293 protein-coding genes and 1 pseudogene (1 of these 294 running past the window's edge) are annotated in these 374,791 nt (G+C 33.0%); 161 read left to right on the forward strand and 133 right to left on the reverse strand.

Annotated elements, in window-relative coordinates; genetic code table 11:
• Both BLW23_RS18425 and BLW23_RS18430 read right to left on the reverse strand, forming a co-directional pair.
• Positions 1–1,414, reverse strand: the 5' portion of a protein-coding gene (locus BLW23_RS18425) for a hypothetical protein (protein WP_093672625.1). The gene continues 83 nt to the left of window position 1, outside the view; the window shows 1,414 of its 1,497 coding nt (coding positions 1–1,414); it begins with the start codon at positions 1,412–1,414; the stop codon falls past the left edge of the window.
• Between the two features lie 56 nt (positions 1,415–1,470).
• Positions 1,471–2,514 carry a glutaminyl-peptide cyclotransferase gene (locus tag BLW23_RS18430; protein WP_093672627.1) on the reverse strand — a complete coding sequence of 348 codons (1,044 nt, stop codon included), beginning with the start codon at positions 2,512–2,514 and terminating at the stop codon, positions 1,471–1,473.
• A 190-nt stretch (positions 2,515–2,704) separates the two neighbouring features.
• Between BLW23_RS18430 and BLW23_RS18435 the strand changes: the two genes are divergently transcribed.
• The 3 genes from BLW23_RS18435 to BLW23_RS18445 all read left to right on the forward strand — a co-directional run bounded on the left by BLW23_RS18435 (position 2,705) and on the right by BLW23_RS18445 (position 5,658).
• The gene (locus BLW23_RS18435) at positions 2,705–2,956 is read left to right on the forward strand and encodes a type B 50S ribosomal protein L31 (RefSeq protein WP_093672629.1); all 252 of its coding nucleotides are present in this window, start codon (positions 2,705–2,707) and stop codon (positions 2,954–2,956) included.
• 91 nt (positions 2,957–3,047) lie between these two features.
• Positions 3,048–4,559 (forward strand): FMN-binding glutamate synthase family protein, encoded by a 1,512-nt coding sequence (locus tag BLW23_RS18440; RefSeq protein WP_093672631.1) that lies wholly within the window; start codon positions 3,048–3,050, stop codon positions 4,557–4,559.
• A 13-nt stretch (positions 4,560–4,572) separates the two neighbouring features.
• Positions 4,573–5,658, forward strand: coding sequence for a methyltransferase (locus tag BLW23_RS18445; RefSeq protein WP_093672633.1), 1,086 nt, complete (start codon positions 4,573–4,575; stop codon positions 5,656–5,658).
• Positions 5,659–5,678: 20 nt separating this feature from the next.
• Here BLW23_RS18445 and BLW23_RS18450 read toward each other — a convergent pair whose 3' ends face one another.
• From BLW23_RS18450 to gcvP, 3 genes are all read right to left on the reverse strand, one after another.
• On the reverse strand, positions 5,679–6,347 hold the full coding sequence (locus BLW23_RS18450) for a TonB-dependent receptor (protein ID WP_093672635.1): 669 nt from the start codon (positions 6,345–6,347) through the stop codon (positions 5,679–5,681).
• Positions 6,348–6,521: 174 nt separating this feature from the next.
• A complete protein-coding gene (locus tag BLW23_RS18455) occupies positions 6,522–8,186 on the reverse strand; it encodes a hypothetical protein (RefSeq protein ID WP_093672637.1) in 1,665 nt (554 codons plus the stop codon).
• Positions 8,187–8,526: 340 nt separating this feature from the next.
• Positions 8,527–11,376, reverse strand: coding sequence for an aminomethyl-transferring glycine dehydrogenase (gene gcvP / locus BLW23_RS18460; protein WP_093672639.1), 2,850 nt, complete (start codon positions 11,374–11,376; stop codon positions 8,527–8,529).
• Between the two features lie 407 nt (positions 11,377–11,783).
• Here gcvP and BLW23_RS18465 point away from each other — a divergent pair, with 407 nt between their 5' ends.
• The 3 genes from BLW23_RS18465 to BLW23_RS18475 all read left to right on the forward strand — a co-directional run bounded on the left by BLW23_RS18465 (position 11,784) and on the right by BLW23_RS18475 (position 16,889).
• Complete coding sequence (locus BLW23_RS18465) at positions 11,784–12,323, forward strand: UbiA prenyltransferase family protein (RefSeq protein WP_255362829.1); 540 nt, start codon at positions 11,784–11,786, stop codon at positions 12,321–12,323.
• 124 nt (positions 12,324–12,447) lie between these two features.
• A complete protein-coding gene (gene serA / locus BLW23_RS18470) occupies positions 12,448–14,349 on the forward strand; it encodes a phosphoglycerate dehydrogenase (protein WP_410529758.1) in 1,902 nt (633 codons plus the stop codon).
• 17 nt (positions 14,350–14,366) lie between these two features.
• Complete coding sequence (locus BLW23_RS18475; RefSeq protein WP_093672643.1) at positions 14,367–16,889, forward strand: T9SS type B sorting domain-containing protein; 2,523 nt, start codon at positions 14,367–14,369, stop codon at positions 16,887–16,889.
• Positions 16,890–16,895: 6 nt separating this feature from the next.
• Here the strand turns inward: BLW23_RS18475 and BLW23_RS18480 are convergent, their stop codons facing one another.
• Genes BLW23_RS18480 through BLW23_RS18490 form a run of 3 tightly spaced genes read right to left on the reverse strand, consistent with a single transcriptional unit; the run spans position 16,896 to position 18,774 of the window.
• On the reverse strand, positions 16,896–17,351 hold the full coding sequence (locus BLW23_RS18480; RefSeq protein ID WP_093672645.1) for a DoxX family protein: 456 nt from the start codon (positions 17,349–17,351) through the stop codon (positions 16,896–16,898).
• Positions 17,352–17,407: 56 nt separating this feature from the next.
• Positions 17,408–17,974, reverse strand: coding sequence for a Crp/Fnr family transcriptional regulator (locus BLW23_RS18485; protein WP_093672647.1), 567 nt, complete (start codon positions 17,972–17,974; stop codon positions 17,408–17,410).
• 5 nt (positions 17,975–17,979) lie between these two features.
• Positions 17,980–18,774 carry an IclR family transcriptional regulator gene (locus BLW23_RS18490; RefSeq protein WP_255362830.1) on the reverse strand — a complete coding sequence of 265 codons (795 nt, stop codon included), beginning with the start codon at positions 18,772–18,774 and terminating at the stop codon, positions 17,980–17,982.
• A gap of 128 nt (positions 18,775–18,902) precedes the next feature.
• Here BLW23_RS18490 and kynU point away from each other — a divergent pair, with 128 nt between their 5' ends.
• The 19 genes from kynU (at position 18,903) to BLW23_RS18580 (ending at position 32,375) form a co-directional block, all read left to right on the forward strand.
• Positions 18,903–20,162, forward strand: a complete 1,260-nt coding sequence (kynU, locus tag BLW23_RS18495) for a kynureninase (RefSeq protein WP_093672651.1) — start codon at positions 18,903–18,905, stop codon at positions 20,160–20,162.
• A complete protein-coding gene (locus tag BLW23_RS18500; protein ID WP_093672653.1) occupies positions 20,162–20,557 on the forward strand; it encodes a DUF4345 domain-containing protein in 396 nt (131 codons plus the stop codon). Before kynU ends, BLW23_RS18500 begins: the two co-directional genes overlap by 1 nt.
• Positions 20,548–20,994 (forward strand): SRPBCC domain-containing protein, encoded by a 447-nt coding sequence (locus tag BLW23_RS18505; protein WP_093672655.1) that lies wholly within the window; start codon positions 20,548–20,550, stop codon positions 20,992–20,994. The genes BLW23_RS18500 and BLW23_RS18505 overlap by 10 nt, the downstream gene beginning before the upstream one ends.
• Positions 20,995–21,012: 18 nt before the next feature.
• Positions 21,013–22,422, forward strand: coding sequence for an FAD-dependent oxidoreductase (locus BLW23_RS18510; RefSeq protein WP_093672657.1), 1,410 nt, complete (start codon positions 21,013–21,015; stop codon positions 22,420–22,422).
• Between the two features lie 64 nt (positions 22,423–22,486).
• On the forward strand, positions 22,487–23,005 hold the full coding sequence (locus BLW23_RS18515) for a DUF1697 domain-containing protein (protein WP_093672659.1): 519 nt from the start codon (positions 22,487–22,489) through the stop codon (positions 23,003–23,005).
• A 67-nt stretch (positions 23,006–23,072) separates the two neighbouring features.
• Positions 23,073–23,642: a transposase gene (locus BLW23_RS18520; protein WP_255362831.1), complete on the forward strand. Its 570-nt coding sequence runs from the start codon at positions 23,073–23,075 to the stop codon at positions 23,640–23,642.
• A gap of 29 nt (positions 23,643–23,671) precedes the next feature.
• On the forward strand, positions 23,672–24,082 hold the full coding sequence (locus BLW23_RS18525) for a RidA family protein (protein WP_093672661.1): 411 nt from the start codon (positions 23,672–23,674) through the stop codon (positions 24,080–24,082).
• Position 24,083: 1 nt separating this feature from the next.
• Positions 24,084–24,776 (forward strand): phytanoyl-CoA dioxygenase family protein, encoded by a 693-nt coding sequence (locus BLW23_RS18530; RefSeq protein ID WP_093672663.1) that lies wholly within the window; start codon positions 24,084–24,086, stop codon positions 24,774–24,776.
• Positions 24,749–25,447 (forward strand): hypothetical protein, encoded by a 699-nt coding sequence (locus tag BLW23_RS18535; RefSeq protein ID WP_093672665.1) that lies wholly within the window; start codon positions 24,749–24,751, stop codon positions 25,445–25,447. Before BLW23_RS18530 ends, BLW23_RS18535 begins: the two co-directional genes overlap by 28 nt.
• Before the next feature lie 2 nt (positions 25,448–25,449).
• The gene (locus tag BLW23_RS18540; RefSeq protein WP_093672667.1) at positions 25,450–26,892 is read left to right on the forward strand and encodes an aldehyde dehydrogenase; all 1,443 of its coding nucleotides are present in this window, start codon (positions 25,450–25,452) and stop codon (positions 26,890–26,892) included.
• Positions 26,885–27,325 (forward strand): GNAT family N-acetyltransferase, encoded by a 441-nt coding sequence (locus BLW23_RS18545; protein WP_093672669.1) that lies wholly within the window; start codon positions 26,885–26,887, stop codon positions 27,323–27,325. The genes BLW23_RS18540 and BLW23_RS18545 overlap by 8 nt, the downstream gene beginning before the upstream one ends.
• A 23-nt stretch (positions 27,326–27,348) precedes the next feature.
• Positions 27,349–27,858, forward strand: coding sequence for a hypothetical protein (locus BLW23_RS18550; RefSeq protein WP_143032226.1), 510 nt, complete (start codon positions 27,349–27,351; stop codon positions 27,856–27,858).
• Positions 27,858–28,634 (forward strand): SDR family oxidoreductase, encoded by a 777-nt coding sequence (locus BLW23_RS18555; protein ID WP_093672673.1) that lies wholly within the window; start codon positions 27,858–27,860, stop codon positions 28,632–28,634. The genes BLW23_RS18550 and BLW23_RS18555 overlap by 1 nt, the downstream gene beginning before the upstream one ends.
• Positions 28,635–28,713: 79 nt before the next feature.
• Positions 28,714–28,869, forward strand: a complete 156-nt coding sequence (locus tag BLW23_RS23345; protein ID WP_176829881.1) for a hypothetical protein — start codon at positions 28,714–28,716, stop codon at positions 28,867–28,869.
• Positions 28,870–28,875: 6 nt separating this feature from the next.
• Entirely contained in the window at positions 28,876–29,286 is a 411-nt protein-coding gene (locus BLW23_RS18560; RefSeq protein ID WP_093672675.1) for a hypothetical protein, read from the forward strand.
• Positions 29,287–29,341: 55 nt separating this feature from the next.
• The gene (locus BLW23_RS18565) at positions 29,342–29,869 is read left to right on the forward strand and encodes a 3-hydroxyanthranilate 3,4-dioxygenase (RefSeq protein ID WP_093672677.1); all 528 of its coding nucleotides are present in this window, start codon (positions 29,342–29,344) and stop codon (positions 29,867–29,869) included.
• A 33-nt stretch (positions 29,870–29,902) separates the two neighbouring features.
• Positions 29,903–30,985 (forward strand): amidohydrolase family protein, encoded by a 1,083-nt coding sequence (locus tag BLW23_RS18570; protein ID WP_093672679.1) that lies wholly within the window; start codon positions 29,903–29,905, stop codon positions 30,983–30,985.
• Between the two features lie 5 nt (positions 30,986–30,990).
• Positions 30,991–31,230 (forward strand): hypothetical protein, encoded by a 240-nt coding sequence (locus BLW23_RS18575; protein ID WP_093672681.1) that lies wholly within the window; start codon positions 30,991–30,993, stop codon positions 31,228–31,230.
• A gap of 38 nt (positions 31,231–31,268) precedes the next feature.
• A complete protein-coding gene (locus BLW23_RS18580) occupies positions 31,269–32,375 on the forward strand; it encodes a hypothetical protein (protein ID WP_093672683.1) in 1,107 nt (368 codons plus the stop codon).
• Between the two features lie 105 nt (positions 32,376–32,480).
• On the opposite strand, the gene BLW23_RS18585 is transcribed toward BLW23_RS18580, so the two are convergent.
• The 3 genes from BLW23_RS18585 to BLW23_RS18595 all read right to left on the reverse strand — a co-directional run bounded on the left by BLW23_RS18585 (position 32,481) and on the right by BLW23_RS18595 (position 43,086).
• Positions 32,481–34,790, reverse strand: coding sequence for a basic secretory protein-like protein (locus tag BLW23_RS18585; RefSeq protein ID WP_093672685.1), 2,310 nt, complete (start codon positions 34,788–34,790; stop codon positions 32,481–32,483).
• Between the two features lie 173 nt (positions 34,791–34,963).
• A complete protein-coding gene (locus tag BLW23_RS23535; RefSeq protein ID WP_093672687.1) occupies positions 34,964–38,689 on the reverse strand; it encodes a fibronectin type III domain-containing protein in 3,726 nt (1,241 codons plus the stop codon).
• A gap of 725 nt (positions 38,690–39,414) precedes the next feature.
• Positions 39,415–43,086, reverse strand: a complete 3,672-nt coding sequence (locus BLW23_RS18595; RefSeq protein ID WP_093672689.1) for a fibronectin type III domain-containing protein — start codon at positions 43,084–43,086, stop codon at positions 39,415–39,417.
• Between the two features lie 528 nt (positions 43,087–43,614).
• On the opposite strand from BLW23_RS18595, the gene BLW23_RS18600 reads away from it, so the two are divergent.
• From BLW23_RS18600 to BLW23_RS18610, 3 genes are all read left to right on the forward strand, one after another.
• Positions 43,615–44,544, forward strand: coding sequence for an NAD(P)/FAD-dependent oxidoreductase (locus BLW23_RS18600; protein ID WP_093672691.1), 930 nt, complete (start codon positions 43,615–43,617; stop codon positions 44,542–44,544).
• Between the two features lie 582 nt (positions 44,545–45,126).
• The gene (locus tag BLW23_RS18605; protein WP_093672693.1) at positions 45,127–46,677 is read left to right on the forward strand and encodes a peptide MFS transporter; all 1,551 of its coding nucleotides are present in this window, start codon (positions 45,127–45,129) and stop codon (positions 46,675–46,677) included.
• A gap of 52 nt (positions 46,678–46,729) precedes the next feature.
• On the forward strand, positions 46,730–47,530 hold the full coding sequence (locus BLW23_RS18610) for a class I SAM-dependent methyltransferase (RefSeq protein ID WP_093673193.1): 801 nt from the start codon (positions 46,730–46,732) through the stop codon (positions 47,528–47,530).
• 40 nt (positions 47,531–47,570) lie between these two features.
• Here BLW23_RS18610 and BLW23_RS18615 read toward each other — a convergent pair whose 3' ends face one another.
• From BLW23_RS18615 to rsfS, 6 genes are all read right to left on the reverse strand, one after another.
• A complete protein-coding gene (locus BLW23_RS18615) occupies positions 47,571–48,203 on the reverse strand; it encodes a YceI family protein (protein WP_093672695.1) in 633 nt (210 codons plus the stop codon).
• A gap of 83 nt (positions 48,204–48,286) precedes the next feature.
• On the reverse strand, positions 48,287–48,559 hold the full coding sequence (locus BLW23_RS18620; protein ID WP_093672697.1) for an acyl-CoA-binding protein: 273 nt from the start codon (positions 48,557–48,559) through the stop codon (positions 48,287–48,289).
• 20 nt (positions 48,560–48,579) lie between these two features.
• Positions 48,580–49,374: a phosphatidate cytidylyltransferase gene (locus BLW23_RS18625; RefSeq protein ID WP_093672699.1), complete on the reverse strand. Its 795-nt coding sequence runs from the start codon at positions 49,372–49,374 to the stop codon at positions 48,580–48,582.
• A 3-nt stretch (positions 49,375–49,377) separates the two neighbouring features.
• The gene (locus BLW23_RS18630; protein ID WP_093672701.1) at positions 49,378–49,965 is read right to left on the reverse strand and encodes an LUD domain-containing protein; all 588 of its coding nucleotides are present in this window, start codon (positions 49,963–49,965) and stop codon (positions 49,378–49,380) included.
• Between the two features lie 13 nt (positions 49,966–49,978).
• Positions 49,979–51,913: an ATP-dependent zinc metalloprotease FtsH gene (gene ftsH, locus BLW23_RS18635; RefSeq protein ID WP_093672703.1), complete on the reverse strand. Its 1,935-nt coding sequence runs from the start codon at positions 51,911–51,913 to the stop codon at positions 49,979–49,981.
• 25 nt (positions 51,914–51,938) lie between these two features.
• Entirely contained in the window at positions 51,939–52,307 is a 369-nt protein-coding gene (gene rsfS / locus BLW23_RS18640; RefSeq protein ID WP_093672705.1) for a ribosome silencing factor, read from the reverse strand.
• An 85-nt stretch (positions 52,308–52,392) separates the two neighbouring features.
• Between rsfS and BLW23_RS18645 the strand changes: the two genes are divergently transcribed.
• Positions 52,393–53,124, forward strand: a complete 732-nt coding sequence (locus tag BLW23_RS18645; protein ID WP_093672707.1) for a biotin--[acetyl-CoA-carboxylase] ligase — start codon at positions 52,393–52,395, stop codon at positions 53,122–53,124.
• A 2-nt stretch (positions 53,125–53,126) separates the two neighbouring features.
• On the opposite strand, the gene BLW23_RS18650 is transcribed toward BLW23_RS18645, so the two are convergent.
• Both BLW23_RS18650 and pyrE read right to left on the reverse strand, forming a co-directional pair.
• Complete coding sequence (locus BLW23_RS18650; RefSeq protein ID WP_093672709.1) at positions 53,127–53,516, reverse strand: orotate phosphoribosyltransferase; 390 nt, start codon at positions 53,514–53,516, stop codon at positions 53,127–53,129.
• Positions 53,517–53,528: 12 nt separating this feature from the next.
• Complete coding sequence (pyrE, locus tag BLW23_RS18655; RefSeq protein WP_093672711.1) at positions 53,529–54,188, reverse strand: orotate phosphoribosyltransferase; 660 nt, start codon at positions 54,186–54,188, stop codon at positions 53,529–53,531.
• Between the two features lie 7 nt (positions 54,189–54,195).
• Here pyrE and BLW23_RS18660 point away from each other — a divergent pair, with 7 nt between their 5' ends.
• The 5 genes from BLW23_RS18660 (at position 54,196) to BLW23_RS18680 (ending at position 59,147) form a co-directional block, all read left to right on the forward strand.
• Positions 54,196–54,804: an NUDIX domain-containing protein gene (locus BLW23_RS18660; RefSeq protein WP_255362832.1), complete on the forward strand. Its 609-nt coding sequence runs from the start codon at positions 54,196–54,198 to the stop codon at positions 54,802–54,804.
• Between the two features lie 129 nt (positions 54,805–54,933).
• Positions 54,934–56,841 carry a molecular chaperone DnaK gene (dnaK, locus tag BLW23_RS18665; protein ID WP_093672715.1) on the forward strand — a complete coding sequence of 636 codons (1,908 nt, stop codon included), beginning with the start codon at positions 54,934–54,936 and terminating at the stop codon, positions 56,839–56,841.
• Between the two features lie 261 nt (positions 56,842–57,102).
• A complete protein-coding gene (locus BLW23_RS18670; protein WP_255362833.1) occupies positions 57,103–57,918 on the forward strand; it encodes a YHYH protein in 816 nt (271 codons plus the stop codon).
• Between the two features lie 16 nt (positions 57,919–57,934).
• Positions 57,935–58,510 (forward strand): toxin-antitoxin system YwqK family antitoxin, encoded by a 576-nt coding sequence (locus BLW23_RS18675; RefSeq protein ID WP_255362834.1) that lies wholly within the window; start codon positions 57,935–57,937, stop codon positions 58,508–58,510.
• Entirely contained in the window at positions 58,491–59,147 is a 657-nt protein-coding gene (locus BLW23_RS18680; protein ID WP_317039336.1) for an SCO family protein, read from the forward strand. Before BLW23_RS18675 ends, BLW23_RS18680 begins: the two co-directional genes overlap by 20 nt.
• Positions 59,148–59,244: 97 nt before the next feature.
• Here BLW23_RS18680 and BLW23_RS18685 read toward each other — a convergent pair whose 3' ends face one another.
• The 4 genes from BLW23_RS18685 to BLW23_RS23775 form a co-directional block, all read right to left on the reverse strand.
• Entirely contained in the window at positions 59,245–60,540 is a 1,296-nt protein-coding gene (locus BLW23_RS18685) for an amidohydrolase family protein (protein WP_093672721.1), read from the reverse strand.
• Positions 60,541–60,559: 19 nt separating this feature from the next.
• Complete coding sequence (locus tag BLW23_RS18690) at positions 60,560–63,511, reverse strand: amidohydrolase family protein (protein WP_093672723.1); 2,952 nt, start codon at positions 63,509–63,511, stop codon at positions 60,560–60,562.
• A 76-nt stretch (positions 63,512–63,587) separates the two neighbouring features.
• Positions 63,588–64,112, reverse strand: a complete 525-nt coding sequence (locus BLW23_RS23770) for a WD40/YVTN/BNR-like repeat-containing protein (protein WP_255362835.1) — start codon at positions 64,110–64,112, stop codon at positions 63,588–63,590.
• Positions 64,081–64,632 (reverse strand): WD40/YVTN/BNR-like repeat-containing protein, encoded by a 552-nt coding sequence (locus BLW23_RS23775; RefSeq protein ID WP_255362836.1) that lies wholly within the window; start codon positions 64,630–64,632, stop codon positions 64,081–64,083. Before BLW23_RS23775 ends, BLW23_RS23770 begins: the two co-directional genes overlap by 32 nt.
• A gap of 133 nt (positions 64,633–64,765) precedes the next feature.
• On the opposite strand from BLW23_RS23775, the gene BLW23_RS18700 reads away from it, so the two are divergent.
• Complete coding sequence (locus tag BLW23_RS18700) at positions 64,766–65,689, forward strand: patatin-like phospholipase family protein (protein WP_093672725.1); 924 nt, start codon at positions 64,766–64,768, stop codon at positions 65,687–65,689.
• Positions 65,690–65,728: 39 nt separating this feature from the next.
• Positions 65,729–66,622 (forward strand): DUF72 domain-containing protein, encoded by an 894-nt coding sequence (locus BLW23_RS18705; protein WP_093672727.1) that lies wholly within the window; start codon positions 65,729–65,731, stop codon positions 66,620–66,622.
• A gap of 163 nt (positions 66,623–66,785) precedes the next feature.
• On the opposite strand, the gene BLW23_RS18710 is transcribed toward BLW23_RS18705, so the two are convergent.
• Complete coding sequence (locus tag BLW23_RS18710; protein WP_093672729.1) at positions 66,786–68,207, reverse strand: S41 family peptidase; 1,422 nt, start codon at positions 68,205–68,207, stop codon at positions 66,786–66,788.
• A 146-nt stretch (positions 68,208–68,353) separates the two neighbouring features.
• Between BLW23_RS18710 and BLW23_RS18715 the strand changes: the two genes are divergently transcribed.
• The 10 genes from BLW23_RS18715 (at position 68,354) to BLW23_RS18760 (ending at position 83,227) form a co-directional block, all read left to right on the forward strand.
• A complete protein-coding gene (locus BLW23_RS18715; protein WP_093672731.1) occupies positions 68,354–68,863 on the forward strand; it encodes an RNA polymerase sigma factor in 510 nt (169 codons plus the stop codon).
• Positions 68,850–69,323, forward strand: coding sequence for a hypothetical protein (locus BLW23_RS18720; RefSeq protein WP_093672733.1), 474 nt, complete (start codon positions 68,850–68,852; stop codon positions 69,321–69,323). Before BLW23_RS18715 ends, BLW23_RS18720 begins: the two co-directional genes overlap by 14 nt.
• A gap of 48 nt (positions 69,324–69,371) precedes the next feature.
• Positions 69,372–69,872 carry a DUF4252 domain-containing protein gene (locus BLW23_RS18725; protein ID WP_093672735.1) on the forward strand — a complete coding sequence of 167 codons (501 nt, stop codon included), beginning with the start codon at positions 69,372–69,374 and terminating at the stop codon, positions 69,870–69,872.
• Positions 69,873–69,935: 63 nt separating this feature from the next.
• Positions 69,936–70,484 carry a DUF4252 domain-containing protein gene (locus BLW23_RS18730; RefSeq protein WP_093672737.1) on the forward strand — a complete coding sequence of 183 codons (549 nt, stop codon included), beginning with the start codon at positions 69,936–69,938 and terminating at the stop codon, positions 70,482–70,484.
• 185 nt (positions 70,485–70,669) lie between these two features.
• Positions 70,670–71,890: an IS4 family transposase gene (locus BLW23_RS18735; protein WP_093667314.1), complete on the forward strand. Its 1,221-nt coding sequence runs from the start codon at positions 70,670–70,672 to the stop codon at positions 71,888–71,890.
• 112 nt (positions 71,891–72,002) lie between these two features.
• Positions 72,003–74,804, forward strand: a complete 2,802-nt coding sequence (locus BLW23_RS18740; protein ID WP_255362837.1) for a helix-turn-helix and ligand-binding sensor domain-containing protein — start codon at positions 72,003–72,005, stop codon at positions 74,802–74,804.
• A gap of 1,128 nt (positions 74,805–75,932) precedes the next feature.
• Complete coding sequence (locus tag BLW23_RS18745) at positions 75,933–76,892, forward strand: glycoside hydrolase family 17 protein (RefSeq protein ID WP_093672741.1); 960 nt, start codon at positions 75,933–75,935, stop codon at positions 76,890–76,892.
• A 57-nt stretch (positions 76,893–76,949) separates the two neighbouring features.
• Positions 76,950–78,722: a T9SS type A sorting domain-containing protein gene (locus BLW23_RS18750; protein WP_093672743.1), complete on the forward strand. Its 1,773-nt coding sequence runs from the start codon at positions 76,950–76,952 to the stop codon at positions 78,720–78,722.
• A 102-nt stretch (positions 78,723–78,824) separates the two neighbouring features.
• Positions 78,825–79,253: a secondary thiamine-phosphate synthase enzyme YjbQ gene (locus tag BLW23_RS18755; RefSeq protein ID WP_093672745.1), complete on the forward strand. Its 429-nt coding sequence runs from the start codon at positions 78,825–78,827 to the stop codon at positions 79,251–79,253.
• A 182-nt stretch (positions 79,254–79,435) separates the two neighbouring features.
• Positions 79,436–83,227: a M36 family metallopeptidase gene (locus tag BLW23_RS18760; RefSeq protein WP_093672747.1), complete on the forward strand. Its 3,792-nt coding sequence runs from the start codon at positions 79,436–79,438 to the stop codon at positions 83,225–83,227.
• A gap of 73 nt (positions 83,228–83,300) precedes the next feature.
• Here BLW23_RS18760 and BLW23_RS18765 read toward each other — a convergent pair whose 3' ends face one another.
• The 21 genes from BLW23_RS18765 to BLW23_RS18865 form a co-directional block, all read right to left on the reverse strand.
• A complete protein-coding gene (locus BLW23_RS18765; protein ID WP_093672749.1) occupies positions 83,301–84,245 on the reverse strand; it encodes an MBL fold metallo-hydrolase in 945 nt (314 codons plus the stop codon).
• A gap of 71 nt (positions 84,246–84,316) precedes the next feature.
• The gene (locus BLW23_RS18770; protein WP_093672751.1) at positions 84,317–85,423 is read right to left on the reverse strand and encodes an acyltransferase family protein; all 1,107 of its coding nucleotides are present in this window, start codon (positions 85,421–85,423) and stop codon (positions 84,317–84,319) included.
• A gap of 190 nt (positions 85,424–85,613) precedes the next feature.
• Positions 85,614–86,123 (reverse strand): endonuclease V, encoded by a 510-nt coding sequence (locus tag BLW23_RS18775; RefSeq protein ID WP_093672753.1) that lies wholly within the window; start codon positions 86,121–86,123, stop codon positions 85,614–85,616.
• A 13-nt stretch (positions 86,124–86,136) separates the two neighbouring features.
• Positions 86,137–86,904 (reverse strand): hypothetical protein, encoded by a 768-nt coding sequence (locus BLW23_RS18780; RefSeq protein ID WP_093672755.1) that lies wholly within the window; start codon positions 86,902–86,904, stop codon positions 86,137–86,139.
• 10 nt (positions 86,905–86,914) lie between these two features.
• Positions 86,915–87,367 carry a hypothetical protein gene (locus BLW23_RS18785; RefSeq protein ID WP_093672757.1) on the reverse strand — a complete coding sequence of 151 codons (453 nt, stop codon included), beginning with the start codon at positions 87,365–87,367 and terminating at the stop codon, positions 86,915–86,917.
• A 12-nt stretch (positions 87,368–87,379) separates the two neighbouring features.
• The gene (locus tag BLW23_RS23375; protein ID WP_093672759.1) at positions 87,380–88,441 is read right to left on the reverse strand and encodes a hypothetical protein; all 1,062 of its coding nucleotides are present in this window, start codon (positions 88,439–88,441) and stop codon (positions 87,380–87,382) included.
• An 8-nt stretch (positions 88,442–88,449) separates the two neighbouring features.
• Positions 88,450–88,851, reverse strand: a complete 402-nt coding sequence (locus BLW23_RS18795; protein WP_093672761.1) for a glycine-rich domain-containing protein — start codon at positions 88,849–88,851, stop codon at positions 88,450–88,452.
• 3 nt (positions 88,852–88,854) lie between these two features.
• Positions 88,855–89,862, reverse strand: a complete 1,008-nt coding sequence (locus BLW23_RS18800) for a potassium channel family protein (protein ID WP_093672763.1) — start codon at positions 89,860–89,862, stop codon at positions 88,855–88,857.
• Positions 89,852–90,154, reverse strand: coding sequence for an S-adenosylmethionine decarboxylase family protein (locus tag BLW23_RS18805; RefSeq protein WP_093672764.1), 303 nt, complete (start codon positions 90,152–90,154; stop codon positions 89,852–89,854). The genes BLW23_RS18800 and BLW23_RS18805 overlap by 11 nt, the downstream gene beginning before the upstream one ends.
• A 9-nt stretch (positions 90,155–90,163) precedes the next feature.
• Positions 90,164–91,726 carry a polyamine aminopropyltransferase gene (locus tag BLW23_RS18810; RefSeq protein WP_093672766.1) on the reverse strand — a complete coding sequence of 521 codons (1,563 nt, stop codon included), beginning with the start codon at positions 91,724–91,726 and terminating at the stop codon, positions 90,164–90,166.
• The gene (locus tag BLW23_RS18815) at positions 91,714–92,592 is read right to left on the reverse strand and encodes a DUF350 domain-containing protein (protein ID WP_093672768.1); all 879 of its coding nucleotides are present in this window, start codon (positions 92,590–92,592) and stop codon (positions 91,714–91,716) included. Before BLW23_RS18815 ends, BLW23_RS18810 begins: the two co-directional genes overlap by 13 nt.
• 26 nt (positions 92,593–92,618) lie before the next feature.
• Complete coding sequence (locus BLW23_RS18820; RefSeq protein WP_093672770.1) at positions 92,619–93,449, reverse strand: hypothetical protein; 831 nt, start codon at positions 93,447–93,449, stop codon at positions 92,619–92,621.
• A 9-nt stretch (positions 93,450–93,458) separates the two neighbouring features.
• On the reverse strand, positions 93,459–94,013 hold the full coding sequence (locus BLW23_RS18825; protein ID WP_093672772.1) for a DUF4178 domain-containing protein: 555 nt from the start codon (positions 94,011–94,013) through the stop codon (positions 93,459–93,461).
• A 58-nt stretch (positions 94,014–94,071) separates the two neighbouring features.
• Positions 94,072–98,928 (reverse strand): DNA repair ATPase, encoded by a 4,857-nt coding sequence (locus BLW23_RS18830; protein WP_093672774.1) that lies wholly within the window; start codon positions 98,926–98,928, stop codon positions 94,072–94,074.
• A gap of 140 nt (positions 98,929–99,068) precedes the next feature.
• Positions 99,069–99,587, reverse strand: a complete 519-nt coding sequence (locus BLW23_RS18835) for a hypothetical protein (protein WP_143032228.1) — start codon at positions 99,585–99,587, stop codon at positions 99,069–99,071.
• A 5-nt stretch (positions 99,588–99,592) separates the two neighbouring features.
• Positions 99,593–100,417, reverse strand: coding sequence for a GNAT family N-acetyltransferase (locus tag BLW23_RS18840; RefSeq protein ID WP_093672778.1), 825 nt, complete (start codon positions 100,415–100,417; stop codon positions 99,593–99,595).
• A 99-nt stretch (positions 100,418–100,516) separates the two neighbouring features.
• Entirely contained in the window at positions 100,517–102,589 is a 2,073-nt protein-coding gene (locus BLW23_RS18845) for an SPFH domain-containing protein (RefSeq protein ID WP_176829891.1), read from the reverse strand.
• Positions 102,590–102,652: 63 nt separating this feature from the next.
• A complete protein-coding gene (locus BLW23_RS18850; protein ID WP_093672782.1) occupies positions 102,653–103,261 on the reverse strand; it encodes an SPFH domain-containing protein in 609 nt (202 codons plus the stop codon).
• 27 nt (positions 103,262–103,288) lie between these two features.
• Positions 103,289–103,996 carry an OB-fold-containig protein gene (locus BLW23_RS18855; protein ID WP_093672784.1) on the reverse strand — a complete coding sequence of 236 codons (708 nt, stop codon included), beginning with the start codon at positions 103,994–103,996 and terminating at the stop codon, positions 103,289–103,291.
• Between the two features lie 2 nt (positions 103,997–103,998).
• A complete protein-coding gene (locus BLW23_RS18860) occupies positions 103,999–104,715 on the reverse strand; it encodes a PspA/IM30 family protein (protein ID WP_093672786.1) in 717 nt (238 codons plus the stop codon).
• Between the two features lie 11 nt (positions 104,716–104,726).
• Complete coding sequence (locus BLW23_RS18865) at positions 104,727–105,122, reverse strand: type III secretion system chaperone family protein (protein ID WP_093672788.1); 396 nt, start codon at positions 105,120–105,122, stop codon at positions 104,727–104,729.
• A 240-nt stretch (positions 105,123–105,362) separates the two neighbouring features.
• Here BLW23_RS18865 and BLW23_RS18870 point away from each other — a divergent pair, with 240 nt between their 5' ends.
• A complete protein-coding gene (locus BLW23_RS18870) occupies positions 105,363–106,115 on the forward strand; it encodes a helix-turn-helix domain-containing protein (protein WP_093672790.1) in 753 nt (250 codons plus the stop codon).
• A 114-nt stretch (positions 106,116–106,229) separates the two neighbouring features.
• Here the strand turns inward: BLW23_RS18870 and BLW23_RS18875 are convergent, their stop codons facing one another.
• Entirely contained in the window at positions 106,230–107,507 is a 1,278-nt protein-coding gene (locus tag BLW23_RS18875; protein ID WP_093672792.1) for a phosphatidylserine decarboxylase, read from the reverse strand.
• A gap of 346 nt (positions 107,508–107,853) precedes the next feature.
• Between BLW23_RS18875 and BLW23_RS18880 the strand changes: the two genes are divergently transcribed.
• The 4 genes from BLW23_RS18880 (at position 107,854) to BLW23_RS18900 (ending at position 110,946) form a co-directional block, all read left to right on the forward strand.
• The gene (locus tag BLW23_RS18880) at positions 107,854–108,039 is read left to right on the forward strand and encodes a hypothetical protein (protein WP_093672794.1); all 186 of its coding nucleotides are present in this window, start codon (positions 107,854–107,856) and stop codon (positions 108,037–108,039) included.
• A gap of 11 nt (positions 108,040–108,050) precedes the next feature.
• Entirely contained in the window at positions 108,051–109,355 is a 1,305-nt protein-coding gene (locus BLW23_RS18885) for an NAD(P)/FAD-dependent oxidoreductase (protein WP_093672796.1), read from the forward strand.
• Positions 109,356–109,365: 10 nt separating this feature from the next.
• The gene (locus BLW23_RS18890; protein ID WP_093673197.1) at positions 109,366–109,659 is read left to right on the forward strand and encodes a hypothetical protein; all 294 of its coding nucleotides are present in this window, start codon (positions 109,366–109,368) and stop codon (positions 109,657–109,659) included.
• 381 nt (positions 109,660–110,040) lie between these two features.
• Positions 110,041–110,946, forward strand: coding sequence for an AraC family transcriptional regulator (locus BLW23_RS18900; RefSeq protein WP_093672800.1), 906 nt, complete (start codon positions 110,041–110,043; stop codon positions 110,944–110,946).
• Between the two features lie 72 nt (positions 110,947–111,018).
• Here BLW23_RS18900 and BLW23_RS18905 read toward each other — a convergent pair whose 3' ends face one another.
• The 4 genes from BLW23_RS18905 to BLW23_RS18920 form a co-directional block, all read right to left on the reverse strand.
• A complete protein-coding gene (locus BLW23_RS18905; protein WP_093672802.1) occupies positions 111,019–111,492 on the reverse strand; it encodes a DUF6428 family protein in 474 nt (157 codons plus the stop codon).
• A gap of 6 nt (positions 111,493–111,498) precedes the next feature.
• Complete coding sequence (locus BLW23_RS18910; protein ID WP_093672804.1) at positions 111,499–112,107, reverse strand: arsenate-mycothiol transferase ArsC; 609 nt, start codon at positions 112,105–112,107, stop codon at positions 111,499–111,501.
• A gap of 39 nt (positions 112,108–112,146) precedes the next feature.
• Positions 112,147–112,479 (reverse strand): ArsR/SmtB family transcription factor, encoded by a 333-nt coding sequence (locus BLW23_RS18915; RefSeq protein ID WP_093672806.1) that lies wholly within the window; start codon positions 112,477–112,479, stop codon positions 112,147–112,149.
• Positions 112,480–112,570: 91 nt separating this feature from the next.
• Entirely contained in the window at positions 112,571–113,083 is a 513-nt protein-coding gene (locus BLW23_RS18920) for a flavodoxin family protein (protein WP_093672808.1), read from the reverse strand.
• Positions 113,084–113,229: 146 nt separating this feature from the next.
• On the opposite strand from BLW23_RS18920, the gene BLW23_RS18925 reads away from it, so the two are divergent.
• Genes BLW23_RS18925 through BLW23_RS18940 form a run of 4 tightly spaced genes read left to right on the forward strand, consistent with a single transcriptional unit; the run spans position 113,230 to position 118,465 of the window.
• On the forward strand, positions 113,230–114,084 hold the full coding sequence (locus BLW23_RS18925; protein ID WP_093672810.1) for a PPK2 family polyphosphate kinase: 855 nt from the start codon (positions 113,230–113,232) through the stop codon (positions 114,082–114,084).
• 43 nt (positions 114,085–114,127) lie between these two features.
• Positions 114,128–114,955, forward strand: coding sequence for a 3'-5' exonuclease (locus BLW23_RS18930; protein ID WP_093672812.1), 828 nt, complete (start codon positions 114,128–114,130; stop codon positions 114,953–114,955).
• A gap of 32 nt (positions 114,956–114,987) precedes the next feature.
• Positions 114,988–115,473: an ABC transporter ATPase gene (locus tag BLW23_RS18935; protein ID WP_093672814.1), complete on the forward strand. Its 486-nt coding sequence runs from the start codon at positions 114,988–114,990 to the stop codon at positions 115,471–115,473.
• 37 nt (positions 115,474–115,510) lie between these two features.
• Positions 115,511–118,465: a glycoside hydrolase family 3 N-terminal domain-containing protein gene (locus BLW23_RS18940; RefSeq protein ID WP_093672816.1), complete on the forward strand. Its 2,955-nt coding sequence runs from the start codon at positions 115,511–115,513 to the stop codon at positions 118,463–118,465.
• Here the strand turns inward: BLW23_RS18940 and BLW23_RS18945 are convergent.
• The 7 genes from BLW23_RS18945 to BLW23_RS18980 all read right to left on the reverse strand — a co-directional run bounded on the left by BLW23_RS18945 (position 118,410) and on the right by BLW23_RS18980 (position 125,954).
• Entirely contained in the window at positions 118,410–119,456 is a 1,047-nt protein-coding gene (locus BLW23_RS18945) for a lysophospholipid acyltransferase family protein (RefSeq protein WP_093672818.1), read from the reverse strand. The genes BLW23_RS18940 and BLW23_RS18945 overlap by 56 nt on opposite strands.
• 38 nt (positions 119,457–119,494) lie before the next feature.
• Positions 119,495–120,406, reverse strand: coding sequence for a bile acid:sodium symporter family protein (locus BLW23_RS18950; protein WP_093672820.1), 912 nt, complete (start codon positions 120,404–120,406; stop codon positions 119,495–119,497).
• Positions 120,390–121,031 (reverse strand): DUF4159 domain-containing protein, encoded by a 642-nt coding sequence (locus BLW23_RS18955; protein WP_093673199.1) that lies wholly within the window; start codon positions 121,029–121,031, stop codon positions 120,390–120,392. The genes BLW23_RS18950 and BLW23_RS18955 overlap by 17 nt, the downstream gene beginning before the upstream one ends.
• A 465-nt stretch (positions 121,032–121,496) precedes the next feature.
• Positions 121,497–122,582 (reverse strand): helix-turn-helix domain-containing protein, encoded by a 1,086-nt coding sequence (locus tag BLW23_RS18960; RefSeq protein WP_093672822.1) that lies wholly within the window; start codon positions 122,580–122,582, stop codon positions 121,497–121,499.
• A gap of 146 nt (positions 122,583–122,728) precedes the next feature.
• The gene (locus tag BLW23_RS18965; protein WP_093672824.1) at positions 122,729–123,439 is read right to left on the reverse strand and encodes a 16S rRNA (uracil(1498)-N(3))-methyltransferase; all 711 of its coding nucleotides are present in this window, start codon (positions 123,437–123,439) and stop codon (positions 122,729–122,731) included.
• On the reverse strand, positions 123,439–124,557 hold the full coding sequence (locus BLW23_RS18970) for a GTP cyclohydrolase (RefSeq protein ID WP_093672826.1): 1,119 nt from the start codon (positions 124,555–124,557) through the stop codon (positions 123,439–123,441). Before BLW23_RS18970 ends, BLW23_RS18965 begins: the two co-directional genes overlap by 1 nt.
• 23 nt (positions 124,558–124,580) lie before the next feature.
• On the reverse strand, positions 124,581–125,954 hold the full coding sequence (locus BLW23_RS18980) for a transporter (RefSeq protein ID WP_218134065.1): 1,374 nt from the start codon (positions 125,952–125,954) through the stop codon (positions 124,581–124,583).
• Between the two features lie 139 nt (positions 125,955–126,093).
• Here BLW23_RS18980 and BLW23_RS18985 point away from each other — a divergent pair, with 139 nt between their 5' ends.
• From BLW23_RS18985 to BLW23_RS19010, 6 genes are read left to right on the forward strand one after another with little or no spacing between them, the layout of a single operon-like run.
• Positions 126,094–126,369, forward strand: a complete 276-nt coding sequence (locus BLW23_RS18985) for a DUF4834 family protein (RefSeq protein WP_255362838.1) — start codon at positions 126,094–126,096, stop codon at positions 126,367–126,369.
• Between the two features lie 2 nt (positions 126,370–126,371).
• Positions 126,372–128,792 (forward strand): YfhO family protein, encoded by a 2,421-nt coding sequence (locus BLW23_RS18990; RefSeq protein WP_093672828.1) that lies wholly within the window; start codon positions 126,372–126,374, stop codon positions 128,790–128,792.
• Positions 128,793–128,839: 47 nt separating this feature from the next.
• Positions 128,840–129,355 carry a methyltransferase domain-containing protein gene (locus tag BLW23_RS18995; RefSeq protein WP_093672830.1) on the forward strand — a complete coding sequence of 172 codons (516 nt, stop codon included), beginning with the start codon at positions 128,840–128,842 and terminating at the stop codon, positions 129,353–129,355.
• Positions 129,356–129,361: 6 nt separating this feature from the next.
• Entirely contained in the window at positions 129,362–130,540 is a 1,179-nt protein-coding gene (locus BLW23_RS19000; RefSeq protein WP_093672832.1) for a glycosyltransferase family 4 protein, read from the forward strand.
• Positions 130,537–131,823 carry a glycosyltransferase family protein gene (locus BLW23_RS19005; protein WP_093672834.1) on the forward strand — a complete coding sequence of 429 codons (1,287 nt, stop codon included), beginning with the start codon at positions 130,537–130,539 and terminating at the stop codon, positions 131,821–131,823. Before BLW23_RS19000 ends, BLW23_RS19005 begins: the two co-directional genes overlap by 4 nt.
• A 14-nt stretch (positions 131,824–131,837) precedes the next feature.
• Positions 131,838–133,325 carry a lipopolysaccharide biosynthesis protein gene (locus BLW23_RS19010; RefSeq protein ID WP_093672836.1) on the forward strand — a complete coding sequence of 496 codons (1,488 nt, stop codon included), beginning with the start codon at positions 131,838–131,840 and terminating at the stop codon, positions 133,323–133,325.
• 134 nt (positions 133,326–133,459) lie between these two features.
• Here the strand turns inward: BLW23_RS19010 and BLW23_RS19015 are convergent, their stop codons facing one another.
• The 7 genes and pseudogenes from BLW23_RS19015 to BLW23_RS19045 form a co-directional block, all read right to left on the reverse strand.
• Entirely contained in the window at positions 133,460–134,041 is a 582-nt protein-coding gene (locus BLW23_RS19015; RefSeq protein WP_093672838.1) for a Crp/Fnr family transcriptional regulator, read from the reverse strand.
• Between the two features lie 77 nt (positions 134,042–134,118).
• Positions 134,119–134,736, reverse strand: a complete 618-nt coding sequence (locus BLW23_RS19020) for a WbqC family protein (protein WP_093672840.1) — start codon at positions 134,734–134,736, stop codon at positions 134,119–134,121.
• Positions 134,736–136,307, reverse strand: coding sequence for a signal peptidase I (gene lepB / locus BLW23_RS19025; protein WP_093672842.1), 1,572 nt, complete (start codon positions 136,305–136,307; stop codon positions 134,736–134,738). Before lepB ends, BLW23_RS19020 begins: the two co-directional genes overlap by 1 nt.
• 75 nt (positions 136,308–136,382) lie before the next feature.
• Positions 136,383–137,084: a 4-hydroxy-tetrahydrodipicolinate reductase gene (gene dapB, locus BLW23_RS19030; protein ID WP_093672844.1), complete on the reverse strand. Its 702-nt coding sequence runs from the start codon at positions 137,082–137,084 to the stop codon at positions 136,383–136,385.
• 4 nt (positions 137,085–137,088) lie between these two features.
• Positions 137,089–137,667 (reverse strand): DUF5683 domain-containing protein, encoded by a 579-nt coding sequence (locus BLW23_RS19035; RefSeq protein WP_093672847.1) that lies wholly within the window; start codon positions 137,665–137,667, stop codon positions 137,089–137,091.
• Positions 137,668–138,555: a ParB/RepB/Spo0J family partition protein gene (locus BLW23_RS19040; protein WP_093672849.1), complete on the reverse strand. Its 888-nt coding sequence runs from the start codon at positions 138,553–138,555 to the stop codon at positions 137,668–137,670. It abuts the gene before it with no gap.
• 8 nt (positions 138,556–138,563) lie between these two features.
• A pseudogene (locus tag BLW23_RS19045) lies at positions 138,564–139,329 on the reverse strand (ParA family protein).
• A 363-nt stretch (positions 139,330–139,692) separates the two neighbouring features.
• Between BLW23_RS19045 and BLW23_RS19050 the strand changes: the two are divergent.
• Complete coding sequence (locus BLW23_RS19050; RefSeq protein ID WP_143032229.1) at positions 139,693–140,664, forward strand: hypothetical protein; 972 nt, start codon at positions 139,693–139,695, stop codon at positions 140,662–140,664.
• 73 nt (positions 140,665–140,737) lie between these two features.
• Here BLW23_RS19050 and dnaN read toward each other — a convergent pair whose 3' ends face one another.
• Both dnaN and BLW23_RS19060 read right to left on the reverse strand, forming a co-directional pair.
• Positions 140,738–141,856, reverse strand: a complete 1,119-nt coding sequence (dnaN, locus tag BLW23_RS19055) for a DNA polymerase III subunit beta (protein ID WP_093672853.1) — start codon at positions 141,854–141,856, stop codon at positions 140,738–140,740.
• A gap of 72 nt (positions 141,857–141,928) precedes the next feature.
• Positions 141,929–142,879 (reverse strand): lipid A deacylase LpxR family protein, encoded by a 951-nt coding sequence (locus tag BLW23_RS19060; protein WP_093672855.1) that lies wholly within the window; start codon positions 142,877–142,879, stop codon positions 141,929–141,931.
• A 65-nt stretch (positions 142,880–142,944) separates the two neighbouring features.
• Here BLW23_RS19060 and ppk2 (BLW23_RS19065) point away from each other — a divergent pair, with 65 nt between their 5' ends.
• Positions 142,945–143,802, forward strand: a complete 858-nt coding sequence (ppk2, locus tag BLW23_RS19065; RefSeq protein WP_093672857.1) for a polyphosphate kinase 2 — start codon at positions 142,945–142,947, stop codon at positions 143,800–143,802.
• Positions 143,803–143,805: 3 nt separating this feature from the next.
• Positions 143,806–144,588, forward strand: coding sequence for a polyphosphate kinase 2 (ppk2, locus tag BLW23_RS19070; protein ID WP_093672859.1), 783 nt, complete (start codon positions 143,806–143,808; stop codon positions 144,586–144,588).
• A gap of 149 nt (positions 144,589–144,737) precedes the next feature.
• On the opposite strand, the gene BLW23_RS19075 is transcribed toward ppk2 (BLW23_RS19070), so the two are convergent.
• Positions 144,738–145,379 carry a low molecular weight phosphatase family protein gene (locus BLW23_RS19075; protein ID WP_093672861.1) on the reverse strand — a complete coding sequence of 214 codons (642 nt, stop codon included), beginning with the start codon at positions 145,377–145,379 and terminating at the stop codon, positions 144,738–144,740.
• A gap of 81 nt (positions 145,380–145,460) precedes the next feature.
• On the opposite strand from BLW23_RS19075, the gene BLW23_RS19080 reads away from it, so the two are divergent.
• From BLW23_RS19080 to BLW23_RS19090, 3 genes are all read left to right on the forward strand, one after another.
• The gene (locus BLW23_RS19080) at positions 145,461–146,006 is read left to right on the forward strand and encodes a Smr/MutS family protein (RefSeq protein ID WP_093672863.1); all 546 of its coding nucleotides are present in this window, start codon (positions 145,461–145,463) and stop codon (positions 146,004–146,006) included.
• A gap of 12 nt (positions 146,007–146,018) precedes the next feature.
• The gene (locus BLW23_RS19085; protein WP_093672865.1) at positions 146,019–147,155 is read left to right on the forward strand and encodes a cysteine desulfurase family protein; all 1,137 of its coding nucleotides are present in this window, start codon (positions 146,019–146,021) and stop codon (positions 147,153–147,155) included.
• A gap of 442 nt (positions 147,156–147,597) precedes the next feature.
• Positions 147,598–156,318 carry a hypothetical protein gene (locus BLW23_RS19090; protein WP_093672867.1) on the forward strand — a complete coding sequence of 2,907 codons (8,721 nt, stop codon included), beginning with the start codon at positions 147,598–147,600 and terminating at the stop codon, positions 156,316–156,318.
• Positions 156,319–156,370: 52 nt separating this feature from the next.
• Here the strand turns inward: BLW23_RS19090 and BLW23_RS19095 are convergent, their stop codons facing one another.
• Complete coding sequence (locus tag BLW23_RS19095; RefSeq protein WP_143032230.1) at positions 156,371–156,604, reverse strand: hypothetical protein; 234 nt, start codon at positions 156,602–156,604, stop codon at positions 156,371–156,373.
• Between BLW23_RS19095 and BLW23_RS19100 the strand changes: the two genes are divergently transcribed.
• The 3 genes from BLW23_RS19100 to BLW23_RS19110 are packed head-to-tail and all read left to right on the forward strand — an operon-like array spanning position 156,594 to position 165,037.
• Positions 156,594–161,936, forward strand: coding sequence for a T9SS type B sorting domain-containing protein (locus BLW23_RS19100; RefSeq protein ID WP_093672871.1), 5,343 nt, complete (start codon positions 156,594–156,596; stop codon positions 161,934–161,936). The two genes, BLW23_RS19095 and BLW23_RS19100, sit on opposite strands and share 11 nt — an antisense overlap.
• A 30-nt stretch (positions 161,937–161,966) precedes the next feature.
• The gene (locus BLW23_RS19105) at positions 161,967–162,890 is read left to right on the forward strand and encodes a PorP/SprF family type IX secretion system membrane protein (protein ID WP_093672873.1); all 924 of its coding nucleotides are present in this window, start codon (positions 161,967–161,969) and stop codon (positions 162,888–162,890) included.
• 11 nt (positions 162,891–162,901) lie between these two features.
• The gene (locus tag BLW23_RS19110; protein WP_093672875.1) at positions 162,902–165,037 is read left to right on the forward strand and encodes an OmpA family protein; all 2,136 of its coding nucleotides are present in this window, start codon (positions 162,902–162,904) and stop codon (positions 165,035–165,037) included.
• Positions 165,038–165,210: 173 nt separating this feature from the next.
• On the opposite strand, the gene BLW23_RS19115 is transcribed toward BLW23_RS19110, so the two are convergent.
• From BLW23_RS19115 to BLW23_RS19160, 10 genes are all read right to left on the reverse strand, one after another.
• Positions 165,211–166,407, reverse strand: coding sequence for an IS256 family transposase (locus tag BLW23_RS19115; protein ID WP_093667472.1), 1,197 nt, complete (start codon positions 166,405–166,407; stop codon positions 165,211–165,213).
• Between the two features lie 178 nt (positions 166,408–166,585).
• Positions 166,586–166,783: a hypothetical protein gene (locus tag BLW23_RS23780; protein WP_093672877.1), complete on the reverse strand. Its 198-nt coding sequence runs from the start codon at positions 166,781–166,783 to the stop codon at positions 166,586–166,588.
• A gap of 110 nt (positions 166,784–166,893) precedes the next feature.
• Positions 166,894–167,160 carry a hypothetical protein gene (locus tag BLW23_RS19125; RefSeq protein WP_093672879.1) on the reverse strand — a complete coding sequence of 89 codons (267 nt, stop codon included), beginning with the start codon at positions 167,158–167,160 and terminating at the stop codon, positions 166,894–166,896.
• Between the two features lie 91 nt (positions 167,161–167,251).
• The gene (locus BLW23_RS19130; protein WP_093672881.1) at positions 167,252–167,944 is read right to left on the reverse strand and encodes an HAD family hydrolase; all 693 of its coding nucleotides are present in this window, start codon (positions 167,942–167,944) and stop codon (positions 167,252–167,254) included.
• A complete protein-coding gene (gene kdsB / locus BLW23_RS19135) occupies positions 167,941–168,678 on the reverse strand; it encodes a 3-deoxy-manno-octulosonate cytidylyltransferase (RefSeq protein ID WP_093672883.1) in 738 nt (245 codons plus the stop codon). Before kdsB ends, BLW23_RS19130 begins: the two co-directional genes overlap by 4 nt.
• A gap of 113 nt (positions 168,679–168,791) precedes the next feature.
• Positions 168,792–169,913: an energy transducer TonB gene (locus BLW23_RS19140; protein ID WP_093672885.1), complete on the reverse strand. Its 1,122-nt coding sequence runs from the start codon at positions 169,911–169,913 to the stop codon at positions 168,792–168,794.
• Between the two features lie 365 nt (positions 169,914–170,278).
• On the reverse strand, positions 170,279–170,947 hold the full coding sequence (locus BLW23_RS19145) for an energy transducer TonB (RefSeq protein WP_093672888.1): 669 nt from the start codon (positions 170,945–170,947) through the stop codon (positions 170,279–170,281).
• Positions 170,948–171,127: 180 nt separating this feature from the next.
• Positions 171,128–172,057: a peptidylprolyl isomerase gene (locus BLW23_RS19150; RefSeq protein ID WP_093672890.1), complete on the reverse strand. Its 930-nt coding sequence runs from the start codon at positions 172,055–172,057 to the stop codon at positions 171,128–171,130.
• Positions 172,058–172,081: 24 nt separating this feature from the next.
• Complete coding sequence (locus BLW23_RS19155) at positions 172,082–173,647, reverse strand: hypothetical protein (RefSeq protein WP_255362839.1); 1,566 nt, start codon at positions 173,645–173,647, stop codon at positions 172,082–172,084.
• A 39-nt stretch (positions 173,648–173,686) separates the two neighbouring features.
• Positions 173,687–175,276: a peptide chain release factor 3 gene (locus BLW23_RS19160; RefSeq protein WP_093672892.1), complete on the reverse strand. Its 1,590-nt coding sequence runs from the start codon at positions 175,274–175,276 to the stop codon at positions 173,687–173,689.
• 174 nt (positions 175,277–175,450) lie between these two features.
• Between BLW23_RS19160 and idi the strand changes: the two genes are divergently transcribed.
• From idi to BLW23_RS19175, 3 genes are read left to right on the forward strand one after another with little or no spacing between them, the layout of a single operon-like run.
• On the forward strand, positions 175,451–175,972 hold the full coding sequence (idi, locus tag BLW23_RS19165; protein WP_093672894.1) for an isopentenyl-diphosphate Delta-isomerase: 522 nt from the start codon (positions 175,451–175,453) through the stop codon (positions 175,970–175,972).
• Between the two features lie 4 nt (positions 175,973–175,976).
• Complete coding sequence (locus BLW23_RS19170) at positions 175,977–176,393, forward strand: 6-pyruvoyl trahydropterin synthase family protein (protein WP_093672896.1); 417 nt, start codon at positions 175,977–175,979, stop codon at positions 176,391–176,393.
• 15 nt (positions 176,394–176,408) lie between these two features.
• Positions 176,409–177,386 (forward strand): type I phosphomannose isomerase catalytic subunit, encoded by a 978-nt coding sequence (locus BLW23_RS19175; RefSeq protein WP_093672898.1) that lies wholly within the window; start codon positions 176,409–176,411, stop codon positions 177,384–177,386.
• Between the two features lie 23 nt (positions 177,387–177,409).
• On the opposite strand, the gene BLW23_RS19180 is transcribed toward BLW23_RS19175, so the two are convergent.
• From BLW23_RS19180 to BLW23_RS19195, 4 genes are all read right to left on the reverse strand, one after another.
• A complete protein-coding gene (locus tag BLW23_RS19180) occupies positions 177,410–177,874 on the reverse strand; it encodes a hypothetical protein (RefSeq protein WP_143032231.1) in 465 nt (154 codons plus the stop codon).
• A gap of 1 nt (position 177,875) precedes the next feature.
• Positions 177,876–178,421: a hypothetical protein gene (locus tag BLW23_RS19185; RefSeq protein WP_093672902.1), complete on the reverse strand. Its 546-nt coding sequence runs from the start codon at positions 178,419–178,421 to the stop codon at positions 177,876–177,878.
• 30 nt (positions 178,422–178,451) lie between these two features.
• Positions 178,452–178,997 carry an RNA polymerase sigma factor gene (locus BLW23_RS19190; RefSeq protein WP_093672904.1) on the reverse strand — a complete coding sequence of 182 codons (546 nt, stop codon included), beginning with the start codon at positions 178,995–178,997 and terminating at the stop codon, positions 178,452–178,454.
• 62 nt (positions 178,998–179,059) lie between these two features.
• On the reverse strand, positions 179,060–180,505 hold the full coding sequence (locus tag BLW23_RS19195) for a nicotinate-nucleotide adenylyltransferase (protein WP_093672906.1): 1,446 nt from the start codon (positions 180,503–180,505) through the stop codon (positions 179,060–179,062).
• An 82-nt stretch (positions 180,506–180,587) separates the two neighbouring features.
• On the opposite strand from BLW23_RS19195, the gene BLW23_RS19200 reads away from it, so the two are divergent.
• From BLW23_RS19200 to BLW23_RS19210, 3 genes are all read left to right on the forward strand, one after another.
• A complete protein-coding gene (locus BLW23_RS19200; protein WP_093672908.1) occupies positions 180,588–181,373 on the forward strand; it encodes an MBL fold metallo-hydrolase in 786 nt (261 codons plus the stop codon).
• Between the two features lie 265 nt (positions 181,374–181,638).
• Positions 181,639–182,397 (forward strand): peroxide stress protein YaaA, encoded by a 759-nt coding sequence (gene yaaA, locus BLW23_RS19205; RefSeq protein WP_093672910.1) that lies wholly within the window; start codon positions 181,639–181,641, stop codon positions 182,395–182,397.
• A 98-nt stretch (positions 182,398–182,495) separates the two neighbouring features.
• Complete coding sequence (locus BLW23_RS19210) at positions 182,496–183,140, forward strand: SanA/YdcF family protein (RefSeq protein WP_093672912.1); 645 nt, start codon at positions 182,496–182,498, stop codon at positions 183,138–183,140.
• A 31-nt stretch (positions 183,141–183,171) separates the two neighbouring features.
• Here BLW23_RS19210 and BLW23_RS19215 read toward each other — a convergent pair whose 3' ends face one another.
• The 6 genes from BLW23_RS19215 to BLW23_RS19240 form a co-directional block, all read right to left on the reverse strand.
• Complete coding sequence (locus BLW23_RS19215; protein WP_093672914.1) at positions 183,172–184,599, reverse strand: L-serine ammonia-lyase; 1,428 nt, start codon at positions 184,597–184,599, stop codon at positions 183,172–183,174.
• 85 nt (positions 184,600–184,684) lie between these two features.
• Complete coding sequence (locus BLW23_RS19220; protein WP_093672916.1) at positions 184,685–185,026, reverse strand: DUF2853 family protein; 342 nt, start codon at positions 185,024–185,026, stop codon at positions 184,685–184,687.
• Between the two features lie 124 nt (positions 185,027–185,150).
• Positions 185,151–186,158: a hypothetical protein gene (locus BLW23_RS19225; protein WP_093672918.1), complete on the reverse strand. Its 1,008-nt coding sequence runs from the start codon at positions 186,156–186,158 to the stop codon at positions 185,151–185,153.
• A complete protein-coding gene (locus BLW23_RS19230) occupies positions 186,155–186,337 on the reverse strand; it encodes a hypothetical protein (protein WP_093672920.1) in 183 nt (60 codons plus the stop codon). Before BLW23_RS19230 ends, BLW23_RS19225 begins: the two co-directional genes overlap by 4 nt.
• On the reverse strand, positions 186,334–187,311 hold the full coding sequence (gene gwsG / locus BLW23_RS19235) for a grasp-with-spasm system ATP-grasp peptide maturase (RefSeq protein WP_093672922.1): 978 nt from the start codon (positions 187,309–187,311) through the stop codon (positions 186,334–186,336). Before gwsG ends, BLW23_RS19230 begins: the two co-directional genes overlap by 4 nt.
• A 47-nt stretch (positions 187,312–187,358) precedes the next feature.
• The gene (locus BLW23_RS19240) at positions 187,359–187,565 is read right to left on the reverse strand and encodes a hypothetical protein (RefSeq protein WP_093672924.1); all 207 of its coding nucleotides are present in this window, start codon (positions 187,563–187,565) and stop codon (positions 187,359–187,361) included.
• Between the two features lie 706 nt (positions 187,566–188,271).
• Between BLW23_RS19240 and BLW23_RS19245 the strand changes: the two genes are divergently transcribed.
• The 4 genes from BLW23_RS19245 (at position 188,272) to gap (BLW23_RS19260) (ending at position 193,484) form a co-directional block, all read left to right on the forward strand.
• Positions 188,272–189,642: a tetratricopeptide repeat protein gene (locus tag BLW23_RS19245; RefSeq protein WP_093672926.1), complete on the forward strand. Its 1,371-nt coding sequence runs from the start codon at positions 188,272–188,274 to the stop codon at positions 189,640–189,642.
• A gap of 488 nt (positions 189,643–190,130) precedes the next feature.
• Positions 190,131–191,117 (forward strand): 6-phosphofructokinase, encoded by a 987-nt coding sequence (gene pfkA / locus BLW23_RS19250; protein ID WP_093672928.1) that lies wholly within the window; start codon positions 190,131–190,133, stop codon positions 191,115–191,117.
• Between the two features lie 14 nt (positions 191,118–191,131).
• Positions 191,132–192,166: a type I glyceraldehyde-3-phosphate dehydrogenase gene (gap, locus tag BLW23_RS19255; RefSeq protein ID WP_093672930.1), complete on the forward strand. Its 1,035-nt coding sequence runs from the start codon at positions 191,132–191,134 to the stop codon at positions 192,164–192,166.
• Positions 192,167–192,491: 325 nt separating this feature from the next.
• A complete protein-coding gene (gene gap, locus BLW23_RS19260; protein ID WP_093672932.1) occupies positions 192,492–193,484 on the forward strand; it encodes a type I glyceraldehyde-3-phosphate dehydrogenase in 993 nt (330 codons plus the stop codon).
• A 149-nt stretch (positions 193,485–193,633) separates the two neighbouring features.
• Here gap (BLW23_RS19260) and BLW23_RS19265 read toward each other — a convergent pair whose 3' ends face one another.
• Together BLW23_RS19265 and BLW23_RS19270 are read right to left on the reverse strand one after the other, a co-directional pair.
• Positions 193,634–194,014 carry a Rid family detoxifying hydrolase gene (locus BLW23_RS19265; RefSeq protein ID WP_093672934.1) on the reverse strand — a complete coding sequence of 127 codons (381 nt, stop codon included), beginning with the start codon at positions 194,012–194,014 and terminating at the stop codon, positions 193,634–193,636.
• Positions 194,015–194,118: 104 nt separating this feature from the next.
• The gene (locus tag BLW23_RS19270) at positions 194,119–196,749 is read right to left on the reverse strand and encodes a putative LPS assembly protein LptD (protein ID WP_255362840.1); all 2,631 of its coding nucleotides are present in this window, start codon (positions 196,747–196,749) and stop codon (positions 194,119–194,121) included.
• Positions 196,750–196,913: 164 nt separating this feature from the next.
• Between BLW23_RS19270 and BLW23_RS19275 the strand changes: the two genes are divergently transcribed.
• The 13 genes from BLW23_RS19275 (at position 196,914) to BLW23_RS19335 (ending at position 209,390) form a co-directional block, all read left to right on the forward strand.
• Positions 196,914–198,140 carry an N-acetylmuramoyl-L-alanine amidase family protein gene (locus BLW23_RS19275; RefSeq protein WP_093672938.1) on the forward strand — a complete coding sequence of 409 codons (1,227 nt, stop codon included), beginning with the start codon at positions 196,914–196,916 and terminating at the stop codon, positions 198,138–198,140.
• A 67-nt stretch (positions 198,141–198,207) separates the two neighbouring features.
• Entirely contained in the window at positions 198,208–199,164 is a 957-nt protein-coding gene (locus BLW23_RS19280; protein ID WP_093672940.1) for an MlaD family protein, read from the forward strand.
• Positions 199,165–199,167: 3 nt separating this feature from the next.
• Positions 199,168–199,770 (forward strand): carboxymuconolactone decarboxylase family protein, encoded by a 603-nt coding sequence (locus tag BLW23_RS19285; protein WP_093672942.1) that lies wholly within the window; start codon positions 199,168–199,170, stop codon positions 199,768–199,770.
• Positions 199,771–199,784: 14 nt separating this feature from the next.
• Complete coding sequence (locus BLW23_RS19290) at positions 199,785–201,101, forward strand: 4Fe-4S dicluster domain-containing protein (RefSeq protein ID WP_093672944.1); 1,317 nt, start codon at positions 199,785–199,787, stop codon at positions 201,099–201,101.
• Between the two features lie 65 nt (positions 201,102–201,166).
• Positions 201,167–201,946 carry a (Fe-S)-binding protein gene (locus BLW23_RS19295; RefSeq protein ID WP_093672946.1) on the forward strand — a complete coding sequence of 260 codons (780 nt, stop codon included), beginning with the start codon at positions 201,167–201,169 and terminating at the stop codon, positions 201,944–201,946.
• Positions 201,947–202,051: 105 nt separating this feature from the next.
• Entirely contained in the window at positions 202,052–202,459 is a 408-nt protein-coding gene (locus BLW23_RS19300; RefSeq protein WP_093672948.1) for a hypothetical protein, read from the forward strand.
• A 70-nt stretch (positions 202,460–202,529) separates the two neighbouring features.
• Positions 202,530–203,594: a carbohydrate-binding family 9-like protein gene (locus BLW23_RS19305; protein ID WP_093672950.1), complete on the forward strand. Its 1,065-nt coding sequence runs from the start codon at positions 202,530–202,532 to the stop codon at positions 203,592–203,594.
• A 244-nt stretch (positions 203,595–203,838) separates the two neighbouring features.
• Positions 203,839–204,780: a 1,4-dihydroxy-2-naphthoate octaprenyltransferase gene (gene menA / locus BLW23_RS19310; RefSeq protein WP_093672952.1), complete on the forward strand. Its 942-nt coding sequence runs from the start codon at positions 203,839–203,841 to the stop codon at positions 204,778–204,780.
• 103 nt (positions 204,781–204,883) lie between these two features.
• Complete coding sequence (locus BLW23_RS19315) at positions 204,884–205,561, forward strand: metal-dependent hydrolase (protein WP_093672954.1); 678 nt, start codon at positions 204,884–204,886, stop codon at positions 205,559–205,561.
• Positions 205,562–205,575: 14 nt separating this feature from the next.
• Positions 205,576–206,133, forward strand: coding sequence for an SRPBCC family protein (locus tag BLW23_RS19320; RefSeq protein ID WP_093672956.1), 558 nt, complete (start codon positions 205,576–205,578; stop codon positions 206,131–206,133).
• Positions 206,126–207,163, forward strand: coding sequence for an o-succinylbenzoate synthase (locus BLW23_RS19325; protein WP_093672958.1), 1,038 nt, complete (start codon positions 206,126–206,128; stop codon positions 207,161–207,163). Before BLW23_RS19320 ends, BLW23_RS19325 begins: the two co-directional genes overlap by 8 nt.
• A gap of 3 nt (positions 207,164–207,166) precedes the next feature.
• Positions 207,167–208,336, forward strand: coding sequence for a CPBP family glutamic-type intramembrane protease (locus BLW23_RS19330; protein WP_093672960.1), 1,170 nt, complete (start codon positions 207,167–207,169; stop codon positions 208,334–208,336).
• Positions 208,337–208,340: 4 nt separating this feature from the next.
• Positions 208,341–209,390, forward strand: a complete 1,050-nt coding sequence (locus tag BLW23_RS19335) for an AMP-binding protein (RefSeq protein WP_093672962.1) — start codon at positions 208,341–208,343, stop codon at positions 209,388–209,390.
• Between the two features lie 22 nt (positions 209,391–209,412).
• On the opposite strand, the gene BLW23_RS19340 is transcribed toward BLW23_RS19335, so the two are convergent.
• Positions 209,413–210,285: an aldose 1-epimerase family protein gene (locus tag BLW23_RS19340; RefSeq protein ID WP_093672964.1), complete on the reverse strand. Its 873-nt coding sequence runs from the start codon at positions 210,283–210,285 to the stop codon at positions 209,413–209,415.
• A gap of 275 nt (positions 210,286–210,560) precedes the next feature.
• Between BLW23_RS19340 and BLW23_RS19345 the strand changes: the two genes are divergently transcribed.
• Complete coding sequence (locus BLW23_RS19345; protein ID WP_093672966.1) at positions 210,561–212,015, forward strand: hypothetical protein; 1,455 nt, start codon at positions 210,561–210,563, stop codon at positions 212,013–212,015.
• A gap of 74 nt (positions 212,016–212,089) precedes the next feature.
• Here BLW23_RS19345 and BLW23_RS19350 read toward each other — a convergent pair whose 3' ends face one another.
• Complete coding sequence (locus BLW23_RS19350; protein WP_093672968.1) at positions 212,090–212,563, reverse strand: nucleoside deaminase; 474 nt, start codon at positions 212,561–212,563, stop codon at positions 212,090–212,092.
• A gap of 306 nt (positions 212,564–212,869) precedes the next feature.
• Here BLW23_RS19350 and BLW23_RS19355 point away from each other — a divergent pair, with 306 nt between their 5' ends.
• Together BLW23_RS19355 and BLW23_RS19360 are read left to right on the forward strand one after the other, a co-directional pair.
• Positions 212,870–214,333 (forward strand): hypothetical protein, encoded by a 1,464-nt coding sequence (locus BLW23_RS19355; protein ID WP_093672970.1) that lies wholly within the window; start codon positions 212,870–212,872, stop codon positions 214,331–214,333.
• 151 nt (positions 214,334–214,484) lie between these two features.
• Positions 214,485–215,135 (forward strand): DUF4386 family protein, encoded by a 651-nt coding sequence (locus tag BLW23_RS19360; RefSeq protein ID WP_093672972.1) that lies wholly within the window; start codon positions 214,485–214,487, stop codon positions 215,133–215,135.
• Between the two features lie 94 nt (positions 215,136–215,229).
• Here the strand turns inward: BLW23_RS19360 and ggt are convergent, their stop codons facing one another.
• The 7 genes from ggt to BLW23_RS19395 all read right to left on the reverse strand — a co-directional run bounded on the left by ggt (position 215,230) and on the right by BLW23_RS19395 (position 225,778).
• The gene (gene ggt / locus BLW23_RS19365) at positions 215,230–216,927 is read right to left on the reverse strand and encodes a gamma-glutamyltransferase (RefSeq protein WP_093672974.1); all 1,698 of its coding nucleotides are present in this window, start codon (positions 216,925–216,927) and stop codon (positions 215,230–215,232) included.
• Positions 216,928–216,941: 14 nt separating this feature from the next.
• On the reverse strand, positions 216,942–217,535 hold the full coding sequence (locus tag BLW23_RS19370) for an acyl carrier protein phosphodiesterase (protein ID WP_093672976.1): 594 nt from the start codon (positions 217,533–217,535) through the stop codon (positions 216,942–216,944).
• Positions 217,536–217,581: 46 nt separating this feature from the next.
• On the reverse strand, positions 217,582–219,249 hold the full coding sequence (locus tag BLW23_RS19375; protein WP_143032232.1) for a hypothetical protein: 1,668 nt from the start codon (positions 219,247–219,249) through the stop codon (positions 217,582–217,584).
• 10 nt (positions 219,250–219,259) lie between these two features.
• Positions 219,260–220,486 carry a DUF4249 domain-containing protein gene (locus BLW23_RS19380; RefSeq protein ID WP_093672980.1) on the reverse strand — a complete coding sequence of 409 codons (1,227 nt, stop codon included), beginning with the start codon at positions 220,484–220,486 and terminating at the stop codon, positions 219,260–219,262.
• Between the two features lie 132 nt (positions 220,487–220,618).
• On the reverse strand, positions 220,619–223,369 hold the full coding sequence (locus tag BLW23_RS19385; protein WP_093672982.1) for a TonB-dependent receptor: 2,751 nt from the start codon (positions 223,367–223,369) through the stop codon (positions 220,619–220,621).
• Between the two features lie 6 nt (positions 223,370–223,375).
• On the reverse strand, positions 223,376–224,071 hold the full coding sequence (locus BLW23_RS19390; RefSeq protein ID WP_093672984.1) for a hypothetical protein: 696 nt from the start codon (positions 224,069–224,071) through the stop codon (positions 223,376–223,378).
• A gap of 243 nt (positions 224,072–224,314) precedes the next feature.
• A complete protein-coding gene (locus BLW23_RS19395; protein WP_093672986.1) occupies positions 224,315–225,778 on the reverse strand; it encodes an aminoacyl-histidine dipeptidase in 1,464 nt (487 codons plus the stop codon).
• Between the two features lie 127 nt (positions 225,779–225,905).
• On the opposite strand from BLW23_RS19395, the gene recR reads away from it, so the two are divergent.
• Positions 225,906–226,523 carry a recombination mediator RecR gene (gene recR / locus BLW23_RS19400; protein ID WP_093672988.1) on the forward strand — a complete coding sequence of 206 codons (618 nt, stop codon included), beginning with the start codon at positions 225,906–225,908 and terminating at the stop codon, positions 226,521–226,523.
• A 2-nt stretch (positions 226,524–226,525) separates the two neighbouring features.
• Here recR and BLW23_RS19405 read toward each other — a convergent pair whose 3' ends face one another.
• The 3 genes from BLW23_RS19405 to BLW23_RS19415 all read right to left on the reverse strand — a co-directional run bounded on the left by BLW23_RS19405 (position 226,526) and on the right by BLW23_RS19415 (position 231,067).
• A complete protein-coding gene (locus BLW23_RS19405) occupies positions 226,526–227,791 on the reverse strand; it encodes a hypothetical protein (protein ID WP_093672990.1) in 1,266 nt (421 codons plus the stop codon).
• 326 nt (positions 227,792–228,117) lie between these two features.
• The gene (locus tag BLW23_RS23940; protein WP_093672992.1) at positions 228,118–228,972 is read right to left on the reverse strand and encodes a LytR/AlgR family response regulator transcription factor; all 855 of its coding nucleotides are present in this window, start codon (positions 228,970–228,972) and stop codon (positions 228,118–228,120) included.
• Between the two features lie 1,213 nt (positions 228,973–230,185).
• Positions 230,186–231,067 (reverse strand): LytTR family DNA-binding domain-containing protein, encoded by an 882-nt coding sequence (locus tag BLW23_RS19415; protein ID WP_093672994.1) that lies wholly within the window; start codon positions 231,065–231,067, stop codon positions 230,186–230,188.
• A gap of 1,105 nt (positions 231,068–232,172) precedes the next feature.
• On the opposite strand from BLW23_RS19415, the gene BLW23_RS19425 reads away from it, so the two are divergent.
• On the forward strand, positions 232,173–234,131 hold the full coding sequence (locus BLW23_RS19425; protein WP_093672998.1) for a phosphatidylinositol-specific phospholipase C domain-containing protein: 1,959 nt from the start codon (positions 232,173–232,175) through the stop codon (positions 234,129–234,131).
• Between the two features lie 35 nt (positions 234,132–234,166).
• On the opposite strand, the gene BLW23_RS19430 is transcribed toward BLW23_RS19425, so the two are convergent.
• From BLW23_RS19430 to BLW23_RS19445, 4 genes are read right to left on the reverse strand one after another with little or no spacing between them, the layout of a single operon-like run.
• Positions 234,167–234,793, reverse strand: coding sequence for a CopD family protein (locus tag BLW23_RS19430; protein WP_093673000.1), 627 nt, complete (start codon positions 234,791–234,793; stop codon positions 234,167–234,169).
• 19 nt (positions 234,794–234,812) lie between these two features.
• Positions 234,813–235,835 carry a ferrochelatase gene (hemH, locus tag BLW23_RS19435; RefSeq protein ID WP_093673002.1) on the reverse strand — a complete coding sequence of 341 codons (1,023 nt, stop codon included), beginning with the start codon at positions 235,833–235,835 and terminating at the stop codon, positions 234,813–234,815.
• A 13-nt stretch (positions 235,836–235,848) separates the two neighbouring features.
• Positions 235,849–236,358: a TrmH family RNA methyltransferase gene (locus tag BLW23_RS19440; RefSeq protein ID WP_093673004.1), complete on the reverse strand. Its 510-nt coding sequence runs from the start codon at positions 236,356–236,358 to the stop codon at positions 235,849–235,851.
• A gap of 38 nt (positions 236,359–236,396) precedes the next feature.
• A complete protein-coding gene (locus BLW23_RS19445) occupies positions 236,397–237,281 on the reverse strand; it encodes a helix-turn-helix transcriptional regulator (protein ID WP_093673006.1) in 885 nt (294 codons plus the stop codon).
• A gap of 212 nt (positions 237,282–237,493) precedes the next feature.
• Between BLW23_RS19445 and hemA the strand changes: the two genes are divergently transcribed.
• From hemA to BLW23_RS19500, 11 genes are all read left to right on the forward strand, one after another.
• The gene (hemA, locus tag BLW23_RS19450) at positions 237,494–238,765 is read left to right on the forward strand and encodes a glutamyl-tRNA reductase (protein ID WP_093673008.1); all 1,272 of its coding nucleotides are present in this window, start codon (positions 237,494–237,496) and stop codon (positions 238,763–238,765) included.
• On the forward strand, positions 238,746–240,338 hold the full coding sequence (hemC, locus tag BLW23_RS19455) for a hydroxymethylbilane synthase (protein WP_093673010.1): 1,593 nt from the start codon (positions 238,746–238,748) through the stop codon (positions 240,336–240,338). Before hemA ends, hemC begins: the two co-directional genes overlap by 20 nt.
• 99 nt (positions 240,339–240,437) lie before the next feature.
• Entirely contained in the window at positions 240,438–241,415 is a 978-nt protein-coding gene (hemB, locus tag BLW23_RS19460) for a porphobilinogen synthase (RefSeq protein ID WP_093673012.1), read from the forward strand.
• 106 nt (positions 241,416–241,521) lie between these two features.
• On the forward strand, positions 241,522–241,932 hold the full coding sequence (locus tag BLW23_RS19465) for a hypothetical protein (protein WP_143032233.1): 411 nt from the start codon (positions 241,522–241,524) through the stop codon (positions 241,930–241,932).
• Between the two features lie 35 nt (positions 241,933–241,967).
• Positions 241,968–243,257 carry a glutamate-1-semialdehyde 2,1-aminomutase gene (hemL, locus tag BLW23_RS19470; protein ID WP_093673016.1) on the forward strand — a complete coding sequence of 430 codons (1,290 nt, stop codon included), beginning with the start codon at positions 241,968–241,970 and terminating at the stop codon, positions 243,255–243,257.
• A gap of 91 nt (positions 243,258–243,348) precedes the next feature.
• The gene (hemE, locus tag BLW23_RS19475; RefSeq protein ID WP_093673018.1) at positions 243,349–244,374 is read left to right on the forward strand and encodes a uroporphyrinogen decarboxylase; all 1,026 of its coding nucleotides are present in this window, start codon (positions 243,349–243,351) and stop codon (positions 244,372–244,374) included.
• Between the two features lie 31 nt (positions 244,375–244,405).
• Positions 244,406–245,002, forward strand: a complete 597-nt coding sequence (locus BLW23_RS19480) for a TlpA family protein disulfide reductase (protein WP_093673020.1) — start codon at positions 244,406–244,408, stop codon at positions 245,000–245,002.
• Positions 245,003–245,085: 83 nt separating this feature from the next.
• Positions 245,086–245,832 (forward strand): EI24 domain-containing protein, encoded by a 747-nt coding sequence (locus BLW23_RS19485; RefSeq protein ID WP_093673022.1) that lies wholly within the window; start codon positions 245,086–245,088, stop codon positions 245,830–245,832.
• 29 nt (positions 245,833–245,861) lie between these two features.
• Entirely contained in the window at positions 245,862–246,764 is a 903-nt protein-coding gene (gene hemF / locus BLW23_RS19490) for an oxygen-dependent coproporphyrinogen oxidase (RefSeq protein WP_093673024.1), read from the forward strand.
• Between the two features lie 309 nt (positions 246,765–247,073).
• Complete coding sequence (locus tag BLW23_RS19495) at positions 247,074–248,390, forward strand: dihydrolipoamide acetyltransferase family protein (protein WP_093673026.1); 1,317 nt, start codon at positions 247,074–247,076, stop codon at positions 248,388–248,390.
• Positions 248,391–248,488: 98 nt separating this feature from the next.
• A protein-coding gene (locus BLW23_RS19500) for an IS3 family transposase (protein ID WP_410529759.1) occupies positions 248,489–249,717 on the forward strand; the annotation gives its coding sequence in 2 pieces (ribosomal slippage) (positions 248,489–248,849 and positions 248,849–249,717; 1,230 coding nt in all).
• 55 nt (positions 249,718–249,772) lie between these two features.
• Here the strand turns inward: BLW23_RS19500 and BLW23_RS19505 are convergent.
• Positions 249,773–250,402 carry a 7-carboxy-7-deazaguanine synthase QueE gene (locus tag BLW23_RS19505; protein WP_093673030.1) on the reverse strand — a complete coding sequence of 210 codons (630 nt, stop codon included), beginning with the start codon at positions 250,400–250,402 and terminating at the stop codon, positions 249,773–249,775.
• Positions 250,371–250,850: a RidA family protein gene (locus BLW23_RS19510; RefSeq protein WP_093673032.1), complete on the reverse strand. Its 480-nt coding sequence runs from the start codon at positions 250,848–250,850 to the stop codon at positions 250,371–250,373. The genes BLW23_RS19505 and BLW23_RS19510 overlap by 32 nt, the downstream gene beginning before the upstream one ends.
• 105 nt (positions 250,851–250,955) lie before the next feature.
• Here BLW23_RS19510 and BLW23_RS19515 point away from each other — a divergent pair, with 105 nt between their 5' ends.
• Positions 250,956–252,467 (forward strand): helicase HerA-like domain-containing protein, encoded by a 1,512-nt coding sequence (locus tag BLW23_RS19515; protein ID WP_093673034.1) that lies wholly within the window; start codon positions 250,956–250,958, stop codon positions 252,465–252,467.
• Positions 252,468–252,513: 46 nt separating this feature from the next.
• Positions 252,514–253,074, forward strand: a complete 561-nt coding sequence (locus BLW23_RS19520; protein ID WP_093673036.1) for a hypothetical protein — start codon at positions 252,514–252,516, stop codon at positions 253,072–253,074.
• 81 nt (positions 253,075–253,155) lie between these two features.
• Here BLW23_RS19520 and BLW23_RS19525 read toward each other — a convergent pair whose 3' ends face one another.
• The 7 genes from BLW23_RS19525 to BLW23_RS19555 all read right to left on the reverse strand — a co-directional run bounded on the left by BLW23_RS19525 (position 253,156) and on the right by BLW23_RS19555 (position 259,769).
• Positions 253,156–254,013: a hypothetical protein gene (locus BLW23_RS19525; protein ID WP_093673038.1), complete on the reverse strand. Its 858-nt coding sequence runs from the start codon at positions 254,011–254,013 to the stop codon at positions 253,156–253,158.
• 11 nt (positions 254,014–254,024) lie between these two features.
• Complete coding sequence (locus BLW23_RS19530; RefSeq protein WP_093673040.1) at positions 254,025–254,435, reverse strand: hypothetical protein; 411 nt, start codon at positions 254,433–254,435, stop codon at positions 254,025–254,027.
• Positions 254,436–254,516: 81 nt separating this feature from the next.
• Positions 254,517–255,158, reverse strand: a complete 642-nt coding sequence (locus BLW23_RS19535; RefSeq protein WP_176829883.1) for a response regulator — start codon at positions 255,156–255,158, stop codon at positions 254,517–254,519.
• Positions 255,159–255,273: 115 nt separating this feature from the next.
• On the reverse strand, positions 255,274–257,157 hold the full coding sequence (locus tag BLW23_RS19540) for a sensor histidine kinase (protein WP_176829884.1): 1,884 nt from the start codon (positions 257,155–257,157) through the stop codon (positions 255,274–255,276).
• A gap of 41 nt (positions 257,158–257,198) precedes the next feature.
• Positions 257,199–258,254: a hypothetical protein gene (locus BLW23_RS19545; protein WP_093673046.1), complete on the reverse strand. Its 1,056-nt coding sequence runs from the start codon at positions 258,252–258,254 to the stop codon at positions 257,199–257,201.
• A 103-nt stretch (positions 258,255–258,357) separates the two neighbouring features.
• Positions 258,358–259,044: a ZIP family metal transporter gene (locus BLW23_RS19550; protein WP_093673048.1), complete on the reverse strand. Its 687-nt coding sequence runs from the start codon at positions 259,042–259,044 to the stop codon at positions 258,358–258,360.
• Positions 259,041–259,769, reverse strand: coding sequence for an SAM-dependent methyltransferase (locus BLW23_RS19555; RefSeq protein WP_093673050.1), 729 nt, complete (start codon positions 259,767–259,769; stop codon positions 259,041–259,043). The genes BLW23_RS19550 and BLW23_RS19555 overlap by 4 nt, the downstream gene beginning before the upstream one ends.
• A 213-nt stretch (positions 259,770–259,982) precedes the next feature.
• Between BLW23_RS19555 and BLW23_RS19560 the strand changes: the two genes are divergently transcribed.
• Positions 259,983–261,152, forward strand: a complete 1,170-nt coding sequence (locus BLW23_RS19560; RefSeq protein ID WP_093673052.1) for a THUMP domain-containing class I SAM-dependent RNA methyltransferase — start codon at positions 259,983–259,985, stop codon at positions 261,150–261,152.
• A gap of 53 nt (positions 261,153–261,205) precedes the next feature.
• Here the strand turns inward: BLW23_RS19560 and BLW23_RS19565 are convergent, their stop codons facing one another.
• The 3 genes from BLW23_RS19565 to BLW23_RS19575 all read right to left on the reverse strand — a co-directional run bounded on the left by BLW23_RS19565 (position 261,206) and on the right by BLW23_RS19575 (position 263,686).
• Entirely contained in the window at positions 261,206–262,297 is a 1,092-nt protein-coding gene (locus BLW23_RS19565) for a serine hydrolase domain-containing protein (protein ID WP_093673054.1), read from the reverse strand.
• A 30-nt stretch (positions 262,298–262,327) separates the two neighbouring features.
• The gene (locus BLW23_RS19570) at positions 262,328–263,101 is read right to left on the reverse strand and encodes a pentapeptide repeat-containing protein (RefSeq protein ID WP_093673056.1); all 774 of its coding nucleotides are present in this window, start codon (positions 263,099–263,101) and stop codon (positions 262,328–262,330) included.
• A 99-nt stretch (positions 263,102–263,200) separates the two neighbouring features.
• On the reverse strand, positions 263,201–263,686 hold the full coding sequence (locus BLW23_RS19575) for an Lrp/AsnC family transcriptional regulator (RefSeq protein WP_093673058.1): 486 nt from the start codon (positions 263,684–263,686) through the stop codon (positions 263,201–263,203).
• A gap of 183 nt (positions 263,687–263,869) precedes the next feature.
• On the opposite strand from BLW23_RS19575, the gene BLW23_RS19580 reads away from it, so the two are divergent.
• The 16 genes from BLW23_RS19580 (at position 263,870) to bioA (ending at position 280,745) form a co-directional block, all read left to right on the forward strand.
• Positions 263,870–265,156 (forward strand): porin family protein, encoded by a 1,287-nt coding sequence (locus BLW23_RS19580; RefSeq protein ID WP_093673060.1) that lies wholly within the window; start codon positions 263,870–263,872, stop codon positions 265,154–265,156.
• A gap of 85 nt (positions 265,157–265,241) precedes the next feature.
• A complete protein-coding gene (locus BLW23_RS19585; protein WP_093673062.1) occupies positions 265,242–265,493 on the forward strand; it encodes an acetyl-CoA carboxylase in 252 nt (83 codons plus the stop codon).
• On the forward strand, positions 265,490–266,830 hold the full coding sequence (locus BLW23_RS19590) for an acetyl-CoA carboxylase biotin carboxylase subunit (RefSeq protein WP_218134066.1): 1,341 nt from the start codon (positions 265,490–265,492) through the stop codon (positions 266,828–266,830). The genes BLW23_RS19585 and BLW23_RS19590 overlap by 4 nt, the downstream gene beginning before the upstream one ends.
• A gap of 101 nt (positions 266,831–266,931) precedes the next feature.
• The gene (gene torT / locus BLW23_RS19595) at positions 266,932–268,044 is read left to right on the forward strand and encodes a TMAO reductase system periplasmic protein TorT (RefSeq protein WP_093673066.1); all 1,113 of its coding nucleotides are present in this window, start codon (positions 266,932–266,934) and stop codon (positions 268,042–268,044) included.
• Positions 268,045–268,228: 184 nt separating this feature from the next.
• Positions 268,229–269,734 carry a sugar ABC transporter ATP-binding protein gene (locus BLW23_RS19600; RefSeq protein ID WP_176829885.1) on the forward strand — a complete coding sequence of 502 codons (1,506 nt, stop codon included), beginning with the start codon at positions 268,229–268,231 and terminating at the stop codon, positions 269,732–269,734.
• Positions 269,734–270,780, forward strand: coding sequence for an ABC transporter permease (locus BLW23_RS19605; protein WP_218134067.1), 1,047 nt, complete (start codon positions 269,734–269,736; stop codon positions 270,778–270,780). Before BLW23_RS19600 ends, BLW23_RS19605 begins: the two co-directional genes overlap by 1 nt.
• A 13-nt stretch (positions 270,781–270,793) precedes the next feature.
• Positions 270,794–272,071 (forward strand): 4-aminobutyrate--2-oxoglutarate transaminase, encoded by a 1,278-nt coding sequence (gene gabT, locus BLW23_RS19610; RefSeq protein WP_093673070.1) that lies wholly within the window; start codon positions 270,794–270,796, stop codon positions 272,069–272,071.
• A gap of 6 nt (positions 272,072–272,077) precedes the next feature.
• Positions 272,078–272,842, forward strand: a complete 765-nt coding sequence (locus tag BLW23_RS19615; RefSeq protein ID WP_093673072.1) for a 5-oxoprolinase subunit PxpA — start codon at positions 272,078–272,080, stop codon at positions 272,840–272,842.
• 89 nt (positions 272,843–272,931) lie between these two features.
• Positions 272,932–273,807, forward strand: coding sequence for a 5-oxoprolinase subunit B family protein (locus BLW23_RS19620; RefSeq protein ID WP_093673074.1), 876 nt, complete (start codon positions 272,932–272,934; stop codon positions 273,805–273,807).
• Positions 273,807–274,784: a 5-oxoprolinase subunit C family protein gene (locus BLW23_RS19625; RefSeq protein ID WP_218134068.1), complete on the forward strand. Its 978-nt coding sequence runs from the start codon at positions 273,807–273,809 to the stop codon at positions 274,782–274,784. Before BLW23_RS19620 ends, BLW23_RS19625 begins: the two co-directional genes overlap by 1 nt.
• 169 nt (positions 274,785–274,953) lie before the next feature.
• Positions 274,954–276,405 (forward strand): NAD-dependent succinate-semialdehyde dehydrogenase, encoded by a 1,452-nt coding sequence (locus BLW23_RS19630; protein WP_093673078.1) that lies wholly within the window; start codon positions 274,954–274,956, stop codon positions 276,403–276,405.
• Between the two features lie 11 nt (positions 276,406–276,416).
• Entirely contained in the window at positions 276,417–277,589 is a 1,173-nt protein-coding gene (locus BLW23_RS19635) for a beta-ketoacyl synthase N-terminal-like domain-containing protein (RefSeq protein WP_093673080.1), read from the forward strand.
• Complete coding sequence (gene bioB / locus BLW23_RS19640; RefSeq protein ID WP_093673207.1) at positions 277,576–278,664, forward strand: biotin synthase BioB; 1,089 nt, start codon at positions 277,576–277,578, stop codon at positions 278,662–278,664. The genes BLW23_RS19635 and bioB overlap by 14 nt, the downstream gene beginning before the upstream one ends.
• A complete protein-coding gene (locus BLW23_RS19645; protein WP_093673083.1) occupies positions 278,633–278,941 on the forward strand; it encodes a cupin domain-containing protein in 309 nt (102 codons plus the stop codon). The genes bioB and BLW23_RS19645 overlap by 32 nt, the downstream gene beginning before the upstream one ends.
• Before the next feature lie 13 nt (positions 278,942–278,954).
• Positions 278,955–279,440, forward strand: a complete 486-nt coding sequence (locus BLW23_RS19650) for a hypothetical protein (RefSeq protein WP_093673085.1) — start codon at positions 278,955–278,957, stop codon at positions 279,438–279,440.
• Positions 279,441–279,464: 24 nt separating this feature from the next.
• The gene (bioA, locus tag BLW23_RS19655; RefSeq protein WP_093673087.1) at positions 279,465–280,745 is read left to right on the forward strand and encodes an adenosylmethionine--8-amino-7-oxononanoate transaminase; all 1,281 of its coding nucleotides are present in this window, start codon (positions 279,465–279,467) and stop codon (positions 280,743–280,745) included.
• Between the two features lie 65 nt (positions 280,746–280,810).
• Here the strand turns inward: bioA and BLW23_RS19660 are convergent, their stop codons facing one another.
• The 4 genes from BLW23_RS19660 to BLW23_RS19675 all read right to left on the reverse strand — a co-directional run bounded on the left by BLW23_RS19660 (position 280,811) and on the right by BLW23_RS19675 (position 284,712).
• A complete protein-coding gene (locus tag BLW23_RS19660) occupies positions 280,811–281,083 on the reverse strand; it encodes an HU family DNA-binding protein (protein ID WP_093673089.1) in 273 nt (90 codons plus the stop codon).
• Between the two features lie 183 nt (positions 281,084–281,266).
• The gene (fmt, locus tag BLW23_RS19665) at positions 281,267–282,211 is read right to left on the reverse strand and encodes a methionyl-tRNA formyltransferase (protein ID WP_176829886.1); all 945 of its coding nucleotides are present in this window, start codon (positions 282,209–282,211) and stop codon (positions 281,267–281,269) included.
• A gap of 72 nt (positions 282,212–282,283) precedes the next feature.
• Positions 282,284–284,173 carry a RecQ family ATP-dependent DNA helicase gene (locus tag BLW23_RS19670; protein ID WP_093673209.1) on the reverse strand — a complete coding sequence of 630 codons (1,890 nt, stop codon included), beginning with the start codon at positions 284,171–284,173 and terminating at the stop codon, positions 282,284–282,286.
• Positions 284,174–284,178: 5 nt separating this feature from the next.
• Complete coding sequence (locus BLW23_RS19675) at positions 284,179–284,712, reverse strand: AAA family ATPase (RefSeq protein WP_176829887.1); 534 nt, start codon at positions 284,710–284,712, stop codon at positions 284,179–284,181.
• Positions 284,713–284,801: 89 nt separating this feature from the next.
• Between BLW23_RS19675 and BLW23_RS19680 the strand changes: the two genes are divergently transcribed.
• From BLW23_RS19680 to BLW23_RS19760, 17 genes are all read left to right on the forward strand, one after another.
• Positions 284,802–285,083 (forward strand): DUF493 family protein, encoded by a 282-nt coding sequence (locus BLW23_RS19680; protein WP_093673095.1) that lies wholly within the window; start codon positions 284,802–284,804, stop codon positions 285,081–285,083.
• Between the two features lie 134 nt (positions 285,084–285,217).
• Entirely contained in the window at positions 285,218–286,834 is a 1,617-nt protein-coding gene (locus BLW23_RS19685) for a peptidylprolyl isomerase (protein WP_176829888.1), read from the forward strand.
• A 5-nt stretch (positions 286,835–286,839) separates the two neighbouring features.
• Positions 286,840–287,697, forward strand: coding sequence for a hypothetical protein (locus BLW23_RS19690; protein ID WP_093673098.1), 858 nt, complete (start codon positions 286,840–286,842; stop codon positions 287,695–287,697).
• Complete coding sequence (locus BLW23_RS19695) at positions 287,660–289,033, forward strand: peptidylprolyl isomerase (protein ID WP_255362842.1); 1,374 nt, start codon at positions 287,660–287,662, stop codon at positions 289,031–289,033. The genes BLW23_RS19690 and BLW23_RS19695 overlap by 38 nt, the downstream gene beginning before the upstream one ends.
• A 78-nt stretch (positions 289,034–289,111) precedes the next feature.
• Positions 289,112–290,065, forward strand: a complete 954-nt coding sequence (locus BLW23_RS19700; RefSeq protein WP_093673102.1) for an AAA family ATPase — start codon at positions 289,112–289,114, stop codon at positions 290,063–290,065.
• Between the two features lie 122 nt (positions 290,066–290,187).
• A complete protein-coding gene (locus BLW23_RS19705) occupies positions 290,188–293,205 on the forward strand; it encodes an aminotransferase class III-fold pyridoxal phosphate-dependent enzyme (RefSeq protein WP_093673104.1) in 3,018 nt (1,005 codons plus the stop codon).
• 226 nt (positions 293,206–293,431) lie between these two features.
• The gene (msrA, locus tag BLW23_RS19710; protein ID WP_093673106.1) at positions 293,432–293,974 is read left to right on the forward strand and encodes a peptide-methionine (S)-S-oxide reductase MsrA; all 543 of its coding nucleotides are present in this window, start codon (positions 293,432–293,434) and stop codon (positions 293,972–293,974) included.
• 366 nt (positions 293,975–294,340) lie between these two features.
• Positions 294,341–294,892, forward strand: coding sequence for a transglutaminase-like domain-containing protein (locus BLW23_RS19715; protein ID WP_317039337.1), 552 nt, complete (start codon positions 294,341–294,343; stop codon positions 294,890–294,892).
• A 23-nt stretch (positions 294,893–294,915) separates the two neighbouring features.
• Complete coding sequence (locus tag BLW23_RS19720) at positions 294,916–295,821, forward strand: VPGUxxT family thioredoxin-like (seleno)protein, type 2 (protein ID WP_093673110.1); 906 nt, start codon at positions 294,916–294,918, stop codon at positions 295,819–295,821.
• A 175-nt stretch (positions 295,822–295,996) separates the two neighbouring features.
• The gene (locus BLW23_RS19725; protein WP_093673113.1) at positions 295,997–297,394 is read left to right on the forward strand and encodes an FG-GAP repeat domain-containing protein; all 1,398 of its coding nucleotides are present in this window, start codon (positions 295,997–295,999) and stop codon (positions 297,392–297,394) included.
• 8 nt (positions 297,395–297,402) lie between these two features.
• Positions 297,403–297,813, forward strand: coding sequence for a DM13 domain-containing protein (locus BLW23_RS19730; protein WP_093673115.1), 411 nt, complete (start codon positions 297,403–297,405; stop codon positions 297,811–297,813).
• 82 nt (positions 297,814–297,895) lie between these two features.
• Entirely contained in the window at positions 297,896–298,348 is a 453-nt protein-coding gene (locus tag BLW23_RS19735) for a YybH family protein (RefSeq protein WP_143032234.1), read from the forward strand.
• A 31-nt stretch (positions 298,349–298,379) separates the two neighbouring features.
• Positions 298,380–298,946: a Crp/Fnr family transcriptional regulator gene (locus tag BLW23_RS19740; RefSeq protein ID WP_093673117.1), complete on the forward strand. Its 567-nt coding sequence runs from the start codon at positions 298,380–298,382 to the stop codon at positions 298,944–298,946.
• Between the two features lie 64 nt (positions 298,947–299,010).
• Entirely contained in the window at positions 299,011–299,757 is a 747-nt protein-coding gene (locus BLW23_RS19745) for an SDR family oxidoreductase (protein ID WP_093673119.1), read from the forward strand.
• Between the two features lie 93 nt (positions 299,758–299,850).
• Entirely contained in the window at positions 299,851–301,251 is a 1,401-nt protein-coding gene (locus BLW23_RS19750) for a TlpA family protein disulfide reductase (protein ID WP_093673121.1), read from the forward strand.
• 152 nt (positions 301,252–301,403) lie between these two features.
• Complete coding sequence (locus BLW23_RS19755) at positions 301,404–302,264, forward strand: helix-turn-helix transcriptional regulator (RefSeq protein WP_093673123.1); 861 nt, start codon at positions 301,404–301,406, stop codon at positions 302,262–302,264.
• Between the two features lie 134 nt (positions 302,265–302,398).
• The gene (locus BLW23_RS19760) at positions 302,399–303,694 is read left to right on the forward strand and encodes a hypothetical protein (protein ID WP_093673125.1); all 1,296 of its coding nucleotides are present in this window, start codon (positions 302,399–302,401) and stop codon (positions 303,692–303,694) included.
• A 146-nt stretch (positions 303,695–303,840) separates the two neighbouring features.
• Here BLW23_RS19760 and BLW23_RS19765 read toward each other — a convergent pair whose 3' ends face one another.
• From BLW23_RS19765 to fumC, 4 genes are all read right to left on the reverse strand, one after another.
• A complete protein-coding gene (locus BLW23_RS19765) occupies positions 303,841–304,386 on the reverse strand; it encodes a GNAT family N-acetyltransferase (RefSeq protein ID WP_093673213.1) in 546 nt (181 codons plus the stop codon).
• Positions 304,387–304,498: 112 nt separating this feature from the next.
• Positions 304,499–304,960: an SRPBCC family protein gene (locus BLW23_RS19770; RefSeq protein ID WP_093673127.1), complete on the reverse strand. Its 462-nt coding sequence runs from the start codon at positions 304,958–304,960 to the stop codon at positions 304,499–304,501.
• A gap of 74 nt (positions 304,961–305,034) precedes the next feature.
• Positions 305,035–305,601 (reverse strand): Crp/Fnr family transcriptional regulator, encoded by a 567-nt coding sequence (locus BLW23_RS19775; RefSeq protein ID WP_093673129.1) that lies wholly within the window; start codon positions 305,599–305,601, stop codon positions 305,035–305,037.
• A gap of 274 nt (positions 305,602–305,875) precedes the next feature.
• Complete coding sequence (fumC, locus tag BLW23_RS19780) at positions 305,876–307,273, reverse strand: class II fumarate hydratase (protein WP_093673131.1); 1,398 nt, start codon at positions 307,271–307,273, stop codon at positions 305,876–305,878.
• A gap of 298 nt (positions 307,274–307,571) precedes the next feature.
• Between fumC and BLW23_RS23385 the strand changes: the two genes are divergently transcribed.
• Positions 307,572–307,745 carry a hypothetical protein gene (locus BLW23_RS23385; protein ID WP_176829889.1) on the forward strand — a complete coding sequence of 58 codons (174 nt, stop codon included), beginning with the start codon at positions 307,572–307,574 and terminating at the stop codon, positions 307,743–307,745.
• 76 nt (positions 307,746–307,821) lie between these two features.
• Here BLW23_RS23385 and BLW23_RS19785 read toward each other — a convergent pair whose 3' ends face one another.
• From BLW23_RS19785 to BLW23_RS19795, 3 genes are read right to left on the reverse strand one after another with little or no spacing between them, the layout of a single operon-like run.
• Positions 307,822–309,570, reverse strand: a complete 1,749-nt coding sequence (locus BLW23_RS19785; RefSeq protein ID WP_093673133.1) for a M14 family metallopeptidase — start codon at positions 309,568–309,570, stop codon at positions 307,822–307,824.
• A 58-nt stretch (positions 309,571–309,628) separates the two neighbouring features.
• Complete coding sequence (gene coaD, locus BLW23_RS19790) at positions 309,629–310,081, reverse strand: pantetheine-phosphate adenylyltransferase (protein WP_093673135.1); 453 nt, start codon at positions 310,079–310,081, stop codon at positions 309,629–309,631.
• Positions 310,082–310,105: 24 nt separating this feature from the next.
• The gene (locus BLW23_RS19795) at positions 310,106–311,080 is read right to left on the reverse strand and encodes a D-alanine--D-alanine ligase (protein WP_093673137.1); all 975 of its coding nucleotides are present in this window, start codon (positions 311,078–311,080) and stop codon (positions 310,106–310,108) included.
• 235 nt (positions 311,081–311,315) lie between these two features.
• Between BLW23_RS19795 and BLW23_RS19800 the strand changes: the two genes are divergently transcribed.
• Together BLW23_RS19800 and BLW23_RS19805 are read left to right on the forward strand one after the other, a co-directional pair.
• The gene (locus BLW23_RS19800) at positions 311,316–311,888 is read left to right on the forward strand and encodes a PASTA domain-containing protein (protein ID WP_093673215.1); all 573 of its coding nucleotides are present in this window, start codon (positions 311,316–311,318) and stop codon (positions 311,886–311,888) included.
• 10 nt (positions 311,889–311,898) lie between these two features.
• On the forward strand, positions 311,899–312,933 hold the full coding sequence (locus tag BLW23_RS19805; RefSeq protein WP_093673139.1) for an RluA family pseudouridine synthase: 1,035 nt from the start codon (positions 311,899–311,901) through the stop codon (positions 312,931–312,933).
• A 44-nt stretch (positions 312,934–312,977) separates the two neighbouring features.
• On the opposite strand, the gene BLW23_RS19810 is transcribed toward BLW23_RS19805, so the two are convergent.
• The 3 genes from BLW23_RS19810 to porQ form a co-directional block, all read right to left on the reverse strand.
• Complete coding sequence (locus BLW23_RS19810) at positions 312,978–313,856, reverse strand: alpha/beta hydrolase (protein ID WP_093673141.1); 879 nt, start codon at positions 313,854–313,856, stop codon at positions 312,978–312,980.
• Positions 313,857–314,191: 335 nt separating this feature from the next.
• Positions 314,192–314,881, reverse strand: coding sequence for a (d)CMP kinase (gene cmk / locus BLW23_RS19815; protein WP_093673143.1), 690 nt, complete (start codon positions 314,879–314,881; stop codon positions 314,192–314,194).
• Positions 314,882–314,920: 39 nt separating this feature from the next.
• Positions 314,921–315,973, reverse strand: a complete 1,053-nt coding sequence (porQ, locus tag BLW23_RS19820) for a type IX secretion system protein PorQ (protein WP_143032235.1) — start codon at positions 315,971–315,973, stop codon at positions 314,921–314,923.
• Between the two features lie 172 nt (positions 315,974–316,145).
• On the opposite strand from porQ, the gene BLW23_RS19825 reads away from it, so the two are divergent.
• The 10 genes from BLW23_RS19825 to BLW23_RS19870 all read left to right on the forward strand — a co-directional run bounded on the left by BLW23_RS19825 (position 316,146) and on the right by BLW23_RS19870 (position 354,466).
• Positions 316,146–318,368 carry an Ig-like domain-containing protein gene (locus BLW23_RS19825; protein ID WP_093673145.1) on the forward strand — a complete coding sequence of 741 codons (2,223 nt, stop codon included), beginning with the start codon at positions 316,146–316,148 and terminating at the stop codon, positions 318,366–318,368.
• A gap of 6 nt (positions 318,369–318,374) precedes the next feature.
• Complete coding sequence (locus BLW23_RS19830; RefSeq protein ID WP_093673147.1) at positions 318,375–320,228, forward strand: PorP/SprF family type IX secretion system membrane protein; 1,854 nt, start codon at positions 318,375–318,377, stop codon at positions 320,226–320,228.
• Positions 320,229–320,272: 44 nt separating this feature from the next.
• Entirely contained in the window at positions 320,273–342,196 is a 21,924-nt protein-coding gene (locus tag BLW23_RS19835; RefSeq protein WP_143032236.1) for a galactose-binding domain-containing protein, read from the forward strand.
• Positions 342,172–348,126 carry a T9SS type B sorting domain-containing protein gene (locus BLW23_RS19840; protein WP_093673151.1) on the forward strand — a complete coding sequence of 1,985 codons (5,955 nt, stop codon included), beginning with the start codon at positions 342,172–342,174 and terminating at the stop codon, positions 348,124–348,126. Before BLW23_RS19835 ends, BLW23_RS19840 begins: the two co-directional genes overlap by 25 nt.
• Before the next feature lie 2 nt (positions 348,127–348,128).
• On the forward strand, positions 348,129–349,076 hold the full coding sequence (locus tag BLW23_RS19845) for a PorP/SprF family type IX secretion system membrane protein (protein ID WP_093673153.1): 948 nt from the start codon (positions 348,129–348,131) through the stop codon (positions 349,074–349,076).
• Positions 349,077–349,151: 75 nt separating this feature from the next.
• Positions 349,152–349,967, forward strand: a complete 816-nt coding sequence (rluF, locus tag BLW23_RS19850) for a 23S rRNA pseudouridine(2604) synthase RluF (protein ID WP_093673155.1) — start codon at positions 349,152–349,154, stop codon at positions 349,965–349,967.
• Positions 349,968–350,306: 339 nt separating this feature from the next.
• The gene (tgt, locus tag BLW23_RS19855; RefSeq protein WP_093673157.1) at positions 350,307–351,437 is read left to right on the forward strand and encodes a tRNA guanosine(34) transglycosylase Tgt; all 1,131 of its coding nucleotides are present in this window, start codon (positions 350,307–350,309) and stop codon (positions 351,435–351,437) included.
• A gap of 1 nt (position 351,438) precedes the next feature.
• Positions 351,439–352,524 (forward strand): LptF/LptG family permease, encoded by a 1,086-nt coding sequence (locus BLW23_RS19860; protein ID WP_093673159.1) that lies wholly within the window; start codon positions 351,439–351,441, stop codon positions 352,522–352,524.
• Positions 352,511–353,416 carry a DMT family transporter gene (locus BLW23_RS19865; protein WP_093673219.1) on the forward strand — a complete coding sequence of 302 codons (906 nt, stop codon included), beginning with the start codon at positions 352,511–352,513 and terminating at the stop codon, positions 353,414–353,416. Before BLW23_RS19860 ends, BLW23_RS19865 begins: the two co-directional genes overlap by 14 nt.
• Before the next feature lie 96 nt (positions 353,417–353,512).
• Positions 353,513–354,466 (forward strand): acetyl-CoA carboxylase carboxyltransferase subunit alpha, encoded by a 954-nt coding sequence (locus BLW23_RS19870; RefSeq protein WP_093673161.1) that lies wholly within the window; start codon positions 353,513–353,515, stop codon positions 354,464–354,466.
• Between the two features lie 305 nt (positions 354,467–354,771).
• Here BLW23_RS19870 and BLW23_RS19875 read toward each other — a convergent pair whose 3' ends face one another.
• A complete protein-coding gene (locus tag BLW23_RS19875) occupies positions 354,772–355,437 on the reverse strand; it encodes an IS30 family transposase (protein WP_143032237.1) in 666 nt (221 codons plus the stop codon).
• A gap of 585 nt (positions 355,438–356,022) precedes the next feature.
• Here BLW23_RS19875 and BLW23_RS19880 point away from each other — a divergent pair.
• Genes BLW23_RS19880 through BLW23_RS23790 form a run of 3 tightly spaced genes read left to right on the forward strand, consistent with a single transcriptional unit; the run spans position 356,023 to position 374,365 of the window.
• Complete coding sequence (locus BLW23_RS19880) at positions 356,023–374,130, forward strand: Calx-beta domain-containing protein (protein WP_093673163.1); 18,108 nt, start codon at positions 356,023–356,025, stop codon at positions 374,128–374,130.
• Positions 374,131–374,187: 57 nt separating this feature from the next.
• Positions 374,188–374,316 (forward strand): hypothetical protein, encoded by a 129-nt coding sequence (locus BLW23_RS23785; protein WP_255362843.1) that lies wholly within the window; start codon positions 374,188–374,190, stop codon positions 374,314–374,316.
• Complete coding sequence (locus BLW23_RS23790; RefSeq protein ID WP_255362849.1) at positions 374,300–374,365, forward strand: hypothetical protein; 66 nt, start codon at positions 374,300–374,302, stop codon at positions 374,363–374,365. The genes BLW23_RS23785 and BLW23_RS23790 overlap by 17 nt, the downstream gene beginning before the upstream one ends.
• Positions 374,366–374,791: the final 426 nt, after the last annotated feature.

The raw sequence follows: 374,791 nt of genomic DNA on the forward strand, positions 1-374,791 counted from the left end.
AGTTACCACTACCGATAGCATCACTATTAAATAGTATTGAAAACATGTTTTCGAATGGATTTTCAAAATCGGGAAGTCCGTTAATAATGTTATTTTGATAGTGAGATGTATCGCTAAGGTTTAGTTCTTCCACATTTGAATAAACGTTGTTTAAATCATTAAATTGAATTAAACAATGGTTAAGGTTGTAATTAAAAATAGTAGTCCCTATTTTATCAAATATTAACTCAATATTGTTGTTTCCTTCAATAATGGTGTTAGAGAAGTTAGCTTCTATTAAATCTTTTACGTCAGTTACTTCTTCGTTACTATTATTTTTAAAAGTATAATGGTTGTTGATAATAACAGAAGGAAGTTGTCGGAGACTGTTGTTCCAATAATTGGCAAAAGTGGCATGATTAAAATTGTACTTACCGCCATGAGTGCAAGCTAAAGAAGATTGTCCAGCACTTCCGATAACCAAATTATTACCTATAATGTTAGTGTTTCTTGCAAACAGCCCATAAGCGGCGCAATCGTATATCTCTGTATTAAGTAGGGTAATTGAAGGAGTATCTGACAACCCTTCCACTAATGTTCCGACTACAGCATTTTTTATCACAACATTAGAAAATATATTATTTATACTACCATTTCTAATCCAAATAGTTCCCCATTGACCAGGAACTCTGTCAAATTGATGTTCCAATCGATCTCCTTGAAAAGTAATCTTTTGTTCTAAAGTACCATTGGCAGTTAAAGTAGCATTGTTATCAACTATAAGTCCAGAATTATTATGAAAGTGAATATTAGTACCTTTTTCAATAGTTAATGTTTTGCCTGAAGGCACTGCAGCATAACCATAAATTACGTAGGGCTTATCTGCTGAGAAGTTCAATTCCTCATCAGTTAAGTATCGCCCTTGTATATTAGTTTCTTCACCGTTAATAGTTAGGGTTTCTATTTCTAAACCAGTTCTATTCGGGAAGATAAAATTGGCATCTTGAACAAGAGTTACTAAATCTACACTTTGTTGGTTATTACCATTATCAAAGAGAATTTTATCTGTATACAAAGGATCAGTAATTGAGCTGAAATCAACAGTAGTTTCTACAAAAATGAATATACTGTCTCTGGCTAAAATATCAATTTGCTCGAATTCTTTTCCTGGAATTCCATCAACGTTTAATCTATAGCTTGATGTAGTTCCGTTTTCAAGTTTTATAGAAGGAATAGTAATAGCATTATTACTTCTATTATATATTTTTAAATTATAAGTTGAAGATCCTATATTACTAAAAATCGTATCCAAAAAGATAGTATCTTTTGAAAATTCTAGACTCCCAAAATTAGGTATAGTCTCAAAATCTTTTCTGCAAGAGCCAGCAGAAAAAATGAATATAACAGCAACGACAATTAATAAAGTAGATCTCATCAAAATATTTTAGAAGAAAGGTTTAATGGTTCTAAAATAACAATTTAAAACAGAAATTATTGTTTAATTATTTCTATTTCAAATAATTTATTCCAGTTTTTTCCAGTAACGAACATCCTATTATTCTCTTTGTCGAAAGCAATTCCGTTTAAAACTTCGTCTTCATCGACTAAACTTTGAGTTTTTTTCATTTCCTCAACCAAACCAGTTAAGTTAATTATTCCTTCAACAATACCGTTTTCAGGATTTATAATAGCGATTAAAGGTTTTTTCCAATAATTTGCATAGATTTTGCCGTTAATAAGTTCTAGTTCGTTTAATTCTTTTATCGTGAGTTTGTTGGTGTATACTTGAATATTTCTCTTTTCTTTTTGATCACTTGGATTTAAGAACCAGATTTTATTAGTTCCGTCAGATTTGATTAACTCGTTATCGTTATGAGTTAACCCCCAACCTTCATTACTTTTGTTGTAATTAAAGCTGCCAATTTTCTCGAAAGTATCTAGTGAATAGATAAAACCTTTACGTGCTTGCCAAGTAAGCCAGTAAATTTTATTATCAAAAATAGTCATACCTTCTCCGAAGTACTTTTTATCTAAATTGATTTGTTGAAGAACTTTTCCAGTTTTTAATTCAACTTTTCTTAAACTCGATTTACCTCTTCTACCAGTGGTTTCATATAAGAATCCATTGTGATATTCTAGCCCTTGGGTATATGCTTTGTTATCATGTGGGTACGTGTTTACTATTTTGAACTTGTATGAAGTGTAACGTTTATCCGCAAAAACCTCAATAGAATTATTTAATTTTTTCGACTTATTTGGATAAAAAGCGATGGCGGTAATCAAATGCTTTCCAACACCAAAATCGGAAGTGTTAAAAGAAACTTTTGTTTCATTTTTATTGACTCTTTTCTTATTAACATAAATGTGAACTGAATCAATTTTATTTCCTTTTAATTGTTCAAATTCAATATTTGCTTTTGCTCCTAGGTTAGCTTTTTTAGTGGTGTTAAGCTTAAATTTATAATTATTTTCACTGCAAGAAGTTAATAGTATACCAGCTAAACAGGTAAAAGCAAGATATTTATAAATGTTCATAATGAAATGATATTTGTTTTCAAGTTTATTTTTGACCCTACAAATTAAAACAATTTATTGTTTGGAAATTAAAAAAAAGGGTTAAATTTGCACCTTCAAATAGCCATTGCAGGTTTTTGATTTTTGTGAAGGCGTTTAAAGCTTTACCAACTTTAAACAATTTGATTATAAAATTTAAAGTAATATTAAGATGAAAAAAGGTATACACCCAGAAAATTATAGATTGGTTGCATTCAAAGATATGTCAAACGGAGATGTATTTATTACTCGATCTACTGCAAATACAAAAGAAACATTAGAATTTGAAGGAGAAGAGTATCCATTAATTAAATTGGAAATTTCTAGAACATCTCACCCTTTCTATACTGGTAAGTCTAAGTTAGTTGATACTGCTGGACGTATTGATAAATTCAAAAACAAATACGCAAAATTCAAGAAATAATTTGAATTTTTTACAATATATAAGCTCTGATTATTTCAGAGCTTTTTTTATGCAATAAAACTTGTATTTTTAGCTTCTAAAACTTGATTATATGAGAGATACAATACTAGCTGTGGTTATTGGACTTAACATTTTATGTGGAGTGTTAACTTTTTTTATACCTGAGATGGGGAACTTTATTTTGTTAACTATTTCTACTATTTTTACCTTACTAGCATTGTTTGATGCCTTTGTTCAGAAAAAACATTCATTGATGCGCGCTTTTCCTATTGTGGCAAGATTGAGATGGGTTTTTGAAGAAGAACGTGAAAAAATTCAACAATACTTTATTGAAGATGATTTAAATGGAACTCCCATTAACCGCGAAAAAAGAAGTATTGTCTATCAGAGATCTAAAAAAGAAATTGAAACGATACCATTTGGTACTCAGCATGATGTTTATGCAAAAGGGTATGAGTTTGTGAAGCATTCATTGTTTCCAACTGATCATCATCATATTGAAGGTGAGAGAATTCTAATAGGTTCGGATAAATGTTCTCAAAAATATAATGCATCTATAATAAATATTTCAGCCATGTCATTTGGTTCATTAAGTAAAAATGCAATCATGGCTTTAAATCAAGGAGCAAAACTTGGAGATTTTGCTCATAATACTGGCGAGGGTGGAATTTCACCTTATCATTTACAAGGCGGAGATTTGATATTTCAAGTAGGAACTGGATATTTTGGAGCTGGAGAAACGAAAAATGGAAAGAGAGTTTTTAATGATGAGATTTTTAGAAATAATGCAATAAGGCCTGAAGTGAAAATGATAGAAATTAAATTTTCACAGGGTGCAAAGCCTGGGCATGGAGGGATCTTACCAGCAAAAAAAAATACTGAGGAAATTGCTAAAATACGAGCGGTTAAACCATATACAAGAGTTGATTCTCCTCCTAGCCATTCATCCTTTTCAAATTTTACTGAGATGATTGAGTTTATTCAAAAGGTAAGGGAGTTGAGTAATGGAAAACCTGTAGGTGTTAAATTGTGTGTTGGGAATACTGATGAAATAGAAGCTATGATTAAGGAGTTTTCGGATTCAAATAATTACCCTGATTTTATTGCTGTGGATGGAGGTGAAGGAGGTACAGGGTCGGCTCCTTTAGAGTTTACAAACTATATTGGAACTCCATTGATTGAAGGACTTGTTTTTATCAATAAAACATTGAAAAAATATGGATTAAAAGATCAGATCAAAATTATGGCCAGTGGAAAAGCTGTTGATGCATTCGATGTTGTGAAGTACTTGGCGCTTGGAGCTGATGTAATAGGTATGGCACGAAGTTTTATGCTTAGTCTGGGATGTATTCAAGCACGTGAGTGCAATTTAGATACATGTCCTGTTGGTGTGGCTACTCAAGATGATGATTTAGTTGAAGCGCTAGTAGTGAAGTATAAAAATGAAAGAGTACAAAATTACCATCAAAAAACAGTTTCTGCGGTAAAGGAAATGGTTGCAGCTATGGGGAAAGACTCTATATCTAAATTAGAAGCTCAAAATGTATTTAGAAGAGATAAGAGTGATAAAATTTCTCCGTTGGATGAGATATATTATAATTAAAAATTAAGGTTAATTGGTTTTAGATATACATAAAGAAAGTTTTTTATTAGAAAGATATCCTCAAACTAAGGACAATAATTTACGGGCTTGGAGTAATGCCGAATTAATGGCTTTGGATTATGTCAAAGACTATGATAGTAAAACAATTCATACGTTTAACGATCGATTTGGGGTTTGGAGTTGTGTTTTGAATAAATTGGATGTCCGTGTAATAATAACTCATGCTAGTCAGCAAAAAGCAATAGTTCAAAATTTAGAAAGGAATTCACTTGATTCGAAAGTTTCGTTCTTGGATCCATTGGAGGATTACAAGCGGGTTGATTTAGCTTTGATAAAAACCCCTAAGTCTTTAGAGCTTTTTGAGTTGTTTCTGTATAATATTCATAGAAGCGCACATGAAAATACTGAAGTAATATGTTGTTTTATGACCAAGCATTTTTCAAAAAGTATGTTGGAAATAGCAGAGTTGTATTTCGAAACTACTGAGCAAACAAAAGCTTGGAAGAAAGCAAGGTTATTAATTTTAAAGAAGCCTAAAAAAGATATACTGGCTAAAGAATTAGTAAATCGCATTGAATTTGATGGAAATCTATTTTTGCAATACTATGGTGTGTTTTCTTCAAGTAGAATTGATATTGGTACGAAATTCTTTCTTGAGAATATCAACATAAAAAATACCGAAACCAGAGTGCTTGATTTGGCTTGTGGTAATGGTGTGATAGGTTATGTAGTAACAGAGCAAAATCCAGAAGCGGAAGTTACTTTTATTGACGATTTTAGCTTAGCTATAGAGTCTGCTAAAATTAATTTAAACAATAAGAAGGCTGTATTTATATGTAGTGATACCATTATTGATCTTAAAGGAAAAGAGTTTGATGTTGTTCTTTCTAACCCACCATTTCACTTCGAATTTGAAAATAATATAGAGGTAAGTTTATCTCTATTTGAAATGGTTTGTGATTGTTTAAAAAAAGAAGGTCGCTTTGTTTTGGTAGCCAATAAACATTTGAATTATAAAACTCATCTGAGTAAAATATTCAACTCAGTTGAAGTGATAAAAGAGAATAAGAAATTTATGATTTATGAATGTTTAAAATAGTATTTCAAAGCATAAAAGCCTTATAGAAAAATTGCTAATCCAAAAACTAAGTTTTCTGAATTGAAGTCTAAATCGAAATTGTTAGACGTGACTTGTTGATAAGGGTTATCTGATATTGTGGTAGCGATGTTGTATGTTAAAAAACCAAAACTAGCCTCAAAGGCTATTTTTTTTGTTAGAAAAAAAGTTATTCCTGGTCGCACTCCTAATTCGTAAATATCCGAGATGTTGTTGGTTATAAGATATTCATTTGGAAATGTTTGAATACTTTCTATATTCTTTTTGATATGAGAGTACCTTAGCTCTCCTTGCAAGGAAAATAATAGTTTTTTGTCAATATTGAAGAATTTTTTTAAGAAGGCAAAAACGCTATAAGAGTTGTATTGTTTGTTATATGTGAAGTTACTGCCATTAAAATTTTCATTATCATTATGAGTTATACTTCCACCTGCACCAATGGCTAAATTATCATTAAAAAAATAACCGAATTTAGGAGAGATGCTATATCCGAAGGTTTTACTTTCTGGAGATCTGTCAACATTATTTATATTTCTATTTTCAGAGGTAAGAGCTAATCCTCCTGATATATAAAAGTCACCACGGTAAATTGTTGTGACCTGTCGTCCAATTTGGCAATAGGAGTTTGTAGATAAAAATAATGGTATAGCAATTAATAATAGTCTTTTCATAAGACCGATTTTAAATTTATTGCAAAAATATTTTATTGTTTAGTATGAACCTAATTTTTAAAGGAAAACATAATGGTGTCTAATAAAAAAAACAAGCTTCTTGTCAGGAAGCTTGTTTCACGGTTAAAAAAATAGGTGAAAATCAAAAGATAGTAATAATGATTCCCTATATTGTTAATAAACGTCGGATTTGCCTATTTTAAAGTTAAATATTTGTGTATTGGCTGGATAATATTCTTCTCCGTTGTTTATTACGTTCGATTGACTAGCTCTGCAGTACACAATGTTTGATTCATTGGGAAAAACTAAAGAACTGGTAACATTAGAGTTTGTTTCAGGAAAGTTAGGGAATTCGAAAATAGTGAATGCACCATGGTAGTCAAAAACTCTATTAAGATCTGCCAGAAATGTGTTTGCTGGACTGCAAGCTTTTACGGGAGCATCAAATGTTCTTGTAATGTTTAAGTTAAGATCAAGTTGATGATTTTCCCAAAATATGTGTTGTGTGTCTTGTGTAAGGAATAGTTCGTGAGTTTGATTGGTAACTAGTGATGTGCTAATAGGAGTAGTGTTTAAAGTCAATAAGTTGTTACTAATTGAATATTTATAGAGCTGACCACTATTAGAACCACTTTTACCACCATAGATTGCGTTATTTAGAAAGCTAAATTTTATACCATTGAAGGTTATAGGGTTTACAATTGGTCCAATTAGTTTGGTACCAGAATTACCATCATAAATTGTAAATTTAGAACCGTTCATTGCGGGTGAATTGCTGTAACATAGCAAGGTGTTATTCATTGCGATTTCTATTTTTTCAATTCCCCATCCGTCTGTATGCGTTGTAAATGTTGTGTTTTCTAAATTACTAAGATCGAGCTTTGTAATTTTATCACTTCCAATTTGAGATAAGAAAAGATGAGAAGCATTTTGAGAGATTACGAAATCTGTAAAAAAATCTTCTTTTAGTATATGAGAGGAAATTTCAAATGTTTCATCTGTTTTGTCGATAACAACAAGTCCATAGTCACTAGCAGAGTAGTTTCTATGACCAACAAGTGCATATAATCTTGGTCTGATTGGGTCTTTTATGATTTTTCTTAAGTAATAAGGGAACTCAATGAATTCACCTGGGTGCATACTTTCGATATTGCTTCCGATAATATGATCTTTTGGTACTTCCGTTTTTACAACGATTTGATAATTTTTATCTTCAGTAAGAGAAGCGAAGTCTTTATAGTCATATTCTAAGGTGTTAATATCATGTATTTCAGAAATGGGGGTAAAGTCTTCACTAAATATTTGATAAGAAACAAAATCGTCTCCATTATACTTCGTCCAATTTAACTTTACTGCCTTACTCGTATTGTTTGCTGTTAATTTAATATTATTAGAAAGCATAATGGAGTCTTTCGAAATAATATCTTTTCCGTTAATAGACGCCTCAAAATATATGGTATGTAAACCTGTACTAAGGTTTTCGTGAAGATCGCTCTCAAAGTAATTATTAGGAGTACCTTTAAAAAGGATACCGTCAATATTACTTCTCCACACAATTTCAATATCGGTATTGCTAAGATCTGATGAATTGTTGGAATAATTTACATGGATACTTCCTTGAAATAGTTTTTTAACTTCAGGATCCTCAAATATTCCATTTACTCCTTGATTAGAAAAAGAGTAGTCTCTTGTTTGAATAGGAGAGTTAATTTTTGCAGAAATATCTATAATATCTACAGTTTGATCTGGTTCTGTGGGTTCAATAGGGGCCAATTCTTCTTCATGGGCACAACTTCCGAATATTGTTATAAATAACAATAATAATGCATGATTTTTCATTTAAGATTAAGGTTAAGGTTGAACTTTTAGGGGGGTAGTAGCCTTAAACTTTTGATTTGCTAAATTTTAGATAAGAAATTTATTCTATTTCTAATATTTACTAGATTTTAGATTGGGTGGATCTAATTTCTTTCCTAAAGATATGAAGTCTTTAAAGTTAACTTGCTCAGTTTTCTTTGAGTGATAGTAGTTTTTCGGTTAAGAGTGAGTAAGTTAAGGTGAATGGTTTTTGTTCTAGTTGGGCTTTGTGAATTGTTTGATTTATAAGCGATTAGAAGCAATGGTGGGAGTGGGGTAGAAAAAGAAAAGGAGTAACTTTCAAGTTACTCCTTATGTATTATTAAGCGTCTATATAGTCTTCAATTGGATTACAAGAGCATATTAAGTTACGATCACCGTAAGCATCATCTACACGACGTACGGTTGGCCAAAACTTGTTTTCAGCGATATAATCTAAAGGAAAAGCGGCTTCCTTACGAGAATAAGGTAAAGTCCACTGATCTGAAGTAAGCATTTCTTGCGTATGTGGTGCATTTTTCAATACATTATTGGTGTTGTCAGCAGAAATAGTATCAATTTCTTTACGAATAGATATTAAAGCATCGCAAAATCGATCTAATTCTTCTAAGCTTTCACTTTCAGTAGGTTCAACCATAATAGTTCCTGCTACAGGGAATGAAACTGTAGGAGCATGGAAGCCATAATCCATTAAGCGTTTTGCAATGTCAACAACTTCAATACCATCTTTTTTGAAAGATCTACAATCAAGAATCATTTCATGAGCAGCTCTTCCCATTTCTCCAGTGTAAAGAGTGTCGAAATGTCCTTGCAAACGCTCTTTCATATAATTAGCGTTTAAGATAGCATATTTTGTAGAGTTTGTTAATCCATCCGCACCCAACATAGTAATGTATCCATAAGATATTAAGCAAGCTAAAGATGAGCCCCAAGGTGCTGCTGAAATTGCTGTAATAGCTTTTTCTCCACCAGTAGCGATAACTGGATTGGTAGGCAAGAAAGGTACTAATTGAGGAGCCACGCAAATTGGTCCAACTCCTGGTCCTCCTCCTCCGTGAGGTATGGCAAAAGTTTTATGTAAATTTAGGTGACAAACATCGGCTCCAATAGTTGCTGGATTTGTAAGTCCAACTTGAGCATTCATGTTGGCACCGTCCATGTATACTTGACCTCCATTGTCATGTATGATTTGCGTAATTTCTTTAATGGCTTTTTCATATACTCCATGTGTTGATGGGTATGTCACCATTAATGCCGCTAAGTTGTCCTTGTGTAATTCAGCTTTAGCACGTAAATCTTCTACATTAATATTACCTTTTTCATCAGTTTTGGTAACAACAACTTTCATACCAGCCATTACAGCCGAAGCAGGGTTCGTTCCATGTGCCGAAGCGGGAATAAGGCAAATATTTCTATTGTGATTACCATTTGCTTGGTGGTAAGCTCTAATAACCATTAAACCAGCAAACTCTCCCTGAGCTCCTGAGTTAGGTTGTAATGAAGTTCCAGCGAAACCTGTAATTACATTAAGTTGACTTTCTAAGTTTTTTAATACTTCTTGGTAACCTTCTGCTTGGTCAATAGGAACAAACGGATGAATATTACCCCATTGAGGATTGCTTAAAGGTATCATTTCAGAAGCAGCATTTAACTTCATAGTACATGATCCTAATGAGATCATAGAATGATTTAAAGCTAAATCTTTACGTTCCAATTTCTTTATGTAACGCATCATCTCTGTTTCAGAGTGATAGGTGTTAAATACTTCGTTCGTTAAAAAGTCAGTATTTCTTAATAATTCTTCAGGAATGGCATCAGTTGAGCTGAACTCATTTATAGTAATGTCTTGAATATTGAAAGCTTGTTCGAAGCAATCTACTATCGCATTAATTTCTTTTAAACCAACCGTTTCGTTTAATGAAATCGATACATGATTATCATCAATATAATTAAAGTTGATACCATTAGATTCAGCTGTTTCTTTCAATTTATGAGTTTCAACTTCAACTAAAATAGTATCAAAATAAGAAGAGTTCTTTTGTTTAAACCCTAGTCTACCTAAAGCAGCAGTAAGTGTTGTCGCCGCGCTATGAGCTCTGTTAGAAATGTACTGTAAACCTTCTTTACCATGGTATACGGCATACATTCCCGCCATAACAGCTAATAAAACTTGAGCGGTACAAATATTGGATGTAGCTCTTTCACGTTTAATATGCTGCTCACGAGTTTGTAAGGCCATTCTTAAAGCACGTCCACCATCTCTATCTTTGGTTACTCCAATAATCCTTCCTGGAATACTTCTTTTATAAGCTTCTTTGGTTGCGAAATAACCTGCATGAGGTCCTCCGTAACCTAAAGGAATACCGAAACGTTGAGTTGTACCAACAACGACATCAGCGCCAAATTCTCCAGGAGCCTTTAGTTTTACTAAAGATAAAATATCAGCAGCAACAGCAACTTTAATGTTGTTTGCATTTGCAGAAGATACGAACTCAGTATAATCGAATATTTGTCCATGTTTTCCTGGATACTGAACAATTGCACCAAAAAAATCATCTGAAAAATCAAAATTTTCATGGTTTCCAATAATTAACTCAATACCGATTGGAATGGCTCTTGTTTCAAGAACAGATAAAGTTTGAGGTAAAATTTCACTAGAAACAAAGAATTTATTCGCTCCAGCCTTTTTCTTACTCCTTTCTCTTACATCAAAAAGAAGTGCCATTGCCTCTGCAGCAGCTGTACTTTCATCTAATAGAGAAGCATTTGCCAACTCCATTCCAGTAAGATCACAAATTAATGTTTGGTAATTTAATAAAGCCTCTAATCTTCCTTGGGCAATTTCTGCTTGATAAGGAGTGTAGGCAGTATACCAACCTGGATTTTCTAATATGTTTCGTTGTATAACACTAGGTAAAATGGCTTCATGGTATCCTAACCCAATGTAACTTTTATAAACTTTATTTTTCTTTGCCAGCTCGTTAATATGATTTAAGTATTCATATTCACTTAAAGCAGGTTCCAAATTTAGTTCACCATGTAAACGAATGTCATCAGGAATTGTCTCATAAATCAATGTGTCTAAAGAGTCAACACCAATCGTTTTTAACATTTTTTCTTGATCCGCAAAGCGAGGACCTATATGTCTTAATTGAAATGAATTTGTGTTCATTTGTGCTGTTTGTTTTAGGTGGTTCAAAAATAAAGAAAATTGCTGATTTGTAACCTATCTTTTTTTGAGCAAATTGATTATTTATTGTGAGAATATTAATTTCTGGGGAGATATGTTATTTTTGTTTAATGAATTACTTAAAAAAGGGCATAAAATTTTATATAAATTCAAGTATTCATGTAGCGCTGTCCGTGTGTTGTTTTTTGAGAATCACTGAGTTATATTTGGGAGTGCCGTATAATACATCGCTCAGTTATTTTGTTTTCTTCGGAACTATTACTGGGTATAATTTTGTTAAATATGCTGGAGTTGCCAAATTGCACCATAGAAGTTTGACAAAAAATTTAAAGTTGATTCAAATATTTTCCTTCTTCTGTTTTCTTTTTTTTTGTTATTATTTTTTTCATTTGAAGCGAGAAACGAAAATATTAATCATTCCATTTGGAGTTATAACCGTGCTATATGCAATCCCTTTTTTTGGTGGTTTTAGAAAGAATCTTCGTAGTATTAGTTATTTGAAAATACTAATTGTTTCGTTAGTTTGGAGTGCCGTTACCGTTATTCTTCCAGCGTATGATTTTGGAGTAAATAAACTGGATATAATGAATATATTGTTGATGGTTGTACAAAGGTTTTTATTTGTTTTTGTATTAATCCTTCCTTTTGATATTCGAGATATGAAGTTTGATGCTATTTCTTTGCAAACAATTCCAAAAAAAATAGGACTTAAACAGACTAAAAAAATGGGGTTTGTTATTCTATCAATTTGTCTGATTTTAGAATTTTTGATTGATGGGAATACCAGCTTTTCGAACGTGTTTGTGGTTGTGTTTTTTATAGTTTTGGTATTCTTAATGAGGGCTTCAGAGGATCAGCCTTTTTTTTATAGCTCTTTGGGAGTGGAAGCTATTCCTATTATATGGTGGTTTTTACTTATACTTTTGTAGGTTATACATGGAAAAAATGATTTTCTTTAAGTAAAACTTAGTCAAACCAAAAATGTTGTGGTTTTGTGATACTTTTTTAACAGAACCTTTGTAATTTGCACATCACAACACAATACACTAAACCATGAATACAGTGAGTACTATAAAACGAAATTTTATATTTGATTTTGACAGTACGTTAACTAAAGTTGAGGCACTTGATGTTTTAGCTGAAATTACTTTGACCAATAATCCAAAAAAAGATGAAATTATTCAGGGAATAGTTAATTTAACAAACCTTGGAATTGATGGGGAGATTTCATTTACGGAATCTTTGGAGCGAAGAATTCAATTGTTAAATGCTAAAAAGTCTGATTTAACCCTTTTAATTGATGAATTGAAAAAGAAAGTTTCAAAATCGATAGAAAGGAATAAAGAGTTTTTTGAAAACTACTCAGACGATATTTATGTAATATCTGCTGGTTTTAAAGAGTTTATTGTTCCAATTGTTGAAGAATATAATATTCCTGCTAATAGAGTGCATGCGAATACATTTGAGTTCGATAAAAATGGAACCATCGTTGGTTTTGATAGAGATAATGTTTTATCGAAACACAACGGTAAAATAAAGTGTTTGAAAGATTTAGAGCTTGAAGGAGAAATTCAGGTTATTGGAGATGGTTACAGTGATTATGTAACGAAAGAAGCAGGAGTTGCGGATAAATTTTTCGCATATACCGAAAATGTGCTAAGAGATAAAACAGTTGCAAATGCCGATCATATTGCACCAAATTTAGATGAATTTTTATTTATAAACGATTTGCCAAGAAATATATCATACCCAAAAAATAGAATTAAAATGCTTTTGCTTGAAAATGTTCATGCAGATGCTAAAATGAGATTAGCCGAAGATGGGTTTTCGGTTGAAACTGTGTCAAGAAGCTTGTCTGAAGATGAGTTAGTAGAAAAGATAAAAGATGTTCATGTTTTAGGGATTCGCTCTAAAACTCAAGTTACTAAAAGAGTAGTTGAGGCAGCTGAGAAATTAATGGTAGTTTCTGCGTTTTGTATTGGAACGAAACAAATAGACCTAGAAGCATGTAAAGAGAGAGGAATAGCAGTTTTCAATGCACCATATAGTAATACACGTTCAGTAGTTGAATTGGCAATTGGAGAAATTATCATGTTAATGAGAAGCGTTTTCCAAAGAAGTACGGAAATTCATAACGAACAATGGAACAAAACAGCACAAGGATCAAGAGAGGTTAGAGGTAAAAAACTTGGAATTGTTGGGTATGGTAATATAGGAAAGCAATTGTCTGTACTTGCAGAAGCTTTAGGAATGGATGTTTATTACTATGATGTTGAGGATAAATTGGCTTTAGGGAATGCGACTAAGATTAATTCACTTAATGAGTTATTAAATATTTCAGATGTAATTACGTTACATATTGATGATAATGCAGCCAATAAAAACTTTATAGGTAAAGAGGAAATAGCTCAAATGAAAGATGGAGCTCATTTAGTGAATCTTTCAAGAGGTTTCGTTGTTGATATTGATGCCTTAGTGGATGCCCTTAAATCTGGGAAAATAGCTGGAGCAGCTATAGATGTATATCCTGAAGAGCCAAGGAAAAATGGAGGGTTTTATACAAAGCTAAAAGGGTTAGATAATGTTATTTTAACGCCTCATGTTGGAGGGAGTACAGAAGAGGCTCAAAGAGATATAGCCGATTTTGTGCCAAGTAAAATTATGGCTTATATTAACTCTGGGAACACTGTAGATGCTGTAAACTTTCCTAATATTAGATTGCCAAAACATAAAAACGCACATAGGTTTTTACATATACATAAAAATGTACCAGGTATTATGGCTAAGATTAATGAGGTTTTAGCTAAATTTGAATTGAATATTTCGGGACAATATTTATCTACTGATGAGAAAGTAGGTTATGTAATTACTGATGTAGATAAAAAATATAATCAAGAAGTTATAAGTGATCTTAAGAAAGTTGAAGGAACAATTAGGTTTAGAGTTTTGTACTAGTTGTTTGAAGTAAAAATATGAAAAACATTATTGGATTTCTCGTATTGTTATTTACGAGTCATGTTTTGTTGGGGCAAAACGATTGTGCAACGCCTTTAGTTGTTTGTGGGAATGAAGGTTTTAATAATATAGAAGTTTCTGGACCAGGAACACAGGAGTTAATAGGTACCAATTCATGTGCTAGCCAAGAACATAATAGTTTATGGTTTGATGTAACTATAAAAACCGATGGAACCCTGGCTTTTACACTTAAACCAGAGTCTAATGATATAAATGAGGATTTCGATTTCTTCGTTTTTGGTCCTAATGCAAGTTGTACTAACCTTGGGCAAGCAATTCGGTGTTCAACAACCAACCCAGCAGCTGCGAGCTTATCATCTAATCATACAGGAATGTCTGTTTCTGCAAATGATACTACCGAAGGACCAGGACCAGATGGAAACAGTTTTGTGTCGGCAATCGATGCTATTGCAGGAGAACGATATTTTATAGTTATAGATAGACCTATAGGTAGTAGTAATTTTACGATAGATTGGACAGGAACAGCGGAGTTTAATGATGCTCCAGAAGCAGAAATTCCAGTTGGAACAACTATTGATTTAGAAGAATGCGATAGTACATCTCCACACGATGATCAGTTAACAGAGTTTGATTTGACTCAGAACGATTTTATCATAGGAAGTCAAACGGGTGTTACTATTAGTTATTACGTCAATAATACTTTTGCAAATACAGGTGAAAACCCAATTGCGAATCCTAGTTCATTTATAAATACTTCAAATAACCAAACAGTATACGCTCGTTTAGAAAATACAATTACTGGTTGTTATAATGTTTCTGCTTTTAATCTAACTGTTGTTAATGGAGCTTCGGTTCAGGAGGCTAACATTGAAGAGTGTGATGAAAATAATGATGGTTTTACGAGTTTTAATTTAGCAAGTTTAAATGCTTTAGTTTTAGTTTCGGGAGATCCAAATGATTACAGTTTTTCATATCATTTGTCAGCGAATGATGCTCAGAATAATACAAGTAACTTATCTAATGTTTATACAAATGTTGTTCAAGATCAGCAAGAAATTTATGTTAGAGTTGTGAATTTGTCGAATAACTTTTGTGTTAGCACTATAAAAGCTAACTTAATTGTTTTATCCTCTCCGGAAGTAGTAACCCCGGTTGAATTAAAACAGTGTGATGACGATACGGATGCTGTGACGTTTTTTAATCTTGAAGAAGTGAAGAGTAAGATTTCTGTTAATCATACATCTGAAACTATTACATTTTACGAAAGTTTGAGTAATGCCCAAAATGAAGTAAATGAAATATCTGATATTACAACTTATGAAAATAATACGCCCTCAAGTTCGGTAATATGGAGTCGTATTGAGAGTTCCAATGGCTGTTATAAAACAGCAGAAATTAATCTAGTGGTATCAACAACTAATATTCCTGATAATTTTATGAGGGAATTTGAAGCTTGTGATTATGTTCAAAGTTCTAATGATTCGCCTCAAGATGGTATCGCAACTTTTGATTTTAGCTCCGTAGATGTGGAAATAAAAAACATGTTTACAGCATTGGGGCAACAAATATCTGTGAGTTATTATGAGAGTCAATTGGATGCTTTAGCAGAGAATAACGCTATTCCGAATATTTCTAGTTATAGGAATGAAAATTCTCCATTTCAACAAAATATTTATGTAAGAGTGGATAGTGATTTGGATAACGATTGTTTGGGGTTAGGACATCATGTAACATTAACAGTCAATTCCTTGCCTGAATTCTCTATAGATGCTCCTGAATATATATGTCGAAATTCAACAGCAACTTTAGAAGCAAGTTTAACAAGTATTCAAAATGTTCAATATCGATGGAACTATAAAAATGAATCTTCAGTTTTGGGAGTAAACGAGCAATTAGTTATTTCGAATGAAGGTGAGTATGAGTTGACAGTAACTAATATCGATACAGGATGTATGGATGTAAGAGAGGTGGAGGTTAAATTGTCAAGTAGTCCAGTGATTGATAGAGAGGATATTGTAATTTTTGATGATTTAAATGGAGCTTCAGATGAGTATAAGATTCAAATTTTAAAAGAAAATCTTGGTGTTGGGGATTATGAGTTTAGTTTAGAAAATGAGAATGGAGTACAAACATCTTTTCAAGTATTAGCTGAATTCAAAAACTTAAATGCAGGGAAATACACGTTGATTGTTCGCGATGCAAATGGCTGTCAACCAAATGCGGAACTTGATTTCAGTATTTTAAGATTTCCTCGATTTTTCACTCCAAATAGTGATGGAGAGAATGATACTTGGGTAATTAAAGGGTTAGATCAAAATTTATTTAAACAAGGAGATATTATTGTTTTTGATAGGTTCGGAAAAATAATTTTTAAAGATTCTGTTTTTGGATTAGGTTGGGATGGGAGTTTTCAGGGAGTTGAGTTGCCTAGTAATGATTATTGGTTTTCTCTTAATTTAACCGATGTAAGTGAGAATTCTTATAATTTCGAAGGACATTTTTCTTTGCTTCGAAAGTAGGTTTAGTTATTGCTTTATAATTGTAAAAAAATACGACCATCCAATAAATAATAATTGTAGTGGAATACGAAACCATAAATAGGAAAGTCCGTTTCTATTATAAGAGCCAGTTTGATAATTTAAATTTTCCATACTAGCCTTTATATTTGTCGGTAGTATAACTATAAGAAAAACAATCAATATCCATCCAAATATGGGTCGGAGATTCGTTGAAAATAAACTAATTGAAATTACTATTTCTAGAATACCTGTTAAAATAACCAAGTGGTTTTTGTGCGGTAAGAAATCAGGAATCATTTTAATCATTCCTTCTGTGAAGATGAAGTGTCCGAGCGCTGTAAAAATAAGCATAATTGACATAGCTATTCTGCCAGCGAAAATATAGTTAATGCTCTTTCTGGTTAGCTTTTGAACCAACAATGTGATGATAAATGTAGACAATAGAATGATTAATGGTTTCATGATAAAAAGTTTCGTCAAAATTGAGAAAGATTGTATCATTAAACAATGAACTTGGGTTAAGAAATCCGCCTTCGAATTCTACTTAATGCCTGAGGGGTTACACCAATGTACGATGCAATGTATTTAAGAGGGATTTCTTTGAATAATTCAGGTTTCTCTCTAAACAAACTTAAGTAGCGTTCCTCAGCTGAATAATTCAATAAGGATAACTCTCTTTTCGATTTTATAAGAAATAGTTCTTCAGCACATTTTCTCCCAATTTCGTTACCAATCTGAGTATTTTTGTAAATGTCTTCTAAATCATTAAAATTTAGTCTGTGCAATGTTGTTGTAGTCAATGCTTGAATACTATATTGACTAGGACTTTTTGTTAGAAAAGAATCGTAAGCACTTACAAAGTTGTTTTCAAAGACAAAACCGAAAGTAAGGTCATTTTCAATCTTTGGAATATAGAGTCTAACTGCTCCCTTTTTAATAAAGGATAAGTGATTTTCTGTTTCACCTTTTGATAAAATCAGTTCTTTTTTCTTAAGAGTGACTTGTTTTAATTTAGAAGAAAAATAAAACCAGTCGTCATCTGAAATATTTGCAATCGATTGCAATAGTATATGTAACTCTTTCATAGAAATTATGGAAGCTTGTCAAAATCATAAAAAGCACTTTCAATATCTTTCATACCTTTGTTTAAAATAGTAATATAGTTCGTAATATTTTCCATTTTAAATCTACTCAAAGGCCCAGAGGCACTAAGTGATGCAATAACGTGACCTTTTTTGTTTCTAACAGGAATAGCAATACATACGAGCCCTGTTTCTAGTTCTTCAATGTCTAAAGCGTATTCTTGATGTTTAATTTTTGTGAGCTCCGCTAATAACTTACTTTTTGAGGTGATAGTACTTTTTGTATAGGGTTCAAATTTAGTATGGTCGATAATGTCTTCTTTTTCGGGAATATTTAAAAAAGAAAGTAGTAATTTGCCTGAAGCTGTTGCGTGCACTGGTTGATAGGAGCCAATAGATGTGTTAATTTTTAAACCATGAAGGCTATCGGCTTTGTCAATATGAAATACTTGTCGTTCTTTTAATATACTAAGTAATACAGTTTCTTGTATGTCTAAAGCTATATGTTTTAGAGGTGTTCTGGTCATATTGGTAATGGCTTTATAAATCGAAACTCGATTCCCAAGCTCAAAGAGTTTACTGCCAAGGCTGTATTTGTCGTTGCTGTTTTGATGAAGAATGTTTAAGGAGCTTAAAGTGAATAACAAACGATAAACCGTACTCTTGTTATATCCTGTTTTTTGAGCGAGTTCTCTAACTCCCCAAGTTTTTTTTTCTTCGGTAAAAACATCTAGAAGCTTAAAAGCTTTTATAATAGATTGGTTGATTTTTTTATCGTCACTATCGGTCATAAAGCAAATCATTATTATCTGATTATTTGCTAAAGTATAAAAAATATGCTAGATTTATAAAACACCGTTTTAAATAGTGAAACGATTTAAGATTGAAAACAAACTTCACTATTTAGTAATTTTGTAATAAATCAATACTAATGTTTAAGAATACTTTAGATTACGCTATTCAATTAGATAAAGAGGATAAACTCGCTCATCTTAGAGAAGAGTTCCATATACCAAAAGATAAAGACGGAAATGATTGGTTATATTTTACAGGAAATTCTTTGGGATTACAACCGAAAAAAACACGAGGGTATATCCAGCAGGAGCTAGATGATTGGGCTAATTATGGAGTTGAGGGACATTTTGAAGGAGAAACACCATGGTTACCTTATCATGAGTTTTTAACAGATAAAATGGCTAAGGTTGTTGGAGCAAAGCCATTAGAGGTTGTTGTAATGAATACGCTTACGACGAATCTCCATTTATTAATGGTTTCATTTTACAGGCCTACAAAAAAGAAGTATAAAATTGTTATTGAGTCGGATGCTTTTCCATCTGACAGATATGCAGTAGGATCACAATTAAAATTTCATGGTTTTGATACAGAAGAGGGTCTAATTGAATGGAAACCAAGAGAAGGTGAAGAATTATTGAGAATTGAAGACTTAGAAAATATTGTTGAAGAGGAAGGAGATGAAATTGCTTTATTACTTATTGGAGGGGTTAACTATTATACTGGGCAATATTTAGACTTGAAAAAAATTGCAGATATAGGGCATGCCAAAGATTGTGTGGTAGGAATTGATCTTGCACATGGAGCAGGGAATATTTCTCCGAAACTTCACAAGTCTGGAGTTGATTTTGCCGCTTGGTGTACCTATAAATATCTTAATTCTGGACCTGGAAGTTTAGGAGGGTTGTTTGTTCATGAGAAGCATGCTGATAATAAAGAATTGCCACGTTTTGCGGGATGGTGGAATCATAATAAAGAAACTCGATTTAATATGCGTCAACCTTTTGATGTTATGGATGGTGCCGAAGGCTGGCAATTGAGTAACCCGCCTATCTTATCAATGGCTGCAATTAGAGCTTCATTAGATATGTTTGAAGAAGTAGGAATGAAAGACTTGAGAGAAAAATCAGAAAAACTCACAGGGTATTTTGAATATTTAATCGGTCAAATTGAAACGGATAGAATTCGAATCATTACACCATCAAATCCGAAAGAAAGAGGCTGTCAATTATCTATTCAAGTGAAAAATGCTGATAAAAATTTACATAAGAAATTAACGGAAAACAATATCATAACGGACTGGAGAGAGCCAGATGTTATTCGTTGTGCTCCTGTACCAATGTATAACAGTTTTCAAGATGTATTTAAAATGGTTGAAATTTTAAAAGATTTATTATAATGTCTCACCTCCATAAAAATGCTCATTTAATTGTGTCTGCCATAATTGTTATAGCAGCAGCATTTATGTATGGACTAAATCCAGAAACAATATTGCCAATGGTTTTCGAATTTAAAGTCGAGGTATTGGAACTTAAAAATATTTTCAGGGCGGTTATGGGATTGTACCTAGCTTTTGCCAGTTATTGGTTTTTTGGAGTTTTCAATTTAACTCACTGGAAATATGCTACAATAACGAATGTTTTATTCATGGGGGGCTTAGTGTTTGGAAGAGTTGTAAGTACGCTATTTGATGGAGTGTCTTTACAATATAGTATTGGATTATTGGGAGAGCTGATTTTATTATTCTGGGGGATTTATAACATAAGAACTAAAACGGATATAATATGGGATTAGTCGTTGAGGTGGAATCAAGCATTGAAAGAAGTACCCAAGAAGTTTTTAAGGCGATAATAGACAAAAATAAGATTACGAAATATTTCGTGACTTCTTCAAGTGCGAGTTTAGAAGAAGGCAGTAAAGTTACTTGGAGTTGGGATGATGTTTGCGCTGAACATGTTGTTGATGTTAAAACGATTGAAGAAAACAAAAGTATATTATTTTATTGGTCGGCAAATCAAGTCAAAACTAAAGTAGAAATTCTTTTAGAAAAAATATCACAAAATCGAACTGCTATAAAAATTAAAGAAAGTAAGTACGAAAAAACAGATGAGGGCATTACAAAAGTAATGCAGCAAACGCAAGGATGGACAGACTTTATATGTTCATTAAAAGCATATGTATATACAGGAGTAAATTTAAGAACTGGAGTAACCAATAATAAAGGGCATTAGATGATGTTCATATAACCTATGAAGAAACAAGACAATGTATTAATAATCGGAGCAGGACTTTGTGGAAGCTTACTAGCTCTTCGATTAGCACAAAGAGGATATAAAGTAACTGTTTATGAAAGCAGACCTGATTTAAGAAAAGTTGATATCTCTGCAGGTCGTTCTATAAATTTAGCATTATCAGATCGAGGTTTTAAAGCTTTAAAAATGGCTGGCGTTGGGGAAAAGGCAAAGGAAATTTGTATTCCAATGTATGGAAGATTAATTCACGATATTGAAGGGAATACCTTTGCATCTAATTATTCAGGTAGGGAAGGAGAGTTTATCAACTCCATTTCTAGAGGAGACTTAAATGGTATTTTATTAACTGAAGCAGAGTCTCACGATAATGTTACTATTCATTTTAATGCTAAATGTTTATCCGTAGATATTGAAAACACCAAAGCATATTTTAAAAATTACAAAACAAAAGAAGAGTTTACGGTTGATGCCGATGTTATTTTTGGAGCAGATGGAGCTGGTTCTGTACTGCGTAAAAATTATTATTTAGAAAAAAAGTTTTTATTTAGTTATAGTCAAGAGTATTTAACGCACGGATACAAAGAATTAGAAATTCCAGGAGATAAAAACGGGAATCATCAAATAAGTAAAGATCATTTGCATATATGGCCAAGAGGTGAATATATGTTGATAGCCTTGCCAAATTTAGATGGTAGCTTCACAGTAACACTGTTTTTAGGATATGAAGGAGGGAAGTATAATTTTAAAGACCTAACATCGGAAGAAAAAATTAAAGATTTTTTTCAGGAGCAATTTCCTGATGCTTTAGCGTTAATACCAAATATATCAGAAGAATTTGCCAATAATCCAACAGGAGCTTTAGGTACGGTGAAATGTTCTCCTTGGTATTATAAAGGGAATACTTTGTTGATAGGGGATGCAGCTCATGCAATTGTACCTTTTTACGGGCAAGGGATGAATGCATCATTTGAAGATGTTTATGTCTTTGATAAGATTTTAGATGAATGCGAGGGAGATTGGGATCAAGTTTTTAAAGTTTATCAAGAAAGAAGAAAACAAGATACGGATGCGATAGGAGATCTGGCAGTAGAGAATTATTATGAAATGAGAGATCATGTAGCAAATCCTTTGTTTAAAGAAAAAAGAAAAATAGAAATGGAACTGGAGAGTAATTTTCCAGAAGAGTATTTTTCAAAATATTCGATGGTAACTTTTAACGAAGATATTGGATATAATGAAGCAATGATAAAGGGGAATGCTCAAGATAAAGCCTTATTAAATATGATTGCCGATAATGAAGTTTCTGTTGCGGAAATGGTTTCAAAAGTAAATTTAGCCGGAATTTTGAAAAAGGTTCAAGATGAAACCAATGAGGTTTTGGAAGAAGATAAAATAGCAGGTCTATAAATTTAAAAAACCACAAAGATCTCATAGCTTTTTAAAACTTGTGAGGTTTATAAAAAAGTAGACAATGTACAAATATATCGTCATATTAAGAGGAATTAATGTTTCAGGGAAAAATAAACTTCCAATGAAGGATTTAAAGCAGTTGTTAGAAAAACTAAATTACAAAGATGTAATAACGTATATTCAAAGTGGTAATGTTTTATTGAAAACGGAAGAAACAAGAGACAAAGTAGCGATAAACATTAATAATGCTATAAAGAAAGAGTTCGATTATGAAGTTCCAATCTTGGTAAGAACCATTGAAGAATGGAAAGAAGCTATAGAGAAAAACCCTTATAGAAAAGCAGCAGAAAAACAACAGTATTTTACGTTTTTAGCAGCAACTCCAAAGGAGAATTTGATAGAAGTAAATGCTAAAGATGATGAGTTTGAAATTATAAAAGATGTGGTATATGTGAATGCAGTAGGAGGTTATGGAAAAACGAAGCTGTCAAATGGTTTTTTTGAAAAGAAGCTAGGGGTAACTGCAACAACAAGAAATTTAAAAACAACATTGAAGTTACTTGAATTAGCAAATTGTTAAAAAGAAAACAGACCTCACAGGTTTTTAAAACCTGTGAGGTCTGTTTGAAAGTGTAATTTGAAAAGTTATGAAATATGAAAAATTAGAGTGTGGTAAATTTTATCATGTATTCAACCAAGGGAATAATAAAGAGAATATTTTTATAGAAGAAATGAACTATAGTTATTTTTTTAAGCTAATGAAAAAACACATTGTTCCCGTAGCGGATATTTTTTCATATTGCCTGTTGAAAAATCATTTTCATTGGTTGATTCAAGTGAAGGAAGAGGTCGAGCAGGAAAAAGTTTCTTCAGCATTTTCTAATTTCTTTAATTCATATTCGAAATCGATAAACAAAAAATATAATAGAACCGGAAGTTTATTCAGAGACAGATTTAAAAGAGTACAAGTTAAAAATGAAAAATATTTAAAAGCTTTAATTGTATATATTAATTTAAATCCTGTTTACCATAATTTTGTTAATAAGAGCGAAGAGTATAAATATTCGTCTTATTTAAGTTTGCTTTCAGATAAGAAAACCTTATTAAAAAGAAATGTGATTATTTCTATGTTTGAAGGAAAGGAAAACTTGAAATATTATTTGTTTAAGAAGAAATGGGATTTTGACAATAAATTCTCTGAATTAACATTTGAATAGATGGGGTCTATAAAAAAAATAAAGAATAAATGGATAGTAAAGTAATTAAAGGTAAAGCGATACCTAGAGGTAAATTTCCACATGTAAAACAGGTCGGAGATTTTATTTATATCTCGGGAACAAGTTCGAGAAGACCAGATAATTCATTTGAAGGAGTTGAGGTAGACGAGTTTGGAACAACCAACTTGGATATACGTAAACAAACCAAAGCTGTTATTGAAAATATTAGAGATATTTTGAAAGAAGTAGGTGCAGATTTGGAAGATGTTGTTGATATCACTTCATTTTTGGTAAATATGAATGATTTTGGTGGTTATAATCAAGTATATGCTGAATATTTCGATTACAATGGCCCAACAAGAACAACCGTTGCGGTTCATCAATTGCCGCATCCTCATTTATTAATTGAAATAAAAGCGGTAGCATATAAGAAACAATAGAATGTTTGAAATAGAAACGCATAAAGAGTTTAAAGATAAAGGGTATTTCATTTTTGATACTGTTTTTAGTAAAACAGAATTGAATGAACTTAGAAATCTTCTAAAAGTAACGGATGGCACTTATGCTATTCGACAGCTTTTAGAAAAATATCCTAAGGTTAACACTTTTTTGTTTCGAAATGATACATTTAAAAAGATGTATGATAGTTTTTGCGGAAGTGATTATTTCATTTCTAAAGCTATTTACTTTAATAAACCGGCTAAATCTAATTGGTTTGTTTCGTATCATCAAGATGTAAGTATTAGTGCGAAAAAAAGAATTGTTTCAAAAGATTATACTCAATGGACAAATAAACAAGGTCAATTAGGAGTAATACCTCCGATTGATGTATTGGAAAGTACAATCACTTTCAGAATTCATTTAGATGATACAAATCATGAGAATGGAGCGCTTAAAGTTCTTCCAAAATCGCATACCGAGGGATTGGTAAGAATTGATGAAAATTTTGATGAGAATAATTACGAAAACGAATTTGTTTGTAAAGTAAAAGAAGGAGGAGTAATGCTAATGAAACCTTTATTACTTCATGCATCGGACAAATCAATATCGGAGAAGGATAGAGCTGTAATTCATATTGAATTTTGTAATAAAGAAATTCCAACTCAATGGCTAGAGAAAAAGGAAGTAGTATGAAGAATGTAATGAGAATTTTAATTTTTTTACTTGTTTTATCTATAACAGATAAAGGTTTTGCTGATGCAGGTTTTGCCTATAGATTTTTCTTGAAAATAACCAATGATGATGGTGAAACAAGTAAAGGGTCTTTCTATTTTGGGAGTTGGGAAGAATATGGGTCAGAAAAGTCTTTGCTCGATTTTGTAAAGGAGAATTCAAATATTAAAGAGTTAGAAATATTTCCAGAGATATTGACCTTAAAAATTAGTCAATCCGATTTAGATTTTACAGATAAAAACTCTAGTGTAAAAATAAAGATAAGTAACGTAGTAAATATTCAAGTTATCGAGTTTCTTTCATATGTACCTAATCAAAGGCTGGTATTACTGAATGAAGACGAGTTGAATATTCTTTTTAGAAAAGGTTTAAATTTTAGTTCTCTATATTTTAAAGACTATGAAATAATAGTAGCCGAGAATTGCATTGACATATTATTGTCAGATAAAACAAAAGAAGAACTTGATTATGAGGCTGAAATATTTTCTAAAAAACTCAGAGATAAGGTTGAAGAATTGAATTATTCACTTGAGATGGAAAATGGAGATGTATATTTCAATTTTTTTCGACAAGAAAAAAAGAAACTGTTAAAAAAAGGAATAGTGGTATTTACTATTTGGTATGCATTATAAGTATGAAAATTCAAAACTACATAGACGGGGAATTTTTGAATCCAATTGCGGATCAGTGGATTGATAATTATAATCCATCAAAAGGAGAGGTGTATGGTCAGATTCCTGATTCAACAAAAGAAGATATTGAATTAGCAGTAACTGCTGCTAAAAAAGCATTCCCAGCTTGGTCAAATACTACGTTAAACGAAAGAAGTACTATTTTGTCAAATATTGCTCAAGGTATTCATGATAAGTTACCAGAGTTGGCAATAGCTGAATCTAAGGATAACGGGAAACCTTTGAGTTTAGCGTCTGCAATAGATATTCCGAGAGCCTCGTCGAATTTTCAGTTTTTTGCTGATGCTATTACTCAATTTTCATCAGAAGCCCATGAGAGTGTTGGGTTAAATGCGATAAATTTTACGTTAAGACAATCTATTGGCGTGGTTGGTTGTATTTCACCTTGGAATTTGCCATTATATTTATTTACATGGAAAATTGCTCCAGCACTGGCCGCAGGAAACTGCGTTATAGCCAAACCAAGCGAGGTTACTCCGATGACAGCTTATTTACTTGCAGATATTTGTAATGATGCTGGATTACCAAATGGTGTATTAAATATCGTACATGGATTGGGACAAAGTGCGGGACAGGCGATTATTGAGCACCCTGACATTAAAGCTATTTCTTTCACAGGAGGAACATCTACTGGTGCACATATAGCAAGAACAGCCGCTCCAATGTTTAAAAAATTATCTTTAGAGCTTGGAGGGAAAAATCCTAATATGATATTCTCGGATTGTGATTATGAGAAGATGTTAAACACGACGGTTCGATCTTCTTTTGCTAATCAAGGTCAAATTTGTTTATGTGGAAGCCGAATTTTTATAGAAGAGAACATTTATGAAAAGTTCAAAGAAGATTTTATTCATAAAGTATCACAACTTAAAATAGGAAATCCTTTTGATAAAGATTCTGATGTTGGAGCATTGGTTTCTAAAGGTCATTTAGAAAAAGTAAAGTCGTATATAGATATTGCAGAACAAGAAGGAGGTGAAATTCTTTATGGAGGAAATATAGTTACGGTAGAAGGAAGCGAAAATGGTTATTATTTGCAGCCAACAATTATAGAAGTTAGCAGTAATGATTGTAAATTAAATCAAGAAGAAATATTTGGACCAGTTGTAACTATCATGTCTTTTAAAAATGAGGATGAGGTTTTAAAAATGGCTAATGGTATACAATATGGATTATCGGCTACGTTATGGACAAATAATTTAAATCGGACTATGAGAATGAGTAAACAATTGGAAACAGGAATCGTATGGGTAAATACATGGTTAATGCGCGATTTAAGAACACCGTTTGGTGGAGTAAAGGCTAGTGGAGTAGGAAGAGAAGGTGGATTTGAAGCATTACGCTTTTTTACTGAACCTAAAAACGTATGCATTAGTTATGATTAAAATCAAGGATGGTATTTATTTTTCTAGTTCTTATGATGATATGGACATACATATGATTTATAAATTTATTAAGGAATCATATTGGGGAAAGAGAAGAACTTTTGAAGAACAGAAAACTGCCCTTGAAAATACTATGAATTTCGGGTTGTTTTATAAGGAAAAGCAAATAGCATTCGCGCGAGTAATGACAGATAAAGTGTTTTTTGCATATTTATTGGATGTTTTTGTAATTGACAAAGAACGAGGAAAGGGATACTCAAAAGTTTTATTGAATCAAATATTAAATTTTTCAGAATTAAAAGGAATCCATAAATGGATGCTAGCAACAAAAGATGCACATAATTTGTATGAGAAATTCGGTTTTGAACTTATAAAAAGCCCTAAGATGCTAATGGAAAAAATGAATGACACAGCAAATGAAATATATACTTAACCAAAAATTATATAAATAAACTGATGAAGAATATTTCGACTTTATTAATACTGTTTTTAACGATGTCTATTTATGCACAAAAGGATTGGAAACAGCATAGCAGAGATAATTATGAAATAAGTTATCCGAAAGAATGGAAGTTAGATACTTCAGGACAAATGAACTCTAGCTTTATTCTGTTTTCAGAGGGAAAAGCAGCCGATTCTTTCAATGAGAATATCAATATGGTTATTCAAGATCTTTCGCTTCAAGGAATTGATTTGGATGCGTTTTTCGATATTTCTAAAAAACAAATAAATAATGATGTTCAAGATGGTCGTATGATTTATAGTAGAAAAGAAAAACGAAATAATCTGGAATACTATACAACAGTTTGGGAAGCCAAGATGGGAAAAGCATTCTTGAAATTTAAACAACATTATTATATGAAGAATGATATGGTTTACATTTTAACGTTAACCACCTTGCCTGATACTTTTATAGACTATGAGGCGATTGCTGATGAAATATTAAAAAGCTTTAAATTAAAATAATGGATTTAGGATTAAAAGGGAAAAACGCACTTGTGTGTGGTAGTACGCAAGGAATTGGAAAGGCAACAGCGATATTGTTGGCGAATGAAGGTGTAAATGTAACATTAGTTGCAAGGAATGAAGAGAAGTTGAGAAAGGTAAAAAGCGAGTTGTCAAATGAAGGGCAGGAGCATAATTATATAGTGGCAGATTTTTCAAACCCAGAGGAACTTTCCATTAGATTGAAACAATCAAATTTGGATTTCCATATTTTGGTAAATAATACTGGAGGACCGGCAGGTGGGCCTGTTTTTAATGCAACGCTAAGTGAGTTTGAAAATGCTTTTACGCAGCACTTAAAGTGCAATCACGTATTAGTTCAAGCACTAGTTCCTTTCATGAAAAAGGCGGATTATGGTAGAATTATTAACATAATTTCTACTTCAGTAAAACAGCCTTTAGATGGATTGGGAGTTTCTAACACAATAAGAGGAGCCGTAGCTAATTGGTCGAAAACATTGGCTAATGAATTAGGTCAGTTTAAAATTACAGTGAATAATGTACTCCCAGGAGCTACTAGTACTGAACGTTTAAATGAAATAATAAATAATAAGGCATCAAAAACTGGAAAATCAAAAGAAGAAGTTGCCCAGTTAATGAAAAATGCCTCTCCGGCTAAGCGATTTGCGGAACCGTCAGAAGTGGCAAACGCAGTTGTGTTTTTAGCTAGTGAAAGAGCAAGTTTTATTAATGGAATAAATGTTCCAGTAGACGGAGGAAGAACCAAGAGTTTATAATTGATTAATTTCATTATAAAATATGCGTAACAAAAAATAGTATTTTTACTGCCTAATAACCAAAATAAAACAACTTAGTATGAATCGTAGAAAATTTATTGCATCCTCAACGATGGGAGCAGGAGCATTGTCAATGTTTCCAATGTCTGCTTTTGCAAATTCAACCGAAAGTATCTTCCAAACAAAGTTAGGAACTAGTTTCGGGATTTCAAATATCTCAGTAAATAGTTTATAAAACGAAGTGGCCGAAACTTTTGAGAATATAAAAGGTTTTTTAAATAAATCTAATTATTCCTATAACCCTAATCAATTAATGAAATTGAATGATGTTTGTTATGCAGTGCCTCTTGAAAAAAAATCATTATTAGGTTTTAAATCAACTGAATTAGGACTTATTGTCAACCAAAATGGAACAAGTAATTTTTATATTCTAAATGAGAAAATTACGGAAGAGTTTGGTGAGTTAAGTAAAAATTTTAGTTTAGGAATTAAAGAGAATGGAGGAAATATAGATGTTAAAAAGTTCGTTTTTCCATCGGAGGTAATTGAAGAAAAAAAGGGACGTGAAAGTGTATTTGCTTATAAAAATGCATTTAACAATACAATTACTTTTAAAAGCTCAAGAAAAAGTACTCGAGCAATCATTAGCTAAAAATCATTAGAGCCTTCTTTTCTTAAGGAGAGGGCTCCTTTTAAAACAAAATCATATGAGTAAACTAGTGCAACCATTAAACTTTAAGAAGTGGATTGATGACAACCGTCACTTATTAAAACCACCAGTTGGAAATAAACAAGTTTGGCAAAATGGAGAATATATTGTAATGGTTGTCGGTGGTCCTAATAATAGAAAAGATTACCATTATAACGAAACTCCAGAGTTTTTTTATCAGGTGGAAGGTGATATGATTTTGAAAATTATAGATGATAATGGAAAGATGATTGATGTTGAAATAAATGAGGGAGATATATATTTATTACCAGGTAAGGTACCTCATTCTCCTCAAAGAGAGGCTAATACAGTGGGGTTAGTTATTGAGTATCCGAGAGCTGAAGGTATGATGGATGCGCTTGAGTGGTATTGTGAAAATTGTGGAAATCCTTTATATAGAGAAGAGTTTGCATTGGATAATATTGAAACCGATATGCCGATTATTTTTGATAGATATTATTCTGATAAAGAAAAATGTACGTGTTCTAATTGTGGAACAATCATGGAAGCGCCAAATAAGGCCTAAAAGAAAAATAAAGATTAACTTTAAACTAGAAATTTGACCAGAAAACTTCGCATTAACGGACACTCTCATCTATTACCATATCCAGAGCAAATTCCTCAATTTATGAAAGATAAAGGAATCTTTTGGGTGGATAAGGACAAAAAATTCATGTTGCAGAAAAACTGGAAGCGACCAGTTACGGACTCCAGCTTCTTTTTAAATGAAAAGTTAGCATGGATGGAGCATTTTAAGATAGATCACGCGGTGGTCTTGAATCTTTCTCAACTTTATGGGAATGGTTTACGTTTGGAAGAAATGAAGCAAGCCTTGCGTTTTCAGAATGATTTTAATGCGAAAGTTCAGGAGGATCATCCTTCAAAATTTACGTGTGGTTTTGTAGTTCACCCCGGATTTGTTAGAGGTGCATGTTGGGAAATAGAACGATGTGTTGAAGAACTAGGCATGCGTTTATTATGTCTACCAACGCATTATATGGACACCATAGGTACTTGGCGTTGTATTTTTGATGAAGAAAACGAACCTATTTTTGAATTAGCAAATAAGTACAATTTAGCCGTTGAAATCCATCCTTATGATGGTGAGAAATTCATCAAATTAGAAAATACTTCTTGGAGATTTCATTTAATTTGGATGTTGGCACAATGTGCTGATGCTTACCATTTTCTTAGTTTAAATGGTTATTACGATAAATATCCAAATATGAGAATTTGCTTTGCTCATGGAGGGCAGTTGGCGCAAATGAACTTGGGGCGCAGAGTTCAGGGATTCGATGGTAGGCCAGATTTGTTTGAAGGAAAGGAGCATCCAAGAAAAGCAGTTGGTCATAAAAATATTTTCTTTGATACTTTAGTTCACGATACTGGATCGCTCGATCTATTAATTAAAAATCAGGGTTCGGGACAAGTGTTAATTGGTTTAGATGATCCTTATCCATTAGGAGAAATGGAAAGTGATAAACAATCATCATATCCAGGTAAAATACTTGATTTGGCTATAGATAGAGAAATTATTACCGAAAATGAAAGAGATGCTATGTGGGAAAACAATGTATTGCAATGGCTCTTTGGAAATGATGATAAACGTAAAAAAGACTTAATAGATAAAATTATAACTTAAAATTGATGAAAAAAGAAAAAGAAAACGAAAATGAAAAAGAAGAACATGTACATATGAGTAATGAATTGGCTACCTCAGAATGGTTTGGGGCTATTGTAAGATATTTATTGGGGTTTTGTAGAGAAGAATTTTCTTATTACTATAATAAAAGAAATATCAAGAGAAATGTGGTAGTAGGATACATTGTGAAATTGGTTTTGTTGGTGATTTTGATTGGAGTTTTCGTCTATTTCCTAAAAGAATAGTATTTTCATACTATGTTTTCCATAGAAATTAATTTAAGATGTCCCAAGTAACACAGTTTCATAATTTATCCCATATTTTCATCTCATTGATTGGAGCGGTATTATTGCTTGCGATATACTATAATATTCGAAAGAGGTTTCGATCTGTTTTAGAAGAAGGGAACTCTATCAAAAGAGTTGATAGAGGGCTTTTGTTTTTTAGTTGTGGAATGCTGGTTTGGGTTTTTTCAGGAACTTGGGCGTTGTTAGGAAATTACTTTTCTTTTGAAAATACATTAATATATCAAGTAGGAGTGAATATATTTTCAACCATTAACAACTTGTTTTGGTTGTTGGCTTTGTACTATATGTATTATTCTCCTCAGTTTATTTACCGTAACGAAAAAAATGTGAAAATTATTTCAGTTATCATAGCGGTAGTTTTTGCATTAACGTTGTTATTGTCAATAAGTTTAAGAAATGAAGTTTATGTAGGAATAAAACTAATGGGAGTCCCTGATTTTCTTTTAACAACATTTCTTTGTTATTTGATGGCTATATCTTTTTACAGAACCTTTATGTTTAGAGGGCTTAAACTCGTAGCTTTAATTTCTATTGTCATTGTATTTTTATTATTTGCCTCTCAATTATCTGACGTTTTCGTAGAATGGGGTAATGAGTTTTTAAATCAATTAATTAGGATAATCACTAAAACATCATTGGTATGCTTATTTTTGGTATTGGCTACAAGTTGGGTAATTCAGCTAGCGAATACACCAAGGCCAAATGAAATGAAAATAAAATTTTTAGATTGGTCGTTAATTGAACTTACCATTCCTTCAAAAGGAATTATTACAGAAAAAATCGATTTTGGTGCAAAAACGACTCAGTATAAAAATTTGCTTGATTTCGGAATTCGTAGAAAGTTTAATCATGCTACTGAACAGTGTATTGAAGTTCGATATGGAGGTGAAATAAAAAGTCAAACATACATAACTCGTATTATTGATAATATCAATACAATTTTGCAGTTGAACGAGGAAAATAGATTAGAACGAAAGGATTTGATTACATTCGTAGGTGACAGTAAATATAGATTAAGAATTTTACCCGAAAATATATCCATAGACGAGGCGTTGGTAATAGAATTTGACGAGTCTATATAAATGTTTTTTCAGATGAATAACAGTCTTTAAAATTATCAGTATTATAAAAAAACCTATGCACGGTTTTATAATGCACAGGTTTAAACTTTTACTAAGGTCTTTCTTCTATTTTTTTACGAATTTCTTTTCAAAAACTTTGTGATCAGTGTAAATTTTAAGGTAATAAGTAGCCCCAGAAGTTAGATTTAATTCTTTAATGCCTATTTTAAAATGGTATAATCCGGACTTGAGTTTTCGTCCGTTTGTATCAAAAATGGAGTAGGTTGCACCACTTAAAGGTTTATAGTAAGCTATATTAAAACTTGAATCAACCAGATTTGGATAGATTGTTATTTCAGAAGGCAGTTCATCTTTGGATGCAGTTGTTTCAGTACTTGCGTATATTGAAGTACAATTGAATAAATAAATCCATTGCCCATTATGTAGTTCAAATGCTTTGTTGTTGTAAATAACACGATCTCCATGAACATAACGAACACCATTCCTAAAATATGAAATTGAGCGACAATCATTTTGATTTACCGCAGTATTTAGTGTTGTAATAGAAATAGTATTACTTGCATTAGAAACATTATTGGCTTCATCCTTAGCGTAAACAGTAAAACTATATGCGGTATTTTCAGATAAGTTAGTTACGTTAAAATTTGAGCTTGTTCCAGGTGAAGTTCTTCCGATTAAGGAACTTCCTTGATAAATATCGTATGCCGTAACTTTTACATTATCCGTTGAAATATTCCAAGACAAAGCTACACTTGTTTCGGTGATATTAGATGCTGATAAATTTTCCGGAGCAGATGGAGCGGAAGTATCAATGGTCGTCTTACAGTCGAATAGATATACCCATTTAGTATTGCGGAGTTCGTATACTTTGTTATGGTGTTGTATTCGATTTCCATTTTTGTAAATTACCCCGTTTTCATACTTAGGAATTGTAGTACAATCATTCGAAATAATATTATCACCACCAAATATTTTTAACTCATTTATCGAATATCCAAAACTTGATATAGCTCTTTTAATACCTTTAACTTTTACAAAACGAGTTACTGTATCAATGGAGATATAGTTATAGTTGTTAAAATTATTTTTCAGCATTCTTTCTGAAGACCAATTAATACCATCGTTAGAAACTAGTACTTCAAATTCTTTAGCTCCAATCATAATACCACAACAAGAAAACCAAGAAATGGCTATTCCACAAATTTTCGTTTGGTTTTGTAAATCGATATATATCCATTCATCATCATTAAAATTGCTAGACCATCTTGTGTCTTCATCTCCATCAGAAATTTTATAAGCGCTGAATTCATCTTTTTCTATAGATGAAAAATAAACAGGTTTACCCAATGCTAAATTACCTTTGTTACCACAACCTCTTACAGTTATAGATACTTCTTTAGTTTGATGACCTTTAAAGTTTGTTACTTCTAACTTAACTTTATATGTACCAGTTACATCAAAACTTATTTTTAAATCTTTTGCATTTGTAAATTCAGTGCAACTTTTTCCTTTATAGATCCATCGAGACTTCAGGTAATTTAAAGATTCATTTTTAAACACGATTTCTTCTCCAACATTTATCTCTGTTTTGTTTACAGTAAAGTTTACTACAGGCAAGTATAGGTTTTCTCTTTTAATAGCTACATTTGAGATGTATTGATTCCATAGTTGTTCAATAGTTTTGCCTGGTATTATATGTTCAACAGCGTTTTTAAATGACCAAGGATTTGTGGTTTTACATGATTTGTTAAGACGATAAGCAAAATTAGGATGCGTATTGTTTAAATAATTAATAAAAAAAGCAGAACAATTGTATCCTTTTAACCACTTGTGTTCTTCATCAATGCTTATGTCGGCTTGTGTTGAATAACCTTGCTTTAATCTCACATAGTCAGCAATTCCTTCAATAAAACCATAAAAATCTGTACCTTCTTGATAATCTCCTGAATTCTTTGGAATATGACTATAAGCATGTGTTATTTCATGAGTTAGAGTACCACTTATTTCATACAATAATGCAGAAACACTTTGTTTTAGAGTCATCATTAAATAAGGAGTACTGTTTTCTATGGTAATACTTGGAGGAACACCACTTTTTGACGCGATACCGTTACAATAACTTGGATTAAATATAATTTTGAGGTTATTGAAATTAGGAACTTCTTCGGGGGTTTTATACAATTCTTTTACAACTGATAGAATTATCTTTTTGTAAAACAAATCTCTTTTCTCTGCTGTAGAACCAATGGCATTTATAATAGCATTGGCGTTATTTTGAGTTCCTTCACCTTGATCTATAACGGTTATTTTCGGATATTTAAAATTGGACCAAATGGATTGGGCTTTAATGGTTGTTAGGGTTAAAAATATAAGTAAACAAAAAGTAAATTGAATTTTTGTGGTGATAACTTTCATTTTTTTCTTCAAAATTTTTATAGGTTGCTTTTAATTTTTAATCGGTTAGTAAGAAGGGAGTTATGTGCGGAAGATGTAAGCACATTAAATAAAAAGATCTCTATATAGCAGAAAGAAACCTATGTTTGACAGCAGTGCCAAACATAGGTAATTGAGATTATTGAAGTTTTATGTTATTTTTTGATAAGTTTCTTTTCAACTACTTGGTTATTAGTGTAAAATTTCACATAATAAGTAGTGCCTGAGATTAAGTTTAACTCTTGAATATCAATATAAGATTGATATTTACCAGACTTAAGCATTTTTCCATTTGTATCGAAAATAGCATAGGTGGTACCTTCAATTGGTTTGTCAGAAGCAATAGAGAAATATGACTCTGCTGGATTAGGGTAAATTGTAACCTTAGATGTTGTTTCAAATGCTGCAGTTCCTCTTGAAGAAGCGGTACAGTCAAACAAATAAACCCATTGTCCGTAAGACATTTCATATACTTGATTCTGATATACAATTCTATCTCCATGTGAATAGGTAGCTCCTTCTTGGTAAGCAGGAATATTAGAACAATCATTAGGATCTGTAGCTGCGGCTGCTGTTGTTATATTTACAACATTACTTGCGCTTGAAATATTTCCGGCTTCGTCTTTAGCATAAACTACAAATGAATAAGATGAACTCTCAATTAAATTGGCAACATGAAAGTTTCTAATACCAGCAGGAGTTCGTCCGACGATTGAATTTCCTTGGTAAATATCATATTCTGTTACCGCTATATTATCTGTTGAAGCATCCCATGACAATTCTAAAGTAGTTTCAGTTACATCATAAGCATTCAAGTTATTTGGAGCTGTTGGAGCTTGAGTATCGGCTGGAGTAGAGCCACAATCAAATTGATACGTAAAATTACCATTAATAACTTTATATACTTTATTGTTGTAAACTACTTGATCTCCTTCAAAATATGCTTGACCACTTTGATATGCGGCAATATTACTACAATCATTTGGAGCTGTAATAACTGCTTGAGTTTTCACTGTAATGGTATTACTAGCACCTGATATATTTCCAGCTTCATCTTTAGCATATACAGTAAAAGTATAAGATGTGTTTTCTGTTAAGTTCGAAACATGGAAAGTAGTGATACCTTCTGGTGTTCTCCCTACAGTAAGATCATCTTGATAAATATCATACTCCAAGACAGCAATATTATCAGTCGAAGCATTCCAAGATAATTCTAAAGTGGTTTCAGTAATATCATAGGCATTCAAATTGCTTGGAGCCGTTGGTACTTCAGTGTCTAAAGGAGTGGAATCACAATCAAATTGATGCGTAAAATTACCATTAATAACTTTATATACTTTATTGTTGTAAACTACTTGGTCTCCTTCAAAATATGTTTGACCACTTTGGTATGCAGGAATATTACTACAATCATTAGGAGTTGTAATAACGGCTTGAGTTTTTATGGTGACTGTATTACTTGCGCTTGAAATATTTCCAGCTTCGTCTTTAGCATATACCGTAAAGCTATAAGTAGTATTTTCTATTAAATTATTGACACTAAAACTTGTTATTGAAGAGGTACTTCCAATAAAAGTATTTCCTTGATAAACCTCGTATCCAGTTACAGCAACATTATCAGTCGAAGCATTCCATGTTAGGTCTGCACTTGTTTGAGTGACATTTGAAGCGGTTAAATTACTCGGTACACTAGGTGCTTGAGTGTCGGAAGGAGCTACGTCACAATCAAACTGATGAACCCATTGATTATTTATACGTTCGTACACTTTATTTTCATAAACAACTCTATCTCCATTAGAATAAGTAGCGCCTTCTTGATAGTCAGGTATATTAGAACAGTCGTTAGGGTTTGTGTTGTCGGTAAGTGTTGTTACATTTATCTCATTACTCGAAACAGATATATTACCAGCAGCGTCTTTGGCCTTTACATAAAAAGTATAAGATGTATTTGCTGTTAAATTACTAACGGGAAAAGATGTTATAGAAGCAGTAGTTCCTAATAAAGTACTACCTTGATATATTTCATATCCAGTTACTTCAATATTATCTGTTGAAGATGTCCAAGATAAGTCTACTGTTGTTTGAGTTATATTTGAAGCAGTTAGGTTTGTTGGAGCGGTTGGAGCTTCTGTATCTGTTTGTGAAGTACACCAAAAGGTGAACGCACCTCCTTGAGCTCCTGTCATTGGATAAGTCATAGTTTTGTTATTATTCGAAGTAGCCGAAATATAATATTCTGTAACTTGACTATTACCTGATGTTAATGTAATATTTGCCGACCAGTGGTTGTTTTCACTTTTAGTCATACTTGTTTGATTCCAAGAAGAACTTCCTTTGGCTCTTGAAAACAAAGTAGCATTATTAATACCGCTTTTATTGGTAATGACAACGTCAACAGGGTAGCTCGACTCACAATTGTCAATTTCTCCTGTGTATGAGTAATGTTTGAAACGTACTGGGTTTTCTGCGTGAAACTCTTTTGTAACACAGTGGACAGAACCACCACTACCTTCTAGTATACGGCCATCTATTTGAATAATACGATATCCAGGGTATTCTTGACGAATTTTTTCCAAATTGGCATTATCTCCTGCTATATTACCAGTTTGTCCATTATTAAATACAGGTTGAATAATTGTTTTGTTTACAATTAAGTGGTTACTATAGGTTCTGTTAGTGCTATTAATTTCATAACGATCATCATAAACGCTGCCATCATCTCTAGTAGGAAAAGGAACGGTACCGAAGGTATAAGGCTTATTAGCTCCTCCAGGACTCGGTTGTGTCGATAAATAATCAATGTTATCTAAAACTGCTTGGTAATCTGGATAGTCAGGAATATTAGCCATTTCGGTTGGTTGTTTTGTATATACAAAACGATTTTCATTCAACATGTCAATGTACAAATCCACATGTCCTGTTCCACCATCGTAAATAAGAGACTTTAATACATGGAGATGGTCAAGGTTAAACGAGTTTTTTAACATTTGATCTATTTGACTTTTCGTATATGTTGAATTTGCGTCATATACCCTATCACTTGTTGTTAAGGTTTGTTGTCCGTTCATTAACATATTTCCTCCTTCGTATTCAATAGGCATATAGCTATATGGAAGATTAAACCTCTGAGCCCAAAGAGGAGTTAAGTTGTCGTCGTCGTCTCTACCGTCATAGTAGTTTAGATCGACCCATCCTATTTTATCATCTGTACCATAATAGAAATTAATTGGACCAGAGTCTCTTGTCCAAAACGAATCTGTAGGGTTAATTAAGAATTCATAGTTCGTTAATGGAGTGCCTTTTTCACGAAAATGACGGGTTAATATTTCTATATCAGTTTGTGAACGAATACTTATATAAGCTTTTACTCCGGCTTGTTGTATGCCATCAATAAGTTCTCTAAAAAACTTGGCATAGGAAGGAGATCCGTCCGAGTATTCAGATATATCCAAAATTTCGACGTATGAATTTGAAACCAAAGTAAATGAATATGGATAACTAACAAAGACTCCTTGTATTTCTTCAAATTCACCTGGAAACCTAGCATCAGAGGGTAAATTTATGGGAGTTGTGTTTATAACTGAATTACGTTGTGAAGAACTCTTTTCTTTTTTCTTCTTTTTTTTTCTTCTGATTTCTTCTTTAGTTGGAACGCGTTTATTGAACTTTGAACAGGCTTCATCGATTTTTTTAGTATCCTGATTTTTTAGATAGTTGTATATGACATCAAGTTCTAATTTTGTGAATTGATGGTTGTTACTGTTTTTGTTGTACTTCTCAATAATTAGTTTTTTCTCCCGTGGAGTCATCCCCTCTTGAGCATACATAAAATTAGTAAAGATAATGGCCAATAAGACCAATCTTAATTTAACTTTTCCCATGATTGTTTTTTAAAATGTTTAAATTGATTTTTTACATTAATTGTTTAGCACATGATTTAATACTTGTTTTTTCTAATAAAGAAGCGATAAAAGCTACCAAAACGAATGTATGGGGGGAGTGTAAAAGGGTTGTTTTAGTTTGCTAGCTTATGTGAAAAAATAAATAAACTACGTAATTATAACCGATTGTAATTTGTTCGAAACAAAACAATTAAGGCGGCAAACATACCTCTGTATAATTTTCCGAAAATTCTTTGACGTAGGATTGAAGTGTTAGAAGGGCTGAAAAAAAAAGAAAATGTCGAATTTGTAATAACAAATTGGAGAATAGAATGAAGTGTAAAAAATAAAGACTTCTCTTAAAAAATAAATTTAAAGTTGAAATTCATAAAAAACAGGGTTAAGAATTGTATTAGATTGTAATATGATGAATTTCTAGATAAGATAAATCTCAATAACTAAATAATATATTTTTAAGTATTGAAATGATGAGCTGATTGTAAAATGAAATACTTGGTATATATGTGTTAGTCAGATTTTATTTGTTAGTTGTTTAATAGATTGAAGATGTTATATCTGTGGTATGATATAGGGTAGCGCGTTTTTATTAAGTAGTCCGTTGTTTTTGGTTAGATACTGCTTAAAATAAAAGTGTATATAGGATATAAAAAAGATGCCTGGCGGTAATACCAGGCATCGGAATTTAAGATTATTGAAGTTTTATATTATTTTTTGATGAATTTCTTTTCAATGACTCCATCATTCAGGTAAAATTTGATATAATAGGTTGTTCCTGATATTAAATTTAATTCTTGAACATTAATATTTGATTCATATTGCCCTGTTTTAAGTTTCCTGCCATTTCCGTCGAAAATAACATATGTAGCACCTTTTATAGATATATCTGATGTTATTGAAAAGTTAGATTCAACAGGATTAGGATATACAATAGTTTTGGAGGTTGTTTCAGCCGCTGAAATTCGATAAGAAGAAGAGCAGTCGAACAAATAAGTCCATTGTCCATTTATCATTTCATAAGCTTGACTGTAATAGACAATTCTATCTCCGTTGGAATAGGCAACATTATTCTGGTAATTTGGAATGTTACTACAGTCATTCGGATCTGCAGCACTTATTGTTGTAACCGTAATAGTGTTACTTGCAGAAGAAACATTACCCGCTTCATCTTTGGCATAAACAGTGTAACTATATGATGTGTTTTCAGTTAAATTAGTAACGTTAAAAACTGTACTTGTTCCTAGAGAGGTTCTGCCAATTAATGTATTTCCTTGGTATATATCATAAGCTGTAACAAGAACGTTATCATTTGAAACATTCCAAGATAGTTCAAGAGTAGTTTCAGTAATATTATAAGCGCTTAAGTTACTCGGTGCTGTTGGTGCTTGGGTATCCGCTGTAGTGTTACAATCAAATAAAAATGACCATTGACCATTTGCCATTTCGTAAACCTTATTGTTATATACTATGCGATCACCGTTGTTGTATGCAACGCCATTCTGATAGTTAGGGATTAAACTACAATCATTAGGGTTGGTTACAGTGGTTAAAGTTTCTACAGAAATAACATTGCTTGAGGAAGATGTATTTCCTTCTTCATCTCTCGCTTGGACAAAAAAACTATAGGTTGTGTTTTCAGTTAAATCAGAAACATTAAATGTTGTAGTTGGAGATGTACTACCTATTAAACTGCTACCTTGGTAAATATCATAAGCAACAACAGCAATATTATCTGTAGATTCTGTCCAATTTAGATCAACACTGGTTTCAGTTACATTTTCATAAGTTAAATTACTTGGAGTTGATGGTGCTTCTGTGTCAGCAGGAATCGAATTACAATCAAATTGATGTGCCCATTGGCCGTTTATCATTTCATATACTTTATTATTGTATACTATTCGATCTCCGTTATTATAAGCTACACCATCTTGATAACTAGGGATGTTCGCACAATCATTCGGGTTGGTTGTATTGGCTAAAGTTTTTACAGTAACTATATTACTTACAATTGAGGTGTTGCCAGCTGCATCTTTTGCATATACAGAAAAACTATAAGTAGTGTTTTCCGTTAAATTACTTACGCTAAAACTTGTTAGCGAAGAAGTACTTCCAATAAGAGTATTCTCTTGATAGACTTCATATTCAGTTACAGCAACATTATCAGTGGAAGGATTCCATGTTAGGTCTGCACTTGTTTGCGTGATATTTAAAGCTGTTAAATCACTTGGTGCAGTCGGTGCTTGCGTGTCGGCGGGAGTAGCATCACAATCAAACTGATACACCCATTGATTATTAATACGCTCGTAGACTTGATTTTGGTATACAATTCTATCTCCATTTGAATAGTTTGCACTGCCTTGATAGTTAGGTATATTCGAACAATCGTTAGGGTTTGTGGTATCTGCGAGTGTCGTTACATTTATCTCATTACTCGAAACAGATATATTCCCAGCAGCGTCTTTAGCCTTTACATAAAAAATATAGGATGTGTTTGCTGTTAAACCTGTTACTAAGTGAGTAGTTCCAGAAGACGTACTTGCAATTAAAGTGCTCCCTTGGTATATTTCATATCCAGTTACTTCAATATTATCTGTAGAAGAAGTCCAAGATAAGTCTACAGTTGTTTGAGTTATATTTGAGGCAGTTAGGTTTGTTGGAGCGGTTGGTGCTTCTGTATCTGTTTGTGAAGTACACCAAAAAGTAAAGGCACCACCTTGATCACCAGTCATGGGATGGATCATTGTTTTATTGTTATTAGAAGTAGCTGAAATGTAATACTCCATAACTTGGTTACTTCCGCTTGAAGTTGTAATATCGGCAGTCCAATGATTGTTCTCACCTTTGATCATATTGGTAAGATTCCAAGATGAACTTCCTTTAATTCTCGAAAATAAGGAGGCCTTATTAATTCCACTTTTATTAGTTACGACTACATCAACAGTGTAGTTAGATTGGCAGTTGTCAATCTTTCCATAGTATGGATAATGCTTAAATCTGACAGGGTTTTCTGCGTGAAATTCTTTTGTAACACAGTGAATAGAACCTCCAGTTCCTATTAAAGCTCTACTGTCTATAGGTATAATTTTATATCCTGGATATGATTTACGAATAATCTCTAAAGCCGCTTGATCTCCTGCAATATCACCAGTTTGCCCATTATTAAACACTGGCTGAATTATTGTTTTATTAATAATTAAGTGATTGCTAAAAGTTCTACTTGACCAATGAATGTCCCAAGGGTCGTCATATTGAGATCCATCGTCTTTTGTTGGAAAAGGAACAGTATCAAATAAATATGGCTTATTTACTCCTCCAGGACTTTCTTGCGTTGATAAATAGGCTACATTATCTAAAATCGTTTGATAATCAGTATAGTCGGGTATGTTCCCCATTTCTGCGGGTTGTTTTGTATAAACATAACGATTTTCGTTAATCATATCAATATACAAATCAACATGCCCTGTCCATCCATCATATTTTAGTGCTTCAAGAACATGTAAATCATTTAAATTGAATGCTGATTTAAAGGTCTCATCTATATAAGCTTTAGAATGTTCACTATTATTAGTATAAATCTTATCACTAGTTGTTAATGATTGGTAACCATTCATGATGGTGTTTCCTCCTTCGAATAGAAGAGGCATATAGGTATGAGATATATCAAAATGTTCAGCCCATATTGGAGTTAAGGCATCATCTTTACGTCTACCTCCATAATTTAAATCTACCCATCCGATTTCATCATTCGCTCCATAATAGAAATTAATCGGTCCAAAATCTCTTGTCCAAAAGGAATCTGTTGGATTTATTAAAAAATCATAGTTGTAAAGAGGAGTACCTTTATCTTGGAAATGTCTAATTAAAAGTGTCGTATCGGCTTGACTTCTAACATTAATATACACCTTAACTCCTGCTTCTTGAATCCCATCTATCAGTTCTCTGAAAAACTTAGAATATGAAGGGTCTCCATTAGAAAATTCAGATAACATAAGTGCATTGTCTTCGTATGGATAGCAAACAAAAACGCCTTGTATTTCTTCGAACTCTCCTGGGAATTTGGCATTGGTAGGTAAGCTAATGGGGGAAGCATTCAATGTGTTATTTTGCGCTGAATTTCTTTTCTTTTCTTGTTTGCTTTCTTTTTTAAATGCTCGTTTATTGTTTTCGGTACAAGCTTCGTCAATTGTTTTTGTATCTTGATTTTTTAGATAGTTATATATTACATCAAGTTCTGATTTCTTGAATTGATGATTTTTATTGTTCTTTTTGTATTTCTCAATAATCAGTTTTTTCTCCCGTGGAGTCATCCCCTCTTGAGCATACATTAAATTAGTGAAGATAATGGTCAATAAGACCAAAGTTAATTTAACTTTTCTCATGTTGTTTTTTAAAATGTTTAAATTGATTTTAACATTAATTGTTTACCACATTATTTAATAATTTGTTTTTTCAATAAAGAAGCGAAAAAGCTACCAAAACGAATGTAGGGGGAAGTGTAAAAGGGTTGTTTTAGTTTGCTAGCTTATGTAAAAAAATAAATTAAACTACGTAATTATAACCGGTTGTAATTTGCTTGTAACAAAACAATTAAGGCTGGCAAACATACCTCTGGATAATTTTTTAAAAATTCTTTGACGTAAGATTGAAGTATACCTTTATATAAAATAGCAATAAAATGTCCAAAAAGAGAAAGTCATTTACGCCTTACAAAACGCAAATAATAATGTGTGTACTTATTCAAGAGGTTTTGTTTCAGTAGTTTAATTTGATTTCTACTCAATGTATTAAGTAAGACGATATGATTATTATAATTTAAGCCTATATAAATATTTGAAAAGTAAATTGAAAACGGTTATAATAAAACTCTTTTTAAGGTATACTTGCGAGAAAACTGATATACATTAATCATGGAAAATAATAAATTCGAAGTAATAGTAATTGGAGGTGGACCAGCTGGTATGAGTGCCGCTCTAGTTTTGGGTAGGAGTAGAATAAGAACTCTAGTGTTAAATACCGAAAACCCAAGGAATAATGTAACAAAGCATTCTCATGGGTTTTTGACTCAAGATGGAAAACATCCAACGGACATTTTTAAAGAAGCGAAAAAACAATTGAATAAATATAGTAGTGTTGAGTACAGAAATGAAAAGGCAATTGATCTGATAAAAATAGAAGATGGATTTCAAGTTAAAACTGAATTCAATGCGTATAAGACTAAACGGGTGGTAGTTGCAACTGGTCATAGAGATAATATTGAGTCGATAGGTATTGATGGTTTAGTTGAGGTATATGGAAAGTCCGTATACCCTTGTCCTTTTTGTGATGGTTTTGAAATGGCAGATAAAAAATTAGCCGTAATAGGAGATGCGGTAAAAGCGCCAATGTTTTCCAAAGTAATTTCGCATTGGTCAAATGATGTGATCGTGTTTACAAATGGAGATAAAGTGGTTGATATAGAGTTGATAAAGAGTTTGAAATCAAAAAATATTGAAATTATTGAGGATAAAATTATTAAACTTCATTCGTTAAAAGGTAAGTTAATAAGTATCGAATTGGATGGAGGGGAGTCTGTTGAAAGGGAAGGAGGTTTCTTACCAGATACCAAATCACAAGAAAGTACAAATTTTGCTCATAAAATGAGAATACCGAGCGAAGAAGGTAGGTTTGGAATGTCGTTTTATGTAATTGACGAAAATAAAGAAACTGAGGTACCAGGTTTTTACATTGTGGGTGATGCGCAAACAGGTTGGAGCGGAGTTGCTGTATCGGTTGCTGAAGGAAGTAAAGTTGGTTCGGCAATAACACACCAAATAATTATGGAAAAGTGGAAAAATTAAAATAAAGATATGAAAAAAAGCTATCAAAACTTAAGGGGAATATCAAGAATGATATTTTAGTTTTGATAGCTTATCATGAAAAAAAACTATTAATACTATTGCAATTGATATTTGGGGAATCTATTGCATTAAAACAATTACACGACAAAAGTATATCAGTTATTTCGATTTAATGGATATGTAGTATGGTTGACGATCATCTATCCTTAAAAGAGGTAATAAAATGTCTAAAAAGAGAATAGTTTAAGTATTGATGTAGTGTGTTTTAAGATGGGAGAGTTGTTTGTCTTTCTTATTGAAATCATATTTTTTGTTGTGTTCATGATACTATTTTTGATAAATGGAAAAATGTATCTAACAAATCAAGTAGTAAAGTTAGTTTATATGATCTGAAAATTAATTTTCGAGCCGTAGTTTATCAGTCAATATTGCAACTTTTTATATAATTATAAGAGTTCGTTTTTTCGCAAGCAGCTGTATTTCAATGTTACAAATACTCACAATTGTTATTTTTTATCACAATTTAAAACAATAATATTTCTTAATGCCCCACGTCTGTATATTGCTTGAAAACAATATTGAATGGAACAAAATATTACTTATAAAGAGGATGTGTTCGGGCATCCCAAAGGACTCTTGTATTTATTTTTTGCAGAACTATGGGAACGTTTTTCATTTTACGGAATGCGAGCTTTGCTGGTTTTGTATATGACGAAACATTTATTGTATTCTGATGAAATGGCCTTTGGGATCTATGCGGCCTATATGTCATTGGTTTATGTAACGCCTATGATAGGTGGAATGATAGCGGATAAAATTCTTGGATTTAGAAAAGCTATTATGTTGGGAGGGGTTTTAATGGCATTAGGGCATTTCTTTTTGACCTTCGAGCATCCAATATTCTTTTATGGTTCATTGTCTTTAATAATAATTGGTAATGGCTTTTTTAAACCTAATATCTCTTCTTTTGTAGGAAAATTATATAAAGATGGAGATTCTCGTAGAGATTCGGGGTTTACAATATTCTACATGGGTATTAATATTGGAGGGGCCATAGCACCTTTATTATGCGCATGGTTAGCGGAATTATATGGTTGGCATTTTGGTTTTGTTATAGCAGGAATAGGAATGCTTCTTGGTTTAGTTGTTTTCAAGGGGGGATTAAATAAAAACGTTTTTAATAATCATGGATTAGTTCCTGATGACAAAGAGTATAACAAAAAGATTATGGGAATTACTCAAGGAAATCTGATAGTACTCGGAACTATAGTTTTTGTGCCTGTTTTTGCATGTATTGTATATCTTCATGAGCTCGAACATTATATTGTTTGGATAGTGACAATGTTTTTAATAACCTACATAGTGCGTATTCTTAAAAATGTGAGTTCTTTAGAAAGGAAAAAGTTATTGGTTGCTGTATACTTTACGGTGCTTTATACGTTATTTTCGGCGATTTTTGAACAGGCTGGAAGTTCTTTAACATTATTTGCTGATAGAAATGTAAACCTTATAGGAATGAATGCTGCACAAACAAATAGTATAAATTCTGGATTTATTATTTTGTTAGCAATCCCTTTTTCAATGTTATGGACAAGTTTAAATAGAATTAAAAAGAGCCCTAACTCGGTAATTAAATTTGGACTAGGTTTAATTTTTTTGGGCGGAGGATTTGCGGTTTTTGCAATGTCAGGGCATTATGCTGATGAATTAGGAAAAACACCTATGTTCTTTTTAATAGCTGGTTACCTTATTTTAACGATAGGAGAATTGTTTTTGTCACCTATTGGATTGTCCAAAATAACGGAATTATCTCCAGTTAAATTTTTGGCATTTATTATGGGCGTATGGTTCTCAGCCAATTTTTATGGTCATTATTTTGCAGGTAAAATAGCTAAACTGACCTCTGGTTCCGAAGGAGATTTGGGGATGTTTTCAAAAGGTTTTCTAGGAGATGTTACCGAAGTGGTAACAGGACTATCAGTCAATAGTATTCTCGCTAAGGAAACCATATTCCATCAACTTTATACATATGTTTCAGTATATTCAGGTTTTGGTGTTTTAACAATAACTATAGGTGTATTAGTTATAGTTTTTTCAAGGCTAATAAAAAAAATGATGGGAAATGTAAATTAGAAGTTGGTAATTTACGATTAACGTATATATATTGCATAAAAATTATTGAATGATGAAAGATAATCAATATTATTTTGATGTAAATAGAAAAACTTGGAACAAAAGAGTGGCACTTCATGCCAAGAGTGATATGTACAAAATGGACTCTTTTAAAAAAGGAGCGACATCACTTATGCACTACGAAATTGAAGCACTTGGAGATGTTCAAGGTAAAAGTTTATTGCACTTACAATGTCACTTTGGACAAGATACTTTAAGCTGGAGTAGAAGAGGTGCAAAATGTACTGGAATAGATATTTCAGAAGAAGGCATACAGCTAGCAATTCAATTGAATAGTGAGTTGAATCTTGATGCGGAGTTTATATGTTGTAATGTTTATGATGTAAATAATTTTATAGATAAAAAATTCGATATTGTTTTTACAAGTTATGGAACAATTGGCTGGTTACCCAACCTAAAGCCATGGGCTAAAGTGATTGCATCGAGGTTGAACAGCGGAGGTGTATTTTTTATGGCTGAATTTCATCCTATTGTTTGGATGTTTGATTATCTGGAAAAACCACCCAAACTGAGATATGGCTATAATCAAGAAGAGGTTATTTATGAAGAGTATTCTGGTACTTATGCTGATTCAGAAAATGAGATAATAAGTAAAGAGTATGGATGGAACCACGGTTTAGGAGAAGTTATTTCTGCTTTAACAAAAGAAGGATTAGTTATTGAATATTTGAAAGAACATGATGAAAGCCCGTATCAGGTGTTACCGGATTTAACGAAGGTGGAAGCGAATAAGTATGTTACAAAGGATAAGTTATATCCATTAATTTTTACTTTAAAAGTAACAAAGCCTTAGATTTTGTAATCTAAGGCTTTGTTTTATGATGTAAGAGTTGTTATTTAAAAACTGTTGTTATTTCAATGGCAACATCATCCCAAGTTTTTGAAACACCATCGGCACCTTTATGTAAATCTTTACATACAGTATTTAATGAGTCAAGAGCTTTCTCTGCTTTCCAATCACTAATTTTCATGGCAGCTTTTAAACTAAATGTTTTATCTTTTAAGGTATAGTGGAAAGGTAATTTTTTAGTAACACCGTTCATGGTAATGTCCGTATAACCTATCGAGTCATTTTCTAAAACCAATTTACCTGACAATAATTCAGTTTTATCCATTACTCCAAAGAAGAATTTTCTAATTTTAAAATCTCTACTAGAATCATTCGTAAAAATGCTACTTACAGGGACTGAAAACTCAGCGTTATTAATGGCTTCTTTTGCGTTGTCACCTTCACCTCCAGAAGTAATAGATATTTTTTTAAATTGACCTTTGACAGGTACTTTATCAGTCGTTTTGTAGGCAGTCCAGCTAATTGTATTTTCTGCATTTGTTAACGAGAAGGCCGCTTGTTTAGTTTCAACAGCAGGTGTTTCTTTTTGTTCTGTAGTTTTATTTGCTTCTTTCTTACAAGAGGTAAGTTGAGCTACTGCGAAACAAACTAATAAAGACAAAGCTAGTTTTTTCATGATAATTAATTTATAATCGTATTTAGTTTACAATAGTATCGAAAGGTAAAGGTACGCAGGGTAAATTAAAAAACAAATAATAGTTAATCGTTTTGTTCTATAATAGAATTAACTAGTTTTATGTATTCTTCCTTCGCTTCAGTGGGATTCATTCCTTTTAATTGAATCCAAGCATTGAATTTAAAAGCATTCCTTAATCCTTTGGTGTCAGTATGAATAGAAAACTGATCTCCTTTTAGTGCCTGTTTATAGTAAGCATATAAGCGCAACATTACATCAGGAGGTAGTTTGCCTTCCATATTTGAAGCTTTTTCGAAGGCTTCCTTAAACCTAGCATCGATGTCGTCATTTACCATAAAAGGGAAAAAGTTGTTGATTACATTATATAATGAATGTACAAATATACGAAAGGACTCAGGAAAAATAAACTATCAAGTCTATCGAGTAAACCACCATGACCAGGCATAATAGTACCACTATCTTTTACTTTAGCTTGCCTTTTAAATTTTGATTCAACGAGGTCACCAAAGGTTCCAAAAACTGAAACAATGATTGCTATTAATATCCAATCAATCAAAGAAAATAATGATGAGTAATTACTAATTACACAAGCTACGATGATAGCAAAAGCAAAACCACCAATAAATCCTTCAATTGTTTTTTTGGGTGATACACTTTCAAATAATTTTGTTTTACCGAAATTTTTTCCAATTAAATAGGCAAAGCTATCATTAGTCCAAATGAGTAAAATAATGTAAATAACTAAATATGGATTATAAGTCCCATTAATAATAGGGAGTTGCATCAGGAAAATAAAAGGAAATATTATATACCTTAATGACGAATCAAATTTGTCAAAATTGTTTTGAGGATACTTTACGTCTTTAGAGTATAGATTAATAATTAACCGAATGGAACATAACAGAGTAACGGCTAATAAAAAAATAATGATTTTATCGGATATAAATGATTTCTGATAAAATATTACCAAAGGCAAAATAATAAAAGGAACAAAGCTTTTATTATTAACTATTTTGTTGAATTCCCATAGACATACAGCCGAAAATAAAGCAATTAAAACCGTATAGGATTCTAAAGAATAAACGGTAGCTGAAATAAACAAAGCTGCATATACAAGTGCAGAGATACTTCTAGTTACTAAGTTTTGCATAGTTTATAAATCTTCAAAAAGAAGTAGGTAAAGATTTTTTGAGTTACTATTACCATAGTTTAAAAAATCGTCACTATTCTTTTGTATTGTATAATTGGTTACCGAACTAATATTGGTAGGAATATTACCACTGAAATGTGTTTTTATTCCCGTTAATCCTTCACTAGTATTTTTGACTAATTGACTTGTAGTGGCATAAACAATAAAGCATTCAGGTAGTTCAGCTATTTTATGACTTCCTAATTGATTAGAGGAAAATAAAATATCACCTTTATTAGCTATTAAGTGCTCGCACGATGTAAAAAAAGGAATCGTTTGTTTGGGAGAACTTTCGATATTAATAGCAATTTGTTGAACTAATTTTACTAAATCAAAGTCAGAACAAGTAATGTGTTTCCAGTTATTCTCCTTAAGTATACTTTTAAGATTAATAATAACTTCTTCAATTGATGTAGAATACAAAAACTTACCTCCCTTATTTATAAAATTGTGTACAAACAAATCATCTAAGGAAAGGTTAACCTGTTGATGGTTGATTCCTTCCTTAGATGATTCTGTATATGATTTAAATAATTTTTTAAAAAAATTCATTAAAACAAAAAACTTATTCTTCCGTTACTTGATTTTGAGTTTTAGATGTATCGTCTTTTTCAAATGGTCTTTTACCAAATATTTTTACTAGATCATCCTTAAAAATAACTTCTTTTTCCAGTAATCTATCGGCAAGCAAAGTTAATTTATCTTTATGCTCTTCTAAAATGTTAATAGCTCTTTTATATTGCCCTTCAATAATTTCCGAAATCTCTTCATCAATTACTTTAGCAGTAGAGTCACTATAAGGTTTTACAAAACCATCGTTTCCTGAAGAATCATAATAGGTTACGTTTCCGACTTTATCGTTAAGACCATATACCGTAACCATGGCTCTGGCTTGTCGTGTAACTTTTTCTAAATCACTTAAAGCTCCTGTTGAAATTTTATTGAAGACTAATTTTTCTGCGGCTCTACCTCCCATGGTAGCACACATTTCGTCTAACATTTGTTCAGTTTGAACAATTTTTCTTTCTTCAGGAAGATACCAAGCTGCTCCTAAAGATTGACCTCTTGGAACAATAGTAACCTTTACAAGTGGAGCGGCATGTTCTAACATCCAACTAACCGTAGCATGACCTGCTTCGTGAAATGCAATTACTTCTTTTTCTTTAGGAGTAATTACTTTATTTTTCTTTTCAAGTCCACCAACAATCCTATCAACAGCATCTAAAAAATCTTGATGATCGATAGCATTTTTGTTATTTCTTGCTGCAATTAAAGCCGCTTCATTACATAAGTTGGCAATATCGGCACCAGAAAAACCAGGTGTTTGCTGAGCAAGAAATTCTACATTTACACTATCAGATAATTTCAATGGTTTCACGTGAACCTCAAAAATTTCTTGACGCTCATTCAAGTCTGGTAGATCAACATAAATTTGTCTGTCAAAACGACCTGCACGCATTAAAGCTTTATCTAATATATCAGCACGGTTGGTAGCCGCTAAAACAATTACGTTCGTATCAGTGCCAAAACCGTCCATTTCAGTTAATAATTGGTTCAGGGTGTTTTCGCGTTCATCATTTCCACCAGTCATACTATTTTTACCTCTGGCTCTACCAATAGCATCTATTTCATCAATAAAAATTATTGAAGGTGATTTCTGTTGAGCTTGCTTGAATAGGTCTCTAACACGAGATGCTCCAACTCCAACAAACATTTCAACAAAATCAGAACCAGATAAAGAAAAGAAAGGCACACCAGCTTCACCTGCAACAGCTTTTGCAAGTAATGTTTTTCCAGTTCCCGGAGGGCCTACTAATAGCGCTCCTTTAGGAATTTTTCCTCCCAATTTGGTGTATTTTTCAGGGCTTTTTAAGAAATCAACAATTTCTTGTACTTCTTCTTTAGCACCTTCTAAACCTGCTACATTTTTAAAAGTTGTTTTTACTTTAGTATCTTTATCGAACAACGTAGCACGTGATTTTCCTATATTAAATATTTGACCACCCCCACCAGCGCCACCGCCAGCTCCGGACATTCTTCGCATAAAGAAAAGCCAAATAACAATAAGTAAAATAAAGGGTAAAAAGCTTATAATGCTATCTAAGAAACTAGTTCTTTCCCTATTTTTTAAGTCAAAGTTTAAATCATTTTTAACTTTAGATTCTTCCAAATCTTTTTCAAAATTCTGAAGATCTCCGAAGTTATAAGTGTAAAGAGGAGCTCCTTTTCTATGGAAAGGGTTGTTAACAACCTTCTTGTGTTGCTCTTTTTGAGAAGCCTCATCTTTGATATATATTTCAGCAAATGACTTATTAACGACTAATATTCGTTCAATGTCATTTTTATTTAAAATTTTAATAAATTCATTTTTTGAAATATCACTAGATCCCATACTTCCTGAATTAAAGAAGGTAAGACCAATGAATAGTAAAGCTATTGGAATGTAAATCCAAAAGGAGTTAAAGCCAAACTTAGGTGTGTTTTTTTTCTTATCACTCATAAAATTTGTTTCAATCAGTTTTTAATTAAGCGGGGTTAATTTGAGTTATTTGAGCATCTCCCCACAGACTTTCAATGTCGTAAAATTCACGAACATGCTTTTGAAAAACATGAACAACAACGTTAACGTAATCCATTAATATCCATTCTGAATTTCCTTGACCTTCAATATGCCAAGGCTTATCTCTTAGTTCTTTACTTACGACCTTTTGTATTGAGCCTGAAATAGCATCTACTTGAGTATTTGAATTACCTGAGCAAATTACAAAATAATCACATACAGTGTTGTCAATTTCTCTTAAATCTAGAAGTTGGATGTCTTCTCCTTTTACATCATCAATTCCTTTTATAATCACAGCTAATAAATCGTCTGTACTGGCTTGTTTTTTTGTCATTAAAAAAATTAAGTTTTAGCAAAGTTATTATTTTTTTGCGAGTAAATTGTGTAATATTGACACTAGTTTTACTTGTAAAATTTTTATGAAAATAATCAAACTTGATGCCATTGATTCAACGAACTCTTTTTTGAAGAATATGGCAGAAGATTCATCTGTTGAAAACTTTACGGTTGTTTGGGCAAAGAATCAAACTGCAGGTAGAGGTCAAATGAAAACACAATGGATTGTTAAAGAAGGTGCAAACCTTACGTTTAGTGTGTTTGTTCGTCCAAAAGACCTAAATGTTACGAATCAAAAATTTCTAAACTTTAGTATTGCTTTGAGTGTTTATGAAACTCTTTTAGAGTTTGAAATACCGAAAACATCCATTAAATGGCCAAACGACATTATGTCAGGATCACGAAAAATATGTGGTGTACTTGTTGAAAATACTTTGAAAGGGACGCAAATTTTTTCGTCAGTAATAGGTATCGGTTTAAATGTAAATCAAAATTTTCTTTCAGAGAAGTCCTTTAAGGCAACATCTATGAAGGATAATTTGAACAGAGAATTAGAATTAAAAGAGGTTTTAGATGTTTTGTTAAATAAACTCGTACATAATTTTAACGAGTTGGAAAAACATGAATACCTAAGGCTTGAAGAACGTTATTTAGATGTTTTGTATAAAAAAAACGTTCCAAGCATGTTTAAAACAGATAAGAACGTTTTATTTATGGGTAAAATTATTGGAGTGTCATCAAGTGGAAAACTCCAAATAGAACTAAGCAACGAAACTATTCAAGAATTTGGCATTAAAGAAGTTTCATTTGCTTAATGCTATAATTTTGAAATATTTTCAGTTAAGGTTTCAATAAATTTGGTTAAAGGTTTTTTCACCATCATAGCCATCATAGGATTAAAATCTCCATTAAACTTTAATGTAACATTACTCTGGTTTTCTGCTGTCTCTTCAATGTCAGAAGTTAACGTAAATGGTAACTTACTGCTTGCAGCGCCTAAAGTTACGTTAGAAAATTCGGTTTTTTCTTTCATAACTAATCGTATTTCTGGCATTCCTTTTAAGCCGAAAACAAAACTGTCTCCTTCAACTTCAAATTTTTCAGTACTTTCAGGCATTAACTGCTCGTAGTTTTCTAGTTTGGTGAAAAAGGCGAATAACTCTTTTGATGATTTATTTACAGATACCGTATTTCCGTTTATATCCATTTGTTTAAGTGTTTAAGGCGTTTGTTCTTCGTTTTGTTTCCATTCACTTGGAGCCATTCTCCAGTCTTCAAGAGTTCTCATTTCTTCTCTTGAGATATATTGACTGTCTAAAGCTTGTTCTAATAAAAAGTCATAATTACTTAGAGTGGTTAGTTCAACATTATGCTCAGTGAAATTCTTTGTAGCGATATTAAAACCATATGAAAATATAGCAACCATACCTTTTACAGTAGCCTTTGCTTCTTTTAGAGCTTTAACAGCTTCTAAACTACTTTTACCAGTACTGATTAAATCTTCAATAACAACAACGTTTTGACCACTCTCAAGGTACCCTTCAATTTGATTTTTTCGTCCATGTTTTTTTGGTTCTGGACGAACATATACAAAAGGTACTCCTAATTCTTGAGCGACTAAAACACCAATAGCAATGGCTCCCGTTGCTACCCCCGCAATGGCATCTGGTTTGCCATGTTTTTCTTCAACTAATTTAGCTATCTTTTCTTTTAGAAAATTTCTAACAGAAGGATAAGACAATGTAATTCTATTGTCGCAGTAAATAGGTGATTTCCATCCCGAAGCCCACGTGAAAGGATCTTGTGGACTCAATTTAATAGCTTTGACCTGTAAAAGGAGTTCAGCTGTTTTTTTTGCCGTATCTTTGTTAAAATCCATGCCGCAAATGTATAAAGTTTTTGTTAATGATAAGCCAATAATCTTAACAACTTCATTAAATAACGATGAAGATTATCCCTTATATCTCTTTAAAAACATTGCTTTTGAAGAGGTTATTCATAAGTTAAAAACAGATGTCTTAGTGGGAGTTTATTTGTATTGTACGAACATAGAAGAAAGTTGGAAGGAAATAAGAGAAATTTATGAGCCTATAGTGGCTGGAGGCGGTTTGGTTTTAAATGAAAGTAAAGAGGTGCTTTTTATTTTTAGAGGCGAAAAATGGGATCTGCCAAAAGGTAGAATAGAAGAAGGAGAAGAAATTGAGGAAGCTGCGATTCGTGAAGTAGAAGAGGAGTGCGGTATTGAAGATGTTGTTTTAAAGAAATTCTTAATTAATACCTATCATTTATTCATTCAAGGAGGAAAAAAAAGACTAAAAGAAACGTATTGGTTTTTAATGCACTCAGGATATAAAGGAGAACTAAAGCCACAAACGGAAGAAGGGATAACCGATGTTTGTTTTAAAAATGAAAAAGAAATAGAAAAGGCGTTGCTAAACACCTATGCAAATATTAAATTGGTATATAATAATTACTTGAAAAACCAATTACAATGACATTGTGTCATCGAATTTGACATTGATTTTGTTAATTTCTGCCAAAAGAGAGTGTAAAAGCTAATGGCATACAGTTTGACTAATTCATATCGTAAAATTGAATTAAAAATTTAAACTGTAAATAAAATTATGAGTAAAATTATAGGTATAGATTTAGGTACTACTAATTCATGTGTGTCTGTAATGGAAGGAAATGAGCCAGTAGTAATTCCTAATTCAGAAGGAAAAAGAACTACCCCATCTGTTGTTGCTTTTGTTGAAGGAGGAGAGCGTAAAGTAGGTGATCCTGCAAAACGTCAAGCAGTAACAAACCCAACTAAAACAGTTTACTCTATTAAGCGTTTTATGGGGAATAAATATTCTGAATCTCAAAGAGAAGCAGGTAGAGTTCCTTATGAGGTGGTGAAAGGAGATAATGATACTCCACGTGTAAAAATAGACGATCGTTTATATACTCCGCAAGAAATATCTGCAATGATATTGCAAAAAATGAAAAAAACGGCTGAAGATTATTTAGGTCAGGATGTTACTGAAGCGGTTGTTACCGTTCCTGCTTATTTTAATGATGCTCAGCGACAAGCAACTAAAGAAGCTGGAGAGATTGCAGGATTAAAAGTTCGTCGTATCATTAACGAACCAACAGCAGCTGCTTTAGCTTATGGTTTAGATAAATCAAATGATGATAAGAAAATTGTAGTTTTCGATTTTGGAGGTGGTACACATGATGTTTCTATCTTGGAATTAGGAGATGGAGTTTTTGAGGTATTAGCTACCGATGGAGATACTCACTTAGGAGGAGATGATGTTGATGAGAAAATCATTAACTGGTTAGCTGAAGAGTTTAACTCGGAAGAAAACATGGATTTACGTAAAGATCCAATGGCTTTACAACGTTTAAAAGAAGCAGCAGAGAAGGCTAAGATTGAATTATCTAGTACTACATCTACTGAAATTAACTTACCATATATTACTGCTACTGCTTCAGGACCTAAGCACTTAGTTCGAACTTTAAGTAGAGCAAAGTTTGAGCAGTTAATCGATGATTTAGTAAAAAGAACAATTGAACCATGTAGAACAGCTTTAAAAAATGCAGATTTATCAACTTCTGAGATTGACGAAATTATTTTAGTTGGAGGTTCTACTCGTATTCCTGCAATTCAAGAGGCTGTTGAGAAATTCTTCGGTAAGTCTCCAAGTAAAGGAGTAAACCCAGATGAAGTAGTGTCATTAGGAGCTGCAATTCAAGGAGGAGTTTTAACAGGAGATGTTAAAGATGTATTGTTATTAGATGTTACACCTTTATCATTAGGTATTGAAACAATGGGGAATGTGTTTACAAAGTTAATCGATGCAAATACTACAATTCCTACTAAGAAATCTCAGGTATTCTCTACAGCAGTAGATAACCAACCATCTGTTGATATCCATGTATTACAAGGAGAAAGAGCAATGGCAGCTGATAACAAAACGATTGGACGTTTTCAATTAACTGATATTCCACCAGCACAAAGAGGGGTTCCTCAAATTGAAGTAACTTTTGATATTGATGCAAATGGAATTATAAATGTTTCTGCAGCCGATAAAGCAACTGGAAAGTCTCAAGATATTCGAATTGAAGCTTCTTCAGGATTAACAGAAGAAGAAATTCAAAAAATGAAAGCTGATGCTGAAGCAAATGCAGAAGCCGATGCTAAAGCCAAAGAAACTATTGATAAAGTGAATGGCGCGGATTCAATGATTTTTCAAACTGAAAAGCAATTAAAAGAATTTGGTGAAAAGTTGTCAGACGATAAAAAACAGCCAATTGAAACTGCTTTAGAAGAGTTAAAGAAAGCTCATGAGTCTAAAGACATAGCTCAAATTGATGCCGCAATGGAAAAAATCAATGAGGCTTGGAAAGTTGCTTCAGAAGAAATGTATGCTGGTCAGCAACAGGCTGGTGGAGCTGATGCAGGAGCACAACAAGCTCAAGGAGATCCTAACGCGCAATCTCAAGGAGATAACGTAGAAGATGTAGACTTCGAAGAAGTTAAGTAATAAATACTATGCTATGTCGTCACGTAATACGTTGACGATATTTGAATAATTTTGAAAATCCTGTGAAGCTTGCTTCACAGGATTTTTGTTATATCTAAAATAAGGAACCATAAAATTAAAGCTTAAACTAAGGTCTTTCATTATTACATGTATTTAAGAAATCATTTATTTAAATCATTAAGAAATTGAAATAATAGTAGTTAAATTAAACTTTTTCAGTTTTTTAAGGTCTAACTAATGTTAATTAGTAAAACAAAAAAAATGACAAAACAAGTAGTAAATGGATTGATGGTTTTTACGTTTTTAGTAGGAATTTGTTATGCATGTAGTTCCGATAATAACGATGTGGATGGAAATGACGGAAATGATGTAACTGGAATTTTACATGTTGCATACGAAGAATTCGGCGATAATGTTAGTGTTACATTAACTGGTAATACAGTGATTATTGAAACAAATGGTATGCCAAATCATACTTCACCTTATTGGTCTAACACAACTTCGCGAGAAATTGATGGAATCACTACACCGGCATCTGCGGTGAATCATCCGTTGTTTGTAGAGCCAACAGCTACTAGTTATACAAGAATGTCTCCAGGTAATATTGATGATTTTAATGGGTCTTATACTCTATCTGTTTCCTCGGAACCAGGTAAGGCGAATTCAACAACTTCAACAGGACTAGGTGCTATTGGAATAGCCGTTTCGGGCGCAGTCATTTATAATGATGAAGAAGGCCCAAATGTTCCTTTAGATAACGCCGTTTCATCTTTAGATTACTCGGGAGCACATACTGGACCACAAAGCTTTCACTATCATTTAGAGCCTAAGGCATGGAGTAATGATGATCATAAATTAATAGGCGTTATGGCTGATGGGTTTTTCTTGTATGGAAGAAGAGATAGTGAAAATGGAGAATATCCATCGGATTTAGATAGTTCTGGAGGTCATTTTGGACCAACGATTCATAATCCAGATGGTGAATATCATTATCACATTCAGAATGATTTATATTTAAATGAATATTATATTCTATTCCCTGGTGATTTTCAAGGTACGCCAAGTAGTATTCAATAATATGGTATAGAGGAATATGAGGAAAATAGAAATTTTTGCAGTATTTATATTCTTTTTGTCTTGCGATCAATCTGTGAAGGTTCAATTTAAAAATCGAGTTGTTTTAAATGATAAAATTGAATTGCGCAAAAATATTGGGCTCGTCTTTTACAATGATACTTTATTTACTGGTACAGCAATGAAGTATTATCCTAATGGAAATAAATCAGAAACAATAGATTATGTTAATGGGAAAAGAGAGGGCGATTATAAAAAATGGTTTTCTATGGGATTGTTAAGTTATCATTCAGTTTATAAAGATGGAAAACAGCATGGAACTACAAAATCATGGTGGGTAAATGGCAATATTCGTTCAATGTCTGAGCATACAAATGGGGTAGTAAATGGAGTTCAAAAACAATGGTATAAATCAGGTGAGAAGTTTAAAAGCCTTAATATAGTAAATGGAAAAGAACACGGACTTCAAAGATCTTGGAGAAAGAATGGAAAATTATATAATAATTATGAGGCTAAGAATGGACGTATTTTCGGATTGAAACGTGCCAATTTATGCTATCAACTAAAAGATGAGTATGTACAGTACAAAAATTAAAATAGTTGTTTTAATCTTTTCTCTATTTGTTTGTTGCAAGAAGAGTAATGAAAAATCGAGTAGAGTAGCCACCTTACCTTATTATAAAGAAGCAACATTTAGACCACATTGGTTGACTCCAGGTAGCGATGAGGAAAAGAGTTTTCATAAAATCCCTTCATTCTCTATGACAAATCAGGAAGGAGAATTCATTACGAATGAATCATTGTCGAGCAAAATTTATATAGTAGATTTTTTCTTTACATCTTGTCCTGGTATTTGCCCGAAAATGACTGATAACATGTCTTTAGTGCAGGGTTATTTTAAAGAAGATGAGGAAGTTATGATAGTGTCTTTTTCTGTTACTCCCGAAAAAGATAGTGTTCAGGTATTAAGAGATTATGCAAACAATAAGAATATAGATTCAAAAAAATGGTACTTACTTACTGGAATACGTAAAGAAATATATGATTTGGGGCGTAAGGCTTATTTTGTTGAAGAAGATTTAGGGAAAACGAAATCTGAAGAGGACTTTTTACATACTGAAAATTTTGTTTTAATAGACTCTAATAGACATATTCGAGGTATTTACAATGGGCTTAATCGAAACTCAGTAATGCAATTAATTGCGGATATTAAAACTCTGAAGGAAGAATGAAATGGGTGTAATTATATGTATATGATATATTAATTGTTAAAGAGTCGTTCATAAAATAATGAACGACTCTTCGTAATAAAGGGGGGGGACCAACAAATTAGTTGTTATATTTTTTTGAATATCGTTTCCAGAGTTTTGTTTGATGTGTCTCTAAACTCAATTTTCTTCCTTGAATAAAAGCAGAGATTAAAACATTCCCTCTCATATCTAAAGCATCACCGTTTGAAATAAACAGTGTGGCATCTTTTCCTACCTCTAATGTACCAGTGAAATTATCAATACCTAAAATTTTGGCATTATTCAAAGTAATTAACTGTACAGCTTTTTCAGTTCCTAAACCATGAGCGGCATATGTTCCTGCGTAAAAAGGAAGGTTTCTCGTATTCATTCTTTCCATCTCTCCATTCATTCCTAATCCAACTAAAATTCCAGCATCTGAAAGAATTTTGGCTGAACGATAAGGGCGATCATAATCTTCATCTTCGCTAGAAGGTAAGCGATGAGCTCTTTCTAACACTACAGGAATATTATGTAATTTTAATAAATTAGCTACGTTTTCAGCTTCGTGACCACCAACAATTACTACTTTTTTTATACCTAAGCTTTCAAATAGATTTATAGCATCTGTAATTCTATTTTGACCATTAACATGAATAAAAACCTTCTTTGTTCCATTAAACACATCTTTAAGAGCTTCATAAGGTAAATTGATGTTTTTAGTTGATTCTGTTAAGTAGTTTTTTCCATTGGTAAAGAATTCGCTTATTTTTTTACAGTTTTTTGCGTATTCTTTATTTGGTTTTAATCCAGGATCTTCTCCTCGCCACCATCTACCTCTGCTAAAATTATTTGGCCAATTAACATGAATGGCGTCATCTACTTTTACGATAGCATCTTCCCAATTCCAAGCGTCTAGCCGTACTACAGATGAAGTCCCCGAAATAGTTCCTCCTCTAGGTGTAACTTGGGCTATTAAAACCCCATTGGGTCTCATTGATTCTACAATTCTACTTTCCGTATTGTACGCAATAATACTTCGAATGTGAGGAAGCATACTACCAACTTCATCATAATCTCTTGTAGCTCTTACTGCATCAATTTCTGCCAATCCTAGTGTAGTATTTGCAGCTATAAAACCTGGATAAATATGTTTTCCGTTCGCATTAATTACGGTTCCAATTCTTGCAATTCTTGAATTAGCACTTCCTACGAACGAAATTTTTCCATTTGAAAACATTATCAATGAGTTTTCAATGATGGTTCCGTTTCCAATGTGCGCGGTTGCTCCCTCAATTGAATAATCAATAGTTTGCTTTGGAGCGGGTGTTTGTTGCCCTACTATATTTCCAATGAATAAGAAGTATAGTAGACTATATAAAATTATATTTTTCATTTGCTTTGTCAATAAATTCTTATTCTGTATCACAATGAAACAGTTTTTTTACTTTCTTAACAGGGCTTTGGGTTGGAGCACCTTTTATTTTCTCTTTTAACATCATGTTAATTAACTTAGCTCGTTCTTGTTGAATAGACTTACGTTTTTCAATGTCCTTTTCAAGATCAAAATAAATAGTTCCATCAATAATTGTTTTTTCTGCTTTGGAATATACCGATAAAGGGTTATTACTCCATAAAACAACATCGGCATCTTTCCCAACTTTAATACTTCCTGTTCTATCATCTAAGTGAAGCAGTTTTGCTGGATTTATCGTAACCATGCTCCAAGCTTCTTGTTCAGTTAAACCACCGTATTTCATGGTTTTTGCAGCTTCTTGATTTAATCTTCTTGACATTTCAGCGTCATCTGAGTTGATAGCAACAATAATTCCTTGACGATGCATCATTGCGGCGTTGTAAGGAATGGCATCATTAACTTCGTATTTGTAGGCCCACCAATCAGAAAAAGTTGAACCACCAACACCGTGTTCTTTCATTTTATCAGCAACTTTATATCCTTCTAAAATATGAGTAAATGTATTGATGTTAAAGTCGAATTGCTCGGCTACCTTCATTAACATATTGATTTCAGATTGTACATAAGAATGGCAAGATATAAAGCGTTCTTTGTTTAATATCTCAGCTAGTGTTTCTAGTTCAATATCTTTTCTATACGGTTTTCCGCTTTTTTTAAGAGCGTCATATTCTTTAGCTCTTTGGAAGTAATCAATGTAAACTTGCTCAACACCCATTCTTGTTTGAGGGAAACGAATTGTATTGTTATCTCCCCAGTTCGATTGTTTTACATTTTCACCCAGAGCAAACTTGATAAACTTTGGAGTATTGTTATAAATTAAATTATCGGCATTTTCTCCCCATTTTAATTTAATAATGGCAGAACGTCCTCCGATTGGATTTGCAGATCCATGTAATATTTGAATAGAGGTAACACCACCTGCAATATTTCTATAAATATTGATATCATCAGGAGCAACAACATCTTCTATGGTTACTTCCGCAGACGAGTTATGCCCAGCTTCATTAATTGCTGAAGCAGCAATATGAGAATGCTCATCAATAATTCCAGCTGTTAAATACTTGCCAGTTCCATCAATAACTTTCGCTTTTCTTGAAGAAAGCTTTTTTCCAATTTTTGAAATTTTTCCTTCAGAAATTAATAGATCAGTATTTTTTAAAACTTTACTATTTTCAGAGGTCCATATCGTTGTATTTTTAATCAGAATAGTTTCTTGGTTCGGAATACTATAATTTCCAAAACCAACATTAGGGTAACTTATAGAAACTACTTCAGGAATTTTGGCTTCCTCTGATGATTTATCTTTCTTATCTTTTTTCTTGCTTTCTTTCTTAATGGCAGACCAAGTAAGAGAATTCCCAATGTTATCTATACCAGTTCCATTTAAATTGTTGGATGTTGGTAAAGTTTTACCTGAAATTCTTGAAAAGTTATTCTTATCGTTGACGGTTAGTTGAATCCAACCATTTTTAAAAGAAAACTTACTACTAACTTTGTTCTTTCCTTTTTTTAAGGAAGCAGTTTGCTTTTCTCCTTTACCAGTAATAGACATCAGATATTCATTTCCAGAAATTTTTAAGGTGTAATCACCTGTAATATCTTTAACATCAATTGGATTTACAATATGTTTTGCTCCTTGTACCCAGTTCTCATATAGTGTTGTACTTTTATCGAAAATATCACCAGAAGAAATTATAAAGTTGGCATAACTTCCTTTATTCAAGTTTCCAATAAAAGTGTTATTCAATATTTTTGCAGGTATCGTTGTCAAAGCTTCTAATGCCGTCGTTTTATCTAAACCATGATCAATAGTCTTTCTTAGATTAGAACTAAAATCTTTTAATGATTTTAATTTATGAGTTGTTAAGGCAAAAGGTATTCCTCTTTTTTGAAAAGCACTAGGGTTAGAAGGTTCTTGGTTCCATTTACGCATATCACTTAGTGCGATCTTTTTAGCAAGTTCAATATTACTAACATCATAGGCTTTCCTAAAGTTTATAGGAAGAATGAAAGTGGCATTGGTATTCTTAATATCCTGAATTCTTTCGTATTCATTACCTCCACCAAGAATGGTGTATTGAATTCCAAATTCATCTCCAATTTTATCTGCTCTAAGATTATTTAAATAATCACCAGCTTTAAAAATTTGAGGCAGCCCTTTATTATTATTTAAGGCTTCGAGAGCTAGATCTGTATTTTTCGATGTTCCTTTTTCATACCATTCAGCATCTAAATAAGCTTGCCTCAATAATGCCATGGCACCCATTCTTGAGGTAGGATATGCTTGCTTAGATTTATTGCTTTTTGAAAAAGATAAATAGTTTCCTGATTTCTTGTTAAGTATTCGGTACGCATTATTACTCTTTGTATTTAAAGTAACTAGAATGCCATTACCTTGCATTATGCCGTCGTCAACGTGAGTGTTTACCGTTCCGAATCCTAATTTAACGAGTTCTTGAGCTTTTTTATTGTCAAAAGAAAATTGTTCGAAAGCGTCTATATCGGGACGAATATGATCGTTCCAGTAATACCCTTTTCTACCAGCATCATATTGTGGTCTTTCTCTAAAGTTAAAAGAGCTTTTTATTTTTTTAATACCAAAATCAGAATAAACATCGATAAATGAAGGATAAATTGATTTACCGTTTAAATCAATTATATGTGCCTCTTTTGGAATGGAAATAGATTTACCAACATTTACAACTTTTCCATCTTTTATAAGTAAAGTTCCTTTTTTTAGAACTTTTTGAGCGGTGATGAAAATTTTTGCGTTTTTAAAGGCAATTAGCTTGTTTTGCGATGTTTTTACTCCTGTATTAATTGGGAAATACTCTTGCGCCCTAACTTGAATTAAGCTAGAGAAGAGTAGCAGGATAAAAAGTTTTTTCATTATGTTTGAGTTGAATTTAGATACTAAAATTAGGATATCTTAATTTTATTAAACTATTTTTAACAAAACCTTAAGATTAATTTAAGATTAGCTTCCCAAGTTTTTCTGGTCCACCCAACCACGCAGAAGACTCGTTGATGAATTGTATTGTATAGAATGAATCGGAGCTAATTGTAGTCCAATTTTTACCGCTATTTTTTGAATAGGATATACCTGTTTTACCCACAGCTACTATTTCTTTCCCGCTAGAATTAGGAATATATTTTACACAACTCTTATATCCTGGTTCTTCATTATCAGCAATCAAAGTCCATGTTTTTCCTCCATCGTTAGTAATTGCCTTATTAGCGCAATTGTCATTTGGATTAGAATAGTCTCCACCGAAAATTATGCCATTATTTTCGTCATAAAAATCAACAGAGTAGATACCTTGAGGGCCATTTCCTTGAATAATAGGGGTGTTATGGATCTTCCAAGTTTTCCCCATATCAAGAGATTTTAAAACACGGGCTTTTTTACCTCCGGAAACAATCCAAATAGTTTTTCCTAAAGTTTTAATATTGGTGTTACTAGCGGCAAAAAAAAGCTTCTCCTTCCTCAAAGTCTGGAAGTTGAGTGCATGATAATTTACACCAGGTGTTTCCATAGTCGGAAGAAATAATGATGGAAGGACAGTTATCGGTTGGATCTCCAATAGCGATGGCACGTTTTCCGTCTTCAAGGAAATACATAGAATCGTAAAACACTTTGCTATGTTCTTCTTTATATACTAATTGAGTAGACCCATTGAAAGTTTTATACAATAAGGCCGGATTGGCTACTGATAAGGTAAAAATGGTGTCATTATTCACAGCAATACTTCTAAAATTAGGAGTAAGGCTGTCTTTATATTTTATTGAAGTTTTCGACCATGATTTTCCATTATTAAAAGTATGACCGATGTTTCCTTGAGAGTCTGCATAATACAATGTATCACTACTAACACTATGGATAGCTCTTATACTACAGTTGTCCATTTTAAATTGGGTAATGCTTATAGATTCAAAACTTTTTGAAGATTTATCTCTTTTACAAGAAACTATAGAGAATACAATTAAAAAAAGAGTTAGTATGCGTGTCATTTTTTGATATTTTTACACGACTAAAATAGATAAAAATCATTCAAATTGTTTTATCCAGAAGTTTAGGAGTAACTTTAAAAACAATTTTTCGATGATTTGATTTTATTACAAAGCCCCTTAAATCAAAAATTAAATGAAAAAAGCATTGGTTATTTCTGGAGGAGGCAGCAAAGGTGCATTTGCCGGAGGCGTTGCTGAATTCCTGATAAAAGAAAAGAAAAAGGAGTATGATTTACTTTTAGGAACATCGACAGGAAGTTTAATGGTTTCACATTTAGCTCTTAAAAAAGTTGATGAATTAAAAGAACTATATACTAACGTTAATCAAAATGCCATTTTTAGTAATAGCCCTTTCAAAGTAAAAACAGTTCATGGCGCAAAAGTAGTTTCTATAAGACACAGAAATACTTTATGGAATTTTGTAAATGGAAGAAAGACTTTTGGAGAAAGTAAAAATCTAAGGAGGTTAATAAAGAAAAATGTTACCAAAGAAATGTTCGAAGAGATTCGAGCAAAAAACAAAGAGGTAGTAGTAACAATTTCGAATTTAACAGCGAATAAAATTGAGTATAAATCTATTTCAGATTGTACTTATGAAGATTATTGCGATTGGATTTGGGGATCTTGTAATTATGTTCCTTTCATGAGTTTACTAGAAAAAAACAGTTGCCAGTATGCCGATGGAGGCTTTGGATGCTTAGTGCCTATACGGGAAGCGATTTTAAGAGGAGCCAAAGAAATTGATGCGATTATATTGGAAACTGAAGTTACACAAATAAATAGATTACCTGCCAAAAACCCTTTTTCGTTGATGCTTGATGTGTTCGGTTTTATGCTAGAACATGTTGAAAAGCACAATGTGACAATTGGTAAATTATCAGCAAAACATAACGATGTTAAGTTAAATTTGTATTACACTCCGACAGTATTGACAACGAATTCATTGATTTTTGAGAAGAAATTAATGTCGAAATGGTGGGTGCAAGGTTTTAATCATGCGAAACAAAAGAATGAGGAAACCATGAACGATTTTAGAACCGAATTAATAGATGATTAATCATTAGTGATTTTATAACCTATAATAGCTGCATAAAAGATGAAATTTGGAAAAGTAGAACAACCAGAGTTAGTTGATTTTTCATTACCTAAAACTCGTGATAATACGGTTAAGGTGTTGAAAGAATCTGGAGGCAACAAAACAAATGTTTATGTAGGGTGCGCAAAGTGGAATAAAGCGGATTTAAAAGGTTTTTATCCGAGAGGTACCAAAGATGAACTTGAGTATTATTCGAAGCAATTCAATTCTATTGAGTTGAATGCTACTTTTTATAGACAGTTTCCGGGAGAACAATTTGCTAAATGGAAGAATAAAACTCCAAAAGAGTTTAAGTTTTTTCCAAAGTTGACACAAGAAATTAGTCATTGGAAACGATTAGAAGGAGTTCAGGAAGTTGTTAACTATTATTTAGATTGTGCATTACAATTAGAGGAAAAGTTAGGAACTATTTTTTTGCAACTACATTCTAATTTTGGACCTAAAAATTTTGATCGAATTGAAAACTTTGTAAAAAGTTGGCCAAGTGAAATTCCTTTGGCAATAGAAGTCAGGCATCCTGATTGGTTTTCTGACGAAGTAATTTTTAATGATTATGTAAGTCTTTTAACTGAAAACAAAGTAACGAATGTAATTGTAGATACTGCAGGTAGAAGAGATATGGTTCATATGAGTTTAACATCGAATGAAGCTTTTGTTCGATATGTTGGTGCAAATCATCCATCTGATTATTCAAGGTTAGATGACTGGGTGAATCGTCTTGCAGAGTGGAAAGAGCTTGGATTAGAAAATATCCACTTTTTTATTCATCAAAACTTAGAAGTTGAATCGCCATTACTAGCGAGTCATTTTATAAAAGGTTTAAACGGGGAACTGAATACTTCTTTAAAAATACCTAATGAAAGTCTAGAAAACAATCAAATGACGTTGTTATAGTTATTAGATGGTTTGATTTGAGTTAATTTTCCTCGAATAGTGTGTTAATTCGTATGGTCGATTTCTATAAGTTTTAAAGAGAAAAATTTAATCAGGTTTATTCTTAGTTTTAAAGTTAATAAGAATAAACCTGATCATTAATGAATTAATGTTTTACTAAACATTAATTTCTATGCAGTCTTACATACATATTATTGTATGTAGGCGAGTTCGATTTTGAATTATCAATTGCCTCAAGTTTATAGGGTAAATCTGAATTTCTTGAACTTCCTCTACTTCCTGTAGTAATTAATTGAATTGTTCTTTCAAGAAGAGGTTCATCTACCTCTCCTAAAATACCTAGATTTCCATAGTCTTCTTCTAATTCAACAAAAGGAGCAATACCATCTTTTTGATTTTGATTGTTTTTGTTTACAATTTCCAAAACAATGGGTTGCATTGCCCAATTGTGGTTTGGGTTAATGTTGTTTTTAGAATAAAACGTTGGTGAATCATATAAAGTTATAGAGCCTACATATTTTCCATGAGTTGTAGTTCCTACAGTTTTAACATCAATATATGGAATTAAACTATTAATAATAAGTTCAGAAGCAGAAGCTGAACTTTTTGTGGTGATAAAGTAAACTTTAGTTAAGTTAAGACTATTAATAGTTTCGTTATTTTCAATTACACTTGGAAACCTATCAATTAAAGACTCAGGATTTGCAATACTCATGTATTTCTCATTCCATAGCTGCTTAGCAAAAACTTCATTTGTAAATTGTCCCGTAATCATACTACCTAACCTCGTTGACGTTCTCACTGATCCACCACCATTATAGCGAAGGTCGATAATTAGTTCAGTGGCTCCTTCTGACTTAAATTGAGCAAACGCTTGATTTAATTGAGCATCAAAATTAGAAGTAAATCCGTTGTACATTAAATATCCAATTTTTTGACCATCAATATCTAATGTTTTTGAGATATGCACTGGGTTTTCAGTATAACTGTTTTTTGTAAGGGTAATTGTTGTTGCCGTTGGAGTAGGATTACCCGTACTATAATCGGCTATGGTAATAGTGAAAGACGAATTGTCTGAAAACAAAAGACTCCTATAATTACTTTCAGTTAATTGAGTACCGTTAACTTCATTAAATATCATTCCACGAGTAACGCCTTTATCAGCGGCATCTGTTCCAGGAACAATATATCGAACATACCCAAAAATATTATCCGCTTGACTTCTGTATCTTATAAGTCCGAATTCCATTCCGGTTGTTTGAGTAGTACCTTGAAAAGATTGCTCTAAAGCTACATAATCATCAACAATCCAAGACCATTTGTCTATGGTACCTTTTTGATATAAAAGACTCTCAAATAAAGTATTTGGATCACTAAATCCAGATAAATAACTGTATAATTGTTGCTCAGAGGTAAAACGCCTATCTGACAAATCAGAATTGTTTCCTTGCCATAAATAATATGCATTTAATCCTTTCCAAACAAAATCATTAATTTCAATTTCGGCTGGAGCTTCATCCTTGCTGCTGCAGGACAGTAAACTAGAGAAAACAATAAAAAATAAAAGTAATTTATAAAATTTCATTCTGCTAAATATTAGTACTAATACAACGCAATTTAATGAATAATATTATTTTTTTTTGAAATCGTGTAACAAAGTTTATACAGTGTCGTCGTAATTATGTAAACGCACAAAAAAAACAGTGATGTTTACCAAATAATCAACCAACAATGAAACAATCAGACTTTTTAAAAGCTGTTTTACCCTTTAAAGATAAGGTCTTTCGTTTAGCAAAAAGACTTTTAGTTTCTACAGAAGAAGCTGAAGATGCTACCCAAGAACTTTATTTGAAATTGTGGAGAAACAAGGAGAAGTTATCCGATTATAAAAATGTGGAAGCTTTTGCGATGACGATGACAAAAAATTATTGTTTCGATAGATTAAAGTCTAAGCAAGCAAGTAACCTAACGCTAGTTCATAGTAACTATAAAGAAAAAGGAACGGCGTTGGAGAAAAAAGTAGAGAATAATGATTCAGTAAACCAAGTGCATAGGCTAATTGAAAAATTACCTGAGCAACAGAAAATAATTATTCAACTTAGAGATATTGAACAATACGAATTTGATGAAATATGCAAAATGGTGGATATGAAGCCAACTGCAGTAAGAGTGGCACTTTCTAGAGCCAGAAAAACAATAAGACAAGAACTAATAAAAAAACACAACTATGGAGTTAGCTAACATAGAAAAATTATTAGAAAAATATTTAAACGCAGAAACTACTTTAAGTGAGGAGAAAATATTAGAAGCATATTTTATTTCAGGAGAAGTGGCTCCTCATCTAGAGGAATATAGTTTTATGTTTAATTACTTTAAACAAAGCAAAAATGAAAAGTTTACTAAAACCATTCAGTTAAAACCTGAGAAAACAAGTAGAATGAACTGGAAATGGTTGTCAGTAGCTGCATCAGTAGTTTTGTTATTTAGCACCTACATTGGGTATGGCAAGTATCAAGAGCAAGAGCAAAGAAGGCAATTTGAGCAAATTAAAGAAGCACTTCATATGGTTTCTACCAATTTAAACAAAGGAAACGAAGCATTATATGCTGTTTCAAATAACATTAACAAAGGTAAAGAAGCAATTGGGCACTTGAATACTTATGAAAAGGCTGTTAACAAAGTAATTGAAACTGTAAACTAAAAATAAATAAAGTAAAATAAAACCAAGTAGATTAAAATTAAGAAAGTCATGAAAAAAATATTATTTATACTAGCATTCATTTTTACAACTAACGTTGTTTTTGGACAATCAACTTTTGATAAGTTAGAAGATTTAGATGAAGTGTCATCTGTAGTAGTAACAAAGGATATGTTTGTTCTTTTGGAAAAATTTCCAGATGCTAAATCTGAAGATATGGAGGTTTTTAATATCATTAAAGGATTAAATGAACTTAAGATCTTTTCTTCTGAAAACTCAGCTGTAGTTTCTAAAATGGAAGCTATGGTTAATGGTAGCATTAAAAGTTCAAATTTAACGCAATTAATGAGGGTTAAAGACAAAGATTCTCGTGTTAAAATTTATGTGAAGGCTACGAAGAATAAGGATTTAGTTAGTGAAGTATTAATGTATGTTAAGAAAAAAGAAAATAAAGGTAAATATGAGTCCGTGATCATTTCTTTAACAGGCGATATTGATGTGAATAAACTGGCTAAAATTGCAAATAAATTTTCTGATAAAAATAAAAAGTAATAGAAAATAATAACGGAGTTGAGTAAATCTCAACTCCATATTTTAAAAACAAAAAATAAAAGAATGAAAAAACTATATATACTATCATTAATATGTTTAACCGCTTTTATAGTCTCTTGTAGTAAAAAAGAGTCTTTACAAAATTACCTTGTAGAAAGTCAAGATAAAAGTAGTTTCGTAACACTTGATGTACCTGCAAGCGTTGTTGAATTGGCAGAAGATAATTTAAGTGAAGAAGACAAAGTAATTTACAAAAGTGTAAAGAAGGTTAATATTACGGCTCTTCCAGCTAAGAATGCTGATGAAGGAACCTATGAAGAAGAAAAGGCCAAACTAAAGAAAATATTAAGTGATCCTTCTTACAAGAAGTTAATGAGTTTTAAGAAAGACGGAAATAATATAAGAATTTATTATACTGGAGAATCGGATGCGATTAATGAAATTATAGCATTTGGATATGGTAAAGAACTAGGTGTAGGAGTAGCAAGAATTTTAGGAGAAAAAATGAATCCTTCAAAAATAATTTCGGTTTTGAAAAACGCTGATTTAAATTTAGATAGCAATGGGATGAATTTAAATAAGATTAAAACAATTCTTAACGAGAAAAAATAAATTATTTGAAATTTAGTATTTATAAAAAGGGGCGTCGATATATCAGTCATGGTCGGAAGATTTTTCTTCCGACTTTTTTTGTTTCTAAGAAATAAAAAAAAAATATTTAACCTGCTGTTTTTCAGTTGTTTAACTTGTTTTTGAGTATTGTTTTTTGTATCTTATATACTGATAATTAAGCTATTATGTCAGTATTTAAAGATCATAAAATATCCGTAAAAGAATTATTAGGTATTATTCCAGAAGCTCTTTTATCTAAATTATCATCCACAACTAATGTGGATTATTACACCAAAGTGCTTCATGGTAAAAAAATGTTTTATTTGTTGCTTTATGGTATTGTAGAAAACGAAAAATTAAGTCAACGTACCTTAGAAGATACTTTTAATGATTCTCTGTTTAAAACTCTTTTCAATTTAGATAAATCAGAATCCATCAGAAGAAGTTCTATCTCAGAAAGGTTATCTAAAATTGATTCCGATTATTTCGCTCAAATATATCAATGCATTTATAGCCAGTTTCACGATGCTTATCCAATGACTTCTAATAACGAAAAACATCAATTAGTTCATGTGGATAGCTCGATGGTTAGTGAAGCTGCTAGTAAATTATTAGAAGGAATTGATCATAAAAATGGTAAGAAATCTGTTAAATATACTATTACCTTTGATGGTTTATTGCCTTGTGAGTTTAAAGTGTTTACAGAACCTAAGTATTCCAGTGAAGATATGGCTTTGCCTGAAGTTATAATGGATCATGTAAAACAACACAAAAATCATAAAAATATTTACGTCATTGATAGAGGTCTTCAATCTACCAGAACCATGAAAGATTTTAGTGGTAATGATATTTATTTTATTGCTAGAGCAAAAGAAAATAGAAAATATGTAGAATTGGAATCTTTACTCGATAAAAATCAAAACTCTGACCTAGGAGAGTTAAGCCTTATAAAAGATAGTAAAGTATATCTGTATACTGGTAAAGCTATAAATAATAAGAGAGGAAATATTCACTATAAACAAGAGTTAGTAAAGACTCCTTTACGTTTGATTGTTGCAAAAACAAAAACTGAAGATCACAAAGAATTTTGTTTTATTTCTAATCAATTTGATCTCTCTGCTAAGGAAATTACGCAAGCCTATAGAAAGAGATGGGATATTGAGGTCTTTTTTCGCTTTATAAAGCAAGAACTAAATGTAAGTCACTTAGTATCTTTGAATAAAAACGGAATCAAAGTAGTTCTATATATGACTTTAATTGTAGCAATGTTAATAGCAATCTATAAAAAAGCTAACAATATTGGGTATAAAACGGCTAAAAGAAGGTTTAAAATGGAACTCAGAAATTTAGCCATTGCTATGATTGTGGTAATTTGTGATGGAAATTTAGATCATTTTGAAACTTAAAAATAAATGGTCGGAATTTCTTCCGACCATGACTGATCGATAGATGCCCCTTTTTACGTTTACAATTAAAAAAAAATATTTGTATTATTGTATTAGAGAAATTCTAAACAACTTGAAATTAATTAAATATCTATCTTTTTTTCTTTTATTTTTTTTCTGTAACAGTAAAATCTATGGACAAGAGTTTCCTCTTATCAATATTTATTACCCAGAAGATTATAAAGCCGAATCGCAGAATTGGGCCATTAGTCAGTCAAAAAATGGAACCATTTATGTAGCAAATAACTTGGGGCTACTCGAATATAATGGGGCTAGTTGGCAATTATATTATACTCCTAACGGAACTATTATGAGGTCTGTTAAGGTTGTTAATGATAAAATTTTTACTGGATTTTATATGGATTTTGGTTATTGGCTACGAGATGATTTTGGGGAGCTGAAATATACTTCTATTGTAAAGAAAAGTAAAATTTCGATTTTAGAAGATGAGCAGTTTTGGAATATTTTAGAGTTCGAAGAATGGATCTTGTTTCAATCATTGGAGAGAATATATCTGTATAATACAAAAAATAAAACCTGTAAAACAATTTCTTCTGATGTTAAGATAACAAAACTGATAGAAGTAAATGGTGAAATATATTTCCAGAAGTTCGGAAATGGCTTATATAAGCTTGAAAAAGGAAAGGCTATGCTTGTTTCTAATCATCAAATTTTCAAAAATCAGGTAATCGTAGATATGTACTTCGATAGAGGTGAAATTTTGGTTTTGACCGATAAAAAAGGTTTCGTAACGTTTAAAAATGGCGAGATTAATGAATGGAACAGTACTTATGAAATTTTAAAAGATAAATCGATCTACAGCAGTACGAAACTAGCAAACGGAAATTATGCTTTGGGAAGTATCTCTGATGGTATCTTGTTTTTTAACGAAAGAGGAGAGTTTATGTATAATATTTCTCAGAAAAATGGTTTGAGTAACAATACTGTACTTTCCGTGTTTGAGGATATAAATAATAATGTTTGGCTGGGATTAGATAATGGTGTTAATAGTATTAATACAGAAGTTCCAATTAAGAAGTTTACCGAAAAAGAAGGTAAAATAGGTACGGTATATACTTCAATTGTTTATGAAGGTAATTTATATCTTGGAACAAATCAAGGACTATTTTCTAAGAGATACCCATCGAATGATGAGTTTAAGTTGGTGTCGGGTACTCAAGGTCAAGTATGGAGTTTATTGGAAGTAGATAGTGAGTTGTTCTGTGGTCATGACATGGGAACTTTCATTATTGAAAACGGAAAAATTAAAAAGCAATTAAATATACTTGGGGCTTGGTCTTTTAAAAGATTAAATGATACGACCATTTTACAAGGAAACTATACAGGCTTGTATGTTTTGAAAAAACAAAACCAAGGTTGGCAGGTTAAAAATAAAATAGAAGGATTCGATAATTCGAGTAGATCTTTTGAAGTTTTTGGAAGAAATCAAATATTCGTTAACCATGAATACAAAGGAGTTTTTAAGTTATTGGTTGACGATAATTTTGAAAAAGTACTTAAAATAGAAAAAGATACCTTAATAAGTAAAGGAGTACACTCAAATCTTGTAAAGTACAATGGAAGAATTTTGTATTCTTTTAAAAAAGGGATATATGAATATACAGGAAACAGTACTTTTATTAAAGACAGTACTTTGAGTAAATTATTTAATGATAAAAATTATACTTCTGGAAAATTAGTTTTCGATGAAAAGAATAATTTACTATGGAGCTTTTCTAAGAATTATATCTCTTATGTAAAACCAAACGATTTAAATGATATAAGTAAGATCAAAAGAATTCCAGTAGCAGAATCTTTGAGGAAAGGAGCTATAGGTTACGAAAATATATTGTCTCTTAATAAAAATCAATTTTTAACAGGTGTTAATAATGGGTATTTGATGCTGGATTTGGAAAACGATAAAGAAAAAGAAAGATCTTATGAAATATCTATTGATTTTGCAAAAAAATATAAACAGGACTTACCTAAAGATATGTTGTTACTGAATGTTGAAGGCGAGTTTTCGAGTTCTGAGAATAACCTAGATTTTTATTATAGCATACCTTGTTTCATAAAAAATATTCAGCCTCAGTATCAATATAAACTAGAAGGATATTCAAAATCATGGAGTAGTTGGGAGCATCAAAGTAAAATACTGTTTGAAAATCTTCCTTTTGGAGAATATGTATTCAGAGTTAGGGGAAGAGTAGGGAATAAACAAACTACAAATGAAGCTACATATTCATTCACTATAAATAAGCCTTGGTATGCTACTAATTTGATGTTAGTGGTTTACTTTTTATTGATTTTAGCATTTTCTTATTTCATGGATAGAATGTATCGAGGTTATTATAGGAGACAGCGAAAAAGACTTTTAGAGAAGAAGGAAAGAGAGTTCGAATTAAAATCATTGGAAAATGAAAAAATGCTAATGAAAGTTAAAAATGAGCAGTTAAGAATTGATGTGGAAAGTAAAAGTAGAGAATTAGCTACCTCTACGATGAGTATTATTAAAAAGAATGAACTACTTGGTTTAATTAAGAATGAATTGGTGTCTGGAAACGATAAAAGTATAAAAGATGTTATCAAAATTATTGATAAAAACTTGAATAATACCGATGATTGGCAAATGTTTAAAGAGGCATTTAATAATGCTGACAAAGATTTTATTAAAAAAATAAAAGGACTTCATCCTACATTAACACCAAACGATTTAAGACTTTGCGCGTACTTACGACTTAATTTATCCTCAAAGGAAATAGCTCCGTTACTAAATATTTCACCACGAAGTGTTGAAGTTAAACGATATAGACTTCGTAAAAAGATGAATTTAGATCATGATATGAATTTAACGGATTATATATTGAGTGTTTAAAATACAACATCCCTTCAATACACCTATACATTACTACAACATTTGACATGAAGATTAACTTTTGTTTAGTTTTCTACCCCTTTGACCCGTTGTTTCTAATACAGATTCGTTTTTTCTTAAAATGTATGAGTTTTGTAGGGGAGTGTTTTGATGAATAAAAAAGAAACAGTTCTTACATTTATCAATCTTAAATAGAACGTTTTGTGCAGGCAAAAACTTGAAAATTTATCAGCACGATTTTTATTTAGTTAATTGTTAATGGAGTTTTCATTTTAGGGAACTGTATTAATAATAGTTTTAAGATAGAATGTAACTGTGGGGGATACATTTTAAAAGTCTATTAAAGTAAAACATTAAGGCAATTATTTTTTACAATATTTAATAGATTAACAACAAAGAGGTGGTTTAGCGTATTTGTTTGAATTATTAAGAAAACCGCTTCTTTGTTTTTTAATTAGTCAGAGACATCTGGATTAACTTAGTCCAGTTTAAATAAACTAACGATATATTCCTTTTTAACAGGAATAAAAATAGAAGGGGAGATAATAGGAAACAAAGCGTATTAAAGCATTATTTAATTTAAGTAAAGCGGTTTCCTTATTTTGAAAGTAATTAAGAAATGAGGGGTTAATATAGCTTTGTTTCCCTATTACGTTAGAGGTTAAATTCACTAGTTAACCTATTCACTGAATACAGAATACAAATCAACAATATAACGGTAAAACTACAAGAGATTATAAAGATATTGATAATCTTGAGGAGGAAGAAAATAATTTTGGATTGTTCAAATTATATGAATGTCTTGATTATGTTTTATAGTACAAAGACATTTTAATTGGGAGCTAGGGAATAAGTTCAAACAACACTCCAAGTGATTTTAGATAAACAATATTTTGGGGTAAAGTGCTTTCAATTAATTTATAAAAGAAATCCTTTATATAGATAAAGAATCATAAAGCTTCAGCGCTACATCGTGATTTTAATTTTCATTATTTGTAAATATAGTGAACCCCATTAAAAATAAGTTTAAAACTTAAAATTAAAGTTTTGGATAGAGTGTTTTCAAATAAAACAAAAACTGTCACAACAATTTTACAGTAGAAAAACGAATAAGTAGGCCAAAAAAGAATGTCATACAATAAAAACAAGCAACTATCATTAACCGATTCTAATTTAGATGCTTTATCCGTAAAAGAATTAAGAGAAACTGCCAGAAAGGTTTTAGAAAGGGGAATATATGGATTGTGTTTTAGTGCGTATGAGAAAGGGCAGAAGCCAGGTGATGTTTTGTCTGAGGAACAAATTCGAAGAAGAATGAAACTCATAGCTCCGTATACTAAATGGATTCGATCTTTTTCGTGTTTAGAAGGCAATGAAATCATTCCAAAAATAGCCAAAGAATATGGAATCGATACTATGGTAGGTATTTGGATAGGGAGTGATAAAACTAAAAATGAAAAAGAAATAAAAGCTATGGTAAAATTGGCTTCCCAGGGGTATGTGAATATTGCTGCGGTTGGAAATGAAGTAATGTATCGAGGAGATTTGAGTGAACTGTCTCTTATAGACTATATAATAGAGGTTAAAGGACAAATAGAGAATATTCCAGTTGGATATGTTGATGCCTATTATGAATTTTCGGATAGGCCAGCCATTACTGAGGTTTGTGATGTTATTCTTTCTAATTGTTATCCATTTTGGGAGGGATGTCATCAAAGTTATTCCCTGTTATACATGAAAGATATGTATCGAAAGGCTCAAGAAGCTGGGGAAGGCAAAAAAGTGATTATTTCTGAAACTGGATGGCCTGTTCAGGGTAGTGATTTAAACGGAGCAGAACCTTCTTATGAAAATGCCTTAAAATATTTCATTAATACTCAAAACTGGGCATATGAAGAGAATGTTGAACTGTTCTATTTTTCTTCATTTGATGAAGCTTGGAAAGAGAGTACTGAAGGAGATGTTGGAGGTTTTTGGGGGCTTTGGGACGAACAAGAAAACTTAAAATTTGAAAGTAAGAATATAAATATAATTAAGAAAAGAATTAACCATCAAACTAACTGTAAAAAAACTATAAGTGAAAATTAAATAAAGAATGTATGTCAAAGAGAATATAAACATTTTATAAACTTTAAAACGTAAGAGATGAAAAAAATTACTCTTGTAACTATGCTTTTAGCTAGTTTTTTTACTTACTCACAGTCACTTCCAATTGACTTCGAAACAGCTACTTCTTGGGTAGATTTTGATGGAGGAGCTGTAACAATCATTACAAATCCATACAATAATGGAGATAACAATTCTGCAAATGTAGGGAAAATGGTAAAAAGTGCGGGACAAGTATGGGGAGGTAGCTCACTGGTATTAAGTTTAGCAATAGATTTCGAGAATAACAATACTTTTAAAATGAAAGTGTATTCACCAAGAGTAGGTGCCAAGGTATTATTAAAAGTAGAGAACTCAGCTACTACTTCAATTAACTTTGAAAAAGAAGTTTCAACGACGGTAGCAGATGCTTGGGAAACTCTAACCTTTAATTATTCTGCTATTAATACCAGTAATAGTTATGATAAAATAGTACTAATTTTTGATAATGGTACTCAGGGAGATGGGTCGGCAAACTTTACATTTTATATCGATGATATTGCTCTGTCAAACGAAGTAGAGGAAGCAGAAATCGCTTTGCCAATTGATTTTGAAACTGAGACAGCGTGGGGAGATTTTGATGGGGGAGCCGTTACAACCATTGCAAATCCATACAATAATGGAGATAACAATTCTGCAAATGTTGGAAAAATGGTAAAAAGTGCTGGACAAGTATGGGGAGGTAGCTCACTTGTATTAAGTTCAGCAATAGATTTCGAGAATAATAATACTTTTAAAATGAAAGTGTATTCGCCAAGAGTAGGTGCTAAGGTATTATTAAAAGTAGAGAATTCAGGTACTCCTTCAATTAATTTTGAAAAAGAAGTTTCAACAACAGTAGCAGACGCTTGGGAAACACTAACCTTTGATTATTCAGCTATTAATGCCAGTAATAGTTATGATAAAATAGCATTGATTTTTGATAATGGGACTCAGGGAGATGGGTCGGCGAATTATACTTTTTATATTGACGATATTAAATTAATTGATGAAGATTCAGGAGGTGAACCTACAGAACCTATGGCAGCAGCGCCAACTCCTACTCATGATGCTGAAGATGTTATTTCCTTGTTTAGTGATGCATATACAGATATAACGGTAGATACTTTCCGTACAGATTGGTCGTCGGGAACTTTAGACGATGTTGAAATAGCCGGCAATGCTACTAAAAAGTATTCTAGTTTAAATTTTGTAGGAATTGAAACTGTAAATAACCAGGTCGATGCTTCTTCAATGACTCATATTCATATCGATGTTTGGTCTCCAGATTTTACGTCGTTTGGTATAAAATTGGTCGATTTTGGACCAAATGCTGCTTATCAAGGTGGTGATGATGTGGAGCATCAGTTAAATTTTGATGAACCTAATAAAGGAGAGTGGGTAAGCTATAATATTGCGCTATCGGAATTTACAGGTTTAACTAACAGAGCTAATTTAGCTCAATATGTTTTAGTGGGACAGCCTACAGGAAGCGCAACGGTATATGTTGATAACATATATTTTTATAATGACGGTTCTTTAAGTACACAGAGAGAGAATTTATCTGATGTAAGCGCATTCCCAAATCCAGTGAGTTCAGGTTTAAATTTGAGCTCAAAAGATATAGTTCAAAACATAACAATTTACAATCTTCTTGGAAAGTCTATTGACTATAGAGTTGTAAATGACAAGAACGTAAATATTGATGTTTCCTTTCTTTCTCCTGGGGTTTATATAATTAAATACAAAACCGAACAAGGGGTTGGTTCACTAAAATTTATAAGAGAAAAATAGTACCTTTATTTAATTAACATATTAAAATTAGCAGCCGCATTGAGTAAATTAATGCGGCTGTTTTTATTGAGTTAATAGTAGGAAATACTATATTTTTGTTAAATGAAATTTTATCAAAAAGAAATTACTTTACCAGAATTTAATCGAGGTTATCATTTAATAACTAAAATATTAGTAGAACATGTTTTTCATGAGTTACGAACAATTAAGGTAGGTCAATTTCAAGTATTTTTAAAGCATACTTCTGCAAGTTTAACAATTAATGAAAATGCTGATCCGACCGTTCGGATAGATTTCGAAACTCATATAAATAAGATGATTCCTGAAAACATGCCTTATTATAAGCATGATTATGAAGGTGCGGATGATATGCCGGCTCATATTAAATCATCCATGCTAGGTTGCCATGTTTCTATTCCAATTAGTAATGGGAAGTTAAATTTAGGTATTTGGCAAGGAGTATATTTAGGTGAGCATAGAAATTATGGAGGAAAAAGAAAAATAGTACTTACAATAATCGGAGAACAGTAATTGTTAGAATAATCTCTTATATCAGTATATTTAAATTCTTTTAAAGGTATTCTGTATTAGTTGAAAATAGCTGTTTTTATTGAATATTTGTTAAATTTTTAACTTTTTTTCATGTAAATTTATTTTTTTGAAGGTTTTTTTTATAACTTTATATCACTTATAAACCCTTCAAAACCAATATTATGAGAAAATATTGTCTGTTTGTTATATGCATTATTATGTGGCAAGCAAATTTTTCACAATCAAAAAATCCTAAAGATTTAGGTATAATACAACAACATTTTAATACTTTAAAAACAAAAAGTAAAACAGCTAGTCAAGATTTTTCTGAATGGAAAATATCGAGTTCGGCTTCCTCCTTGAAAAAAGGATTGACTCACTATTATTTAACGCAATATTATAATGGAATTCCAATTGTTAATGGAACTTATAATATGTCAGTATTAGGAAGTAAGATTAATTTTACTCACGATCAGTTTGTATCAAATATTTCAGCAAAATTGATTGGCGCTAAATCGACTGCTATTTCGGAAGTTCAAGCAATCAATGAAGTTATAAAGGCCCATCAATTAAGGTCAGCGAATAGATTGGTAAAGACAATGAAGAGAAGTGAGGCAGGGGAAGATGTATCCGAATATAAGAACTCTGGAATTACAGAAGATAATGAACCAATTTTAGTTAAGAAAGTGTACATTCTTCATAATGATAAATTGCATTTATGTTGGAATGTAAACCTTTATGAAAAGGGAGGTAAGAATTGGTGGAACTCCTATGTTGATGCCTCTTCAAGTAGAATTTTGTCGGAAGATAATTGGGTAATCTCATGTAGCTTTGGAGTTGATGAAGATCATAGCGGGCATACACACACAAAGATAGACTCTGAGGAGTTTTTTCATGCGGATGATGTTCCTTATTTGAAAGAGAAAAGTATGTTAGCGCCTGATTCGTATAATGTTTATGCAATGCCTTTAATGAATCCAGATGATGGAGGAAGGTCAATTGTAACGAATCCAGCAAGTGCAAACGCTTCTCCATATGGTTGGCACGATACGAATGGTGCTTCGGGTGCCGAATATAATATTACAAGAGGTAATAATGTATGGGCTCAGGAAGACAATAATGGAAACAATGGGACAGGAGCATCTCCAAGTGGTGGAAATGGACTGGATTTTAATTTCCCAGTGAATTTAAATCAGGCCCCGAGTAATTATCGCGATGCTTCTACTACAAATTTATTTTATTGGAATAATATTATGCATGATGTATGGTATCAATATGGTTTCGATGAGGCTTCTGGTAATTTCCAAGAAAATAATTATGGAAACGGAGGAACGGGAGGAGATTCTGTGAATGCTGACTCTCAAGATGGCAGTGGAACGAATAACGCAAATTTCGCAACTCCGGGTGATGGATCAAACCCTCGTATGCAAATGTTTTTATGGAATAGAACGAGTCCAGGTAGAGATGGTTCTTTTGATAATTTAATTATAGCTCATGAATATGGTCATGGAATTTCAACTCGATTAGTTGGTGGACGATTTTCAAATGTTTTGGGTGGCTCTGAACAAATGGGTGAAGGATGGTCTGACTGGTTTGGTCTTATGTTAACTATGAAACCGGGTGATACGGGGGCTGATAAAAGAGGTGTTGGTACTTATGTACTTGGTGAACCTCTTGATGGTTTAGGAATTAGACCGACGGTATATTCTACAGATAGATCCTTAAATAATACAGACTATGCGGATATTGGTGGACTAAGAGTACCTCATGGAGTAGGATATGCTTTTGCAACTATTTTATGGGATATGACTTGGGCATTAATTAATCAAGAAGGATTTGATCCTGATTTTTATAACGGAACCGGAGGTAATAATATTGCTATGGCTTTAGTTATAGAAGGATTAAAAAACACAGCTAATAACCCTGGTTTTGTGGCTGGTCGTGATGGAATATTACAGGCGGATCAGGATCTTTATGGTGGTAGATACAATTGTTTAATTTGGAAAGCTTTTGCCGAAAGAGGAGTTGGACGTGATGCCAATGAAAATAACAATGGAGGTTCAAACTCCAATACTGATCAAACAGTTTCTTTTGTAAACCCATGTGATGGAGGTAATCCAGATCCAGGGAACTGTGAAGGAGACGTAAGTTCTTTTCCATTTAATGAAAGCTTCGAAGCTAGTTTAGGTTTGTGGAAAGATGCAACCACTGGAGATGATTTAAATTTCACTAGAAATACTGCTGGAACACCTTCCAATGAAACAGGACCGACTGCTGCTGCCGATGGATCAACATATATTTATGTAGAGGCTTCAGGCGATGGTACTGGTTTCCCAAACAAACGAGCAATACTAAATTCTCCTTGTTTAAATTTAAGTACCCTAACTTCACCAAAGCTTAGTTTTCAGTATCATATGTACGGAACTGCTATAAATAGTTTAACAGTTGAAGCACGAACTGATAATACAGGAACTTGGACTTCCGTATTTAGTAAATCTGGAAATCAAGGGAATGCATGGTTAACTGCAGGTATTGATTTAACTGCTTATGCGGGGCAAGCTAGTGTACAATTACGTTTTAATGTAGTTACAGGTTCAGGAACTAGTGGATGGCAAAGTGATATTGCTATTGATGCAGTGAATATTAGCAATGATGACGGTGGATCAGGTAGTGGTTGCCAAGGCGGAGGAATAGCTTCTTACCCGTTTAACGAAAGTTTTGAGGCTAGTTTGGGACAATGGAGTGATGCAACTTCTGGTGATGACTTGAATTTTACAAGAAATTCTGGAGGAACTCCTTCAAATAGTACAGGACCAAGCGCTGCAGCTGATGGTACAACTTATGTTTATGTTGAGGCTTCTGGTAATGGTACTGGTTTTCCTAACAAGAGAGCGATATTAAATTCGCCTTGTTTAAATTTTACAGACTTAACAACACCAACGCTGGCTTTCCAATATCATATGTTTGGAAGTGCAATTAATAGTTTAACAGTTGAGGCGAGAACCGATAATACAGGAACTTGGACTTCAGTATTCAGTAGATCTGGAAACCAAGGGAATTCGTGGTTATCAGCTAATGTCGATTTAGGAGCATATGCTGGACAAGGAAGCGTGCAATTACGTTTTAATGTAGTTACAGGTTCGGGAACTAGTGGATGGCAAAGTGATATAGCTATTGATGCCGTTTCTATCGGAAGCGATGGAGGTGGATCAGGAGGCGATTGCGCTACCTTAAATTTCAACGATTTTACAATTAACGCATTCTCGAATCAAGATAATAGCGGTAATTATTCTGTGTCAACTGCTGGAGAATCTTTAACGTTGAGTAATAATACTTGGAAGTATATTTCGATGAATTATACGGTTACAGCAAACACGGTTATAGAGTTTGAATTTAGCAGTACTTCACAAGGAGAGATACACGGAGTTGGTTTTGAAAATGATAATACATTAACGTCTTCTAGGTACTTTAAAGTTCATGGTACTCAAAATTATGGTATCACAAACTATGATAATTACGCAGGGGGAACAAAAAAATATATCATTCCCGTTGGAAGCTCTTATACAGGAGCAATGGACAGACTTGTATTTATAAATGATAATGATGCTGGTTCTGGAAACAATTCTACTTTTAGTAATGTTAAGATTTATGAGGGATCATGTGGAGGTTCTGCCTTTGATACTAATAGTTTTGCGACTCGAATTGATATTTTAGGAAATCAAGATGAAGAAGTATTTGGTTCATTGCAAATTGCTCCAAACCCTATATCGAAAGGATACCAATTAAATCTTGTAGGCCCTAATAAAGGATTTGATAATGCTACTTATGAGGTAATTAATTTATTAGGACAAGTACTTGAAACAGGTAAGTTAACTAGTAGAACCATTAATGTAGATAAATTAAAGGCGGGAGTTTATATCCTAAGTCTCGAAAATGAGTTTACTAAATCGAATAAACGATTTATTATAAAATAGTTTTTAGTAGTCAGAATAATTTCTGAGAATAGTTTAGGTCTCTTAAAGTTTACATACTTTAGGAGACCTTTTTTTATCTATTGTATGCTTGGAAGAATTCAGCGACTAAGTCTTCTATTTCATCTTCATTGTACTTTCTTGAAAAATGAACAGGAATAGGATCTTTAACATTCGCCTTCTTCATTATACTGCCAGATTCTTTTGCAAAGCTGTGGTAATTTAATTTTGCAAACTCTGCATCCTTGTTCTTATAAAAGCATTCAATAAATACCTTATTAGCGGAATTAAAGTGGTTTTTTATTTTATCATGATTCTCTGTAAAAGCTCCATGATCCATTATAATACCTAGAGAATCTCCTTCTTGAATATGAAGAAGGTGAAATAGATCCGTTGCTTTAAAAATATTAGAGTCCACTTGTATTTCTTTATTGTGGTTATTTAAGGCGAAGGCTTCTTTTAATTCTTTTACCCAAATTCCTCCTTTTAATTCTTTATTCAGCAGTATTTTTGTTTGAGGGTATTCTTTGAATAGATAAGATAGAGTTGGGATTTTATGATCTAGCAAAATACCTGTTACTTGAAATTTATCTTCATGAAAAAGAACGTTAGAATTTTCTTTAGAAATGGTTTGTAAATCCCATAAAGGAGGTTTTAATTGATAGGTTACAATTTCGTTGTCAGAAATCATTTCTTTTATCACATAACAAATTGAATTTTCTTCAATTAAATTCCAAGAATAACTCAATAATCTATTTTGTACCTGTTTAGCTATATGAATGGGACCACAAATTGTAATGGGTCGTTCCATTCCTATTTGATGTCTGACGATAGCATCGAAATTAACGAAATGATCAATATGGGTATGACTTATAAATATAGCGTTACAATTTTGAATTTCTTTTACAGTTAAATCGCTAGCCTCACCGCATTCGCAAAGATAATTCCAGGAATGATTATTGGGTTTTACTAGAATAGAGATATCTTCATTTGGTCTACTTTTAATGTAGGTCTTAAACATAACTTATTTTTATTTCGTTTTTAAGAGTAAAAATAAGAGATATTCTAATATATTATCTATATAAAAAATGTTTAAATAGGTCTTGAGGCAATAACTTCAAAATTCTTCTTTAATTTTAAAAACGGCGTTTCAATAAATCGATAAGAAAGAACCGAAATAGCAATTGTTACGACGAAAGAACAAGTAAAAGAAATGATTAAAGCACTTGTATCTTCTATTTTTAAATAGCTTACCAACTGCCATCCAATCCAGTTCCCGATATAGTGATAGAGATACAAACCATAAGAACGTTTACCAAGAAATACCAATGTTTTCATTGAAAAAAAAACTCTGAACAGCTTGCTGTCAAGAACGGAAAATAAAATAAAAGTGGTAGAAAGCCCAACCAAAGGATAAGTAATATTTAGCCAGTAAGAAGTTTCTGTAATATTTGGAATACAACAAATAACACAAAAAAAGAGAACTCCAATAGCACCTAAAATTTCTGGTTTACACAATTTCTTTAAATAGTTGAATCCTCCAAAGCCGAGTACAATTCCAAATATAATAGATTCGAAATGTGTTATTGGAAGTACCCAAATTGCTGGGTGTGAAATTTCATCAAGAATAAAATAAGTTCTTATTAGGTTTAGTAGAATCATAGATAAAAAAAAACAGATAAATCTCATTTTAGGAGAAACTCTAACCAATAGTAAAATTAAAAAGGGAATGAGTAAGTAAAATTGTTCTTCATATGAAATTGTCCATAAGTGAGGTACAAAAGGTATTGGGTTGTAGTTATAAATAGCGGTAAAAATATTGTCAGTAAAAGTAAACAATCCAAGAATTCTTAAACTTAAATTCGACGTAATATCTGTAGAGCTAATAAATATTGAAACTGCTACTGTTGTAAACAAAAAATAAATAGGCCATATCCTAAAAAAACGCCTGATATAAAATCTTTTTAAATTAATAGTATGTGTTTTTTTATGCTCAGCGATTAAAAGTTTAGCGAATAAAAATGCCGATAGGCAGAAGAATAAGTCTACACCAATCCATCCATAGGTATGAAGATTAGATAAGACAGGAACTTTTGAAACTAAGGGATGATGATGGATGAAAACAAGCAAAAATGCGAAAAAGCGTAGACCATCGAGTTCAGGAAGGTAAAACCTCCTATTTAACTGTGGGGGAGTCATAGGTTGAGGGATTTGATTATTAAATTTCTATGTTTTTTATTAAAAAAAGGGTGAGCAATTCTATAGAAAGTGTGAAACCAAAAACCTAAAGAGTATTAACTTTATGAACAACGTTTAATATCCATTGCATAGTACTTCTTACGAAGGACAAATATGTAATGGATTTTGGTTAATTCTTAAATGAGAACTTTTAGTGTTGATTGTCTCTTCCTAAGGAATCTACCTTTTTCAACAAAGTAGGAATTCGATATTCACCATGCATATTTTTTATCTTATCAGCAGCAATATCCAGATCAATACCTTTGGAAGTAACATATAAGGGTTTTTGACTATCGCCTCTTAAAATCGCTTTTTTATGAAGTTTTAGATTATGAAAGTTATTTTTCGCAACACCAATAATGGGGATTTTCTTCTGTAATTTGTCATACAAATATCCACCCAAACCAAGTTTTTCTTGATCATCTAATACAACAAAACCATCAACAATAATGGCCTCACATTTTGTGAGGTCTATTTTGTTAAGTAAACTTAAAATACATGGTAATTCTCTCTTGTAAAATTCTCCAGGAACATAATCATCTATGCCGTTAAGTATTTCATAATAAGAATTAACTTCTTCGCTAGCTGTCCAAGTATTAAACTCTAAGCAAACAGTATTGGCTTTGTTTTTAAAGTAATAGGTGTCAAAAACAAGAATCATTGATTTATTGGTATTAGTGTATTAGATAAATAAAAAACATTAAAAACGTGGTTATTATAAAAAGTATAATTTTAACTGGAAATTGAGCTATTTTACTAACTATATTTAATACGTTTTCTAGACTGTTAGAGGTTGTAGTTAACGAATTTATATAAGCATTTAAAATTTTTGATTCATCGTTTTCTTTGTCTAATTGGTCGCTCAACTGAATTTCTTCAATGTTTAATTTATTAGAGAAAAGGGTTAATGTTTTTCTGATGAAGAAACTAATAGCATTCCCTATAATCGGAATTTTATCAGAAATAACATTGCTCAAAGTAGGGATTGTAATAATATGGGTAATTCCTTTAAAGAGGAGCAATAGAACATCCTTTCTGTTTTCTTTAGTAATATGGTCTCCAGTTAAATTAATATCCGAAACAACTGATTTGAGAATGTCAATAGAATAGGTTAGAGCGTTGAGTATATCAGTTTTGATTTTCCAAGTCAGAAAAATTACACCAGAAAGGAATCCTATGAGTAGAAATAAGATGAAACCAATAATGGTATAAAGGACATACTGTATATGCACTAAATCAATGAGGAAGTAACTTAGTATAAAAGCGATTAAGGCGATAAATATCGGACGAATAGCCCAGTTAAGAATATATCTAGGAAAGATTAAAAGTTCTAAAAAATTTGAAATAACCTCTTCGTTGTGATATTTAGAAATATCTATTCCTAATTCTGTTTTTATTTTTTCATCTAATTTTTCAACATCTCTTTTATTCCTGATTTTCATAGCTGATATTTTACTTAAGGAGTTTAAATTTTACATATAAAAGTAAAGATTTACCAGATTCACTCTGTTTTAAAAGATTAATTATATTACAAGAGTTACTTTGAATAGGACATTGGTAAGTTGAAGAAATGATACCTTTACGAATACTATTTTCAGCGGTACTTAAATGATGACAAACAGTTCCAAAGTAGGGTTTTGTTCCATCGATAATCATTTCATGATTGACTAAATATTCATAGAAATGATTAATCCAAAAAGCATCGTATGATTTAATTGGTTCTTGTTCTACAAATTTGCCGCATAGTTGAATTGATACTAATTTCTCATCTATCTCAACTTCATTTTGATTATAAATGCTGCTAAGTTCTTTTTTATTTTCATCACTTAACTCATTCCACCAATTTTCTACTTTTAAGATATCTTTAATGGAAACATGAGATGTTAGTTTATCTGGAATATTCATAGCTCTAATTTTTTAATCACCCCCACATGAAGAACAGCTCGAGCAAGAAGAGCAGCTAGAACAAGAACTGCAGCTTGAAGCAAATGAGTCGGAATCACTACCCCATGAATCAAGATCGAACCAATTACCCGAGTTATCATTTTCCGGTTCGTTAATTGTTATAGGATCGTTCTCAAAAGTTGAAGAAACTGTTTCTAAATCAGAGTCGGTATCAAAAACGTCATCTTGAGCATTCAATTCATTAGCGTAGCCTAAGTCTTCTCCATTTTCGTTTTCATAATGAGATTCTTTGATAAGAATAGGTGAGCTATCATGCATAATATCGGACCAAATAAAACTGTAAAATAAGTAGTCGTCAAAGCCGTGATAACCACCATATACTCCACCTCTTTGCGTATTGTGAGGAATCTCGTTTTTATCTTGAATTTTGCGCTTCGGTAAAATGAATTTATTTTTTACAAACGATTTGATGTCGTCTGTTTCAATTTCTTTTTTTAGCGTTAGTTTAATTTTATTCAAGAAATAATCAAACGCTTTTACTTTACTTTCTCTAAGTTCGTCAAATGAGTTTTGACTGCTTACTGCATTGTTTATTTTATTTTTCACATTTCCAAGTGAAAATTCTTTAAATAACCCAGATACTTTAATGATAATTGGATAAACACCAACTTCATGATCTCTATTTATTTCCACTTCGATGAGGTATTTAAAATCATTGTCTTCATGTTCTAAAACTAATTTTAGTTGTTGAAAATGAATAGACATTGCTTCATTTACTTCAATTTCATAAGTGTCTAAAGCTTCTTTTAAATCATCTTTCTTTCCGTCTCTATCATGATAAAAATCAATATCATCATGAGCAATTTTAATAATGTTTGTAATATTCAACCCTCGGAAAGTCGCATTCAATTGTTGAAGTATCGCTACTGCGGTAAAGGTTTCACGCTCTTGCTTATCTGAAATACTGCCAAGAGTTAAATGGTGGAAAAACTTTTTAAATGCTTTTGTGGGTTTAACTTTTTTTATCTCGGTTAACTGAGCTGGGTCAATGGTAAGAATTCCTTCTAAATACATAGTAATAATTAATTATGACAGGAACCACAATTACTTGCGGCCCAAATGTTAATAGCATGCACTCCCCAAATTAACTCAGAAGGTTTGCCATACTGTTGAATATAAAGTTCTATTGTTTTTTCATAAATAGCATGATCACTCGATTCACTTGGTGTATGGTGAATAAATCTATTAAAATATTTTAAACAAAAGACATTGTAATATTTTGTAAATAAAATGAATTCATGCCAAGCTAAATCTACGATTAATGATGGTGATAGTTTTTTATTTGTAAGATGAATTAGGTTAAGGAATCGAAGCATTTCGATAATTAAATCTTCTTCATCAAAATCGTGATTATCGGTGATTTCTTTAATTTTTTTCTTGAATAAAGGAATTTGGGTTACAATATCGTCCAATTGGATTTTCATAGACTAATTTAAATATTGTTTGTTTTCTCCATTGGCGATATACACTAAAGTATCTTTTTCAAGTAGTTTTAAATCATTTTCAGGGTTTTTAATAAGTTCACCATTTCTACTTATAGCAACTAAAGTAATTCCTAAATCTTTTTTGAGTTTAAAAAAGACCTCAATGAAAGAAGCATTTATAAACTCATTGTTTATAGATAGTTCAGTTTCACAGATATCGAGGTTACTTTTCTCCGTTGATGTAGAAATAAGGTCTTCTGTTAATAATGCTACATTAGGTTCAAAAATATAGCTCGCGATAAACTTAGAAACAATTTCTTTTTTAGGAATTATAAACTGAACTCCGAGATAATTGAATGAAGATTTAAGTTCTACATTCTCAATAGCAACAACACAGTTAATTTTTTCGAAGCGCTTTTTTAAACTGATGGTATAAACTAATGTGTCCGTATCGTTTTCAAAACTAATATAAACTCTTCTTGAATCTAAAATATTGACTTTCTCAATAGATTCATAGTCTTTTAGATTGGTTTGTAAAACGAAGCATTGGTCGTCGGAATAAATTTGGCGAATATCTTTTAAATCCGATTCCTTATTTACAACAATGGCTAAAGGTTCGTCAGCTTTTACGATTTGTTCGGCTACGCTTTTAGAAAAAGAATTCCAACCGATAATTATGCAGTGATTTTTCATTTTTGTCCCAAAAAATCCCATTTCTCTCTTTTTTAAATATTCTGATATTTTTACACTTAATTCAGTAATAAGGTACCCTAAGAATCCTAAACTACCTAACACAAATAAAATTCCTATAAGCCTTCCCCAAAATGTTATCGGATAAAAATCTCCATATCCAACAGTGGTAAGAGTTACCAATGAGTACCAGTAGGCGTCAGCAAGATTTCGAATATTTGTATTTTCGAAGTTAGATTCAAAATAAAATAAACCGTATACTAGTATATTATAAACACCTACAATTATGATAAATAATATGAGTTTATGCTTACTCTTCATTTGCCATTAACTTTTGGAATTGATTTAATTTGTCTTCATTACAGCTACTTAATTCTACATAGGTTTTATTCCCTTCGGGAAAGGTATGAATAGCAAGATGACTTTCTCCTAATAACCAAAAACATGTATAACCTTGTACGTTGAAATAATGTTCACTGAAATTTAGCAATGTGAAATTACATTGTAATAACAATGATTCAAATTTTTCTTTCAAATATTTTGGTTCTGTTTCCGAAATCCATTCTTGAAGATTAAATATTTTCGCTTCTATTTTTTTATATTCTGTATTCATTCGCATTTTTTAGTATAAATCCCAATTCCCATCAAGGTAATATTGATACAACACAGGATTTTGAATTTTATTAATCTCTATTTCATTTATATTGGTGTTGAAAAAATCTTTCTTACCAAATGATGTCAAAAGAAGCATTGCTTCTTTATGTATCCATTTTGTTTCTACAGAAGAAAAATCAATGTTTCGTAGTCGATCTTTAAATCTTTCTTTAGACAAAGTTTTGTCTTTCGTTCCAATAATCCATCCCCATTCTCCCATAGATAAAACTTGATTATGCATTGGTACTGTGGTAAAACCTGCCGATTGCAATGTCAAGTTAATACATTGAAAGGCTTTGGTAGCATAATAAGGACTGCCAGATTGTGTTATGATAAGCCCGTTAGATCTTAATTTACGGTAACATAATGAGTAAAACTCATGAGAATACAATCTTCCTAACTCTACACTTCTTGGGTCGGGTAAATCAATAATAATGATATCATAAAACGATTCATTGTCTTGTTCTAAATGAATATAAGCGTCTTTATTATAAATAGTCAGCTTATCACTGCTCATTGAACCTTCGTTAATGTTAATCAAAACAGCGTGTTCTTTGCCAAGACTGGTCATATTTGGATCCAAGTCTACCATATCAATTTTATCAACTGAAGGATATTTTAAAAGTTCTCTTACAGCGCATCCATCGCCGCCACCTAATATAAGTACTTTTTGAGGATGTGGATGAACTTGCATAATTGGATGCACTAAGGGTTCATGATACATCTTTTCATCAATAGAGCAGAATTGGAGATTTCCATTAAGATACAACCAATGCTCATTTTTCCATTCGGTTAATACAATTTTTTGATATTTACTTTGTGCAGCATAAATAACCTTGTCTTTGTATTTTTTTTGTTCACCCCAAGTGATAATTGAATCCGTAAAACTTATCCCCGCAGTTAATGTTATCAATACTACAGTAATCATAGCAAGCATGCTGTTTAACTGCTTTTTGAACATTTTACCTCTAAATCGATAAAACACCATGCAGGCAACAAAAAAGTTAATAAGCCCAAGGATAAAAGGTGTGTAGGTAAGTCCTAATATTGGAAGACCAATAAAGGCGAAAAATACACCACCAAGTAAACTACCATAGTAATCTTTTTCAAGAATTGAAGAAATATTGGTTTGTAAATCTTCATATTCTTCGTTAATCCTAACAACAAGAGGAATTTCTAACCCAATAAGTAAACCAACCAACATACTTAAAAAGTAGATGACAATATCATAATTGGATGAAATAGCGGCTAGAGTATATACTAAAACTGAAGAAAATGCTACAATTAGAGATAAGGAGAGTTCTAATAGCAGAAAGTTTCTGATTAAATTTGTTTTAAAAAGCTTGCTTAGTCGACTTCCAAGCCCCATACAAAACAACATTAAAGAAACAATCATTGTCCATTGAAAAACTGAGTTTCCTATGAAATAAGTTGCTAACGTGGATAAAACATATTCGGCTACGATTCCAGCGAAACCAGTAGCAAATATCGCTAGTTTTAGAATGAATGAATTGTTTTTTAAATGCTCCATGTAATCAAAATAGCAGAACCAACATAGGCAAAAGCCTCAATTAAACCAGCTCCAATATTTGGTTTTTCTTGATTGATAATTTCATCAGTTAAATTACGTTCAGGTATTAATACTTTATCCGTTATAAATCGCATGATAGGAAGTAAGATGATTCCTAAAATAGTTTGTATACAAACATCTATTATAGTGGTTGTCCAATCAACAAACGGATCTATTAATGCATTCATAATAACAATTCCAATGGCAAGAATAGCTCCACTGAAACTAACACCTACAGCAACATTATCTGCTTCAATTTCTTTATGAACATCAAAGCGAATCCAAAGGGTGTAAATTTTAGAAGCTACGATTAGCATGATATTACCGATAAACCAATAGGTTATAAATGTGATAAGGCCTTCTTGTAAACTTGTAGATTCTCCTATAAGTGCGCCATGCAGTAATAATGCATTAGAAATATATATACTGGCTTCAATAACTCCCGTTCCGTTGTTCTTATCAACTAAAATTTCTTTTTTGAGATCAAAGTTCGGTAGGATAAGTTTGTTACTTAGGCGAATTGAAATTTGTAATAATAAAATGCCAAGTACTCCGTATAATGCAATATGGCTGAGATCTGTATAAAAGCCTAAACTTTCTCCTAAAGTGGCTCCACCTACAATAATAACAAGAGCTATAAAATACCCTACATATGATAGTATAAAAGCAAAGTTATCTTTATGAACGAGTTCGGAGGTAATATCAATTTTGGGGTTTAATAGTTTAAAAACTATCTTACCAATATAAAATATGATTAACGCGATTAGTATATATCCTAATGAGTGTCCAAAGCTTGTGATATCTATATATTCATTTAGATTTCCCATTTATTTATTCTTTATTTTGTTAGTTGTTATTTACCAAATCCACCACTTCGTGAGCGAAATGAAGAGCTTTTGTATCTCGATTGACTTCTGCTCGTTTTGCTATAGCTTTTTCTTGAAGTGTAGCCTCGAGATTTTAATTCAGAAGAGCTTTTGGAAACTTTTGATTGTACATTATTTTTAAAGGATTGTGGTTTGCTAGACCAAGAAGTGTTTTTGTTACTTTTAGATTTAGTACCATATTCATTAGAGCCTCCATAGTATGATTTTTTACTACGATAATTACGATTATAGTCATTCCAATCACGTCTAGGATAACCATATCCGTAGCCATATCCATAGGAAGGGCGAAAGAATAGATCCGAAAATAGGCGATAACGTCCGTAAAAAGCCCAAAATGAACTTCCACTACTATTGGTTCTCCATTCTCCATACCTTGGGTTTCCAACATAATTGTTAACGCCAGCCGGTGATGAATTTTTATCTAGTTTTCCATTCTTTTTACTAAGAACAGTCATCCCTAAATCATTTTGATATTCTTCAAAAATAATTGGAGATACTTCCTTCCAATCGGTATTTATTATTTTTACATCCGTCGGACTCGAAATGGTATCTTTTAATTGCTCTTTCGTTAGCCTAGGTGGAGTTTCTTCTATCAAAACACGGTATTTATGAAAGTACTTATCTGTAGCTTCTTTGTAGTCCATGTCAGATAAAATTACACTGTAATTATCTTTGTCAATATATTTGGTAATAATATTGTCTAGTGGCGATTTTACAAATTTAGGTTTTGGTTTTGAGCTGCATGAACTTACAATAACAATTGTAAAGAGTAGCAATATATATTTTAAAAAGCGCATAGTTGTTTTTTATTGATTGTATGATGGTAGAATATTACTGATTTCGAAAGCTTTAATTGTTTTACCAACACTTACTTCAAAATCATTATCATCCCATTGTTCTATTGTTAAACATTTTTCCTCATCTTCATCTAAATAATCAAAAGAAATAAGTTCTTCCCATTCAGAAGTATCAACATCTCTATAATAACCAGGAGATTCTTCATCTAAATAATAGGTTATATTATCATGAGTGAGTTGCTTCGGAGGTTTTCCTTTGCTTTCAATATGATCAATTATTTCCGGAGCTAGTTTACGATATTTTAACTTTTTTGATATTGTAATGATTAGCTCGTCGTCATCTTCAATATGCAAAAATAGTTTTTCTCCTTGTGATTCGAGAACGAATTCTCTGGAAAAGTAATTATCACCCCAATCGTATTCACACATTTTTTTTACGGTCCAGGTTCTTAAATCGTAATCTAGCAAATATCCTTTTTCTAGATCTGTTACTTTTATGTTAGTTGGATCGTAATGTGTTTCTTCTTTATCCTTGTTACTTTTGAATAAGTCAAAAAATCCCATTGCTTTATGTGTTAGTTGTTATATGTTTTTTTATTGAACTCGTTTACAATAAAAGAAGTTATTTTTCCAATCCTTTTTTTAGAACTGATTTAATTCCTTCCAAATTTTCAGTAAAAGCCATCATTTGACTTAATATTTGTGCCATTTCATTATTTTTACCGATACCTTTAAGTTTGTTATTTTTGGTAAATATTTCCTTAATATTTGTCCAACGTTCAACTTCTTCGTCAGACAAACGATCAATTAATTCTTTATATTTTAAAAGATTTGCTTCTGCGGATGAGGTTAAGGTTTGCGATTCACTTTCATAATGAGATAATAATAACCTTTGCAATTCTTCTTGATTCATAATGGGAACAATTTTAGCTACTAGCTTGTTCATATCACGATAAGAACCTTGTAGTTTAAAAGATGGTTCAACTCTGTAATCATCTTCCATTGCTGCAGATTGTATGTAGGCTTGATTTACCTTTAAAATCGTATCACGAATGGTAATTACTTTTTTAAGAACGGAAATATAATCCTGCACCTCTTGTTTTGTATGATTCCCTTTTAAATTAACCTCTTTTGAATTGTTTTCTACTTTATCTATTAAAGTGTATACGTCTTCAAAGTATTTGCTACTTAATTGATGTAGCACAGGGTTTGAAGTCATAGAGTTTTCAATTAAACTTAATTTAAATAAATGAGCTGTGTCTCCGATAATATCACCAAGGTTATAAATATCGGCCCTGTTGGCCAACATATCAGGAATTTGGAATTTATCACCACTTTCGGTGTATGGATTTCCTGCCATAATCACACAGAACTTCTTACCTCTTAAATCATAAGTCTTAGGTTTTCCATTGTATACACCTTCAATTTTTCTGGTTCCATCGGAAAGCGAAATAAATTTTTGTAAAAACTCAGGATTACAATGTTGAATATCATCTAAATATAACATTACATTGTCACCCATTTCAAAAGCCAAATTCAATTTCTTAAGCTCTTCTCTCGAGGCTGAGTTGTTTGCAGCCATAGGGTCAACAGAGGTAACTTCGTGTCCAATGGCAGGGCCGTTAATTTTCATAAATACTAAGCCCAATCGATTAGAAATATATTCCATTAAGGTCGTTTTACCATAACCTGGAGGTGAAATAAGTAAAAGCATTCCCATCCTGTCGGTACGTTTGTTGTCTCCAACAGTACCTAACTGTTTGGCTAAATTGTCTCCAATTAAAGGGAAATAAACTTGGTCTATTAATTTATTTCTAACGAATGAAGAAAGAACTCTAGGTTTAAATTCTTCAAGTTTTAACGCATCTTTTAAGTCTTCTGTAACCTGATGTTTGGCTTCTTTATATTTTATGAAATTAGGAACTTCTACAGTGTTAAAGTATTCAAGGTCGTTAATAAACGTATGGTAGTTAAATTTCCATTTACTTTCATTAATGTTGGTATGGTTCCCCTTTAAATCTTCAATAACGGTTACTGGGTTAACATTAATGGTGTCGGCGGCTGATAGATCTTCAAACAATAATAAAGCTACAGTTTCATGTATATAATCAGAAGCTTCTAATTCTTTTTCAGAAATAAAAGAACTTACCCATTGAATAGTAAGTTGAATACGTTCAATATAACTTTCTTGCTTCTGAATTCCTGTTTTAAATTTGTGCAAGGCATTTTGCTTATCCAGTTTTTTTAGGAAGCTTTCCTTAAGGTTTAGAGCCGTATTACTGGTGTGAAAGACATTATCACTTTGCAATTCTTTAAATAAATACAGAGCAATGTTTTTAGTGTCTTCTTTTGATAACAATTGAAATTTCTCAGAAAATGTATCTAAAGAATTGGTTAAGTCATCAATAATGTAATTATGAGTGGCACTATTTGGGAATACTTTGAGTACTTCTCCAGATGCTTTTATATTAGTGTTATATGAGTTTTGATCGGCTTCTGAAAGATGATTCCAAAAGTAGCGAGCAAAAGCTCTTATTTTTGGTGTAAAAGTTAGAAGTCCGAGTTCGTGATGTTTGTGCACCAGTGTATGCAGAATTTTAGAAGAATCCACATCATGCACACCTTTTACGTATCCCTCTGCATATAAATTACGACTTTCTTTTTGAACTAATTTTAATAACTCTTCTTCAGTTAAATTAATAAGTTCGTCGTTGTTAAAGTTTTTAAAGAGTTTATAAGCTAAGTAAGACGCTCTGTAAATGGTTTCATTTTCCGAAATCAATTCCTGATTCCAATATTTTTTTGAAGCCAGTAAAATATCATTGGTAATTTCTTCATAAAAATCTGTTCCAGTTAAGTGATAGCATAATTGTTCGTTTTTATAAACGATTGTTAAATCTAAAACTTGTCTGTTTACTCCAAATTTATGACTACCAAGTTTGATGATGTTTTCACCGTCTTCATATAGTTCTTGTTTGTCTTTAAGTTTTCGTAACGTATCTTCTTTTGCAACTTTTAATTTGGTTTCAACAGTTTCTGCTTTACCAATATCATCTAGTTCTTTTAATTGTTTTACAATATCACGAACCTTATTAATCATTAAATCGGCAGCGAAATATCCATTGATATCTTCAATAGAATCAAAAGTAGCAGCTTTTTTGGTAATTCCTTTTAAGATACGTTCGGCAGCAGTTTGTAAAGCGATTGTTTTTTTGTTCCTTTTTTCAATGAGGCTGTTTTTACGATTGTCAAAAGCCGTATGAACCTCCTCTCGTTTTTCAATGATTTGAGTAATGAACTCGTCATAATCGGCAAACTTACCTTCTAGCTCTTCTAATTGAATAGTGGTTTTGGTCAAAAATTCATCACACTTTTCAGGAGTGTTTGCAATATCAATATAATTGATAATACTTTGATCAATCAATTTAAGCTGGGCATTAAAGTCGGCTTTGGCTTCTTTGCTACCTAAATTTTTAATGGCGTTTTTAATTCCTGATTTAAGCTGATTTAAAGTTGCAAAAATCAACGAAATATTATCTATTATTTTGGTAGATTGTGAAGTGTCTTCTATTTCTAGGTTAGAAACAATATCGATTAACATTTCTAAATCAACAGTGATTTGATTTACTTCTTTTTCTAAGGTCTTTGCCTCAATAACCTTTTTAATATTGGGCAAGGTTTGCTGTTTTTCTTTTACTCTAGTATGATAGGGTAGGAGTGCTTTATCATTTAAAAGAAACTGAACACATCGTTTTGAAATTAGGCTGTTTTGTTCAGCAACTTGCTCTTCTAATTTCTTTAATAAATTTATATTGATATAACGAATATCGTGAAGGCTAATAACTTCACCACGTAAGGAACGTAATTTACTTAAAAGAACAACAAAATCATCAATAGATTTAAAAGAAGTACTTCTTATCTTACTAAAAAGCTCATCAGATTTTATATTTATTTCATTGGTTTCTTTTTCTGCTTGCTTTTTTAATTGAACAACTTTTTCAAATTCTTCAATCGCGGCATTCGCTGCTTCATTAATTTCAGCAACCGGTTGATTTAATTCGAAAGTTTCCTTTTCGTGTAACCAATAGTAGGTATCGTTAATATCCTTAGAAGTTTTCGCTATATCCGAATAGAGTCCTGTATAATTATCTTCTTTACTTAATAAGGTAATTAATTCATGACACTCGGCCATGGCTCTAACAATGTCTTTGTTACCTATTTTATAAAGTAAACTGTCTTCATGTTGCGAAGGCATATAATCGCCCTTTAAATATGGTGTTTGCCATATTTGAACTACGTGATGTTTTGTTTGCTCGTTTTCAGTTTTAAAATAACAAAGTTCTCCATTTTCTAAAATGGTAAATCCGTTACAAATGATGGGCGTTTTAACACTTTGTTCAATAATATTATAGGACATTAAAACGTATAAGCCTCTAATGGTTGCATAAAAAACATATAAAAAGTCTTCACCATTTGGAGAAATAACTTTTTCCTGAAATTTAACTTCCTTAACATCAATATCGAATATTTTATGCTCACCTGTTTGGAGATAGTACCCATTGGGAAAAATAATACCATGGTCGTCAGGAAGTTTAACAGCAGTATCTTTAATACTATCTATTTTTTGAACTTCTTGAAGTTTATGATTGTATACAAAATATCTCGACTCTTCTTGAAAAGGTTTAATTTCGAGAGTGATTAAATTCCCTAGATCTCCAAATCGAAACTGACCATCATCTAGGGTTTGATCGATTTGTTCTACTGGTTCTGAAAGTACTCCTTTTCCATCATCTGTATTATCCTCAACTTTAATAGTTAAATCACCACCAATAGTTTCTACAAATATTTTATCTAGAATAGAAATGTGAGAATGTGTTCCATATCGATGCATGTCACGAGTTACTTCTTGCCATTTAAACTCATGCTGTATTGGAAAAGTATATTCGTGCTCACTTCGGTTATCAACATAATGCAATTTAGTATCATTGATTAACCATTTAAAGGCTTTAATATCGCTTTTGTTATCACTTAGTTGGAAAATCATGTACAAGTAATTTCCGATAACAGCAAACTTCGAAAATATTGTATTTCGATAGTATTTATATAAATTGGTGAAGTCGTCAATAAAAATAGGATCGTTAAACAAGTCTAACGATTGAATATGAAATTGTTGGTCTTTGAATTCATAAACACTGAATACATCAGATAGTTTGATGTCGGTTCTTAAGCCAAAATGAACATTATAACCAAAAATTGATACGTTACCGAGAGAAATAATATCTTGGGCAATACAGTTGTTTTCTGTATTAATTCTGTTATTGGCAATTAGTTTGGTTTCTATGGTGCCAAATACATGTTTTCTGGCATCGTTTAAGTTATGGAGTCGTTCTTGTAGATGTTGCTTTTGTTTTTGCAATCTACTTTGAATGATTTCATATGTTCCACCATCTAGTTGTTGTTCAGTATGTTGGTTTTCCATAGGTGATTATAGGTGTTAAAACTTCGTTTTCTCGAAGTCTTTTATCTTGTTCTTAAATTGTTTCTTTTCTGTTTCATTTGTTTTAAACCTCAAAGGCTCTTAAATCCGTGAAGTTTTTAATCGAAACTACTTTTTATTTTTTATTCTGGAATTCCAATTTGATTTCTAGTTCTTCCCGTTTTTTCTTCAAGCTTAGATATTAAACTATCAATACCTACTAGATGAATGTGGGCTTTTATTGTTTTATTAGAACTTGATATTTTTATTTCTTGACTAGTCTTTCCAAAAGTAATATCGCTAATTTTATTATACCGAATTTTTTTAGTCTTACCAAAAATGGTTGTTTCTGTAATTTCAGAATCTGTGATTCTTATATTGGAAATGTATCCCTTTGTAAATAGCAATAATCCAACAATTAAAGCAATCGAACTACTTATGATAGCTAAGATTTGGTCATTTTTATTAGCGAAAAAGAATCCAAAAATTAATAGAGCTATTCCGCCAAGTATTACAAGTATACCTAACATGTAATAGAACTTTGGTAGTTGTAAAAGAAGATTTCCTAAATCATCTTGTTTTGGTTTCTTTTTTGAAGCAGCTAAAAGCAATCCCATTACAACTGTAATTATAAGTGCTGGCAAAATATTTTTTAATATCATATAATTCATATTTCTAATTCCATCTCAAATTGATCAACGGTATTAATTAATTTTACTTTGTTGAGAATGGTAATTTTTTCATTTAATGTTTTATCAATATTATTTATTTTTATTTTTTCTGAAACTTGTTTAATTCCCGAAAAAAGTCTTTTCCAGTTGTTTTTTTGATCCAATAATACATCAAATTGTGCGATGTAATTGAGCTCTTTATTGATGATAAAATAAGACTCAACTTCTGCGTTTACTATAATTTCAAAATAGTTATAGGTCCCGTTTTTTATAGATTCTTTCTGGTTGTCCCATGAATAAACATCCTGATTTGGCAAGGTGCTCCATTCAATTTTATTTAAGGAAACTTCCTTTAAAAGAATGTCATGCTCCAATATGTTGTTTTGAATTTCTCCCTGACAGCAATGGTATTCTTTACAAATGTTAAATCCAATGTTTTTATAAAGTTGAATAGCAATTTTATTTTCTGTGATAACCTCTAGTGTTGTTTTTTTTACACCATGTTTTCTTAAATTAGAAAGGGCATAAGCGTATATGGTTTGGATGATTCTTTTTCCTCTATGTTCCGGTATTACTCCTGTACCAGTATTAAATGCGGTTAAGAGACCATTTCTAGTATCGACTGCATGAATAATAAAGCCTATGAGTCTATTATTATCGAACATACCGTACGATAAATTGAAATCTACTTTTGAGGCTTTCCATCGTTTGATATAATAGTCTTTATCCGTAGGCATTTTAACAAAGTAGTTGTCAAACGCCAGTAGAAATGATTCTATAATTTCATCGATAGCTGTATTTCCTAAGTTTCTTACATCCATTTTCAAATCGAACACGATTATTTGTAGAAAATTAAAGTAGGGGAGTACGAAAAAGAAAACAAAAGAAGTCGTTACAACTTCTTTTGTTACTCTATACTATTAAGATAATTTCTTATCAGATAAACCTAGACCTTTAGCCAAGTTAAAGAGGTTGCTAAATAAATTCTCTTCATCTGCACTAGAAGCTTTTGATTTTAAGTCTACCAATAAATTGGCAATACTTAAGTTCTTGATATCTTCAGATGAAATGCCATATTTAGTAGCGAAGTCTTTTACTTTTTCAAGTAAATTACCTTTTACATCGTCACTACCTAAAATAGCATCTTTTACATCTTGGATGTTTGAGCTATGCTGAACCAACCTGTCAACACCTTTAGCTTTGGTAATTTGCCCAATGATTTGGTCGAAGAACATAGTTTCACCACCAACAATATCAATATTGGCTGCCTTTAAAGCGTCACCAATAACTTGGGCTTGTGCATCGGCAATATCTTTTTGAACATTGATATGTGCTAGATCTACTTGCAATTCTTTTTCTAAACGTAGTTTAAATTCTTCATGCTCTTTACCTACACCATCAAGTTTTTTCATAGCTTCTGCTTTTTCTTCGATACCAGCAGCTTCAGCTAAAGCGATTTCTTTATCTCCTGTAGCTTTCGCAAGTGCCTTTTCTTTGATAACTTCAGCTTCTGCAATACCTTCTTCCTTATTAGCGGCAGCTTTTGCTAAAATTCCTGCTGCTTCTGCTTTTGCTTTTTTCTCGATAATTGTGGCCTCTACTAATCCTTCACGTTCATTAGCATCAGCTTTGGCATGCATAACTTGAGCTTCAGATAAACCTGCAGTTGCTTCTTCTTTAGCTTTAGCCTCCGCTAATGTTTTTCTCGCTTCGGCTTCTTTCTCGCTAGCCTCTTTTTGAGCTTGCGCTTCAATATTTATCTCTTCTGCTTTTTGCTTGGCTGCCTCTTTTTGCGCTTCTGCTTCTTTGATCGTTTTTATTAAAGACTCTTCAGCTTCAGCCTCAGCAACAGTAATTTTTACTTGTTTGTCACGATCGGCTGTTTTGAAAGCTTCAATATCTTTCATGTTTTCCTTCTCTTCTACAACACCTTTTTCTAGCATTACTCTATCACGAATAACGTCTTGAATATTTTTCTTTTCAACTTCAACAACCTTTTCTTTTTCAATTTCTGCTAAAGTTACGATACGTTCACGCTCCGTAGCTTCCAAAGCCCTGTCTTTTTCAACACGCTCAGCTTCAACGGCCTCTGTACGTTGTTTGTTTTTCTCAGCAACAATAATTTGGCGTTGCATGTTTTCTTCAGCAACTTGAACTTTCTCTTCAGTCGCAATTCTTGCTGTTTCAGACTTTAAACGCTCTTCTTCAGCGACTTTTAAGATCTCAGCTTCTTCGCGTGCTTTTATGTTCGCAATTTCTCTCCTTTGTTGTTCTTCCTTTTCTGCTAATTGCTTGTCTAATTCTAAAATCGCTTCTCGAGCCTCAACATCTTGTTTACGAATAACTTTTTCTTCGTCTCGTTTAATTAAATTAGATTTAACATTTTGGGCAGCTGTTAATTCTGTAATTTTTTTAATTCCTTCAGAATCTAAAATGTTATCTGGTTTTAAGAAAGAAACAGGAGTTTGCTCTAAATAATCAATAGCGCAATCCTCTAAAGTGTATCCGTTTAGATCTTTACCGATTTCATTTATAATTTGGTTTCTAAATTCGCTTCTCGACTCGTATAATTGAACAAAGTCAAATTGTTTTCCTACTGTTTTTAATGCTTCCGAGAACTTTGCTTCAAATAATTCTTCAAGAGTTTCTATATGCGAGGCACGTTCACAACCAATAGTTTGTGCTACTTCAATAATATCTTGTTTCGATTTGTTTACTTTAACAAAAAAGGCAACTTTAATATCTGCTCTCATATTGTCTTTACAGATAAGTCCATCTGTTTCTAAACGATCGATCTCTATTTTTTTTACAGAAATGTCCATGATTTCCAATTTATGTAAAACAGGAATTACGTACATACCTTTGTCAAAGGCAACAGCGGTTCCTCCGAAACCAGTTTTTACTAAAGCCTGACCTTGTGGTATTTTTCTGTAGAAAAGAGCAATAATTATTACAAATAGAAGGACGAGTGAGGCCAATCCGCCAACCACCATCCAAACGATATCTAGAATATCAATTTGTGCGAAAATTAATAGTGTATTAGTCATAGTTTATTTTTAGTTATATGATTGAGTATGTTTTTGCATTTCTTGAGTTAAATTAATTTTTTCCATGTAGTTGATGGAACATTGTTCTAAAGAAAATCCATAAAGATCTCTACCGATGTGTTGTACGATTTCATTTTTAAATTCTGATATAGAATCTCTTAATGTTTCAAAGTTAAATTTTTTAGCGATATTATGTATCGATTCTAAAAATATCGGTGAAAATATTTCTTGAACATTTTCAATATTGGATGCTTTTTCACTTCCGATAGAATGAAGGGTATGTTCAATACTTTCTTTAGAGCAATTAACTTTCAATAAAAAGGTAGCGACTATATCAATACGTTTGCCATCTTTACATAAAAGATTGCTTTTGTCAATTAATTTTAGCTCTATTCTTTTTATAGTCGTGTCCAATACGTCAAGTTTATGTAAAAAGGGAATTACATATATTCCTTTGTCAAAAACAATTACTGTATTTCCAAGGCCTGTTCTAATTAACGCTTGACCTTGTGTTGGTTTTTTGTAAAAAAGAACAGTTATTAAAGTAAAAAGAAAGATCATAGAGGTCAGTCCTCCCACTATTAACCAAACAATATTTATAATATTAATTTGTTCCATAGGCAATTTTGTGAATAGCAATTATAATTATTCATACGATTGTATAAAATAAAACTTCTTATCTGGCGATTCTTTTATGATCAGAATTTCTTCGCCTGATTTGATTTCTTCTCCATTTAAAGATTTTCCGTAAACATTAATTGGGTCATCGTTAACATATAACTTCACGCTCCCCATTCTGTTTTTTGAAATATTAGAACGTAAAATGCCTTTTCTACCAATAAGGTCAAGATTTTCAACACCTTTTCTGTCTAGATTTTTAAAAAAAGATTTAAATGGTGTGGTGAAAATTTTATTTAAAATTAATGCAGGAAGCATTGCTGACAGAAAAATAACAACACCAAAAGAATTGTCATAACTGTTGGTTAGATACGTGCCAATTACAGTAATAGCCCACCAAAAGAAAATCCAAGATGTAAAGGTGAAAAGGAAAGGTAATTCCACAAAGTTAAAGTATAGTAGAATTACCTGCCACCATTTTAGTGGTTTTCGTTTTTTACCCGTAACCGTTTCTTTCTTTAATTCAATATTAGTAACGTCTTCAAGATCAATGCCCGTAGAGTCAATGTCTAAATCGGTATCAATATCGGCATCAATGTCAATATCAACATCTAAGTCGAAATCTAAATCGAGCCCCAGTATCATTGTAAAAACTCTATAAGCCGCTAAAGCTATAAGTAATATAGTTAGTGGAGCATTGATTGTAGAAAAAACTAAATCGGTTAGTGAGTTCAAATTTATCCTTCTTTATTATCGTTAAGTCCTAATTGTTGTTTAAGTTTGGCTAAATCATCTTCGGCATTATTCTGTTTATCATCAATAGCATCATTCAACTCATCGTCAATGGTTTTTGTTGAATTGGCCAAATCACCGTATGCTTCAGCTAAAGCTTCCTCTTGAGTTACTTTATCTTTCATACGTTCTAACATCGTTACGGTACTGTTACTATCTAACTCTGCCATTTGTTTGTTCAGGTTTTTAGTAGCTTTTGATACTTTTACACGAGCCTTAAGTGTTTTCAGTTCATTTTCCCATTTTTGGATGTTATGTTTTATTTCCTGTACACTTTTTTCAAGTTGAGTAACTGAAGAATCTAGTTTTTCAGACTCTAATTTAGTTCTACTTATTTCTTGAACATTTTCCTCTTTTTTAATAAGTGCTTGTTTGGCTAATCTATCAGCTTCATTTGCATCCATTTCTCCTTTTTGTGCTTTTTGAAGAACTAACATTGCTTTTTGTTGATAATCTTCAGCTTTTAAGGTAAAGGTTTCAAGGTCGTTTTTTGAACGAATAGCTAGTGCTTTTATTTGTGCTAATGACTCTAGGCTCTTTTCCAAATCACTTTTTAAATCTCTAATTCCTTGTTCTGTCATTTTAATAGGATCCTCCATTTTATCAATAGCAGAGTTTGCTTCTGCTTCTCCTATTCTAAATAATCTTCTAAATATATTCATGGTCTATTTTTTTAATACTTTGAAAATGCAATAATTTGCTCTGAAAACTCACTTAATAATAAACTCAATGAGTTCAAGCTTGCTTCTAGTTCATTCAGATCTAAATTTTCTAACTGTAGGGTGTCTCTGAATATAACACGTTCACCACAGTCGTCTAATACAAAGGCACCATGAACGATGTCTCTGTTTTTAATAAGAAGACTTTTAAAAATGTCTTCATTAGGTTCATTTACCTTGAAAATAAATTGTTCAATAATAATAATTGGGTAGGCTACTCCAATTATGAGGTTTTTTATCCCAAAGTTTTCTTTTTCAATAACAAAAAGGCCGTTTTCAATATCCTCTTTAATGATATTGAAGTTTAGTTCTTGTAAAAAGTTTTTTGTTTTTATATAGTGATTGTCCATCTAGCAATTGAATTAGTTAATTAATGGTTTCTCTTAGCGGTGTAATATTACAAAAAAGATTTGAATAGCGCACTGGTAATGTATAGTGTTATTGTTATCATAATTGTGTTTTTGTTTTAGTTGATATTATTTTTTTACGAGCTAGAACTAACGATTTTAGCAAAAACTATGTATATTAGCTAATATTATTAGTGTAAAGATAGTGATTATTTTAATAATTGCAAATAAAATTAGCAAAATATGTCGTTTTTTGGTAAAAATATTAAAAAGATAAGAGGTGTTAAAGGATTGAGTCAACAAGCATTTGCGGAGTTGTTTGGCCTGAAAAGAGCGACTTTAGGGGCTTATGAAGAAGGGAGGAGTGAACCGAAAATTGAAACAATAATTAAAATTGCTAATTATTTTAGCATAATTATAGATGACTTGCTAACGGCTGAGTTAACAGTAAATCAGTTGTTGCAATTTAAAGGGAGTTTAACATTGGAGGTTGAGAAGTTCGAAAAAGAGAAAATGACAGACATACCTATAATAACGAATAAAAACCAAAATGACTATATAAAGTATTTTGATAAACCGAAATTTATAAAAGATTTACCAGTAGTTTCTCTTCCAATTACTACTGAATTGGAGCTTAGGGCTTTTACCGTGAATAATTTAGAAATGACTTCTAATGAAAATGGAGTTTATCCTAATGATTTTGTTGTTGGAGAAAAATACCCTGTGAAGAAACTAAACTCTTTGAAGGCAGAAAACTTGATGCTTGTTTTAGTGGAGGAAGAGTTGGTGCTAAGGCATGCGACTATTGAAGGAAAGGAGTTAGTGTTAAAGGCAGCTCATAAAAATATAGAAGATAAGAAGTTTTTGCTCTCTGAAGTGAAGGAGTTGTGGTTGGTAAAGAGTACTTTTTTAAGAAGAGTTCCTGAGTTTAGAAATCCGTTTGAAGATAAATTGTATTTTTTAGAGAGGGAATTTTCGAAACTAAAAAACAAGTAATTCCAATGTGTAAGTGGTATAATTCTAGTTTTTCAACTAATAATAAGATATTATAATAGGTGAGTTTGGTGTAAGAGTCTATACCAAACTCACCTTTTTTATTATTTGTATAATTTATTTATTCCAATAAACAGCAGTCTGTCCATATTGAAAATGTATTGGTTCATGCCCTGGGTCATTTTTAAACATGTATAATTCACTAGGTGGTTTTTGAAATAACATGATAATGTCAGATCCTCCAAATCTAAATTTCCCAAATTCTTGTCCTTTTACAACTTCTTTTCCTTGTAATTCAGTGTACATATCAACTCCAGAAACTTGACACATTCCAATAGGTAAAATAGCTACTTTACCAACTACTGGTCCAGCATCCATAACTACTAAACCTCTAGCTTGAGTAAACTCATAGCCATCTTCTGCACCATCTGGAGCATCCCATTGTCCGTTTTCTTGTAGTTCAACGTTTAAATATACTTTTCCTTCTACAGGGATTATTTCTAATACTTCTCCACTAACTGGAGTGTGGAATCTATGGTAGTCAAATGGACTTAAAAAGTAATGAATGAATGTTCCTCCGTAAAAATCAGAAGCGTACTCACTTTCTTGTAAAAGCTCGTCAATAGTTCCAATACTGTGAGTGCCCTTTAAAGAAACGCGTGTGTGTTTACCATTTGATTCCAATACATTTCCCTGGTCATCTATTGGGTAGTATTGTTTATAAGTACAATCAGCTGGTGAAACAATGTTTTCATTGTTTTCAGGATCTGAAATTGGACGCAAAGGACTTAGTCCAGTTTCTGGGTCGGCATGATTGAATTCTCTGTAGAAAAATTCATTAAAAGTGTTCCAGCTTCTTTCGTTATCCGCATATAAATGAAAATTATACATCGAGTCATGTTTGAATGAAAGTAAGCTTTCTTTTGTTAAAGATTCTTCAGTATCTAAAAATGTTCCCCAAGCATTTGCGAAATCGACTAACCAATTGGCAAATTTCTCAAAACTTTGCATGGTTAGATTGGTTCCAGGTATTTTTTGGTCAATTAGCCAGTATGATTGACATAATAAATCATATACTTTTTGGTTGTAACCGTTTTGTTGTCCATTGCTTTTCCATGCATTAGGATATTCAGGGTCATTACTTTCGTTTGGAATTAAACGTACATATAAGTCTAGGTAATCCAGATAATGGTTTGTTGTTGTTGGCCAACCATTTCCTTGAAAAACATTATCAATGGCTTTGTATAAATCTGCATTTAATTTCTTTTTAGCGGATTCTACTGCAATGTTTAATGAAGCAATTAACGCTGCTTCCATTTTTGGGTCTTCTGAAAGAATTTCCTGCAAAGAGGCTACTACAGGTTCGTGAGTAGACTGTGAAATAAGTGTTTCCATATTGATTGGTTTTTAATGTTTTAAGGTCGTTACTCAAAGGTGAGAAAAACAAAAACATCTTTAGGATAAAATGTCACAAAGGAGAGGTTTTCATGTATAGTAGCTTTAAAATGAGGTACAAATGTTTTAATTGAAGTGAGATGGTTAAAGATGAGCTTCATAATTTACACCAGCTATGATTTGAAATTACAGTAAAACAAAATGATGATTTTTTCGTTATTCGAGTTTTAAAAATAGAGCATAGCTTTAGTTAATTTTTTTTCAAAAGAAGAAGAAGAAAGGAAAAAGGGTGTTTTATTATGGTGATTTCAACTGGTAAATGGTATTAATATAGAATGCTTTGAAAATGATTTCAGCTAGGTGTTCTGAAAGCTTTTATCAGGATGGTTTGTTAGTTGACGAATTGTTGACTTCAAATCGAGGTGTTGTTTATTGTTTTTTAGGAAAATTAAAAAGTTTAAAAGAGTTCTATATCAATAAAGAAGATAATGTTGAAGAAGAAATTATCTTTTTCTTAAATTTGTTTTACTAAAATTTAATTGTATGAATATACCTCAAACCAGTGCTCCAAGAGTTGTAATTGTTGGAGGAGGATTTGCAGGATTGGCGGCTGCTCGGGGATTAGAAGAGCAAGAACTTCAAGTAGTTTTAATCGATAAACATAATTATCATACGTTTCAACCTTTATTATATCAAGTAGCAACAGGTGGGTTAGAGCCAGATAGTATTGCTTTTCCATTAAGAAAGAGATTTAACGATGTAGAAAATTTTTATTTTAGGTTAGCTGAAGTAGTCAAAGTAGATTCGGAAAGCAATAAATTAGAGACAACTATTGGGTGTATTGAGTATGATATTTTGATTTTAGCAACGGGTTCAACAACGAATTTTTTTGATAATACTAATGTTCAGAAATATTCAATGGAAATGAAATCTGTCCCTCAAGCACTGAATATAAGAAGTCTGGTATTAGAAAATTTTGAAGAAGCTTTACTCGAATCAAATTTAGAAAAGAGATTGGCTTTAATGAATTTCGTTATTGTTGGAGGAGGTCCTACTGGGGTTGAGTTGGCAGGTGCGTTAGCAGAAATGAAAAAAGGAATTTTGCCGAAAGATTATCCCGATTTGGATATTAGGCAAATGAAAATAAACCTGATTCAGAGTAGTGGAGAGTTGTTGAAAGGAATGAGCAGTAAAGCTTCAAAAAAAGCTGAGGACTTTTTAAGAAAATTGGGGGTGGATGTATGGAAAAATTTGAGAGTACTTGATTATGATGGAGAGACAGTAATGACGAACGGAGAAGATCATTTTAAAACACAAACCGTTATTTGGGCTGCGGGTGTTAAAGGAGCTTTGATTGATGGTATGCATGTGGATTGTATTCTGGAAAGGCCTTGTCGAGTTAAGGTTGATAAATATAGTAGAGTAGATGGGTATGATAATATTTATGCGGTTGGAGATGTTGCTTGTATGAAAACGGAGTCTTATGAGTATGGTCACCCAATGATGGCACAGCCGGCTATTCAACAGGGTAGATTAGTAGCAAAGAATGTAATTGCCGAATTAAAAGGAAACGCTCAGAAAGAATTTATTTATAAAGATAGAGGTTCAATGGCAACCATTGGAAGGAATAAGGCTGTGGTGGATTTACCAAAATGGAAGTTTCAAGGTGTTTTTGCTTGGTTTGTTTGGATGTTTGTTCACCTGTTTTCTCTAATAGGTTTTAGAAATAAAGTGATCGTGTTTATGAATTGGGTATATAATTATATTCGTTTTGATCGCGAAACTAGATTAATTATTAGGCCTTACAAAAGGAAGAATAAATATTCATTTAATAAAGAACATGTCTAAAACAAACTCAATGGTAAAATGTAAGCACTGTGGTGTGTTTACAGAAAATTCGGACTATTGTAAAAATTGTGGTGCTCTTATATCCTTTAAAAAGGAAAGAGAGTTGAGGGTAGAATCGTTTAAACAACAGCAAATCGATGAAGCCAAATTAGAGCTTGAAAACCCGAGTTTTGCGATTAGGTTAATGCAACATCCTAATTTTTTGTGTAAAATAGGAGGTTGGATTTTGCATTCTGTATTTTTAGTTATTAGTGCAATAGGAGCTTTTCTTGCTTGGTTTATCGCTATGGTTGCCGCTGGTTAATTTGGGGTTTTTGAAAAAAACTGACTACATATTTAAATACTTTTGGTTTTCCTGTGTTCTTGGAGTATTGGTATATTGTTTACAAAAGTTAAATATAGAACTTTCCTCATTTATTCAGTTTTATCTTAATGATTTTTTAATTATTCCTATCGTATTAACAATCTGTCTTTATGTTGTTAGAAGGTTGTTGGGGTATAATAACTATAAAATACCTGTTCTTTATATTTTGTATATCTGTTGTGGCTATGCTATATTTTTTGAGTATTATTTGCCAGGGCTTTTAGACAGGTATACTTCGGATATTATGGATGTTATTTTATATTTTTTTGGAGGAGGAGTATTTTATTTTCTTCAAAGAAACACTAAAACTATAGTATAATAATGGAGCCAAGTAATAGTATTGTTGGAAGGATATATAAGGCACTTTTGTATATCGATAAGAATTTAAATAAAAAGCTTTCTTTGGAGTTAGTAGCGAAAGAAGCGTACTTTTCACCATATCATTTTCATAGATTGTTTTCAGCGGTAGTTGGAGAAAAATTAAATGCATATATACTACGAAAAAGGATTGAAAGAGCTATGGTTTTGTTACTTCGGAATGATGATATGTTAATTGTTGAAATTGCTGAAAAAGTTGGGTTTGATAGTGGTTCTTCTTTTTCAAGGAGCTTTAAAAAGTTTTACGGTATGAGTCCTTCAAAGCTTAAAAAGAAGGATATTGATCGATTTAGCAAGATTTGTATAGACGAAAGCAAGGATGGTCAAGATAGGATAAAGTTTAAAAAATATATTAGCAATATAAATAATCATTTAAATTTTATTCAGATGAAAGCTACTATTGAAATTAAAACACTATCAACTGTTAAAACTGCTTATATTGGTCATATAGGAAATCCTGAAAAGATAGCAAATGCTTTTAATAAATTAATTCAGTGGGCATTTCCTAAGGGGTTAATGTCGGAGAATACTCGAATGGGGACGGTATATCATGATAGTCCGAAAGTTACTGAGGCCGAAAAGTTAAGAATGAGTGCTTGTGTTTTCTTGGAAAAGGAAGTGGAGGTAAATGGAGAAGTAGGCTTGAGAGTTATTCCTGGAGGTAAGCATGTTGTTGCTCGATATGAAATAGGAGGGAGTGAGTTTCAAAAAGCTTGGGAGTCTGTTTTCGTATGGTTGTCGGAAAAAGGTTTTAAACCTCATGGTGAGCCTTTTGAAATCTATTACAACGATTATAATACACACCCTGAGAAAAAGTTTATTGTGGATATTTGTGTTCCTGTCGAATAAATTATAAGAATAATTATCAGTTATCTGGACATTGCAAAGCGTAAGTATTGATAACTGATAATTTTATTTTGATTAACAGCACCCAGATCCTGGGGCACATGAAGTTTCGGTGTTATTAAGGCTTGATAATTTAACTTTAGGTTTTTCTTGCGGTGTTATACCGCATTGGTCTTCAGCTAAGCAAGCCGTAGCTTTATTTGTGAGAAGAAAATTGGTTCCATTAAAATCTAAATTATATTTACCAATTGTATCATTTTGATACTCAACTTCAATTTCAAGATCTTCTAACTGTAGTGTTTTTTCAGATAATTCAATAATGTGGATTAGTTTTTCTGGGTGTAATCGATGGTCGTAGTCATCTTTATTCCATAGCTGAAAATTAATAACTTCTTCATTTCTAAGCGTTCCTCCGCAATCAATAAAGTGTTTGGATACTTTGCCGACTTCGGTAACATGAAAATGTGAAGGAACTAAGTTTCCATTGGGTAATTCAAAGGCGATTGTCTCTAAATTTTGAAGGTAATTTTTTATTTCTGAAAGTTTCATAAAGTGTTATTTTATTTGAGATAATACGTAATATAGCTCCGTTGCTATTTGAGTGCTTCTTTCTAAATACTTTTCATCCTGGAGTGGTGTGTTGTCAAAAGCTTTAGGGTCCTCAAATGTTAATGGAATTTTGTTGTCGGTACCTAAAACTAGCGGGCATCCTTCATCTGCTTGGGAGCAGGTCATAATAGCGATGAAATTTGATTTTGGATTGAAATCGCTAAAATATTCTTTCGAAAAACCAATAATTGGTGCTGTGTTTGAATCGTATTTTATTGCATGTATAGGGTTTTTTCCTTGTGAAATAGTTTGAATATTAAACCCTTGGTCTTTTAGCGTTTTAATGATAGGGGAAGCAATAGCTGTTGATTCAGTACCACCGCTATAGCAAAATACTTTGTCTAAATTGAAAAAGTTAGCCAAAGTTTGCATCCATATTTGTGATAAATGACTTCTTCTGGAGTTGTGGGTACATATAAAGTTTAAGTTTATATTTTTTTGCTCATCTTTTTTAGATTGCAAAAGTTGAGCAAAAGAATTTAATAGTACTGTTCTTTCTTTTGGTATAGACGATACTTTTAAGTTTTGAATAGTCTTAGTTAAATTAGTATTCATTTTTTATTGTAATATTGCGATTAATGATTTAAAATTTTTTTAGCTGCAGCAATTTGTATCGTTATTTGATTCGGAAAATAAAGTTAATAAAGTAGTTTGAATATTTTTCCAGTTATCAGTATCAATACAATAGCAAACACTTGTGCCTTCAATATTTCCTTTAATGATTCCTGTATTCTTTAATTCTTTTAGATGCTGAGAAATGGTCGGTTGGGCAAGACCAATTTCATTTACTAAATCACCACAAATACATGATTCAATTTTAAGTAAGTGTTGAATTATAGCTATTCGTGCCGGGTGCCCAAGAACTTTTGCTATTTTGGCAATGGTGTTTTGCTCATCAGTAAATATTTCAGATTTGGTTACTCCCATAATTATTAATTGTATTATTGCAATATTACGATTAAATATCAAAACAAAAAAGGAAAAGCCTGTTGAAAATTAACAGAAGCTCTTCCATGTATTAGTTTATCAGTGTTTTAAATGTTTCTAATTGTTGTTTCGCTTCTTCATTAATCTCACTACCATCTTCCGTAAACCAACCATGAACATTACCAAGGTAATTCATTCCTAAATAGTTCGCACTTTCTTTAAAAGGCATGTAAAACCCTTTTTTTAAGTCATTTGCGCCAGAATTACTTATTACTGCCATATTCTTTCCTCGTAAAAGCCTTCCTAATTCTTTTTCTTGATATAATAAATCAGAACATCTGTCAAAAAAAACTTTTAAAATACCACTCATTGAATACCAGTAAACTGGTGTGGCAAAAATAATGGTGTCGTAGTTTGGAATTACATTTTTTACTAATGGAATAAAATCGTCGTTTGTATTTTTAAATTCGTAATCGAAATGCCCAATATTCTTAGTTTTTAAATCAACAATGTCAAAATTGTTTTCAGGATTTAAGTAGTCAATTATTTTTCTTGTATTTCCGTAACTTTTTGAGCTACCTTGAATTACAATAGTGTTTTTCATGATTGTTAAATTTAGTTACGACAAAATTCATAATAAATAACCTTAAAGATTACAAAAGAATATTGAATTAATTGATAAATACCAAGATAAAATCAATTAGAAAACACTTTAATTTTATTACTTTTATAGTATAATTTATAATTTTTATGAATGTAAATGATTATAAAGCTTCTGAAGAAATACATTTGAATAATATTCCTACCAAAGAATTGATATTTGATGCTAAGAAAGAGCTTAAGAAATTGAGAAAGGAAATTAGTAAACTTCAAGATACAATGTATGCCGAAGGTAAGCATAGTATGTTGATTTGTTTACAAGGAATGGATACAGCAGGGAAAGATAGTTTGATTCGTGAAGTATTCAAAGATGTAAATGCACGAGGTGTTGTTGTTCATAGTTTTAAAGTGCCTACGGAACTAGAGTTAAAGCATGATTTTTTATGGAGACACTATATAGCACTTCCAGCCAAAGGAAAAATAGGTGTGTTTAATAGAACACACTATGAAAATGTATTGGTAACAAGAGTTCATCCAGAGTATATATTATCTGAAAATATACCTTCAGTTTCGTCTATAGAAGATATTGATGATTGTTTTTATCACAATAGAATGGACAGGATTAATCAGTTTGAAAAACATTTGGAAGAGAGTGGTACTATAGTCTTGAAATTCTTTCTGCATTTGTCAAAAGAAGAGCAAAAAAATCGATTGTTAAGACGTTTGAATATTCCTGAAAAAAACTGGAAATTTTCAGCAGGAGATTTGAAAGAAAGAAAACTTTGGGATAAATATCAAGAGAGCTATGAGGATGTTTTGAATAGAACATCAACAGATTACGCGCCTTGGTTTATTATTCCAGCTGATGATAAGCCTTCTGCAAGATATTTGATGGCGAAAGTTTTACTGGAAGAATTAAAGAAGTATAATTTTAAAGAACCTAGGTTGCCTCAGAAAGTACTGGGTCAAATAAACGACTTTAAAAAACAATTAAATAACGAATAAAAGAAAAGGGATTAGTAAATAAAGATCTCAAGAGATTTTAAAAATGGAATTAAACTTAAAAAAACCAATCGTATTCTTCGATTTAGAAACAACAGGAATTAATATAGCAAATGATAGAATCGTTGAGATTTCTATACTTAAAGTTTTTCCTAATGGAAATAAAGAAAGTAAAACATGGTTGGTAAATCCAGAAATGGAAATACCTGAAGAGTCAACAGCTGTTCACGGAATAACGAATGAAAAGGTAGTAGCAGAGCCAACTTTTAAAGAATTGGCAGAGACAGTAAACGAAATGATTGCAGATGCTGATTTAGCTGGTTTCAATTCAAACAGATTCGATATCCCTTTGTTAGCGGAAGAGCTGTTAAGAGCGGGAATTGATTTTGACATGGTAAACAGAAAAGCCGTTGATGTTCAAGTAATATTTCATAAAAAAGAACAAAGAACATTAAGTGCTGGGTATAAATTTTATTGTGGTAAAGATCTGGATGATGCGCATTCAGCAGAGGCAGATACGTTAGCAACTTATGAAATATTAAAAGCTCAGTTAGATAAATATGAGGATATTGAAAATTCAGTAGAAATGTTGAGCGAATTTTCTTCTCATAGAGAGAGAGCCGATTTTGCTGGATTTATTCTTTTTGATGATGAAGGGCATGAGATTTTTTCATTTGGAAAATATAAAGGAAGAATAGTTGAAGAGGTTTTGAAAGAAAATCCAGGGTATAATTCATGGATTCAAAATGCAGAATTCCCTCTGTATACTAAGAAAGTTTTAAGACAAATAAAAGAAAGAATGACTAGGCCGAGAAAAGTATTGTCGGAAGAGGAGAAATTAAAGGCATTACAGGCAAAATTTAATGCTAGGTAATTTTTAAGGAAGTTAATTAATTTAAAGAAAAAATGTTTGTAGAATATAAAGATTTACCTGAAAATTCAAGAGTTTGGGTGTATCAGTCAGATCGAGAGTTTACGGAAGAAGAAATACTATATATTAATAATAAAGCAAAAGTATTTATTGAAAACTGGACACGTCATGGTGATGATCTAAAAGGATCGTTTACGATAAAATATAATCACTTTATCGTATTGTCCGTAGATGAAAGTTTTAACAATGTTTCAGGGTGTTCAATTGATGCTTCGGTGCGTTTTGTTAAAGAATTGCAAGCCGAGTTAAAACTGGATTTAATGAATAAAATGAATGTTTCATTTAAAGATGGTGATCACATAAATATTGTTAAGCTACCTGATTTTCAAAAATACATTAAAGAAAAAAAGATAACAGGAAGTACTACTGTGTTTAATAATATGGTTAATACAAAAAATGATTTTGAAACCCAATGGGAGGTTAATGCTGAAGAAAGTTGGCATAAAAGATTTTTGGTATAACTATTGAATACATTCAAGTGATATTATAATTAACAATATGAGGAAAAAGATACTTTTTTTATTTGCATTAACATTATTTAATTTCTTACAAGCACAGCAGTTAGATCCTTTGCAAGCTAAAGATACTGAAGCCCAAAATGTTTGGGTAGATAGTATAATGAAATCTATGACTATCGATGAAAAACTTGGTCAATTATTTATGATTCAAGCGTATTCAAATAGAGATCAAAAGCATAAGGCTTATATCAATGATATGATCACGAGATACCATATCGGAAACTTGATATTTATGCAAGGAACCCCTGAAAAGCACGTTGTTTTGAATAATTCTTATCAAGAAAAGGCTAAAATCCCTTTATTGATCGGTTTTGATGGAGAATGGGGATTAGATATGCGTTTGAAAAACTCTTTTCGTTTTCCTTGGAATATGACACTTGGTGCGGTACCTGATAATACTTTAATTAAAGAAACGGGACAAAGAATTGGAGAGCATTGTAAAAGAGTAGGAATACACATGAACTTTGCTCCTGTAGTGGATATTAATACAAATCCTGATAATCCAATAATTGGGAATAGATCTTTCGGAGAAAATAAGGAAAATGTAACAGAAAAGGCAGTTGCATTTACTGAAGGTATGCAAGGAGCTGGAGTTCTTGCCAGTGCTAAACACTTTCCAGGGCATGGTGACACTGCAACGGATTCTCATGCTGTACTACCTACCGTTAATTTTTCTGAAGAAAGACTTGACTCCATTGAGTTGTATCCCTACAAAAAGGCCATTGATAAAGGAGTAGCTAGTATCATGGTCGCACATCTTAGCTTACCTCAATTAGAGAAGAATGCAGACTTACCTTCATCTCTTTCAAAAACAATAGTTACTGACTTGTTAAAGGAAAAGCTGGGGTATAAAGGTTTAGTGCTGACTGATGGATTAAATATGAAGGGAGCTGCTAATTATAACACTTCTGCTGCGATTAATTTAGCTGCTATTGAAGCAGGGAATGATATCTTATTAATTCCTTCTGATGTCCCTGGAACGCTAAAGCTTTTTAAAGCATCGTTGTTAAATGGTAAATTAACTGAAGACAGAATTAATGAATCTGTAAGAAAAATATTAAAAGCTAAATATTTAGTTGGGTTACATAATTATACAGCAATAAGTACAGATAGTCTTCAAAAAGATTTGCACAGAGTTGAAGATAAACTGTTGCATAGGAAATTAGTAAGAAATTCAATTACTGTTGTAAAAGATAGTGTTAAGAATATTCCAATTACTCATTTAGAAGATAAAAAAATTGCTTACGTTGGGTTGGGTGATGCTAAAGGAAACGATTTTCTTGCAATGTTGAGGAATTATGCTAAAGTTGATAAAGTTTCTAGCAAGTACTTGAAAACTCTGGTTCAAAAATTAAAAAAATACAATAGAGTAATTGTAGGTTTCCATAAGTCTAATAAGCACCCATGGAAAAGTTATAAGTTTTCTAAAAAAGACTTGACTTGGTTACATGAAATAGCAAAAGAGTCGAACGTTATATTGTGTGATTTTGCAAGCCCATATAGCCTACTTAAAGTTGATGAAGCAAATATAGAAACGATCGTTGTTGGTTATCAAAATAGTAAGATAGCTCAAGAATTAACAGCGCAAGCTTTATTTGGGGCTTTTAAAGTAAAAGGAAAGCTTCCAGTTAGTATCAATAACTTTAAGGAGGGAACTGGTATTGAAACGTCTAAATTAAATGTTTTACAATATACAATACCTGAAGAAGCTGGTGTTTCTTCTGATAAGCTAGAGGTAATAGATAAAAGAATAGATACGATATTAAAAAAAAGAATGGCTCCAGGAGGTCAAATTTTAGCGGCTAGGAACGGAAAAGTATTTTATTACAAAACGTTTGGTTATCATACCTTGGCGAAAAAACGAAAAGTAAAGAAATCTGATATTTATGATTTGGCGTCTCTGACGAAAATTTTGGCGTCTTTACCCATGGTAATGAAAGCTGAAGAAGAAAGAAAATTAAGCCTTTTTTCAAGTGTAGGAGATTTGCTACCTAGGTATAGTAAATCTAATAAAGATACCTTGTTATTAAAAGAAATTCTATCTCATTATGGACGTTTAAGGGCATGGATTCCATTTTATTTACATACCCAAGATGAAGAAACTGGAGAGAATTCTTTGGAGCTTTATAAAAAAAAATGGTCTAAAGACTTTAGTATAAAAGTAGCTAATAATTTATACTTGGCAAGAAGTTATAAAGATTCAATTTTTAAAGAGATTGTAGATTCTGAACAAAGGAGTAGACCAGGGTATAAGTATAGTGATTTGGGGTATTATATGATCAAAGAAATAATTGAAAGAAAATATAAAAAACCTTTAAATATACTAACCGATCAGCTTTTTTATAGCTCATTAGGAGCGAATAGAACTACTTATTTACCGTTAAAGAAGTTTAGAAAATCAGAAATTGTACCTACCGAAAAAGATAGTTATTATAGAAAGCAATTAGTTCATGGTTTTGTTCATGATATGGGAGCAGCGATGATTGGTGGTGTAGGAGGTCATGCAGGTTTGTTCTCGAATGCAAATGATGTAGCTAAGATTATGCAAATGTATTTGCAAAAAGGAGAATATGGAGGGGTGAGGTATCTCCAGCCAGAAACTCTGGCAAAGTTCAATAAAAGGTATTATGCTGATAGAAAAGTGCGTCGTGGTTTGGGTTTTGATAAACCTCAAATTAGACCAGAAGTAAAAGCTACGTGTGGATGTGTTTCTGAAGAAAGTTTTGGACATAGTGGTTTTACAGGAACGTATACTTGGGCGGATCCTGAAAGTGGAATTGTTTATGTTTTCTTATCTAACCGTGTATATCCTACAATGAGAAACCGTGGTCTGGTGAGGAGTAATATGAGAACAAAAATTCAAGAAGATCTTCAGAATGCTATCCTGATGGAGTCGGCGCCAATTTCGTATACAGAAGAATCAATAGAAGACTAGAGAAAAAGTAAATAACACCGATATAGGTGTCAAATTGTATTGAAACTATATAGGCTTGAAAAAAGTAAAATATAGGAATGAGTACTAAATTTGTTCCGAACCTAAAGGTGTCTACAAATTCTTTCTCATCAATGTTTTTTGATATAATCTTCCATAATGTATAAGGAAATATACTATTAAGAATGATCAAATATAAAATAGGTTTCATAATGTTTATGGGGCCTTTTTTTCGGTCTAAACGTGTTTGATTATTCCTAATTATAGTATTGGTTTTTTTTACATCCGTGAAATCTAGCTTGCAGGAATTGAATCGATTGAATTTATCTTCGTAATTGTCGTCGTTAGGAATATGAACCGTTAATTCTTTTAAGTTTTTACGTAGTCTATTTTTTAAATCTTTTATTGTTTCGAATTTGTTGTCGTTTCTCAAATATTCATTGCAATTAATTGGCTTACCAAAATTTAGAGTTACATATGATGGGTATGACGAGGGGTTTTGATAAGTAATTCCGATAGGAACCATAAAAAGTTTGATGTCAGGATTGTTTTTCAATACTTGAAAAATAATTCTGGTAAATCCTTTACTTAAAGGTCTAATGGTACGCTTTCTATTATGGCTTCCTTCAGGAAAAATCAGCAATGATCCTTCTGATGACAGGATCTGTTCCGATTTATCAAATACATCATTATTCTTTGAAAGTTGATTAAAACCATCTCTAATACGGTAAATAGGCATCATGCCTAAAGCTTTGAAAAACTTGGCTATAGCAGGGTTTTGAAAAACGGAAGCTCGAACGAGAAAATGAGTTTTTCTTTTGATATGTGTAGCAATTAGAATAGGGTCTATCAGCCCATTCGGATGATTGGCTGTAAATAGAATAGATCCATTTTTAGGAATGTTATCTAAACCATAAGTTTTTACTTTTTTTGAATAAAAAAACAATCCAAGTCGAACATAAACTTTAAAGAAAAAATAGAGAAAGTTATTCATGTTTCTTTTTTGACAGAGATTAAACTAATGAAAAGATACTATTTTTTTCGTCCCCAATACGTTGCTAGCATCATTCCAGAAAAAATATCCCAAACTCCCCAAAAAGCGGCTAATAGTGCCATACCACCTAAACCATTAAAAAAGCTGAATATAAGAAGAAGCCCAAGACCACCGTTCTGAATTCCTGTTTCTATGGAAATGGTTTTCGTATCCTTTTTTGATAGTTTAAATAACTTGCTAACAGAATATCCTAGGAAATACGCGAATAGATTATGGAAAATTACAAGAAATAGTACCAAATGAATATAGTTTTTGAAAATATGAGCATTTTCATAGAGAGCAATAACTATTAAAACTAAAAAGAAGATAACTGAAAAAGGTTTGATAAACGTATTGATTTTATCTGCCATTTCTTTATGATGGTATCTTACGAACATTCCTATTATTAGTGGAATACCCAAAATAAGTACGACTAACTTTGTTAAATCAAAAGGGTTTAAGGACACCTCCTTTAATATGTGTTCCGTTGGTTCATATAAACGTCCCCATATTTGAAGATTTAGCGGAGTTAGAAAAATACAGATCAATGTTGCAAAAGCGGTTAAACTTACTGAGAGAGCAGCATTACCATTAGCCATTTTACTGAAAAAATTAGAAACATTACCTCCAGGACAAGCGGCTATTAGCATCATTCCAAGGGCAAAACTGGGATGAGGCTTTAATACAATTACCAGTACATAGGTAAATAGAGGTAGTATTATGAATTGTGATAAGATACCTACAAACACAATTTTTGGAGAACTTAGAAGACGTTTGAAATCATTTAGAGTAATATCTAATGAAACTCCAAACATAATTATAGCTAATGCAATATTAAGCATCCATAAGGCATCGGTATCAAAATTGATTCGAATAGAATCTATATCTGAGTAACTAGTTTGTGAAAGCATATTCAATGATATTCGAACCCATTTTTAGTGCCTTTTCTCTTATTTCTTTTGGGTCGTTATGAATTGATTGATCCTCCCATCCATCACTCAGGTCACTTTCATGGTCATAAAAAACTACAAGTCTGCTCTTATAAAAAATTCCTAATCCTTTAGGTTCTTTTTTGTCGTGTTCGTGAATTTTTGGAAGACCATTAGGGAAATCGTAGGTTTGGTGATAAATAGGGTGGTTAATTGGAATTTCTGTTAATTCTTCTTTAGGGAAAACTTTGCTTAGTTCTTTGCGTATGTATTTGTCTAAACCATAGTTATCTGAGATATGCAAAAATCCACCAGAAATTAAATAGTTTTTTAGTTTTCGAACATCTTCATCATCGAAATATACATTTCCATGGCCAGTCATAAAAACAATAGGATAATTGAAAATGGCATTATCATTTAATGATACGGTTTGAGGTTCTTTATTGATACCACATTTGGTAGATGAGTTCACAAAATTGATCAGATTTGGCAACGCAGTCGGATTGGAATACCAATCACCTCCACCTTTATATTTTAAAGTCGCAATTTGTTGAGATTGAGTTTTGTAAACAAAAAATAGAAATAAAAGAATTATAAGTTTTCTCACTGAAATTAATTTAACAAGCAATATAGTGAACTTAAAATAAAAAACACCAACCTTAAATGTTGGTGTTTTCTTTTTTCCCCTTAAGAAATTAATATCATTAGTGATAAATTTCAATGCAATATTAAATGATCTATATGAAATAAGAGTCCGAAATCGTCCAGAATAGATGTTTTCGGACTTTTTTACTTTTTTGATAGTATAGTCTAATTGTTAATAAGGTAGTTTAAATAAAAAAAACATCAACGTTAGGTTAGTTGATGTTTCAGGCTGAGACCCTTTCTTTTTCATCATCAAGCGCGTACACTTAATAATATTTTATAGAACAAATATTTTAAAATAATATACTTTTAAAATATTTACGTTTTCAAGTAGTATCTGTCAGCAAATTTATACTATATAGGTAATATATAGGTACGGAATCATCTATTCTGGACGATTTCGAACTAATTTGTTAGATATTTTTAATTATAAGGATTGTTTTCTATAAGAGAAGGGTGTTAACCCTGTGTGTTTTTTAAAAACAGTAAAGAAAGTAGACTTAGAATTGAACCCAGATTCTAATCCAATTGAGGCAATGGTATAGTTTTCATAGCTAATATTTGTTAATAACTCTTTAGCTTGTTGTACTCTCATTTCGTTTAAATAATCAACAAAAGTTTTTCCAGCAATATTATTTATAATAAATGAAAGAGTACTCGGGCTGAAATCTATTTCGGACGCCAGGTGCTGTAGTGTATATCTTGGAAGTAAAAACTTTTTCTCAGTCCTAATTAAAAAATCTATTTCTGAGAAAGAATCTTGGTACTTTTTATATTGCTCTTCAGTTACCGATAAGGCGTTAGAAGCCGTTAGGGTTAATTTTTCTTTTGAATTAGTAGCCAAGCCATTCAAAGACGAAGAAGGTGTTTCTAAGGCAATTCCTTTTCGAATATGTTGACGTTCTTTTAGTATACGAACCTGTCTTAATCCTTGGTAGCCCAACCAGTATATCAATATGGTTGTGTAAATTCGCAAAGGATAATAGGAGAACATAAACCCTTTAAAATTTAAACTAATCTTGATGATTAGTGCTGTGATCCATAATAGATAACCAATTGATGATAACTTAAAAAAGGTATTAATCCACTTTAAATTGTCATAAGAGAGTATTTTTTCAAACAAGTTTTCTTTTCTATATAGTAAATAATAAGAGTATACAAATAGACCTATTGAAATAATGAAACTAACTATTTCCTCAATTGAGGTATACTTTTCGTAAACAAAGTCTTGATAATTATTGTTTTCTATGTTACTGTAATAAAGTACAAACGATATTTGTGCGGCAATAGCCAAAAGAAATATAGGAAATACAATTTTAAGTAGATTATATGTTTTTGAAGCAATATTCAAATAATTAATTAGAAACATATACAAAAACGGCATGGCTAAAAAATGCCAAGGAATTTGAATATAATCGAGAGCAAATTTATGCTGAAAGAGTTGATTCTCGAGTACCCATGATTGAATGTTATTTAAAGATATTGAAAGTATTAATAAGTTTAAATAAAGCATGCTCTTATCTTTTCCATTTTTGGAAGAGAAAAGTATAAGGCTAAACGCAAAGCCGTGTAGCGCGCTAACCAGTAGAAATATGTTAAAAAAATCTGCTGTACTCAATAAAATAGGGTAAACTTTAGCCTTAAATATACAAAAAAGAATTATTGATGTAAGAAACTAATGTTTTGAGTACTAGTTACTCCGGCTGTTTCGGTTCGTAATCGCGTATTCCCTAAGCTAATTGGGCAAAATCCTATAGCTTTTGATTTTTCTATTTCTTCAAATGTAAAGTCCCCTTCAGGACCAATGAGTATTGTGTATTTAGATCTTGGTTCCACCAATTGTTTTAACCCATTTTTTTGGTTATCATCTTCACAGTGAGCAATAAACAATTGACCTTCTAAATTACTGTTTATAAAATCGTTAAAACTAGTTAGGTTATTGAGTTTAGTAAGCCGATATTGAAGTGATTGTTTCATAGCAGATTGTACAATCTTATTCAATCTTTCATATTTAATAACTTTCCTTTCTGAGTTTTTGCAAAGCAAAGGAGTTATCTCATCAATTCCTATTTCCGTAGCTTTTTCAAGAAACCATTCAAAGCGATCAATATTTTTAGTAGGAGCGATGGCTACATGTAAATAATAATCTCTATTGTTTCCAATCTCTTTAAAGCTTGTTCTTTTAACAACGCACCTTTTATCATTAGCAAATATTATCTCCACGTAAAAAAGAAAGCCTCTACCATTTGTAATATGTAAAACATCTCCTTCTTTTTTTCTTAGAACTCGCACAATGTGCCTACTTTCCTCTTTATTAAAAGTTAATTCTTTAACTTCTTCAGATATTTCTGGATTATAAAATAACTGCATTATAAATCAATTCTATACGTTCTTCTTCTTTTGTGGACGGTTGGGCTAAAGTCTTTCCATATTTTATGGATTGCTTCATTATCTTCAAGTTCAGGAGTTCGTATACAGTCTTGAATCCCTTTAGTACCAAATGTTTTAATATACTCCCTGAAAATAATAGCTGTAACCCCTTTATTTTGATATTCAGGGTGTACGCCGATAAGGTAAAAAATAACATCTTTAGAATTCTTTCTTGCACTTAACAAATGAAATAACCCGAAAGGGAATAGCTTACCTTTTGCTTTCTGAAGGGCTTTTGAAAAAGATGGCATTACAATTGCAAAAGCTACCATTTTATTTTCGTTATCTACTACAAATTTAATATACTCAGGGTTAATGAAGGAAATATACTTTTTCTTGAAATATTCAATTTGTTTATCAGAAATAGGAACGTAGGTAGAAAGCTTAGAATAGGTTTTACTGAAAAGATCAAACATTTCATCAACGTAAGGCATAATTTCTTTTGTAGAAGAAAAGGCTAATTCTTTTAAATTATATCTTCTCTGAATGAGATTCGCAGCTTTTGTATATTTCTTAGCGTCAACATTTTTAAACGGAAACTTACTTTCTAAATATTCTTTTTCTTTTTTGAAACCTAATTGTTCAAGATGGTTTTTATAGTAGGGATGATTGTACCATGTGATCATTGTGCCGATATGATCAAATCCATCAATAAGAACTCCTGTTTTATCAAGATTATTAAAACCAACAGGACCTTCAACATATTCTAAATTATTTTCTTTCCCAATCTCTTTAATTCTGTCTAATAAAGCCTTGCTTACTTCAATATCATCGATAACATCAAACCAACCAAAACGCATTTTTTTGATGTTCTGTGTTTCCACTTCATAAGTGTTTATAATAGCAATAACACGTCCAACAATTTGACCATTTTTAAAAGCTAATAAAAATTTGGCTTTAGCATCTTCAAAAACAGGATTTTTGCTTGAGTCGAAACTAGCTAATTCGTCATTAATAATTGGTGGTACCCAATAAGGGGTGTTTTTATAAAGGGAAAAAGGAAATTTAACAAATTGTTTCATTTCCTTTTTACTGGTTATTTCTTTAACTGAAATCATATATTCAATATGTACGTTCTCTTTTAATTATCTCCGTCTTTCTTTTTCTTTTCTTCTTCCTTCTTTTTTTTCTCTTCTTCTTCTTTTTTAATTTCTTCTTCCAACTCTTTTATTTCTTTTTCAAGCTCTAGTCGCTCTTTTTCTTTTCTTTTTGCTTCTTTTTCCTCTTCTTTTTTCTTTCGTTTGGCCTCTTTTTCTATTTCTTTTTGGGCTTTCTTGGCATCTTTTTCTGTCTGTTTTTGTGCTTTTTTCGCAGCTTTCTTTTCTTCTTTTGTTGTTTTTTTCTTTTGTTTTTCGTCTTCTTTAGAAATTACTTCTATTAAAGATTCTTGTCTACGTCTCCTTGGCTTTTCCGTTCTAACTTCTTTTTCATCCTTGTCAGGAGAAATATCCAGATCAACTTTTTGTTCTCGTTTTCCTGGTTTCTTTTTAAATAACTTTTTGGCTTTACTGAATAAACGACCAAAAAATCCTTTATTTTCGTCGTACTTAATAGGCTTGTCTTCTTCAATTTTGTTCCCAAACTCATCTAATTCAACAAATTTATCCTCATGCCTATCCATTCTATAAGAAACTCCTATAGCCGATGTAACACCGAATTCATTTCCTTCAAAATTACCTCTTAGTGAAGCATTAAATTGAAGGTTTTCATTAAATAAATAAGCTGCTCCACCACCAATACTGCTCTTATTTTGATGTTTTTCAAAAACACCTTGGAGTTCGGCGAAACCTGACCAATAATCATTGAAATTATAGGTTCCAGTAATAACGTATGAGTATTCAGGAAAATCACTTCCTATATTATCATAATATAGATTGGAAATAACGTTTAGTTTGTCAGAAAATTCATTTTGAAGTAATACCCCTACTTTCGGACTAATTCCTCCTCCTTTAGCATGGTAGTCTGATAAAATGCTACCAAAGTTAACACCAGCATAAACTCCCACATGAGGAATCCACCTTTTCCAATCAAAAGAGTGTCTTGCTTTCCAACTTCTTATTTCTTTCGATTTGTCTTCGTATTTGGGAGCATATACCAAATATTTCGCTCCTAAAGTAAATCTACTAAAACCAGTAGTATTAAAAGAAGATTCAAAAACGTTTTTAAATCCTATTTTATCACTTGACAATGTAGTATTTAAATTAAATTCTAATTTTTCAAATAAAAAACTTGTTCTAAAGAGTAAATTAGCACCGAAAGATTCTGGATTGCTAAAAGTTTCGATAAAAGGTACTTTTCTATAAAAGAAAGTAGATTCGAGCTGATAGACTCCAGATCCAACACTATAAGGACTTTCCGAAAGTCCTGGTCTATTTGAATTTATAACAGATGTATACTGAGCTTGAACCAATATTGATGAACAAAAAGTAAAAAGAAAGAGGAGTCTTTTAATCATGTTATAAAATCAATTTAATAGTAGTACAAACATACCATAAAAATATGAAATACTACAGAGTTATAAGTTTTGTAAAGTCTTAACGCTACCTTTTGCGTCAAATTGTTATTTTTGAGTAATTTTTTGAACATTTTTTTAGATGATAATACATCAAGCAGGACCTATGAATTTTTTAAGAACACTTTTAATAATCCTTTTAGTATACTATGCAGTAAAATTTGTTGTCAAATTATTTGGTCCATATTTGCTGAAAAAAGCAGTAGATAAGGTACAAAAAAAAGCACAAAGAGAGTTTGGTAATAAACAGGATACTACTGTAGAAGAAGGAAAAACAGTTATTGATAAAAAGCCTGGCAATGCCAAGAATAGTAATAAAGATGTAGGAGAGTACGTTGATTTCGAAGAGATAGATTAGTCATGAAATACAAAAAGTTTTTACCATACATCATTACTGGTGTTGTTTTTACAATTGCATCGTTGCTTTATTTTAATCCTGTTTTAAGTGGAAAAAAAATAAAACAAGGCGATATAACACAATATATTGGTATGGCTCGTGAGTCATCTCAATATAGAATGGACAAAGGAAAGGAGTCATTTTGGTTAAATAACGCTTTTAGTGGTATGCCTACTTATCAAGTGGGAGCTTATTACCCTAACGATTTTATAAGATATGTTGATAAAGTTATTCGATTTTTACCAAGACCAGCTGATTATTTATTCTTGTATTTTCTGAGCTTTTTTATCTTATTGACGGCATTGAAGGTCGATTGGAAGCTTGCCGTTTTAGGAAGCCTCTCCTTTGGTTTTTCAACGTATCTCATAATTATATTTGGAGCGGGACATAATGCTAAAGCGCATGCAATAGGGTACATGCCTATGGTTATTGCTGGTATTATGTATGTTTATCAAAAACGATATTTACTCGGTTTTGTATTAACCTCATTTGCAATGGCATTGGAAATAGCTGCAAACCACCCACAAATGACTTATTATTTGGGGTTCAGTTTGTTGATTTTTGGTATTGTTGAATTGATCGAATCTTATAAGAACAAGGAATTACCTTTATTCGTGAAAAAGACAGTACTAGTTTTGGCCGCCTGCTTTTTAGGTATAAGTGTTAATTCAACACGTTTGCTAGCAACAAAAGAGTACGCAGCCGAAAGTACACGTGGAAAGTCAGAATTAACAATTCATCCAGATGGAAGTCCTAAAGAAAAATCAAATGGTTTAGATAAGGCATATATTACTGAATATAGTTATGGAATTACTGAAACATTCAATTTACTTATACCTAGATTTATGGGAGGAGGTACTGTTGAGAAATTGGATGAGAATTCTACCTTTTATGAAACTGTAAAATTAAAAGCAGGTGATAGTGTTGCTAGAGATTTTTCAAGTCAAGTACTAACTTATTGGGGAAAACAACCAATAGTAGAAGCTCCTGCATATATTGGTGCAGTAGTTTTCTTTTTGTTTTTCCTTGGTATCTTTTTAGTTAGAGGAAAACTTAAATACTGGTTAGTGAGTGCCACTGTATTTTCAATTATTATGAGTTGGGGGAAGAATTTTCCATTACCAACGAATTTATTTATAGATTATTTTCCATTATATGACAAGTTTAGAGCTGTATCGTCTATTCAGGTAATAGCTGAGTTGTGTGTACCTTTACTGGGGGTTTTAGCTTTAAAACAGTTCTTTTCAAAGGAGGTGTCAAAAGAAGAAAAGCTAGAAGGTTTAAAAAAGGCTCTTTATATTATAGGAGGAGTTACTTTGTTGTTTGCGTTAATGGGATCAAGTCTGTTTGATTTCGAAGGATTAAGAGATTCTCAGTACCAACAGCAGCTTCCAGAATTGGTGGATGCATTAATTGCCGATAGAAAATCTATGCTAACTAGTGATAGTTTTAGATCATTAATACTCGTTTTAATTGCAGGAGGTGTTCTTTGGGCAACATTAAATGAAAAATTAAAGAGTCATTTTGCCATTATGGCACTTGCAGGTGTAATTATTTTCGATTTGGTTTCTGTCAATTTGAATTATGTTAACAAGGAAGATTTTACTACGGCAAGAAATGTAGATAAACCTTTTGTGGCAAATAATGCTGATAAAGAAATTTTGAAAGATAAAGGATACTATCGTGTTGCCAATTTTTCAGGGAATATTCTGAATGAAGCAAGAACATCCTATTTTCATAATTCAATAGGAGGTTATCATGCAGCAAAAATGAAGCGTTATCAGGAATTGTTTGAATACCAAATAGCGAAGAATAATTTTGAAGTGTTAAATATGCTAAATACCAAGTATTTTATTGTTGGTGAGGGCAAGGTTCAAGAAAATCCAGAGGCTAACGGTAGTTCATGGTTTGTGAATACTTTAAAAATTGTTGATTCTGCGAATGGTGAAATACAAGGTTTAGATAGTTTAAAGACTAAAAAAGAAGCTATTATAAGAAGTGAAAGCTTGAAAAATATTGGCTTAACGAAGAAGACGAAATTTAAGAATGATTCTACGGCAATCATAAATATGATTGAAAGAGATGCAGCATATTTAAAATATAAAAGTTCTTCAAAGGTTGAACAATTTGCTGTTTTTTCTGAAATATACTATAAACATGGTTGGAATGCTTATTTAGATGGTGATCAAGTGCCATACGAAAGAGTAAATTATGTGTTACGAGGAATGACTGTTCCTTCGGGCGATCATGTAATTGAGTTTAAGTTTGAGCCAACTATTATAAGTACAGGAAATACCATTAGCTTGATATCATATGCGTTTATGATAATTATACCTTTTGGCTTTATCGTTTTTAATAAAAGAAAACAAAAAGAAAAAGTATAGTGCTTATATCCCTAAGCATTTAATGTTTGATAAATGAATTAAGATAGATGTATAGTAAACTTCCAAAGAAAAGATATAATCATACATTAGAATTTTTAAAAAAACATATTCCAGCTCCAGCGAAGATTTTAGATTTAGGAGTAAGAAACCCGTTTAGTGAAATAATGGAGCAAAATGGGTATACCGTTTTTAATACAGAAGGTGAGGATTTAGACTTGTTACCTGAATTAGTTAAGAAGTTTGATGTTGATGCCGTAACTGCATTTGAAATATTTGAACACCTTTTGGCTCCCTTTAATGTTTTAAGAGAAATAGAAGCGACTAAAGTGGTAGCTACAGTTCCTTTAAAATTGTGGTTTGCGAATGCTTACAGAAGTAAAACTGACATGCGTGACAGACATTATCATGAATTTGAAGATTGGCAATTTGACTGGCTAATGGAAAAATCGGGATGGAAGGTAAAGAATACTGAAAAATGGACAAATCCAATTAATAAATTAGGAATTAGACCCGTTTTAAGAAGTTTTACACCTAGGTATTATGCAGTATATGCTGAAAAATAAAGAAAAATGAGAGTAGGAATGATCTTGGATAATGTGTATCCACCTGATCCAAGAGTTGAAAACGAGGCTTTGGAGCTCATAAAAGACGGACATGAGGTTTTTCTTTTTTGTTTAACCTATGGACAAGAGGTAAATGAAGAACTTGTGAAAGGAATTCACGTTCGAAGATATAAAACGAATATGTTCGAATATAAGATGTCTGCCTTAGTGTATACAATTCCTATCTATACATTTTTGATGAAAAAGAAAATAAAAGACTTTATTGTTAAAAATAAGGTTGATATAGTTCATATTCATGATATGAAAATTGCACAGGCAGCGTTTGAAGCAAATTATAATGATTTACCGACTATTTTAGATTTACATGAAAATAGGCCAGAAATTATGCGATTTTACCCGCATATGAAAAAACTGCGTGGTAAGTTGTTAATATCTATTGAGAAATGGATAAAAAAGGAAGAAGAGTTTGTAAGGAAAGCAACAAACGTGGTAGTGGTAACGGAAGAAGCAAAAAAAGAATTGGCGAGCAGAGCGAAAATTTCATTGGAAAAATTGGTAGTTGTTCCCAATACGGTTAGAACCGCTTTTTTTGAGGATACAAAACATCCAAGTATTCCATTTAAGAAATCGGAAGATGAGTTTGTGTTGTTGTATTTAGGAGATACAGGAGAAAGAAGAGGATTGGATACTGTATTCGAAAGTATGGTAAAACTGAAAAATGAAATCCAAAATCTAATTTTTGTGGTGGTAGGGAAAAGCTCTCAACGTCTTGAAAACAAGGTGTCGGAATTAGGGTTGGAGAATCAAGTAAAAATAATGGGATGGCAAAATGATGCTACATTTCCTGAATGGATAAAAAATTCAGATGTGTGTCTTTCTCCATTACATAGAAATATTCATCACGATACCACTTATGCAAATAAGATATTTCAATATATGAGTTTAGGGAAACCTTTGCTAGTTAGTGATGCTACCGCACAGGAAGAAGTTGTTATGCGAGTGAACTCAGGATTAGCACATCAAGCAAAAAATATTGATGATTTTACCGAAAAACTTCTTCGTCTATACAAAAATGAAGGACTTAGAACTGAATTAGGTAAGAATGGAAGTGAGTTTGTAAGGAATACATTTACTTGGGATAAAACTTCAAAAGATTTAAAAGAACTATATAAGAAATTAGCTTGAAAGTATTAATTGTTACTTACTATTGGCCACCAGCAGGAGGACCCGGTGTGCAACGATGGTTAAAGTTTGTGAAATACCTTAGGGATTATGGGGTAGAACCTGTAGTTTTTACGGCAGATAATCCATCGTACCCAATAATTGATGAATCTTTAAAGAAAGATATACCAGAAGGGATTGAGGTTATTAAATACCCTATTCTTGAACCAAATGGTATTATATCAAAATTTAAAAAAGGAAATACTCAAAAAAGTATGGGGTTTTTAAATCCTAATCCTAGTTTTATTGAGAAACTGATGCTTTACATTCGAGCCAATTATTTTATACCTGATGCAAGAATGTTTTGGATAAAACCTTCGGTAAAAAAGTTAAAGAAGTACTTAGAGGATAATAAAATTGATGCTCTTATAACAACAGGACCGCCTTATAGTGTTCATTTAATTGGTTTGCACTTAAAAAAAGCAATGGGCGTAAAGTGGATCGCAGATTTTCGTGATCCTTGGACAAGTGTCGATTATTTTCATTTGTTACCACTAAAGAAGAAATCTATAAAGAAACACTATGAACTTGAAGAAAAGGTATTGAAGACAGCCGATAGTGTTTTAATGGTGAGTAATCATGCCATGAAGAAGTATAAGGATACCGCAAGATCTATAGATGTAATAACGAACGGTTTTGATGAGGATGGGGATTTTGCTACCCAAAGCATAGTTTTGGACTCAAAATTTACATTGACACATATTGGTATGATGAACTCTGAGAGAAATCCCAAGAAATTATGGGAGGTACTTTCGGAAATTTCGGAAGAGAATGTGGATTTTAGAAAAGATTTTGTACTAAGATTCATTGGTAAAATAGATAAAACAGTTGCTGAAGATCTTGATCGGAGTTCTATTAAAAATATTGAAAAAGTAAGTTATGTACCACATCCTAGAGCGAAGCAATACCAACGTGAATCGCAGCTGTTGTTAATTGTTGTGAATGATTATCCTAGTTCGAAAGAAATGATTCCAGGTAAAACTTTTGAATACCTGCAAGCAAGGAGGCCAATATTAGGAATAGCACCTACCGATGGAGATTTGGCTGGAATTATAGCGGAAACCAATTCAGGGAAGGTTTTCGATTATGATTTAGAAAAAGCTAAACTTAAAGAGCATATTTTAAATCTTTATAAAATTTATAAAACATCAGGTATCAATAATTTAACAGATGACGTGTCAAGATTCCATAGAAAGGAATTAACTAAAAAATTAGTAACTTTCATCAATCAAACTTCTAAAAATTAACAAAACAATTTACTTTGGGAATTATTTTTAAACAATCACTGAGAAATACCTTAATTATATATTTAGGATTTTTAATTGGTGGTATTAATACCGTGGTTTTATATGCTCGGTTTTTAAAAGAAGAGTACTATGGACTCGTAACGTTAGTCTTATCTACCTCCAACTTGGTGATGCCCTTAATGGCTTTAGGTATTCATTTTACAATCGTAAAGTTTTTTTCGAGCTATGATAAAAAAGAACAAAAAGATAGATTTTTAAGTTCAATCATCTTCTTTCCTTTAATTATTGCAATTATAATTGGTTATTTCTGGAATTACTTCCATATACTTATTATGAAGTTTTTATCGGAAGATAATGTAGTCGTCGAAAATTATACCTTATATATTTATATCGTAGCGATCAGTTGTGCGTACTTTGAGGTATTTTATTCTTGGGCTAAAGTTCAAATGCAATCAGTATTCGGTAATTTTTTAAAGGAATTATACAATAGAATTGCTGTGATGATTTTACTTTGTGCGGTTTATTTTGAGATTATAACCAAACAGGAATTTGTAATTTATCTTTCATATGCATATGTTATAAGAACGATTATAATGTCTACTTATGCATTAAAATTATATGCTCCTAAATTTTACTTTGGTGTTCCAGATAATTTTAAAGAAGTAATTCGATATTCTTTATATATTATTTTGGCAGGAAGTGCAAGTGCTATTATACTTGATATAGACAAATTAATGATAGGAGGAAAAGACACATTAAGTGTTGCAGCTTACTATGCTGTGGCAGTGTTTATAGGTTCCTTTATTGAGGCGCCAAGCAGGGCGATGACACAAATATTGGATCCGTTAACTTCAAAATCTATAAATGAGGATAATAATGAAGAGGTTGTAAGCTTGTATAAAAAGAGTTCTATTAATTTGATGTTGGTAGGTGGATTGTTTTTTGTGCTCGTGAACACGAATGTTACTGAATTATTTAAAATAATGCCAGAAGGTTATGCTGGGGGTGAGCTTGTGGTTTTTTTTATTTCATGTGCTAAACTATTCAATATGTCGTTGGGAAATAATAGAGCAATCATAAATAATTCTAAATATTATAGAATTACGTTGTTTAATGGATTAGGAATGGCCTTAATGCTCGTTTATTTAAATAAGTATTTTTATTATGATTTAAATTATGGAACAGAAGGCTTGGCTTTTGCGACTTTTTTATCAATAATATTTTTCGGGCTCTTTAAAACATGGTTTGTTCATCACAAGTTAAAAATGTTCCCATTTACCTTAAAAACAATTTTACAACTAACTATAATTGTGGGTTTTTATTTTGTGTTTAATTATTGGAACTTTAATGTTCCGGAATTGAATGTTTATAGGTTTAATATTAGCCCAATAATAAATATCATATTAAAGAGTGTTATTATCATAATATTATATATGACAGTGGTAATAAAGTTGAAGGTATCGGATCAAATTAATGATGTGATAAAAAGATTTATAAAATAAAGAAAAGGTTTGTTAAAAACAAACCTTTCTTTCTGTAAGGGGAAACTAAATAATTTGGGGAATCCCAATTATTAATATTTTAAGTGTCAAATATATGTTTAATATCAAACAGAAAGATTAACATATGTTTATAATTAAACAGAGTATAGTTTTTTTCGTATCCTACTGAGTTGCACTGGAGTAACGTTCAAAAATGAGGCAATATGGTACTGGGGAATAAGATTATCAATCTCTGGAATATCTTTTTTTAGTTTTAAATAGCGTTCAGTAGCGTTTAATAAAGCTAACTCATCGACTCGCTCTTCGGTTCTAATAAATATTTTTTCCATTACTTTAGAATAGAGTAAGGACATTTCGTGATTGGACTTTGTTATTTTAACAAGTTTTTTAAAGTTTACCATAAGGCAATCACAGTCTGTTAAACACTCATAAGTTGCGTTAGATTTGGATTCTGAAATTAATGATGAAAGGGCGCCACATGTACTCATAGCCGTATATATAGTGCGGGTATGCTCTCTATTATTATTGTTTTTTATGAAACTTCTGGCAACTCCATTCGTAAGTATATAAAAGTTAGTTGGAACCTGACCTTGCTTAATAATTACTTTACCTTTTGAAAAATGTTTATGTATGGTTATAGAACTAAAAAGATTCAGAGAATAGTCTGAAATATTAGGCATAAAGTATCGAACAAAGTGTTCTAAATTGTGTTGCATGTCTTATTTGTATAAGATGAGCAATTAAACGAAGGGCTTCTTAAAGTGCTTATAGTAAATAGGTTGGGGGTAAGTGTCTACTTCAAATTTACTGAAATTTTTTCTAAAAAACTAATCGTATTACGCCCTTCCATAAACAGAAGATCTAGTATCGATAGATTTGGAAGAAAACCGTGCTTGTCATCAAACATTTGGATATAAGAATCCATTTCTATTGAAATACCTTTTTTGGCAAGAGCTAATTGACGAAAATCGTTGTCTACTTCAATAACATAATCCTCTGTTTTGATATAATCATGATCCAATTCAAGAGCTTCTGAAACAAAGCTATATGTATCGAGATTTACATCATGCAAATACTTGTATTTCTTAGAGAATATCGTAGTTAATTCGTCTTCGAAAAATTCGAAAAAAGGAGAGGATCTGTAGGCTGTTTGTAGCGATTTCAAATGCTGCTGTTGCCATGGGAAGTCATTTTCTACAAGAGTATCCCTAGTTTTCTTTCTGCCTTCGTTTGTTTTATGTTTTACTGGTATACTTAATGAAAGTTTTCCATTAGCTCCGTATATGCAGAAACGATTGCGATAGGTTTGTTTTTGAAAGTTATCATGAACTTCAAAAACAACACGATCTGATTGATAAATTGCTGCATATTGAGAAATAGGAGCAAAGTAGGTGGGGATGAATAATGCCATTATACTTTTTTCTTCTTACTCTTTTTGATACTGTAAAAAATGTATCCAGCAATAAGTATTACTACAACCCATAAATAAGAAACGGGCTTACCACTACCCCCAACGGTAGTAAACATTCTATCCCAGCGAATTTTATTGGTGTCTTTATCAATACTGAACCAAATCATAACAGGTTTCCCCACTACATGATCAAAAGGTACGTAACCCCAGTTTCTTGCATCTAAAGAACGTTGACGGTTATCACCCATCATCCAATAGTAATCTTGCTTAAAAGTATATTCAGAAACCTTTTTTCCGTTAATATAAATATCATCACCAAAAATAGTTAAGTCATTATTCTCATATCTACGAATAATTTGTTCATAGAACGGAATAGTGGCATCATTAAGTTTTACAGTAACACCTTCTTTAGGAATATATATAGGTCCAAAATTATCAGATGATGAAGGATATCTAGCATCATGAGGGAATACTGATTTATCAAAATTACCTCTAGGTTTTAATAATTTTTCAATACTTTTTACAATTGAATTCTTTTCTAAAGAAGCGGCCTCCTCGTCGGTCAAATTTAGGTAGTAGATACCATCATCTCCCACTTTACCTTCTTTAGCCATTTTATATCTCTCAATATCACCACGACTGAATTTATTTCCGCCAACATCTACTTTAAAATACCATTGCGGTTTAGCTCTATCTGGTAAAATAGTTTTTTCACCATTAATATACACGTAACCGTCTCTAACTTCTAAACTATCGCCAGGTATTCCAACACATCTTTTAACATAGTTAGTTCTTTTATCAATAGGTTTATAAGTTTGTTTTCCTGAAACATCTCCCCACATAGTCTTTGTAGTATCAGCAGGCCAGCTAAATACAACAATTTCATTTCTTTTTATCTTTTGAACCCCTGGAAGCCTCATATATGGTAAAGAGAGCTTATTCTTCCAATTGTTCTTGTTTTCAGCTTTATCTTCAGACAAAAAAGATTTAACACCCAAGCCAGGAACTGTATCATGCACCATAGGTACAGAAACTGTTGTCATCGGAACGCGCGCACCATAATGAAATTTACTAACGAATAAATAATCTCCTACTAGTAATGTTTTTTCTAATGATGAAGTTGGTATGGTATAAGGTTGCATAAAGTAGGTATGCACCAAAGTGGCTGCAATAATAGCGAACGCAATTGAACTTAACCATTCATCAACCGCCGTAGGAGGTTTTAAACTTCTATTTTCCTTATATACAGCATCCGTTGCATAATTTATATAGAAAAGATAAAAGCCAAAAGTAACAATGGCAAGGATCGTATCTTTTCCTTTATTAAAACCAAAGCTTCTACATGTTTCTACCCAAACAATAGGGAACATTAAAAGATTTACGATAGGAATGAATAAAAGAATTACCCACCATTTTGAACGATTAATAATTCCCATTAAAACAACAGCGTTGTATATCGGAACAGCTGCTTCCCAAGCCTGTCTTCCAGCCTTAACGTACAACTTCCATGTTCCAAGGAAATGAATTACTTGGATTATCAAAAAGAAAATAAACCATTCAGTAAATGTCATAATTTTAATATTTTATCCTCAACGTTTGAGTGAGATTCAGTTTATAAGTTTACTTTTAGTAAAAAAGTTACGTATTTAACCTAAGTTTAACACATCTTTCATGCTAAAAACTCCCGTTTTATCAACTAACCATTCGGCAGCAATTACTGCACCTAAAGCAAAACCTTGTCGGTTATGAGCGGTATGTTTTATATCAATAGAATCAACAATTGATTGGTATGAAGTTGTGTGAGTTCCAGGAACATCAGGAGTTCTTATAGCGGTAATAGGAATGTTATTATTATCAGTATCACCATCCAAAGTCCAAGTGTTTTTTAGTGAGTTATTAATAATATCTTCAGCTAAAGTTATTGCGGTACCACTAGGAGCATCTAATTTTTTGGTATGATGAATTTCTTCAATACTCGTAGTATATTGCTCCAAATTTTTCATCATTTTAGCCAATTGCTTATTCAATTCAAAAAAGATATTGACTCCCAGGCTAAAGTTAGAGGCGTAAATAAAACCGCCCTTGTTATCATTGCAAAGCTTTACTACGTCGTCATAGTTATCCAACCAACCAGTGGTTCCTGAAACAACAGGAATATTGTTTGTTAAGCAGTTTGTGATATTATCATAAGCAATAGTTGGAATGCTAAAATCTATGGCAACATCGGCGTCTTTTATATTATAGTTTTCTTTTCCAGAGTATTTTATTACGATTTCATGCCCACGTTGTAAAGCTATTTTCTCAATTTCTTTACCCATTCTACCGTATCCTAGTAAGGCTATTTTCATTATTTTAGAAAGAATATTTAAAAGTTAAACCAACTCGCGGAGCCTCCTGAAACATGGGGTCCGTTGTGAGAGATGGGTTTATTGTTAAATTGTCGTTTGTTTCGAACTGAAGTAAATGCGCGTTTACACTAGCTTCAACGATTTGAAGAACGTATAAAAGAACCCCTGTAAGTAATGATAAATCACGGTTTTTTCTTAATACTTTTTGGGCATTTTCTAAACCTGAAGTTGAAATTATTTGGTTACCATTATCATCCGTGAATTCATCTTTCAATCCTTGGGATCTTAATCTGAATGCAGTTCTAAATCTGTCGTAGTCGTTACTATTTGTTATATAGTAGTAAGCACTTGCTCCAATCGCACCCCAAACAATTGGGGCTTTCCAGTATTTTTTATTATATATCTGCCCTCCACCAGGAAATATAGCTGAATAAAAAGCAGCTTTAGATGGTGATAAAGGATTGTATAAATCTGTAGTTATTTGTGTTTTTTTGACCTTAATGTTTAATGAATCTTTTTGAGCATAGGTACTAAAAGATAACAAGAAGACTAAAAAAACAAATATGATTCTTTTTACTAACAATTATTGTAATAATTTTTTTATTCGATTAAAATCTTCTTCTGAATTAAAGTTAATCGATATTTTTCCTTTACCTCTATTGTTTACCGTTACATCAACTTTGTTGCCAAAGTAATCCGTCATCTCTTTCGCTCCATCAACTATATGTTTTGGTAAAGCTTTTTTCTTAGCAGCTTTAGTAATTGTTCCTGCTTTTAAGTTTTTAACCAAATCTTCAGTCTGTCTAACTGAAAGTTTATCACGAACAATTTTTTCGTAAATGTTTAATTGATCAGTATTGCTATCTACGTTAATTAAAGCTCTTCCATGTCCCATTGAAATAAAACCATCTCTCATTCCCGTTTGAATGATTGGGTCTAATTTTAAAAGACGTAGATAATTTGTAACAGTAGAACGCTTTTTTCCCACACGAGTACTTAATTCTTCTTGAGTAAGCTGAATTTCATCTATTAAACGTTGATATGAAAGAGCTACCTCGATTGGATCCAGATTTTTACGTTGAATATTTTCAACTAATGCCATTTCCAGCATTTCCTGATCATTCGCCAATCTGATATAAGCAGGAATCTTTGTGTTGCCAATAAGTTTTGAAGCTCTAAAACGACGTTCTCCTGAAACTAACTGAAACTTATCACTATCAAGTTTACGAACGGTAATTGGCTGAATTACACCTAATTCTTTTATTGAACTGGCTAATTCTCTTAAAGCTTCTTCATCAAAATAAGTTCTGGGTTGGAAAGGGTTAACTTCTATCGACTTAACATCAATTTCTATAATGTTTCCTACCAGTTTGTCCGCATTCTTATCAGATGCTGAGCTAACTTCAGCTGTTTCTTTTAATAATGCCGATAAACCTCTACCTAGAGCTTGTTTTTTTGTTGCTTTTGCCATTATTGTTTTTACGCTTTTTTGTTTAAAATTTCATTCGCCAAACTTAAGTAATTTACCGCACCTTTACTGGTTGCATCATAAGAAATAATGCTTTCACCATAACTTGGGGCTTCACTTAAACGAATATTTCTATGAACCACAGTTTCAAAAACCATTGAACTAAAATGTTTACGAACTTCTTCAACCACCTGATTCGATAAACGTAAACGTGGATCATACATGGTCAATAGTAAACCTTCAATAGCTAGACTTTGATTATGGATTTTTTGAACACTTTTAATAGTATTCAATAGTTTTCCAAGACCTTCAAGAGCAAAATATTCACATTGGATAGGAATAATTACAGAATGAGCCGCAACTAATGAGTTTAGAGTAATTAAACCGAGAGAAGGGGCACAATCAATTAAGATATAATCATAAGAGTCTATAACACTTTCTAAAGCTTTTTTCAACATGAACTCTCTTTGCTGTTTGTCAACTAGTTCAATTTCAATAGCTACTAAATCAATATGCGCCGGTATTAAGTCTACATTTGGAGATTCCGTAGTAACGATAGTTTCTTTAGGATCAATTGTATGTTCTAAAACTTGATATGTTCCAGCTTCAATACTTTCAACATCTATACCAAGTCCAGAAGTTGCATTTGCTTGAGGGTCAGCGTCTATCAATAGTACTTTTTTTTTCTAAAACACCTAAAGCTGCCGCTAAATTAACAGTTGTTGTTGTTTTACCAACACCACCTTTTTGATTTGCTATTGCAATAATTTTACCCATCGTAATTTGTCTAGTTTGAAAGACGTAAATTTACAATTATTTATGGTTTTTAAAAGGGAAATGTATTAACAATAATTAAAGCTTTGTTAATTATTTCTTTTAGGTCTTGTCTTTTAATGAAAACCAAGGGGAATTAAATGAAAAAAAAAACCTGTTTTTTTATGTTTTTTCCCCCTTCTAATTATAGTTTTTAACATTACTTTAATGAATATGAGGTGTTTTAGTTTTGCATAGTCACTAACTAATACTAGTTCAAGTTTCGTGACGATGTTTGGTGTATTGTAACACACTAACTAATCAAATTTGTAATTTATCGCGGTAACCGAAAAGCGCAAGAGTAGGTAAAACTAAAACCATAACCTTATGAAAAAAATGATTGCATTAATCATGTTAAGTATCATGATTATTTCGTGTAAAGAAGAAGAAATGTCTAATCCAGAAAATCAAAATGATTTATCTGTATTCAAGAGTAATGAAAATAATATGCTGCGTTTTGGAAGCATAGATGAATTAAAGGAGTTTATATCTATAAGGCAAGAAGGTGAAGTAGATTTGCTTGATGAGGCAAGAAAAATGTCTGAAGAAGGAAAATACAACCCTTTGTTGTTAGTTTACAATCTTGAGGGAAAAGAGGCGGAACAACTAGGAATAAAAGAAAGAGATACCCCTATAGTATCATCAAATGATGACATGTTATTATTGTTATTGAATGAAGACGGGGAGATTGGTATTGAAGACAACACTTATAGAATTGATGGAGATTTTGTTTACAGTTATTCAGTAGGAGGAGCATCGAGTATTCCGAAGTTTCTGTCTGCCTACAATGCAGGCGAAGTTAGAATAGGGAATGGAGATACCTACAAGTTTAGTAAGGAGTTAACTATATATAAACATAATAACCAGCCAGAAAGAGAGGTAGAAGGAAAAGGGCTTCGTGGGGCAACTTCGTATAAGTATTTTAGTAATAACTATCGTATGAAGGCGAGGCAATACAATGGATATTGGTTGTTTTATAGTTCAATTGGCGCAAAAACTAAAGTAGAAGAGCGTAAAAAGTTTTTATGGTGGTCTTGGTGGAAAACAGTAAAAACAGATAACAGATTGGAGTATCAGATAACGTACGAAATTACTTCTACATTCGGATTTCCTCCAGTAACTTTAAGTGCATCTAGTCATAAATACTGTTATTGTAATTCGGCGAATAAAGTATATGATTGGTCAGTAGGTTTTCCTGCAGCTCCAAACATTTATAAACCTTTGGAAGGATATACAAAACACTGGGCACATTGGTACAGCACAAATCCAAACACAGTTTCCGCAACAATATATTATTAATATATGATTGCAATGAAATAAAAAAGGTAGCCGTTTAGGCTACCTTTTGTTTTATATATCTTAAATGATAATCTTATCCATTTAACATAACTGGCATTACAAGCATTGTAATTAACTCTCCGTCTTCGGTTCCGTCAATTGGAGTTAAAATTCCAGCTCTGTTAGGTAAACTCATCTCAATTAAAACATCATTAGAGCTTAAATTGTTCAACATTTCACTTAAAAAGCGAGAGTTAAATCCAATTTGCATATCATCACCTTGGTAGTCACACATTAAACGTTCATCAGCTTTGTTCGCGTAATCTAAATCTTCAGCAGAAATATTTAACTCTGTACCCGCCATTTTCAAGCGAATTTGATGAGTAGTTTTACTAGAGAAAATTGAAACACGACGAACAGAGTTTAAGAAAGTAGCTCTGTCAACGGTTAACTTGTTTGGGTTTTCCTTTGGAATTACGGCTTCGTAATTAGGGTATTTTCCATCGATTAAACGACAGATTAAAACAACATTGTCAAATGTAAACTTGGCATTGGTGTCATTATATTCAATAATTACATTTTCTTCAGAACCTCCTAAAATTCCTTTCAATAAATTTAAAGGTTTTTTTGGCATGATGAATTCTGCTGATTTATCGGCAGTAACATCTGTTCTTGTATATTTTACAAGTTTGTGAGCATCGGTGGCAACAAAGGTCAATTCTTTCGAGTTAAATTGAAAAAATACACCACTCATAACTGGTCTTAAGTCATCGTTCCCTGTAGCAAAAATTGTTTTATTAATTGCTGTAGCTAGAATATGAGAAGGTATTTCAGTATTGCTTGGAGAAGGAAGTTCAACAGCTTTGGGGAATTCATCTCCGTTAAAGTAAGCCATATCATATTTTCCTTGCTCGGAAATAATCTCAATCGTACTCTCTCCTTCAGTTTTGAAGGTTAAAGGTTGATCAGGAAATGTTTTTAAAGTATCTAATAGAAGCTTTGCGTTGATAGCAATGGCACCAGTATCTGTACTTTCAACTTCTACCAATGAACTCATAGTGGTTTCAAGGTCCGAAGATGATATTTTAAGTTTGTTTTCAGATAACTCAAACAAGAAGTTGTCTAAAATAGGTAATGTATTGTTGCTATTTATAACCCCTCCTAAAACCTGTAGTTGTTTTAATAATTGAGAGCTAGATACGATAAATTTCATTGATTGTGTTTCTAATGATTCGAACTACAAATATATTTTAATTTGATGATTTTTAAAATTTATTTTTTTTATCTATTCAAATTGATAGTTAATCTGGATAGTTCCGAAGAAATTTCCCCTTGGAACTTGAATGCTTTTGAGTTTTTTGGAGTGGTAATTTACGGCGTATCCAAAGTTAAAATTGCCCGCTGTAAATCGAATGCCAAACTCTGTTGTAAATACAAAAGGCATAGCTGAATAGGTGATTGGACTACTTGTGTTAAGGAAACTTCCTTGTATGGTAGCATCGTACAAAACATATTCAATTTGCGGTTTTATATAAAAAAAAGCCTCCTTTTCATTATACAAATCAGAACCTTTTTTGTTTAGGCTACTATTAAATGCTATCGAATTGATGATTCGTTGCAAAGGTTTAAGCCCAATTCTTGAATGAAAACCAGTAGAGATGCTGGTTAAAACTGTACCGAAATTGGCTGTATTAATCCAGGTTACATCAAAATGGTTTAATGTGTTTTTAGTAATTGTTTTCCCAAAAGATGATTTAAAATTAAGAGCAAAGGCATTCCTAATTTGATACTTCCATCCGATAGCTCTTCTAAAACCGTAAATATCATGTATGAAATTTTGAAGCTCTTCTGCCATAGAGCCTGGACCAATAATACCTATTTCAATTGAGTTTTTTAAAAAAGAGTTGTTCTCGAAGAAGTGATGTATACCTAAAGCTCCATATAAATACCCTGCAAAAGGACGATCATGTTGTTCAGGAGATTGAACAACAGCTTTGAAAGGAGTAAAGATTTTATGCCCTACCTCAATGTTGAATATTTTTTTTGCAATTTGAAGGGTAGAATCCTTGCTTATAAAGCGGTAATTGAAAAACATTCCATTGGTATAGTACCTGTCTTGCTGAAAAGAAATGTAAAGATCATTGTCGTTTATAAAGCTAAATTCTGTGCTAAACTGCTTTTGAGAATAAGACAAAAAGGGAAACATTAGAAATAAAAATGCTTTAAAATTTTTCATAGTACAAATATCATTTTATTTTAGCGTACCATGTGTTAAATTTATAAAATAATTATTATCTCCATATGAAGGAAGGACCAAAGTTGACTATTAGTGATTTTCAAAGTATTAAATCGAATGAAGAATTGATTGAAGTGGTCAAGAAGAAAGGGATTTCTATAGAAAAAGTTGAATCTAAGATTAAGTATGAAAATGAGCTAAAATTGCTTCAGGTTGAATTAGTAAAGTTGCAGCAATGGATAGCGAAAAATAATAAGAGAGTAGCGGTAATTTTTGAAGGAAGAGATGCGGCAGGAAAAGGTGGTAGTATAAGAAGGTTTACTGAACATTTAAATCCGAGAACTATGCGATTGGTTGCCCTTAACAAACCTACTGAGGTTGAAAAAGGACAATGGTATTTTCAAAGGTATATAAAGGAATTACCAAATCCAGGTGAAATTGTTTTTTTTGATAGAAGCTGGTACAATAGAGCGGTTGTTGAACCAGTCATGGGATTCTGTACAGAAAACCAATACAAGAAATTTTTAGTGCAGGTTCCAGAATTTGAACATATGCTATACGAAGATGGAGTTGTTATTATTAAGTTTTGGTTGTCAATTTCAAAAACTGAACAATTGAGAAGATTTAATGCAAGAAATAACGACCCGCTAAAGCGTTGGAAATTTAGTCCAGTAGATAAGAAAGGGCAGGAGTTATGGGATAAGTATACATTTTATAAAGATGAAATGTTTAGCAAAACTCACACAACATATAGTCCTTGGATTGCAGTTAAAACAAATGATAAGAAAAAGGCTCGTATAGAATGTATACGACATGTTTTATCTCAGTTTAATTACGAAGGAAAAGAAGAATCAAAAACAATTTTAAACCCCGATCCGAATGTGGTAATGCGTTATTACCGATCGGTTAATCACTTAGATTAAACTATGGAAAACTTAACTCAAAAAGACGTTAATAAGCTTAATACAACGAGAGGTTTAAAAGCGATATTGTCAAAAGAGCCTTACAATTTAGAAAGAGCTATTCGATATGTGAACTACGAACGAAAACTGAAAAAACTTCAGGTTGAATTAATTCGTTTGCAAACATGGGCAATAAAAAACGATGAAAGAATTATAGTAATTTTTGAAGGAAGAGATGCAGCCGGAAAAGGTGGTGCTATTCGAAGAATTACAGAACGTATAAACCCTCGACATATGAGGATTGTTGCTTTACCTAAGCCTAATGAAGATGAGAAAACACAATGGTATTTTCAAAGATATGTAGAGCGATTTCCTAAAGCGGGTGAAATGATTTTTTTCGATAGAAGCTGGTATAATAGGGCGGTAGTTGAACCTGTAAATGGTTTTTGTACTCCTGAAGAATATGAGGTTTTTATGAATCAAGTAAATGATTTTGAAAGAATGATACTTGAGTCGGGAATTCGTTTGGTGAAAATATATATGTCTATTACGAAAAAGGAGCAAGCGAAACGATTTAACGAGATAAAAAATGATCCATTAAAGCAATGGAAAATGACTCCTGTTGATGAGCGCGCTCAGGAACTTTGGGATGAATACACCAAATATAAACGCACGATGTTTTCAAAAACTAATACAAAAACCTCTCCATGGAAAGTTATTAGAGCCAATAGAAAAACTATTGCAAGAATTAATGTGATAAATCATATTTTAAAAAGCATCCCTTACGATAAGCATACAGAAGTTTAGTTTACTTTGTAGAGTAGATTTTTCTAATGAATAAGTTGTTCAAAATGAATTACATACTTTCTTAATTTTAATATAGTATTGCTTTAGTTGAATTTTAAAAAAAGAATCAATTGTTATATCTTATAATAGAAGTTGTGATTTGGGGTCAATTAGTTTTCTGAAATTTGTCTTTTTATCTCTTCGAAAATAAAATAGACTTCACCAGCAATTTGTTTACTGGTAGCAATATAGGTTTCTTTGGTGTTATCTTTACTATCAGATGATTTTGGATCACTATAAGGTAAGTGAAAACGATGTGTTGCATCAGGGATAAACGGACATTTTTCATCTGCACTGTCACATGTTGTAATAGCGATATATGGAAACTCGTTAATAGGGTTTTCAAAGGTCTTGGAAAAAGCACTCAAAGGAGATTTGCTGCCTCTGAAAGATATAAGATATTTTGGGTTTTGATGAGAGAAATCTTCAACATTAAATTCAAATCCTGCGTATTGTAAGGCTCTGACAGTATTTCTATGGAAGGCTGTGGCTTCAGTACCTCCCGAGAAGGTAGAAAAATTAGAAAGCTCAAAGTAATTGGCTGCAAAATAAGACCATACTTGTGCAAATTGACTCCTTCTTGAATTATGTGTACAAATAAAGTTTATGTTTACTTTTTCTCGATCAAAATATTCATCAGAAATTGTATCAGCTATTTCCAATAATAAATCTTCTCTTTCTTCTGTTAAGCGTAAACTATTCTTTGCGTTTTCGAAAAAAACTTTTGTGTTAATGTTTTTTGAGCTAATCATTTATTTAACGTTCTTTTGCATCTAGAAATATCTGCAAATGTAAAGGCTAACTTTCTTTAGTAAATTAAATAATAGTTAAGTATGTGTTTTGAAATTGGTAACAAAGTTGCTGTAATTGATGATGTTATAGAAGGGGTTGTGGTTGGTGTTATTAAAAATGAGGTTCTCGTTAAAGACAAGGAAGGGATGGAGTATCGGTTTTTTAAAGAAGAATTAGTAAAGATAGGTGTCGATCAAAGTGATTTAAGTAAGTATATTGATATTCATAGTGAAATGCTCAGAGAAAAAAGAGTAGAGGTGAAGAAAAAGGTGAAATCTTTTGTAAAGACCAAAAATGAAATAGTGATGGAGGTTGATTTACATATAGAAAAACTATTGAAATCAACAAAAGGAATGGATACATATGATATCTTGTCATATCAAATTGATATTGCTCGAAATAAAATAGAATACTGTATTCAAAAAAGAATATCTAAAATTGTATTTATACATGGAGTAGGAGAAGGTGTTTTGAAATCTGAATTAAACTTTCTACTTAATAATTACCCTGTTAAATATTATGACGCTTCTTATCAAAAATATGGATTGGGAGCAACTGAAGTGTATATATTTCAAAACCCTAATTAGTATCTTTGCTTTATGAATACAATTTATTTAGACAACGCAGCTACTACGCCTGTTTTACCAGAAGTAATTGAAGTGATTAACAGATCAATGTTTGAGAATTTTGGAAACCCATCTTCAACACATCAATTTGGTAGATCAGCGAAGGCTTCAATTGAAAAAGCTAGAAAAAATATAGCTAGTTATTTTAATGTAACCAGTAGTGAGATTGTTTTTACTTCAGGGGGTACGGAAGCTGATAATCTAATATTACAAAATGCTGTTATAAATTTGGGAGTTGATACGATTGTTACTTCCAAAATAGAACATCATGCAGTACTTCATACAGTCGATTTTTTAAGAGAAGCATATAATATTGAAGTTGTTTATTTGAATATAGATGCTAAAGGTAATATCAGTACAAAAGAACTTTCCAATATTCTTTCAGAGGTTAGAGGTAAAGCCTTGGTTAGTTTGATGTGGGTGAATAATGAAATAGGAAATTTATTACCTATTCAAGAAGTAGCGAACATTTGTAAACAAAATAATGCCTTATTTCACTCAGATACCGTTCAAGCAATAGGTCATTTTAATCTTGATCTACAAGAGGTATCTTTAGATTTTATGACAGCAAGTGCTCATAAGTTTCACGGTCCTAAAGGGGTTGGTTTTGCTTATGTTAAAAAAGGATGTGTGGTTAAACCATTGTTTCATGGAGGAGATCAAGAAAGAGGAGTTCGCTCTAGTACAGAAAACGTACATTCAATTTTAGGAATGGAAAAAGCTATGGAGCTTTCTTATAGTAATATGAATGAAGATAGGGAATTGATAGAAGGTATAAAGGTGCATTTTATTGAAAGATTGAAGGGAGAATTTACTGAAGTAAAGTTTAACGGAGAATCAGAAAATTTAAACACAAGTAGTTATACAATTTTAAATGTTAGGCTTCCTTGGGTGAATGAAATGATGTTGTTTTCATTGGATATGAAGGGGATAGCTGCGTCAGGTGGAAGTGCCTGTCAAAGTGGAAGTAATAAAGGCTCTCATGTTTTGAATGAGTTTTTATTAGCTGAGGAAAAGGAGAAAACCTCTGTCCGTTTTTCTTTTAGCAAACTAAATACCATAAAAGAAATAGAAACTACTATTAATGTATTAAAAGAGTTTTACGTTTAGTAAATCCTTTTCTTTGAAAAAAAACTCAAAGTCTTTTTATCTTGCATTACCCTAGTACTTTAGAAGGGTTTAATAGTTTTTGATTATCAAATTTTCATATAGGATAAACAAAAAGTAAAAACAGATTTTTTTATCTCATAATTTTATATATATATTTGCAGCCTCTTTAGTATATCCCCCCAAACGTAAATTAGTCGTATATCGACTGAAACGTGTATGGGATATACTGCATTATATATTTCCATACTATTTTATAACCAAAACTAAGTATAGATCCTAATTTAGGGTCCAAGGGGAAATTATGATTAATTCAATGAATTTGGAAAGGGATACCTTTTCCGGAAAGAGGAGTTCATGTGTCTACTTTGAAACGAAAAAAACTACAAGCTACAAGAGAAGTAATAAGATATTCATCTTATTGATCCTGTTTCTTTTAATCCAATTGCAAACATTTGCGCAAACGCCTTCAATTGCATCAAGTGAGGGAACTGTTAATTGCGATAATTGTAGACCAAATACTAATTGGACAATAGTAATAGGAACTCCTGATGTTTCTAATAGATCAGTATCGGCAGCTGGTTCAATAACAGGAGGAGGAGAATCTTGGTATGAAGAACCATTACCGTTACCTCCAACAGGCCATGAATATTGGATCTCACTTCGCGATCTAGGAGGTTCTTTCCTAGAAGAAATTATCGCTACAAATATTACAGGTCTTGTTGTTGGTCAAACATATGAAATAGAATTATATACTATGACTACTCGAGGTGAGTATTCTGAAGAATATAATGATTCTTTCTCGTACAAAATCGGATCGCTTACAAAACAAACTATAAGTTCAATTACCAGAGATAATTGGGGATTAACTAAAATAAGGTTTATAGCAAATGCATCAACTATGTCTTTGGAATTGTATCCAGGAAATAATTCTGGAGGGACAACAACTACATTTGAATCTGTGTTAATTTCTTTAGCGACAAATGCTATTAAATTAATCCCTGACTCAGACAATGATGGTGTTCTAGATGAGGCAGATTTAGATGACGATAATGACGGTATTTTAGATGTTGATGAATTAGGATGTTTTGTTCCTGAATCTTCAGCACCATCATCTGGGGTTATTGAATTCACGTCAACAACAACAAATATTGCTAGTGGTGAAAAATATGTTTTATCTAGTAGTCTTGATATGGGGATAAACTCTCTAACTATTGAAACGGGAGGAGAGCTTTACTTATTACCGGATGTAGAACTAACAACGACTAATTTGAATGCAAGAGGTAAAATGTCTCTTTCGGATAAATCTGGAGTAATTACTCGAGGAGCAATGGTTTTAGGCCAACATCCTGCAGCAGGAAGTGCAACGACTGAAATATTCATGGGAGTGGGGGCTTATTTTGTTGCTAGAGGTTCCATGGTTGTAGAGAATGATAAGGATTGGCCAATAGGAAATGTTACTATTGATATTTCTATGAGTTCGGCTTCATTTATAGAGGTATGTTCAACATTAACAGTTAGAGATAATAATGTATTCAAAAAAGTAGGGAATGACTTATATGGAAATGCTTTTGTTATCTCCAGAGATCAGGTGTCCTCTTCGAATTCGACATATACCTTATCTAATACAGTAGGGGGAGGTATAAATTGGTTGGCATTATCAACAACAGGAGGAGTAACAGATAAATTAAACCCTGGAACAGCATCGTTTTGCGGAGATAACGCCACCCCGGCTTCATGTTCATTTTGGCCTAATAATTTAACTATAGGAGCATGTGAAGAATCGAAAGCAATTATTGGAGATTTAGTAGATTTTTGTGCAGGAACCGGATGGCCATATTTTAGCAATGATGTTGATAAAGATGGAATTCCAAATTATTTAGATACTGATTCTGATAATGATGGATGTCCGGATGCAATTGAAGGAGCTGAAAATGTTTCATCATCTGATTTAACTGGAGAAAGAATTAGTGGAGCAGTTGATGCTGATGGTGTCCCTATATTAGTCAATTCGGATGGTAGTCAAGGACAGGCGAATACTATTAATGTAGTTACGTCAAATCCAACGCCAGTTTCAGGAACGATAAACGGAGGAACAAATGTTTGTGTAGGTGAAACAATTTCACTTATTTCGGATGGAGATTCTGGTGGTGTTTGGTCTAGTTCGAATACAGCTATAGCAACAGTAGATTCTTCGGGAGTCGTGGTAGGAGTAAGTCAAGGTTCTGCCAGTATTTTATATACTGTAACTTCATTAGGAGGATGTGAATACTCTTCTAGTATTAATGTTACAGTAAGTAGCCCCCCATCTACACCAGTAACAGGAACAGTAACCCAACCAACATGTGTTGTATCAACGGGAAGTTTTCAGATTACAGATTACGATGCTAATAATACATATACCTTTTCTCCATCTATTGTTAGCTTATCAAAAAGTGGATTGGTAACAGCCAACACTGGTACTTATACATTCACAGTAACAAATACGGATGGATGTGTTTCTTCGGCGAGCGCGAATGTTGTTGTTAACGTTCAACCGTCTACACCAGTAGCACCAGTAGCAGGAACAGTAACCCAACCAACATGTGCTGTAGCAACGGGAAGTTTTCAGATTACAGATTACGATGCTAATAATACATATACCTTTTCTCCATCTATTGTTAGCTTATCAAAAAGTGGATTGGTAACAGCCAACACTGGGACATATACATTCACAGTAACAAATACGGATGGATGTGTTTCTTCGGCGAGCGCGAATGTTGTTGTTGACGTTCAACCATCTACACCAGTAGCACCAGTAGCAGGAACAGTAACCCAACCAACATGCGCTGTAGCAACGGGAAGTTTTCAGATTACAGATTACGATGTTAATAATACATATACCTTTTCTCCATCTATTGTTAGCTTATCAAAAAGTGGATTGGTAACAGCCAACACTGGTACTTATACATTCACAGTAACAAATACGGATGGATGTGTTTCTTCGGCGAGCGCGAATGTTGTTGTTAACGTTCAACCATCTACACCAGTAGCACCAGTAGCAGGAACAGTAACCCAACCAACATGTGCTGTAGCAACAGGAAGTTTTCAGATTACAGATTACGATGCTAATAATACATATACCTTTTCTCCATCTATTATTAGCTTATCAAAAAGTGGATTGGTAACAGCCAACACTGGTATCTATACATTCACAGTAACAAATACGGATGGATGTGTTTCTTCGGCGAGCGCGAATGTTGTTGTTGACGCTCAACCGTCTACACCATCAGTACCAACAGTGGCAAGCACAGTTCAACCGACATGTGCAGTACCAACAGGAAGTATAGTATTTGCAACACAAGCAGGAGTAGCATATAGTATCGGAGGAGCTTTCCAAGCAAGTGAGACTTTCACAGGAGTAGCGCCAGGAACATATACCTTAACGGTAAGAAGTACCACAGATAACACATGTACTAGGGATGCAGCTTCAACGGTAACAATTGATGCTGTACCCAATGCACCATCAGTACCAACAGTGGCAAGCACAGTTCAACCGACATGTGGAGTACCAACAGGAAGTATTGTATTTGCAACACAAGCAGGTGTAGCATATAGTATCGGAGGAGCTTTCCAAGCAAGTGAGACTTTCACAGGAGTAGCGCCAGGAACATATACCTTAACGGTAAGAAGCATCACAGATAACACATGTACTAGGGATGCAGCTTCAGTGGTAACAATTAATGCTGTACCCAATGCACCATCAGTACCAACAGTGGCAAGCACAGTTCAACCGACATGTGGAGTACCAACAGGAAGTATTGTATTTGCAACACAAGCAGGTGTAGCATATAGTATCGGAGGAGCTTTCCAAGCAAGTGAGACTTTCACAGGAGTAGCGCCAGGAACATATACCTTAACGGTAAGAAGTACCACAGATAACACATGTACTAGGGATGCAGCTTCAACGGTAACAATTGATGCTGTACCCAATGCACCATCAGTACCAACAGTAGCAAGCACAGTTCAACCGACATGTGGAATACCAACAGGAAGTATAGTATTTGCAACACAAGCAGATGTAGCATATAGTATCGGAGGAGCTTTCCAAGCAAGTGAGACTTTCACAGGAGTAGCGCCAGGAACGTATACCTTAACGGTAAGAAGCACTACAGATAACACATGTACTAGGGATGCAGCTTCAACGGTAACAATTGATGCTGTACCCAATGCACCATCAGTACCAACAGTAGCAAGCACAGTTCAACCGACATGTGCAGTACCAACAGGAAGTATTGTATTTACAACACAAGCAGGTGTAGCATATAGTATCGGAGGAGCTTTCCAAGCAAGTGAGACTTTCACAGGAGTAGCGCCAGGAACATATACCTTAACGGTAAGAAGTACCACAGATAACACATGTACTAGAGATGCAGCTTCAACGGTAACAATTGATGCTGTACCCAATGCACCATCAGTACCAACAGTGGCAAGCACAGTTCAACCGACATGTGCAGTACCAACAGGAAGTATAGTATTTGCAACACAAGCAGGTGTAGCATATAGTATCGGAGGAGCTTTCCAAGCAAGTGAGACTTTCACAGGAGTAGCGCCAGGAACATATACTTTAACGGTAAGAAGCACTACAGATAACACATGTACTAGGGATGCAGCTTCAACGGTAACAATTGATGCTGTACCCAATGCACCATCAGTACCAACAGTAGCAAGCACAGTTCAACCGACATGTGCAGTACCAACAGGAAGTATAGTATTTGCAACACAAGCAGGAGTAGCATATAGTATCGGAGGAGCTTTCCAAGCAAGTGAGACTTTCACAGGAGTAGCGCCAGGAACGTATGCCTTAACGGTAAGAAGCACCACAGATAACACATGTACTAGGGATGCAGCTTCAACGGTAACAATTGATGCTGTACCCAATGCGCCATCAGTACCAACAGTAGCAAGCACAGTTCAACCGACATGTGCAGTACCAACAGGAAGTATAGTATTTGCAACACAAGCAGGTGTAACATATAGTATCGGAGGATCTTTCCAAGCAAGTGAGACTTTCACAGGAGTAGCGCCAGGAACATATACCTTAACGGTAAGAAGCACCACAGATAACACATGTACTAGGGATGCAGCTTCAACGGTAACAATTGATGCTGTACCCAATGCACCATCAGTACCAACAGTGGCAAGCACAGTTCAACCGACATGTGGAGTACCAACAGGAAGTATAGTATTTGCAACACAAGCAGATGTAGCATATAGTATCGGAGGAGCTTTCCAAGCAAGTGAGACTTTCACAGGAGTAGCGCCAGGAACATATACCTTAACGGTAAGAAGCACTACAGATAACACATGTACTAGGGATGCAGCTTCAACGGTAACAATTGATGCTGTACCCAATGCACCATCAGTACCAACAGTAGCAAGCACAGTTCAACCGACATGTGCAGTACCAACAGGAAGTATAGTATTTACAACACAAGCAGATGTAGCATATAGTATCGGAGGAGCTTTCCAAGCAAGTGAGACTTTCACAGGAGTAGCGCCAGGAACATATACTTTAACGGTAAGAAGCACTACAGATAACACATGTACTAGGGATGCAGCTTCAACGGTAACAATTGATGCTGTACCCAATGCACCATCAGTACCAACAGTAGCAAGCACAGTTCAACCGACATGTGCAGTACCAACAGGAAGTATAGTATTTACAACACAAGCAGGTGTAGCATATAGTATCGGAGGAGCTTTCCAAGCAAGTGAGACTTTCACAGGAGTAGCGCCAGGAACATATACCTTAACGGTAAGAAGTACCACAGATAACACATGTACTAGAGATGCAGCTTCAACGGTAACAATTGATGCTGTACCCAATGCACCATCAGTACCAACAGTGGCAAGCACAGTTCAACCGACATGTGGAGTACCAACAGGAAGTATTGTATTTGCAACACAAGCAGGTGTAGCATATAGTATCGGAGGAGCTTTCCAAGCAAGTGAGACTTTCACAGGAGTAGCGCCAGGAACATATACCTTAACGGTAAGAAGCACCACAGATAACACATGTACTAGGGATGCAGCTTCAACGGTAACAATTGATGCTGTACCCAATGCACCATCAGTACCAACAGTAGCAAGCACAGTTCAACCGACATGTGGAGTACCAACAGGAAGTATTGTATTTGCAACACAAGCAGGTGTAGCATATAGTATCGGAGGAGCTTTCCAAGCAAGTGAGACTTTCACAGGAGTAGCGCCAGGAACGTATACTTTAACGGTAAGAAGCACCACAGATAACACATGTACTAGGGATGCAGCTTCAACGGTAACAATTGATGCTGTACCCAATGCACCATCAGTACCAACAGTAGCAAGCACAGTTCAACCGACATGTGCAGTACCAACAGGAAGTATAGTATTTGCAACACAAGCAGGTGTAACATATAGTATCGGAGGATCTTTCCAAGCAAGTGAGACTTTCACAGGAGTAGCGCCAGGAACATATACCTTAACGGTAAGAAGCACCACAGATAACACATGTACTAGGGATGCAGCTTCAACGGTAACAATTAATGCTGTACCCAATGCACCATCAGTACCAACAGTAGCAAGCACAGTTCAACCGACATGCGGAGTACCAACAGGAAGTATAGTATTTGCAACACAAGCAGGAGTAGCATATAGTATCGGAGGAGCTTTCCAAGCAAGTGAGACTTTCACAGGAGTAGCGCCAGGAACATATACCTTAACGGTAAGAAGCATCACAGATAACACATGTACTAGGGATGCAGCTTCAACGGTAACAATTGATGCTGTACCCAATGCACCATCAGTACCAACAGTGGCAAGCACAGTTCAACCGACATGTGGAGTACCAACAGGAAGTATAGTATTTTCAACACAAGCAGGTGTAACATATAGTATCGGAGGAGCTTTCCAAGCAAGTGAAACTTTCACAGGAGTAGCGCCAGGAACATATACCTTAACGGTAAGAAGCTCCACAGATAACACATGTACTAGGGATGCAGCTTCAACGGTAACAATTAATGCTGTACCCAATGCACCATCAGTACCAACAGTAGCAAGCACAGTTCAACCTACATGTGCAGTACCAACAGGAAGTATAGTATTTGCAACACAAGCAGGAGTAGCATATAGTATCGGAGGAGCTTTCCAAGCAAGTGAGACTTTCACAGGAGTAGCGCCAGGAACATATACCTTAACGGTAAGAAGCATCACAGATAACACATGTACTAGGGATGCAGCTTCAACGGTAACAATTAATGCTGTACCCAATGCACCATCAGTACCAACAGTAGCAAGCACAGTTCAACCGACATGCGGAGTACCAACAGGAAGTATAGTATTTGCAACACAAGCAGGTGTAACATATAGTATCGGAGGATCTTTCCAAGCAAGTGAGACTTTCACAGGAGTAGCGCCAGGAACATATACCTTAACGGTAAGAAGCACTACAGATAACACATGTACTAGAGATGCAGCTTCAACGGTAACAATTGATGCTGTACCCAATGCACCATCAGTACCAACAGTGGCAAGCACAGTTCAACCGACATGTGGAGTACCAACAGGAAGTATAGTATTTGCAACACAAGCAGGAGTAGCATATAGTATCGGAGGAGCTTTCCAAGCAAGTGAGACTTTCACAGGAGTAGCGCCAGGAACGTATACCTTAACGGTAAGAAGCATCACAGATAACACATGTACTAGAGATGCAGCTTCAACGGTAACAATTGATGCTGTACCCAATGCACCATCAGTACCAACAGTGGCAAGCACAGTTCAACCGACATGTGGAGTACCAACAGGAAGTATAGTATTTGCAACACAAGCAGGTGTAGCATATAGTATCGGAGGAGCTTTCCAAGCAAGTGAGACTTTCACAGGAGTAGCGCCAGGAACGTATACCTTAACGGTAAGAAGCACCACAGATAACACATGTACTAGGGATGCAGCTTCAACGGTAACAATTAATGCTGTACCCAATGCACCATCAGTACCAACAGTGGCAAGCACAGTTCAACCGACATGTGGAGTACCAACAGGAAGTATTGTATTTGCAACACAAGCAGGTGTAGCATATAGTATCGGAGGAGCTTTCCAAGCAAGTGAGACTTTCACAGGAGTAGCGCCAGGAACGTATACCTTAACGGTAAGAAGCACCACAGATAACACATGTACTAGGGATGCAGCTTCAACGGTAACAATTGATGCTGTACCCAATGCACCATCAGTACCAACAGTAGCAAGCACAGTTCAACCGACATGTGGAGTACCAACAGGAAGTATTGTATTTGCAACACAAGCAGGTGTAGCATATAGTATCGGAGGAGCTTTCCAAGCAAGTGAGACTTTCACAGGAGTAGCGCCAGGAACATATACCTTAACGGTAAGAAGCACTACAGATAACACATGTACTAGGGATGCAGCTTCAACGGTAACAATTGATGCTGTACCCAATGCACCATCAGTACCAACAGTGGCAAGCACAGTTCAACCGACATGTGGAGTACCAACAGGAAGTATAGTATTTGCAACACAAGCAGGTGTAGCATATAGTATCGGAGGAGCTTTCCAAGCAAGTGAGACTTTCACAGGAGTAGCGCCAGGAACATATACCTTAACGGTAAGAAGCACCACAGATAACACATGTACTAGGGATGCAGCTTCAACGGTAACAATTAATGCTGTACCCAATGCACCATCAGTACCAACAGTAGCAAGCACAGTTCAACCGACATGTGGAGTACCAACAGGAAGTATAGTATTTGCAACACAAGCAGGTGTAGCATATAGTATCGGAGGAGCTTTCCAAGCAAGTGAGACTTTCACAGGAGTAGCGCCAGGAACATATACCTTAACGGTAAGAAGCACCACAGATAACACATGTACTAGGGATGCAGCTTCAACGGTAACAATTAATGCTGTACCCAATGCACCATCAGTACCAACAGTAGCAAGCACAGTTCAACCGACATGCGGAGTACCAACAGGAAGTATAGTATTTGCAACACAAGCAGGTGTAGCATATAGTATCGGAGGAGCTTTCCAAGCAAGTGAGACTTTCACAGGAGTAGCGCCAGGAACGTATACCTTAACGGTAAGAAGCACTACAGATAACACATGTACTAGGATGCAGCTTCAACGGTAACAATTGATGCTGTACCCAATGCACCATCAGTACCAACAGTAGCAAGCACAGTTCAACCGACATGCGGAGTACCAACAGGAAGTATAGTATTTGCAACACAAGCAGGAGTAGCATATAGTATCGGAGGAGCTTTCCAAGCAAGTGAGACTTTCACAGGAGTAGCGCCAGGAACGTATACCTTAACGGTAAGAAGCACCACAGATAACACATGTACTAGGGATGCAGCTTCAACGGTAACAATTGATGCTGTACCCAATGCACCATCAGTACCAACAGTGGCAAGCACAGTTCAACCGACATGTGGAGTACCAACAGGAAGTATAGTATTTGCAACACAAGCAGGTGTAGCATATAGTATCGGAGGAGCTTTCCAAGCAAGTGAGACTTTCACAGGAGTAGCGCCAGGAACGTATACCTTAACGGTAAGAAGCACCACAGATAACACATGTACTAGGGATGCAGCTTCAACGGTAACAATTGATGCTGTACCCAATGCACCATCAGTACCAACAGTGGCAAGCACAGTTCAACCGACATGTGGAGTACCAACAGGAAGTATAGTATTTGCAACACAAGCAGGTGTAGCATATAGTATCGGAGGAGCTTTCCAAGCAAGTGAGACTTTCACAGGAGTAGCGCCAGGAACATATACCTTAACGGTAAGAAGCACCACAGATAACACATGTACTAGGGATGCAGCTTCAACGGTAACAATTGATGCTGTACCCAATGCACCATCAGTACCAACAGTAGCAAGCACAGTTCAACCGACATGTGGAGTACCAACAGGAAGTATAGTATTTGCAACACAAGCAGGTGTAGCATATAGTATCGGAGGAGCTTTCCAAGCAAGTGAGACTTTCACAGGAGTAGCGCCAGGAACGTATACCTTAACGGTAAGAAGCATCACAGATAACACATGTACTAGAGATGCAGCTTCAACGGTAACAATTGATGCTGTACCCAATGCACCATCAGTACCAACAATGGCAAGCACAGTTCAACCGACATGTGGAGTACCAACAGGAAGTATTGTATTTGCAACACAAGCAGGTGTAGCATATAGTATCGGAGGAGCTTTCCAAGCAAGTGAGACTTTCACAGGAGTAGCGCCAGGAACATATACCTTAACGGTAAGAAGCATCACAGATAACACATGTACTAGGGATGCAGCTTCAACGGTAACAATTAATGCTGTACCCAATGCACCATCAGTACCAACAGTGGCAAACACAGTTCAACCGACATGTGCAGTACCAACAGGAAGTATTGTATTTGCAACACAAGCAGGTGTAGCATATAGTATCGGAGGAGCTTTCCAAGCAAGTGAGACTTTCACAGGAGTAGCGCCAGGAACATATACCTTAACGGTAAGAAGCACCACAGATAATACATGTACTAGGGATGCAGCTTCAACGGTAACAATTGATGCTGTACCCAATGCACCATCAGTACCAACAGTAGCAAGCACAGTTCAACCGACATGTGGAGTACCAACAGGAAGTATTGTATTTGCAACACAAGCAGGTGTAGCATATAGTATCGGAGGAGCTTTCCAAGCAAGTGAGACTTTCACAGGAGTAGCGCCAGGAACGTATACTTTAACGGTAAGAAGCACTACAGATAACACATGTACTAGGGATGCAGCTTCAACGGTAACAATTAATGCTGTACCCAATGCACCATCAGTACCAACAGTAGCAAGCACAGTTCAACCGACATGTGGAGTACCAACAGGAAGTATTGTATTTGCAACACAAGCAGGTGTAGCATATAGTATCGGAGGAGCTTTCCAAGCAAGTGGGACTTTCACAGGAGTAGCGCCAGGAACATATACCTTAACGGTAAGAAGCACCACAGATAACACATGTACTAGGGATGCAGCTTCAACGGTAACAATTAATGCTGTACCCAATGCACCATCAGTACCAACAGTAGCAAGCACAGTTCAACCGACATGCGGAGTACCAACAGGAAGTATAGTATTTTCAACACAAGCAGGTGTAGCATATAGTATCGGAGGAGCTTTCCAAGCAAGTGAGACTTTCACAGCAGTAGCGCCAGGAACGTATACCTTAACGGTAAGAAGCACTACAGATAACACATGTACTAGAGATGCAGCTTCAACGGTAACAATTGATGCTGTACCCAATGCACCATCAGTACCAACAGTGGCAAGCACAGTTCAACCGACATGTGGAGTACCAACAGGAAGTATAGTATTTGCAACACAAGCAGGAGTAGCATATAGTATCGGAGGAGCTTTCCAAGCAAGTGAGACTTTCACAGGAGTAGCGCCAGGAACGTATACCTTAACGGTAAGAAGCATCACAGATAACACATGTACTAGAGATGCAGCTTCAACGGTAACAATTAATGCTGTACCCAATGCACCATCAGTACCAACAATGGCAAGCACAGTTCAACCGACATGTGGAGTACCAACAGGAAGTATTGTATTTGCAACACAAGCAGGTGTAGCATATAGTATCGGAGGAGCTTTCCAAGCAAGTGAGACTTTCACAGGAGTAGCGCCAGGAACATATACCTTAACGGTAAGAAGCATCACAGATAACACATGTACTAGGGATGCAGCTTCAACGGTAACAATTAATGCTGTACCCAATGCACCATCAGTACCAACAGTGGCAAACACAGTTCAACCGACATGTGCAGTACCAACAGGAAGTATTGTATTTGCAACACAAGCAGGTGTAGCATATAGTATCGGAGGAGCTTTCCAAGCAAGTGAGACTTTCACAGGAGTAGCACCAGGAACATATACCTTAACGGTAAGAAGCACCACAGATAATACATGTACTAGGGATGCAGCTTCAACGGTAACAATTAATGCTGTACCAACTGATTGTTTGGATACAGACGGAGATGGTATTTTGGATTCAGTGGATGTTGATGATGATAATGATGGTATTCCAGATGTTAACGAAGGTATAATGGATACGGATAATGATGGAGTTATGGATAGTTTAGATTTAGACAGTGATAATGACGGGATATTAGATGTAGATGAAGGAGGAAATGGAGATTTTGATACTAATGGAGATGGTAAGATAGATGTCAACGATATAGGTTATTCTGATACAAATAATGACGGTCAATCGGATGCCTCAGTTGATGTTGAAGAAGAGCCAGATAGAGATGGAGATGGAGTACCAAATTATCAAGATTTGGATAGTGATAACGATGGTATTAATGATGTAATTGAAGATGAAAATATCGATGTTAATAACGATGGTATCGCTGATGGACCGGATTCTGATGGAGATGGTATTGTCGACTCAGTAGATGCTGATGATTCTATCTTTGGTGAAGGAGTTTCGGGAGAGCCAGATAACACAGATAATGATTCCGATGGATATCCAGATTATTTAGATTTGGATAGTGATGATGACGGGATCAATGATGTTGTTGAAGGAGGAAATGATGATATTGATGGTAACGGACTAGTAGATGGATCAGATACGGATGGAGATGGTATTCTAAATGCAGTAGATGAAGATTCCGAAAATTTTGGAGATGCTGGAAATACTGATTCTAATGACACAGATCCTGCAGACCCAAATAGTGGAGGAGAAGGAACAGTAAGTGATTCAGGAGTTGATTCTGATGGAGATGGTATTCCAGATAGTGAAGATGGATTTGATGGGTATGGAGATAATGGATTAGATACAGATGGAGATGGTATACCTGATAGCATTGACGTTGATGATGATAACGACGGAATTCCAGATGTTAAAGAAGGTACAGTGGATACGGATAATGATGGAATTATTGATAGTTTAGACTTAGATAGTGATAATGATGGAATATTAGATGTAGATGAAGGAGGAAACGGAGACTTGGATACTAATGGAGATGGTAAGATAGATGTCAACGATATAGGTTATTCTGATACAAATAATGACGGTCAATCGGATGCCTCAGTTGATGTTGAAGAAGAGCCAGATAGAGATGGAGATGGAGTACCAAATTATCAAGATTTGGATAGTGATAACGACGGTATTAATGATGTAATTGAAGATGAAAATATCGATGTTAATAACGATGGTATCGCTGATGGACCGGATTCTGATGGAGATGGTATTGTCGACTCAGTAGATGCTGATGATTCTACCTTTGGAGAAGGAGTTTCGGGAGAGCCAGATAACACAGATAGTGATTCCGATGGAGTGCCAAATTATTTAGATTTAGATAGTGATGATGATGGAGTTAATGATGTCGTAGAAGGAGGGAATGATGATAGTGATGGAAATGGATTGGTAGATGGTCCTGATTCCGATGGAGATGGTATTTTGGATACTGTAGATGAAGATCCAAGTAATTTCGGAGATACAGGAAATTCAGGTTCTAATGATACCGATCCTATTGATCCTGATAATGGAGGAGTCGGAACTGTTGATGATTCGGGAGTAGATAGCGATGGGGATGGTATTGCAGATAGTGAAGATGGATTCGATGGATTTGGTGATAATGGAACCGACACAGATGGAGACGGAATAGAGGATGATGTAGATGTTGATGACGATAACGACGGAATTCCAGATGTTAACGAAGGTACAGTGGATACGGATAATGATGGAATTATTGATAGTTTAGATTTAGATAGTGATAATGATGGAATATTAGATGTAGATGAAGGAGGAAACGGAGACTTAGATACGAACGGAGATGGTATGATTGATGCGAATGATATCGGATATTCAGACTCAAATTCTGATGGTCAAGCAGATGCTTCAGTTGATTCAGAAGAAGAACCAGACAAAGATGGAGATGGAGTTCCGAATTATCAAGATTTAGATAGTGATAACGATGGTATTAACGATGTAATTGAAGATGAAAACATCGATGTTAATAATGATGGTATTGCTGATGGATCTGATTCCGATGGAGATGGTATTGTCGACTCAGTAGATGCTTATGATTCTAACTTTGGAGAAGGAGTTTCGGGAGAGCCAGATAATACAGATAGCGATTCTGACGGACAACCAGATTATTTAGATTTAGATAGTGATGATGACGGAGTTAATGATGTTGTTGAAGGAGGAAATGATGATAGTGATGGAAACGGATTGGTAGATGGTCCTGATACTGATGGAGATGGTATTTTGGATATTGTTGATCAAGATGTTGACAATTTCGGAGATGCTAACAATTCTGATATTAATGACACAGACCCTACAGATCCAAATAGTGGAGGAAATGGTGCAGTAGAAGATAGTGGTAATGATTCTGACGGAGATGGTATTCCTGATAGTGTCGATGGTCTTGATGGATTTGGTGACGCAGTTGATTTAGATTCATGTGTAATGGTTTACAACAACTTTAGTCCAAATGGAGACGGTGTAAATGATTATTTGAAGATTGATTGTATCGAAAATTTCCCAAATAACTCAATTGAAATCTTTAATAGATGGGGAAATACTGTCTTTAAAAAAGAAAAATACACTAATAATGAGTTAGTTGCATTTAAAGGTGTATCGGAAGGAAGAGCCAATATAAAAGTAGATAGTAAGCTACCCGTTGGTACATATTTTTATATCTTAGACCTCGGAAATGGGAGGGAAATAAAGAAAGGTTGGATATATATAAATAGGTAGTTTACAATAGAATAATTAAGAAGTTTTAAAATGAAATTATTTTCAAAATTAATCTGTTTCATAGCTGTTTGTTTAGTAACAAATAGCTATGGACAACAAGATCCTCAATTTACTCAATATATGTTTAACACAATGAGTGTAAATCCAGCCTATGCAGGGTCAAGAGGGCATACGGTTATTACTGCTTTAGCAAGAACGCAATGGGTCGGTTTTGACGGAGCACCAGATACCCAAAACTTAAGTTATGATTCTCCTATTGGTTTCGCAGGACTAGGATTAGGAGTCAATTTAGTAAACGATAAAATAGGCCCTTCTAGTGAGGTATATTTTGATGCGAATGTTTCTTATTCTGTTAAAACCGGTGAAAAAGGAGATTTGGCATTTGGATTAAGACTTGGAGGAAGGTTTTTGAATATTGATTGGACTAAAGGAAATGTGGTTGAAGATGAAAGTCTATTCCAAAACAACATAAATGGAAGGTTTTTACCAACAATTGGAGCAGGGGTGTATTATCATAAAGAAAAATGGTATATGGGATTATCGGTACCTAATTTTTTAAGGTCAGAACATTATGATGCTAATTTAGGAAGTCAAGGTATAACAGCCGTTGAACGAATGCATTTTTTCTTTATTACTGGTTACGTATTCGATTTAAATGAAAGTATTAAGTTTAAGCCTGCAGCTTTGTTAAAAGGTGTTTCAGGAGCTCCATTATCATTAGACATTTCTGCTAACTTTTTATTCAATGATAAATTTAGAACAGGAATAGCTTGGAGATGGGATGATTCTATAAGCGCTCTTTTAGGTTTTCAAGCCACAGATTCACTTTTAATTGGATATGCATATGATTTAACAACTTCGAACTACAATGTGGTAAATTCAGGAACGCATGAAGTTATGTTGAAATATGAAATATTAAATCCATTGAAATATAGATCACCAAGATTCTTTTAAAAAACAGACTAATGAAATTACGAGGGAAAAGTTTATTGTTGTTAGCGGCATTAAGTTTTATAAAAATATCGGCACAAAGCAAGAGAGTAGCAGATAGATATTTTGAAGAGTTTTCATATGTTCAATCGGCAGAGCTTTACAAAGCAATAGTTGTTGAAAAAGGAGATTCATCCAAACATGTACTAAGTCGCTTAGCGGATTCTTATTACAATAATGCAAATACAACTGAAGCACTAGATTGGTATGAGTTGTTGGTGAAGAAATATAAAAGTGATCTTTCTGACAAATATCTTTTCAGATATGCTCAAGTATTAAGAAGTAATGGAAACTATAAGAAGTCGGATTCTATCTTTTTGCAACTAGCTGACAAAGGAGGAAAGAATAATCGTACGACTGAATTGGAGAATAAAAATTATTTACTAGACTATTCTAACAATGAAGATCAAAGAATAGGTGTAAGAAATTTGAAATTAAATACGCATTATTCTGAATATGGAGGCTTCCTATTAAATGGTTATGCTTATTTTACTTCTTCTGCACCTAAAGGGGATAAAAAACAGAAACTTTATAAGTGGAATAATCAACCATTTTTAAATATTTATAAGGCCAAGGAAAGTATAGAATCATTAGAATCTAATGTTAAAGATACGATATTGGAACTTTATGATAAGAAAATTTTACCAACACCTATTACGACTAAATATCATGAAGGTAAACCTGTTTTTACTAAAGATGGGAAAACTATGTATTTTACCCGTAATAATTTCGACGGTAAAAAAGTTAGTAGGGATAGAAGACGATCAGTTAACTTAAAAATATATAAGTCAAGATTAATAAATGGTGAATGGTCTAAGGTGCAAGAGTTACCTTTTAATAGTGATGACTATTCTGTAGGACATCCAGCTTTAAGTTCCGATGAAAAGAAATTATACTTTGTTTCCAACATGCCTGGTGGCTTTGGAGGAAGTGATGTTTACTCAGTTAATATAATTGATATTGATAAATATAGCACCCCTGTTAATTTAGGAAAACAAGTAAATACCTCTGATAATGAGAAGTTCCCTTTTGTTGGAGAAGATGGAACGTTATATTTTTCTTCGAATGGTCATTTAGGCTTTGGATTATTAGATATTTTCCAAACAAAAAGACAAAATGATTCTACGTATTCAAAAGCAATTAATTTAGGTGAGCCTTTTAACAGTAAAAAGGATGATTTTGCATTCTATATTGATGATATTGGAAAAAAGGGATTTTTTACATCTAACAGAAAAGGTGGTAAGGGAGATGATGATATTTATAGTTTTTATATATATCAGGATGTATGTGAAAAGGAAATATCAGGTACAGTTGTAGATGCCAAGTTTGGGGAAATTATTGTTGGGGCTAATTTGAAGTTAATAAATTCAGAGGGTAATTTAATCAATGAGGTGATATCGGATGAGAACGGGAAGTATTCGTTTAAAAAGGTACCCTGTGATTTAGCTTTTACAATAGCAGGTAGTAAATTTGATCATAAATCTGATAAAATCGCGGTGAACACTAAAAATAAGGATATTGATGTTGTAAAAGCGGATTTGAAATTAATACCGTTGATTATTGGTGATCAAATTGTAATTAACCCTATTTATTTCGATTTTAACAAATCTGAAATTAGAGAAGATGCTCAATACGAGTTAGAGAATATTATTACAGTGATGAAAAATCACCCGCAAATTGTTATTAAAATTGAAGCTCATACTGATAGTAGGGGTAATGATCTTTATAATAAAAAGCTATCGGATAGACGCGCTAAAGCGACTAGAGATTATATTGTTTCAAGAGGAATAGACAAAAAAAGAATTGAAAAAGCAATTGGATATGGTGAGGAGAAATTACTTAATAATTGTACCAATGCTAGAAGAAATAAATGTACAGAAAAAGAGCATCAGGTAAACAGAAGATCATATTTTTTCATTGTTAAAGGGAAGGAGTTTATTAAGGCGAAACAAAAGGCAGAAATTATTAAAATGAAAAGAAGAATGAGCAGAAAGAATAGTTATTTGTTCTTCTTAAGAAATAATTTTAAAAAAGGAAAAAATAATAATAACGACAATAAATGTATTGTTGGAGAAAATTGCGATGATGATGAATCTCCAAATAAGATGTAAAAAATAGACACTATCTGGTAAAGTGTGTAATAAAATTTATATGAAAGGGTTTAGCTTAGCGAAGTTGAACCCTTTCGACTTTAATAAGTGTATTCAATTTTATTGATCGTTTGATAAAGGAACTGACACTATCCTAAAAAGTGTGTAAGTTCAAAATATCAGGGTTAGGTTATTTATAGCCTAATCCTTTTTTCAAATATAGCTAAAAATTGATTTAGAATTATGCCCCAATTTCTAATGGGCATTGTCCACTTTTTAGTACTTTCTCTTAAAGCTAAATATACCGATTTGATAACAGCGTCATCTGTCGGGAAAGAGAGTTTGTTTTTAGTGTATTTGCGTATTTTCCCATTAAGATTTTCAATAAGATTAGTGGTGTAAATAATAGTTCTTATTTCAATTGGAAAATCGAAGAAAACAGTGAGTTCATCCCAGTTGTTTTCCCAACTTTTAATAGCATACGAATATTTAGCTTCCCATTTATTTTTAAAATCTTTTAAAGCAGCCTTTGCGGCTTCTTTAGTTGGAGCTGTATAGATTTGCTTCATATCTTTAGTAAACTCTTTTTTATCTTTCCAAACCACGTATCTACAAGAGTTTCTAATCTGATGTACTACACATATTTGTGTGGTAGAATTAGGAAACACTGTCTTTATAGTATCTGTAAATCCGTTTAAATTATCGGTTGCAGTAATCAGTATATCTTGCGTTCCTCTGGCCTTAATATCAGTCAAAACACTCATCCAAAAAGCAGCTGATTCATTTTTACCTAACCACAAACCTAGTACTTCCTTTTTACCGTCGGATCTAAGGCCTACAGCTATGTATATAGTTTTGTTAATAACCTTAGAGTTCTCTCTAACCTTGAAAACAATTCCATCCATCCAAACGATTAAATAAGTAGCTTCTAAAGGTCTATTTTTCCATGCTACAATGTCATTAGTAATGCTATCTGTGATTCTTGAAATCGTTGAAGTAGAGATGTTAAAGTCATATAGCTCTCGGATTTGCTCCTCTATATCAGAAGCACTCATTCCCTTAGCATACAAAGAGATGATAAGATTTTCAACACCATCTGTAGTACTTTCTCTTTTCTTTACCAACATAGGATTAAAAGATCCTTCACGGTCTCTTGGGACTTCTATTTCTGTTTCTCCTAAAGTTGTTTTTAACTTCTTCTTTGAATAGCCATTTCGAGAATTAGAGTTAGTGCTCTTTTGATGTTTCTCGTAATCTAAATGAGCTGATAACTCTCCTTCTAAAATCTTTTCAACTCCTCGTTTGTGAAGTTGTTCTATAAAGCTAGTTAACTCTGAGCCATCTTTAAATTGTTTTAGAAATTCGCCGTTTAATAAATCTTCTGGTTTCATAAATGTGTAAAAATTAAAGTTAATGAATAAAAAAATCTCGGGGTTGAATTCAACCCCGAGATTTTAAAACTTACACAGTTTATGAAATACTGCCAAGGAACTTTTCTTGTATAAGAATTTTATGTCAAAAAAAAAACTCCGAACAGCAATGTTCGGAGTTTCGTCATGTAAAAATGTTTTATTTTTTTACTATCGCCATACAAAAGTATAGTTCTGGTCTTGTAGCTGTAAATTCTCTGAGCCAAATTTTTAATTCGTTTATCTCGTGAGGTAAAAGTCTTGTTAAAGCTTTCTCTAGTTCCTTACAAAATAATTCAGAGTTGAAACTAACTTTTTTGAGTATAGTTTTCGTGTACTCATACATAGCTCTTGCCATATCTTAGGGGATTTGAGTTAATTTTCGCATGTTCTAATTTACAAAAAAATACGAACTTAATTGTTAAAGTTGACCAAAAAAAAATCTGACCAATGTCAGATTTTAAGAAATTATAAGTTATTTGCTCTTTCGAGCAGTGCTACAGCTTTACTTTCAAGTTCCTTACTAAGGGTTTTAAAGTAACTTTTAGCATTTTCAACATCATTACTATTTACCTTATTTAATAGATCGTCATATGCGTTATATGCATCGTCAAGTATTGCGTTAGAGGCTGTCATATCCTCACTAGGATTCTTCTTTTGCCAGTCATCACAAATAGTAGCAATTGCTCCTAAGGTATAGTTGATATCTTTTTTTAAGTTTTTAATACTTGCCATAATTTTATTTTTTGGCAAATTTAAAGGTTTTCTCCTTATCCAGAATAAGAAAATATTTAAAATTATAGTATCAATAAGTTAAATAAGAGATCTATATATAATTTAATAGATGTTTAATGCTTTTTATAGTAATATAATCCTCATTAATAGAGTTTGAATTTACCTCTTCATATTGCCAAGTAGTATGAAAGGGAACATGAATTGCTTGCGCTCCAATGTTAAGAATCGGAAGAACATCAGATTTTAATGAATTTCCAATCATTAAAAAATCTTTGGGCTTAATATCTAAGTGCTTTAAAAGTTTTGTATAATCTTCTTCTTTTTTCTCACTCATTACTTCAATATGATGGAAGTATTGAAGTATCCCTGACTTTTTAAGTTTCTTTTCTTGATCTAATAGATCTCCTTTTGTAGCAACAATTAGTTTATATTTTTTGCTTAGGCTTTGCAATACACTTTCAACATTATCTAAAACAACAACAGGTTTGTCGAGCATATCTTTACCAATGTCAATAATTTTAGATAGAATTTCACTAGGTAGATTTCCATTGGATATCTCAAGAGCACATTCCATCATTGATAGAACGAATCCCTTAATACCATAGCCATACAATGGAAGGTTTTTAATTTCTTTTTTGAATAATTCTTGATGAATTTTATTTTCGGTCTCGTAATTAGATAATAAGGAAGCAAATTCGTTTTCTGCTTCTCTAAAATAGGTTTCGTTAACCCATAAGGTATCGTCTGCATCAAAAGCTACGACTTTAACGTTGTTCCTTATCATGGTTGTTTCTTTATAAATTGAATTGCTTTTTCCAGATCGTCAGGAGTATCAATACCAATACTTTCAACAGAAGTTTCTATCATTTTAATTTTTTTACCCACCTCTAAATAACGGATACACTCTATTTTCTCACTCATTTCAAGTGGAGTCATAGGAGTATTGTAGAAATCAATTAATGCGGATTTTCTAAAAGCATATACTCCTTTGTGTTTATAATAATTCGTATTGGAGGTTTTATCTCTCAAATTTGGAATTACACTGCGAGAAAAGTATAAAGCGAAACCATAATTGTCCGTGATTACCTTGACATTATTTGGGTTTTTAATTTCTTTACTATCGGTTAGTTTAACTTTCAAAGATGCGAGATCAATGTTATTGTCATTATCTTTTTCAAATACATCGATTAGTTTTTTTAAGGACTCGGTGTCTATAAAGGGCTCATCACCTTGAACGTTAATAACGATATCTACATCCATATCTTCAACAGCCTCGGCTATTCTATCAGAACCGCAGTCATGTTCTTTTTTACTCATAATTACGTTACCACCTGAAGTAATTAATGAATCTTTTATAATATCAGAATCCGTTACAACATATACGCTGTCAAAAAGTTGTGAATTTACAGCTGCTTTATATGTTTTTACTATTACAGGCTCGCCACCCAAATCTTTCATTAATTTACCAGGAAATCTTGTAGCGTCATACCTTGCGGGTATCATTGCAATTATTTTCATGCTTTTAATTTTGTCAAACAAATATACTATTTAATGTTAAATAGTATGATTACAAAAAGAAAAGGTCAGAATATGAATTCTGACCTTTTTAATATTATTGAACTAAATAAAAGTTAGTTTAATTTAAAGTTTATTGGAATAGTGTATTGAACATTTGCAAATTTCCCATCGTGTTTACCAGGAATAAAATCTGGTAATTTAGATACCATTCTCTGGGCTTCTATTTCTAAAAGTTCACCATTCTTAGGGCCTCTCATTTTTATGTTTTTAACTTTTCCTTGAGAGTTGATTACAAAAGTAACCCAAACTTTTCCTTCAATGTTTTCTCTTGCTGCAGCAGAAGGATAATGGAAGTTCCTTTGAATATGACTAATCATTCTTTCATTGAAACAGTTTAACTTATCAAAATCTGAAGCGTTAGAACATGCTTTGAATTGAGGAATAGATTGAACCTTATTGAATTTTACTACGTTTGTAAAAACTTCCTCTTTAACAGTTGGAGCCGCTTTTTTAGCTCTTACTGGTTTTCTCTTCGCTACAGTTGTTCTTCTTTTTGAACCAGGAACTCTAAAAGTAATAGGAATACCATATTTTACTTTTACAGATTTTCCGTTATGTTTTCCAGGAACGAATTTTGGTAACTCTTCAATTAATCTTTTAGCTTCACCTTCTAGTAATTCTCCACCTTTAGGACCACGAAGTCTTATATCTTCAACATCTCCAAGCTGGTTAATCGTAAATTGAGCTAAAACTCTTCCTTCAATACCTTTGTTTAATGCTTGTTCAGGATAATTAAAATGTCTTAAAATATGTTTTGACATTTGTTGGTCGAAACATTTAGCTTGTTTGATTAAAGGTTCGTTCTCACATTTTTTAAATAATGGAATTTCTTCTACTAAATTAAATGGAATCTTTTCAAGCATTTCACCTGAATCCTCTAATTCTAATTTTCCTACAAGTAAAGTTGTTTTTTTAACGTTTGCCACTTGATGAGAACTATTTTTGTCCCCTAAAGCTACGGCTGCTTTATTCTTACGAACTACACGTCTTCTTGTAGAAACTTCGATTGAAACTTGCTTTTTGGCGTTACCATCAGCATCTTTAACCTCTTCTACAGCACATTTAGTTATACTGTTTGGATCAGCAATACCCTCATCTGGAGTATCACAGTGCTCTTGCGCTATTGTTGTAAATGACAACGATATAGCTAAAATCAACAAGGGGAATCTCATCATAATCTTGCTTAATTTAGGGGTTAGTAAATTAAATTAATATTGTAAACCTAAGAAAATTAAATTTAAAATCAAAAAAATAGACAATATTTTTTTCAGTTAAAACCTTGTTTTATCACTTGCTAACAAGAATAACTTCAAAATTTTTAAGTTTAACTTTCCTAGTAGTTAGACGCAAAAATAAAAAAAAATTACACATATCATAATTTTTTTTTGTTGATTTTTAGTTAGTTAGGTTACGGGTTTCCGTAAAAACTACAAAACAATTTAAATTTAAAGAATGTGTTTTGTACTATTTAATTGAAATAATTGATTTTAGAGTTTTAAATAGTTAAACACTTATGAATAGTTGTTTTTTAGTTAGTTTTTTAGTCTAAAGTTAGGTTTATTGGAAAGACATACGTAACATTAACAGGTAAGCCATTCACTTTGCCTGGTTTAATTAAGGGGAGTTTTGAGAAAATACATTTTATCTCATTATATAGCTTCTTACTTTTCTTTTTACTTCGTACTTCTATATTATCAACCTTACCATTTATTTTTATATCGAATTTGATAATAACTTTACCCGATATTTCATCTTCAGCTATATTTCCAGGAGTGAAATTTTTTGCGAAGTGTTTTTGTATTTTGTCTCTAAAGCATTTAGTGTTTTCTTCTTTGCCTTTGTCAATACATGTTGTGAATAAAGGAGTTTCATCAACAACATTGAAGAGTATTGTGTTTGATTTTAACTTATTTGATTTAAAAGACTTCGTAACTGAAATAGTTGTTTTCAAATCATTACTAGGGCTTAAGGTTGAATTAAGATCATTAGGGTTGGTCTTAAATCTTTTAGTAATTCTTTTTCTCGAAACATTTTTATTTTTAATTATTTTCCGAGATCTTTTTTTCTTTGTTTTATTTTCTACTTCACACTTACTTAGAGAAAGGCTATTTGGGTCAATAATTTCTTCCTTAGGTGAATCGCAAACTTTTTGAGCGGAAGCAGCAATAGATAGTAAGAAAATTGTTACGGATAAGAGGGTTGTTTTCATATTTCTGTGGGGTTAAACTACGTCACAAAAATCTTGCATTTCTTCCGTTTTTACCTTAAAAGAATATCATAACTCTATTAAATAAACTTTTCTTTAATGTTATCAATATTATCTAAATGTTAATCTGAAAATAAACTAAAAAAAGCTCCATTATTGGAGCTCTTTCTTGAATGTTTTGATTTACTTAACGTTAACAAGTTCAACGTCGAATATAAGAGTTGCATCGGGTGGAATAACCCCTCCTGCACCGTTAGGACCATAACCTAAGTTTGAAGGAATAACTAATCTGGCTTTATCACCAACATGTAATAATTGAATACCTTCATCCCATCCAGGAATAACTTGTCCAACTCCAATAGCGAATTCAATAGGTTGTTTTCTTTTGTATGAAGAATCGAATACAGTACCATCAATTAATTGACCTTTATAGTGCACTGATACAGTAGAACCTTTTGATGGAGTTTGACCATCTCCTTTTTGTAAGATTTTATAACGCAATCCACTTGGAGTTTCATCATATCCAGCTGCAACTTCATCAAGTAACTTACCTTGACGTTCTTTCTCTTCAGCTTCTCTTTTTTCACGAGCTCCTTCAAAAGTTCTAAAAGCTTCAACAGCATTAAAGTTTTGGGCGTCATCACCAACACGAACTATTTCTAATTGCATGTCGTCATCTTGTGCGATAGCGTCAACAACATCTTGTCCTTCAATAACACTTCCAAAAACAGTATGCTTTCCATCTAACCAAGGAGTGGCAACGTGTGTAATGAAAAACTGAGAACCATTAGTTCCTGGGCCAGCATTAGCCATTGAAAGTTTTCCAGGAGCATCATGTTTTAACTCAGGGTGAATTTCATCATCGAATTTATAACCTGGATTACCAGTACCAGTACCTAAAGGACACCCTCCTTGAACCATAAAATCAGGAATTACTCTATGGAATTTTAATCCATTATAATATGGCGTTCCTTGAGGCTTTGCCGAGTTTTCTAAATTACCTTCAGCTAAAGCAACAAAGTTACCTACTGTTCCTGGTGTTTTTTCATATTCTAAGTTCACTAGAATAGCTCCTTTAGGAGTCGTGAACTTTGCGTAAATTCCGTTATTCATTTGTTAGGTTTTTTATCTATTTATTTATTTCGAAGAGGATAAACTCGCAAAATTGAAGTTTAATCCAATGTTTATATTTGTTGAGCTAACTTCACCAAAAGGGGCGTAAAATTTACCTCCTGAGGCAGTCAACGAAAAATTATTACTTACGTTATAGTTAATACCTGCAGTAGGTCTAACAACAATTCCTTCACCAGTATCTACACCAGCGCCACCAGCAGCTCCACCAGCCATTTCTACAAAAAGGTTTACTTTATTACTTAAGAAATTATTTGTTTTAATACCGAACCCAGCTAATCCATGAGCGTATCCACCTGATCTTCCACTATAGGCAAAACCAGCTTCTCCTAAAACATAGAAGTTTTTAGTTAAATCGTAATTAAATTGTAAACCAATTAATTGTAAATCTACACTAAGAATATTGTCTCTATCATCTGTTTTTGCAACATTAAAGTACGACTGGTTTTCAATACTGAAAACAATTCCATTGGTTTTGAATACCGAATTATTATCATTTTCATTAGTTCCGCCATTACTACCTAAATACTTAATTCCAAAACCATATGTGTATGCTTCTAAATCTCCAGCAATAGCTTTGTAATATCCTGCATGAGTACTTAGAGCAAGATGGTTCGAAAGTTTTAAGTCAATTCCTGCAGAAGGATATATCATTAAACCTCCTTCTGGTGCAACTCGACCTCCAGCGGCACCAATACCTAGTTTAGTAAAGAGATTTATTGAATTGGATTTATAAGGATGATAACCAGCTCCGAAAAATAAATCCATAAACCCAGCTCTTAAACCTTTATAAATGGCATCAGTATGAGCAAATACAAAAGTGTTTTCACTTAAGTATTTTTGATACTCAAAACCTAATACATATAAAGTTTCAGTTAGTGGAGCTCCATTATCTTTCTTCGAATTTCGAATGGGGTTAAAAAAGTCGAAACGTAATTGCTGTACATTTTTTACAGCAGGCTGTTTCCAAAAACTATCTTCTCGGAGATTATTGTTTATAAATTCTTTATGAGCTAAATTATAATCAGAGAATCTTAAAATACTTGGAATTTCAACGAAGAAAGAAACTGAATTACTTTTCATTTCACCAGAATAGAAATTTACATGACTGTATTGTACTCCGAATGAATATCCTTTTTTCTTGTATTGTAATCCCATATTAGGATTAATAAAGCCGCCATCATTAACCAAATAACGATATCCACCACCACCACCAAAATGGAAATTAGCATCGAAGTATAAATTTTTATACAACCTTTTATTAATACCTAATTCTATTCCTAACGTAAATAAACCTCCTTGATCTCCGGTAACGGCAGCATACATTCCTGCTCCTGTATACAACCAATCGTTTAATGGAATGTTATAATGCAATCCCATCATTCCCATAGTAGGTTTTAAACTAGGGAACTTTTGGTTAGGCATATTCACCGGGATAAAGTTTAACCTAACCTTATTATTTAATTCTCTCCCTACCAGATTGTTAAGGTCGTTTTGAGCTTTCAAAACTGTTTGAATACATAGTATTGCTCCAATAAGTAATGTGAGGCGAGAAGTTAAATGTCGTTTCATGATTATTTTGTGGTTCTAAATATTGGATATCGATTAGAATTACTCAAATTCGCTTGTAAAGTGAAGTTTCACCGATGGGTATTTACTTTGAGTCATTTGAATTGTAAAAGGTGAGTCGGCTAAAAATACAAGTTGCCCTTGCTTGTCCTTCGCTAAATATCTTTGCTTCACTCTTTTGAACTCTTTAAACTCTTCGTTTTTTTCATCTTCAGCTTGCACCCAGCATGCTTTATGAACGGATATATTTTCGTAGGTACATTTAGCACCGTATTCATGTTCAAGTCTATATTGAATAACTTCGTATTGCAGCGCTCCAACGGTACCAATAATCTTTCTACCGTTCATTTCTAAAGTAAATAACTGTGCCACACCTTCATCCATCAATTGGTCTAAACCTTTGAATAATTGTTTCGCTTTTAACGGATCGGCATTATTTACATAGCGGAAATGTTCCGGAGAAAAACTTGGAATTCCTTTAAAACTCATCTTTTCACCTTCAGTTAGTGTATCTCCAATTTTAAAGTTTCCTGTATCGTGAAGTCCTACAATATCTCCTGGAAATGATTCGTCAACTATTTCTTTTCTTTCTGCAAAGAAGGCATTGGGACTTGAGAATTTTACTTTTTTATTAAGTCTAACGTGTAAGTAGGGAGTATTTCTTTTGAATGTTCCAGACACAATCTTAACGAAAGCTAAACGATCTCTGTGTTTAGGATCCATGTTTGCGTGAATTTTAAATACAAATCCACTTAGTTTTTGTTCTTTAGAATCAACCAAGCGCGTATCAGATTCTTTTGGTTGTGGGTTTGGAGCAATATCAATAAAACAATCTAACAATTCCTTTACTCCAAAGTTATTTAATGCTGAACCAAAGAAAACAGGTTGTTGATCACCAGAAACATATTCATCCATATTAAAAGATGGGTAAACCTCATAAATTAACTCAAGTTCTTCTCGAAGTGTATTAGCGGCATTTTCACCAATAATTTCATCAAGTTCAGGTGTGTCAACATCTTTAAATTCAATTCCTTCAGAAATTGTTTGTTTATTGTCTCCTGAAAAAATGTTTAATTTTTTGTCCCAAATATTATAAATACCTTTAAAGTCATATCCCATTCCAATAGGGAAACTTAAAGGAGTAACTTTTAATCCAAGTTTTTGTTCTACTTCATCTAGTAAATCAAATGCATCTTTACCTTCACGATCTAATTTATTTATAAATACGATCATAGGTATTTTACGCATTCGACAAACTTCCACTAGTTTTTCAGTTTGTGCCTCAACACCTTTTGCCACATCAATTACTACAATAACACTATCTACAGCTGTTAAGGTTCTAAAAGTATCTTCTGCAAAATCTTTATGTCCAGGAGTATCAAGAATATTAATTTTCTTGTCTTTATATATAAAGGCTAAAACAGAGGTTGCTACAGAAATTCCCCTTTGACGTTCAATTTCCATGAAATCTGAAGTAGCTCCTTTTTTAATTTTATTGTTTTTTACGGCACCCGCTTCCTGAATAGCCCCACCAAAAAGAAGCAATTTTTCTGTTAAGGTTGTTTTACCAGCATCTGGGTGAGATATAATACCAAACGTACGTCTTTTTTGTATTTCTTCTAAAAAACTCATCTATAAAATTTAAGGTTGCAAAGTTAGTCTTTTCAAAGAGTTTTGGCAATACCGAGATATAAAATGTAGAAATCGTTTTGTACTCGGAAATTTAACTTATCGAAATATTAATTTGAAGCTAAAATTAAGTTCTATAAATTCTATTTTGTATGTTTGTTTTAAGAAAAACAACATATGGAGGAACAAGTAATTTTAGTTGATGAGCAGGACAATCCTGTTGGGATGATGGAAAAAATAGAAGCTCATGAAAAGGCATTGTTGCATAGAGCATTTTCTGTTTTCGTTTTTAATAAGCAGGGAGAGTTAATGTTGCAGCAGCGTGCTAAAAAGAAGTACCATTCTCCATTACTTTGGACGAATACTTGTTGTTCTCACCAAAGAAAAGGAGAAACAAATATTGAAGCAGGAAAACGAAGGCTTCAAGAAGAAATGGGGTTTAGTTGTGATTTGGAAGAGGTTTTTAGTTTTATTTATAAAGCTCCTTTTGATAATGGGTTAACCGAACACGAATTAGATCATGTAATGGTAGGAAAGTATGAAGATAGTCCGCTAATTAATGACCAAGAAGTGGAGGCATTTAAATGGATGCCTTTAAAGGAGGTTAAGGAAGATATAGAAAATAAACCTGAGCTATATACAGAATGGTTTAAAATTATATTTAGAGAGTCTTACGAAAAAATTTCAAAATATATTTAAAGGTATGCCGAGAGTAACGGTTCATAGAAAAGCGCATTTCAACGCCGCGCACAGATTACATAACCCTAATTGGTCGGATGAGCGTAATTTAGAAGTTTTTGGAAAATGTAACAATCAATATTATCATGGTCATAATTATGAGTTAATTGTTTCATTAACAGGAGAGATTGACCCAGAAACGGGATATGTTTATGACTTAGGTAAATTAAAGGATTTGATAAAAACTGAAATTGAAGATGTTTTTGATCATAAGAATTTGAACTTAGAGGTTGAAGAGTTTAAAAAACTACCAGCGTCAACCGAATATATGTCGGTAGTTATCTATAATAAACTTCGTAAGGTTATTGAAGATAAGTACGAGTTGAAAATAACTTTATACGAAACACCAAGAAATTTTGTAACGTATTCAGGAGAAGAATAAGAAAAAATATACAATATGTCTATCGAACAGAAATTTATCAAATTTAACCCCATTTTGAAAGAAAAGATTTGGGGTGGAGAGAAATTAGTTTCTCAATTGAATAAGAATTCAAAGAGCAATAGCGTTGGAGAAAGTTGGGAGATTTCTGATGTGGAAGGTGATACTTCAATAGTAGCGAATGGTGATTTGGCAGGAAAATCGTTAAAGGAGCTAATTGGTCTTTACAAAGAAAATTTAGTTGGAGAAAAGGTGTATAAGAAGTTTGGTGAAAAATTCCCATTGCTTATTAAGTATATTGATGCAAAAGAAGCTTTAAGTATACAGTTACACCCTAATGATAAACTTGCTAAAGAAAGACATAACTCGTTTGGTAAAACCGAAATGTGGTATGTTATGCAGGCTGATGATAAGGCAAATTTGATTGTTGGTTTTAAAAATGATTCTAACAAAGTTGAATATGTAGAACATCTAGAAAATAAATCTTTACTAGAAATATTAAACGTTGATGAAGTATCTAAGGGAGATGTGTATTTTATCCCTACAGGAAGAATCCATGCTATTGGAGCTGGTGTTATGCTAGCAGAAATTCAGCAAACGTCTGATGTAACCTATCGTATATATGATTGGGATCGTAAGGACAGTGAAGGTAATTACAGAGAACTTCATACAGAGCAAGCTTTAGATGCTATAGATTATATCTCACAGGAAAAATATTATACTGAGTATAATAAAGTGAATAACCGATCTTCAGAAATAGTATCTTGCCCTTATTTTACCACTAATGTTATACCTTTAAATGGAAAACAAGTGGTAAAGAGTGAAGAGGATAGTTTTAGAATATTTATGTGTGTTGATGGAGAGGTTGTTTTTTCAAAAGATAACCAAACTGAAACATTAAAATATGGAGAAACATTATTAGTTCCTGCCAATGTTCAAGAGTTTAATATTAGTTCAGAAAATAACTCAGAATTATTAGAGGTTTATATTCAGTAAGGTATTGTTTTGTGGGTGTCGAGTTAATGCTTGAATTTTTTCGAGCCTCTTAATTTTCTTAAAAGTTTCCTATTGAATTCATGTTCAGCAACTTCTAATTTTAATATTTGCCTATACGATAGGAACTTAGAAACCTCATTAAAAAAAGACGATTTAAGCTCGTTTCTTTTTGTTTCAACATTGGTTATATGTCCAAGTATTTCTTTTGCTTGGTCTTCTGTCAATTTATCAATACCTCCAAGTTCATCAATTCGTTTTTTAATTTTATAACGTTCTTCTTTATGAAGTTTCATCATTTGATCGTTATATTCATTATAAACAGGCCAAAATTTTTCAGCTTCCTGAGAGGAGAAGTTTAGCTTGTCAGTAATGTGTGCAACTTTATAGGCACGAATTTTTTCGTGACGACCTTGTTTGTGTCGGTCTTGAGCTTTTATGAGTGAACTCAAGAACACAAAACAGAAAAGTAGTAGTAGGTGTTTTTTCATCTTATTGAATTTCATTGATTATTGTATTTTCTTCTAAATTGTTTAAATAGTCTTCCATATTGTCATCATCGAGTGTAATGGAATCAAAAGTTTCATTATCGAAATTGATATCGCTTTCATTGAGAGCAATAATAAGCTCATCACTTGATGAATCAATATATCCATTTTCATACCAGTTTTCAATTTCCGTAGTTGATAATGTATTGAAATTAATTGAACTTGTACTTTTTGAATATAAGTATGTCGCAAATATTAAAACGGAAGCCGCTGCAGCCGCAGGAATCAGTTGAACTATCTTTTTATATAAAGGAATAACTTTTTCTTTAACTGTGTTTGACTCTTTAATTTTTTCGAAAAGATTATCATCAAAAGAATCAAAATAAGAATTGGGTAGCTTGAAAGGGTTTTGTTTATTTAAGTCTATGTCTTTTTGATCTAATACGTCAACATCAAATTCTTCGAAGTAATTTTCAGGTACGGCAAAACTATTTTTTTTGTTAGTTTTCTCGTTAAGAAAATCGATGCTATTTTTTAAATCATTATTCATAATTATAAGACTGCTAGTTTATGAAAAGGTTTAATTTATACTTTTTATATAGGTTTCTATTTTTTTTACCGCATGATGGTAGGATGCTTTTAAACTACCAACACTTACCTTAAGTATTTCAGAAATCTCATTGTATTTCATTTCATCAAAATACTTCATATTAAATACTAATTGTTGCTGACGAGGAAGTTTGGCGATAGCCTTTTGTAAAATAAGTTGAATCTCATCACCATCAAACCAAAAATCACTACTTAAATTAGAAGTGATTTGTTGCTGATAGTCAGTGATGTCTACATTTTTCTCTTTGGCTTTTTTACTAATAAAACTAATTGCTTCATTAGTTGCTATTCTATATAGCCAGGAGTATAATTTGCTGTTACCTTTAAAAGAATCAATATTCTTGTATGCTTTAATAAAAGTATTTTGAAGAACGTCATCGGCATCATCATGAACATAAACTATTTTTCTGATATGCCAATAAAGTCGTTCTTTATATTGATTCACTAAAGTTTTAAATGCAAACTCCTTGGAAGAGGCATTTTGTAACTGATTAATGAATAGTACTTCGTCTGTCAACTAGTTTAAATTTAGTTGTTAGACTATAAAAATATTAAATGGTTTAAGTAAATCAAGAAAAATTAACGATTTCTTCTGCTTGAAAATCCAAATAGGCGTTTTTCTTTGATAGTGTCAGAGACTCCTTTAGGCAACATTTCTTCCCATCCTTCCTCATTGTTCTTAATCTTGGATAATACAGTTCTAGAGAAAATATGAAGCACTTTACGATCAAAGTTCTTCAAATCGATAAGTCGTCCATTTAATTTAAAAAACTTATACAACTCTTTTATTCTTGGATGCACTTTTAAATTTTCACTTGTTAAGTATTCACCAGAATCTTGTTCTTTATATGGGTATAGATATATTTTTAAATCTCTATAAAATAACTTTCCAAAGGCTTCAAGAATACCACCGCTTAGTCCACGATAATACTTTTCGTCAAAAATTTGAATTAGATTGTTAACTCCCATAGCTAAAGCCATACGTTCACGAGTAAACTCACTAAAGTATTCTACAAGTTTGAAGTATTCTTGGTAATCAGTAATCATTACATTTTGTCCTAATGAACAAAGTAATTCAGCTCTATCAAGGAAATCACGTTCGTTAATTTCTCCTTCAGCTTTAAGGTTACTTAAGGTAATCTCAAAAATCATCTGAGTTTTTTCTGGGTTTACCTTTCTTTCCTTTAAGAAGAGTTCTTTCGATTTTTCAAACATGTCCATATTTACTTTAGTAACAGGTCTGAAACTTCCTCGAAGTGCTAAAATATTTCTTTTATAAAGAACTTGGGCTGGTAACAAGTTATTTCCGTCTGGGCCAAACATTACGGCATTTGTCATTCCATTTTTAACAAGTTGTAAACTCATTAAACGGTTGTCTACATAGGTAAAACGAGGTCCAGAAAAATTGATCATATCAATTTCTATGCGATCTTTATCAATGTTATCGTAAAAAGATTTTAAAAGCTCTTTAGGATTATCATTCAAATAGAAAGCTCCATAAACAAGATTTACCCCTAAAACTCCTAAAGTTTCTTGTTGTAACCTAGCGTCTGTTTCTTTAAATCGTAGGTGAAGAATAATTTCATTATAATCTTCTAACGGGTCTAATTGGAAACGAATTCCTACCCAACCGTGACCCTTAAATTTTTTGGAAAAGTTAATGGTGGCCACCGTATTTGCGTAACTAAAAAACAATTTATCAGGATGTTTTTGACGATCTAAACGATCTTCAATTAAGATCATTTCATGTTTTAACATCTTTTTTAATCTTTCTTCAGTTACATATCTCCCGTCTTTTTCAATTCCGTAGATAGCGTCTGAAAAATCTTTATCATAAGCACTCATGGCCTTCGCAATGGTACCAGAAGCACCGCCAGCCCTAAAAAAATTACGAACAGTTTCCTGACCAGCACCTATTTCGGCAAAAGTACCGTAGATATGTTGGTTTAGATTAATTTTTAAAGCTTTTGTTTTTACCGTTGGTACAGTATTGATCTTTTGATCTCCTTTTAACGTAATTGCCATTTTATTCGTTTTTGTTACGCGGAACAAATGTACTGAAAATAGCTGCTATCAGTCAATTTTTATTGTATTTTTGTTAGAAGAAATGAGTAAAGTAAAACAGTTAAAAATAACGTTTCTTGGAACAGGTACTTCAACTGGAGTACCTATGATAACAAGTACGCACCCAGTATCCTTATCAGATAATCCTAAAGACAAAAGACTTAGATCTTCTATTATGATTTCTTGGGATGAAACGACTTACATTATTGACAGCGGACCAGATTTTCGTCAACAAATGATTCGTGAGAACGTTCAAGCAATCGAAGGAATTTTGTTTACACACGAACATTCCGATCATATTGCTGGTTTTGATGATATACGACCGTTTAGTTTTAGAATGGGAGAAGTCCCAATTTATTTAACTGAAAGAGTTTTGCATGCTTTGGAGAAGCGTTATGACTATATTTTTGCAACAGAAAACAGGTATCCTGGCGCAGCTAAGGTTAAGACGAATATAATATCAAAACATAGTACTCTAAACTTTAAAGGAGTAAAAGTAGTTCCGGTGGAAGTAATGCATGGAAATTTACCTGTTTTGGGGTTTCGTTTTAATAATTTTGCATATTTAACCGATATCAAAACAATTAGTTTAGAAGAAAAAACTAAATTAAGTAATCTCGATACCATAGTAGTTACAGGTTTGAGAAAAGAAGAGCATTCAACACATTTTAACATTGAGGAAGCTCTTGAATTTATAAAAGAACTTAATCCGAAAAAAGCATATTTAACTCATATTAGTGAATTACTCGGTTTTCATGATGAAGTAGAAAAAGAACTCCCTGAGAATGTACATTTGGCTTATGACGGTTTAAGTATTATAAGTGAGTAATTTTATCATAGTTTTTAACAATTTTATTATAAGATATTTTGAATTCGAAGAGCAATGAAAATTAAATTAGATGAATATCTTTATGATCGGAAAATCGGATCTCAATTACTACATATACAGTAGTGAGGTTTACGGATATAAGACAAGTAATTAAAGACAAATTAAGATAAAGAGAACCTTAGATATTGGAATAATTCATAAACCTTTTAAGGAATATTTATTAATATACAAGGTTACATCTGAAATAAAAAAATAAGATAAACAGATGAAGATAATAATATCTCCAGCAAAATCTCTTGATTTTGAAACGAAAGCGAATACAAAAGAATATACTCAACCTCGTTTTTTAGAGCATTCTGAAAAATTAAACAAAAAACTAAAAACCTTATCTAAAAAGAAATTATCGGATTTGATGAAAATTTCTGATGATTTGGGAGCTTTAAATTATGAAAGAAATCAAAACTGGAATCCAATATTTACTCCTGAAAACGCAAAGCAAGCTGCGTATTCTTTTACAGGGGAGGTTTTTAGAGGATTGGATATAACTTCTTTAGAAAATGATAAAATACCTGTTTTAAATGATAAGTTACGAATTCTTTCAGGTTTGTATGGGATTTTAAGACCCTTGGATTTAATTCAGCCATATCGTTTAGAAATGGGGACTAAATTAAAAGTTGGTAGAGCCGATAACTTATATAAATTCTGGGGAAACTTACTGTCGGATTCATTGAATGAAGAAATGGAAGAAGAAGAGTTACTGATTAATTTAGCAAGTACAGAATATTTTAAAGCTGTTCCCAAGAAAGCCTTAAATACGTCAATGATTACTCCTGTTTTTAAAGATTTAAAAAATGGGCAATATAAGACGATTATGACATATGCGAAAAAAGCTAGAGGGTTAATGGTTAGATATATTATAGATAATAATATTGAAACCTTAGATGATTTGAAAGGATTTAATGTTGAAGGTTATGCGTATTCGGAATCTATGTCTTCGGAAAATGAATTGTTTTTTACTAGATAAAATAGAGTTACTCATGATATCAGTAAATACTGATGATAGCGTAAAACTAATTTCCATAGCTAAATGGTTATCTTTGGTTTACAAAATTAAATAGGCAAATGAAAAAGAAGTCCAAAAAAGTGCTGCGATTTGCGGTTTCATTAATCTTAGCGATTCTGATTGTTGTTGTTCTTTGTAATAGCTTGATTTATAGTAATGCGAAAGCAAAAACATATTCTAATATAGATTTAGTTCCGAAGAAAAAAGTGGGTCTTTTATTAGGAACTAATAAGTTCTTAAAAAATGGGAATATCAATTTGTACTATAAGTATAGGGTAGAAGCAGCAGTCAATCTTTTTCGAAAGGGGAAGTTAAAATATATTATAGTAAGTGGGGATAATGGCGCAAAGGGTTATGATGAACCAACTCAATTTAAGGAAGATTTAATCAAAAGAGGAGTTCCTGCAAATAGAATATTTTTGGATTATGCTGGGTTTAGAACTCTAGATTCTGTGGTTAGGGCTAAAGAGGTTTTCGATCAAGATGATATACTAATAGTGTCTCAAAAGTTTCATAATGAGCGCGCCATATACTTAGCAGAGCATAAAGGACTGGTAGCGGCAGGTTATAATGCTAAAGATGTACATGGAAGATTAGGGATGAAAGTTAAAATAAGAGAGTATTTAGCTAGGGTTAAAGTATTTGTTGATATTGTGTTCAGAGTGAAACCTAAATATTTAGGAGAAAAAATCGAGATAAAATAAAAGCGGCATCCATATGGATGCCGCTTTTATTTTAACAGTCGGCAAGCCCAACGGTAACCGCTAAACCTCCTTCTGAAGTTTCTTTATAATTTCTATTCATGTCTTTGGCTGTTTCCCACATCGTATCAATTACTTTGTCTAGAGGAACTAAAGATTTTTCTGGATCTGTTTCCAAGGCTAATTCAGCAGCATTTATGGCTTTAATAGCTCCCATAGCATTTCGTTCAATGCAAGGTACTTGAACCAAACCACCAATAGGATCGCATGTTAAACCTAGGTGGTGTTCCATAGCGATTTCAGCAGCAACTAAACTTTGCGAAGGGGTTCCTCCTAATAACTCAGTTAATGCACCAGCAGCCATGGCAGATGAAACTCCTATTTCAGCTTGGCAACCACCCATTGCGGCCGAAATGGTAGCATTCTTTTTAAAGACACTTCCTATTTCTCCTGCAACCAATAAAAACTTTTTTATATGTTCGAAATCGGCTTCATGATTTTCAATTACTAAATAATACATTAAAACGGCAGGTATTACGCCCGCACTACCGTTTGTTGGAGCTGTTACAACACGACCTAAAGAAGCGTTTACTTCATTTACTGAAAGAGCAAAACAGCTAACCCATTTTAAAATTTCTCTAAACTTTACCTCAGTACTTCTAATAGCCGAAATCCATTCTTCTTGATTCCGATAACTAAAATCTTTTATCAATTTTTTATGAGTTTCAAAGGCTCTTCTTTTAACATTTAATCCACCAGGCAAAGTTCCTTCGGTATGACATCCGATATACATACATTCAAGCATTGTATCCCAAATTCTTCTTAGTTCTAAATCGATTTCGTTGTTCGATTTTAAAACCAATTCGTTTGAGAGTACAATGTCAGATATATTTTTCTTTTCTTTTTTACAGTAGTTTTCTAACTCGGTGGCTCTATTAATTGGAAAAGGAAAATTTTCTTTATTGATTTCGTTTTCTTCGGACGTCTCAACTTTCTCTTGAATCACAAAACCACCACCAATAGAATAGTATGTTTCAGAAGAAATGATTTCATTTTCTTTGGAAAGGGCAATAAAGGTTAAGCCATTTGAGTGAAAAGGAAGAAACTCTTTATTAAAAATTACTTGATCCATTGAAAAATCTAAAATCTTTTCTCCATCGAAATTAAGTGTATTCGTGTTTTTAATTTTAGAAATAATATTTTCAATATCCTCAATAGGAATATATTCGGGGTCGGTTCCACTAAGTCCTAATAAAACAGCTAAATCAGTAGCATGGCCTTTTCCAGTTAAAGATAATGATCCGTAAAGGTTAACTTTTATAGTACGTATATTACTTATAAGGTCATTGTTCTTTAACTTCTGAATCCATTGTTGAGCGGCTCTCCAAGGCCCCAATGTATGGGAACTAGAAGGTCCTACTCCGATTTTTAGCATGTCAAAAACACTAATAAATTGAGACATAGAAATATTGTTGTTTGTTGACGGCTAAAATAAAAAATCCTGCACTAATTTTAATGCAGGATTTGAATTTAAAAAATAAAATATCTTATAATCCGTAAACAGATTGTTTGTTAAACTTTTCAGCAAGCATATAGTATACTACGGCTCTATATTTATTTCTTTCAGATTTTCCGATTTTTTCAATTACTTCAGCAATTGCTTCATCTAATTGTGGTCCATTAGATAAACCTAGCTTTTTGATTAAGAAATTATTTTTTACAGTTTCAAGCTCTTTTTTGTCTGTTCCAGATACAGTTTCTGCATCTTTCTTATAAATAGAAGGTCCAAGACCTTTGGTTACAGCATTTAGTAAATCAGCGTTTAAAGAGATGTTTTTATCATCCATAAACTTCTTATACAATTCTACTTTTTCGTCAAACTTACTCATGATTTTTTGTTTATAAATTATATTTATTTATTTGAATTTTTAATTCTCTCAAATATAGAAAAATAATCGTATCATTCAAATTTGATCGCTTTTAAACCTAAGAACCATGCTTATAGCATATTTTTTATTTCCATTCGCCAATGTAAGGGTTGTAATTACATTCTTCCTTATGATACCATTCTTTATCATTTAATGGGTATGGCAACCTTTCATCAACACACATTAGTTTGTAAGAACAATCTTTACAGATTGCTGTTTTTTGTTTATTAATGTACCAGTATTTCTGAAATTCTGGTAGTGAAATAATGTTTAATAAATCTTGAGGAGATTTAATGTTTTTTATATTTCCGAAAGACTTTTTACATTCGGGAGCATTCATTATTTCGCCTCTTTCGTTAAAAAAAAGTTTACGATTAAAATAAGTGTGATAGTGATGAGACTCGAGAGCTAAGGTTCTATTAATTTGTAAATAATCCTTTGACATGGATCTGGTCTTTTCAAATAAATTATCTTTTTTGGTTGAGTAAACAACGAAGCTGTCATGATAAAGTTCCTCTACGGTTTGAGAGTTACTGTTATGTACATATATTTTATTAATTCTAGGGTTTTGTTCTACTAAGCTTTTATAAAAGTTAATACTTTTCGTATCATTACTAAGTGATAGTTCCATGGATCGAGCTACACACGAAGAGAAGTGTGCAACGATCTTTTTAGTTTTATTGAGCACTTCTGAATTAATATGAATGAAAATAGCTTCTACCATTAGAGAGTCTAATATTTTAATAAAGGATTTATCAAGAATGTAATCGATGGTATACTCGGAGGCAATTAATGAAACATTACTAATAATGTTCCGAAATTTCATAGAGGTGCTAATTGCTGGAAATTTAAAAGGTTCAGTAGTATTAAAAATTAACTCTTCTTCTCTTAAAAAAGAAATTAATGAATCAAATTCTTTATCTATTTGACTAATTAATAAACCAGTTTGTAGTGAGTTTAAAATGGTTGAATATTTTACTGATAATGAATAATAATCTTTGCGTTGGATATCGATTAGTATTATTTTAGAATAGCCTTTACTAATTAAAACACAGCTGAACAACTTAATGTAAATTTTTTTACTAGAAATCATAACTCGAAAGGTTTATGGATTAACTTGTAAAAAGATGAAACAGCATAATTTTTATTATTTGTAACATCGCAAGAAGTATGTATTGTTTTTATATTTTTATTGATTGTTACTTTTTTTTCTTTTACAACAGAAAATGTGACTGGTAACAATGGGCTATGCTTTGTTTCTAATCTTTTCATTTTTTTAAATTTTCCTGAATTAAATACAATGTTAATTCTTCTTCTAAATTGTAATTGCAAGGGTAAGATACCATTCCAAATTGACCACTTGGGTTAACTTCAAGGAAATAATATAAGCTATCTGAAGATGACTTTATAAAGTCAAAAGACCCAGTTACAAGCCCAATTTCATTCATAAAACGAATGATTTTTTCTTGTAATTCTGTAGGTATTATATAAGGAATCATTCTGTTTGGTTTTTCTAAATTGTAATCCCTAAAATCAACCTTAGTTTGTGAATCTTTCTGTGAGAAAATGGCCATGCTAAATATTTTTTCATCAATTACAAAAACTCTTATTTCATATGATTTTTCTATTTGTTTTTGGAATATAGATGGTAAAAATGTTTCATGAAGCTGTTCTATATCATTAACTTTATAAGTTAATAAAGGATAATAATATTCGTCTCTATAAATAGTTTTAGATGCTTTTAAAGACTTTGTAATAATGTTTCCTTCTGATTGTTTGAATTTACTTAATTCATTTTTAGTATTTGTAATAAGATAACTAGGAACATTCATTTTAACCTTTTCAGCAATACGTAACTGTTTTAGTTTGTTATAATCTGCAGGAGGATTAATCCATTTGCTATTATAAAAAGTGCTTTTTAGCATTTGTAAAAAGCCATAAAATTCTGAAGATATATAGGTTAATATATCACCATCGAACTGTTTTATTGATTCGTTATATAGCTCAGTTTTGGAAAAAAAACCAAACTTTCTATTCCAGATGACATGCTTTTCATGATAGTTTATCTCATAAATAGAATTTTTAATCGTATATCTAAGAAATGTATTGTCTAGACTTATACCAATACTTGAATCTTTGGTAAACAAATCATCGTTTATTCTTAGATATGGTGCTTTGCGAAGAGTTAATAATTTGCATACTTCATCAGTGGAAGCATCTCCATGTGTTGATAAGATAATAATCATAGTATAGTAAAGAAAAGGAGGAATATATACCTCCTTTATAAGTTGTTTTAGTTACCACGAGTTGCAGAATAACCATGGCTAACCGATGCGGCTACTTCTTCTTGACAATCTTCATCATCAGTTCTGGCAGGTTTGCCATCAGCATATATTGTTACACTACAACAAGGATCTCCTCCGGTTCTTAATCCTCCGAAAACTATAGACATATTAGTTTTACCAATCTCTTCTTTTTTAAATTCATTAAAATTTTTCATAATTATTAAATATTTAGTTAATACTATCCACTACGTTCTGTAGTTTCATATCACCAATAATAAGCGGTCAATGTGGCCAGTATATCTCGAAATAATGATGATATAATATGTAGTGTGAATCTTTGTTCGTTTATTACCCATGTTTTTTAAAAAAATGATAAATAAATTATACAAATTCAATAGATTATAATTTCAAAAAGCCATCGTACTTGGAGTGAAAAAAAGTAATAATAGGGTTGTGAGAAGAAAGCTAGATTCATTTATATTCTTGCATTTGGTTGTAAAAAATCGTACTTTACCTTAAAACTAACCATGAAGTGTATGCTTCTTTACCTATAGAGAATAATCTGTAATGATTGGTCTCAACCAACAAAAAGTTTGTTGGTTTTACTAAAAATAAGACGTTAAAGGAATGTCTGAATCTTTGTTTTTTGAAGAAGAGAATATAGGTAGATGAAGTAGTGTTTTTATGGTAAAGAATTTATTTTATAGATCACTTTAGGAAAGTGAAAAGTTATTTTTTTAGAACATCTTATTTGTGATAAACTTCGATGAGCTAAGAAATAAAAAAATAACGTAGGTTTATGTATAAGATAGAGAGCTAGTAAGGATAATTGTTAATTACTTTGTTAACAAGAAAAGCTTATGGAATGTCAAATGCCATTAATGTTATTGTAATTTTAAACGTATTTCAAAGGAAAAACCTATGCCAGTATCAAGATTTGAATCCATGTTAAAGACGAATGATGTTTATTTTTTTGATGCCACAGAGTTTGAGGAGATTATCGAACATTATTTAAATATAGGAAAGCATTCATTAGCAAAAAAAGCAGTGAAGTTAGGATTAGAACAGCATCCTAGTTCTATTCAATTAAAGTTAATGCGAATTGAATTACTCATTTTTGATGATAAATTAAAAATAGCGGAACAATTATTAGCGGAAGTGGAAGCCGTTGAGCCGCATAATGATGAAGTTTTTATTCAAAGAGCTACAATTTTATCCAAAAATAAAAAGCATAAAAAGGCAATATCAATTCTAAAATCATCTTTAGAGTTTGTGAAAGATCCAGAAGATATTTGGTCTATGATTGGAATGGAGTATTTGTATTTAGATGATTATGAAAATGCTCGTTTGAATTTTGCAAAGTGTATTGAAGTGGATTATGAAGATTATTCTTCTTTATATAATATTGTTTATTGCTTTGATATGCAGCAAAACAATGAAGATGCTATTAAGTTTTTGAATGCTTATTTGGATAAGAACCCATACAGCGAGGTTGCATGGCATCAACTTGGAAGACAGTATTTTGAGATGGGAATGTATAAAGAGGCGTTACAGTCTTTTGATTTTGCCGTTATTATTGATGATTCATTTATTGGTGGGTATTTAGAGAAGGCTAAAACTTTAGAGAAGCTAAAAAGATACCAAGATGCAATTGATAATTATTTAATTACATTAGAGCTAGATGATCCAACAGCGTATGCATATATTAGAATAGGAGAATGTTATCAGCAACTTGATAATTTAGCAACTGCCATACATTTTTATAAAAAGGCGGTTCATGAAGACCCACTTCTTGATAGAGGTTGGATGCTTTTAACTTCGGCCTGTTATTCCAATAAGAACTTTCCGAAAGCATTATATTATATAAATAAAGCAATACAGATTGATGAAGCCAATCCTCTATATTGGAGAAAGTATGGTGATATTAATCTAAAACTTAATTTTTACGAAGAAGCGGTAAAGGCTTTTTATAAATGTATAGAGCTTAAGGACGATGCTATTGAAATTTATGTGGCTCTTACTGACATTTTATTGTTTTTAGGAGAGTATAATGAAGCGTTAGCTATTATGATTAAAGCTAAAAAAATATATAGAGAGTTTGCAGAGGTTGAATATAGATTATGTGGCTTGTTTATGGTTTTAGGCAAGGAAGATTATAGTTTGACTCACCTGAAAAATGCACTAAGTATAGATTATGAATATCATTTTATTATAAAAGATTTATTTCCTTCTGTATTTCATAATATGAAAATACAGGACACAATTACTCACTACAAGAAAGTTATTAAATAAACTTTTGAACTCAAGCAAGTGACGAATCCTTTCTTTAAAAAAGAAAGGATTTTTTTATGTTAATTACTGCTATTAGCACCTTGAGCTTGACCAATAAAAGAATTTCTTTTTTCGTTATTCTACCTTTTTGTATGAGCTGTCTATTAAAAATAGATATCCATTTTATTACAATAATTTCAATTTGTAAATGGTATTAGATACCTTTATAGTATAAAAGGCCTTATATGTTAATAAAAATTAAAGTTTCTATGTTTTCCTATTTTATGGAACAATAAAACTAAAAAGAAGTAGTATTATTGTTTAAAAGACTCGTTAAAATAACTAAATAATACAATAGCTTATTTTTTTAAACATAAGGAAGTTAGGTGCGGAATATTAAGGTTCTTAAATAGCTCTAAACCCAAGGTTTATAAAGGTTTTACGCGAAAACGATTTCGTTTTTTTTAGAAAAAACAAAGCAAAAAATAACTAGATTTGACAAACAGATTATGGCAAAAAGATTGAAAAAAATAGCAGTTATGACTTCTGGAGGAGATGCTCCAGGAATGAATGCAGCAATCCGTTCGGTAGTAAGAGCGTGTGCATATTACAGAACTGAATGTGTAGGGGTTTATCGTGGATACCAGGGAATGATTGAGGGAGATTTCGTAAACATGACTGCGAGAAGTGTAAATAATATAATTCAAAAGGGAGGAACAATATTAAAGTCTGCTAGGTCAAAAGAATTTATGACCGAAGAAGGACGCAAAAAAGCCTACGAGAATTTAAAGGAACAGGAAATTGATGGTTTAGTAGTTATCGGTGGAGATGGTTCTTTTACAGGTGGGGTTGTATTTAATAAAGAGTATAATTTTCCAGTTATGGGAATTCCAGGAACTATTGATAATGATATTTACGGAACGTCGCATACATTGGGTTATGATACAGCGTTGAATACAGCGATGGAGGCAATTGATAAAATTCGAGACACCGCATCTTCGCACAATAGATTATTCATAGTTGAAGTAATGGGTAGAGATGCTGGTTTTATTGCTTTAAATGCAGGTGTTGGTGCTGGAGCTGAAGAAATTTTAATACCTGAAGAAAACCTTGGATTAGATAGAATGTTAGAATCTCTTAAAAAGAGTAAGAGGTCAGGGAAATCATCAAGTATCGTTGTCGTTGCAGAAGGGGATAAGACAGGGAAAACTGTATTTGAATTGGCAGATTATGTTGAAGAAAATCTGCCGGAATATGAAGTAAGGGTATCGGTTTTAGGACATATGCAACGTGGAGGTTCGCCATCTTGTTTTGACAGAGTTTTAGCGAGTAGACTTGGAGTAAAAGCTGTTGAATTATTAATCGATGGTCAATCGAACCTTATGGTTGGATTGCAGAACAATCAAGTGGTTGCAACTGATTTAGAAAAAGCAATAAAAGGAATACAAGAAATAAACATGGAACTTCTAAGAGTTTCAGATATAATGACTACATAAAAACACAATATATTATGATTAAAATAGGGATTAACGGATTCGGTAGAATTGGTAGACTAGCTTTCAGATCTGCAGTGAAACGTTCAAATGTTCAAATTGTGGCTATTAATGATTTACTTGATGATGTAAATTATTTAGCATACATGTTAAAGTACGATTCTGTACATGGAGAATTTGAAGGAACAGTTGAGGTTGTAGGTGACAAGTTAGTTGTGAATGGAAATGAAGTTAGAATAACTGCAGAACGTGATCCTGAAAATTTAAAGTGGGATGAAGTAGGAGCAGAGTACGTGTTAGAATGTACAGGTATTTTTAAGACTATTGACAAAGCTCAATTACATATTAATGGAGGAGCGAAGAAAGTTGTAATCTCTGCGCCTTCTCCAGATGCACCAATGTTCGTAATGGGTGTGAACAATAATGAGTTAAAGAGTAGTGATACAATTTTCTCTAATGCTTCTTGTACAACGAACTGTTTGTCTCCAATAGCTAAGGTATTAAATGACAAATTTGGAATAGAGGAAGGGTTAATGACAACCGTTCATGCTAGTACAGCCACTCAACGAACAGTTGATGGACCTTCAATGAAAGATTGGAGAGGAGGAAGAGCTGCTTTACATAATATTATACCTTCTTCTACAGGAGCTGCTAAAGCGGTAGGGAAAGTAATACCAGAATTAAATGGAAAACTTACAGGTATGGCTTTTAGAGTTCCTACTATGGATGTTTCTGTTGTAGATTTAACTGTGAGGTTAAAAAATAAAGCGTCATACGAAGATATTAAATTAGCAATGAAAGATGCTTCTCAAGGAGCTATGAAAGGTGTTTTAGGTTATACCGAAGAATTAGTTGTTTCTCAAGATTTTGTAGGAGATACTCGAACTTCTATTTTTGATGCTAATGCTGGAATTGCATTATCTGATAATTTTGTGAAAGTAGTGTCATGGTATGATAACGAAATGGGATATGCAACGAAGTTAGTTGATTTAACTGAATACTCAGCATCATTATCTAACGTAGAAGAAAAAGCACTTTCTTCATCGTTGTAAACGATATACATTAAATTTGTTTAAAACTGGTGGGATTTTATTTCTTACCAGTTTTTTTGTGTTTATATAGTTTATATTTGTACTCCTGAAAAATAGGGGGGTAAAAGCTTGATTTAGTTAAAGCCTTTGAAAGGAATATACGATTGGTGATTAAAAATTTCGTATAAATTAATTGAATTATTTTTTCTTTATACAAGGCGAAAAAAGCAATGCATAGCCTTAGTTACGGTTTCTTTTTTTAACGCTGTAGAATGTGAAAAGAAACTGTTTATATGCGAGATATTTATTTATAAATCGTATTAAATATGATAAATTAAAAAGGGACATGATAAAAGTTGGGATCAACGGTTTTGGTAGAATTGGAAGAATAGCTCTTCGTTCTGTAACTCTTAGAGATAATATCGAAGTAGTAGCGATTAACGATTTAATGGATGTAGATTATTTAGCCTATTTGTTGAAGTATGACTCAGTTCATGGTCGTTTTCCTGGAACGGTAGAGGTTCAAGAAGGGAATTTGGTGGTTAATGGAAAAGAAATTAGAGTTACTGCGGAAAAACAACCGGAATATTTAAAATGGGACGAAGTTAATGTAGATTATGTTATTGAATCTACAGGTTATTTTACCGATAAAGACAAAGCGTCACTTCATTTAAAGGCAGGAGCAAAAAAAGTGATCATCTCGGCTCCTTCAAAAGATGCTAAAATGTATGTAATGGGGGTGAATAACAAAGAGTTAACTAAAAATGAATTGGTGTTTTCTAATGCCTCATGTACTACAAATTGTTTGGCTCCTGTAGCGAAAATCATCAATGATAACTTTGGGTTGAAAGAAGGGTTGATGACAACGGTTCATTCCTCAACCTCTTCGCAAAATGCAGTGGATGGACCCAATAAAAAATGGAGAAGAGGAAGAACTTTGGGGAATAATATTATCCCAACAAGTACAAGTGCCGCTATTGCGGTAACGAAGGTATTGCCTAAGTTAGAAGGAAAATTAACTGGAATGGCAGTAAGAGTTCCTGTGCCAAATGTATCTTTAATTGATTTAACATTTAGAACTGAAAAACCTACTTCATTAAGAGAAATATTAGCAACTTTCGAAGAAGCTTCAAAAGGAGTCTATAAAGGAATTGTTGGATACACTGAAGATGAGGTGGTATCACAAGATTTTGTGTCAGAGCCAAGGACTTCTGTAATTGATGCGGCTGCATGTTTGGAGTTAAACGAAAATTTTTTTAAGATAATATCTTGGTATGATAACGAGTATGGATATGCTACTAAAATTATAGATTTATTAGTGTATTCATCAGGATTATAAAATAAACTAGCTTAATAGAATTTTAAATATATACCCGTTTTTAAGCGGGTTTTTTATTTATAAATCGTATTGTTTATAATAAAAATAAAAAATGCCAAGAGGAATTATTCTTGACAAGAGTTTTGTTATTTAAAAGATGTATTCAGTACTTATCTAATAGCAATCATGCTAATTTCTACATTCACAAATTTGGGAAGGTTTGCAACCTCAACAGTTTCTCTCGCTGGTGCTGTATCTTCATTGAAATATTGACCATATACTTCATTAATTTTAGAGAAATTATTCATGTCAGATATAAAAATGGAAGTCTTTACTACATTTTCAAAAGTCATATTTGCAGCAGCAAGTACTTGCTTCATATTTTCCATTACTTGTTTAGTTTCTAGCTCAACTGAATCTAAAACTAACTCACCAGATTCGGGATTAATAGCTATTTGTCCGGAAGTATATAAGGTGTCTCCTTTTAATATTGCTTGATTGTATGGCCCAATTGGCTGAGGTGCTTTTGTAGTTGTGATAATTTCTTTCATCTATATACCGTTTTATTATTTTGAATCAAATGTAGTCTGATTATCCTTACAAGTAAAATCAAGACTAATGAGATTTTTAATGCCTCTAAATTAAGAAGAATTGGTTAGAACAACACTCTATCTGGTGGTTTATTCTTATCCCATTTCAAATCACTCATTACGGATGATTTCACCCCTATAAAGAAGTAATAGGCAGAGTTTACTCCAAAAGGTGTCCAGTTAAAGTTGAACCTCCAACTATCTAAGTCTCTAGAAAAGTTTAATCTTGTAAAAGTAAAGGCATTATTTTTTATATCGTAACCAGAAGAAAAACCTACTTTCCATTTTGGAGAGAGTTCTACATTACCACTAAACATTAATGAATTATTGCTGATGTTTCCAACATTTCCAGGTTTAGAATAATTCATGGCATAAACTAAATTCAGGCTCCAAGGAATTTTGGCATTGTACAACTTTGCAACTTTCGTTTTTGAAGAATTATCTTCTTGACCTCCAATTCCATTATTACCAAAACCATTTGTGTTCGGAATGTCTTGACCGAAAACGTCAGGAGTGTTTTGAGCACCATTACCATTACTTTCCTTTTCTTTTTTGTCGTCGTCTTTTTTCTCAAAATCTTTACTCGAAATGGAATAGTTGGCGGTAACTCCTACATTCGTAAGTCTTAAAATAGAAGGATTTATCTTCTCAATTCTATTGCCATCGGCATCTAATTGGTAAAGGTCAAAACTCGCATTTACATTCAGTGCCATTTTATCTTTGAATAAACGGGTTCCTGCACTTGCACTGACTGGGCTCCAGCGAAATTCTTCTGCGGCAATATTGTAACTTGTACTGAAATTTAAATTGTTAAGAATTGTAACTTTCTCATCTTCTTCGTCACTATCTGGATCCTTGGGTGCAACTTTTGCCTCAAGAACATTATTAACTGAAATTCCAATAGAGTTAGACAAACCGCTTCCTGGGGTTCCATAGATTCCTCCTTCAAACGGAGAATACGTTAATAAATCATTTGGGTCACTACTCTGTTGAACTTGTAGGTTATGGGCATTTGCAAAATTAGGTCTATAACCATATGAAATTGTAGGTCTAATTGTATGGCGAATAGCTTTTAATCGTCCTTTTTTAAAGTTAAATGTTCCATAAATATTGGTTGACAGTGAAGCACCAAAATTGTATTCATGAAATCTAGTAAAACCTCCAATAGTGTCATTAACAATATCACCTGAATTACCTTGATTATCTATAATACTAGAATCGTAACGTTTATTAATTTTTCTGAAATACCAAACATCTTTATAACTAACTGTTGGAGCTAGCGTAAAATATTTAAAAGCTTTGATATTTGTGCTTGTACTTAAGTTATGTTGTATACCAGCTTGTGCCTCGCTGAACATTTTTTCAGTAAAAAACTCATCATCAGTGGTATTTATCCTGTATTGGCCACTCATACTATAGTTTAACCCCATTTTTTGAATAGGATTCTTTTTAATTCCTCCTTTACCAGCAAATGGAAAAATTCTATCCATGTTCAATTGTAATGACGGGAAAGTCATTGATATCGTATTGCTGTTAGTATTTTGTTGATGAGTTGCCGTAACGTTCATATTAAACGGAGTCCCTACAAACTTTTTATAATATGAAATTGACGAACTCAACGTATTTGTCAATCTTTGCGAATTATTAAATTCATTTAATGACTGATTATAATACTGACTACTACCTAAGTTTACAGATGCCGAAAAACGAGAGTTTGGACTAGATTTAGCATCTTGACTATGGCTCCATCTAACGTTGAAGTTTGAAGATTTACTGTAGCCACTTAAACCTCTAATTCCTTGAATAATATTTTCAAATCTAATACTGAAGTTTCCGCTAGATTTGTAACGGAAATAATAATTAGAATCAGCTCTTAATCCCCAGCTTCCATTGGTGTAAACATCTCCTAATACGGTTAAATCAAAATAATCATTAACGGCAAAATAATACCCTCCGTTTTGCAAGAAAAAACCTTGACTATTACTATCTCCCCAGGAAGGAATGATAAACCCAGAGCTTCTTTTGTCAGTTAAAGGAAAGTACGCAAAAGGTAAATATAAAGGAGTGGGAACGTCGGCGAGAACTAAATGACTTCCTCCAACAATAATTTTTTTACCAGGAACTAACTTAGCTTTACTTGTAGAAATATAATAATCAGGTATTTCCTTTTGAGATGTTGTAAAACGAAGTTTACGCATATAAATAGTAGAATCATTTACACGTTTGGTTTTGGTACCATAGGTAATAATATCACTTTGAACAGTTTTTACACCATAAATTAAAGCCTTTTTAGTTTTGAAATTAAAAAGAATAGAATCTTGTTCACTTTCCTGAGCGCCTTGTTTAAATTGTGGTCTTTGATGATAACCTATACTGTCTTTTATACCTTTGGCATATACCGTATTATTTTTATAATCTAAAATAATAATCCCAGCTTTTAGGTCCAAGTCTGTGTACGTTACTCTAGCGTTATTATAAAGTGTAATGGTTTTGTTTTTTGCATCCTGAATGGTATAATCTTCGGCATCATGGGTAATAATTCCATCAATTACTTCTTTTGGCTTTACAATAGAGTCATTCGGGATCGAATCTTTCGAAGGTTTTGTTATCTCTTTTAAGTTTCTGTTAAAAACAGTATCTTTTGCTATATTTAAGGAATCTTTAGCTTTTTTAATAGAGGTGTTTTGTGTACTCAAATCCTGAGAATAACCTTTGTTAAAGCTGAGAAAACTTAAAAATAAAAGTATGTAAGTTAGATTTGTTCGCAAGACTATAAATACTATTTTTGTGTTCAATTAAAATTATGGCTTACTATTTGAGTATACAAATTTTAAACGCCAAAATTACTTAAAAATAATTGATGAGAATCTTAAAATTCAGCAAATATATTACCAAAAAGTTAAGTTTTATCCTTTTTTTAGGATTTATCTTTTCATATAGTATAACAACAATAAGCGCTCAGAAAAAGTATACGGTTGTATTAGATGCAGGTCACGGAGGTAAAGATTATGGTGCTTCACGAGGAGGATATATAGAAAAAAAGATTGCTTTAAGCTTGGCTCTCAAGACTGGTGAAATTCTTAAAAAAGACAAGGATTTAAACATTATTTATACAAGAAAGAAGGACGTTTTTATAGAATTACATAACAGAGCAAGGATAGCTAATGAGAAAAATGCAGATTTATTTGTCTCAATTCATTGTAACGCAAACAATTCAAGTAGACCGCATGGTGCGGAAACTTATGTTCTCGGATTAAGAGGAAATAAAGAGAATTTGGAAATAGTAAAAAAAGAAAATGAGGTAATTTTACTGGAAGATGATTATAGGAAGAATTATGACTACGATCCTAATTCTCCCGAAACTGTAATAGCACTGTCAGTATTACAAGAAGAGAATTTAGATATGAGTTTGGCTTTTGGAGGATTAGTACAACGAAACTTTAGAGGTATAAAACGCTACGATAGAAAAGTAAAACAAGCAAATTTTTTAGTTCTAAGAGAAACTGTAATGCCAAGCGTTTTGATAGAGTTAGGATTTATTTCAAACAAAGTTGAAGGTCAGTTTTTGAATTCAAGAAGTGGACAATATAAAATGGCAAAAGCAATTTCAGAAGCCATAAAAAAGTATATAAAACAAATAAAAATAAATTCAGTAGGAGAGTTACCTATTGATACTACGAAAAAAGAGGAAGAAAAAACGACACTGGTTAAAACAAAGGTAAAACCTAAGGAAAAGAAGGAAGAACCAAAAAAAGTAGTTGTAGCTAAAACAAAGGAGAGCAAGAAAGTATCTTCGCCAAAAAAGAAAGAGCCAAAAAAAGAGATCAAAAGAGGCGTTTATTTCAGAGTTCAAATAGCAGCTTCTAGAAATAAACTTTCAAATAATTTCAACTTTAAAGGATTAAGTGAGGTGGAGTCTAGTTTTATTGAAGGTTATTATAAATATTATTACGGTCAAACCTCTGATTTTCAAGAAGTGAAAAGAATGCAAAGTAAAGCGCGAGAAGTGGGGCATAAGGGAGCCTTTGTTGTAGCATTTAAAGACGGCAAAAAAATCTCTGTGAAGGAAGCGCTTAATTCTTTGTAATTTAGATCAAATCTACCTACTAACTACCGAAAATAATTATTATTTTCGCTTGTATTAATCATTTTGCATGTCTAAAGAATTAAAAACAGGAATAGTTGCAGTAGTCATTATAGCATTATTCGTTTGGGGTTACAATTTTCTGAAAGGTCAAGATCTTTTCAATCCAGGTACAAGATACTTTTATGTTGAATTTGACAATATTAGCGGACTAAATGAGGCTAGTATGGTATCCATTAATGGATTAAAAGTAGGAAGAATATCGGAAATCAATTTTAATAAAAATCCAGAAAGAAGAGGTAACTTGGTCGTGAAACTAAGTGTGGATAATAGATTTAGTTTTAGCAAAAATAGTATTGCTAAAATTTATTCTGCAGGGCTTATGGGAGGTCAGAATTTAGCAATCATTCCTAATTATGATGGAGAAGAAGCTAAATCAGGTGATTTTCTTAGAGGAGAAATAGAGCAAGATCTTATAGGGTCGTTAAGTGATAAACTAACTCCGAGGCTGGAACATACTATAGACGGTGTAGACTCATTGGTTACTGGCTTTAATCAGATATTGGATTACAAATCACGAAGAAGTTTAAATAGAAGTATTTTAAATCTTGAAAAAACAGTTACTGATGTTCGAAGAACTTTATCTTCGGTAAATTCAATGCTTAATAATAGTAAAGGGAATTTAGAAGAAACTATTAAGAATACAAAAAAAATAACGGAAGATTTTTCAAAAGTTTCAGGCGACTTAGCGAAGGCTAATCTTGGAGGAACCGTTAAAAAGTTAGAAACTACATTGACAAACGTAAATGTAATTTTAGCGGATATGAAGAGTGGTAAAGGAACGCTTGGAAAGTTAATGACGGATAAAGCAATGTATACGAATTTAACCAATGCTTCCAAAGAATTAGAAGAACTTCTAAGAGAAATGAAATTAAACCCAAAACGTTTTGTCCATTTTTCATTATTTGGAAAGAAAGCAAAAGGGTATAATAAAGAAAACAGCAATAAGAACGTTAGCAATAAATAGTCAATGAGCTGGATTAAAATAATTTCATTTCAAGAAGCTCAAGGAAAACTGAAAAAACTTTATCAAAAGGTAACTGGGCCTAATAATAATGTTGATAACATAATGCTTGTTCATGGTCTTAGACCACATACGATGGTTGGACACATGGCATTGTATAAGAATGTATTACATAATAGTAACAACACACTCCCTAAATGGTATTTAGAAACTATCGGAGTTTATGTGAGCATGTTAAATAAATGTGATTATTGTGTTCAGCACCATTATTCAGGACTTGTAAAATTGTTAAATAATGATAAACAAGCTTCTGAACTCAAAAAGAGTTTGGAAACTAATAATTTAAGTCTTGCATTAGATCAGAAATATGCAGAAGGCTTGGAATATGCCAAACAACTTACACTACAACCTTCAGAATTAGCTGAGAGAAGCATCCATTGCTTAAAAGAAAAGGAATTTACTGATGGTGAAATTTTAGAGATAAACCAAGTAGTTAGTTATTTTAACTATGCTAACAGAACGGTATTAGGTCTAGGAGTTTCTGCCAAAGGAGATATTTTAGGATTGTCACCTAATAGCTCCGAAGACGACAATTGGAATCATCAATAACTAACAAATAATACATGGAAAATTACGTACCAAACATCTTTTTTGCAATTATATTAATCGCAGGAATAGGATACTTTGTAATGAATGTTCGAAAGCTGATTAGAAATATCAAACTAGGTAAAGATATTGATAGAAATGATAGAAAGCCCGAGCGTTGGAAAAATATGGCGAAAATTGCCTTAGGACAATATAAAATGGTTAGGCGACCAGTTTCAGGAATCTTGCACGTTGTTGTTTACGTGGGGTTTATTATCATTAATATAGAGATGCTCGAAATCGTTGTAGATGGATTATTTGGAACGCACAGGGTATTTCAAAAACCATTGGGTAATGGTATTTATGGTTTCTTAATAGGAACTTTTGAAATTCTGGCATTGTTAGTATTTGTTTCCGTAATCATATTTTGGTTTCGAAGAAACGTTGAAAAAATTAAACGTTTTTGGAGTAAAGAAATGACCGGATGGCCAAAGAATGATGGGAACATTATTTTGTATTTTGAAATGGTGTTAATGTCGTTGTTTTTAGTAATGAATGCAACGGATGTAGGTTTTCAAGAAGCAGGAGTTGGAAATGTAGTTTCACAGTTTATAGCTCCTTGGTTTGAAGGATTTTCTCATGATCAACTTCATGTGATAGAAAAAACAGCATGGTGGGTTCACATTGTAGGAATTCTTATCTTTTTAAATTATTTATATTATTCAAAACACCTGCACATTCTATTAGCTTTCCCTAATACGTATTTTGCAAACTTGAATCCAAAAGGACAGTTTACAAATGTAGCTTCAGTAACAAAAGAAGTAAAAATGATGATGGATCCTGATGCAGATCCTTATGCGATGCCAGCGGAAGGAGAGGATGAGGGAGAACCCGAAAAGTTTGGTGCTTCAGATGTAACGGATTTAAATTGGGTACAATTAATGAATGCATACACATGTACTGAGTGTGGTCGTTGTACTTCTTCATGTCCAGCAAATTTAACAGGAAAAGAATTATCACCTCGAGCGATTATGATGAAAACACGTGATCGAGTAGAGGAGGTTGGAAATATTATAGATGTTAATAAAGGAGAATTTAAACCCGATGGTAAACAACTATTAGATGATTATATAACAAGAGAAGAATTATGGGCATGTACTAGCTGTAATGCTTGTGTAGAAGAATGCCCAATAGGAATTGACCCTTTATCAATTATAATGGAAATGCGTCGTTATTTAGTAATGGAAGAGTCGGCTGCTCCTCAAGAACTTAATATGATGATGACAAACATTGAAAACAATGGTGCACCTTGGCAGTATAGCCAAATGGATAGATTAAACTGGAAAGACGAATAACTAATCAGTTTTAATCAAGTAAGTGTAAAACAAGAAATGTGTCAACAATTAAACGATAAAGAATTATGAATGTACCAACAATGGCAGAGATGATGGCTCAAGGAAAGCAACCGGAAGTGTTGTTTTGGGTAGGAGCGGCTGGAAGTTATGACGATAGAGCAAAAAAAATTAGCAGAGCTTTTGTTAAAATTTTAAATGAAGCAAAGGTTGATTTTGCGGTATTAGGTACTGAAGAAAGTTCAACAGGCGATGCGGCAAAAAGAGCAGGAAATGAGTTTTTGTTTCAAATGCAAGCCATGATGAATATTGAAGTTTTAAATGGATATGAGGTGAAAACAATTGTTACTTGCGACCCTCATTCTTACAATACATTTAAAAATGAATATCCTAGCTTAGGAGGAAAATATAAAGTGTATCATCATACCCAATTTATAAGTAAATTGATAAATGAAGAACGCCTATCTGTAGAAGGTGAGAATCTTAAAAATAAGAGATTAACGTATCACGATCCTTGTTATTTAGGAAGGGCAAATGATGTGTATGAAACTCCTAGAGAATTAATTAAACGTTTAGGAGTTAAAATGACCGAAATGAAGCGCAATAAATCTACCGCTTTGTGTTGTGGTGCAGGAGGGGCTCAAATGTTTAAAGAACCTGAAAGAGGAGATAAGGATATAAATATTTTAAGAACAGAAGATGCACTGGGAACAAACCCTCAAATTATTGCTACGGGTTGTCCTTATTGTAATACTATGATGACGGATGGAGTGAAATTTAAGGAAAAAGAAGAGCAAATTCAAGTAAAGGACATTGCTGAATTAATAGCAGAAGCTAATAATTTATAAAAAGAACATAAAAATTTCTTAAAAGCGCGTTACAATTGTAATGCGCTTTTTTATTGGTATAAACTTTGTAGACTTGATGATGTTAATAATTCAAAATAATTTACGATGAAATATCTTTTTACATTTATTTGCGCGGTCTTTTTAGCTTCATGCGGTGGTAACTCAGATTTACCAAATAATGGAGAGGGCAGATTGACTTCAGTCAGTATTGAAGTATCTAAAACCGCTGGTGAACATAAAGGGAAAATAAAACCAGTTTTTGAAGAAGCTCAATTTTTTAAACAGGAAAATTCTGCAGAAACTAATGTTTTTCCTTATAAAAAAGGGTACGCAGCGAACCTAAACCTTAAGGCGAATTTCGATTTTACTTATGAAGATGTAACCGAAGTTAATTTCAGACCCTATTCAATTTTCGTTAAATCGTTACAAGATAATACGGTCATTAGCGAAAGAGAATTTGTTATAGAGCAACAAGGAAGGAAAGTTGGCTTTAACTTTCAAGTAAACCGATAAATTAATTCAAGAACAATATTTATGATTAATTTAGGCTAATTGAAGTATTTTTATCTGATATTAGTTTATCATGAAGAATTTTTGTGGAATATTGGTTATGATTTGCTGTATGGGAATGAAAGCTCAAAGCATAACACCTGAAGATATTAAGGATATTGAAACTCCGAAACTATATGTTTCTGACTTTGTAAGCAAGGCACCATTAATTGATGGTTTTATCGATAGTGAAATTTGGAATCGAGCGCAATGGTCAGAAACATTTATAGATATTGAAGGGAAAAAGAAACCTAAGTACAAGACTAACTTTAAAATGCTTTGGGACAACGAAAACGTATATATTCTAGCCAAACTTCAAGACGAACATATATGGGGAACTTTAAAACAAAGAGACACTATTATTTTCAATAATAATTGTTTTGAAATTTTTTTAGACCCCGATGGAAATACTCATAATTACATGGAATTGGAAATAAATGCTTTAAATACAGTCTGGGATTTATTCATTAGCAAACCATACAGAAATAACCCGGAAGTTAAATTCGAATGGGATATTCAAGGGATAAAGACTGAAGTTTCTCATGAAGGAACATTGAACAATTCTAATGATATAGACAAAGGTTGGGTTATAGAAATGGCATTACCATGGAAAAGCTTAAATGTAGATAATGATGAAAGTCCTGTGGGCAAAGGTAGATTTTGGCGCATGAATTTTATGAGGGTACATTGGAATTTCTTACTTGACAATGGAAAATATAAACGAGTAAGAGATTACTCAAATAAATTAAAACCATCTAGCAACTGGGTTTGGAGTTCTCAAGGTGCGGTAAATATTCATCAACCAGAAAAATGGGGATATGTTTATTTTAATAAATCAGATGAAACAGTAGATATCAATGAACTTCCCATCGATGCACCCTTAATTCAGTGGATGTATATTCAATATCGTCAGAAACTTAGAGTATCGAATAATGTGAATGAGTATAGTAGAGAAACTGTAGGCTTTTTTCATGGGGCTAAAGTAGTTTTTAAAAGGAGAAATATTGATAAAAAGTGGTTCTGGTATTGTGAGAGTCCATTAACTAAAAAACAATATTTAATAAGCAATGACGGTAAGTTAAGTATTATTAAAAAGTAAAACGGCTTTAAAAAAAATAATAAATATCTAACATGAAGCCGACTAGAAGATCAAATTGATTTACAAAATTTCCTAGTACAATAGAGAATAACTAAGACTTACCAAGTATGATTTTTCATGTCAAATAAGTATCTTTGATACTTTATATTATTCAAGTATAGTCTTTATTGTTTTGAGTTAAATTATCTTTAGTTCAGTAACTGAGTTTTTGCTCGAAAGTGTAAAGCACAATCAATATAAACACATGAAAAACTACATAAAAGCTGCACGATTACGTACCTTACCTTTGTCAGTATCGGGAATTATTGTTGGGGCTTCAATAGGTATTACTAATGGAGTAGTAAACTCATTATTTAATCATATAGGTGTTAACTTGTCAAATACCAATATATTGCAATCTTCAATTTTTTGGTTAGCGATTCTTACAACAATTGGTTTTCAAGTACTATCAAATTTTGCGAATGACTATGGTGATGGAATAAAAGGTACCGACGACAATAGGGAAGGAGAAGAGCGAATGGTTTCCTCGGGAGCAATTACCCCTAGTCAAATGAAAAAAGCAATGATTGTTACTGCAATCTTAACCTTAGTCGTAGCGATTTTATTGATATACCAAGCTTTCGGAAAGGATAATTTTGCGTACTCAATGTTATTTTTCGGATTAGGTTTGGCATCAATTGCAGCAGCAATAAAATATACCGTAGGAAAATCAGCATATGGATATAGCGGATTTGGAGATGTTTTTGTCTTTATATTTTTCGGTTTGTTGGCTGTTGTTGGAACTTTCTTTTTATATACAAAAGCATTAGAATTTACGGTATTTCTTCCAGCTTTTACAATAGGTCTTTTAAGTACTGCCGTACTGAACCTAAATAATATGAGAGATCGAGTAAACGATGCAAAATCAGGAAAGAATACCTTAGTAGTTAAAATAGGGGCTGAATTCGCCAAATACTATCACTATTATTTAATAGGTGCGTCTTTCCTATTTGCACTATTATATACAGTGGTAGAGTATCGTTCTCCATCACAATTTTTATTTTTAATAGCATATATTCCTTTAATAAAGCATGTACTTTTTGTTATGAAAAATAATGAGGAAGCTAAATTAGATGGCGAACTCAAAAAGGTAGCATTGAGCACATTTCTTTTTGCAATACTTTTTGCTTTAGGGAGTGTTTTATAAATTTATAAAAGATATTAAATAGGTAATTCAATTATAATTATTGAATTTTAGAGGGAATAATCCTTTAAAATATCGAATGGATAACAACTAATGAAATAAACATATGAAAATAACTTCTTACGGTCATGCCTGTTTTGGAATAGAGATTAACGGAATAAATATCGTTGTAGATCCTTTTATTACTGCAAACCCACTGGCATCCAATATCGATTTAGATTCTGTAAAAGCTCATTATATTTTAGTAACACATGCCCATCAAGATCATATTTTAGATGTTGAAGCATTGGCAAGAAAAACAGGAGCTTTATTAATTTCAAATTATGAAATAGTAATGTACTATAATGAGAAAGGATTAAAAGGGCATCCTATAAATCATGGAGGTACTTTTAAAGCGGAAAACTTTTCTGCTAAGTATGTAAATGCAATACACACATCTTCTTTTCCTGATGGAACGTATGGAGGGCAACCTGGAGGATTTGTGATTACGGCAGGAGATAAATCATTGTATATTGCTGGAGATACAGCTTTAACGATGGATATGAAATTGATTCCAATGACGACCAAGTTAACGGCATCTATTTTACCAATAGGTGATAATTTTACGATGGGGGTTGATGACGCGATTATAGCAAGTGATTTTGTGGAGTGTGATAAAGTTATCGGTTGCCATTATAATACCTTTCCTCCGATAGAAATTGAGACGGAAGAGGCAAAAGAAAAGTTTTCAAACAAGCAAAAAGAGTTAATTCTCTTAGAAATAGGAAATAGCATAAATTTATAAGATAATTTTTTATTATGTCAAAACAGAATAAGGCTGATCAAAGGAAAATGAAGATTGTAAAGATCGTATTGGGTGTTGTTGTAGCATTATCGATAGCATTTTTTGCTATTGGAATATTTGTTCAAGAATTAAACTATACATCTAAAGTAACTATCGACAAACCACTGTCGGAGGTTTTTAAATTGTTTAATAACGATGAAAAAATGTCTAAATGGATACCTGAAATAAAATCTATAAAGTCAGTATTAAAAACGGAAGAAATAAAGGGAAGTACTTTTCTGGTTACCGTAAATAATCAAGGGAATGAAGTAGTACTTGAAGAAAAGGTTTTGGATTTTATTGATAACAAAAAAGTAAGACTTCTATTCAAAGGAGGAGGAATGCTAAAAGTTGGTGGTTATTCTTTTGAAACATTATCTGATGGAATGACACAGTTGACATTAGAATCAAATGTGAAAAGTGATAATTTTATTTTAGGTTGTTTATTGCCTTTGATGAAGGGGAAATTAGCTGACCAAGATCAACAATATTTAAACAACTTTAAAAAGTTTGCAGAAAGTTCAAATGATTAAAGCTTCATATAAAAAATATATTCTTGAGTTTAAGCAAGCTAGTGGAACTTCAAGAGGTGTCTTAAGAACCAAAGAGACTTGGTTTTTGTTTTTAGAAAAAGATGGAAAAAAAGGAGTAGGAGAGTGCGGGCTTTTTAGAGGACTTAGTATTGATGATAGACCCGATTATGAAAACAAATTAAAGTGGATTTGTGATAATATACATTTGGGACTTGAGAAATTACTAAATGAGACTTTGGAATTCCCGTCTATTCAATTTGGTTTGGAACAAGCATTCTTATCATTAAATAGTAACGACTTATTTACGTTATACCCATCAAATTTCACCGATGGGAAAGAACTTATTAATATAAACGGACTGATTTGGATGGGGGATAAAGCTTTTATGCAGCAACAGATTAAAGATAAATTGCAGCAAGGCTTTACTACCATAAAAATGAAAATAGGAGCTATCGATTTCGATACAGAATTGGCATTGTTGAAATCTATAAGAAGTGAATTTTCGTCAAATGAAATAGAACTCAGAGTGGATGCGAATGGAGCTTTCGCTCCAGATAATGCATTAGAAAAACTAAAAAGATTATCAGAACTTGAATTACATTCCATAGAGCAACCTATTAAACAAGGTCAGTGGCAAGAAATGGCTGATTTGTGTGATAAAACACCTTTACCAATAGCGTTAGATGAGGAGTTAATAGGAATTTTCTTCACAGAAGAAAAATCAAAATGTATTGAAACAATACAGCCTCAATATATAATTTTAAAACCAAGCTTAGTTGGAGGAATAAAAGGAAGTAACGAATGGATTGAAATTGCGACTAATCATAACGCAGGGAATTGGATTACAAGTGCTTTAGAAAGTAATATAGGGTTAAATGCAATCGCGCAATGGACCTATACATTAAACAATCCATTGCCTCAAGGTTTAGGAACTGGAGGGTTGTTTACCAATAACTTTAATAGTCCTTTAGAAGTAGTAGAAGGCGGATTACGATACAATAGAAACGAAAAATGGCATTTTAATTTATAATATATGAACTTTATACAGCAAGCATACAAAGGAAGGAATGAATGGTACATCTATTTATTGGTAATATTGGTTGTTTTTTTTGGATGGCAATTTTTAGGAGTGGTTCCATTACTAATTGCAGCAATTATGCATTCAGAAGATATGAATGAATTCACTGCAGCGGCTCAAGACAGTTTCATGACATTAGGTATTAATAGTAATTTATTTCTGTTTCTAATGATTTTTACATTTGCTTGTGGTTTATTGTTCTTGTTTATGGGAGTGCGATTTTTACATAAAAGAGCGTTTAAAACTATTGTAACGAGTAGAAAGAATATCGATTGGAAAAGATTTTGGTTTGGTTTTATTACTTGGGGTCTTATTTCAATATTTGTAATAGGACTAGGAATTGCTATTGAACCTGAAAATTATGTATGGAATTTTAAACCTATTCCATTTTTTATATTGGTTTTGATTTCATTTCTATTTATTCCAATTCAAACATCTTTTGAAGAATTGTTGTTTCGTGGATACCTTATGCAAGGACTTGGAATTGCTTCTAGAAGCAAGAAGTTTCCTTTATTAGCTTTTTATTCTATTATATTATTTGGAACTTTGATCTATGTTAATACAATAAATGAGGTAAATCTTCTTATGAACTCTGTTTATATAGCAGCTATTGGAATTGGTTATTATATATTATCGCTTTTTGATAGATTTTATGAAACTAAGTTTAATATTAGGTTAAGTAAAGGTTTTAGTAATTTTTTAACTCCTTTAATAATTACTTCAGTAGCCTTTGGGTTACTTCATGGTGCAAATCCGGAAGTAGATAAACTAGGTCCAATTTCTATGGTGTTTTATATTGGTACTGGATTTTTTTTCGGAATAGTGACATTATTAGATGAAGGAACAGAATTAGCTTTGGGGTTGCACGCAATCAATAATATTGTCGCGGCGTTTTTCGTAACTACAGATTGGACTGTTTTTCAAACGGAAGCTTTGTATGTTGATACTTCTGAACCATCAGTAGGTTTAGATATGTTTTTACCAGTATTAGTTTTATACCCAATTTTATTAATCATTTTCTCAAAGAAGTACGGATGGAAAAATTGGAAAGAAAAATTATTTGGAAAGATAGAAAAGCCTATGAATGATGAAAGCATTCAAGGAATAAACGACTTTAATTTTTAAACGAATGTATGTTCATACAAACTTTCGGTTAAATAACAAAACATTCAAATCTTCGAATGAATTATTAGCTTTTTCCCGTAGTATTTCAATTGAAATTTACAGCTTTATGGATGATTGGTTTAATGATCGAGACTTTATTGTTGTAAGCACTTCAGGATCTACAGGGAAACCAAAGCCAATAAAATTAAACAAAGAGTTTATGATAAACTCTGCAAAAGCGACTGGAGCGTTTTTTCAGCTGGGTGAAAATACAACAGCTTTATTATGTATGCCTGTCAATTATATCGCAGGGAAAATGATGTTGGTACGAGCAATGACACTTGGTTGGCATATTGATATCGTTAAACCTGTAGCTAACCCTTTGTCTAAAGCTAAAAAGAACTATGATTTCTCGGCCATGGTTCCTATGCAATTACAAGCTAGTTTAAAAGACTTAAGTAAAGTTAAAAAATTAATTGTTGGAGGAGGTGTTGTTAGTAATGACTTGAAAAAAGAAATTGAAAATTGCACCACTGAAATTTTTGCAACCTATGGGATGACTGAAACAATAACTCATATTGCAGTGAAAAGATTGAACAAAGAGGGTAGTGAAAATTCTTTCTACAAAACTTTACCAAATGTTACTTTAGATACAGATGATAGAGGCTGTTTAATAATTAAAGCTCAGAAAGTTTCCGAAGAAGTTGTGGTAACCAACGATATTGTGGAGTTACATTCTGAAACTTCTTTTGAATGGTTGGGGAGATTCGATAATATTATTAACTCAGGTGGCGTTAAATTAAACCCTGAAAAGATAGAAGAAAAGTTGTCTAATATTATTGATGAACGTTTTTTCGTTACAGGTGTTTCGGATACTGTTTTAGGAGAAAAGTTAATTTTGGTATTAGAAGGTGATAAAACCAGCAAAGAACTATTAAATATAAAGAAAAGGCTTGAAAGTATTGAAACTTTAGGGAAATATGAAAAGCCAAAAGAAGTATTGGCAGTTTCAAAATTTATAGAGACAGAAACAAAAAAAATCCAACGTAAAAAAACATTGGATTTGATTTTGTAATACCAGGTACTTAGAGTTTTTGTTAAAAAAACTCCATAGCATATTCATTAGTATATGTCTCACCAATATTAAGGCTCATGATTCCTGTTTTTGTTTCAAATACCTGATCCGTATTTTCTTCATCAGCAATCCCCATCCAAGGTTCAAAACAAACAAACGGAGCGTTTCCTTTTTGAGTCCAAAAGGCCATATATCTCCAATTAGGAATATAAAAATGAACTCCATGTTCATGTTTGTTCGATTTTAAAGAAATTTGTTTAGATTCGAGACCCTCAAACATAATAGCATCATTATCAAATAGATTGTATGAAAGAGGAATGGTTTTATTTAAACGAACTCTTTCAGTATCTTTTTTTCTAAAACCAGTTTGTGGATTCAATGAGTGTTGAATAGGATTCTCTTCCTTCTCAAATTCAATAAAATAATCATTGAAACTACTACTTTCTGATATTGGGCAATTAAAAGCTGGATGAGCTCCTATTGAAAAGTTAATTGATTTATCGTCTTTATTGAAAACTTCATAGGTAACCTCAATAAGGTTCTTTTTTAATTGATATCCAATTTGAAGTGTAAATTTATAAGGATATTTAAGTAATGTTTCTTGAGTATATTCAGCCTCAAAGAGAATACTTTCGTTCGTTTTAGTGATCACATTAAACTCTAAATCTCTAGCAAAACCATGCTGATTTAGCTCATATTTAGTACGATTGATAGTATAAAAATTGTTCACAAGCTTCCCAACAATTGGAAATAATACAGGAGAGTGCCGCTTCCAAAATTTAGGATCTCCCTTCCATAGATAATCTAAATTTGTTTGTTTAGAATATACTTTACAAAGTTCGGCACCAATATTTTTTATTTCAATTTGTAAATAGTCGTTTTCAAGTGTAATCATAATAAATGATAATTGTAAAACAGAATTAATTTCTATGAGTTAAAGATAAAAAAGATAAAGAAGAGAGAATGTATAATACCTATAAATTTGATTTCAAAGTTATCTTTTTGGAGTATGTTGGATTATCCGTTATTATCGTAATTGGTTGATTGTTAGTTTGATCTATATGGTCTTAATAAATACTTTCATACCTCAAAATACTACTCTTAAGGTTAAAATGTGATGGGATATTACTCATCTCATTATCTTGTATTTAACCAAAAACCAACAAAATCATGAACAAAAGAATTAAAGTAATTTATGGCTTACTTTTTATATGCTGCATTTTTTCTAGTATATCTTGTAAAAAGGAAACAGGTAAAAAAGAAAATGGAGATATTCTGAATCTTTCAAGTTATAATGAAGGTTCATCAAAGGAGCTTTGCGAAAGTTCTTGGTTCCCACACTCTCAAACACCACCGCCAGAAGAGGGGAAGGGAAGTCCATTCGATACAATAAGTACTACTAACGCAATATTTCATCAATGGTCATGGCAAAAATTTTTATGGTTGACGAAACCTATATCATCCAAAGAAAGAGAAGGAAGCAAACCGTTGTTTTTAGACTCTAAAAGGTTACTTCAGGTAAATTCACGTATGCAACCCGTAGAGCAGCAACAAGGAGCTTTATTAGTATTATCAGATACTTTACAAGCGGGTTCTAGCGGTGTACTGAAAACGAACCCAGCCTATGGAACTTCAGGTAAGGAAACGACTGTCTTTTATTCAATTCATTCAGATGTAACGATGCTAGAAGCGGCTGAAAAGTTTAAAGACTCTATTTTAAATGGAAGTTTAAAGAAAAATAACCTATCCGCTTTCCCAGTTGGTTCGTTAGAATTAAAAGTTTCTTGGGTGGCAACTAAGGCAATTGCCGAAAAAGATTTAAGTAATTATTATAAAACCACCGCCGCAGTTACAAGAGATGGTAAAGACTATGTAAATACAGAAGTAGCGATGTTAGGAATGCATGTTGTTGGAGTCGTTGAAAATCATCCGGAGTTTATTTGGGCAACATTTGAGCATAATACCATGGCTCCTAATTACAATTGGAAGGAGAATAAAGCAAGTTCAGATAATGAATTATTATTGTTCCAAAAAGGTGTAACATCAGGGATTGATGGAATTACTTGGACAGGAACTTCAGCAAAAGAAAAATATAAAGCATTTGATTTGTTCCAATACGGAGTGCCAATGAATAAAGGAGGTGCTTTTATGGAAACAAGTCAAGAGGAACCTATAAACTTTGAGAATATTGAAAATATTAACTTATGTGTAAAAGAGAATTTAAAAGACGTTTGGAAGAATTATTTTTATAATGGTTCTATTTGGATCGATACCGATGGTTTAACTAAAAATCAACAAACGAGTTTAATTACTGGTTTAGCCAAAAGTATATCCAATGCTTATCCAGGCTCGTTCGCTAGAGGATCCTTGAATTGTGCAAATGCAACTATGGAAACGTATACACAAACTTTTCAAGATAGTATTCAACAAATTAATGTAAGTAAATTAGTAAATTGTTTTACTTGTCATAATTCGATTAGTAGTAATAATAATTCACCATTATATTTAAGTCATATTTTTAGAGATTATATTAAAGGTGAAGTAGATGGTAAAAGTTTAGACCAGATTGAACTAGAGAAAAGTAAGCAAGAATTGTTAGATTATCAAATGAATAGATTAAAGTAAAGTTTTACGATTGAGTACAGCTTAAAACCTCTCTGAAACTTATAGAAAGAGAGGTTTTGTTTGAATTGTTATTTTTAGTATTCTATTTTGTCATTTTTATCATTCCATTTTTCAAATGGTTCAAGCGCTATTTCTCTTCCGAGTTGCTCAAAAGGAATACTTCTTTTATGGTACGGTAAAGGAATTTCTTTATAAATAAAAGCATCGTCAAACCCAATATCAGCTGCATCTTTTTGCCCGCTTCCATAATATACTTTATCGGGACGAGCCCAATATATAGCACCTAAACACATAGGGCAAGGCTCACAAGAAGTATAAACAATACAACCATCTAATTGAAAAGTGCCTAGGTTTTTACAAGCATCACGAATAGCTGTTACTTCGGCATGAGCGGTTGGGTCGTTGGTAGAGGTAACCTTATTATTTCCTCTTCCTATAATTTTATCATCTTTAACAATGATGCAACCGAACGGTCCTCCTTCATTGTTTTTCATTCCTTTTAAAGCAGCTTTTACCGCCTCACTCATAAATTCATGATGTTTACTCATTGCTTTTTGTTTTCTTAAAGATAAGTAAAAAGCTATAATAATATAGTCGGTTTTTATTGCTATTCAGGGAATATAAATAATAAACTTATTTTACTTTTTCTATTTCCAATAAAAGGAAAAGCATAGCTAAGTTTAGTTATAGAATTCTTAATGTTTTAATGTTATTCGTAGTGTTAAACATGACTATATGTTCAATTATGATCGAAATATCCCTAGTTATAACTTATTTTAAGGAACTCGTGACTTTTTCTTGACTTTAATAAAATTATTATTTCATTTTTGCAGCCATCAAAAAACTAACATATTATGAGGTTAATTTCAAAATCAACTTTAGGTCTGACTCTTTCTTTGGGGGCTCTATTTTTTAGTTCGTGTAAACAAAAGCAAGAATCTACTAAAAAAGAGGAAGGTTCTGTTTATAAAACATCAACATCAGTAGAATTATGTGATGCATCATGGTTCCCACATTCTCAAACCAAGAATCCAATTGAGGGAGGTGAAAAGAGTCCTTTTAGTGCAAAAAGCTCTACCAACAAAATGTTCCATCAGTGGTCGTGGCAGAAGTTTTTATGGTTAACCAAACCAACTAAAAAGAAAGGGACTGATGTTCCGTTATTTTTGAACTCTTCGAAAATATTTCAGGTTACCTCGCATATGGAAGATGTTGATATACCAGAAGGGGTAAACGTTGTACTAACCGATACGTTACAAGCTGGAGATGGTAAAATAGTATTGAGAACAAATCCTTCTTTCAATTCTGATGGGAATTCAGAAACCGTATTTTACTCGATTTATATTGATTCTATCTTTAAAGAGTCCGCTCTAAAATTTGGAGAGATCATTAAAAATGACACTGTAAAGAGAAATAACAATTTTACCTTCCCTTTTGGATCTTTGGAGTTAAAGGCTTCATGGGTTGCGACGAGTGCATTACCAAAAGAAGAGGTCAATAATTATTATACAACAATGGCTCAGGTAATTCAAAAGAATAAAGGAAAAAGGAATATTGAAGTAGCATTATCGGGAATGCATGTGGTTGGAGTAGTAGAAAATCATCCAGAATTTATTTGGGCTACATTTGAACACGATGATTTAGCGCCGAATTATAATTGGGAAGAGAATAAGGCTTCTTCAGAGAATGAAAAACTATTATTTTCAAAAGGAAGTGTTGAAAATAGTATCAATGGTATTAAATGGGATAGAACAGATAGAAAGAATCAAAAGCCCGTGGAAACTTATAAGGTTTATGATTTATTTCAATATGGAGTGCCTAGAAATCCTGATGGGACTTTTATGGAAACATCTCAGGGTGGAGAGAAGAATTTTAATAATGTCAATGATATCAATAACTGTGTTAAGAAGAACTTAAAGGACGTTTGGAAAAACTATTTTTATAATGGATCTATATGGTTAAATACAGATGGTATGAGTCCAGAAGCTCAAGCTGCAAAGATTGTTGAATTAGGAGAAGGCATTTCCAGTGGAGAGAAAGGGGCTTTAACAAGAGGTTCTTTGAATTGCGCCAACGTAACCATGGAGTCGTTCACACAAACATTTGAAAATGGTATTCAGAAGGTAAATGTAAAAACTTTGGCAAATTGTTTTAGTTGTCATAATTCCGTGAGTTTTAAAACGGATTATAGATCACCTTTATATTTAAGTCATGTTTTCGACGCATATGCAAAAGGATTGCAAGGACATTCAAAAGATGAAGTAGAAATGCTGAAAGCCGCCCAAGAATTACAAGGGTATATAAAAACAAAATTATAAATAGAAGTATTACCAACTTTTTAATAAGCACTCCATAATTTATGGGGTGTTTTTTATTTAGTAAAGAGAATTTTGTTAGTTAAAGTATTGAAATTATGTAAATTAACGTAGCAAAATAATCAACCAATCGTCTTTAATATAAAAACTTACCATGAATACTCATAAAATTGGAGGATACTCCGCAATAATCGAAGCGCTACTATATGTTATAGGTTTTACCTATTTAATATTCTTTCTATCTCCTGGTATGGAGGCCGCTAATGGAGATGTCGAAAAACTCGCATTTGTTCTAAATAATAAAGTATTATTTCAAATTTGGAACTTACTCATTTACGTTCTTTTCGGAATTATTTTAATTCCTCTTACCATAGTTATCAATTCAAAATTCAATAAAGAACATTTGTTAGCATCTAAAGTAACACCTGTTTTAGGATTTATTTGGTCAGGATTGGTCATTGCCAGTGGAATGGTTGCAAATGTTGGTTTGGAATCGATTGAAGTCATATTTTCTACTGATAAACCTTCTGCAATAACGGCATGGAAGACCATTGATGCCATACAAGGAGGATTAGGAGGTGGAATAGAAGTTGTAGGAGGACTTTGGGTGTTTTTAATTAGTTACTTTGGAATAAAAGAAAGAGTTTTATCAAAGCCTTTGAACTATTTAGGATTGACAGTAGGAATTGCGGGAATCGTATCGGTTTTTCCGGGGCTATCTGATTTAGGGGCAATTTTTGGATTAACTCAAATCGTTTGGTTTGCTTGGATTGGAATAGTTCTATTAAAGAAAAAGGAGAAGTGAAAAATAGTTTAAACTTTCATTAAAAATATTCAAACCCCGATATAAAAGCGTCGGGGTTTGAATATTTTAATTTTAGAAATTCTATTTTAAATAGTTAAAAACCAATGGCTGTGTCATCACCTCTTCGATCCGCACCTCCTTCTAATTTACCATTAGGTAAAATTAAGATGGCATCTACCTTACCAATTACAGGAGAATTTGCTTCATCAATTGTGTATCCTTTTTGGGAAAGTGAGGTTTTTATTTCTTTGGAAAAACTATTGGGTTCCATTTTAACAATATCTGGTAACCACTGGTGATGAAACCTTGGTTGATTAACAGCTTCCTGCATTCCCATATTATATTCATGTACGTTTAAAATTGTTTGTAAAACCGATGTAATAATGGTTGATCCTCCAGGTGTACCTACAACCATCCATAATTTTCCTTCTTTCTCAACAATGGTTGGGGTCATAGAGCTCAACATCCTTTTTTCTGGAGCTATTTCGTTAGCTTTCGCTCCGACAAGACCAAACATATTCGGCTCTCCAGGTTTACTACTAAAATCATCCATTTCGTTGTTTAGGAAAAAGCCAAGTTCAGGTACATATAGTTTTGATCCGTATGCTGCATTAATGGTTGTGGTAACAGAAACGGCATTTCCAAATTGGTCAACAATTGAATAGTGAGTCGTTTGATCACTTTCAATAATCTCGATGTTACCGTGCGACAAATCTTCAGATTTTGTTGCTTTTTCAAAGGAAAAAGAACTCATTCGTTCGTTAGCATAAGCTTTGCTCAATAATTTATCCATAGGAATAGATACAAAATCAGGGTCACCCAAAAAGTAACTTCGATCCGCATATGCTCTTCTTTCTGCTTCTGTTATTACTTGAATTGATTTCGAAGAGTTATGTCCATATTCATGTAAATCGTAAGGTTCAATAGCGTTCATTATTTCTGCTAAACAAACACCACCGCTTGAAGGAGGTGACATGGAAATAACTTTTAAATCATCATAGTTAAATACTACAGGAGTTCTCCATTTGGCTTGATATTTGGAAAGATCTTCCTCTGTAACATAGCCGCCTTGTTGTTGTAAAAAAGAAGCCAGTTTTTTTGCAGTTTCTCCTTTATAAAACTCATCTCTACCATTTTCTAATACACGAGCCAGTGTTTTTCCTAACTCTGGATATTTGATGGTATCTCCAGATTTCCATGTTTTAGCCAGAGGGATCGTGTCGTTATTAACTCTAAAAAAATCTTTTTTATGTTTTTGTAAACGTTTTTCTTGCTTGTCAGTAACAATAACTCCTTTATAAGCGAGGTCAACAACAGGCTGAATGATTTCATTTATAGGGAGGCTGCCAAATTTTTTATGAGCTTCAAATACACCAGCAATAGTTCCTGGTACACCAACGGCAGTAGCTCCAGAAGTACTTTTGTTTTTTATAATATTACCATCATCATCTAAATACATGTCTCTATGAGCGGCTAAAGGAGCCTTTTCCCTGTAGTCTAACGCACCAATTTTCCCTTCATTTGTGCGATAAATCATAAAACCACCACCTCCAATATTACCTGCATAGGGATAAGAAACTGCTAAGGCAAGTTCAGTGGCCATCATAGCGTCGAAAGCATTACCTCCTTTTTCTAAGATTTTAACACCTATTTTGGAAGCCTCTTTTCTGGCAGAAACAACCATCGCTTTTTCAGTAATTAAACCTGTGTTAGTCTTTTTTTTAGGGATACTGGTTTTACAACTACTTACTATAAAGCAGCTGCTAATGAACAAGATTAGTGATTTTTTCATTCGATTAAAATTGATTAGTTTGTCAAAAGTTCGCTCGTTTTAATTGTAGAAAAATCTTGAAGATCTTTGAAGAATTTGGTAAAGTCGCTATTAAAGGAATCATAATGTAGTAGTAGATCTTCTGTAGCAAGATTCATCATTGATTTTCCATTCGTTCTATTATTCATTCCCTTTAAAACGTCTTTAATACCTTTTGCAAACTGATAATTGTATAACCAATTATACTTGACCATATAAGGAAGTAAGTTTTTTGTTTTTTCAGGAAGAACATCAATATTTTTTTCAAGTAGTTTGTATACCGAAGAGACATAAACATCTAATGGGACTTCAGAATAATCGCGCCAGTTAATGGCTAAAAAATGGTCATAAAATATATCTATAATAATTCCATCATAATGTCCATATCTTTCATGTAATCTTCTTTTGCTTATACGAACAATTTCATGAGCATCAGTGAAAGTATCAATAGCTCTATGAAGTAAAATACCTTTTTGTATGTTTTCGGAAAAATGAGAAAACTTATTACCCTTAATGTGATCAGCAATAAAATTCCCAATCATAATTTCTTCGTTATTTTTTGAGAGGTATAAATGCGCTAGAAAATTCATCGCATAAAAGTAAAAAAAAACAAGGACTTAAGTCCTTGTTTTTAAATTAATGCACTAAAAATGTACGTTTGAGGGAGACAAACTTACCTTGTTCAGTATATCCAACAAGATCTATTTCAAATTCACCGTTAACATCTGATGTGAAAAATGTGATTTCTTTTTCACTGGTATCGATATTTGGGTCCCAATATAATTGAGTTCTGAAATCTGGAATTCTTTGGTTTTTGAGGCTTTCTGAGTCTTGGAAAAAGTATACTTTTTCTGGTTGCACAGGAGTCACCTTAATATTTTTTCTATTCGTTAGTGAAGAGCTAAAATCCTTTTTAAATGTTTCTACCACTGCTATTCCTTGATAAAGTGCATTACCATAAAAGTATTTATCGGTTATTATTGATACAGACTTAATTTTTCTAGCGTCAAAATTTAATAAGTCTTCATGATTATCTAACAGATAACCATCAACAATTACTAATGAAGATAAAAATTTTAAAATTTCGTAGGTTTCAGGATTGGTTATACTAAGTTTATACTTTCCTTTAGTTTTACTAAATCCTGCCCCCGAAATAACTTCAACAAATGTCTCCTTAACTGTTTTAAATCTTTTGAAATCGTCTAAAAGATATGTTTTGCTTATTTTATCTAATAGCAAATTATTGTCTGGTTGCGATAGTAGGCTATCTCTTTTAACAGAAAAGAAAGCATTTTCAATTTGAGAATATAAGTTCTTTTCCTTTATAGTTTTTGTTAATGAATCATTAAGATACAATTGAGGGAAATAACTGAAATTTGTGTCAATAGATTTTTTGGAGTGTACGATAATTTCGAATTCATCTTTATGATCATCATGAATTTGTATAGATACGTTTTTAGTATCTAAATTAGGTATGTTGAAGAAAAATTCTCCATGCTCATTAGTAACTGCAGAAACTGGTAAATCAAGATTTTTACTTGATAAAGACATTTTAATATCAGAAACCGACAATGAAGAAGAGTTTGTACTTACCTTTCCTTGAATTAAGGAACCTCTTAATTCTGGCAGGTAAATATTCGCCTCTTTTTTTACTGAGCTGAGTGATTTATTTCCTTTAGGAATGTTAAAATTATTTTTCTTTCTTACTGAAATAGAATAAAGTCCATCGGGTAGAGAAAATTCCTCAGAGAGATTAAGTTTAACCTTTTCTCTTTTTGAGTATATAAATTGGTTGTTTTGAAAAGATTTCCCCTTTTTATTTTGGCCATTGACAAAAGTATCGGAATTAGCAGTTATCTGATTTTCTACACTAGAGTTTTTTAACTTTTTTGAAAATGGATTAACAATGAAAATGTTCTTTGAAAATACAATTCCCTTGTTAAGCATCCATTGTGTATAAACCGCAAGTTTGTATGTTCCTGTAACTATATCAGTATTGATAAAAATGTCGCCATAACCACTTCCATCTATCAAATTGATGGATTGTTTTAATACACTTTGGTTGTCATTATTAATTAGTTCAATATAGGCTATTTTACTATAAGGACTAAGTTGGTTTAAATTATCCAAGCAGTAAATTGAATAGTATAAATTTTCACCGGTTAGTAAAAAATCATTGCTGTTATGAACAAATATTTTTTCAGTTGGTAAAGCGTCTATGCTTTTTGACAAGTACTGTTGCGATTGAGCATTTGTTAATTGAAACAGCAACAGGTATATGATTAATATATAATTTCTAGTCATAGTTTTTATTTTATTCAATCCAAAAATCAGGAGGAGATACTTCTCCAAATTGTCTGCAATCACCGCATGGTTTTCTTGCAAGAGCATACGGTTTTCCTGGTGGTGGAATAGGAATGTCAGGTGGAGATTGATAAATCCAACCCGATTCCAATAGTTCTAACAAAGGAGAACTCCCATCGCGATCTTCGATCAATGGGTTCGGGCGATCCGTGCAACTTAAAGGAGTTGGGTAGTTTATAAATGCTAAGTTGGTAATTTCACTTCTGTTAACAAATATTCTTTTTTCATGTACAGAAGAAACCTCAAAAAAACCCAATACTTTATCGTTATCCGGATCAATGTCTGAGGATATATTACTAGGTACATTTCCTACTTGGATTTGCGAAAACACATTATCTGGGTTAGAAAATTTGTCTAGTAGACTGTAAAAATCATAGGTGTTTTTGTTAAGAACGTATTGTTTGATTAAAACTGAATATCTAATTCCGATAATGTAATTATCAAGCGGGATTCTACGAACGGGAATGTTGGTTACTTTGTTTTCATCCAGGGAGAAGGTTTCCGAAAGAAGAATGGAACTAGATAACTTGTTAACATAGCAAAAGCCAGTTCCATCAATTTCTGGTATTTTATCCACTAATCTAAACTCATAAGGAGAAGTATCTGATACAACTTCTAGCTTTTTGGGGCTCCAAATATTGGTTTTAATTTTAAAGGTTTCATCATATGCATATCTGTAATAGTTTCCTTCATGAGTGTTAGTGATGCTATTAACTCTAAATACGAAATCAGGAGTGTCACTCTCATCATTGAGTTCAATGGCCGTATTAATTTCTTCAATTTCAGAAAGAGGAGGGAGTTTTTCTGAAGTAGAGGTGTACGAGCTCCCATTGGCAGTTTGTATTTTCAATGAGTATGACTTATTTGCTTCGGCGGCAAAGTTTACGGAAGAAGTATAAACACCATTTTCTTCTTCTTGAAATCTATATATAGTGCCATTGTTATCGACTATGGATACTTCAGCGTTTCTTACTGGATCCAGTTGTGTTGAATCTATTGGAATTGTTCGAGATAACTCTATAGAGTGCTTTTTAAATTCATTCGTTAGGATAGATCTAACAACTAAATTATTTTCATAAGTATTTGAACTGAATTCGATTGGTTCAATACAACCATTTATAAAAACGGTGAGTACTAAACTAAACCTGATAATATATTTTTTTATAAAAGTTTTCATGAAATTTTATTTTTTGTCACATTTAAAGCCATGTTGGTTTCGTGCGCATAAATAGTATTAATTGGTTCTTTATAACCACTCGACAAAACTGGAAGAACTAAGGGAAATTTAAGAACGTGTTTTTTCATAGCCTTAGAATTTAAAATTATAAGTTATAGTCGGAATTGGTCTTGAGAAAATTGAGCTTTGATATGCTTCAACATTTCCATTATCATTGGTTTGAAAGAAAACAGAATAAGGATTGTTTCTTCCTAACACATTATAGATTGAAATATTCCAAAAGCTATGCGCAAACTTTTTTATTTTGTGATTACCTTCGATATTAATCCCAATATCTAACCTGTAATAATCTGGAATCCTAAATTGATTTCTATTACTATAGGTTAAATATTCCACTCCAGAATATATGAATTTCCCTGTAGGGTAGGTTATCGGTCTTCCTGTTTGGTACGTGAAATTTGTAGAGAAACTATACCTTTCAGTGAATTTATAATTTAAAACTAAGTTTGCATCATGAGGCTTGTCATAGTTAGTAGGGAAAAAGTTTCCGTTATTAACTCTTTCTTCATCAAACATACTGTTTAATTGTATTAATGAACGAGAATAACTATATCCAACCCATCCATTTAAACGGCCTTTGGTTTTCTTAAGTAAAAATTCAATTCCATAAGATTTTCCTTTTCCTTGAATCGTTTGTGTTTCAATTCTATCATTTAATAATAATGTGGCGCCAATTTTATAATCAATAAGATTGTTATACTCTTTGTAATAACCTTCTAGACTCATTTCATATTCATTATCATTGAAATTTTTAAATAACCCGAGAGATAATTGTGAACCTTCTTGTGGTTTTATATTCGAATCGGAAAGTCGCCAAGTATCAACAGGAGTGGCCGTCGTATTGTTGTTTAGTCTGTGGATATATTGAAAAGACTTGTTAAAACTAGCTTTTAACGATAGAGTGTTATTGAATTCGTATCTTCCTGATAGTCGGTAGCTCAATCCTTGATACGTTTTAAAAACTTCATTATTCTCGTAATCAACAGTGTTAACTAGTGTAGATTCATTTTTAGGCGCATTATTCTCGTATACTCTTTGTGAGGAAGCTCCTAGAGCTAAATACTGATTATATCGAAGGCCAACATTAAAATTTAACTTAGGACTAATGTTTATTTCATCAGAAATGAACAAAGCACTTTCAAGGGCTCTTTCTCTATTAATTGTAAGTGGAGTTACATTAGAATTATTTCCATTCGGAGCAATAGCGCCTGGATTTATTGTGTAAAGTTTAGATTCTAAACCATAATCAAATTTATGAGTTTTAGAATGGTCGTACCTCATTTGTAATTTTAAATTGGTTTCATTGATATTATAATTAAGACTAAAACCATTGGTTGTTTTATCTGTCTTATAATCGATATCAAAACCATAACTGCTATTTGATACTATTAAATTTCCTCTATTTTTTTCATTAAAACGATGTTTCCAATTCAATGAAAACATTGTGTTTCCATAACTATTTATAGTATCCGATGCAATTTGATAATTATCTTTACTATAGTATCCTGTTAAGTGGATCGAATTATTCTCATTAATTTTATGAGTGTACTTACCAATTACGTCATGAAATGAAACACTACTTTTCTCAAAGTCTTTATTGTCAATTAAACCTAATATCCAATCAGAGTAAGTACTTCTTACCCCCAAGTTTAATCCAGCTTTATCTTTAACAATAGGAATCTCCAAGTTAATGTTTCCAGTAACAGGCCCAATTGAAGCTTCTCCTTTAAATTTATCGGTACTTGCATCCTTGGTACGAATGTCGAAAACAGAAGAAAGTCTACCTCCGTATTGAGCGGGAATGTTTCCAGTATAAATTTTTAAATCGTTTGTTGTGAATGGATTAATGGCTGAGAATAATCCTAAGAAATGAGTCGGATTATAAATAACTCCATCGTCTAACAAAAATAAGTTTTGATCTACTTTTCCTCCTCTTACGTTCACTCCTTCTGATCCTTCGCCTGCGGATTTAATTGAAGGAAGGGTTGCAGCCACTTTTAAAATATCTCTTTCACCTAGAACTAAAGGGATGTTTTTTATTTCTTTAGCTTTAATTTGACTTATACCGGCAATTGTTTGTCTTATATTTCTGCTTTTGTTAGCATTAATAACAACTTCATCGAGTTTTTCTGATTGTGGGTTGATTGAAAAATTTAACTTACCATCGTTGTAAAGAATTAAATCTTTTTCTTGAGATTCGAATCCAACAAAAGAAGTAGATAAAGTGTTTTTACCAAATGGAAGTTCAAGATTGAAAAAGCCATTCTTATTTGAGGTAGTATATAAATTTTTATTTTTTTCTACAATGGTAACGCCTTCAATGGGCTCTCCATTTTTATCATTTTTTATATAACCTGAAAGTTTATAAGTAGATTTTTTCTGATTATCTTCTCTTCCTATTTTTATTAGCGAGGTATTAGTTCCTATTTCAGAATCAACTAAAACGGGAGCACCGTCATTTAGATTTTTTTCATTTATAGTAGTTGTTTCATAGATACTTTTTTTAATTAAGTTTCCATTTGTTAATACTATTTTGTTTTCTTGAAGAACAAAATAGTTAATATTACTTTCTTTAAAAATGGTTTTGAGTATATTCTCTATGGAGGTCTCTTTAAAAGAAATACTTGTCTTACGATCGTCAAACCACTTATCTAAAAAGTAAAAAGTATAGTCCGTTTTGGTTTCAATAAGCTCTATTATTTGTTTTTTGTTAAGATTGTTTATTTCAATAGAAATGGTACTACTTTTTTCTTGAGAAATAGCAGGTAAAGCAATAAATAGAATGATTATTGTTATGACCTGTTTAATTTTAGATATAATCATAATGTATTAAACTAGCAATTGTTTCATTAGCTTGGTAACAAAGTTGGTAAAGTCGTTTCTATATAGGAAGCGATTTTTTTTAAAGAATTTGTTGATTCTTTTTTTATCATTTGGAAAGATTTTCACGAAATCTTTGCTTGAATGCACAGAATAAAAATTCTTTAAATAGTGTACATAGTATTGATCACCTTTCTTTTTAAAAGTATAATATCTATACTTCCTGTCTTTATTTTCTTTACTTACTTTTCGGTGTTTTTTTAAAACAGAAAAACCATTTGAAACGACAAGCTGCTCTAAAAAACCAATATCAACGTTGTAAGAATTAATAAAAGTGTGTCCATTTAATTTAAATTCTGAAACAAGGCTTTTCTCTGGGACAATTGAAACTTGTCGTTGATGATTGATAATTTTAGCAACTAAAAAATCATCAACGATATCATACTTGATATTAATATCATAGAACCGTTCTCCACGATAGTTAATACTACCTTTAGAGAAGAGTTCGTTTTTAAAGTAGTTGTGGTTTTTCGGAAGTTTTCTTCGATACCTTTCTTTAAAAACAGTACCGTAGCTTAGTTTCGTATTATTAGCTCCTATAGTTTTATCAAATAGGGAAAACATTTGGGTGTTAATGTTTTTCTCCTGCGATAAAGCAATATGAATACCAAATAACGAAAAAATGACTATTAGAGTTTTTTTCATTTTGTAGTAGGTAGGTTACAGTGAAATTTAGTTTTCTTGCTATAAAAATATTATTAATTTTTACATAAAAATGTTAAAGTGATAATTTTATTCCTTTGTTTATTGATTTTTTAGTTTAAAAATGTGTAGTATTTTGCGTTTTTTTTAAATGTTAGTCAGAAGTTTAGAAGGTAATTTCATTACATTATAATCTATAAAAAAAACCGTCTTAATAGACGGCTTTTTTATAACTTTAATTGAAGGCTAGTTCTTAATTGGTGTATTTTTTAAAATTTCAAGTAAGAACTTCCAAAATTTTTGTGTTGATGAAATTTGAGCTCTCTCATCAGGAGAGTGTGCTCCTCGAATATTCGGTCCAAAAGAAACCATATCCATTTTAGGATAATTTTGTCCTAAGATACCACACTCTAATCCTGCATGACATGCTGCTACATGAGGTTTTTCATTATGTAGTTCTTCATATAGTTTAGTAACGGTATTTAATATTTCTGAATCAACATTAGGTAGCCATCCTGGATAAGAACCTGAAAAATCAACATCAAACCCAGCTAATTCAAAACAAGATCTTAACGAGTTTGCTAGATCCCATTTATTGGTTTCTGAAGAAGAACGAGTTAAGCAACCAATTTTAATATCGCCATTTTTTACAATAACTCTTGCAACATTATTCGATGTTTCTACTAAATCTTTAATATCTGGACTCATACGATATACACCATTTAAAGCAGAGTAAATCGCTTTTATCAGCCCTTCTTGAACTCCCAATTCCATTACATTATTCGGTGCAGAAACTTCATTTAATTCAACGGAAAGATTTGGTTCAATACTTTTAAATTCGGCTTTAATATTGTTAATTAATTCGTTTAGTTCAAACAAAAATGGCTCTTTCGAAACTTTATCAATAACAACAGTAGCAAAACTCTCCCTTGGAATAGCGTTGCGTAAACTTCCACCATTGATCTCAGAAATACGTATGCCAAAATTAGTAAAACCATCAAATAACAAGCGATTCATTATTTTATTCGCATTGCCTAAACCTTTATCTATATCCATTCCTGAATGTCCTCCATTTAATCCAGTGACAGATATTTCATAAGAAGTAGAATTTTCAGGAGTATTTTCGGTTTCATAAGTCCTGGTGGCGGTAATGTCTACTCCACCGGCACAACCCATACCTATTTCATCATCTTCTTCGGTATCAAGATTTAAGAGAATATCACCGGTTAAAACACTTCCTTCAAGTCCCATAGCACCAGTCATGCCAGTCTCTTCATCAATCGTAAATAAAGCCTCTATGGCGGGGTGAGCGATATCTGAAGACGCTAAAACTCCCATAATAGCCGCTACTCCAAGGCCATTATCAGCACCCAAAGTAGTTCCTTCAGCCTTTACCCAGTCACCGTCAATAACCATTTTGATACCCTCCTTGTCAAAATCGAAATCAGTATCTGAATTTTTTTGATGAACCATATCGAGATGACTTTGAAGAACCACAGTTTTCCTGTTTTCCATTCCTTTGGTTGCTGGTTTGCTTATAATTACATTGCCTACTTTATCAACAAAAGTTTCTAAATGTAATTTTTTTCCGAAATCAACCATAAATTGAATTACTCTTTCTTCTTTTTTAGAAGGACGAGGAACTGCATTTAAATCTGCAAAATGACTCCATACAGCTTTTGGTTCTAAGTCTTTTATCTCTAAGTTCATATTAAATCCTTAATTTTTGTTTAGTGGATCAAAGGTAGTTATTTTGGTAAATTTTGCCTAACAAGTGCGTCTATATTATGGTTAAAAATGGTGTTAATTTAAGTTTTAAAAATCGTAATTTTGTAGAATGGATTTTTCTTCGAAGTTACTTGAAAATGCGGTGAATGAAGTAAGTCGTTTACCAGGAATAGGAAAACGAACAGCATTGCGTTTGGTGTTGCATTTATTAAAGCAACCTAAAGAGTCGACAAAGTATTTGACGGAAGCGTTACGTGTTATGAGGAATGAAATAAAAACATGTAAAAAATGTCATAATATTTCAGATACTATATTGTGTGATATTTGTGCAAATCCGAAAAAAAATACTCAAATTGTTTGTGTTGTAGAAGATATTCGAGATGTTATGGCAATTGAAAATACAGCGCAATATCAGGGTGTATATCATGTGTTAGGGGGAAAGATTTCTCCAATAGAAGGAATAGGGCCTCAGAACTTACAAATAGAATCATTGGTTGAAAAAGTTCGTTTAGGAGAAGTAAAGGAATTGATATTTGCTTTGAGCTCAACTATGGAAGGGGATACCACTAATTTTTATATTTATAAACAGGTTGAAAAATACGACATAGTCACATCAACTATTGCCAGAGGTATTTCTGTTGGAGATGAGCTCGAATTTGCTGATGAGGTTACTTTAGGGCGCAGTATTTTAAATCGTATCCCTTTTGAGAACTCGTTGAAAGGGTAAGTCTAAACAAGTTTCTTTAGAAACACCAACCCAATTACAACTAAAATTACGATATAAAGTAAGCTAGAAGCTATTTTACCAAAAAGACCAATACCCCAAGAAGGAATAAGAACATCTGCAAGTGTTCTCCTATAAGGTGGAAGTGGTTTGTATTTAGGAATAATAGAGTTTGGAATACGAATATCCCAATTACCTCTTACTAGTAACGGCATTACTAATTCAAAGGAAATTTTTTCATCACCCTTGCGAAGTAAGTTTCTGTAGGTTCCTATATTCGAACAGTATATCTTTGCGTAAATGGGCTTGTTCCATACGGTAGCATCACTAGCTTTATCTTCAATCAGTTTTTCAGGATCGTTTAAATTATTGTAGTAATCTTGTTTAATTAAAGGTAATTGAATTCCAGGTTCGCTAGGGCTAACACCAATTTTGTCGTCATCTTCCGGGAACTTCGTTATTTTATTTACATATACGGCACCCACAGCGATATCTGGTTTTATATCGAATGAGTTACCCGTATTAACATACCAAGGTGATACATTAGGGTAAATTTTGATGTCAACTTCAAAAGGATAGTGGCGTTGGTTTGCTATTTCTCTTCTGCCATCATCTTCACCATCTCTTCTTCCTTGCCATGCTTTAGTCTCTAACGTTACATTAAATTTGGTTAACCATAAATCCATACGAATTCTTTCGATTTTTATGGTTGAATCAATAATACTAAAGACTTCTTTTGTATAGGTTTTATAGGGCTTTCCTTCAGATTCGAATCCTAAAGAATTTACAATACTTAGTAAGTTTTTGTTTTCAATTGGATTATATGCTCTTGGGTCAGTAACTTTAATGTTTAAATCAGGTTTCCCTCTTGTTTTACTATCTGGATCGAAAATTAACTCATGAATATTAAAACCTCCAACGAACTGAGGATATTTGTTTTTTTGCTGTAGCACCGAATCACGAATGTATTCTTTTCCATTATAGATTAACTTTTCAAGATGTACTTGAGGTCCTTCAAATTGACTACTAGTAGTTCCTAAGAAGTTATTGTAATCATTTTGCCATTCCTTTTTTTCTGCGAGATTTAAGCGAGATTTGAGTTCAGTAAGAATATTGTCTTTAAAAGAAAGATACTGATCTCTACTAGCTTTTTCGTATTCTTGGTATGAATATTCCTTTACGTAATTATTAGAATAATTTCCTTTAAAAATTCCCGAAATCAAGAGAATCAAGGCAATTATAAGAGCAATTCCAAGAGTCTTCTTATTCATTGAGCTAAAGTTTGTAGTTTATTGGTAGCTCTAAAATTAGTGTTTTTTTTCTAGAGGAATTTTAAGAAAGTAAGAAAATAGGGAAAACCCCATGTGTTAAAGGGGGATTTGTGGAAATAGAAAAGAGAAAAGGCCAACCAATTCAGAAAACCTCTCCTCCCAACAGGGATAAAATTAGTTTTTTATGATTAGTGTTCTTTGTTTAAAAGACTATTAGAAGATAATTTGTCGATGAAATGTCAGTTATATTAGTTGGTTTGTAGTATCGATTTTGAGTACCATAGTAAATATGTATGACGATAGTTAGCCATTTTAATGGTATTTGATTAAATAAAGTGATGCTTTTTTGAGTTTATCTGTTGTGCAAGATACTTGGCTTTATTTGTGCTAACTGGAATTCTGCAATTTTTTGATTTGAGTACAATATGAGTTTTACTTCTGTATGAATTAATATATTTTATATGTGAGATGTTAATTAAATAAGATTTATGACATCTATATAATGTTTCGTAAGAAGTCAATTTTTTTTGAATATTAGATATGTTTTCGCGAAACAATATGCTTTTCACATCATTAATATCACTAAGTAAATAAAAGATGTTTATATAGTGTCCTTCAGATTTAATATAGAGTAGATTTTTTATCGGAATTAATAGTTGTTCATTTTTGTTCTTACCTGTTATTTGTATTAATAACGTATCACTAAGTCCAATATTTAAAGGTGTCTTATTTAAAACATAGCGGAGTAAGGTAAAAAAACTCAAAGTAATATATATAAAAAAGCCAAAAACAAAAGCTTTTATCAAGACTTCAATAATTAGGTCTTTGGAAATTGAATTAGGGAAAATTAAGTAAGTAATAAGTGAAATTAAAACTAAGGATAAAGATATCGTGTTTAAAACAAGTAGAACTTCTTTAATATAGGTCCACTTTTTCGATGATATAGGTCTAAGAATAATAATATTAATGATTAAAGAACAGGCGATTAAAAAGCTGTATATAATATTAGTTATAATAAAGGGAGTTCGAGAAACTACTGGAAGACTCCTTATCGGGAATAATATTAGTAATGTTAAGGATAATAGAAATACTGAAATAATAACCCGTCTTCTTTTAAAAAGTTTTGAGGGGCGGTAGTGTCTTTTAGTTACTGTTTGATACAGTTTTGAAAGGTTGTTCATGTGCAGCTAAGCAAAATTTGTTAGTTTTTACTTAGTAGTGGTTTTTATCTTAGAAGGTCATATAAAAGTAGGAAAAAATCTTTATTTAAGATGAAAGATGTTGATTTTTAAATATTTATGTATTTTTTGGATGGTTTTTTGTTTGTGAAAACATGAAAAAAAATGAATCTAAATAACTGTTAGTCAGTTGTTTATTGTTTTTTTAGTGTAATGCCTGCTACGAAATAGCTAAATAGTTAAATAATATTGCTTTAAACTGTATCTTTAATATATGAAATTTGAAGTTTCAAAATAATTGTAGTCCCGCTACTTGTTGAATTTCCCCTGATTTAAGTGATACTTAAATTTTGTACTTCAAATAGAATGAGAAGGCGATCTAAAGTAATTTCTTTGGATGGCCTTTTTTTCTGCGCAAGAAAAAAAGATCAGAAGTTGTAATAGAAATGAAAAGAGGAAAGGCCAACTATTTTAGAAAACCTTTCCTCTCAACTAATGCTTTCCTATAAGAAGAATGAAATCGAAAATTGTTACAGTTATATGTTTGAAAAGTATAAAATCAGTTATTTGACTTCGTAATGATACGTTTTTTTAGAGGAGCAGGTTTTTGTGTTTACTATGTATAAGAGGCAAGCTATGTGCTGTTAAATGAAGTTATGATAAAATGAAAAGAGGAAAGGCCAACTATTTTAGAAAGCCTTTCCTCTCAACTAATGCTTTCCTATAAGAAGAATGAAATCGAAAATTGTTACAGTTAAATGTTTGAAAAGTATAAAATCAGTTATTTGATTTCGTAATGATACGTTTTTTTTAAAGGAGCTGGTTTCTGGGTTTATTAAAAAATAAGAGGTAAAGTATGTATTGTTAAATGAAGTTATGGTAAAATGAAAAGAGGAAAGGCCAACTATTTTAGAAAACCTTTCCTCTCAACTAATGCTTTCCTATAAGAAGAATGAAATCGAAAATTGTTACAGTTATATGTTTAAAAAGTATAAAATCAGTTATTTTACTTCGTAATGATATGTTTTTTAGAAGAGCTGGTTTCTGTGTTTACTATGTATAAGAGGTAAAGTATGTATTGTTAAATGAAGTTATGGTAAAATGAAAAGAGGAAAGGCCAACTATTTTAGAAAACCTTTCCTCTCAACTAATGCTTTCTTATAAGAAGAATGAAATCGAAAATTGTTACAATTAAATGTTTAAAAAAACGAAAAGATTATTGATTTATACTTTCTTTAAGTAACTCTACCTTGTCTAATGCGATTGGAATTCTTTTGTTAAATCCATTAACTATGGCATAAAATTTCTTACCATAATAGTTAATAGCTTTTATGTGTATTAAATTGATAAAATAAGATTTATGGCATCGAATAATAGATTCGTGTTGGTTCAGTGTTTTTTCTATTTCATTCATGCTAGACCTAAAAATAACATTGTTCAATTTTTGTTTATCTAGTTGGGTGTAATAAATATTTACATAATGACCTTCAGATTTCATGTAGATCAAGTTAGATGAGGGAATAACGAGTCTTTCATTTTTATTTTTGCCTCGTAAATCTAAAATTTCTGCAGTTTCTCCTTCAAGATCTATATTGAGTTTTGTTTTATTGGTTATATAACGAACTAAATCAAAGAAGTTTATTAGGATATAGAAAACAACACCAAAAACAACTGTATAAAAGAAAGATTTTAATACAAATTCGAAAGAATAGGAAAAAGTCGATGTAGACTGAACAATGTATTTAAGTGAAAGGTTGAGGAATAAACAAGCAAAGATGTTGATAAGAAAAAAAACACCAAAAAAAATGCTTAAATGATAGAAGATTTCGTGTTTGTATAGCCATGGTGTTCTTTTTGTAGGCTTAAAAATATAATAGTTTATTAGGTATGAACTACTGGCTAGTGTGGCAAAAACAACTGATGTAAATAGTTGAGAAGTAAGTTCTTTGAAGGTAATATTGGAAAAAGGAAATAATTGAATTAACAAAAAAGTGGTAATAAACGTAAATATTACGGACTTCTTTTTGTTGTATAGCTCATTAGGACGGTAATGTTTTGTATCAAATAACCCAGCTATTGAAGATGATTGTTCATTCATGTATAAGGACAGCTTTAGTTTAAGGGAGACATACAAGATATTAAATATTTAAATGCAAATCAATATCTAATTATATGAAAACCGAAAAATATTAACATATTGTTTTTTAAATGTTTAATTATTGTTTTATGGAATCTAATGATCTCAAAAATGACAAAGTTGAACATCATGATTTTTTAAATATACTTTTGACCCCAGAACAAGGAATAATTGTGCCAATAACAAATCGACAATGTTATTTTAGCATTCTTTGTTTTAGTATTCAGATTGGTCTGTGGGGGGACAATTTGTTTATGGTGAAGGCAAAATAGATATTCTTCTATTTTGCTTTTTTTATGGTAACAAATTAACAGTGTTTTATTTGAAAATTTCAAAAACCTATAAGAAAAATAAGTGTAATCAAGTTGTTGTTTTCTAGTTGTTTATGTGGTTTTTTGTGAAACCTTGGTTTTATTGATATGAATGGGGCGATTTTGAAAGAATATTTGAAATACTTTTACAGTGTAAACGAAAAAGAAGAAGTGTGATTAAATAAAGTTTACTACACTTTTAAAATTGTTTGAAAAAAATAACCTTAACTATTTATTATAAATAGATTTCCCCTTAATTCAATAAAAGAGAGCATTTTGCTCTCTTTTATTCTTTATAGGCTAAATGACCCGAGGCTACCTTCGTTAGTCAATGTTTATAGTTTGAAAACACATTCTTATAAAATCCTCTGAGGACTTGCTCCAGAGAAATTCACTTGTTTTTAGGTCCTTTTTATCATATCCGTTTTATATGTGGAGTCTATTTAATTGAAAGAAATTTAATCTTAACTGTTATTCATTTAAGACTAAAAAAGCTTTTAAGTGACATCTCACGTTCGTATTCAAAATTTAACCAATACTTTTTACAATGGTTTTATGTAAGTAGATGTAATCTTCTTGTAGTTAAGTGGTTGTGTATTATTTGTTTAGGTGGTTTTGTGTGAAAATGGTTTACCGAAATTAGAAGATGTTACTGACTGTTCCAAATATTCAAGTAATATTGTTGTGTAACTGTTTGTTTATCAGTTTTAAAAGAGATGAAGGGTGTTACTTTATTAAATTTAAAATTTTAGAATATGAAGCAATTAAATACAATTAAAAAGCAAATTTTCATAGTTATACTTTTCTGTAAATCATTATGCCTTTTTGGACAGCAGGGAAATAATTGGATGAGTTATTTAAATCCTAATACTAATATTGCCAATATAACAATTCCTGGAAGTCATGATACTGGAGCTTATGGTGAAGCCGATTTAAGCCGACAACAGAATTTATTCCCAAGGTCAACGTATATAACTCAAGATCTATCGTTTTATGAGCAATTAAACAAAGGAATACGCTTTTTTGATATTCGTTTAAAAGAGAGTGATACCCATGTTCCAGGTGATCCAATAATAGTTCATGGCGATATTAAATTTCATACTAGATTTAAAAGAGATGTTTTGGGAGATGTTAAAAGATTTTTCCGTGAAAATCAAAAGGAAGCGCTTATAATGACCATTCAAAGTGACCAAGGAAGTGCTAGTAAACTTGCAAATGAGCTTAACAATATAATGAATGATCCTTCGTACAGAGATTTGTTTTTCACAGATAATAGGTTTCCTAAGTTACAAGAATTAAAAAGTAAAATATTATTAATAACTAGAAGCCTTAATAATGTTGCTGGTATAAATTATAGTCCGGTAGATAATGTTACTTCTGTGGCTAATACAAACCCGTATATAAAGGTTAATAACTATTATAATTTGGGTACAGATTCATGTTTATCATGGCCATTTACGAACTGTGATGTAAATAAAGATAGAAAATGGGGGAGAGTAAAAGAGTTAATGGAAGAAGCTGATAATAATAGATATTCTAATCGTTTGTACTTAAACGCAGTTAACGGGTATACTTCCAAGAAAATAGCACAAATACCTACTCCAATACCAGATATTACGGATGTGTCTGATTACATGAATCCACGTGTAATAAATTACATGAAAAAGATTGATAAAAGTTATGGAGTGTTAATTTTAGATTGGGTTAATACTTCTTTGATAGAAGCAATTTACAAAGTTAATTTTGACGAATGGGCATTTGATACTCGCGCAGTATTATATCAAGATTCAAATTTTAAAGGTGATGCGATTAGAATAAAAGGTGATGATGCGTATTTGGGAAGTTCTGGTCAAAACTTTAATGATAAAATTTCTTCGGTTAAAGTGATATCGGGGTATGAGTATTTTGGATATGAAAATTCAAATTACTCAGGAAAATATGTTTCACTAAGAGGAAATGTTAGTTATATAAGTGGCGGTTTAAATGATGAAATCTCTTCGATGTACTGGCTGTCTATCCCTAATGCTGTCCATTTTTATGAAGATGTAAACTTTACAGATGATGGTAGTAGACCAACAAGTTTTACGAGTGGTTCATACGATGACTCACTTACGAATACAAGTGTTGGTAATGATGAAATATCCTCGTTACGAATTCCTCCTAATTGGACCGTTAGAATGTATAGAGATGCGAACTATTCTGATGGCTGGATTCAATTTAGAGCCGGATCATCGGGTTGGTATAATATTAGCGATATAACTGATCATTTCTCAAGTTGGAATGATGAAGTGAGTTCGGTTAAAATTTGGGATTATAGATATGACGGAAGAGGGTTAAATAACTCAGAGGTTGGTGAGATAGAGGGGGAGGTTATTGATAAATACGGTAATACTATTGCGATTGGAAATACTAAACGACCAAAAGTTTGTTCTGATTGTAATGAAATTAGCAAGTCAGTTAGTATGTATCCAAATCCTGTTAGGTTTCACAAGTTTGATGTTGTTATTAATACATCGATTAATGAAAAAGCAGAGTTAAAAATACATAATGTATTAGGTGAATTAGTTTATAAGCAAAGCCTCGATTTGATCGAAGGGATGAATAGAATACCAATTGATATTTCTGATTTTAGAAGTAAGTCAAAAGGGGTATATGTTGTAGAAATTGAAAGTTTAAAAGGAGTTCGTTTATCAAAGAAATTACTCATTAAATAATTGCTGATCGTTTTGAGAAAATATTTCTCAGAATACTACTTTTTCTTTAGGAACGAAGAGAGCTTATAAAATAAGCTCTCTTCGTGCTTATCTTCGTTAATTAATTGTTGTTCGTGTTTGTCCCAGTTCTTTTTCGCGCGTACCTTTTTATATAGTTTAACGCTAAACATTAAAAGAACGGAAACTAAAATTATTCCTACAACGCCCCAAATCCAATTAATAGCATTTTGTAAAACAACTAAGAACACTACTGCAAATAGAATAATAGTTGCTATTTCGTTCCAAATTCGTAATTTCAATGAGGAGTATTTTACAATGCCATTTTGAAGCTGTTTGAAAATTTTATGACAGGCTCCATGATAAAAGTACAAGGCTAAAACAAACGTTAGTTTTACATGCATCCACGGCATTTCAAGGTATATAGGATTTTTATAGAGCATCCAAAAAGCAAAAAAACTAGCTAATACGGCAGATGGCCAAGTAATAATATACCATAAGCGTTTTTCCATAAGTTTATATTGAGTTTGCAGAATTGATTTGGCAGGTTCTTCTTTTTTATCAGCTTCTGAATGATAAATAAATAAGCGAACAATATAAAATAGGCCAGCAAACCAAGTAACAACAAAAATAATATGAAGGGCTTTTATATAAAGAAAGTCCATGGAATTTTATGTTTAGTAATTATTTTTTAGAATCGAAATCATGAATCCAACCAGAAAGCACGTTAACCCATTCAGTGTTGTCATTGATACAAGGAACGGTATAAAAATTTTCTCCTCCGGCTTCTAAGAATTCTTCCTTGCCCTCCATTGCAATCTCTTCCAATGTTTCTAAGCAATCTGAAACAAATGCTGGGGTTACAATAGCTAAGTTTTTAACGCCGTCTTTTTCAGCTTTACTAACTATCGTTCTATCTGTATAGGGCTGAAGCCATGGGTCTACTCCCAATCGAGATTGGAATGAAGTACTTACTTTCGATTCATCCAAATTCAATTCTTTAATAACATTTTTAGTAGTTTGAAAGCATTGATGTCTGTAACAGAATTCGTGAGCTTTAGACGAATTATTACAGCAGCTACCATCTATTTTACAATGTGATTTTGTGATATCTGATTTTCTAATGTGGCGTTCAGGTACACCATGATAAGAAAATAATAAGTGATCATATTTCTTATCAGATAAATAGTCTTTAATGCTGTTTGAAAGTGCTTTAACGTATTCAGGCTTATTATAAAAAGCAGGAATATCCGTTATTTTCATGTCATTGAAATGCGCTTGTCTAAGCTCTTCTGCTAATACTGTTATGGTTTCAGTAGTAGCCATGGCAAATTGTGGATATAAAGGTATTAAAAGAACGTCTTTTACACCTTTGTCGTAAAGTTCTTGAAGTCCGCTTTTAAGTGATGGGTTTCCGTAACGCATCGCTAAAGCAACAGGTAACTCTGTTTTTTGTTGAACCTTATTTTGTAAGCGTTCGGATAGAACGATTAACGGAGATCCTTCTTTCCACCAAATTTTTTGATAAGCTTCGGCAGATTTTTTAGGACGAGTATTTAAAATAATACCCTTAACTATAAAAGTACGAAGCCATAAAGGAAGATCTATGACTCTTTCATCCATTAAAAATTCACCTAAGTATTTTTTTACATCTTTCGGATCAGTGCTTTTTGGTGATCCGAGGTTTACTAATAAAACACCTTTCATTAAAAGTATATTTTTATTTATTTTTTATTAATTGATTTGTTACTTCGTATAAAGTGATGGCTAGACTATGAATTACATTCATGGAAGAGTTTTTTCCATACATTGGAATGGAAACTGTAGCATCTGCATAACATAAGTCTTTTACCCCATGTCTTTCACTACCCAAAAGTAATACAATTTTTTGATGAGGGGTGAAATCATAATCGCTAATATTTATACTTTTATCGGTTATTTCAATACCTATAATAACATTGTTATCCTTTTTCAATTCAGATATTAATAAAGAGAAATCAGAATACATACTATGTTCTATCTGTTGCAAAGTATTTCTGGCCGTTTTTTTTACGATTCTGTTTTCTTTTGTAGGAGAACTTTCATGTAAGTATATTTTAGAGACACCGAAGCTTTCGGCAATTCTAAAACACATACCAATGTTTTCAGGAGTTCGTATGGCATCGCAAACAATTGTAATGGGAAATTCTATTTCTTTATTTGTTATATCGTAATGAGTGAGTTGCTTCATTGCTAATAGATCTAAACTAAATAGTTAAGCGTAAATATTTATTGGTTTAAGTTGATGATATATTGTTTAGGAGTTGTACCAAATTTTTTCTTGAAGGCAGCAATAAAATGACTTGATGTACTATATCCAACCTGCAATCCAACTTCGTTTACATTAAATCGATTGCTTTCAAGTAGCTTTCTAGCGTGCTCCATTTTATAATCAAATAAAAAGCTGTATACCGTATCTCCGTATATTTGTTTAAATCCTTCTTTTAGTTTTTTCAGATTTAGCCCTACTTCATTAGCCAATTCTTGAAGGGTAGGAGGTTCACTCATTTTTGATATAATAATATCTTTAGCTTTTCTAATTTTTAAAACTTCTTTATCATCAACCAAAAATGGACAGTACTCGTCGTTGGTGTTTTCACCACTATCAAAATGAAGACTTAACAATTCATACGTTTTTCCTTTTATATATAAATCCCTAATGGAACTATGACTATCTGCAGCAAAAATCTGTTGTAATACGAGTAAAACAGAACTTTTGATTTCTGTATTGTCATAGTACTTTCTATTCTTATTATTATCGCTCAAGAAAGGAATGTATCCCGCTTCTTTCGAAAATAAAGAATGAAACTTTTCAATTGAAATTAGTACTGAAATAACCCATGTTTTAGGGAGTATTTCCATATTAATTGGTAATTTTTGTTGCGGGTTGTATAAAAATATAGAATGTTTATCTAATACATTAAAGGTGTAGCTACCGTTATTAAAATGAAATTTACTATTACCCTTTACACAATAGTGAATTTGAATGAAAGAATTCTCTACATCTCTATTATAATAATCCACCTCTTCAGAGTTGTTTTGGAATTTAAGAACCGAAAACCCTTTTTCAAGTGGAACTTCTCTAAATGTACTTCTGGCGACATTTTTTGGCATGAGCAAATAGTTTGAGTAAATATTTTTTATTTAGAATAATTCTATATTAGTTGTTTTCAAATACTTGTATCTACTGCGAAAATACACATTTTTAGGGGTTTTAGCGATATTGTGAGTTTAAAAAACTTGAAACGACATTAAAAGTTCCTCTAGCGACATTTTTAAAGAAACAAAGTTTTTATTTTTGAATGATTTTTAGGAAGAAGACATTAATGCATACAGACAATAGACCTACTAAGTTTTACAATATAGGAATCAGTTACGTAAAAGCTGATGCCAATACAAGAGGAAAATTCTCTTTATCAAAAGATAACCAACAAGCTCTCTTAGAAGAGGCTAAGCAAAGAGGGATGAACGAACTTTTCGTTTTATCAACGTGCAACAGAACAGAAATAAGCGGTTTTGCTGAACACCCTTTTCAACTTATTAGCATGTTGTGTAATCATTCCAATGGTTCTGTTGAAGAATTTGCAAAGGTTTCATATGTTAATAAAGGTCAAGATGCGATACAACATTTATTCAGAACGGGAACTGGGTTAGATAGCCAAATTCTTGGAGATTATGAAATTGTAGGACAATTGCGTCAGGCGTTTAAACAGGCAAAGGAAGCTGGTACAACTAATGCGTATTTAGAGCGTTTGTTAAATTGTGTAATGCAGGCTAGTAAGCGTGTGAAGAATGAAACCAAACTTAGTTCGGGTACAACATCAGTATCGTATGCAGCTGTGCAATATTTAATAGAAAACGTATCGGATTATAACATTAAGAATATTCTAGTATTTGGGTTAGGGAAAATGGGAAAACACACCTGTAAAAACCTGGCGGAATACACGAATAACAAAACCTTAAGTCTTATCAATAGAACGGAGCAGAAAGTTGAAGAGTTCGTAACAGAGCATAGTTTGATAAGACATGCAAAATTTAATGAATTACATAGTGAGGTAGCAGCGGCTGATGTTTTAATTGTATCAACAGGAGCTAATAAGCCTACAATTACTAAAGATCATATACCAAAAAATAAAAAATTACTAATACTTGATTTGTCAATGCCTGCAAATGTTTCATCTGAGGTAAATGAACTTGAAGGTGTTACCGTAATTAACGTAGATGAACTATCTAAAATAACCGACGAAACTTTAGCCATAAGAGAACAGGAGGTTCCTGTTGCAGAGTCTATTATAAATACTCATAAAGAAGAGTTCAATGAGTGGTTAAATCACAGGAAATTTACACCTGCAATTAATGCTTTAAAGCAATCTTTGCAAGCCATTCAAAAAAATGAAATAGACTTTCACAAGAAAAAAATACAGAACTTTGATGAAGAACAAGCAGAAGTTATCACATCGAGGTTAATTCAGAAGATAACAACGCAATTTGTAAAACATTTAAAAAACGAAAACACTTCAATTAATCAAAGTATTGAAGTAATGTCTAAAGTTTTTGGAAATAATTTAGAATCAGTAGATGCAACAAAAAATCATTAGAATAGGTACTCGTGAAAGCGAGTTGGCATTGTGGCAAGCTAACAATGTACGAAAGCAACTCGAAGAACAAGGATATCAAACACAAATAGTACCAATTAAATCTACTGGAGACATTGTATTAGATAAACCTTTATACGAATTAGGAATTACAGGGATATTTACTAAAAATCTAGATATTGCTATGTTGAATGGCGATATAGATATTGCTGTTCATTCCATGAAAGATGTACCAACGGTTTTACCCAAAGGAATTATTCAAGCCGCGGTATTAAAAAGAGCTAATTACAACGATATTTTAGTATTAAAAGATACTGAAGAATTTATGGGGCAACAACAAGGAGTTATTGCAACAGGAAGTCTTCGAAGAAAAGCGCAATGGTTAAATAGGTATCCAACACATGAAGTTGTCGACTTAAGAGGGAATGTTAATACTCGTCTAGATAAACTCGATAATAATGAATGGAATGGAGCTGTTTTTGCGGCTGCTGGATTAGAAAGAATAGGGAAAAGGCCGAAAGGTGCAATTTCTTTATCATGGATGATTCCAGCCCCAGCTCAAGGAGCGATTATGGTAACTGCTTTGGAAGAAGATGAATTTTCAATAGAGGCATGTGCTATTATAAACGATAGAGATACTGCAACTTGTACAGGGATAGAAAGAGAGTTTCTAAACCGACTTGAAGGTGGTTGTACTGCTCCAATTGGAGCTTTGGCAATGATCAACGAGGTTGAAAAAGAGATTACATTCAAAGGAGTATTATTGAGCAGAGATGGAAGTAAGAAACTTGAAGTAGTTAAAAAAGTTAAGCTAGGAGCTCATAAATACGTAGCGAAGGATTGTGCTGCTAAAATTATTGAAAGAGGAGGGAAGTTTATTATGATGGAAGATGAAGGAATAGAAAAAGAGTTTTCTGTTTATTCAACAAAAAAACTTTCTGAAGCTCAAAAAAAATTATTACCTACTACTGTGAGTGTTGAGGATAGCGATTTTATTAAAATCAGATACAATCGTATTGCTCCAAAGGAAGTTAAGAAAGAGTTGGAAAATGTTGTTATTACGAGTAAAAATGGAGTGGAAGCTTTATTGTATAATTTCACCAAAGAAGAATTAAATTTTAAGAACATTTATTGCGTTGGTAGACGTACTAAAAAGTTAATAGAGCAGAAGATTGGAAAAGTTAAGCACTCAGAGAATAATGCTCAAAAATTAGCAAAATACTTAGCTGAAAATATAGAGAAAAAAGAAGTAACATATTTTTGTAGTAATTTAAGGTTAGATACCTTAAATGTTTTATTAAAAGCAAAAGATGTTATCGTCAACGAGGTTGAAGCTTATAAAACAATGTACAGCCCTGTTAAACTAGATGATAAAATTGAAGGTGTTTTGTTCTACAGTCCTTCAACTGTTGAAAGCTATATGAGGGAAAATGAAGCAAATAAAATAGCTTTTTGTATCGGAGAAACAACAGCTAAAGAAGCTTCAAAAAGTTTTAAGAATGTGCAAGTAGCAAAAATCCCTACCGTTGAAAGTGTAATAGAAATGGTGAACTTACATTTTGCAAAAGAAGACTAATTATTGAAAAGAGATATGATTTTATATCTCCTTTTTTATAGAACGAGTATATAAAACTCAATTTACAAAATCCTACAAAGTAGTTTATAACTAAATTCAATGTTTAAAACAAAAAGGCCAAGAAGGAACCGTAAATCTGCCGCAATAAGAGCAATGGTAGAGGAAAACATTTTATCTGTAAATGACTTTATTTTCCCTTTATTTCTTATAGAAGGAACTAATGAAAAGCAAGAAATAGAATCTATGCCAGGAATCTATCGCTACTCATTGGATTTGCTGTTGGAAGAAATCAAAGAATGTGTTGAACTAGGAATTAAAGGTTTCTGTGTGTTTCCTTCGTTAGGTGATGACAAAAAGGACAAATACGCAACAGAAGGTCATAATAAAGCAGGACTTTATAGTAAAGCGTTGAGAGAAATAAAATTGAAATTTCCTGAAGTTGCTTTAATGACTGACATTGCTATGGATCCTTATTCAAGTGATGGACATGATGGTATTGTTGAGAATGGAGAAATACTCAATGATGAAACTCTTGAGGTTTTAGGTAAAATGGCTTTAGCGCAAGCAGAGGCTGGTGCTGATATTTTAGGTCCATCTGATATGATGGATGGTCGCGTTGGATACATCAGAAACGTATTGGATAAAGCAGGATATACACATGTATCTATTATGTCTTATACTGCAAAATATGCGAGTGCTTTCTATGGACCATTTAGAGATGCTTTAGATTCTGCTCCAAAATTTGGAGATAAAAAAACCTATCAAATGAGTCCCGCAAATTCAAGAGAAGCATTAATTGAAGCTGAATTAGATATTGAAGAGGGAGCCGATATGATCATGGTGAAACCTGCTCTGGCATATTTAGATATAATAAAATCATTGAAAGATAATTTTGATGTGCCTGTTACGGCTTACAATGTAAGTGGCGAGTATGCGATGCTCAAAGCAGCGGCAGAGAAAGGATGGCTTGATGGAGAAAAAGTAATGATGGAAACTTTATTGTCAATAAAAAGAGCAGGAGCCGATATTATTCTTACATATTTTGCTAAAGAAGTAGCTCAGTTATTAAAGAAGTAAATGAGTTCAATAACTAAATTAACATGTTTAAAACATATAATGTTCTAGGTATTGATTAATTTTAGGCAATTAAGATGTAAACATGAACGTAAAAATAAATAAACAAATGAAAAAGTTTTTATTGATTATAGCATTATTCTCGTTAACCAACTTATTTTCTCAAGACCTTAAAAAGGAAGCTATAGAAGGTGTTTGGAAGGTAGAAGAAGTAAAAAGATCTTCTAAGAAATCTAATTCTAAGGAATTAATAGATGGTTTTAAAGGAGCTTATTTTTATTTTAAAAAGAGTAATAATTTTGGTATAAAAACAACACATATGTCTGAAACTTTTTCGGATGCTATTAAAGTGTTAAGAGGTGCTCAATGGAAGGTGAAAGGAAATGAAGTTCATATTGGAACGGAGAAGAATGAGTTTAAAGCTATGATAATAAAAGTAGAATCAACAAAAAATGAATTTTACTTTGATTTAGGAGAAGGGAAACAATCAGCTCTAGTATTAAAGGTAGAGAAACAATAAACGAATAAAAACAACTAAAAATAGTATAAAGTTTGATGGAGTTTAAAAAATCGCAAGAACTTTACAATAAAGGCTTAAAAAACATGGTTGGCGCAGTAAACTCTCCAGTTAGGGCGTTTGCATCAGTTGGAGGAAATCCTTTATTTATTAAAAAAGCCAAAGGGAGTAAAATTACCGATGTTGACGGTAATTCTTATATCGATTTAGTTTTGTCGTATGGACCAATGATACTGGGTCATCGACATAAGAAAGTTCAAAAAGCAATTACTAAAGCACTAAAAAGTGGTTATTCTTTCGGTGCGTCTACAAAAAACGAAATTAAACTGGCTAAAATTGTTTGCGATGCATTTCCAGGAATGGATAAAGTTCGTTTCGTAAACTCAGGTACAGAAGCTGTTTTGAGTGGAATCCGTTTAGCGAGAGCGTTTACAGGAAAAGATAAAATTATAAAGTTTTCTGGTTGCTATCATGGACATCAAGATGCTTTGCTGGTTGCAGCGGGTTCAGGATTAGCTACATTAAGTCTACCAGGCAGTAAAGGAGTACCTGAAGGAGCTGTGAAAAATACGTTAATAGCAAATTATAATGACTTAGATAGTGTTAAAGCGCATTTCGAAGAACATGATGATATTGCAGGGATTATTTTAGAGCCAGTAGCTGGAAATATGGGAGTAGTAACTCCTCAAAATGGGTTTTTAAAAGAACTAAAGGAATATGTAAACTCTAAAGGAGCATTGCTTATAGTTGATGAAGTAATGACTGGTTTTAGATCTAAGTTTGGAGGAGCACAGGAATTATTCGAAGTGGAAGCAGATATTACTTGTTTAGGAAAAGTAATAGGAGGAGGTTTTCCTGTAGGTGCTTACGGAGCGAGAAACGAAATTATGGAAATGGTTGCCCCATTAGGAGGTATGTACCAAGCGGGAACACTAAGTGGTAACCCTATTGCGATGGCCGCGGGTATTTCAACACTTTCCGAGTTAAAGAAGCAAAATCCTTATGAAAAGTTTAACGAGGTTGCGCAAATAATAGAAGTATTTTTGCTAGAGTCTGCAAAAAAGTATGGAGTGGAAATAACAGTGAACAGATTTGGTTCGATGATAAATCCTTTTTTTACGAATGTGCATGTAACTAATTTTGAACAGGCTCAAACGAGTGACACGAAAAAGTTTGCTGTATTCTTCTGGGAAATGATAAGAAATGGTGTGTTTTTACCTCCATCACAATTTGAAGCGTGGTTCTTATCATCTGCAATTTCAGAGAAGGATATGAAGAAAATAATGAAAGCGATTGATAAATCAATTGAAGCAGTAGCGAATATGTAATTAAAAAAAGCCTCATAGAGTAGAAGTAAATATTTGGTATTTATAAATTTAGAATTTACTTTATTATCTTCGTAGAGGCGAAAATTTAAAAATGATTAAAAACGATTTATTTTTAAGAGCCTTAAAGGGTGAAACGGTGGATAGGCCACCAGTTTGGATGATGCGTCAAGCAGGTAGATATTTACCTGAGTTTATGGAGTTAAAAAAGAAGTACGACTTTTTTACAAGATGTAAAACTCCTGAATTGGCTTCTGAAATAACAGTTCAACCAATTCGCAGATATGGTATGGATGCGGCTATTCTATTTTCGGATATTTTGGTAATTCCTCAGGCAATGAATGTTGAAGTTGAAATGAAACCTGACTTCGGCCCCTATTTACCAAATCCTATAAGAGACAGAAAAAGTTTAGATCAAGTTATAATTCCTGATGTTTATGAAGAATTAGGATATGTAATGGATGCAATTAAGGCAACCAAAGAAAAATTAAACGATGAGGTTCCATTAATTGGGTTCGCAGGTTCACCTTGGACAATTTTGTGCTATATGGTACAAGGCCAAGGGTCTAAGAATTTTGATAAAGCAAAAGAATTTTGTTTTTCGCAACCAATTTTGGCACACGAATTGCTTACTAAAATAACATTGACCACAATTGCATATTTAAAAGCAAAGGTAAAAGCAGGTGTAAACGCTGTGCAAATTTTTGACTCTTGGGGAGGAATGTTGTCTCCAACAGATTATCAAGAATTCTCTTGGCGTTATATAAACCAAATAATTGAAGCGTTAAAAGATGAAGTTCCAGTTATTGCTTTTGGAAAAGGATGCTGGTTTGCACTTGATGTTATGGCTAAGTCGAATGCATCAGCTTTAGGAGTGGACTGGACTTGTTCTCCTAGAAACGCACGTTATTTAACTGGAGGAAACATAACCTTACAAGGTAATTTTGATCCCTCAAGATTGTTATCTCCGCCCGCTGACATTAAAAAAATGGTACACCAAATGATAAATGAGTTTGGTAAAGACAAATATATTGTTAACTTGGGGCATGGAATTTTACCCAATATTCCTTTAGAAAACGCTCAAGCGTTTATCGAAGCGGTAAAGGAATACAAGGTATAATATAGTAATCCCCTTAATTACCCTATAGTATATGAAGAAAGTAGTATTCTTATTAATTATTTTGTTTTCAATTGGACTTTCAGCACAAGAGAAGGTATATTACAATTTTGCCGTAAACAATTGTGAGGAAGAAACAGCGGAAGGTTTAATTAATAATTGCCTTAAAGGTTCTTATCTTTTAAATTATGATTTCGTAACAATTGATGGAAAAAAAATAAGCACAGACCAAGTTAAAACACCAATTGTGTTAATAGCTGCATCTACAAGATGTGCTCCTTGTTGGGGCGATATTCCAGCACTTAACAAAATGGTAGAGAAGTATGATGGAAAAGTTGAATTTGTAATGTTTTTCTGGGATGACCTAAACGGAATCCAAAGAATGCAAAAGAAACTTGATCCAAGAATTAAATTAGTTCCTCCAACTAAGAAGTTTGATAATAAAGCATACACGGAGTCATACGGTTTCGTTCACAAGCTAGATTATCCAACTACTTATTTAATAGGAAAAGATAAAAAGTTTATTAGTATTAGAAGAGGTGCAGCGTACCCGTCTAAAGAAATGAACTGGGATAAAGTCAACGAAATTAACGAAAAGGAACTCGAAGAATTTATTAAGCCAGTTTTGTAAAATTTATTTAACAATAAAAAAAGTACAAACCTCTTTCTGTTTTAAGAAAGAGGTTTGTACTTTTATAGTATAAATTGTAATTTATGATTGCTAGTATGCTGAAAGGAATACGAGCTTATGCTCAGGCCTTACCGTTAATATCAAAATTGAAATTGTGGAAATATTTTGTAATACCAATACTCATAAGTGTTGTAACGGCAATTGTAGTTGCCTCACTCGCATATTCACTTTCAGATAATGTAGGGCACTATTTGGCAGATTTTTGGAAATGGGAATTTGGTAAAGAAACCTTTGAAGTAATTAGTACCTTCCTTAGTGGCTTAATAATACTAATTCTTGGTTTATTACTTTATAAACATATCGTACTAGCACTTTCAGCACCATTTATGAGTCCCGTTTCTGAAAAAATAGAAAAACACTTTCATGGTAAAAGTCATGATCACCGTACAACTTCATTTAGAGAACAATTAGTAAGAGGAATAAAAATAAGTGTACGAAACATATCGAGAGAGTTAGCATTAACTATTCCTATTTTGCTTTTAAGTTTTGTTCCGGTAATTGGAGTATTTTCTACTATTCTTCTATTTTTAATGCAGGCTTATTATGCAGGGTTTGGAAATATGGATTATACCTTGGAACGACATTACAAATACAAAGATAGTATCAATTTCGTCTGGAAAAATAAAGGAATTGCAATGGGTAATGGTATTGTTTTCGTTTTGTTTTTATTGGTACCTGTAATAGGTGTTATTCTTGTTTTACCACTTTCAGTTACGGCAGCCACTACGGAAACTATAAAAAGAATTCATACTAAAGAATTAATAGAATAGTTATTTTTGTATATCAATTAGAAACACAAATGAAAGACCAGTTTTACGCTTATATTCAAGAATTACAAGATACTATAACAAGTACGTTAGAAGAAGTTGATGGAAGGGCTAAATTCAAAGAGGACCTTTGGAAGCGTTCGGAAGGAGGTGGAGGGAGAACCAGAGTTATAGAAAATGGTAATATTTTCGAAAAAGGAGGGGTAAATATATCGGCAGTTCATGGAAAATTACCAGATGCTTTAAGAAAACAGTTCAAAGTAGAAGAAGGTGATTTTTTTGCTTGTGGATTAAGTTTAGTAATTCACCCTAAAAACCCATTTGTTCCAACTGTACACGCAAATTGGCGCTATTTTGAAATGTATGATGAAAAGGGAGAAATAGTAACGCAATGGTTTGGTGGAGGCCAAGATTTGACCCCTTATTACTTATATGAAAAAGATGTTACACATTTTCATGGTGTATGCAAGGAAGCTTGTGATAAACATCATGATAGTTTTTATCCGAAGTTTAAAGAAACTTGCGATAACTATTTTTGGAATGCTCATAGAAATGAAGCTAGAGGTGTGGGAGGATTGTTTTTTGACTATTTAAAAGAAACAGAAGAGTTTTCATTGAAAAATCGCTTCGACTTTATAACTGAAGTTGGTAACAGCTTTTTGAATTCATATGTACCTATTGTAGAAAGAAGAAAAGATATTGAATACACACAGAATCATAAAGATTGGCAAGAGGTTAGAAGAGGTAGATATGTAGAATTTAATTTAGTTCATGATAGAGGTACTTTGTTTGGATTAAAAACGAACGGAAGAATAGAGAGTATTCTAATGAGTTTACCACCAATTGTACAATGGAAGTATGATCATCATCCAGAACAAGGATCTGAGGAAGAAAAACTATTAGAGGTATTAAAAAGCCCGAAAAAATGGGTATAACAAGAAGAGCTACAAAGACTTATTTGTAGCTTTTTTTGTGAGTTTAAGGTGCTTATCAACCTATTTCTATGTGATATACGATTTAGATTGTAGATGGTATTTTTAATTCCTATTTAGTATTAAATACTAATAAAGAATATTCAATAAAGAGGTTTTTAAGAATACTTATTTTTCGTTAAAACTTTAAAATAATATGTTTTTTTACGAATAATGTAAAAAAATGATGATTGTTTACGAAATCTTTTGCTTGAAAAACATAGAAAAATCATTAGTTTTTAGTAAATTCGCAAGCGTAAAAAATAATTAAACATGGCTAGATACGAACTGAAGTTACCTAAAATGGGTGAAAGTGTTGCAGAAGCGACGATTACTTCTTGGCTAAAAGAGGTAGGAGATACAATTGAATTAGATGATACCGTTGTAGAGGTTGCCACTGATAAAGTAGATAGCGAAGTACCTAGTGAAGTTGAAGGGAAACTTATTGAGATATTATTTGAAAAAGACGCATTGGTTCAAGTTGGAGAAACAATTGCAGTAATTGAAGTTGAGGGAGATGATACTGGAGTTGCTACTTCAAATAACTCCGATACTAATGTACCTGAAGCGGTTGCTGAAGTCGAAAAAAGCATTTCTGATGCTAAGGAAACTGTTAGTACAACGTTTGATACATCATCAAGTGAACGTTTTTATTCTCCATTGGTAAAAAGTATTGCGCAAGCTGAAGGCATTTCAGTTGCAGAATTGGAAGGTATTCAAGGGTCTGGAAAAGAAGGAAGAGTTACGAAAAATGATATTTTAAGTTTTATCGAAAATAGAGGTAATCAACCTAAAGTAAGTTCAGAATCAGTAGTAAAAACGGATACTAAGGTTGAAAAAGCTGCTCCAAAGCAAGTCTCGACTCCGATTACACTTGGAGGGCAGGATCAAATTATTGAAATGAGCCGAATGGGTAAGCTTGTTTCAAAGCATATGATTGATTCTATTCAAACTTCTGCACATGTTCAATCGTTTATTGAAATTGATGTTACCAATATTGTAAATTGGAGAAATAAAGTAAAAAATGCTTACCAGCAAAGGGAAGGTGAAAAGCTTACTTTCACCCCAATTTTCATGCAAGCTATTGCTCAGACCATAAAGAAACACCCCTTAATTAACATTTCTATTGATGGAGATAAAATTATCCAAAGAGGAAACATTAATTTAGGAATGGCGGCTGCGCTTCCTGATGGAAACTTAATAGTACCGGTTATTAAAAATGCCGATCAATTAAGTTTAGTTGGAATGACGAAGCAAGTTAACGATTTGGCGCAAAGATCAAGAGCTAATAAATTAAAACCAGACGAAATTCAGGGAGGTACGTATACCGTTACGAATGTAGGTAGTTTTGGATCTATCATGGGAACACCAATTATTAATCAACCTCAAGTGGCTATTTTAGCTTTAGGAGCTATTAGAAAAATGCCGTCAGTGGTAGAGACACCGGAAGGAGATTTTATTGGGGTTCGTCAAAAAATGATTGTTTCTCACTCTTATGATCACAGAGTGGTTAATGGGGCACTTGGAGGAATGTTTATTAAAACCTTTAAAGAAATATTAGAAGCTTGGGATGTAAATCAAGATTTCTAAAAGAAGAAATAAAAATCATAAAAAAAAGCCGTGTTTAACACGGCTTTTTTTATGAAATTGTCCCGTCCTGAAATAAGTTGACACAAAATCGACTTATAATGAGAGATCAAACAAACAAGTGGGTTAAGCGCACCCAACGTGATTACAATCTAGGCTTTAAATTAGCATTAGTAGCGGAAGTAGAAAAAGGCAATTATACTTACAAACAGATACAAAAAGCTTATGGAATTCAAGGTAGAAGCACCGTTTTGGTATGGTTACGAAAATATGGTACATTAGATTGGAATACTCCAAATCTTCATCATATGCCAAAATCAAAAGAAACACCAGCACAAAAAATAAAACGATTAGAGAAAGAGTTAGAAGATGAAAAACTAAGAAACCTTCTACTAAACACCATGATAGATGTTTCAGACAAACAATTTGGTACTACTATCAGAAAAAAGCTTTTATCCCAACAATCCAAATCATCCGACAGAATAAAGAAATAACCCTTTCTTGTTCTTGTAGATTGTTAGGAATTAGTAGACAAGCTGTTTATCAAGGAATCAAACGTAAAGAGAATCGAGCGAAAGTTTTATCACAAATAAAGCCACTAGTACTATCCATTCGAAGAGAAATGCCTAGAATCGGAACTCGTAAACTCTATTACTTACTAAAAGAAGACTTTGATAGAATGCAAATAAAAATAGGGAGAGATGCCTTATTCGCTTATTTAAAATCCGAACATTTATTAATAAAGGCTAAAAAGAATTATATAAAAACAACACACTCAAAACATTGGTTAAGAAAACATCCTAATTTATTAAAAGACATCGTTCCCGAAAGACCGGAACATGTTTATGTTAGTGATATAACATATATAAAAAGTAGAGAAAAAACGCATTATTTATCGTTAGTTACAGATGCTTATAGTAGAAAAATAGTAGGCCATAAACTTAGTGATGATATGGGAGCAGATAATGTGGTACAAGCTTTTAATATGGCTGTCAAAAACAGAAATAGTGATAAAGAGTTAATCCATCATTCTGATAGAGGGCTACAATATTGTTCAAATATTTATCAAAAGGCATTATTAAAAAACAAAGTAAGACCATCTATGACTGATGGGTATGATTGTTATCAAAATGCCTTAGCAGAACGTATAAATGGTATATTAAAACAAGAGTTTTTAATATATAAGTGTAATAATCAGAACGAGTTGAAACAGTTAATTAAAGAATCTATAAATACTTATAATAACAAAAGACCACATTTAAGTCTTAATATGAAAACTCCTAACTTTGTACACAATAAAAAACCAGAGAAGTTAACTTCTCTGGTTTAATTAAATTTTATAAATAACTGTCAACCTATTTTAGGACGACTCAAATGAATATCCATTACGGAATATTCAAATATTTATGCGTTTGTAAGGAAATTCTCCATTTAGGATGTTTCATGACGTAATCAATAATTAAAGGAGTCATTTTTTCTTTTTTACTCCATTCTGGTTGTAAAAATAATTGACAGCTTTTACCTACCTTTTCTGCTTGTTCTTCGGCGAACTTAAAATCATCTTTATTATGAATAATCATTTTTAATTCGTTGGCTTCTAAGTAGGCTCTTTCAAGAGGTAGCTTTGTTTTCTTAGGAGATAGACAGAACCAATCCCAAATACCTGAAAATGCGTAAGCACCCGAAGTTTCTATGTGAGTTTTAATATTATTTCGTTTCAACTCGCTGGTGATATGATCTAAGCTCCACATTAAAGGTTCACCACCGGTAATTACAACCGTTTCTGCATATTCTTTGGCATGCTCAACAATAATGTCAGCATGTGTTGGAGGATGAAGTGCTGCATCCCAACTTTCTTTAACATCACACCAATGACAACCTACATCACAACCACCAATGCGTATAAAGTAAGCTGAGGTTCCTGTATGTGCACCCTCACCTTGAATTGTGTAAAATTCCTCCATTAAAGGAAGCATTTCTCCTTTATTTACTAACTCTTGCGTCTTTGAATCCATCTGCTTTTACTGCAATTATATCAATTTCAATTTTGGCATCTACCAATAAATCGGCTGCAAAGGTAGTTCTTGCAGGCTTATTTTTAGGGAAATATTTACGGAAAATTGTATTAAATTGATTAAAATCATTCAAATCGGCTAAAATAACGGTACATTTTACAACATGTTGCATGTCTGATCCATGTAGAACTAATACATCTTCAATATTTTTGAATGTTTGAATTGTTTCGGCTTCAATACCACCAGGAACCAACTTTTTAGTATCAGGATGAATTCCTACTTGCCCTGAAAGGTATAAAGTATTACCAACTTCAACTGCATCTGAAAAAGGAGCATTCTTCTTTCTTTCAAGTTTTGAGGTATGGTATGTTAGGTTTGGTTTTTCCTTTTTAATGCAAGAAAAATTGAGTGAACATAAAACAACTAAAATAATTAATTTAGTTTTCATAAATTGAATTTTAAATCTCGTTATAGGTAAAGTTAATAAATAAAGTTAGCGGGGTTTTTTGAAATGCTATAATTAATAGTATTTTTATCAAAATTTTAGACGGAAATGAGTAATAAAGAGGCTTTTTTTAATCATATTACGGAAGGATACGCCAGTAAGGGAGAGTTTTTGACTTTAGGAGCAGGGATGTTGGAAGAGGAAACAATAACGAATGCATTGGTAAATATTCCTTTAAAAACTTTAAATAGGCACGGCTTAATTGCAGGAGCAACAGGAACAGGGAAAACCAAAACATTACAAGTATTGGCGGAGAATATGTCTGAAAAGGGAATTCCTGTATTACTTATGGATGTTAAAGGTGATTTGAGTGGGTTAGCTCAAGCTAGTTCAGGGCACCCAAAAATAGATGAACGACATGAAAAAATTGGTATTCCATTTGATGCGAAAAAATTTCCTGTTGAAATTTTAACGATTTCAGAACAAGACGGTGTTCGTTTGCGTGCAACGGTTTCGGAGTTTGGTCCGGTGCTTCTATCGAGAATTTTAGATTTAACTGAAACTCAAGCCGGAATTGTATCGATTATTTTTAAGTATTGTGACGATAATCAATTACCGCTTTTAGATTTAAAAGATTTTAAAAAGTTACTTCAGTTTATAACCAATGAAGGAAAAGACGAAATTCAGGAAGAGTACGGAAGAATTTCTTCTTCGAGTACTGGAGCGATACTAAGAAAAATTGTAGAAATCGAACAACAAGGTGGTGAACTTTTTTTTGGAGAGCGTTCTTTTGAAGTAGATGACTTAACGAGAATAGATGAAGAGGGAAGAGGTGTAATTTCTGTTTTAAGACTTACGGATATTCAAGATCGACCAAAGTTATTTTCAACATTTATGTTACAATTACTAGCGGAAGTATATGAAACTTTTCCTGAGCAAGGAGATAGCGGAAGACCTGAGTTAATTATATTTATTGATGAAGCACATTTGGTTTTTGATGAAGCTTCCAAAGCACTATTGAGTCAAATAGAAAGCATAGTAAAGTTGATTAGATCTAAAGGAATAGGTTTATACTTTGTAACTCAGAACCCAAAAGATGTTCCAGAAGATGTTTTAGCACAGTTAGGAATGAAAGTTCAGCATGCATTGCGTGCCTTTACGGCAAAAGACAGAAAAGCATTGAAGTTAGCTTCTGAAAATTATCCAGATTCGGAGTATTACGACACAGAAGAAGTATTAACACAGCTCGGAATTGGAGAAGCATTAGTTTCCGTATTAAACGAAAAAGGTATTCCTACTCCGTTAGTAAGAACTATGTTAAGAGCGCCTATGAGTAGAATGGATATACTTTCAGAAAAGGAAATTCAGGAGGTGTTAGATAACTCTAAACTGGTAAAAAAATACAATGAAACTGTAGATAGAGAAAGTGCTTACGAATTATTAAACGATAAAATAAAAAGAATAAATAGAGAAAAAGAAAAAGACGAAGAGGAAAGTAGGTCAACCAGAAGAAATTCGTCTTCCTCAAGAAAAAGTACACGAATGAACCCAATAGTTAAGGTTTTAACAAGTGCCACGTTTATTCGAAGTGTATTTGGAATCTTAAAAAAAGTAATATAGAAACAATTTTAATCAAAATAAAAACGTTATAAACAAAACAAATTACATGATAAAACTATTTAAAACACTTGCCGTGGTGCTAGTTTCATTGACTTTAATTCAATGTAGTAATAATAAGTTTGATGTATCTAAAGGAAAGGTTGGTAAATTAACCACCAAAACTACCATACAAGAAATTGATGCGATTTTTGCTAAAGATTCAATAGTTAAAATCTTAAGCGAGGGAGATAAGGGGCAACTTAGTATTGGAGATGATGACAAATATGAAGTTTATGAAAAGGGAGGTAAACATTTATTAACTATTGTTCCACAAGAGCAATTAGATTCTACTTCCACGATTAAAAGCATAGAAATTTTTGATGAGAGATTTCAAACCATATCAGGATTAAATATTAATTCAGATTTTCAACAAATAAATGCCAATAATAAAATTAGTAAAGTTGAAACTACTTTTTCATCGGCAACACTTTTTATAGACGATTTAAATGCGACAATATCTATTTCTAAAGAAGATTTAGGGTTGAAAGATTTTGGTAGTCGAAAAGTTAGTATTGATCAAATTCCAGATTTGGCTAAAATTAAATCTTTGACAATTTGGTTTAATTAAGACTAGAATTATAGAAAAAAAGACCTGTATTTATCAAATACAGGTCTTTTTTATTTTCATTAAATTAATAGAGAAAAAGGATTATTTATTGAGTTCGTCGATTTTATCAGCTACAAAATCGTTGATTTTATCTTTGTTGTCGGTGTATATTTTCACCCATTTGTCCCATACCTTTTTGCGGGTATTGACTTCATTTACACTAATGCTAATTGATTCTATTGGATGAACGATCGGAATATATCTTCTTACTTTTTCTTGTGGAATTTGTAGTTCTGAAGACTTTCCTTTAGGAATAGCATTGTCAATTTCAATTGTTTTCAAATCATGCGATTGTAGCAATCCGTCATAATCAAAATAAGAAACTGTTATATCGATAAGAATATTAACTTTATGATGTTTTCTTTTTAGTTTAACGCTTGTAAAATTATACAGATAGCTATCTAATAAGAGTACTTTGAAACGATTTTTGAAGTTTTTGTAGTCATCAAACGTGAAGTTTAGCAAAAGATTATTTTTAATAAAATTAACTTGACCGTTGGGGTTTTTGCTACTTGGTAATTCACTATGATTAGAATAAATTAATAACTTTTTATTAAAAATGTTATCATTTTTGCCTTTTTGTTCATCTAACAAAAAACAATTAGCACTATTATTCTTCGCGAATCTTTCAGGTTTGTAGACTACATCTGCAAGTTTATTTACAACCAGTTTAGCTAAGGTTTTAATGATGATTCCTATAAAATTTGATTTATTATTAATAGCCTCAATAAGGCTGTCTTTGACTTTAATAGACTTTAATTTGAGTTCTGACTTTGTTTTTATACGCCCGATATATTCTACGTTATTCCCATTTATATAATAGTGAGTAACAACCTTTTCTTGAGCATTTATAAAAGATGTTAATAATAGTAGAATTATTAAAAGTTTAAATGATTTCATAAGGTATTTGTTTAATTAATTTTTACTTCACCAACGACGAAACGATTGTAATAGCTAACAGGTATATATCCAGAATCGGTACAACCTAAAAATAATTTACTTCCAGCTTCTATAATATGAGTTCTATAATGAGAACCACTTTGAATACCGCTTCTCCAATTCGTTTTTATAGTTACTCTATATCTGTTTGTGCTATCTGTGTTTAATAAGTATTGATTCATACCTCCATTGGCAAAACCACATCGCCCTGAATTTGTTATGATATTATGAAAGCCTAATAATTTTTCTTCTTCGGAAAGTTTCTTGTACTGATCGCTATAAACATGAATAATATTTTCGTCTTCATTTTCTAAATCTAAAGTATTACCTATTTCCGAATTTAGTAATTCTGAGAATTGTTTATTAATGATTCGTGAGTTCATAATTTTAAAGTTTAATAGATTATTAATTGTTTCAAAATTATATAGAAATTAGAAAGAACGGTATCCTTACTTGTAGGTAAATTAGAACTGATATTTTTTTTCAATAGCATATTTTACCAACTCATTCCCGTTAGAAAGAGCTAGCTTACGAATCATATTTTTTCTATGAGTATCCACAGTTGTTTTAGCAATAAAAAGGATTTCTGAAATTTGTTTTGAAGTTTTCCCATTAGCAATTAAGTGAAGTATTTCCTTTTCTCGATTAGATAATACTACTTTTTCAGTTTTGCCAATGTTGGCGTTGTCATCAATGTAGTTGTTCATAAAATTAAAAGCAACATTAGGGTCGAAAAACGTTTCTCCTTTAACTATCTTTTTAATTGCCTGCGAGAGCATTTTTATTCCAGAGTTTTTTAAAATGTATCCCGTAGCTCCAGCATCGAGCATTTGTTTAATGGCATCTGGTTGATCAAACATGGTTAAAGCCAGTACATAGATATGAGGAAAGCTTGACTTAATGAGCTTTGTAGCTTCGATACCGTCCATTTTTGGCATTCTTATATCAGTAATAACAAGTTTTGGTTGTTTTAGAGAAACAAGTCTTACTAAATCTTCTCCATTATTTACAGTTCCTAAAATAGATATATCCTCATCATATTCAAAAAAAGAGAGCACACCATCAATGAGCATTTGGTGATCTTCAGCCATTACTATCGTAATCATATCTATTTGTTTATTAACCTTAATTTTATTTTTCTATTTCGAAACCTACCTAACTTCGTTTTAATTTTAATATATCCAAATTTAAACAATACCTTAAAATTGTAAATACCTATGTTTAAGTATTATTTATTGGAAAATCGATAATAATAGATGTTCCTTTATTAATTGTTGAATCAACTTCAAAAGTACCCGCTAGATATTCTACACGTTTTTCAATAGATCCTAAGCCCATGCCTTGTGAACGTTCAATTGTATTATAAATAAATCCAATTCCATTATCTTCTACAATTATGTTTATATGGTCATTAAACTGTGAAATATTAATATTTACTTCAGTGGCGTGGGCATGCTTTATAACATTAGTTGCCAATTCTTGAATGATTCTGAAAAGTGTAATCTCTAAACTGTTTTCAAGTCTATTATTCAAACCGAAGTCAATGACGTTAATTTGAACTTTATTAGCTGAAGAGATTTTTTCCGCCATGAGCTTTACAGCAACAAGAAGCCCTTGATTTGCAATAACACCCGAATTTTTAGCATGAGCAATGCTTCTAATTTTTAAATAGGCTTCATCGATTAGGGTTTCTGTTTTCTGGAATAAAATATTTTGATCGAATTGTTTTTTATTTCTGTTTAGTTGTAGGTTTTCAAAATGTAGTTTTAGGGTAGCCAGCACACTACCAATATTATCGTGTAAATCTTCTGCAATTCTTATGCGTTCCTTTTCTTGACCATCAATCATTGCGTTAATGGCGGTTATTTCTTGCTCTTTCAAAAGAGTAAGATTCTTTTGTTGTTCCAAGTTTTTTTCTTGTTCAGCTAGTAAGCGCTTTCTTCGAGAGTTTTTTATGGATAAAAAACCTATAGTTATGACAAAAAATATTAAAATCATAGAACCAAATAATAAGTTTCGGTTTTGCTTTAGTTTTTGCTGATTAATTAAATTTTTTTGTTTCAGTTGTAAATTTTCCTTTTCTTTTCTTTCAGTCAAAAACTTTGTATTAATATCTTTTATGACTTGAAGGTGATTTTTTTGATTGAGAGAATATTCCCCTAATCTACTTTTATCTAAATAAATATAAGCGCTGTCAAATTGCTTAAGATGTTTATAGTTAACGGCTTTATAGTAATTAATATATACTTTATTCCATTCATGTAGCTTTCCTCGATAGTTTATATCTAAAGAATCAAGTATTTTGTTAGAATATCTATATCGATTAAAACTTGTCAAAAGCCTGGCATAGTTTGATTTAGATTTGATATACTGTTCAATTAAATAGCCTATGGACGGATTACTAAATAGCGAAATAGATTTTTTGTAATAGTATGAGGCACTGTCTTTGTCCTTTGTTCCGAATTGATGATAATTCCCTAGTCTAACTAGTATTCGTCCTTTGTAAGGTTTAGGGAGGGTTTCTTTGGATAGTTTAAATATATTGGGCAGGAGTTTTTCAATATATTCAGTATCATTGCTTTTTTCAAAATCAAGAATGTACTTGAAAAAAGTAAATATTTTCGATTCTAATGAGTCATAAATATTAGACTCATAAATATCTAAATACTTTTGGTAAGAAAAATCTTCAATACTGATGATAGTTGCATAGTAGTTAAGAATAGCTTTAACTACCTCACAGATCAAAGGTTTATTTTTAGTTAATAAAGCGTTTTGAAGTGCTGAGTTGTAAAAATTGAAAATATCTTGTTTGGCGTTTTGTTCGTAATAGAAATTATACAATCCAATATTTAAATAATTTATAGATATAACGAATAAAGAATCCTTATTTGTTAAGGTTTTGAAATTTAGTGTTTTGGGAGGTGAAATTGGATTGTAACCTCGAAGTTTATTAATATTCAAATAATAATCTAATTGTTCTTTTAGATTAAGATCATCAATTTCTCTTAACTCATTACGTGCTTTGGAGAAGTTAAAGTTTCTAATTTTTTTTAAAACTTTTTTGTTTTGGCCAAATAAAGACTCTACTGGAAACAATAGAGTCATTAGAAATACGAATAAAATTATTTTTTTTAGATCAACCATAACTAGTTGACTAATCTGACATAATTATGTGCACAAGGGTAGGGTTTAATAACCTTTTCGTTCAAAAGAATGTTACTATCATTGTTAGCATCAACTACCATTATATGATCGTATATATCACCTTCTTTTAAATAGCCACCACCCGTAACAGTATATTTTAATGTCATCATTTCGGCATTAATTAAACTTTCTGACAATCTTAATGCTTCCGATTGAAACTTTTGCTCGCTTGAACTTTCATTGATATTTTCAAGACTTTGTATAAGGTTTGATTTAAAAGGCTCAGTTAGGTCTGTAACGGCAAGTTCTTTGATAGTTTTAATAAGTGTTGATTTAAGGTTGCGGTTTTCTAATTTGTCATTAGTTTTTAAAACACTAATTATATTTAAATCTAAATTTTTTAAATCGATGGATTTCTCACGTTTTTTACTCTTTATTATAAAGTTACTAATGGGAATAGCCAAGTTTTTCTGGCAATATTCAGCGTAAAATTCTTGGATATTAATATCTATTCTTTCATTATATTCGGGAATCACAAAGTCATCACCTTCTCTTACAACCCTGTGTTCGTCAATAAACGTAAACCGTTCAAAGCCAGTAATAATTCTGTTTCCATCAGAAATATGATTTTTACTTGGGGTAACAAAATCTTTCGCTTCTTTATAAACGAACTCGATCTTTAGATTGAAATCTTTTTTGAATTCATTCATATCGGTGATATCACTTTTTATAATAACCGACTGTTGTTCTTTAATTTTTGTGTGTAGTGCTTTTAAATATACCACTAACACATAAGCAGGTCGATTAAATAGAGGATCTTTAACAACCTCAATTTCTTTTTTAATAGAATGAATGCCGATAGTCACATTTCCTTGATAATTTTGTAAATACAATTCACAATACTCTGGTATTTTAGTGTTTTCTTTGAATCTAAATTTACCACTAATGGTAAAAAAAGTTCCATAGGCTTGACTAGCGGCTAATGTTTGCCAACTTTTATCAGAATCAGGTGAATATGGTTGATTTAACCAATAGGTTGAAGATAAGTTTTGATGCATAATAGTTTGTTTTATTTTTCGATATGTAAAATTCACAAGAATACGGAGTGAAAAACATCCCTACAACTAGGTATTTTACCTTTTAAAGATAAATAAAAAACTACTATAAAGTTAATATGGTCAATAAGATACCAAATAAAATAGCTGCGAACTTTTGAATATTAAACTTATGATTTTCTGAACTTTCAAATAGTATAATAGTTGAAATATGTAGAAAAATACCAATAGTAAAAGCAGTAATTTCAGCATGAAAACGTTGAATAAACACAAAATTCTCAGATACTAGAATACCCAAAGGACTCATCAATGAAAAGAAAATAAGGAAAAAAGCAATCATTTTTCTCGAGTATTTTGCCTTTATCAAAAAAGTTGTGAGTATAATTGCAATGGGTATTTTATGGATAAAAATTGCCCATAATAAGTTGTGTTGATGCCCATTGTGATCATGAATAGGGAGCCCTTCTGTAAAAGCATGAATACTCAAACTAATAAATAATAACCAAGGAAAATGGTTTTGATCAGAATGTAAATGTACATGACCGTGTTCTGCTCCTTTTGAAAAGGATTCCAAGATAGACTGTATTAAAATACCTACTAAAATTAAAACTCCTACCGTTTTTGGAGAATTATTTTCGGTATACACTTCAGGAAGTAAATGTAATACTGTTACAGATAATAAATAGGAACCACTAAAAGCCAATAAAAGACTAATAAATTGATTCTTCGGTTTAATAAATAAAACAATCAGCGCTCCGAGAAAAACTGATAAAATTAATAATATAGAACTCATTCAGCTATTAGGATTAATCTATCCGAATTAGATTTATCAAAAGGGTTGAGAGAATAGTCACCAAATATATGCTTAATTTTTAAACCAGCAGTTTCAAAATAATGGTGCATTTTTTCAAGAGATAATACTTTAACCTGTTCAGTGTAAGAATGGTTTTCATTGTCGGCTTCGAAATCAATATTTTTTAAAATATAGCCATTCTTTATTTGTTTATTAATTTTAAAAGTAATTCCGTCAATTACCTTTTCTTCATAAGGAATCAACGTGTTTTTTACTTTTTCAACATTTAAAAAATCTAATACGAGCTTTCCCTCTTTTTTAAGACCTTTTTTAAAGTTGTTCAAAACTAAAATATCATCAGAGTCATCTTCAAAATAACCAAAACTTGTAAACAGGTTAAAAATGACATCGTATTTGTTTTCGATGGGTTTTCTCATATCCCAAACCTCAAATTTTAGCGTTTCATTTTCGAATTTCTTTGCGTATTCAATGCTGTTTTCACTTAAATCTCCACCTCGAACATTTAATCCAAGAGAGTTTAAATAAACCGCATGCCTTCCTTTTCCACAGGGAACGTCTGCAACAAAGCTATTTTCCTTAAGGTTTAAGAGAGCAGTAATATTTCTAATAAAAAATTGAGCGTCAGAATCATTTCTGTGCTTATATAATATATGATAGTAAGGCGTGTTAAACCACGAGCTAAACCAGTCTTGTTTTGTATCCATAGTTAAAAGTGTCAACAAAAATACATAAAACTTACATCTTTTATAACCAATAGGATTAAATTCATTTTTTGATAAAGCTTAGTTTTTTAGTTAGAATACTCTTTATTTTTTTGTCAATTATCTCAATTACATTATTCGTAACTCTATTTATGCTCTTATGTTATGGATTCCATATAAATTAATACTATTTTTGTTCTGAATTTATACACATACATGGAGAAAGATTTTAAAATGACGGCTGTTACCATTGCTGGTTTAGAAGAGGTTTTAGCTGATGAATTACGTAAGTTAGGTGCAATGGATGTAACCGAAGGTGTCAGAAATGTAAGTTTCAAGGGCGATAAAGGGTTTATGTATAAAGCAAATATTGCATTACGTACGGCGATAAGAATTTTAAAGCCTATTAAACGTAGTAAGATTTTTGATGAGGAAGATTTGTATGAAGCAATTCAAAGAGTAAAATGGGAACGTTATTTAGATGTAGATGGAACATTTTCGATTGGATCAGTCGTTAATTCAAGAAACTTCACGACGAACTCACATTATATAAGCTTAAAGTCAAAAGATGCAATTGCTGATTATTTTGTGCATAAATTTAAAAAACGCCCGAATGTAGATTTAAAGTATCCAGATTTAAAAATACATATTCATATACATAATGAATGGTTAACCATATCGTTAGATTCATCTGGAGAATCATTACATAAAAGAGGGTATCGAAGCGCCACTAATATTGCGCCAATAAATGAAGTATTAGCAGCTGGATTGGTATTACTTTCAGGATATAGAGGCGAAGAGAATTTCATTGATCCTATGTGTGGTTCTGGAACTCTATTAATTGAGGCAGCAATGATCGCAAATGAGATACCGGCCAATATTAATAGAAAACATTTTGCATTCGAAAATTGGAATGATTACGATGAAGATTTGTATTTTGTTATTCAAGATTCTCTTCTAAAAAAAATAAAGAGTTCTCATTTTAAAATTATGGGATTTGATAAGGCGCCATCTGCTGTTAGAAAAGCTCAACAGAACATTATAAATGCAAATTTAGATGAGTTTATAGGTGTTCACCATGTAAACTTTTTTAACTCTAAGAAAGAAGTTTTTGGTAAAACAACTATTTTATTCAACCCTCCTTATGGAGAAAGATTGAATATTGATGCAGCTGAGTTTTATGAAAAAATAGGAGATACGTTAAAGCATAATTATTCCAATTCAACAGCTTGGTTAATAACGTCTGATATTCAGGCTCTAAAAAATGTTGGTTTAAGAACCTCTAAAAGAATTCCTTTAAAAAACGGAGATCTAGATTGTAGGTTTGTGAAATACGAACTTTACGAAGGGAGTAAAAAGGTAAAAAAAGAAACTTCAGAAGAATAAAAAAAGAGCTCAATATTGAGCTCTTTTTTTATTGAATTATTCTATTCTTATCGTTATTCTGTCATTACGATATTGGCAATATTTGCACCAATACTGTTTGGATATATTTTCCAATTTTTAGCTCCATTTGTTAAAAAAATAACACTTATATTTTGTTTTAATCCGTCACCGTAAAAATGTCTTACTGATGAAATTCCTGCACCTCCATGCCCAACGGCGTGAATGTTGTCACCTACTTTCGCGGCTTCCCATCCAAGGCCAAAATAGCCAGGTTTTCCATTGTTTAAATGAACTGGTGTCCAAACTTTATTTAAAACTTCTTTAGATAGTATTCGTTCATTGTAAACGTTCTGAAACCATAAAATCAAATCATCTAGGTTAATATTTAATCCTGCTGCTGCATACATAGTTGGAGAATAGTTAAGTGGAAACATTTCTAGTTTATCGTTTACATTTCTGTAGCTTTTAACCCTGTTTTTTATAACATTCTTGAACCCTCCGTATTGAGCAGAACTTAATTTGAGCTTTTCGAAATAATGCTTTTTCATGTGCGTTTCGAAGCCTTCACCTGATAATTTTTCAATTACCAATCTAATGAGAAAGAACCCTGTAGCATTGTATTTAGATTTTTCTCCTGGTTTAGCACTAAAAGGTTTGTCTTTCATTGCATTGATAACCTCATTATCGCTGTTAGGAGCTAAATAAACGTGGTAGTCTATTTGATCAGGAATTCCTGAAGTATGTGATAAAATTTGTCTTAAAGGTAGTTTTAGCCATGAACTAGGGAGGTCTGTTCTTTCCGGTAAAAAATCACCAATTACTTCATTCACATTCCTGTGATTTAATAGCAAAAGTTTGTGTAGGGCCGTTGAGCTAAATAATTTTGAAATAGAAGCGACTGCAAAAAGCTTCTCATTAGTCATAGGTACTTGATGCTCAAAATTTGCATATCCCATATGTTTTTTATGTACAATTACACCATCAATTAAGATGGCGTAATTAAGACCTATTATTTCATTTGTCATCATCATTTCTTTTACATAATCGTCGGTTTTATCGAAGATAGAGCTAGAAACGGTTTGAGAAAATATAGGTGCATTGTAAGACAATACAAAGGTTGAAATAAGAACCAGTGTTTTTTTCATTAAAATGAATTTAGTAGTACTTTGAAGTTTTTACTTTCTTTTTAAAAGATATTTATTGAAACTTCTTCCGTTAATTTTGGTGTACTTCGAATCTATATCAAAAGCAACTTCCATGTTTTCAATATCAAAATCACCTTCAACTTTAGTGTATTTTATGTTTAAATCTTCTTTAAACTGAACATTGTTAAATGATACACCTCTATTAAATTCGGCATATTTAAAAGTAGCTGTTTCATCAAAAACAGAATTTTCAAAACTTACATGCTCTTTAAAATCAGAATATTTAAAAGTGGCAGGTTCGTCGAAATAGGTGTTTTTAAAATTAGAGTAATTCTCAAATTTTGCGTATTTAAAGGTGGTATCATCATTAAATTTTGATGAAGAGAAATCGGCTTTTCTTTCGAAATCAGAATATTTAAACATTGCTTTTTGATCAAATGAACAACCTTTAAAAATCACGTCATTTTCAAAGTTAGCAACAAAGGTATAACCGCTGTCTTCATGAGGAATGTAAGCTAGCACATCATCTTTGAAAGTACAATTAATGAAAGAAATTTTACTGGTAATTTGTTTGGTTACCTCGTTTGACCCACCATTGTTCCACCAACGTTTTCTTTTTGGTAATTTTGGAAGTGACTCATTCATATAGGTGAAATCTAAAACACCTTTAATGACAGCGTTTGAGTATTGAATGTTTTTTCCGTTTTTAACATCTTGCATGATATCAAAAGCGTCAATTGTTTTTTGAGCTGTAACAATTGATGAAGAAAACAGTAGAGCGAATAGAATAACTATATTTTTCATAATGTAAGTTTAAATTATATTAGAAAGACAATACTGTTTTTAAAATGTGACAATTAATAGCATTAAATTAAAAAGATATGAGGTAAAATCTATAAATAACTATTGCCCCCATTTCAATACATCTAAATACATGGTAATCTGTAATTCTTCTACACCCTCAGTATTATTAATGGCATCTATCCTTTTAAGTAGGGCATTGTTGTTTTTACACATTAAGTTTAGTTCTATATTAAATTTACCAGAAGTAATAGCCAAAAAACTTATTTCAGGATAATCTTTAATAGTATCGATAACGGAATTTATTTTTTTAGCAGGCTTGACAGCTAACATAACTCTCACATAAGAGTTTAAACCTAGTTTTTGAGGTTCAGCTCTTCCAATGATTCTTAATATTTTCTCGTCAATGATTCTGTTATATCTATTCCTGATAGTACTAACCGCAACGTCTAAATCCTCAGCAATTTCAGTAAATGACATTCTACCGTCTGATTGTAAGTGTTTTATGATTTTGTAATCTAAATCGTCAAGTTGAGTTTCTTCCATCGTTTTATTATTTCTACTTTTTTTCAAATATAGGTCATACATAATTAATGATTTTGCTTATAAAAATGAACAATTGCAACTTTTTTTATTTGAAACGTTTTAAATGCAAAATATATTGTTTTTATCATGTAAAATGATAATTATTTCATTTTTATTTCTTTTAATGAAAAAATTTGCATAATATTGTCTCGGAAATGCAAAATTTATTAATAATAATTACAGATTATGAAAATTACTACATTGAAGAATTTGTTAAAACTAGTTTTGATTGTTGGAGTTATTTCTCACAGTAGTCATACTTACGGACAAGAGGACAAACAAGTAAAAAAAGAAGTTACATCGGAACCAGTATATGAAGGGTTGCAGTTAAAACTAAATAAGAATTGGAAGATTAAATTTTCTGGCCAGGTAAATGCGTATTATGTTATTACAAACCAGAAAGAGGATATTGACAATGGAGTTGAAGAAGAAACATTTCATTCATTACGAAATGGAATTAGTCAAGCTACGCTATCGTTTATGCCTCAGTATACATTCGACGACGGAACTACGGTTGTAAGTACTTTTGGCTTGGCATTTGGGTTGTCAAATAGTGGGGTAGATGCGTCGTTACCTCAGTCAAGAGGCTTTGGTTTTGCCCCTGTTGAAATTCGACAAGCATCAATAAGAATTAATACTCCGAAGCATGGTAGCTTCCTTATAGGTAGAGATTTTGGAATTTTTGGTTTGGATGCTATATACTATGATCTAAGTATTTTCGGGGTTGGAGCAAATTATTCTTTTGCTACCCCAAAAAACACAACATTGGCGGGAGTAGGATATGGATATATTTTTGTTGATAAGATATCACAGTTAAACTATACAACACCTTCCTTCTTTGGTAATACCTCTAACTTAACATTAGGGATGTATGACCCTTTTGCTTCGTTTGATATTTACGGAGCTTTCGGAACACCATTTGGATTTACCAACAATCCTAATAATGTGGGGGTACATGGTAAATATACTTTCAACAAAGATTTCAAAAACACCAATGTATATTTTAGTTCTGCTTTCATTTCTCAAGATATTGGAGATAATGGTACTGATTCTGAACTCTCGGGTTTTGGTGTTGATACGTTCTTAAAAATTAAAACAGGTGGCTTAACACTTTCTGGGTACTATTATTATGCTAACGGAATTGGTGATGCTGGATTAATGTTTGGTCCTGCAATTCAAGTAGGTACTGGTTTAGAAACCGTAAAAACACAAGGGTATTATGCTCAAGCAACATATGGCTTTAAAAATTCGCCGATAACTCTTGGAGTTAATTATGGGGCAAGTAAAGTAAAGGATCAAATAGTGGGGAATAATTTGGAATATAGCGAAAGTGCAGATAGACTTACTAATAGTTTTTCATACGCTTTCAATTCAAACCTAATTCTTAAATCGGAATTTACTCTTCAAGGCAGACATAAAGTATTTGCACCTGAAGCTAATGTATTTTCTATGGGAGCAATTTTTCTTTTCTAAAATAGCAAGAAAAACTCAGTTCGTTTAAGTAAAGCACATTAGGCATTAGGGGTACATCTTGCAGTGGAAATAAAATATAATTAAGATGAAAACAATTACAGAAATAATAGCGCCATTACCAGGGATATTTTATAAAAAACCAAGTCCAGAAAGTCAGGAATTTAAAAAAGAAGGAGATATAGTGAACATAGGAGATACTTTGTTTTTAATAGAGGTAATGAAAACTTTTAACTCTATCGAATCTGAAGTTTCGGGCAAACTAGTAAAATATACATTAGAAAATGAAGAGCCAGTTAATGTAGGGCAAGTAATAGCAATAATTGAATCCGAATCATGATTAAATCAATATTAATAGCAAATAGAGGAGAAATAGCTGTCAGAATTATTAAGGCAGCTAAGAAACTTGGAATTAAAACGGTTCAGGTTTTTAGTGAAGTAGATAAAGAATCTTTAGCGGTTAAATTAGCGGATTCGAGTATAAATATAGGCTCTTCAATAGCTTCAAAGTCATATTTAAATATTGAAGTAATCGTAAATGCTGCAATAGAAGTTAAAGTAGATGCTATACATCCTGGATACGGTTTTTTATCTGAGAATGCCAAATTTGCTGAGGCAGTAGAAAAAGCAGGATTAATTTTTATAGGTCCAAAGGCCGAAGTTATTAGTAGGTTGGGTGATAAAGTACAAGCTAGGATACTTGCTGATAGTGTTGGAGTACCAACTGTTCCTGGAAGTAATGGGAAATTAAAGGATATCTCAGAGGCAGTTAAAGTTGCAGATAGAATAGGTTTTCCTGTTATGATAAAAGCTCTTGCAGGAGGAGGAGGTAAAGGAATTCGAATTGTACATAACCGAGAAGTTATAGCCGATACCTTTCTTCAAGCACAAAATGAAGCGAAATCTGTTTTTGGAGATGGAGGATTGTATATGGAAAAGTATATATCAAAGGCAAGACACATTGAGGTTCAGATTTTAGGTGATGGAGAAAATTTTATTCATTTTTATGAGAGAGAATGTTCAATTCAGAGAAGAAGACAAAAGGTTTGGGAAGAAGCTCCAGCAGTGAATCTCGACGAAAACGTTCGTGCTAGAATGTGTGAGAAGGCACTCGATCTTGTTAGAGAAGTTAACTATACAGGAGCCGCTACTGTAGAATATATTTATGATGATGTTAGTAATGAATTTTACTTTATTGAAACCAATACGCGTATTCAAGTAGAGCATCCCATAACCGAAATGATAACAGGCGTTGATCTAGTAGCAGAAATGATTAAGATTGCGTCAGGGATACCGCTTTCTATTAAGCAACAAGACGTTAAAATTAATGGGCATGCTATTGAGTGCAGAATAAATGCTGAGGATTCAGATAATAATTTTTTACCATCTCCTGGGAAAATTGAAAAACTTGGAATTCCTGACTTGAATAATGTACGATTTGACACCTTTATTTATGAAGGTTATACTATACCTATGTTTTATGACTCGTTAATAGGTAAATTAATTATTCACGGTGATACGCGAAGTGAAACTATCGAAAAATTGAGAGATACTTTGGATGATTTAAATATTGAGGGTGTAAAAACTACAATTCCTTTACATATAAAGTTAGCCCAAAACAAAGATGTATTAAGTGGAGCCACGGATACGCAATTTTTAGAAAAACTACTTAAATAAAGAATTAGTCAATTAATTCTATTTCAATAAAACTTAGGCCATCAATTTATTTTTTTTGATGATTTAGGTAAAGTGAGAACTAACAAATTAAACATATACACATGAAAAATATTAGTATTAAATTCTATTTAATATCCATTTTCATTATTGGATTAAATAGTTGCAAGAGTAAGGTTGAGAAGCAAAAAGAAAATATAATTCAGGAAGAACCTTCACATTCAGAAACGTATTCAGCGCAAGAAGTAACTCCTGCTTTTTCTACAGATGGAATGGTTAAAGATATAGATTATATAACATTAGATAAAGCATCTAAGAAGTACAAAATAAGTGTGTCTTTTCCACATATGAAAGATGCTTATTGGTTAGGTGTAAATTATGGAATCATAGATCAGGCTAAGAAATTAGGTGTGAAGATTAACTTAGTTGAAGCTGGCGGGTATACAAATTTGAACAAACAAATTTCTCAACTGGAAGATTGTATAGCAAATAGTGCAGATGCATTAATTGTCGGAGCAATTTCTGGGGACGGGCTAAATAATATAATTAAGGAAGCAGCGAATAAGAATATACCAGTTATTGACTTGGTAAATGGAGTTTCTTCAAAAGATATTAAAGCGAAATCGTTGGTGTCATTTTATACCATGGGATATGAAACTGGAGCTTATTTGGCTAAAAAACACCCTTTAGGTAAGCCAAAGGTAAAAGTTGGATGGTTTCCTGGCCCTGCTGGAGCTGGTTGGGTAGAAGCTGCTCATAAAGGATTTATGGAGGCAACCAAAAATTCTTCACTTGAAATAATAGAACCGAAGTTTGGAGATACAGGAAAAGAGGTTCAATTGAAACTTGTTGAAGATGTTTTGCAGAGTAATCCTGAAGTTAAATATTTAGCTGGAACAGCGGTTACAGCTGAAGCTGCTCAAGGTTTAATAAGAGAACGAAATTTGGTAGGCAAGGTTGAGTTACTATCGTTTTATATGACACCAGGGGTGTATTCAGGAATTAAGAGAAATTTTATTATGGCAGCCCCTGCGGATGCAATGGTTTTACAAGGTCGATTTGCAGTTGATCAGGCAGTTCGAATATTAGAAGGAAAGCCTTATTTCAAACATGTAGGACCAAAAATTCAAATAATCGATAAAAGCAATATTAATACGGTACCGAGGTCTGATATTTTACCTCCTAGAATGCACGTACCTATTTTCAATGTAAACTAATACCATTTATATTTTGAATTTACGGTAAAAGAAAATGATGATTTTTTTCTTTATACAAATTATAAAAATCAAGCATAGCCATTGCTTATGGTTTCTTTTTCTAATGAAGTAGAAAGGGAAAAAGGGCGTTTTACTACGGTAAATTCAAGGTGTAGATGGTATAAAAATCTTTTGGATCAATTTTATGACTACGAAAACTATAAATACTGATTTTCTGGTAGAGATGAAGGGAATCTCTAAAAGCTTCTTTGGTACACAGGCATTAAAAAATGTCGATTTCAAGTTGAAGAAAGGAGAAGTACATGTATTATTTGGAGAAAATGGAGCGGGAAAATCTACGCTAATATCCATATTAGCAGGGGTTATTAAACCTACTAGAGGAGATATTTATGTGAATAATAAAAAAGTTAGTTTTGGCTCGGTTCAAGATTCCAAAAATAACGGTATTGGAACCGTATTTCAAGAATTCTCATTGGTACCAACATTAACAGTTGCAGAGAATATCTTTTTAGGAAGTGAGCCGTCACAATCAATATTTCTGAACAAAAAACAAATAATAAAAGAGTCTTTAAAATATTTCGAAGATTTAGAGTTTGAGATTGAAGTCCATAGGAAGGTGTCAGAATTATCCAGAGCAGAGCAGCAAATGGTTGAAATCGTTAAAGCTTTTAAAGAAAACGCAAAAGTTTTAATTTTAGATGAGCCAACAGCTTCTCTCACGGATAAGGAGGTAAGTAAACTGTTTAGTTTTATTAATAAAGCGCGAAAAAAGGGAGTTGGTATTGTATATATATCCCACAGAATACAGGAGTTTCGTGAAATAGCTGATAAAATTACAGTATTAAGAGATGGTCAACTTATTGACACCTTCTTTTTGGATAAAATTTCAGATAAAGAATTGGTAGAATGTATGGCGGGTAGAGCTATTGATAAAATTTACCCGAAAATAACAAAGAGGAAGGAAGATACAACAGCTTTATCCCTTATTGATTTTCAACCCAAAGGGCTAGAATCAACCAGTTTAGATGTAAAATCTGGAGAAGTTTTGGGAGTTGCGGGTTTAGTTGGAAGTGGGAAATCTAGATTTTGGAGAAGCTTAATGGGGTTAGAACCTACGATGAAGGGAGCAGCAATTCTTAATGGAAAAGATGTATGCCAAAAATCGACAAAGAAAGTAATCCAAAATGGAATCTTTTACTTGACTTCTGACAGGAAAAAGGAAGGATTACAGCTGCTGGCAAATACAGAACTTAATATTAAAGCAAATGTCTTACTAAGAAAAGATGTGGTTTCAAAATATGGAGTTATTAGAAAAAGAAAACAATCAGAAATAGCTGAATCTGCTTCAAATAAATCAGATATAAACAAGAAGTATTATAACAAGCTTGTATCCAGTCTATCAGGAGGGAATCAACAGAAAATATTATTTGCAAAGGGCTTAGTATCTCAATTTGAGGTGTACATTTTAGACGAGCCATCTGTTGGGGTTGATGTGGGGACGAGAGAGGTTATTTACTTATTAATTAAAGAACTGGTTGAGGCTGGAAAGGCGGTAATAGTAATTTCATCTGATTTACCAGAAGTCATAAATCTATCACATCGAGTATTGGTTTTTTCAAAAGGAAAAGTAGTAAAAGAACTAAAAGATAAAGAAATAAACGAAAAGGATATTTTAAATAATTTTTTTTAATGAGGACTAAAATCATGTCAAAAGAGAATAATATAAATATAGAAGGAACGAGTGTAAGGTTTCGTCGAGACACAGTAAGGAGAGTTTTTTTCAAAATTTTCAATACTTCAGGAGTGTTACCATTTTTCTTATTGATAGCAATTATTGTTTTTACGCTATTTACGAATAAGTTTTTAACACTTCAAAACTTAACAAATGTAGCGAGACAATCCGTGTATTTAACTTTGGTATCATTGGGGCAAATGATTGTTTTAATTACCGGAGGCTTCGATTTGTCAGTAGGAACTTCAATAGCAATAACCTCTGTGATGTCATCAACTGCTATGGTATATGCAGCGTCCATATTTCCAAATGTGATATGGTTAATAATATTAGTAGGTATTTTGGCCAGCATTCTTTCAGCATTAATTATTGGGTTTTTAAATGGCGTAGGTGTTTCTAGGTTTCAAGTATCTCCATTTATTATGACTTTAGGAGTTCAGTCTATTGGTGCCGGTTTTGCCTTATTTATAACAGGAGGGGTACCTGTAACAGGGTTAATTCCTGAATTTGGAAACGTTTTTGGTTTTGGGAAGTTATTTGGTGTTCCAGTTCCTGTTTTATTTGCTTTGGTGGCTATTATCATATTTTGGTTTGTAATGAATCGAACTAAACTAGGCACTTATATATATGCGGTTGGAGGGAATATTAAAGCCGCTAACCTTTCAGGAATAAATACTAAAAAAATACTTCTTCTATCATATGTGTTGTGTGCTTTATTGGCATCAATGGCAGGCTTTCTATTAACAGCAAGGGTTGAATCAGGGGAAACTAATTTAGGGGCTACTGTCGCGTTAGAGTCCATTGCAGCATGTGTTATTGCGGGTGTTTCTTTACGAGGAGGAATTGGCAAGATTGAAAATGTCGTATTAGGTGCGTTTTTCATAATCATGGTACAAAATGGAATGAATTTATTGCAAGTTGGATCGTATATGCAAATGATACTATTGGGTAGCTTACTCATTTTAGCAATCATATTTGATAGGTATAGGTTTAAATTTTCTTAAAGAATAAGTTATTATGACAAAAAATAAAGAATTACAGTTAAGAAAGGATAAGGTAATAGCCAAAGGGCAAAAGAACTTATATCCTATTTATATAGACAAAGCTTCTAATTCAGAGTTATGGGATGTTGAAGGGAAAAGGTATATCGATTTTGGGGCTGGAATTGCCGTTGTAAATACAGGACATAATCATCCTAAAATTAATGAAGCAATGCACCAACAAATCGATAGTTTTACACATACATGTTTCATGATTAATCCTTATGAATCGGGAGTTAAGTTAGCTGAAAAGTTAAGCGATCTAGCACCAATTAGTGAAGCGAAATCTGTGTTTTTATCGACTGGAGCCGAAGCTGTTGAAAACGCGATAAAAATATCTAAAGCTTATACAAAAAGAACAGGTATAATTTCATTTAATGGCGGGTTTCATGGTAGAACAAATATGTGCTTAGGTTTAACTGGAAAAATAGCTCCCTACAAGAGAGGTTTCGGTCCATTTCCAATAAACATATTTCATATTCCTTTTCCTATTGAATATTATGGAATTACTATTGAAGACTCTTTAAACGCTCTTAAAAATCTTTTCGCAAGTACGATTGATCCGGAAGATATTGCAGCAATGATTATTGAGCCTGTGCAAGGTGAGGGAGGTTTTAATATTGCGCCAATAGAGTTTTTAAAAGAGCTCCGAAAAATTTGTACTGAGCATGGAATTGTATTGATATGTGATGAAATCCAAACAGGGTTCGCTAGAACAGGGACTTTTTTTGCTACTGAAAAATACAATATAGAGCCCGATTTAATAACTGTGGCAAAAGGTTTAGCAGGAGGTTTTCCCTTATCAGCTGTAATTGGTAAATCAGAAATAATGGATGCTTCTGGAAGTTTAGGGGGAACATTTGGAGGTTCTCCAATTGGCTGCGCCGCTGCGTTGGCAGTTATTCAAACAGTTCAAGAAGAACAGTTGTGTGAAAAAGCAAATAAAATCGGAGATATTGTTTCGGAGAGATTTTATAAACTGAAAAAACAATTCCCAGAGAGTATTGGTAATATTAGGAACAGTGGGGCAATGATTGCTGTTGAATTCGTAGAAGGTGGTAATGTATTTAAACCAAACACGGCGTTAGTTAAATCAATATTAAACGAAGCTATTAATAAAGGGTTAATTATGTTATCTTGTGGTATTAATGGTAATGCAATCAGGGTTTTAACTCCATTAACGATTCCTTTAAATCAGTTAAATGAAGGGCTTGATATATTTGAAGAAATTATAAATAATCTACTAAAAAATTAGATCGACATGAGAAAAACAATAGATATTAATTGTGATATGGGCGAGGCTTTTGGACAGTGGGTTGTATCAAATGTTGATGATAAAGACATTCTGCCTTATATAAGTTCTGCTAACGTAGCTACTGGCTTTCATGCTGGTGATCCAAATCATATGAATAGGTTGGTACAATTGGCAAAAGAAAACAATGTTCAAGTAGGAGCACATCCAGGGTATAAAGATTTACAAGGATTCGGAAGAAGAAAAATCAATGCATCAGTAGATGAGTTAATTAATGACATGCTATATCAAATTGGAGCTTTAAAAGAGTTTTGTAATCTTTATAACATTTCTTTAAATCATATAAAACCACATGGAGCCTTATATATGGAAATGGCTGTGAATAAGGGTTTAGCAACCAAGTTCATGGAAACATTACAAAAAACTAACACTAAAATTCCAATTTTCTGTATGGGGAATACTGAAACCTATTTTGCTGCAAAAAAAATAGGCCAACCGGTGGTGAGAGAATTTTATGCGGATAGGGACTATGGCGATAATGGATCGATAGTTTTTACAAGGCATGTAGATAAACTGGATGCTAAAAAAGTATTAGATAAAGTCTTAAGAGCTGCTTTGGAGAATAAGGTCCAAACGGTAACAGGAAATGTTATTGATATAGAATTTGAGTCGATATGTTTTCATTCTGATACACCGGGAAGTTTAGAATTGGCTTCAGTTCTAAATTCTGGGTTGAAAGAAAATAATATCACAATAGGAGCACATAATAATTAAGATAACGTTATGTGATTATAAAAATCAGTACATATTGTAAAGATTTGAGGTGAATTACAATTGACGAAAAAAACATAAAATATATACCGATGAAAACTAGATACACATTTGGAGGAGATGAGCACTTGTTTGTTGAGTGTAGCGAAGAAATGTCTTTAGCCCCTTTTTTTAAGGTACTGTCTTTAACGGAGGCAATTAGAAAAGAAAGTATAAAAGGTGTTACTGAAATATGTCCTGCCAACGCTTCTTTTCAATTAAGGTTTAATCCGGATATTATTGAACCTAATTTACTTTTAAATATAGTAAAGAGAATTGAACAAGAGTCCGAAAACAATATTCAAAAGGAGATAAAAACAAGAATTATTGAAATTCCGGTACTTTATAATGATCCTTGGACCCATGAAACATTAATGCGATTTCGAGATCGACATCAGAAACCCGAAGGAACCGATTTAGAATATGCTTCGGAAATAAATAATTATCAATCGGTGGAAGCTTTTATTAAAGCACATTCTTCTTCTCCTTGGTTTGTTTCAATGGTTGGGTTTGTTGCCGGCTTACCATTTATGTATCAAATGGTAGAACGAGAACAGCAAATTCAAGTTCCAAAATATTTGCGGCCAAGAACTGATACTCCTAAGTTAACTTTAGGCCATGGAGGTTGTTTTGCATGCATCTATTCAGTAAAAGGAGCAGGAGGGTATCAAATGTTTGGAGTTACGCCATTACCTATTTATGATCCTAAGCAAGATGTCAAATATCTTGAAGATTTTATGGTCTTTTTTAGACCAGGTGATATTATAAAATTCAGACCAATAGAAAGGAGTGAATATGATCAAATAGTCAAAGAGATTGAAGTAAATACTTATAAACCTAATATAAAGGAAGTAACTTTTAATCTTGATGAATATAACAAAGATATCAATTCGTATAACAAGAACTTAGTTCAAAAAATATCAGAATAATGGTTACAGTATTAAAACATGGACTTATTACAAGTATTCAAGATTTAGGAAGACCAGGATATTTTCACTTAGGAATACCAATGTCTGGAGCTATGGACAGTTTTGCTTTGAAGGCAGGGAATTTATTAGTAGGAAATGATGAAGGAGCAGCAGGACTGGAAGCAGTGTTTATGGGGCCACATTTGATGTTTAACAAGGACTCGGTTATTGCAATCACAGGAGCCGAAATTACAGTTAAAATAGATGGCGAAGAAGTTCCAACTTGGACCGCACTTGAAATTAAATTAGGACAGGTTTTGTCTTTTGGATCTATCAAATCTGGTGCAAGAATTTACATAGCTATTGCTGGAGGAATTGATGTGCCTAAAGATTTAGGAAGTCGATCAACCTATGTAATCGGTTCTTTAGGAGGTGTTAAAGGGAAGGTAATAGCAAAAGGAGATTCGTTAGCAATAGGAAGTACAAGTAATACAGTAGAAATAGGAAAAACAATCCCTGAAAATTTAAGAAGAGCTACCTCCGAAGTTACCGAATTGAGGGTGCTACCAGGGCTTTACTGGCATAGGATAAAACCATCTTCTCAAGAACGGTTTTTTAATGATACATGGAAAGTGGGGTTAGAAATCGATAGAATGGGATACCGATTTAAAGGAGGAGCCAAATTAGAGTTCGTTGATAGAGAACCTCCATTTGGAGCAGGTTCAGATCCTTCAAATATAGTTGACAGTTGTTATTCTTACGGTTCTATTCAAGTTCCTGGCGGAACGGAACCAATTATACTGCACAGAGATGCTGTTTCTGGAGGTGGGTATTTTACTTTAGGAGCTGTAATTTCTGCTGATATGGATATTATTGGTCAGTTGCCTCCTAACAGATCAGTAAAATTTGTAAAGGTTACCATGGAAGAAGCTTTATTAGCAAGAAAGGAGCGAAGTGAACAACTTCAGATAGTAAAACATTTCATATACAAAATTTAATTTTTTCATTATAGTTTGAGTTATGGTTGATTATGAGTGTTTCACTCATTAAGATTGAAGCACTCTTTAATAACCTACTAGAGGTATAAATAACCTATAATATGTATTTAAAAACAATAAGTTTTAAATGGGTATCAGGAAATGTATTGTCCTAAATAAAAGGAAATAAATGAGAGATTACAAAAGATTTTTAAAAGAGAAAGCTTACATAAATGGTAAGTGGGTATCAGCACAAAATGGAAAGACATTCGAAGTTAGAAATCCATTTAATAATGATAAAATTATAGAGGTTCCTGATTTAGGAAAGGAAGAAACAATACAAGCGATTGTGTCAGCTAAGGTTGCTTTAGAAAAATGGAAAAATGAAACCGCCGAATACAGAGCGAGATTATTAAAAAAATTATTCAACCTGCAATTAGACTTTGCCGATGAGTTAGCTTATATATTAACACTAGAACAAGGAAAGCCTTTGTCGGAAGCTCAAGGGGAAATTAAGTACGGAGCTTCTTTTATAGAGTGGTTTGCTGAAGAAGGAAGACGAACTTATGGAGAAACAATTCCTTCAAATGCAAGCGATAAACGAGTGTTAACCATAAAACAACCAGTTGGAGTCGTTGCAGCAATCACTCCATGGAACTTTCCAAATGCTATGATCACTAGAAAAATTGCTCCTGCATTGGCCGCTGGTTGTACTGTGGTTGTTAAGCCGGCGGAGAGTACTCCTTTATCCGCATTAGCAATTGCAGTTTTAGCTGAAATGGCTGGTATTCCAAAAGGAGTTATTAATATTATTACAACAAATAAACCTATTGAAGTTGGAGAAGAGTTAACGTCCAATTCAATAGTTAAAAAAATATCTTTTACAGGGTCAACACATGTTGGAAAGATATTAATGAAACAGTGTGCTGAGACAGTAAAGAAGGTGTCCATGGAGTTAGGAGGAAATGCACCGTTTATTGTTTTTAATGACGCGGATATTGACAGTGCGGTGGAAGGAGTCATAGCATCAAAATTTCGAAATTCAGGTCAAACTTGCGTATGTACAAATCGAATATTTGTACATGATAGCATTTATGATGAATTTAGTTATAAGTTATCGAAAGAAGTTGGGAAACTGAAAATTGGAAATGGTATAGAACAAGGTATAGCCATTGGTCCTTTAATAAATGAAAAAGCAGTGAGCTTTTTAAATAATTTGGTAGAAGATGCAAGTGGAAAAGGTGCTGAGGTAATTATTGGGGGTAATTTAAATAAGCTAGGAGGAAACTTTTTTCCACCAACTATACTCGGAAACGTTAGCGAAGAAATGGATGTTTACAATAAAGAAATCTTTGGTTCTATAGCTCCTCTTATTAGGTTTACCAAAGAAGAAGAAGTGATAGCAATGGCAAACAATACGCCGTATGGTTTAGCTTCTTATTTTTTTAGTAAAGATTACGCAAGAGTTTGGAGAGTGTCCGAAGGACTAGATTATGGAATGGTTGGTGTGAATACGGGTAAAATATCCACAACAGTAGCTCCGTTTGGAGGTGTTAAAGAAAGTGGAATAGGTCGAGAAGGATCGAAATATGGTATTGAAGAGTACTTGGAAATAAAATATATATGTATTGGAGGTTTGTAAAAAAATTATAAATGAATGAGAGTATTGGAATTACGGGTATTGGTTCGATTTCTTCTTTAGGAGATAATAGAGATATTATTTGGGAAAATTATGAGTCAGCAAAGCATTTTTTAAGTGTACAGAAAATAGCGAATGAGGTTAATATTACGGGTAAAATAAATACAAATAGGGGTATTGAGAAGCTTCGAAATGAAGATGAGAAATATGGAAGGTTAGATTTATCTGTTCTCTATGCATTGTATGCTTCGAGAGAGGCTTGTAGAAAAGCTAAATGGAGTTCACAAGACAACTTTGGAGTTAATATTGGTTCTTCAAGAGGTGCAACTGAACTTTTTGAAAAATATTATTCAGAGTTTTTAAATGAAGGTAAGAGCTCAACATTATCATCACCTACAACTACTCTAGGGAATATATCTTCATGGGTAGGGCATGATTTAAAAACTATGGGGCCGCAAATTTCTCATTCAATAACATGTTCAACGGGTTTACATTCTCTGTTAAATGGCGTTGCATGGATAAAATCGGGAATGACAAATAAATTTATGGTGGGCGGAAGCGAAGCACCGTTAACTCCTTTTACACTGGCTCAAATGAGAGCTTTGAAGATTTATGCAAAGGAAAATAAAGAATATCCTTGTAGGGCACTCGATTTACAAAAAACTGTTAACACCATGGTTTTAGGTGAAGGAGCATGCAGTATTTGCTTGGAAAGGAACCCTCAGGAAGTAAATACTTTGGCCTATATAAGAGGTGTTGGTTATGCTACAGAAGTTCTAACTCATAATATATCAATTTCTAGTGATGCTAAGTGTTTCCAGCATTCCATGAAAATGGCATTGAAGAATATAAATGAAGAAGAAATAGATGTTATCGTAATGCACGCGCCGGGAACGATTAAAGGAGATCTTTCAGAGTATAAAGCTATCCAGAAAATTTTCGGAGAGAAAAGACCTTTTTTAACATCAAACAAGTGGAAAATAGGACACACTTTTGGAGCATCTGGATTGCTTAGTGTTGAAATGGCGATTTTAATGATACAATATCAAAAAACAATAGACGTCCCCTATATTCAAAAGCAGCGAACTCCAAATTCAATAAAGAATGTTCTCATAAATGCTGTTGGGTTTGGAGGGAATGCTGTAAGTATAGTTTTATCAAATAATGAGTTTTATGGAAGAAGTTAGGCATAATTGGAAGAAAGAGGAAATACTTGACATCTATAATAGTCCGTTAATGGATTTATTATATCGAGCAGCTATAATTCACAGAAAGCAACATGATCCAAATGTGATTCAAGTTTCAACATTACTTTCAATAAAAACTGGAGGCTGTTCTGAAGATTGTGGTTATTGTCCTCAGGCCGCTAGGTACCATACCAATATTGAGAAGAATGGTTTGATGTCGGTAAATCAGGTAAAAGAGCTTGCAAGGATGGCGAAGAGCAGCGGCAGTTCTCGGGTTTGTATGGGAGCTGCTTGGAGAAATGTAAAGGATGGTCCTGAATTTGACAGTGTGTTAGAGATGGTGAGAACTATTAATAAGTTAGATATGGAAGTGTGTTGTACACTTGGAATGGTAACTGAAAATCAAGTGATGCGATTAGCAGAGGCTGGGTTGTATGCTTATAACCATAATTTAGATTCTTCTGAGGAATATTATAAAGAAGTTATCTCAACAAGAGGATATCAAGATAGAATAGACACTATAAATAATGTTCGTAAAACAAATGTTACTGTTTGTTCTGGAGGGATAATTGGAATGGGAGAAACAGCTGAAGATAGAGCAGGAATGCTAGTGGCATTGTCAACATTAAACCCACAACCAGAATCCACACCAATTAATGCGTTAGTAGCGGTTGAAGGAACCCCATTGGAAAAAGAAAAGCCTGTTGAAATTTGGGATATGGTTCGTATGGTAGCTACGACTAGAATCGTACTTCCTAATACGCAAGTACGCTTATCAGCAGGGAGAACTCAAATGAGTAAAGAAGGTCAGGCTTTATGCTTTTTTGCAGGAGCAAATTCTATTTTTTCAGGTGATAAGTTGTTAACAACACCAAATCCGGCAGTAAATGAGGATATGAAAATGTTTGAGAACTTAGGTTTGAAACCTCAAGAACCTTTTGTTAAAAAAGAGCAACCTAAAACCGTTAAAGCGGAAAATTCAATGTTTAAAGATTTGGGAGAAAAACCAAAATGGACACGTCCAGAACATAAAATTGAGCGAAATGAAAAATCAAGAAGTAAAAAAGAAGGGTAGGAGAAAGGCTAGTCGTACGATACAAATTGACAATGAAAACGTTCGAGTAACTTCATGGTTGTTTGAACCCAATACTGAAACTGGCTGGCACAAACATGTATATAATTATATTGTAGTTCCTCAATCAGAAGGAACTCTTTCAATTGAAAATAAAGAGACAAAAGTCTTACATCATTTAAAAATGGGTAAGTCTTATTATCGAGAATTAGGTGTTGAACACAATGTTATAAATAAAAATGATTATAGCTTTTCATTTATAGAGATAGAGTTAAAATAATATATGGGAGGAAATGAATAGTGTTTTACAAATAGTATTAGGACTGATTTTAGGAGGGGTGACGTCATATCTTATACCATTATCTTTTAATTTCTTTTTAGCAAAAACAACAAAACAAAAAATTTTGGGTACATGGATTTCTTCATGGCAGATTGTTAATGAACAAGAAGATTGGGTAATTGAGGAAATTCAAATTAAAAAGGACTTCTTTCGTGGTATCCGCTTCGAGAGTAAGAATAACTCAAAAGGGTATAATTGGGTTGGGTATGGAAAAATTCTTGACAAAAGATATATCATTGGTGAGTGGTATTCTCTAAATTCTGCGGCTTATGCGAGTGGCGTGTTTATTTATACAATTGCCGCCAGAGGTGATTATATGACAGGTCATGAAGCAGTTCCAGATGAAAACGGTAAAATTTATTTTAGAGAATTTTACTTAGGAAGAAAGGAAGGTGATCTTGTAAATGCGAAGAAGTGGTTGAAAGAGCATAAAGAATAATAAATAGATATTTTAATTGATATAATGAAGAATAACGAATTATTGCTCAAAGAGAGAGACAAAAGGCATCTTTGGCACCCATTGAAACAACATAAAACACATCCCAACACTATTGCAATTGTAAAAGGAAAGGACTGTATTTTAACAGATGAAGATGGAAATGAATACATAGATGCAATTTCTTCCTGGTATACTAGTATGTTCGGGCATTGCAATGAATATATCGTTCATAAAGTTTTTAAACAGGCTAGTACTCTTGATCAAATAATGTTTAGTGATTTTACACACGAGCCAGCGATAAAATTAGCTGAAGAATTAATAAATATATTACCTGATAATCAAAATAGAATTTTTTTTAATGATAATGGTTCAACGGCTGTTGAGGCCGCACTTAAAATGGTTTTACAATATTATTCCAATAAGGGGATAAAAAGGACTACGTTTATAGCATTTGAAAATGGATTTCATGGTGATACTTTTGGAGCTATGGGAGTTTCAGGCCTCTCGGTATATAATGGGGCATTTAAAGATTACCTCATTGAAGTTAAAAGAATTCCTGTACCAAATGGTATGAATAATGTAAAAGTTTTAAGGGAGCTTAACAGAATCGTATCACAAAATGATATTGCAGGTTTTATATACGAACCTTTAGTTCAAGGGGCAGCAGGAATGAAGATTCATCAAGCAAAAGATTTAGAGTTAATTTTAAATTTTTTGAAAAAAAAGAATGTATTGTTAATTGCAGATGAAGTGATGACGGGATTTGGTAAAACAGGTAAATTGTTTGCTTCAGATTATATGAAGACAAAGCCTGATATAATTTGTTTAAGTAAAGCTTTAACAGGAGGAATGGTTCCTTTGGCAGTTACTTCCTGCAGTGAAGAAATTTATGAAGCTTTTTTAAGTGATGAGGTTTTAAAAGGTTTTTTCCATTGTCATACATATTCAGGTAATCCAATTGCTTGTTCAGCAGCCATTGCCGTGATTGAATTACTTCAATCTGAGAGAATACTAAATAAAATTAGAGAAATAACGGAATTACATATAGGTTTTAAAAAACGAATAGAAAGGAATAAGAAGGTTAAAAAGGTTTCATCTCTAGGAGTCATTTTAACAATAGAGTTAAATTCTGAGTTTGGATATTATGGAAGCCTAAAAGATAAAATATCTGAATACTTTATGAGTAGAGGGGTTTTTTTACGACCATTAGGAAATACAATTTATATTCAACCTCCTTATGTTATTACAAAACCTCAGTTAAATAAGGTCTATAATAGTATAGAGGATGTTATTAATGAGCTTTAAAGTGAGTCGTCATAAAAAAAGGCTACCATTATGGTAGCCTTTTATATAGACGTGATATTAAAATCTTAGTTTACAGTATCGCTTAAACCAGCTCCTGCTTTAAACTTTACTACATTTTTCGCAGCAATTTGGATTTCTTTACCAGTTTGAGGATTTCTCCCCGTTCTAGCAGCTCTTTCAGATACAGACCAAGTTCCCCATCCAACTAAAGCAACTTTACCTCCACCTTTTAAAGTACTAGATACGTTGTTAGTGAATGATTCTAATGCAGCTTTTGCAGCAGCCTTTGAAATTCCTGCATCAGCAGCCATAGCATCGATTAAATCTGATTTGTTCATAATCTTAATGATTTTAAAAATTAATTAATATTTCTCGCTAAAAAGCTTAACAAATATAGACGGAATGCGGGATTGTGCAACATTTGGGTGAAAAAAAATGGAATTTTGTTAATAAAAACCAAATAATTGTTAATAACCGAGCTTGTTTTACGTTTAAAACTGCAAATCCTTATAAATAAAGGGCTAGCGAGCTATAGCATCTTCAGAAAATTGATGTCCGTTCAATAAACTTTTAGAATCCATTAATTTTTTACCAGAAAGTTTTATTTGACCAATAACTAAAAAACCATCTTTGGTTGCAATTTTTAATGCTGATTTCGATGTTACAATTTTTCCATTCTCGAATTCATGAGCTATATATTCTTTCGAAACACCGTACAATTTTGCACTAATTTCTTCATCATTATTATAAATGGTTGTCCATGCCGCTGGATAAGGGTTTAATCCTCTTATGTGGTTGAAAATATCAGAAAGTGACTTAGACCAATCAATTTTACAGTTTTCAGGAAAAAGCTTGTAAGCGGGTTTTTCCTCTAGTTCAGGTTGTTTTGTGGTTACAACATTATCCTGAGAAATTAAATCAACGGTTTCTTTAACTAGTTCAGCACCTAAATGCATTAGTTTATCATGAAGTTCACCAACGGTTTCATTTTCTCCAATAGAAGTTTCTTTCTGAAGAATGATTTCACCTGTATCTATTTTATCATCGATAAAAAAGGTAGTTACTCCTGTTTTCGTTTCCCCATTAATTATGGCCCAGTTTATTGGCGCAGCACCACGATATTCAGGAAGTAAAGAAGCATGTAAATTAAATGTACCATACTCAGGCATTGCCCATACAGAACGCGGTAACATTCTAAAGGCTACAACAATTTGTAAATTGGCATTCCATTTTTTCAATTCTTCTTGAAATTCTTCACTTTTCAAATTCTTGGGCTGCAGCAATGGAAGGTTTTCAGACAGCGCATATTTTTTTACAGCAGATTCGTTTAGTTTTCTACCGCGACCTGCTGGCTTGTCAACGGCAGTAATAACGCCAACAACATTATAGTCATTATCTACCAAATGTTTTAAAATGGTCACAGCAAAATCTGGTGTTCCCATAAAAACTATGCGTAAATCTTTCATTTATGATATATTAAATTGTTTCACTTTTTAAATCTACTAATAGAATCAATATCGAAGTTGAATCCAAGTAATTTATTTTAAAAAATATTTGTTATACAAAGTAAGGCTGATGACATCATCAGCAAGTAATTTTCGCAAATGTATTAAAATGTCTTCTTCTTTACCATGTATCTGCTCACAGATTTCATTAGAAAACAGTTCTTTCGAATGAGAAAGTAGTTGAATTATATCGTTATCTAAATTCTTACGATTTTCACTTTCCTTGTTTTTTAAACAAACATCACAAATACCACAATTTTTAGTCTTATCATTAAAGTAATTAACCAATAAAACGGCTCTACAAATACTCTTGTTTTTGATAAAAAGAAGAACTTGTTGTGCTTTTTTTACTTTCTGATTTAAAAAAGAACTAATGTTTTTAGAAATACGATTAATAGCCAAATCATCTTCTCGAGGTTGTAAAAAATAAAGTTCTGCGTTTTTTCCAGTTTTCTGATAACTCAAAATCCCTAAACTCTCTAATTTTTCAAGTTGTTCAATAACAGTGAAAGAAGTAGCTCCTATTCTCTTTGCAATGTAAAACTCATCGATATTCACTGGTTGTTCAAAAACGCCTCCATACAAACGTAATAATGTTTGAATTAAATAAGTATAATCTTTCCGCTTTCCAAGGGCAACTAATTGATTAGTTCTCACTAAAAACTGAATTGAGGATCGTTTGTTAACTGGAGTATTTAATTCAATAATTCCGTTAGAATTAAGTAATTGTAATATGATTTTTGTCTTAGCATGCTTAAAACTGTATTTATCACAGAATTCAAGGAAGTTAAAATTGAAAGGAGTATCTATTATTTCTCCTTTAGTGATTTGGAAATGTTGATATAGTTTTTGATGGACAGTTTTGACTTCATCAATACTTGGGAATTTATTAGTTTGATTATCTTCAAAGGAACGAAAGTCATTCGTATTGGTTAAAACTACAGAAAAAGCCTTTTTTCCATCTCTTCCCGCTCTACCAGCTTCCTGAGTGTAATTTTCAAGAGATGAAGGTAGATTTAAATGAATAACTGCCCTAACATTGGGTTTATCGATCCCCATTCCAAATGCATTTGTAGCGACCATAACCAAACATTTTTCTGAAAACCAATTGTCAAAGGCCGTTTGTTTTTCGATAGAGGTAAGTCCTCCATGATAATATGTCGTTTTAAAGTTTAAAGCATTTAAATAATTGCTAATTTCTTTTGTCTTTTTTCTAGAAGAAACATAAATAATAATAGGAGCATTTATTTTTTTTAGAATTCTTTCTAAACGTCCTAATTTATCGTTGACTTCAAACACTTGGTAGGCCAAGTTTTCTCGAACAAATGATTTTGTGAAAAGCTTTTCATTCGACATTCTCAGATGCTTACCAATATCAGTAATAACCTTTTTGGTAGCAGTAGCTGTTAAAGCAATTGTAGGAACATTCGGATGGAGTTCATTAAGTATTTCTAAATTAAGGTATGATGGACGAAAGTCATGACCCCATTCTGAAATACAATGGGCTTCATCAATGGCAATAATATTAACAGTTAGTTGCTTAATTTTTTCTTGAATGAATTTTGATTGTAAACGTTCTGGCGAAATGTAAAGAAATTTGTAATTTCCATACCGTATGTTGTCAAATAAGGTAATAATCTCGTCCTGATTATATCCTGCAGGAATGGTTGTTGCTTTTATGTTTTTATTGATCAAACTATCAACTTGATCTTGAATCAGAGCAACTAAAGGTGATACAACTATACATACTCCATCTTTTAAAAGTGCTGGCAATTGAAAACAGATCGATTTTCCTCCTCCTGTAGGTAATAAAGCGATCGTATCATTACCCTCTAAAACAGATGAAATTATTTCTTGTTGTGGTTCTCTAAAACTGTCATGTCCCCAGTATTTTTTTAATATATGAAGAGCATTGTTAGGCATAATTTTTAAAGTAAATTTAAAATGAAGTCGCAACGATCTTCAACAGAACCAAAAGGAACATCAATTATTGAGTACCCCAAGGATTCATAGGCTCTCCTTAAAAAAATGTCTAATTCTATAGCCTGTTCAAATGATTCGTAACGTTCGTTATCTTGAGTATAAATTTCTTTCCAAGGACGAAGCATAAATACTTTGTCGTATTTATATTGTAAACTCTTTTCCACATAAGTGTCAGGATAATCTGTCTTTAAATAATCCATATATGCATGAACATCGGGAATTCCACGATCAAAAAAGATTAATTTCTTATCAGAAGATTCAGCATCTGTATATTGCTTTTCTCTTCCTTTCAATAAAAGTTCGCTGAACAATAAAGGTTTTTCTAAAAAAAGTTGATCTATCCCATCTTCTTGAGCTTTTAAAGTAACTTGTCTCGAAATTTCAGGCATACATTGATACCCTCTTTTAATAAACTCTTTTAAAACAGTAGATTTACCAGTACCTGGTCCTCCAACAAGAACGATTTTTTGCTGCATCATGCAAAAATAGAAGTTTCAATTTATAAATTTAATAAATAGTGTAATTTTGTCCTCGACATGAGTAAAAATAAAATGACGAATTAATAATTATGGCGGATAAAGAAGAATTTTACAACAAATTAAAAATCCAATTAGAAGATACCACTACATTCCCTTCAAAATATTTGTATAAATTTATCGTTCCAACAACTGGAAATCAAGTGCAAGAGGTTCAAGATTTATTTAATAATGGAGGAGCAGTGATAAATACAAAAAAATCAAGAACAGGGAAATATATAAGCGTTTCAGTTCAAATTACGGTGAAAAGTGCTGATGATGTAATTAAATATTACAGGAAGGCTGAGGTTATAGAAGGAATCATATCATTATAACTGAATTTTAATTAGATTAAGATATTATCCATTTTAATTGTGATTAGAAACACTAAATTGAGAGCATTGTAGTTAAAATGGAAGTCTCAATTTTAAGAATAAACTTTAACCAACTTTTAGATATAAACAAGTTTATGAAAAATCAAATTTTAGGAATAGTTATTCTATTACAAGGAATTACAACAACTACGTTTGCTCAGAAAAAAGATAAAGAATTATTTAGAATCAACAACAATTCAGTGATGGTCTCTGAATTTAAAAGAGTTTATGAGAAAAATTTAGGCTTAGTCGTTGATAATGAAGCTAAGGATATTGATAATTACTTAAATTTATATATAAACTATAAATTAAAGGTAAAAGAAGCTTATAACTTAAAATTAGATACTTTAAAGTCGTATCAAAATGAATTAGAAGGGTATAAAAATCAATTAATAGCACCTTATTTACAAGACAAGGAAGCATTAGAAAAATTAGTAAAAGATGCCTACTATAGAACTGTAAATGAAATTAGAGCAAGTCATTTACTTATTAAAGTTTCACAAAAGGCAAATGCTAAAGATACTTTAGAAGCCTATAATAGAATTTTAGGAGCGAGAGAAAGAATTATAAAAGGAGAATCTTTCGAAAATGTTGCGTTATCAGTGTCTGAAGACCCTTCTGTAAGGCTTAATAGAGGAGATTTAGGGTACTTTTCTGCATTTAAAATGGTGTATAATTTTGAAGACAGTGCTTATGCAACTGAGGTTGGACAGGTATCAAATATATTCAGAACACGATTTGGATATCATCTGGTAAAAGTTACAGACAAACGCAAATCTAAAGGTGAGTTTGACGTAGCTCATATCCTTGTTAGAGATAAGTCGATTATTGGAAAGGTAAAAATAGATTCTGCATATCAAAAGTTAAAGACTGGAGCTTCGTTTGAAGATATATCGAAAGAATTTTCGGAAGATACTGGAACGTTTAAAAATGGAGGAAAACTACCTAGATTCAGTACCGGAACTATGGTAGAGCAGTTTGAAAATGCAGTTCTTGGCTTGAAAAATATTAATGACTTTAGTGAACCATTTAAAACTCGTTTTGGATGGCATATTGTAAAGTTATTAAACAAATTGCCTATTGAATCTTACGAAGTGGCAAGAAAGAAAATTGAAGGTAAAGTCAAAAGATCTGATAGACTGCAGGCATCATACGAAGCTGTTTTAAACAAGTTAAAAAAGAAATATGATGTAAAGGTTAATGAAGAAGTATTCAAACAAATTGAAACTTTGTCTGTGAAAGATTTTATCGCTAAAAATAATAAGGAATGGATATTATCTATTGATAAAGTTAAAGTAGGGGGAGATAAGTTTAATGATTACATTAAATATCGAAGAAATTCAAATTTATCAGAATTGTTTGAACAGTTTAAAAACTATGAGTTAACGGAATACTTTAAAAAAGATTTGGTTAATCTGGAACCAGACTTTAAACATACGTTAACCGAATACAAAGAGGGGTTATTGCTATTTGAGTTAATGCAAAAGAAAATTTGGAAGAAGGCAACAACAGATACTTTAGGTTTGAAAAAGTTTTTCGATGGTAATAAAGGAAATTACAAAGAACAAAATTTAGAAGATGTAAAAGGCGAAGTAATTAGCGATTATCAACAGTCTTTAGAAAATGATTGGCTTGAATTATTACGAAACAAAAACAAAATTATTATTAGAGAAAAAGAAGTGAAAAAACTTAAAAAAATATATAATCAATAAGAACAGTGAGAAAAATATACCTACTACTATGTGTTCAACTATTAATCTCTTGTGATTTAATTACGTTTAAGACGCAAAATATTCAGCAAGAAAAACCTATCGCTACAGTGTATAACAAACATTTATATAGAAAGGATATAATAGATTTGTTACCGAAAAAAATGTCTAAAGAAGACAGTACCGTTGTGGTAAAAGGATTGATTAATACATGGGCTAAACAGCAACTTTTTTTGATTAAGGCAGAAGAAAATATTTCAGAAGTAAATAGTATTGAAATCGAAAAACTAGTGAATGATTATAAGTCTAGTTTGTATATCAATAATTACAAAGAAAGACTTATCAAACAAAAGCTTGATACCATAGTTTCTGATGTTCAGGTTGCAGCCTATTATGAAAGCAATAAAAGTAATTTTCGCTTGAATGATGAATTGGTTCAATTTGATTATATCCATTTTGGAAACGAACATCTTGAAAAAGACGATATCATTAAAAGTTTTAAATCAAACAAAGAAGAAGATAGAGAATCCTTAGAAAGACATCTATTAAGTTTGAAATCATATCGACTTCAAGATTCAACTTGGGTAACTCTTAACTTTTTAAAAGGAAAAATACCTCCCTTGGGTATAGAATCTAAAGAAAATCTGTTAAAAATATCAAAATTCATACAAAAAGAAGATAGTTTAGGAGTATATTTGGTGTCGGTAAAAAATATTTTGCAAAAGAGTAACATTGCTCCATTGAGTCATGTAACTGAAAGAATTAAGCAAATTATTTTACATAAGAGAAAACGAGAATTAATTAGAGAGATTGAAAAAACGCTGATAAATGATGCTATTCAAAATAAAAACTTTAAAGAATATTAGCCTTTTAGCAATAGTACTATTTGCTATAACAACAAATGCTCAAAAAGCAAAAATAGACGGTGTTGCTGTAGTGGTTGGTAAAAATATTGTACTTAATTCTGATATTGATAAATTTAAAAAAGAAGTTGAACTCCGAAGTGAAGGAAAAGTGACAATTTCTGATTGTGAGATGTTGGAGGAGTTGATGAATCAGAAGTTATTAGCACATCATGCTATTGTTGATAGTGTTACAGTATCTCAAGGAGAAATTGATAATAAAGTAAACAGAAGTGTCGCTTTTTTTGTAAATGAATATGGTAGTGAAGAAAAAGTTGTTGAAGCATATGGATTCAATGATATTCAAGACCTTAGAAAAGAGTTAGAAAAAGTACAAAAAGAAAATGCACTTATAGAAAAGGAGCAACAGAAGATAACTGAGGTTGTAGATGTAACTCCAGAAGAAGTAAGAGTATATTTCAATGGATTAAAGAATAAAGAAGAATTACCAGAAATTCCTGCAGAGGTTGAATTAGCACAGCTTGTGTTGAATGCTGAGCCAACTAAAGAGGAAGGAGAAAGAGTGATTGATAAATTAAATAAAATTAGAGAAGACATAATGAACGGATCTAGTTTTAGTTTGAAAGCAATTATTAATTCAGAAGATCCAAGTGTTGCTGAAAATAAAGGTAACTTAGGAGTTATTACCAAAGAAACTCCTTTCATTAAGGAATTTAAAGAAGCTGCGTTTTCATTGGATGAAGGTCAAATTTCAGAGCCAATTAAAACGGATTTCGGTTACCATATTATTAAGTTACACAAAATTAGAGGTAATGGAAGAGAAGTTTCTCACATTTTAATGCAACCTGAAATATCTGACGATAAGTTAAAAGAAACGAAGGAAGACATTGAAAAGATTATTAAGGAAGTTAAAGATGGTACAATAACTTTTGAAGAAGCTGTAAGAAAGTATTCTGAAGATAAAGACACTAAGTTAAGTGGCGGTTTAATAATGAATCCTTATACAGGTGAACCTGTTTTTGAATTGACAAGGCTACCACCAGATTTATTTGGTAGAATTAGTGAGTTAGATGAGGGCGATATGACTGATGTGTTTTATGATGAAACTCGTGAAGGAGAGAAAATGTATAAGGTAGTTTTTATTCGACACAAAACAAATACTCATAAAGCTGATATTGTTGAAGATTATGTAAGAATGCAGCAGTTTGCTTTAGAAAAAAAGAAAGAAGAAACCTTAGAAAAATGGTCAAAGGATAAAATTCAAGAAACTTACATTAAACTAAGTGGAGACCATAAAAAATGCACTTTCAAAAAAGATTGGAAAAAAGAAAATAAGTAAAAAATTAAAACTATAATCCGTTTAGAAACTATGAATAAATATTGTTTTTAAACGGATTTTTTAAATCCTCTTATCACAATGTCTGACGTTACAGCCGTAAATAATCTCGTAAATAAGTATAAAGAATTACAGGACCAAATAGGTAAAGTAATAATTGGTCAAAGAGAAGCCGTTGATTTTACGCTTCTATCTATATTTTGTGGAGGCCATTCACTTTTAATAGGTGTTCCTGGATTAGCGAAAACACTTTTGGTAAATACAGTTTCGGAAGCTTTAGGTTTAAACTTTAAGAGAATTCAGTTTACCCCCGATTTAATGCCTTCTGACATTCTTGGAAGTGAAATATTAGATGAGACTCGTCAATTTAAATTTATAAAAGGACCTATATTTTCTAATATTATTTTAGCAGACGAGATCAACCGTACACCTCCAAAAACACAGGCGGCGTTACTTGAGGCAATGCAAGAAAGATCAGTTACAGTGGCAGGACGTCATTATAAATTGGAATTACCTTTTTTTGTTTTAGCAACGCAAAACCCAATAGAGCAAGAGGGAACATATCCGTTACCAGAAGCACAGTTAGATAGGTTTATGTTTTCAATTAATCTTGAGTACCCTTCTTTTGAAGAAGAGGTAGAAGTCGTAAAAAGTACGACTTCTATTTTGAATCAGAAGGTGAATGCTGTTTTCTCAGCCAAGGAAATTATAGAAATACAAAATCTAATACGTAAAATTCCAGTAGCTGATAATGTTATTGAATATGCCGTTGATTTGGTGGGGAAAACAAGGCCAAATTCAGAAAGAGCAACGGATTATGTAAAGCAATACATTGATTGGGGAGCTGGACCAAGAGCTTCACAAAATTTAATTCTTGGTGCTAAAGCTCATGCTGCTGTAAACGGAAAATATTCACCTGATATAGAAGACGTGCAAGCAATAGCAATACCAATATTATCGCATAGGGTGGTTAAAAATTATAAAGCAGAAGCAGAAGGGATCACAATAAGTCAAATTATAAAATCATTATTCTAAGTTTCTGATTACATAAATAATAAAAAAGTGAGGTGGTAAATAATACAAATTTACCGCCTCATTTTCTTTTTCAATGAATTTGAAAATAGTGTACTTTTAAGCGTTTAAAACTATACAATTCCATGTTGTACCAGAATATCAAAATCGATACTAATAAAGCGGAACAAATACTTTTTGAAGAGTTTAACATTGAAGGAACAGCGAGAGAACTCCCAGGGGAAGTTGATTTTAATTTTAAGATATCGACATCAAGTAAAAAATATATTTTAAAAATTTCTCGTCCTGATGAAAGACTAGACTATTTGAAGTATCAACAAGCTTTATTGAAATATGTAGAAGGTTCTGAAAACAATTTACCAAAAGTAATTGCGGATGTTAAAGGAAATGCAATAAGTAATGTTATTGATGATGAAGGAAATATAAGATATGTTCGACTTTTGAGTTGGGTAGATGGAAGGTTATGGAGTATGGTAAATCCTATTTCAAATGAATTAAGATTTTCTTTGGGGGTACATGCAGGGAAGTTAACGAAACTACTTCAAGGATTTGATCATAAAGAAGCGTATAGGGAGTTTCATTGGGATATTGCCCAAGGGAGTTGGACATTTGATCATATTCATTTATTCTCAGACGAAAAAAAAACGATTTTAAGATACTTTCAAGAACGATTTAAGGAAAACTACGATGAATACAGTAAACTACGAAAATCAGTAGTTCACAATGACGCTAACGATAACAATGTTGTTGTCTCTAAAAATTTAATAAAGCCAGAAGTGGAAGCAATTATTGATTTTGGAGATGCTGTTCATACCCCAATTATTAATGATGTTGCCATAACCTGTGCCTATGCAATAATGGGATTTAATAATCCTTTGGAAGCGGCATTATCGATTGTTAAAGGGTATCACAAAGAGTTTTCTCTTAACGAGAAAGAGCTTGGTTTTTTGTTTGATGCTATAGCAATGCGCTTAGTAATATCGGTAACAAAGTCAGCAATTAACAAGTTGAAAGAACCCGATAATGAATATTTACTGATATCTGAAAAACCAGCATGGGAGGTTCTCAAAAAATGGAAGAAGATTTCTACTGAATATGCACATTATGCTTTTCGAAATGCTTGTGGTTTTTCTGGACATCCTAATGAAACTAAGGTTAAAGATTGGTTGAGTGAACAACAAGTGGATATTTCAACTATTTTTCCGACAATTGAATCAAAGGGCTTTTTTCCTTTAAATTTAGGTATCGACAGTTTATGGCTTGGGAATTATAGTAAGTTTAATGATTTAGATGTATTCGATTTTAAAATTAACCAGTTACAAAAGGAACATCCTAATAAAATGATAGCGGGTGGTTATTTAGAACCTCGAGCGTTATATACTTCCAATGATTATGAAACCATAGGGAATTATGGGAGAGAGAGTCGAACTATTCATTTGGGAATTGATTTTTGGGTTCCGGTTGATACGCCTGTTTATCTGCCGTTTGAAGGTGAAGTTGTTACGGTGGCTGATAATAATAAGTACAAGGAGTATGGAGGTTTAATTATAGTAAAACATCAAGCAAACGGTATTACATTTTATACACTTTACGGTCACCTATCTTTAAAAAGTTTAGCGCTGGTTAAGGTGGGAAGTAAATTGGCTAAAGGAAGTTGTATTGGGTTTATTGGTAATAGGGAGGAAAATGGGAGCTGGTCTCCACATTTGCATTTTCAAATAATGTTATCAATGTTAAATTTTGTTGATGACTTTCCAGGAGTTGCAATTCATTCAGAAATTGATGTTTGGAAAAGTATGTGTCCTGATCCAAATTTGTTGTTTAAGTCCGAAAGATTAAGGCAAACTTATGCATCAAATAAAGAAGATATTCGAACTTATAGAAAAAATCACTTAGGAAAGAGTTTGAGCTTACAGTATAAAAAACCGCTGAAAATTGTTCGAGGGCAAGGAGTGTATTTAATAGATGAGTTTGGAAATAGATATTTGGATACCGTAAATAATGTGGCTCATGTAGGGCACGAGCATCCAAAAGTAGTGGAAGCTGGTCAGGAGCAAATGGCTGTTTTAAATACCAATTCACGATACCTTCATGAAAATATAAATGAGTTCGCCAAAGAATTGATAGATACATTACCTCCTCAATTAAATGTGATACATTTTGTTAATTCAGGTTCGGAAGCTAATGAATTAGCTATACGAATGGCGAAAGCTAATACGAATCAAAAGGATATTATAGCTTCTGAAGTTGGATATCATGGTAATTCAAATATGTGTATAGATATATCATCGTATAAATTTGACGGTAAAGGCGGAACTGGGGCTCCTGAGTTTACACATATAATTCCTTTACCTGATACTTTTAGAGGAAAATATACAAGTAGTAATGCTTCCGAGCAATATGTGAATGAAGTAAAGAAAAAACTTGAACTTATTAAAGATAAAGGTAGAAACGTTGGAGCATTTATCATTGAACCAATCATTTCTTGTGGAGGCCAGGTTGAATTACCTGATGGTTTTTTAACAGAGGTTTATGAACTTGTAAGAAAGGAAGGCGGACTTTGTATTTCTGATGAAGTACAAACAGGTTGTGGTCGAATGGGAAAAACGTTCTGGGGGTTTCAATTACATAATGTAATTCCAGATATTGTAAGCATTGGAAAACCACTAGGAAATGGCCATCCTTTAGCTGCTGTTGCTTGTACACAAGAAGTAGCCAATAACTTTGCTAATGGAATGGAGTACTTCAATACATTTGGAGGAAATCCGGTTTCATGTGCTATTGGAGCTTCTGTTTTAAAAGTAGTTAGAGAAGAAAAACTTCAAGAGAATGCATTAAAGGTTGGTGAGTATTTGAAAAGTGGATTAAATAGGTTGGCTAAAGAATTTCCAATAATTGGAGATGTAAGAGGAGAAGGTCTTTTTTTAGGTTTTGAGTTGGTTACAGAAGATAAAGATCCACTTTCTGAAAAAGCTTCTTATTTAGCTAATAGAATGAAGGATTTTAAGATATTAATGAGTACTGACGGACTCGACAATAATGTTTTAAAGATTAAACCTCCTATGGTATTTTCAAAAACTAATGCAGATGAACTTTTGTTCTTTTTAGAGAAAATTTTTAAAGAAGATTTTATGAATTCATAGTACGTTTTATCGATGATTTTTTCTGTTAGCTCATGTTTTAATTAGTTTGTTTTATTTTAAATTCATTACTGATTGAGGAAAATATACAATTTTATGTGTCGTTTCACTATTAATAAAATAGGAGTTAAGCCCTAATTTTGTAATCGGAATAAGAAAAGTTATATCATTTGTAATTTTAAGCTGAAAACTTTTAAACTTAAAGAAAGTTTAAACTAGAAGAAAAATCATGAAAGCAAAGGGCGCACAATTAGCGACATTTGGAGGGGGCTGCTTTTGGTGTATTGAAGTTATATTTCAACAACTAAAAGGAGTATTGAAGGTAACCTCTGGTTATTCTGGTGGAAATGTTCCCGGTACTCCTACATACCGTGAAGTCAGTTCTGGAAAAACAGGGCATGCGGAAGTGATTCAAATTTTGTTCGATACTGATACTATTACCTATGAAGAGTTGCTGCTTATTTTTATGACACACCATGATGCTACAACGGAGAATACAGTTGATATTGAATATGGAAGTCAATATCGTTCTGTAATTTTTTATCATACCAGCGAACAACAAGAAATTGCAGAAAAAATACTGGCTCAATTGAAACCTAATTTTGATAAAGAAATTACTACGGAAGTTGTTGAGTTTAGCCTGTTTTTTGAAGCGGAAGAATATCATCAGGATTATTATGTGAACAATAAAGAGGCTCCGTATTGTAAAGCAATCATAACTCCTAAATTAGAAATGTTCAGGAAACTTTATAAGGAAAAAGTCAAGCAGTAGAAAGTATCACGCAATACTTTTAAATAAAAATAGAAATCAAGAATAGTTAAAAGAAAGGAATATAATGAGTATTACGGATAATTCAAGTATTAAAGCGCTTATTAGCTTATTTATAATCAAGTAAATGCAAACATTATTGCACTGGGAGATCGTGCGATTCCTCATTTACAAGATGCTTTTGAAATATGTAAAAATGAGATAGAAAAAGAAAGGATCTCAAAAATTTTAAATAAGTTAAAAATTGAAAGTTTAGAGGAGAGTTTAAATGCTTGGGCAAACGATCATACAGATAATCTTTTAAATGGTTTAATTGCTATTGCGAGGTATGGAAATCCGATACTAAATGAAGGAGAATTAGAAAGCCTGATAAACGAAATTATAGACGAACTTAAACCTATAATTAAGGATGAAACTCCAGAAGAAATTGTTCATTTATTAAATCAAGTAATTTTATATGATCATGGATTTAATGGTAATATTCGAAACTATTCAAGTATTAATAATTCCTTTATTGATAGAGTTTTTCAAGACAAAGTAAGTAATCCCATTGGGCTATCTGCAATTTATCTGATTGTAGCTGAAGCTTTAAATATTCCTTTAATAGGAATTAACTCACCAGGACATTTTGTATTGGGATATGTTGATAGAGATTATTCACGGGAAAACCTAGAAGACGGTAGCGTTATTGAAAATGTAGAATTCTACGTGGATCCTTTTAATAATGGTAAAATTATTCAAACCGACAATTTTGATCATTGGTTAAAGGAAATACCATTTGATCTTAATGAGAAACAATACTTACCTGCAACAAATGTTGATATTGTAAGAAGAGTTATGAATAACCTGATTCATTCTATTTTTACTTCAGGGGAAAAAGAGACGGCGAAACAGTTATTGCGAATCAATGAAAATATTTAAACGAGTTCACATAGTATAGAGTATTGAAAACGAACCCAAATACACAAAATATAGAACTAGGAAAAGTTTCCTGGCATAGAGATTATAATTTAGCTCTTAATGAAGCCAAGAAATTGAATAAACCAATATTTATACTTTTTCAAGAAGTACCAGGATGTCGCACTTGTGTTAATTTTGGTATAGACGCTTTAAGTCATCCTTTAATGGTTGAGCTTATAGAAAGTAAATTTGTACCCCTAGCTATTTTTAATAATATCAAAGGGAAAGATAGGGAAGTACTAGAGTATTATGGTGAGGCAACTTGGAATAACCCAGTCGTTCGAATTGTGAATACAAATGGTAAGGATATTGTTGAAAAACTTTCGAACAATTATAATCCGCTATCGTTGTATAATAAAATGGAAATGGTTTTACTTCAATTAGGTTCTCAAATACTTCCTTTTATGAAAATTGTTGAAGATGAACTTATTTTAAATTATGGAAATATTGGAGAGGTTATTTATGAAACACCTTGCTTTTGGTCAGGAGAAACCTCTTTGATTCAATATAATGGAGTTCTAACAACAGAAGCGGGCTGGGTAGGTTATAAAGAAGTGGTTAAAGTTCAGTTTAATAAAGAACTAACTTCGTTAGAGAAGTTAAATGAATATGCTTTAGATCAAGGCTTTTATCTAATTGATTCAGTCGAAAATTATAGAATTGATAAAACTCCCCAATATTATATTAGTAAAAGTAACTATAAATATTTGCCATTAAGTCCGGTGCAGAGAGCTAGAATTAATAAGGCGATTCCTTATAAGGATAATCCCAGTCAATATTTAAGTTCAAAACAATTAGATATTTATAAAAATATAAGTAACACTAATAAACTAGGAGAAGACATCTATAAGCAACCGCTAGAAAAAAGTTGGAATCACATCAAATTCTAAAAAGAAAAACAGCGTATTTAAATCGGATAGATAGAAATAAATTGAAATTGAATAGGCCAATAATCCTATTCAATTTCAATGATTATTAGTATTTTAGATAAATACTTTTTGAAAACCTTACTACAACAACTTAACTAAAGTAACAGAATAGCTGTATTCACCGAAAACTAGACCGATGAACCAAAAACTTAAATCTAAGAAAATGCTTTTTTTATATGTATTCGTAGTATTAATTAGTATACCGTTATTGGCATATTTTTTTAACCACTATAACTTCAATAAAAATCAAAAAGTTTATAAAAAAGAATATAGAAAAGAATCGAGTCATAATGAATTACCAACATTTAAATCGCTCGAATTAGAAGGGCATCAGTTTTTTCCAGGAAAAACAACAATGCCTTTTATGGATATAAAAGTATTTAATCCTTTTAATGATGATAGAGTTGGTTTGTTTGTCACAGGAGGAGAAAATCAAAAGAATAAGGTCTATCTATATCAAAATGAAAAGTTTAATAATATCGCTGAACTTATAAATATAGAAGGTTTTAACGAAGCGGCATATTCTATGGTTTTTGTCGATATTGATAACGATGGATTAAAAGAAATTGTTATAGGTTACCAATCTGGGATTTATAGTTATAAGTTTAATACAGAAAAACAATCATATCAAGAACCAGTTAAAATCTCTAACATTCCAGAAGGGAGTATTCCTCATGATATTAGCTTTGCCGATACGCGTAAATCTGGAGTTACCGATTTATTTGTCTGCACTTTTGTTGATTTTGCGCATTTTACTTCAGCTACTTACCATGATAATACGAATAAAAGACCTAATATATTTTTAAAAAATAATGGAGATGGCACTTTTGTAAATATGACCAAAGAAGCGAATTTAGAGTTCATTGAAAATACGTATTTGTCCAAATTTGTTGATATTAATAATAACGGTTTTCCTGATTTGGTTGTCGCTCCTAATACGAACATTGGATTGATTTATGAGAATTTAGGAGACGGAACATTTAAAAAACATCAACTACCTATCAATTATGGTTTTTGGATGGGACTTAGTGTTGATAAAATAACCAGAGAAGGTAATAAGTATTATATCCTTATGAGTAATGTTGGAAATAGTTTTCCAGTGTTTTTGTTAAGGGGAGATTTGGAGAAGCATGAGGTATTTCAAAAAGATTACGTTCTATTAGAACAAGTAAATGGCTTTGAATTTAAAGATGTAACTAGACAAAAGAATCTTTATTCTAATGTATTTGGTTGGGGAGTAGCTTTTTCAGACTTAAATAATAATGGAAGAAAAGATGCAATAATAACAGAGAACTATATAAAATTTCCATTAAAATATCATAAACATTTTCCTTCCAAAGGAAAGGCGTTTATGCAGTTGAAAAACGGAACTTTCGCACCTTTTCAAAATGAAATGAAGTTGATAAATCCTAATTTTGGATATAGAGTAATAACACATGATTTTACTGGAAATGGCTATGAAGATGTTGTTATTGGAAATGTAGATGGGCCCGTGAAAGTATTTTTTAATAAGGGAGTGATGAACAAAATTTGAGCACATAAATGAGAGCTAAAAAATTTAATAGATTCGTAACTAATTTTCTATTTATTATTGTAATTATGATAACCTCGAATAATCAAGCACAAGAAAGAAATAATTGGGTGCCTAAAAATTATACCATTACAGGAATCTGGAATTTTTCAATAAAAAGTAATGTTAAGTACCTTGTATTTGGTGAGGATTTTAAAACAAATAGGGGGCCTGATGTAAAGGTGTATTTATCAAAAAAACGTATAGAAGACATTGATAAACGAGAATCGGTAGATGAAGGAGGTGTTTTTCTAGGAGAGATTAAATTTTCAGGGAGTCAAGAGTTCAAAATACCTGAAAGTATTAATTTAAAAGAATACAAAAGTATTGTAGTTCACTGTCAAAAGTACTCAGCTGTTTGGGGAGGAAGCAATATTGATTAGGTTGGAAGTGTTACTATAGTCCAAAGGAATATTTATTTGGATTATATTTGTGAAATAACCGTATTTCTTAAAAACAGGAACCATGATTAATAATCTGAAACTTTTTGTAATCACCTTTATTGCATTCTTTTTTATATCTCTTAATGGTAATGCACAAAAATCAAAAGACGATGTTGAAAAAAAAGAAATAATAGCAATAATGAAAGCCCAAGAAAAGGCTTGGTCGGAAAATAATCTAAAAGGTTTCATGGCTGGTTATTGGAAGAGTGATTCTCTGAAGTTTTATGGAAGGAATGGTGTTACAAAAGGATGGGCAAAAACCTTAGCCAATTATGAAAAAGGATATCCAACGAAGGAACATACAGGTAATTTAAAATTTAAAATAAATGATATTTCCAAAATAAATGATGGAGCTTATTTTGTAATGGGAGAGTATTATCTTACTAGAAAAGCTGGGAATGCAAATGGTGTTTTCATGATTATCTTCAAAAAGATTAATGGAAAATGGAAGATTATAGCGGATACTTCTTGTTAATTAAATTTAAGAATTTATTATTTGTTGACCTATGAGAAAAGCTGAAATTGCTTTGAAGAATATTTTAACTGAAGATAGAATAAACGAATTTTTATCTATAGGTGTTTCAGTAAAAATTCCTAAAGGAGAATATTATATAAGGGAAGGAGAAACTCCAAAGAAATTAGGATTTCTTTTGTCAGGACTATTTAGGTATGTTTATATCAACGGAGAAGGGAAAGAATATACCAAAGGGTTGGTTCAAGAAAGGAATTTCCTCACTTCATATTCTGCAATGATAAAAGAAACGCCTTCGCATTTTTTTGTAGAAGCTCTTGAAGATGCTGAAATATTTACAATTAGTTATGAAAAATGGAAGGCATTATTGAATTCTGATAATTTTTGGTATAAATTTTTAGTTTCGTTTGTTGAAGAAGGATTTGTAATAAAAGAAAAGCGAGAAAGAGATTTATTATTACTCAATGCAGAGACTCGATATAAAGATTTCTTAGATGCTTTTCCTGAAATTGAAAATAGAATCAGTCAAACAATTATTGCTTCATATTTGGGGATACAACCGGAATCTTTGAGTCGTATTAGAAAAAAAATGAACACTTAACATAGGTCAATGCTGGGGTGAAAACCAAAATATACTTTTGAAATTGAATTTTAAAAGTAGTATTATGGATTTAACAAACAACACAATTTTAATTACTGGTGGAAGCTCAGGAATCGGGTTAGAGTTAAGTAGAGAGCTGGTAAAAAGGAATAATGAAGTAATTATATGTGGACGCTCACTAGAAAAACTACAAAAGGCGAAAGAACGAATTCCAAAGTTACATATTTTTCAATGTGATATCGCATCATCTGAGCAGTGCAAAGAATTAATAAATAAGGTGGTTCAATTGTTTCCTCGACTAAACGTTTTAATTAACAATGCAGCTATTGTTCATAAAACAAGTTTTACTGATACGGAAGGAATTGTATCGATGGGAGAGAAAGAAATGGCTATTAATTTAATGGCTCCTATTCGTTTTAGTAGTTTGTTAGTTGATCATTTTACAGCAAAGAAAAATGCTACTATAATTAATGTTACCTCAGGATTGGTATATACGCCTAGAATCGATTACCCATTTTACAATGCAACAAAAGCAGGTTTACACTCATTTACAATGGTTTTAAGATTACAACTAGCGCCTAGACGCATAAAAGTTACTGAAGTAATGTTTCCAGCAGTAGATACCCCATGGCACAAAGGAAAACCTCCAAAAATTGTAATCTCTGTTGAAAAAGCAGTATCTGAAATGCTAAAAGGTCTAGAGCAAGGTACATGTGAAATTCGTATTGGAGGGGCAAAGCTGCTGTATTTTTTATCTCGATTTGTTCCAAATTACGCTTTCAAATTAGTTAATAATCTGAAGGATAGGTAAAATGATTTATTGAATTAACTTATATAGTAATTAATGTTTGCAACATTGTTGGTACGATATCGTTATTGGTTTGATTAATTTAAATGATATAATATGTTTGTAAACAAAGGGTCAGTTAGAGCATTTTTAAAAGAAAAATATTTCAAGCAATTGTTAGTTGTTTTTGCCATATTCAGTTTGGTGAGTTGCTCAAATAAAAGAAAGAGTAATAAAGTAACTATTTATGGTAAGGTTGATTTTGAATATAGTCAAGACACGCTTTATATTGAAAATTATACACAAGAGTATAAACATCTTAACCCAATGATACTCAAAGTTCCTTTAAATGAAAATAAGGAGTTTAATTTTAGTTTTACTAAAAATGATGCAGAATACTATAGAATTTATCGAAACTTTCTTTATTTATCTCCAGGTGATTCAATTTACATAGAATTAAGCAATGATAGAAGTAAGACAAGTTTTAACGGAGTTGGAAAAGAAGCAAATAACTACTTATTAACTCTTCCATATCCTAAGGGAGGTTCATTTGTTGGTGATATCAAAGACGAGCTCGAAGAATTGAGCGAAGAAAAATTCGTTGAAAAAATGGATAAATTCTTGAATGAAAGAGAAGCGAATTTAAAATCATTGGAGAATGTCGATGATAATTTTATAGCATTGGAAAGAAGAAGACTAGTATTTGAATATATTAACTCATTGGTAAAAAGTTCTAGATATCCATTTAAATGGCTTGGTAAAGAAGAAGGAAGTAAACTTTCACATTTAGAAGAGAATAATGTAAATAAGATCGTTGATTTATTAAAATCCATTGATTTTAATAACGAAGATAATCTACAGCTAGAGGTTTTTCAAAACACTTTGGAGTTATTAAATGATACTCAGTTTATGGAGAAACATTCATTTAGTAATTTGAGTAGCAATCTAAAAGAGTATTTAAAGGTTAAGAGTTTATTGGATTTGTTGTATGAAGAAGGAATTTCAAAGAATTTCTATAAAACGTATGATGAAGAGAAAGAAAGTTTAAAAGCTTCGAAATATTTTTCTTCAGTTGTTAATTTGTTAGATGAGTATAAGATTGTAGAAAGAGGGTCTCCAGCTTCTGAAATTGAGTTTACAACTTTGGCAAATGAGAAAGTAAAATTAAGTGAATTTAAAGGAAAAGTAGTTCTTTTAGATCTCTGGGCAACCTGGTGTGTTCCTTGCCTGCAAGAAAAACCTTTTTATGAGAAACTAGCAGAAAAGTATAAAAATAATACTTCTGTCGTGTTTTTATCCGTTTCTATTGATTCAGAAAATATATGGAAAAATTACATAAAAAAGAAAGAGAAATATACTTGTGAAGAGCTACAAGTTGATAGAGAGCGATTGGAAAAGTATTTTGTCGCATCGATACCTCGTTTTTTCGTAATAGATAAAGATCAAAATATTGTAGATGTATACGCTCCTTTGCCTTCTTCTGGCGAATTTGAAGAGCTGTTTCAAAAGTATCTTTAATTTTTATTAGATTTTAAAACTTTATTCATCTTATATTGATGTAAATTTGTGCCCGCTTTAAACAGAGTAAGGCACAAATTTTTTTATACGAGAAATTGGTTTTTGAACTAATATCTCGGAAAGAAATCACTATAGATTATAATTTTTTTTAAATGAAGACAGTAGAAATAGTTCTATTAATTATTACTTATACTTTATTAATTGTAGCCCTGTTTTTACAATTGATTTGTTATAAGAGGAAAATAGAAACCATAGAAACTGTATACTTCACAATTTCATTACTATTATTGATTCTTTCTATTACAGCTGATACAGTTTTTATACCATTTTCTAAAGATATGGGAACAAGTATACCAACAATGTTATCCATGGTTTTAATAGCCGTTACAACGCCATTACAGGTTATTTCAGAAAGAAAGTTGAAAGTGCCAACAAAAGCTAAAAAAAGTCTCTTTATTATAGCAGGAACCTTAATATGTTTCACTGTAGCAAAAAACTTTCTAAATTTTTTAGTTTTTGTAGAGTATTTGATAGCCGTTTTTCTTGGAGTTTCTATTATTGTATCGATGATTATAATTCAGAAAACTATTCCAAAGACCATCACAGCTAGTACTGCGAAAATAGAGCGATTTTTGACCTACGGGTTTATAATGGTTATCTCTACTTCTTTACTTACAAATTACGTTTCAGAATTAAATAACATAAACCTTAAAATGGGGTTTCTATTGCCGCTAATATTTATGTTACTTGCCATTAGTAAAATTTGGGACGATCTTGAAAGGTTAGCGTTATTCAAAGCTAAAGAAATAAGTGCTGCTCATAATATCAATAACTATTCGTTCACTAAAAGAGAGAAAGAAATAGCAGAATTACTAATCAACGGAATGACCTATAAGCAAATTTCGGAAGAGCTATTTATTTCTATTCCAACAGTAAAAACACATGTTTCCAATGTGTATAAAAAATGTCAGGTGAAAAGTAAATTTGAATTAATAAAACTACTTTCTATTTAGCTTGTAAAGCACTGATTTTTAACACTCATACTTTTGTGTGAAATTCGATATACTCGCATAATTCGTACTTTTTCATGATTGTTTTACCACTTTAATGTTGTCACTTTTGCAGCGAAATATAAAAACGAGCAGAAGTGAAAATTAAATTATTATATTGTCTAATTGTATTTATTACAACAAGTACCTATGCACAAAACGATACCATTCCCTTTGCAAAGAAGACTAGACTTAATTTTGCAAAAACATATTATGAAATAGGAGGGAGTTATAGTCCGTCGTTTACGGGGAAACGGCTTTCCAGTTCTGGAGTCGAAAATGTGAACCATTCTGAAAGTTTTAATACGAGTTTATCTTGGGGAGGTTTTCATTTTTGGGGGCATGCAGAGTTTTTTGTATCCTTTCCATTGAAACAATTTTACACAAATGAAGATACTTATAGTTTTAAGCATGTTGCAATAACAGGAGCAAGATTTTTACCGTGGGCCTTTCGAGAGAAAAAACTCAGACCGTATATCGGATTAAATTGGTCTGCATTTGAGTTTCAACAGGGCAAAGATGCCATTAATGAAGGACCTAAATTAGAAAAAAACTTTTCATTAGTGCCAAACATTGGAGTTTTGTATAGTTATAAAAGTTTTGCTCTAAGGCTAGGAGCAGATTTCTTTTTCGATAATGAATGGAAATACCCCTTATCGAAAGAAGAATTTGTAACAATACAAACGCCTAAATATAGCTTTAACTTGAGTTTATTGTATTATATGGAGAGTAGTGTAGATAAAAACTACGAGAACTCTGAAGAACGATGGAATAGTTATCCAGAAGTTTCAAGTTTAGCATATAAATCTAAAAGTTTTGGTGATTTCTTTTTAGGAATAGGGCCATCTATATCTTTTTCTTTATCAGAGTCAGAGTACTTGAATGATAAATATCCTTATTTAGAGAAAAGAAAAAGTTCTGAAAGTTATTTCGATATTGCCATTGGATACCAGTTTAATAAGTTAAATATGTTTACCGCACTTTCGTTTAGAAACCCTGAATTTATAAGAAGTGGGTTCGGAAAGCAATTTCATATAAAGAAAACATCGTTCGCTTTGGAGTTCACCAAGTTTTTAACAGACTATAGTGGGTTTGCTCCCTATGTAGGACTGAATATAGCTTATGATAAGATTAATCTAAAAGAAAAAAGCGGCAACACTTCAATAACGTATAATTTTAACAGACTTGAACCTGGAATTACATTTGGATGGGATATTGTCCCAGGGAAAACTGAAGAATTTTTGATTTTGAGAACCAACTTGCGCTGGTATCCTTTTGCAAATTATACCATAGATGGAAAACGACTTAAAATTGATCAATTAGAATATAATTTAATACAGGTACTTTTTTATCCTCAACGATTTTTAAGAGCAAAAAAAATACGTCTATTTTAAATGTGGGGGCATTGAAATGGAACTACTAAACTTAACATCTGTTTCCCCAAATGCAGGTTTTTATTCTATAACTTAGTTAAGTTAGTAGAAAGCCACAACTATATAGTTGTGGCTTTATCTTTTAAGGAAAGGAATATTTCAAATACTTATAAGTTATTCAGTTTTTGCCATTGTGATTTAGATATCCTGAAAATATTAACCTCGTTACCATGATACATTGTTCTTTTATCGATAGTCATTCCGTTTTTGATAGCCACTTTTTCGGAAGGTTTATTGGTCAAACTAATAATTGAAATAATGGAATCTGTCAAGTCGTTTTCGAAAGCGAAGTCCCTGCATTTAAGTGCGGCTTCACTTGCAAGCCCTTTTTTCCAAAATTTAGGAAGAAGTGAATATCCAATTTCTAATTCTTTCTTTTCATCAACAGTTTGGATTAAAAGACCACAATACCCAATTAACTTTCCAGATTGTTTTTCGATTAAAGCATTCATTCCACCTAAATCATTTTCATATCGATAAAATTGCTTCTCATACCATTTTTTACACTCACTATCCGGGCTTTCCAATTCAGATTGCCAATGAATTGAAGTTAATGGGTTTTTATGGAATTCTAACCAATCGTTGAACTGTAATAAGCTAACTTCTTTAAACAAGATTCGTTTGGTTTCTTGATTTTTTAAAATATATTTCATTTTAATCATTGCCGAATTATAACGAATATAGTTACAATTTGGTTAATAGTTTGTAGAATTTATAATAGAAAGTCAACAAGCGAGAGATTGTTTTTTGGGGCATCTATTTGAATTAGTACGATTTTTCTTCTAATATAGTTTTCAGTTTTTTTAATCCAGAAAGTGCTCGATTATTTATTACATCCTTAAAATTCGGAAGTAAATTTTTAACAAAATTCTCGTCATCATTCCTACTTTCCATCATCCATTCAATAGAAGTGTTTTTATTGTCAATTGAATCTAATTTAATAGTCATTCTTGGCAGTAAAGGTGTGTATCCACTTTCAGTGATAAACAGTGTCGGCTGTTCAACTTTTTTAACTTGAATTTTTAATTTTTGAAGCCCATTTGGCGGAAGATTTACAAACTCTAGATATGTTTTACCTACAGTACCATGAGCCAATGTGTTATCCGAAACAATTTGCGTTACTTCAGGAAACCAAAGTTGAAAATTTTCCATATTAGAAACAAATTTGAAAATTCTGTTAATGGGGGCTTCAATAGCTATTTTTTGTTTTGTTAATATTTTTGACATTAAGTTTATGTGATTTCAATTTATATTAACAAAATTAGAATGATCACGTCGACTTATCGATAGACATTTGTCTATTAATTCATTTTAGCTCTAATTCTACTTAAATGCCTCGGAGTAATTCCTAAATATGAAGCTATTAACTTCAAAGGCATTTTAAGAATAAATTCAGGGTGGTTTTCAATTAACCAGGTGTATCTACTATTAGCATCTTCCTTTTGTAATTGAAAAAATCTGTTTTCTAATTTTATCAAATACTTTTCATTTAACATAGCAAAGAATCGCTGAATGTTCGGATTTGTATGAACGAGACTTGTAAGATTGTTTTTTGAAAAAACACAAATTTCGACTCGACTTAGTGCTTTAATACTAATAGGAGATTTTTGAGAAGATATAAATGAAGAATAGGCAGAAACGAAATCATTTGGAAAAACAATACAGTAAGTTATTTCTTCTTGAATTTTAGAGGTATAGTATGAGTGAAAATATCCAGATGTTACAAAGGCAATTTCATTGCAGAATTCGCCTTCTTGAATAAATAAATCCTCTTTTTCTAAAATTCTTGTTTCGCAAATAGATAATAAAAGTTGAATGTCTTCTTCATTTAGTATTTCTGAAGAATTAAAATATTCTGACAGTAACATTGTTGTTGATGTTTTGTTTTTTTTCGCCTTTTTTACATTGAGAATTATACCATTTGATATTTGAATTTACTGTAAAAGAAAAAAGGGCTGTTTTATTCCGATAAATTCAACTTGTAAATGGTATTATAAGCTATTAAGAAAGAATCTTTCCGTTAATTTGATCTCATAAATGTATTGGTTTAAAGGCGGATATTTACTCAATAAAAAAACCATAACTGATAGGGGCAAATTTACCTGAAAAGTTATGGTTTTTATTATCTATTCGAAGTGGTCGTTATTTTAAACTCCCAGTCATATTTTCTGGTTTCACCCATTCGTCATATTGCTCAGCCGTAACATAGCCTAAGTTAATAGCTTCTTCTTTCAAAGTAGTTCCATTAGCATGAGCTGTATTTGCTATTTCCGCAGCTTTATAATAACCAATTTTAGTATTCAAAGCAGTTACTAACATTAATGAGTTATTTACCAATTCAGTAATTCTACCATGATTTGGTTCAATACCTGAAGCACAGTTTACATCAAAAGATACACAAGCATCTCCTATTAATTGAGCAGATTGTAAAACATTAGCAGCCATCATTGGTTTGAAAACGTTTAGTTCATAATGTCCTTGAGTACCACCAACAGTTACAGCAACATCATTACCCATTACTTGGGCGCAAACCATAGTAATAGCCTCAGCCTGTGTAGGATTTACTTTTCCTGGCATAATTGAAGAACCTGGTTCATTTGCAGGGATAATTAACTCTCCAATTCCCGAACGTGGGCCAGAGGCCATTAAACGAATATCATTTGCTATTTTGTTTAATGAAACTGCTAATTGTTTTAAAGCACCATGAGTTTCAACTAAAGCATCATGAGCAGCCAATGCTTCAAATTTATTTTCAGCAGTTACAAATGGTAACTCAGTAAATTCAGCTATATATTTAGCTACTAATACGTCGTATCCTTTAGGAGTGTTTAATCCTGTACCAACTGCAGTTCCTCCCAAAGCTAATTGAGATAAATGTGCTAACGTATTTTTTAATGCTTTAATACCAAAATTCAATTGAGCAACATATCCTGAAAACTCTTGACCTAAAGTTAATGGAGTAGCATCCATTAAGTGGGTACGTCCAATTTTTACAACATCATTAAAAGCTTCTGATTTAGCTTGTAAAGTATTGCGTAATTGCTCAACTCCAGGAATAGTAACTTCAACAATCTTTTTATAAGCAGCAATATGCATTCCAGTAGGGAACGTATCGTTTGAAGATTGAGATTTGTTTACATCATCGTTTGGTTGGATGGTTTTTTCACCTTCACCAATTATTTTTCCAGCAATTTCATGAGCTCTGTTTGCAACTACTTCGTTAACATTCATGTTCGATTGAGTACCAGAACCCGTTTGCCAAACTACTAAAGGAAATTGGTCATCGTGTTTTCCTGCTAAAATTTCATCACAAACCTGACCAATTAAATCACGTTTTTCAGCAGCCAAAACTCCTAAATCTGAATTAGCAAAAGCAGCTGCTTTTTTCAAATATGCAAAACCATAAACAACTTCTAAAGGCATAGAAGCTGAAGGACCAATTTTAAAGTTGTTTCTTGAGCGCTCAGTTTGAGCTCCCCAATATTTATCAGCAGGTACCTCTACCTGTCCCATAGTATCTTTTTCGATTCTATATTTCATACGAATTCGTTTAATTTAAAAGTTTTATTTTTAGTTTGTTACCAGTGTTTATTAATGAATGGGTCAAGATAAACAACTAGCTTTATATTTCTTTTATTTAGAGATGGCGACTACTCTATTTTTGTCAATAACCTCTTTGAGAGGTTTACTATTTATTGATTTAAACAAGCCAAGAATTAATGGTGACCAAAATTACAAATTATAGTCCTTTTTATAGTCGATTTTTACTAGATTTTATTGGTTGATAGAAAAAATAGTTATAATTTTGTTGTCCGTAATAATTATTAATAGAATACAAATGTTAGATTTTTCACAATTCTCAGGATTAGTTTTATTCATGTTTATTTTTACAGCTGGCTTTTGGTTGTTAATATTCTTATTAACATTTGTAGTTCCTTACTGGATTGGTGGAACTATCTGGGAAAACATAAAATTAAAAAGAGAAGCAAAAAAAGCTGCTGAAGGGAAGTAGGCAACTTTATGTAAGATATTAAAAAAGCTCGTTCATTTTTTTGAACGAGCTTTTTTGTTGGTATAGTTCCTTTGAACTAGTATATTTTATAAATAGGAAGCTTTAGATGAGCTTTTTCGTAATGAGGAGATTGTTTATAGATAAAATTTAATTGCGCATAGCTATTGTTTGCAAAGCTCTCGTCATTTTCCATTTTGTTTTCAAAAGCACTTTTTATCTTAGAGTTTTCTTTCAGAATTTTTTCGGCGATATCTTCAAATACATAAGCCGAAAATCCTTCTTTACGTTGTAAAATAGTGTCAAAAAAGTTCCAATTGAAAAAAGAGTCAGTAGCGCTCGCCTCAAGAGTTTCGATAATATATCGTATTCCTTTCTGTTGTGTTGGAATATAAATATCACCTTTGTTAAAAGTAACTTGCTCGATTGTTTTTTCTACTGATGTGTCATAGTGTAAATAGTGACCTTCATAAGCGGACTTTCGAGTATTATATTCTTTAATATGCTGAATTTCGGACAGAATAGTCGTGTCTTTTTCAAATTGAATAAACTCAATTTTATTGTTTTCTAGACGTTCAATTACTTTATGCCAGCCACTTTCCAAAACATACGCTCTAGGAATGTCTATTTCACGAACAGGAATGAAATTGTTGTAGTATTCTATTTCTTTGGTAAAAGGTTTGGTTCGGTCATAGAAAAGGCGTTTTCCTGTGGTAACTTTACTATCTATATAACTACCGTCATATCCTTTAAAGTTTAAGACTGAAGGAGATTCCCTATTTGGAACAAAACTAATAGGATATTTCTGGGTTTCATAAAGTTTATTGAAAGACTCGGCTCGTAAACTTTTAATTTCCTTTTGATATTGTTTTCCAAAGTCAAGAGCACCAATCATAAGATTGTAAGTTTGTTCAACCCTGATTTTATAAGGCTTAAGCATATGAGTTTCGACCATAAAGCCAAGGGTGTTGAATAGGGTAGTATAGCCCGTTGAATATCTTGGCGAATCATAAAACTGAGAAAACCCTTTTTCGGGTGTACTTCCCCAAACATTTACATATGGAGTTATAGGAATGTTTTTTTTAGCTAAATGATTTTCTATGTAAGGACGCATCTCTTTTTCTAAAAAGTTACCTAAGGAACCACCAAGCTTGTTATGCTGTGTAAATAAATGAGTAATGGCATATTGATAATCTGCTCCATTACTAACATGATTGTCTATAAAAATATCAGGTTCAAGTACATGAAATATTTCTGCAAAGGCAGCGGCATTTTTTGTGTCTTGCTTTATGAAATCCCTATTCAAGTCAAAGTTTCTAGCATTACCTCTAAAGCCATATTCTTTAGGACCATTTTGATTGGCTCTTGAGTGAGAGTTTCTGTTAAGGGCTCCTCCTACATTATAAACGGGAATAACACCGATAATAGTATTCGAATATACCTTTTTGAGAGAATCGTTTTGAACAATATCTCTTAACAAAAGCATAGATGCATCAATACCATCCGATTCTCCCGGGTGGATTCCATTATTAATTAATATTCTTGTTTTTTTTGAGCTTTTCAAAGATTCTAAATCACGTTTTCCTTGGCTGTCAAAAACAACAAGATGTAAAGGAAATCCTGAGTCGGTTTCTCCTATTTCAAAAACAGAAAGTTCAGAATATACGTCAGTTAAACTTTTATAATAATCAATAACCTCACTATAAACCGGTGTTTCTGTTCCTTTTGATTTCTCAAACAGTGTGGTAAAGTCATGTTGCGATTCTTTCTTTTTAGAATTGCAAGCGGTTAAAATTATGACAAATAGCAGTAGGCAAAGTTTTCTCAAAATAATTTATTTAAAATTAATAAACGAACTTCTAAAGCTGAAAAGAAGTTCGTTGTATTTATATTCTTACGGCATCAGGAACAAGTCCTGTATAATCACCATCGTTTCTAATAACGTCCCTTACAATCGATGAAGAAATATAACTTTTACCCGATGAGGTTAATAAGAAAACAGTTTCTATTTCTGATAGTTTTCTATTCGTGTGAGCTATGGCCTTTTCAAACTCAAAATCAGCAGGATTTCTTAAACCTCTTAAAATAAAATCAACGTTTTGTTCTTTACAAAAGTTGACCGTCAGACCACTATAGGTAACTACTTTAATTTTAGGCTCGTTTTTAAATGTTTCTTCAATAAATTTTTTACGTTCATCTAAAGAAAACATATACTTTTTATCGGCATTTATACCAATAGCAATAATAAGCTCGTCAAATAATGTAACACCTCGTTCTATAATATCAACATGTCCAAGAGTTATTGGGTCGAAAGATCCTGGGAAAATAGCTTTTTTCATAATAGTTTGATTTTTATGAATAAATTATGAGTTTAAAGATTGTTGAATAGCATTGTCGAATAATATCGATAGACTAATACCTCTTTCATTGGCTTGTTGAGGTAAAATACTGGCTTCAGTTAGTCCAGGAACCGTATTCATTTCTAAAAAGTGAGGAACGTCATTAACCAAAATATATTCTGAACGAGAAAATCCAGACATATTTAAAATTTCATAAACTTTCTTGGCAACTTCTCTAACCTTGTTCTCTTGCTCCTCTGTTAACCTTGCCGGAGTAATTTCCTGAGATTGTCCTAAGTACTTTGCGTCATAGTCGAAAAAATCATTTTCTGAAACTATTTCGGTAAGGGGAAGCACAGTAGTTTCTCCTTTGTATTCAATTACACCAACAGATACTTCTGTTCCATTTAAAAAACTCTCAATAAGTATCTCCGAGTCTTCTTTGAATGCTTTATCAATGGCAGGAATAAGCTCTTCTTCTTTATAAACTTTTGAAATTCCAAAACTCGATCCCGCATTATTCGGTTTTACAAAACAAGGAAGTCCTACTTTTTTGATAATATCATTTGTACTAAAGTGGTCACCTTTATTAAAATAAACGGATTTTGCTGTTGGAATACCATAATGTTTTACCACACTTAGTGTATCCCTTTTATTAAAAGTAAGTGCCATTTGGTAAAATGGAGCAGAGGTATGTTTCATGTTAATCAGATCGAAATAAGCTAGAAGACTTCCATTTTCTCCCGGGGCACCATGAATAGCATTAAAAACACAATCGAAAGTTATTTTGTTTCCATTTTTGATAAAGGAAAAATCATTTTTATCGATTTTATACTCATTTTTACCATCTACAACTACCCACTTATTGGGTAAAATATGAACTTTGAAGGGATTGTATTTTTCTTTATTTAAATGCTTAAAAACAACAGCACCACTCTCCAGAGAAATCTCAACTTCCGAAGAATAACCTCCCATAACTACAGCTATATTTTTTTTCATTCGAATATTAAGTTAGCTTTTTAATAAAACTTTACCTTACAAACTTACCAAAAATCTAAATGAGATTTTATGTAACTGATAATTTTATTAAAACTATTAAACTCATTAACGTTCTTATAAAGTCTTTCTGTAAAGGAAAAGTTATGAAATAGAATACTCTGCACTCATTTATAAATGCTATTACGTATTTTTAGCGTAAATTTGTTTCGTTTTACTAAAAATTATTATGAGTACCATGTCAGAACGTATTAAGGGATTGTTCTCGTTTCTTAAAAGCAAAAGCTTTTTTAAGCAAGTAGGAATAGCAATAGTTGGGGTATTGGCTTTTGTTTTTTTATTACAGTGGTGGTTAGGAATTACGACCAATCACAGTCAAAAAATTCAAGTTCCAAATTTAGATAAGCTATCATTAACCGATGTAGAAAAGAAATTGAATGAATTTGATTTAGAATATGTCATAATCGATAGCGCAAGTTTTAATCCTAATTACCCAAAAAAATCTGTGATTGAGCAAAACCCAGAAGCAGGTGATTTTGTAAAGGAAAAAAGAAAAATATACCTCACTTTAAATCCATCTAAATATAGAGACATTGAGGTCCCTGATTTAAATGGTAGGACTAGAAGGCAAGCAACAACACATTTAAGATCAATTGGTTTTCTTGTAGGTGATGATGTTACTTGGGTGAAAGATTTAGGAAAAGATGTTGTGAGAGGGTTAAAGTTTGAAGGAGAAAAGATTGATGCGGGTACTAAAATACCGAAACAATCTATGATCAATTTAATTTTAGGAGACGGAAACGGAGGATAATAAGAACTGAATGCAAGAAGATAACAAGCAAGATATAGAAAATGATGATTTGTATGAGCATCATCGTTTTGTAGCAACTGAAGGACAGGAGCCATTAAGAGTTGATAAATTTTTAATTAATTTTATTGAAAATGCAACACGAAATAAAATTCAACAAGCGGCAAAGGCGGGGAATATTCTAGTAAATGAAGTTCCAGTAAAATCAAATTACAAGGTAAAGCCAAAAGATGTTGTTCGAGTGGTTTTGGCGTATCCACCACATGAAAACTTATTGGTTGCTGAAGATATTCCAATTGATATAGTATATGAAGATGATGATGTAATGGTCGTTAATAAACCTCCAGGGATGGTTGTGCATCCGGGGCATGGAAATTACTCAGGAACTCTTGTGAATGGATTAATCCATCATATAGAAAATTTACCTAAAAACAGTAGTGACCGTCCTGGTTTAGTCCATAGAATTGATAAGGATACAAGTGGACTTTTAGTGGTAGCCAAAACAGAGTATGCTATGGCACATTTATCAAAACAGTTTTTTGATAAAACTACCGAACGTTTGTATTATGCTATAGTTTGGGGGAATGTAGAAGAGGAAAGTGGAACGATAGAAGGTCATATAGGAAGAAGTTTTAGAGACAGAATGCAAATGACTGTTTTTCCTGAAGGAGATTATGGTAAGCAAGCCATTACGCATTATGAAGTGATTGAGAGATTTACCTACGTAACGTTAGTACGATGTAAATTAGAAACAGGAAGGACTCATCAAATCAGAGCGCATTTCAAATACATTGGACATACTTTATTTAATGATGAACGTTATGGTGGTGATCAAATACTAAAAGGAACGACATTTAGTAAATACAAGCAGTTTGTAGATAATTGCTTTAAAGAATTACCCAGACAAGCATTACATGCGAAAACGTTAGGATTTATTCATCCTACCAGCGGAGAGTATATGGAATTTAATTCTGATATTCCTCAAGATATTGAAAATTGTTTGGAAAAGTGGAGAAGGTATTCAAGGAGTTCTACTTCAGAAGTATAAAAAAAACGGCATTGTTTATGCCGTTTTTTTATGTTTTAATTTTATTAATTTAGTGAGAGTAACCAAGCTAATTGTTTTTCAAAATTAACTTTGAAGTATTCTCCGAAATATAAGTCAAAATGCCCTGCATTATCAACAATAAATAATTTTTTTGGATCATTAGCCTTTTCATAAAGAGATTTAGTTTCTTGAACTGGGTTCACTGAATCCTTTTCTGCTCCAACTAACAATATCGGAATATTCACTTTTGCAATAAGATTTTCAGGTTTATGTTCAATGGTTTCTCTCATAGTTGAAAATGATAGTGTTTGATCCATTGAAGGATGATGATTTTCGTTTAAGAATTTTTGCGATTGCTCATCATTCATAAACTTTTTAATAGGAAGCGATAGGGTTCTATTATTCAATACCTGTTTTGATAAAATTTTATCAATAGATCTCATCAGTTTTTCAGATTCTGCTTCAGTTTTGTCTCCAAAAATAACTCGTGAACCATTTCCAAACGCTATTTGAGCGATAACACCTTTCAATTTATGTTGCTCAATAGAAGCCGTTTCAATAACATTGGCTCCACCGTATGATGTTCCCCATAATACAATAGCGTTAACGTATTTTATTGACTCAGTAAAAACTAAGGCATTTCGAATATCTTCAATTTGATTCTTTTTTGATAAGAATCCATTTCTACCAGAGCTTTCCCCAAAACCTCTGTAATCGAAAGTAATGGCTATAAATCCATTCCCTGCAAAATTCTCGGCATAGGTTGGTAGCAAAAAATCTTGAACACCCGCAAAACCATGGCATAATAGGATAGCTGTATACTCTTTTTCTGAATTAAAATCTTCTGGTAAGTATATTTTTGAGGCGATAGCTTCTCCTTCTGAATAAAATCTTTTTTCTTCAATACTAATTTGAGATGTCATAGTAACTTGTTTTTGTATAAGTATGATTACTCAAAGATACTAAGAATACAAAACATTATTCGTTTAATAAAGCTCAAGAAAGTAATTAAATTTGATGGTTTTTTTTATAAAATAGATTTTTTTGATTTCAGAGGTTTGCTTTTAAAATTCTGATAAAAAAACAGTAATTAGTGTTGTGTTTTAAATTTTTGTATATCAGGTTTTTGCGTTTTAGTGTTGTTTGTTAAGTCTCTGTTTTTTAATTTTTTAGATACTTAGTTTAGTTTACTGAGAATCTAATATTTAAAAAGTATACTATAATATATCAAAATATAGAAATCTCGTATAACCATAGTTTAACTAATTTTACTGCTTACTAAGCTCATGATTCTTTCGAATTGCTCTTTCAATCCCATGTCTGAATTATCGAATTCCACAGCATCTTTTGCTATTGTTAAAGGAGAGTCTTCTCTGGTTGAATCGATATGGTCTCTTTCCTGAACGTTATGCAATATTTCTTCATATATAACTTTGTCGCCTCTATCCAAAAGCTCTTTATAACGTCGTTTTGCACGTTTATCAGCAGAAGCTGTCATGAATAGTTTGAGTTCGGCATCGGGAAAAACAACAGTTCCAATATCTCGTCCATCCATTACGATTCCTTTATTTTTTCCCATATCTTGTTGTTCAAGAACTAATTTTTTACGAACTTCAGAGATAGTTGCTACTTTACTAACAAGTTTGGAAACTTCAATAGTTCTAATTTGTTTTTCTACATTGAGGTTGTTCAAATAAACTTCTGCAAACCCAAGAGTATCGTTAAAACTAAAAGAAATTGAAATATCGGCTAAATCACCGATTAATGCCTCAGTATTAAAGTGATTACCTGAAATATAATTTTGTTGCATTGCATATAGAGTAATAGCTCTATACATAGCTCCCGTATCTACATAAATATATCCTAGTTCTTTAGCTAATTCTTTTGCAATGGTACTCTTTCCAGTAGATGAAAAACCATCAATGGCTATTGTTATTTTCTTGGTCATAAATAATTAAGTATAGAATGCAAAGATACATTAGATTTCCTAATATCTAATCGGATTTTTACCTCTTATCCCTTTGTCTAAATCAATTTGCAATCCAAAAGTACTTACATTGGATGCAGAGTGGAACTTCGAATAGGCGTAGTTAAATTTAACAGAATTCATACGTAAGCCAAAACCAAAAGATAAGCCACCAAATGAACGTACGTTTTGTAATTGAAGTTCTTTGCTTCTTCGAAAGTTGTAGCCAACTCGTAAATTAATAGCACTTTCTGGAAATAGTTCTGCGCCAATACTAACATGTCGAAATGCATTATCTAAAAATGAAATACTTTCTTGAGTTGTGTTTCCGTCTAAATCTATGGTTTGATTAGAGGGATTTGCTGTGGCAATTTGCCATTTTTGCAAGTTATCAACAGTAACATACCATCTCAAAGGCATCCTGTCAAGCTGGTAAGAGGCCGCAATAGCTACTTCGAAGGGGATTTTTTCACGGGTTCCATTAAAAGTTGAAAGTTGTGTTCCAATATTTCTCGCGACAATACTGAAAATATAGGGTTTACTTGTGCTATAATAAGTTAAACCAACATCAAAAGCCACTCCGGTGGCATCAAATGAATCGATATTAGAATATATAATTTTAGCATTCAAACCGTAGTAAAAATCACTTTTAGGAATGTTTCTGGCGTATCCGATTGAAATGGCAATGTCGTTAGCGCTAAAAGTACCCTGTTCATTACCTTCTTCATCAGCTCTAATCAATTCTCCGTAGTTAATATAGGTTATATTTCCTTGCAGAGTTTCAAAATGTTTATTGATTTCATAGGCATAGGAAACGGAACCTATTTGAATATCAGATAGATAGCTCGTGTAATTTACAGCTAACTGTTTATGCATACGATTACTAATATTAGCAGGATTCCATGTAGGCTGATCCACATCATCCATTAGAGTAAGTATTTTTCCTCCTAACGCAATTTGTCTTGGTGAAGTTGCAATATTTAAAAAAGAAAAGGCATTTTCACCACCTGTTTGAGAGTAGAGGTAAGAACACCAAAATAATAATAATGAACCAAATATTTTTTTTACACACATAAGTATACTTCCAATACAAAAAAACGTAAAAAAAGTCGATTATTTTATATAAGTCAAAATCTTTTCTTGTAAATGTGATTATATTTTTTTAATTTCCCGTGTGGTAAATTATATTTTTATTGTTAATATATAAAACAATATGTAAATTGCCACCCCCTAAAGAATTCCTTAGATGAGTAAAATTTTAGCTAAAAGCGTAAAAATACTTTTAGCAACGTGGTTGCTATGTTGCAGTGTGAACACCCTTGGGCAAGAGCTTGATGGTGTGCCTGATATTGGAGATCTTAGCTCAGCAGGTGCATGTAGTAACAACAATCAAGACTACAGTATTACTTTCGAAATTCGTGATGGTTTACCTCCTTTTAATAATGGAAATATATTTCAGGTAGAATTATCTGATGAGAATGGAAACTTTCCAACGACTCCTGATGCAACTAGATTTGTGGCTACAGTAGAAAATCAAAATGCAAACTATAGTCCTATACCGGCATCATTTCAAATTCCGGAAGGAACATTTGGAGATAGCTATAGAATTAGAATTGTTTCTACAGATCCGGCCATTATAGGAGAACCATCAGTAACATTTGAGGCATATGATATGTATCAAAATGGAGAACTCTTTATAAACGATAATGCAAACAACGCCGTTATTTGTGGTAATGGGAATTCTGCACAATTAACTTTAAATACAACGATTATTGCGTCGTATAGATGGTTGAAAGATGGTAATGTTTTTGCTACAACAACCGAACCTAATTTAACAGTAACTGAATCTGGGAATTATCGCGCGCAAGTTGATTATGGAGCTTGTGGATTTGTCGATTCGAGAGTGATCCCTGTTATTGTGGTGAATTCTGCTAACGCTCAAATACAAGGAGATAATGTGATTGAAATATGTGCTAACGAAACACATACATTTGAGGCGACAGAAGTAAATACTGCCTATACTTATAATTGGTACAAGGATGGAAATCTTGTGGCATCATCTAATTCACCAACCTATACAACTCCTAATTCTGGGCAATTTGGAGAATATTATATGGAAATTGAAGTGGAGGATTGTAAGTTTGAATCTCAAAGAGTACAATTAAATCAAAAAGCTTCAGCTAGTTTTACAATTACTAATAATATTACGGAAACTACTCTTATTTTACCAGGAGAGACAATTGAGTTGGAAATAACGTTAGATCCAGCTTCTTCTTCTGTAGATATAATATGGTTTCGAGATGATACTCAAATACCAGGAACGTTTGGAGATACGGTTAATGCCACCGAACCAGGAGTGTACTATGCAAGGGTTACAGAGACTGGAGGGACTTGTAATTTCTCTCAAGAATCGGAATTATTCACGATAGTTGGTTTAAAGGAGTTAGATGTTCAAATTCGTACGGCAAATGATTATGTAGAGTGCGGAAGTACTTCAACAAACTTGGTAATGGTAGGAGTAACTGCCACCGGAACAGACGATAATCAATACCAGTTGTCTGAAAGACAATTGGATGAAAGATTGAATTACCAATGGTATAAAAACAATATAGCTTTGGCATCGAGTATTGGAAGAGAATTGCCTATTGCTGATTATAATGAAAATGACACTTATAAATTAAATGCAACTGTTGGTACTTTTGAAGACGATTCGAATATAATCGATGTGAAATTGACAATTGAGGACCCTGAGATTACTTCTACTTCTACATCGAACTCATTATGTCCAGGAGGAAGTATAACGTTTACTGTTTCAGAAATTGTGGATGGTTTTACGTATACATGGTTAAAAGATGATGTTGAGTTAACAGTGGGAGATCCGCAATCGTTAGAAGTTACGGAAACAGGAGTGTATCAGCTCAGAATTATAGGTTTCAATTGTGTGAACGAATTAGATCCGATAGAAATTATTCCTTTTGATGATTCAGCAGTTGTGGTAACTCCTTCTGAAGTAGTTGTTTTATTATCAGGGCAAGCTACAATAATTACGGCAAGCGGTGCAGAGTCTTATGAGTGGTATGAAGATGAAACAGGAGATTTATTATCGACTAACGAGACTGTTGAAGTAAATCAAATAGGATATTATACGTTAGTAGCTACAGTAGGCGACTGCCAAGTTAATAAAACAATTGAGGTAGTGGAAGAAGATAGCCAAGTCATTGTCCCTAATATTTTATCACCTAGAACAATTGACGGGATTAATGATACATGGCAAATATCGAATAGATACTCATTTCAACCATCGGTTATTGTGAGTATTTACGATTCTAGTGGAAAAGAAGTGTTAACAACCAACGAATATAAAAATGATTGGCCTAGCGAAGATTTAGGTAATCAGAGAATTTTTTATTATAAAATCATTAGAGATGATCAGCTTATTAAGGCAGGAAGCATCTCAGTAATAGATTAGAGGGATATGATTAAAAGAAGTATTATTTATATACTGTTATTGTTCGTTACTTGTGCTACGGCTCAGGTATCTAGCGGTGCGGAAATATATAATAGCTTTACATCAAGGAATTTTATGAAGTTTAACCGATTTCTTACAGTGCCAACATTTTCAGCATTAAGAGAAAATAAAACTTCTTTAAATGCTATTGTAAGAAATAGTTTTGTGGAATTTGAAGATTCTCCTAAACTATATATGTTAAGTTATTCTGGTAAAATGCGTGAAAATGTCGGAGCAGGTCTTGCTATTTATCAGCAAGAGATAGGAGTTTTTAAAGACTTCGGAGCTTTAGCTAATTATGCACACAGAATTCAGTTAAATGATAATTTAGACTTAACATTCGGATTTAATGTATTGTATAGCAGAAGAAGTGCCGACGGTTTAAAAGTGAATTCACAGCAGCCAGATCCAGCTATTGGTAATTTTCAAGACATTCCTATTGTAAATTGGCAACCGGCAGTAACTTTGTCTTTTGGTAAATTCGATGTAGGGGTTTTCTTTGAAAACTTATTAGATTTTAATCTGAAAGAAAATAATTTGGCAACTTCTTTTTCAGAAAAAACAATTTCTGGTCACTTAATGTATTCTTATGAGTTTACATATGCTGGAGGTATTTTTGAGGGAGCCGATCTAAGAGTTTTAGGACTAGCGAGAAAACCTGGTCAGGGTGACTTCGGCTATGGAGGTAATGTTATTTTCGATTTACCTAAAGTTGGTTGGTTGAAAGCAGGTTACGATAAACAATATGGTATTTCGGCTGGTGCAGGTGTAAATTTGTCGGATAAGTTATCAATTGGTTTTTCATATGAAAAAGGTGATTTTGCCGCGACGAATGAAGTTGGACTAATTTATAATTTTGGAGAGAAATCATTCTCTAGAAGAGTTCCTAAAAGAAGAGCAGGTAGTGTAAGTGTTAGATTACCAGAAAGAAAGCCTAAAAAGAATTACAGAAATAACGATTTAAATAATTTATCTGAAGAAATTCAGGGAGCTTACGATTCAATTAACAAATTGAATAAGAAAGTAGATGAAATTCTGAGAATTTTAAAGAATCAGCCACCGAAAGTAGTACAAAATCAGCCAGAAGAAACACAGGATGAAGTTGTGGATAATGCGGTTGTTGAAGAAAGTGAAGAAAAGGACACTTCATTACGAAGAAGGAAGAATACGCCATGGAGAGAAAGTACAATTACACGTTCAGGAAGTGGAGGTACAGCCTACTATGTTGCTGCGAATCAATTTAAAAGTAAAGAAAATGTAGAGGCTTATATAAAAGAGAAAAAACGTAAGTTTGATAAAGAAGGAATAGAAGCTAAATATGTTTTTGATCCATTAACAGAACATTATTACGTTTATTTTGATAGATTTGCAAAGAAGGATGATGCTGATGAGATGACGGAAGAGTTTAAACAGAAAAAACTTTTTGACGGAGGAGATGACGATCCACTAGAATTAAAGGGTAAAACTACCTATAAAGAAGCGGTGTATGTTATGAAAATAACATTGGGTGGAAGTGGAGAATCTTATCAGGAGCCTAAGCCTCAAACACCTGCGAGAATATTATCGATGAAGAAAGTTGGAAATCTCGAAGAAGGTTACTATATTCAGGTGGGAGCATTTGGTAGTGTAGCCAATGCGGATAGATTTGTGGATGAATTAAGGAATGATGATATTGATGCAGGATATTTCATTCATCCAAATACAGGATTAAGACATGTTTATATATTAAAAACAACAAATAGAAGCGAAGCGGTTAAGTTGTATGAAAACAACTTAAATGGTTCATATTATGATCGTAAATCAATCGTAAATATTAAATAAAATTAAATAGAAAGTACTAGTTAATAAACTTTTTTCCCCTTATCATGAAAAGACTTATACTTACCCTCATTCTAATGCTATCTAGCATTGTGTTTACAGCACAAGAAAAAATAGTGTCAGAAAGTATTAGAGCTGAAAAGAATCTTAGTTTGTCTGATGTTGCCTTTAGAGAGCGCTATAACGGTGTTGCCAGAGGAAATATTACTTCGATAGCAAACAATATTCTTAATAGGCCTCCAACATCGGATCCCTATGATGCGAATGGATACAACAATAGTTTTAACCTTGGTTATATTGATGTAGATAGCGACGCAAGTACGTTTTCTTCCTCCAGTGCAACCTTAAGCCTTCCAACTTGTTCGAATGTAGTGTATGCTGGATTGTATTGGGCTGGAATATATCCTTATGATAACTGGTCAGAAGAAAGTGCAGGTATCAATACTAGAGATAGTGATTTTAACGAAATCAAGTTCAAATTACCAGGAGGAAATTATATTGATTTAGTAGCAGATAAATTAGATCCAAATGAATTAATTTATGATAATGGAGCGGCTGATGAGATGCCTTATGTTTGTTATAAAGATGTAACTAGTTTAGTAGCAGGTCTATCGAATCCAAATGGAGATTATTTTGCGGCGAATATAAAAGCAACACTTGGTACCGATAATTTTGGAGGGGGACTAGGATCTTCGGCAGGATGGAACTTAGTGATAGTCTATGAGAATGAAAATGAATCGAGTAAAAAGTTTTATGTTTTCGACGGATTTTCTACAATTCGTAGAGCAGATAATCCATCGGTTGATGTAACTGTTACAGGATTTCAAACGATACCAGTGGGGCCAGTAAGAGCCACTCTTTTGGTTTCAGCACTGGAGGGAGATAGTCCTATTGTTGGTGATAGCTTTCAGATATTGAATCCGTTTGGATCGTATTCCACAATTACTACAGGAAGTAATAACCCTACCAATAACTTTTTTAATAGTTCTATTACCGCGTACAATAATTATCAAACAAATCGAAACCCTGATAGTGAAAATACATTGGGTTATGATGCAGATATTTTCGCTTTAAATAATCCGAATAATAGCATTCTCCGAAATAATCAAACGAGTGCTACTCTACGTTTTACTACCGCGGGAGATTCGTATTATCCATTTTTATTGGGAATGGCTGTTGAAATAATTGAACCAAAGGTTCAGTTAGTGAAAACCGTAGATGACGGAGCAGGAAACGATATTGCTGGACAAACTTTAGCTTTAGGAGCGGAATTATGGTATAACGTTAGTTTTCAAAATGTAGGTACAGATAATGCAACAGATACTCAAATCGTTGATGTTTTACCTAAAAATGTTGATTTAATTGAAGCCGATTTAATTCTTCCAGCGGGAATAACATCCTATAATTATGATCCACCTTCGGCGGCTAATTCGTTCAGAGGGGTTTTAACCATTGATGTACCAGATAGCATGGTTACAGAGGGTGGTGCAGCGTATGATATTAGATTTAAAGTACAAGTAGTTTCTTCTTGTAATGATTTAAGAGATGTATGTTCTAATATTGTAGAGAATCAGGCATTTGCTAATTATAGTAGTGATTTAGGAGGAACACCAAGAGTTGAAAACGAACCAAGTGTTGCAGGTTTAGATGCTTGTAATTTCGGTATTGATGGGTCTACTAACTTTTTAGCTGATACCTCAGGATGTACTTATGAAAGAGATGAAGTACTTTGTGGTCCAACACTTTTACTATCAGCAGGTGCTGGATTTATATCTTATGAATGGCGAGATTCAAGTAATACAATAATAGGTACTGATCAAACAGTAACAGTGAGTGCAGTTGGAACTTATACAGTAAGTAAAGTGGCACCCGTGGGCTGTATAAGCACGACCGAAATTATTAATGTAATAGCTTATAATACAGAGACTAATCCGTTAATTCCTTTTGCCGATATTATGTACACAACCTGTGTAAATAATACTGATTTGGCTGAAATTTATTTGTGTGGAGATAGTAGTACTCGAACCATAAATTTACCTTTCGATTCTTCTACAGGAACAACAGTAACATGGCAAAAACTTGACGAAACTTCTTGTCCTGATCAAACAGCAGTAGGGTGTGCAAATATTGATACAAGTTGTACTTGGAATACGATTAGTACGAACATGTCCCTAGATGTTTCGGATTCAGGTGAGTATAGGGTAGAAGTTCTTTATGATGGAAGGTGTCCGACAACATATTATTTTAATGTTTTCAAGGCGGCTTTAAATCCTACGATTGTAAAAGAAGATATGATTTGTGGCAATGATGGGCAAATTACAGTCAATGGAGTGCCGGCAGGATATCAATATAGTTTAAGTGGACCAAGTGGTTATTTTGTTGATTTTCAAGCGTCAAATACATTTACGGTTTCGAATCCAGGAGATTATGATTTACAAATTAGAATTTCAAATGCGTCAGCAGCTTCTTGTTCATATGATTTTGGACCTATCAATATTTTAAATAGAGAAATTGATTTAGATATAACGCCTACACATATTGTTTGTTCTGGAGATACTGGAAGTATTCGTGTTCAGGTGAATAATGTTCCTGGCGATTATACATATACATTATTACAAGGAGGTTCAACTGTTGGTAATGAAGGACCTACCGCTAATAATGATTTTACTTTTAATGTTAGCACTGGTGGAAACTATCAAGTAAGAGTTACAACAGCAGATTGTACAATTACAGAAGACATTACTATAAATCAAGTTGCAGATTTAACATTAACAGCAGCAATCATCAAAAATATTTCATGTTTAAACGGTACTTCTGATGGAATTATTCAATTAAGCGGAACTGGAGGTACTCTAAATACTGGAGATCAGTATACTTTTGCCGTTTGGACGAACCAAGGAACGGATTTATATACTTCGATATCAGATATTCCACCATCGGAATTTTTTACAGATTTCACTTATTCGGTTGCTGATGGAGATGAAGGTGTATATAGATTCGTAATACTCGATAGTAATAACTGTTTTAGTATATCTAATGAAGTAGAAGTTACTGTAGAACCACCTTTAGCATTTGATTTAAATGTAGATTCGATTTCATGTCCAGGAGATAGTGATGGAATTATTTCTGTTTCCGTTAATGGTAGTAGTCAAGGATATTTGGTTGAATACAATATTGATTCAGGTTCAGGACCAGGTGCGTGGAATACTACTGGAAACTTTTCAGGTTTAGCTGTTGGCACTTATACAATTAATATTAGAGCTTCAAAGCCTAATTATCAGTGTTTCGATACAGTGAATGCTGAAATTGAAGATAAGACTCCTATTTCGAGTTCAGCTATGTTAACTCAGGAGTATACTTGTGCTCAACAGGGTATAATTACTTTTGAACAAGCTACAGGAGGAGCTCCATGTTCGAATGAAGTCTTGGATTTGGGTATTTTTGATGGATTAACAGCAGGGACAGGTGGAGTAGCGGCTACAAACACCCAACCGTTACCTGGAGGAGTTAATGGAGAAAATGTAACTCTTACTCTCATACATAATGGTAGCAGTGGAAGCATTACAGCTGTAGAATCTGGTGGAACATTCAGTCCTAGAGACCCTTCTGGAGACGGAAGTATTGTGCAAATTGGTACTTTAAATGTGGATAATACACAAGAAAGTATTGTTCAATTTGATTTTGATAAAGAGGTTAATAATATGACCTTTGTTATTACTGATATTGATGGCGGAAACTTGTCATCTCCTGAAGAAACGGTTATTGAAGGGTTTAGTTCAGGTATAGCGGTAGCTAATCCTACAATGACTTTGGTTAACAATGGACCAACACCGAATCAGAATGGTACTATTTTTAACGGAGGAGGGGCAAATTCGACGAATGTTGTAAGAATTAGTTTTAATGAACCAATTGATAGGTTGAGAATTAAAGCGAGAGGAACACAATCGACGGCTGTTTCATTAACGCAATCTATTTTTAATTTAGAGTATGCTATTTGTTATGCAGTTGATGCTTTGGGTAACTCGAATTACTCTTATGGTATCAATGGTGTTTATTCAGATAATCTGATTAAAGATGGCTTAACGGAAGGAACGTATACATTAACAGTTAGAGATGAGAATAACTGTTTACTAACATTACCTAGTATCACTATCCCCCCTTTAGAAGTTTTAGATGATAACTTTACTTTTAATGTCGATTATAACTGTGATGGTACAGGGAATGTTACAATATTACCAAACCAATTTGATTATAGTTATGCAATAAATGGTGGAACTCCTCAAGATTCTAACGTATTTACCAATGTACCCGTGGGTAATCATCCTGTAACTGTTACAAAAATTGATGGTGTTGATGACCCTAGTGGTTTAACATGCGCTAATTCTAGAGTCGTTTGGGATTCTACAAGTGGATCAGGGACTATTGTAATTAATGGTGTTAATGTAAATTATCAAACATCATTATCAGGTCCAGGTTTTTTCTCAGGTTCGAGTGATGGTTCAGGTCATATAAACATGGGGAATCTAACAGGAAATTATTCTACTCCTACCGAATGGACTATTACCTTCGATAAAGAGATTAGTTTGGAAATGTTTTCAAAAAATTACTCTGTATGGAGTTATTGGTTCGATAGTGGAGAGAATTTTGTGATTTCTTCACCTGGAGAAACATTTACGGTTGATAATCCTGATAATTCTTTGAATGTAGCTGCAGGAGAATATAATGATACATTGTCATTTAGACCTTCTACAGCAGAAACTAACAACAACAGACAATGGTCTATTAAAAGTTCACCTCTAAATACTTTTACAATATCTTATGTAAATGTTAATAGAAATGCAACCGCATTTAGTTTAGCAGCGAACTGTGTTCTTAAACAACCTAGTGCTTGTACAGAAGATTTCAATGTAACGGTATTACCCAATAATGAATTTACTGGAACCATAACAGGATCAACTGATAGTAGATGTTTTAATGCAAATAATGGTACAGTTACAATTTCAGCTTCTAATTTTACTGGAGGCGATTATGAATATTCAGTTAACGGAGGTGCGGATTGGTTAGTTGCGATAGACAATCCTTTCAGAATCGTTGGAGTTGCAGCTGGAACTCATGATATTTTAATAAGAGAGGTAACAAATGGAGTTACTTGTGAAATAGATTTAGGACAAGTAACAATTTCGGAACCACCACAAATGAATGTAACGGCTGATGTTACTGATACCGTGAGTTGTATCGGAATTGGAGCAACGATTACGGTAACAGCTTCTGGAGGAGTACCTCCTTATACATTTAGTTTAGACGGTGTTAACTGGCAAGTTTCAAATGTGTTTACAGATGTTGCAGAAGGAACTTATACAATTCAAATTAGAGATAGTCAAAACTGTGATGAATGTGGATGTACTTCCGATCCGTTTGTAAATGGAAGTTTTGAAGAGCCTATTCGAACATATACCGGTTGGAGTTTAGTACATGAGAATAACGTACCAGGTTGGGATACAACAGCTTCGGATAATAATATTGAAATTTGGCACAATAATTTTCAAGGAGTTCCAGCTTCTGAAGGAAATAATTTTGCAGAATTAAATGCCAATGCCGTTTCTACTTTATACCAAGAATATTGTACACAGCCAGGTGATGTAATCTCATGGTCACTTGATCATAGAGGTCGTTTAGGAACTGATGTTGCTCAAGTAAGAATTGGAGGAGATTTAGGAACAGCACCCGTTCAAGAAACCATGTCTGATGGAAATACTGCTTGGGGTAGTTACTCAGGAACATATACTGTACCAGTTGGGCAGCCAACAACGATAATAGCTTTTGAAGCAGTTTCAACGACAGGAGGAAATCCAACGGTTGGTAATTTTATCGATAATGTTGATATTGTAATTAACAAAGTAACTTGTACTCCTGTAACGGTGGTATTAGATCCACCTCAAACTATTGAATTTACGGCGACGCCAACGGCTTGTTATTCTGGAAGTAATGATGGTGAAATTGCCATCAATGTTACACAAGGAAATGAAGAGTATCAATTCATATTAAATGGAGGGTCGCCTCAAACGCCAACGCCATCTACCGCTACTAATTATACGTTTAGTGGGTTAGGTGCTGGAACTTATACTGTTGATATTGTTGATGGTGCAGGATGTACAGCTACCCAACAAACTGTAACGATAAATGATCAGTTAACAGCAACAGCGGCTACTACAAATATTACATGTAATGATGGTAATTTAACTATTACTGCTAACGGTGGTGATGGTAATTATCAGTATGCATTCATTACTACTGGAAGTGGTGATACTCCAACATATGTAGGAACAAGCTCCTTCACAATAACAGCTTCAGGAGACTACGATTTCTTTGTTCAAGATGGATCTGGTTGTAGTTATACATCAACTGTCAATGTTGGTCAAACAACAAGTCCAACATTTACTACAGATGTAAATCAACCGGCATGTAATGGTCATACTGGAAGTATTGACATCACAATTTCTAATGGAGTAGCGCCATATACAATTGCGTTTACAGATAACACAACTTCTACAACAACGACATCTACGCAATCAGATACTACAATATTATTTGATTCATTAGCCTCTGGTACTTATACAGTCCAAGTAACTGACGCAAACGGTTGTACACAAACACCCGTAGATGTAGTAGTTGATACATTAACATCTGTAGCAAGTACAGCAAGTATAACTCAAGATTATACATGTACTATGCTAGGCCAAATTACTTTTACAGCGGCAACAGGAGGTTCTGGCCCATATACTTACGGAGTCAATGGAGTTTATAATACAGATTTAGTTTATAATAACTTAACAGAAGGAACGTATACGTTAACAGTACAAGATAATAACGCGTGTATTTCTTCTGTTGGAAGTTTAACTATAGATGCAGTTCCAGTTATTCCTGATTTCACAAATGATGTTACTTACAATTGTGATGGAGATGGTAATATAACAATGACTCCACCAGCAACTCCAGTGTTAACCTATAATTATAGTTTAAACGGAGGGACGGCTGGACCTACAAATACATTTGAAAATTTAGTAGCAGGAACATATACTATTACGGTTACTTCTGATAGAGCATGTTCGCGTGACTTTGTAGTAACTGTAGATGCAAACCAAGAATTTAGAGGGAGTATTTTAGGAAGTGTAGGTAACTATTGTAATTCTTTAGGAAATGGGCAAATAACAATTTCGGCGGAAAATTATGCAGGTGATTATCAATATTCTATTGATGGTGGAACTACATGGTTAACAGTTGCCGATAGTCCTTATACAATTTACGGTCTTGATAACGGAACATACGATGTTGTGATAAGAGAGTTGACAGGGGCAATTGATTGTCAAGTAAACCTAGGACAGGTTACTATTGATGATCTTCCTGATCTTCAAATAACGGCTTCCGTAACACAACCAGCTTCATGTGAGGCAACAAATTCAGGAGCAACAGTTACTGCTTCAGCTTCAGGAGGCTTACCTCCATATACATACAGTTTGGATGGAACTACTTGGCAAGCATCACCTGTATTTACGAATGTAGATCCAGCGGGTTCACCTTATGATGTGTATGTTCAGGATAGCAGAGACTGTAGTGAGTGTGATTGTTTAGGAGGAGCGCCTCCTAGTTCAAACCCACCTTGTAACCCTGGGTTATATCAAGTTATTAGTTTTGAGCTACGTGTAATTGACCCAGTAACAGGTGATAACGAATTTGTAGCAAGACCTACAGTAGATACGAATGCAATTTCAATACACCCAACGAATTACTATATATACGGTACAGTTCGTGGAACAAAAGAGTTGTTTAGAATGGGATATGATGGTGTTGCCACGGTTTTTGGAACTATTACCCACGAAACATCAGGAACAATATTACCAATAGATCCAAATGTCTGTTTCTTTGATGAAACTGGTAATTATTTATGGTTACGTCAAGGAGGAAGTACTTTTTATAGAGTGGATATTAATACAAGAAAATATACTACAGTTAGTTTCACAGGTGGAGGCACAGCAGCAGATATGGTGTTCATTTCAGGGAAAGGGTATGGTATACAAAACCAAACACTCTATATCGCTGATATGTCCACAAATCCTGTTTCGATTACTAACAAAACAGTTACAGGCGGTCTTCCTAACGGGTCTTATGGTAGTATGTTTACCGTGAAAAATGGAGATTTATATGCTTTCAGTAATACTACTGGACAAATTTTTAGAATAGATAACTTTACAGGAGCTAGCCCTAATGCGGTCTTTGTGGATCAAGGTACACCTTCTGGTTTTAATGATGGAGCTTCTTGCCCAGAGGCATGTTTACCAGTTCAGTTCGTTTGTGTTTCTCAAGAATCAATAGAGATAACGGTAGATCCACCAGCAGAAGTAATTCATACAGCTACTCCAACAACATGTTTTAATGGAAGTAATGGAGAGATAGTTGTTAACGTTACTCAAGGTGTTCAAGATTACTTATTTAGAATAGATGGAGGACCATGGATTGCGCCAACTCCCGCGAATGCAACAACGCATACCTTTACAGGATTGAATGGAGGGACGTATGATATTGAAGTTCAAGATGCTTTAGGTTGTATTTCAACATTAACATCTCATACGATAAACAATCAACTAACGGCAACAGCATCAACGGCAAATGTTACTTGTAATGATGGAAGTTTAACAATTACTGCAGCAGGCGGAGATGGAACTTATGGATATGCGGTTGTAGATAATGGAGACCCAGCACCTACATCATATGTTGGAACGAATTCCTTTGCAATAACAACATCAGGCGATTATGATTTCTATGTAGAGGATGGATCAGGCTGTACGTATATGTCAACGATTAATGTTGGTCAAACAGCAAATCCAAGTTTTACAACCGATTTAAATCAACCAGCATGTAATGGAGATACAGGAAGTGTTAACACCACAATATCAGATGGTGTTGCTCCTTATACGATTGCTTTTACCGATAATACTACTTCTACCACAACGACAACCACACAGGCGGGAAGTACCTTATTACATGATACATTAAATCCTGGAACTTATACAATTCAAGTAACGGATGCTAATGGATGTTCTCAAACACCAGTGGATGTTACTATCAATGCATTAACTACGGTTGCAAGTACGGCTAGTATAACAAAGGATTATACATGTGATACTTTTGGAGAAATATCGTTTACTCCAGGTAGTGGAGGTACTCCACCTTACTTATATGGATTAAATGATAATTACAGTTCTGATTCCATTTTTACGAATTTAACCGAGGGTACTTATCAAGCTTCAATCAAAGATGCTAATGGTTGTACGGTAATGTTGGAAAATCTAGTAATTGATCCGCTAGATCTATTACCAAATCTCGGGTATACAGTTGATTACAATTGTGATGGTACTGGTAATGTTACCATTAGCCCTACAAGTACGGATTATAGTTTTTCTTTAAATGGAGGAACTATCCAGGGGTCGAACGTTTTTACAGACTTACCTCTAGGGACACACACAATTACAGTGAATCAAAGAGAAGGTGTATGGCAACCTGATGGGGTTATTTGTAATAGAAAGTCAGTTTGGAATTCAAACAGTTTAACAGGAGTTGTCGATATAGAGGGTGAAGAACTCAATTATACCATAACCTTAACAGGAGTTGGCTCCGTGTCATCACTAAATGCCAATTCAGGACACCTTATATTTTCAACACCCGGAGGGCCAGATAATACCTTTATCACAATATCATTTGACAAAGATGTCAGTTTAGAACTATCGAGTAAAACAATAACATCAGATTGGTTTGATTCAACGGATAGTTTTACCATTTACTCAGCTGGTGAGGATTTTACGGTTAACAATCCTGATAATTCTATTTCGGTGGCATCAGGAGTGTATAATACTAATTTCTTTTTTAGACCTGTGGGAACTGGATCTAATGCAAATAAGGCATGGACGGTAAAAAGTACACCTTTACGTCAGTTTAGAATTGCCTATCAGAATTGGAATAGCAATACAGCTGCACTTAAACTATTAACCGAATGTTTACATGTTGATCCAACAGCTTGTCCAAAAGATATTGATGTTACTATTTTACCCGATCAAGAATTTAGAGGCGAAATTTTTAACGTAGTCGATGCAGGATGTAATGGAGTAGATAGTGGTCAGTTATCGTTAAATGTGGAAAATTTTAATACATCGTTTGATTATAAAATAGGATCTCTTAGCTGGGTAGAAAATAATACCGTGAGCCCTGTAAACATTAATACCATTCCAGTTGGAACGCACGATGTACTTATAAGAACGCTTTCCAATATAGCTGGAAAAGGTATAGCCACTCAAAGTACTACAGGTTTTGAAGGTGATGCCTCGAGAGCTATAGATGGTAATACCGATGGAGGGTATAGAAATGAAACAGTAACACATACAGCGGCAGGCGATATTAATCCATTTTGGGAATTAGATTTGTCTCCTCTAACTTCTGATAATATTCCGATAGAAAATATTGTTGTTTGGAATAGAACCGATTGTTGTGCGGGCAGACTAGATAATTTTATATTAGAATTATTTGATAATTCTGGTAGTTTAACCTATTCCTATACGCACACTGGAAGTGTTTCTACCAATGTAGACATACCTATTAATAATAACGGTTCAAGAATTCGAATTCGTTTAGTAGGAACGAATAGATTCTTAAGTCTAGCAGAAGTAGAAGTTTTTTCTAAAGTTGTATGTCAAGATAATATAGGTTCAATTACGATTAATGAACCAACTGCGGTATCAGCAACAGCTGCAATCACTAAGCCAGTAACCTGTTCAAATCCAACAGGAGCAACAATAGAAGTAACAGGATCGGGAGGAACACCAGGATATACTTATAGTTCAAATAATGGAACGAGTTTCCAAGCGAGTGCAACCTTTACAAGTTTAGCAGCTGGTACTTATGATATTATTGTAAGAGATGCTAATAATTGTGATTCACCAGCGTTTAATTTAACAATTGATCCAGCTGAAACAATTGCATTTACAGCAGTACCAACTACATGTTTTAATGGAAGTAATGGCGAGGTTGTAATCAATGTTACTCAAGGAAATGGAGAGTATCAATTTATTTTAAACGGAGGATCACCTCAAACACCAAGCCCAACATCGGCGACAACGTACACATTTACTGGATTAAGTTCAGGAACGTATACTGTTGACATAGTAGATGGAGGAGGATGTACAGGAACGCAACAAACGGTTACTATAAATGATCAACTAACGGCAACAGCATCAACGGCAAATGTTACTTGTAATGATGGAAGTTTAACAATTACTGCAGCAGGCGGAGATGGAACTTATGGATATGCGGTTGTAGATAATGGAGACCCAGCACCTACATCATATGTTGGAACGAATTCTTTCCCAATAACAGCATCAGGCGATTATGATTTCTATGTAGAGGATGGATCAGGCTGTACGTATATGTCAACGATTAATGTTGGTCAAACAGCAAATCCAAGTTTTACAACCGATGTAAACCAACCAGCGTGTAATGGAGATACAGGAAGTGTTAACATCACAATATCAGATGGTATTGCTCCTTATACAATTGCCTTTACCGATAATACAACTTCTACCACAACGACAACTACACAGACAGGAAGTAACTTATTACATGATGCATTAAATCCTGGAACTTATACAATTCAAGTAACAGATGCTAATGGATGTTCTCAAACGCCAGTAGATTTTACTATCAATGCATTAACTACGGTTGCAAGTACGGCAAGTGTTACTCAAGACTATATTTGTGGTACTTTGGGGCAAATAACCTTTACAGGAGCCACAGGAGGAACCGCACCATATACTTATGGAGTCAATGGAGTTTATAATACGGATTTAGTATATGACAACTTAACAGAAGGAACCTATGTTTTAACAGTACAGGATAATAACGGATGTATTCAATCAGTGGGTAGTTTAACGATTGATCCATTACCAGTAATACCTGACTTTACCAATAGTGTTACCTATAACTGTGATGGTAGTGGTAATGTTACCTTAATAGCGCCAGCAACACCAGTGTTAACCTATACTTATAGTATTGATGGAGGTACAAATATAAATGGGACAGGAAATGTATTCAATGATTTAGCAGTAGGTACTCATACAATTACAGTTCTGTCACCACGAGCGTGTAACAGAGATTTTGTAGTAACAGTTGCTGCAAATGAGGAATTTGGAGGAAGTATAGTTTCGAGTACAGATGTTTTATGTAACGGAGCTACTGATGGAACTATCACCATAGAGGCTGTTAATTTCACAGGTTCTTATGAGTATAGTACAGACGGAGGTACTACATGGGTTTCAACAAGTAATGGAACACAAACCATTACAGGATTAGATAATATAACGTATACTATTGAGATTCGTCCAGATTCTAGTTCACTAGCAGTTTGTACAGTAGTATTACCAGCGGTTACATTAAATGAACCAACTGCGGTATCAGCAACAGCTGCAATCACTAAGCCAGTAACCTGTTCGAGTCCTACAGGAGCAACAATAGAAGTAACAGGATCGGGAGGAACACCAGGATATACGTATAGTTCAAATAATGGGACGAGTTTCCAAGCGAGTGCAACTTTTACAAGTTTAGCAGCTGGTACTTATGATATTATTGTAAGAGATGCTAATAATTGTGATTCACCAGCGTTTAATTTAACAATTGATCCAGCTGAAACAATTGCATTTACAGCAGTACCAACTACATGTTTTAATGGAAGTAATGGCGAAGTTGTAATCAATGTTACTCAAGGAAATGGAGAGTATCAATTTATTTTAAACGGAGGATCACCTCAAACACCGAGTCCAACATCGGCGACAACGTACACATTTACTGGATTAAGTTCAGGAACGTATACTGTTGACATAGTAGATGGAGGAGGATGTACAGGAACGCAACAAACGGTTATTATAAATGATCAACTAACGGCAACAGCATCAACGGCAAATGTTACTTGTAATGCTGGAAGTTTAACAATTACTGCAGCAGGCGGAGATGGAACTTATGGATATGCGGTTGTAGATAATGGAGACCCAGCACCTACATCATATGTTGGAACGAATTCTTTCCCAATAACAACATCAGGCGATTATGATTTCTATGTAGAGGATGGATCAGGCTGTACGTATATGTCAACGATTAATGTTGGTCAAACAGCAAATCCAAGTTTTACAACCGATGTAAATCAACCAGCATGTAATGGAGATACGGGAAGCATAAATATTACAATTTCGGATGGAGTAGCACCATATACAATAGATTTCACAAATAATACAACTTCTACTACAACGACAACTACACAGTCTGGAAGTACCTTATTACATGATACATTAGCACCAGGAACTTATACAATTCAAGTAACAGATTCTAATGGTTGTTCACAAACACCAATAGACATTGCTATAAATACGTTAACTACCGTTGCTAGTACAGCGAGTATCACTCAAGATTATACTTGTAGTACTTTAGGACAAATAACCTTTACTGTTGCAACAGGAGGAACAGCTCCTTATACTTATGGAGTAAATGGCGTTTATAATACAGATTTAGTTTATGATAATTTAACGGAAGGTACTTATGCCTTAACGGTTCAAGATAATAATGGATGTATCCAGTCAGTTGGAAGCTTAACAATAGATCCATTACCAGTAATACCTGACTTTACCAATAGTGTTACCTATAACTGTGATGGTTCGGGTAATGTAACATTAACGGCACCAGCGACTCCTGTCCTAACATATATGTATAGTTTGGATGGAGGAACAGCTCAAGCAAGTAATGTGTTTAGCGATGTTGCGGTAGGATCTCATACAATCACAGTTAGTTCACCAAGAGCATGTGATAGAGATTTTGTTATTTCGGTAGATGCAAATGAGGAATTTGGAGGAAGTATAGTTTCGAGTACAGATGTTTTATGTAACGGAGCTACTGATGGAACTATCACCATAGAGGCTGTTAATTTCACAGGTTCTTATGAGTATAGTACAGACGGAGGTACTACATGGGTTTCAACAAGTAATGGAACACAAACCATTACAGGATTAGATAATATAACGTATACTATTGAGATTCGTCCAGATTCTAGTTCACTAGCAGTTTGTACAGTAGTATTACCAGCGGTTACATTAAATGAACCAACTGCGGTATCAGCAACAGCTGCAATCACTAAGCCAGTAACCTGTTCGAGTCCTACAGGAGCAACAATAGAAGTAACAGGATCGGGAGGAACACCAGGATATACGTATAGTTCAAATAATGGGACGAGTTTCCAAGCGAGTGCAACCTTTACAAGTTTAGCAGCTGGTACTTATGATATTATTGTAAGAGATGCTAATAATTGTGATTCACCAGCGTTTAATTTAACAATTGATCCAGCTGAAACAATTGCATTTACAGCAGTACCAACTACATGTTTTAATGGAAGTAATGGCGAGGTTGTAATCAATGTTACTCAAGGAAATGGAGAGTATCAATTTATTTTAAACGGAGGATCACCTCAAACACCAAGTCCAACATCGGCGACAACGTACACATTTACTGGATTAAGTTCAGGAACGTATACTGTTGACATAGTAGATGGAGGAGGATGCTCAGGAACGCAACAAACGGTTACTATAAATGATGAGCTAACGGCGACAGCGATACCAACAAATGCAAGTTGTTCGAATGGTGAAATTGATGTTACAGCTCTAGGAGGAGATGGTAACTATGTGTACTCTGTAGTTGCTGCCAATGCAGCAGTTCCAGCGGATGGAACTTTTAATAATACGAATCCAATTTCTCAACCAGCAGGTACATATGATGTTTATATTAGAGATCAAAATGGAGCGGTTGGATACTGTCAATTCTTAATTGAGGATGTTGTTATTAATGGAATAGTAAATGTTGATATTGCAGCAACGGCAAACCAGCCTATATGTAATGGAGATTTTGGAAGTATTGATGTTACAATTGCTAACGGAGAATCACCTCATGATATAGCAGTAACGAATTCAGCAGGAGGGACGGTAGCGAGCTTTACTGATTATGTTGGTGCAACAATCACAATTAATGATTTATTACCAACTTCACCACCAGCGAATGATTTTGAAGATTATACAATAACAATTACAGATGCATTAGGATGTAATGACAGTGAAACTGTAAGAATTAATAACCCTGCAACGTTAGTAACTACTATTGTACCAGAAAGACCTATTTGTGGTACTCCTTTTGTAGGTAATGAAACTTTATTTGGTATTGATTTTACGGCGTATCCAACAGTTTCAGCTCCTTACAAAATTCAATTTAGTGTTGATAATGGAGCCACTTGGCAAGATAGTCCTACATTTAGAGGAACCAATGGAAATCCAGAGTTTGACTTAGGTACAGTTTCGTATCCTGCCATAAGAATTACAGATACGGCTACAAGTAGTATAACTTATTGTTTAAATCTTTTAGGTTCGTATGTTATGCCATTTGAGGTAAGTCCATTAGTTGTAAATGTTACAACTGATTCTGCCGATTGTACCGTTGGAGCAGAAGCATATGTGGAAGTATCTGGAGGAATAGGTGATTTTGAATACAGTTATAACACAATTCCGATACCTCCAGGGCCTTTAGGATGGGTTCCTGCAGGAGGTACAAGTTCAGATAATTATACTTTTACAGGGTTGATACCAGGAAGAACTTACTATTTCTTTGTAAGGGATTTGGGAGATAATAATTGTATAAAGTTGGATGAAACATTTGTAATTGATATTGATGTAGTTATAACGCCAACGGTTCTTTCAGAATCGTGTGCAGTCGGTACTGGCGGTGCTTTACAGTTTGATATAGATGATACAGCAGAGAATTTATTAAATGGAGGAGTTCCAGATGTAAATTGGGAATTATTCTCTATTGATGTAAACACTGGCACAATAGTTTCAATTGAAACAGGAACACAAAGTAATTTAGACCCAATTATACCAGCCGCAAATGGTACACTTGTAGCGGGAACATACTATTTAGTTCTTAATAATGGATCGAGTCTTGCATCTTGTGAATTTGCAAGTCCGAATATAGAAATACGACAAGGTACTCCAATTGATGGGATATTAAATGTGGTAAACAACATAACCTGTGATGTTGATGGTCAAGTTAGAATTGAAAATGTTACAGGAGGATTTGGTGGATATAGTTATATAGTCAACGCCTATGAAACTGGTAATCCAGGGAATACTATAGCGACTACTTTATCGGGAACAGTTGTTTCTGTAGATGATATATCTTTAGGAGGTGTAACTTCGGTTGATGTAGAAGTTGCCGTTACAGATTCTAATGGATGTACTGGGAATTTAGGCCCAATTACTTTAACATTAAGTCCATCTCCGGTTTTAGAGGCAGGAGATATTACAACAAGTACTTGTGATACAAATAAGTCCATTACAATTACTGGAAATACAGGAACCGCATTGGGAGGAACCGCTCCATATCAGTATTCTAGCGATGGAGGTACGACATTCTCGGCTTCTACGAACGATACAGATTATACATTCAATGGGTTAACGCCAGGATCTTATGATATTGTTGTAAGAGATTCTAATGGATGTACAGCTAGTCAAAATGGAATTGTTATTTATCCAGAATTAGATTTTACATTAACTACCGGTCAAAACTTGAACTGTGTTCCAGGAGAAGCGGTTGTTGATATTACAGTTGATACAGGTGCAGGACTAGGAGCTACTGGTAATTTTTCTTATACAATTACGGCGGTTGCTCTTCCAGCAGTAACCCCTGCCACAAGTACAGGAACGATTACTGCAACTTCAATTTCTGGAAGTCATACAGTAACGGCTGAGGGGACTTATCAAGTTGTAATGACAGATAATACCTCGGGTTGTGTTGTAACACAGGAAATAACAATTTCACCATCAATTCAGCCAAACTTTAGTTTAGCTGCAAGTGTAGATAATATTTGTAACGGTAGTACTCTAGGAGAGATTCAGGTAACTGAGGTAAGTAATAGTATAAATCCATTAACTTATAGTATTGCAGTTGTAAGTGGCGGACCTTATTCAGGAACTATAAACACAAGCACTTTAACGTATTCAAATGTACCAGCTGGAGAGTATACGGTAACAGGAACAGGAACTAATGGATGTACAACAAGTCAAAACATTACCATTAATGAAAATACAGCAATTGATGTTTCAGGAGCTGTAACGGTAACAGAATTTGGATGTACTACAGGAAATGTTGCAAATAATGCATTAGTAACGATAGATCCAGCTTCCATAACGGGAGGAACAGGAACTTATGTTCGTTATGTATTTGTATATACACCTGCAAGTGGAACGGTAGAAACACAAGATAGCCCTAACCCAGTATTTAGTACAACAAACGAATCAGGAGGAACGGTTGCAATAACGGTTTACGATGATAACAGTTGTACAGATACCTTAAATGCTACGATTTTACCATTTAACGTAATGTCAGCTCCAGTTGTAAATGAGACAAAATCATTAGACTGTAGAGTTTTACCAGCAGGAGGAGCTACAATAGAAGTTAGTTTCACATCATCTTTAAGCGCTATAAATGCAAGTGTATCTATTATAGGAACTAATACAGGTCATACCGATACTGTTACAGGTACTTCACCAGTAACAATTACAGGTTTACCAGAAGATACATACACGATATCAATAACGAATACGGCTGTTACTACGGGTTGTGTATTAACTACAACGCATCAAGTAAATGCAGCACCAGTATTTAATTTAGATGTAGATAAAACTTCGGATGTTAGTTGTGTTGGATCAACGACAGGGTCGTTTGATTTTGATTTCAGTACAACCAGTGCTTATGGCGGTACATATAATTATGAAGTATTTAATGCAACGACTAGTTTAAGTACAGGAGTAACAGGAACAGGAGTAACTGGAGCTACAAGTATTTCAAGTTTAGTAGCAGGAAGTTATTATGTTGTGGTAACACAAACGGCAAGTCCATTCTGTCCGACAACATCACCAACAGTAACAATAGATGAACCAGCAGCTGTATTAGACTTTACAACGGTTGTAGGCCCAGTAAGTTGTAATGGAGGAAGTGATGGAAGCCTAACAATCACCGGAGTTGATGGTTGGGGAGGATATGAATATGAAGTAGCAAATTCATTAGGAACAATTGTAAGAGCTTACAGTAATGATAATGTATTTAATGGTTTACCAGCAGATACTTATACAATAAGAGTAAGAGATGCCAATGGATGTATCGATACCGATACAGAAGTTATAGCAGATCCAGTTTTAGTAAGCTTTAGTTTAACAAAAGATGATAGTGCATGTAATGCTACTACAGGAGGAAGCATCACAGTAACTCCAGCAGGAGGAACAGGAAACTATACGTATGTATTAACCAATACTGTTTCAGGATTAGATATCCGTACCGAAACAGGAACAGGAGTATTAACATTTGCGAATTTATCTGCAGGTTCTTATGAAGTAACGGTTTCAGATAGTAATAACTGTAGTGTAAGTGCTCAGTCAATGACTTTATTACCAAGTTTAGATTTCTTAGTTACTCAAACGAAGAATATCGACTGTAGTGCGAGTCCAGATGGTGTGGTTACAATTGATATTACATCGGGTTCAGGAACTTATGAATACTCAGTAGAAAATAGTTTAGGAGCAACTATCGTAGCTCAAACAACTACAGGAGGAACAACGGTAACATTTAATGTGGCTACAGCTGATACATATACTGTAGAAGTATTTGATATGGGAGCTACACCAAACTGTTCAAACACAGTTGATATAGAGATATTACCATCAATTCAGCCAAACTTTAGTTTAGCTGCAAGTGTAGATAATATTTGTAACGGTAGTACTCTAGGAGAGATTCAGGTAACTGAGGTAAGTAATAGTATAAATCCATTAACTTATAGTATTGCAGTTGTAAGTGGCGGACCTTATTCAGGAACTATAAACACAAGCACTTTAACGTATTCAAATGTACCAGCTGGAGAGTATACGGTAACAGGAACAGGAACTAATGGATGTACAACAAGTCAAAACATTACCATTAATGAAAATACAGCAATTGATGTTTCAGGAGCTGTAACGGTAACAGAATTTGGATGTACTACAGGAAATGTTGCAAATAATGCATTAGTAACGATAGATCCAGCTTCCATAACGGGAGGAACAGGAACTTATGTTCGTTATGTATTTGTATATACACCTGCAAGTGGAACGGTAGAAACACAAGATAGCCCTAACCCAGTATTTAGTACAACAAACGAATCAGGAGGAACGGTTGCAATAACGGTTTACGATGATAACAGTTGTACAGATACCTTAAATGCTACGATTTTACCATTTAACGTAATGTCAGCTCCAGTTGTAAATGAGACAAAATCATTAGACTGTAGAGTTTTACCAGCAGGAGGAGCTACAATAGAAGTTAGTTTCACATCATCTTTAAGCGCTATAAATGCAAGTGTATCTATAACAGGAACTAATACAGGTCATACAGATACTGTTACAGGTACTTCACCAGTAACAATTACAGGTTTACCAGAAGATACATACACGATATCAATAACGAATACGGCTGTTACTACGGGTTGTGTATTAACTACAACGCATCAAGTAAATGCAGCACCAGTCTTTAATTTAGATGTAGATAAAACTTCGGATGTTAGTTGTGTTGGATCAACGACAGGGTCGTTTGATTTTGATTTCAGTACAACCAGTGCTTATGGCGGTACATATAATTATGAAGTATTTAATGCAACGACTAGTTTAAGTACAGGAGTAACAGGAACAGGAGTAACTGGAGCTACAAGTATTTCAAGTTTAGTAGCTGGAAGTTATTATGTTGTCGTAACACAAACAGGAAACCCATTCTGTCCGACAACATCACCAACAGTAACAATAGATGAGCCAGCAGCTGTATTAGACTTTACAACGGTTGTAGGTCCAGTAAGTTGTAATGGAGCAAGTGATGGAAGCCTAACAATCACCGGAGTTGATGGTTGGGGAGGATATGAATATGAAGTAGCAAATTCATTAGGAACAATTGTAAGAGCTTACAGTAATGATAATGTATTTAATGGTTTACCAGCAGATACTTATACAATAAGAGTAAGAGATGCTAATGGATGTATTGATACCGATACAGAAGTTATAGCAGATCCAGTTTTAGTAAGCTTTAGTTTAACAAAAGATGATAGTGCATGTAATGTTACTACAGGAGGAAGCATCACAGTAACTCCAGCAGGAGGAACAGGAAACTATACGTATGTATTAACCAATACTGTTTCAGGATTAGATATCCGTACCGAAACAGGAACAGGAGTATTAACATTTGCGAATTTATCTGCAGGTTCTTATGAAGTAACGGTTTCAGATAGTAATAACTGTAGTGTAAGTGCTCAGTCAATGACTTTATTACCAAGTTTAGATTTCTTAGTTACTCAAACGAAGAATATCGACTGTAGTGCGAGTCCAGATGGTGTGGTTACAATTGATATTACATCGGGTTCAGGAACTTATGAATACTCAGTAGAAAATAGTTTAGGAGCAACTATCGTAGCTCAAACAACTACAGGAGGAACAACGGTAACATTTAATGTGGCTACAGCTGATACATATACTGTAGAAGTATTTGATATGGGAGCTACACCAAACTGTTCAAACACAGTTGATATAGAGATATTACCATCAATTCAGCCAAACTTTAGTTTAGCTGCAAGTGTAGATAATATTTGTAACGGTAGTACTCTAGGAGAGATTCAGGTAACTGAGGTAAGTAATAGTATAAATCCATTAACTTATAGTATTGCAGTTGTAAGTGGCGGACCTTATTCAGGAACTATAAACACAAGCACTTTAACGTATTCAAATGTACCAGCTGGAGAGTATACGGTAACAGGAACAGGAACTAATGGATGTACAACAAGTCAAAACATTACCATTAATGAAAATACAGCAATTGATGTTTCAGGAGCTGTAACGGTAACAGAATTTGGATGTACTACAGGAAATGTTGCAAATAATGCATTAGTAACGATAGATCCAGCTTCCATAACGGGAGGAACAGGAACTTATGTTCGTTATGTATTTGTATATACACCTGCAAGTGGAACGGTAGAAACACAAGATAGCCCTAACCCAGTATTTAGTACAACAAACGAATCAGGAGGAACGGTTGCAATAACGGTTTACGATGATAACAGTTGTACAGATACCTTAAATGCTACGATTTTACCATTTAACGTAATGTCAGCTCCAGTTGTAAATGAGACAAAATCATTAGACTGTAGAGTTTTACCAGCAGGAGGAGCTACAATAGAAGTTAGTTTCACATCATCTTTAAGCGCTATAAATGCAAGTGTATCTATTATAGGAACTAATACAGGTCATACCGATACTGTTACAGGTACTTCACCAGTAACAATTACAGGTTTACCAGAAGATACATACACGATATCAATAACGAATACGGCTGTTACTACGGGTTGTGTATTAACTACAACGCATCAAGTAAATGCAGCACCAGTATTTAATTTAGATGTAGATAAAACTTCGGATGTTAGTTGTGTTGGATCAACGACAGGGTCGTTTGATTTTGATTTCAGTACAACCAGTGCTTATGGCGGTACATATAATTATGAAGTATTTAATGCAACGACTAGTTTAAGTACAGGAGTAACAGGAACAGGAGTAACTGGAGCTACAAGTATTTCAAGTTTAGTAGCAGGAAGTTATTATGTTGTGGTAACACAAACGGCAAGTCCATTCTGTCCGACAACATCACCAACAGTAACAATAGATGAACCAGCAGCTGTATTAGACTTTACAACGGTTGTAGGCCCAGTAAGTTGTAATGGAGGAAGTGATGGAAGCCTAACAATCACCGGAGTTGATGGTTGGGAGGATATGAATATGAAGTAGCAAATTCATTAGGAACAATTGTAAGAGCTTACAGTAATGATAATGTATTTAATGGTTTACCAGCAGATACTTATACAATAAGAGTAAGAGATGCCAATGGATGTATCGATACCGATACAGAAGTTATAGCAGATCCAGTTTTAGTAAGCTTTAGTTTAACAAAAGATGATAGTGCATGTAATGCTACTACAGGAGGAAGCATCACAGTAACTCCAGCAGGAGGAACAGGAAACTATACGTATGTATTAACCAATACTGTTTCAGGATTAGATATCCGTACCGAAACAGGAACAGGAGTATTAACATTTGCGAATTTATCTGCAGGTTCTTATGAAGTAACGGTTTCAGATAGTAATAACTGTAGTGTAAGTGCTCAGTCAATGACTTTATTACCAAGTTTAGATTTCTTAGTTACTCAAACGAAGAATATCGACTGTAGTGCGAGTCCAGATGGTGTGGTTACAATTGATATTACATCGGGTTCAGGAACTTATGAATACTCAGTAGAAAATAGTTTAGGAGCAACTATCGTAGCTCAAACAACTACAGGAGGAACAACGGTAACATTTAATGTGGCTACAGCTGATACATATACTGTAGAAGTATTTGATATGGGAGCTACACCAAACTGTTCAAACACAGTTGATATAGAGATATTACCATCGATTCAGCCAAACTTTAGTTTAGCTGCAAGCGTAGATAATATTTGTAACGGTAGTACTCTTGGTGAAATTACGATCACTGAGGTAAGTAATAGTATTAATCCATTAACATATACAATAAGCCCTGACCTAAATTCGGTTGGAGCTACTGCGGATAAGGTATTTGGAGATTTACCAGCGGGTGTATATACAATTACAGGAACGGGTACTAATTCATGTGTATTAAGTCAAAGCATTACTATTAATGAAAATACGGCAATTGATATTTCAGGTGCTGTAACGGTAACAGAATTTGGATGTACTACAGGAAATGTTACAAACAATGCGGTTGTAACAATTGATACAGCTTCCATAACAGGAGGAACAGGAACTTATGTTCGTTATGTATTTGTTTACACACCAACAAGCGGATCAGTAGAAACGCAAGACGGATCTAATCCAATATTTAGCACCACGAATGGATCAGGAGGAACAGTTGACATAACAGTTTACGATGATAATAACTGTACAGCTACTTTGAATACCGCGATTTTACCATTCAACGTAATGTCAGCTCCAGTTGTAAATGAGACAAAATCATTAGACTGTAGAGTTTTACCAGCAGGAGGAGCTACAATAGAAGTTAGTTTCACATCATCTTTAAGCGCTATAAATGCAAGTGTATCTATTATAGGAACTAATACAGGTCATACCGATACTGTTACAGGTACTTCACCAGTAACAATTACAGGTTTACCAGAAGATACATACACGATATCAATAACGAATACAGCAGTTACTACGGGTTGTGTATTAACTACAACGCATCAAGTAAACGCAACACCGATATTTAGCTTAGATGTGGATAAAACATCAGATGTTAGTTGTATAGGGACTGCAACGGGATCGTTTAATTTCGATTACAGTACAACCAGCCCTTATAGCGGTACATATGATTATGAAGTATTTAATGCGACTACGAACGTAAGTACTGGAATAACAGGAGTTGGAGCGGTTGGAGCTACAGGTATTACAGGTCTAGTAACTGGAAGTTATTATGTTGTAGTAACACAAACAGCAAGTCCGTTCTGTCCGACAACATCTCCAACCGTAACGATAGATGAGCCAACCGCGGTATTAGACTTTACAACCGTTGTAGGTCCAGTAAGTTGTAATGGTGGAAATGATGGAAGCCTAACAATCACCGGAGTTGATGGTTGGGGAGGATATGAATTTGAAGTGGCCGATTCGTCAGGAACAACCGTAAGAGCTTACAGTAATGATAATGTATTTAATGGTTTACCAGCGGATACCTATACAATAAGAGTGAGAGATGCCAATGGATGTATTGATACCGATACAGAAGTTATAGCAGATCCAGTTTTAGTAAGCTTTAGTTTAACAAAAGATGACAGTGCATGTAATGCTACCACAGGAGGAAACATCACAGTAACACCAGTAGGAGGAACTGGAAACTATACGTATATATTAACCAATACTGTTTCAGGATTAGATATCCGTACCGAAACAGGAACAGGAGTGTTTACATTTACGAATATAGCAGCAGGTTCTTATGAAGTAACGGTTTCAGATAGTAATAACTGTAGTGTAAGTGCTCAGTCAATAACATTGTTATCGAGTTTAGATTTCTTAGTTACTCAAACGAAGAATATCGACTGTAGTGCGAGTCCAGACGGTGTGGTTACAATTGATGTTACATCAGGTTCAGGAACTTATGAGTACGCTGTAGTAAACAGTTTAGGAGGAACTATTGTTGCTCAAACGACTATGGGAGGAACAACGGTAACATTTAATGTAGCTACAGCTGATACATATACTGTAGAAGTATTTGATATGGGAGCTACACCAAACTGTTCAAACACAGTTGATATAGAGATATTACCATCAATTCAACCGAACTTTAGTTTAGTTGCTAGTGTCGATAATATTTGTAACGGAAGTAGTACTGGTGAAATTCTAATAACTGAAATTAATACTAGTATTAATCCATTAACATATACTATTAGTCCAGATCCAAATGCTATTGGTTCTACATCAGATAAATTATTTACTGGTTTACCAGCGGGTGTATACACAATCAATGGAACAGGAACTAATGCTTGTACATTCAGTCAGAATATTACGATTAATGAAAACACAGGAGTTGATGTTTCTGGCGCAGTGACATTGGCGGAATTTGGATGTACAACAGGAAATGTTACAAACAATGCGGTTGTAACAGTTGATCCAGCTTCAATAACAGGAGGAACTGGAACTTATGTTCGTTATGACTTTGTTTATATTCCAGCAAGTGGATTGGGTGAAACACAAAATAGTACTAGCAATACATTTGCGCTAGGAGATGAAACAGGAGGTATAGTAACTGTAACAGTTTACGATGATAATGGATGTTCAGCAGTAGCCAATATAACTGTAGCACCATTTGGTAAATTAGAAACTGCCGATGTTACGGTTGATAAAGAAATTGATTGTGCTACAGGTGAAGACATCACGGTTACTTATACGTCTAGTAATCCTATTCCAGCAGCTGATATAAGCTATACAATTACTGGTGGAAATACAGGATTTACAGCAACGAATGCAACAGGGGTGTTTACGAATTTAGCAACTGATATTTATAGTGTAGAGATAACAAACTCAGCTACAGGTTGTGTATTAGAAACAGCACATGAAGTATTGGATGAACCTGATTACATTATTGATATCAATAAACTTAGTAATGCTGCTTGTTTAGGTTCAAGTACTGGAGAAATTTCATTTGAGTTTAGTACTACAACACCATATACAGGAAACTATAACTATGAAGTGTTCCAATCAAATGGAACAACAACTGGAATTACAGGAACGGGTGTTACAGGAGTGACTACTGCGACTGGATTGGCAGCTGGAAGTTATTATGTAGAATTAACGATGACGGATAATCCTTTCTGTCCAATTAATTCAACAAATGTAACCATTGAAGAGCCTACAGTTGTATTAACGGTTTCAGCAACGCCTTCTTTAATTAGTTGTGTTGGACCTGACTCTGGAGAAGTTGCTTTAGTAGCCAACGGAGGATGGGGAACTTATGAATATGAGTTGGTGAATACGACTACAGGAATAACAATTCAAAGTTTCGACGCTAACGATATTATTGATGGATTGAATGCAGGTCAATATACTGCTACGGTAAGAGATCTGAATGGATGTACTGAAACAACAACGTTTGAATTATTAGATCCTACTGCGATTACGGCAACAACTTTGGTTACACCTAATCAATGTAATGGTGATCAGTCTGCGACGATAGCGGTTACAAACCCAGCTGGAGGACAAGGATCTCCAATTGTATATTCGTACACACTTACCTATCCTGATGGAACTATTTCAGCATATCAGTCTAGTAATATGTTTACAAATTTAGAAGCTGGAGATTATGTTGTTACTGTTTACGATGATTATTCATGTGAGAGCAGTCCAATTAACGTAACAATAACCGATCCAACTAGAGTTATAGCTCAGGCGATTATAATAGAAGAAATCACTTGTAATAGAAATCAATCAACGATAGAAGTTAGTGGTTCAGGTGGTACAGGAACTTATACATACAGTATGGATGGAACAAATTTTGTTTCAGGAAACACATTCGATGTTGATGCAGGTAGACATAATTTCTATGTAATGGATGCAAATGGATGTATTTCTGATCCATTCTCATTAGTAACTGTAGATCCTTATGAAGATTTAGCTTCTCGATTAAATATTGAGTCTGGATTTGTTACTTGTAATGGTGAGAATAACGGAGTTCTTTCAGCTACTGTATCTGGAGGTTTAGGAAATTACCAATATGAATTATTAGATTCTTCAGGAGGTATTGTAAGACCAATTCAAGATTCGAATATGTTCTCTAGCTTGCCAATTGGAATTTATAGTATTAGAGTTTATAGTACAAACTCTAATGGTGATGTTTGTAATATTGAAACCGTAACTCATGAAATTGAAGAGCCGGAGGTATTAACAGTTGCAGAGACTCATATAAATGTTAGCTGTAATGGCGGAACTGATGGTAGCATAACAATTAATGCTGGTGGAGGAAATGGAGGATATGAATTCAATATTATTGGAGACACTCCAGGCAATCCAAGTTCTTTCCTTCCGAATAAATTTGTGCCAGAAAATGTTTTTGAAAATTTACAACCAGATAATTATACAATTACAATAAAAGATAGCGTCGGATGTTATGATGTTATTATGGTAACAATTGCGGAGCCTTCAGAAGTTAATATAGCATTGGTTGATGTAACACAGCAAGTGTGTGCTACAGATCCTAGCCCTACAATTACAATTGAAGCTACAGGTGGATCTGTGCCAGGAGGAACAGTTTCTTATATCGTGAGTATTAACGGTATTGCTTTACCAGGATCATATCCAGAAGGAACAATAGTTCTTGGCGCTGCTGAAGGAATTGAAGACGATAGAGTATATGGTATTTCAGTACAACCAGTAGTTGGTTCATGTACACCAACTCCTCTGAACACTTCGGTAAATACAACAAAAGCTATTGATTTATTATTGGAATCGCAATTAAGTTACAACTGTCCTACAGGAAACGTATTAAATGCGAATGTTCAAGATGAATATAGAAACGTAGTTATTTATTCATTATACGATGCTAGCGGACTAGTTTCTTCTAATGACACCGGAATCTTTGAAAACTTAGCACCAGGTGATGGTTATAGAGTAGAGGTTGAACACATAAATGATGGATGTCCTGTTTCAGTGGATATTGAAGAGGTAAGAGATATTCAGGCATTACAATTATTGATTGATGATTCTGAAAGAAATAAACTTATTGCTTCTGGAGACTTTGGTTTACCACCTTATGAGTTTAGCTTCGATGGAGGTAGTTTTAGTTCTAATAACGAAATGACAATTTTAGAAACTAGAGATTACAGTGTAATTATTAGAGATGCTAGAGGATGTGAGGTAGAATTAACGGTTGAAGGAGTGTATATTACTATTGAAGTACCTAATTTATTCACACCTGACGGAGATGGAGTAAATGATTATTGGTACCCAATAAATGTAGAAGATTACCATGGTGTTAAAGTATATATTTATGATAGATACGCTCGTAGAATAACTGAGTTCGAAGGATCACAACAAGGTTGGGATGGAACTTATCAAGGAAGAGCATTACCATCAGGTGATTACTGGTATACTATTTACTTTAAAGAATTATCAGGTCAAGAAAGAAAAACAATGGGTCACTTTACATTATATAGATAAGAATGAAAAAGATATTTCTAATAATTAGTATAATTTGTTGCAGTATAAAATTATCTGCGCAAGAGATAGATTTACCACAATATGTGAGCCATTTAGCGGACAATCCGTTTTTAATATCTCCAGCATATGCTGGGATTGGAACAGGACTGCAGATCAGATTGAATGGAGTTAGCCAATGGATTGGTGTAAATGAAGCTCCTGATACGCAATCATTAACTGTTGAAGCGCGTCTTTCAGATACATTTGGTGGAGGAATCACGGTATTTAATGATAGAAACGGTTTTACTTCCCAACAAGGAGCTCGTTTATCATTAGCAAAGCATTTAACATTAAGCGATTTTCATGATAGCTTTTTATCATTCGCTTTAACATATAATTATACACAATTTAATATTGATACATTTGATAATAATACTTCTCAAGTAGTGCCTAATAGAGCGATTGGGAATTCAAATTTCGATGTTGGTATGTTATATCGTTATGAACGTTTTAGTTTAAGTGCCAATGTGGTGAATTTATTAGATCGAAAAATTGAAGATTTTGAGTCTAACGAACCAAAAGTTCTCAGAAAGTATAACATCTTCGGATCATATGTTTTTTCAAGAATCAGTCGTAACTTTGAATTAGAACCTTCAGTTTTGGTAGAGTACAGAGAGTTTGACAAACGTTCGAGAACGGATGTAAATTTAAAAGCGCGTAGAGGTGTAAGAGATGGCTATGTATGGGCAGGGATAAGTTATACATTCTTAAACGATCAGTTTTTTACTCCCAATGCGATTGCACCGTTATTCGGTTTAAAAAAGGGCAGTTTTTATGCTTCCTATGGTTTTAGTGTAAATGTAAACAGAACCCAAGATTTTAATTACGGAACGCATATGGTTACTTTAGGTTTCGATTATGAACGAAGACCAAGTTTAGCACGTTGTACGCAAAAGATGGTAATATTCTAGAAAAAATAGTAATATAAAATTTAAAATCCTCAAGGTTATCTGATAATCTTGAGGATTTTCTTTTTCTTTGCAGTAATGAGCGCAAATAATCAAGAATCTATTAACCTTAACAAATTTATCAGCAGTACTGGTGTTTGTTCGAGGCGAGATGCAGAAAAATTTATAGTTGAAGGAAGAGTAACCATTAATAATGAAGTTGCTCAATTAGGAAATAGAGTATTTGAAGGAGATATTGTTAAAATAGATAACAAGCCTTTAAAAACGAAACCTAAAACACAATACATTGCTTTAAACAAGCCAGTAGGAATTGTTTGTACAACTGATAGTAAGGAAAAAAAGAATATCGTAAAGTTTGTTGGACATTCAGAACGATTGTTTCCAATTGGAAGATTAGACAAACCTTCTGAAGGCCTTATATTTTTGACCAATGATGGTGACATTGTAAATAAGATTTTAAGAGCTGGAAATAATCATGAAAAAGAATATATAGTAACAGTTGATAAACCCTTTGACGAAAGATTTATACAGCGTATGTCCAATGGAATACCAATTTTAGGAACTGTTACAAAAAAATGTGAAGTACATAGAATAAATAATAAAACATTTAAAATTGTTTTAGTTCAAGGGTTAAACCGACAAATTAGACGAATGTGCGAGTACTTAGGATTTGAAGTAAAGAAGTTAAAACGCACAAGGATCATGAATGTCACTTTAGGAAGTTTAAAAACGGGAGAGTCGCGAGAGTTAACTGCATTTGAAATGGAGCAAATTAATCGATTAGTTTCAAAGTCATCGAAAACCGAAGAAGCTTCATTAAGTATTCCTAAAAAGAAAAAATCACCTCCTAAAAAAGATATTAAAAATAGATTTGGTAGAAGGCGAAATCGATGATAATATACTATTGATAAGACTTTCAGTAAGAGTACTCTATTTTTGGTATTAGTTGTTATGGTATAAGCATGGTGGTACTTACTATATAAAGAAGGTGACACTCACCGCATAAGGAAGATGTCACTCACTGCATAAGCATGGTAGCACTCATTGGATAATAACAGTATACCTTAGTCCTGATTATATTGAGATTTCTACTATATTTTTAGTTTTATTGAAGAATTAATAAGTATTTGAACACTATATATTCTTAATAATCAAGTTAAAAGTTAATAACAATAAGAAACTTTTAACTTTCTACTTTTCAACATTAAACTTACATACGTATCTTTGTCAACTATGCAGTTCGATTTAAAAATAAAAGACCCTAAAAGTAAAGCCCGTGCAGGTGTTATTACAACAGACCACGGAACTATAGAAACTCCAATATTTATGCCAGTTGGTACCGTAGGTACGGTTAAAGGAGTACATCAGTCAGAGCTTAAAGATGAAATTAATCCAGATATAATTTTAGGAAATACCTATCATTTGTATTTACGTCCACAAATGGAAATCATTGAACAAGCAGGAGGATTGCATAAGTTCATGAATTGGGATAGAAATATTCTTACAGATAGTGGTGGATATCAAGTGTACTCGCTTTCAGGAAGGAGAAAAATTAATGAAGAAGGAGTTAAGTTTAAGAGTCATATTGATGGATCAACGCATTTTTTTACGCCTGAAAATGTAATGGAAATTCAACGTACTATTGGAGCAGATATTATCATGGCTTTTGATGAATGTACGCCCTATCCTTGCGATTATGGTTATGCAAAACAATCAATGCACATGACGCATAGATGGTTAAAACGTTGTATCAATCACTTGGAAAAAGTACCGACAAAATATGGTTATAGTCAAACTTTTTTTCCAATTGTTCAAGGAAGTACTTATACCGATTTAAGAAAGCAATCTGCTGAGTTTATTGCATCAGTGGAGGCAGAAGGAAATGCTATTGGAGGATTGTCAGTAGGAGAACCTGCCGAAGAGTTATATGCAATGACAGATGTTGTTTGTAGTATTTTACCAGAAGATAAACCTCGTTATTTAATGGGAGTAGGAACTCCTATAAATATTCTTGAAAATATAGCACTAGGAGTTGATATGTTCGACTGTGTAATGCCTACAAGAAATGCAAGAAATGGTATGTTGTTTACGGCACACGGTACTATAAATATTAAAAATAAAAAGTGGGAAAATGATTTTTCTCCAATTGATGAAATGGGTATCACCTTTGTTGATACTATGTATTCTAAAGCATATTTAAGACACCTTTTTGCAGCAAAAGAAATGTTAGGAAAGCAAATAGCCTCTATTCACAATCTTGGTTTCTATCTTTGGTTAACACGCGAAGCTAGAAAGCATATAATAGCTGGAGATTTTGCTGACTGGAAAGATAAAATGGTGAAACAAATGGACAAACGCTTGTAGATTGAAGCTTTTAGATAGATACATATTAAAAAGATATTTGGTAACATTTTTGTTCACCTTACTCATCTTAATACCAATAGCAGTAGCTATTGATATAGCCGAAAAAATAGATAAATTTTTGAGGCATGAAAACTTAACTTTCTTTGAAGTAGTAAATGATTATTATAAGAATTTTGTTATTTACTATGCGAATACCTTCATGCCGTTGGCGCTATTTATAGCGGTTATTTTATTTACATCGAAGCTAGCTAATAATACAGAAATAGTTGCAATAAATAGTTCTCAAGTATCTTTTACTAGATTTTTGTATCCTTATTTTGTAGGAGCTACAATCATAACAATTGTGGCGATATTCATGAATCACTTTTTTGTTCCAAGTAGTAGCAAAACCCGAAGAGTTTTTGAAAAAAAATATCTTTCAAGTAAAAAGTATGAAGATAAAACGGTAAGAGATTTTAGCTTACAGTTAAATGATAGCACCTATATATTTATACAAAATTTTAATCTGGATAGGAACTCTGGATATAATTTCTCTAAAGAAGTGTATGATGGAATTCATTTGAAGTATAAGTTGATAAGTGATAATATCAATTGGAATAAAAAAGACAGTACTTTTAAATTATATAATTGGAAAGAGAGAAAAGTATTTAAAGATAGAGATAGTATTTTTACAGGAAACTCTATGGATACAACTTTTGCTTTTACTCCCAACGATCTAAATTATAAGTCGATAGTGGCACAAGAAATGAGATCTGGAGAGTTAAAAGACTTTATAAAAATTTCGAAAAAAAGAGGAATAAAAAATCTGAATGCTTATTATGTTGAATTGTATAAGAGAACCAGTTTACCAATGGCCTCTTATATTTTAACCTTAATCGCGGTAGCGTTAGCTCATAAGAAGAAAAGAGGTGGATTGGGAGTTAATTTAGCTTTGGGTATAGCAGCCATGTTTGTTTATGTGTTTTTTATGAAAATAGGAGAAGTACTAGGTGCGGTAGCAGGAGCAGATCCATTGATTAATGTTTGGATGCCAAATATTATGTTTGGGATGTATGCAATTTATTTATATTGGAATGCAAGGAAATAAACTGAAAAATTATGTACACTTACATTTTATTGTCTTTATTTGGGGATTTACCGCAATTTTAGGAGCTTTAATTTCCATTGATGCCATTCCTTTGGTATGGTTTAGAATGTTCATGGCCGTTGGCTTTATTCTTTTGTATTTCTTGGTAAAGGGAGAGAATTTGAAGATTGATTCAAAAGCTGTTTTTAAATTTATTTTCTCTGGAATAATAATAGCCATTCATTGGATCACCTTTTTTAAAGCAATAAAGGTTTCTAATGTGTCGGTAGCACTGGTAACAATGAGTACAGGTGCTTTTTTTACCTCAATGATTGAACCTGTTTTTTTTAGAAAAAGAGTGCAGATCATAGAAATTTTCTTAGGTCTTTTGGTAATTTTAGGACTGTATATAATTTTCAATTTCGAAAGTAAGTATACTTTAGGTATTATATATGCGTTAATTTCGTCGTTTTTATCAGCATTGTTTTCTGTTTTAAACGGATTGTATATTAAAAAGTATGAGGCAACTGTTATTTCTTTTTATCAATTATTATTTGGTGCAATAGGAATAACATTTTTTTTATTTTTTACAAACCAATTTTCACAAGAATTTTTTAATTTAAAATCGTCAGATTGGTTTTATCTTATTTTGTTAAGTAGCTTTTGTACAGCATATGCTTTCATAGCTTCAGTAAAGGTAATGAAGTATATAACTCCCTATACTGTAATGTTAACAATTAATTTGGAGCCTATTTATGCAATAGTTTTGGCCTTATTATTATTAGGTGAAAAAGAACAGATGAACCCAGAGTTTTATTATGGAGCTTTAATTGTTTTAGCAGTAGTATTGCTAAATGGAATCATAAAAAACAGAAACGTACTAACGAAAAAAATATCAGCAAAAAAAGAGTAAAAAAATCATTCAAATAAGTTAGCTGTATAAATTTTTAGTATGTTTGCCTTCACGAACAACTGAATATAATTAAGTAAAAAATCAAACTATAACACTATGGAATATTTAGATTTTGAAATGCCGATAAAGGAATTAAAAGAACAATTGGCAAAATGTTATGACATAGGAAAAGAAAGTGATGTAGATGTTACAGAAACATGTAGCAAAATAGAAAAGAAACTAGAAGCAACTAAAAAAGACATATACAAAAATTTAACTCCTTGGCAAAGAGTACAATTGTCTCGCCATCCAAATAGACCTTATACACTAGATTATATTAAGGCACTTTGTGGAGATACGTTTATGGAGTTGCACGGAGATAGAAGTGTGAAAGACGACAAAGCTATGATTGGTGGTTTAGGAAAGATTGGTGATCAATCTTTTATGTTCATTGGTCAGCAAAAAGGGTACAATACTAAAACACGTCAATACCGAAATTTTGGTATGGCAAACCCAGAAGGGTATAGGAAGGCATTGCGATTAATGCGCATGGCTGAGAAATTTGGTATTCCTGTGGTAACTTTTGTCGATACGCCTGGTGCCTATCCTGGACTTGAAGCCGAAGAAAGAGGGCAAGGTGAAGCCATTGCTAGAAATATCTTTGAAATGTCTCGCTTAAAAACACCTATTATTACCATAATAATTGGTGAAGGTGCTTCTGGAGGAGCCTTGGGGATTGGAGTAGGAGATAAAGTTTTTATGCTCGAAAACTCATGGTATTCGGTAATATCTCCCGAAAATTGTTCATCCATTTTATGGAGAAGTTGGGAGCAAAAAGAAAAGGCGGCTGAGGCATTAAAACTTACAGCAGAAGATGGTATCAAATTAAAAATTGTTGATGGAATAATCAAAGAGCCTTCAGGAGGAGCTCACTCAGATAGAGAAGGAACTTTTGAAGCTGTTAGAAATCAAATTATATCAACTTATGGTGAATTAAAAAGTATCGATATTACTGAAATGATCAATACGCGTATGGATAAATATGCCAATATCGGCGTTTTCAAAGAATAGTTGATCATAAAAAAATAGAAAAATCAAGACCGAAAGTAAATTTTACTTTCAGTCTTTTTTTTAATACCACACATCTACACTTAATAGCATTTCGCAGAAATTTAGCAGTTATCCTTATTATAAACGGTTAATTTAAGGATGTATAGTTCTTATAATCAGATTAAAATTATACATAGGATATTTGAGTTGAATTTTATATTCATCTTAATTACTTACTTTTCTAGTATCGTAAGAAGATTAATAATCAATGTAATAGATTAATAAAAAGCTTAAAGTTTTGTTAAGGTTTGTTAAAGTGGCTGAATTCAAGTCATAAATGCAACTTTTCGATTAAATAATAATTTTTCCATTTCAAATATAGGAGTTTCAAAATTAAGTCGTTTTCTGGGTCTGTTATTTAACTTTGTTTCAATCTCTTTTATGTATTGTGCTGACAGTGTTTTAAAATCTGTGTTTTTAGGGATATACTGCCTGATTAAACCATTTAAATTTTCATTAGCCCCACGCTCCCAAGAATGGTATGGGTGTGCAAAATAATAGTCTATAAATGATTTTTCTGCTACGCTTTGATGTTCTGCAAATTCTTTTCCGTTATCGGAAGTCATCGTAAAAATATATGGTACCCAGTCTTCTAGTAGTTCGGTTATTGTTTCTTGTACTACTTTGGCTTGTTTTGATGGTGTTTTTTTCATTTTTAACATACCACTAGCTCTGTCGTTTATAGTAACGATGGCTTGTTCGTGGTTTTTACCAATGATTAAATCTACTTCTAAATCACCGAAACGTTCTCGCTTTTCGACCTCTAATGGTCGTTGTTCAATACTAATTCTGTTTTTTATAATACCTCTATTGTCTTTGCTTGCTCCTCGATTTCGATATTTTCTACCTTGTCTGCGAAGATGCGTGTATAGTGTTCCTGATGCTTTTTTGTCATGCCAAATATGTTGATAAAGACGTTCTACAGAAACGATAGATTTTCCTTGCTTTACTTAAATTCAACTAATAAATGCAACTTTTCGATTAAACAATAATTTTTCCATTGCTGAATTAAGCGCTTTTTTAATCTTTAATCATATGTTTTTGGTTGTTCATCGATTTAATTGGGTTGATAGTCTTTAATTTTGTTTGAATTATGGTTTATTTTAGCTATTTTTGAGTATGTAAATTAAATATAAACACCCCTTAAATGATGAAAACAAATACTTCTTAACAAAAATACTAACTTGTTATTGCTATTATACTGCTATTACTACTACCTTACCTAACCAATCTAAGAATGACAATATATAGAGATTTATAAATATAAGCCTCTAACAATTTGATTAGTTCATGATAAAACTCTTTCTGGAGTTTAACAACGATTTTTTTACTCAAGCCTATGCAATAATTCCCTCCCCCCCACTCATTTGGCGAGTTTCAGAGAATCCATGAAAATAATATTAAAACAAGCATGAAGCAGTTTGCTTCATGTTGTAAATGATAAATGCTCTTATAGTATTATAAATGAGGTTGTAAACTATAGGTAGCGTATTAATAGATGTAAGTAAAATCTTAGTATGAGTGCAAAAAATAGAATCAAGTTTACTCAAAACGCTTTAACCATTGGTGTTTTCTATGCTGTTTTTTTAATAGTCTTAAATAGTGATATTTTTGGTTTTAGCTATGTTTTTAAAGAAGGCAGTAAAGGTAATCTGTCTTCGGATTCAAAAGTTGAAATGTTTCAAAATGCTCTCGAGGCAGTTGAGACTAACCCAGAAAAAAGTACGGTTTTAATTCGTAATGTTAATAGTTGCGCTTATATAGATGTCAATGTAAAAGATGGTTTTTTTCTAAAATCAAAATTTCGTAGCTATAACGCTACGTTATCAACAAAAAGTAATGATTTACATATATTTTCTCACGGTAAATCGGGGGCATTGTACCTAGAAAATAAATGGTTAAATAAAAAGGAAATCCTGAAATGGATTTTAAGAACGAACCTAAAAATAACCAGTGTTTCCAATATCTATATCTACGGTTGTGACTTTGCTAAGGGAGAAGAAGGAAAAGAAGCAGTAGAATATTTGCAAAGAAAACTTAAAGCGAAAGTATTTGCTTCAGAAAATAAAACTGGAGTAAACGGAGATTGGTTTTTAGAACAAGGTGAACTTGATATGGGAGACTATTTTAAAGGCTATTCTTATGCACTTCAAGATAGTGATGGAGATTCTGTTAATGATCTTGACGATTTAGATGATGATAATGATGGTGTTTTGGATACTAATGAATGTAATTTAATCTCTTTTAATCTTAATTGGGCTGATTTAGGATTAACTGATGCAGGAGTAAGCCAAGCGTCAGGTCAAACCATATCTGATATGGGAGCTGCTTTAGGAATACCCGCATTAAATGGTATTGGAATTACGGTGAAGTTTAGTACTACAGGAACTCCAACTCCTACAGGAGGTTTAGTTGGTGCTTCAGGTAGTCCTTGGTTTCTATTAGCTCATGCTATTAATTCCAGCAGGAAGCTAGAAATTTCATTTACGAGATCTTTTGAAAAGATATCCTTGATATATGATGGGCAATTTACGGAAGGAGAGTATGTGAATTTTGCGCCTTCAGGAGGTAATTTACTTCAACCTGTTGCGCCTGTAGCGGGGCTGAATATAACTTCTCAAGGAATAACCAATCCTATTGGTGGTCCAACGCTTGTTGGTACAAGTTTTCCACAATATGAAGTGGTGAATAGTTCAAATATAGAGCTTGAGGCTGGGGTTTTAGCTGGTGGTTCAAATAATTCTGGTAATGGAGTACTATTAACGATAAGGTACAGAATATGTGATACCGATGGCGATGGTATTGAAAATAGGTTAGATACAGACAGTGATAATGATGGTTGTAATGATGTTTTAGAGTCGGGAGGAACTGATGGAGATAATGATGGTATTTTAGACGGCACAGGTTTTGATGGTAACGGACAAGTAACAGGAGGAACTGGAGGTTATGATGGAGCAACTGGAAATGAATTTTTGGCTACTCAAGTAGTTGTAGATGCAAGTGCATTGGTAAATCAAACCATTCAAATAGGAGAACCAACAACCTTTACTATTAGTACTGCCACAGCTACAGCAACATCGGTTTATAGCGGTTCACCTCCTTCCACCTTACCTGATTATACAGATGGTTCTGCAACAGATATTTCAGGTACAATAGTATACCAGTGGCAGGAAGACGGTGTTAATTTAGCCGATGGAGGGGTGTATTCAGGAACGAATACTGCTAATTTATCGATAAGTGATGTCACTGGATTAGATGGCAAAGTATACAATTTGATAGTAACACATCCAGATAATTCTTGTATAAACATTCAAAATAATGCAGTGCTTACGGTAATTGATCCTTGTACCGATGGAGCTATTGTAGGAACACCAACCGCCAATGATACAGACGGAGATGGCATCAATGATGTTTGTGATTTAGATGATGATAATGATGGTATTTTGGATTCAGAAGAATGTAATCATACTTATTCGGCCATGCGAGTTCAGGAATTACAGGCTCCATCAAATGTTACAGGAATAAGTTTTTCTAACGATATAAGTGGTTTGTGGGAGCTTCCATCTGGTAGTGTGATAGTTAATGTAATTAATTTGAACACAAATACGAATGGAACATATGTGAATACGTCATCACTTACAGAATTTTATTTTTCAGGAACGGTTCCTGTTTTAGTCAGAGTAAGCCATGGTGCAGCTATGGGACTTGGTGGGTTTGACGGTATTGATGCCATAGATGGAACTGCTTATACTTTAGTGTCTAATTTAGACCCTCAGTTCTCGCATACAATAACGGGAAATTCATATCAAGTTTTACATGATGGTTCCACTTCAACTACTGTCAATTCCGAATCATATGTATGGGAGTCCGAAACTAATGTAACAGGAGTGATAATAACTGCGAGTGGTAATGGAAGTGGTTATACGTTGAGCGTAATACCTGATGGTTATTTTTGCGATACAGATGGTGATACTATTCCTGATCATTTAGATTTAGATAGTGATAATGATGGCTGTTATGATGTTGTAGAATCTGGGGGAACTGACGGAGATAATAATGGCATTTTAGATGGAACAGGTTTCGATACTAATGGGCAAGTAACAGGAGGAGCTGGAGGTTATGATGGAGCAACTGGAAATGAATCAGCGGCTACTCAGGTGGTTGTAGATGCTTCCACACTAATAGATCAAGCTGTTAATGAAGGCAACCCAACCACGTTTAGTATTGCTTCCGCTTCGGGAACAACGACATCAACTTATACAGGTACCCCACCATCTACCTTACCTGATTATACGGATGGTTCGGCAACAGACGTTACAGGTAGTATTGTATACCAATGGCAAGAAGACGGTGTTAATTTATCCGATGGAGGGGTGTATTCAGGGAGTAATACCGCTATCTTATCAATAAGTGATGTCACTGGATTAAATGGGAAGGTGTATAATTTGTTGGTAACTCATCCCGATAATGTCTGTATAAGTATCCAAAACAGTGCAGTGCTTACAGTAATAAATCTCTGTAATGAAGGTGCTATTTTAGGAACACCAACAGCCAATGACCCTGATGGAGATGGAGTGAACAATATTTGTGATTTGGATGACGATAATGATGGTATTTTAGATGTCAATGAAAATAAATGTGTTGGTGAAGGAATAGCAGCGCTTTCAGGTTTCCAAACATGGAACGGACCTAGTGGGGGAGGAGTAACAATTACGTCGAGTCAATCGGGTGATACCTCAGTATTCGAAACGGAAAATACCCCGCAATCCTATGTTATTTTTGGAAATCATGTAATTGAAACCAATGCGGTGATAAAATCTCGTTTGGATGGAGGTTCTTTTACATTAAACTATGCTTTTAGTTCCGAAATTCCAGCTACTGAGTTTGCGTTTGTGGTATCTGATATTAATAATGGAGGTATTTTGTCTTTAGATTTGTCATCGAATACTGGAACCGCAACAATTTCAGATTTTGTTGTTTCAGAATCAGGTATTAAACCAGACGCAACATTTCCATATGATCAGAGTACTGGACAAAGTATAGTGCCTAATGATTCCAATAGGTACTCAGGTATTATTGTAGGGAATACTCAAGCGACTGTAAAGGAAATATCAATAACATTTGCAGGTCTTGGAACTGTTGGGACCGAAACTGTTTTTTCGAACGTACTCTGGCGCTGTTTTAGCGATTTTGATAATGATGGAATCGAAGATAGTTTCGATTTAGATAGTGATAACGATGGTTGTAATGATGTTGTAGAATCTGGGGGAATAGATGCAGATGACGATGGGATTTTAGACGGTTCAGGTTTTGATGCCAATGGGCAGGTAACAGGGGGGACAGGAGGTTATGATGGAGCAACTGGAAATGAAACAGAGGCAACTACATTACAGGTAGGTACGCAACCAAGTGATGCAACTATTTGTTTAGGAAGTAATACAACTTTTACTGGAGCAGCTTCTTCATTGAGTACAACAACCTATACAGGAACAGCACCTACAACCACTCCAGATTATAGTGATAGCACGGCAGCTACGGTAGATTTAGTATATCAATGGCAAGAACAAGTAGGAGGAGCAGGAGCATGGAATAATATTACCAATGGAGGTATTTATAGCAATGCAACCACGACAAGCTTAACATTAACAAACCCATTAATAGGAGCTTCAACTAATAAATATAGATTGGTAGTTACAAGTACGAAAAATGTATGTGCTAGTGTATCAAGTTCAGAAGCTACCTTAACAATTAATAATGTAACAGGAGGAACCATAGCAGCAAATCAAACGATTTGTTCAGGAGAAGATCCAGTAGCATTTACTGAAACAGTAGCTTCTGCAGGAAGCGGAACCTTGAGCTATCAATGGGAAAGTAGTACTGATGGATCAAGTTTTACTCCAATAGGAGGGGCTACAGGAACTACATATGATGTGGGAGTTCTTACACAAAATATGTGGTATAGAAGGGAAGCTTCATCTTTATTGAATAGCGTTACTTGTACAGCATTGAGTAATGTTGTTCAGATTACAATTGATCCAGTGCCAACCATTAGTATTGATGATATTACGGTAGCGGAAGGAACTACAGCCAATTTTACGGCAACGTTAAGTCAAGCAATTGCTTGTGATGTTACTTTTGATGTAACTACAAGTGATGGTAGTGCAGTAGCCCCAGGCGATTATACAGCGCAAAGCAGTCAGAGTTATACGATTACTGCAGGAAGTACTACGGTAACGATTCCAGTAGTTACAATTGATGATACTGTTTATGAACCAACCAATGAGACTTATACAGTAACTTTAAGTAATGTCCAAACAGGAACAGGAAGTTCGATAACGACAACAGATTTAGAAGGAGCAGGAACAATCACCGATACAGGCGATAGTGCACCAACAATCAGCATTGATGATATTACAGTAGTTGAGGGAGCCACGGCGAACTTTACCGCTACGTTGAGTAATCCATCTCAATACGATGTTACTTTTAATGTAAGTACGAGTGATGGCAGTGCAGTAGCCCCAGGCGATTATACAGCACAAAGCAGTCAGAGTTATACGATTACCGCGGGAAGTACTACAGTAACGATTCCAGTAGTTACAATTGATGATACTGCTTATGAACCAACCAATGAGACGTATACAGTAACTTTAAGTAATGTCCAAACAGGAACCGGAAGTTCGATAACCACCACGGATTTAGTAGGAGCAGGAACGATTACTGATACAGGCGATAGTGCACCAACCATTAGCATTGATGATATTACAGTAGTTGAGGGAGCTACAGCGAACTTTACCGCTACCTTAAGTAGTGCCTCACAATACGATGTTACCTTTAATGTAAGTACGAGTGATGGTAGTGCAGTAGCCCCAGGTGATTATACAGCACAGAGTAGTCAGAGTTATACGATTACCGCAGGAAGTACTACGGTAACGATTCCAGTAGTTACGATTGATGATACTGTTTATGAACCAACCAATGAGACGTATACAGTCACGATGAGTAGTGTAAGTATTGGTTCACCAACTCCAGAGACAATTAATACCACAGATTTAGTAGGAGCAGGAACAATCACTGATACAGGTGATAGTGCACCAACCATTAGCATTGATGATATTACAGTAGTTGAGGGAGCTACAGCGAACTTTACTGCTACCTTAAGTAGTGCCTCACAATACGATGTTACCTTTAATGTAAGTACGAGTGATGGTAGTGCAGTAGCCCCAGGTGATTATACAGCACAGAGCAGTCAGAGTTATACGATTACCGCAGGAAGTACTACGGTAACGATTCCAGTAGTTACGATTGATGATACTGTTTATGAACCAACCAATGAGACGTATACCGTTACAATGAGTAGTGTAAGTATTGGTTCACCAACTCCAGAGACAATTAATACGACAGATTTAGTAGGAGCCGGAACAATTACTGATACAGGTGATAGTGCACCAACAATCAGCATTGATGATATTACAGTAGTTGAGGGAGCTACAGCGAACTTTACCGCTACCTTAAGTAGTGCCTCACAATACGATGTTACCTTTAATGTAAGTACGAGTGATGGTAGTGCAGTAGCCCCAGGTGATTATACAGCACAGAGCAGTCAGAGTTATACGATTACCGCAGGAAGTACTACGGTAACGATTCCAGTAGTTACGATTGATGATACCACTTACGAGCCAACAGATGAGACGTATACAGTTACGATGAGTAGTGTAAGTATTGGTTCACCAACTCCAGAGACAATTAATACGACAGATTTAGTAGGAGCAGGAACAATCACTGATACAGGTGATAGTGCACCAACTATTAGTATTGATGATATTACAGTAGTTGAGGGAGCTACAGCGAACTTTACCGCTACCTTAAGTAGTGCCTCACAATACGATGTTACCTTTAATGTAAGTACGAGTGATGGTAGTGCAGTAGCCCCAGGTGATTATACAGCACAGAGCAGTCAAAGTTATACGATTACCGCAGGAAGTACTATGGTAACGATTCCAGTAGTTACGATTGATGATACTGTTTATGAACCAACTAATGAGACGTATACAGTTACGATGAGTAGTGTAAGTATTGGTTCACCAACTCCAGAGACAATTAATACCACAGATTTAGTAGGAGCAGGAACAATCACTGATACAGGCGATAGTGCACCAACCATTAGCATTGATGATATTACAGTAGTTGAGGGAGCTACAGCGAACTTTACTGCTACCTTAAGTAGTGCCTCACAATACGATGTTACCTTTAATGTAAGTACGAGTGATGGTAGTGCAGTAGCCCCAGGTGACTATACAGCACAGAGCAGTCAGAGTTATACGATTACTGCAGGAAGTACTACGGTAACGATTCCAGTAGTTACGATTGATGATACTGTTTATGAACCAACTAATGAGACGTATACAGTTACGATGAGTAGTGTAAGTATTGGTTCACCAACTCCAGAGACAATTAATACGACAGATTTAGTAGGAGCAGGAACGATTACTGATACAGGTGATAGTGCACCAACCATTAGCATTGATGATATTACAGTAGTTGAGGGAGCTACAGCGAACTTTACCGCTACCTTAAGTAGTGCCTCACAATACGATGTTACCTTTAATGTAAGTACGAGTGATGGTAGTGCATTAGCCCCAGGTGATTATACAGCACAGAGTAGTCAGAGTTATACGATTACCGCAGGAAGTACTACGGTAACGATTCCAGTAGTTACGATTGATGATACTGTTTATGAACCAACCAATGAGACGTATACAGTCACGATGAGTAGTGTAAGTATTGGTTCACCAACTCCAGAGACAATTAATACCACAGATTTAGTAGGAGCAGGAACAATCACTGATACAGGTGATAGTGCACCAACTATTAGTATTGATGATATTACAGTAGTTGAGGGAGCTACAGCGAACTTTACCGCTACCTTAAGTAGTGCCTCACAATACGATGTTACCTTTAATGTAAGTACGAGTGATGGTAGTGCAGTAGCCCCAGGTGATTATACAGCACAGAGCAGTCAAAGTTATACGATTACCGCAGGAAGTACTATGGTAACGATTCCAGTAGTTACGATTGATGATACTGTTTATGAACCAACCAATGAGACGTATACAGTTACGATGAGTAGTGTAAGTATTGGTTCACCAACTCCAGAGACAATTAATACGACAGATTTAGTAGGAGCAGGAACAATCACTGATACAGGTGATAGTGCACCAACCATTAGCATTGATGATATTACAGTAGTTGAGGGAGCTACAGCGAACTTTACTGCTACCTTAAGTAGTGCCTCACAATACGATGTTACCTTTAATGTAAGTACGAGTGATGGTAGTGCAGTAGCCCCAGGTGATTATACAGCACAGAGCAGTCAGAGTTATACGATTACTGCAGGAAGTACTACGGTAACGATTCCAGTAGTTACGATTGATGATACTGTTTATGAACCAACTAATGAGACCTATACAGTTACGATGAGTAGTGTAAGTATTGGTTCACCAACTCCAGAGACAATTAATACGACAGATTTAGTAGGAGCAGGAACAATCACTGATACAGGTGATAGTGCACCAACCATTAGCATTGATGATATTACAGTAGTTGAGGGAGCTACAGCGAACTTTACCGCTACCTTAAGTAGTGCCTCACAATACGATATTACCTTTAATGTAAGTACGAGTGATGGTAGTGCAGTAGCCCCAGGCGATTATACAGCACAGAGTAGTCAGAGTTATACGATTACCGCAGGAAGTACTACGGTAACGATTCCAGTAGTTACGATTGATGATACTGTTTATGAACCAACCAATGAGACCTATACAGTTACGATGAGTAGTGTAAGTATTGGTTCACCAACTCCAGAGGCAATCACGACCACAGATTTAGTAGGAGCAGGAACAATCACTGATACAGGTGATAGTGCTCCAACCATTAGCATTGATGATATTACAGTAGTTGAGGGAGCTACAGCGAACTTTACTGCTACCTTAAGTAGTGCCTCACAATACGATGTTACCTTTAATGTAAGTACGAGTGATGGTAGTGCAGTAGCCCCAGGTGATTATACAGCACAGAGCAGTCAGAGTTATACGATTACTGCAGGAAGTACTACGGTAACGATTCCAGTAGTTACGATTGATGATACTGTTTATGAACCAACTAATGAGACCTATACAGTTACGATGAGTAGTGTAAGTATTGGTTCACCAACTCCAGAGACAATTAATACGACAGATTTAGTAGGAGCAGGAACAATCACTGATACAGGTGATAGTGCACCAACCATTAGCATTGATGATATTACAGTAGTTGAGGGAGCTACAGCGAACTTTACCGCTACCTTAAGTAGTGCCTCACAATACGATATTACCTTTAATGTAAGTACGAGTGATGGTAGTGCAGTAGCCCCAGGCGATTATACAGCACAGAGTAGTCAGAGTTATACGATTACCGCAGGAAGTACTACGGTAACGATTCCAGTAGTTACGATTGATGATACTGTTTATGAACCAACCAATGAGACCTATACAGTTACGATGAGTAGTGTAAGTATTGGTTCACCAACTCCAGAGGCAATCACGACCACAGATTTAGTAGGAGCAGGAACAATCACTGATACAGGTGATAGTGCTCCAACCATTAGCATAGATGATATTACAGTAGTTGAGGGAGCTACAGCGAACTTTACCGCTACCTTAAGTAGTGCCTCACAATACGATGTTACCTTTAATGTAAGTACGAGTGATGGTAGTGCAGTAGCCCCAGGTGATTATACAGGACAGAGCAGTCAGAGTTATACGATTACCGCAGGAAGTACTACGGTAACGATTCCAGTAGTTACGATTGATGATACTGTTTATGAACCAACTAATGAGACGTATACAGTTACGATGAGTAGTGTAAGTATTGGTTCACCCACTCCAGAGACAATTAATACGACAGATTTAGTAGGAGCAGGAACAATCACTGATACAGGTGATAGTGCACCAACCATTAGCATTGATGATATTACAGTAGTTGAGGGAGCTACAGCGAACTTTACTGCTACCTTAAGTAGTGCCTCACAATACGATGTTACCTTTAATGTGAGTACGAGTGATGGTAGTGCAGTAGCCCCAGGTGATTATACAGCACAGAGTAGTCAGAGTTATACGATTACCGCAGGAAGTACTACGGTAACGATTCCAGTAGTTACGATTGATGATACTGTTTATGAACCAACTAATGAGACCTATACAGTCACGATGAGTAGTGTAAGTATTGGTTCACCAACTCCAGAGACAATTAATACGACAGATTTAGTAGGAGCAGGAACAATCACTGATACAGGTGATAGTGCACCAACCATTAGCATTGATGATATTACAGTAGTTGAGGGAGCTACAGCGAACTTTACTGCTACCTTAAGTAGTGCCTCACAATACGATGTTACCTTTAATGTAAGTACGAGTGATGGTAGTGCAGTAGCCCCAGGTGATTATACAGCACAGAGTAGTCAGAGTTATACGATTACCGCAGGAAGTACTACGGTAACGATTCCAGTAGTTACGATTGATGATACTGTTTATGAACCAACCAATGAGACGTATACCGTTACGATGAGTAGTGTAAGTATTGGTTCACCAACTCCAGAGACAATTAATACCACAGATTTAGTAGGAGCAGGAACAATCACTGATACAGGCGATAGTGCACCAACCATTAGCATTGATGATATTACAGTAGTTGAGGGAGCTACAGCGAACTTTACCGCTACCTTAAGTAGTGCCTCACAATACGATGTTACCTTTAATGTAAGTACGAGTGATGGTAGTGCAGTAGCCTCAGGTGATTATACAGCACAGAGCAGTCAGAGTTATACGATTACTGCAGGAAGTACTACGGTAACGATTCCAGTAGTTACGATTGATGATACTGTTTATGAACCAACTAATGAGACGTATACCGTTACAATGAGTAGTGTAAGTATTGGTTCACCAACTCCAGAGACAATTAATACCACAGATTTAGTAGGAGCCGGAACAATTACTGATACAGGTGATAGTGCACCAACAATCAGCATTGATGATATTACAGTAGTTGAGGGAGCTACAGCGAACTTTACCGCTACCTTAAGTAGTGCCTCACAATACGATGTTACCTTTAATGTAAGTACGAGTGATGGTAGTGCAGTAGCCCCAGGTGATTATACAGCACAGAGCAGTCAGAGTTATACGATTACCGCAGGAAGTACTACGGTAACGATTCCAGTAGTTACGATTGATGATACCACTTACGAGCCAACAGATGAGACGTATACAGTTACGATGAGTAGTGTAAGTATTGGTTCACCAACTCCAGAGACAATTAATACGACAGATTTAGTAGGAGCAGGAACAATCACTGATACAGGTGATAGTGCACCAACCATTAGCATTGATGATATTACAGTAGTTGAGGGAGCTACAGCGAACTTTACCGCTACCTTAAGTAGTGCCTCACAATACGATGTTACTTTTAATGTAAGTACGAGTGATGGTAGTGCAGTAGCCCCAGGTGATTATACAGCACAAAGCAGTCAGAGTTATACGATTACCGCAGGAAGTACTACGGTAACGATTCCAGTAGTTACGATTGATGATACTGTTTATGAACCAACCAATGAGACGTATACAGTTACGATGAGTAGTGTAAGTATTGGTTCACCCACTCCAGAGGCAATCACGACAACAGATTTAGTAGGAGCAGGAACAATCACTGATACAGGTGATAGTGCACCAACCATCAGCATTGATGATATTACAGTAGTTGAGGGAGCTACAGCGAACTTTACCGCTACCTTAAGTAGTGCCTCACAATACGATGTTACTTTTAATGTAAGTACGAGTGATGGTAGTGCAGTAGCCCCAGGTGATTATACAGCACAGAGCAGTCAGAGTTATACGATTACCGCAGGAAGTACTACGGTAACGATTCCAGTAGTTACGATTGATGATACTGTTTATGAACCAACCAATGAGACCTATACAGTCACGATGAGTAGTGTAAGTATTGGTTCACCCACTCCAGAGACAATTAATACGACAGATTTAGTAGGAGCAGGAACAATCACTGATACAGGTGATAGTGCACCAACCATTAGCATTGATGATATTACGGTAGTTGAGGGAGCTACAGCGAACTTTACCGCTACCTTAAGTAGTGCCTCACAATACGATGTTACCTTTAATGTAAGTACGAGTGATGGTAGTGCAGTAGCCCCAGGTGATTATACAGCACAAAGCAGTCAGAGTTATACGATTACCGCGGGAAGTACTACGGTAACGATTCCAGTAGTTACGATTGATGATACTGTTTATGAACCAACTAATGAGACCTATACCGTTACGATGAGTAGTGTAAGTATTGGTTCACCAACTCCAGAGACAATTAATACGACAGATTTAGTAGGAGCAGGAACAATCACTGATACAGGTGATAGTGCACCAACCATTAGCATTGATGATATTACAGTAGTTGAGGGAGCTACAGCGAACTTTACTGCTACCTTAAGTAGTGCCTCACAATACGATGTTACTTTTAATGTGAGTACGAGTGATGGTAGTGCAGTAGCCCCAGGTGATTATACAGCACAGAGTAGTCAGAGTTATACGATTACCGCAGGAAGTACTACGGTAACGATTCCAGTAGTTACGATTGATGATACTGTTTATGAACCAACCAATGAGACCTATACCGTTACAATGAGTAGTGTAAGTATTGGTTCACCAACTCCAGAGACAATTAATACGACAGATTTAGTAGGAGCAGGAACAATCACTGATACAGATGATAGTGCACCAACCATTAGCATTGATGATATTACAGTAGTTGAGGGAGCTACAGCGAACTTTACCGCTACCTTAAGTAGTGCCTCACAATACGATGTTACCTTTAATGTAAGTACGAGTGATGGTAGTGCAGTAGCCCCAGGTGATTATACAGCACAGAGCAGTCAGAGTTATACGATTACTGCAGGAAGTACTACGGTAAAGATTCCAGTAGTTACGATTGATGATACTGTTTATGAACCAACTAATGAGACCTATACAGTCACGATGAGTAGTGTAAGTATTGGTTCACCAACTCCAGAGACAATTAATACCACAGATTTAGTAGGAGCAGGAACAATCACTGATACAGGTGATAGTGCACCAACCATTAGCATTGATGATATTACAGTAGTTGAGGGAGCTACAGCGAACTTTACCGCTACCTTAAGTAGTGCCTCACAATACGATGTTACCTTTAATGTAAGTACGAGTGATGGTAGTGCAGTAGCCCCAGGTGATTATACAGCACAGAGCAGTCAGAGTTATACGATTACCGCAGGAAGTACTACGGTAACGATTCCAGTAGTTACGATTGATGATACTGTTTATGAACCAACTAATGAGACCTATACCGTTACGATGAGTAGTGTAAGTATTGGTTCACCAACTCCAGAGACAATTAATACGACAGATTTAGTAGGAGCAGGAACAATTACTGATACAGGTGATAGTGCACCAACCATTAGCATTGATGATATTACAGTAGTTGAGGGAGCTACAGCGAACTTTACCGCTACCTTAAGTAGTGCCTCACAATACGATGTTACCTTTAATGTAAGTACGAGTGATGGTAGTGCAGTAGCCCCAGGTGATTATACAGCACAGAGCAGTCAGAGTTATACGATTACCGCAGGAAGTACTACGGTAACGATTCCAGTAGTTACGATTGATGATACTGTTTATGAACCAACTAATGAGACGTATACAGTTACGATGAGTAGTGTAAGTATTGGTTCACCAACTCCAGAGACAATTAATACGACAGATTTAGTAGGAGCAGGAACAATCACTGATACAGGTGATAGTGCACCAACCATTAGCATTGATGATATTACGGTAGTTGAGGGAGCTACAGCGAACTTTACCGCTACCTTAAGTAGTGCCTCACAATACGATGTTACCTTTAATGTAAGTACGAGTGATGGTAGTGCAGTAGCCCCAGGTGATTATACAGCACAGAGCAGTCAGAGTTATACGATTACCGCAGGAAGTACTACGGTAACGATTCCAGTAGTTACGATTGATGATACTGTTTATGAACCAACAGATGAGACGTATACAGTTACGATGAGTAGTGTAAGTATTGGTTCACCAACTCCAGAGACAATTAATACCACAGATTTAGTAGGAGCAGGAACAATCACTGATTTAGGTGATAGTGCACCAACGATCAGCATAGATGATATTACGGTTGTGGAAGGAAGCACCGCAAACTTTACCGCTACCTTAAGCAATCCCTCACAATATGATGTTACTTTTGATGTAACAACGAGTGATGGTAGTGCAGTAGCCCCAGGCGATTATACTGCTCAAAGTAGTGCAAGTTATACGATTACCGCAGGAAGTACTACCGTAACGATTCCAGTGGTAACGATCAATGATACTACGTACGAACCAACAGATGAGACCTATACCGTTACAATGAGTAACGTAAGTATTGGATCAACTCCAGCAGAGGCAATTACAACGACTGATTTAGTAGGAGCAGGAACAATTACTGATTTAGGTGATAGTGCTCCAACCATTAGCATAGATGATATTACGGTTGTGGAAGGAAGCACCGCAAACTTTACCGCTACCTTAAGCAATCCCTCACAATATGATGTTACTTTAGATGTGACCACATCTGATAATACTGCGCAAGTAGGAGCAGATTATTTGGCTCAGACTAGTGTGGGTTATACAATTCCTATTGGAAGTACAACAATAACGATTCCGATAACAACGATAGACAACAATGTCTATGAAATTAGTGAGACTTATAATGTGTTGATGAGCAATGTCAGTATTGGCTCACCAACACCTGAAACCATAACCACTACTGATTTACAAGGAGAGGGAACGATTACAGATAATGATGTGAATGATCCATGTTTACCAGATGCAACAGATAGTGATGGTGATGGCGTATGTGATGCGATAGATCCCGATCCAAGTGATCCATGTAATCCAGATAATACAGATGCGGATGGTGATGGCGTATGTGATACGATTGATCCAGACCCAGCAGATCCATGTAATCCAAACAATGTAGATTCAGATAATGATGGGGTATGTGATACGGTAGATCCTGATCCAACGGATCCATGTAGTCCAGACAATACCGATGCAGATGGCGATGGTGTATGTGATACAGTAGATCCTGATCCAGCGGATCCATGTAATCCAAATAGTGTAGATTCAGATAATGATGGTGTTTGTGATACGGTAGATCCCGATCCAACGGATCCATGTGTACCAGATAATACAGATGCAGATGGTGATGGCGTATGTGATACCGTAGATCCAAACCCAACGGATCCATGTATACCAGATAATACCGATGCAGACGGCGATGGGGTTTGTGATACAATAGATCCAGATCCAACGGATCCATGTAGTCCAGACAATACCGATGTAGATGGTGATGGTATATGTGACACCGTAGATCCCGATCCAAGTGACCCATGTATTCCAGATAATACCGATGCAGATGGCGATGGTGTATGTGATACAATAGATCCAGACCCAACAGATCCATGTAATCCAACAAGTGCAGATACTGATGGCGATGGTGTATGTGATGCTATCGATCCCGATCCAAGCGATCCATGTAGCCCAGATGCTACGGATGCAGATGGCGATGGCGTTTGTGATACAATAGATCCCGATCCAACCGACCCATGTAATCCAACCAGTACCGATACTGATGGCGATGGCATTTGTGATGCAGTAGATCCTGATCCAAGTGATCCATGTAGTCCAGATGCAACAGATGTTGATGGCGATGGTATTTGTGACGCAATAGATCCAGATGTAACAGATCCATGTGGTCCAGAAGATTTGGATAGTGATGGCGATGGTGTTTGTGATAGTGTAGATCCTGATCCAAGTGATCCATGTGTACCAGATGCAACGGATGCAGATAATGATGGCGTATGTGATAGTGTAGATCCCGATCCAGCGGATCCATGTAATCCAAATGGACACGATGAGGATGGCGATGGCGTATGTGATGCAGTAGATCCAAATCCAACGGATCCATGTGTACCCGATGCAACAGATAGTGATGGCGATGGTATCTGTGATAGTGTAGATCCAAACCCGACCGATCCATGTATTCCAAACGGACATGATGAAGATGGTGATGGTGTTTGTGATGCCGTAGATCCAAACCCAACGGATCCATGTATTCCAAATGGAATAGATGCGGATAATGATGGCGTATGTGATAGTATAGACCCAGATCCAGCAGATCCATGTAATCCAAATAGTAATGACGAAGATGGCGATGGTTATTGTGATGGAGTAGATCCAAATCCAACAGATCCATGTATTCCAGATGCAAGCGATGCCGATGGCGATGGTATTTGTGACACGATAGATCCCGACCCAAATAATCCATGTAATCCAGATAGTGCAGATGAAGATGGTGATGGTTATTGTGATGCAATAGATCCGAATCCAACAGATCCATGTATTCCAGATGCAACAGATGCGGATGGCGATGGTATTTGTGATACGATAGATCCCGATCCAAATAATCCATGTAACCCAGATAGTGCAGATGAAGATGGCGATGGTTATTGTGATGCAATAGATCCAAATCCAACCGATCCATGTATTCCAGATGCAACAGATGCCGATGGCGATGGTATTTGTGATACGATAGATCCTGATCCAAATAGTCCATGTGATCCAAATGCATTAGATACCGATGGCGATGGCGTATGCGATACAGTAGATCCTGATCCAACAGATCCATGTAGTCCAAATGGAGCAGATACCGATGGCGATGGCGTATGTGATGCGATAGATCCAAATCCAACGGATCCATGTATACCAAATGGAACAGATGTAGATGGCGATGGTATTTGTGATACGGTAGATCCAGATATAACAGATCCATGTCCAATAGGAGCACCAGATGCGGATGGCGATGGTATTTGCGATGCAGTAGATCCCGATCCAGCAGATCCATGTGTTCCAAATGGAACGGATAGTGATGGCGATGGTGTTTGTGATAGTGTTGATCCTGATCCAAATGATCCATGTAGCCCGGATAATACAGATGCAGATGGCGATGGCGTATGTGATACAATAGATCCCGATCCAGCGGATCCATGTAACCCAAATAGTAGTGATGAAGATAATGATGGCGTTTGTGATAGTGTAGATCCAGATCCAACAGACCCATGTAATCCAGATAGTGCAGATGCAGATGGCGATGGTATTTGTGATACAGTAGATCCCGATCCAGCGGATCCATGTAATCCAAATAGTAATGATGAGGATAATGATGGCGTTTGTGATACTGTTGATCCAGATCCAACGGATCCATGTGTACCAAACAATACAGATGCAGATGGCGATGGAATCTGTGATACGGTAGACCCTGATCCAGCAGACCCATGTAATCCAAATAGTAATGATGAGGATAACGATGGTGTATGTGATACCGTAGATCCCGATCCAACAGATCCATGTATACCAAATAACACAGATGCAGATGGCGATGGCGTTTGTGATACAGTAGACCCCGATCCAGCAGATCCATGTAATCCAAATAGTAATGATGAGGATGGTGATGGTGTATGTGATACAGTCGATCCAGATGTAACAGATCCATGTAGCCCAGATAGCGCTGATGCAGATGGTGATGGAATCTGTGATACGATAGACCCCGATCCAGCAGACCCATGTAATCCAAATAGTAATGATGAAGACGGTGATGGCGTTTGTGATACCATAGACCCAGCACCAAGTGATCCATGTATACCGGATAACACGGATGCAGATGGCGATGGTGTATGTGATACGGTAGATCCCGATCCAACGGATCCATGTATACCTAATGCAACAGATATAGATAATGATGGCGTTTGTGATACAATAGATCCCGATCCAACCGACCCATGTAATCCAAATGTAACGGATAGTGATGGTGATGGCGTATGTGATGTGATTGATCCAAATCCAGCAGATCCATGTATCCCAAATCCATTTGCAATAGCCACAGGGGATTGTGATGGTGATGGAATAAGCAATGGTTCAGAATACGATGCAGACGGAGATGGAAACGGACCAGACGACTCAGATGGAGATGGTATTCCAGATGTCTTAGATACTGATGATGATGGCGATGGAATTCCAACCAGCGAAGAGGTTGGTACTGATCCAACGAGTCCAACCGATACCGATGGTGATGGAACACCAGATTATTTAGATACCGATAGTGATAATGACGGAGTATCCGACCTTATAGAAGGCGGAGGCGATCCTAGTCTAGATGCTGATAATGACGGTGTGATTGATGATCAAACTGATACCGATGGTGATGGACTGGCAGATTCAGTAGATCCAGATAATGGAGGAACTTCATCAACAGGACCAGATAGTGACGGCGATGGACTTCCAGATTACCAAGACTTAGATAGTGATGGCGATGGTATCAATGATGTAGATGAAGCAGGAGGAACAGATACCGACGGAGATGGTCAAATAGACACAGGAGACTTGGTAGATGGAAACAATCTACCAGACACTGATGGCGATGGAACCCCAGATGTTGAATGAGCCAAACAATCGATGCTTTGCCAGGTAAGTTTAGATGCGATGGCGATGGCGTAATTGATGATCAAACTAGATAGTGACGGTGATGGTATTGCAGATTCTGTAGATGGTTTAGATGGTTTCGGAGATGCCTTGACTAACCGATACCGATGGAGATGGTATCGAAGATTATATGATCTTAGATTCTGATAATGATGGAATCTTAGATAGTGTAGAACAAGCGGTGCGATCCAAATAGAGATACCGATGGCGATGGTATTCCAGATCATTTAGATTTAGATAGTGATGGCGATGGTATTTCGGATCTAATAGAGAGTGGCCAAGATGCAGCGACACTTGATGCGACGGCGATGGAGTACTTGATAGCACAGTAGATGCCGATAACGATGGGGTATTGTAGATACAGCTGATAATGTGATAATGATGTAGCTGCAGGCGGAAGCACTGATCCAGTAGGATACGATGGCGATGGTAATCCAGATTTCCAAGATTAGATAGTGATAATGATGGTATTTCGGATTTAGTAGAAAGCGGTTCAGATCCTAATTTAGATATTGATAATGATGGTAAAATAGATAGTACCACGGATAGTGACGGTGACGGTATGGTAGATTCAGTGGATCCAGATGATGGAGGAAGTTCTCCTGATGTCACTGATACTGAT

Origin of the sequence: Tenacibaculum sp. MAR_2009_124 (assembly GCF_900105455.1) — a bacterium.
Taxonomy (GTDB): Bacteria; Bacteroidota; Bacteroidia; order Flavobacteriales; family Flavobacteriaceae; genus Polaribacter.

Bases quoted from the DNA above. Each gene is read 5' to 3' on its own strand.
- coaD (WP_093673135.1), bottom strand. From the start codon at position 310,081: ATGAAAAAAGCTATTTTCCCAGGATCTTTCGACCCAATAACTCTTGGA.
- BLW23_RS19735 (WP_143032234.1), top strand. From the start codon at position 297,896: ATGATTAATAATCTGAAACTTTTTGTAATCACCTTTATTGCATTCTTT.
- BLW23_RS18550 (WP_143032226.1), top strand. From the start codon at position 27,349: ATGAAGAATATTTCGACTTTATTAATACTGTTTTTAACGATGTCTATT.
- BLW23_RS18565 (WP_093672677.1), top strand. From the start codon at position 29,342: ATGAGTAAACTAGTGCAACCATTAAACTTTAAGAAGTGGATTGATGAC.
- BLW23_RS19750 (WP_093673121.1), top strand. From the start codon at position 299,851: ATGTTTGTAAACAAAGGGTCAGTTAGAGCATTTTTAAAAGAAAAATAT.
- BLW23_RS18985 (WP_255362838.1), top strand. From the start codon at position 126,094: ATGATAATACATCAAGCAGGACCTATGAATTTTTTAAGAACACTTTTA.
- BLW23_RS19560 (WP_093673052.1), top strand. From the start codon at position 259,983: ATGGAGAAAGATTTTAAAATGACGGCTGTTACCATTGCTGGTTTAGAA.
- hemL (WP_093673016.1), top strand. From the start codon at position 241,968: ATGGAGTTTAAAAAATCGCAAGAACTTTACAATAAAGGCTTAAAAAAC.
- ftsH (WP_093672703.1), bottom strand. From the start codon at position 51,913: ATGAGTGATAAGAAAAAAAACACACCTAAGTTTGGCTTTAACTCCTTT.
- BLW23_RS18755 (WP_093672745.1), top strand. From the start codon at position 78,825: ATGAAATTTTATCAAAAAGAAATTACTTTACCAGAATTTAATCGAGGT.
- BLW23_RS19800 (WP_093673215.1), top strand. From the start codon at position 311,316: ATGTCAGAACGTATTAAGGGATTGTTCTCGTTTCTTAAAAGCAAAAGC.
- BLW23_RS18585 (WP_093672685.1), bottom strand. From the start codon at position 34,790: ATGAAAGTTATCACCACAAAAATTCAATTTACTTTTTGTTTACTTATA.
- BLW23_RS18815 (WP_093672768.1), bottom strand. From the start codon at position 92,592: ATGGGAAATCTAAATGAATATATAGATATCACAAGCTTTGGACACTCA.
- BLW23_RS18620 (WP_093672697.1), bottom strand. From the start codon at position 48,559: ATGGTAAATGACGACATCGATGCTAGGTTTAAGGAAGCCTTCGAAAAA.
- BLW23_RS19620 (WP_093673074.1), top strand. From the start codon at position 272,932: ATGAAAACTAGATACACATTTGGAGGAGATGAGCACTTGTTTGTTGAG.
- BLW23_RS18730 (WP_093672737.1), top strand. From the start codon at position 69,936: ATGAAAAAACTATATATACTATCATTAATATGTTTAACCGCTTTTATA.
- BLW23_RS23385 (WP_176829889.1), top strand. From the start codon at position 307,572: ATGTTAGATTTTTCACAATTCTCAGGATTAGTTTTATTCATGTTTATT.
- BLW23_RS19670 (WP_093673209.1), bottom strand. From the start codon at position 284,173: ATGCCTAACAATGCTCTTCATATATTAAAAAAATACTGGGGACATGAC.
- BLW23_RS18780 (WP_093672755.1), bottom strand. From the start codon at position 86,904: ATGAAAATCAGGAATAAAAGAGATGTTGAAAAATTAGATGAAAAAATA.
- BLW23_RS18500 (WP_093672653.1), top strand. From the start codon at position 20,162: ATGTCTCACCTCCATAAAAATGCTCATTTAATTGTGTCTGCCATAATT.
- BLW23_RS18875 (WP_093672792.1), bottom strand. From the start codon at position 107,507: ATGGAAACACTTATTTCACAGTCTACTCACGAACCTGTAGTAGCCTCT.
- BLW23_RS18905 (WP_093672802.1), bottom strand. From the start codon at position 111,492: ATGAAACTTTCAGAAATAAAAAATTACCTTCAAAATTTAGAGACAATC.
- BLW23_RS18865 (WP_093672788.1), bottom strand. From the start codon at position 105,122: ATGGACAATCACTATATAAAAACAAAAAACTTTTTACAAGAACTAAAC.
- porQ (WP_143032235.1), bottom strand. From the start codon at position 315,973: ATGTGTGTAAAAAAAATATTTGGTTCATTATTATTATTTTGGTGTTCT.
- hemA (WP_093673008.1), top strand. From the start codon at position 237,494: ATGCATACAGACAATAGACCTACTAAGTTTTACAATATAGGAATCAGT.
- BLW23_RS19480 (WP_093673020.1), top strand. From the start codon at position 244,406: ATGAAGAAAGTAGTATTCTTATTAATTATTTTGTTTTCAATTGGACTT.
- BLW23_RS19495 (WP_093673026.1), top strand. From the start codon at position 247,074: ATGGCTAGATACGAACTGAAGTTACCTAAAATGGGTGAAAGTGTTGCA.
- gap (WP_093672930.1), top strand. From the start codon at position 191,132: ATGATTAAAATAGGGATTAACGGATTCGGTAGAATTGGTAGACTAGCT.
- lepB (WP_093672842.1), bottom strand. From the start codon at position 136,307: ATGACATTTACTGAATGGTTTATTTTCTTTTTGATAATCCAAGTAATT.
- BLW23_RS18920 (WP_093672808.1), bottom strand. From the start codon at position 113,083: ATGAAAAACACTATTGTAATTCAAGGTAGCTCAAAAAGTTACGGAAAT.
- BLW23_RS18530 (WP_093672663.1), top strand. From the start codon at position 24,084: ATGTTTGAAATAGAAACGCATAAAGAGTTTAAAGATAAAGGGTATTTC.
- BLW23_RS19730 (WP_093673115.1), top strand. From the start codon at position 297,403: ATGAGAGCTAAAAAATTTAATAGATTCGTAACTAATTTTCTATTTATT.
- BLW23_RS18950 (WP_093672820.1), bottom strand. From the start codon at position 120,406: ATGCTTTCACAAACTAGTTACTCAGATATAGATTCTATTCGAATCAAT.
- BLW23_RS19170 (WP_093672896.1), top strand. From the start codon at position 175,977: ATGCCGAGAGTAACGGTTCATAGAAAAGCGCATTTCAACGCCGCGCAC.
- BLW23_RS23535 (WP_093672687.1), bottom strand. From the start codon at position 38,689: ATGGGAAAAGTTAAATTAAGATTGGTCTTATTGGCCATTATCTTTACT.
- BLW23_RS18910 (WP_093672804.1), bottom strand. From the start codon at position 112,107: ATGAATACTAATTTAACTAAGACTATTCAAAACTTAAAAGTATCGTCT.
- BLW23_RS18835 (WP_143032228.1), bottom strand. From the start codon at position 99,587: ATGATATTAAAAAATATTTTGCCAGCACTTATAATTACAGTTGTAATG.
- BLW23_RS19145 (WP_093672888.1), bottom strand. From the start codon at position 170,947: ATGAAAACAACCCTCTTATCCGTAACAATTTTCTTACTATCTATTGCT.
- BLW23_RS18450 (WP_093672635.1), bottom strand. From the start codon at position 6,347: ATGAAAAGACTATTATTAATTGCTATACCATTATTTTTATCTACAAAC.
- BLW23_RS19810 (WP_093673141.1), bottom strand. From the start codon at position 313,856: ATGACATCTCAAATTAGTATTGAAGAAAAAAGATTTTATTCAGAAGGA.
- BLW23_RS19320 (WP_093672956.1), top strand. From the start codon at position 205,576: ATGTCAAAACAGAATAAGGCTGATCAAAGGAAAATGAAGATTGTAAAG.
- BLW23_RS19160 (WP_093672892.1), bottom strand. From the start codon at position 175,276: ATGAGTTTTTTAGAAGAAATACAAAAAAGACGTACGTTTGGTATTATA.
- hemC (WP_093673010.1), top strand. From the start codon at position 238,746: ATGCAACAAAAAATCATTAGAATAGGTACTCGTGAAAGCGAGTTGGCA.
- BLW23_RS19140 (WP_093672885.1), bottom strand. From the start codon at position 169,913: ATGATGAGATTCCCCTTGTTGATTTTAGCTATATCGTTGTCATTTACA.
- BLW23_RS19380 (WP_093672980.1), bottom strand. From the start codon at position 220,486: ATGAAAACTTTTATAAAAAAATATATTATCAGGTTTAGTTTAGTACTC.
- BLW23_RS19765 (WP_093673213.1), bottom strand. From the start codon at position 304,386: ATGAAATATATTTTAAAAAATCAAGAAACCAAACGAATCTTGTTTAAA.
- BLW23_RS18805 (WP_093672764.1), bottom strand. From the start codon at position 90,154: ATGAATACAGAATATAAAAAAATAGAAGCGAAAATATTTAATCTTCAA.
- BLW23_RS18670 (WP_255362833.1), top strand. From the start codon at position 57,103: ATGACAAAACAAGTAGTAAATGGATTGATGGTTTTTACGTTTTTAGTA.
- BLW23_RS19175 (WP_093672898.1), top strand. From the start codon at position 176,409: ATGTCTATCGAACAGAAATTTATCAAATTTAACCCCATTTTGAAAGAA.
- BLW23_RS19700 (WP_093673102.1), top strand. From the start codon at position 289,112: ATGTCTGACGTTACAGCCGTAAATAATCTCGTAAATAAGTATAAAGAA.
- BLW23_RS18520 (WP_255362831.1), top strand. From the start codon at position 23,073: ATGAAATATGAAAAATTAGAGTGTGGTAAATTTTATCATGTATTCAAC.
- BLW23_RS19295 (WP_093672946.1), top strand. From the start codon at position 201,167: ATGAATGTACCAACAATGGCAGAGATGATGGCTCAAGGAAAGCAACCG.
- hemB (WP_093673012.1), top strand. From the start codon at position 240,438: ATGTTTAAAACAAAAAGGCCAAGAAGGAACCGTAAATCTGCCGCAATA.
- BLW23_RS19555 (WP_093673050.1), bottom strand. From the start codon at position 259,769: ATGGATACAAAACAAGACTGGTTTAGCTCGTGGTTTAACACGCCTTAC.
- BLW23_RS18970 (WP_093672826.1), bottom strand. From the start codon at position 124,557: ATGATTTCAGTTAAAGAAATAACCAGTAAAAAGGAAATGAAACAATTT.
- kynU (WP_093672651.1), top strand. From the start codon at position 18,903: ATGTTTAAGAATACTTTAGATTACGCTATTCAATTAGATAAAGAGGAT.
- BLW23_RS19290 (WP_093672944.1), top strand. From the start codon at position 199,785: ATGGAAAATTACGTACCAAACATCTTTTTTGCAATTATATTAATCGCA.
- BLW23_RS19395 (WP_093672986.1), bottom strand. From the start codon at position 225,778: ATGAACTTAGAGATAAAAGACTTAGAACCAAAAGCTGTATGGAGTCAT.
- BLW23_RS19180 (WP_143032231.1), bottom strand. From the start codon at position 177,874: ATGAAAAAACACCTACTACTACTTTTCTGTTTTGTGTTCTTGAGTTCA.
- BLW23_RS18630 (WP_093672701.1), bottom strand. From the start codon at position 49,965: ATGAATTTTTTTAAAAAATTATTTAAATCATATACAGAATCATCTAAG.
- BLW23_RS18540 (WP_093672667.1), top strand. From the start codon at position 25,450: ATGAAAATTCAAAACTACATAGACGGGGAATTTTTGAATCCAATTGCG.
- bioB (WP_093673207.1), top strand. From the start codon at position 277,576: ATGGAAGAAGTTAGGCATAATTGGAAGAAAGAGGAAATACTTGACATC.
- rluF (WP_093673155.1), top strand. From the start codon at position 349,152: ATGAGCGCAAATAATCAAGAATCTATTAACCTTAACAAATTTATCAGC.
- BLW23_RS18825 (WP_093672772.1), bottom strand. From the start codon at position 94,013: ATGGGATTTTTTGACTTATTCAAAAGTAACAAGGATAAAGAAGAAACA.
- BLW23_RS19050 (WP_143032229.1), top strand. From the start codon at position 139,693: ATGAAAAAAATGATTGCATTAATCATGTTAAGTATCATGATTATTTCG.
- BLW23_RS19775 (WP_093673129.1), bottom strand. From the start codon at position 305,601: ATGTTACTGTCAGAATATTTTAATTCTTCAGAAATACTAAATGAAGAA.
- BLW23_RS23345 (WP_176829881.1), top strand. From the start codon at position 28,714: ATGAATCGTAGAAAATTTATTGCATCCTCAACGATGGGAGCAGGAGCA.
- BLW23_RS19335 (WP_093672962.1), top strand. From the start codon at position 208,341: ATGTATGTTCATACAAACTTTCGGTTAAATAACAAAACATTCAAATCT.
- BLW23_RS18705 (WP_093672727.1), top strand. From the start codon at position 65,729: ATGAAATTTGGAAAAGTAGAACAACCAGAGTTAGTTGATTTTTCATTA.
- BLW23_RS19075 (WP_093672861.1), bottom strand. From the start codon at position 145,379: ATGATTAGCTCAAAAAACATTAACACAAAAGTTTTTTTCGAAAACGCA.
- BLW23_RS19650 (WP_093673085.1), top strand. From the start codon at position 278,955: ATGAATAGTGTTTTACAAATAGTATTAGGACTGATTTTAGGAGGGGTG.
- BLW23_RS19535 (WP_176829883.1), bottom strand. From the start codon at position 255,158: ATGATTACGATAGTAATGGCTGAAGATCACCAAATGCTCATTGATGGT.
- BLW23_RS18700 (WP_093672725.1), top strand. From the start codon at position 64,766: ATGAAAAAAGCATTGGTTATTTCTGGAGGAGGCAGCAAAGGTGCATTT.
- BLW23_RS18870 (WP_093672790.1), top strand. From the start codon at position 105,363: ATGTCGTTTTTTGGTAAAAATATTAAAAAGATAAGAGGTGTTAAAGGA.
- BLW23_RS19445 (WP_093673006.1), bottom strand. From the start codon at position 237,281: ATGCCAAAAAATGTCGCCAGAAGTACATTTAGAGAAGTTCCACTTGAA.
- BLW23_RS19370 (WP_093672976.1), bottom strand. From the start codon at position 217,535: ATGAATTTTCTAGCGCATTTATACCTCTCAAAAAATAACGAAGAAATT.
- BLW23_RS19200 (WP_093672908.1), top strand. From the start codon at position 180,588: ATGAGTAAAGTAAAACAGTTAAAAATAACGTTTCTTGGAACAGGTACT.
- BLW23_RS18600 (WP_093672691.1), top strand. From the start codon at position 43,615: ATGGAAAATAATAAATTCGAAGTAATAGTAATTGGAGGTGGACCAGCT.
- BLW23_RS18535 (WP_093672665.1), top strand. From the start codon at position 24,749: ATGGCTAGAGAAAAAGGAAGTAGTATGAAGAATGTAATGAGAATTTTA.
- BLW23_RS19870 (WP_093673161.1), top strand. From the start codon at position 353,513: ATGGAATATTTAGATTTTGAAATGCCGATAAAGGAATTAAAAGAACAA.
- BLW23_RS19565 (WP_093673054.1), bottom strand. From the start codon at position 262,297: ATGAAAAAAACACTGGTTCTTATTTCAACCTTTGTATTGTCTTACAAT.
- BLW23_RS19680 (WP_093673095.1), top strand. From the start codon at position 284,802: ATGGCGGATAAAGAAGAATTTTACAACAAATTAAAAATCCAATTAGAA.
- ggt (WP_093672974.1), bottom strand. From the start codon at position 216,927: ATGAAAAAATCACTAATCTTGTTCATTAGCAGCTGCTTTATAGTAAGT.
- BLW23_RS19300 (WP_093672948.1), top strand. From the start codon at position 202,052: ATGAAATATCTTTTTACATTTATTTGCGCGGTCTTTTTAGCTTCATGC.
- BLW23_RS19130 (WP_093672881.1), bottom strand. From the start codon at position 167,944: ATGATAAGGAACAACGTTAAAGTCGTAGCTTTTGATGCAGACGATACC.
- BLW23_RS19155 (WP_255362839.1), bottom strand. From the start codon at position 173,647: ATGAAACGACATTTAACTTCTCGCCTCACATTACTTATTGGAGCAATA.
- BLW23_RS23775 (WP_255362836.1), bottom strand. From the start codon at position 64,632: ATGACACGCATACTAACTCTTTTTTTAATTGTATTCTCTATAGTTTCT.
- BLW23_RS19355 (WP_093672970.1), top strand. From the start codon at position 212,870: ATGAGGTTAATTTCAAAATCAACTTTAGGTCTGACTCTTTCTTTGGGG.
- BLW23_RS18485 (WP_093672647.1), bottom strand. From the start codon at position 17,974: ATGAAAGAGTTACATATACTATTGCAATCGATTGCAAATATTTCAGAT.
- BLW23_RS19315 (WP_093672954.1), top strand. From the start codon at position 204,884: ATGAAAATAACTTCTTACGGTCATGCCTGTTTTGGAATAGAGATTAAC.
- BLW23_RS19605 (WP_218134067.1), top strand. From the start codon at position 269,734: ATGAGGACTAAAATCATGTCAAAAGAGAATAATATAAATATAGAAGGA.
- fmt (WP_176829886.1), bottom strand. From the start codon at position 282,211: ATGAAAGATTTACGCATAGTTTTTATGGGAACACCAGATTTTGCTGTG.
- BLW23_RS19515 (WP_093673034.1), top strand. From the start codon at position 250,956: ATGAGTAATAAAGAGGCTTTTTTTAATCATATTACGGAAGGATACGCC.
- ppk2 (WP_093672857.1), top strand. From the start codon at position 142,945: ATGAAGGAAGGACCAAAGTTGACTATTAGTGATTTTCAAAGTATTAAA.
- BLW23_RS19275 (WP_093672938.1), top strand. From the start codon at position 196,914: ATGAGAATCTTAAAATTCAGCAAATATATTACCAAAAAGTTAAGTTTT.
- BLW23_RS19415 (WP_093672994.1), bottom strand. From the start codon at position 231,067: ATGAATGAACAATCATCTTCAATAGCTGGGTTATTTGATACAAAACAT.
- BLW23_RS18725 (WP_093672735.1), top strand. From the start codon at position 69,372: ATGAAAAAAATATTATTTATACTAGCATTCATTTTTACAACTAACGTT.
- BLW23_RS18610 (WP_093673193.1), top strand. From the start codon at position 46,730: ATGAAAGATAATCAATATTATTTTGATGTAAATAGAAAAACTTGGAAC.
- BLW23_RS18980 (WP_218134065.1), bottom strand. From the start codon at position 125,954: ATGATTAAAAGACTCCTCTTTCTTTTTACTTTTTGTTCATCAATATTG.
- BLW23_RS18840 (WP_093672778.1), bottom strand. From the start codon at position 100,417: ATGGATGTAAGAAACTTAGGAAATACAGCTATCGATGAAATTATAGAA.
- BLW23_RS18745 (WP_093672741.1), top strand. From the start codon at position 75,933: ATGTCATACAATAAAAACAAGCAACTATCATTAACCGATTCTAATTTA.
- BLW23_RS18930 (WP_093672812.1), top strand. From the start codon at position 114,128: ATGGAATTAAACTTAAAAAAACCAATCGTATTCTTCGATTTAGAAACA.
- BLW23_RS19520 (WP_093673036.1), top strand. From the start codon at position 252,514: ATGATAAAACTATTTAAAACACTTGCCGTGGTGCTAGTTTCATTGACT.
- BLW23_RS19020 (WP_093672840.1), bottom strand. From the start codon at position 134,736: ATGGCATTATTCATCCCCACCTACTTTGCTCCTATTTCTCAATATGCA.
- BLW23_RS18890 (WP_093673197.1), top strand. From the start codon at position 109,366: ATGGTAAAATGTAAGCACTGTGGTGTGTTTACAGAAAATTCGGACTAT.
- dapB (WP_093672844.1), bottom strand. From the start codon at position 137,084: ATGAAAATAGCCTTACTAGGATACGGTAGAATGGGTAAAGAAATTGAG.
- BLW23_RS19505 (WP_093673030.1), bottom strand. From the start codon at position 250,402: ATGGATTCAAAGACGCAAGAGTTAGTAAATAAAGGAGAAATGCTTCCT.
- BLW23_RS19465 (WP_143032233.1), top strand. From the start codon at position 241,522: ATGAAAAAGTTTTTATTGATTATAGCATTATTCTCGTTAACCAACTTA.
- tgt (WP_093673157.1), top strand. From the start codon at position 350,307: ATGCAGTTCGATTTAAAAATAAAAGACCCTAAAAGTAAAGCCCGTGCA.
- recR (WP_093672988.1), top strand. From the start codon at position 225,906: ATGGATTTTTCTTCGAAGTTACTTGAAAATGCGGTGAATGAAGTAAGT.
- BLW23_RS19390 (WP_093672984.1), bottom strand. From the start codon at position 224,071: ATGAAAAAAACTCTAATAGTCATTTTTTCGTTATTTGGTATTCATATT.
- BLW23_RS18675 (WP_255362834.1), top strand. From the start codon at position 57,935: ATGAGGAAAATAGAAATTTTTGCAGTATTTATATTCTTTTTGTCTTGC.
- BLW23_RS19625 (WP_218134068.1), top strand. From the start codon at position 273,807: ATGGTTACAGTATTAAAACATGGACTTATTACAAGTATTCAAGATTTA.
- hemE (WP_093673018.1), top strand. From the start codon at position 243,349: ATGATTAAAAACGATTTATTTTTAAGAGCCTTAAAGGGTGAAACGGTG.
- BLW23_RS18880 (WP_093672794.1), top strand. From the start codon at position 107,854: ATGATTTCAGCTAGGTGTTCTGAAAGCTTTTATCAGGATGGTTTGTTA.
- BLW23_RS19385 (WP_093672982.1), bottom strand. From the start codon at position 223,369: ATGATTATATCTAAAATTAAACAGGTCATAACAATAATCATTCTATTT.
- BLW23_RS19590 (WP_218134066.1), top strand. From the start codon at position 265,490: ATGATTAAATCAATATTAATAGCAAATAGAGGAGAAATAGCTGTCAGA.
- BLW23_RS18440 (WP_093672631.1), top strand. From the start codon at position 3,048: ATGAGAGATACAATACTAGCTGTGGTTATTGGACTTAACATTTTATGT.
- BLW23_RS19405 (WP_093672990.1), bottom strand. From the start codon at position 227,791: ATGAATAAGAAGACTCTTGGAATTGCTCTTATAATTGCCTTGATTCTC.
- BLW23_RS18860 (WP_093672786.1), bottom strand. From the start codon at position 104,715: ATGAATATATTTAGAAGATTATTTAGAATAGGAGAAGCAGAAGCAAAC.
- BLW23_RS18775 (WP_093672753.1), bottom strand. From the start codon at position 86,123: ATGATTCTTGTTTTTGACACCTATTACTTTAAAAACAAAGCCAATACT.
- BLW23_RS18925 (WP_093672810.1), top strand. From the start codon at position 113,230: ATGAATGTAAATGATTATAAAGCTTCTGAAGAAATACATTTGAATAAT.
- BLW23_RS18690 (WP_093672723.1), bottom strand. From the start codon at position 63,511: ATGAAAAAACTTTTTATCCTGCTACTCTTCTCTAGCTTAATTCAAGTT.
- BLW23_RS19220 (WP_093672916.1), bottom strand. From the start codon at position 185,026: ATGAGTAAGTTTGACGAAAAAGTAGAATTGTATAAGAAGTTTATGGAT.
- BLW23_RS18765 (WP_093672749.1), bottom strand. From the start codon at position 84,245: ATGTTTAAGACCTACATTAAAAGTAGACCAAATGAAGATATCTCTATT.
- BLW23_RS18945 (WP_093672818.1), bottom strand. From the start codon at position 119,456: ATGAATAACTTTCTCTATTTTTTCTTTAAAGTTTATGTTCGACTTGGA.
- BLW23_RS18595 (WP_093672689.1), bottom strand. From the start codon at position 43,086: ATGAGAAAAGTTAAATTAACTTTGGTCTTATTGACCATTATCTTCACT.
- BLW23_RS19150 (WP_093672890.1), bottom strand. From the start codon at position 172,057: ATGAATAACGGAATTTACGCAAAGTTCACGACTCCTAAAGGAGCTATT.
- BLW23_RS19845 (WP_093673153.1), top strand. From the start codon at position 348,129: ATGAAAAAGATATTTCTAATAATTAGTATAATTTGTTGCAGTATAAAA.
- BLW23_RS18685 (WP_093672721.1), bottom strand. From the start codon at position 60,540: ATGAAAAATATAATTTTATATAGTCTACTATACTTCTTATTCATTGGA.
- BLW23_RS19060 (WP_093672855.1), bottom strand. From the start codon at position 142,879: ATGAAAAATTTTAAAGCATTTTTATTTCTAATGTTTCCCTTTTTGTCT.
- serA (WP_410529758.1), top strand. From the start codon at position 12,448: ATGAATACAGTGAGTACTATAAAACGAAATTTTATATTTGATTTTGAC.
- BLW23_RS18715 (WP_093672731.1), top strand. From the start codon at position 68,354: ATGAAACAATCAGACTTTTTAAAAGCTGTTTTACCCTTTAAAGATAAG.
- gabT (WP_093673070.1), top strand. From the start codon at position 270,794: ATGACAAAAAATAAAGAATTACAGTTAAGAAAGGATAAGGTAATAGCC.
- BLW23_RS18845 (WP_176829891.1), bottom strand. From the start codon at position 102,589: ATGGTGGTTGGCGGATTGGCCTCACTCGTCCTTCTATTTGTAATAATT.
- BLW23_RS19125 (WP_093672879.1), bottom strand. From the start codon at position 167,160: ATGGCAAGTATTAAAAACTTAAAAAAAGATATCAACTATACCTTAGGA.
- BLW23_RS18735 (WP_093667314.1), top strand. From the start codon at position 70,670: ATGTCAGTATTTAAAGATCATAAAATATCCGTAAAAGAATTATTAGGT.
- BLW23_RS19305 (WP_093672950.1), top strand. From the start codon at position 202,530: ATGAAGAATTTTTGTGGAATATTGGTTATGATTTGCTGTATGGGAATG.
- BLW23_RS18935 (WP_093672814.1), top strand. From the start codon at position 114,988: ATGTTTGTAGAATATAAAGATTTACCTGAAAATTCAAGAGTTTGGGTG.
- BLW23_RS19615 (WP_093673072.1), top strand. From the start codon at position 272,078: ATGAGAAAAACAATAGATATTAATTGTGATATGGGCGAGGCTTTTGGA.
- BLW23_RS19695 (WP_255362842.1), top strand. From the start codon at position 287,660: ATGATGCTATTCAAAATAAAAACTTTAAAGAATATTAGCCTTTTAGCA.
- BLW23_RS18960 (WP_093672822.1), bottom strand. From the start codon at position 122,582: ATGCTTTATTTAAACTTATTAATACTTTCAATATCTTTAAATAACATT.
- BLW23_RS19510 (WP_093673032.1), bottom strand. From the start codon at position 250,850: ATGAAAACTAAATTAATTATTTTAGTTGTTTTATGTTCACTCAATTTT.
- BLW23_RS19685 (WP_176829888.1), top strand. From the start codon at position 285,218: ATGAAAAATCAAATTTTAGGAATAGTTATTCTATTACAAGGAATTACA.
- BLW23_RS19440 (WP_093673004.1), bottom strand. From the start codon at position 236,358: ATGAAGCAACTCACTCATTACGATATAACAAATAAAGAAATAGAATTT.
- BLW23_RS19430 (WP_093673000.1), bottom strand. From the start codon at position 234,793: ATGGACTTTCTTTATATAAAAGCCCTTCATATTATTTTTGTTGTTACT.
- BLW23_RS18785 (WP_093672757.1), bottom strand. From the start codon at position 87,367: ATGAATATTCCAGATAAACTAACATCTCATGTTTCCATTAAAGATATC.
- BLW23_RS19795 (WP_093673137.1), bottom strand. From the start codon at position 311,080: ATGAAAAAAAATATAGCTGTAGTTATGGGAGGTTATTCTTCGGAAGTT.
- BLW23_RS19570 (WP_093673056.1), bottom strand. From the start codon at position 263,101: ATGAAAAATATAGTTATTCTATTCGCTCTACTGTTTTCTTCATCAATT.
- BLW23_RS23780 (WP_093672877.1), bottom strand. From the start codon at position 166,783: ATGGCAAGAGCTATGTATGAGTACACGAAAACTATACTCAAAAAAGTT.
- BLW23_RS18940 (WP_093672816.1), top strand. From the start codon at position 115,511: ATGAGGAAAAAGATACTTTTTTTATTTGCATTAACATTATTTAATTTC.
- BLW23_RS19530 (WP_093673040.1), bottom strand. From the start codon at position 254,435: ATGAACTCACGAATCATTAATAAACAATTCTCAGAATTACTAAATTCG.
- hemH (WP_093673002.1), bottom strand. From the start codon at position 235,835: ATGAAAGGTGTTTTATTAGTAAACCTCGGATCACCAAAAAGCACTGAT.
- gcvP (WP_093672639.1), bottom strand. From the start codon at position 11,376: ATGAACACAAATTCATTTCAATTAAGACATATAGGTCCTCGCTTTGCG.
- BLW23_RS18455 (WP_093672637.1), bottom strand. From the start codon at position 8,186: ATGAAAAATCATGCATTATTATTGTTATTTATAACAATATTCGGAAGT.
- BLW23_RS19580 (WP_093673060.1), top strand. From the start codon at position 263,870: ATGAAAATTACTACATTGAAGAATTTGTTAAAACTAGTTTTGATTGTT.
- BLW23_RS19830 (WP_093673147.1), top strand. From the start codon at position 318,375: ATGATTAAAAGAAGTATTATTTATATACTGTTATTGTTCGTTACTTGT.
- BLW23_RS19880 (WP_093673163.1), top strand. From the start codon at position 356,023: ATGAGTGCAAAAAATAGAATCAAGTTTACTCAAAACGCTTTAACCATT.
- BLW23_RS19000 (WP_093672832.1), top strand. From the start codon at position 129,362: ATGAGAGTAGGAATGATCTTGGATAATGTGTATCCACCTGATCCAAGA.
- gap (WP_093672932.1), top strand. From the start codon at position 192,492: ATGATAAAAGTTGGGATCAACGGTTTTGGTAGAATTGGAAGAATAGCT.
- BLW23_RS19585 (WP_093673062.1), top strand. From the start codon at position 265,242: ATGAAAACAATTACAGAAATAATAGCGCCATTACCAGGGATATTTTAT.
- BLW23_RS18795 (WP_093672761.1), bottom strand. From the start codon at position 88,851: ATGAAAATCCAATTGGACGATATTGTAACCCAAATTCCTTTATTCAAG.
- BLW23_RS18965 (WP_093672824.1), bottom strand. From the start codon at position 123,439: ATGCAGTTATTTTATAATCCAGAAATATCTGAAGAAGTTAAAGAATTA.
- BLW23_RS18750 (WP_093672743.1), top strand. From the start codon at position 76,950: ATGAAAAAAATTACTCTTGTAACTATGCTTTTAGCTAGTTTTTTTACT.
- yaaA (WP_093672910.1), top strand. From the start codon at position 181,639: ATGAAGATAATAATATCTCCAGCAAAATCTCTTGATTTTGAAACGAAA.
- BLW23_RS19745 (WP_093673119.1), top strand. From the start codon at position 299,011: ATGGATTTAACAAACAACACAATTTTAATTACTGGTGGAAGCTCAGGA.
- BLW23_RS19265 (WP_093672934.1), bottom strand. From the start codon at position 194,014: ATGAAAGAAATTATCACAACTACAAAAGCACCTCAGCCAATTGGGCCA.
- BLW23_RS19705 (WP_093673104.1), top strand. From the start codon at position 290,188: ATGTTGTACCAGAATATCAAAATCGATACTAATAAAGCGGAACAAATA.
- BLW23_RS19805 (WP_093673139.1), top strand. From the start codon at position 311,899: ATGCAAGAAGATAACAAGCAAGATATAGAAAATGATGATTTGTATGAG.
- rsfS (WP_093672705.1), bottom strand. From the start codon at position 52,307: ATGACAAAAAAACAAGCCAGTACAGACGATTTATTAGCTGTGATTATA.
- BLW23_RS19080 (WP_093672863.1), top strand. From the start codon at position 145,461: ATGTGTTTTGAAATTGGTAACAAAGTTGCTGTAATTGATGATGTTATA.
- BLW23_RS19375 (WP_143032232.1), bottom strand. From the start codon at position 219,249: ATGACTAGAAATTATATATTAATCATATACCTGTTGCTGTTTCAATTA.
- BLW23_RS18770 (WP_093672751.1), bottom strand. From the start codon at position 85,423: ATGACTCCCCCACAGTTAAATAGGAGGTTTTACCTTCCTGAACTCGAT.
- BLW23_RS18660 (WP_255362832.1), top strand. From the start codon at position 54,196: ATGTATAAAGTTTTTGTTAATGATAAGCCAATAATCTTAACAACTTCA.
- BLW23_RS18810 (WP_093672766.1), bottom strand. From the start codon at position 91,726: ATGGAGCATTTAAAAAACAATTCATTCATTCTAAAACTAGCGATATTT.
- BLW23_RS19230 (WP_093672920.1), bottom strand. From the start codon at position 186,337: ATGAAAAGATTAGAAACAAAGCATAGCCCATTGTTACCAGTCACATTT.
- BLW23_RS19550 (WP_093673048.1), bottom strand. From the start codon at position 259,044: ATGAGTTCTATATTATTAATTTTATCAGTTTTTCTCGGAGCGCTGATT.
- BLW23_RS18885 (WP_093672796.1), top strand. From the start codon at position 108,051: ATGAATATACCTCAAACCAGTGCTCCAAGAGTTGTAATTGTTGGAGGA.
- BLW23_RS19540 (WP_176829884.1), bottom strand. From the start codon at position 257,157: ATGACTCTATTGTTTCCAGTAGAGTCTTTATTTGGCCAAAACAAAAAA.
- BLW23_RS19485 (WP_093673022.1), top strand. From the start codon at position 245,086: ATGATTGCTAGTATGCTGAAAGGAATACGAGCTTATGCTCAGGCCTTA.
- bioA (WP_093673087.1), top strand. From the start codon at position 279,465: ATGAAGAATAACGAATTATTGCTCAAAGAGAGAGACAAAAGGCATCTT.
- BLW23_RS18820 (WP_093672770.1), bottom strand. From the start codon at position 93,449: ATGCGCTTTTTAAAATATATATTGCTACTCTTTACAATTGTTATTGTA.
- BLW23_RS18615 (WP_093672695.1), bottom strand. From the start codon at position 48,203: ATGAAAAAACTAGCTTTGTCTTTATTAGTTTGTTTCGCAGTAGCTCAA.
- BLW23_RS19865 (WP_093673219.1), top strand. From the start codon at position 352,511: ATGCAAGGAAATAAACTGAAAAATTATGTACACTTACATTTTATTGTC.
- BLW23_RS18625 (WP_093672699.1), bottom strand. From the start codon at position 49,374: ATGCAAAACTTAGTAACTAGAAGTATCTCTGCACTTGTATATGCAGCT.
- msrA (WP_093673106.1), top strand. From the start codon at position 293,432: ATGAAAGCAAAGGGCGCACAATTAGCGACATTTGGAGGGGGCTGCTTT.
- BLW23_RS23785 (WP_255362843.1), top strand. From the start codon at position 374,188: ATGATCAAACTAGATAGTGACGGTGATGGTATTGCAGATTCTGTAGAT.
- BLW23_RS19115 (WP_093667472.1), bottom strand. From the start codon at position 166,407: ATGAAACCAGAAGATTTATTAAACGGCGAATTTCTAAAACAATTTAAA.
- BLW23_RS19245 (WP_093672926.1), top strand. From the start codon at position 188,272: ATGCCAGTATCAAGATTTGAATCCATGTTAAAGACGAATGATGTTTAT.
- BLW23_RS19835 (WP_143032236.1), top strand. From the start codon at position 320,273: ATGAAAAGACTTATACTTACCCTCATTCTAATGCTATCTAGCATTGTG.
- pyrE (WP_093672711.1), bottom strand. From the start codon at position 54,188: ATGGATTTTAACAAAGATACGGCAAAAAAAACAGCTGAACTCCTTTTA.
- BLW23_RS19185 (WP_093672902.1), bottom strand. From the start codon at position 178,421: ATGAATAATGATTTAAAAAATAGCATCGATTTTCTTAACGAGAAAACT.
- BLW23_RS19675 (WP_176829887.1), bottom strand. From the start codon at position 284,712: ATGATGCAGCAAAAAATCGTTCTTGTTGGAGGACCAGGTACTGGTAAA.
- hemF (WP_093673024.1), top strand. From the start codon at position 245,862: ATGAAAGACCAGTTTTACGCTTATATTCAAGAATTACAAGATACTATA.
- BLW23_RS19015 (WP_093672838.1), bottom strand. From the start codon at position 134,041: ATGCAACACAATTTAGAACACTTTGTTCGATACTTTATGCCTAATATT.
- BLW23_RS19195 (WP_093672906.1), bottom strand. From the start codon at position 180,505: ATGGCAATTACGTTAAAAGGAGATCAAAAGATCAATACTGTACCAACG.
- BLW23_RS19425 (WP_093672998.1), top strand. From the start codon at position 232,173: ATGAAGCAATTAAATACAATTAAAAAGCAAATTTTCATAGTTATACTT.
- BLW23_RS18515 (WP_093672659.1), top strand. From the start codon at position 22,487: ATGTACAAATATATCGTCATATTAAGAGGAATTAATGTTTCAGGGAAA.
- BLW23_RS19280 (WP_093672940.1), top strand. From the start codon at position 198,208: ATGTCTAAAGAATTAAAAACAGGAATAGTTGCAGTAGTCATTATAGCA.
- BLW23_RS19040 (WP_093672849.1), bottom strand. From the start codon at position 138,555: ATGGCAAAAGCAACAAAAAAACAAGCTCTAGGTAGAGGTTTATCGGCA.
- BLW23_RS18850 (WP_093672782.1), bottom strand. From the start codon at position 103,261: ATGGAACAAATTAATATTATAAATATTGTTTGGTTAATAGTGGGAGGA.
- BLW23_RS19330 (WP_093672960.1), top strand. From the start codon at position 207,167: ATGAACTTTATACAGCAAGCATACAAAGGAAGGAATGAATGGTACATC.
- cmk (WP_093673143.1), bottom strand. From the start codon at position 314,881: ATGACCAAGAAAATAACAATAGCCATTGATGGTTTTTCATCTACTGGA.
- BLW23_RS18480 (WP_093672645.1), bottom strand. From the start codon at position 17,351: ATGAAACCATTAATCATTCTATTGTCTACATTTATCATCACATTGTTG.
- BLW23_RS19110 (WP_093672875.1), top strand. From the start codon at position 162,902: ATGAAATTACGAGGGAAAAGTTTATTGTTGTTAGCGGCATTAAGTTTT.
- BLW23_RS19360 (WP_093672972.1), top strand. From the start codon at position 214,485: ATGAATACTCATAAAATTGGAGGATACTCCGCAATAATCGAAGCGCTA.
- BLW23_RS19285 (WP_093672942.1), top strand. From the start codon at position 199,168: ATGAGCTGGATTAAAATAATTTCATTTCAAGAAGCTCAAGGAAAACTG.
- BLW23_RS18830 (WP_093672774.1), bottom strand. From the start codon at position 98,928: ATGGAAAACCAACATACTGAACAACAACTAGATGGTGGAACATATGAA.
- BLW23_RS19825 (WP_093673145.1), top strand. From the start codon at position 316,146: ATGAGTAAAATTTTAGCTAAAAGCGTAAAAATACTTTTAGCAACGTGG.
- BLW23_RS18605 (WP_093672693.1), top strand. From the start codon at position 45,127: ATGGAACAAAATATTACTTATAAAGAGGATGTGTTCGGGCATCCCAAA.
- BLW23_RS18645 (WP_093672707.1), top strand. From the start codon at position 52,393: ATGAAAATAATCAAACTTGATGCCATTGATTCAACGAACTCTTTTTTG.
- ppk2 (WP_093672859.1), top strand. From the start codon at position 143,806: ATGGAAAACTTAACTCAAAAAGACGTTAATAAGCTTAATACAACGAGA.
- BLW23_RS19630 (WP_093673078.1), top strand. From the start codon at position 274,954: ATGAGAGATTACAAAAGATTTTTAAAAGAGAAAGCTTACATAAATGGT.
- BLW23_RS18505 (WP_093672655.1), top strand. From the start codon at position 20,548: ATGGGATTAGTCGTTGAGGTGGAATCAAGCATTGAAAGAAGTACCCAA.
- BLW23_RS18555 (WP_093672673.1), top strand. From the start codon at position 27,858: ATGGATTTAGGATTAAAAGGGAAAAACGCACTTGTGTGTGGTAGTACG.
- BLW23_RS19325 (WP_093672958.1), top strand. From the start codon at position 206,126: ATGATTAAAGCTTCATATAAAAAATATATTCTTGAGTTTAAGCAAGCT.
- BLW23_RS19215 (WP_093672914.1), bottom strand. From the start codon at position 184,599: ATGTCTCAATTTATTAGTGTTTTTGACATGCTAAAAATCGGAGTAGGA.
- BLW23_RS19105 (WP_093672873.1), top strand. From the start codon at position 161,967: ATGAAATTATTTTCAAAATTAATCTGTTTCATAGCTGTTTGTTTAGTA.
- BLW23_RS18650 (WP_093672709.1), bottom strand. From the start codon at position 53,516: ATGGATATAAACGGAAATACGGTATCTGTAAATAAATCATCAAAAGAG.
- BLW23_RS18990 (WP_093672828.1), top strand. From the start codon at position 126,372: ATGAAATACAAAAAGTTTTTACCATACATCATTACTGGTGTTGTTTTT.
- BLW23_RS19345 (WP_093672966.1), top strand. From the start codon at position 210,561: ATGAACAAAAGAATTAAAGTAATTTATGGCTTACTTTTTATATGCTGC.
- BLW23_RS19755 (WP_093673123.1), top strand. From the start codon at position 301,404: ATGAAGACAGTAGAAATAGTTCTATTAATTATTACTTATACTTTATTA.
- BLW23_RS19210 (WP_093672912.1), top strand. From the start codon at position 182,496: ATGAAAAAGAAGTCCAAAAAAGTGCTGCGATTTGCGGTTTCATTAATC.
- BLW23_RS19600 (WP_176829885.1), top strand. From the start codon at position 268,229: ATGACTACGAAAACTATAAATACTGATTTTCTGGTAGAGATGAAGGGA.
- BLW23_RS19770 (WP_093673127.1), bottom strand. From the start codon at position 304,960: ATGTCAAAAATATTAACAAAACAAAAAATAGCTATTGAAGCCCCCATT.
- BLW23_RS19645 (WP_093673083.1), top strand. From the start codon at position 278,633: ATGAAAAATCAAGAAGTAAAAAAGAAGGGTAGGAGAAAGGCTAGTCGT.
- BLW23_RS18475 (WP_093672643.1), top strand. From the start codon at position 14,367: ATGAAAAACATTATTGGATTTCTCGTATTGTTATTTACGAGTCATGTT.
- BLW23_RS19725 (WP_093673113.1), top strand. From the start codon at position 295,997: ATGAACCAAAAACTTAAATCTAAGAAAATGCTTTTTTTATATGTATTC.
- BLW23_RS18510 (WP_093672657.1), top strand. From the start codon at position 21,013: ATGAAGAAACAAGACAATGTATTAATAATCGGAGCAGGACTTTGTGGA.
- dnaK (WP_093672715.1), top strand. From the start codon at position 54,934: ATGAGTAAAATTATAGGTATAGATTTAGGTACTACTAATTCATGTGTG.
- kdsB (WP_093672883.1), bottom strand. From the start codon at position 168,678: ATGAAAATAATTGCAATGATACCCGCAAGGTATGACGCTACAAGATTT.
- fumC (WP_093673131.1), bottom strand. From the start codon at position 307,273: ATGAAATATAGAATCGAAAAAGATACTATGGGACAGGTAGAGGTACCT.
- BLW23_RS18720 (WP_093672733.1), top strand. From the start codon at position 68,850: ATGGAGTTAGCTAACATAGAAAAATTATTAGAAAAATATTTAAACGCA.
- pfkA (WP_093672928.1), top strand. From the start codon at position 190,131: ATGGCAAAAAGATTGAAAAAAATAGCAGTTATGACTTCTGGAGGAGAT.
- BLW23_RS18430 (WP_093672627.1), bottom strand. From the start codon at position 2,514: ATGAACATTTATAAATATCTTGCTTTTACCTGTTTAGCTGGTATACTA.
- BLW23_RS18490 (WP_255362830.1), bottom strand. From the start codon at position 18,774: ATGATTTGCTTTATGACCGATAGTGACGATAAAAAAATCAACCAATCT.
- BLW23_RS18915 (WP_093672806.1), bottom strand. From the start codon at position 112,479: ATGGGAGTAACCAAATCTGAAATATTTACTGATGAGCAAAACACCATT.
- idi (WP_093672894.1), top strand. From the start codon at position 175,451: ATGGAGGAACAAGTAATTTTAGTTGATGAGCAGGACAATCCTGTTGGG.
- BLW23_RS18900 (WP_093672800.1), top strand. From the start codon at position 110,041: ATGGAGCCAAGTAATAGTATTGTTGGAAGGATATATAAGGCACTTTTG.
- BLW23_RS18760 (WP_093672747.1), top strand. From the start codon at position 79,436: ATGAGAAAATATTGTCTGTTTGTTATATGCATTATTATGTGGCAAGCA.
- BLW23_RS18680 (WP_317039336.1), top strand. From the start codon at position 58,491: ATGTACAGTACAAAAATTAAAATAGTTGTTTTAATCTTTTCTCTATTT.
- BLW23_RS18525 (WP_093672661.1), top strand. From the start codon at position 23,672: ATGGATAGTAAAGTAATTAAAGGTAAAGCGATACCTAGAGGTAAATTT.
- BLW23_RS19085 (WP_093672865.1), top strand. From the start codon at position 146,019: ATGAATACAATTTATTTAGACAACGCAGCTACTACGCCTGTTTTACCA.
- BLW23_RS18580 (WP_093672683.1), top strand. From the start codon at position 31,269: ATGTCCCAAGTAACACAGTTTCATAATTTATCCCATATTTTCATCTCA.
- BLW23_RS18545 (WP_093672669.1), top strand. From the start codon at position 26,885: ATGATTAAAATCAAGGATGGTATTTATTTTTCTAGTTCTTATGATGAT.
- BLW23_RS19225 (WP_093672918.1), bottom strand. From the start codon at position 186,158: ATGATTTCTAGTAAAAAAATTTACATTAAGTTGTTCAGCTGTGTTTTA.
- BLW23_RS23375 (WP_093672759.1), bottom strand. From the start codon at position 88,441: ATGTATTTAGAAGGAATTCTTACCATTGACCCAGCTCAGTTAACCGAG.
- dnaN (WP_093672853.1), bottom strand. From the start codon at position 141,856: ATGAAATTTATCGTATCTAGCTCTCAATTATTAAAACAACTACAGGTT.
- BLW23_RS19240 (WP_093672924.1), bottom strand. From the start codon at position 187,565: ATGAAAAATTTTAATGAATTTAAAAAAGAAGAGATTGGTAAAACTAAT.
- gwsG (WP_093672922.1), bottom strand. From the start codon at position 187,311: ATGATTATTATCTTATCAACACATGGAGATGCTTCCACTGATGAAGTA.
- BLW23_RS19635 (WP_093673080.1), top strand. From the start codon at position 276,417: ATGAATGAGAGTATTGGAATTACGGGTATTGGTTCGATTTCTTCTTTA.
- BLW23_RS18575 (WP_093672681.1), top strand. From the start codon at position 30,991: ATGAAAAAAGAAAAAGAAAACGAAAATGAAAAAGAAGAACATGTACAT.
- BLW23_RS19350 (WP_093672968.1), bottom strand. From the start codon at position 212,563: ATGAGTAAACATCATGAATTTATGAGTGAGGCGGTAAAAGCTGCTTTA.
- menA (WP_093672952.1), top strand. From the start codon at position 203,839: ATGAAAAACTACATAAAAGCTGCACGATTACGTACCTTACCTTTGTCA.
- torT (WP_093673066.1), top strand. From the start codon at position 266,932: ATGAAAAATATTAGTATTAAATTCTATTTAATATCCATTTTCATTATT.
- BLW23_RS18800 (WP_093672763.1), bottom strand. From the start codon at position 89,862: ATGAAGAGTAAGCATAAACTCATATTATTTATCATAATTGTAGGTGTT.
- BLW23_RS19575 (WP_093673058.1), bottom strand. From the start codon at position 263,686: ATGTATGACCTATATTTGAAAAAAAGTAGAAATAATAAAACGATGGAA.
- BLW23_RS19740 (WP_093673117.1), top strand. From the start codon at position 298,380: ATGAGAAAAGCTGAAATTGCTTTGAAGAATATTTTAACTGAAGATAGA.
- BLW23_RS19525 (WP_093673038.1), bottom strand. From the start codon at position 254,013: ATGAAATCATTTAAACTTTTAATAATTCTACTATTATTAACATCTTTT.
- BLW23_RS19340 (WP_093672964.1), bottom strand. From the start codon at position 210,285: ATGATTACACTTGAAAACGACTATTTACAAATTGAAATAAAAAATATT.
- BLW23_RS23940 (WP_093672992.1), bottom strand. From the start codon at position 228,972: ATGAACAACCTTTCAAAACTGTATCAAACAGTAACTAAAAGACACTAC.
- BLW23_RS19545 (WP_093673046.1), bottom strand. From the start codon at position 258,254: ATGCATCAAAACTTATCTTCAACCTATTGGTTAAATCAACCATATTCA.
- BLW23_RS18710 (WP_093672729.1), bottom strand. From the start codon at position 68,207: ATGAAATTTTATAAATTACTTTTATTTTTTATTGTTTTCTCTAGTTTA.
- BLW23_RS18435 (WP_093672629.1), top strand. From the start codon at position 2,705: ATGAAAAAAGGTATACACCCAGAAAATTATAGATTGGTTGCATTCAAA.
- BLW23_RS18995 (WP_093672830.1), top strand. From the start codon at position 128,840: ATGTATAGTAAACTTCCAAAGAAAAGATATAATCATACATTAGAATTT.
- BLW23_RS19660 (WP_093673089.1), bottom strand. From the start codon at position 281,083: ATGAACAAATCAGATTTAATCGATGCTATGGCTGCTGATGCAGGAATT.